Origin of the sequence: Neptunomonas phycophila (assembly GCF_001922575.1) — a bacterium.
Classification (GTDB): Bacteria; Pseudomonadota; Gammaproteobacteria; order Pseudomonadales; family Balneatricaceae; genus Neptunomonas; species Neptunomonas phycophila.
Genome location: NZ_MRCI01000001.1, coordinates 2,306,862 through 2,768,234, shown reverse-complemented (window position 1 = coordinate 2,768,234; position 461,373 = coordinate 2,306,862). Strand labels below are relative to the sequence as shown.

The following is a 461,373-nucleotide window of genomic DNA, read 5'->3' as shown; positions in this document are numbered from 1 at the left end:
ACCTGACGCTATTATGCCTTGCTGTGACGTTATTAACCGTGGTGTTGCTCTGTACGATGATCTGGTGATCTTTGGTACGTTGGACGCTAAGTTAGTCGCGCTAAATAAAGATACTGGTAAGGTAGTTTGGAAAAAGAAAGTAGAAGACTACCAAGCAGGCTACTCATTAACAGCGGCACCTATCGTTGTTAAAGGTAAAGTAATCACGGGTGTATCCGGTGGTGAATTTGGTGTTGTTGGTAAGGTTGAAGCGTACGACGCGAAAACAGGGCAACTTGCTTGGACTCGTCCTACCGTAGAAGGCCATATGGGTTATGTCTGGAAAGACGGTAAAAAAGTTGAAAACGGCATCTCAGGCGGTGAGGCTGGTAAAACATGGCCGGGTGATATGTGGAAAACAGGTGGTGCGGCTACATGGTTAGGCGGCACGTACGATCCTGATGTCGATTTGCTGTTCTTTGGTACTGGTAACCCAGCACCGTGGAACTCTCATTTGCGCCCTGGTGATAACTTATTCTCATCTTCTCGTTTAGGTATCGATCCTGACGATGGCAAAATTGTATGGCACTTCCAAAGTACGCCACATGATGGTTGGGATTATGATGGTGTAAACGAGTTAATCTCGTTTGACTATACCGCTGAAGGTAAAACCATCAAAGCGGCCGGTACCGCTGACCGTAACGGTTTCTTTTATGTACTTAACCGTGAAAACGGTGACTTCATCCGTGGCTTCCCGTTTGTTGATAAAATCACTTGGGCAAAAGGCCTAGATGATAAAGGTCGTCCAATTTACGCAGATGCTTTCCGTCCGGGCAACCCAGCAGAAGCTACCGACGGTAAGCAGGGCTCATCCGTTGTTGCTGCACCATCTTTCTTGGGTGGTAAAAACTGGATGCCAATGTCTTATTCTAAAGACACCGGCCTTTTCTATGTCCCTTCTAACGAATGGGAAATGGATATTTGGAACGAGCCTGTTTCGTACAAAAAAGGTGCTGCTTACTTAGGTGCTGGCTTTACGATCCGCTCTATCAATGAAGACTACATTGGTGTGTTGCGCGCTATCGATCCTAAAACAGGTAAAGTGGTTTGGGATTATAAAAACTACGCACCTTTATGGGGTGGCACCATGGTTACCGCGGGTAACTTAGTATTTATGGGTAACCCTGAAGGCTATCTAATGGCATTTGATGCCAAAACAGGTGAAGAGAAATATAAGTTCAACACCGGTTCTGGCATCGTAGGCACGCCAATTACTTGGGATATGGACGGTGAGCAGTACGTATCCGTTGTATCAGGTTGGGGTGGTGCTGTTCCATTATGGGGTGGTGAAGTGGCTAAGCGTGTTAAAGACTTCAACCAAGGCGGCATGGTGTGGACGTTTAAGCTTCCAAAATAATGGCTTGAGTGACTCCTGTGATTGTGGAAAACCCGGACTATGTCCGGGTTTTTTTATAAATAACAGCAGCTTAGGTTTTGAATGTTGCATCTGCGATTAAGCCGCATTATTTAATACCAGTACCAAAGTAGTAGTTTTTCAATTCCAACGGGCGATACCTCAGTGAGGGCCCCTCTCGCTACTATCAAACCGTGACTAATGACTTGCACCTGAGCCTTACAAAGGACAGGGCTGGATAACAATAAAGAGGTCGATAAAATGATTTATGCACAGCCAGGAGCCGCAGGCTCAGTTGTAACTTTTAAAGAACGTTACGGTAACTTCATCGGTGGCGAATGGGTAGCACCGGTAAAAGGTGAATACTTCAAAAATGTATCCCCTGTAAATGGCGAAGTATTCTGTGAAATCCCACGCTCAACAGAAGAAGATATTAATTTAGCACTAGACGCAGCTCACGCGGCTAAGGATGCCTGGGCAGCTACATCTGTGACTCAGCGCTCAAACATTCTTTTGAAAATTGCTGACCGTATCGAAGAGAATCTCGAGAAGTTGGCTGTAGCAGAAACATGGGACAACGGTAAAGCGGTACGTGAAACATTAAACGCTGACGTCCCTTTGTGCGTTGATCATTTCCGTTACTATGCCGGTTGTATCCGCGCACAAGAAGGTTCTATTGGTGAAATCGATGGCAATACCGTTGCTTATCATTTCCACGAGCCGCTAGGTGTTGTTGGTCAGATTATCCCATGGAACTTCCCGCTATTGATGGCTGCTTGGAAGTTGGCTCCTGCATTAGTGGCAGGTAACTGTGTGGTAATGAAACCTGCAGAGCAAACACCAGCTTCTATCCTTGTTTTGATGGAAGTAATTGGTGATTTGTTACCTGCTGGCGTATTGAACATTGTTAACGGTTTTGGTGCAGAAGCAGGCCAAGCGCTAGCAACAAGCAAACGCATTGCTAAAATTGCTTTCACAGGATCAACACCTGTTGGTTCGCACATCTTGAAATGTGCTGCTGAGAACATCATCCCATCTACCGTTGAGCTAGGCGGTAAGTCTCCTAACATCTACTTTGAAGATGTGATGGATCAAGAAGATGACTTTATCAGTAAGTGTGTTGAAGGTACGGTTTTGGCCTTCTTTAACCAAGGTGAAGTATGTACTTGTCCTTCTCGCTTATTGGTACAAGAGTCAATCTACGAGCAGTTCATTGAGAAAGTTATTGAGCGTATCGGCCAAATCAAGCGCGGTAACCCATTGGATACTGACGTGATGGTTGGTGCACAAGCCTCTCAAGAACAGTTTGATAAGATCTTAAGCTATTTGGATATCGGTCGTCAGGAAGGTGCTCAGATTCTGACAGGTGGTGCTGCTGAAAACCTAGAGGGTTATAAGAGCGGATATTACATCCAGCCTACACTGATGAAAGGCACGAATGATATGCGTGTCTTCCAAGAAGAGATCTTTGGCCCTGTAGTAGCCGTAACAACGTTTAAAGACGAAGCTGAAGCGCTAGCAATTGCTAACGACACTGAGTTCGGTTTAGGCGCTGGTGTATGGACGCGTGATATGAACCGCTCTTACCGCATGGGACGTGGCATCCAAGCGGGTCGTGTGTGGACAAACTGCTATCACTTGTATCCTGCTCACTCTGCATTCGGCGGTTATAAGAAGTCGGGTGTTGGTCGTGAGACGCACAAAATGATGCTTGAGCATTATCAGCAAACGAAAAACATGCTGGTTAGCTACGACATCAACCCACTAGGTTTCTTCTAAGCTTTAGAAACAGTAGTGATTAGGTGGCCGAAGGCCATCTCAAAAAAAGCCCCGAAAGGGGCTTTTTTGTGTGTTAAGTGGTGTGAGTCCAGCTATTCAGCGTAGCCGCTGCCGATGGCTTTTAGGGGGAGGGATGCGTTTAGTCCGTCAACTTCTTTAATAACCCAAGCGGGGAATGTATTGCTATTTGGGCCGGGGAAAACGCGATAGTTATTTTTCCAAGGGTAACGGTTAACAGCATCCTCTATTTTAGTGATAAGTTCGGCCGCTTTTTCTCCTTGTTGGTTGTAGATTAATTCGGGTTTGGCACCGTACCAGTATCTATCTGGGTGGACTTGTTCCGAAATAGTTAGCGCAGGTAACCCTCGTTTAACGCGAAACCCTACAACCTCATAAACTGTATAGTTTGGTGCATTTTGCGGCTTGACGGCTATCCATGTGTGAACAGCAAACCACCCTCGCCATCCCCATGCATCAGCGGCATAAATTTGTACAACTGCTTCAGAGGTTGTCGCTGGGTTAGGAGCTATGCCTGCCGGTTGCCTACTAGCTGATTGCCAACCTTCTGTGGAGCATCCAGCAAAGATAACTGCACTGAAAAGTATGGTAAAAAGCGGTGCAAGCCGTGGAAAGCCTCTTTGGTGTACTTGCATGATACTTAGCTCCTTAATTTACCCACTCGAGGAATTTATAGATTCATTATTTATATAGAAGTCTGGTTTGGGATTATGCACAGAAACAATCTGTTCTTATTATCGGCTTTTAGATGGTCGCATAGGTTAAATTTGATACAATGATCGTCTAATTTCAATGATCTGCAGCGAGCAACGGACAATAATTTGGCTTTCAGAATAAGTGTGTGGTGCAGCCGTATTACGGTTTTTTTCTGGTTGTGTTTTGTCTCGTCTTTTGGGCTAGCGGCCTCTAATATTGCTCAAGCTGAAAATAGTACAACTTCCTATAAAACGGACAATAATAATAGCGCTTCTGTAGAAGCGGTTAGTATCTATTTTAATTGGCAGCATCAGTTTGAATTTGCGGGGTATTACGCGGCTCAGCAGCAAGGGTATTTTGAGGAAGCGGGGCTGTCAGTTACTTTTATTCCCTATCAGACGGGCAGCAATGTTATTGATTTAGTGAATGCTGCCCCTGGTCGTTACGGTGTTATGGATAACCGTATCGTCTTATCGTATCTCGAAGGCGAGCCGGTTGTTTTGCTGGCTAATATTTTCAAGCACCCACAGCATATCATCATTACGCAACCTGATATTCAGACGCCTTCGCAATTAAAAGGTAAAAAAATAATGGCCATGCCCGGGGAGTTAGAAACGGCTGGCTTGATGACAATGTTGCGTCAGTTTTATGTTGCAAAAGATGATTTTGAAACCGTCCCTCATGAGTTTTCTGTGGATGCTTTTGCTTCTGGAGAGGTGGATGCAATAACGGCGTTTAGTAGTAACCAGCTATACGAGTTAGAGCGTTTGCATATTCCTTACAACATTTTAGATCCTAGCCGTTATTCTGGGGACTTATATGGCGGTAATTTGTTCACCTCTGACGCTGAGGTATACGCGCATCCACAAAGGGCTCAACGATTAACTCAAGCCGTTCTCAAAGGTTGGCAATATGCATTAGATCACCCCGAAGAGCTAATCCAGTTAATACATCGTGATTATGTGGGCACTAAAACTGTTGAAGGGTTAACGTTTGAAGCCGACAAAATCAGGGATGCTGTTCGTCCGAGCGTCTATCCTATTGGCAGTATTGATCTGGAGCGTTTACGTCAAATCGCATCAATTTATATTGAGCATGACTATCACGTTAAACGTCTGAATATCGAAGGGATGCTATTTGAACCCTCGGACGCGGCTTTGTCCTTATTAGGCTTAACAAGTACTGAGCTGGATTATATTAAACGCCACCCCGTGCTTAACGTGCACAATGAAGAAAATTGGCCTCCTATCAACTTTGCAGTTAACGGTAAGCCCAGCGGTTACTCAATAGAGTTTATGGATTTGTTGGCGAGTAAGCTGGGGGTCCGTATTAATTATATTACGGGTAACGACTGGGATGCTTTCATGGATATGCTAGACGACGGGCGTCTAGACATTATGCTGAATATTGTTGAAACCTCTGAACGTTTGAAGCGGTTTATTTACACACCTCCCTACTTGTCAGCGACCACTGGCATTTTTGTGCGCAGTAATAGTAGTAATGTTTCTGTTCGATCCTTGGATGACTTGGCTGGGAAAACAGTCGCAGTACCCAATGGCTTTTTCTTGAATGAGCAGTTGAAACGTTATTACCCAAACATAAAAATTAAAAACTATACCGATTCTATACAATCCATAGAGGCGGTGGCGTCAGGCGATGTGGATGCCGTGGTGGGTCGTAGCGGTGTTATTAATTATTTAGTCGAGAAACAATTCATCAATAATGTTGTGATGTCGACGGCGGTTGAAGATCCGCGTTTCACCAGCCAAATGCAATTGGCTGTCGACAAAGATGAGCCTGTCTTACGCGATATTTTAACTAAAGTAATGGCGAATGTTACGGAAAGCGAAACAACGGCGCTGCGCCGTAAATGGGGACAAAACAGCTTTGCTAAAGAAAACTCATTATCGCCCGCTGAGCAAGAGTATTTACTGTCTAGAGAGCCGATTCGTGTTTGTATAGATCCAAAGTGGATGCCCTTTGAGGGATTGGATGTTGAGGGACAATTTATAGGAATGGAATCGGACTATTTCATGCTTTTTGAGCGCTTTTTGCGCATACCTTTCGAAATAGTTAAAACCACTTCTTGGACGCAAACTTTGGAATATGCGAAGGAGCGCCGTTGTGATTTGGTTTCCTTGGTGATCGAAGATAAACAAACTTCTGGGTTCTTGAACTTTACTTCGGCGTACTTAAGTTATCCCTACGTTATCGCTACGCGCCAAGATCAATTGTTTGTGGAAGATGTTAACCAAGTACTTGAAGAGCGCGTTGGTATCGTCCGTAGTTATGCTTTATTTGACGAGTTCTCGCGTCGCTTTCCCGCTACTGAATGGGTTGCCGTTGATGATGTTGAAGACGGGTTGCTAAGGGTCCAATCGGGAGAATTATTTGGGTTAATCGATTCGGTCCCGAGTATCGGATACGCCATGGCTGAGCTTGGGTTAATGGATATTCGCATTACCGGTAAAATAGAAGGTCAGCGCCTATTACGCACGGGAGTGCGAAATGATGATCCTATATTACTGAGTGTCATGCAAAAAGCGGTAGCTAGTCTAGACCAAGACGATCATCAAGATATACGCCGCCGCTGGAGCCCGTCTAGCGTTCAAACGAAAGAGGACTACACCCTAGCACTGTGGATATTAGGGGTGAGTGTGTTGCTCTTAAGCTTTATGGTTTATCGGCAAATTACACTTCGACGCTACAACGTTCGTATACAGGAAGCATTTGAGGAAAAAGAAAAAGCGAACTTGGCACTACTTGAAAAGACGGCCTTGCTTGAAAAAATATCGATTACTGATCCGCTAACTCAAGTTTATAACCGTCTTAAAATCAATACGATACTACAGCATGAACTTCAGCGTGTACGGCGTTATGGCGGTAATTTTTCTATACTTTTATTAGACCTTGACCACTTTAAAGATGTGAATGACACCTACGGTCATCCAGTGGGCGATCAGGTATTAAAGACTGTTGTTAAAGTCATTCAAGACGGCTTAAGAAGCACTGATTCGCTAGGGCGCTGGGGCGGTGAAGAATTTATGGTGATTTGTCCTGAGACTAAGCTGCGTAATGCCGTGCTCGTTGCCGAAAACATTCGTCGTCAAATCGCATCGACCCTCTTTGATGTGGTTGGGCAACAGAACATTAGTGTTGGTGTAACGATGCACCAGCCTGGGGATACTCTAGAAGCCATGGTAATGAGGGCTGATGAAGCCCTTTATCAAGCAAAAGATGCTGGGCGAGATCAGGTTGCTTCTGTGCCCAGTTTGTAAGGCAGCAGTAAACGCACCGATGAGGGGGCGTTTACATCCTTGCTAGCACATAGCTAAGGCTTTTATTTTTGAGATGACTCGCTACTCTGCCGTGCAACATCGGCAATAATCGACTCGCTAATTTTGTTCAGTTCTTTCTGCGCATCTTTTGTCAACGGTAGCGGGCGACACAACTTGATTGCCTGAAATCCAGAGCGTGCAGTAAATAAGCTAGCGCCAACACCTTGCCCTGCGCGGGCTGATAACGTGGTCGTGATAGAGGCTCCCAGTAAATGTGAACCCGCATGGATGGTTATTTCACTCAGCCCGGCAAACGCAATGTTGTGGAGTACGCGTTTAAGTAACTGCCATTGTGTGGCTGCGCCGGGGGCAATTCCATAGATCTCGGCTAGTTCGCGTAGCATTTTAATGTTTCGCCACCCGACTAGGTACATATCAAACGTAGCGTATGGGCTTAGCGCGACCATAAGGCCTGATTGAACACTGTTGCGCTGCACGCACTTGCGTGCAGCGGCGTCTTGCTCGCGAAGGGCGTGGTCGGATATGTAGCGAATGATTTCACTGTCGTTATACGCAGAATCAACCTGACGAATCGCGTCCTTGAAAGGCTGGTTGAGGTAGGTGTTGTCATATAACTTGTCCAGTTTTTTTAAAAAAGGCGCAGCGTCGCCATGTGTTTTTTGACTTTGTAAGGTGATGGCTTCTTGCTGAAGACGCTCCGCTTCCTTTAATTGACGAAGTCCTTTGAAGCTACCGTATAGCCACACGGTACCGGAAATAATAGTGATTCCAGTAACGGCTGTGCATATGCCCCCTAAAATAGGGTTGAGTTCATAACCCCAAGTAATAAAACGGTAGACTTCGCTGACTACAGCCCCTGTTAGTACGGCGGTTATTGCTGCCCCAAAGATGCGTGACCAAAGGCGTCGCTTCTTTTTAGGTGGCGGGGTTTCAGTAAGTACTAGTTCGCTGTCGTCAGTGGCGGTAACTGAGTCCGGAGCAAAAACATGCGGTTCCATGGGAGGTTCTTGAAACTGCGATGTTTGGCTGGTCTGTTTAGGATCGATAAAAACAGGCTTTTGCCATGATGGCTGGTCACTCATTAGAATAGGTCTCCTGTAAGGTATTCCAAGGCCTGATCAAGGCGAATGTGGTGTTCGGGCCGAAGGTCACTGCTGGGAAGTTTTTTGGGCGCAAAGTCGACAAACTGGAAGCGGCTGCTATTCCAGTCGTTATCCGTAGGTAGCTCAACAGGAACCTCGCCAGGGAATAAGGCTACCACCTCGCCCGTTGACTTATCGTAACCCTTAAGACAAGAGATTTGCTGACCATCTAGCTTAGCTTGAGCGGATTCAGTAGAGCGAATGGACGCGACGGCCAAACAGGCGGTGTCGATTTCTTCAAAGCGCATATCTCGCTGTGCGTCTTGAATGATGAGTTCTAAAAACTTATCTAAGTTATGGTGCTGGTTCGCCGTTACATGGTCAGCTTTTGAGGAGGCAAATAAAACTTTGTCGATGCGCGGGCTGAATAGCCGACGTAAAAATCCAGACGAGCCATAGTTAAAGCTTTGCAGGATATCTGTTAGCGCGAGCTTCATATCATCAAAGCATGGCTTGCCGTTATTGAGTGCTTTCAAGCAATCAACAAGTACAACTTGGCGATCAAAACGTGAAAAATGCTCGCGGTAAAAGCGTTTGACCACTTGCTCTCGATAAAGGGTATAGCGTTGCTGCAAAAGCGCATAGGCGGAATCAGGCGGAACGTCACTTTTATCCACCGCAGGAATAATCGGAAAAAGTGTTAGGAGCGGATCACCAGCCATGTCTCCCGGCAAGATACAGCGGCCCGGTTGCAACAAGCTAAGCGCATAAGGCTGCTGCCGAAATAGGTGAAGTAAGGCGGTGTATTCGCGGCTTAGCTCGTCAATACGCGACGTATCTGCAGGCGCTAGCCAATCAAATGATTCTTGAGCCTTGAGCCAGCTTTGAGCGAGGCTCGCTCTTGGCTCCAAAGCAAATAGCTCACGTTGTTTGTCGCACCATTGCTCAAAGTTATGATTAAGTAGTGGGAGATCCAGTAACCACTCACCAGGGTAATCGATAATATCTAAATACAAGGTGGCCGAATCGGTGACTAAGCGTTTAAGGCGATTCCCCGGTTTGTACTTTATCGCTAAGCGAACCTCAGATAAGCCCGTAGTGGATGGCGGCCATTGTGGAGGCTCTTGTGATAAGGCGCTTACGGCATCCTTTAAAGGGAACGGGTGTGGAGATTGATCGCTAATATTTTTGACGCTAATGATGCGATGGTCACCGGCTGCGCTAAAAAAGGGAAGTGATTTATTTTGATGGGCGTGCAGTAGGTGATGGGTCAGGGAGGTGATAAAAACCGTTTTGCCACTTCGGCTAAGTCCGGTAACGGCAATTTTAATGTGCTTGTCCAGTCCTTGATCCATAACATCTTTAATTTGCTGCTGCACATCATCTACAAAGTCAGTGCCGACTAAGCGCTTTATTTTTGATCCCAATCCCATTCTTTTCTCCTGAATAGCGGAAGAACGATGCTGTCGTTGGCAAAGTGAAAATAAAAGCTTGCAGCATCTGCACTGATTATGACCGCTAATAGTCACTCAAGTGCCTTTCTTTGTTCATAGTAGATTGCGGCAAGAAGGTAAATTACAAGGTGTTTAAGGCGAGATAGGTCATTTTAAAATGCTTATTTTGCGCTTTATTAACCGTAAGATGTAAGCAATAACAGGAATTTTTTCGTAGAAGTGTGTTGCTGCATCCCAATAGTCCTGATGGTGCATGATGCGATAGCTTCCATCCAGTGTGAGCTCGCTAACCCCTGTAAAGCGCCAGGCTTTTCCTGAAGCTGTTAGCACGCCACTAAAGTCCCAACTGACAAAGCATTTGTTTCCAGAGAAGGCGATCGATTTCACATCAAAGTGAGGTGTTTGGACGTTATCTATAAAATGCGTCAGTACTGCCATTACGCTGTCATAGCCACTTGCTTTATTAAAGGGGTCTATGAAGCATATATTAGGTGCAGCAACGGCTGTTAAACGGTTGAGAGATAAGCGATCGAGCGAGTTAAAAAAGGCAATGTAGTTCTCTACTGCTTTTTGGGCACGGATCATATCATTCACGGTTTTGCTCTTTACTAACGTTAACTAACAACATGGCTCTGACCTGGGCTTAAGAGATTAAGTTGTTAAAAGTGAGTGTTAGTGGGTTGCTTATTGAAAAAAAGTAATACGGTACCTAACTCTATTCCCCATTTACTCACGGTTGCTTTGTTGATCATTACATCATCAGATTGTAAAAACATCCAATCGTTAAATTTAACCTTATAGGACTTCCCCCCAACGGGTAGCATCATGGTGTATTTCCAATTGAGTGCATTACCAGCCACTAGCCCTTGAGCCTTGCCGATTATGTCATCGGCTTGGCCTTCATATCGGTTCTTACCGGTTTGGGTAATGGTCCAGATGCGTTGATCAGTCTCTCCGTCGTTGTAAACAAAATCTTCAACCAGAATGAGTTTTCCATCTTGCTGGCTGCCATTAATGGTCACTTTAAAGCTGCGTTTGACGTTGCCGAAACGGTCTTCAAATAATCCCCAAGCGTGAGTCGTACCCAAAAAGTAGTCGTCTAATACAAAGTGGGGTTGTGTGTTGCTAAACTCCTCAATATTCATAGAGCTGCAACCATTAACCATGATGGCCATGAGTAGGCACACTGTGAGGCGTCGTATTCGCATTGGGCGCTCCTTGCTTTTGAGTTTGAGTGGAAGAAAGCAAACTACTGCAAAGGGGCTTTCTGATTTTGAACAGGCGTACATCGATCGAGCGATAGCGAAATCCACTCTCACAGTAAGCCAGATAATACTCCCACATGCGTTTAAAGCGCTCATCATAGCCTTGTGGTTTAATGCTTTCCCAGCGCTGCGTGAAGGTTTCACGCCACTGCCGTAGCGTTTCGGCATAATCTAAGCCAAACTCGAGTTGCTCTTCCATGTGCATGCCGTGTGCTTGGGTTAAATCCATGACCTTCTCGGCGGTGGGTAGCATACCTCCAGGAAATATGTAGCGCTGGATAAAGTCGGCATTATTACGGTAGTTTTCAAAGCGTTTGGGTTCGATGCATATGATTTGAAGTACAGCGGTCCCGCCGGGCTTTAGTGATGTGTAAAGCTTTTGGAAGTAGGTATCCCAATGGGCTTCCCCAACCGCTTCAAACATCTCTATTGATACGATGCGCTCAAATGTTTGATCGATGTCTCGGTAGTCTTGGAAGGCGAGCTTAATACGATCATTAGCCTCCAATAGAGCGACTCTGTGATTGGCATAGGCGAGCTGCTCTTTCGATAGGGTTACACCGTAGAGCGATAAATTATCTTGTTCGCTAACCGTCTCGGCAAAGCCACCCCAGCCACATCCTATTTCTAAGATCCGGTCGCCACTTTTGGCTTCGCTCATTGAAAGGATGCGTTGATATTTGGCGTTTTGGGCTTGGGCAAGCGTCAGGCTAGTGTCTTCAAATAACGCTGAAGAGTAGGTCATGGTTTCGTCTAACCACTCTTGATAGAAGCTGTTGCCTAAGTCGTAGTGGTAGGCAATGTTTTTGCGGCTGCCCCGCTTGCTGTTGTCGTTTAAGCGGTGCCAGATTCGGTTGATTAGCGCAGAAATGGAGCGGCCGGCAAACGCGGTACGTAAAGCGTCTTCGTTGTACATGGCCCAATCAGTTAGTGTGATGAGGGAGTCGCACTCCCAGTCGCCTGCCATGTAGCTTTCAGCCCAGCCTAACAGCCCATTCACGCTGCTTTTAAGGATAGCGCGGTTGCGTTTAAGCTTAATAACGGGGGCTGCCACATCGCTGTTAGGGTGCCCTATTGCGATACGGTCTCCGCTTTTAGTGACGATGTGAATAGCTGTTATGTTAGCGGCGTTAAGCGTGCTAATTAGTTTTCTAAGAAGCCAGCTATGGTGTGGATTTGTGCTCGATTTGATTAACTCATGTGGTTTAGTCGTAGGCTGAATTCGATTCATAACTGCTTTACCGTTTGCTCGAGTGGGTTGGCTGACCGTGAGAAATTAAATGGCTAGGAGCGGCGGGGCGTTTGACAAGCTTGACGCCTTTACCCCAAAGCTTGAGTGCTTCCCAGTGGATAGCGAAAATAACTTTTACCGTATTTAGAGGGTGCCTGAAGAGCTGTTTTGTAATGACAGACTGGCTGAGAGTTTCGCGCTGCCCTTTCCAAACAGCTGTCATGATTGGCTTGCCTTGGTGTGTTTGGTTAATAGTGAGTGCCAGCTTTTCTTGAGGTAACCTGAACGTAAACTGGTAAGTACATTCCATCGGCATAAATGGAGATACATAAAAGTGCTTATCGGCTTGGTGTTTGTAGGGCTGGGTATGTGTCGCTGTATCAGAATTATTGATAGGGACTAGATAATGATGACGTTGCTTGAAGGTGTTACGTACTTCGTATAAAACGGCATTTAGATTCTGATTGGCGTCATAGCAAAACCAGACAACAAGTGGATTAAAAACATAGCCAAGACAGCGAATTTGACACAATAGCTCTACACGCTCCGGTATGGGTAAGTGGTTCTCCTGCATAATGTCATTAATAAAAGCTCTAGGCGCTCGGCCGTCGGCAAAACCATAATCACTATCATGGAAGCTAAATAAAGCGCCTTTATTCCAGCTAAATCCGCGTAGATCGCGATGCAATGTACCTAACTCGTCGATATCGATAAGCCAGCTAGAAAGGGAGTATTCAAAGCGATGTGATTTTGGGGTAAATCGTTGATGCATCACATCGCCATGATAAAGCGCGGACCGAATCATGCTGTTGCTTCCTCGATAAGGCTATCCGTTACGGTTTGTTCTAGGAAATCTGATGGCGCTGGAATTCTGTCATACATGCCGTGAACATCCCAAGGTCGTCGTACGCCACTAATTTTCTCAGCAACTAATAAGCCCGCTTGAATCCCATCTTCATGGAACCCAAAGCCGCACCAAGCACCACAGAACCAGGTGTTATGGTTTCCTTGTATGTCCCAAAGGTCTATTTGTGCCTTGTCCGTATCTTTATTAAAAATAGGGTGGTCGTATAAAAAGCTGGCATGCACTGAGCCTTTAGCAGGCTCTTCGAATGGGTTGAGCGTCAAAATCATTGGTTGTTCTGTTTTTAGATGTTGTAACTTGTTCATCCAATAGCTTACGCACAGGGCGCCCCCGCTGTGTGCGTTGTCGCCAAGATAGTTCCAACTTGACCATGCGTGTTTACGACGGGGCATTAATTTTGTGTCGCTGTGTAAAACAGCTTTGTTGCGCTCGAACCGAAAATGGGAAAGCACATCTATTTCATCTTGGCGGGGGTCGGCAAGCAGTCGCAACGCTTGATCGGCATGGCATGCAAAGATTACATGGTCAAATTGCCACTGGTCGCCTTGCCAGTCAGTGATTAGGGCTTTGCCGCCAAACCTACGAACCCCTCGTATTGAGCGGTGCGTTAAAATGTCTCCACGTATTTCTGCACATAAACGTGTTACATACTCTCGGCTGCCATTATTGACGGTATGCCATTGTGGGCGATCTTTAACTTGAAGTAAGCCGTGGTTTTCACAAAATCTTAAGAACGGTTTTGCTGGGTAGTCGAGCATTTTCTCCATGGGGGTTGACCATATGGCAGCTCCCATCGGTAAAAGGTGATCATCTCTAAATGAATCGCTATAACCTTTATCTTTTAAAAGTTCCCGTAGTGTCATGTGGTCGTCTTTGACAAAATTAGGATCACTACTTTCTTTATAGAACTTTAGAATGTCGCTAACCATTTTAATAAATGAAGGTCTTAAAAGGTTGCTGCGTTGGGCAAATAAACCATTTAAACCACTCCCTGAATATTCCAAACGGCCTTTATCCATTGAAACACTAAATGACATATCGGTTGGGGATACAGGGACATCCAAATGTTTAAACAATGAGACTAAATTGGGGTAATTAGGCGGGTTAAAAACAATAAACCCGGTGTCGACAGGAATAATATTCCCTTCATTCGTTTTAACATCTACAGTATTGCTGTGGCCACCAAGCCGATCATTTTTTTCAAATACGGTAATATCAACATCGTTTTGTTGGGACAGATGCCAAGCTGCGCTAAGTCCTGCAATACCAGATCCTACTACGGCGATTTTCAAAGGTTTAGATGCATGCATGGGGTAGTCCGTTTTTAGTTTGCAGATATTCATTTGTTAGTTCTCATTACGGACTGAAAAGAAAACTAGATCAAATTAGTTATGGGTGATCTAAATCGCTGTTAGTATCGTAGAGATACACATGAAACAGGAAGCTAGAATGCAAGATGAATCCGGTCCTCGCGATCAGATCAAACATTGGAATACATGCCTTGAGCGCATTGCCTCAACGGGCGACAAGCACATGTATATGGATTTCTATGACCATTTCGCCCCGCGGCTTAAGTCTTGGCTGTTAGGTGTTGCGAAAGATGACGTTCTGGCTGAAGAACTCACACAAGAGACAATGATGACTGTATGGCGTAAAGCCAAACAGTACGACAGCAAAAAAGCAGCGGCGAGCACATGGATTTTTAGAATAGCGCGCAATCTACACGTAGATCATCTGCGTCGGCAGCGTGTTAGGGATAAGGCCGTTCTTGTTTATGACGAGTGTGAAACTGTTAATTACGATGCCCATGCAGATAGTTTTCGCATTCGGGATGAAATTAAAAAATTACCGGTACAGCAAGCCCAAGTGATTTATAAATCTTATTTTGAAGGCAAAAGCCATCAAGAAATATCCGACGAGATGAGTTTACCTCTAGGTAGTGTTAAATCTAGCCTACGTCTCGCCTTTCAGAAACTAAGTAAAGCAGTGAGGTCGGAAGCATGAGTGCACATCATCATCCTGACGACGCAACCCTCATGAGCTATGCAGCAGGAGCATTGCCTGAGTCGTTTGAAACATTAGTTGCCTGCCATCTGCAGTTTTGTACACGGTGCAAACAGCGTATTCGTGAAGCGGAAGATATTGGTGCGGCATTACTGGAAGCCGCTGAGCCTACAACTAACCGCGGTCGGGACCAGTTTTTTGCTCAATTGATGCAAGAGCCTGATATTGATCCGATGATGGACTCAGTAATCGCTGAGAGTGCTGCAATGACGAGGCAGCACGCTTTTCCAGCACCGCTGCAACAACTGCTAAAGAATGGCGATACTGGGTTAGCATGGCGACGTCTTGTTCCAGGCATACAGCAAATTCGTATGGAAACCCGTGATGGCGGTTTGCGCTTATTGCGTATCCAACCCGGCATGAGTATTCCTATTCACACTCATCATGGCAGTGAGATGACCTTAATATTAGACGGATCCTATAGCGATGAGTTAGGGCGCTTTAAACCAGGTGACGTAGCCGATTTGGACCCGACAGTCGAGCATCAGCCTATTACAGATGGTAACGTTCCTTGTATTTGTTTAGTGGCTACTGATGCCCCTATGAAGTTTCAAGGCCTTCTACCAAAGCTCTTACAGCCATTTGTTGGCTTATAAACTACTCTCCCGTCTATAGAATAAACCGGCGTACAGCCGGTTTTTTTATGCATATTAAATGCGAATAAAACTCAATAATAAGCGTATCCAATCTAAGACAAAAAAATAAAGCCGATTTCTTTACATAGGGATAACCCTAAACTACTTTTAAAGCAATGATATAAATAAAGTTCAGTAAATCAATGCTTTATTAATGCTAGATTAACAACAGCGTAAATTATTATTGAGGTTTCCCATATGTTTAATAGAAGGCTAAAAGAGCAATTCAATTCAACTGTTAACGAGCTGGATGCTCTTAAAAGCTTTTCAGATGCAATTATGGGAAATATTGCTGTTATCGAGTTTAATCCTGATGGGACTATCATTACGGCTAATGACATTTTTTTGAAAGCGGTAGGCTATGAACTCGATGAAATTGTTGGACAGCACCACCGTATTTTTTGTAGCGCTACATTTTCCTCCTCGCCTGAATATAAAGCGTTTTGGGAGCGCTTGGGTCAAGGAGGTAAAGAGGGCGGGATATTTTTGCGCCGTAATAAACAAAACGAAGATTTATGGCTAGAAGCAACATATTTTCCCGTAATGGCAGACGGTAAAGTTTTAAGAGTTATTAAATTTGCAAGCGATGTGACGGCCGATAAAACGTCATTAAACACTCAATTAGCTACGCAAGATGCAATAAATCGGTCCATGGCGGTAATTGAGTTTACCCCAAAAGGTGAGATCATAACGGCGAATGCTAACTTTGAAGCGGCCGTGGGCTATAGCTTGTCAGAAATTCAGGGTCGCCATCATGAAATGTTTTGTTTCGATGAATTTTATCGGGACAACCCTGATTTCTGGAAGGAGCTGGCCAACGGTGAATTTAAGTCAGGGCAGTTCAAGCGAAAACAAAAGTCAGGACAAACGATTTGGTTAGAGGCTACATACAACCCTATTTATGATGCCAAAGGTAGGGTTATTAAGGTGGTTAAGTTTGCCTCAGATATTACGGCAAGAGTGGAGCAGCAAGCGTCGATTAGGGAAGCGGCCCAAGTGGCTTACGAAACGTCAGAAACAACCACCACCGCGGCTGCTCATGGCGGTGAGACGCTGAGAAAATCCGTTGATATATCGGCTGGCATTGAGCGCGAAGTAGAGAAGTCATCTAATTTAATCGACAGTCTTAACCAGCAATCCCACGAAATATCCAAAATTGTGACCACTATCAGCAGTATAGCTGACCAGACAAACTTGCTTGCTCTAAATGCGGCTATCGAAGCGGCGCGGGCAGGAGATCATGGGCGAGGGTTTGCTGTTGTGGCGGATGAAGTTCGTCAATTGGCAGCTCGAACATCAACATCAACGGTTGAAGTAGAGAACATGGTGAAGCAGAACAGTGATTTAACCAGTAAAGCCAGAAATAGCATGACCAAAGTCAAAGAGCAGGTAAACAATAGTAATCAGTTAGTTAATGAGGCGCATGGCTTAATTACAGATATACAAGGTGGCGCTCGTCATGTAGCTAAAACCGTCGAAAAGCTGCTGGGGGTGCAAGGGTAGTTTTTGGTAGTGTAAAAACTAAAAAACCTCGTTTTCTATTAAGAAATACGAGGTTTTAAAGATGGTGCCCGGAGGCGGAATCGAACCACCGACACGGGGATTTTCAATCCCCTGCTCTACCGACTGAGCTATCCGGGCAACTCAAGAGGCGCGTATTTAATCGTGTCAGCGCTTTCTTGTCAACTGTTTTTGTTAACTTTTTATGTTATGCCTTTGATGGAGGCACATAGCCTTCGGCTTTGATGTAATCCTCACCGTCCATAAACTTTTCCATTTCTTCGGCTAGCACTTTACGCGTGTTGGGGTCCATCAAGCTCATATGCTTTTCGTTGATAATTAGAGTTTGGTGCTCGATCCACGCTTGCCATGCTTTTTTTGAAATAGTGTCATAGATTTCTTGGCCTTTAGGGCCTGGATAAGGAGGCTTGTCTAAGCCTTCTAACTCTTCTTTAAATTTTCTGCACATGACGGTACGAGTCATGGGTGTCTCCCGGTTAATCAATTTGAGCAGTATGCTGTTCTAACAGGCGCTTTACAGGCGCTGCTAGGCCGATATTGGGCGGTTGGAGTATGTTATACCAGAGTGTGGATTGTCCTTCCATGACACAGTTTATAGGGGTATTGCTGGCGGAGGACGCAAGCGCTATCCGAACAGGCGTTATGTCTAAGTGGTAATGACTAAAGGTGTGCCGAACAGGTTCAAGCGGTATGGCGCTGTCTAAGTCTAAGTCTAGACCCGATTCAGTGGTTGCGTCGCGTAAGTCGGTTACTTCGGGGAGGCTCCACAATCCACCCCAGATGCCGGTAGGAGGGCGTTGGCGTAATAGTGTTTCGCCACGGCTATTCTGAACCAGCAGCATGATGGTTTGTTTAACCGGTTGAACCTTTTTGGGCTTTGGGTGTGGGAAGGCGCTTGGCGTTCCTCGCTTTAAGGCTTCACAGGCACTTTCAATTGGGCAAAGTAAGCAGCTAGGTTTGCTTCGGGTGCACAGGGTTGCGCCTAAATCCATCATGGCTTGGGTGTAATCGCCAACGCGCTCATAGGGGGTGTTTTGTTCGGCATACTCCCACAAGCGTTTCTGGTTAGCAGTGGTACCTGTCCAGCCTTCTACAGCATAAAAGCGAGCGAGTACTCGCTTTACATTTCCATCTAATATAGCGGCTCGTTTTCCAGTGGATATCGACAGTATTGCGCCAGCCGTTGAGCGTCCTATGCCAGGTAGGTCAGCTAGCTCCTCCACTGTTTCAGGGAAGTGCCCGTTATAGTCGCGGCTAATGATTTGTGCCGTTTTATGCAGGTTACGTGCGCGGGCGTAATAACCTAGCCCTGTCCATAAGTGGAGAATATCATCTTGTGGAGCGTCAGCGAGCGCGTGCACATCGGGAAACTGCGCAATAAAGCGTTCGAAGTAGGGGATAACTGTGGTTACTTGGGTTTGCTGCAGCATGATTTCAGAAATCCACGTGAAATATGCTGTTTTCTTTGCTTGCCAAGGCAGAGTATGGCGGCCGTGCTGATCAAACCAATCCAGCACGGCGGTATTAAACTGTGAAGGTGTCATGTGGGATTAAAAAAGTCCTTTAATCAAGCCTTTGACACTGTCACCATCGCCTAACTTTTCCTTAAGCTTGTCTTCAACCTTGCTTTTAACTTCGTCTTTCACTTGGTTTTTTACCTTGTCAGTTAACGCTGCTTTAAGCATATCTTTGATGGCGTTAGTGTCTGGCTTGCAGAGTTTGGCAGGCGCTTCATCGAAGCCACCTTTACAGAGTACCGGCCATTCTACACCTTCTAGTTTGTTATTCACGGAGCAACTTTGCTTAAATAGATTCTCTTTAATCATTAAGCCAAGTCCGTAATTGAGTGTGCGTTGAGGAAGGTTCACATCGCCTTTGCCCGATAAGCTCATGGCATCTAAACTGGCACTTAAATCGTTATTGCTGACTACACCGTTTTTGATAGTGAAATTGCCGCCCATCTTGGCGAAAGGTGTCGAGCTATCAACACTTTCAGCGGTACTTAATTGCCCAAGTGCGCTTAGATTGTTCATCGTTTGGCAGAGTTGTTGGGCCATATCTATACCTTGGATAACGCCGTTTTGTAATCCAACGTTGGCCGTTCCATTTAGGCTGTTGACGATGTCGTAAACGGAGACTCCGTTCGCTGTAACAGCTGCTGTTGTCGACAACGCGCCAGTGATGGGCGCGCTGCCATTTAATGCCGTGAGCATTTCTCCCAACTGTAAGCCGTTAATCTTTTTATTGACGGTAAGTCGTGCGGGCGATTTGCGAACGTCAAGTGAGCCGCTTGTTGCAATAGAGCCACTGTACATAGTTAAGTTGGCTCGGTTGAGTTTGATCAAACCATTACGCGCATCAATGCTGACATCTACATTACCAATAGGCATTTTATTGTAAGTGATACTTTGCATTTTGAGCGAAGCGCCAAAGTTAAGCGGCTTGAGTGCATCGACAGGAATGACGGCTTCTTTGGAGTAACCATGGTTTTTAGCTTCGCTGCTGTCTGTAATACTTTTAGCCTCCCCAGCGCTTTTGTTTGAGGGAGGTAAGTAGCGGTCGATAATAATGCTATTGCCAGATAGCGCTAAGTCTGCGCGCCCTGTTTCTAGTGAATAACTGGCTGACCCATTAAGTTTTGTGTCGTCTACAGTAATAGCCAAGGAGTCCGTTTGGATCGTCTTTGCGTCTCCTGTAAATTGGCTTACAAAATTCATTTTGTTGAAAGCGCCATTATCCGTCACATCAATGATTGGCAGGCCGAGCTCTTCGAGTACCGAGTTTAAAGCAAAGGTGTCCGTTTTGATGGAGCCTGTCATTTTAAGTGTATTCAGGTCTTCAATAGTGACGTGGCCTGAGGCTTTCAGATTACTTAATTGAGCGATCCAGCTCTCTACCACTACACGGTTTTGGGCAAGGTTGGCGACAAGGTCTGTTTCAAGGTGAAGCTTGATCAGTTTTTCAGCTTCTAGCGTAACGTCGCTGTTAAAGTCTTGAACAGTATATTGTTGATTTTCCAAATCGAGGGTGATGTTAGCGGTTGCTGAAATTTTTGCCGCCAATGTCTGCTTATTATTTTGCTGCTGCGTTAGGTCGGCGGCGATATCAAGTGGAAATACGTCCCCATCACTGATCTGGCCACTGTTGATGGTTAAGTTGTTGAGCGTGACCTGTTGCTGAGTTTGTTGGTCTATGTAGGTCACGGTGCCATCTTTAATGCTGATACTCTGAATATCAAGCGATAGAGGCTGATTATTGCCACTGGTATCTTGTGGTTCGGTATTTGGCGATGTCGGTTCAGCGTCGGTGGTAGCGACCGAGTCAGCCGTCGGTTGCTGCCAATTAACTTTACCGTCTTTATCTTTGGTCAAGTTTAAAGATAAGCCTTCAATCAAGATACTGTCCATTTGGACTTTTCCTGAAAAAAGCGCTGGTATATTCACGGCTAACTGCGCTTTGGATAAGTTGGCTAATTCTGGTTGGTCTACAAATCGAACATCGACGTCGGCGATGCTTAAGCCGAGCCAAGGGTAAAACGACCAATCAATATCACCTCCTACAGAGAGGTCAATGTTTGCTTTTTCTTTCGCCAGAGCTTCAATTTCAGGTTTGTAGTCGTTCGGATCAAAGAGAGCTGTTAAAACCCCAACGGCAATCACACCTAATAAAATGACGGCGGCAAGAATGCCAATCACTATTTTAATTATTTTACCCATGGAAATCCCTTAGTTAGTCATCCAGCGAAAGTCATCGTAAATCATTACTTATGATCATAACCTGTATAGCCTGCATCTTGTACGTGAACAGGAGGTTAAGATACTGAAGTATAGGGTAAGAGTCGTATCTTTTTTCTCAGTTCCACTTAACATCAATGTGTTTTTGCAGGTTAGTCGAGTTTTATTGTTTTAAACCGATACCTTACGGTGCATCTGAAGGCGGCTGGATATATAATGAACGTTTTCTGTTTTGTCATCGGAGTGCAGCATGTCTGAGCGTAAGGCTACAGTGAATCGCGAAACCTTAGAAACGCAAATTACGGTCTCTATCAACTTGGATGGAACCGGCAAATTTAGTGCGGATACGGGGGTTCCTTTTCTTGAGCATATGATGGATCAAATTGCTCGCCATGGCATGATAGATATTGAGATTGAAGCCAATGGCGATATTTATATTGATGATCATCACACCGTTGAAGACATCGGTATTACGCTAGGTCAGGCCTTTAAAGAAGCCGTAGGTGATAAGAAGGGGATCTACCGTTATGGTCATGCCTACGTGCCGCTAGACGAAGCTTTGTCTCGGGTTGTGATCGACTTTTCTGGCCGTCCAGGCTTGAGTTTTAATTGCGAGTTTACACGTGCCAGCATAGGCCGCTTGGATACACAGCTGTTTTGGGAGTTTTTCCAAGGGTTTGTTAACCATGCGGGTGTGACTTTGCACATTGATAACATCAAAGGCTTTAATGCTCATCACCAAGCGGAGACTATTTTTAAAGCGTTTGGACGTGCACTACGCATGGCTCTTGAGCGTGATGAACGTGCGGCAGGCATGATGCCATCTACGAAGGGCGTTTTATAATGAGCACCATTGCCGTGATTGATTATGGCATGGGCAATTTACACTCGGTCGCCAAAGCGTTAGAACACGTGCAGCCGGGTGTTGAGGTCTGGGTGACTTCGGACGCCCAGAAAATTGCCGACGCTGATCGTGTTTTATTACCCGGAGTAGGCGCAATCCGTGATTGCATGTCTGAAATTTATGCACAAGGTGTGGATAAAGAAGTAGCACAAGCTATCCGTTCAGGCAGACCTTTCCTCGGGATTTGTGTTGGCTACCAAGCTTTAATGCAGCGCTCAGAAGAAAACGGTGGTGTGGACTGCCTAGGCGAATTTGAAGGGCAGGTGCAGTTTTTTGGGCATGATCATACGGATGCGCAAGGTGAGCGCCTAAAAGTACCGCACATGGGGTGGAATGAGGTTAAGCAAACCATTGATCATCCTTTGTGGAAGGATATTCCAGATAACAGCCGTTTCTACTTTGTGCACAGTTATTATGTGAATGCTGTTAGGCGTGAGCAGGTGGCTGGTATGTGTACTTACGGTAATACTTTTGATGTTGCACAAAGTCATAACAACGTGTTCGCCGTGCAATTTCATCCTGAAAAAAGCCACACGGTAGGCTTACAGTTACTAAAAAACTTTTTGAACTGGGATGGTAAGCCTTAAACAAGGCTTACCAAACAAGCAGCTATCGGAGAACGTAACGTGGCACTCGCAAAACGTATTATTCCTTGCCTTGATGTTGAAAACGGCCGTGTTGTTAAAGGCGTGCAGTTTCTGGATATTCGCGACGCAGGCGACCCGGTTGAAGTCGCCAAGCGTTATGATGAGCAAGGCGCAGACGAGATCACTTTTCTTGATATAACGGCTACGCATGAAGGCCGCGACACAATGGTACATACCGTTGAAAAAATGGCATCACAGGTTTTTATCCCGCTCACTGTAGGTGGAGGGATTCGTACGTGTGATGATATTCGTACCATGCTTAATGCTGGTGCGGATAAAGTATCAATTAATAGTGCTGCCGTGTTTAATCCAGAGTTTGTGCGTGAAGCCGCACAACGCTTTGGTTCTCAGTGTATTGTAGTCGCGATAGATGCTAAAAAAGTATCAAAAGCCGATGAGGAAGACCGCTGGGAAATTTTCACTCATGGTGGTCGCAAACCGACAGGTTTAGACGCGGTTGAGTGGGCCAAAAAAATGGTCGATTATGGCGCTGGCGAAATTTTGCTCACGTCTATGGATCAGGACGGCGTAAAAAACGGTTATGATCTAGGTGTTACCCGCGCAATATCTGAAGCGGTTCATGTTCCTGTAATTGCATCGGGTGGCGTTGGTAACTTAGATCATTTAGTAGACGGAGTGATTGAAGGAAAGGCCGATGCTGTGCTGGCAGCCTCCATCTTCCACTTTAATGAATACTCAATTCCAGAGGCTAAAGCGTATATGCAAGCGCGTGGGATAGAGGTGCGTCTATAAGTTGGCTCTCGCGTTATTTAGAACAACACAAAGCCCAGCTTGTCTGGGCTTTGTGTTGTTAGTACTGATACGATAATGTCGCTTATTCATCGCTAGCGTATCAATGAACATAATGGATGGTTCTACATGTTGAAGTGTATAAATAAGGACGTATTGTGCAGCGTTGCGGGAGGCTTGATTGCTTTTTGTGCCCCCTTGTATGCTGCTACGCCTGTGATCGTAAAACCCTTATCTTCTGTTGTTAGCTTCGAAGAACTAACGGCTCCTGCTACCGTTGTAAACGAGCAGCACATTGTTGTTAGCGCTGAAATTACCGCTAAATTGCTTGAGTTACCGGTCAAAGTGGGGGATTCCGTCGCTAAAGGTCAGGCACTTGCTGAGCTCGATTGCCAGGATTATCTCTTATACGAAGAGCAAGCTAAACAGCGTGCGAAGTCTCTTTCAAGCCAAGTTGGGTTAGCCAGTCGGCAATTAAAGCGAACCAAAAAGTTGCAAACTACGGGTAGTGTATCGGTTGATGTGCTTAATCAGCGACAATCTGAACTCAACTCGCTATGGGCGCAATTACAGGGCGGGAAAGCAGAAGAGGCTATCTCGGCCTTGAACGTTGGTCGTTGCTCTGTGTTAGCACCTTTTGATGGTGTGGTGACTGAGGTCTATACCGCGCCAGGAGCGTTGCTACCTTCAGGGGCCGCTGTGGTTAAGTTGCTAGATACACGTCGCGGCGAAGTGAGTGCAGCTTTACAACCCGAGCAAGTCACAAGCTTGGGCGCCAGTGAAAATATTTGGTTACGCACAGGAGAGAATCGCTATCCAGTGACTGTGCGATCCATCTTACCTTTTATTAAGTCAACAGCTCGCACCCAAGAAGTGCGGCTTGAATTCGCGCAAGCGCAAGCGCTGAGCGGCGCTACTGGAGAGCTTGTGTGGCAAAAGGCACAGCCTTCTATCCCCGCTATGTATACTGTCACACGGGGCAATCAAGTCGGTGTCATGTTAGCGGATGGCAATAAAGCTCGATTTGCCGCTATACCGGGCGCTAAGCCGGGGCAGTCTGTGACGACGCGCCTTAGCCCAACAGCGCAATTGATCGTGAGTGGTCAGTACGTCCTTAATGATGGAGATGAGATTACGATCGAGCAGGGAGAGGATGAGCGTGATAACCCGACTGCTCAATAACCATGTACTGGCGAACCTCACCTTTATCCTAGTCCTCGTCATTGGTATGACGGCGTATATGATGTTACCGCGCCAGCAAGACCCGACGATCAATTTCAACTGGATATCTGTAACAACGACTTTACCGGGGGCCTCAGCCCAAGATGTTGAGTTACGGGTAACTAATCCCTTAGAAGATGCTGTGCGCTCTATTTCTGATATGCGCTTTGTGTCATCTAACAGTCGGGAAGGTGTATCCAGTATGCTGATACGCTTTGAAGATATCGATGAGCGCACGTTTGATAAACACGTGAGCTCGATTCGTCGAGAACTCCAAAATGCTGAGGCCGAGTTACCTGATGAAGCCAGCGAGCCTTGGATCATTGAAATCACCTCGGGGAACGCCTTTCCAAGTGCCATGTTGGCTGTGACCGCCGCTGCGCAAGATGATAATTTACGCCAGCAGGCTGAAATTGTCCGCAAAGATCTAGAGCGAATCGCGGGCGTTGATCGGGTTGATGCCATTGCGTTAGATGATCCCGAGATACAAGTGCAGCTTAATTTAGAGCGCTTGCAAGCCTTAGGGATTAGCCCTGCCCAGGTGTCTGATTCTGTAGCGCTTTGGTTTAAAGATGTTTCGGCAGGGTCGGTTTCCTTGGGGGATCAAAGCTGGCTTGTTCGTTTAGAGGGCCGAAGCGATCAAACCGATGATGTTATGCAAATTCCTCTGGTTGGGGCGACAGGTGATCTGCGATTAAGCCGTTTGGCTGATGTCGTGCGTACAACAAAAAAGTCGGCACAATTAGCGCGTGTTGATGATCGTCCCGCTGTTGTATTTGCGATCATGAAAAAAGACAGCGCTAACACACTCGATCTCGTGAGTGCTGTTCGAGAATACATGGGAGAGCGTAACCAACTAGAGGTTAAAAGTGGCGTTCGTTTAGAGCTCTTAGACGATCAAACCGTCCCTACTCGCCAAGCCATTTCGCTCATGCAAAATAATGCACTAATAGGCTTGTTGCTAGTATTGCTGGTGGCTTGGCTATTTTTAGGGTTACGCATTGCAGTACTAACGGCGATTGGTATTCCTTTTATATTAGCCGGTACGTTTTGGGTGCTCTGGATGATGGGTGAAACCTTAAATGTGGTAGTACTCATCGGTGTTGTTATTGTTTTAGGTATGTTGGTTGATGATGCCGTCGTTGTGGTGGAGGCTATTTACCACCGGCTTCAGCATGGGGTGACACCGTTAGAAGCGGCTTTAGATTCATTAAGAGAAGTAGCTCAGCCCGTTACCAGCGCCGTACTGACAACCATGGCAGCTTTCATGCCTCTCATGTTGCTACCCGGTATATTGGGTGATTTTATGCGGGTCATACCGCTCGTTGTGACCATTGCTTTGGCTATTTCGCTGGTTGAGGCGTTCTGGATGTTGCCGGCGCATGTATTGGTTGCAAAAATAAGTTTTGATAAGCCCTCAAAAATGCAGCAACGGCGGCAGCGCATCACCGCAAAAATCCAACGGACTTATATTCGTGCCCTGCTTAAATCGTTACGGCGCCCATACCTCACATTAATCATTGTCTTTTCTGTCTTTGTTGGCGCTATGGGATTAATTGGTGCAGGTTTTATTAAGATGGATTTCTTTGCCTCAGATGCCAAGCGTGTCTTTTATATTAACGTAGAAATGCCACCGGATACGCGCTTAGAGCGCACCTTAGAGGTCGTACAGGTTGTTGAAGACCGAGCACGTCAGTTTTTACGTCCGGAAGATACATTGGCGTTAGCCAGTTATTCGGGTCAGATGTTTACCGATCGGGAGCCTTATTTTGGCGATCACTATGGTCAAATAGTGGTTGGATTGCAGCCCAAAACGCCTGATAACCGCAGCGTAGATGAGCTGATGGATGCCATGCGCGACGAAGTGACCAGTGTTATCGGTCCGGTGCGTATCTCCTTTTTGCGTTTGGCTGGTGGGCCACCCGTATCTAAGCCGATTAGTGTCAAAGTCCGTGGTGATAACTACGAAGAACTTCGCTCAGCCGCCAATGATTTACAAGCGGTAATGAGTGAGCAGCCTGATATCCGCGATATTACAGATGATGCAGGTGCGGGGCGGATGTCGTTGACCATGCAGCCCGATTATACCGCCATTACACAGGCCGGTATTAATCCGGCGGATGTGCTGCGTGCGGTGCAACTTTTGGTCGATGGCGAAGTGGTGGCTGATATGCAATCACAGGGGCAAAAATTAGAAGTGCGCATTAAAGCGGCTCCCGGTCGATATCAGCGCATCGATGATTTGCTGGCGTTCCGTATACCAGATAAAAATGGTGTTATGGTGCCATTAAATGCACTGGTGAACGCTCAATATCAAACCACCCTCGGGAATATACGACATTACAACTTCCGACGGGCTATAACGGTCGAAGCCGACTTGCGGGAAGGGGGCATGGATACCGTTGCTGCCAATACCTGGTTACAAGCTCAATGGGATGAGAAACTGCAAAGTCGTTATCCAACACTGGGGCTCGACTTCTCAGGCGAGCTAGACGATATCAAAGAAAGCATGGATTACATCGGTTTGCTGTTTTTATTTGGTGTTGGCGTTATGTATCTCATTTTAGGGACTCAGTTTACCAGTTACTCACAGCCTTTAATTATATTGGTAACGGTTCCTATGGCGTTTACTGGTGTTGTTTTGGGTTTATGGCTAACGAATAATCCGCTCAGCTTGTATACGCTATACGGCGTGGTTGCGCTGGCTGGTATCGCCGTGAATGCGGCTATCGTGCTGATTTCGGCAGCCAATCAGCGGTTAGACAAAGGCATGAGTGTTTTACATGCGACCTTGTATGCCTCGCGCAGACGGGTCATCCCCATTTTAATCACATCGCTAACCACCATTGCAGGGCTCTTCTCATTAGCCACGGGACTCGGTGGTAAATCATTAATTTGGGGGCCTGTTGCAACGGCTATTGTGGCGGGGTTAGTATTTTCTACCGTCCTGACGTTGTTTGTTATTCCGTTACTGTATCGCTTGTCCATGCGGAAGCGGCCCGCTGTGGTTTCGCCGGATTAACCCCTGTTTACTAAGGGCCGTTCTGAAAAATCATCACTCAGTGACTCGGGTCATTCCCCGAGTCCACTAGAGTGCGTTAAGCTATTTGCTGATACGATAGACCCTAATATTCTTATTTATGGACTCTTTTTTCGCCATTCGGTTGTTTTTCATCTGTTTGTCATACTTTTTGAGTCCAATTCAACTCTGTTAAGAAGGAAGCTCTTGTGGCCTTTAATGATAGTCAGCGTTTTTTTCCTGATACACGTATGCGCCGTATGCGGGCTGAGTCGTTTTCGCGTCGGTTGATGCAAGAAAATGTACTCACACCGAGTGATTTGATCTACCCCGTGTTTGTCATTGAAGGCAAAGGGGAGACAGAAACGGTCGCTTCCATGCCGGGTGTAGAGCGCATGAGTATCGATTTACTGGTGAAGGAAGCAAAAGCGTTGGCTGCTTTGGGTGTGCCGGCGATGGCTTTATTTCCGGTTACGCCTCCATCAGCCAAATCGGAATTTGCCGAAGAGGCTTACAACCCCGATGGCTTAGCGCAGCGGGCGGTGATGGCGATTAAGGATGCCTGCCCTGAAATGGGAGTTATCACGGATGTCGCCCTTGATCCGTTTACTACCCACGGGCAAGACGGAATCATTGACGAAAACGGTTATGTGCTCAATGACCGAACGGTTGAAACATTAATTCAGCAAGCACACTCGCATGCTGCTGCAGGGGCAGACGTCGTTGCCCCTAGTGACATGATGGATGGCCGAATCGGAGCTATTCGCGAGGTATTAGAAGAGCAGAACTTTGTAAACACACTCATTATGGCGTATTCCGCCAAGTATGCGAGTGCTTACTATGGTCCGTTCAGAGATGCTGTAGGTTCATCTGGCAACTTGGGTAAGAGCAATAAGTTTAGCTATCAGATGGATCCGGCTAACAGTGATGAGGCGCTGCACGAGGTCGGTTTGGATCTAGCTGAGGGTGCGGACATGGTTATGGTTAAACCTGGCATGCCGTATCTGGATATTGTGCGACGTGTTAAAGACGAATTTAAAGTACCAACCTTTGCGTATCAAGTCAGTGGAGAGTACGCCATGCATATGGCGGCATTCCAAAATGGGTGGCTGGACGAGAAAAGTGTCATGCTCGAGTCTCTGCTCGCGTTTAAACGAGCAGGAGCTGATGGCATTTTGACGTATTTCGCCAAGCGAACGGCGCAATTGCTCAACGATTAGCAGGCTTTTGCTGCTGTTTAACCGTTGCGTGTTGTCTCATGCTAAGTGAAAGGCTTACATGTGAGTTCAAGGTGAAACAGCAGCTTATTAATCTGGGGCGGTCGCAATTGAGTTGGTCTCTGCAAGCTATAGAACGGAGACTGGTATGACAAAGCAAGAAACCGCTATTGAGTTAGAGGTAGCAGAGATGACAGACGAGCAGGTGCCCAATCAGGCCGCACAAGCGTTAGTAGAAAGCCGTGAGATCCTTCCAACGGTTGATCACCCCGTAGAAGTTGAACCCGTTGATTTAAAAGCGCCTGAGCTCTACATCAATCGCGAGTTAAGCCATCTTCAATTTAATGTGCGCGTACTAGAGCAATCATTAGTTGAACGCCATCCTTTACTTGAACGGCTGATGTTCTTATTGATCTTTTCGAGCAATCTTGATGAGTTCTTTGAAATTCGCGTGGCCGACCAGCTCCGTCAATTGAAATATGGTCGTGAAGTGGTGGGCCCAGATGCGATGTACCCAAAAAAGGTACTCGAAAAAATCCGTGAAATTTGCCATATCAATGTCGAGCGCCAGTACCGCATTCTGAACGAAATTATGTTTCCAGAAATGGAGCGACAGGGTATTCACTTTTTGCGTCGCCGCGACTGGACAGCCGAGCAACTGGCTTGGGTCCGCGAGTACTTTGAAGAGAAGGTTGTACCCGTCATTAGCCCTATCGGTTTAGACCCCGCTCATCCATTTCCGCGCTTAGTGAATAAGTCACTTAACTTTATAGTTGAGTTAGACGGCAAAGATGCATTTGGCCGTGAGACGGGTATGGCTATCATACCAGCGCCGCGTTCATTGCCGCGTTTGATTCGTATGCCGGATGAGCTAAGTGATGGGGGAGATAATCTGATCTTCTTGTCATCGATTATTCACCAATTTGCCGATGAGTTGTTTCCCGGCATGAAAGTGAAAGGTTGTTTCCAATTCCGTATTACACGTAATGCCGATTTAACCTTTGATTTTGAAGAAATGGATGACTTAGCGCGTACCTTACGTGGTGAATTACACTCGCGTAAGTACGGTGATGCGGTGCGTTTAGAGGTTGATAATCGCACACCTGAGGCGTTGACCGACTTTTTGATGCAAGAGTTTCATCTATCCGATGATCAAGTCTATAAAGTAGATGGTCCTGTTAACTTGACGCGCCTGATGGCTGTGCGTGATTTAGTTAAGCGCCCTGAATTGCGTTGGCCGCCTTTTTCACCTGGTGTGCCAAACAAGCTTAAAAAAGAGAAAGAGGCCAACGTTTTTAACTCGCTTAAAGGCGGTGACCAGTTGTTGTTGCATCCTTTCCAATCATTTACGCCGGTAGTCGATTTGATCATGAAAGCGGCTAAAGACCCGGATGTGATTGCGATTAAGCAAACGCTTTACCGCACAGGTGATAAATCCGATATTGTTAACGCGCTGGTTGAAGCAGCGCGTGCGGGTAAAGAAGTTACAGTCGTTATCGAATTGCGCGCCCGTTTTGATGAAGAAAGTAACCTGCACTTAGCAAGCCGATTGCAAGAAGCTGGCTGTTTGGTGGTCTACGGTGTTGTCGGTTACAAAACGCATGCCAAGCTCATGCTGATTGTTCGCCGAGAAGGTAGCAACCTTGTGCGTTACTGCCATTTAGGTACGGGTAACTATCACTCTGGAACGGCACGTTTGTACACCGATTACAGTTACTTAACGTCAAATGACGAAATTGGTGAAGATGTCCATAAAGTGTTCCAGCAGTTAACCGGAATGGGCAAAATTCAGCGCTTGAAGAAGATCTTTAATGCGCCATTCACGCTGCATACCAAAATGATTGAACTGGTGCAGCGAGAAGCCAAGTTAGCAGCCAGTGGTAAGCCAGGCCATGTTATCGTGAAAGTGAATGGCCTTACTGAGCCTAAGATGATCCGTGCATTGTATGAAGCATCACAAGCCGGTGTGAAAATAGAGCTGATTATCCGCGGGATGTGCCGTTTGCGTCCAGGGTTGCCCGGTATCTCTGAAAATATCACAGTGCGCTCGGTGATTGGTCGCTTCTTGGAACATACGCGCGTTTGTTATTTCGGCAATAACGGAAACCCTGAAGTGTTTTGCGCCAGTGCTGATTGGATGGAGCGTAATATGCTGCATCGAGTTGAAACGGGATTCCCATTGTCGGGTAAACTTGCCGAGCGTGTTAAAAAAGAGTTGGACTACTATTTAGCCGACAATACGGAAAGTTGGGAGCTCAAAGCGGATGGTAGCTACAATCTATTAGCACCGGAAGAAGGCGAACCTGCCTTCAGTGCGCAGCAACAACTGCTGCAGGATTTTGCTAGCTAATCGCCTCAAACTAGTGCGTTTTCCAGTTATATTGGTGCAAGAAGGGAGCTTTTAAGCTCCCTTTTTTGTTATCGCGACATTCAATTGACTAAGTAAGACATAAGCCCTCCTCAGACAAAGCCAGTTGTGTTTTCATTACAAATAAGGAAAATAGACCGTTGAGTCAAAGTTTCCAATAAGAAAATTGCGGACGTATGGTGGCATTTGTTGCGCATACGACCCAGACTGATGTAGAGCCAACATGGAAATCACTTATGTCTGAAAGTCAGGTAGCCCTTGAACTGGTCGATATTTACAAAGCTTATGGCAAGCTCGAAGTCCTGAAAGGGGTATCGCTGACAGCCAAAGATGGGGATGTTATTTCCATTTTAGGGTCAAGCGGATCGGGTAAAAGTACATTATTGCGCTGTATCAACTTGCTAGAACAGCCAGCCAAAGGCGAGATCGTCATTGGTGGTGAAGAGTTAAAACTCAAACCGGGCAAAGAAGGTGAGCTGGAGGCAGTGAGCCGCCGGCAGCTAGAACACATGCGCTCACGCATCGGATTTGTGTTTCAAAATTTCAACCTTTGGCCGCATAAAACCATTCTTAATAACATTACCGAAGCGCCTATTAATGTTTTAAAGCAATCTAAAGAGCAGGCCACTGCTCGCGCGGAAGAGTTGCTAAAAAAAGTAGGGCTGTACGAAAAGCGCCATGCTTATCCGGGTAATTTGTCAGGTGGGCAGCAGCAGCGTATTGCTATCGCTCGTGCCTTAGCAATGGATCCTCAAGTGCTTTTGTTTGATGAGCCAACATCGGCATTAGACCCCGAGCTAGTCAATGAAGTACTTAGCGTTATGCGCGAGCTGGCTGACGAAGGTAGAACTATGCTGATCGTGACTCATGAAATGCGTTTTGCCCGTGAAGTATCCAGTCAGGTCGTATTTTTGCATCAAGGACAGATTGAGGAGATAGGGCCGCCCGAACAAGTGTTCGACAACCCTACTTCGCAGCGGGTGCGAGACTTTATGTCGAGTCATCTGGGATAAAACCTATCTATAACAACACATACAACAGAGAGAGATCTTGAATGAGTATTCGTAACGTAATTGCTGCTGTAACGCTGGTTGCCGGTGCTTTCGTTGGCACCCAGGCTGTCGCTGCCGACACTATTCGTATTGCAACAGAAGGCGCTTATGCACCTTTCAATATGAAAAATGAAAAAGGCGAGCTTATCGGCTTTGATGTTGAAATCGCTGAAGCACTGTGCGCAGAAATGAAAGCAGATTGCACCATCGTTGAACAAGATTGGGACGGTATGATCCCAGCCTTGCGTGGTAAAAAGTTTGATGCAATCGTTGCCTCAATGTCTATCACAGAAGAGCGTCTAAACGCGGTTGATTTTACTGATCCGTACTACACCAACGCATTGGCTTTTGTTGCAGCTAAAGGTACTGATCTGGTTACAGATAAAGCCTCTTTAGAAGGTAAAACGTTGGGCGCTCAGCGTGCCACTATTGCTGGTCAGTATTTAGAAGACGTGTTGGGTGATGTAGTAACGGTTAAGCTTTATGACACGCAAGATAATGCTTACTTGGACCTCGCATCAGGTCGTTTAGATGGGTTGGTCTCTGATAAATTCCCAGCCTACGATTGGTTGCGTACGGAAGCCGGCGCTAAATTCGAATTTAAAGGCGACACCATCAAAACCGAGACCGTTGATAAAATTGGTATCGCTATTCGTAAGGGTGACGATGAGCTAAAAGCTAAGTTTAATACAGCGCTTAAAGCGATTGTTGAAAACGGTACTTACGAGACCATCAACGCTAAGTATTTCCCGTTCTCTATTTTCTAATAGGTTAAGGGTTATTCTTGATCAACAGGGCACACTAAGTGCCCTGTTCACAGCACAGATACGTCTTAACGGGATACGAATGTGATTGATCTATATGGGTTTGGGCATCTTCTACTGGCCGGCACGTGGGTCACCATTAAATTGGCGGTTGTTAGTTTGATGGTTGGTCTGGTATTTGGTTTGCTAGGTGCCGCCGCTAAGTTATCCAGTTACCGGGTGTTGCGTTGGTTAGCGACGGCTTACACTACGCTAATACGTGGTATACCCGAACTGCTTATCGTCTTTGCTATTTACTTTGGCGGCTCGGCCATTGTTATGGCGGTGGCGAGTTGGTTTGGCTATGACGAATATATAGAGATTAATCCATTCATGGCCGGTGTTGTTGCGCTATCGATCGCCTTTGGGGCATACGCTACCGAGGTGTTTAGAATGGCGATCTTATCTATTCCCAAAGGCCAATGGGAATCGGCTCAAGCATTGGGCATGACGCCAGGTAAAACGTTTTTCCGCATTATCTTGCCGCAAGTATGGCGTGTCGCCTTACCGGGGCTGGGTAACCTATTTCAAGTATTACTAAAAGATACGGCGCTAGTGTCGGTAGTGGGCTTACAAGATGTTATTCGCCAAGCAACCACAGCTATTAGCTCCACGAAAGAGCCCTTCACCTTCTACCTAGCCGCAGCGGTTATCTATCTGATTTTAACGGCAATAGCGACGGGCTCTACGCTATGGATGGAACGTATGGTTAACCCACAAGCGAGGTACAAAGCATGAGTTGGGATTGGGATGTCATCATCAAATACCTACCGCGCTTGTTGGATGGAGCATTGCTCACATTAGAGTTGGTCGTTATTTCGGGCCTTGTTGGTGTGATACTGGCCGTTCCTATTGCGCTAATGCGTGCTTCACAAAACCCGGTTGTGCGTTTCTTACCGTTTTGTTTTATCTACTTTTTCCGCGGCACGCCGCTACTTATACAGATCTTCTTGATCTATTACGGATCGGCGCAGTTTGATGTGATTCGCGAATCGGCATTATGGCCTGTGCTAAAAGAGCCGTATTGGTGCGCCATTATCGCTTTTTCATTAAATACAGCAGCGTACAGTGCCGAGCTATTTCGCGGTGCAATCCAAGCCATACCGCGTGGTGAAATTGAAGCGGCCGATGCATTTGGTATGAATTGGTGGCTAAAAACCCGCCGTATCGTCTTGCCCCGCGCCTTTGGTATTGCCTTGCCCGCTTACGGTAACGAAGTTATTTTAATGCTAAAAAGCAGCGCGCTGGCCTCTACCATTACCTTGTTAGATCTCACCGGCATGGCAAGAACTATACAGGCACGAACTTATACACCGGTTGAGTTATTCACAGCCGCTGGTGTTATCTACTTGCTGATGGCAGGGGCTGTTATATTGCTATTTCGCTTTATGGAAAACCGCTTTAACCGGTATCAGTATTATAAGCCTGCAATAGATCCGCTAGGGGTTGAGAAGCAGTGATATAAAGCCTCGGTATTTACCGGGGCTTTTTTATCAACGATGGCTCTGAGGCTCTACGTAGCCATCTACAAAAGATGGGGTTTTCAATTGATAAGAAAGTCTCTTTAATTTTTCATTCCTACACCGCTTACTCCCGCCGCGCCTTATCTCTTTATACCCCTTAATTTCTATGCCGCGCTGTTGCGCTAACCACTTCATCACCTCATGGATAGGTGTTGGCGCATCGTCTGAGGCCAGATAAATGGGCTCGATGGTTTGGCCTTGTACTACTAATCCAATTAAATGCGCCAGTACACCGGCACAATCATCACGGTGAATGCGATTGCTGTAGTGCACGGGTTCGGGTGGGGCGATAATGCCTTCTTGTACGGTGCGGATGAGGTGGTCGCGGCCGGGGCCGTAGATGCCGCTAAAGCGCACGACGGTACTGTTGCGTTGAGTGAGCACTTGTTGCTCGGCCGCCACCATGATTTTACCCGTTTCGCTGTTGGGCTCGGTGGGTGAGGTTTCATCGACCCATTCGCCATTACTTTGGCCGTATACGCTAGTGCTGGAGGTAAAAAAAGTGTGCTTTGGGGCGTGGGTTAAGGACTGCATTAGATTGGAAAATCCATCGATGTAGGTGCCTTGGTAGGCAGCTGCACCTCGACCACCTCCGGCGGCGCTATAAACCAAGTAATCTAACATGGGTAGATCAGCAAGAGCCGATAGTGAGGATTTATCAATTAAATCACCTTTGATAGCATGGATGCTATCAGGGAGCTGGTTTATAGTACGGCGTAAACCGTAAACTTCGTATCCTTGATCGATGAGTAATAGGCCTAATGCCGTGCCGACGTCACCGCAGCCGGCGATGAGTACTTTAGGTTTACGCATGATAGCTCCTTGATTTTAATAATCGCCCACAGGCGTGTAAGCATGATAACAGAGGATTTTACCCATGACGCTGACTGAGCTGCGTTACATAGTGACTTTAGCGAAAGAGCAACATTTTGGCCGAGCAGCCGAAAAGTGTTTTGTTAGCCAACCAACGTTGTCGATTGCTGTGAAAAAGCTGGAAGATGAGTTAAGTGTGGCGTTGTTTGAGCGCAGCAAAAACGCCGTGCGTTTGACCGATGTGGGTAAGCAAATCGTCGAACAGGCAAAAAACGTTTTGCAGCAAGCTGATACCATCAAAGATTTAGCGCAGTTCGGTAAAGATCAACTTAAGTCGCCGCTGCGCGTCGGTGCTATTTATACGATTGGGCCTTATTTGTTTCCACACTTGGTGCCTGAAGTTCAAAAACTGGCGCCACATATGCCGTTGTACATTGAAGAAAATTTTACGGCGCGTTTACGCGAGAAACTGCGTAATGGCGAGCTGGATGCCATTATCATTGCACTGCCTTTTGAAGAACCCGATGTCGTAACACGTACCTTATATGATGAGCCTTTTGTGATGTTGTTGCCTAAAAAGCATCCGTGGTGTGAGCAAAAGCAGATTGATTCGAGCGGCCTTGCTAACACCGAACTGCTCATGTTGGGCGAAGGTCATTGCTTCCGTGATCAAGTGTTAGAAAGCTGTCCAACGTTAACGCAAGCGATTCAGCAGCATCAAACGGTAACGGAAGGTTCATCACTAGAGACCATTCGGATGATGGTGGCTAGCGGATTAGGAGCCAGTGTGCTGCCGGTTTCGGCTACCGAAGGGTATTACCATTCTGACTTGGTAGAAACACGGCCCTTTAAAGCGCCGCAACCTATGCGTACGGTTGCTGTGGCATGGCGTGCGAGCTTTCCGCGGCCTCAGGCTATTGACGCGTTAGTTGAAGCGGTTAGCCAGTGCGAAATTAAAATTGAGGACGGAGCGGCTTAACGCCTCATGACTAGTGTGTATGACTCACCATCGGTGACAACGCTGAAAGGGGTTGGCGCTGCATTGGCACTGAAGTTGGAACGGTTAGGGATTCTGAATTTGCAGGATCTGCTGTTTCATCTGCCGTTGCGTTATCAAGACCGCACTCGTATTTTGCCCATTGGTAGTTTACGTCCCGGCGATGAGTGTGTGATCGAAGGGACGATTCGCGCTAGCGATGTGTTGATGGGCAAGCGACGTAGCCTGTTATGCCGTGTGCAAGATGGTACGGGAACCATTACGTTACGCTTCTTTCATTTTTCGGCAGCACAAAAGAACGGATTAGCGGTGGGTAAAACTGTGCGCTGCTTTGGCGAAGCGCGTCCGGGGCCATCTGGTTTAGAAATGGTGCATCCAGAATACAGTGCTGCAGCAGATACGGGTATCAAACCTGTTGACGAGCACTTAACCCCGGTTTACCCCATGACCGAGGGTTTGCAGCAAAATCGTATGCGGGCGCTTATCGCGCAGGCATTAAGCTGGCTAGAAACCGGCAATTTAACGGAGTTGATCCCAGCTGACATGCGCCAGCAATGGCGCTTGCCTGAGTTAAAGACCTCGCTTAAGTATCTCCACGCTCCGCCGGTTGATGCTAATGTCGATCAGTTACAAAAGGGCATGCACCCGTCGCAGCGGCGCTTAGCATTTGAAGAGCTGCTGGCACATCATCTCACTTTGCTGCAACTTCGCCAAAAAGTGCAGCAAGACGGCGCACCAGCGTTTATGTCGACTGGGCTCTATACACAACCGTTCTTGGATGGTTTGCCGTTCGCGATGACAAATGCTCAATTACGCGTCTGTGGAGAGGTTGCGCGTGATCTCGAAAAACCTATTCCTATGCTGCGTCTAGTGCAGGGGGATGTAGGGTCAGGTAAAACGGTCGTTGCCGCTTACGCTGCGTTACAGGCTGTTGAGAATAACTTTCAGGCGGCAGTGATGGCCCCGACCGAGATATTAGCAGAGCAGCACTTCCAAAACTTTACTCAATGGGCTGAGCCGCTCGGGCTAAAAGTCGCTTGGCTGGCGGGTAAAGTTAAAGGGAAGCAGCGAGAGTCCCAGTTGGCCGCTATTGCTGATGGAAGCGCGCAAATAGTGGTCGGTACGCATGCGTTGTTCCAAGAGGATGTGCGCTTTTACAACTTAGGCTTGGCTGTGATCGATGAACAGCATCGTTTTGGTGTGCATCAGCGTTTGAGTCTGCGTGAAAAGGGCCGTGACGGTGTTAAAACGCCTCATCAACTTATCATGACAGCCACACCTATCCCTCGTACGTTAACCATGAGCGCCTACGCGGATTTGGACTGTTCCATTATTGATGAACTCCCACCAGGCCGAACCCCTGTCAATACGGTAGTGATTGCTGATAGCCGTCGAGATCAGGTGATTGAGCGTGTACGTGCAGCGTGTAGTGAGGGGCGTCAAGCCTACTGGGTATGTACTCTCATCGAAGAGTCGGAGGTGATGCAGTGCCAAGCAGCAGAAGTGGCCGAGGCACTATTGAAAGAGCAGTTGCCTGAGTTGCGTATAGGACTTGTGCATGGGCGTATGAAAGCCAAAGAAAAAGCCGATGTTATGGCGCAGTTTAAAGCAGCAGAGCTTGATTTGCTGGTGGCAACAACGGTGATTGAAGTCGGAGTGGATGTGCCTAATTCCAGTGTCATGATTATCGAAAATCCTGAGCGTTTGGGCTTGTCACAATTGCACCAATTGCGTGGCCGTGTTGGACGCGGGTCAGTCGAAAGTTTCTGTGTGCTTATGTATCATGCGCCGCTTTCTAAGCAGGGGAAGGCTCGATTAGCGGTGATGCGCGAAACGACCGATGGTTTCATTATCGCAGAGAAAGATTTGGAGCTACGTGGACCAGGAGAAGTGCTAGGCACGCGACAAACCGGCATGATGCAATTTAAAATTGCTGACCTGCAACGCGATAAAGATTTATTAGAGCGGGTACGTCAGGTGGCCGAACCCATATCACGCAACCCGTCCATTATGCAGGCGATTACCCGCCGATGGTTGGGGCAGGGTGAAGAGTATGGGCATGTTTAAGCTATATTTTTGAATCACCGTCCCTTTGACGTATTAGCCATATTGATTTAACCAGCCGAATTTAAAAGAGAGTGATATGTCTGTAGTTCCCAACGCCGCGCCTCCTGTAACTGATGATGAGCGCGCGCTCATCCGTACACAAATAGGACGAGAACCCGAGGGCTTAGTCGGCATTGCGGCTCGCTCACCCAGCGGCACCCCCTTAGTATTGCAGATGCGTTCGTTGGTTGGGAAAGTACCTTTTCCTACCCTGTATTGGCTATCGTCTAAAGAGCTAGGTAAAGCGATAGGACAGATTGAGGGCAAAGGCTTCGTGAAAGATGTAGAGCAGCGTTTGCAACACGACGAAGCACTGCGCGAAGCCTATTTGGCCAATCAACGGGATTATGTTCAGGCGCGTTGGGAGCTTATGCTGCCTGAAGATAAAGCCCAGATAGAAGCGTTGGGTTTTACTGAAATGTTTACGCGCTATGGTATCGGCGGTATCTCGCAATGGGATAAGGTACGTTGCTTGCACATGCAGTATGCACATCATTTAGTGGCCGGTAATGTGATTGGTGAGTTAATGGATCAAGAGTTTGCTTTAAACGAGCGAGACTACCTTCTATAAAAAAGTAAACGCTTGTTTAAGGAACTAAAGCTGTCATCGAGTGTTCAATATTCAGCGGTACACTGACTGTGTTTGTGGCACCGAGTTAGACTACAAGGCGCCCAATTAATGGATCAATAATAATGAACGCGTCGCAGCAGGATGCAGTCGTTAGCGATGAGGCAAGGGAATAGTTATGAAGCTCGCCACCTTTAATTTATATCAGTTTGCAGCACCACCCTACTATTGGTACGAACTCTCGTCATCTAACCGTTATTCTGATCAATCATGGAATGATAAGAAGCAGTGGATAAAAGACCAACTGCGCCTGTTAGATGCAGATGTTGTTGGCTTTCAGGAAGTGTTTAGCGTTAAAGAACTCCAGCAACTAACAGAGTCGGTTGGCTATCCTTATTTTTGCACGGTTGATACACCAGCACGGGATCCAGAATACCCTGATGTGTTTATTAAACCTGTTGTGGCGCTGGCGTCACGCTATCGTATTGACGCCCTAGATACAGTGGAAGTCAGCGAAACCCTATTAGACGAACTGCCGCTCACCATGGACTTTATGTTTAGCCGATTACCGATCCGGGCCAGAATTGATGCCGGTGAGGGGTTAGGTGAAGTATTGGTCTATGTGACGCATCTCAAATCCAAACGCCCCAAACTCGATGATTTAGAATACAGTGATGATGTAGATTGGGCTTTGCGTGGAAGTGACACCTTACAGCGGCTCTCAAGAGGACATGTTGCGTCGCTGTTGCAGCGAGGGGCAGAAGCTACCGCTTTATATCATGACGTAAGTCGTGAACTGGAGTTTTCAGTGTCGCAGCCTGTTGTTTTATTGGGGGACCTAAACGACAGGGCAAACTCGATCCCTATTGCCGCGCTAAAAATGCAGGACAATATTTACGAAATAGGTGGCATTAAACAGACGGAATGGCCGCCTGGAGTTAAAGCTGGCTTATATGACTACCGTCTGGCAGATACCTTTGATCTTGCCGAAGGTATGCGCCAGCAAGCGCGACCGTTTACACACATTTACCGCGGTGAAGGTGATGTGCTGGATTATATTTTAGTATCGAACGCGTTAAATCAGAAAAACCACGATAGCTTGGGAAAGGTCGCTGATTACAAAGTCTACAACGCCCATTTGCAAAGTGATGGTGTTGGGAATCATAAACAGTCGGATCATGCGCAGGTCGTTGTTGATATACAGCCGCGTAAGCCTGTTGCAAACCCTGACGTATCAGGCGCTTCCTCTGAACCTGTCTTGACGGATGATCCTTTGCCTTTCGTCGCTCCGGTGACAGAGTCAATTACGCGTCAGGCTTTTATTGAGTTGGCCGGTGGTGTGTATCAAAGCCATAAAGGTTATAAAGATTGGAACAGTCAAAATAAGTGGTCTAATTTTTGGCAGTTCTTTTTTGATACGGGACACGGTTGGGTTAAGTCGGTTTATGGTGCGGTTCCGATAGACGAGCTTTATCAAAAGCGCCGCCACAGTATTGAGCATATTATTCCTAAATCCTTCTTAAAAGATTACTTACGCAAAGCAGGGGTGGCAGAGAATGTGAGGCAAGGGGCGACGGTTAACCCGTTTAACTTTGCCGCGTGTGAGCGGGGTATGAACTCGTATCGGTCTAACTTCCCCTTTGATATGGATGGGGATAAAGTTAAGCGACCTTTCCGTTTAGATTTGAACCCTGATATTTATATGACCACAGGCTTGGATACGGAAAATGAGTGGGTCATCCCTAGCCGTACACGCGGGGATATTGCCCGTGCGCTGCTCTACATGACCCTGACTTATGGGATTGATGAACTATACAATCGGCATGTAGATACACTGGTTCACTGGGCTAAAGTCGATCCGCCTTCAGCATGGGAGCTTGCGTATAACGAATGGATCTTTAACCGTTTGGGTATTCGCAACCCTTTCATTGCGTCGCCAGAGGAGGCGTTGGTGTTGTTAAATGATCGTTTGTTGTTGGAATCTATTCTGATTTCGACAGATCGGACTTAGTTTTAGTAGCAAGCTCAGTTTATAGCCCATTGATTTGTGGTGCCTAAACGAAAAAAACAGGCCGTATGGCCTGTTTTTTTATGGCGTAGAAAAGGCAAGCGCCTTATCTGTTTACGCCGTTAGCTTATGGTATTTTTCCATCAGCTGATCTTCTGTTTCTTCGTGATCTGGATCTTTAGGGATACAGTCAACAGGGCATACTTCAACACATTGTGGCGTATCGTAATGGCCTACGCACTCTGTGCATTTGCTCGGGTTGATCTCGTAAATCTCTTCACCCGGAGATATTGCCTCGTTAGGGCATTCCGGTTCACATACATCGCAGTTGATGCATTCATCAGTAATAATTAATGCCATGGTGGCTACCTCACACGGTTAAATACGGTCTTATCTTTTGTCAGTCTTGGTAGATCTAATTATGTTTTTTAATTGCTTGCGTGCAGTTTTTCCTGCAATGCATTGTTGACAGCAGGATGTACAAATTTACTTACATCTCCGCCTAGCATCGCAATCTCTCGTATCAGCGTAGACGATATAAATGAGAGATGCTCAGCCGGTGTCAAAAACAAACTTTCAGCTTGGGGTGCAAGCTGGCGGTTCATGTTTGCGAGTTGAAACTCGTATTCAAAATCCGATACGGCACGAAGGCCCCTTAAGATCACGTTGGCATTATACTGCTTAACGAGATCAGCAAATAGGCAGTCAAAGCCCACAACCCGAACATTTTTTAGATCGGCGAGAACTTCTTCGGCTAATGCGGTGCGCTCATCGAGCGGTAGTAGCGGATTTTTCTTTGTGCTGGCGGCAACCGCTACAATCACGTGATCAAATAAACGCGACGCACGGTGCACAAGATCCGAATGACCGTTGGTTATTGGGTCAAACGTTCCGGGGTAAATTGCAATGTTCATAGCTGATTAATTCTCACCCTATTTTACTGTGCATACCGTCAGCATTGCTACAATGGCGGCATATTATCGAAATTACTAAAGCCATACAAATACATTAATGGAATGATGTTGTTTATTTAGGTTATAAAGAAATGAATTTTTATTTCTTTAATGTATATATGAGGCCACAACAGTGCTATGTCGCCCACAATAAGAATGGAACCGAAATCGCATGATTAAAACGCAGTTTATACGAACTTTTGGTTGGATGTCTTTTCTTCTTAGTACCACTTTTGTACTGGTTGGCTGTGAAGCCGTGCAGCAGATAGACCGGGGGTTGTATCAGGTAGCCGATTCCGTCAGTGAGAGAGACCGCATCACTGGAAAGCGCACATTAAGTACCGCGAGCCGAGGGCAGCAAATAGCCCAAGGTAATCAGGTCATAAAACAGCTCATTGCGGCGGAGAAAAAGGCAGGGCGCTCCATTAATAGTGCACTAAATAAGCGAGAATATGAGCGCTTAGTGCGTGTTTTTGATCGTATCCACCAAGTCAGTCATCTCAATAAGGAGCGCTGGGAGCCTGTGCTGATTGACAGAGATTCATTTAACGCTTTCACCACCGGAGGTACCTACATTGTTGTACATGATGGCTTGATGAAGCAGTTGAAAAGTGATGATGAGTTAGCCGCTGTGTTGGGGCATGAGATAGCGCATACCGTAGCTAATCATGTGTTTGAACGTCAAACGCATCAAATGACAACGCTGATAACCGGTTCATCAGCGGCAAAACGCAGCGGCTATCAGGCGGCTTTTACACATGAAAGTGAGATAGAAGCGGATGAAGTTGGTATTTTATATGCGGCCTTAGCGGGGTTTGATCCTTATGCAGCCAGTCGGATATGGGCGCGACAATATCAGCAACAAGGCAGTGCTCGTGGACTTTTTTTCCATGACCATCCGGTTAATAAAGAACGTGCTGCGCTAACGCGTCAGGTGGCAGATAAGGTAAAGACGTATTACCGTCGGGGCCAACAGAACCCTAACTATGAGGCTTTACGTGAAAATAATACCTTATGGCGTAAGCGTGATGATCAAAGGATTGCTGGCGAAGGAGGCGGTCTGGCGGCTGTTTTAGGAACCGCGTTGGGAGCTTATGTTCAACACCAAGAGACTAAAATTGAAGCTAACCGACAAGCTCAACAAATCCAAATGATGAGAGCGTTAAACAGTAATATACGAGTATTGGAGCGGCGTAAACTCGATAACCATCGTTGGCGAGTTGTTTGGCAAAATAGGAATAACGTGTCGCTTGCTAATGTGGTCATGGGCGTAATAATTAAAGATGCCAAAGGCAATATAAAACGGTATGTTACTCATATTAAAGGCAATGTTGCTCGCGGTGCTCGGTTTTCAGGAATCTTTTCTACACCGGACCTTTCAATCGCTGAACTTAAAAAGCGGCAGGTTGCCTATTACTTAGATGATGCGACGCCTTATCGGTAAACTCAATTTCGTTTTGTGTGCTCTTCTGCGTAATGAGTTTACTGTTAGGCAAATGCTGATGGAATGAGTAGGAGGAATGGACGATTGCGCCGTACAAGAGAGGAAGCTGAACAAACTCGGCAGGAGTTGCTAACAACAGCGTTACGCTGTTACGCCGAGCGCGGTATTAACCAAGTTAGTTTAAAAGCCATAGCGGCAGAAGCTGGTGTAACACATGGGGCTTTTTACTGGCATTTTAAAAATCGTGATGATTTGTTGATCGCTCTAGCACAAAGCATGGACCTGCCATTTGAACAGCATCTTATTGATCAACTTCAGGCGATTGATCAGGATGCGTTGGCGGCTTTGACACATTTTTTAATTGATGTAACTAACGATATTTTATTCGATCCTCATGCACAGCAAGTATATAACTTGCTTTATAGCCGACAGCAAATGCTCCCGCAAAATGATGAGCTGATGGCTTTGTTGAGTGAAAACCGTGAAGAGTGGATGGGTTACATAAACCGCTTTTTAAAACAGGCACGTAAGCAAAAGCAATTGCGTAAAAAAACGCGTAGTTTGCCCCTGGCCGAGATGTTGTTTGGAGAAATGCAGGGGGTTTTAGCTGTGTGTGACTCGTTGCACCCAGATGTCCCCGAGTCAGAAAAGCGGTTAATTACTCAACTAACATTTGAAAATACCATTCGCGGGCTGATGGCTTAACTGATAAGCTCGCGTTGATAAAGCCGGTAAATGACTTGACCGGCTTTTTTCTCTCTGTGCAGATGCCAGTTGGCAGGTACGGTCAACAGTGCCAGTTCTGCCTCTGTTTCAATATAGATCATCGCATGATCGGATAATAAGCTTAAAGAATCGAGCTGCTGGCAAATTGGCTCTACCATTCCTTTACGAAAGGGTGGGTCAAGAAAAACCAGGTCGTATTGTGCTTCTTCTGCCGCTTGTTGTTGCGTTAACCAAGTCGCGGCGGCTGTATTGATAATATCGGCACGTTGGCATTTAAGGGTTGTTAAATTATCCTTTAGCTGTCGGGCTGCGATGCTGGATTGATCAATAAATAATGCTGACTCTGCACCTCGGGATAACGCCTCCAACCCCAAAGCGCCGCTACCTGCAAACATATCTAAGCAGCGTGCCCCGCCTACGTGGTGTTGCAACCAGTTAAATAACGTTTCTCTAACGCGGTCAGGTGTTGGTCGTAGGCCTTCTACGGCAGGGAATGGTAGTTTTCTGCTACGCCACTCTCCGCCAATAATGCGTAACAGTGTGGTGGAAGCCTGAGCTTGGTTAGTGCGCGCATTCGGGCGGCGAGGCGAGTTTTTTCGTGGCATGGCTACAGTGGTTCAATCAGTAAGGTCAGCGAGCGGTTAGGATCAAGCCACTCGTTAATACGAGTAATGACTTGAGCTAACGTAATATCGTCTAGCGTATCACGAAATTGATCGGCTGAAACGGTAGGGCGATTGTAAAAGAGACCTTGGTTGATTAATGCAATGCGACTTTGCGAGTCGGCGAGTTGATCTCTGTATTGTTGAACGAGCAATGTGCGGGTGGTGTCGAGTTGTTCGTTTGTGAGAGTTTGCTCGATTGTCGCCTTTAGGCGGTCTTCTAAGCCTGCTTTAAAAGGCGAATCCTTTTGCAGTAATAGTGCGCGATACCCAATTGGCCGCAGCGGTTTTTGTACTAAGCGAAACTGTATATCGCTATTGCTGGTTAGAGTGGCAAGTTGTTGCCCTAGAAGGTGTGATGCTACTAGATCAGTATCATCCATCGTGTTAGCACGAGCGGCTTGCCCTAACATGTATAAATAGCCTGTTCCACGATGGGTTAAGTGAATAGACGATGGGGTGCTGAGTGATGAGGCATCTTGTGTATTGAGGCTTGCGTGCCTGCTTGTTAATGCGGCTATTTGCTGTGTTATGTCTTGGGTGAGTTTTTTGTCCTGGCTTGTTAGCTCTAGCAGTGCCAATGGTGGTTGCGAAAAAATCTGTTGAACGGACACGGTAGATCGATACCCCGCGATTTGTTGCGTCAGGTTAAGCAATGCTTGGGCTTGTTGCTCGTTTTGATCTAAGTAGTGCTCGGCAGCGGCGCGTTTTAGTGCATTGGGATATAAATCAAACACATCTGTTATGAATGCATCAATTAGTTTGGGTAAAGAACCAGAGCGAATTCTCGATACGGGAATATGTAATGTGACGCGATCATCGAACCAATTGGCGCTAATCGCGGGGTAGTTGCCTAAGGCTTGGTTAAAAGCATGTTGAATGGCATGTCGATATTCGGCCTGTTGGTAACTGAGTCCTGGAGCAACGGCATAAATAAGGTGCAGCGCTGGCACGGTTGTTTGTTTATGAACTACTAAATAAGTGTGGTCAGGCGTAAGTGTTTCGATTTTTGGCGCTTTGTCACTCTGATTGCTAAGAGAAAGCCATAAAATAACGGCACCCACCAATACTGGCATTAATTTGAGGTACGAGCGGTTAAATAATGGGGCGTCTTCTTTAGTCGTCATACGTGTTTACTATTGTCCTAATGTGGAGGCGTGTTTAATAACCGACGGGAGTCTGCGTGCTAATCTGATCATATGCAAATCGGTGTGCTAATATAACGGCCGTTTATGCATATTATTGAGAATCCCATATGTCGTATTCTCATTATAAAAAGCGCAGCATGCCTAGTTAAGGGGTGTGAGCTTTAAGAATGTAAGCAATTAAGTTCAAACGGATAATTAGCCACAACATGATTCAATTTGAGCACGTATCAAAGCGGTATGATCAAGGGCATGATGCCCTCAAAGATGTCAGTTTTACACTCAATGCGGGCGAAATGGCGTTTTTAACCGGTCATTCCGGGGCCGGTAAAAGTACTCTCCTGAAACTGATCATGTTAATGGAGCGACCATCGTCAGGGCAGGTCACTGTGGCTGAACAAGACTTGGGGCGTTTAAGCCGCTCGGGTATTCCTTATTTACGCCGTTCTATTGGTGTGGTTTTTCAAAACCACCAACTGCTCTCTGACCGAACTGTCTTTGATAACGTAGCGTTACCATTGCATATCAGCGGATACTCGCCAGAAGACGCCGCTCGTCGAGTGCGTGCAGCCTTGGATAAGGTGGGGCTATTGGCCAAAGAGAAAATGAACCCGCTAGCACTTTCCAGTGGTGAGCAGCAGCGTGTCGGTATCGCCCGCGCTATTGTGCATAAACCTAAGGTGTTATTGGCGGATGAGCCTACGGGTAACTTGGATCCGCAGTTATCCCAAGAAATTATGCGGTTGTTCGAACAGTTCAACCGTGTTGGAACAACCGTGCTGGTGGCCAGCCATGATGTATCCCTCATCTCTAAAATGCGCCATCGTATGTTGGTGCTTAAAGAAGGGAGGCTGATTGGCGATGAATAAACCGCGTGGAGCTGTTCGAATAGAACCTAGTATATCGGGAGCGCGTGACGAAAAAGCCAAAAGAGAGCCCGAGCAAAAACAGCCAGCTAAGCCTCGTGGAGCAAAGCAGCATAAAGTTGATTTAAAAGGGCACGGGGAAAGTTGGGCGCGTCATCACAGTAATGTTTGTAAAAGCTCACTCAAACGCTTGCTATCTACCCCCATGGTCACCTTGATGACGGTGGCAGTATTGGCGATTGCGCTGACACTTCCTGGCTTTATGTTTTCGGCGTTGGCGAGTCTTAAAACACTCACCCAAGGTTGGCAGGGTGAAACCCGTATCACGCTCTATCTGCAAGCGTCCTTGAGCGATGAAGAGGCCGATCGCTTTGGTCGTTCGTTGCTCTTACGCGAGGATATAGCGGCTATTGATATGATTAGCAGTGACCAAGGCATGCTCGAGTTTAAAAAGTATGCAGGGTTTGGTGATGTACTTGAATCACTAGACAATAACCCGCTACCGGCCGTTATTATGATTTTGCCTAAATCGACCAGTGCAGCTGATCTGGGGATTCAACGAGCAGCTTACGAAGCCATGCCAGAAGTAGAGGATGCCATTCTTGATATGGAATGGCTACAGCGCTTAGAAGCGATTTTAGCGGTGGCTCAGCGTTCGGTTTTTGTATTGGGCGTGCTTTTAGGGTTGGCTGTTTTACTCGTGGTTGGTAATACCATTCGTACGTCGATTGAGAGTCGGCGTGATGAAATAGTAGTGAGTAAACTCGTTGGCGCGACCGACGCGTGGGTGCGCCGTCCCTTTTTATATACGGGCTTTTGGTATGGTTTGATGGGCGCTGCGCTCGCTTGGTTGATGATTCAGTTGGCATGGCTGATGTTAGAAACACCGTCCTTAGAGCTTGCTGAACTGTACCGAAGCCGTTTCGAGTTGAGCGGCCTTGGCTGGATTGGCACCGGTATTTTATTGGTGTCGAGTGTTATGCTGGGCTGGTTAGGAGCTTGGCTATCGGTTCGTCGACATTTGCGCGATATAGAGCCTCGCTAAGCAATGTATAGTCATTGTAGAGCATATTGATAGCTTAAATGATGTGGTTTTTTTGTTGGTTAGTCGATTGAAATGGGAACGATGTGTTGATGGCTTGATCTTTTGTGGATCTGCCGCTATCTTTTCCAGTCCCTGATGGAAAATACAGGGAACTTTACACCGAATTTTGCGTCATATAATCGGTTAATGAATTAACGAGGTTAGGATTTAATGGGCAATAGTTTACAACTCTTAGAGCACGTATCTCCGGGGCAAAACTTGGATGCATACGTACAAACAATCAGCACGATTCCTGTGTTGAGTGTTGCTGAAGAGCGCGAGTTGGCTGACCGTCTGTTCTATCAGAATGATCTTGAAGCCGCCCGCCAGCTTGTCTTGTCTCATCTACGCTTTGTTGTACATATTGCGCGTAGTTATTCAGGTTATGGCTTACCATTGGGCGATCTTGTCCAAGAAGGTAACGTTGGCTTGATGAAAGCGGTTAAACGCTTTGATCCTAGCATGGGCGTGCGCTTGGTATCGTTTGCGGTTCATTGGATTAAAGCTGAGATGCATGAATATATCTTGCGTAATTGGCGTATCGTGAAAGTCGCAACGACTAAAGCACAGCGTAAATTATTCTTTAACCTGAGATCTCAGAAAAAAAGCTTAGGCTGGATGAATACAGCTGAAGTAAAGGCTATTGCTGAAGATTTGGGTGTTGATGAGGTTACTGTACGTCAAATGGAAGGCCGTATGGCGTCAGTTGATACGGCATTCGACGCACCTGTTAGCGATGACGATGATGCGCCTATCGTGTCTCCATCACAGTATTTAGAAGATCACTCAACTGATCCTGCCATGCAGTTAGAAGCATCTAACTGGGAAGAGGATTCGCAAACACGTCTAATGGGTGCAATGGAATCACTTGATGAGCGCAGCCGTGATATTTTGGCTCAGCGTTGGTTAAGTGATGAGAAATCGACACTCCATGAACTGGCTGCGCAGTATCAGGTTTCTGCTGAACGGATCCGTCAGCTGGAAAAAAATGCGATGAAAAAGCTCAAGGAAGCCATTGGCGCTGAGAATTTAGAGTTTGCCTTTTAAATAGCCTCCGTCATAAATGGGGTTGATTCCTAAATAAAGCCGCTTGTTAGCGGCTTTATTGTTTTCTAAGCCTAAGAGATTCCTTCCTTCGCATTAAAATTCGCCTATTAACGGTGATATACTTTCCACCCCCGTACATAAAGAGATTGATCATGACGGTCAGAATTTTCCTGCTATTCGCATCCATTAGCGGCTTTGTCGCGGTTGGCATGGGTGCATTTGGCGCGCATGCGTTGCGTGGGCTTTTAAGTGAGCGCCTTATGCAAGTGATGCAAACGGCGGTGCAGTACCAGTTTTACCATACGCTAGCTTTGCTCGCTGTTGCGTTGTTGCTACGTCACCATACATCGCGCTTGCTCTCAGGCAGCGGAGTTGCTTTCGCTACAGGTATTATCTTGTTTAGCGGTAGTTTGTATGTGTTAGCGCTGACCGGTGAGCATTGGTTGGGTGCTATAACTCCGTTCGGGGGCATTGCCTTTCTGACGGGCTGGTTTTTATTGGCATTGCATGCATTAAGTAATCAACGAGGAAACTAGATGCAGTTTTATGTAAATGGCGAATCGAAAACGCTCAATGATAACGCCTGTTTGATTGATCTAATTGAGTCGATGGGCTTAGTCGGTAAGCGCATTGCAATTGAAGTTAATCAAGAAATTATTCCACGTAGCCAGCATGCTGACTATCGTATTCAAGAGAACGATCAGGTTGAAGTTGTCCATGCTATTGGTGGCGGATAAAAGTCTGTTAGCGATTGGTGATATGGCGTGTTAGAACATAAGGAAAAGATAATGTCTCAAGTGAGTGATTCGTTGGTTATTGCAGGTACAGAATATCAATCACGTTTGCTGGTGGGCACTGGCAAATATAAAGATATGGATGAAACTCGTGCCGCTATAGAGGCCAGTGGCGCTGAAATAGTCACTGTAGCCGTGCGCCGTACTAACATCGGTCAAAATCCGGACGAGCCTAATTTGCTGGATATCATCACGCCAGATAAGTACACGATTCTACCAAACACGGCTGGCTGTTATACCGCGGAAGATGCCGTACGCACTTGCCGGTTAGCACGTGAGTTATTGGATGGTCATGATTTAGTTAAATTAGAAGTCTTGGGTGATCAGAAAACGCTATATCCCAATATTGTAGAAACGATTAAGGCCACAGAAACTTTGGTTAACGATGGCTTTAAGGTCATGGTCTACACTAATGATGATCCCATCGTTGCAAAACAATTAGAAGAAATGGGCTGTGTGGCCGTTATGCCGCTGGGGTCTTTAATTGGCTCTGGGCTAGGTATTTTGAATCCACATAACATTCGTATCATCATGGAAGCGGCCAATGTCCCTATTTTGGTTGATGCGGGTGTTGGCACGGCATCGGATGCGGCTATTGCAATGGAAATGGGGTGCGAAGGTGTGTTGATGAACACGGCTATTGCGGCAGCAGGTAACCCTGTGTTGATGGCTTCGGCTATGCGTAAAGCGATAGAAGCCGGCCGTGAAGCTTATCTGGCTGGCCGTATGCCGCGCAAAAAATATGCTAGTGCATCATCACCGCTAGATGGCGTAATTGGTTAATAGATTAAACTCGAACAAAAAGACGATATTTGATGACTGAAGAAAAGAAATACATGCGCACGGTGCGCAGCTTTGTCATGCGTGCCGGCCGGACTACGGAAGGTCAGCAAAAAGCGTTAGAAGAAGTATGGCCTGAGATGGGGCTGGAACTCAAAAATGGGGCGATTGATTTTGCTGAAGTTTTTGGTCGTCAGGCTCCAGTCGTACTAGAAATAGGTTTTGGCATGGGCGACTCGCTTATTGAGATGGCGACTCAGCAACCTGATAAAAACTACATTGGAATTGAAGTGCACAGACCCGGTGTTGGACGTTTGTTATCACGCGCTAACGAGGCTGGTTTAACGAATATTCGTGTGTATGCGGAAGATGCAGTAGAAGTTTTGGCTGAGTGTATTCCGGACAATAGTTTGCATGCGCTACAACTTTTCTTTCCGGACCCATGGCATAAAAAGAAGCATCACAAGCGTCGTATTGTTCAGCCTGAGTTTGCTCAAAAAATACGCCAAAAGTTGGAAGTGGGTGGTTACTTCCATATGGCGACCGATTGGGAAAACTATGCCGAGCATATGATGGAGGTAATGACAGCCGCCGAGGGCTTTACTAACCAAGCCGGTGAGGGGGAATATTCGCCCCAGCCAGAGTGGCGTCCGGTGACTAAATTCCAAAAGCGGGGTGAGCGTTTAGGTCACGGTGTTTGGGATCTGATGTTCGAACGGACTCGTTAATCTATTGCTTTCAAAATATAAAGCCATCGTATTTGCGATGGCTTTTTTAGTGCTGTAAAGGGTCAGGTGTAGGGCGGCCAAACAAAAAACCTTGGAAGTTCTGACAGCCTAGCTTTTGTAAATGGACAAACTGCGCATCCGTTTCAACGCCTTCTGCAATTACATCTAAACCAAACTTGTTGGCTAAATAGAGGATGCTATCCACCAGTTCATCTCCTTCCTCTTCTAGCGATGCAATAAAGTAACGATCTATTTTTAGGGTGTGTACGGGTAAATCTCGTAAACGAGATAGTGATGAGTAGCCTGTACCGAAATCGTCTATGTAGATGTGAATACCCTGTTCAACAATTTGATTGAGTCGATCAATGATGCCATCTACCTCCTCGTGCTCTAAAAAAGATTCTGTCATTTCAAGAGCAATTAAATGGCTCGGTAAATGATGCTTATCCAGAACTTCTTTTATTTCTATTGAAAAACGTGGGTTTTTCATCTGAATAGGCGATACATTGACTGACATGATAGGGCTATTTCCGGCGGATATTTGTGATGTTAAATATCGGCAAGCTTCATTAAGCACCCACTTTCCAAGCTCATGAATTTTCCCATTTTCTTCAGCAATCGCGATAAATTCGTCAGGTGTTACCGATCCTAAAGTAGGGGCGTTTATGCGGCATAATGCTTCTAAGGCGATGATATTTTGTTGGCTATCAACAATGGGTTGATACTCAACATAAAAGTGCTCGCCTAAGTCTTTATGTGAGAGCAATTCGGTGATTAACGTCCTGCGTTCAAGTGACACAGCAATGTTTTTATTAAAACGCAGTAACTCGCCGCGTCGGCCTTGTTTCTTGAGTTCGGTGGCGGCTAAATCAGCCGCTCCAATGGCATCATTAATGGTCTCGGCATCGTCAGGATAAACGGCGTACCCAATGGTGACACCCACTTGCATCATTTCGTTATCAATTTCGATGGGGGAGCTAATGCCTGAAAAAATGAGATGTAACACCTGATCTTTGCATTGTTCCCCAGGCAAGCAGAATACAAACTCATCGCCACCCCAGCGCGCTAAAAGCCCGTTGCTAGGAACATTTTCACTTAAGTTCTTAGTGATGTGTTTAAGTACTTTGTCACCTACTTCATGACCTTTGCTGTCGTTGATTTGTTTAAACTTATCTAAATCAAGAAAGTATACATGGAAAGATTGAGTATGGCTTAGCATGCTGGTGAGCTGGTTGATTAAGCCCGATCGGTTCAGCAAGCACGTGAGGTTGTCACGGCTCGCCATGTGTTCTAAAGCCGCCGTCCGTTCTTTGACTCGGCCTTCGAGCTCTGAATTTAACGCCAATATTTCAGCGTTTTGAGATTGTAAATGGTGCAGTAGATTTTCGTTCTGAAAGGTCAGTTTCAGAGAACCTACTATGAGGCGGTGGTTATTGGCGTGGCTAATCAGCATGACGATTAGAAAAATGCAGCCTAAAAATGTAAGGAAAGGCAGGGGAGTGGAAATCAGCAGGAGCGATACACTACAAGGTAAAAGTAAACTGGTGATATAAACACGACCGCCGATTTTATCCGGAGCCAGCACGGCTGTAGCCCCGCTGGCTTGTGCGCTAATGATCAGGATTGTTGAAAGCACCTGAGTATCGGTTGCATGGGGAAGGGCAGCAACCGCTATAACAGCCCAGAGAGCACCACTTGACCATAGTCCTACCCTAAACGCGAATCGCCATCGTAATAATGATCCTAGGCTGATCTCTGGTTTCAGTCGTCTATGGGTTCGGTATGCAAACTCGACTAGAAAGCGTAATAGCATTACGATCAAAAATACTAAGCCCCAGCTATTTATCCAAGTGACAGGGGACAAGCGTAATAGCCAGAATACAACAAGTGTTGCAAAGGAATTAACCGCTAACATGCCAAGGTGGTTTTTATAGGCAAGAGCAATTAAGTTCTCTTCGACATAACTATTGTTAGAATTTTGTGGAAATGTCATAAGGAATGCGTAATTCCTATTAATTAATAAAGCTGATTTTTTTAATTATAGTTCAGTATTAAAACGCTGCTCATCGAGTGGTTGATTTTACCTTGCTTGTTATTCGGCTTATTTGTATCAAATAGCTGAACCAATGCCCCGCCTTTTAGTCAACCTTTTGATTTTAAGAGAGTAACTTTTAAATTAACTGGGTTTATTAATAACCGCACGCGGTGGTCTAGCTGCCAATGTGTGTTGAACCTATGTTAGGCTAAAAATACATTGATCACATACGGAGACTAAAATGGGCTTTTCACTGTCAAATATACAGCTCACCAGTGCCAACTTTACACCTGATGGCGCTATTCCCGTAAAACATACAGGTGAAGGCGACGATGTCTCGCCAACGCTTTTTTGGGAAAATATACCGCAAGGGACGAAATCTATTGCCGTTTTTTGTCATGACCCAGATGCGCCTAAAATATCAACTCAAGGGAATTACGGCTTTGTGCATTGGTTGGTATATAACATTCCCCCATCAACGACTAAGCTTGATGAAGGAGTGAAAGGCTTTGCTCATGGTGTCAATGATATGGGCGAGCACGCGTATAATGGACCAATGCCGCCAGAAGGCCATGGCCTGCATCGCTATTACTTTTGGGTATTGGCGTTAGATCTTGAACCTGCATTGCCTGACGGCTTAGATCTTTGTGAGTTCTTAGAAAAAGTAGAAGCGCATACACTAGGGATGAACCGCTTAGTCGGGACTTATCAGCGTTAACAGATAGTACAGCGCTTTATCGTAAATACCGACCTTCATATAATCGTTAAGCCATCAAAACAGAGCATAGATTCTTTTTGTTGGCTTACCCATTCCCAATAACCCAAGTCGGTGGAGTGCGAAGCAACTGCCTTGAGCCATTGCGCACGAGGGTAAGTCGAATCGTTGTTTTCGCCAAACGTTTCTCTCAAGAATACGCTGTCGATATGAAGCAGAGCATCATTTGATGGTTCAATGCTGAGCATTCGACGATCATAGGGAGAGTAGATGTCGCAACCGCTGCCATCGCCAAATTCACTTGCTTCGATCGCGAACAAGCGGTTTGTATTTTCATCGCACAATATAACTAGCTGCTTACCAGTTATGCTATCGGTTACTCGTGAGACTTCTGAACACTTCATGAGTAGTTACCTTTACACGGGGTGGTCGTGGCTAAAATGATTTTAAATTGTAGCAAAAAAGTAACTAAAATATTCATAGTTCCATTAAATCAATTATTTACGTTTCTTTGGGCCGATCAGCCCTTTGCCCTGTACGCCTGACTCAGTATAGTCGGCATTTTTATTTAAGATCCCATTTTCGGGATATGATTCAATTGTCTGTGGTTAAAGCATAAGAGAGTACATCGTGCAGTTATTATCCATCATGTGTGCAGGACGCCCATTACGTTTACAAGCGACGATGTCCGGGTGGCAGGGACTTTATTGGGATAACCATCTTGTCGCACAGCGAGAAGCTAGCCAAGATCCTGAAAAAAATTCTGAACTACCCTTTACGCTGATGCGAGGGGAGGAACCCGTTGAGTGCTGCTTGAAGGTGTCTTTGCAGTGGCAGCCTTTTTCTCTTAGCTATCAGTTAATGATGGGTGATCAATTGTTGGAACAGGGCGAGCGTGTTGAAAAAGACATTGAAAGCCAGTCTGTCGCAGAACGCCCCAAAACCCCTAATCGCATCAGCCTTATAGGTCTGGGATCACTAGCGCTTAAGCTCTTTAAAAGCGCGAAAGTGATTAAAGTACTATTTGCTGCTGGCAGCTTGGCTGCTTATAGCTGGTTATTTTCATGGCAGTTCGCTTTAGCGCTTATTGCTTGTTTAGTCTTTCATGAGTACGGGCATATTCGTGCGATGAAGTATTTTGGGATGCGTACTAAAGGCATTTACTTAGTGCCTTTTATGGGAGGATTGGCGCTCAGCGACGATAAAATTAATACGCGTTGGCAAGATGTTGTTATCTCGATTATGGGGCCCTTTTTCGGCCTGCTTTTATCGATTGTTTTATTGCTGTTATACGCCATTACAGGCATTGAAATGTTGGCGGGCATTGCTGTCTTTAATGCTTTACTCAATTTATTTAATCTTCTGCCTGTTCTTCCTTTAGATGGGGGACACATTTTAAAAAGCATTACGTTCTCGATGAATTCATTAGTTGGCCTTATCGCGTGCGTTTTAGGAGCGATCATCGGCGTTTTGTTAAGCTATAGCTTTGGTATGGCACTCTTGGGCTTTTTGCTGATTATTGGCAGTATAGAAATACTGGTCGAGTGGCGTGGTCGTCATGCGAGCCAATTGTTGCCATTAAATCGATATGCACAAAGTGTATCGGCGGCTTGGTATGTGGTTACCGTAACAGGCTTGTGCGCCATTATTTGGATGGGCGGCCAATCGGGTAACGAAGCCCTGGCTCTGCCTTTGAAAATTTTAGGTAGTTAATGCGCCTTTCTCAGTATGTAAGTCTCGCTGGCGCTTGCTCTAAGCGGGCCGCTAGCCGTTTGATATCGGAGGGAAAGGTATGCGTAAATGGTGTGCTTGCTGATAACCATACCGTAATTAATGGTAGTGAAAACATCACGCTGGGCGGCCAATTGATTACGCTGCCAGATCGCTTTAGCTACGTTATTTATAATAAGCCTGTGGGGATAGATTGTAATTATCGTTCTCAAGATCCAGCGAGCCTAATTAACCATCTCGATTTGCCTAAGCGATTGTTTCCTGTAGGCCGTTTGGATAAAGATTCGCATGGTTTATTGCTACTGACCGATGATGGCGGTTTATGCCATCGGTTACTGTCTCCTGAATTCCACTACCGCAAAACTTACCACGTAAGTGTGAGGCCTCATTTTAACAAGCCTGATATAGATGTGCAGTTCTGTCGTTTGATGGAGCAGGGTGTTGATATTGGCCAAGCTGTGACCTTGCCCTGCCGTGTGCAATTGTTAGGGGCTAACCGCTTTGAGATTGTCCTGACGCAAGGCCTTAATCGTCAGATACGTAAGATGAGTAGGGCGCTGGGTTATCATGTCATTGACCTGCAACGGGTTGAGATTAGCGGTTGTAAATTGGGGAAATTACCTGAGGGGAAGTGGCGCTCGCTTAGTGATAAAGAGGTGGAATTGTTAGTCAATTAGCCTCTTGTCAGCGGTTTATAGGCAGGAATGTCAGCGCAGGGTAAATATTTGTTAAGTTTCGTAAAATAAAATTTAGTAACGAAAATTACACAAAATGCAGATAAAGTCTTCTAAATCCTCGATCTTTCTTTGAAAGTAGCCTGACAACTAAGCGTAGACAAAGTTTCTCAATCATACAAATCTATTGATCATAAAAACGCGAATCATTATCATTAGTAAGTCGTTATTGATGTAGATACATCTGTGTATCCGCAAATGTAAATAAATGGAGCTGCTAGTGAGCACTGATAATACGGTTGACGCCACCGCTATGGCGAATGAAACAACAGCAAATGGACCTGCTCCGACAGGTACAGTAGCCCCTGCAGAAACAGCACAAACAGACTCTAGTGTTGTTAATGCCGCTTTAGACTCGACAAATAACGCTGCTGTTAACACCGTTTCGTCCGACAATGCGGACTCAGTTCCTCAAACGACCCCAGCCGCCGGTGCAACCGCGTCGGAAAATGGACTTCCAAATGATGTAAATGTAGACGGCACTATCGCTGATGTAGCTGCGAATACGCCAGTCGATTTTATGACCCAACTGCAAGACTTTTTGACGGTTGGTGGCCCTGTTGTTTGGATTCTGATGGGCTTTTCGGTTATCGCTTTGTGTATTGTTTTGGTAAAAGTTTGGCAGTTTGCTTTACTGCGTCCAGAGTCGACAGGCGACGTACGAAAGAGTTTGTTGGCATGGCGTAAAGGCGAAAATCAAGAGGCGATAGCCGCGCTGAAAACTCGTCGCCCTGTCTCGGAAGTCACATCAATGGCTATGCATGGACTGTCGCGCCCTAGTGCCGATCACAGTTTGCTAAAAGAAGAGCTTGAGCGTGTAGCAACTAACCGAATGAATCAGCTGCGTGCGTTTTTACGCCCTTTGGAAGTCATTGCTACATTAAGCCCATTGCTTGGTTTGTTAGGTACTGTTTTGGGGATGATTGTAGCTTTCCAGCAAATGGAAGCGGCAGGCAGTCAGGTGGACCCGTCCGTGTTATCGGGTGGTATTTGGCAGGCATTGCTCACAACGGCTGTTGGTTTAGTTGTGGCTATCCCCGTTGTTGCGATTCATACTTGGCTAGAACGTAAAGTAGAGCGTGTATCGGCGTTGATGAATGACTCGGTCACTCAAGTTTTTACTAGTCATCAATCTGTATCATTGAGTCGAGCTAAAGCAGAGGAGATCAAGCGTGCAGCTTGATCAATCTGCTCAACGCCGTCGTCGGGCGATTAGTTTAACGCCGTTGATCGATGTCGTGTTCATTCTGCTTTTGTTTTTTATGCTGTCGTCCAACTTTATGCACTGGCGGCAAGTAAACTTGTCGACAGCTACGCATGCACAGCCTGAGCAACTTGACCCTAAAGAAATCCGTGTTGTACGCATTTTAGATGATCAAGGCGCTCTAAACTTTGACGGTGTAGAACTGCTGCTCAATAACGAAGCGGGGTTACGTGAACAGATAGCTTCTGACCCTGATGCGGTATATGCCATAGAAGTTGAAGAAGGAATTATGACGCAAACGATGATCACGTTGCTTGATACGCTGAAGCAATTGGGCGCTACACATGTGTCATTGGCTGGAGTTTTACCATGAAGCTCTGTAACGAAGCTGTGCATAAAAAAAATGATAGTGACGACAACTTGATTCCATTAATTAATGTCGTTTTTTTGATGCTTATTTTCTTCATGGTAGCAGGACAAATACAGAAGTCGGATGCTATAAAACTACAACCGCCTTCCTCGGTGAGTGAGATACCACACACTGAGGACAAAGCAACCATCTTGGTTGATTTATCAGGTGACCTTTATTTGGATAATCAGCCAGTGGACGAGGAAGGCTTAAAAGCGGGTCTAGAAGCCGCTTTTGCTCAATCGAAGACACCGGATGAGTTCGCGGTGCTGGTTAAAGTAGACAGCACTCTGCTGGTTAACCGTCTTCAAAATGTCTTAAAGCTGGTAAAAAGTGTGGGTTTGATGAAAGTGTCTTTAGCAACACGGCGTGGAGGTGAAACGTCGTGATACGCACGCATCATTGGATAATCATGTTCGTGGTGGCTATTGCCTTACACCTGTTGGTGTTTATCGGTTTAGCGCATTCCAAAACGGAAGGCGCTAAAGATAAGGGCGAGCTAGGTATAGAGATAGACCTAGGTATGTTAGGTGATCTGGGTGAGGCGCAAGAAACAGTAGAAGTAACCGCTGTTGAACCGCCGCCAGCACCTGAACCGGAACCAGAAGTTGAGCCAGAACCGGAGCCGGAACCCGAACCTGAACCGCCTAAACAGAAACCCGTGGTTAAGGTAAAACCTAAGCCAGAAAAGCCTAAAAAAGTAGTAAAGAAACAGCCTCCACGTGAAGTGAAGCCTGAACCTAAACCGTCGACTAACGATGCTGTAGTGACTGATTCCCCCCCTTCAGATCAGAAAACTAACAGTACGGTAGCCCAGCGAAAAGCTTCGACAGGGATAGGGCAGTCTCGCACCACAGGAGGCAACCCCGGCGCGTTGCAAAGTTATAACGCTTTGCTGCAAGCCAAACTCGCAAAATATAAACGTTACCCTATTGCCTCGCGTCGTCGCGGGGAAGAAGGTGAAGTGCGTTTGCATTTTGTTGTTGATCGATCAGGTAAAGTGCTTGAACACAGCATTAAAGGTAGCTCGGGGTCTAAACGACTGGATGATGCCGTATTGAAAATGCTGAAAAAAGCACAGCCGTTTCCTCCTTTTCCGGATGAGATTACGGCGTCACAGATGTCTTACAACATTCCTGTGGGCTTTTACCTGAAAGATCTTCGTTAATAACTCGAAGTAAAAAATCAAGAAATAAACTGTCGTCCCTGAACAGCTCTCAGGTTTTGGGTTGGGATTAAGCGTGCTGGATTTTTAGGGTGTAAATACGTATCTAAACGTTATTGCGTCTCAATTATCTACTTATGACAACCCTTTGCATTATGACTTATGGAAGGAAAGGTAAAACATGTCTCATCAAAAAATGGAAACAGCGTTTTCGTTACGCTCGGAGTTTGCTGAAAAATCTCCTGTTTCAAAGGCTGGAACGCTTGCTTTCGCTATTTCTGCTGCATTAGCCACTCAGGGTGTTTATGCAGAAGAAGTAACTCTCGACAAATTAATGGTTGAAGAACAAGGGATCGCAGCAGACGGAAACCCGTACGCTGAGCCTGATGCGCCTTATAAAGCAAAAAAGCTATCTGACTCGCGCCAGACTCGTGACATAGCTGATACGCCTCATACCATGACGGTAATGACTAAAGAGGCGATTGCAGAGTCAGGTAAGACAGAACTTAAAGACTTGCTAAGCGCACAGCCGGGTATCACGTTAGGTACAGGTGAAGGCGGTAACTCGTTTGGTGACCGCTACATTATCCGTGGTTATGAAGCTCGTAGCGATATCTTCACTGATGGTCTGCGCGAACCAGGTTTGATCACGCGTGAAACATTTGCGTTAGAGCAAATAGAAATTTCTAAAGGTCCAAATTCTACCTTTGCTGGTCGTGGTTCAACAGGTGGTTCTGTCAACACTGTGACTAAAAAAGCTAATATGGATGATACGTTCACAACGGTTGAAGCCGGTTTGGGAACCGATAAATATAAGCGAGTGACATTAGATACGAACCAAGTATTGAGCAGCGATACAGCGGTTCGTTTGAACATGTTATATACTGATTCCGATACACCAGATCGTGCGCCTGCCGGAGAGCAACGCCAAGGTATCTTGGCTTCTGTTGTACATCAAGCAACTGAAGATCTAAAAGTATCTGCAGATTATTATCACTTTAAGGCAGATGATAAAACAGATACGGGTTATGCCATTAACCGTACAACGGGTGGCGTCAATAAGTACGATCCAGCTGTACAAAACGGATCAGACTTCCAGCGTGGCGAAGCGGATGTATTTACTGTAACGGTAAATTACGATATTTCCGACGATATTCGTTTGGAAAACAAAACTCGTTGGGGTAATACCAAAAATGAATATGTAGTAACGACCTATTCAGGTGTCAGTGATAACCGTCCAACTGGTCTGCGTAACTTCACTGGTTGGCAGGATAATGATTACGTAGGCAACCAAACGAACTTCGTAATTGATAAAGATATCGCTGGCATGCGAAATACGATTGTTGCCGGTGTTGAGTATGGTAAAGAAAGCGTAAGGTCAGGTAATTACACAGTTGATACCACGGCAACAGGTGCTGTTGATGATCCATACAATATCGATAATGACTTCTGGACGGGTACTGTAACCAAAAACAGTGCCTCTTCTGATCTAGATTTAACAACTGTCTCTGTATACCTTATGGATACAGTGACCGTTAATGACTGGTTAGAAGTGTTTGGTGGAGTGCGTTATGACCGCTTTGACTACAAACTGCATTCTTACTCAGCAGATGAAAATTACAACTATGACGATGGTTTGCTTAACGGTCATTTAGGTCTTGTTTTCTCACCATGGGAAAACGGTAACGTTTATGCATCTTGGAGCACGTCGTCAAATATCAACGGTGGTGAAGCAGATGCCGGCACAAACTGTGGCTATGGCGGTTTGTGTAATGCCGACTCAGATGCCTATAAGAATGTTAAACCTGAGGAATCCGTTAATTTAGAAGTGGGCACCAAGTGGAACTTGATGGATGAGCGTCTGCTATTAACAGCTGCACTTTTCCAAACCACAAAAGATAACGTTCTTGAAGGGGCTGATTACGATACAGCCGGTTCGGGTAACACAGGTGAGAACCGTGTGCGTGGTGTTGAGTTAGGGTTGTCGGGTAACATCACGCCAAAACTGAGCGGTCAGTTTGGTATGGCGATCATGAGCTCTGAAATCCTAGATTCATATTATGATGGAACACAGGCTCTATCAGGCCGTGGTGGTGTTACGTATCCTAATTACATTGGTTACGATAAGCCAAACTTCGCTGATAAGAGTGCAAACCTTCAGCTTCGTTATCAAGCAACGCCACAGTTCGCCTTCGGTGGTACTGTGACATACTCAAGCGAAATGTCGGGTGGCCAGCCTGATGGCGCAGCCAGCGATTCGATCAAGTTACCAAGCTATACAGTTTACGACATGTTTGCTACGTACGATTTCTCTCGTAGCTTATCGGTAACGGCTAACGTGCAAAACTTAACTGATGAAGAGTACTACACAGCGGTTTACCGTGGCGGCAGTATCGTTTACATCGGTGACGGTCGTTCTGCTAAAGTATCTTTGAAATATAAGTTCTAATCGTAATAGAACGAATAAAGGGGGGCTTGTGCCCTCCTTTCTTGTTATTTTATCAGTCAATGTATTAACCGATTGGGTTTAAAAGAGCGCTATGATCATTCCTATTCATCAAGTCTTTACCCGTGAGCAGGTCAGTCAAATACGCGGTTATTTGGACGATGCAGAATGGGTTGATGGAGCCGAAACTGCAGGTGCACAGGCTTCCTCTGTTAAGCGTAATCAGCAGTTGTCTCAAGACTCAGCCTTATGTCAGCAATTAGGGGATGTGGTACTTGATGCGTTAGCGCGTCATAGCACCTTTATTTCTGCCGCTTTACCTCAGAAAATTTATCCGCCGTTATTCAATCGTTACAGTGTCGGTGAAACCTACGGTTTGCATGTGGATAATGCAATACGGGTAGTGCCGGGGACCGCTGTACGTGTTCGTACGGATCTATCAGCTACTCTGTTTTTAAGTGATCCAGACGAATATGAAGGGGGCGAACTGACCATTCAAGATAAATTTGGCTCACATCAAGTTAAATTATCGGCGGGTGACATGATCCTATATCCGTCAACTAGCTTACATCGTGTCGAACCGATCATCAAAGGGCAGCGAGTGAGCTCTTTTTTCTGGTTGCAAAGTATGGTTCGTAATCACGAGCAGCGTGATGTGTTATTTGATTTGGATACGAGTGTCCAATCACTAACCAGCCAACATGGTCATGACCATGCTGACGTAATACGCCTATCGGGTATTTATCAAAACCTTATACAGCAGTGGATAGATACCTAATATTCGCTTGGCCCCATTTGATTCCACAATTTAAGAGTCTCTCATGAAGCATATACCTCAGGCCGCTTTATCTGAAATCCCCTCTCATTTAGTCAGCGTGAGCGATTATGCGAAGCATGCTAAGTCGTTTATTGCCGCTGATATTTACGAATACATTGTCGGAGGAGGGGCGGATGAGGTGACCTTGCGTCGTAACCGGGACGCTCTGGATAACATTTTGATTATGCCCCAAGTGCTAACAGACTGTACTCAAGGCTCCACAAGTTTTACATTGATGGGAGAGACATTTCGTCATCCCATCATGCTAGCCCCTGTTGCATTTCACCAACTCGTGCATCCCGCCGGTGAAATAGCTACGGCGCAGGCATGCAGCGTATTAGAAACCGCGATGACTGTGAGCACATTGGCATCGCAGCCGCTAGAGGCTATTGCACAAGAATTGACAGGCCCCAAGTGGTTTCAACTTTACGTTCAGCAAAGCCGAGAGTTTACCTTACAGTTAGTTGAGCGTGCCCAAGCAGCGGGCTTTACCAAATTAGTGGTTACGGTTGATGCGCCACTACACGGGATTCGGAATCGAGCACAGCGTGCTGGCTTTGAGTTACCAGAAGGGGTTGAAGCTGTTAATTTGCGTGATCGGCCACCGTTACCAAGTCGAGTTTTAGAGCCGTCACAGAGTATCGTTTTTCAAGGCATGATGTCTGAAGTCCCAACTTGGGATGATATCGCGTGGTTATTAACTCAAACCAAAATGCCAATTATTCTTAAGGGGATCTTAAGTCCTGCCGATGCTTTGCGGGCTAAACAGATGGGAATAGCGGGTGTGATTGTTTCTAACCACGGTGGTCGTACCCTGGATTGTGTACCTTCAGCTATTGAGATGTTACCCCGTATTCGAGAGGTGGTGGGCTCAGAGTACCCGTTATTACTGGATGGCGCTATTGAACGTGGCACGGATGTATTTAAAGCGATGGCCTTGGGTGCTAACGCTGTTATGTTAGGCCGCCCTCAGCTGTATGCCCTATCGGTGGCGGGCGCATTGGGGGTAGCACATATGTTACGTATTATTCGTGAAGAGTTAGAGGTCACTATGGCCTTGGCCGGTGCCCCAACAATTAACAGCATATCTGCAGAGAACCTAACCCTAGGCTAGGTTTGCGTTGAGAGGCTGCAGCCACCTTAGAATAGTATTTTTAATACTAAAGCATTGAGCCTTCATGCCGATGATTGATGCTAACGAGCGCATTTAGCGCAGCACATTCATTTGAGGTAATTGCTTTATGAAGGTATCGCATCGAGTCGCGCTGCTGTCGACAGTTATTGTCATCGTGGCCTTTTCTATATTTTCTATTGTACAGTTTATTAGTGTTCGAAACACGCTCTACCAGCAAGCTGAAATAAGCACCCAAGAAGCTTCTAAAGCGTTGTCAGCACAAGTGACAAACTGGCTTAATGGAAAAATGGCATTGATAGACTCCCTACGGGACATTATTGATGTCGAGTACAGCGAAGAGCGAGTACAGTCATTGTTTTTGGTGCCAAAACTGTCGGAAGAGTTTCTGATGGTTTTTGCTGGTAAGGCATCAGATGGCACGTGGATTTCCAACGATAAAAGCTGGTCCTCGGATAAGGATGCGCGTCAGCGCCCTTGGTATGCCTTAGCTCAGTCACATTCACAAACTGTTTTAACTGACCCATACGTCGATATATCTACCAAAGAGATCATCATTTCGGCTGTCACTAAGTTGACCGATAATGGTCGCTCGCGTGGTTCATTCGGTGGTGATTTAAGTTTGAAAGTTGTATCGGATGCTGTAAATACACTTAACTTTCATGGGAAAGGTTATGCGTTCTTGATGAGTGCAGACGGGACTATTATTTCCCATCCCAATACTGAATTAAACGCAAAACCGGTTGATCAATTGTTTGAAGGGCAACGGCCTAACTTTACGTCGACGATGCAAGAATCAACGGTTGATGGTGTTGATGTCTACACCCTTTTTGAGCCGCTCACCGGCTTGTCCAGTAAGGAATGGTTTATTGGGGTGGTATTAAATAAGTCGCTGGTTATGGCCGAATCGCGCCATTTAGGATGGCTAGCCGTTATTTCAACCATTATTAGTGCGTTGGCTTGCTCACTTATTATTTACTGGGTAGTTACCCGTTTACTTAAGCCTTTGGGTTACTTAAATGGCTCTTTGGTGGAAATAAACCAAGGTGAGGGTGATCTTACCAAGCGCTTAGCCATAACCAGTAAAGACGAGTTTGCGTCCGTGTCTGGTGAGTTCAATCAATTCATTGCATATTTGCAAACGTTAATAGAGCAAATTAAGCGCACATCATCGGCTGTAAGGGAAAAGTCGGGACAAATAGCGGCGTCGGCTTCGGAGTCCGAAAAAGGTTTGTCTAATCAGTTGTTTGAGCTGGAACAACTGGCTACAGCAATGAATGAGATGTCTTCTACGGCCCAAGAAGTGGCTAACAGTGCCCAGCAGGCCGCCGATGCCGCTGAATGTGCTGACAGAGCGACCGAAAAAGGGGTTTCTATTGTTGGCAATACAACCCAAGCGATTGATGCCATGGCCGCTGATATGGATCAGATTGTTGGTACGATTAGCGACTTGAGCGGTTACAGTGACAATATTGAATCTATTCTGACAGTTATTACCGGTATTGCAGAGCAAACCAATCTGCTAGCACTGAATGCGGCGATAGAAGCCGCTCGGGCAGGAGATATGGGGCGTGGCTTTGCTGTAGTTGCCGATGAGGTGAGAGCATTAGCGTCTCGAACTCAAGAGTCAACTGAGCAAATCAGCAACATGATTCAGCAGTTGCAGTCGGGCGTACGCAATGCTCAAACGACAATTAAAGGCAGTCATCAGCGCGCGGCAGAAACCCGAAAAATTGCTAATGATGCCGGTGAGGCGCTACAAGCGATCCGCGATAGTATTGGACAGATTGGTAATATGACGGTGCAAATTGCAACGGCCGCTGAACAGCAAAGTTGCACATCGGAAGAAATTAATCGCAATACGCTTAATATCCGAGAAATATGCCAACAAGTGTCCGAAGGTGTTGCTGTCCAAGCCCGTCATAGTGAATCGATGAAATCAATGACTGAGCAACAAGACCAATCATTAGGCCGCTTTAAAGTCTGATAAACCTATCATGATCAAAGGCCGCTGTTGGCCTTTGATCATTTATAGGTTGCCCCTTTCACGAACCGTAAAACGCTGATCTTCAGGGGAGCCTCCTAGCAAACCTGACAGTTGTTGACGTAAAGCAGGATCCCGGCTGAGTAATTGAGCATTAAATTGGTAGCCTCCTTTGGGTGTCAACAAAGCGCTGCCTGTAAGCTGTATAGGGGACTCTTGGTTACGAAAGGAGGCGCTGTAATTCTCGCCTTCACAGGTGACTTGCACGTCAATTATGCCAAATGGAAGCCCCATCATCGACGTGTTTTCTAGCGTCATCGCCCCTTGGGTTTGTCGGCATTGGTCGGCGCTCACCTGTTCTAATTGAGCTGAAACGTCACTGCTGATGGTATTTAACAAAGGATTCCATTGCGCCAAGTGTTGCGTGTTAGTGCTAATAGCCAGAGAATTGAGTGTAGACAATGACCAAACTTTGGCTGCTGCAAATCCCGTCACCGACTCGTTAATCAATGTGAAATTCCAGCCTAAGCCTCCTGTTAATAAGGCCATAGGGCTAAAGCGCCATGTGACCTTACCTGTGTCCATATTGCCAACCGATAAATCGGCTTCACCCTGCCATATTGAGCCCTCAATGTTAGTGAGCTCAGCCCCTTGTAGTTGATCATCAACTAACGAGTATAAGAAATGTGCTGGTGTGCTGATGCCAAAACTAATAATAAAAATAAACATGAGTAAAACAATGATACGTTTCATACTGGCTAGCTACCTACCTGTGGTCAGCGTTAAACGCACATTAACGCGTCCTGCTGTTGTGGGGTTTAACTGGATCTGATCTAGGGTGATACCGCGAGTAGTGAGAGAGCCTAGAACGGTTAATAACTGATCAAAAGACACCTGATCCGCCCACATGCTCAGCTCGTTTTCCTGGTTAGATTGTATGCGGTTAATGCTAATTTTTTGTCGCGTAAACGCTTGTGTTGCTTCTTGTCGTAGGGAGCCTGCAGCCAATGCGTTGGGTGCATTGCTTTGTTGACTATTTAAGCTCATTGCTGCTTGTTGCATCCATGCCAAGTCGGCTTGTTTGCGTTCCAGCTGCTGTGTAAGTTGCTGCTGGCGTTCCAGTTGCGGGTTCACAATAGCTAACCAAATGATGAGCAGCGCAACAATCGGAGCGGCTATTAATAAGGTTTGTTGGTCCTTTCGATTCAGAGCGGCAAAGCGTTCTTTTAACATGTCGATAATCCTTATTGCGCTCTAATGGTTAGTAGACCGCTAACGCCATCTTGACTGCGGGTTAGTGTACCCAAATCGGCTGTTAACCCAGCTTGCGTTATGGCGCTGTTTATTTGCTCAATCGTGGCGTAATCCTTGGCTTGTAACTGCAAGCGTAAGAGATCAGGAGATTGGCTAAAGCGTAAGTTTTGCACGCTCACACCGTCTTGTTTGAGGTGTGGTGCAGCCATGGCTAACCATTCAATAAAGAGCGCTCCGTCACCGCCTTGGGAAAGCTGTTTCAAGGCGCCTCGCATTTGACTAACAGGGTTGGTAATTCGGCGAGCATCAGGGAAGCTCGTCTGATAAATCCCTTTCATGGCGGTGTCTAGCTGATCAATTTGTCGTTGCATCTGCAGGTTATCGACAATAAGGCCAATAAAGCTGACGAGCAGTAACGCGGCGGTGGCAATGAGAGGAAGCTTAAAGGTAGAAAGCCATTTTTTCGCTGCATGTTGCGATTGGTATTGGTTACACAGTAAGTTTATTGGCAACTGCTTTAACGAGAAGTGTGCCGCACCGTGTGTAAGAAAGGCCTGCGGGGAAAGAGGCTCCGCTAACGTGGTTGATGCTAATCGAGCAGCTAATGCTTGATAGGTTGCAGGGCTGACACTGGCATGAATATCGGCCGTATGAAGCAATACGTGATCGCCTACTGGGATAGCTGTTTCACCGTCTTGCGTGCTAGAGAGCAGTTCAAAATCGGCTGTGATAATTGAAGGAGTTATGGCGTGTTCCGTTAGCCAATCAATCCAAGACTGCAAAACGCAATGCTCGATTGCTAAGCCTGTTATAGCTCCGTCCTTGTACTCCCCTGGCGCAACATGTATCTGCTCTATTGGGGTGCTGATTTGTTCCTCGATCATAAATGGCAAGCTATTCACCAGCGCTCGCTGCTTACTAGGGAGCGCTTGCTTAAACCATCGAACCTGATGCCCCGGTACTAAAAGAATAGTCATGGCCTGAGAGGCGAGAGAGGAAAGAGCTGAGAAGGACGTATTTTCTTCTGTTTGAGTGACCTCAATGGAGCCTTGCTCGACGGAAGTTTTAGAGGCCGTGTTGTACAGCACCCAATCTACTTGTCGGGGAGGGAACTGCTGCGGGCGTATAAACAGAATGCTACTCAAGGGGTTACTCCATAACGTCGGCTGATAACATGGGTGGTGTCATCCTCATCAATGCGCAATAGTGAGATCAGCCGAAAAGGTGCGGTTCCTAAGACAACTTGTGTGTCTAGTTTAAAATAATGGCGCGCTAACGTGAAACTGGCCTCAACGCTATCGTCGACTTCACTCAATGCCGGGTCAGCCCAAAATGCGGCTAGCTCAGCATAGCCATCATCAGGGCGGCTCTCAATTACGCTGAGAGCTTGATTCTCGTCTAACAGGCCTTGTGTTAACACGCTCAGCAGGTAAGCATCGTCAGCGGTTAAATCGTTGGGGTTGATAGCCAGTGTATTATCGTCAGGGCGAATACATAAAAAGGGAAGAATGGCTTGTTGTTCGTCTTCATTTAACACATCTAATGCGCCGAGTTCTGCGCTAGCCAGCATTGTGCTGTTGGGTGGTTGTTGTGGAGGTGTTTGACCGCTATAAAAAAGTGATTCGGCACCGTAGGGCGTTTTTGGTTGAGTATCTGGGTCGATCCAGTCCGCCGCGCGTTGTAAAAGTTGGGTAATGGTTGCGCCGGATATTTGGGCTTTGTTTTCGAGAAAGTAAGTCCATACATTTTTATTTAAGAGGCTACGCGCATCTGGGTTTTCAAAAGTAATATCTAAACTGTTGATATTAAGGCAGGTATGCAAAGGTGTGAGTTGATAGCTCACCATACCTGTATGACCATCGCCGCTAACGGGGAAGGTCACTTGAGTGTCTGTCGCTTCTAAGAGGCTCTTTTCTTTAAGATCAGCCAAGGTGCTTAAGGCGTAAACTTCCCCTCCTCGAGCGAACCAGTAGGCTTGTCGCATATCCTTTAAGGTGACATGTTGATTTGCGCTAAATTGAACGGTGCCTGTAATAGTGGTCGCTAAAATGGTGATGATTGCCATGAGGCCGAGCACTAAAATCAGCGCCACTCCGCGTTGTGCCTTTGCGGACGCATGGGTGTAAAGGGCCTTCTTCATGAGTCGGCTCCGGTACGCAGCATGCTGACTAGCTCGAGATGTTGCCAGCGATCACTTTCAGCTTCGAATCGAATAGCCCCCAATGGTGTAGAACCTGTACTCTCGGTTGCGTCTGAAAGTTGCTCACCCCAGTCATCATAAAGAAAGTACAAACGAGCCTGTGATAAACGTGTAAAGAGTGTGTTTTGATACCAATGATCTTCATCAATAGGCATACCGACAGGGGATGAATATCGGACTAAATTATTAGATTCTAGGACATAACGCACGCGTTCGAGCTGGTCGCTGTTAAGGCTATTAGCTGGCCCAGTAGTATGTAAAGCCAAGGGCTGTTCATGCAGCCTAGTAAACTCTATCAACAAGCCGGGGACGCTGGAGTCTTCGGCGGTCAGGAAGCTGTTTTCTCCCCTGACAACCAGTTGGTCAAAGTCGCTTTGAATGATGCGTAAACCTCGATCTAAACGCTCTAACTCACTGGCGTGATCTGTAATCTGTTGGCTATTTTGTATCATGGCACCCAGTAACTGCGCGCTAATTAATCCAATAATTGCCGTTATAGCCACAGCTATGACAAGCTCGATGAGTGTCATACCGGTTTGTAACTGGCGGTCACGGTTACTACTAACCCGTTGCACTGGCGGCTTACTCGTCATGTCGAAAACCTGTCAATGTTGCGAGTATATAGTCGGGTTGAGCCGGTTGACTCACCTTTACTGTTACACGCTGGAAATTAGCAAGCTCTGTGGTTGCGCGTGTGGCTTTCCAATAAAAGCGCTGCCCGGCAAAGTTGATTTCACCATCCAGTGCTTCTTGCGTGCCTAGCAGTAGTAAGCTGAGTTGGTTGTGAGCTACCCAGCCAGCATGTTGGCGAACTTCAAGCTGTTGTGCTGTATCGGTAGCTTGGCCTGCCGTACGTGATAGAGCAGCAGCGGCCACGGCGAGTATAAAAAGAGCGACCATGACTTCGAGGAGCGTAAAGCCTTTATTCTTGATCATGGGCATCCGCTCTAGCGTAGGGATCAGTGAGTGTTGATGTAGTATCTTGGTCACTTATCTCCAGAGTAAAAGGGCTTAATAGTCCATCTGGCGCGGCTAAAATTTGTGGGCCTTGTGCCTCATCTGAAAGCCGTTGGTCTTCGCCTTTGACACTGAGGGATATCACCAATTCCGGTGGTAGTACATAAGGTGACTCAGTTGTGATGACATTCCATTCGGAGTCGCGGTAATGCCACCGTTGGTAGCTATTATTTTCGAAACTCAGCCCGTACCAATTTTGTTTGGCTATGGCTTGTCTGCTAATCGTTAACAATTGTTCTCGTACTTCATCAATTGCATCGTTAGCCGTATAAGCGCGCTCGGTGGGGCGCAGCGTGAGCATAACTGCCGCTGATAGCAAACCGACGAGCGTGACAATAACCAGCAGCTCGAGCAGCGTAAAACCGCGCGAGCGTTGCAGGTTACCAGTTGCCGATATCGGCAGCTTGACCTTCACCACCGTTATCTCCATCAGCGCCGAAGGAATACAGGTCAAATGCACCATGTTCGCCGGGCTGGACGTATTGGTAAGGATTACCCCACGGGTCGTTAGGTAGGCGTTTAATATAGCCGTTTGGGCGATAGTTCTTAGGCTCAGGGCTAATGGTAGGGCGTGAAGCCAGAGCTTCAATGCCTTGGTCGGTCGTTGGATAAACAAAATTATCCAGCTTGTACATGTCTAACGCTTGCTCTAGTGCTGAGATGTCGGCCCGGGCTTTTTCCGCCATGGCGCGGTCTTGGTTGTCCAATACATTGGGTGCCACAATAGCAACAAGCAGGCCTAAAATGACAACCACAACCATGATTTCAAGTAGCGTAAAGCCGCGTTCTTTTGTACGCGGGTGGACGGGCTGTTGTGGTTGCCCAAGTGTTGTGTTCATTGTTAACTCCTTTCTCATTAAACCTAAAAGCGAAGCCGCTTAGCAGATTTAGAACTGTGTTAAGTTATTGAGCTGTAAAATAGGCAATAAAATGGCGAGTACAATGGCGAGTACCAGTACGCCAAAAACAATAATCAGTAACGGCTCTAGCAGCTTTGTGGTGATATTGATCATGCCTGTTAGTAAGTTCTCTTGTTGACGAGCGGCATGCTCAAGCGCTGTGCCGAGTTCTCCACTGTGTTCGCCGTTAGCAATCATGTAGACGGATATAGGCGGGAACACCCCGCTATCATTTAACGTTTTGCTGAGCAATTGGCCTTCGCGGACTCGGTCCGTAGCCTCGCTTACGGCGTTACGTATGACGCGGTTGTTTAAGGTTTCTTGGCTTATCCGTAACGCGTCGAGCAGCGGGGAGCCACTGGTCACCATTATACTGAGCGTGTTGAGTAATCTAGCCGTCTCTAAGTTAGTAATAAGGTTGCCTAAAATAGGTAATTTGAGCATGCCTGCATGCACGCGCAATCGAAATGCAGGCTTTTTAAGACAATGTCGCCATACCCAAATGCCTGCAAATACGGCGACAAGAACCATCCAGCCTTGATGGATGATGAAGTCTGAGCTGGCAATCATGATACGTGTTAGCAACGGAAGCTCTTGTCCACGGCCATCAAATTGTTCGACGACTTTGGGGACAACATAGGCCATGAGCAGCGTGATCACACCTAAGGCCACAATGGTGAGCACGATGGGGTAAATGGCGGCCTGCGATACTGTGTTGCGCAACTGTTGTGTGCGCTCGGTATAGTCCGCTAGTCGCATCAGTACTTTAGCGAGATCACCAGAGTGCTCACCGGCTGAGATTAAGGCGCAATAAATCGGTGGGAATACGCGTGGGTGATCTCGCAAGCTGTCCGCCAGCGTATGCCCTTCTAAAATTTTGCTACGTACCGCTTGTAGTGTGCGTTTAAGTGCTTTGTTATTGGTTTGGTTTGCACTCACCTGAATAGCTTCCTCTAAGGGGGTTGCTGACTGGATAAGCGCGGCAAATTGTTGGGTGAAAAGTGATAAATCGCGAGTAGAAACTCGGCCGCCGCCACGTTTGCTTGTGGTGCCTCGTTTATGGTTTTCGTGCAGATTAATCGGCATTAACTGCTTGTCGCGCAATTGTTGGCGAGCATGTCGTTCAGAGTCGGCGTCTAGAAACCCTTTCAGCTTTTTACCTTGAGGGTTAACGGCTTGGTATTCAAAGGATGGCATGGTCGGCAGACTCCTTGACCATACGAAGTACTTCCGCCGGTGAAGTTACACCAGCAAGTACCAAATCCCGACCTTGATCCAGCATGGTTACCAAGGTTTTGTTAGCGTATTCCGCCATTTTATGTTCGCCTGCGCAGTCATGTATCAAGCGTGACAGTGGACGGTCAATGACGAGCATTTCATAAATGCCTTTACGGCCTGCGTATCCCGTGTGGTTGCATTGGTCGCAGCCAGCATTTTCAAAAACCAGACGTTGACTAATTTGACTGTCGCCTAATGCGCGAGCATCTTCATCCGTGAGGCGGTATTGCGTTCGGCAGTGTTGGCACAAAGTACGCACTAAGCGCTGTGCTAAAACTCCCTTAACCGCTGAGGCTATGAGATAAGGTTCTACACCGATGTCCATTAATCGGGTGATTGCACCCAGTGAGTCATTAGTGTGTAGGGTTGATAAGACGAGGTGCCCCGTCAAGCTGGCTTGTACGGCGATCTGAGCCGTTTCCGGGTCACGTATTTCGCCGATCATGACGACATCAGGGTCTTGGCGCAAAATAGCACGTAAGCCTTTGGCAAAGGTCATACCGCTTTTGGTGTTTACGGGCGTTTGGCCTATACCTTCCAGTGCATACTCAACCGGATCTTCTACAGTAAGAATGTTGCGGCTGCGATCATTGATCATCGACAAGCCAGCATACAGGGTTGTGGTCTTACCTGAGCCTGTGGGGCCAGTTACCAGTATGATCCCGTTGGGTTGTGCTAGAAGCTCTGTTAACGAGGCCAGTGTATCTGACGGCATACCTAAATGCGTTAGATCCATGCGCGAGGCTTGCTTGTCGAGTAAGCGCATAACAACACGTTCACCATGGATGGAGGGCATAGTGGATATACGTACATCCAATGCTTTGCCTGCCATTTTGAGCGAGACCCTACCATCTTGCGGCACCCGTCTTTCAGCAATGTCGAGCTTCGCCATAACTTTAATGCGAGAAATAAGCAAAGGCGCTAGCGCACGGTTGGGTTTGAGTACTTCTTGTAAAACACCGTCAACTCGTAGCCGAACAGACATGCTATTTTCGAAAGTTTCTAAGTGTATATCGGAAGCTTGCTGGCGCAGTGCTTCGGCAAATAAGGCATTAATCAAGCGTATGACGGGGGCATCGTCTTGAGCATCTAACAGGTCTTCAGACTCTGGAATGCTTGAGGCAAGGGCGTCTAAGTCGATAACTTCGTTAATATCGGAGATATTTTCGAGCGAGTTATCGGCGGCTTGATAGGCAAGGCTTATGGCATCTTTTAGCTCATCAACAGGCACGAGTTTTAGCTGCATCTGATTTGCATAAAGCCGATCTACCTCTAGCAATGCTTCGGTGCTTGTGTCCGTGGAGTAGCTAACATTGGCTACTCCCTCATCGTTAATGAGGGCTAAAATAATATGCTTGCGTGCAAAGCTGTAACTAAAGGCAGGTTGAACGGCCATGGGATTAGAAATCTCCATCCAGCCGTTGGAATATGTCGCCTCTATTGTTAGTCGTTTGCTTTGTTGTGCTTGCTGGCGCTTTGGGTGTTGGCTGAGCCGGCTCTTTTGGAGGGGCCGCTGCTACTGGTTTGCTGGTATTTTCTTGCGGCATTGGACTAGTCTGACTTTGCTCCCAAGCCGGCAGTGATGGGGTGTGTCCATCAGGGAATAAGTTATCTCGTTGGCTATTGAGCACTTGCCTTGCATGAATGTAATTATATTTTTCGCGGCTGATTTCGGTAGCCGCAAAACGATCGCGTATGATTGTTGGGCGTATAAAGACCATTAAGGTGCGTTTTTCTCGGGTGCTGGTATCTGAGCGAAATGCACGGCCAACGAATGGTATGTCGCCTAATAAAGGGACTTTATAGCTTGTGTCCTGTACGTCTTCATTAATCAGGCCACCTAATACGAGTGTCGCGCCATCATCGACTAACACGGTGGTTGATATAACGCGCTTGTTGGTAATGATATCGGAAGCAACAGCGCCTGAAAGTGATGACACTTCTTGCTCCAATGTTAATCGAATCGCATCCCCTTCATTGATTTGCGGCGTTACTTTTAGCATAACGCCAATGTCCTTTCGCTCAATTGTTTGGAAGGGGTTGGTATTGTCAGAGCTAGCGGTAGATCCGGTGATGATAGGTACTTCTTGGCCCACTTGAATATACGCTTCTTCGTTATCCATGGTGACTAGGCTAGGTGTTGATAATACGTTTGAGTCAGTATCTTCGTCTAACGCGTTCAAAAAAGCGGCAAAACTAAAGCCATTACTGTTGAACTGACCAATTCCCACGGATAAGCCGTTCCCAACGAGGGAGGTTGAAGCCGAGTCAGACGTTGCCGCGGCCACAATATCTACAATGCCTGAGGTGTTGTCTGTGGATAAGTTGACGGCGCCTAGCGGTGTGGTTGAGCCATCATCGGCATCAAAAAATAGCCATTGGACACCTAGCTCTCGAGAGGCATCTTCTGAAACCTCGGCAATAATCGCTTCTACTAGAACTTGAGCACGACGAATATCGAGTTTAGTAATAACATCTTCAATGGTTTTAATAATATGTGGGCTGCCAGACATAACGATCGTATTGGTCTGATCATGAGCATCGATGTGGAGACTGCTTTGAGAGGTAGAGGCGGCGCCGGCTTGCTGTCCTGTTTCTTCTTTAATAATTGTATCGCTAATTCCCTGAAGTACGGGGACAAGGTCGCTAGCTTTGGCATATTTTAAATAAACGACACGTGTATTTGAGTTGGTTTGTACCTCGCTGTCTAATTCTTTGGCTATGCGCCCAATACGGCTTCGGGTGGTTGCGTCAGCCTTTACAATGAGGGTGTTTGTTCGTTTATCAGAAGTAATCATCGGCGCTGGACCGGACTTATCTTTCTGAGTCTCGTTCATAAGACTGGTAAGAATGCGCTCCATTTCACTAGCCGATGCGTTACTGAGAGGGATAAGCTCTAAAGTCTGGGAATCGGCTTGGTCAACTTGCCCGATAATTTGCGCTATGCGTCGTACGTTAGACGCGCGGTCGGTAATTAAAATGACATTGGAGGTGTCATACGCTGCGATAATCCCTAGGCGGTTGTCTATCAATGGACGTAACGTGGCAGCGAGCTGATTCGCGTTGACGTTGCGGACTTCTACGACGCGAGTCACAATTTCTTCGCTACTGCGTTCTGGTATGAGCTGGGATACGTCCGACCCTTCTAATTTAGCGCCCTGAGAGGGAATCACTTTTAATATATTGCTACCCGCATCCACGACGGAATAACCATTAATACCCAGCTGAACGAGGAAAATTTCGTAAAGCTCTTGTTCTGTCAGTGTTGAGGGGCTTTGAATATCCACTTTGCCACGAACTTTGTCATCGGTAATGATTGTTTTGCCCGTCATTTTGGAGATGGTGCTAATAAACTCTCGAATATCAACGCCACGCATATCTAGCGTGTACTCTTCCGCTAAGGTGGTTAGGCTTGAGCTCAAAAGGGCGAGAGTAAGCAATAGCGGAGTGAGCGCGCGTGGGGTAAACATTTTCATTACAACTTGATATCCATATTGATTGCCTGGCCATCTCTGTCGAGTGTAAGGGATACAGAGCTAGCGCTTTGAAGCAGCTGGTAAAGGGAGGTGATGTCCAGTGATGACACGGGAGTATTATCGATATGCGTAACAATATCGCCGGCATTAATCCCCGATGTAGCCAGTAATCTTTTATCAGGGCCGGCTGAAATTCGATAACCTTTTAAGCTCCCCCCAGCATTGACGGGGCTTAGCATCATAAATTTGCTCAATGACAAGGGGTTAGTCATTAAGGTGGTTTTCGGGTCGTTGCCGACTAGGCGACGAAAACGCGTAGAGGTTAAGTCGATAGTTTTGTCGAGCGTAGTATCGCTTGCTACAGAAGACGTTCGGCTTTCTACGCCTTGGCTCACTGCTTTCTCTTTAGGTAGCAGGAGCTTTTCGGGCTCGCCATTATTGTAAATAATGACATGATCTGTATCGATTGCGGCTAAGGAAACTTCACGACCACCTTTTTTGCCAATGATTTCATCGACAAGGTAAGCGCCTTGTTTTCCTTCGTAATTAATGACAGCAACGCTGTTGGTTCCGTGAACTAAGCCTAGCAATTGTATGTTAAGTCGCGTTTGTTTGATGTTGTCTTGAGGAGGCAGGGCTTGGGGCGCTATTTGGGCAGCAATAGCTTGGCCAAACAGGTGCTGTTGCCTAATACTATTGATGGCCTCATTGAGGATTTTATGGGTACTTGTCGTGTCGGACGTTGTCCTGTTTACGGAAAGCGTTGACGACACAGAGTTTGGCAATGAAAGGCCTATAATTTTCCATGTCAGCTGCGAGAGTGCGATAGCGCATGCGCAAGCAATCAGCAAAAAAAGCAGCAAACTTATCCGTTTGAGTGACATCTTAGAGCGGCATCCCTTTTAAAATCCTCGAGCTATGATAATTCAGACCGGAGATTCTTGCTAATTCTTATGACAATAAGATGACTAAAAGGGAAAAGGCTTTAAATTGTCTGTTTGTGGCGTCTTTTGTGTAGCTTAAAGGTTTGTTTTTAACAAAAAAAAGGCCTGGTACCTTATAAAGGAACACAGGCCTTTGCACATGGAGACTGATTAGCTCATTGGTTGTTCTGGACGCGGCCCTTTACCGCGTTCGCCACGATCGCCTTTGTGCTTCATAGCATCTTCAAATTTGTCTAACTGCTCAGGGGTTAGAATCTTCGCAATGTCAGCTTTCATGCTGGCACGTTCATCAATTTTCTCGACGGCTAGGCTGGCTGCTAGCTCTTTAGCTGATTGAAGGTCTTGATTATAGGTATCGCTGGTTGAGTCTAAATCGCGCAAGGTTTCATGTAACGTGCGTGTTTTGTCCATCATTGCTTGACGCTGTTCTGCACGGTCTTTGAACAAATCCGCTAGTGAATCTTGCTGCTCTTTACTTAAGTCGAGACGTTTAGACATGCGTTCAATCATGCGCTCACCAGGCTCTCCACGGTCGCCTTTCTTATCGAATTTTCCGTGTTTATCACCGCGAGGGCCTTGGCAGTCATCGCCTTTATGTTTGCCGTCGGCAAGTGCCAGTGTGCCCATCATTAATGTTGGAATAGCGAGTAAAGTAATGAGTGTCTTTTTCATGGTGTATCTCCTTGTTCAAATGATGGAGCTATTGTGTACCAAGGCAATGCTAAGTTGGGTTTCATGCTTGTAAAGTTAGGTAAAGGGTTGAAGAGGGCGTAGTTGGAGTGATTTTTTACGCGCTACAATGTCTTATATTAAGTGAGTGGCACATCTAACGTTGCCACGAAGAAAGGAATAAGCATGAGTGACGCACATATAATACTGGTTGATGATGACATCGAATTAACAGAGCTGTTGGGTGATTACTTAACCGCTGAAGGCTTAACCATCTCTATTGCAAATAGTGGTGAAGAGGCATTGAGCTTATTTAAAGAGGGTGCTCAATTTGATTTGGCGGTGTTTGATATCATGATGCCAGGGATTTCAGGATTGGAGTTGCTACAGCAACTGAGACCATCCGTGCAGGTTCCCGTCATTATGCTAACAGGGCGTGGCGGCGATATTGATCGAATTCTCGGCTTGGAAATGGGGGCTGATGATTATTTGTCAAAACCCTGTAATCCTCGTGAATTATTGGCGCGGATTCGTTCGGTGCTAAGACGCAGTCGTCTAACGGAGCAACCAGCGACTGATGCCGTGCTCAGTTACGCTCAGATCACGCTCGACCCATCCCGCCGGCAAGTAATGTGTGGCGACGAGGTGATCGAATTAACCAGTGCCGAATTTAATGTGCTACACCAGTTTATGCAGCATCCTGGGGAAATCCTGAGTAAGTCGAAATTAACGGAAATTGTTTTGCATCGCCCCCTAACTCCTTATGACCGGGCTATTGATGTTCACGTAAGCCGTGTTCGTCAAAAAGTGGGCGCTTTTTTGGGGGATAAGGAGTTTATAAAAACAGTCCGAGGTGAAGGTTATTTATTAGTGAGGGACGATGTTTAATGCGTCTTAATCGGCTATTTTGGAAAATCTTTCTTGCGGTTTGGTTAACGAGCTTGAGCGTTATTATCGTGACCGTCATCGTGATCGGTGAAGTGGCTGAACGTAATAGTGCCCGACGCATGAACGAGTATAGAGCAACAGAGATGGCTCAAATCATTATAGAGCGCTTAGAAGCTGGTGCTGTTTATAACCCAGATGCTGTGGAAGATAAGCCTGCTGTTGATTTTGGTGTGCCACCACCGCCACCGAACTTTTTTGATGACCGCGATCGTCCGGAAAACGGCAAACGACATCGCGCCCCTTTACCTTTGTTAATCTATAACGATAAAGGCAATCTGGTTTATGGCCGCGAAAATAAACAGGTATTTGCCAACTCACTTAAATTCAGCATAACGGCAGATACCGGTAAATACCGAGTCATTGTGCCTAGCGGTAAAGTGAGTAATTCGGTTAATCGTTTGCTGGGGTTGCTGTTCTCATTTCAGAGCGTATTTATTCTTATCGGCTCTTTAGTTGCCAGTCTGTTGCTGTCTTTTGTGGTTGTGAGGCCGGTAAACCGTTTGCGCCGTCATGTTAAGCAATTTCATAATGGTGATCATTTAATGCAAATTGAGCCCGCTTTGCTGGGGCGCGGTGATGAAATAGGTGAGTTAGCCCGAGAGTTTGATGTGATGGCAGGCTATGTAGAACGCATGCTGCAGGGCCAGCAGCGCTTATTTGAAGATGTCTCACATGAGCTACGTGCTCCTTTAGCTCGTTTGCAAGCGGCATCGGGGCTGGCTGAGCAAAAATTAGGTACTGACGATAAAATTGTTAATCGCATGAATATGGAATGCGAACGCTTAAGTCGCTTAATTGATGAAATGCTATCGTTAGCTCGATTGGACCACATTGATGCGCGCCAAGGGACATTTGATGTCGTGGAGCAAATACGCTCCGAAATCGATGATGTTAGTTTTTCGCAACCTGATCGGCCAGTTAAGCTGTTGATCGCCAATAAAGGTGATTCAAAAAGCCATTGGGTGGGGCTGGGTAACGGGGAGCTTTTTTCGCGTGCGCTAGGCAATGTTGTCGGAAATATATTAAAGCATACTGAACCGGACTGTCGTGTTGATATAGAAGTGAGCATTCCTAAGGCGCATCGTATTCGTGTCGTTATTACAGACTATGGGACCGGAGTACCTGAGGATACCTTATCATCCCTGTTTGAGCCGTTCTATCGACAAAGCCAGCGTACCAAAGGTTACGGTTTAGGGTTGAGCATAGCTAAGCGAGCTGCTGAACGCCTAGGAGGATATATACTAGCCGAAAATGTTGAAGGGAAAGGTTTGTCCGTGACGATAGAAGTGCCTTCACGCTAGCGGTTAGTCTTTACGCAAGTGCTGTGATTAGCGGAACAAAAAGCACCAATCTATCCGCTCTAAAGAATAGTGGGTGTACAGCATTGGTGCTTTTTTATTATTTTAGCCAAATAGCTAACTAAAACCGCAAGCGGCTATAGTGCGTCTGGGCCTGTTTCGCCTGTACGAATTCGAATAACTTGCTCTAAAGGCATAACGAAGATTTTGCCATCGCCAATTTTTCCGGTATTAGCTGTTTTAGTGATGGCCTCAATAACCTGGTCGGTCATATCATCATCGATAGCGACTTCAATCTTTACCTTTGGTAGAAAATCGACCACATATTCAGCACCACGGTACAGTTCAGTGTGGCCTTTTTGGCGTCCGAAACCTTTAACTTCCGTAACGGTCACCCCTTGAATACCTATTTCAGACAATGCCTCACGTACATCGTCTAGCTTAAACGGCTTAATAACTGCGCTGACCAGTTTCATAATTGTCTCCTTAATAGCGTCGATAGAAAGGATCGACAGCTAACAACGTCAAAAATATAGTAGACCAGTATACCCATAATACCAGTGAAGTGAATCAATTCGCTATATACGCAAAAAGAGGCGCTAAGGCGCCTCTTTTAGTTACAGAGTCTAGGTATTACTTACCTTTAGTGAACTCTGGGTATGCTTCCATACCGCATTCTGCAATATCAGCACCTTCGTACTCTTCTTCTTCGGTGATACGAACACCCATGATGGCTTTCAGTACCAACCAAACAACCAGTGATGCAATAAATACCCAAGCAAAGATAGAGACAATACCGAGTAATTGAGCACCAATAGTAGCGTCAGCGTTGTTTAAGCAAACGGCTAACAGACCCCAGATACCAACGACACCGTGTACAGAGATCGCACCTACTGGGTCATCAACACGTAGCTTATCAAGCGCTAAGATTGAGAAGACTACAAGGACACCACCGATTGCACCAATCACAGTAGAACCCAGTGCGGTAGGTGATAAAGGATCAGCTGTGATAGCTACTAGACCCGCTAGCGCACCGTTTAAAGCCATTGTTAAGTCGGCTTTCTTGAATAACAAGCGAGCTGTGATCAAGGCTGCGATTACACCACCGGCAGCTGCCGCATTCGTGTTCACGAAGACTTGAGCAACGGCGTTAGCTTCACCGACGTCCGATAGCTTAAGTTCAGAACCACCGTTGAAACCGAACCAACCCATCCATAAGATGAATGTACCCAGTGTTGCTAGCGGAAGGTTCGCGCCAGGGATAGCGTTGATAGATCCGTCTTTACCGTACTTGCCTTTACGAGCGCCGAGTACTAATACACCAGCCAAAGCAGCAGCAGCACCCGCCATGTGTACGATACCTGAGCCTGCAAAGTCAGAGAAACCAGCTTCGCTTAAGAAACCGCCACCCCATGTCCAGTAGCCTTCAACAGGGTAGATAACACCTGTCATGACGACTGCGAATGCAAGGAAAGCCCATAATTTCATGCGCTCCGCAACAGCACCCGATACAATCGACATAGCCGTTGCAACAAACACTACCTGGAAGAAGAAGTCAGAGCGAGCTGAGTAATAAGTGTCGCCACCGCTACTTAAAACGGCTTCAGCCGTGTTTTCGTCACCGATCAGACCGCCAAAGTTTGGCATAATGCCACCCGCGTCTGAGCTGTACATAATGTAGTAACCGCACAGCAAGTACATAGTACAAGCAATAGCGTATAGGGCTACGTTTTTGGTCAGGATTTCAGTTGTGTTTTTAGCACGAACAAGGCCTGCTTCTAGCATAGCGAAGCCCGCCGCCATCCACATGACCAACGCGCCACAAATCAAGAAGTAGAAAGTATCTACTGCATACTTCAGCTGGGTTAAGTCCCCCGCCGTTGAGTTTAAAAGCTCTTCCATCTCGATTGCCCTCCGATAGGCTCGATCTAATATTTGTCGTTATTTACAGTGCGTCATCGCCAGTTTCGCCGGTACGAATTCGTACGACTTGTTCAAGCGGCATAACGAAAATTTTGCCATCGCCAATTTTTCCGGTTTGAGCAGCTTGGCTGATAGCGTCAACCACTTGATCAGCGATATCATCAGCTACGGCTGCGTCAACACGTACTTTTGGTAGAAAATCCACAACGTATTCTGCACCGCGGTACAGTTCTGTGTGACCTTTCTGGCGACCGAAGCCTTTAACTTCTGTCACTGTAATACCCTGCACACCGATTTCAGACAGTGCTTCGCGCACATCATCCAACTTGAATGGCTTGATAATTGCCGAAATGAGTTTCATGGGTCGTCTCCCTTTTATAAACTGTTTTCTCGTATCACCAGCCCGTTTCTGGTCTGGTGACTCGAAACGGTTGAGTCTTACAAAGCAAAAGCTATACCTATAATTTTTTGTTGTTAAAAATCAATAGCTTAAGTGGTTTTGTTCGGTTTCCTGAGAGTTGCTTAGGTGAAAAACGATGCAAAGCAGTGCTCGATTTTTGTGCGCGCACCAATATGATGCTTGTTTGCAGTGAGCTGAAAATGTTGGGTTCAGGCAGCCGTAATTGAGCTATCATGGATTTGCTCAAAGTATTTTATAAATACAAGATAAATTAGGAGTTCTTATGAATGAAAAGCTAATAGATAACCTCTCATCCCAGTTTAGCCAAATGCTAAACACGTTCAATAATGGTGCAGAATTGCCGGGGCAGCAGCAGATGCGTGCACTATTACAGTCAGCCTTATCAAAAATGGACTTAGTAACGCGTGAAGAGTTTGATGCGCAATCAGCGGTGCTTGCGCGTACACGCGAAAAAGTTGATGCTTTAGAAAAGGTGGTAGCTGAAATACAAGCCCAGCTAGAGAGCGGCAGCGACACAAGTACGGAGAAATAATCCCAGGCGCTGCTAGGTAACAGAAATACGGTAGACGAAAGAATAGCGCAGAGGCTGAAATGGCAAAATTACTTGCATGGCTGCAAAGCCCGGGGTTGTACGCACGAGTTAATGATGCTTTTGCCCACATGTTGTCGCGCACCCGTGATGAAATAGAAGGGAAAGCGGTAGCCGATATTCATCCAGATCAAGCGGCTGAGATCCTCTCTATGATGGAGCGGGGGGCAGAGGAAGGACTCGGTGAGTTAAGTGAGCCTATCATCCTACCAGTAACCCCTGCGGTTTCGTTAAGCTGTCGCTTGATATGTACGCCTCAGGGTGATCATTGGCTGATGGTTGCCGAACCGATATACCAAACTGGGCATTATTCGCTAGGTGATTTAAACGATACCGAGCAAGTGCCTCGTTTGAAGACATCGTTAGATTATGTGATCTCTCAGGCTCGGTTGGATAATGAGCATATCGCATTGGTCAAACTATCGGTGGAGCGCTTTAACTGGCTGCAAGAAACGTTAGGCGAACAGGCGGCCGAGCAAGTCATGAGTGATGTGGCCGAGCGTATCCAAGTTGGGCTGCGTCGTTATGACACATTATACCGAATTCGTAATGACCGATTATTGATTCAGTTGCGTCATGTCGGTTGTGCTGAGGAGGCCTTACGGGTGGCAAATCGCTTAAACGAGCTGCTGGCGTATGCGGTTCGTGTTGATCGTCGCGAAATACACCTGTCTACGGCTGTCGGTATTGCCCTCGCTCCATTGCAAGCAAATGATGCTGGAGAGCTGATGGGCGCCGTGAGTCAAGCGCTGAAAACCGCTCAGCGAAGTCAGGGTGCAGGTGTGCGCTTGTACGATCCGACTCGCCAGCGCAAAGCACTGACCGTCGATGATTTTGCTCGGTTGATAAAACCTGATTATGAGCAAATGGCGATAGGCTTTCGCCCCGTTTATGGCGTTAGTAGCCACCGTATAGAAGTAGCCCAGTTAACTCCTTTGTTTAAAGGTGTACCTTGCTTGGGTAGTAATGAATCGTTATTGGCCCCTTTCTTTGAAGGTGAAGGTGGGTGGCAAACGTACTTAACATGGCTGTTTGGACAGTTAGAGCTACCATTAGCCCGTTTGGCTCAACACACGAAGTTTCAGGGGGTGGTTATCACGCTGGGAGCTGAAATTGTTGAGTTGCCAGGCTTTATTGAGTTTATGGCGCAACGTATCCATCTCCCAAAATCGTTACGTACTCATGTGATAATCGAGTTTGATGCGATAGAAACCCGCGACCATGAAGGCGTTTTGTTCGATATTGAGGCACTGGGTTATCGCATAGCACTAAACCGCTTGAGTGATTACTTACCTCCCATTCAACAACTGAAAGAGCTGGAGCCATCCTTATTAAAGCTAGATGCAGAGCTTGTTGAAGACATGGTCTCCAATTTGGCTCGCCGGCGTCAGCTTGAAAAAATAGCGGATATAGCCGCGGATTTGGACATTCCGTTAGGGGCAGAGGGGGTTCAGTCAGCGGGGTTGCGCATGCAGCTCACTCACCAAGGGGTTAGCTATATGCAGGGTGATTATTTCGGGCGCCTATTAAGTAGCGAAATGCTCCAAGAACAACTTATCCTTGAGAATATGTGACAGCGTAGGCTGCATTTCTTGCCATTGGATAGGATGAGCATAAAGGCGAGTATTTGAACCCGGCGGTTGTTTTCTGCTATCGTCTTGATTCTATTGTTGTTACGTCCAAGGAAGGATGTATGTCCCTAGCTATTGTTCATACCCGTGCTCAGTTGGGCGTTGTTGCCCCAGCGGTCACCGTTGAAACTCATATGTCGCCTGGGTTGCCAGCGCTTAACTTGGTTGGTTTGCCAGAAGCGGCCGTTCGTGAGAGCCGAGAGCGTGTGCGTAGCGCTATTCTCAATGCTGGATATGAGTTCCCCCAACGACGAATTACTATAAATTTGGCGCCTGCCGATTTACCTAAAGATGGGGGGCGGTTCGACCTTGCTATTGCAGTTGGTATCTTGGCTGCTTCGGGACAGATACCGACAGACAATCTGCACAAGGTTGAATTACTCGGTGAGCTGGCGTTATCGGGTGATTTACGTGCTGTGACCGGCGTATTACCAGCGGCCGTTGCGTGTAAAAAAGCAGGACGTGCTTTACTGATCCCTAATGAAAATCGACAAGAAGCCCGCTTGGTTCGCGAGTTAAAAGTTCGTGTAGCCGATCATCTTTTGGATGTCTGTGCCGCTTTCTCTGGACAAAAAAAGCTAGAGGCCGTGGAACCTCAAGTTGAAATGCCTTTACATTCAATTCAACGACACGACCTGAGTGATGTGAAAGGGCAAGTGCAGGCAAAGCGAGCTTTAGAAATAGCGGCGGCGGGTGGACATAATCTATTAATGAGCGGTGTGCCGGGAAGTGGTAAAAGTATGCTGGCGGCGCGCTTACCAAGCTTGTTGCCTACATTAAATGAAGATGAGCGCTTAGAAGCTGCCGCCATTTATTCGGTTGCTGGGCTGCCTGTGGATAATATTTGCCAAGGGGTGCGTCCCTTTAGAGCGCCACACCATACGGCATCACCAGCGGCGCTCGTTGGGGGCGGTAGCCATCCACGCCCGGGGGAAATATCGCTTGCGCATCAAGGGGTTCTTTTCTTGGATGAAATGCCCGAGTTTTCACGCAAGGTGCTAGAAGTTATGCGTGAGCCTTTAGAAACAGGCCAAATTTTAATCTCTAGAGCCTCCCGTCAAACAGAGTTCCCCGCACGTTTTCAGTTAATTGGCGCAATGAATCCCTGCCCCTGCGGCTATGCCGGTGATCCATCCGGACGATGTCGATGCACACCGGATCAAGTCAGACGTTATCAAGACAAACTATCTGGACCGTTGCTAGACCGTATCGACTTGTTTGTGAATGTCGCTGCGTTGCCGGCTGACACCTTGTTGCGTTTGGATGGACAGCCATCAGAGTCCAGTGCACAGGTGGCTGAAAGGGTTTCGCAAGCGTTGGCTCGTCAGTACGAGCGCCAGGGGTGTCGTAATAATGTATTGGAAGCTAAGCAGCTGGATGCCATTTGCGATTTATCCGACAGCTCACGGGATACATTAGCTGGAGCTGCCGGTCGGTTCGGTTTGTCGGCGCGTGCATGCCATCGTGTATTGAAAGTGGCGCGAACTATTGCGGATTTAAAAGGCGATGTTGCAGTGGGACGGCCAGCCATTATGGAGGCGCTTGGCTTTAGAGAAGGGCTATCGAACGGCCGTTAATCATAGAGATTAGGTGAGGCAGTGTTACCGGTTGGCTGTAGTAGAAACCTTGAACCTGATCGCATTGATGAGCCTTTAAACAATCGAGCTGTTCTTTGGTTTCAACGCCTTCGGCAATAACCGTCATGCTTAAGTTGTGCGCTAAGGAAATTATCGCGCGGACTATTTCTACATCATCGTTATTATGCGGCAAGTTGGCAATAAAGGAGCGATCGATTTTAAGTGTACTAACCGGTAGTTTTTGCAGTAAAGCAAAAGAGGAATAGCCTGTTCCAAAGTCATCTAGCGAGAACTCAATCCCTGTTTTGCACAGCTCTTCGATGCTGTGACGAACATGTTCATCATTACTAAACAGAGATGATTCGGTTAGTTCAAATTCAAGAACTTGGGTATCAATATTATCGCGAGCAATAATGCGCTGGATGGTGCGTGCTAGGTAATCATTTTGAAATTGGCGAAACGATAAGTTGATCCCTAATTTATCTAGGTAGCACCCTGCTTTCTCCAGCGTTTTTAAGTCCCGCCCTGCTTGTTGGATTGCCCAAAACCCCATCGGTACTATTTGGCCTGTTTTTTCGGAGAGAGGGATGAAATCTGTAGGCATAATAAGCCCATGGCTGGGATGGTGCCAGCGCATGAGTGCTTCAGCGCCAACCACTGCACCGGTTTGAAGATCAACTCTTGGTTGATAATAAAGAGCAAACTGCTCGTATTTTAATGCGGCCCACAAGTCCGATTCGATAAGGCCGTCGAACACGGGCTTAGGATCTTTTTTAGGCTCGTATATTGAGTAGCTACAACCGTGTTTGTGTTTAGCTCGGGCTCTCGCTTGGTTGGCGTGGTTCAGTAAGGTGTCGGGGTTTTTCCCGTGTTTGGGCGCGACAGAAACGCCAATACTAACCCCTAAAATATGCTCTTCACCATGAAGTTGGAACGCTGGGCGAAGGGTATCGATTAGCGAGCTGATAAGCTTTTGAATTTCGGCGGTTGTTTGCGTTTTATCGTTAACATCCAAAATAATAGCGAACTCATCGCCGCCAATCCGATAAACGGGGTTATTGAGTGCGCAGATCAATAAGCGATGGCAGAGGCTACGAATGATGCTGTCACCAGCCGCGTTTCCCATACGCTGATTGAAGCCATGGAAATTATCGATATCAACAGTTACTAAGGCGGTCGCGCCTCCCTTTACCTGCTGATTGTTAATGAGTTTAGTTAGCGTATTGTAAAAGCTAGTGCGGTTTTGAACACGTGTCAGCCAATCGGTCTCTTTTAAGTAATGTATTTCTGCTTCTTTTATATGTGCTTGAGTGAGCAAGCGAAAGCTACGCATAAGTGCTTCTTGCGTAAGGCCGTTGAGGGATATGTAATCAGCAAAAGAGGCTTCTAATAACCGTTGACCATCGTGATGAGATATAGATGGTTGCACAAGAACCACAGGCTTTGCCGAATCGATAATCTCTTGATAAAAAAAAGCGCCGTCAGCTAGGGCATTGTCGGGTGTATCATAGATCAGTAACAAGTTGACTGAGTCTTGGATAAGTGAGCGCCTAACCGCCGTGAGAGACTGAACGATTTGGGTGTGAATAGTGGGCGACTGCAATAAACTGGTTAAGTGCGCTGTAGCCGAGGAATCAGGGCAATAAACCAGAACTTTGATAGGGAGAGTATGTGAATATCGCATTGCCGCTTTCTGGGTAGAGCCTCAGCCAATTATAATGACGGAACAGAACGCATTCGTCCTTTGTTTGTATATAATGCTGTACAGAGAATCAACTGTAACATGAAGCAGTAAGCCATCAAACAAGTGTTTTATATAGCTTTTTCTTAGTGGTTTTCCATTACCTGTCACCGACGCGAAACAGCACGAGCAAATCAAATGAGTAAGTTAAATCCCCGTCAGCGAGAAGCCGTTGATTATATTAGTGGTCCACTATTGGTGCTGGCAGGCGCGGGCTCAGGCAAGACCAGTGTTATAACACGCAAAATTGCCTACTTGGTTAATAAGTGCGGCATTGAGGCGCGATATATAGCGGCTGTAACTTTCACGAACAAGGCCTCTCGTGAAATGAAGGAGCGTGTTACGCAATTATTGCCCGGCAAGACCAAAGGGTTAACGGTGTCGACTTTCCATAATTTGGGTATGAATATTATTCGCCGTGAACACAAAAAATTGGGATTGAAGCCGGGTTTTTCTATTTTTGATGATCAAGATACCAAGGCGCTGATTAGAGACCTGCTAATGCATCATGATGAAGATGCGGAGCAAGTAGATATGATTCGTACAATGATCTCAAATTGGAAAAACGAGATGGTGACGCCTGCTAAAGCAGAGAGTTTTGCTAAGACCCCGGAAGAAGTATTAGCTGCACGTGCCTATGATGCTTACATGACGCATTTACAAGCGTACAACGCGGTCGATTTTGATGATTTGATTTGGACTCCGGTTCGTTTGTTTGAAGAGCACCCTGATGTGTTAGAGCGCTGGCAGCAGCGTATAAGGTACTTATTAGTGGATGAGTATCAAGACACTAACCTCAGCCAATACAAGCTAGTTCGCCAGTTAGTAGGCCACAGAGGCGCGTTAACCGTAGTAGGTGATGATGATCAATCCATATACGCGTGGCGAGGTGCTCGGCCTGAAAACCTAGCGCAGCTGCAGGTTGACTTCCCTAGCTTAAAAGTCGTCAAACTTGAGCAAAACTACCGCTCAACGAGCCGCATTCTTAAAGCCGCTAATACTTTAATTGCGAATAACCCTCACGCCTTTGAAAAGACTTTATGGAGTGACATGGGGTTTGGTGATCCGCTACGAGTGGTGCATACCCGAAATGAAGATGCAGAATGTGAACGTATTGCCACAGAAATACTCGACTTGCACTTACGTAATCACATCCCCTTTAACGACTTTGCTATTTTATATCGAGGCAACTTTCAATCACGTTTGCTTGAAGTTAAGTTACAGGCGTTTCAGGTGCCTTATAAGTTATCAGGCGGTACGTCGTTTTTTGCGCGTGCTGAAATCAAGGATCTGATGAGTTACTTAAAAGTGCTTGTTAACCGCGATGATGATAATGCCTTTTTACGCATCATTAACTTACCGCGCCGTGAAATAGGACCATCCACTTTACAAAAGTTAGGTGAATACGCGACTGAGCGTCGTGTCAGCTTGTTTGATGCCTGCTCTGAAATAGGACTTGAGCAGCGCTTACCAGCGGCCGCTGTTGAAAAACTGAGACGCTTTACACATTGGTTGCATGAAAAGTATCGCCTTTGCTATGAAGGTGATCCTATCCAGGCGATTAAAGAATTGATTCAGGATATCGATTATGAAGGATGGATTTATCAGAACAGTTCTAGTGATGCGATGGGCGAAAAACGCATGCAGAATGTTTGGTTCTTGGTTGATTCATTACGCAATACACTCGAACGTCTGCAAGAAGATGATCCTGATGCCGGTGTGGAAGAAGCCATCGCGCGCCTTATCCTGATTGACATGTTGGACCGCCAAGAAGAGGAAGATGACTCGAATCGCGTTCAGTTGATGACACTTCATGCGTCTAAAGGACTTGAGTTTCCTCATGTGTATTTGATGGGTATGGAGGAGGAGCTATTGCCCCATCGCAATAGCATCGAAAATGGCGATATTGAAGAGGAGCGCCGGTTAGCCTACGTGGGTATTACGCGCGCTAAAAAGACACTGACCATGACGCTAGCTCGCCAGCGCAAACAGTTTGGTGAGCTTATCGACTGTACTCCTAGTCGTTTTTTAGATGAATTACCTCAAGAAGATTTGGAAATCGAAGGTAATGGGGAAAAAAATCCAGAATTAAATAAGGCAAGAGGTAGAGCTACCTTAAATAGCTTGCGCAATATGTTTGATGATTTATAAGCCTGAATGGAATTTTCGTGTCTAATTAGATGCAAATATCGTGACCTTTTGCTACATTCCGGCCTTTCTTAAGGTAAACACAAATTGGAAGTGAATATGAAAAAAACATTATTGGCCGCTGTCACAGCATCTGTCTTACTCACAGGCTGTGTGGAAAACATTGATATGACAGCCGCGACGGATTTGTACAAAGCGGCCACCATTAGCGATCAAGAAGTGATTGCGCTAGCTGATCAATCGGCTAAGCAGCTGGATGCTAATAACAACGTGGCACCGGCTAGCAATAAATACGCTAAACGTTTAGCGCGAATTACTCAGGGTCTGAATAACGAAGACGGACTTGAATTGAACTTCAAAGTGTATCTAACAGATGAAATGAACGCGTTTGCTATGCCTAACGGTACGGTTCGAGTGTATTCGGGTTTGATGGATAAGTTGACGGATGATGAAGTACGATTTGTTATTGGTCACGAAGTAGGTCATGTAAAATTAGGTCACACGCGTAAAGAGTACCAGTTAGCTTATGCGGCTTCAGCGGCACGTAAAGGCGCTTCAGCAGCTGGCGGTACTGTCGGTATGTTGTCGGATTCGCAGTTGGGAGACTTTACCCATAAATTGGTGTCTGCTCAGTTTTCACAATCACAAGAAAGTGCATCTGATACCTATGCCGTTAAGTTTATGAAGCGCCACGGTTGGGATGCTAGTGCAGGTATCGGTGTTATGAAACAGTTCCAAGCGATGGAAGCCGCCAGTGGCGGTAGCCATAGTGTATTCTCAAGCCACCCGGCTTCGAAAGACCGTGAAGAGCATATCCGCGATTTACTGTAATATACTGTTACGTGTTTAGCTTATAAACGCCTAGCCTTGCTAGGCGTTTTTGCTTGTTCGTTAGTCACTTACGGTAGCTTTGCTCTTTTTGGGGAGCCGTAAGTGGATAAGCTTGAAGTGGTTGGTTTGCACTGGAGTGTCAACGATTGAAAAGTAATCTGCCGCTTTCTTTTCAATGCCGATGTGTAGGTTGGTAACAAAGATTGCTTGGCCGTCTGGGGTTAAATGTTGCGCAGCACTGGCTAGAAAGCGGTCTGTTAGCTGGCTTTCTACGCCAAACCCGCTATGAAACGGCGGATTGCAAACCACTAAATCAAATACACTATCTATATGGCGTGCACAGTCATCAGCTACCGCAGAGATGTTTACATTGGATTGCGTTGCGTTGGCAGTACAGCACTCAATAGCCGCGGCGTTGGTGTCTGTTGCGGTCACGGGGATGGATAGCATCTTCCCCGTATGTAAGGAAAGGTAGCCATAACCACATCCGATATCTAACGCACTTTGGGGCTGAGATTGACCGATGATATCGCAAAGGTGCTCGATGAGCAGCTGACTGCCTTGGTCTATTTTATTCCAGCCATATACTCCCGGTTTACTGATAAACGAGAAAGAGGTATCAGCGACGGCGGGGCGCAGGGCAGTGTAGTCTTTGTCATCTAACGTGATCGGTTGGGTAAAAGTGATAGCCGCTGCCCATGTTTCTTTATCAAGCTTCCAGCGTTCAGTTTGAGCGCCGGCTGTATCCGCGCGATCAAAAAATCCTTTGATTCCTTCTTGCTTTAAGCCGCTTAAAATGAGGCTTCCCGTGGGGGCTAATAGGCGAGAAGCTGTGTTGATTAAGTAGTGAGCAAGCGCCTTTTCTTTGGGGATGCGCAAATAGATTTGATCATAGCTACCTGGTGCTAAGCCTTGGCAGTCAAAGTCAGAAAACTCCGCATGCCAGCCCGCATTGAGCAATTGTCTGTGTATATGGTAACGGTTAGCGATTACTCGTGTGTTGCCCATCGCTGCTGGGGCATGTTCGGGTATTAGGTTTTCATCGACAAACCATAAGGTGTTTGGCAGTGCTGGATTAAAGCTCTGATAAAGTAGATCAAATGCTTTGTCGCGCATCATACGCCTAACAGCTCCTGTTCTTGTTGGGTCAGTTCTCGATATTCACCGGGAGCAAGAGTATCGTCCAGTAACACATCGGCTATGGCATCACGATGTAAGGCTTCAACTTTGTTACCAATGGCAGCAAACATGCGTTTTACTTGATGATATTTACCTTCAGTGAGGGTTAAAAAGGCTTCATGTTCGTTAATGATGACTAACGAGGCTGGTTTAGTTGGCTGTGGTTCGTTATGCAGCTGAACGCCTTGGGCAAAATCGTCAATGGCTGACTCTGGAATAGGGTCAACGGTTGTCACATGGTACCGCTTGGGCATTTTATGTTTGGGTGCTGTGACTCGGTGCGACCATTGGCCATCATCCGTTATTAGGATCAGCCCGGTGGTATCTATATCGAGGCGGCCCACTGTATGTAAGCTGTCAGGGCGTGGCTCATCGTATAGCAGGCTAATTACGGTAGGGTGAAGAGGGTCATCGTTAGCGCACACTACGCCTTCAGGCTTATTCATCATTAAATAGCGGGGTGTTGGTGCGGCCACTTCGCCGTCATTAAAAACAACATTGTCATCTAGGCTGATATGCAGTGAGGGGTCTCGTACGAGCTCACCATTCACAGTAACCGTGTTCTTGTGCATTAATCGTTTCACCTCTTTACGCGAGAGGCCTGTGGCTTGTGATAGGTACTTGTCGAGACGCATAGGGCTTTGTCCAAAAAGTTAAAGTATACCGCGTCCGTTCGTTATACATAAATGATTGATGTGTTGTTCGTTAATATACGACTTTTTTATAGCTGATCTTTGTATTTTTCATGCAAGTGACTTGCTCCATGCGATAGAATGGGCGGCTTAGAATTGAGGCGTATATTGTGAAGCTGTTTGTAAATAACCTGACAAATGTAGATTTTTCTTACTTGCACCCGACTCGTGGCTTGATGGGCGAATCGTGGTTGGTGCAATTAGAGCTGGACGGCTCGTTAAATGATCAGGGAATGGTGTGTGATTTCGGTGTGGTTAAAAAGCTCGTGCGTGAATGGATGGACACTACCATTGATCATGCGCTTGTTGTGCCTACTGAGATGGAGCGCCTTTGCGTTAGCGCGGATGCTGGTGAGACCGAAGTGAAATGGCAATATCCAGACGGTGGTGAGCTGGTTTGTCGTTCCCCCAGTCGAGCGATAGCGTTGGTTGAGATCGATGAGGTCACTCCTGAATCGCTAGCGGCGTGGTGTATTGAAAAGCTAATGGCCCTTTTCCCGCAAGAAGTTCGAGGGATGAGGTTGTCTTTTGTCCCTGAGAGTATTGACGGGGCGTTTTATCATTACAGCCATGGTTTGCAACAACATAACGGGAATTGCCAACGTATCGCTCATGGTCACCGTTCACGGGTTGAAATTTTTGTTAATGACGTACGAGACGATAAGCTAGAGGCTGATTTAGCCACGCGTTGGAAGGATATTTACATCGGCACAAAGGCACATCGCCAAGAAGGACCTGAGGGTGTGAATGTATATGCCTATGACGCGCCGCAAGGTGAGTTTTATTTGTCACTACCCAGTGATCGTTGTTATGACATCGATACGGAAACTACGGTTGAGCAAATAGCTCAACATTTAGCAGAGCGGACGAAGCAGATCCGGCCGCTGGATGAAGTGCGAGTAAGGGCTTACGAAGGCATTGGTAAGGGTGCTATTTCAGAAGCTTAATGGTTGACCAAAAAAAACCGCCGATGACACGGCGGTTTTTTTATGTCGATTTTTGGGTCAGTGATTAATCACGCTCGACAGCCAGTGCAGTACCCATACCGCCACCAATACATAAAGTGGCTAGGCCTTTCTTGGCATCGCGTTTATTCATCTCGTGAATTAATGAAACAAAGATACGGCAACCGGATGCGCCAATAGGGTGACCCAGTGCAATAGCGCCGCCGTTGACGTTAACAATGTCTGTGTTCCAGCCAACGTCTTTGTTGACTGACATAGCTTGTGCCGCAAAGGCTTCGTTAGCTTCAACAAGGTCTAAGGAGTCTACTGACCATTCTGCTTTCTCCAATGCTTTTTGAGTCGCACAGATAGGTCCAGTGCCCATAATTGCTGGATCAACACCAGAAGAAGCATAGGCTTTAATGCGCGCTAATACAGGCAAGCCAAGTTCGGCAGCTTTTTCTGCAGAGCATACAATAACAGCGGCAGCGCCATCATTGATTGTGGAGCTGTTGCCCGCAGTTACGGTTCCGTCCTTTTTGAAAGCAGGACGCAGCTTAGCAAGTGCTTCTGGTGTGCAACCAAAGCGAGGTTGCTCATCCGTATCAAAGACAATCGGATCACCTTTGCGCTGAGGAATGACCACAGGGATGATTTCGTCTTTAAAGCGGCCAGCTTTTACAGCCGCTTCTGCTTTGTTTTGTGATGCTGATGCAAAAGCGTCTTGCTCTTCGCGGGTAAAACCATACTTAGCCACGATATTCTCTGTGGTAATACCCATGTGGTAGTCATTGAATGCATCCCACAGACCATCGGTGATCATGGTATCAACCATTTTCCAATCACCCATGCGAGCTCCGTTACGAGAATTAGGCAGTACGTGTGGAGAGGCACTCATGTTTTCTTGGCCGCCAGCGATAATCATATCAGCGTCACCGCAGCGGATAGCTTGAGTGGCAAGTTGTATCGCTTTGAGGCCTGATCCACATACTTTGTTGAGTGTAAACGCGGGAACTTCTTGTGGTAGGCCTGCATTAATCAAAGCCTGGCGGGCGGGGTTTTGCCCACATCCGGCAGTCAGTACTTGGCCCATAATAACTTCATCGATCTGTGAGGGGTCTATCTTTGTTTGCTCAATAAGACCTTTAATAACAGTTGCACCTAAGTCAGATGCTTTGACGCCTGCTAGTGTTCCATTAAAAGTACCAACCGCTGTACGGCCAGCTGCAACGATGACTACATCACGCATGATAGTGCCTCTTTTCCTGATTAATCCCAATTGTGGACTGGGCTATTAATGGATGCATTAAACGTGGCAAAAAGCCTGTGTGTCGCATCTTTTTAGTCCCATCCTTATTGCCTAGTTTTATGGTTATCCTTGGCATATTTACCGCTATGTAACATAAAAAATGTTGCACTGCGGTAGAAATCCATAGTGTGCGAGCAATAACACGAATGCAAGCACAAAGATCAATAAAATGTTCTTTGTGCTTGTTTCAAACGTATCAGGGACAAAGGGCTTAGGGAAGGGGTTATAGACGAAAAGCAATGTTGTCTATTAGTCGAGTTTGGCCCACGAAGGCGGCTGCTAATATCACTAAATCGGTATCATCTGGTTGTGCTGGTTGTAAATCCGACTGACGAGCAAGTACCAAATAATCTCGTGTAAAACCGGCGGCTTCGAGCGCTTCTTGTGCTTTTTTAAGCAGCTGGTCTCGAGGCTCAATGTCGGCTATTAGCTGATCTTTAAGTGCTTTAAGAGTTTGGTTTAAAATAGTCGCCGTCTCAAGTTGTGATTTTGAGAGGTAACCGTTGCGTGAGCTGAGAGCGAGACCTTTAGCGTTACGCTTGATCGGTACGCCGACAATATCGATTGGCATGCATAGGTCGCGTGTCATCTTGCGAATGACAAAAAGTTGCTGAAAATCTTTTTCACCAAACAGGGCTACATCTGGTTGTACCATGCCAAAAAGTTTGCAAACGACAGTCGTGACACCATCAAAATGGCCCGGACGGCTAGCTCCGCAGTAAAGTTCGGTTACGCCCGGAACGGATACTTGTGTTTGTGTGGCTTGGCCGTCGGGGTAGACTTCTTCTACTGAGGGGGCTAGCAGATAGTGACACCCAGCCGCTGATAATTGTGTTTTGTCGGCATCTAAGGTGCGCGGGTAAGTGTCAAGGTCTTCGTTAGGCCCAAACTGAAGAGGGTTAACAAAAACCGTCGCCACAATAATGTCAGCGTGCTGTTTTGCGGCCTCAACTAAAGAGATGTGGCCTTCGTGCAAGTTTCCCATGGTTGGAACGAGCGCTATACGGTGGCCGTGTTGGCGCTCACTAGCGAGCGCCTCACGTAATTCTTGAACAGTGTGGAAAGTTTTCATTATCGCTTACTTAAATGTGTGCTCTTCGGCCGGGAAACTCCCGTCTTTTACGGCAATCGCGTAGGCACGCAAGGCTGATTGGACGTCACCGGTGTCTACCATAAAGTTTTTAACAAACTTGGGAGTACGTTTGGGTGTTAAGCCTAGCATGTCATGTACAACCAGTACTTGCCCGTCAGTAGCGGCCCCTGCTCCGATTCCGATAACAGGGATTTCCACCGCGCGAGTGATTTCTTCGGCTAACAATGCCGGAACGCACTCCAGTAACAAACAGCTAGCGCCTGTCTTTTCTAATAGGACGGCATCTTCAATCATCTGTTTAGCGCTTTCACTGTCGCGTCCTTGGACTTTATAACCGCCCATTTTATTGACAGTTTGAGGTGTTAGCCCCATGTGGGCACAGGTTGGAATACCGCGTTCGGATAGTAAGGCAATCGCGTCGGCTAACCAGCGGTCGCCTTCCAATTTAACCATATGAGCACCAGCTTGCATTAATCGGGCAGCGTTTGCCATGGCAAGCTCTGTGGTGGCATAACTCATAAAAGGCATATCAGACATAATTAAAGCGCCTTGATTGCCGCGGGCCACACTTCGAGTGTGGTAAACCATGTCGTCAACCGTGACAGGTAGCGTGCTATCTTGTCCTTGTAGGACCATGCCCAAGGAATCACCTACCAAGATCACTTCAATCCCAGCTTCGCTAACGGCGTGCGCAAAGCATGCATCATACGCCGTCAGTACAGCGAACTTTTCGCCTGCCTGTTTGCAAGCGGATAACGTATGTAATGTGACATTGTTCATAGGTAACCCATAGTGTCTTATTGGTTTAGGGGCGGATTATACCGATATCTTTTCGAGTGTGCCCAGCGGGTTCGAGACTAAAAGATGAGTCAGTGTGTTCCCATTAGGGAATTGAAGGTCCTCAGGCGCTATTTCGGCCAGTGGCCAAAGGACAAAACTGCGCTCATGTGCATAAGGGTGAGGTATCGTTAATCGATCGGTCGTAATGATTTGAGAGCCAAACAGAATAATATCTAAATCGAGCGTCCGAGGCCCCCAGTGTATTTTGCGAATACGCTGATGGTCTTGCTCAATGGCTTGTAATTCATCCAGCAGCCGTTCCGGTTCTAAGTGGGTACTGAGTGCTGCTACTGCGTTGATATAGTCAGGCTGGCCAGGTGGGCCTACGGGGTCTGACCGATAAAGTGACGAATGTTTGAGTAATGCCGTATTAGGGATCTTGTCCAGAGCATTTAGCGCCTCGATAACCTGTTGCTTGGGGTTATCGAGGTTGCTGCCTAGCCCTATGTAACAAAGATGACTAGGCTTGTTGGTTGCGAGGGTCATTTTTAGCACGGCTACGACGGCGAGGTTTAGGTTTATTCTCTCCCGAGGTGCTTTTGGCATTTTTGGGGGATGAATGGCGTGGTTGGCGCGTTGGTTTTATTTGGGCAACCATGTTGGACTTTTCATCTTCGGATGCTGATTGGTAACGTGTCCACCATTGGCCTAAGTTATCGGTTTGTTCGCCGCTTTGTTCTCGTAATAGTAATAGGTCATAAGCGGCACGGAAGCGCGGTTGTTCTAACGTTTGTTGAGCACGGTGACCGTGACGTTTAGGTAACTTTAATTGTAATTCCCAAATCTCACGCATAGGTACAGAAAAGCGTTTTGGAATGGCGATACGCTTTACTTGCTCAGAAATGATTTCGTTGGCAGCCGTTTGCATTGCTGTGTAAGCGGGCATGCGTGTCTCTTTGAGTAATGCTTGCATGCGATTCTGAAGCGGTTGCCATAAAAGTACAGCGAATAAGAAGGCCGGAGTAACGCTTTTGCGTTGGCTTAAGCGACGATCTGTATTCTTAAGTGCATTAATGATTAACGTTTCAGCTTGCTTGCCGGTTGTTGGGTCATTAATAGCTTGCTGTGTGAGTGGGAGTAGCTGCTCTAACAAATTGTACTCTTTTAGCAGAGCGAAAGAGGCTTCGCCATGGCCTGACTGCAGCAGTTTCAGCGTTTCATCAAACAGACGCGCTGGCGCAATGTCCTGCAAGAGATTGGCGAGCGGCTTGATAGGTGCCTCGGTTGCTGGCTCAATGGTGAAGTTGAGTTTTGCGCTAAAACGAATGGCTCGCAGCATGCGTACAGGGTCTTCTCGATAACGGCTATCGGGTTCGCCTATCATTCGAATAGTACGTTTTTCAATATCGTCATAACCGTTAGCAAAGTCGTAAATGCTCTTGTCGGCTACGCTGTAATAGAGTGCATTAATCGTGAAGTCACGACGAACCGCGTCATCTTCAATGGTTCCGTATACATTATCACGCAAGATAAGCCCAGAGTCAGATTGCTTACCTAAGGTTTCATTTTCGTTGTCGTTGCTATCGTGATTGGCGCGGAAAGTGGCGACCTCGATTAGGTCTCGGCCAAAGCGAACATGCAGCAGTTTAAAACGACGACCAATTAAGCGAGAGCGTTTAAAAAGTTGATGCGCCTCTTCGGGATGAGCGCTGGTGGCCACATCAAAATCTTTAGGGCGTTTTTTAAGTAACAAATCGCGAATGCAACCGCCGACTAAATAAGCCTCGTGGCCGCCGTCGAGCAGTCGATAAACGACTTTTGCAGCATTGTCATCCAAATACTTACGGGCAATTTGGTGTTGCTCTTCTTTGATGACACGCGGGAAGCTATCAGGTTCAGGCGATGATACAACAACCGGCGCAGGCGCTTCGTTTGTAGCGATAGTATTAGATGTAGATTTGTTCCGGAAAAGACCGGTCACTTTTTTAATAAGTCGGGTAGGCATGTGTATTTAATATGCAGCTCATAGGTTTTTCCTAATCATACCATCTATAGGCAACCACATTAAGCTGAAAGAAGAACTGAATGAAAGAGAGATATTTAAGCTGATCGCAAGCCGGTATTACCTAAGCTTGTTATTTTTATTTGGCGCTTGAGGGGTGTTATTACACAATTCTAGCGACCAGCCTTTTTTAAACCTCATTTTTATTTTTATTCGAGGTAGATAACTTTACAACATCTTCCAATTTTTATTTTTATTGCGGTTAATGTTTAAAGCTTATTGTTGTTGTTTGTACACCTAGTATATTGCAGGCGATGTGCCAGTTTTGTTAACTTGTTGTTTTTAAAGTATTGTTTTTATTTTTTGTGAATAATTGTTCAGGAATGTAACGCAGTGTAACTTTAAGGTGTTACCTCAGGTAACACATAGGTAACACTAAAGAGGATTAAGTGTTACCTATGGGTTTTTAAGCCTAAAGTGTTACCCTTGTGCTACTTTAGGCTTACGAGGTATGCCGAGTTTCTGTCTACGTTCCCATAAACATTTGCGGCTAACGCCTAGTTTTTTGGCTAAATCCGTTTCATTCATGCGTTCTTGGTTTTCTAGAACAAAGCGCTGGAAGTAGTCATCGAGGGATAAGCCTGCCCTAGATTGCTTTTGAACGGGTAAGTCAGTAGGTGGATTATTGGCGGTTCTTTCACCGTAGGTGTGCTCAATGGTTTCGAGTGAAGGTCGAACCTCAACGTCTAAGCCGAGCAGCTCGGGGGTGATAATATGATCATCAGCTAAGATAACGGCGCGTTCAATAGCGTTTTCGAGTTCTCGGACATTACCTGGCCAGTGATAACCTAGCATAATTTCTCGACAGCTTGGCGATAGCATGGCCGGCGGCGCTGACATTTTCTCACAAGCCTTGATGAGAAATTGATCTGCTAACTCTAAGATATCCTGCCCACGTTCCCGAAGAGGGGGCATACGTAATTCCATTACATATAAACGGTAATATAAGTCTTCGCGGAAAAGCCCTTGTTTGGCGAGTTCTTTTAAATTTCTGTGTGTGGCTGCAACTAAGCGCACATTCACCTTTTTCGACTGTACAGAGCCTACTCGCCGAATCTCGCTTTCTTGTAAAAAGCGCAGCAGCCTAGCTTGCGCCTCCAGCGGAAGTTCACCTATTTCATCTAAAAACAGTGTTCCACCGTCGGCCGCTTCAATTAAGCCGCTTCGGGCGGAGTTGGCTCCAGTAAATGAGCCTTTTTCGTGACCAAACAGCTCTGACTCGATGAGGGTCTCGGGGATTGAGGCGCAGTTGACCGAGATCATAGGAGCTGAGCGCCGATCACTCTGTTCATGAATGGCTTTGGCTGCTAGCTCTTTACCTGTGCCTGATTCCCCTAAAATGAGGGCGGTGGCATCGGTGCGTGCAACTTTAGAAATACGCGTGAAGAGTGAACGCATGGCGTCGCAACTGCCAACAAAATCACCTTGCTCAAGGTTCCCTGTATCTTTGGCGGAACTATCTGGTTCTGGTTCATCCAAAGAGGCTGGTGTCTTGGTCTCAGCGCTTTCTAAAATTGTACGGATCGTAGCCAACATTTCATCATGATTAAATGGCTTAGCAATGTAGTCTACAGCCCCCATTTTCATCGCATCGACAGCGGAGCGCATGCTTGCATAGCTAGTCATGATGAGTACCGGGGTATTCTTGGCGAGGGTTATTAAGTCCGTGCCCGGCGATCCTGGTAAGCGTAAGTCACTAATAATTAATTGGTAATCGTTGAGGTTAAATGTGGAGACGGCGTCATCAACAGATGCCGCATCATCGACGGCGTAGCTGTGTTTTTCCAGCAAGCGTTTCAACGCCGCACGGATGATCGACTCGTCTTCTACGATCAAAATACGACTCATAAATTTTCTACCTACGTTTCTCACACATGCGGCTCAGCGGAGTCGCTCTGTAGCCCTGGCAAGGTAATAATCACTTGCGTGCCGTTACGAAGCTGTTGGTTGGCGGGGCTTATTATCTCAATACTACCATAATGCTCGGTGATGATGTTGTACACCAAAGGTAGACCTAGCCCCGTTCCTTTGCCAGGGTCTTTTGTGGTGAAAAAAGGCTCAAATAGTTTGGCTTTAATGGAATCATCAATGCCAGTGCCTTCGTCCGTGATACTTAATATGATTTGTTGGTCTTGCTGTTCGGCATGAACCCAAATAGCTCCTTGTATTGGAGAGGCATCGCAAGCGTTATTTAAAAGATTGACCAATACTTGAGTGATGAGTTGAGGATCCGCTTCAAGGTCTAAATTGTTAGGAATATCCCTGAAAAAATTTTGTTGTTTGGCGTGACTGTCTAGTGACACCAAGTGAATGGCTTCTTCTACGCAGTCGGCTAGCCTTAAGCGTTCGAGTTGGATATCTCCGATGCTTTGGCCTGTTCGCGCAAAGCGTATTAACGACTGTACGATACGGTTGATGCGCCGTGTTTGCTCTACAATCTGGTCTCCCGTCTCTAGTACTTCGGGCTGGTCTGTTTCTAGCGGTAAGTTTTGTGCAAGACAGGCGATACCGGTAATAGGATTGCCTATTTCATGAGCTACGCCGGCGGCAAATCGCCCAATGGAAGCGAGCCGTTCACTATGTGTCAGCTTTTCGGCGAGTAAATGATGGCTGGTTTCGTCCTCGACTAGGAGAACAATTGAGCTGTCGGGATTATCAGATAAATGACTTTTATGTAGCGTGAGATAGTAATCCTGATCACGTAGTCGGATATGAACTTCTGTTAAGTGGTTTTCTTCTTGGGAGATAAATGCGGGTAACACTTCGCACCAAGGTTGTGGAAGCTCTGATAATACGAGATCGCTAACGTCCATTGGAGTCAGTTGGGTTAGCGTGGCAATTTCATTGTTCCAAAATAAAATTTGCTGAGACGGCGAGACTGTACAGGCGCCAATAGGCAACTTTTCTAAAGTTGTACGGTGGTAGCGACGCAACTCGTCCAACTCGGCTGCTAAACCGCTCAATTTGGCTTGGTAAGTTTCTAAGTGGCTTTCTAAAAAATGAATGTCGCGGGCAGGGAAATCACCTGTTCTTGAAGGTTGCTTGCTCAGTGGCTCTAATAATGTGGCGGCCTCAATAGGACCGATCAATGCCGATAAGTTTTGCTCTAATGTATTTCGTAAGCGCAGCATATCAAGTGGCGCGAGCTGGTCGGCGGTTAAGTTGAGGCGGCGAATGGCGTGGCGCAGCTCTCGGCGTGCAGCTGCTTCGCCTAATTTTGGCGAGAGTAAACGAATTATATCTTTAGTTTCGAAGGCTGGTCGTGCCAAGCCTTCTGGTGTTACGAAGGCATTTGCTAAACATGCTTCGGCTGCGCGTCGCTCTTCGGGTGATGTGCGTGTGATACGGGAGACGGCTACGAAAACGAAAATATTTAGTAATAATGAGACAATCGCTGAGGATTGCCAGTCGACAGCTTCAAGAGAGCTGTTAAGCTTTTGCCCTGCGCTAAGTAATGGGTAAAAGGTTGTAACAGCCCAGCTGAACATGCCAACAATTAACCCGCAAATTAATCCTATTCGGTTTGCTCCTAGCCAAAATAGCGTTGCTAAGAGTCCAGGTAAAAACTGTAAAAAAGCAATAGAGGAGCTTAAACCCAGCATGTGAAGTTGTTGGGAGTTGCCCGCTGCAATATAAAAAAAGTATCCACAAGACACGACAAGTATGATGAGAATGCGGCGCATCCACAGGATTAAGTCATAAAATTTTATGTTATCTGGTGTTTTGATGAGCGGCAAAATAACGTGGTTTTGTAGCATGGAGGCCATGGAGATAGCGGTCACTATAATAATGCCGCTAGCAGCGGTTAAGCCACCAATGAGCACAGCAATAATGATGATGTCTGATTCGAGCGCGCGGCCTAGGTGGAGCATTAAGAAGGAAGAGTGATCTGTCACGCCTATCTTGTAACCGCCCCACACAATAATGGGGATGCAGGCTGCCATACCGAATAGGTAAAGAGGCATTCCCCAAGAGGCTTTTCGAAGGGTTTCGGTAGTGCGATTTTCAGTAAATGCCATGTGGAACATATGAGGCATCACAATTGCTGCTGCGAAAAAGGTTAGCAGTAGGGTTCGCCAGCTTTCTCCATCACTGCTCTTGAGTAGTCTATCTATAATAATAGGTCGTTCTGTTATCCAAGTATGTAGATCAGTGGGACCATTAAAAACAGCAAATAAGACATAAAGAGCGACTCCTAAGAGAACCAGTAATTTAATAACTGAACTGGTTGCCATGGCCACGACTAAGCCTCGGTTGCGCGCACGCAGGGAGGGATGCCTAGTGCCAAAAAGAATAGCGAACAAGGCGATCAGGGTGCAAAAGGCCGCCGCGATCTGTGGGCTAGGTACATTGCGGTTGAGCACGTTTAATGAGCTTGAAACTGCTTGGATTTGTATCGAGAGTAGGGGCAAAATCGCACAAAATAATAACAAGGTAGTAATAGTGCCAACCAATGCGCTGCGAAATCTAAAAGCAAATAAATCAGCTAGCGAGCTGAGTTTATAACGGTTAGTAATGGTGAAAATAGGCGTAAAGAGTATAGGCGCTAGGAAAAAAGCGGCAGTCGCACCAAGATAAGATGCCAGAAAAAGCATGCCTGATTGTTCTATCATTCCAAAGGAGCCATAAAAGGTCCAAACGCTGGCATAAGTGCCTAAAGACACGGCATGTATTAGAGGGTGCTCTGAAATGCGGCGAGGGATGATGTTGCGCTCAGTAGCGTAGGCGATCGCAAAGAGGAAAAATAAATACGCCGTGAATATTACAAAAAGTTCAGTCACCGAAAAATTCATGATGGAGTTCGCTTAAGGTCACTATGTAGGCAGATCGCGATGCCAATTGCCCACGCTAAAAAGGTAAGTCCAAAGCTGTGTTCCAATTGCAGCCACCAGCTAAATACCGCTGGTAAAAATAGCCAGCACATAGCCAGTAGTAAAAGAATAACGCGATGCGAGTACATAGTGCTTATCCTTTCTCTCGCACTAAAGCGAGCTGTTGGGGGATGCGAGTCATGTCCCAGTTTTTGATTGCTTGCTGTAAAATTTCATGTGGCGAAGCTGCAGACCAATCAGGATCTACTATCTGGTTGAGAAAAACCAGCGCCTCAGTCAATAACTTGCTACTTTCATGAGGTTGTATAGCTCTAGCTAAGTTTTGCTTGCTCAATTTTTGGCCAGTTTTTGACGTTGCGATTGGGATATGCGCATAGCTTGGGGTGGGTGCATTAAGGGCTATTTGTAGTTGCATCTGTTTGGGGGTTTCATGTAGCAAATCAGATCCCCTGACCACATGGGTGATTTGTGATTCTATGTCATCGACGACAACAGCAAGTTGATAGGCCCATAACCCATCTTTACGCTTTAAAATAAAATCGTCACTGCATGGGCTGGTGACTAGTCCTTGAATACGATCGCTCCACTGCTCTTGTGCATGAGCGTTGTAAGAGTCTTGTGCTTTAAATCGCATAGCAGAGGGGGTTGAAACAACGTCTCGGTGACGACAGTGATTGTCATAGCGGTTTGAGTGATGGCGTTGCATGATTTGTTTGCGTGAGCAATCACATGGATAAGCGAGCCTTTCAAGAACCATTTTATCGAGCACGGCTTGGTATTTGTCATGCTGTAGATGTTGCCATACGACGTTGCCATCCCACTCAAAACCGTACGCTTCTAGTGTTTGTAAAATTTGATGTGTTGATTCAGGGACTTCGCGAGGTGGGTCTGTATTTTCTATACGCACTAACCATTGTCCACCTGATGAACGAGCGTCGGCGTAGCTAGCTAAAGCGGCAATTAATGATCCAAAATGAAGTGGGCCGGTGGGCGATGGAGCAAAGCGACCAATATACATTGGATATAGGTTTGGTTATGGAGAGTTCGACAGGCGAGTCTGACTCACCTGTCGATGAAGACCGATCAAGAACCGATCTGCTTCTCTTTGATTTCGGCCAGTGTTTTGCAGTCAATACACATAGTAGCCGTTGGGCGCGCTTCTAGACGGCGAACACCAATTTCAATACCGCAGGCATCGCAGTAGCCGTATTCGTCGTCGTCGATACGTTCCATGGCCTCATTGATTTTTTTGATCAATTTACGCTCACGGTCGCGAGTACGAAGCTCAAGGCTAAATTCTTCTTCTTGGCTGGCGCGATCACTCGGGTCAGCAAAGTTGGATGCTTCCTCTTGAAGATGGTGGATTGTGCTATCCACTTCTTCCATCAATTGTTTTTTCCAAGCCAGAAGAATATCGCGGAAGTGATCCTTCTGGGGTTCGTTCATATACTCCTCATCCTTGGCTGCCTCGTAAGGCACAAAGTGAGAGAACTGTGAATCGTTAGGGTTTGGCATAATGCGCCTCACTTCTCCGAAATGGCTGGGGGTCTAAGGACAAACCAGCAGTCCAATACTATGTAATTCCAGCTTCCTGAGCTTGGAAGGTTGAGGAAATTACCAGAACGCCTCACGTTAGGCTAGTCCTATGAATGAAAAAATCGTCGAATATCTCTCATAATTCAACAGCAATACCTGTAATGAGTCGATTTTTCAGTAAATACAAGCTTAGGCATGCTACTGCGGTGGTTTATAATCAACGGCTATCGCTACATTATAGAGGTTAATATGACACAGTGGTCGCAACGGGCGAGTGAAATCGAGTCTTTTAAAGTCATGGATCTGCTCAAAAGAGCGAAAGCTTTGGATGCGCAAGGTTGTGATGTTGTTCATATGGAAGCCGGTGAGCCCGATTTCGCGACGGCTGCGCCTATCCGTGAAGCGGCCCATAGGGCGATTGATAAAGGGCTTACACAATATACGCCAGCAGCAGGTATTCCTGAGTTGCGGGTGGCTATTGCTGATTTTTATCAGCAGCGATACGGACTGAACATTGCTCCAGAGCGGGTGATTGTTACGTCGGGAGCGTCGGGTGCTTTATTGATGGTATTTGGTTTGTTAGCGAATGGCGGATCCCGTTTTATGATGGCGGATCCTGGATACCCATGTAACCGTCAGTTTTTGCGTTTTGTCGATGCCCAAGCGCAGCTAGTTCCCGTTGATCATCAGCAAGCCTATCAGCTGACGGCTGATTTGATCCGAACGCATTGGGCGAGTGATACGGCAGGAGCTTTAGTCGCCTCTCCTGCTAACCCAACCGGGTCAGTATTGCATCGTGAGCAGCTAGCAGAGGTCTCAGCGGCAGTTAAAGAGCAAGGCGGGCAGTTAATTGTTGATGAGCTGTATCATGGGCTGACTTACGGTTTTGATGCGCCTTCTGTTCTTGAGGTGGACGACACGGCATTTGTCATCAATAGTTTTTCAAAATACTTTGGCATGACTGGGTGGCGTTTAGGTTGGGTAGTTGCCCCTGAAAGTGCTGTTGAAAGTATCGAAAAGATAGCTCAGAACTTATACATATCGCCGCCTACTATCTCCCAATATGCGGCTTTGGCTGCATTTGAACCAGAAACGCTTGCGATACTAGAGTCACGCCGTCGCGAGTTTGAAGCGCGCAGAGACTTGTTGGTCGATGGCCTACGGGAGCAGGGCTTTGGGATTCCATTAACCCCCGAGGGCGCCTTTTACGTATATGCTGATGCCTCTCACCTCACGGATGATACATTCAGTTATTGTTGGGAGTTATTGGAAAAGCAGCATATAGCCGTTACGCCAGGCTTAGATTTTGGGCGCTTTAATGCTAATCGCTATATTCGATTTTCATACACCACTGGGATAAATCGTATCGAGTTGGCGTTGGAGCGTTTGTCTAAAATGCGATAGTAATTTGCCAAATTAAGGCAGGTAGAGAGTTAAGGCAGATAGAGTGTGTTGTCGATAATCTGATGAGGCACTGGAGTTAGTGACCTTCCTGGGCAGGGGCCAGCTATGCACTGCCCTGTTTCAATAGTGAAAAGCGCTCCGTGCATGGCGCATTGAATGAATTGCTTATCGATGTCTAAAAACTGATCAGGTTGCCATTCGAGTGCAATTCTTTGATGAGGGCAGCTATTTTCATACACATAAAATTGATCATTTTTTTTGATAACCATAAAGGAGACACCGTTGTGTAAAATGCCTTTTGCGCCGGGGTCTGTTATGTCGTTAATGGAGCAAATAGGTGACATCAGGCGTCCTTTTTTAAAACAATGATATGATGGCGCCCTAGACAAGTAGCGCTAGTATTTTAGTAGATTATATATTTTAACTGATTTCTCGCCATTTGATGTCCTTAGCTTGACAGTTGGTGCGGTGTTTAGGGTGAAATTAGAGATAAAGAAGGGCGCATGCACAGAAGGATTTGGCCGATTGTGTTGTTTATCTCCGTTGTCATACACGCAGCGGCCTTTTATGTGTGGCAACAAAGGATAGGGTATGCCGCAATAGAGCCTTCTTTAAATCAGACCCACCTACAGGTAGGTTTGAAGTCTATCAGTCCGCCAAAAGAGGGTGTTGTTGATGAATCCATTACGCCTGCGGACACAACCAAGGTCATGCCTAATGAGATGGATGCTGCAGTGCTTAATAATGCGATGGATAAGCCAGTTAACAACATAAAACCGCAAGAGCCCAAGCCCACTACTAGAACAGAAGCTACCAGCCCGGTTGATCCCATCATTTCTTCCACGAAAGAACGTGCGCTAACTTTACCTGCTAACAATGCTCGACAGTTAACGTCGCAAGTAGCGGGCAATAAGCAAGTGAATGTTCAGGGCAGCACGGTAGCAAAAGCGGCTAAGTCTCCGTTAACGCCAGTTCAAACAGCGCCGCCTAGTGCGACATCTGTCGTGCAGCTACTATCAAAAGATGTGAGATACAAAAACACACCATTGGCCCCTAAATACCCGCGATCAGCCCGCAGGCGAGGAGTTGAAGGGGTTGTTATGTTGCGCGTTTCGTTAAGCCCGTTAGGCGAGATATCGTTAGTGCAGATAGAGAAAAGCTCAGGGGACATAGCCCTAGATCAGGCGGCTATTAAAGCAGCTAAACAATGGCAATTTTACCCTGCCGAGCATGATGGGATAGTGGTAGCGGCTGACGTTCTGATACCCGTTAATTTTACTTTAGAAAAGGGGCGTTAGATTGCGATTCACTAGGTCTGCAGTTTTTTGGTCTGTTAGCGCCGCTTTAGTAGTGATAATAGGGGGTGTTGCTTTACATGCAGGGTCGGTTTGGATTCCTATATCTGCCTGGTGGGACACGTCGGACATTATGCATCGTATTTTGGTTGAGCTACGCCTACCCCGAGCTATTTTAGTTTTATTATGCGGGGCTCTTTTATCGGTCTCCGGTGCTGTTATTCAGTCGCTTTTTCGCAATCCATTAGCCGATCCAGGGCTGATAGGCGTATCCGGTGGTGCGGCTTTTGCCGCTGTGTTGTGGCAGGTTCTGGGAGCACCGTTAATCGACCATCCTTTGGCGGATTTATTAGGTTTGCCTTTATCGGCCTTTTTGGGAGGGGTGCTCGTAACCGCTGTGGTTATGCGCCTTTCATCAGGAGGGCAAGGTTTGTCGGTCGTGGTTATGTTGCTAATGGGAATCGCAGTTAATGCCACAGCCACGGCGGGTATTGCCGTGCTTAAATATGCGTCGGATACCATGACGTTACGACAAGTGACTTTTTGGTTAATGGGGAATGTGCAACAAGCAAACTGGTCACAAATTGCGTTGTTGGTCGCGCTTACTATCGGTTTAGTTCCAATGATTATTCGCAGTGCACGTATGCTTAACGTGTTGCTGTTGGGTAGCGAGCAAGCGTTGCTTTTGGGCGTGAATGTGCCCGTGTTGCAATGGCGTTTAATTATTAGCGTAGCCTTATTGGTTGGCGCTGTTGTTTCTTGTGTGGGGCTGATTGGTTTTGTGGGGTTGGTTGTGCCGCATATTGTTCGTGTGCTGGTGGGTGTAGATAACCGACGTGTTTTGCCCATGTCCTTATTAGCTGGTGGTGTGTTTCTGTTAATTGCGGATGTGTTGTCGCGTACACTGATGGTACCCGGGGAGCTTCCAATTGGATTAATTACTTCATTAATAGGTGGTCCATTTTTCATGGCCTTGATTCTTTGGCGACATAAAGGGCGAGCGAGATGAGTCATGCTGCGATCTATTTAGAAGCCAAAAAACTCACGGTTGTTGAGCAAACGAATACACTCTTAAAAGACGTGTCTTTTGCAGCTAGGGCTGGGGAATTACATGTGATTCTAGGGCCTAATGGGGCGGGCAAATCGACCTTGATTAGAGCTATGACCGGTTTGCAAGCAGCAAGTTCTGGCACGGTACTGTGTGCTGGTTGCCCCATTGGCAAGCTATCTGTAAGCGAGCGAGCAGTGCAATTGGCTGTTTTGCTGCAACAACAATGGTTGGACTTTCCTTTTAGTGTACAAGAAGTCGTTACTATGGGGGGGTACCCAGTATCTCATTCCATTTTAGATACCGAAGCATCGGTGAATACCCTTGATCATGCACTAGAAACGTTTGATTTATTGGCGTTGCGTGATCAGGATTACACGCGCTTATCGGGAGGTGAGCAACAGCGTGTTCATTTAGCGCGATTACTTATGCAGGTTAGTTCTCAGACGAGAGCATTGGTGCTTGATGAGCCTCTAAAAGCAATTGATTTATCGCATCAGTATGTAGTGATGAAGCAGCTGAAACGTATGGCGTCTCAAGGGTTGGCTGTGGTGGTTATCTTGCATGATTTATCGCTAGCGGCACGTTTTGCTGACTGTGTAACATTGCTAAAGCAGGGGAGTGTTATACGCACAGGAACCACGCAAAGTGTTATGCAGAGCCCGTTGTTGTCAGATGTTTTTGATGCAGAAATTCGAAAGAGCAAAGACGCCGAAGCGCCTTTGTTTTATGTTGCCGGTTAGTATTAAGGGTCGATAAGCCCTTGGGCGATCAGTTGGCTCACCAATTGATTGATCGCATCATCGTCATCGGTGTTGGTGGTGACTGTGATGCGTTTTTCATCTTCGCTAAGTTTATGAAAATGTTTAAGTTGCTCATGCATAACCGCAACATCTGCATCAGAGGGGTCATCGCCTTGTTCTTTTCGTCGCTTTAGCCTTGCCTCTATGAGCTTTTGCTCGCACTCACACCGTAAAATGCGCACCGGGGTGTTCCTTTTCTCTGCTAGCTTAATAAAGCTTTGTCGAGTGCGCTTGCGGATAAATGTAGCGTCGACTATGACTGAATAGCCGCTATCGATCAGCGCATCAGTTAAGTTGAGTAAATGCTGGAATGTACGTGCGTTCATTTCTTGGCCGTACAGTTCTAAACGCTCACCGCGGCGGCTTAGCTCTCTATACAGGCGCTTACGCTCAACGTCAGAGCGCAAGCGTATACAGTCGGTCCGCTCCATAAGCTGACTGCTTAAATAACTTTTACCGCTCCCTGAAACACCGTGCATCAAATAAAGCGTCGGTTGTGATTGGTGGGTGTAGCTTTGCGTTAATTGCAAGTATCGACGACAGGCTAGCGGGTCTGGGTATTCACCTAGTAACGCAACTTTAGCCCTGACCATCGAGCGGAAAGCTTTATAAAAATTTAGAATGGTGATGCCTTCATAATCACCAGTAATCTCTAGGTAGTTATTCAAACAGCGACTTGCCCAGCGGTATTGGCCTTTCGCTTCTAGGTCCATTAGGAGGAACGCAAGGTCAGAAATGGTGTCTATCCACCGGAATTGCAAATTGAACTCAATGCAATCGAATAAGCGAAGTTGGCCATGGTAAAGGGTGATGTTGCCCAAGTGTAAATCGCCATGACATTCGCGGATATGGCCGTCTAGCTTGCGGCGCTCAAGACGGGGCATGAGCTTGCGAAACTGCTGTGCGGCTCGTTGGGAAAGTTGCTGCAACAACTGCACGTCAGCGGGTTCGAGTAATTCTTTATTGATATCGCGATAGTTATCAGACACCAAACCCCATAATGTTTCGGTGCTACCCCAAGGGCTGTCTTGAGCTACACGCGGAATGCGGTTATGAAAGTGTGCTACTTGGTCTGACAGCATATCAATCCAAGCGGGCTCAAATCGGTCACGGTTCAAGATGAGATCAAGCCGTAATTCTGGATTAAACTGATTCATTCGAATGGCATATTCGAAAGCTTGTCCATCAGTGAGTTGAGAGGCTTCTTGTAAAAAAGGTTTTTCAGGCGAACCGGTGAAGCCGATTAAGGTATCATAGATGTCCGGCGCCAAACGCTGGTTGAGCCTTAGCTCCTCTTCGCAGTAGTACTGGCGTTGCTTTAAAGTGGTAAAATCTAAAAAGCCAAAATTTACGGGCTTTTTCAGTTTGTATGCATATTCGCCGGTTAAGAATAACCACGATATTTGTGTTTCAATCACCCGAATGGGAGCGTCTACCGGGTGAGGGTAGTTTTCGGGGTCTTCTAAGGCTTTGAGTAAGACGTTCAGCATGACACCTTCAACTTTGATAGATAAGTACAGGAATTATACGGGTCAGATGAGTAAAAAGAGAACACCTGCCAAAAAGACCTCAACAAGGAAAGCAGGAAAAGCGAAGAAAAAAGTAGGGATATGGCGTGTAATTCGTGGAATCTTTTTAAAAATTCTCCTTTTGATGATTGTGGTTGGTGGCATTGGGATGATTTACCTCGATGCTCAAATTAGACAACAATTTGAAGGTAAGCGCTGGGCGCTGCCTGCCAAAGTGTTTGCTCGGCCGTTAGAAATGTACCCAGGGCTGCCGCTTTCACTCGATGATTTGAAGATAGAATTGTCGGGGCTAGGTTATCAGCCGGTTAAAAAGGTAAGCCATCCCGGACAAGCTGAGTTTGGCGGTAGCCGAGTTCGGTTGCACACGCGAGGCTTTCGTTTTCCTGATGGTGAGGAGCCTTCTCAGGAACTATTGATCGACTTTTCGGGCAATAGCGTTTCGCGTATTAGAGATGGCGCTGGTAACAACGTTAACTTGGCGCGTTTGGAGCCAATTTTAGTTGGCGGTGTTTATCCTCAAAACAATGAAGATAGGGATCTTATTCGTCTAGAAGATGCTCCACCATTTTTAGCTGAATCACTGATCGCTATTGAGGATAAAGGATATTACGATCATTTTGGTATCTCGCCTCGGGGTATCATGAGGGCGATGTGGGTTAACATAAAAGCAGGCCGCTTCGTTCAAGGCGGTAGTACGTTAACGCAGCAGTTGATTAAAAACTTTTACCTAACATCTGATCGCACATTGGCACGTAAGCTAATGGAAATCCCTATGGCCGTGTTATTGGATTTTCATTACAGCAAAGATGAAATACTTCAAGCTTATCTTAACGAAGTGTATCTTGGGCAAGCAGGTTCCAGAGCGATTCACGGCTTTGGTTTAGGGTCTGAATACTATTTTTCTCAGCCTATTAAAGAGCTTCAATTGCACCAAGTTGCGTTGTTAGCGGGTTTGGTGAAAGGGCCATCTTTTTACGATCCTCGTCGGCACCCGGAGCGTGCTTTAGGTCGCCGCAACTTAGTTCTTTCGGAGCTTCGTAACCAAGGGAAAATTACTGAAGATGAGTTCCAAGCGGCGGTAGCTATGCCGCTGGGTGTTGTTAAAGAAAAGAGTTTACTCAAGGGGGCTTATCCGGCTTATCTGGATTTTGTGAAACGCCAGCTTCGAGAAAACTATCACGAAGAAGATTTAAGCTCAGAAGGCCTACGTGTGTTTTCTAGCTTAAACCCTATTACACAAGCTAAATTAGAAATAGGTCTAACTGATACTTTAGCAATGCTGGAGAAAAAGTACGGTAAGCGCGTTGATAAGCTTGAAACGAGTGCCGTTGTAACAGATCCTCAAACCGGTGAGGTCTTGGCCATTGTCGGTGGGCGTAGCACACGTTTCCAAGGGTTTAATCGCGCGCTCGACTCGGTTAGACCTATTGGCTCATTAATAAAGCCTTCGGTCTATTTAACAGCACTAAGAAACGGTTACTCACTGGTAACGCCTGTAGAAGACGAAGCGATTAACTTGAAAATGCCAAATGGCTCTGTTTGGTCGCCTCAGAACTTTGATAAGAAAACACATGGCGTGATACCGATGCACAAGGCGTTAGCGAATTCTTATAACTTATCCACCGTTAAAATTGGTTTGGATGTGGGTGTGGATAAAGTTATCGATACCTTGCATAAGTTAGGTGTCACTCGCCATCTTGATGCTTTCCCGTCTTTGCTTTTAGGTGCCCAGGGCTTACCACCCATTGAAGTGGCTGAGTACTACCAAACGATAGCGACTAACGGCTTCCAGATGCCACTGCGTGGAATACGTATGGTCACCGATAAAGACGGGGTTGAGTTGTCGCGTTACCCTTATCAGGTTAAGCAAACAATTCCGGGTGATGAAATCCACTTGCTTCAATACGCTATGCAAGAAGTAGCGCGTGAAGGAACCGCGCGTTATGTGTATAGCCAGTTGCCCTCTAATACGAACGTGCTGGGGAAAACAGGTACCTCAAATGATCAGCGAGACAGTTGGTTTGCTGGCTTTACTGGTAACCGGTTGGCTGTTGTATGGGTTGGACGTGATGACAACGAACCGTTGCCTTTTACTGGCTCGGGCGGAGCATTGAGAGCTTGGACCGCTTACATGAAGGCAGAGCGGCCAGAGCCTTTTGTTGCTCCGGCACCGGAAGGGGTTGAATATTTGTGGGTTGATAAGGCCACTGGTTACTTATCTGATGAGCGGTGTGAGGGTGCTATTCAGGTGCCCTTCATAAAAGGGACTCGCCCTGAATACCGGGTTGATTGTGGCGTAGAACCCCTGCAGAATACCCCCAAGAATGAGCCGGTAGACTGGTTCAAGCGTTGGTTTAGGCAGGGATAACAATGAAGATACATACGAAAAAATGTTTGGCAGTAGGCCTTTTGTTAACCTTGGCGGGCTGTTCGTCTCCAGGGATTTATAAAACGCCCATCGAAGATAGATCTACAGTAGCAGTACCCGATGAGAACCCCAGTGTTGTAACCGCCGCAGATCCTTCAATCGGCGTTACGGTCACTCCTGTCTCACCTATTCAGGTGGTTCGCTCTCAAAGGGATGAGTCTATAGAGGTGGCACCTAGTGTGCCCGTTGCGCCATCGTCCGTGGAGGTGCAGCAAAACCCGGCTATTATTGCGCTGTTAGATTCAGCTAAACAGCAAACGAACGGAGGTAATTTGCGAGCGGCGCAAACCAGTTTGCAACGTGCACAACGCATAGCGCCTAGGGACCCAGAGGTCTATTACTCACTTGCTGATACGCATCGCCGCTTAGGTGAATTTTTGCAGGCTGAGCAGGTTGCCCTAAAAGGCGTGGCGATAGCGCAAGGTCAAAATACACAGCTGCGCCGCTTATGGACGTTGATTGCTTCAATTCGTAATGATTCAGGTGATGTCGAAGGGGCTGATAAAGCGGCTGGTATTGCCCAACGTTATTAAGCCGTTTGCTGACATGAAAACCGCCGTACGTTTTTGCGTTCGGCGGTTTTTTTATGCTCATTTAACTACTTTGTGTTTTTATAACTAGGTGAAGTAGGGGAGAGCTGTTGGTTGCTATTGATCCAACGCCCTGCGGCAAGTCCCAGTAAAGCAAGCCCTATGCCTAAGCTTATGTTATGCCAGTCACTAGACTGAGCGTAGGGGTCGATAGCGTGAGGTCCCAGTAAGCAAATTGATGAACCAATGAAAATGGCTCCCAAAATGCCCGGTAAGCGTATCGAGGCTTTATCGCGTTTTAGCAAAGTTTGTTTACCAAATACAAAACTGAGACATAAAGCTATGCTGGTCACTACTTCGAGCGCGATAGCATAAGTGTCTCCGGCGCCACTGCGTCGAAGTAGTTCGAATAAGGCAAATAAAACCAATACCCAGCGACCCCATGTTGCGCGCGAAAAAGCTTTGCCCAAGCTAAAGGCCAGTAAAATACTGGCGATAAGCGGAAGCCCAATGAAGTTTTTAAGGTTATTAAATAACCTGAGCATGGTTTCGCTATCTTGGTTACCAGGCGAAACAATGAGGGAAGTAACACCCGCAATGGCTATAAAGCCAGCACCCACCGTGACCAAAAGCGCCCGTGTTTTGTTGGCGTCAGATAGTTTTTCAGGTTGGCGAAACAGTAAGGCTGCGCAAATAGCGCAGCCTGCAATGAGTACCATATAAGAGATAGTCAGCATCATACGAGAGTGGCAAAGACCTTATCAGCCGCTTCTAGTGTGAAATCAATGTCGGCTTCGGATATAGCTGCTGACATAAAACCAGCTTCATACGCTGAAGGCGCTAAATACACGCCTTCTTTCAGCATCCCTTGGAAAAATGCAGCAAATTTAGCCGCATCGCAGGCCGTGGACTCGGCAAAGCTAGTTACCTTTTCTTGGTCGGTAAAGAATAGGCCAAACATACCGCCAACCATACTCGTGGTAAAAGGTACGCCATGTTTTAAAGCTTTGGCTTCAAGTCCTTGAGTTAGCAATTCCGTTTTGGCATCTAATTGTTCATGGATCGTTGTATCGCTTGATAACGCATTGAGCATGGCTAAACCTGCGCTCATTGAAAGCGGGTTGCCCGACAGAGTGCCCGCTTGGTAAACCGGGCCAAGAGGTGCAATATGCTCCATAATCTCGCGTTTCCCGCCAAAGGCGCCTACAGGTAAACCTCCTCCGATTACTTTACCTAGAGTAGTTAGGTCTGGTTTGATGTTGAAGTAGTCCTGAGCGCCGCCCAGTGCGACACGAAACCCTGTCATGACTTCATCAAAAATTAATACTGTCCCGTATTGGTCGCAGACTTCACGTAAGCCTTCTAAAAAACCTGGCTGCGGTGGAATGCAGTTCATGTTGCCTGCAACGGGCTCTACGATAATACAGGCGACTTCATCACCAATTTCTGCAAAAGCTTCTCTTACATTGCCTAAGTCGTTGAATTGAAGCGTGATCGTGTGTTCTGCAAGTGAGGCAGGAACTCCGGGAGAGTTCGGTTCTCCTAGTGTCAGAGCGCCAGAGCCTGCTTTAACAAGCAACGAGTCTGAATGGCCATGATAGCAGCCTTCAAACTTTACAATTTTATCGCGTCCGGTATAACCGCGAGCCAGCCGAATCGCGCTCATAGTGGCTTCTGTTCCTGAACTCACCATGCGTACTAATTCTATAGAGGGCATGAGTTCGCAAACTTTGTTGGCCATCTCTGTTTCAAGTGCGGTGGGTGCTCCAAAGCCTAAACCGTTATCTAGCACGGAACGAACGGCGTCTAGTACGACCGGGTTAGCATGGCCTAAAATCATAGGTCCCCATGAGCCAACGTAATCAATATAACGTTGGTCATCTTCGTCAAATAGGTAAGCTCCTTCACCCTTTTTAAAGAAGACAGGTGTGCCTCCTACGCCTTTAAATGCGCGTACGGGTGAGTTTACACCGCCTGGGATGTGTTGCTGAGCTGCTTGAAAAAGATCATCAGAGCGAGACATAAAATACCTTATTTGTTAAGAATTAGCGGCAAATAGCGCAGTAAATAGTTGAGCTTGCTGTTTAACATTTGGGGCTGTAAACAATGCATGTATCACGGCAATCATATTTGCCCCGTGCGCAATAGTTTGATGAGCATTATCCACCGTTATTCCTCCAATCGCCACTATAGGGCAATCGAATTGTTGTTTTGCATCACTCAATAAGGATAGTGGGGCTGGGGATGCATGGGGTTTTGTTTTTGACCTAAAGAAAGCGCCAAAGGCGATATAATCAGCGCCCTCGTGAAGTGCTTGTTCGGCTAGAGACAATTGATCATGGCAGGTAACGCCAATAATGGCACTTTCTCCGAGTAACTGACGAGCTTGAGGTACAGCGCCATCAGCTTGACCTAGGTGAACACCGTCAGCGCCGCTTGCCTGTGCAAGTGACATATCATCGTTAATCAGAAGTAGTGCCTCATGTTGATGACACAGTTCGGCTAACTTGGCCGCTTGGCGCAATCGTTTGGTTTGGTCGGTCGTTTTATCTCGGTATTGAATGATGCGAGCGCCTCCGAGAATAGCGAGTTCAGTCTGAGCGATGAGTTGCTCATCATCAGGCATGAGTATGCTGTCGGTGATCGCATATAAACCTTTGAGTCGATTTTTTTTTGTCGTCGATGCTTTCATAGGGCCTGTTTGTGTGTGTAGTAATATTCGATTTTTGAACGCGTTAACATACCCATAATGTCCCCCTGGTTGCTAACAACGCATACGACATTGATACGCAGCTCATCCATTTTTTTCAGTGCTTCGTAGAGTGTGGAGCGATAACTTACTTCTATGATATCGAACCGCTCAGCTGGGATTTCAAGCAGATTAATGGCCTCAGTCGGTGCTTCTCGGCTTAAATATTCAGATAGGTTTTTAGGTAGCATCACCGATAAGGCTTTCTCATTGGGGTTTTGTAGTAAAAGCCAACGCGGTTTGAGTGCTAGCACTTGCTGTGCGGTTTCCGGCAGCGTTTTAGGTTCTGTCGCAATAAACTCTCTATCCATTAAGCTTGCGACGGCAGCACGTGAGAGTACCTGAGCAAGGGGCTCTTGGCTGTAATCTAACCCTTGTGCTTGCAGGGATGAGATAAAAATAGATGGCATATGAAACAAGAAGCGAACGGTTAGGTTGCTAATAACGATGGTAATCATGCCGGGGAATATAATGTTTGGGTTGCCGGTTAATTCCAGTAACGCCACAAGTGCAGCAAGTGGAGCATTCAAAACGGCTCCCATCATGGCTCCCATACCCAGCATGGCATATAGGCCAATATGTGACATTGAGGCATCGGTAAACCAAGAGCCAACCTCACCAAAAATCGAGCCGATTAAAGCACCGATGAACAGTGTTGGGCCTATCAAACCTGCTGGAATCCCAAGCCCTAGAATAATAGGGGTTAGGATAAGCTTGGCAATTAACAGTCCGAATAATAGTGTGAACTCTATATTGCCTTGAAAACTTTCAGAAATAGTATCGTAGCCAACGCCCATTACTTGTGGATAAAAGGTCGCTACGATACCCGTAAGTACGCCAGCTAGTAAGAAACGGCTAGCGACTGGCCACTGTGTGAATGCAATGGTTTTAATCATTAGGCGATTAAAGAATGCGCTGCACAAGCCTACGGTTACCCCCAACGCGATAATCCAAGGGACTTCGGCTAAGGTCCCTATCTCAAATGAGGGCACTTGAAACGCATTCTCGTACCCTAATGTGCTGCGCATGACTAAATCGGCGGCGACCGCGGCAACGATAACGGGCGTAAACCCAATCAGTGTGTACTCTAAAAGTACTACCTCCATGGCGAATATGACACCGGCTAATGGTGTGTTGAAGGCGGCGGAAATAGCGGCTGCTGTTCCGCAGCCAATTAGTAAGCGAATGGAGTTGTTTGGCAAGCGCATGCGCTGACCGAGTAAACTGCTGCAGGCGGCACCTAAAAAAATAGCAGGGCCTTCACGCCCTACTGAGTGGCCACTTACTAGCGCGGTGGTCGCTGTAACAAACTGCATAATCAAGCTGCGACCGGGGATGGTGCCCTGATGGTAGGCAAGGCGTTCAAACATATTAACCATGCCTGTTTGTCGTGCTAATGCTGGCCAGCGGAAATAGATACCAATAAGAATCAAGCTGCCGGTTAAGGGCCACCAGAAGAGTTGGCTTTGGGGTAAGCTTTCGAAGCTGTCTGGGTGTCCTAGCCAGTATGTCAGGGGCAGCTCAATAGCTAAACGAAATAAGACCATGAGAAAGCCTGTTAAGATGCCCGAAAGCAATCCAAGAACGACTAACTGAGGTAGGGCGTCGTAATGTGCTAGTCGATCCCGAAAGTTCTGCAAAAGCTCGCGGATTTTTCGCATCCTGTTTTTAACTCATCCAATAGTGTTTAGGCGTGCATAGCGGTATTATAAAATAACAGTTTTTCGATGCCGATGAGAGGTTATTGTGATTAAGGTAGGTATTGTGGGCGGCACGGGTTATACCGGAGTCGAGCTTTTACGGTTACTCGCGAATCATCCTGAAGTTGAGGTTAGTGTCATAACATCCCGCTCGGAGGAAGGAATGCGAGTGGCAGATATGTTTCCCAACCTACGCGGACATTATGATTTGGCATTCTCTGTTCCTGATGTCGATACGTTGGCGGCTTGCGACGTTGTATTTTTTGCTACACCGCACGGCGTAGCAATGGGTATGGCTCCCGACTTAATTAAGCGCGGTGTACGTATTATCGATTTAGGTGCAGACTTCCGTATCAAAGATGTGGAGCTATGGTCTGCGTGGTACAAACTTGACCACACTTGTCCGGATCTTGTTGAAATGGCTGTCTATGGGCTGCCTGAAGTTAACCGCGACCAAATCAAGAATGCTCAGCTTATTGCTTGCCCTGGTTGTTATCCAACGGCTGCACAATTGGGCTTTATACCCTTGTTGGAAAATAAGCTGGTGGACCACCGTCGCTTGATCGCAGATTGTAAGTCCGGTGTCAGTGGTGCTGGCCGTGGTGCGAGTGTTGGCGCTTTGATGTGCGAAACAAATGAAAGCATGAAAGCTTACGGAGTGCCTGGACATCGTCATCTGCCGGAAATACGTCAGGGGTTGGCGCTGGCGGCAGATCGCCCTGTGGGTTTGACATTTGTTCCGCATCTCACGCCTATGATCCGCGGAATACACGCAACTCTTTATGCAACGCTTAAAGACCCTAAGGATGGTTTACAGGAGCTATATGAAGCGCGCTACAAGGACGAGCCATTTGTCGACGTGATGCCTGCGGGCAGTCATCCTGAAACACGCAGTGTTAAGGGGGCTAATACATGCCGGATAAGTATTTTCCGCCCGCAGAACGATGACACTGTTGTTGTGCTATCTGTTATTGATAACTTGGTCAAAGGTGCCGCCGGACAGGCAATTCAAAACATGAACATTATGTTTGGGTTGGATGAAAGCTCTGGTCTGAAAGCCTTAGGCATGATGCCTTGATACTTGACTAAATTGCTGGGTTAATTGACAATAGGCGTAGATTAACCCGCACTTTATCGTGCACCAACCGTTCCGAGAGTACTATGACAGAGTCAGTAAATTACGAAACAACAATGGTCTTTACTGATGCTGCGGCAAATAAAGTAAAAAGTCTCATCGAAGAGGAACAAAATGATAGCCTAAAGCTGCGCGTGTACATCACCGGTGGCGGCTGCGCAGGTTTCTCTTATGGATTTACTTTTGATGAAGCCGTGGCAGAAGACGATACACAAATTCAAAATCATGGTGTCACCATGGTTGTTGATCCCATGAGCTTTCAATATCTACAAGGCTCGGAGGTCGACTACAGCGAAGGGTTACATGGCTCGCAGTTTACGGTCAAAAACCCGAACGCTACGACAACCTGTGGTTGTGGTTCCTCTTTCTCCATCTAAATTTTCAAGGCCTTCAACGAAGGCCTTTTTTATGACGGCTAATTTTTTATCGTCCCATTAGGCAGGATAAATCGCGCCTAAGATCGTACTCTTTTTTGCTCCTGTTACTGCTGGGCTATTACCGCTTTGGTTGGTTAATGTGCGATATGCTAACCATGCAAAAGCAGAGGCTTCTACCCAATCAGGGTGCAGCCCTAAGGTATGGGTGGTCGCTAATTCGGAATCAGGGTTTAACGCTTGTAACCGTTGCATGAGCGTTTGATTGCGAGCACCACCGCCGCAAACATATAGCTCAGGTGTTGTCAGGGCTATGCGTTCTACTTCTTTTGTTATTGTGAGTGCGGTGAGTTCGAGCAATGTGGCTTGGACATCTGCGTCATTTACATGGTTATATCTTGTTAAGATGTGATCCAGCCACTCAATATTGAAATCTTCTCGGCCAGTGCTTTTGGGTGGAGCTATATGGAAGAACTCGCATCCCATCATGGCGTTGAGTAAGTTGGGCTGGCAGGTTCCTGATGCTGCCCATTGTCCGTCTTTGTCGTACTCAACCCCTTTGTTTTTTTGAATCCATGCATCCAGTAATACGTTGCCAGGCCCTGTATCAAAGCCAAGCAGTTTAGGCAGTTTGGATTCAGATAGAATAGTAATATTCGACATGCCACCGATGTTAATGATGACGCGATCTTTGCCTGTTTCTCGAAATATATCATCATGAAATGCAGGCACTAACGGAGCGCCTTGACCTTCGCATGCCATATCCCTTCGACGGAAATCAGCAACTGTAGTCACTGCTGTTTTTTCGGCAATAATATTTGCATCGCCTATCTGTAGAGTAAAGCCTGCTTCTGGGCGGTGCCGGATTGTTTGGCCGTGTGAGCCAATTCCGTGAATCAATGCGCGTGGAAGGTTATGTTCCGCTATAAAGTTGTTCACTGAGTCTGCAAATAAGTGACCTAAAGCGACATCTAAGCGTCCGAGCTTTTCGATCTCATTATTACCTGCCTGGGTGAGCGATAAGATATTGCTGCGTAATAGGCTGGGTAACTCGAATCCCTGCGCGGCAATAAAGCGAGTGCGATTGTTAGAGGGATTAATAGAAATGGCTGCTATATCTAGTCCATCTAAGCTCGTACCGGACATGATCCCTATATAAATAGGGTGAGTGTTGTCTGTTCTTTGCATTATTGAGCGCTCGCGTAGCGGACAGAGTATGTTTCCAATTGTGCCATCATCTGGTTGGCAATTTGCCGAAATGCTAACCGTTCTTTACTTGCCACGGGCTCTGCTTGAGGGAATTTAACGGTCATTGGGTTCTTGTGCGTGCCGTCTACTCTGAACTCATAATGTAAATGAGGCCCAGTAGCTAAGCCGGAGCTGCCTATGTACCCGATGGTTTGGCCTTGTTTAACACGGCTGCCTTTTTTAAGCTGAGTATTGTACTTTGACATGTGGGCATACAAGGTTTGGATTTTGCCACCATGTTCAATAATAATAGTCCGTCCATATCCCCCCTTAGTACCAAGCCAAATGACTTTCCCATCACCCGAAGCTTTGATAGGGGTTCCTGTTTTGGCTGCATAATCGACCCCTTTATGTGCTCTAATTTTGTTGAGTACAGGGTGTTTACGCGATAGGTTGAATCGAGAGCTAATGCGAGCAAAGTCTACAGGCATCCTCAAAAAGGCTTTGCGCATGCTATGACCTTCAGGGGTGTAATAACGAGTGCGTCCATCTGAGTCAGTATATCTAACGGCGGTATAGGTTTTTCCTTGGCTGATAAATTGGGCGGCCACTATGTTCCCATCCCTAATTTTTTTGCCATCTAAAAACTGCTCATTGTAGATAATACGAACACTGTCTCCATTGTGAATATCTTGGGAGAAGTCGATATCCCAGCTAAATATAGAGGCAAAGCGCATGATCATGTTGTCGGAAAGCCCTGCGGATGCTGCATCTGAAAATAAAGAGTTATGAATACTGACTTCTGTAAACCGTTCTCGCGTTTCAGGGGGGCGCTCGATTGTTCTTACCTGATACTGATGGGGTGCTCCGGGGTTTAGAGACTCTATGACGATAGTTTTTAACGCGTTTACTTGATACTTAATTTTGTTTAAACGGCCATTGCCCACTTGAAAGGCCAATTTTTCGCCTGGGTATAAGCGGCTGAGTTCTTTGCCTTTACTGGTGGCCTGGCTAACGTAATGAACATCTTGAGCGCTAAGCCCAGCGCGTCTAAATAAGGATGTTAAATTATCATCTTTTTGAACGCTGTATATGACCCAGTTATCTGGTGTTTGATCGGTACTCGATCCCTGCTCAGGAGCGTTTAAAGATGCCGGTGTGTTTTCTTGTGTATGGGCACTAGAAAACTGTAGAGCTAAAGAGTTGGAAGTTCGCTCCGGTGCGCTTTTGTGATCTCTTAATTCCCGTGTCGCTGAGACATTTTCTGAAGGAAGCAAAAGCAATGTAATACCTAAAATCAGTCCGCATATGCTAGCTGCAGCCAAATGGACAGGGGGGAAGTTGTTTTTTAGAGTTTGAAAGTGCTGCAACATATAACTTACCAATAACAAGCAATAGAGGGCTAACGCCCTTTTGAGCAGAAATATACATCAGTTTATAAAGGTGTAGCGGCTTTTAAGCCATTTTGTTGATGTGTTTCAGAGATATTTGTTCAAAACATCACCTGTAGGTAGAATGCTGCCTCGTTTAATTTGGTTTTTTAAAGGGTTTTTTGAAAATGAGTGAGTTGACACTGTTAGAGGATTTGAAAGCGCGTGGTCTTGTCGCGCAGATGACCAGCGAAGAAGAGCTGGTAGCGCACCTTAATGATGGCAGTGTCACACTTTATTGTGGCTTTGACCCTACAGCAGATAGCTTGCACATTGGTAGTCTTGTACCTTTGTTGGCGCTCAAGCGATTTCAATCTTACGGTCACAAACCTCTTGCGCTTGTTGGAGGGGCAACCGGTCTAATTGGTGATCCTAGCTTTAAAGCACAAGAGCGCAAATTGAATGATGATGAGACGGTCTCGACTTGGGTTGAAAAACTTAAAGCTCAGGTTAGCGCTTTCGTTGATTTCGATTGCGGTAGCAACAGCGCTGAAGTGGTGAACAATCTTGACTGGACGCGTAATTTGGATGTGCTGACTTTCTTGCGGGATGTCGGTAAGCACTTTTCGGTTAACCAAATGGTTGCAAAAGAGTCTGTAAAGCAGCGTATTGATAGGGAAGGAGATGGTATCTCTTTCACTGAGTTTACATACATGATTCTGCAATCTTATGATTATCAGCAGTTGAACAAATCGCACGGATGTACTTTACAGATAGGCGGATCTGATCAATGGGGTAATATCACAGGTGGTACTGAATTAACGCGCCGTATGAATGGTAATAAAGCGTTTGGTTTAACGTTACCGCTTATTACGAAGTCTGATGGGACTAAGTTTGGTAAAACTGAATCAGGTACTATTTGGCTATCTGCAAATAAAACATCGCCTTACGCATTTTACCAATTCTGGTTACAAACCGCTGATGCTGATGTATATCGTTTCCTTAAGTACTTCACTTTCTTATCGGTAGAAGAAATCGATCAATTAGAAGAAGCCGATAAAGTGCGTCAAGGTCGTCCTGAAGCTCAGGGCGTGTTGGCTCGTGAGGTTACAAAGTTAGTTCATGGTGAGGCTGGTTTAGAAGCGGCTCAGCGTATTACAGAAGCATTGTTCTCTGGTAATGCGGATCAGCTAAGTGAATCAGATTATGAGCAGCTTAGCCAAGATGGCCTGCCGACAACTTCGCTTGATTTAAACTATCTGGCCGATCTGCCTTTAACGCAATTACTCTCAGAAGCAGATATGGGAACAGGCAAGCAAGTAAAAGACGCGCTACAACGAAATGCCGTGATTGTTAATGGCGAAGCGCAAGGGTTAGATGCAATTGCCAAGTCTGCTGATGTGTTTGCTGCTGAGAAGGCGCGCTTTAATAAGTACTTCTTAGTGAAGCTTGGTAAGAAGAAGCATCAATTGTTTACTATTTGATCATTTTCGGGCTCGCTAGCTTCTTAATAAAGGCGCCTTTTATGAGCGCCTTTATTTTTTGGCCTTTTTTACCTCTTTTTCACGATAATTTAACAATTAGCGGTTGACTCTAAATGGGGTGTCTGTAGAATGCGCACTCCTTGCTTAGGACGGCAGCGAAAGCGGCTTTGAACAGAGCAAGGCGGTGTTATTTAAGTGGTTGAATAAATTGATCTTTTAGATGGTTTTGTTCATTAAATAACAACGAGTTGTTAGCGTGTTTTGCTCAGCTTTGTTTTTGAAAATACTCGAAAATAAAATGCAAAATAAACGTTGACAACGACACGGGGTTCGGTAAAATACGCGCCTCACTGAACGAGACGGCACAACGCGAAAGCGGGTAGCGAGTCGGATGCAAATCAAACGTTCAGCGCTCTTTAACAAATTGGTCAGATAATTCGTGTGGGCGCTTGCTGGGATGAAGCTACAAAAGCTTTATCAGGTAAGCAACCAAGTGAATTCATGTAAACATACGTTTTATGAAGTAATGAAGTTAGCGAACCTGAGTCAGATTTAGATTGTTGAAGCTTCGGCAAAGACGATCGAAAAATTAAACTGAAGAGTTTGATCATGGCTCAGATTGAACGCTGGCGGCAGGCCTAACACATGCAAGTCGAGCGGTAACAGATCTAGCTTGCTAGATGCTGACGAGCGGCGGACGGGTGAGTAACGCGTAGGAATCTACCGAGTAGTGGGGGATAGCCCAGAGAAATTTGGATTAATACCGCATACGCCCTACGGGGGAAAGGAGGGGATCTTCGGACCTTTCGCTATTTGATGAGCCTGCGTAAGATTAGCTAGTTGGTAGGGTAAAGGCCTACCAAGGCGACGATCTTTAGCTGTTCTGAGAGGATGATCAGCCACACTGGGACTGAGACACGGCCCAGACTCCTACGGGAGGCAGCAGTGGGGAATATTGGACAATGGGGGCAACCCTGATCCAGCCATGCCGCGTGTGTGAAGAAGGCCTTCGGGTTGTAAAGCACTTTCAGATGTGAGGAAAGGTTAGTAGCTAATAACTGCTATCTGTGACGTTAACATCAGAAGAAGGACCGGCTAACTCCGTGCCAGCAGCCGCGGTAATACGGAGGGTCCGAGCGTTAATCGGAATTACTGGGCGTAAAGCGCGCGTAGGCGGCTAAGTCAGTCAGATGTGAAAGCCCCGGGCTCAACCTGGGAATTGCACCTGATACTGCTTGGCTAGAGTACAGAAGAGGGTGGTGGAATTTCCTGTGTAGCGGTGAAATGCGTAGATATAGGAAGGAACATCAGTGGCGAAGGCGGCCACCTGGACTGATACTGACGCTGAGGTGCGAAAGCGTGGGGAGCAAACAGGATTAGATACCCTGGTAGTCCACGCCGTAAACGATGTCAACTAGCCGTTGGGGAACTTGATTCTTTAGTGGCGCAGCTAACGCGATAAGTTGACCGCCTGGGGAGTACGGTCGCAAGATTAAAACTCAAATGAATTGACGGGGGCCCGCACAAGCGGTGGAGCATGTGGTTTAATTCGAAGCAACGCGAAGAACCTTACCTACTCTTGACATCCAGAGAATTCGCTAGAGATAGCTTAGTGCCTTCGGGAGCTCTGAGACAGGTGCTGCATGGCTGTCGTCAGCTCGTGTTGTGAAATGTTGGGTTAAGTCCCGTAACGAGCGCAACCCTTGTCCTTATTTGCCAGCACATAATGGTGGGAACTCTAAGGAGACTGCCGGTGACAAACCGGAGGAAGGTGGGGACGACGTCAAGTCATCATGGCCCTTACGAGTAGGGCTACACACGTGCTACAATGGTCGGTACAGAGGGCTGCAAACCTGCGAGGGTGAGCCAATCTCACAAAACCGATCGTAGTCCGGATTGGAGTCTGCAACTCGACTCCATGAAGTCGGAATCGCTAGTAATCGTGGATCAGAATGCCACGGTGAATACGTTCCCGGGCCTTGTACACACCGCCCGTCACACCATGGGAGTGGATTGCACCAGAAGTAGATAGTCTAACCTTCGGGGGGACGTTTACCACGGTGTGGTTCATGACTGGGGTGAAGTCGTAACAAGGTAGCCGTAGGGGAACCTGCGGCTGGATCACCTCCTTAAACGATTAGCCGAATCCTGGCATAGCGTTCACACGAATTATCTGACCGAGACAGTTAAGCGCGGAATTTGAGAAAGCCTCAAGTTCTAAGTTATACGTATCGCAAGCACTGCTTGCTGTACCTATCACTTAAAGCTTCATGCTTTAAACGCTCTTTAACAATATGGATTTGATGAAATTAAAGTCTTGTTTTTAACAAGCGCCAAGTAAAAGTAATTTTATCGTTACGAGAAACATGTTTCTTGAACAGACGCCTTCGGGTTATATGGTCAAGTGACAAAGCGTGCACGGTGGATGCCTTGGCAGTCAGAGGCGATGAAGGACGTGGTAACCTGCGAAAAGCGTTGGGAAGGTGGTAAACAACCTGTGATCCAACGATGTCCGAATGGGGAAACCCACCCAACTTGTTGGGTATCTCATACTGAATACATAGGTATGTAGAGGCGAACGAGGGGAACTGAAACATCTAAGTACCCTTAGGAAAAGAAATCAACCGAGATTCCCTTAGTAGCGGCGAGCGAACGGGGACCAGCCCTTAAGTTGGTAAATGGTTAACAGAACGCTCTGGAAAGTGCGGCCATAGTGGGTGAAAGCCCCGTATGTGACAACCTATTACCAATGAAATCGAGTAGGACGGGACACGTGATATCCTGTCTGAATATGGGGGGACCATCCTCCAAGGCTAAATACTCCTGACTGACCGATAGTGAACCAGTACCGTGAGGGAAAGGCGAAAAGAACCCCTGTGAGGGGAGTGAAATAGATCCTGAAACCGTGTACGTACAAGCAGTGGGAGCGGTCCTTGAGACCGTGACTGCGTACCTTTTGTATAATGGGTCAGCGACTTAATTTCAGTAGCAAGGTTAACCGTATAGGGGAGCCGTAGGGAAACCGAGTCTTAATAGGGCGTATAGTTGCTGGGATTAGACCCGAAACCGAGCGATCTATCCATGGGCAGGTTGAAGGTTGAGTAACATCAACTGGAGGACCGAACCGACTGTCGTTGAAAAGCCAGCGGATGACCTGTGGATCGGAGTGAAAGGCTAATCAAGCTCGGAGATAGCTGGTTCTCCTCGAAAGCTATTTAGGTAGCGCCTCGTGTCTCACCATTGGGGGTAGAGCACTGTTTCGGCTAGGGGGTCATCCCGACTTACCAACCCGATGCAAACTCCGAATACCAATGAGTGCAATCACGGGAGACACACGGCGGGTGCTAACGTCCGTCGTGGAAAGGGAAACAACCCAGACCGCCAGCTAAGGTCCCAAAGTTCTAGTTAAGTGGGAAACGATGTGGGAAGGCTTAGACAGCTAGGAGGTTGGCTTAGAAGCAGCCACCCTTTAAAGAAAGCGTAATAGCTCACTAGTCGAGTCGGCCTGCGCGGAAGATATAACGGGGCTAAAACTAGACACCGAAGCTGCGGATGCACGTAAGTGCATGGTAGAGGAGCGTTCTGTAAGCCGTTGAAGCGGAAGCCGGGAGGCACCGTGGAGGTATCAGAAGTGCGAATGCTGACATGAGTAACGATAAGGGAGGTGAAAAACCTCCCCGCCGGAAGACCAAGGGTTCCTGTCCAACGCTATTCGAGGCAGGGTGAGTCGGCCCCTAAGGCGAGGCAGAGATGCGTAGTCGATGGGAAACGGGTTAATATTCCCGTACTGGTTATAACTGCGATGAAGGGACGGAGAAGGCTAGGCTAGCGCGGCGTTGGTTGTCCGCGTTTAAGGTAGTAGGTTGAGGACTTAGGCAAATCCGGGTCCTTAAGACTGAGAACTGATGACGAGCTCCCATGTGGAGTGAAGTAGTTGATGCCATGCTTCCAGGAAAAGCTTCTAAGCTTCAGGTTATAACGAACCGTACCCCAAACCGACACAGGTGGTCAGGTAGAGAATACTAAGGCGTATGAGAGAACTCGGGTGAAGGAACTAGGCAAAATGGTGCCGTAACTTCGGGAGAAGGCACGCTCCTGACGGTGATCCCCTTGCGGGGTAAGCTGTTGGGAGTCGAAGATACCAGGTGGCTGCGACTGTTTATTAAAAACATAGCACTCTGCAAACACGAAAGTGGACGTATAGGGTGTGACGCCTGCCCGGTGCCGGAAGGTTAATTGATGGGGTTAGCTTCGGCGAAGCTCTTGATCGAAGCCCCGGTAAACGGCGGCCGTAACTATAACGGTCCTAAGGTAGCGAAATTCCTTGTCGGGTAAGTTCCGACCTGCACGAATGGCGTAACGATGGCCACACTGTCTCCACCCGAGACTCAGTGAAATTGAAATCGCTGTGAAGATGCAGCGTACCCGCGGCTAGACGGAAAGACCCCGTGAACCTTTACTATAGCTTCACAGTGGACTTTGACATTACTTGTGTAGGATAGCTGGGAGGCTTTGAAGTGTGTACGCCAGTATGCATGGAGCCAATCTTGAAATACCAGCCTGGTACTGTTGAGGTTCTAACTCAGGTCCCTAATCGGGATCGAGGACATTGTGTGGTGGGTAGTTTGACTGGGGCGGTCTCCTCCCAAAGAGTAACGGAGGAGCACGAAGGTACCCTCAGGCTGGTCGGAAATCAGCCAATGAGTGCAAGCGCATAAGGGTGCTTAACTGCGAGACAGACACGTCGAGCAGGTACGAAAGTAGGTGCTAGTGATCCGGTGGTTCTGTATGGAAGGGCCATCGCTCAACGGATAAAAGGTACTCCGGGGATAACAGGCTGATTCCTCCCAAGAGTTCACATCGACGGGGGAGTTTGGCACCTCGATGTCGGCTCATCACATCCTGGGGCTGAAGCCGGTCCCAAGGGTATGGCTGTTCGCCATTTAAAGTGGTACGCGAGCTGGGTTTAGAACGTCGTGAGACAGTTCGGTCCCTATCTGCCGTGGGCGTTTGAGATTTGAGAAGAGTTGCTCCTAGTACGAGAGGACCGGGGTGAACGAACCTCTGGTGTTCCGGTTGTCACGCCAGTGGCATTGCCGGGTAGCTATGTTCGGACGGGATAACCGCTGAAAGCATCTAAGCGGGAAGCCCCCTTCAAGATGAGATCTCGCTGGGGCCTTGAGCCCCCTAAAGAGCCGTTCAAGACCAGGACGTTGATAGGCTGGGTGTGGAAGCGCTGTGAGGCGTTGAGCTAACCAGTACTAATTGCTCGTGAGGCTTGACCATATAACGCCAAAGGCGTGTGTGAGAGACATGTAAGTGAGTAGGCTGCGGCTGAAAGCGGATGTAGAGATAAGATTGCTAAGACTTGAGTGTAAAGACAAGACCTTCATCGAATTCATATTGTGACAGTTTATGCTTGGCGACCATAGCGAAGTGGAACCACCTGATCCCATCCCGAACTCAGTAGTGAAACGCTTTAGCGCCGATGGTAGTGTGGGGTCTCCCCATGTGAGAGTAGGTCATCGCCAAGCTTTTATACCGAACCCCTGATTGCGCTGCAGTCAGGGGTTTTTTTATGCGCAGTTAAAATTATTTACAAGTTTATAACAGGCCGTTATCTGGACTAGCTGTTTTGAGTATTGTCTAATGTGACGGTTGATTTGAACCTATTGGAAAATATAGTTGATGTATACAGAAGATGATATTCGCCGTTTAACTTGGCAAAGCCGTAGGGGTATGTTGGAGCTAGATCTGTTGTTTGTTCCTTTTATGGAGGAGGCTTTTCGAGGTCTGCCTCAAGAGGATCAAGATCGGTTTGTGAAGTTGTTAGAATGTGAAGATCAGGATCTATTTGTATGGTTGATGGAGCGGGAGGCTCCTGGCGATCCCGATATGAATAGAATAGTAAGGATTATTTTAGACCGTGTTCAGCCCAGTTAAAATAACTGTTGGTTCTTCTGCTTGGTTGAGAGCCTTGCAATGGGCGGTTGGCGCAATTGCTGTGCTATCTGTATTACTCGCTGAGATACACGTCGTAATATGTATAGGGTGCCTGCTGCTAATTGCTTATCTGTCGGTGGGTGAACTTCGTTTACCTGTCACAGGTATGGTGTGGGATCTAAATAAAAAGCACCTTAAAATTAAATGCTCAGAAGAGCTTCAATGGTCTGGTGTTTCAAAGATCAGTTCGATTGTCTATACGCCGTTGTTTGTATATTTAAAAGTTATCACTACAGCTGCACAGCCGCGTCATGTGTTAGTGATCAGAGACTCTGTGGAAAAGAGTCAGTACCGCAAACTAATGGTTGCGGCACGACTCGGTAAGCTTACGATTGCATGCGAGCCCATTCAAAATTTATTGGTGTCAAAATAGTGTCTCGCGCTTCCGGTAATTGATTTGGATAATCGCGTGTATAGTGCAATCCTCTACTCTCTTTGCGTAAAGCGGCAGATCGGATAATTAATTCAGATACCAGTGCTAGATTACGTAATTCTAATAAATCCTTGCTGACTTTATAGTTGGAATAATATTCAGTGATCTCTTGTTGTAAAAGATCAACCCTGTGCTGCGCGCGTTGTAATCGCTTGTTAGTCCTTACAATACCAACATAATCCCACATAAAGCGTCTAAGCTCGTCCCAGTTGTGGGAGATGATGACATCCTCGTCTGAGTCGGTAACCTGCGATTCATCCCACATTGGTATTTCTAGCTGTTCAATTGCGGTATTAAAATTCTCAAGTATGTGTTTGCCCGCTGAGTTGGCAAACACAATGCATTCTAGCAATGAATTTGATGCAAGCCTGTTGGCTCCGTGTAGGCCCGTGAACGAGGTCTCACCTATCGCATATAAGCCATCAAGGTCCGTGCAGCCTTGTTCGTTAGTCATGACTCCGCCGCATGTGTAGTGAGCTGCAGGTACTACAGGGATTGGGTCTTTAGTCATATCGATCCCCAACTTTAAACAGCGCTCGTAAATAGTGGGGAAGTGCTCTTTTATGAAATCGGCAGGTTTGTGAGAAATATCTAAAAAGAGGCTATCGCACCCGAGTCGTTTCATTTCATGGTCGATTGCTCTGGCGACGATATCTCGCGGCGCTAGTTCGGCACGCTGATCGAATCGTTCCATAAAGCGTGTTCCATCAGGAAGGAGTAATTTACCGCCTTCTCCTCTGACAGCTTCTGATATCAGAAATGATTTTGCTTGTGGGTGGTACAAGCAAGTGGGGTGGAATTGGTTGAATTCTAAATTAGCAATGCGGCAGCCTGCGCGCCATGCCATGGCAATGCCGTCGCCGCTTGCGCCATCTGAATTGCTGCTATAAAGGTAAGCCTTTGAGGCGCCCCCGGTTGCTAGTACTACAAAGCGGGCTCTAAATACTTCTACATGCCCTGTCTTTTCATTTAGAACGTAAGCACCTAAGCAGCGGTTATTGGCTAATTTGAGTTTTCTGCGTGTGATCAAATCAACCGCTGTACAGTGTTCAAACAAATGGATTGAAGGGTGCTCTTTTGCTCGATCTATTAGTGTTTCTTGTACGGCACGCCCAGTAGCATCTGCAGCATGAATGATGCGGCGATGAGAGTGACCACCTTCTTTAGTAAGATGGTAATGATCACCTTCTCGGGTAAAAGGAACACCTTGTTGAATGAGCCATTCGATAGATGACTTTCCGTGGTTAACAGTAAACTCCACCGCATCAGCATGACTTAAATTGGCGCCGGCTGTGAGCGTGTCGTCAATATGGTTTTGAACCATGTCCTCTTTATCGAGTACGGCTGCAATACCGCCTTGGGCAAGCCAAGTCGAACCGCTGGTTAAGTCGCCTTTACTGAGTACCGCTACTTGTGCGTGCTCTGATAACTGAAGTGCTAGTGACAATCCTGCCGCACCACTTCCGATAATTAGCACATCAAATTCTTGTTGAATCATCTATCATGCTTCACGTTTAATTAGCCCTCCGCTATTATGCCGCTAAGAAGGCAACTACGTCATATTTTTTACATAGTTGGCATGAACTTATTACAAACTTGCGAATCATAACGACAGTACAAGAAAAGTTACTGATTGCTCCCCGATAAACTAAAAGGCTGTTGCACTTATGATTGTTGGGTCGAGCATTGGCATTGAACGTCAGTAGATGTCGGGTTGATTTATTATTTTAAGGATCATAGGTGTCGATCGAAAACCAGACTGATATTGACCAAAAACTAGTAGAACGTGTCCAAGCCGGTGATAAGCGCGCTTTTGATCTATTAGTGGGTAAATACCAGCATAAAATTGTTGGCTTAGTGAGTCGCTATGTTTACGACCACCATGAAGCTATGGATATTGCACAAGAGGCATTTATTAAAGCTTATAAAGCTTTGCCGCGTTTTCGTGGGGACAGTGCTTTTTATACTTGGTTGTACAGAATAGCAATAAATACGGCTAAGAATCACTTGGTATCCAGAGGGCGTAGGCCGCCTGATGTCGATGTTGATGTGGTTGATGCAGAATATTTTGATGGAGGAGACGAGCTTAGGGAACTTGAAAACCCTGAAAACAGTCTATTCCGCGATGAGTTACAAGCCACGGTTAAACGTGCGCTTGATCAGTTACCTGAAGATTTGCGTGCAGCGCTTACGCTGCGTGAGTTTGAAGGCATGAGTTATGAAGATATAGCCGCCGTTATGGATTGTCCTGTAGGCACTGTTAGGTCCCGTATATTCCGGGCCCGGGAAGCTATAGACAAAGAGATTGCTCCGCTTTTGTCGTGAGCAATGCTAAATAATGTTACGAGGGTAAGATGATGGGCTATGAGTCTCATGAGTCGCTTTCTGCGGCGATGGATGGTGAAGTATCATCCTTTGAATTACGCCGTGTAGTAGAGCGTCTTTCTTCAGAGAAAGCGCTTGAAGACAAGTGGCAACGATATCACCTATCACAGCACGCGATGCATAACGGGGCAATGAATCACTCAGTGAAAGAAGTAGATTTAGTTTCTCGAGTGCAAGCTGCTTTAGAAAATGAGGCGGCACTCGTCGCTGAAAATGAATCTTCGAGTGAGTCAGTTGCTACTGAAAAACAATGGTGGAAGCCGTTTGCCAGTATGGCGGTCGCCGCTTCAGCAACGGCCGTTGTCATTTTAGGCGGACAAAGCTTTACGCAAGATGATACCGTTGCTCCTGCTGCTACCTCTCAGATAGCATTAGCCGGTCCTACATCATCTCCTGATATACAAAGAACACAATATAGCAATTTGGCGCCTCAAAGCTCTGTGATGACAGCATCTTATGAGCAGCCAGAAGTTATTCGTTTATCTCAGGGGCTCAAGCGCTACATTGATCAGCATAATCAGTTGCTAAGTGAATCGCAGCCAGCTTGGGAAGCAGACTGGTTACCAGAAGGTTACAGTCGCGTTCGCCATGAAGTGATGCCGCATGCTGAAATCATGGTTTACAGTAATGGTCGTCATGACGTCTCAGTAAGCATTGAGCCAAAAGGTCGTCAAACAGTACCTGCGGGCGTAACACAGTCCGATAATGTTGTTGCTGTAGGCGTGGAGAAAGGGCAGAACTTTGTCACGGTTGTTGGGGATGTTCCCTTAATGATCGCTGATAGAATAGCCGCTTCGGTTAATAAAACTCACTAGTCATGATAGAAGAGCACGCTAAAGTTGTCGGCCTCAATGGTGAAAATGTCATCATTGAGGCAGCTAGGACCTCAGCTTGTGGTCAATGTCAGGCCGCAGACAGCTGCGGACAGAAGTCGCTTTCAGAATGGGCGGCTTCTAAAATGGCTAATATTGAGATAGTTAATCCAAACCGGCTCAGTGTGAATGTTGGCGATTCTGTTATCGTTGGCATAAATGAAGGTGGATTTATAAAAGCCTCGGCACTTATCTATCTATTACCTTTGATACTTATGGTTATAACGGGTGGTGTTGCTCAGGCGCTTTCTCAACCTGAGTCTCTTATTATCACTAGTTCCTTTGTAGGGCTGGCTGTCGGCTTCTGCGTTGTTCGTTTTTTCGGAAAAAAACTAGAAACGCGTCATGCCTACCGTCCTATTTTATTGAGAGTCTCCTAATAAAAACGAGGATAGCTGACTAATGAAGCGTTTGATCATTGCGTTTGCATGTTTGTTGACTGTTTTTTCTTTGACGGCTAAGGCCGATTTTCCTGATTTTACTTCTCTGGTTAAGCAAGCTGCTCCTGCTGTTGTTAATATCAGTACTGTGCAAAAAGCTCCTTCTGCCGATGCTCAAAACGGCTTTAGTTTTCAGGGACCTAACGGAGAAGAAATACCGGAAATTTTTAGGCATTTTTTCCGCTTCCCTGATCAAGGCGATTTACCTGGGCCACAGCAAAATGCCCCGCAGTCACTTGGATCAGGCTTCATCATCAGCAAAGATGGTTATATTTTAACGAATCACCATGTCGTTAAAGGGGCTGATCAGGTTCTTGTTCGTCTAAACGATCGTCGAGAGCTTGAGGCCGTTGTTGTGGGGTCTGATGAGCGTTCTGATGTTGCATTGCTTAAAATCGATGCCAATGATTTGCCGGTGGTCAAAATAGGTGATTCATCGGAGCTTGAACAAGGAGAGTGGGTGATTGCGATTGGTTCTCCATTTGGCTTTGACCATACTGTGACTTCTGGGATCGTGAGTGCTACGGGCAGGGCACTTGAGAATGAGACCTATGTGCCTTTCATTCAAACCGATGTGGCGATCAACCCGGGTAACTCGGGCGGTCCTTTATTTAACCTCGATGGCGAGGTAGTGGGTATTAACTCACAAATCTACACACGTTCAGGCGGGTTTATGGGGTTATCTTTTGCTATCCCGATTGATGTCGCTATGAATGTGTCTGAACAACTTGAGTCATCAGGCTTTGTTACACGAGGTTGGTTGGGCGTTGTGATTCAAGAGGTCAATAAAGACCTAGCGGAATCGTTTGGTTTAGATAAACCATCAGGGGCTTTGGTCGCTAAAGTATTGCCGGGTAGCCCTGCAGAAGCAGCTGGTTTCCGAGATGGCGACATCATTACGGAGTTTAACGGTCAGTCCATTAATTTATCTTCCGATTTGCCTCATCAAGTTGGTAGGGTTAAACCCGGTACTAAAGCCCGTGTTGATATTGTGCGTAACGGTGATGATAAAGTGCTGACCGTTAATATAGGTACTTTGCCTGATGAAGCGCGTGCAATTAAAGCTTCGTCACAGCCCGCGCAAGCTCCTCAAAATAATCGTCTCAATATTATGATCTCCGATCTTAGCCAAGATCAGAAGAACAATTTGGCTGTGTCATATGGAATTCTGGTACAGAAAGTTATGGCTGGCTCGGCGGCTAACGCAGGCTTAGTGGCGGGGGATATTATAACCATGCTTAATGGTAAACGCGTTGATAATGTTCAAGTATTTGAACAAATCGTGTCTCAATTACCTGCGAAACGTTCTGTTCCTATGAGAATTGTTCGTCGAGGCAGCCCTGTATTTATTCCTCTCAAACTTAATGAAGAATAGAAATCTTTTCTTCCTCAGCGTCGAAATCGGCGCTGAGGCTTCAACAGTTATTTACTGGCGATAGCCGTACCTCACGAAATACTATAAAATTGCGCCTTTTGAACGCCCGCACGCCTTTTTAAAACCTTGAATAGCATCTGAGATCTAAATTATCGTGAGTAAGCTCGATCATATACGCAACTTCTCCATCATCGCCCATATCGACCATGGTAAATCCACTTTAGCAGACCGCTTCATCCAAATGTGTGGCGGTCTATCAGAGCGCGAAATGGCCGCTCAGGTGCTTGACTCTATGGATATAGAGCGCGAGCGCGGTATCACGATCAAAGCGCAAAGCGTGACGCTAGATTTTACGTCTAAAGACGGAAAAACCTACCAGTTAAACTTTATCGATACACCTGGGCATGTTGATTTTTCGTATGAAGTATCTCGCTCGCTTGCCGCTTGTGAAGGTGCGTTATTGGTTGTCGATGCAGCGCAGGGCGTAGAAGCTCAGTCTGTGGCAAATTGCTATACGGCTATCGAACAAGGCTTAGAAGTTTTACCCGTTCTTAATAAAATGGATTTACCTCAAGCAGAGCCTGACCGTGTCCGTGTCGAAATTGAAGAAGTTATTGGTATCGATGCAACGGATGCCATTGCTTGTTCAGCTAAAAGTGGGATGGGCGTTACTGAAGTCTTAGAAGCTTTGGTTGCTACTATTCCGCCTCCGGAGGGTGATGTTGATGCACCATTGCAGGCGTTAATCATCGACTCTTGGTTTGATAACTACTTGGGAGTCGTCTCTTTAGTACGTGTTAAACAGGGCACATTACGTAAAAAAGAGAAGATTATCGTTAAGTCTACGGGGCAATCTCATCTGATTGATGCGGTAGGCATATTTACTCCTAAGCGCAAAGAAACCGATATTCTAAGAGCGGGTGAAGTAGGTTTTGTTGTCGCCGGAATTAAAGACATTCATGGCGCACCTGTAGGTGACACGTTAACACATGCTAAAACGCCTGATGTAAAAAGCTTGCCTGGTTTTAAACGTGTGCAACCACAGGTATACGCAGGTTTATTCCCTACAAGCTCTGACGACTATGAAGACTTCCGCGATGCGCTGGATAAGCTAACATTAAATGATGCCTCCCTGTTCTTTGAACCTGAAACTTCTGATGCGCTAGGCTTTGGATTTCGTTGCGGCTTCCTAGGGATGTTGCATATGGAAATTATTCAGGAACGTCTTGAGCGCGAATATGACTTAGATTTAATCACCACCGCACCCACCGTAATTTATGAATTAGAGCTCAATACCGGTGAAGTGGTCCACATTGATAGTCCGTCGAAATTACCTGATCCTGCTCGCGTGAAAGAAATGCGTGAGCCAATTGTACAGGCTAATATCCTGGTCCCTAATGATTACCTGGGGCAGGTTATCTCTTTGTGTATTGAAAAACGTGGTGTTCAAAAGAATATGCAATTTGTTGGTCAGCAAGTGCAATTGACATACGAGCTGCCTATGGCTGAAGTCGTATTGGATTTCTTTGACCGTCTAAAATCAGCTAGCCGCGGATATGCATCGCTAGAGTATAACTTTGTTAGATTTGAAGTCGCTTCATTGGTTCGCATGGATATTTTGATCAATAGTGAAAAGGTAGATGCGCTAGCGGTCATCTTACACAGGGATAATGCTCAATACCGTGGCCGTATTCTTTGTGAAAAAATGAAAGAGCTTATTCCCCGCCAAATGTTTGATGTGGCTATACAAGCGGCAATCGGCGGTAAAGTTATTGCGAGAACCACAGTTAAAGCGCTACGTAAAAACGTTATTGCTAAGTGTTATGGCGGCGATGTTAGTCGTAAGAAAAAGCTGCTACAAAAGCAAAAAGAAGGTAAGAAACGTATGAAGCAAGTGGGTAATGTTGAAATCCCTCAAGCGGCGTTCCTTGCTGTATTAAAAGTCGACGGTTAAGGAATAACGATGAATTTTGATTTCGCACTGATTCTTGTGCTGGCAACGTTAGTAACAGGTCTGGGCTGGCTAGTAGATAAGCTGTTTTTTGAGCCGTCGCGCCGTAAAAAAATTGCTACGGCAGAGGCAGCGTCTAGCGATGGTTCTATCCCAGAAGATGCGAAAGAAAAATGTGCTCCTTTGCCGTGGTGGTCAGACTTTTCGCGGTCCATGTTTCCTGTTTTGGCGGTGGTGTTGATTGTTCGCTCATTTATTATCGAGCCATTTCAGATCCCTTCAGGTTCAATGTTGCCAACGCTTAAAATTGGCGACTTTATAGTCGTTAATAAATTTAGTTATGGTTTGCGTTTGCCTGTTTTGGGGACAAAAATTGTTCCTGTCGGAGAGCCGCAACGCGGTGATGTTGTTGTTTTTAAGTATCCTAAAAACCCATCTGTTAACTACATTAAACGCCTTGTAGGTTTACCGGGTGATGTGATTACGTACAAAGATAAAACCATTTTTGTTAATGGTGTCGCGCAAGAACAAACGCTGGTAGCCAAGCTTCCGCCAATAAACACCGAGACGCTCCTGGTCAACGAAACCCTTGGTGATGTGAAGCATGAAATGTATACCGATGTGAGGGCGTCGGCTCGATCCGGTAGTGGCGAATGGGTTGTTCCTGAAGGGCATTACTTTATGATGGGAGATAATCGTGATAATAGTAATGACAGCCGCTATTGGGGATATGTGCCTGATGAGCTGTTAGTTGGTAAAGCATTTGCGGTATGGATGCATTGGCCAACATTCTTTAGTCTGCCTGATTTTTCCGTTGTTCGCGGTATTGAATAAGTAAAGGAACGAATATGATTTTGGGTACAAGTCTTCGTCAACAGCGCGGTGCTTCATTCTTTGGCACCTTGATTGTAGTGCTGATGATAGGAACATTTATAGCCATTGGCTTTAAACTCTACTCACCTTACTTACAGCACGGTACATTGACTTCGGTTGTTGAAAACGTTGCCAATGACCGGGAAGAATTAAGTAAGCCTATAAATGTGATTCGCAATAATATTAATAAACGTCTGACGATAAATCAGGTGAAGCTTCCATCCCCAGAAGCACTAACCATTGTAAATGAGCAAGGCGTTATTAAATTTACTATCAATTACGAACAGCGTGTCCCTATGTTTTATAACATTGATGCGGTGGTTAAATTTAACGACTATTACGAAGCTAACCAGCCTTGATAAAGCCCATTACTGAACTTACCCGCCGTTTAGGTTACACCTTCACTGACGTTGCGCATTGTGAACTCGCGTTAACGCATCGTAGTTGTGGGAAAAAAAATAATGAGCGCCTAGAGTTTTTAGGTGACTCAATCGTTAACTTTGTGATCGCTGACGATTTATTCCAGCGTTTTCCTCAGGCAAGAGAAGGGCAGCTGAGCCGCTTGCGGGCTCGAATGGTAAAAGGCGAAACGCTGGCCGAGATTGGTCGAGAGTTAAACCTAGGTGATTATCTGCGCCTTGGCCCTGGCGAACTCAAAAGCGGCGGTTACCGGCGTGACTCTATCTTAGCAGATGCTGTTGAAGCACTGATTGGAGCCATCTACTTAGATAGCGATTTGGAAGTGGTCCGAGGCTACATACTGGGTTGGTTTGAGCAACGTTTAGCTGAGTTAGACATAGATGAAGCGCTAAAGGACTCTAAAACACGCTTGCAGGAATTTTTGCAGTCCCGTCGTTTACCATTACCTACTTATGAATTAGTTAAAGTCGAAGGCGAGGCGCACGCGCAAACATTTACCATTGTGTGTCACATAGAGCCTTTGAAGAAACCGACGCAAGGTATCGGCAGTAGCCGTCGTCAAGCTGAGCAGGAATCCGCGAAACAAGCCTTAGCTGTATTGGCTGAGCAGGTGAAGGTATGAACGAAGAGTTTGCAAGTTGGTTAACACCTGAAGGCTCTGATGACCAGCGCTGTGGCTTTGTCGCTATCGTAGGGCGCCCTAACATGGGTAAGTCTACGTTGATGAACTACATGTTAGGTCAAAAAATCAGCATAACATCCAAAAAGCCTCAAACCACACGTCATCAAATCCTAGGTATTAAAACGGAAGGTGATCTTCAAATAGTATTTGTTGACACACCCGGCTTACATAAAGAACAAGATAAAGCGCTTAATCGCTATATGAATAAAGCGGCTTCTGAAGCATTGCGTGGTGTTGATCTCGTACTTTTTATGGTGGACCGTACAGCATGGACCGAGGAAGATGACATTGTTCTTGGGAAGGTGCAGCATGCGCCGTGCCCTGTTATCTTAGTAGTCAACAAAGTAGACCAGTTGGAAGATAAAAATAGCTTACTTCCTCAAATTGCACATGTTTCAGAAAAGATGAAGTTTGCAGACATTATTCCTATCTCGGCTAAAAATGGGACTAATGTTGTTCAACTAGAAAACTTGATTAACCAGTACATGCCGCAGTCAGCCCATCATTACCCAGAAGACCAAATTACCGACAAAAGCTCTCGTTTTATGGTGGCTGAGATCGTTCGTGAAAAATTAATGCGTAACGTCGGTGATGAAGTGCCTTATGGTGCAACGGTTGAAATTGAAGAGTTTATTAACGATGGGCGCCTGCTGACTATCAGCGCGTTAGTGTTGGTTGAACGAGAAGGCCAAAAGAAGATCATTATCGGTGAGAAAGGCGAGCGTATGAAAACAATCGGCCGTGATGCTCGCAAAGATATTGAAGCCCTATTTGAAACAAAAGTTATGCTAAACCTATGGGTAAAAGTTCGCCGTGGTTGGTCAGACGATGAGCGCGCCCTTAAAAGTTTAGGCTACCAGCACGGTGAGTAATGTCCCCAAGGGATAGCATGCAGGCGGCTTATGTATTGCATTCGCGACCTTACCTAGAAACCAGCGGGATTGTTGATTTATTTACCTTAGAGCAAGGTAAAGTCAGTGTAGTGGCAAAAGGATTACGCCGACCAACTTCCAAGCTGCGCGGTGTTATGCAGCCTTTTGTGCCTTTACATGTCCATTGGCGAGGGAAGCAACCACTAAAGTCCTTGCTGGTAGCAGAAGCTACCGGCCTCAATGGGATTATTCAAGGTAGTGCCTTGATGTGTGGTTTGTATATTAATGAACTATTGCAACGATTATTAGTGCCCCACGAGCCGGTTCCTCGCTTATATGTGTACTATCAATATGTACTGAACGCGCTAGTAGCAGGCGATGATGTGGAAGGTGCATTACGTACGTTTGAGCATAAATTACTTTCTGAGATTGGGTACGCATTGCCTATCGATACCGTGTTAGTAAACCAGTTATATTATTTCGATCCGCCTTCATGGTCTTTTGAGGCGGTTACCAGCATCGATGAAGATCTGCGTCACTCTGTGTTTAGTGGGCAACAGTTATTAGACATCGCTGATGATTGTTATGAAACACCAGCGCAGCGCAGCGCAGCCAAACGCCTTATGCGCTTAGCAATCGATCATTTAACCGCTGATAGGCCATTACAGAGCCGACGCTTATTTAAAAAACAATGAGGAATCTATAATGATCGAGCCTAATCGTTTGTTGTTAGGGGTCAATATTGATCATGTAGCAACGCTACGACAAGCCCGAGGGACTCGCTACCCAGATACAGTACTAGCGGCTGCTTTAGCGGAAGAGGCGGGTGCTGACGGTATTACGGTGCACTTACGTGAAGACAGAAGACACATTCAAGATCGTGATATCTATCTACTCAAAGAGACGTTGCAAACTCGTATGAACTTTGAGATGGCGGTGACTGATGAAATGATCGCTATTGCCTGTGATGTTAAGCCATCTCATGCGTGTTTAGTGCCAGAAAAGCGAGAAGAGCTGACCACAGAAGGTGGCTTAGATGTGCTTGGGCAACTTGATAAGATTAAAGCGGCTTGTGATAAATTAGCGGCACAAGATATTGATGTGTCACTGTTTATTGATCCTGAACCGGCTCAAATAGACGCATCAATTGTATGTGGGGCACCTACCATTGAGCTTCATACCGGAGCTTATGCGCAAGCGACAACACTTGAGGTACAGGCGCAGGAACTCGCGCGTATTAAAGAAGCGGCAGCTTACGCTTATGAGCGAGGCTTAGTTGTAAATGCCGGACATGGGCTTCATTACCACAATGTAGAGCAAATCGCTGAAATCCCGCATTTAAATGAGTTGAATATTGGTCATGGCCTGATTGCACGAGCAGTATTTGTCGGGCTTAAGGAAGCCGTGCGTGAAATGCGTCAGTTAATGATGGAGTCACAAGCACGAGTTCAAATGCAGCGGGACGCGATTAAGCGATGATTCGTGGAATCGGTACTGATATTTTATCCATTGAACGAGCGACGGCGGCTTTGGCTCGCACGCCTAAAATAGCCCGCCGCGTGTTGACTCCTGATGAGATATCCGGCTTTGATACAGCAACGGATAAGGCGAGATATTTTGCTAAGCGTTTTGCGGCTAAGGAAGCGGTCGTAAAAGCGCTAGGTACTGGCATAGGAAGAGGTGTCAGCTGGCAGCATGTGAATATCTGCAAAGATGCGCTGGGCAAGCCATTGGTACGATTATCCGAAGGGGCTTTGGCGCGTGCAGAGATGATAGGAGCTGAAACCGTTCATTTATCCTACAGTGATGAGGCGGGCTATGTGGTCGCATTCGCTGTAGCGGAAGATTGTTGATCCTATCCTTTGGGTTACTCTGCTGTGCCGGGTCTTAAATCTGTTTCTTTATTGATATTTTGTTCTTTGATCGGCGCTTGAATATCGAGCAAAGGCGACGCGTCTATTTTTTCTGCGTTCATCATACCGGCCACTTGTTTCAAAGCGTCCAAGATAGATTCTTTTTCACTGCGCTCTAGGCTTTCAAATCGATTAATAAACTCGTCGTGCAGCAAAGGTGGTACTTCATTCAGCATGTGAGTACCAGACGTCGTTAAGCGTGCGTTGACAATACGACGGTCTTTGGCACTTCTAACGCGTTCAATAAATTGTTTGTCTTCTAGGCGGTTCAAGATTGTCGTAACGGTCGCTTGGCTTAACGATACTTGGTCCGATATGCGCTTAACGGTGACATCACCAAGGCTCTCTATTGCTCGTAATACCATGACTTGTGGAATCGTTAAGCCGCACGCTTTCATGATGCGCTTAGATTGTAAATCTGTCGCACGTATGATTTGTCGTAACGAAATAAGCACATCTTGCCAGTAAGGAGTATTCATTAATTCGGTTCTTTATCTAAGTAGCAGGCGATTATACGACCTTAAAAATCGACTACAATATATTTATAAGATTTGAGATCTAATGATTAGATATGTAATGTATAAGTAACAGTATGTCAAAGAACCGGAGTAAATAATGAAGAAAATCCTTGCAGCGCTTCCGTTAATTGCATTGGGAACAAGCGCCTACGCAGCCGATAAGTGTGGTTCGGTGAGTATTGCTGATATGAATTGGAACTCAGCGACGTTAATAGCACATGTGGATAAGTTCATATTAGAAAATGGCTATGGCTGTGATGCAGAACTTGTACCTGGGGATACCATGCCTACAGGCGCGTCTATGATTGAGAAAGGCGAGCCGGATATTGCTCCTGAAATGTGGAGTAATTCAATGCGTGAAGCACTCGATAAAGGGGTAGAAGAAGGGCGTCTTCGTTTTGCTGGTCAATCATTATCAGATGGTGGCGAAGAAGGTTTTTGGGTGCCTAAATACATGGTCGATAAAGACCCAACGTTAGCCACTATTGCTGGTGTCATTGCTCATGCTAAAGAGTTTGAACACCCAGAAGATCCAGAATTATCTGCCTTTTACACCTGTCCAGCCGGATGGAATTGCCAAATTTCGTCAGGTAATTTATTTGAAGCGCTCAAGTTATCTGATGCTGGCTTTGATTTAGTGGATCCAGGTTCAGGCGCTGGTTTATCAGGTGCTATCGCTAAGGCTTACGAACGCCAAGAACCCTGGTTTGGTTACTACTGGGCTCCAACAGCTGTCTTAGGTAAATACGAGATGGTTAAAGTCGATTTTGGTTCTGGTATTGACGAAGCTGAATTTAAAAACTGCACAACCGCAGAAGACTGTGAAAATCCAAAAGTAACCATGTACCCACCTTCAATGGTGCAAACGGTTACCACGGAAGGATTTGCTAAACGTGCTCCTGAGGCATACGAATACCTAGCTAATCGTGCATTCACTAACGCACAGATGAATGGTTTATTGGCGTGGATGGAAGACAACCAAGCTGATGGTGATGTTGCAATGGAGCATTTCCTAACAGAAAACGCTGATACTTGGACTGCGTGGGTTTCAGAAGAGGCAGCGGCTAAAATAAAAACAGCGCTAGACAATCTTTAATCAGTACGCTTATACAGCGTAAGCCCAGCACGACGTGCTGGGCACATTGTTACTTACCTGAGGATAAAAGATGGCCGAATCTTCCTGGATAAATGAATTTCCGGCGATGGATCGAGGAACGCTGCGCGATATAAGAAAGGCTTTGGATGAGTCTTATCGTTCTTTCTCCAGAGAATATGGAGATACAATCGAATCTTTTTTTGACCCTTTATTATCGTTTTTAGTGTGGTTTGAAAAATTACTGTTAGCCACACCCTGGTGGCTTGTCGTTATTATTGTCACGGTGCTTGCTTTTTTAGCAGGGCGCTCTTGGAAGTTGTGTTTGGGTGTAGTGGTTTCCTTTCTGGCCATTGGCTATTTTGGAATGTGGGAAGATACCATGAGAACGCTGAGCATTATTACCGTTTGTACTTTGCTTGCTATTGGGATTGGTATCCCTATTGGTATTTTAATGGCGCGCTCCAATCGGGCACAAAATATCATTACGCCACTGTTAGATGTGATGCAAACCATGCCCGCTTTTGTTTATTTGATCCCCGTCGTTATGCTCTTAGGTATTGGTAAAATACCGGGTTTAATCGCCGTTATTATCTATGCTATTCCCCCAGTTATTCGTTTGACCAACTTGGGTATTCGATTGGTAGATAAAGAAGTACTGGAAGCTGCAACCGCCTATGGTGCTAATAAAACTCAGCGTTTGATTGGTGTTCAATTGCCACTGGCCATGCCCACTATTATGGCAGGTGTTAACCAAACGATTATGATGGCACTGTCTATGGTTGTTATTGCCTCCATGATTGGTGTGAAAGGGTTAGGGCAACCTGTGCTCAAGTCTATAACGAACCAGTATTTTGCACTGGGTTTGCTTAATGGATTGGCGATTGTCGCATTAGCTATTATTTTTGACCGCATCTCGCAGGCTTATGCTAAGCGTACGCAAGAGCATTTAGGAGGGCATTCCTAATGGCTGAACCACTGATTCATATTGAAGGTTTATACAAGCTATTTGGACCCAAACCCGAGCGGGTCATGCCGTTGGTTCATCAGGGTATGAGTAAAGATCAAATTCTGGCTGAAACAGGGCATACGTTGGGCCTTAAAGATATTAATCTTACCATTAACAAAGGGGAGATTTTTGTCATCATGGGGCTTTCTGGCTCAGGTAAGTCAACTTTGATCCGCCATTTCAACCGATTGATAGACCCTACAGAAGGGGTGATTCGAGTCGAAGATACGGATGTAATGAAGCTAGCCCCTAAGGATTTGGAAAATTTTCGTCGCCATAAAATGTCGATGGTCTTCCAGCGCTTTGGTTTAATGCCGCACCGTAATGTATTAGATAATGTTAGTTATGGCTTGGCGGTACAGGGTGTCGATAAGGCAACTCGCCATGCGAAAGCGACAGAATGGTTATCCACAGTAGGGCTTGGCGGTTACGAAAAGCAGTACCCTAATCAGCTTTCTGGCGGACAGCAGCAGCGTGTGGGGTTGGCTCGGGCTTTGTGCACAGACGCCGAAATATTGTTGATGGATGAAGCCTTTTCGGCACTTGATCCCCTGATTCGTAGTGAAATGCAGGATCAACTGATTGAGTTACAAGAAAAGTTACATAAGACGATTATCTTCATTACGCATGACTTAGATGAAGCGTTACGTATTGGTGATCGCATAGCCATTCTTAAAGACGGAGAACTGGTGCAACAAGGGCGGCCTGATGAGATTTTGTTGAACCCGGCAAATGATTATGTAGAAGCGTTTGTTAAGGATGTGAATCGCGCCAGAGCGTTAACGGTAGAGACGGTTATGCAGCCTGCTCCTCACCGAGTATCGGCTGACACCATTGAGATGGCATTAAAGCAAATGCGCACTTTCTCTGGTGATTATGCGTTTTATGTTAATGATAAAGGCTATCAAGGCGTAGTTACCGAATCGGGTTTGCAGGCCGCATCGGACCAAGGGCAGACGACTATGGAAAGTTGTACGTTGGTGATGAGCGTTGAACCGGTTACCCAAGATGCTATTTTGGAAAGTGTTATCCCCGAAACCTTAGAATCACAGTATTCGGTTCCAGTCGTTGATGAGTCTGGTCAGTTAACGGGTGAGCTAACACGTCAAAACTTGGCAGATGTATTGGGTCAGAGTGAGAAAACGGATCAAGCTAAGTAACCCCTTGGTTTGGCCATTAACCTTCGCAAGGACGCGTCGTTTTTTAGGAGCATAACCCATGGATGATTCTACCTTCACCTCTCATTTAGTGCACTCTTCATGCAAAGCTTGCCGTTCTGATGCTAAACCGTTGACGGTTGAGGCACTTAAGGAAGCTCTAACGCACTTGCCGAACTGGCAGCGAATGACGGTTAATGGTTCAGAACAAATAAAGCGGGTTTTTACGTTTAAAAATTTTGCTCAAGCGATGACGTTTACTCAACAAGTCGCTGAATTAGCGGAGCAAGAAAACCATCACCCCGCAATTTTAACCGAGTGGGGTAAAGTAACCGTCTCTTGGTGGACGCATGAGATTGGCGGTTTGCATCAAAATGATCTTATTTGTGCTGCTAAAACCGATCAAATAGCGGACTGATAAGTTCGCTTTCATTATTTCTGATCAGATATACTGCCTACCTTTTATTCTGTTGGGGCTTTACCCAGCAAGCAAACATGTTAATACAATATCATGAGGCGGTATGTCCCTGTCCGGTAAAGAAATTCATCGTAGCCATGATGAGTATGGCGTAGTGAGGGTATTAGATGATGGGAACAAACGTTACTTATCATTTGGTGAAACCGATGAACAAAGCTGCTGGCTCAAAAGTGAACCTTTAATTCCACAGCATGAATATACCCGCGCTATGATGTTAGTGCTGTTATTTTGTGAGCCTAAACGCAGCCTAAGTTTGGGTTTAGGGTCGGGGGCATTAAATCACTGCTTACATCATCATTTTCCTGAGTTGAAACAAGATATCGTTGAGCTTCGTAACGAAGTGGTTAAAGTCGCTTATCGCTACTTTCAATTTCCGCGTAGCAAGCGATTATCGCTGCATGTGATGGACGCTAAAGAGTACTTACTGTCCGTTGATAGTAAAAAAGTAGATATCATCATTAGTGATATCTACACAGAAGAAGGGTTAGATGAGCAACAATTACATCCCGATTATTTAGACGCATGTCACGACCGCTTAAAGACTAATGGTTGGCTTGTGCTCAATTGTTGGCGAGACCACCAAGGTGAAAATGTATTGCGACAATTGAAAGATCAATTTGCTGATGTGCGAAGTTGCACAACACAAAGCGGTAATTGGGTGATTTATGCCAGTAAGCAGCGAGAAGAGTTATCAGCCAATGGTTTGAAACAGCGCGCTAAAGCTCTAAACCAGCGTCTGGGTTTTTCTTTTAGCCCATTTCTTGGAAAGCTAGTGGATCATAAAACGAATTGATTCTCTTGAATTGACTCCCCGTTGGCCTCCGCTTATGATTGCAAAATATTTATATTGGAATAAGATTAAGTTTTTTTATTTCCATTTGTTATAACCTAATGACAGGTCTTGCTATGAGTATAGAGTTTCCCACAATCGCCGATTATGTCGGTAAAACTCCGCTAGTGCGTTTGCAGCGATTAGGGGAAAACAACCGCGGCAATGTCATTCTTTGCAAGTTAGAAGGTAATAACCCAGCAGGCTCCGTTAAAGACAGGCCTGCTTTGAGCATGATAGAGCGCTCAGAAGCACGTGGTGATATTGCGCCTGGCGATACATTAATAGAAGCGACATCAGGCAATACGGGTATAGCACTGGCCATGGCGGCGGCGATTAAAGGTTATAAAATGGTCTTAATCATGCCAGATAATATGAGCATGGAGCGTAAGGCGTCTATGACAGCCTATGGCGCTACCTTAATTACCGTAACCAAAGAGCAAGGGATGGAATATGCTCGGGATTTAGCTGTTGAAATGCAAGCGCGAGGTGAAGGTGTTGTACTTGATCAGTTTGCAAATCAAGATAATCCGGTTGCGCATTATCAGGGCACAGGGCCAGAAATCTGGGAGCAAACGCACGGAAAAGTGACCCATTTTGTCAGTTCAATGGGAACAACGGGCACTATAATGGGGACGTCGCGTTTCTTAAAAGAAAAAAATCCTGCTATTCAAATTGTTGGATTACAACCGCAAGATGGCTCTCAGATTCCGGGTATACGCCGCTGGCCAAAAGCCTATCTACCAAAAATATTTGATGAAACGCGCGTTGACCAAGTATTCGATGTAGCCCAAATTGATGCCGAAGTCACCATGCGTGAGTTGGCTAAGCAAGAGGGGATTTTTTGTGGAGTTTCTTCTGGTGGCGCCGTAGCAGGGGCTTTGCGTTTAAGCGAAACGGTTGAAAACGCTGTGATCGTCTGCATTATTTGTGATCGTGGGGATCGTTACTTGTCCACGGGCGTTTTTAATACAGATCAATAATGTTAGCAGCAATAGCTGCTACACTGCTGTTCGTTAATTGTATTTGTAAAAGCCGCTATGCGGCTTTTTTTATACTACATACGACCTTAGTTCGTTTTTGAGCATGGAACTTGCTCACGCACTCGGGTCTTAGTGTAAAATGAAAGACTCTGCTGGCATATGTGTTGCTTTCACGTATCCCCATAAAAACAATAAATCGTTCCGGCAGTTGCAGGGTCGAAGGTTAAGGAGTGGCGATTAGCCATGGTTAAGGTTCGAGAAGATCACCCGATTCAGGAAGATGGCTCGGTCGATCTAGATTTATGGATAGATCGACTTTCTGAGTTGGTTAAAATTGATGACCGCCCACAGGTTCGAAAGGCCTGTGAAATTGCTAAACAAGTATATGATCTTAGTATTCAAGAAGAAGATGACTGGTCAGGCTCGGGTGTAGGAAGTTTTGTTACCGGCTTGGAAATGGCTCAGATTCTAGCTGAGCTACAACAGGATCAAGAATCGATAGTCGCCGCTATTCTGTACCGTAGTGTGCGTGAAGATAAACTCAAATTGGACACAGTCATTAATCAGTTTGGCCCCGTTATAGGCCAGTTGATTATGGGTGTTATTCAAATGGCTGCAATTGGCAGCCGTGCTAATCCTCGAACAGAACAAGAAGTGCTCGGCACTGGCGCTCGACAGTTAGAAACAGTGCGTAAAATGCTGGTAGCAATGATTGATGATGTGCGTGTTGCACTGATTAAAATTGCTGAGCGCACGTGTGCGATCAGGGGCGTTAAAAATGCGTCGCGGCGTAAACGCTACCTAGTGGCGCGTGAAGTATTTGATATCTACGCTCCATTGGCTCATCGACTCGGTATTGGTCACATTAAATGGGAATTGGAGGATTTATCCTTCCGGTATCTCAAGCCTACGGACTATAAATCTATTGCAAAACTACTGGACGAGAAACGCCTCGACCGCCAGGAGTTCATTGAGTCGGTAGTGAGTACGCTTAAAACCGAGTTGACTGCACAAAATATTGATGCAGACGTAGAAGGGCGTGCTAAACACATTTATAGCATTTGGCGTAAAATGCAGCGCAAAAACATCGATTTTAACCAAGTTTACGATGTGCGTGCGGTACGTATTCTCGTGCCTGAAATACGCGATTGCTACACCGCACTAGGCATTATTCACGGGTTATGGCGCAATATTCCCCATGAATTTGATGATTATATTGCCTCTCCCAAGCCTAACGGTTATCGCTCATTACATACGGCCGTGTTTGGGCCTGAAGGCAAAGTCCTCGAAGTGCAGGTTCGTACCTTTGATATGCACGAAGAAGCCGAGCTGGGTGTGTGCGCACATCACCTCTATAAAGGCACGGATACTAACTCTCGCAGTGATGCCTATGAAGATAAAATCGCGTGGCTAAGACAAGTCCTCGAGTGGCATGAAGATTTGGGTGAGTCTGCTGCGATCGGTGACATGTTGCGTGGCGATGTTGTGCAAGATCGTTTATATGTATTTACTCCTGATGGGCATGTTATCGATATGCCATTGGGATCAACGGCGGTCGATTTTGCTTATCGAGTGCACACCGAAATAGGCCATCGCTGTCGTGGCGCTAAAGTTAATGGTCGGATTATTCCTTTGAATAAACCGCTAAAGACCGGCGACCAAGTCGAAATCTTAACTTCAAAAGAAGAGCATCCGCGCCGTGATTGGCTTAATGCTAACTTAGGCTATGTAACCACCTCACGCGGGCGGGCCAAGGTTGCGCATTGGTTTAAGATGCAAGACCGCGACAAAAATGTAGAGGCTGGCCGACAGATGACTGAACGCGAATTTAAGCGTTTAGCTATCGATATGTCCGAGTTAGATTTCAAAAAACTGGCTCATGAGGTTAATTACTCTAGCGCAGACGATGTTTTTGCTGCATTAGGCGCGGGTGATATTCGTTTGTCGCAAATATTAAATGCGGCTCAACGACAAGTGGATGCACCAGCAAAAACCGACGAACAGCTAGACCTTGCTCTACCGGTTTCGGCTGAGCGCGGTCAGGCAGTGGGTGATAAAGGTATTCGTATTTTAGGGGTGGGTAATTTGCTCACCACTATCGCATCGTGCTGTAAACCCGTACCCGGAGACCCTATAGTAGGTTTTATTACACAAGGTCGTGGTGTTTCTATTCACCGTGAAGATTGCTCCAACTTATTGTCGTTGAAAGAGCATGAAGCCGAAAGAATTGTTACCGTTGACTGGGGGGAGGAAGGCGAAACAACCTACCCAGTTGATTTGTATATTGAAGCGTATGATCGTTCTGGCTTATTGCGGGATGTGATGATGGTCATGGCACACGAAAACCTGAACGTGCTGGCTGCAAATACGTTAACGGATAAAACCAGTAACATTGCACGTTTATCGATGACATTAGAAATATCCAGATTGGAGCTTCTTGGTAAGATTATGGATAAAATCAACCAAGTACCTAATGTGATAGATGTGCACCGACAGCGCAGTGGGTTTCGCTAATGTCTGATTCCGACATTAATTATACGCTGGATGATCTTTGCTATTTAATGGCTAGGCTTCGTGATCCTGAATATGGATGTCCGTGGGACTTGAAACAGGACTTTGCCTCAATTATACCTCATACGTTGGAGGAAGCTTATGAAGTGGCGGATACCATTGAGCGCGAAGATTGGGATCATTTAGCTGACGAGCTGGGTGATCTTTTATTCCAAGTCATTTTTTATAGCCAGTTGGGGCAAGAAGAGTCTCGCTTCACTATGAATACCGTTATTAACGGAATTGTGACTAAGCTATTACGCCGTCACCCGCACGTGTTCCCAGATGGGGAGTTGCGGACTCCACCGCGCAAAATAATACTCTCAGAAGCACAGATTAGTGCGAATTGGGAAGCGATTAAGCAGCAGGAGCGAGCAGGGGCAGCCAAAGACAAGGTTCTCGATGATGTGCCAAGAGGATTACCCGCATTAAGCCGCGCAGAGAAGCTTCAAAAACGGGCGTCAGAAGTTGGGTTTGATTGGAATGATCCGCTGTTAGTACTCGACAAAATTGAAGAAGAAATAGCCGAATTACGTGAGGCTATTGCTTCAGGTGACCAAGCGTCGGTTAAAGATGAAATGGGTGATGTTTTATTTGCTCAAGTAAATTTGGCTCGTCACTTGGGGGTAAAGCCAGAGGCTGCCTTACGGGGGACTAATCAGAAGTTTGAGCGCCGTTTTGCTTTTGTCGAAGCATGCGTCATTCAGTCGGGTCGTAGCTGGGCAGAGCACTCGTTGGATCAATTAGATGGTTTCTGGGACGAAGCTAAGAAAAATGGACTCTAAGGGTTAGATCGTAAAGGAATATGAAAATGTATGCATTGGTCGGCACAGTGCTGGTGGTTATGGTGTCTTTGGCTTACTGGAATAGTCAAAAGTTGAACCGACAGTTGCAACGTTTAGAAAGCAGTGGCTTTGTCATAACTGAAGATCTTCAAGGCGAACCAAAGCTGCTGTATGACGAATCACATCAACGGTTAGCTCTGCTTAGCCCGCAAGGGTATGAAGTTTTGCAGTTATCTGAGCTGATCTCCTCCGAAATTCTTTATGATTTAGATAAACGCGGTGATAAAAACTATCGGCTAGAGCTGATCTTCAATGCCACACGTTTACCGAAGCAGGAAGTTCGATACCGGGACGAGTTTCTGGCTGAACGCATCCATAAACGGCTTCGTCAGGCCCGGTTAGGCCTCGAATCTTCTGCCCACTGATGTGTCGGCTTTGGACGTTTTAGTACTCACGCGTCTCGAATTATTTGAATTGCCCTACAATCTGATCGTTAAGGAATTGTGCATAGCACAAAAAATACCTATTCTTGGTTGATAAGCATCTATTTATCGTGACGATGAATAGGCAGCAGTGTTGGCTGAATACACATAAGTACACTATGTCATGTGTTGAGCAACTTTATTCAAAGGAGAAGGTATGAGCGATCTGCACGAAGCATTACGCGATGATGTCCGTATGCTGGGGGATAGTTTAGGGCAAACTATTGCTAAGCACCTTGGTTCGGAATTTTTAGATAAAGTTGAGAATGTTCGAAAATTGGCTAAAGCGGGTCGAGAAGGAACCGCAGCCGATAGACAAGCATTAGTGCAAGAGCTTAAAGGGCTGAGTGAAGATGAGATGTTGCCCGTCGCGCGAGCATTTACCCAGTTTTTGAACCTGGCCAATATTGCAGAAGAGCATCACCGTGTTCGCCGTCACCAAGAGATTATTGATCTAGAAGCAGCCGACACTTTTACTTTACTGCTGCAAAAATTGCGTTCTGAGGGTTTATCAGCTGATAAAATTCTAGAAACGTTAAATGGCATGCAAGTTGATTTAGTGTTGACGGCGCACCCAACTGAGGTGAACCGCCGCACACTGATACAAAAATATGATGATATTACTGATTGCCTGCGTGCGTTAGATCGTGGCGAGTCCTCACATCATCGCTTGAATGAATTAATTAGCCAGATCTGGCATACCAATGAAATTCGGCACGTCCGCCCCACACCTGTTGATGAGGCCAAATGGGGCTTCGCGGTTATTGAAAATTCATTGTGGGAAGCGGTTCCGCGGTTCCTCAAAAAGCTTGATATGCAAACCCGTGCGGTTTTAGGGAAAGGGTTGCCCTTAACGGTAGCCCCTATTCGTTTTGCTTCTTGGATGGGCGGAGACCGAGATGGAAACCCAAATGTCATAGCGCCTGTTACACAGCGGGTAATGATGTTGTCTCGTTGGGTCGCTTTAGATTTGTATCTGCGTGACATTGATACGCTGCGCGCTGAATTATCTATGTACGCGTGTAATAGCGAATTGCGAGCGCATGTGGGTGAAGAGACGGCTGAGCCGTATCGCCATATTCTCGGCGAAGTTCGGGAGCAGCTCAAAGTCACCAAAAATTGGGTTCAGTCTCATTTGCAAGGTGATCCTGGGGATGCTCCGGCGGATTTGATGCTTAATAGCAATCAGTTATTGGATCCGTTAATGATGTGCCATCGATCGTTAGTTGAATGTGGTATGGGGATTATTGCTGAGGGGCCATTAGAGGATATTATTCGTCGTATCGCCTGTTTTGGGATGACTTTGGTTAAATTAGATATTCGCCAGAGCTCAGACCGTCACGCTCAAGTCTTTGAAGAACTATCACAGTTTTACGGCTTAGGTTCTTACACCAGTTGGACTGAAGAAGGTCGACAAGCTTTTTTATTGCGTGAATTACAGAGCCGTCGACCTTTGATTCCTCATAACTGGAAGCCTTCAGCCGAGGTGCAAGAGGTATTAGATACGTGTGCTGTGGTGGCGGCCGCTGATCCGTCTTCTTTGGGCTCATATGTTATATCAATGGCAGGTCAGCCATCCGATGTGTTGTCGGTGATCCTGTTACTGCGGGAGATGGGAATCTCGCATAATATGCGCGTGGTTCCCTTATTTGAAACGCTGGACGATCTGAATAATGCGCGTGATTGCATCGATGCGCTTTTGAGTGTTCCTTGGTATAAGCAGTATACGGGGGGGCATCAAGAAGTCATGATTGGCTACTCAGACTCCTCTAAAGATGCGGGGCAACTCGCGGCTGCGTGGGGGCAATATCAAGCTCAAGAGGCGTTAACTGCGCTGTGTAAAGAACATGATATTCACTTAACGTTGTTTCATGGCCGTGGTGGTACGGTTGGGCGTGGCGGTGGCCCCAGCCACACAGCCATCTTAGCACAACCCCCAGGTTCGGTAGATCGTACGCTTCGCGTAACTGAGCAAGGTGAAATGATCCGTTTTAAGTTTGGCATACCTGAGCTGGCGATTCGCAACCTAGAACTCTATGCTGGGGCCGTTTTAGCGGCGACTTTATCCCCATCTCCCTCGCCAGAACCTGCGTGGCGTGAGCAGATGGAAGGCTTAGCAGAAACAGGGCTCAACTCTTATCGTTCAGTAGTGCGAGAAGATCCACAGTTTGTACCTTATTTCAGGGCGGGTACGCCCGAGCAAGAGCTCAGCAAACTGCCCTTGGGTTCTCGCCCCGCTAAACGCAAAGCGGATGGTGGCGTTGAAAGCCTACGAGCTATTCCATGGATTTTTGCATGGACGCAAATTCGTTTAATGCTACCGGCTTGGTTAGGGTCTGAAGCGGCATTGGAAAAAGCGATCTCTAATGGCGAGTTATCGCGCTTGCATGAAATGTATGCGAAATGGCCGTTTTTCCGCACGTGGGTCGAAATGCTAGAGATGGTTTTGGCTAAAAGTGATGTGGATTTAGCCGAATATTATGAATCGCGTCTTGTATCTGATGAGCTGAAAGTACTCGGTTCTAATCTGCGAAGCCGTTTAGCGGTTGCAAAAGAAATGGTTTTAAAAATCCGGCAACAGACAGAATTGTTGGCTGAAAACCCAGTGATTCGTCAGTCAATTGATGTACGTAACCCATACATCGATCCGCTGCATTACTTGCAGGCCGAGTTGCTTTATCGAGACCGAAATCAACCAGATCAGCGATTAGAACAGGCACTCATGGTAACCATGACGGGTATTTCAGCGGGTATGCGTAATACGGGCTAATTACCTGAAATCAGGTGTTTTTTTGTACAATCGTTACTTTAATGTTCCCGTGGGGTTGAGCCAGCGTCGTGTTTGGCTTAACCTCACCGGTATTAAATGGTCAGGCTACTTAATTATCAGCATCTTTCTGAAAAGTGGAAATGAGCCCTCGGATAGAGACTTTCGTTGATCTTTTCAACAAGGTGCTAGTGCTAACGTCGAATTGTTCGATGTGCATCGCACCAGTAAGGTTTCAGCATTAGTGTAATCCATCGAGTCAAACGCTCATTTGGGCTAGGTTTGTATGATGCTCGCTTGATGACCACACAATAGTTTTGTTTTAAAAAATTTATAAAAGTTAACTCTGGAGCAACCCTTCATGCGTATTATCCTTCTAGGCGCGCCTGGCGCTGGTAAAGGCACACAGGCTCAGTACCTAACCGAAAAGTTCGGTATTCCACAGATCTCTACAGGTGATATGTTGCGTGCAGCTGTAAAAGCAGGAACGCCTTTGGGTGTTAAAGCGAAAGCCGTGATGGATGCTGGTGAGCTAGTTTCTGATGACATTATTATTGGTTTAGTAAAAGAGCGTATAGAAGAGCCAGATTGTGCAAAAGGCTTCTTGTTTGATGGCTTCCCTCGCACGATTCCTCAAGCCGATGCTCTCAAAGACGCTGGTGTACCGATTGATGCAGTTGTGGAAATTGACGTTGCTGATGAAGAAATCATTAAGCGTATGAGTGGCCGTCGTGTACACGCTGGTTCGGGCCGTACTTATCATGTCGTTTTTAACCCGCCGAAAGAGGAAGGTAAAGATGATGTGACTGGCGAAGATCTTATTCAACGTGAAGACGACAAAGAAGAAATCGTGCAAGGTCGCTTAAAAGTTTACCATGATCAAACAGAGCCGTTGATTGCTTACTACCGTAACTGGGCTGAAAAAGCAGGTGAAGCAAGTGCGCCTAAGTACGTTTACGTTCCGGGTGTTGGCAGCGTAGATGATATTCGCGAGAAAGTATTTGAAGGTTTAGCGTAATCGCTTAGCTTTTCTAATCCGTAAAAAGCCGCATGTGCGGCTTTTTTTGTGCCTGGCATTTTACGTTAGTTATTCTGCTGCATGAGTTGAGCGGTGATGTAATCCAGAATAACAGTGGGTTTTTTAGTAAGAGTTGGGGATAATACCCGGCTTAAGAATGGGGCCAATATTCAGATGTCAGAAATGAACAAAACAGCGATTATTCTTGCTAACTTAGGGACGCCAGACGAGCCAACGCCATCAGCGGTAAGGCGTTACTTGCGTGAGTTTTTGTCCGATCAGCGAGTCGTCGAAGGTAAAGGTCCACGTCGGCTACTGTGGTTAGCTGTATTAAACAGTATTGTTTTAACCTTTCGCCCTAAAAAAGTGGCCAAGCTGTATGCATCGATATGGGAGCAAGATTCTCCCATGCGGCGCATTTTAGATGAGCAGGTGGCGGCACTTCAGCGATCGTTATCACTTAAGCATGTTAATCCACCGGATGTGTTTTCGGGGATGACTTATGGACAGCCGGGCTTAACGCCTCGTTTGCAAGAGCTTGCTGGAAAAGGGTATCAGCATATTCTCATCATACCCATGTATCCTCAATATTCAGCAACGACCACCGCCCCTATTTATGATCAAGTTGCGAAATTTCAGTTAGGACGTCGTGAAGTCGTCGATATTCGTATTGTTAAATCGTATTTCAATCATCCTTTGTATATCCAAGCGCTCGCTGGGAGTGTTCGTCAGCATCGTCAAGTTTCGCCAAGCGCCGAAAAGTTAATTTTATCGTACCATGGCATTCCTAAAGAGTACGCCGATAAAGGGGACCCTTATCCACAGCAATGTCATGAAACGTCTCGTATGCTAGCCCGTGTGCTTGATCTAAAAGACGGGGAGTGGATGACTACTTTTCAGTCTCGGTTTGGGCCAGCTGAATGGTTGCAGCCTTATACGGATAAGACGCTAGAGAAAATTGCTGGTGAAGGGGTTAAAAACATTGATGTTGTGTGCCCTGCATTTACAGCGGATTGTTTGGAAACCCTAGAAGAGATAGCCGAGGAAAATAAAGAGGTGTTCGAGTCGGCCGGAGGAGAGCACTATCATTATATACCTGCACTAAACAGTGCGGGCTGCTTTATTAACGTGCTTAGTGCGCTAGTTAATGAACAAGCGGGTGATTGGTTATCTAAGTCAGATCTACATAATGAGGCATCACATGGCGCTTGAGCGTGTATTCGGCATCCATGCCGTAAAAACAATATTGAAGCATGACCCCACACGTATTCGCCGTGTAATGGTTTTAAAGGATCGAGATGATCAGCGAATCTCTGAAATACTCGCCGAATTGAATGGTATTAGTGTGGAGCGTTATAGCCGTCAAAAACTTGATGACTTAGCTCAAGGAGGCGTTCATCAGGGGATCATGGCGGAGTGTAATCCGGCTAAGCCAAAAGATGAGCGCTTTTTAGATGGCCTGTTGAACGCCCTCGACTCGCCAGCGTTTTTATTAGTGCTTGATGGCGTAACAGACCCGCATAACCTTGGGGCGTGTTTGCGTACAGCTGATGCAGCCGGTGTACATGCTGTTATCGCCCCCAAGGATAAGTCTGCCCCTTTATCGGCTGTCGCGTCTAAGGTCGCCTGTGGAGCAGCCGAAGTTGTGCCTTATATACAAGTTACTAACTTGTCTCGTACCTTGCAGGAACTCCAAGGCCGAGGGATTTGGATTACGGGCACGGCTGGGGAGGCTGAACAAATAGTCTATGAGGCTAATTTGGCCGGCCCAATGGCGTTGGTAATGGGAGCTGAAGGTAAAGGCATGCGCCGCTTAACGCGTGAAAGTTGTGATTTTCTGGTGAAAATCCCTATGGCAGGAGAAGTCAGTAGTTTGAATGTTTCCGTAGCTACGGGGGTCTGTTTGTTTGAAGCGGTACGCCAACGTGGGGCAGTCAAAGGCTAGTCGTTGGCGGTCTCATTAATTTTAATGGCAGGCCCTGTCGAGTCCCTTAATATAATTTCGCAAGCGAAGCAGCGCGATAGGTCGGTGTTGGAGGGGGTCTTGAGGGACAAGAATAATAAATCAGCAGCGGCCTTTGCCATCGCTTGAACTGGCTGTCGTACACTGGTTAGGGCTGGCCAGCTTTGACGCGCTAAATCTGAATCGTCAAACCCTGCAACTGATAAATCCTTAGGGATACGAATACCCAGAGAGTGCGCTATGCTCATCACACCAGCAGCCATTTCGTCGTTACCGGCAAAAATAGCCGTAGGTCTTGGTGTGTTGTTAAGCAGTGCAACCCCGCAGTCTTTTCCTGAGTCAAAGGTGCTTGCTCCTATTTTTATCCATTCTTCTCTTATTGGTAGTGCAGCTGATTGCATGGCATCAACAAAGCCTAGGTGGCGTTCTGAAACGGCATAGTGATCAGGCCTACCCGCAACAAAAGCGATGTCTCTATGGCCTAATTCGATGAGTTTCATTGTCATATCAAAGGCTGCACTTCGGTCATTGGTTTGTACATAAAGTGAGTCATTTAAGTTGAAAACCGGTGATAAACGAACAAAGGGGATGTTCTGGGCGGCGAGTTGATTACAAAGGTGCGTGTGATCTGATAAGGGTGGGGGTAACACGAGGCAATCAACTTGTGAGCGATGGGTAAAATCTATAACTTCATTAATCAGCGTTGCGTTATCTACGTTAAGTGGATGGATGAGCAGTTCGTAACCGGATTGGCTGCAACTGGCCATAACGCCGCATTGAACGTTGACTACATAGGCTGATGTGGCGTGAAAGTTATCATATACCAGGCCGACTAAAAATGAGCGCTTAGCCGCTAAACGACGCGCTGAAAGGTTCGGTGTATAACCGAGTAAATCGATTGCGTGCTGTACTTTTTCCCGCGTTTCTTTTCGAACGTTAGGCTCCCGGTTAACCACTCTGGATACCGTTTTGATAGAGACTTTAGCTTGCTTTGCGACATCATCAATAGTGGGGGATGACACGTTTAATACTCCATAAACTTTTTGCTTATTATCGTTATTTTTTAAGCCACTACAGACTGTATTCTCTCATATTAATGTATGGATGGCGGTACTTTTTAATAAAGACTGATAGCCTTGGTTGAGATCGTTTGAGTTTTTATTGACAGCGTTGTCATAATTGGACAGACTGCCCCGCAATTTACTGGGTTCTCTCGTAAAACTGTACTTTTAAATAGGTAGTCTACGGTGAGTTTCATGGAAAATCGCACATTTAGGAGTGCTTTGTATGGCAACGCCAGCGAGCTCTGTAGCTCAAGCTAATTTGGGGGGCAGCCAAGGTAATTTTCGGTTTGCGCTAATTTCTCTCACGTCTTTGTTTTTCATGTGGGGCTTCATTACAAGCCTTAATGATATTCTGATACCTCATCTTAAAAATATTTTTGATTTGAGCTACACCCAAGCAATGCTGATTCAGTTTTGCTTTTTTGGAGCGTACTTTGTCATGTCGCTTCCTTCTGGGGCGTTGGTGCACCGCTTAGGTTACAAAATGGGTGTGGTTATCGGTTTGCTAACCGCGGCTGCAGGTGCGTTGTTGTTTATTCCCGCTGCTAGTTTTGAGTTGTACCCTTTATTCTTAGGCGCTTTGTTTGTAATGGCTTCGGGAATCACTTTATTACAAGTTTCGGCGAATCCTTATGTCACTATTTTAGGGTCCGCAAAAACGGCTTCGAGCCGCTTAAACCTTACTCAGGCTTTCAACTCGTTAGGCACTACGGTTGCACCGGCGTTTGGTGCATTATTGATTTTAGCGGCCAGCGAGCCTGTTTTAGAGGCGGCATCGAGCACGGCAAGTGAAATAGAAACGGTTAAAGTGCCTTATCTTATTATTGCTGGTGCGTTAATTCTTTTAGCAATCATTTTCGCCGTGCTGAAACTGCCGCGTCTTTCGGACAATACGCAGACAGATACATCGGAAGATGTAAGCCAAGGTCAATTTACCTCTGCTTGGCAGTACTCGCACTTGGTGCTTGGCGCTGTGGCTATATTTATGTACGTAGGTGGGGAAGTTGCAATCGGTAGTTTTTTGATTAACTTTTTAGGTGAACCTGATATTGCCGGCCTAGCCGAAACCGATGCAGCGCACTATGTTGCCTATTATTGGGGAGGCGCTATGGTGGGGCGCTTTATTGGATCTGCACTAATGACAAAGTTAAACCCTGCAAAGTTACTCGCGTTTAATGCCGTAGGGTCTGTTCTACTGATTCTTATCGCTACGTTTGGCACAGGTCAGGTCGCAATGGTCTCTATTTTGTTAGTGGGCCTATGTAACTCTATTATGTTCCCAACAATCTTTAGCCTAGCAGTGCGGGGCTTGGGTGTGCATACGAGCCAAGGGTCAGGCATTTTATGTTTGGCGATAGTCGGTGGTGCTATTGTACCGTTGATTCAAGGGGTGGCTGCTGATGCCGTTGGGTTGCAATTAGCGTTTATTGTCCCTGCTGTTTGTTATCTTTATATCGTGTTTTATGGATTGAAGGGATCAGAGATTAAAGCGCTTAATTAGAAACATAATAGAAAGGGCCGATACGGCCCTTTGTGCTGCTGAATGAATCTAAGGTCAGTCGAACCGTTCAATAGGGACTTGTCGGTTATACGCGGGATAACTCCTTCCCTTCAGAGTTCTTAATTCCCGCATAAACAAAGAACGACACAACAAAAGTGATGGGAGCAGAAAATGAAGCGATTGACGCACCAGAGTTCATCATCACGATTCCAACGATGGTGCTGATCAGCCAGGCTGATAAGCCAACTTTGTTAAAGCGGTTATCACTTTCAATCAAGCTATTAGCTTCTTCGCTGTTATTTACTAGTATATGTGCCAGCGCGATGCCAACCCACGCGACCACAAAAACACCCTGATATGCCAGTGCTTGTAGTAAGTATGAAAATACATCGACTAGCATTAATAGATAGACGATACCGCCGACTATGCAAGACCAAAAAAACTTGACGGCTTTAATATTGAGCAGCTCACTAAAAAAAGATTGCATGTTTACGCTGGCTAAATAAAAGTTGGCTGTGTTAATGCGGGTTTGGGTGATCCATACAAATAAGAGCCCCCAGATACCTAAAAGCTTGAGGATAGACAGTACAACGGATACTTCACTCAAGGCTGCATCTTGTGGGATGCTGGCAACAAGGTAAATGCCGACAATACCGTTGATTAAAAAGGTGAGTAAGTAAAAAGGCATACCGAAGTTAACACGCGCATGATAGTTACTGTCCTCTTGTTTACCAAAGCGAGCATAATCAAAGGTAAACAGCATGAGTATCCACACGCCCATGTAGTAGGTAAAACAATTCCACCAGCCTTGCGGTGTTGCATTTTCTGCCCCTAAATTAATCCAGTCGGCTTGATACCCATAGACATTGATTGAGGCAACCACTGTGGCTATTAAGCCTAGGATATAAAAGGGTAAGAGAACGCCATTAAATTTATCAAGCCAAGTCTGAACGCTACCAAATACGAGAAGTACACTGTAGATAACCACAAAGAGAGCGGCCCAGTGATAGTCTAACCATGGGAAGGTCGCATTGATTGCAACGGCAATCACTGATCCTTCAAAAACGGCATAGTAAATCGCTGTCGAAAAGAATATAAGCGTCGCTAAGGATGCGCCTATTCTGCCAAACAGCCTCCTAGAGAATAATGCGACAGAGAGCCCTTCTTTAATGGCGTAGCGGCTAATAATATTGTTAATAATTCCGTAAGTAACGACCGATAAGGCCATCCCAATGATTGCGTTTTTAGCCCCATAGCTCATGGCCAGTGAGGCGCCTACCACGATATAAAAGATAGCACTGCAGACAGCCCACCATGCCATCGTTAAAGAAAAAGGCCCCATTCTTGCGCCGACGGGTACAGGTAGGTTTGTTTCATCTTGGGTTGATTCCGCTTGAACTAAGTTAGCCATGATATTGCCCCTAAAAGTAGTCTTAAGTACTCAGGATAAAGCGGCATCAATGGATAGGTGGCCTATCTTTGCCCTGAGCTAATGATGAGTCGCAATGGAAAGTCTCTTATTATGTTTGTAGGTAGCTCTTTAATTTGATGAGTCGTTCTTGTACAACCTTACGGGCGTCCAAAGCCTCTTCCATGGTTATCGGGATAAAGCGAGCTTTGTAGTTGGGTTGCATTTGTCCAATCAAATCAAGATCAGCGCTGATGACTGTTCCAATTGTGGCGTATCCTCCACCTGATACTGCATCACGATGTAATACGATAGGTTCTTTGCCCGCTGGAATTTGAATGGATCCTATGGGATAGCAGGCATCCACAATATTGGATGGATCAGAACCCGCGCCAAAGGGCTGTTCGCGCTCAACAAATTGCATTGGGTGGCCGTCTTTAAATCGATAGCCAATGCGGTCAGCTTCGCTACCCACCGTCCATGTGTCTTCATAAAACTGCTCAACGGCTGCATCCACTAAGCGATGGATGTACATGCCAGGAATCATGCGTAAGGACACTTCTTTTGCTAGAGAAGGAAGTAATGTTTGAGGGACGTATTTGCCTTCAATGGCAGGTTTAACCGGGGTCCCGATTGCAATGGTGTCTCCTGCTTCCAGCCGTCGCCCTTTGAAGCCCCCCAAGCTACCAAGTGTGTAAGTTGACCGGCTACCCAGCGTCACGGGAACATCAACACCACCGGAGATGGCTAAATATGCACGAGCCCCTGCTGTTGGGTAGTTAAAGCTAAGCGTTTGTCCTTGTTTTACACTGAACGCAGTATCTAAAGGCATAGGCTCGCCATCCAGCTTTGGTTGCATTCGGGCTCCGCAGACAGCAACGATACTATTGCATTCAAATATGAGTTCGGGACCTAACAGGGCACACTCAAACACGGCATCGCCTTCGTTATTATTAACTAACAGGTTGGCCATTTTCATTGAATATTGGTCGAGTGCGCCTGATGGCGGGATACCTAGGTGATAGAAACCCTCTCGGCCAGTATCTTGAATAGATGTAGCAAGTCCGGGTTTGACTACTTTAATCGACATAGAGTACCTCCATCATGTCTTTTTTGTATTGGTCTGGATTTGCTAAATAGGTCGCTAAGTCAAATACAAAAGGTTGGGTTTTTAGCGTGAACAGTCCTTTTTCTACCTCGATAAGCATTTGGTCATATTCATCTCGGTTGATAGGCTTGAACTTAACAATGTCACCAGCCCTAAAAAACACCATGGATTCTTTTAGGTAGGACAGTGTTTGTTCTGGATCATAAATGGGTGCAGGTGTCACACCGAACATCTGATAACCACCGGCACCACGGACGGAGTAAATACACCCAAAACAACCGCCGTGACCTAATGTCTGTTTCGGTGTGTCTGTTCGAGGGCTTAAATATTTAGGTACTTCGATTTGATGTTCTTGGTCGACCATTTGAAACATGAAAGGTAAACCCGAGACAAACCCCACCATTGACACAAACCAAGGAGAGCCGCTGTGGGCTTTTATAAATGCCTCGGTGTCAGCATGACCATTGATTCGTGCGGCGTATTCCATATCGGTTGAGTCAGGGTCTTGGTGCCTATCTCTAAAGCGCATCAAGGTTTCATAAGTCCACGGATCGTTATATAAAACGGGTATTTCGACGATACGGGTATCTAACTGCCCCTCTTGTAAGCTTGAGCTTTCAAGTGATTTCACTATTGCCAGTAAATCATTTGGTAAAATTTCATCAGGGTTAAAGCGGACTTGGAACGAGGCATTGGCCAAGCAAATATCTAAAATACCTGAGATGTTTTCTTTTTCTATGGCTTTAACCATGCCTAAGCTTCTAAAAAAAGCGGGCAGTGACATAGACTCAGATACTTCAGCAAATAGGTGCTCGTCACCACCAAAGGTGTATCTAATCGGCTGTTGATGCATGAGCTTTCTCCTTATCTGCAAGTCGATGTGAATGTTCCTTTAACCAGACCTCGAGGGTCTCAGTATCAAAATCACCGGATTGAACAGCGGGGTCTTGAAGTAGTAAGCGATGTAATGGAAGTGTCGTTTTTATACCCTCAATACGTGTTTGTTTAAGGGACTTTAAAGCCCGTTCAAAGGCTAATTCTCGAGAGACGTCATGTACGATAAGTTTTGCTATGAGGGAGTCATAGTAAGGAGGAATAGTGTAGCCATCGAAAACATGGGTATCGATTCGCACGCCTTCGTTTACTGGCCAATGTAGAGCACTAATGCGGCCAGGTGAAGGGAAGAAACCTTTAGATGGATCTTCAGCATTAATACGCATTTCGATTGCGCAACCATGGATGTTAATTTCGTCTTGGCACAGTGTTAGTGGCTCACCTAATGCTATTTTGATCATCCACTCTACTATGTTAACGCCTGTAATCATCTCAGACACAGGGTGTTCAACTTGGATCCGTGTGTTCATTTCTATAAAGAAAAACTCTTCGGTTTCCGCGTCGAACAAAAACTCAAGGGTTCCAGCTCCCTTATAATTAAGAGTGTTAGCTAATTTAGCAGCTGTTGCGCACAGCTGTTCCCTAATTGCATCGGATAAAGCGGGAGAGGGGGCTTCTTCAAATACCTTTTGTCGGCGGCGCTGCAGAGAACACTCTCTTTCATATAAGTGAATGGCCTGTTTACCGTCGCCAAGGATTTGAACTTCGATATGGCGTGCACTTTTGATAAATCGCTCTAGATAGACGGCACCGGAGCCAAAAGCAGCCTTAGCTTCACTTTGAGCAATGGTAATTTCTTTAACGAGCTCCTCTTTATTATGTGCTATACGAATGCCTCTGCCGCCGCCACCTGCCGATGCCTTTATTAACAGAGGGTAGCCAATAGTTTGCGCTGCGGTTAAGGCCTCTTCGATAGAATCAATTTCGCCATCGGACCCCGGGACGACAGGCACTCCGGCGGCTTGGGCGGTAGTCCGGGCACAGGCTTTATCACCCATTTGGCGGATGGTTGCTGCATCCGGGCCGACAAATATCATTCCTGCCTGCTCAACGGCTTCTGCAAAGTTGGCGTTTTCAGAAAGGAACCCATAACCTGGATGTATTGCAGTAGCCCCTAAACGCTTTGCCGTTTCAATTACTAAGTCTGCGTTCAGATAGCTTTGGTCTGCACGCGATGCTCCTATAACCTCCACCTCATCAGCTAACAAGCTGGGCAGGGATAAACGGTCTGCTTCACTGCAAATAGCGATGGTGGGTATGCCAAGCTGTTGTGCCGCATTGATAATGCGCACAGCAATTTCACCCCGGTTAGCAATTAATAGTTTGTGTTGGGAAAATTGCATCGGTTCACTCCTCTGTTTCAACAAGAGCAATGATTTGCCCAGGTTCAACAGCTGATGAGTCACTTACACAAAACTCAATAAGTGTGCCTTGGTGGTCAGCTGTTAGTTCGGAGAACTGTTTCATTACTTCAATGAGGCCCACAACAGTCTGGGAGCTCACTTGGTCGCCCTCTTGAACAAAGGCGTCCGACTCAGGAGATGGGCTTCTATAGAAAATTCCGGGTAATGGAGAAATAATTTCGATTTTAGCCATGTTATTTTCCTTCTGATAAGAGCGTAATTTGTAAGGAGTTATAGAATTATTGGGGCGCCAGTATGGAAATCCCGTTAGACTCAAGAAGCGATTTGGTGGATTGAATTAAGCCAAGTGCACCCGGTGTATCGCTGTGTATGCAGATAGAGTCAAACTGGATATCAATCTCTTTTCCTTCTACTGTTTTTACCTTTCCTTCTTGACAGGCTTTCAACACTTTCTCGGCTACATGGTCGGGATCTAAAGGCCCTACCTTCCTCGTTAAAATAATGGAACCACTGAGATCGTAATCTCTGTCTGCATAAAATTCGCATACAACCGGTTGCCCCACTTCGAGAGCTTGTTGATGTACTTTTGAGCCATGCATGGTGTAAATAAGCAATTCAGGTGCCATTGCATGAAGTTGAGTTACAAGAAGTTTTGCAATTTCTTCATCACGAGCTGCATGCATATATAAAGCGCCATGAGGCTTTACATGCTGTAAGGTGAGGCCATGCATTTTTGCGATTTCTCGCAACGCACCAATTTGGTAAATGATGTCGTTGATTAGTTCGTCGGCTGTTGCGTTGATATGACGACGACCAAATCCTTTAAGGTCATGAAACCCAGGGTGTGCACCAATTGACACACCTTGCTCACGAGCCATTTTTACAGTGCTGGACATGATTGAAGGGTCGCCGGCATGAAAGCCTGTAGCAATATTTGCTGAACTAATCAGTGGCATAATTTCGGCATCTACGCCGTCGCCAATCGTCCATGGACCGAAGCCTTCACCCATATCCGAATTGAGGTCAACTGATCTCATTAAGCTATTCCTATGTTTTTTAGTGTTACTTGAATATATAAATGAAAGTGGGTGCTTAAAAAGATCTATTTTTTGATATGGTAGTATCTGAAAAACAGATAATGCTTGAGGAGGCTCGATGTCTTTAACGATTCGACAACTTCGTTATTTTGTTGCGGCAGCTGAAATGGGGCAGGTATCCCAAGCGGCAATCCATCTAAATATCTCGCAATCGGCTGTCACAACAGCAATTCGGGATCTAGAAACCCTCTTAGGTGTAGAGCTATTTGTGCGCAGTAGCCAAGGGGTCAACTTAACCGATCGGGGCAGGCACTTTTTAAATCATGCCTACCAAGTGTTACGAAGTGTTGACGAAGCGTTAAACCTTCCTCATACCGATGGTGTCGCAAATGGGCGTATTCGCATAGCAGCAAGCTATACTGTCCAAGGATACTTTTTACCTTATCACCTTCAACGCTTGTCACATTGGTATCCTGATATATCGATTGAATTGTTTGAATACGAACGTTCGATTATTGAGAATCAGCTAGCCGATGGTTCTATCGATATGGCCATTGTATTAACTGATAATTTGACTCATGCTGATATCGTTTCTGAAAAGTTGGTCGCCTCTGAACGTCGGCTGTGGTTGCCGAGCAATCATCCGTTGGGTTTTAAGAAAAGGTTGTCATTAGGAGATATTGAAAAAGAGCCGTTTATCATGCTCACTGTCGATGAAGCGGATAAAAGTGCGATGCGCTACTGGGGGCACAAGGGGTTAGAACCAAATGTCATACTGCGAACATCTTCAGTGGAATCTGTACGAAGCATGGTTGCAAATGGTTTAGGAATATCGATACTCTCCGATTTGGTTTATCGGCCTTGGTCACTGGAAGGCAAGCGCATAGATACACGCTCCTTGGATGATGAAGTGCACCCGATGAGCTTAGGGTTGGCGTGGCGTAAAGAAACCACTTTTACACCGGCTATGTTCGCCATTCGTGATTATTTTAAGCAGGCCTTTTTAATACCCCAGCAAAACATTTCTAAACGGTTGTAATGTCCACTAATCGCCAATGATTTCCGTAACATGATGTGCAATCATCGCTTCTTCATTGGTGGCAATTACTCGGACGGGTATAGCGCTATGTTTATTGCTTATTACGCTGGCGTTAAGTACGTTTGCATCTTCATCAAGGTGGATGCCTAACCAGCGGCTTCTTTCAATAATGTTCTGGCGTAGGTCCGCATCGTTTTCGCCAACTCCTCCAGTGAAAACGAGCTGCTCAAGTCCTCCAAGAGCCGCTGCTAGACGACCTAATTCTAATGCAATACGATAAGCGTACATATTGATTGCTTCCTGTGCACTCGTCGATTGAGAGCGTTTAAGCGATAACATATCACTTGATTCACCAGATACACCTAGCCAGCCGCTTTCGCTATAAATGAGGTGCTCTAGCGCATCACAATCGAGATTGTAGTGACGTTGCAAATAGAGGATAACCCCAGGGTCAATATTGCCACAGCGGGTGCCCATGGGGAGTCCATCTACAGCGGTAAAACCCATGGACGACGCGATGCTTTTTCCTTGGCTGATCGCGCACATGCTAGAGCCTGCCCCTAGGTGGCACATGACGGTTTTTATGTGGCACGCTTTAGGGGTTATTTGACCGAGTTGATGTGTGATGTACTCGTACGACAGGCCATGAAATCCGTATCGTTGAATGCCAGCTTCGGTGTATTTACGAGGTAATGCGTAGTGGCGTTCAAGCTCCATTTGAGTATGGTGGAACATGGTATCAAAACAGGCGATTTGAGGAAGATTGGGGGCTAGTTTCTTGCAACAGTCGATCAGTAATAAGTTATACGGCTGGTGGAGTGGAGCAAGGGGGATTAATTCTTTTAAGTGGGCTATATCGCTTTTTGATAGGATTTGCGGGGCATTAAATTGTCGTCCGCCATGAACAATTCTATGCCCAAAAGCGGTTAGTTTGTATTGTGAGGCATGCGTGTTTAGCCAGCTTAACACTAAATCTAACGCGGCATGGTGGCGTTCGGTTTTAGGCACACTTGCAAAGTCCGGCTGTTTTGTAACGCGATCCAGACCATTCTCATCGACGATTGATAAGTGGGGTTTCAGTAATAAATTACTAAACTTGAAACGATAAATAGACTTTTCTTGCAGCTGCCCCGTCCGGAAAAGCGTGCACTTTAAGCTAGATGATCCTGCATTAATAACCAAAATAGTTTGCATTAAATTCAGCCTTTCTTCGCGCCTTGGAGGCCTGCTTAGGACGATAATGTATGACGAGCCATGTAAGAAGCCAGAGCACAGGAGGCCAGTCTTCCAAGGGGAGTTTCAGCTCGGCTCGTCAGTATGATAGGCACTCGCGCACCAAGTGCCAGACCCGCTGACTTTGCGTTTGCTAAATAAATTAATTGTTTGGCAATCATATTGGCGGCTTCTAAATCAGGCGCCAGTAAGATATCAGCATCACCAGAGACATCTGAACAAATATGTTTATCCAAAGCGGCTTGTTGAGATATGGCATTATCGAAGGCAAGTGGGCCGTCTAAGATGCCTCCTGTAATTTGGCCTCTATCAGCCATTTTGCATAAGCACGCAGCATCAATTGTGCTAGGCATGTTGGGTTTTACTTTTTCAACGGCGGCTAAAATGGCAACCTTAGGAGACGAAACGCCCAGCGAATGGGAAAAATCGATAGCGTTTTGGATAATATCTCGTTTATCGTTCAGTGATGGCGTAACGTTAATTGCACCATCTGTAATGATGAGAGGCTTATGGTAGTTTGGTACATCGAAGACAAACACGTGACTCAAGCGACGTTCAGTGCGTAACCCTGTTTGCTTATTAATAATAGCGCTGATCAGTTCTGAACTGCCTAAATCCCCTTTCATGAGGGTTTGCACACAGGCCTGTCGGGCTAGTTCGCAAGCTTTCTCCGCGGCTGCGTGGCTATGCTCAACATCAATGATCTCGTAAGTCGATATATCAAGCTCTTCTTCGTCGGCTGCCGCTTGTATTTTAGCGCTTGGGCCGATCAAAATAGGCGTTATCAACCCTTTATTTGCAGCTTCTATTGCGCCTACCAAACCGTTATGTGAAACCGGGTGTACCACCGCCGTAACAATGGCTGGCGCGCATGCTGCTTGCTCGATAAAGTACTCAAGTTGATTGTGTATCGGTGGTTGAATGTTAACGGTCATGAAGCACCCTCGCTATTGGCGGTTAGGCTCTGCCACTTCTGTTAAAATAGCAGCGGCCAGCACCCTCAGAATAGGATGCCGGAGGCTTATGAGGCTATGACGTAGATCATCTTCGTGCGTTCTTACCGAGTAAGTTTTGGGGTTGCAAGGATAGGGTAGTCGCTAAAAGGCGCCAGATCTTTTTTGCCTTGTTCTGCAAGTGCGTGGGTAAGCTCTTCGGCTAAGGGGGCTTTTAAATTCCACACGTGCCAATATAAAGGTACAGCCAGATAATCACCCGGTGATACATCCACTAGCTGGCCACTCGATAAGAGTTCAGTTGTCATTTGGTCAGGAATCATCCCCATGCCAAAACCTCTGACAATCAGATCTATAAAGGTTTCTGCTGAGGGAATTCGGTGGCACGCATAATCCCCGGGCCTTAAATCGAAAAATTGTTCTAAGTAACGAATCTGAAGCGCATCTTTGTGATTAAATTCAACGACAGGGGCACGGCGCAGAGCAGCCTGGTTGGGGCCTTCTGGTAAATACTTTTTCATAAATTGCGGTGAAGCTAATAATCGGTATACCGATACACCGAGCGGTATACAATGGCAGCCTTGCAGTGGTTTATCACTCGAACTGATACACCCCATAACTTCTCCACTGCGAAGAAGCTGCTGGGTTTGATCTTGATCATCTACTTTAATATCGAGCAGAACCGAGTGTGCGTTGAGTAGAGGTTCAATAGCCGGTAAAAACCATGTGGCTAGCGTATCGGCGTTTAAACCAATAGATAATCGGATCTGTCCCGTTTCTAAAACGGGATTGAGTTCCAACATCACCGCGCTTTGCAGCATGGCGATTTGACGATAGTGTTTGAGCAAGACTTGTCCAGCGTCGGTTGCTTGTAAGGGGTGTGTTCGAATTAACAATGTTTGACCAACCAGTTCTTCTAACTGCTTTATACGCTGTGAAATAGCCGATTGGGTGACATGCAAGCGTTGTGCGGCACGTTCAAAATTTTGCTCCTCGACAACGGTAGCTAAGGCCTGTAGTTGGCGATAATCGAACATTAGCAGTCCTTATTAAAGATTAATTTTATTAGTTATTCTTTATATCAAAAGATTGGCATGATGCACATCTAATTCATTGCGGCGGCATAAGGTCAATAATATGGGCTTTTTAGTGTTACAGGGTTATGGCTCGGCTATGGCATTAATTATGGCGATTGGAGCGCAGAATGCGTTTGTTTTAGGTAAAGGGGTTCAGCGTCATTACCATTGGCCTGTGGCCGCTATATGTATTCTTTGTGATCTCGCTTTAATCAGTGCAGGCATGCTGGGAGCAGGGTTTGTATTTGAACAATGGCCATGGCTACTGGATGCGTTCCGTGTGGGAGGTGTCATTTTTCTTTCCGTTTACGGCTTTAAAGCGTTTCAGAGCTTTTTAAGCCCGATAGGGCTTGAAGCTAATACCAAGCGTGCTGGTTTGCGAGTGACCTTATTAACCGCGTTAGCGGTCAGTTTACTGAACCCTCATGTTTATCTAGATACAGTTATCCTGTTGGGAAGTTTAGGAAGTCAGCATTTTGGGCAAGCTAAGGTTTTGTTTTGGATAGGGGCTATGTTGGCTTCGCTTAGTTGGTTTATTTTTCTCACGCTAGCGGCTCGAAAACTTTCACCTTGGCTAGAAAAACCACATGTTTGGCGTTGGGTCGATTTTTTGGTGGCGTTGATGATGTGGAGTATTGCGCTGTGGCTTGTGCTAGAAAAAATATAAGGGATGGTATGCCGAGAATAAACGTCTCATAAACAAAAAAGAGCCTTCAAAATGAAGGCTCTTTTTTTACGCTAAAGCTAATAAAACTATTAGCTTTAGATAGCTACACCCAATGATTTTAAGGTGTTGATAGTCAACTGACCCGAAGGCATTTTTTGCGATTTTTGATACGCAATAACAGCGTTCATGGTGTTTTTACCTAGCACACCATCGATGCTACCTGGGTTGTAACCTTTGGCTTTAAGTGCTTTTTGCAATTCACGTACAAGACCAGGCTGCGTGTTTGTTTCACACAAAATTGGACGCCACTCTAAGTATGCATCGCTGATTTTTACGCGCTTTTGAACGGTGTTGTACTCTGCAGGAATGCTAACCACGTTTTGTTCTGCAGGCTTAACAAGCTTGCGGACTTTAACCATTTTGTACTCAGCAGGAATAACCACTTTACGTGTAGTTTCTGGTGTTTTTACAACACGACGCTGAACAGTTTGTGTTTTACCCGGTATAGCCACTTTTTTTACTGTCTCAGGCTCTACAACAATGGTTTTAGTAACTGTTTTGTATTCAGCCGGTACTTCAACTAAACACATGATCTCGCCTGTGGCTGCATCAACGCGCTGAATTGGCCCTGTCCCTTTTTTCCACTCAGTGTGAGCTGGACGAACTAAAATACGCTCGGTAACGGTTTTGTATTTAGCCGGTACACGAACTAGCTGCTCTGTAGCATCGGATACTTGAATGGTTTCAGTAACAGTAGTGTAAGTAGCAGGCACGATTTCCAAACGTTCACTTGCTTCTTTTACCATAACGCGTTCTTCAACCCAACGGAATTCCGGTTGTGAAGTTTCAATGCGCTGGCTTTCAGCACGTGTTTGAACTGTCTCTGTCTCTGCTTTGTATTTAGCAGGGATAACAACGCGCGCATAGCACTCACCCGGTTTAGGGTTTGGAGGCAGCAGGCTAGAAGTAGAATTGCTGCTATTTAGACGAGCTAATTCTGCTTCTAGTTCAGATGCACGAGCAGAGTCAGAACCAGAAGAGTTTTTAAGGCTTGCTAGTTCTTGCTCTAACGCACGGTATTGTGCTGAGTTAGTTACATCGTCATTTTGATAAGAGCCCGTTGAAGAGCAACCGGATAAAACGGCGATCGCTAACGTTGATAGAGCGAAAGTAGTTAGTTGTTTTTTCATGATAGAACTTCCATGCTTTTTTTATAGGGGTTGCTGCAGTCTAAAAGCTACGGATGAAGCTTAGATGAACAGCTGTTTGATTCCATTCATTATGTATCTATCTTTTAGACAGGTGTTTTTAGGGTGTCTTGGTAGGGTGGCCATCCTAACGGTTTTCCACCTAACACATGTAAATGAATATGGTAAACAGTTTGGCCGCCATGACTGTTGCAGTTGAAAACGGTCCGATACCCTTCTTGTGCAAAGCCTTTGTCGGCGGCTATTTTGCCAGCTGTGGCGACCATATGACCGACAAGCTCACGGTCTTGCTCCGTTATATCATTTAATGTACTGATATGTTTCTTGGGGATAACTAGGCAGTGAAAAGGCGCTTGGGGATTGATGTCGCTGAAGGCAATAACTAGGTCATCTTCGTATAAGATATCAGCTGGAATTTCTTGATTAACTATTTTACAAAATAAACAATCCATCGATGACAGCCTCGGAATTTAAGAATAGGTCGTTGAGTATAAGAGATCGGCTTAGCCGATCTCAAGTAACTCGAGCTCCGGGCAGTTGTACGTGCGGGCTACTTTATTGTCAGGCGTGACTGATTCTAAGTGCACATCGAACCCCCATAGGCGATGAATATGCTTAAGGACTTCGCTGGTATCGTCTCCTAACGGGCGGTTATTATGCATGAAATGGCGTAATGTTAGGGATCGATTACCGCGTACATCCACGTTGTAAACTTGGATGTTAGGCTCGCGATTACCTAAATTATATTGAGCTGATATGTCTTCACGAATACGGCGGTAACCAGATTCGTTGTGGATGGAAGCAACTTTGAGTGTGGGCGAATCGGTATCATCTAGTATTGAGAAAAGCTTAAGTTCGCGAATAAGTTTGGGGGATAAAAACTGCAGTATAAAGCTTTCATCTTTAAAGTTGCGCATGGCGTAGTCGAGCGTTTCAGTCCATGATGAACCTGCGATATCAGGAAACCACTCTCGATCTTCATCGGTTGGATTTTCACAAATCCTACGAATGTCCTGCATCATATTAAAGCCAAGTGTATATGGGTTGATTCCTGAGAAATAGGGGCTATCAAACGGGGGTTGATACACTACACTTGAATGGGAGTGCAAGAACTCCATCATAAATCCGTCTGTGACTAGGCCTTCCTCATACATGGTATTGAGAAGGGTGTAATGCCAGAAAGTGGCCCAGCCTTCGTTCATTACTTGGGTTTGTTTTTGTGGGTAGAAGTATTGGGAAATCTTTCTGACAATTCGGACAATTTCTCGTTGCCATGGCTCCAATAAAGGGGCGTTTTTCTCAATAAAATAAAGAATATTTTCTTCAGGTTCTGGCGGGAAATGTAGTGACTCAGCCACATCTTCACTATCAGATTTTTTGGGAATCGTATTCCAAATCTGATTAAGGTGGCGTTGGTTGTACTCTTCTCTGGCCTCGACGCGTGCTTGCTCTTCTTCCGCGGTTAGCGGTTTAGGGCGTTTGTATCGGTTAACACCGTAGTTCATGAGCGCATGACATGAATCCAATGTGGCTTCCACTTCGGCTAGACCATGTCGCTCTTCGCATTTCGCGATATATTGTTTGGCGAATACCAAATAGTCAATAATCGCTGATGCATCTGTCCATGTTCGGAAAAGGTAATTGCCTTTAAAAAACGAGTTGTGGCCATAACACGCATGGGCGATAACCAATGCTTGCATTGTCATGGTGTTCTCTTCCATAAGATAAGCGATACATGGATCAGAGTTTATGACGATCTCATAGGCTAAGCCCATTTGGCCTCGTTTGTATTGTTGTTCCGTTTGAACGAATTGTTTGCCGTATGACCAATGATTGTAGTTCAACGGCATGCCGATCGAGGCGTAGGCATCCATCATCTGCTCAGAGGTGATAATTTCAATTTGGTTAGGATAGGTATCAAGACCATAACCTGCTGCGATACGGCCAATTTCTTTGTCATAAGCTTCGATGAGCTCAAAGGTCCATTCCGCGCCTGTTGATAAGGGTTCTTTTTTCATGCTGCCCCCTCGGTTTTTCGTTCGAAAAGGCGTCTAAATACGGGATAAATATCCGACATCTCTTCAATATGTTGAATGGCAAATTGATCGGGGTGGCGACTGTGTACTTCTTGATATTCTTCCCATAGGTTTTGATGCGGACCATTGGTTATTTCGACGTAGGCAAAATATTGAACATCCTTCAGTATCTTTTGATACAGGAGATCGGAACAACGTTGGGAGTCGCCTTCCCAGTTGTCGCCATCCGACGCCTGAGCTACATAGACATTCCAGTCGTTTCGTGGATAACGTTTCTCAAGTATGTCGGCGGTCAACTCTAGTGCGCTTGAAACGATAGTGCCGCCAGTTTCACGTGAGTAAAAAAACTCATCTTCAGTGACTTCTTTAGCGTGAGTGTGATGTCTTATAAAAACCACTTCGATGTGTTTGTAATTCCGACGAAGGAAGAGGTACAACAAAATAAAGAAACGTTTAGCCATTTCTTTTATTGATTGTGTCATCGACCCTGACACATCCATCAGGCAAAACATAACGGCTTTGCTGGAGGGCACAGGGTTTTTGACCATATTGTTGTAGCGCAGATCAAACTCATCGATAAAAGGCAGCTTTTTGGTGGTCTTTTCTAATGCTGAAATTTGGGCACGAATCTCATCCATTTCTTGATTGCGCTGATCATCATTGGGAGCTTCCTCTAAAGCCCATAAGCGTTTTTTGAGTGTGCGTATCTCTTGACGGTTGGGCCCTGATAGCGCGATACGCCTAGCGTGTGCGGCACGCAGGGAGCGAACGATATTTAATTTATCGGGCGACCCTGCGGTAGTAAAACCAGCGCGTTTAATTTCGAATGCAGAGCTGTCTTTTAGCTGTTTTTTTACCAAGTAGGGGAGCTCTAGGTCCTCAAACATAAAGTCGAGGAATTCCTCTTGGTTGATGTTGAAGCTAAAGTCATCCTCACCTTCGCCTTGATTGCTGGCCTGTCCCGAGCCTGAACCTCCCCCTTGGCCTCCTTGAGGGCGTTGAAATTCATCTCCCGCGGTAAATTCTTTATTACCCGGGTACACTCGTGTCTGTTTGCCGCCTTGCCCATGATGAAACATAGGCTCGTTGGTATCTTTGCGCGGAATAGTTATTTTCCCGCCTCGGTCTAGATCTTGAATCGAGCGTTGTTTAATCGCTTCTTCAACGGCCCCTTTGATTTGTTTTTTGTAGCGTTTTAAAAAGCGCTGGCGGTTCACCATGCTTTTCTTTTTTCCGTTGAGACGGCGATCAATGATGTAACTCATATTCCGCTCTCCTTCTCGATCCGCGCGACTTTTACTGCGACTTCCGAACGCGTATATACCATTCGGATAGCAGACGAACTTGCTTCTCGGTGTAGCCTCGCTCAATCATGCGTTTAACAAACTCACCGTGTTTGTTTTGTTCATCAGACGATGCTTTGGCATTAAAAGAGATAACGGGAAGTAGATCTTCAGTGTTAGAGAACATTTTTTTCTCGATCACGGTGCGCATTTTCTCGTAGCTCATCCATGAAGGGTTTTTGCCTTCATTACTTGCGCGAGCCCGCAATACAAAATTAACGATCTCATGTCTGAAGTCTTTCGGGTTGCTAATGCCTGCTGGCTTCTCGATTTTTTCTAACTCTTCATTGATGGATTGACGATCTAAAATATCGCCTGTTTCTGGATCACGATATTCTTGGTCTTGGATCCAAAAGTCGGCGTAGGTTACGTACCTATCAAAGATGTTTTGTCCGTATTCAGAGTAGGATTCTAGGTATGCCGTTTGGATTTCTTTGCCCAGTAGTTCAATGTATTTAGGCGCTATATATTCTTTGATAAAGCTGACATAAGCTTCTTGCAGCTCAGGCGCAAATTGCTGCTGTTCAATCTCTCGTTCTAAAACATACATCAAGTGAACAGGGTTAGCCGCTACTTCAGATGGGTCAAAGTTAAATACTTTGGAAAGAATTTTGAAAGCGAAGCGCGTGGATAAACCGTTCATACCTTCATCGACCCCGGCCATGTCTTTGTATTCCTGCATAGACTTAGCTTTGGGGTCCGTATCTTTTAAATTTTCACCGTTGTAAACACGCATTTTTGAATAGATATTCGAGTTTTCGGGATCTTTCAGGCGCGATAAAATGATGAACTGCGATAGCATGTTCAGCGTGTCGGGTGCGCAAGGTGCTGTGTTTAAAGAGCTGCTTTCGAGAAGCTTCTGATAAATTTTGATTTCTTCGGTAATACGAGTGCAGTAAGGCACTTTGACGGTGTATACCCTGTCTATAAAGGCTTCATTTGTCTTATTGTTTTTGAATGTTTGCCATTCAGATTCATTCGAGTGGGCTAAAACAATACCATCATAGGGGATAGCTCCCATCCCTTCTGTGCTGTTGTAGTTGCCTTCTTGAGTCGCTGTTAGAAGAGGGTGAAGCACTTTAATAGGGGCTTTAAACATCTCCACAAATTCCATTACGCCTTGGTTGGCGTTACACAAAGCACCGGAAAAGCTGTATGCATCTGGGTCATGTTGTGGAAATTCTTCGAGTTTACGTATGTCGACTTTACCAACCAAGCTAGAAATATCTTGGTTGTTTTCATCACCGGGTTCAGTTTTAGCAATGGCGATCTGGTTTAAGATGGAGGGGTAAAGTTTAACGACTTTAAACTTGGAAATATCCCCACCGTACTCATGTAATCGTTTAACTGCCCATGGAGACATGATGCCTTTAAGGTAACGGCGAGGGATATTGAATTCCTCTTCTAAAATATCCGCGTCTTCGGCTGGATTAAATAAGCCTAAAGGCGATTCGTAAACAGGGGATCCTTTAATGGCATAGAATGGAATTTTTTCCATGAGGTGTTTTAAACGCTCAGCCAATGAGGACTTACCACCGCCAACAGGGCCTAACAAATAGAGAATTTGTTTGCGTTCTTCTAACCCTTGAGCGGCATGTCGAAAGTACGAGACGATATTCTCAATGGCCTCTTCATTGCCATAAAACTCGGAAAATGCAGGATAGCGTTTAATAACTTTGTTAGAAAAAATGCGGCTAAGTCGGGGGTCGCGAGCAGTATCGATGAGTTCCGGCTCACCTATGGCGCTTAACATCCGTTCAGATGCACTGGCATAGGCCAATGGATCTTGCTTACAGAGTTGGAGATAGTCGGTCAGACTCATCTCTTCCTGGGTGGTTGACTCATAACGCGTCTTGTAATGTTCGAAGATACCCATAACGTACACCCCTTCTGTTGGCGAGCCTAAGATGACTTTTAAGTCGTCTTAACTGCAATGTAGCCCACGCTAATCAGTTTTCATTGAATAATTAACACTCATTTTTAACTTGGTTTAATCCGGTTTTATGTTGCCATTCGAGCAGCGGTTTCGTTTTAACTCGTCCTTACACAACTTTAAAATAGTGATTGTATATAGACGTGTTACACCTGCAATCGTTCATGGTCAACTGCACTTTATGATAAACAGAGCACTGCAATCTCTAAGCCAGCTTGACCAAATGATCAAGTTTTTTAGGTGAAGGGCACCTTGTTTTCTGGGGGCAGCTCAACATTAAGCGTGTTGATATTTTCTAATTTTACCGTTGATGAATTTAGCTAGATGGCCTGCCCTTATTAAGAGTATAGACAGTAATGAAGGAATTACAGATGCTTGCTCTACATTCGTTTTATCAGGTTAGGGCGCAGTGCTAAAGCGGCTAATCTGGTAATGTTGGCGAATTCCAATAGTGAATTTATTCATTGTTTTACTCGCCTAGCCGATGTTAAGAGAAGTCGAATAAAAGAGGTTATTTATTTAAATAACGCCACATAAGAGGCGTAATGGTCAGTTGTGGTGCGCTGGTTTGTTTATTTATGGTGCAGTGCAGCATTATTGAGGGTGTGAGTAAGGTGCAGGCTGTTTATTTATATCTCGAAATGTAGGCTTTACGGGGATCATTTTAGGCTTTTTGAGGTCTGAGAATTGCTTTTTAGGTGATGCATCTATGCTATTATCTAAAAAAGCAAAATAGCTGTTACTTGGCTAGGCTCGTTGTAAAACCCATTATTAGATAATTAATTACTTTTCAGGTTACCGATGTTTACAGTGAAATCTCTTTTAGTAGGTTCTTTGCTTACACTCACTTTGCCCTTACATGCCGCAACTGATTATGGTGTTTCGGAAGGTAATGAAGAGTTATTGATCCAGGGTTTGGAGTCGTTGGCTTCGCAGCAATTTGATAATGCCTTGGGGCAGTTTAGAGAATTAACGCAAAAGCGTCCTGACTTCAGACTAGCGCAACTGGTGTATGCTGATTTGTTGGCTTCACAAGCTGACCCTTTAGGTCAGGTCGGTAATGCTCAAGTGCAACGAAAAAAAGAAGTGCAGGGGCTCATTGATGAAGCGCGTGCTCGCCTGATGATGACGCGTGAAAAGCCCGGTGCAGGCTTAATCCCTAAAAGCTTAGTGAAGATGAGTGACAATCAAAAGTACCTGATTGTCGTCGATACTAATATTTCACGCCTTTTCCTGTTTGAAAACCGCCAAGGTACGCCAACACTGGTTAAAGATTATTATGCCTCGTATGGGCGTGGCGGAACTGAAAAAGTAAAACAAGGCGATTTGAAAACCCCTTTGGGTGTGTACTTTGTAACTGGTCGCTTTAAAGACCAAAATTTACCTGAGCGCTATGGTTCAGGGGCTCTGCCTATCAATTACCCCAATATGTGGGATTATAGACAAGGCCATACAGGTAATGGCATTTGGGTTCACGGGTCTCCAGTAGATACGTATAGTCGTCCTCCTAAAGCCAGTGAAGGTTGCATTTCACTGACGAATCCTGATTTCATCGAACTGGATGGCTTAGTTGATATCAACAACACCCCCGTGCTGATTGGCAATGGGATGGAGTGGGTTGAACGTAGTACATGGGTTGCCCAGCAACAAGAAATTGAGAAGGCTGTGGACCAGTGGCGAGCAGACTGGGAGAGTCAAAATCACGAACGCTACATTTCTCATTACTCTAAGACTTACAAAGATAGCAGCCGAGACTACGCATCATTCTCTGATTACAAAAAACGCGTAAACAGCGGAAAAGAATATATCAAAGTAGGTTTGTCTGACCTTAGCTTGTTTACCTACCCGAATAATCCAGACTTACTGGTGGTAACATTTAACCAAGACTACCAATCAAATAACTACAAGGGTGAGTCTATAAAACGTCAATATTGGGTTAAGGAAGAGGGAAGGTGGAAGATAGCTTACGAAGGCGATCCATCAAAGGGTATCCCTTAACAATGGTTTGTAAACCTGTGCGCTCATCTTGTACTTTAGTCAGATAACGTGGTTAGCATAAACCCTCGTTTATTGGGAACTGAAAAAAATAAACGCCGTTCTAATTTAGAAGTATGGTCATGCTGGTTACAACAGGCATTACCTGAGTTTGGCATTGTTCAGATTAATGTGCCGAATCCTGAAGCGCTCATAGCCAGGTTTGAACGAGACTTAACCATTCCTTTACCCCGCTGGTCTGAGACGAATCAGTATGTATCGTTCAACGACTGCTTAGACCAGTTGCTTTCCCAGCCTAAATCTAATTCCAATTATCGGCAGCACTTTTTAAGGCGTTGGGCGGAAGAGGGTAATGTTTTATGGCTATATATTAACGGCGATAAACTGAACGACGCCGTTCTTGAAGACATTGCTGACTCGTTGCCAATGAATACTCAAGGTCAGTATGCCGTACGTATTCTATTGACACTGGATTCAAAACGGTTGCGTAGCCCTGGCTTGGTGAAGTTGCGTGGACGCCTCGTTGAGTCTGTTGAGAGCCCATTACTGCACTCTTTACCTGACTCCAATTCTTTACGGCGCATTGCGATAAGCGTCGTTGCGGTGGTTTCACTTACAATAGGTGCAATGCTCGTTCGAGACGCCTCATTAGTTACCTCTTTGAGTCAGATGATAAGTCAGTTTCTGACTAGTGAAGGCGAGCCCCTCCCTGAAGTTTCACCCACTCAGCAGTTGGAAAAACAGGCCACCGAGGCATCGCAAACGCTGCTAGATAGCATTAGTACCGAGGCTTCTCTCAATCCTCCTAAAGATATAGATCAGTTACCAACATATCCTGATGCATTGGATATTGATGCTGTTTTAGGTTCTATGATGGGTGATGAGATACGTATCACGCTTACGTCAGCGGTTCATGATTGGGCTAGCGCGTGGGAGTCGCAAACACCGGTGGCTTATTTTAGCTTCTATGATGATGACTATTCTACCCAAGACCAGCCAGACGCTGAGCAATGGCGTTCTTGGCGAGAGCAGCGTATTACCGCGCCAGAATGGATAAGAGTAGAGATAGGTCCTGTGAATATAACGCGTGATGGGGTTACGTATGAAACCCGCTTTTGGCAATTATATCGTGCCTCGGGTTATCAGGATAACGTACAAAAAGTGCTAACTTGGATTAAACGAGATAATCGTTGGTTAATTGTAGATGAGCGGTTAGTTGATAAGGCACCAGCTAACTAAGCGATTAGCCGCGTAGTTAGCTGGTTGATTACTACAGAGACTGTTCTTTAACAATTAACCACTGACCGTTGATTCGTGTCAGAGTCAGTTGTTTGTTCGTTTGATCCTTGTAGGTATTAGATTGATAAGACTGATTAAAAGTCACCTTCGCTGTTTTGCTATCTAGGATGGTAGTTTTCACGTTAGCCAGTTCAACTTTAATGAAAGTTGGTTTTGCTAAGCGGTCTTTACGCTGCGCAACCCAGCCGTTATGAGATAGTTTCGTCGAAGGGCGGTAGTTATTGGTGTAGCTGTTTAAGTAGCCGTCAATGTCTTGAGCTGCCCAAGCCTTAGCCCAAGCATTTACATGGGCTACCGCTTCACGAACTAACTGAGGTGTTGAAGGCTCATCAGCTTTAGTTGATGCTTCGACAATAACAGGTTCTGGGGCTTTCACAACTGCCGCTTTAGGTGGCTCTACTTTTGGCGGTTCAGGCTTTATCGTCTCGGGCTTCAGTTCCGGTTTTACTGCAGCGATAACGACAGGCTTTTCTATCGGCTTCGCTTCAACTGTTGCAGCCGGTTTGATAACAGGCTTTTCAACTGCAGCCGGTTTTGGCTGGTTAGATGCTACCGCTTTATCATTTTCAGATAACGAAGCTTGCGTGCTGATAGACGCCGCTTGATAGCCAAGATCGGGCGAATTGACATCCGATGTACGACGCAACATTACGAGCTGAGGAGAGTTCGTTTGTTGGTTAAGGTCCAATGCTCGGCTGTATGCCTGAGAAGCGACAGTGGCGTAAAGCTCACGCAAGTTCTGATGAACTTGTGCGTATGTCGGGTGAGTACTAAAGGCTTGTAGTAAAGTTTCAATAGCTTGCCCGTAGTCCCCCTGCTCGGCATAGAGAACCGCTAGGTTATTGTAGACTTCTGGAGAAGTTGGGTAGCGGTTAATCGCCGATTTTAAAAGCGACTCGGCTTCGTCTAAGCGCCCCATGTTATTGAGCACTAAGCTTTTAGTTAGTTGGCCTTCTAAGTTTTCTGGGTTGTTGGCTAGAAAGCTATTAACGGCAGACATAGCAGCACGATGGTCGCCTTTGCGTGACATGGCCTCAATGCGCATTAGCTCGGGGTCTGTGGCAGAAGGGTCTCGCACTGAAATTCGTGCATTGGCTGGCTTTTGTGTAGAGCTAACGTCACCGTTAGAGTCCGTTTTTTCTTGCTGCAACCATGTTTTGATTTCAGCGAGTTTGCTTTGCATCCACGCTTCGTCAGTAGAAGGTAAGCTCTTAGAACCAATGAGCTCACGATCTGGAATTTGTTTTTCTTGGTCGCAAGTATAGTCAGTCGTTGACCCGCCATTACGGCAGTAAGATTGGCGTGAATCATCTCGATTACTTGCGCTACAGCCTGTGGCCATTGTTGCAGCCAAAATGATGGCAAGGGGTGTGCGTTTAATATCCATAAATCGCGTAAATCCACTAGTGCGAAATCGTTAAATAAAAATGAAACAGAAGAGTACCGACTAACCTTACAAGCCGCAACGGGCTGATATAAGTTTATAGTTTACAATTTCGCGTTTCGAGTCCAGAGATTGTACTTTATCACGCTTAACCCTCTGTTAATCTTTGTTTTTGACAAAAAAAAGCCACTATTTTTAGTGGCTTTTAGTAATCTTGATTATGCTTCTCGGGCAATGGCTCGATAAGCGATGTCAGTTCGGTAGAAAGCGCCATCCCAACTAACAGTTTTTAACACATCATAGGCACGCGATTGTGCTTCGGTAACTGTATCACCTAATGCGGTAACGCACAGCACACGCCCGCCGGCCGTCACTACTTGGTCGTCCTTAAGCACAGTACCGGCTTGGAAAATTTTAGTCCCTTCGGGAGTGCTATCAGGCAGGGATATTACATCACCTTTGGCATAATCACCTGGGTAACCACCGGCGGCCATTACAACACCCACGGAGCAGCGGCTATCCCATTGTGCCGTTGTAGTATCGAGCTTACGCGCGATAGCTGCTTCGCAAAGTTCTACAATGCTTGATTGTAATCGTAACATGATAGGTTGCGTTTCAGGGTCACCAAAGCGGCAGTTATACTCAATGACCTTAGGAGTACCATCTGCCATGATCATCAAGCCCGCGTACAAAAAGCCTGTGTATTCGTTGCCTTCAGCCTTCATACCTTTAACGGTTGGCATAATGACTTCTGACATGATGCGGTCATGGATTTCAGGAGTAACAACAGGTGCTGGTGAATAAGCCCCCATTCCGCCTGTATTAGGCCCTGTATCGCCATTCCCTACGCGTTTGTGGTCTTGGCTGGTAGCCATGGGTAGTACATTATCGCCATCAACCATTACGATAAATGAGGCTTCTTCGCCGTCTAAAAACTCTTCAATAACGACACGGCTACCGGCATCACCAAAGGCGTTGTCCGCTAACATGTCTTTAATGGCGTCTTCAGCTTCTTGTAAAGTCATGGCCACAATGACGCCTTTACCAGCGGCTAAGCCATCTGCTTTAACAACGATAGGAGCGCCCTTTTCGCGAACGTAGGCGATAGCGGGCTCCACTTCGGTAAAGTTTTTGTAATCCCCTGTTGGGATTTTTTGGCGTTCTAAAAAGTCTTTTGTAAACGCTTTGGAGCCTTCTAATTGAGCAGCGTCGGCTGTTGGGCCAAAGATTGCTAGATCAGCTGCACGGAAAGCATCCACAACACCGTCTACCAAAGGGGCTTCTGGGCCAACAATGGTTAAAGCGATATGGTTGTCTTTAGCAAAAGTAACAAGGGCGGGGATGTCTTGCACGCCAATGTTGACATTGGACATTTTCGGCTCGTTAGCGGTACCTGCGTTACCTGGGGCTACAAAAATATCAGTGACGCGTTCGTCTTTTGCAGCAGACCAAGCGAGGGCATGCTCACGGCCGCCTGATCCAATAATTAAAATTTTCATAGGAGGTTCTCCTTCATAAAAAAGCAACGCTAATGAGCGTTGCTTTTTGTAAAATGCTTAGTGGCGGAAGTGGCGCATACCGGTGAAGACCATCGCCATGCCGTGCTCATCAGCCGCATCAATAACTTCTTGGTCACGCATCGAACCGCCGGGTTGGATGACGGCAGCAATGCCATTAGCCGCCGCGGCATCAATACCATCTCGGAATGGGAAAAAGGCATCAGAAGACATAACCGAGCCCGCAACCTGTAGGCCTGCATGTTCCGCTTTAATGGCAGCAATACGCGCCGAGTTAATACGGCTCATTTGACCCGCTCCAACGCCCACTGTTTGACGGTTTTTAGCGTAAACAATCGCGTTGGACTTAACAAACTTGGCGACCTTCCAAGCAAAGATAAGATCGTTTAATTCATCTTCAGTTGGTTGACGTTTAGTGACAATCTTTAAATCATCAACTGAGATCATGCCGTTATCACGGTCTTGAACTAATAAGCCACCGTTGACACGTTTGTAGTCTAAGCCGCCGATGCGTTCGCTAGGCCATTCGCCACAGGCGAGTAAGCGAACATTCTTTTTCGCTTCAACCACAGCCGCCGCTTCTGGGCTGACTTTAGGAGCGATGATCACTTCTACAAACTGGCGATCAACAATGGCTTGTGCTGTTGCTGCATCCAGTTCGCGGTTAAACGCGATGATGCCGCCAAAAGCAGACTCGGTATCAGTAGCATAAGCCAGTTCATAGGCCGCTAAAATACCTTCCGGTGCTACACCAACGCCACAAGGGTTGGCATGTTTTACAATGACGCAAGCAGGCTTAGTGAAAGATTTAACACACTCAAGCGCTGCATCGGTATCGGCAACATTGTTGAAAGACAGTTCTTTACCTTGGAGCTGAGTGGCAGTCGCAATAGAGGCTTCTTGCGGTGCCGCTTCAACATAAAAAGCGGCTTTTTGGTGAGGGTTTTCGCCGTAGCGCATGTCCTGATCTTTAACGAACTGTGTGTTGAATGTCCGTGGGAAGGCGTCGCGGCCTTCAGTGCTTAGGTTTTCAGAGGTTTGATCGATAGTACCTAAGTAGTTTGCGATCATACCGTCGTAACGTGCCGTGTGTTCGAAAGCCTGCAGAGCTAGATCAAAACGTGTTTTGTAGCCTAGGCCATTGTTGGCTTTTAATTCAGCTAATACAGCTGCGTAGCTAGATGCATTGACAACGATGGCTACGTCTTTATGGTTCTTCGCCGCCGAGCGCACCATCGTTGGTCCACCGATATCGATATTTTCGATCGCTAACGGCAAATCGCAATCTTCACGAGCGATGGTCTGCTCGAACGGATATAGATTGACAACAACCATGTCGATTGGGTTGATGCCATGCTCATTCATGATCGCATCATCCTGCCCGCGACGCCCTAAGATACCGCCATGCACCTTGGGATGCAGTGTTTTTACGCGGCCATCCATCATTTCAGGGAAGCCGGTGTAGTCGGATACTTCAATTGCTGGGATTGCGTTATCGCATAAAAGCTTAAACGTTCCGCCGGTTGAAAGGATCTCAACGCCAGACGCTTGTAATTCGCGTGCGAATTCAACGATACCAGTTTTGTCCGAAACACTAATAAGTGCGCGACGAATAGGGGTGTAGTTTTGTTCTGCCATGGTTATATTTGCCACTATGCTGAAAATTAAAAGTTACAGTAAACCGTATTGCTTAAGCTTTTTGCGAAGCGTGCCACGGTTAAGCCCTAGTAGTTCTGAAGCTTTAGTTTGGTTATCTTTGGTATAGGCCATGACTGTTTCGAACAGAGGCGCTTCAACTTCAGAAAGCACCATTTGATAAACATCGGTAACTGGCTGGCCGTCAAGCTGCTTAAAATAGTTACTCAATGAGGCCTGAACGTTATCGCGTAGTGTTGGTTGCTGAACGCTGTTCTGAAGGCCTTCCGCTTTTGAGAAAGCGGCTGTTGTGTTTTCTTTAATATCCACAGTACTTATATACCCGTTGAAGTGAATCAGGCCGCAGCAAAGTCGGTAGTTGCATCGTCAAAATAATGCCCGAGTGCTGTGACTTGTTCGGATGCAGTTTCTAGTTGATTAAAATGAGCGCGGAACGATACGCTATTTGGCTGATCTTTCAAGTACCAGCCAACATGTTTGCGAGCAATTCGCGGGCCCATCACATCGCCATAAAAAACATGAAGTGCGTCTAAGTGATCAAGCAGCACTGCTTTGATCTCGGCTTTAGTAGGCCGGTCCAGATGCTCATGATGGCGTAAGTAATGATCTATCTCTCTGAAAATCCATGGGTTACCCTGCGCACCTCGACCTACCATGACGGCATCAGCGCCTGTATGTTGCAGTACTTGATAGGCCTTTTCAGGGGTAGTGATATCGCCATTAGCAAATAATGGTATGGATATAACATCCCGTATAGCCGCTATGGTGTCGTACTCAGCATCCCCTTTGTAGCCGCATGCACGCGTACGCCCATGGACCGCTAACGCTTGGATGCCGGCATCCTCAGCCATTCGCGCAATCGTTAAGGCGTTGCGGTTGTCTGTGGACCAGCCCGTACGAATTTTTAGAGTGACCGGTATGTCAACCGCGGATACGACAGCCGTCAATATAGACTGAACGAGTGCCTCATCTTTCAATAAAGCAGAACCTGCGGCTTTGTTGCAAACCTTTTTAGCCGGGCAGCCCATATTGATATCGATAATTTGAGCACCGCGCTCTGCGTTTAAGCGAGCCGCGTGCGCCAGCATATCGGCATCACCACCCGCTATTTGAACCGATCTCGGTTCAGGCTCGCCGGTATGATTCATTCGCAGTGTTGATTTGCGACTGTTCCATAAACGGCTGTCTGCAGTCACCATCTCTGAAACGACCAAGCCAGCACCAAGGCGACGGCACAGGTTTCTGAAAGGCTGATCGGTTACTCCTGCCATGGGGGCTAGGATAACCTGACTATCTATGCTGTAGGGGCCGATCCGGAACATAGCAACCTTCAAACGTCAGAAATGAATTACCCACTCCTCGTTAATAAAAAGGAGGACGTGGCATGGAATCAGGGAGGGCGTAATCATACCCGCAAGCGCGAATGGCTCCAAGCCGTTTTGATGATTTTTTAACCATTTTTGCTATCTGGAATTAGCTTTACCTGATAACTGACAGCTCGTCGGCCTGGGTTGAGAATGTCAAGCTGAATCTGAATAGGTTGATGTGTTGGAATGAGCTGCTCTGGAAATAATTGTGCGTTGATATACTCCGTGGCCGTAAAAAGGCGTTGTGCAATAAGTCGGCCTTTTACATCCATAAATTCTAGTTGCATGCTAGGAAACGGTTGCGCAAATGATGCATTGTTCTCTAAAAGCAGTGAGATACGCAGAGCTTCTTGGTGCTGTTCATGAGGCTGTAAAGTGAGCTGATAAGCGCGTATCAGGTTTGGAGCCGCCCTAGGGGGCATAGGAACTTCTACTAACTCATAAAAAGGCGCGTACAAAGGGCGAAGTGTGGGGTTATTGAGCCAGTCAGTGCGTTTGAACCAAGCAACCTGAAATAGCAATAACACAATCAGCACTAATGAAAACCCAGCAGCTATGGAGTTGGGTAAGGATATTTTGTTGCTAGGAACAGGGCTGGTTGAAACACTTATTTTTTCAACAGGAATATATAGCTTTGGCTTGGAGGCTGTGTTCAGCGAAGGAGAGTGGCGGTTAAAGGCGTCATCCCTACTAGCGGTAAGCGGCTGGCTTTGAGAGGGGCTACGAGCTGGTTTCGCTGACGATGCCGGCGCCATAGGCTTGGCTGTCGAGCTTTTGCGCTCTGGCGATATGGCAGGCTTAGCTTCAAAAACTTGTAAGCAAACACCGCAGCGTACTTTTCCAGCGGCAATCTTGAGCTGCCCTGCATTAACACTAAAGCGCGTTTTGCATTCAGGGCAGCTTGTGATGAAAGAAGCTTCGCTCATCGTTTAACGCCAGTTACCCTGATCCATTCTTCTCGTTCTGCAACAGGGTCAAGATCAAACCAAGGGCTGTAGGCTTGGATTATTTCGTCCGCTTGATGGATAAGTAATCCAGATAACGCTAATAGGCCACCCGGTTTGACTCGTTCGGCTAGGGTAGGGGCCAACTCTACCAATGGACCCGCAAGAATATTAGCAACCAGGACATCGGTTGTTGCTTGTGGGGCAGATTCGGGTAAGTAGGCGTCTAAGCGGTCATCACTGAGTTTATTGCGGCCGAGATTGTCGCGTGTAGCTTGGATAGCCTGAATATCAATATCAACAGCGATGACATGGTCTGCCCCTAATAAAAGGGCGGCAATACCCAAAATACCAGAGCCACAGCCGTAATCTGTTACTTTTTTGCCTTCAAGCGTTTGAGCATCTAGCCACTCTAAGCATAACGCGGTTGTGGGGTGAGTCCCGGTACCAAAGGCAAGACCCGGATCTAGCATAAGGTTAACGGCGTTTGGGTCTGGAGCTTCTCGCCAGCTTGGGCAGATCCACAGTCGTTGACCAAATTGCATTGGATGGTAATTTTTCATCCACTCGCGTTCCCAATCCTTGTCCTCTAAGATCTCTGCGCTAAAGGTTGGGAAATCGCTGTTCTTGAAAATCGTTGAGTGGGCTTCTCGAATAAACGCTTCGGTGGCAGCCATATCATAATCAGTATCAAATAATCCTGAGATGGTGGTGCGTTGCCATAAAGGCGTCGTTCCTAAGTCGGGTTCGAAAATAGGCTGGTCTTCACTGTCTTGGTAGGTGACCGCTGCACAACCGGCTTCCAGCAATATATCTTCATAACGTTCTGCTGAATCAGGGTTGATTTCGAGCTTAATTTGTAACCAAGGCATGATGTTGGATCCTAGAAACTAAAGGGCAGATTATTACGTAAACTAGTAGGGGCGTAAAATAAAAAAGCCCGCAAGGCGGGCTTTTTATGGCTTATTAGTCTTAGAGTCCTAACTTTTTCTCTAGGTAGTGGATGTTAACCCCACCTTCCATAAAGTGCGCGTCGCGGACGATCTCTTGGTGTAGCTGAGTGTTCGTGCGGATACCTTCTACCAGCAGTTCTTCTAATGCATTACGCATGCGAATTAAAGCGGTTTCTCGGTCTTCTCCGTACGTGATCAGCTTAGCAATCAGGGAGTCGTAGTGAGGCGGCACTGTGTAGCCATCATAGATATGTGAGTCAACACGTACACCGTTACCACCCGGTGCATGGAAGTGAATGACTTTACCCGGGCTAGGCAAGAATGTTTTTGAGTCTTCGGCATTGATACGGCACTCAAACGCGTGGCCGCGAACGACAATGTCTTCTTGCTTATAGGAAAGCGGTAAGCCCGCGGCAATACGCAATTGCTCTTTTACAATATCAACCCCAGTAACCATCTCTGTTACAGGGTGCTCTACTTGAACTCGAGTGTTCATTTCGATGAAGTAGAAGCCGCCATTCTCGTATAAAAATTCGAAAGTACCAGCGCCGCGATAGCCAATTTTAATACAGGCATCGACACAAGACTGAAGAACTTTGGCACGAGCGTCTTCATCAATTAACGGAGCCGGCGCTTCTTCCACTACTTTTTGGTGACGACGTTGCATAGAGCAATCGCGATCATACAGGTGGATTGCGTTGCCCTGACCGTCCGCTAATACCTGAACCTCCACATGGCGTGGGTTTTCTAGGTACTTCTCCATGTAAACAGTTTCATCGCCGAAGGCCGCAGCGGCTTCTGACTTAGTAACGTGTACAGAGTTAATTAGCGAGGCTTCAGAGTGAACGACGCGCATACCGCGACCACCACCGCCAGAAGCCGCTTTGATGATGATAGGGTAGCCAATACGTTTGGCAATGGCGCGTATTTCGTCTGGGTTATCTGACAATGGGCCGTCAGAGCCTGGTACGGTTGGTACACCTGCCGCTTTCATGGCTTCAATGGCAGAAACTTTGTCGCCCATGAGACGGATAACATCTGCGGTTGGGCCAATGAAAGTGAAGCCTGAACGCTCTACTTGTTCTGCGAAGCCTGCATTCTCGGCTAAAAAGCCGTAGCCAGGGTGGATAGCGGAGGCATCAGTCACTTCCGCTGCACTAATGATCGCAGGTATGTTGAGGTAACTTTTGGCTGAGGACGCAGGGCCAATACACACCGCTTGATCCGCGAGACGCACATGCATCAATTCGCGGTCAGCTTGGGAGTGAATCGCTACTGTCTTAATGCCCAGCTCTTTACACGCGCGGAGGATTCGCAGGGCGATCTCACCACGGTTAGCAATAACTACTTTATCCAGCATCTGGTTAATTTCCTTTCGCTGTATTGGGCAATATTAAACGATCGTTACAAGTGGTTGGTCATATTCAATTGGCTGACCATCTTCTACTAAGATCGACTCAATGACGCCTGATTTGTCGGCTTCGATCTGGTTCATCATTTTCATCGCTTCAACGATACAAATAACATCACCGGCTTTAACTGTTTTTCCTACTTCGATAAATGCAGGAGAGCTCGGAGATGGTGAACGGTAGAATGTGCCAACCATTGGTGACTTAACAACATGGCCATTAAATTGAGCTTCTGCTGGAGCTTCAACAGCTGCAGGGGCCGCCGGTGCTGCTGGCGCCGCCGCAGGAGCCGGAGCTGCCATTGCAGGCATTTGCATCATTTGAGGAACAACACTAGAGGCGCGACTGATACGTACAGATTCTTCGCCCTCTTTAATTTCGATTTCGTTGATGTTCGATTCTTCAAGCAGTTCGATCAGTTTTTTAACTTTGCGAATGTCCATTCTTATCTCTTTCTCTTAATACTGGGCGTTAGCGGCTTGTATTCTAGTCGGTAATTGAGCTTGTAAATCCATTTGGCTGTAATTAGCAGTCAATTGCTAATGTTTAGTTCTAAAACGTCAAATTATTAACCTGTGATAGAGGGTATTCAGGTTCTGTAAATCCCCTGAAAAGTACTCGATATCACCTGCAAGTTGCTGCAAAAAGCACAACGACGTAATCACTTTTGTGCGACAGCCATTTTTTGCGATAGTTTGCATTAAAGGCATTTACGTGTCCACCGAATGCTAAAAATTTTGCAGGATACATGCAGTTTTGCCGACGTTCGTTGCACTTTTTCTCTGGCCTTAGACTAAAGGATAGTCAATAAATGAAACTTTTCGCATTTTCTGGATATTTTCAACGACAGTAAAGTACAGTTTTTTACATACTTAGAACGATCCTCGCTCGTGATCCAAGGCGGTGATTGATTATCCGCTGTAAATGGGTGATCATCGAAGGCATAAAAGATTCAGTGTGCAGTGCAAAAATACAGGTGGCCATTGCGCGTTTAAGGAGTTGTTTTGGATACAGTTAAAAAAATGTGGTTTCGGTTTTGGGATGGTACAACTGGCTTATTTGCCGGAAGCAAAATTGCTAAGGCTATTTCCTCGTTGGTCATTGTGTATTTGTTGGTTTGCGTTGGCTTGGGGGTTTATTGGAGTATTGAACCTTCAGAGTTCAGTGTACGCGATGCGTCGGTTACGGATGCGTCAGCTCAGCCAGTTGTTGGTGCGGGTACGATGGGGGCGTTGGTTAAAATTACTGAAACTTTGTTAGAAAAGCCCGGTGGTTATTTAACCAACGACAAAACGCCGCCAGGTCTGTGGTTGGATAATATCGAGCACTGGGAGTTTGGTGTGCTTGTTCAGGCCCGTGACATGGCACGAGCCATGCGAAAAGATTTTAGTCGATCACAGTCGCAATCGACGGAAGATGTCGATCTTGCTAAAGCAGAGCCTTTATTAAACTTTAACAATAACAGCTGGCTGTTTCCGTCTACAGAATCTGAGTACCGAAAATCGCTTTCTTTGCAAAAATCTTACTTCAATCGATTGCTTGACCCTCAGCAAACCGATGCTCAGTTTTATGCTCGTGCTGATAACTTGAATGACTGGCTGGGCGATGTGAGCACACGTTTAGGTAGCTTGTCGCAGCGTCTGAGCGCTAGCGTGGGGCAAAAACGTTTAGATACGGATGCTGGGTTTGAGTCTTCAACGGGAGACTCCACGCAAAAAGCGGACGATACCGAGATTAAAACCTCATGGTTAGAAATTGATGATGTTTTCTATGAAGCTAGAGGGACATCATGGGCGCTGATCCATCTATTGAAAGGAATTGAACAAGACTTTGGACCTACGCTTGATAAGAAAAATGCACGTGTAAGCTTGTTGCAAATTATTCGTGAACTAGAGGCCACGCAAGCCACAATTTGGAGTCCTATGATTTTGAACGGCACGGAGTTTGGTTTCTTAGCTAACCACTCATTGGTAATGGCTTCGTATATATCGCGGGCTAATGCGGCAATTATTGATCTTCGAGAACTACTTTCTCAAGGATGATACATAAGGGGATTTAGATGAAGCGTGTGGTTTTTAATCAAAAAGGCGGTGTAGGTAAGTCCAGTATTGCTTCAAATCTCGCAGCGATTAGCGCTCAGCGAGGCTTAAAAACCTTACTGATCGATTTAGATCCCCAGTGTAACTCAACTCAATATATCTATGGGGAAGGGAGTGACCAGCTAGATAAAGACATCAAAGCGTTTTTTGAGCAGACACTGACTTTTCAGTTGAAACCGCAAGGGCCTGAGGCTTTTATTCATGAAACGCCTTACAACAATTTGTTTTTGTTACCGGCAAACCCTGATGTCGCAGACTTACAAACCCGGCTAGAGACCAAGCATAAAATTTACAAGTTAAAAGAGGCTTTGGATCAGCTGACCGATTATGACGCTATTTATATTGATACGCCGCCAGCGTTTAACTTTTTTACCCTATCAGCGCTTGTGGCTGCGCAGCGCTGCTTGATTCCGTTTGATTGTGACGAGTTTGCTCGTCATGCACTTTACTCGTTGATGGACAATATTAACGAAACCAAAATGGATCATAATGAAGGTCTGAGTATTGAGGGAATCGTGGTGAATCAATACCAGCCTCGTGCTTCTTTACCTAAGAAAATAGTAGCAGAACTAGAAGCTGATTCATTACCGGTATTGAGCGCTAAAATATCGTCTTCAGTGAAAATGAAAGAATCGCATAACGTATCAAAGCCGCTTATTCATTTGGCTCCCAACCATAAGCTAACGTTAGAATTTATTGATTTATTTGACGAGCTTCATCGTGACTAAGCGCTTGCTCAATTGTGCGTGACTCACTATAAAAAAACGGAGCCTATCGCTCCGTTTTTTTATGCACGTATGATTTTTTACATCCCTTTAACGGCATAGATACCGTCTGCATTTCTCCAGTAGCCATGGTAGTCCATACCAAAGCCAAAGATGTAGCGATCGATAACTTCTAGGCCTACAAAATCAGCCTGCAAATCAGGGCGAGCTTTTCTATCGTGCAGTTTGTTGACTAAGACAGCCGTTTTAACGCTAGCGGCTCCCTTTGCTTTGCAATGCTCTACTATTTCAACCAGTGTGTGGCCTTCGTCAAGAATGTCATCAATGATGAGCACTGGCCTATCTTTAAAGTCGATCATCGGAGCCACTTTCCACTCTAAACCATGGCCTGATGTGCTGTTACGGTAGCGAGTAGCGTGTAAATAACTGGCCTCTAACGGGAAGTCTAATTTGGTCAGTAACTGACCAGCGATCACAAGCCCCCCATTCATTACTGAAAAAACTACAGGGTTGGCATCACGCATGTCTTGAGTAATGGCTTGGGCCATAGTAGTAATTGCGGCTTCGATTTCGGCGGGTGTAAAAAGCAAATCGGCTTCTGCATACACTTGTTTGATATGCTCAATATCTGTCTGCGACATAGTTCTCTCGTACAGCTTGTACAGTCGTTTAGCTGTTTTTAATGGTTTTTAAAACCGAAACGATACGTCTGCCTCTGATAAAGGGCAAGTGCTTGTCGTGAAATCATGACATTTGAGTCAGGTTTCGTTACTCTTTCGTCTGAGATGAATGGCAAAACGGGCAGGTCGGAAGCCCTATCTATTAGGACATTATTTATGAGCGTAAAAGAGATCAAGCACCCGTTAGTTCGACATAAACTGAGCATTATGCGAGAAGCGTCAAAAAGTACCCGAAGCTTTCGACAGTTAGCGGCTGAAGTAGGGGCTTTGTTGACGTACGAGGCAACCAAAGATTTAGAGCTTGAGAGTTATGAAATTGAAGGTTGGTGCGGCACAATTGAAGGTGAGCGTATTAAGGGTAAAAAATTTACGGTAGTCCCTATCTTGCGTGCAGGTATTGGTATGTTAGATGGAGTGCTAGATTTGGTACCTAGTGCAAAAATTAGTGTTGTAGGCCTCTATCGAGATGAAGAAACGCTTGAGCCTGTCCCTTATTTTGAAAAATTAGCGCACGACATCGAAGAGCGTATGGCGTTAATTGTTGACCCCATGTTGGCTACGGGCGGTTCAATGATTGCTACCATCGAGATGCTTAAGGCCGCTGGTTGTACTGATATTCGTGCTTTAGTGTTGGTTGCTGCACCTGAAGGGCTTGATAAAGTAACGAGTGCTCATCCCGATGTGGATATCTATACGGCATCTGTCGATAGCCACTTAAATGAGCAGGGCTATATTATGCCTGGTTTAGGCGATGCGGGTGATAAGATTTTTGGTACGCGCTAATCAACTACGGGTTAGCTGCGGTCTTCCATTGGCTCTATTTTAAAGTAAGGTTTTTTCATGTTATCAACCGACTCGTTCTTGAAGTCGATGCTCTCTGGTGCCCAAATGCTTTTTGTAGCATTCGGAGCACTCGTTTTGGTCCCACTCTTAACCGGCCTAAACCCTAGTGTGGCTCTATTTACCGCGGGTGTGGGCACGCTACTGTTTCAGTGGGTCACACATCGTTCTGTTCCTATCTTTTTGGCCTCTTCTTTTGCCTTTATAGCTCCTATTTTATACAGCACACAAACTTGGGGTGTTTCAGACACCTTAGGTGGCTTAATGGCTGCTGGTGTTGTGTATATGTTGTTAGGCGTGTTTGTTAAGTTTAATGGAGTAGGTTTTCTCCATAGGTTAATGCCGCCCCTTGTGACAGGGCCTGTCATTATGGTGATTGGTCTTGGTTTAGCCCCTGTTGCGGTTAATATGGCATTAGGTAAAACAGGTGATGGTTCGGCCGAGCTATTTCCGTATGTTGATGCGTTAATAGTATCGATGTCGGCTTTGCTGGCAACACTTTTAGCGGCTGTCTTTGCTCGTGGAGTGTTTCGGCTGATACCAATATTGTTCGGTGTCGCCGTGGGAATGATAGTGGCAGCTAGCATGGGGATGGTGTCTACAGCGCCTATTGGTGAGGCGTCATGGTTTGCTGTGCCTGATTTTGTATTCCCTACGTTTAATTGGCAAGCGATCTTGTTCATGATCCCTGTGGCTATCGCTCCGGCCATTGAGCATGTGGGTGATATTTTAGCGATCAGCAATATTACGAACAAAGACTTCATTAAAAAACCAGGCTTACATCGCACACTCTTTGGTGATGGGTTGGCAACGTTTGCAGCGGGTGCCTTTGGTGGGCCACCCAATACCACGTATTCGGAAGTGACAGGCGCTGTGATGTTAACGAAAGCGTTTAATCCAATTGTGATGACGTGGGCTGCCATTTTTGCAATTTTGTTGGCTTGGGTTTCTAAGTTTGGAGCTGTTTTACAAACGATTCCAACCCCTGTTATGGGGGGCATTATGATCTTGTTGTTTGGCTCTATTGCCACGGTTGGTCTTAATACCTTAATAAAAGCACGTGTGGATTTAGCCCAATCGCGAAATCTAGTGATTGTTGCTACTACATTGGTCTTTGGTATTGGCGGTATGACGGTCGGTAACGGCGAGTTTAGCCTTCAGGGGATCAGCTTGTGCGGAATAGTGGCCATCTTCTTAAATGCGGTATTACCGGAAGAAAAAAGTAATACGCCTAGCGATTTGCACGAAGAAAAAGCCGTGGTTGATGATTTAATTGATCATGCTCGTTAGACGTTGCACGGTCTGATTGATTCTTTACTCACTCAGCAGATACGGCCGGTTAAAGTCGTATTTGCTGAGCATGTTCTTGCCCTATCAGTTTAGTAGAGGGGTTAGGGCTTGTTACTAGTCTCTTTTTTAGAAGATTCGCCCGTTTCATCTTTTTTGTGCGTATGGCCTTGGATGAACTGGGTTAGTGGATTAATGAGGTCTTCTTCCTCTTCTTTATGAGATTGCACGCCACCTGTTATGGCAATACGCATGGCCTGCTCTACGCTGATATCCAGATAGGTTAAACGCTCTTTTTCAATGTATACCGTGAAGCCTCCAATTTGGTAGCTCATTGGTAGGTATACTCCCACGCGGCCTTCATCTTTGAATAAATCTTTACCGGCTTCCTCGCCCGTTATAAAACCTATTAACTGCATTCCATTAACATCGACACTAACTACACTTTTCATGTCTTTTTTACCGCTCAGGTTGAAGACTGAAATAATGTCCTGTATTGCCCCATAGACTGATTTGACCAGTGGAATGCTTTCCATGATCTGGCTACCTAGGCGCATTAAGTACTGCATGCCGTAGGTATTAACCATTAAGCCGACAAAGAACAGCAGAAATAAGCCAGCAATAATACCCATACCCGGTGGAATATCGGCACCATCAGGAAGGATAAATAATAATAGCTGTTGGGTACTATCTTCGAGGAAGGTGATGAACCAAATAATGCAGTAGGCAGTCAAAACAAGCGGTAAGACAGCTACTAATCCTTGTAGGACGAGTTTTAGTGTGCGTTTCATTAAATTTCCTCAATGTGAAGCTGACAGCATACCTTATCCCTTCATAGTTGAGGAAGTTCTTGGAATGAGTCGTATACAAAGTAGGGCGATTGAAAAAATTGCATCCTCCCTATGAAGTTTTAACACGAAAGTGGATTGGGTAATTGAAGTTATATTATCGAACTTCTTTTATATCAATGCTTTACGGGCTTGGCATGCGGTTTGCAATATTGCTACTAAGTTTACTGGTTGTATCTATTGGCTCACTTTGAGCCTTAAAAAACGTTTTATTTTGTGTCACTAGGAGAAACATCATGTCTACTGCAAAAAATGTTGAAGAAGTACAAGCTCATAACACAATTGATAAAGTTGCCACTAAAGCGCATGGGGCCGTTGATCGTGCCGCTTCAGCCGCGGGTGCCGGTGAAGAAAAATTACATGTAGTAGCAGAAGAACTGTCAGCGCAAGCACATCAAATTGCAGAAACAGCTAAAGCACGTTCTTCTCAAGTGTCTAGCGCTGTGGGTGATTATGCACGTGAAAATCCATTAAAAACGGTTGGTATTGCTTTCCTAGCCGGAGCGGTGGTTGCTTCCTTGTTAGGTAAAAAGTAATCCACAGCACAGTGCAGTCCACTGTTCCTGTTTATTGAAGTTTCCGTCTGAGGATGCAGCATGTCACCACACGCAGAACCCTACATAGCTAAAACTCAAAGTCAGGACCAAAGTTTACCCCCGCAGGGCGACCCCTCTCAGTCTGGTAGTGATCGCACAAGCGAAGAAGAGCTACAGTCTACTTTTGAAGGGAGTTCGCTTTCCGATGTGGTTACAGCCTATACATCTTGGGGAACAGAAGTTCTTAATCTTGCGCAGTTAGAAGCGAAGTTAGTGGTTCGTTCCGCGATGAGAATGCTAGCGTTAGCTTGTAGTATCTCCATTTTATTAGTGTCGGCGTGGATACTCGGCATAGCTTCCCTCTCAGTATGGATATGGCAGGCAGGGGTCTCCCTGCCTGCTGTTCTTTTGATTACCGCTGTCGTCTTGTTGTGCAGTGCTTTTGTTCTATGGAGATGGTTCCTTAAAACTTCGACGCACTTGTCATTTAACAATACGTTGAGCCAGTTGTCGTCTAAGCATACCCAAAGCTCAGCAATGGATAAGGATGCATAAGCTCAGGTTGAAGATACAGCTTAATACTAGAGAGGAATACAATGGACGAATCACTGTCTAGCCTTGAAAAAAGCGTAAAACATCATGCCAGTCATGCCATGATGAAGCGGCAAATCGCGTCTGGAATGAAAACCAACTGGGTTAGTAGCGTAGAGCGAAAAATGGTTAAGCCCCAAAACTTATTTATTACATTTGGTATTGGTTTTTTAACGAAAGTTCCGGCATTTGAGTCTTCTCAAAATGCTGAGCAGTCTAAGCAATCGAGCGCTTTAATGGGTATTGTAAAAACACTGTTAATTACGAGTGTACGTAGCCAATTGCTCAAGTGGCTTAATCGCGAATAATCAGCCAAATGCTGGCTTGTTATTGCCACTATGTGCCACTATGCGGGCGCTATTTCCTTATTGCTTCTCTTTAATTCGGCATGCTAATGCTTTTCCTTTCTTAATGTGAAACTGCTGAGAAATTAATTTCTTATAGCTTTACACTATCACTGTTCTTGTGAATTGTTATTTTATTAAATCGTCATATTCCCCTATGATGTCTAATAAGTAAGCTGTTGCGCTAGTCCATAGGTCCTTACTGGCCTCTGATGCGAGCGAACAGAAGAGCTTGGACAATTAACGTCTACAATATAGTACTAGCACCGAACATGTATTTTGCTCGGTGAATATTGAAATTACTTGAGCTGCTAGTTTCAGTATTTTCATTTTTGAAAGAAGGGGTTGTTGCGATGCAATCAAGAATATCTAAGTTGCCAAGTTGGGTACAAAAAATGAATTGGAAAAAAGCCGCTAGTGCGAGCTTTGTGTTCTTTTTAGCTAAAGGCATGCTTTGGGTTGCCGCCGCCGCTTGGGTTGCTTTAACTGTCTAATTTCAGGTGGCTATTGCAAACACTATAGGCGAGTAAACTCTTAACAAGCGAGTTACTAACCGCTAAATAATCCAAAGGTTAATAGTTATTATGGGCACTTCATCTGATAAAGAGATCAGAATGGTTGCTGTGATCTTTCGAGCCAAAATACAATTTTTAGACGAAGATTATCAAATAATGGCCGCAAAAATGCGACAACTGGCGTTTGATCACTATGGCTGTTTAGATTTTTATGCCGTGACCGAAGGTGATCAAGAAGTGGCTGTTTCGTATTGGCCATCACATGAACACGTTAAAGCTTGGCATGCCGATAGTGAACATAAACAGGCACAACGGTTAGGGCGTAACCGTTGGTATAAAGAATATTCCGTAGAGGTAACAGAGGTTGTTAGGCAATACCGAGCCGAACCTAAGTTTTAGAGCTTACTGTTCTTATCCGGGAGAGTTTTTAACAACTGACCGATAGAAAAAGCGCTGCCGATTTTCCTCGCTCAACAAGTCTAAAAGCCGTGTCATAATAAAAATGACAGAAACTGCGAAAATGAGCCTTCCCCAAAAAATCGTATAAAAATCAGCACCGATCATCAGAATGAGTAGGGTATCCTCAATAAGACTATGCAGTAAGTTCAGTAGCATTATTGACGTGAATACATCTCTGGCCGCTATTTTCCCGTTTTGTGCTTCATTAATAAGTAGTCCTCCTCCAAATGATAAGCCTAATGTAATGCCTATTAGCGTAAGACTGGTCGCTTGTTGGCTTATTCCGAGCACTTTTAAGAAGGGGCGTAACGCAATAGCGATGAGTTTTTCGATACGCAGAATACGTAGAATTTTTAGAGTGAATAGAAGCACGGAAATGACTGCCAGAATGATAAATAAGCCGACGATCTGGTCTTTTGCCCATCCCACTAGGCTGGTATTGGTGGATACTTCAAAATGTAGCAGGCTATGGGCTGGTGTGGCGAAGTAATCCCCACTGCTGTAAAGCACATTTAACAAAATACCTAGCAATAACCCACCACCGACTCGCACCAAGAGTGTTATCCACAAGCTGATACCTGCTTTGCGTGCAATGGCCGCTTCAACCGGCAATGCGTGGGCTAGCAGCATCATGGTGCCTAGTATCGAAGCTTGTGCAATTGTTAACGGGGTGTCTAACGGCGTATTGGCTAATATGATTAAGCCCGCATAGATGTTGGTAAAAATGGTAGTGGCCCACACTAACCCCATGCTCTCAGGCAAACCAACCCATTGCATGAGAGGGGAGATGGCTAGACCAATATAATATACTAGCCCTAGCTCTTCTAAGATTTTTACACAAATAATGGCGGGTATGAGCACTTTAAAGAGTGTTGTGGATACCTTATAAATCTCGTGTGTGAGTTGGTAAAAGAAATGCTGTAAGGATGTCATGTGGATACTCATATCTTGATGTCGTATGGCCACTATTATGATGGGTTTTTTGGGTATAGAATTTCGTTGTTTGTTAGTATTTATTAATAATATTTCTATTTATTAATTTTTAAGAAATAAATCCCTATATATTTTGTTTCTGGAGAAATTTTGGATATTGATGGGCTTGACCGAAAAATTTTAGTTCACCTACAACGTAATAATCGTATGGCTAATGTAGAGCTAGCAGATCGAGTGGGGTTGTCACCGCCGGCATGCCTAAAGAGAGTGAAACGCTTACGTGAATTCGGTGTTATCACGGCTGATGTTTCTCTGCTGAACCCAAAGCTTGCGGGTAGCCAAATGTGCATGATTGTCTCTATCGAAATGGAGCGGGATCGTGGGGATATCTATCAACAGTTTCGCCGTTCGATTAATGATGCTAAAGAAGTGACTCAGTGTTATCAAGTGACAGGTGAGTATGACTTTGTATTGATTGTTACCGTGGCAGGTATTGAGGCATTTGAGGCATTCGTTGAACGTGTATTACATGCAGATTTGAATATTCGTAAATTCAGAACAGCGATCTCGATTCGTCAGGTGAAATTTACGACTGAGATCGCGTTATAGATAACGGCTTATGTAGCTGGGTCGGTATTATTGGGTAATTCCGTACCTGCTTCGTCTTCTTTGACAATCAACGTTTCTTGAAGTGCAGCGTCGTACCATGTCTGCATTGTCTCTGAATTAAGTACATGATCAGCGTACGCTTGGCTTTCTGCTGACAGGGGAATGCCGTAAGTTTTAAAGCGTGATACAACGGGTGCATACATAGCATCCGCGATGCTTAATGCACCAAACAACCAAGGTCCATCCGCTTTATGTTCCTGGCGTAGAGCTGCCCACAGATCATCTATGCGGGCAATATCCTGCTGGGCTTGCTCAGAGAGTTCAACATAGCGAGTCGCACGGCAGTTCATTGGGATTTCATTGCGCAACGCTGTAAACCCTGCATGCATTTCGCAGCAGATAGCACGTGCAATAGCCCGTGATTTAGAATTGTGCGGCCAGGCATTTCCATTTAAATAGTGGTCGTTAACGTATTCACAGATGGCTAGTGAATCCCAAACCTGTAGATCGCCGTCCTGCAAGGCGGGTACTTTTCCGGTAGGTGACAGGGCTGTAATTTTGTTCCTGAATTCGTCTGTGAATAAAGGCAGGACAGTCTCTTCAAAGTCGACGTTGAAGCTGGCGAGCATAAACCAAGCGCGCAATGACCATGATGAATAGTTTTTATTACCAATGATGAGTTCCATGTTACATATCCTTGTGTCGTCTAAAGCTCTTGCAATGTGCTTGCGTGATAAAAAATATAAAGCCATTGTGTATGCTTGTAAGTTAAACGACTAACGAATAGTTTTAATAGCATCTATTTGATTTTTGAATGGGTTGTGGTGGAGGCTAACAATTGGATATTGAGGCGCTAAGGGCGTATATCGCATTTGTTGATACGGGAAGCTTTACGAGAGCAGCGAAACAGACGTTTCGAACGCAGAGCGCCATTAGTATGCAAATGAAAAAACTAGAAGACGAATCAGGACAAAGTCTGTTTCGTAAGAATGGTCGTTACTTAGAGCTAACGGATTCTGGTCGCGTTTTAGTAAGTTACGCTCGTCGTATTATTGCCACGCATGATGAAGCATTAGGGATGCTAGTGGATAGCGGTCAGCAACCGGCTTTACGTATAGGTTGTCCTGATGATTATGCCGAGTCTGTTTTGCCTGAAATAGTGGCTTTGCTGACCGAATTGGTGCCTACATTATCAATCCGAATAGTGTGTGATTGTAGTACTCAATTACGTTTGATGTTAGATAATGGCGATCTTGACCTGGCTATTCTAACGCGGTCTCCCGAAAAAGAAGAAGGCTACTTGTTGAAGCATGATACCGGTGTTTGGGTGCATGGTGGCTTTGAAGCGTTGTTGAAGCGCCCAGTATTACCGCTCATTTTGTATGAAGCTGATTGTAAGTACCATAGCGCAAGTATTGATGGTTTAGAAAAACGGGGACGGGCTTTTCAGCTATTTTGTGCCACGCCTAGTGCAACAGTTATTAAAAACCTACTGCGTAAAGGATTGGGGGTTAGTGCCATGGCTCGTTCAAGTTTATCTGTTGGCTTAGTAGAGCTGACGTCAGATCAAAGCGATGCTAATAACTTACCGCCATTGCCCGCTGTTGACATCGTTTTATCGGTAGCGCCTAAGTCTCATCCGCTGATGGGCGTCAGCCAAGCCGCTGAACTTTGTGAGCGTTTCCGCCAACGTGATAAAACAAAGCATCAGAATAGTTAGAGTCGTTGCCAATTTTTAGTAAAAGCAGGGCTTTGCGCCCTGCATAGCAGTGTTTCGGGTGATCAACAGCTCAGAGGAAAATTACTATCTTTTAGAGCTTATGCATAATTGCCCGCTTAAGTTGGCACCTGCAAATTCGTTGCCCGTAGCGGCGATACTGCCGGTGATATTTTGGAAGTAATTTGTGCCTGCTGTTGCGATGAGCTGTTCGTTTGCAAGAAAGTTGGTCAAATCTACTATCCCTGTGTCTTTAAATATAATTTTTCCTAAACGATGACCATGAATCGTTTTAGCATCCAATACTGTGATAGCGGTAAAGAGTTGTTTTTGGTCAAGAGTTGGGAAATTATTGACGGTTTGTCCTGAGTAAGTTTTGCCCTTCATGGGTAGCCCGCCTAATGTGCCTGTCACTGAGCCAGTAAAGCACGTATCAGGTACACCTACTTCTGATAAAAACTGGACATCGGGATACCAGTAACGGCGACCAGATAGTTTCGTGACGTCACAGTGATTATCGACGGCAATCGTGAAGGTGCCTTCGAAGGTGTGACACATCGGTTTTTTTCCCGCATTAGCTAAAGCTGGCAGCGATGATAAGGTTAAACCTATCAATAGGGGTGAAATAAAGCGTTTCCGTAACATGTGTTCTCCTTATGGAGCAGACCGCAGTCCAAACAATAGACACGTTTAGTCCCTTCCTATTAGGCAGAGTTGTAATGCGAAACCCGCATTGTTATTTGCCTATATAAGATTGTCTAAGGTGCTAACCGAATGGCTACAACAGCGGGGTATTGCCCGAATTTAAGTTTAAAAAAGCCTGTAGAGGGATACGGCGAGGGAGGGGATAGAGCACACTGTATTACCTTCCATAGTGAGACGCTTAGGGCTCCATCCGTGTATTGCCCAGTCAACAGGTTACTCTACTGTAAGAGAGATTTTTAGTGGATAAAAGGATTTCGTTAGAAATCCTTAATATTTAACTTTTTTGTATGATTGGAGCGTCAAAATTATTGGGTTCGTCGCTGTAAATAGTGACATTCCACTTAATTATGGGTCCATGTTCTGCATCACAGTTCTCTGCAAAGAAGGCTTTTATCTCTTCGCGCTGACAATGAGCTTCAAAGCTTTCCATATCAGCCCAGATTTCATGAAATACGATGGGAAAGCTATCGCCATCAGCGAATGGACTACTGATGTGGCGCGTCACTGTATACAAAATACAGGCATCTTCACGGTGAGCGTTTGGCTCTAGGGCTTGTAGTTTGGCGAACACTTCATCTTCTAAGCCCGCTTTAGGTTGGAATTGAGCTGTGCAATATACTTTTTTAGACATATTCGATCCTTAAGTTGTCAGCGTCATTTAATGGGGTTATTAAGTGTTAATTATTGGGTACAAAAAAACCTCCCGAAGGAGGCTTTTTTAACAAGCGCCAGTAATTTACTTAGCGGCTTCGTAAGCTTTTACACCTTCTATAATAGCGGCACGAGCTGCATCAGCACCTTCCCAGCCATTTAGCTTAACCCACTTGCCTTCTTCTAGACCTTTGTAGTTTTCGAAGAAATGCTTGATGCGTGCTAATGTCATTTCAGGCAAGTCACTGATGTCATTTACGTCTTTATACATCTTAGTTAGCTTGTCGTGCGGTACCGCTAGCAATTTGGCATCTTCACCGGCTTCGTCTGTCATGTTAAGCACACCAATTGGGCGGCAACGAATCACAGAACCCGGTACAACAGGGTAAGGCGTTAGTACTAAAACGTCTACCGCATCGCCGTCGTCAGCTAATGTGTTGTTGATATAACCATAGTTCGCTGGGTAGAACATAGGTGCAGCCATGAAGCGGTCAACAAAAAGAGCGTCTTCGTCTTTTTCTATCTCGTATTTAACCGGCGAGCTTTCCGCTGGAATTTCGATGATTACGTAGATGTCGTTCGGGACGTCTTTACCCGCAGATACTTTTGCAAAGCTCATGCGTATTTTCCTATTTAAAATAAAAGGTCAGTTAAGAGGGAATTGATCCGATTATAAAAGCCGTATCCGATAGTTTGAATACGACTTACCGGTGATTAGTCGTCTTTGCTCACACCTTTTTTGTGGTACTCAAGAAGTATCTCTACTTCTTTAGAAGAGCCCAGTGCAACAGAGACACGTTCGTGGATGTCGTCTGGTTGGACATCCATTACGTTTTTGTAGCAGTTTGTGGCTAGACCGCCTGCTTGCTCTACCAGCATGCTCATTGGGTTACCTTCGTACATGATACGAAGTTTGCCAGGCTTCTTAGGCGTGCGTGCGTCCCATGGATACGCAAAGATACCACCGCGTGTCAGAACACGGTGAACTTCGGCGACCATTGATGCGATCCAACGCATATTAAAGTTCTTTTCTCGTGGGCCATCAGCACCCAATAACACATCGCCAATGTAGTCACGCATAGGTTGTTCCCAGTGACGGTGGTTTGACATGTTAATAGCAAACTCACGTGTTTCTTCTGGAATTTGGACATTTTCATGCGTTAGCAAGAAATCGCCTGTATGTGACAGGGTGAACATATTCACACCTTGGCCCGTGGTGAGTACTAACAAAGCTGATGGGCCGTATAAAACATATCCAGCCGCCAATTGTTTGCGGCCTGATTGAAGGTAAGGCTGCTCGGTACTGAAGTCTTCGCCTTCAGGGGCTTCTAGGATAGAGAAGATGGTACCAACAGACACGTTCACATCAATATTGGACGAGCCGTCAAGCGGGTCAAAGAGAACTAAGAAACGGCCATCTTTGTTACCCGGAACTGGCCAGCTTTCTTCCTCTGAAGCAACACCTGCTACCAAGGTGTGGTTGAGTAGAACGGTTTTCAAAATCTCATTAGAAATAATATCTAACTTTTTCTGGCTCTCCCCCTGCACGTTGGTATTGTCCGTTGTGCCTAATACGCCGGCCAACGCCCCTTGTCTCAACTTTAATGCGATTTCCTTGCATGCCACCGTTAAAGTGGTGATTAGATCCATTAATTCTTCATCAGTGTCTTGACGACGTAGAAACTGGCTAAGCAGTTGCATGAGGGTTTTTACCTTTGTTTGGGATTAGATATGAAAGGATTTTACGTGATTCATGGGCGAAAATCATGGGTTTAGGGTAAAAATGCGGGATAAAACCACGCGGTTTTGTGTCAATGACGGTATTATTGGAGGCATTCGTTTTAAGGAGATTGTTGGGTGCATATTCATATATTGGGAATCTGCGGTACCTTCATGGGGTCATTAGCATTATTAGCGCGTGAATTGGGTTATAAAGTGACCGGTTCCGATGCTAACGTATATCCACCGATGAGTACGCAGTTAGAAGCTCAAGGCATTGAGCTAATGGAAGGCTATCAGGCTGAGCACCTGCAACCGGCTCCTGATTTAGTCGTGGTGGGGAATGCCATGTCTCGTGGTAATCCGGCCGTTGAGTATGTGCTAGATCAAGGCTTGCATTATGTGTCTGGCCCACAGTGGTTATGCGAGTATGTTTTACAAGATAAGTGGGTACTAGCAATCGCGGGGACGCACGGTAAAACCACGACAACCTCTATGCTCACTTGGATACTAGAGTATGCAGGTATGGAGCCAGGTTATCTGATTGGCGGCGTACCCAAAAATTTTGAAGTGTCAGCGCGTCTAGGCGGATCTCCGTTTTTTGTCATCGAGGCAGATGAATACGATACGGCTTTCTTTGATAAGCGATCAAAGTTTGTTCACTATCGTCCGCGGACAGTGGTTTTGAATAACCTTGAGTATGATCACGCTGATATTTTTCCTGATTTGGCGGCCATACAGCGCCAATTTCATCATCTGATACGTACTATTCCTGCCAATGGGCAGATCATTTTATCGGACGCCGAACCTGCGTTGGATGACGTATTGTCCATGGGGTGTTGGTCGCCAGTTGTTAAAGCATCCTTAGACCCATCTTCTAAGCAAACCGATACGCCTTGGCATGTGGAGCTGGTGGCTGAGGACGGCAGTGCATTCAATATTTACCTTGAAGGAGAGCTTCAAGGTTGTGTACGTTGGGGGCAAACAGGCCAACACAGCGTGTCAAACGGGTTAATGGCTATTATTGCCGCACGCCATGTTGGTGTTTTGCCAAAGCATGCTATTGATGCTCTTTGTCAATTTGGTGGCGTGAAACGTCGTATGGAAAAAATTGGTGAAGTGGCGGGCGTGACGGTTTATGACGATTTTGCCCATCACCCAACAGCCATTGAAACTACGCTTGCAGGCTTACGCGCGAGTGTGGGTAAACAGCCGATTGTTGCTGTGATTGAGCCTCGCTCTAATACAATGCGTTTGGGGGCTCATCGCGCACTTTTGGCTGAGTCGGCCGCCATCGCTGATCAGGTAATTTGGTATCAACCTGCAGGTATGGGGTGGTCATTAGATGATGTGATAGAAGGGCATCCCCACCAACAAGTCTGTGAATCCATAGATTCAATTGTTCAGCAGTGCACCGGCCTACCTTCGGGTACTCAAGTAGTGGTTATGAGTAATGGTGGCTTTGCCGGTATTCATCAGAAGATACTGAATGCGCTGGCTAATTAGTGTGGTCTTTAAATAATTAATAGGTACGATGTGAGCGATTTTAAACAGCGAGTAACGCTAGCAATTACGGGGGCGTCGGGTGTTCAGTATGCGATACGCCTATTGCAATGTTTAGTGGCTGCCGAGGTGCAGGTGTTTGTGATGATTTCGCAAGCCGCTAAAGTGGTTACTGCGACCGAAACTACCTTGCAGCTCCCTGGAGGTAGTGCAGAGCAAGAGCGCTTTTTTACGCAGTTGCTGAGTGCTAAACCAAACCAAATTAAGGTGTTCTCACGAGAACAGTGGATGGCGCCTGTCGCTTCAGGTTCAGGCGCGCCTTCAACTATGGTGGTTTGTCCATGCAGCACGGGTAGCTTATCGGCTATCGCGACAGGGGCAAGTAACAACCTTATTGAACGTGCGGCTGATGTCGCGTTAAAGGAGCGCCGGCAGTTAATCTTGGTCCCCCGCGAGGCCCCTTATTCTGAGATTCATCTAGAGAATATGCTGAAACTTACCCGCATGGGGGCTGTAATATTGCCTGCTAGCCCCGGCTTTTATCATCAACCTAAGTGCATTGAAGATCTGGTCGATTTTGTGGTTGCACGGATCCTGTCGCAAATAGGGATTGAGCAAACCCTGATGCCGCGTTGGGGCGAATCTCTAATCTCATCATCTGATTAATATGTACATACCTTGTCGTACGCAAAGTGTCATGCAGGGTGAGTAATATACTGGCTGTACTAACGGAGCAATTTTAATGGCTAAAATTCTGGCACTTGATACGTCAACAGACGCTTGTTCTGTTGCCTTGAGTCTGGATGGCGAAATCCATGAGGATTTTCGTGTAATACCGCGTCAACATACTAAAGAGCTGTTACCCATGATAGATGCATTGTTGAAGGCGTCTTCTATAACAGTGAATGATCTTGATGCAATTGCCTTTGGGCGTGGTCCTGGTTCGTTTGCGGGTATTCGTATTGCGACAGGGGTGGCGCAAGGCCTTGCTTTTGGTGCAGGGATTGCATTGCTTCCGGTATCCACTTTGGCGGCGTTGGCCTTAGCTCAGCACCGCAAAGGCTACCCACAGGTTGTTTCTGTATTGGATGCGCGCATGAATGAAGTTTACTGGGGCGCTTATCAGGAGGTCGATGGATTGCCTCAATTGATTGGGGATGAACGAGTGGATGCTCCTGCCAATGTGCGTTTACCCCATGATAAAAGTCTCGCTGACGCTTCATCATGGTTAGGGGCAGGGTCGGGCTGGTGTTACAAAGAAGATATGTCATCTGAGTTGACAGATGCTGTCACCCAGATTGAGAAAGACGTGTACCCCAGTGCAGCGGATATGGTGCGTATAGCGGTCGTTGATTGGAAGCAGGGAAAAGCGGTAGCGCCTGAAGAGGCGTTGCCAGTGTACTTACGCGATGATGTCGCATGGAAAAAGAAGGATCAACAATAGATGGATTGGTTTCAGACGGTCGTATTGGCATTAATTCAAGGCTTAACGGAGTTTTTGCCGATATCAAGCTCAGCTCACCTTATTCTGCCGTCTCAACTGCTGGGTTGGGAAGATCAAGGGTTGGCATTTGATGTAGGTGTTCATGTGGGCACATTAGCCGCGGTTGTCTTTTATTTCCGTCAGGATATTTGGTCGATGATTAAGGCTTTTTTTGCTTCATTTAAGGGCGAAAATTCGGCTGATGGGCGTATTGCTTGGTTTGTTATTTTTGCCACGGTACCGGCGCTAATTTTTGGCTTTTTAATTAATGACTGGATTGATGCGTATGGGCGCTCCATTTTAGTGATCGCCGGTACAACGCTGATTTTTGGTGCGCTTTTGTGGTATGCCGACAGCACACGTACCGAAGTGGAACCACTTGAAAATATCACGTTTAAGCAAGCTATGTGGATTGGTATTGCGCAAGCAGTTGCGATTATCCCAGGGACGTCTCGCTCGGGTATAACGATGACCGCCGCATTAATGTTGGGCTTTACTCGTCAGGCCGCTGCTCGTTTTTCTTTCCTGCTATCAATCCCTATCATTATGGCAGCGGGTAGCTACAAAGGTCTGGAATTGTGGCAAACGGGAACAACAGCGCAATGGGAATATGTGTTGGGGGGCGTTGTTTTATCAGCGATTAGCGCACTCACCTGTATTTACTTGTTTTTAAAATGGCTGAACCAAATTGGTATGTTACCGTTTGTTATTTACCGCTTCGCTCTAGGTGTGTTGCTCTTAGGCGTTTACTTTTTTGCTTGAATTGAATCGCTCCCCCACGCTGCTTTTATCAGAGCTGTGGGGGAGGGCGCAGCTAATTCTTATTATTAACTAATAAGAAGAGTTAGGCGTGCTTTCGGGGTTGATATCACCATCAACTTCGTCGGGATCAACATCGTTTATCAGTAGGGTTTCTCGGACGGCTTCAATATGGTCTAGGACTTTTTGATAACGATCCCCGTATTCGTACTTGGTAACCTCGATTGCTTTGGGCATATAACTAAACGCAATTTTTAGTGCCATTAACGCGGTTTCGTTCATTTTTTCGCTCATAGTTACCTCATCATTGGCCCATTGGGCGTCTTCGTTGTATGGCGTGATATTTTCTGGCCACTATCATACCTATTTTTGTTAAATCTGGGGGTAAATGGCTAAGGCAAAAGCCTTAAATCGCTTTTTTTGCTATCGTATATTCAATTTTTTCTGATGTATAAGGCCTAGTATATGGGTGATGAGTTCAGCGGCCAGCCAGTGGTGGCTGCGGTCGATTCCGTGTTACAGAAAACAGCCCAAGAATTAGCTAGCGCATTGCAGTTAACGTATGTTGGTGTGGTCAGTGATGTTAAACAAGCCGTTGACCCATTATTATTATGGGTTACGTTTGAGGGCTTTAAATTACAACAAACGGGCAAGAAAGCTCCGGGCCCTGTGTGGGCGGATTTTGTAACAGGCGCTGTGGCGCATCGGCGCAAATTTGGTGGCGGCAGCGGACAGATGATTGCAAAGGCTGTGGGTATCAAAGGTGGGGTGCGCCCAACCGTCTTAGATGCGACAGCAGGCTTAGGCAAGGATAGCTTTGTGCTAGCTACGCTAGGGTGTGAAGTGACGATGACAGAGCGCTCGCCAGTCGTTCACGCATTGTTAGCGGATGGTTTGGCGCGCGCCCTGCAAGATGAAGAAGTTGCTGATATTGCTCAGCGTATGTCGCTGCAGCAGGCCAATGCGATCGAGTACATAACACAGATGAATCAGGCCCAAAGGCCTCAGGTTATCTATCTGGATCCTATGTTTCCTCATACGGACAAAACAGCTTTAGTAAAGAAGGAGATGCGGATCTTTCGCGATGTGGTGGGCGATGATCACGATGCTTCGGGCTTACTAGAAGCGGCCATTGAAAAGGCTATTGCCCGTGTGGTTGTGAAGCGGCCACGTAAATCCCCCACTATTAATGAACGAAAGCCGAGTTATCAGTTAGAAGGTAAATCGAGTCGTTACGATATTTACGCACTGAGCAAACTGGCTTAAGTATTTGTTAAAGCCCATAGCGCCAATAGCGTGTGGTGTTTATAGAAACGAGCTACGTAATTTGATAGTAGCTCGTAATTTGATCGTGTTGAATGCCTCATTCTCCTTTATTAACGGTAAGCGTTAATAGCGGTGTAGTTCCCGTTCTACTAACGTCACTAAGCTGCTTGATAGGAACTGGCGCGCGCGGCGAATAAATGCCTTACTGTCATTATGCAGCATGACTATATCATCGGCTTTTGTGAGTACTTCTTGCTCGAAAAGCTGGTCAATGAAAAGCTGCAACATTTTAGCATCACTATACTCGGGTGAATGAAAACCAAAGTGGTGATGTATGCTAAGCGCAATACGTTGGCTTTCGCTAATCAAGTCTTCAGTTGATAGCCCTGTGTCCGTCAATAGCCTAAATACAATAAAATAACGAATCAGAATAGGTTCTGCAGTACGGATCAATACCCGGTTAATATGCGAATCGACCACTTTAAGGTGCGTGTCTTCGCGAGTCAGCAATTGGTTTTCTTCGAGCCCAATACGTAGCTCCCTAAACGCAGGTGTGGTCTGAGTTTGTTTCCACGGTAAGAACAATTCTGCCCGTAGGTAGGGGTAAAGAGTTTGTAACAGCCGCGGCATGTTTTGTGGCGTAGGCTTTTCGTAACGTTTAACGAGCATTACGTAACAACCAGCAAGGACGGTTAACGAATGTAATTGGTTGCGGTAAAAACTCATTTCTCGCGCTTGGGCTTCATTGAGGCTAATGATGTGTTGGTCAGCTGTTAATTGATGGCGCTCAACGGCTAAATCAATCCATTCATTAATATCGCCTTGCGCTAGTTGGCGTGGCGCATTGGGTAGCTTACGAAGCACACAGATAAGCTGCTCAATACTTGCTATAAGCCGTGAGCGCGGTAGTGATAGTTTTGATTCTGTTAAAAGCACGGTAGCAATCAGTGCGGTTTGGTTAGCGTACAAAGCACTGTTGATATGCTGCAAAACTTGAAAACCAAGCGTATCGATTTGGGGGCGAATGGCGTTGGTTGTATCAATTGCTTGCTCTAGCAGGATGGGGTCCCCAAAACTCAGCGCCGCTTCGCCAAATTTGTGACTAAACTTGCGTAAGGTTTTAATGGCACCAAGGAAAGACTCACCACTTTTTTCAGCACCGTCGAGTTCACGTTGGTAAGTATCGCTTTCTACTAATTTGTCGTAACTAATCCATACGGGTACTAACGCTACGGGCTTGTCGGGTGACTTTGCAAAATTTTCAATTGTCATCGATAACAGGCCTGTTTTAGCTGGCAGTAATCTGCCGGTTCGGCTTCGGCCTCCCTCAATGAAGTATTCTAGCGAGTGCCCTCTGCTGGCCATGTAGGCAAGGTATTCTTTGAACAAATGCGGGTATAAATCACTCCCTTTAAAACGGCGTCGCATAAAAATGGCGCCACCGCGTTTTAAAATACTGCCTAACACAGGGACGTTTAAATTTTCGCCAGCGGCCACATGAGGGATCATAAGGCCGTGTTTATATAAAGCCCAAGACAACATGAGGTAGTCCATATGGCTTTTATGGCAGGGGAGGTACACAAGCTGGTGGTTAGCTGCGCAGGCTTGCAGTTGTTCCGTGCCTTGAATATGCACCCGGTTGTAAACTTTTCGCCATAAAAAGCTTAACAGAGGCTCTAGAACTTTGGCGGTAGAAGGGCTTAGGTTAGCCGCTATGCCATCGAGCTTGCGTCGTGCTTGGTTTTCTACTTCGTCAACGAGCTGTCCAGTGTTGGTGGCTATTAGAGCGATTTGTTGACGTATTTGTGGCGCATTAATCACGGTGTTGAGCATGGTTTCGCGGCCTGAGAGTTCTGGGCCTCTAATGGCTATACGTCTTTTCGTAAAGTGAGCGTCTAATGCTTGCTGTATTTGGTGGGCAATCACGCCTGCAGGCTGATGCGGGTGACGGTGTATTTCATCTTTAAGCGATAAAGGTTGGTCGAGTTGTAACAAGGTTTGCCGACCATTGAGCAAAATCTGAAAGCAATGGCCTATAAGGCTGTTTTCACGTTGCAGCCAGCGATTTAAGCGTTGTAGCGGTGTTAGGTTAATCCGCTCGGGAAGACGACCATGGTAAATCGATACCGGTATTAACTGGATATCAGGCGCCATAGGATCAAAACTGAGCTTCTCAACTTGTGATTCTAGGCGTTTGAGTAAGCTCGGTAAGTCATGTAAGGATAAAATACGCGCGTTAGGCACCTTATTTGAGTTGAGCTTCAAATGCTTGCGCAGCAGTAAACGATGCGAAGGCCTGCCCGATTGCAAAATATAAAGGCGTTGTTTATCCGGCTGCAATAATGCGGCCCCTTGGACGTTAGTTTTTATCCACAGGTGAATGGCTAACTTTCTGATATTCTTAACCAAATGCATAATGGTTAACCTGCTTAATAGTGCGGTGGTGGCGGCTCATCTGATGGAAGGTCTTGCCGAGTATCCACTTTTTTGAGTTGGTCATTCAAGAGAGTGATAGCCCGGCGCAGATCAGTAATTATACGATCTTGCTCGGCAATCACATCGCTAAGTTTGTCGAGTGTATCTTCTTGAAAAGCTACGCGCATTTCTAAATCTGAAATACGTTGTTCTTGATCATTTTCTGGCATTTTAATGGCCGTATCGCTGTTTATATCAGCCTTTAGTTTACAGTAAAAAGCTCATTTATGGGTAAGCTATTGAATAGTTGAGTATTATTCTGTATATCTGAGCGGTTGTTGCCTAAGCTTTGAAGGTAGCGTCTTTTATAATAGTAATTATCATGACAAGAGATATATATAAATATGAGCGGTAACTTAATTATTCGTATAGTAGCTAGTGCTGTTGCAGCATTGTTGATTCCAGTTTTGCTTAAGGCGGTTGCTGGAGTAGAAATCGGGCTAACGCCATTGGTGTTGGGTGTGTGTTTTGTAATTGTTTTAATCAGTCAACTGGTTGGTTGTCTTGGTGGAAAAAGTGCAGGTGCAGTGTCTGCTGCTGAGCATTTTGACGACGAAGAAGATGACATTGACTATGAAAATGATGACCGTGAACTGGGCACAGTAAAATGGTTTAACGTGTCAAAAGGGTTTGGTTTTATTACCCGCGAAAACGGCGATGATGTATTTGTTCACTTCCGTAACATCCGTGGTCGTGGGCATCGTTCGTTAAGTGAAGGTCAGCGTGTTCGTTTTAATGCACGTGAAAGTGATAAAGGCTTACAGGCCGAAGACGTATCAATTGTTCGTAGCTAATCGTTAGCTAACGCATTGTTACAAGAGCGGAAGTCATTTATGGCTTCCGCTTTTTTTATGCCTGTAGAATGCAGTAGCGCTATTGAATTAGGTTTTCGAGGCGTTTGATAATTGTTTCTGGGGCGACATACCCATCACTGACCCTGTAATACTGGCCTTTATCCTCATAGCGAAGGGCGGGAAATCCTTGAGCGCCCAAAGCGTGAGCAAATTCGATATTTTCTTCTAGAGTGCGTTGGGCTTCTTGGCTGGTTAACGCTGCACTAAAATCCTCTTTATTAAGACCTATGGATACGGCCAAGGCGATCAGAGTGCTGTTATCGGAAGGGTTCTTCGCATCTTGATAATAGGCCTGCTGTATTGCCTGCGTCATTAAAGCGGCTCCATTATCGAGCAGTTGTGCGGCTATGTTGACGGCACGACAGGCGGGGTATGTGCTTCTGCGTGGCGCACATGTATCCCAGAACTCTGTATTAAATGAAACACCAGTACGGGCTTCAATTTGCTGCCAGACTGAACGCAGGTGGTTTTGCATTTCTATTGGCATAGGTTCATCTGAGTCCGGTGCTAAACCACCCGTAATGTATTGAATATCCAGTTGAGGCCACTTTTCTCTAATAGCATTGATGCTCGGGTGGAAGCCGTAACACCAACTGCACATAGGGTCCATAATGTAAAAGAGTGTCATTAAAATAGCTCCGTCTGCGATGTATTGTTTAACCACGTATGTGATGGGAGTTGAAGGCTCGGCACTTGCGGGCATAAAGCTTTCAGTTGTTCATTAAAATACTGCGCCAGTTGAGGCGCGGCTTGGTTGTCGGGAGTGTGAAAAAATAAATAAGGTTTTTTCCCTTCGTGAATCCACCCAGCCACTTTTTTTATCCAAGGTGCTAAATAGTCATAGCCTAATTCGATATCTAAAGGCGTAATGAAACGAATAATAGGGCTGTTACCTGTGGCGATAACGTGCACTGGCATACGAGGTTTTGCTCGAAAAGCTTCCTGAGTAACAGGGTCATTTTTAGGGTGGGCAAAAAGTGCGCGAGTATCGAAGCTGACACGATTAACGCCATGCTGCATCAATATTTGATTAAAGCGCTTTTCATTATCGGCTTTATCAAAAAAACCGAGATTCCTGACTTCTATACCATATTCAAAGTCTGGCGCTAAGTTGCCAAGGAAGCGTGAAAGCCGTTCGAGATGTTCAGGGCTGAATTGACTATTCATCTGCAACCAAAGCACTCCCGTTTTATCACCTAGGGGCGCAATTCGGTTAAGAAATTCAGTGACTTGCCGATCACATTGGTAGAGTGCTGAATGATGAGTAATTCTTTGCGGAAATTTAAAGCAAAAAGCAAAGGGGGAGTGAGCTCTCTTTGCCCAGTCATCAATACTTTTTGTGGATGGTAGTCCGTAAAAGCTACTGTTTCCTTCTACACTGGTAAAAGCCTTAGAATAAAGAGCAAGCGCTAAGGATGAAGAGTCTGCTGTTGTATACCATGCGGGATGGTGCCACTGGGCAAGTCCTAAGTAATAAGGTGTGTGCTGATTAATCGTCATGGTCACTATGGTGCCGATTGATACGTCGAGACACAAGTCATTGAGCTGCGTTAAAGCGGAGTAAAGTTTTAAATGGATATCGCTTCTTTAGTTGGCATTATTTCAGGATTGGTCCTAATTGTATCCGCTATATTTATTGGCGGCAGTGCAGATATTTTTGTCAATGTGCCTGGCTTAATGATCGTCATTGGCGGCACGATGGCAGCAACCTTGTTGACGGTTCAATTTAAAGATGTAACCAATGCCTTTAAAGGAGCCTACATCGTCTTTACACGGGACAACACCAACCCCATTGAGATGATAGATACTATGATTAAGTTGAGTAAAATCAGCCATCGTCATGGGCTACTAAAATTAGGTGATGTAAAGACAGATTCTGCAGTGCTCAAGCGCGCCTGTAATTTGTTATCTGAGGCGGCTTCTGAGCAAGTGATTCGTAACACATTGCAAAATGAAATTGATTCCCTGCTGGCTAGGCATTTTGCGGTGCAAGACGTCTTTAGGAAAATGGGTACCTATGCTCCTGCGTTTGGGATGTTAGGAACGCTGATAGGGTTGATCCAAATGTTAAGTGAGTTAGACAACCCCGATAAGCTTGGCCCAGCCATGGCTGTTGCGTTGTTAACCACGTTTTACGGATCTGTAATGGCGACTATGATGTTTTTACCTATAGCCGGTAAGCTCAAGGCCCGCACGGTACTTGAGGTGACTAATTTAGAAATTATTCGCGAGGGCAGTATCAGCATATTGACCAATGATCATTATGCACATGTATATGAGCAGTTATCTTCGTATTTGCCAGAGCGCGAACGTAAACCTATCAATAGTGATAAAGCAGCTCCGGCAAAAGGTAAAACAAAATGACGATGAACCGGCTAGTGACAGAAGAGTCTGATCAAGGCTTTTTGACGACCTATGCTGATTTGATGACGCTGTTGTTGGTTTTCTTTGTACTCTTATTCTCGATGTCGTCACTTGAAAAAGTTGAATTTTCTAACATGGCACGTGCATTCCAAAAAGCCCTGGGTGACGATGGCGGTAGTATTGTCCCATTACCGGAGGAGCTGAAAGCCCCCACTATCACTCCTCCTGATACCTTAGAAACTGAAAATCCCAGTGAAATGGTGCCGTCAGATTTGATTGTTTCAGAACCTGAAAAGCCAATAGCTCCTGAGTTGCCCGAAAACACTGATCTGCAAGATCAAATGTACATCAGTAATAGCTTAAAAGACGTTTTTGCATCCATGGGGGTGCAAGATGACTTAACGGTTACTGACCCTAAAGATGGAAAAATACGAATTAAAGTGAATGGCTCAGTTGCGTTTGAATCAGGAGATACGGCGTTTAAGCGTGGAATGATGCCAATCATGGATAGCGTAATTGAGATTTTAGAAAAGTACCCCGAATACCACGTAGACATTCAAGGTCATACTGATAACGTGCCCATTAACACTCCTCAGTTTCCTACGAATTGGGAACTATCTGCTGTACGTGCAACAACCGTATTACGCTATTTTATGCGCGGAGGAATTCAGCCAGCTCGGGTTACTGCCACCGGATATGGTGATTCAATGCCGTTGGCTTCCAACAGCACACTGGATGGCCAAGCAGAAAATAGGCGTATAGAGTTTGTACTAGAAAAGGTGGAGGAGCCATGAAGCCTAAAATCGAAATCGATATTGATGAAGATGCAAAGCGCCGCAATTTCAGGGTAACGCCTCATGCTGATGATGCTGTTGAGCTAAAAATTGCCGGTATTAGTATGGAAATTATCAATATTTCAGCTCACGGTATTGCGTTTTTGTTCCCCGGTGATGCCAAGAAAGAAATCTACCCAATACAGCTCGCATTTACGACAGACAGGGATTATTTAATAGAATGTGATCTGCGCTTAATTCGTAAACAAAAACCAGAATATGCCGGTGAGTTCGAGAATGCCAGTGAGCGAGACATTAGCCGGATAACGTCGCTTATAGTGGAATGCCAGAAAAAGGAAATCCGCCGTGCTAATAGACCGGATGATGATGGCGAGCCTCAAACCACGGGTGATGTTGATAAATAGTGCTTGCGTATCGTAAAAAGTCTCTGTAGTATTCGCACCAAGTTGATGCGGGATGGAGCAGTCTGGTAGCTCGTCGGGCTCATAACCCGAAGGTCATAGGTTCAAATCCTGTTCCCGCTACCACTTCAAAATAGCCTAACTAAGCGTCTGAGGAATCAGTCATTTAGTTAGGCTTTTTTGTGCCTAGAGGTAGGGTGTTAGTTAGAGTCAACAGGCGGTTATAGCTTAGGCATGAACGCTTTAGGAATAACAGCTCCCTTATGTTTTATTACGGTTGATGCAAGCTTATGACCCGATGCGGCGGCATCGGCGGCGGTTCCTTGTAATAAGCGTGTCTTTAAAAATCCAGCGTTAAATGAGTCCCCAGCGGCATTTGTATCGACTATGTTGTCTACTTTTAACGCAGGTACTTCTGATACGTTGCCTTCCACTACCACGAAGCAATTGTCGGCGCCACGCTTGATGATCACTTCTCGTACATTGGCGTTAAGCGATCTTTCAATGCAAGCATCGATTGCATGCTCGCCGTATATTTCTATCTCATCATCAAATGTAAGCAGGGCGGTATCTGTCACTTGTAGCGCGCGATTATACCAATAAATCGCTTCCTCCTGTGATGGCCACAATTGTTTGCGAAAGTTGTTATCAAAGAAGACTTTGCCGCCATGTGTCTTATAGCTGCTCAAAAAGGTGAGGAGTGTTTCCCTATCTTGCTCTGACAAGATAGCTAATGAAATCCCGCTTAAATACAGTGCATCAAAGTGCATGAGTTGTTGCAACAAAGAAGGGGTTTCTTTCTGACAAAATAAATAACGGGCCGCTGAGTCATTACGCCAATAGTAAAAGCTTCTTTCACCGGTATGATCGATTTCGATGTAATAAATGCCAGGGCATTTGTCGGTTAAGCACATGACCAAATCGGTATTAATGCCTTCTTGGCGCCAGCTTTCAATCATTGAATGGCTAAAAGGGTCCATACCCAATGCAGTGACATAGTGGACTTGAATATCGTGCTGGGCTGTAAGTCGTGATAGATAAACAGCGGTGTTTAACGTATCTCCACCATAAGACTGTTTTATATCACCTTCTTTGGTTTGTAGTTCAACCATGCACTCGCCGATGCAGGCAATAGTTAATGTTGTCATAAGTTACCTATAGCCAATTTAGTCAAGAAGAAAGTCTTCACGTAATGGAGAGAAAACGTCCAGTAATATGCTGTTGTCTTCGAGCGCGACAGCCCCGTGAATAAAGTGTTTATGGGCAATGTAAGCATCACCCGCTTTGATGATTTGTTTTTGTCCGTTAACTTCTGCTTCGAAACTGCCTGCGACGACATAACCGATTTGATCGTGTATTTCATGGGCATGAGGTGTGCCGATAGCTCCTTTTTCGAAGCACACATGGACGGCCATTAAACTGTCGGTATAACCGACAATCTTACGTTTAATACCGCCGCCCAAATCATCCCAAGTATGTTGTTGTGAATTAAAAAAAGGGCTCACATCTAGCCTCCGTCGTTTTCTTTCGCTTAAGTATTATGCAGCTAGTGAAATTGATTTCTGCATTAGTGCAATTAGTCAGTAGCTGTGGATAGTTTGTTAACATTGGTTAGCTCTTCTTCTTGTCCAAAAAAGAGCCAGTGAGAGGCTCACTGGCTAAAGGAGGTGGAGAGGAGTCACCGTTTAGATTAGTTGGCCAGCCAATTTGGCAGTGTCATGGAAATAGCAGGTATAAAGGTCACTAATAGCAACGCAGCTAGCATGGCTAAATAGAAAGGCCATATGGTCCTAACTGCTTTTTGAATAGTCACGCCACCCACAACACAGCCTACGAATAAACAAGAGCCTACAGGCGGTGTGCATAACCCAAGCCCTAAATTCATCATCATCATAATGCCAAAATGGACGGGGTCCATGCCGAAGCCCACAACGATAGGCAAGAAGATCGGTGTACAAATGAGGATAAGGGCAGCCATATCCATGATCATGCCTAAAAGCAGTAGCAATAGGTTTAATAATATCAAGATGACAATCGGGTTATCCGATATGGAAGTGATAAGGTTAGACAGCACGGCAGGTACTTGATAGAAAGCGAGCATGTAACCAAACGCTGAAGCGCAGCCAATCAAAATCATTACCATGCCGGTAGTTTTTATTGACCCTGACACGGCAGCCCAAAAAGCTTTCACCGTCATCGAACGATAAACAAAGAACGCGACAATCATGGCGTAAACCGCACCAATAGCTCCTGACTCTGTTACGGTGAAGACGCCAGATAATGTACCGCCAACCACAATAATCGCGGTTATTAGGCCGGGCACTGAAGCTAAAAATGATAGCGCTAAAATCTTGAATCCAACGAAAGGCTCAGTAGGGAATTTCTTTTTGATGGCTATCCAGCGCGCGACAAAAGCGAGTAATAAACACATCAAAATACCCGGGACAATACCGGCCATAAATAGGCTAGATATTGAGATGCCTCCACCTGCAGCAACTACAAATAAAATCATATTATGGCTAGGCGGTATAACGATCCCAGCAATTGAGGACGTTACTGTAACGTTGACAGCAAAATCATCATCGTAGCCTTTCTCCTTCATGACCGGTATGAGGAGGGAGCCTAGCGCTGATATATCAGCGACGGCAGAGCCTGAAATTCCCCCAAATAACATGCTAGAGAATACGTTGACCTGCGCAAGTCCTCCACGCATCCAGCCGACCGAGGAAGAAGCAAAGCGAATAAGTCGAGCTGCTATGCCTCCATGAAGCATGAGTTCGCCCGCAAAAATAAAGAAAGGTACGGCCAGTAACGCAAAAGTCGACATACCTGCGACTATCCGTTGATAACCGACCATTAGCGGTAAGCCTTCGTACATGAATGCTGAAATAGCAGCGATGCCTAAAGCGAATGCGACAGGCACCCCCATTAACATCACGCCAGCAAAAACACCTAATAAAATAGCTAAGCCCATTTTAATTATTCTCCTGGCTAATAGGTTTGGTGCGAGTTAGGTGGTGAATAGTTCTGACCACTCGATCTAAGGAGAAAACAAATATTAATGAGCCAGAAATAATAACGGGGAAGTAGCGGGTGGCATCGCTTATGCCGAGTAACGGGATTTTCTTTGACCAAGCGAACTCCGCTAAATCGACGGCGTTGATTGCCATAAGCAATCCAAAAATGGCCATAATGATATCAGCGGCGATACCCACCAGAGCTTGACCAGATACAGGCAGCATCTGCGTTAAAATATCTACACTTAAATGCGTTCTCTCGTGTATACCCACCGCTGCGGTGAGAAAACTAATGGTAATGACGAGAAGCAAAGAGAGTTGTTCTACCCATGTTGGTGTGTCATTTAGAACATATCGACCATAAACTAACCATGCAAATGAAAACACTAAGGTAATCATTGCTAGGCCAGAGACAATGTTGGCAACCCTTTTTATGTATACAAGTAGTTTGTCGTATACATACAGAATATTCTTATTATTCATGATGTGTCTCAAAATAAAAAAAGCGAGAATGTCGTTTCTTACATTCTCGCTAGTTGACGCCTAATCGATGCTCTGAATCTCTTTAATAAAAGGTTCCAGTTCAGGGATCGCTTCAATGGCTTGAGCATAAACGGGTTTCATTGCCTCAGAAAACGCGGCCTTATCAGCTACTTCATTAAATTGAACGCCCGAGTCGATTACCAACTGGCGGCTTTCTGCTTCGCGTTTTTTCCAAAGCTCACGTTGCATAGCGACGCTTTTAGTGGCCTCTTGTTTAAGAGCAGCTTGGTCTGCTTCGGAGAGTGCTCCCCATGCCTTAGTGCTCACACATAAGCATTCAGGGATGATCAAATGCTGAGAGTTAGAATAAAACTTGGCGACTTCGTAGTGGTTAGTGGATTCGTATGACGGCCAGTTGTTCTCTGCGCCATCAACTACTCCTGTTTTTAGGCTTTGATATACTTCGTTAAAAGCCATTGGAGTCGCGTTGCCTTTTAAGGATTCGATCATGCTAACGTACAGCTCGTTATTCATGACTCGAAACTTCATTCCTTCCACATCACTCGGGTTAACAATCGGTTTTACATGGTTATAAAACGATCGAGCCCCGGCGTCATACCAGCCCAATGAAATAATGCCGTGTTTAGACATAGCTTCGCTCAAGTGCTCACCAAAAGCACCGTCCATGACACGGTGCATATGGTCTACGTCTTTGAAAATGAACGGCAATGAAAGCACATTAACTTCGGGAATCGCTGTACCCATAGGGCCAAGGTTAAAGCCTGCAAAATCAACTGAGCCAATTTGCATCATTTGAATTGCATCGCCTTGGCTTCCCAGTACTGCACCGTTGTACAAGGTGCCGGATACTCGGCCATCGGTTACTTTTTCTGCATTCTTAATGAAAGATTCAAGGGCATCCGTAATCGGGTAGTCCTTGTTGTGAATGTTCCATCCCGTCCAAGCAGACAAGGCTGAACCGGAAAAAATCAGACTGGCAATAGCGGTTGATGCAATAAGAGTTTTTCTCATTATTTTTGTCCTCTTTTTTTATTAGTTGCTTACAAAAAGCAGTTTTATAGTGAGTGGTATAAAGTTTTACCGTATCTATCGAACATTCACAATAGTGTTATTGTATTATTTTATAATATTTATTGATGTGAGAACGAGCCTCATTGCACGAAGTAAACCGTGTTGGGCGCGAAGGGTTTACACCAAGTTGCACTTAAGCTGAAAGGGCGTGGGGAGGGGAAGAATAAAAAAGCCTTTTAAAACAGTTTGGTAGGGATGATTAAAAGGCTTGATAGGGTAAATAGGCGTGTTAAGCGATGCTCTTTTCTGGAAGCCGGTGCTTGTTGGATTGGAGATGATCTAGGGAGGCTTCTTTAGCAAGCTTTGCATTGCCCGCCATAATAGCTTCGTAGATTAACCGGTGCTCATCAAGACAAACGTCCCCGTCTCTGGAAGAGTGAATAATAAACGTTTCAAACATGGTAGTAAGAATGTTACCGAAGGGGAGGTAAAAGTCATTATTGGTCGAGTTAAAGATTAGTCGATGGAACTTCAAATCGACCGCTGTCCAAGCCTTCTGGTTAAAATTTTCTGCGATTTTGACCATTTTTTGAAAGGTTTCCGACAGCTCTATTCGTTGTTCAGCCGTTGCGTTAACTGCAGCTAATGCGCAGGCTTCAGGTTCTACAGCGCGTCTTAGCCCCAAAAACTGCAAACAAAACTCTTCAGAGTCACTAAGGCCTTCCATCCACTCAATGAGTTGAGGGTCTAAAAAATTCCAATAAGCCCGGTTAACAACTTTAGTGCCAATTTTAGGGCGTGATTCTAATAAACCCTTTGAAGTTAGTAATTTTATTGCTTCACGCAGTGCTGTTCGGCTTACACCAAACTGCTCACACAATGCCATTTCGCTAGGAACTATAGACCCCTGAGCTAATTCGCCCGATAAAATTCGACGCGCAATTGTACGTGCAACTTGCACATGCAAACTTCTTGACGAGGTGGAAATGGTACTGAAATTATTAGTCATAATGTCCTTTACTGGGAGGTAGCAGTCAATTTTTTGTCAATAAATAACACAAATTGCCAAGATAGCTAACAAATTTTAGCACAGGAGTGCGTACCTTCCCTTAATTTCCCGCACTTTTTGTATGTTTAAATCTGAATTCTAGCCATAAGAATCAGGTATTTTGTGGGAGCGCTAGTACCCAGCAGACCATTAACTTCTGCTTTTTTGCCAAAATAATAAAAAAAATCGATTTGTCCTGGTAATGGCTTGTAGTCTGAAAATTTTAAATTTATATTAGCCATATTGTAGTACAAATAAAAATAAATTAAGGAGTATGTAATGTTTGGTGATTTAGTAGGTAAGCGAGTTCTTATTACAGGCTCTACAGCTGGTATTGGTTTAGCCGTTGCGAAATTGTTTGCTCATAAAGGGGCAAAAGTGGCCATTAATGGTCGAGCCTTGAGCCCAGCGGCCGAGTCGGCTTTGAAAGAAGTACGTGAGCTAGGTAATGAAGGCGATGTGATTTTTATTCCCGCGGATCTAACCCAATCGAGTGAATGTGAGAAGCTGGTAAATAGTTTTGTAGCGGAGTTTGGTGGCATTGATGTGCTAATCAATAATGCGGGAGGCCTCGGAGGCCGTTCGAGTTTAGAAGATATTGATGATGCGTTTTATGACAAGGTTATGGATCTCAATGCTCGGTCGGCATTAATGGTTACACGGTATTCTATCCCTTACCTTCGTTCTTCAGCGGCAGAGTCAGGCACCACGGCTTCGGTTATTAGTACTGGCTCAATAGCGGGTCGCGAAGGTGGCGGTTTAGGGGCCAGCTTATATGCCGCTTCTAAAGCTTGGTTACACAATGTTCATCGTAATTGGGTCAAAGAGTACACTAAGGATAATATCCGTTTTAACATTATCGCCCCCGGTACAATCGACACTGATTTCCATGCTGATAAGAGTGACGAATTAAAAGAGAAAATTGCATCAACGATTGCTTTTGGTCGCTTTGGTTTATCAGAAGAAATGGCCCCGTCATTTGCATTTTTTGCGTCTCATAACTGCAGTGGGTATATCACAGGACAAATCCTCGATGTTAACGGTGGACAGATGTGTCCATAAGCTGAGTTAGCATGTTTATTACTTATTCAGCGGCCGATCGCTGGATAAGTAATCTTTTTGTAAACAAAGCTTGCGTACTGGTTAACTGGTCTGTAGTATTCGCCCCAAGTTGATGCGGGATGGAGCAGTCTGGTAGCTCGTCGGGCTCATAACCCGAAGGTCATAGGTTCAAATCCTGTTCCCGCTACCACTTCAAAATAGCCTAACTAAGGGTCTGAGAAATCAGTTTTTTAGTTAGGCTTTTTTGTGCTTTTTTATCAGCGCTCCAGCTCTTTTACAACGCTTAATCCTCCATGTATTGCCCTTCCCATACTGCCATTAAAGATCGTGGTCCATGATGGTTCGATTTCATCAATACTTGAGTTCAGTTTTAAGGACTTGTTCTGGTTTTCTTTTCTGTTAGCGTTAATGCGAATAAAAATAAATAATCATCAGTACTGGGTAATTCTATGATTGATAACAATCGCAGCAATGGCGTTAGCCCGTTGTCTTTTTTTAAGCCGCGTTTCAATGTTCCAAAGCTTTGCGCGGGAGTAGTCGCGGCATCATTAATAAGCTTATCTGCTACATCGCAAGCTGAATCAAACAGTGAGGATACACGCCCTAATATTTTGGTCATTATGGCTGACGATTTGGGGTATTCTGATTTAAGTGCATTTGGTAGTGAAATCCAGACGCCCAACATCGATTCATTAGCCTCGACAGGTCGAATGCTAACAAACTTCCACACAGCTGCTGTTTGCTCACCAACACGTGCAAGTTTGATGACGGGAGTTGATCATCACTTGGCGGGCTTAGGGAATATGGCTGAGGTTGTTGGTCTTAATATTGTCAGGGATAAACCGCTAAGTGCTCCGTGGGGCCAGTCGAATACATACACATTTGACAACATACCAGACGGCTATCGCGGTTACATAAGCGAGAAGACGGTTACTATGCCGGAGCTATTGTCTGATGCTGGCTATCATACTTACATGGTCGGCAAGTGGCACTTGGCCTTTGATGTGTTGGCCCCAACCCAAAAGCAAAAGCGTTGGTATAGATTGAAAGAAAGCGCTTTGCCTTATGCGCGCGGTTTTGAAAAATCTTTTTCTTTGGTTGACGGAGCGGGAGCTCACTATGCGCCGCCACAAATCCCTACGCCGCTTGATTTAACTCTTTATGCTGAGGATGACCGAGTTTTTCCTGCTAAAGAGTTACCTAAAGATTTTTACTCAACTGAATTTTTTACGGATAAATTGTTAAGTTACATCGATGCGAGTCAGGAAGATGGCAAACCGTTTTTTGCGTATGCGGCATACACTGCCCCGCATTGGCCTTTACAAGCACCACAAGACTTTATCGATGAGCAAAAAGGGCGCTATGATGAAGGATATGAGGTTGTTAAAGAAAAACGACTAGCTCGGATGCAAGAGCTGGGCTTGCTAAAAAATGTATCAGAGCCTAGCCCTGGGGCTATAGGTCCGAAAAGCTGGAACGATCTAACCCCAGAGGAGCAGCAAAAAGAAGCAAAGGCTATGGAAATTTATGCGGCGATGGTGACCAACTTAGATCATCATGTTGGCCGGTTGATTTCTCATCTCAAAGACATAGGTGAATATGATAATACATTCATTATTTTTATGTCTGATAATGGAGCCGAGGCGGCACCAGCGTTTATGTTGCCGATACCGGGGACACAAGTTGATGAGTCGCTAGAGAACATGGGAAAACCAGGCTCAGTTGTCGCTTACGGTCCGCGTTGGGCTGAAGTGAGCTCGGCGCCATTCCGCTTTTTTAAAGGGTTTACCGGTGCGGAAGGTGGAACTGCGTCTCCGTTGATTGTTAAGTTGAATCATCAAGCTGAGCAGCGGCCGACTTCTGATGCTCGTTTGCAAGTAACGGATATTTTCCCGACGGTGTTAGACGTTGCAGGAGTTGAGGTGCCGGGTTCAGTGTATAAAGGCAAAGAAATTTTTGAGCCTAAAGGAGTTTCTTTCCTCTCAAGCTTACAAAAGCCTGAAGCGTTTTCTGCAGTCCACCCTGAAGGAACGGTATTTGCTGACGAATTGATAGGTGCTAGTTATGTTGTGAAGGATAACTGGAAATTAGCCCAGCAGGCTCCATTATCGAAAACGCCAGTCTTCAGGAAAGATGTACCATTTTCACTGTACGACTTATCCACGGATAGGGCGGAAACTCGGGACTTGTCGGCTACTCATCCTGAGGTTGTCGAGCAGATGAAACAAGCCTATCAAGTTTATCTTCGTGATAATAATGTGTTAGAACATGCCGCTTCGGCAAATGGGCGATAGGTTAATATCTTGATACAGACGGGATTGATCTGATGGTGCGAATTAATAACTTTGGCGTGATGGCTAAGCCGAGCAGCTCGGTGTGTAATATTGATTGCTCTTATTGCTTCTATTTGGAAAAAGAGAAGTTATATCCAAATAGGAAAAAACAATGGCGCATGAATCACGACACATTAGAGAATTATATTCGTGATCAGATTCAATCCCAAAAAAGCGAGGTTGTTGAGTTTGTGTGGCAAGGTGGTGAGCCGACCTTGCTTGGTCTTGATTTCTTTCGTCAAGCAGTTGATTTTCAAGAAAAATACAAAGGCTTTAAACGCATTGTAAATTCGTTGCAAACAAATGGGACGTTAATTGATGCGCAATGGGCCTCTTTTTTTAAAGAACACCAATTTTTGATTGGTATATCAATTGATGGTGATCGGATTAGTAATGATACCTATCGTCTATCGCGTAAAGGGAAAAGCACTTTTGACGAAACGCTTAAAGGTATTGAGTTGCTCAAACAATATCAGGTGGATTTTAATACCCTCACAGTTGTAAATGCCGAAAATGTGAAACGTCCCTTAAATGTCTATGCTTTTCTTAAGCGTATTGGCAGCCAATACATGCAGTTCATTCCTTTAGTAGAGCGCAAAGCGGTTTTGCCCGACAGTAACGGACTTACACTGATCCAGCCTACCTTCAACGGCGAGTCAAACTTGGCCGAATGGTCTGTGCCTGCTAAGGCTTATGGTTCATTTCTCAATGCGATTTTTGATCACTGGATTAAAAATGATCTAGGGAAAATATTTGTGATGAACTTTGAGCAAACGATGAGCCAAATGGCGGGGCGTCCAGGCGCTTGCGTCTTTAGCGAAACGTGCGGCAATGGACTTGCAATGGAATCCAATGGTGATGTGTACTCGTGCGATCATTACGTATATCCAGAACATAAGCTGGGTAATGTAAATCAAACGTCGTTAATTGATTTAGTCAATTTGCCGCAAAATCTCCAGTTTGGACAAGATAAATTGACTAATATTAGTACGGACTGCTTAGCGTGTGAGGTCCGCCATGTGTGTCATGGCGGTTGCCCTAAGCATCGGTTTGAAGTGTCTAGCGATGGACGTCAAAATCGCAATTACTTATGTGAAGGTTTTAAAGTCCATTTTTCCCACGCTGTTCCACGCATGGCCGACACGTTAGAGATGTTGCACCATCAATTACCTATTAAAAAAGTAAAGCAAGAAATTAAGAAACGATTTTATTCTTAACTGCTTTCGTCCACTCAAGGTTGCCGGTTGCGTAGCGTCTATCCCTAGGGCGCTTTAGACCTTTTGCTCTAAGTCCATATTGGTTGTTGCTTCCCTTAGCGTTTGAATCAACCACATTAATCCTTCGTCATTATTTCTATACTGATGCCACTGAACAGACTGCTTCATCGGTGGTATATCAAAGGGTAATGCCAGTATTTTCAGAGGCCAAACTTTTGACATTTTTTGGGCCAGCCTCGCGTGTATCGTTGCAATATTTTCAGAACCAATCACTAAGGCAGGGAGAGACGCAAAGCTTGAAGTGGTAGCCACTAATCGGCGATTTATATTGTATTTTGGCGCAAAAACGGTTTCAAAGAAGTCCTTTTTAACAGCAGCGGGTCGCATCAAAACATGACCGGCTTCTGCATATTTTTCGGGTGTGAGTTCTCCCTTTGCTATTTGGCTGTGCTTCCATACAACGCAAACAAACTCCTCTTCGTGTAGTACCTCACTGGTATGTTGCTTGGAAACAAAGTTTGAAGGGATGATTAATAAGTCAGCTGTGCCTTGCTCGAGTTGTTCGTCAGGCTTTTCGACTTGGGCTAAGAACTCAAAACGAGCCGTACTTTTCTGTTTGCCCACAAGTTCTAACACATGCGGGGCCAAAACTGTTTGTGTGTAATCTGAGCAGTAAATGCTAAAGATGCGGTCGGTGGTTTGGGGGTTGAAACTAGGTTGAATAAGAATAGTACTTTCTATGTTGTACAGCGCATTACGTACTTGCACCTTTAAGTTTTCGCCCAGTGGGGTAATCACCATTTTCCTACCAATTTGCGTTAGTAAATCGTCTTCAAAGTATTCCCTTAGCCGAGATAAGGAGTTGCTTAACGCGGATGGGCTCATGTTTAACTTTTGCGCACCTTTCGTGATGCTTTGCTCAGAAAGAAGTGTATCCAATGCTACTAGCAAATTGAGATCAAGTTTTTTAAAACGCATGAAAAAACTCCGAATTTATTATTTTTATCGTTCGATGGTATCGAATGGTTGATTCAGTTTAAAGGGTTTTTCTGAAAGGTTGAAGTCAATTAAATTGTAAGCTTCCTAAATGATAAAAATAAAATACAGAGGAATGCAGGTGAATATAATGACTAAAACGCCGTTTAGGCTAAAGTTAGTTGCTTTAGCTATTGCCTCAAGTGCGAGCAGTGCATACGCCTTTAATTTTGAGACAGGTAACCCTGACCTTAGAATTAGTTTGGATAACACCATCAAATACAGTACATCATTTCGTGTTAAAGATGCCTCAGCGGCCTTAACTGATGGTGACTCTAATAAAAACCAAAATGATGGTAACAATAACTTTGATAAAGGCATGGTGTCTAACCGTCTCGATTTATTAACTCAGTTTGATGCTTCGTATAAAGATAGGTTTGGTGTGCGCGTTACTGGTGCTGCTTGGTACGATGATGTCTACCATGGTTCGACTGATAACGACAATGTAGATGGCACATCTAATCATACACCCGCGAAGGAATTCTCCGACAAGGCAGAAGAGGTGATGGGGGGTGATGCCGAAATTCTAGATGCTTTCGTGTATGCACGCTTCCCTTTTGTAGATGGAATGGATGGGACGATCCGAATTGGTCGGCACACCTTGCTGTGGGGTGAAAGTTTATTCTATGGCGGTAATGGCATTGCTGGTGGTCAAGGGCCTGTAGATGTCGTTAAGTTATCATCTGTCCCAAATTCTCAATTCAAAGAAACACTCCGTCCTACCGGTAAAGTGTCTTTAGATGTTCCTTTATCAGAATCTATGTCGTTAGGTGCTTATGTTGGATATGAGTGGGAAAAATCTCGTTTGTTACCGGCAGGCGCATTTTTGTCGGCAGGTGATGCATTAGAAGGCGAGCGAATTAATACCTTTGGTCCTTTTGCGTTTATTAATGAACACGATATGGATGCATCTGATTCAGGGCAATACGGTATCCAGTTGCGCTATTCAGATTTTGATACTGAGACTGACTATGGTCTCTATGCTACTCGTTATCATGCAACCGCTCCGAGTAATAACTACTTTATGCCGACAGGCCCAGGTTCGGGTACTTACCGCTGGGTATTTGCTGAAAACATTGAAGCTTATGGTTTCAGTGTTGCAAAAACCGTGGGCCGTTGGAGTTTGGCCGGGGAGGTTTCGTATCGTCGTAACACTCCATTAGCCAGTAAAGGTCAGACATTCGACGTACCTAACCAGTACGACAACAATAAAAACCCAGGCTACGCCGTGGGTGAAACCGCTCATGCGCAGTTTAGCTGGATCGCGAACGTACCTTCTTTTATTGCTCAGGAAGCTTCTTTTCTTGGTGAAATTGCTTGGAATACCCGCCTTAAAACAACTGAAAATGCAGACATGTTAAACACTAATGCTGATAAATCAGCTATTGGTATGAGACTCGTTTATCGACCTACCTATAGGCAGGTATTTGATGGGCTGGATTTAACACCGTCTATTGGTATTAGCCGTACTTGGGGTAAATCTTCTGCTATAGGGCCTGCTTTTGGTGTTGATGGCGGCGGCGATATCAACATTGGCGTGAATGCATTGTACTTGAATAAATGGAATGCCTCGCTGAATTTCGTTTCTTATTATGGCCCGAAAGGCGCCTTCTTGGATGACGAGGGCTCACCACCAAAAGCTCAATATAAACAGGCTCTTAAAGACCGAAACTTTATCTCCGCTTCTATAAGCACCACTTTCTAATTTTGGAGAATGCAATGAATAACAATAAAAAACATCCTCTTAGTGTTCTTGTAGCATCTACGGTACTAGGTTGTTTTTCAATGATGGCTCACGCCGCTGTTAGCCCGGAAGAAGCGGCGCGATTAGGGGCTGATCTAACCCCTTTTGGGGCTGAAAAAGCAGGCAATGCTGACGGATCTATCCCTGCATGGACAGGGGGCTTTAACCAAAAAATACCTGGAGAAGTAGCAGGAGGTAAGCGGGCAGATCCTTTTAAAGATGAAAAACCCCTTTATTCGGTTACGTTCAGCAATATGGATCAGTATGCAGATAAGTTGAGCGATGGCATTAAAGCAATGCTGAAAAAGTATCCCGACTCTTATCGGCTTGATGTTTATCCTACGCATCGAACGGCGGTGGCTCCAGATTGGGTTTACGACTTCACGGCTCAGAATGCGCAAAAAGCGACCCTAGACGGCCATAATATTTCTGGGGCCTATGGGGGGGTTCCATTCCCAATTCCACAAAGTGGTTTGGAAGTAATTAACAACCACCGTCTGTCGTGGAAAGGAAGTAGCTGGGAAACTGAAATCAATCAGTATCAAATTACTTCCAATGGCAAGGTTGTATTAACGACTGATGGTTTTCTAAAAAACCAAATGCCTTATTACTTTAAAGACGGCAGTAGTGACAGCTTTGATGGCTACTTTTGGGAAGTTAATTTAGAAAACTATGGCCCGCCAATCCGTGCTGGTGAGCGAATAGTCGGTCGTACAAATATAGATGCTGACAAAAGCCAATCTTATGTTTATTTGTCCGGTCAGCGACGTGTTCGTAAGCTGCCCAATGCCTGTTGCGATACGCCAACCCCTGCGACAGCTGGTCTGATGTCGTTTGATGAGTTAAGCGTTTTCTCGGGTAAAACAGAGCTCTTTAATTGGAAGTTATTAGGCAAAAAAGAGCTGCTGATCCCTTACAACATGAATCGCTTTTTGCAATATAGCGATGAGGATCTCATCACCGGCAATCACTTGAATCCAGAAGCCGTTCGCTGGGAGCTGCACCGTGTTTGGGTGGTTGAGGCAACCTTGGCTGAAGGCAAGCGCCATCAGGCCGTGCGCAGTGTTTATTATGTTGACGAAGACACTTGGCAAGCGTCCTTGGGAGATCGCTGGGACTCGAACGGTGATCTGTGGAAAACGTTGTATCAGTTCAACTATGTAATGCCTGATTTCCCAGGAACAATTGCGCGGACGATGGGGTTCTATAACCTCCTTTCTGGAGAAGCTTACCTAGCCAACGTTATGAATGAGAAGAAGTTTCAAAGCAGACCCGTTGAGCGCCTTCCAACCTCAACGTTTACAGGGCAGGGTTTGGCTAGGCAAGGTACCCGATAAAGCTGAGCTAGTTTAGTAGTGAAATACATCTAGGTTGTAACGTTTTCATCTCCCCCTTCGTGATTACGTTGCTTCCTAGGTTTTCCTTGGCTTTCAAACACAAATTTTATCCTGAAGCTTTTACGCCTTTTAGTCTCACTTTTTTGGAGTTTTTATGTTTCGTTATTTCCCTACCAACTACCCTTGGGATTTATCCATTAACCTTGCCTTAGAAATGGGCGCTCGTATTGGTGAAATCCAAGAAATGTGTGCGCCATTGCAAGAGGCAGCAAAGGCTAAAGATGCCGCGGGTTCAAAAGCGTTTCGTGAAAGCTGGGAGCGCATGGCTGATAAATTGTGTGAGCTCGCAGCAGAAGATGAAGAACGGGGTCGTTTAATTTCAGCGGGTGACAAATATGGCCGCGCCGCTACCTACTATTTAACGGCTGAGCGCCTGCAAGGTCATGGTTCTCCTGGTCGTGAAGCGCTTTATCAGCGTTTCTTGAGCATTTTCGCGCGGGGACTTGAGCTCTCAAAAGAAAACTGTGAACGCGTTGAGATTCCTTATGAAGGTAAGCATCTTTCTGCATTGTATGTACGTGCCGAAGGTGTTGAGGGTAAAGCTCCTATCTTGGTGCAAGTGAATGGTCTGGACTCAACCAAAGAAATGAAATACCGCGTTGGCATGCCTCGTTGGCTAGCTCAGCGCGGTGTCTCCTCCCTTATTGTGGACCAACCCGGCACGGGTGAAGCCATTCGCTTACATGGGCTAACCGCCCGCTACGACAGCGAGCATTGGGCTAGCCGTGTTGTTGATTGGTTGGAAGCGCGAGATGAAATTGATGCTAAACGCATTGGCATGGAAGGTGTTTCATTAGGCGGTTACTACTGTCCGCGTGCGGTTGCATTTGAACCTCGCTTTGCTTGTGGTGTTGTTTGGGGCGCTAACCATGATTGGCGTGATGTCCAAAAACGTCGTCTTGAAAAAGAAGGCAGCTTCCCTGTTCCTCATTATTGGGAACATGTGCGTTGGGTGTGGGGTGCAAAAGATATGGATGAGTTCATGGAAATTGCTGAAAACGTACACCTAGATGGTGTGTTAGATCGCATAAAAGTCCCGTTTCTTGTTACTCACGGTGAAAAAGATTCTCAGATCCCTTTGAAATGGGCTCATCGTACTTACGAACAACTCATTAATAGCCCAAAGCGTGAGCTAAAAATTTTTACGGACCGTGAAGGCGGGGTACAGCACTCTAGCTTTGATAACTCCGCAAATGCAGGAGCATATATCGCGGATTGGGTGGCAGAGACGTTACAAGGTCATACGGCCTAAGGATAATAAAAATGAAGATTGTAGGGTTAGAAACCATTATTTTTGGTGTCGACGATGTGGCAGCATGCTCAACGTTTTTAACAGATTACGGCTTAATCCCGGTAGGTGTTACAGAAGCGGGTGGCCGCTTTGAAGCCTTAGACGGAACTGCGGTTGTATTGGCCCATACTGATGATGATAGCTTGCCTGCCAGCATAGGCAATGGCTGTATGATGCGTAAAACGGTTATGGGTGTCGCTGACGAAAGCACTATAGAGGCTATTCGTGTTGAGTTGAGTAGAGACCGAGACGTACGTCAGCTGGCTGACGGTTCTATTGAATCAACTGATGATTCTGGGTTTGTGATTGGCTTCCAAGTAACACAGCGTAAAGCAGTTAATTTATCAGGCGAGATAGCCAATGTACCTGGCTCACCTTTCCAAAGGCCAGTTAATCATCGCGCTATAAATACTGAAGCGGGCCCAATTAGGCCACGCACGTTATCACACATCGTTTACTTTGTTCCTGACCCAGTTAAGGCTGAAGCGTTTTATGTAGAGCGCTTAGGTTTTCGATGCACCGACCGCTTTGAGGGAGCTGGGCCGTTTTTGCAGCCAGCCGGAACGCTCGATCATCACACGCACTTCTTAATTGGCGCTCCTCCTTTCATGAAAGGTGTAGAGCATTTCACATTCCATTTTGGCGGTCCAACAGAAGTAATGCAGAACGGATCTCAATTTGTTGAGAAAGGTTACCAAGCATTTTGGGGGCCTGGTCGTCATATATTTGGTTCTAATTGGTTCTGGTATTTCAATAGCCCGTTTGGGTGTCATATTGAAATGGATGCAGATATGGACCTACATGATCATAACTGGGAGCCGCGTACTTCGCCTATGGGTGCGGACGCATCGCAAGCATTTTTACTGCGCTACCGTGAAAAATGGTCGCCGGGCAAAGATACACCACACAATGGAGATTATGATTAGTAAGAACCAAATAGCTATAAAAAAAGGTTTGAAATAGGCTGTTTAAGGTAGCTTGGGATGCACTGGCTACCTTAAAAAAAGAAGCCTCCAACAGTAAATGACTGTTGCCACAAGATAACAATAAACAAAGTGGATGATAAGAATATGTTGATGATGTCTGTGAAGTGTAGGGCTGATTCTTTTAAGGATCACACCAGTATTACCTCTATTCTAGGAGGTTTGCTATGAGCTTCCGTTTTGGGTTTAAAGGTAATGCCACATTAATGATTTCTCATTGTGCTGGCATGATTGACTTGGTCGCCATGCCGCTGTGGGTTGGGGTGCTGGTGGCTTTTTATCAATTTGACAGCCAGGAAGCGGGAGGCTTAGTAACATTCTTCCTAGCGGGAGCTGTGTTAGCGAGCCTGACAGTCGCCCCTAAATTTAAACGTTTAAATCACCGTTTGGTGGCTGCATCTGGGTTTTTTGTTAGCGCTGTTTGTTTCTTTTTAGCCTCTAAAACCACTGTCTATTTAGAATTAGCGGCCTTACATGCAATGGGCGGCTTAAGCGCAAGCTGCGCACTGAGCATGGCGCATGGCACCATAGCCCGTTACGTAAACCCTCACAGATTATTTGCCATGGCCGGATTCGCTCTGGGGATTATGGGCTTTTTATTCATGGGAATCGCGCCCAAGGTTATTCAGTCTGTGGGCGGGCAATCACTGTTTACTATTTTTGGTGTAACCATGGTAATAGCAGGTGTCATGTGTGCATTATTTTTCCCAAGAATGGATTTAAATTCCAAAAATACCCAAGAGAAAGAGGGTGTAACGAGCCCGACTAGCGCTAAGATTCCTAGTTGTGTGTGGTATGGCGTTGTAGGCTTTAGCTTGATGGGTCTAACACAAGTGATGACCTTTGCGTTTATGGAGCGAGTGGGTCAAGAGCGCGATTTTGGCACCGATCGTATAACCATGGTGCTTATTGCTTTGGCGCTAATCAATATTATAGCCGCGGTTTGTGCGGGTATCTTTCAGCAAAAAATTTCGCCACGGATCGTCCTTTTTGTAATGCCTATTCTGCAGGTGATCTTGTCTAACATCATGATGAATGCCACCGGCTTTGTGTTTTATGCTGCATCGGCTGCTTTCTTTGTGGCTGCCTTGATTTTTGTGCACCCCTTTTTCTTTGGCCTAGTGGCTAAGTTGGATACATCGGGTAGAGCACTAGCAGCCACGCCCGCCATGATAATGTCTGGCGCTGCTATAGGGCCGGTTTTGGGCGGTACTATCGTTAAGTTAGTGGGTTATCACGGGATAGGAATAGCGGTAGCGGTACTCGGAACCATTACGCTAATCTGTTTTACGCGGTTCTTTGCGGGCCAAGCCAGTTCTACCAAGTCAGAGTTGGCGTTGGGAGGCAATTAAATATGAACATTGTTAACAAGTTAGTGCATAAGTATCTCGTACCTAACCGGCATCGTTTGTTGATAATTGCTTTGGGTATCTCTCTGCTGGGTCAGAATGAAGCGTCGATCGCTGCTGTTAAGGATGCAATCGAACGTCCTTCTGAAATATCCACACTAGGGCAACGTTCTGTACTGCTGGCTAGCGCGCATGTCGGTAAATCCTTGGTCGCTGTTGGGGAGCGGGGGTTTATTTTATTATCCGATGATCAAGCAAAGTCATGGCGCCAAGTACCTTCGCCGATCAGTGTGACATTAACCGGTGTGGCGTTTGCTGATGAACATACCGGTTACGCCATAGGTCATGGTGGGAGCGTTTTAGGAACCACCGATGGTGGTGAAAGCTGGAAGGTTCTGCTAAACGGTAACACGTTAGTTGAGTCTCTATTGACCGATGCCTTATTAAAGGATGATCAAGAAGCCGCTGAAACGGCTCGTTTTTTGATGGATGATGGCCCAGATAAGCCTTTCCTTGATGTGTTACTGATTAGCCCCGAGCACCTAGTGGTAGTGGGTGCGTATGGGTTCGCCTTTGAAAGTCTTGATGGTGGCCAAACATGGAATTCATGGATGTCCCGGATCGATAACCCGTTTGGTTTGCACTTATACAGTGTTCGTAAGCAAGGGAATCGGATATTGATCGCCGGTGAACAAGGTTTTGTGGCTCTATCCAATAATAATGGCGATTCTTTCGAAACCATTGAAACGCCTTATGAAGGTAGTTTTTTCACCGCTCAGCTACCAGATGCGAACCAAATAGTGCTTGCTGGTTTGCGAGGTAACACGCTTGTCTCAGAGGACAACGGTGCAAATTGGAAGCAGTTAATTAACCCTATACCGGCCACTATTACCGCCTCCTTAATTGACTCAGATGGACAGTTGGTATTTGCAAACCAGGCAGGGTTATTGCTTCGGTTAAAAAATTCGACCCTTGTCCCAGTGAATCAGAAACCTTTACCGCCTCTGACCTTTATCTTGGAAAAATCAGACGGCGATGTGCTTGCGCTAAGTATTAATGGCGCTATCTCTCTTGATTCAGGAAGTGCAAAATGAAGTATCAACCATCCCCCTCAACAGCAAGCACTGCTGAGTTTGATCCGCAAACCGGATCATTACTTGAAAGAGTTCTATTCAATAACCGGATAGTCGTTATTCTTATTTGTAGTTTGTTGACTGTTTTCTTCGCATGGCAGGCTACCAAGCTAACGATTAATGCCAGCTTTGAAAAAACGCTCCCGGAAAACCAAGAATACATACAAAACTATTTGACGTATGAGCAGGAATTAACTGGGTTAGGTAATGCGTTAAGGATAGCCGTGGTGAACCCTAAGGGTTCGATCTATCAGGCAGAGTACCTTGATATATTACGCCAAATGAGTGATGAAGTTTTTTTGTTGCCGGGCGTCGATCGTGTACAGATGAAGTCTTTATGGACTCCTTCGACACGTTGGATAGGTATAACAGAGCAAGGTCTTGATGGCGGGCCTGTTATTCCAGACGATTATGACGGATCGCCTGCCAGCCTTGATCAGCTAAAAAACAATGTAGCGCGCTCAGGTCAAATAGGGCAGCTAATCGCCGTTGATGGTCAATCAACGATCATCTATATGCCGCTTTTAGGTGAAGCCTCTACTGGCGAGCCGTTGGATTACGCTAAATACTCTGATCTTTTAGAAAACCTGAGAACTAAATACCAAGACAAAGGTGTAGAGGTTCATATTACCGGTTTCACTAAGGTAATGGGGGATTTGATCGAAGGGGTTGAGGCTGTACTCTCTTTCTTTGCTCTTGCCGTGCTTATCGCTACGGGTATGGTTTATTGGTACACACGCTGTGTTCGATCTACGTTGTTAGTTGTAGCGGCATCTATTTTAGCGGTGGTCTGGCAACTGGGTATCCTACCAACATTGGGTTATGTTTTAGACCCGTATTCTATCCTTGTCCCATTTTTAGTTTTTGCCATCGGAATGAGCCATGGCGCTCAAAAAATGAACGGCATAATGCAAGACATCGGACGCGGTTATAGCAAGCTTGTCGCCGCTCGTTTTACGTTTCGCCGTTTATTTTTGGCAGGTTTAACTGCGTTATTAGCCGATGCGGTTGGTTTTGCTGTATTACTGGTTATTGACATTAAAGTCATCCAAGAATTGGCTGTAGCTGCTTCAATTGGTGTGGCCGTTTTGGTGTTTACTAACCTTATTTTATTACCAATTTTGCTGTCATATGTGGGTGTGAGTCCTCGTGCTGCTAAACGCAGTGTTATTAATGAAAGTGCGGGCTACGATATAAAACAAGCACCAAAACTATGGGCTTTTTTAGATAAATTTACGCAACGTAAGTGGGCTATAGGGGCGCTTGTTGGAGGAGCCTTTCTCACCATTGGTGCCTTTGCACTTAGCACGCAACTGAAGATAGGCGATCTTGATCAGGGCGCGCCAGAGCTGAGAAAAGACAGCCGCTACAACAACGATGTCGCATTTATGAACGACCACTATGGTGCTTCAAGTGATGTGCTGGCCATCATGATTAAGACGCCTGATGGCGAGTGTTCTCAATACGAAACACTCAATAAAATTGACACATTAGAATGGCAGCTCAAACAATTGCCTGGCGTCGAATCTACTAACTCCTTAGCACTTTTATCACGACGGGTTTTGTCAGGGCTTAATGAAGGCAACCCTAAATGGTATGAGTTTTTACCTAACCAGAGCATGCTGAATTACATGACAGCTGGCGCGCCACGCGGTTTATATAATGACAGCTGCAATTTATTAACCTTGTATGTCTACTTACAAGATCACAAAGCAGATACATTAACCAATGTTGTTAATCATGTAGAGAATTTTGCTGCTCAAAATGATACCGATCAGGTTCAGTTCCTCTTAGCTGCCGGTAGTGCTGGTATTCAAGCAGCCACTAATATTTCAGTTAAAGCGGCCTGGTATCAAATGCTGTTCTTGGTATATGGCGCCGTTGGTTTACTGTCGTTTGTGACCTTTAGATCGATCAAGGCGGTTATTGTTGCAATCCTACCGCTGATGCTGACATCAATTATGGTTGAAGCGTTGATGGTGCAACTAGGGATGGGTGTAAAAGTTGCCACATTGCCCGTTATTGCTCTTGGTGTAGGTATCGGGATTGACTACGCCTTGTATATTTTGTCCATAACATTAGTCGGCCTAAGGGAAGGGCACAGTCTGTCCCAATCCTATTTGAAAGCACTGAACTTTACCGGAAAAGTGGTGATGTTAACCGGGGTGACGCTTTCGGTCGGTGTTATTACTTGGGTGTTCAGCCCGATTAAATTCCAAGCCGATATGGGGTTGCTACTGTCATTTATGTTCTTGTGGAACATGCTAGGTGCTTTGATCTTGCTGCCTGCCCTAGCGCATTTTCTTTTAAAACCTAATGTCATCAGCCAACCGGTTGAAGCTAAAAATGCAGTCACTGTATGAACGAGGTATCTGACCGTTACCCTCTTGGTAATCTTGAGGACTTAGAGGAAGGAGGTGCAAGAGGCTTTCTTACCAATGATGACGGCAACGATGTTTTTTTTGTTGTTAAGTCAGATGGACAGCTTTTTGGGTGGCGTAATGCATGTCCGCATATTAACGGGGCACCCATGGCATGGCGAAAAGATGCCTACATGAATAGTGCTAAAAGCTATGTATGTTGCCATGCACATGGAGCGTTGTTTGAACCTAAAACAGGGCTTTGTATTCAAGGCCCTTGTCTTGGACAACGGCTAAAAAAAATTGTTATTTGCGTTGATGCTGAGGGTAATGCTTCGGTTTCACGCACTGATTTAGAAAAGAATAAAAATTAATGGGAGTAAGCCTATGTCAGCTGTAAACAGCGTGTTGGTTATTGGTGGTGGTTTTTCCGGGATGTCGGCATCGATTAGTATGCGGCGCAATGGCTTTAAAGTGGATCTAGTGGAGATCGACCCTGAATGGTGTGAGCTAGGTGCTGGGATCACTATCAATGGTGCTACATTGCGTGCACTTGAAACGCTTGGCCTTTATGAAGAAGTTGTAAAAAAAGGTTGTGTCACTGATGGTGTAAGTATGCACTTAGCCCACGGGCCTTTATTAATGGAGCTACCTACCCCTAGCCCCGTAGGGTCTAGCGTTGGTGGAAGTGGGGGGATTTTTAGGCCAACACTGGCTCGAATCATGTCCGAGACGACCATCGCTTCTGGTGTAAATGTACGACTAGGGTGTACCTATAAAGAGATTACATTGACTAATGAGAGTGCCAAAGTCGAGTTTACGGATGGCACCTCTCAAGAATACGATTTAGTTGTTGGAGCGGATGGAGTTAACTCCGGCTTACGTAAAAAGTTTTTCCCGCAAGAACCCGAGCCAGAATACATTGGTCAAGGTGTTTGGCGAGCCATTATGCCGCGGCCACCAGAGATTAAGCGAGTCAATATGTGGATTGGTAACCACTTGAAGCTGGGTGTTAATCCCGTCTCAGATACCCACATGTATATGTTTATTACCGAAGACCGTCCTATCAAAGAGCGGATGGACCGCGCCACTTGGCCTGAAAGGTTTGCCAAGTTAATGGAAGAGTTTCCTAATCCCACGGTTCAATCACTTATACCTCATGCTTATGAAGAAACAGCGAATATTGATTACCGCCCGTTAGCTAATGTGCTGGTAAAAGATTCCTGGAACCGTGGGCGTCTAGTCATGATTGGAGATACGGTTGCTGCTACTACACCACATTTGGCTTCGGGTGCTGGTATTGGTATCGAAAGTGGAATCGTGCTCGCAGAAGAATTGATAAAAACAAATGAGCTTGATACGGCTCTAGACAACTTTTTTAAGCGTCGTTGGGAGCGCTGCCGATTAGTGGTTGAAAACTCAGCTCAACTTTCTCGCATAGAGATACATGGAGGTGATAAGGAAGAGCACTCTAATATCATGAAAGAGTCTCTTATCGCGCTGAGCCAACCTATCTAGCATCCTTTGGGCAGCGTGATTCCTGATCCGAGATCGCTGCTTTTTTTTATTTTTAAGAGGCTGGTTTATGAGCTTTCCTGACATTTACCGAGTGGTCACTGGGCATGATGAGAATGGCCACGCGGTTATTATTGATAATAGCCCTTTAAAAACGGTTGTAGACCTTGAGGCGGTTCCCGGCACTCGTTTTCATGAAGTGTGGAATACCAGTAAGACTCCAGCGCCGATTAGTGCCACTGAAGTCGATCCCACGCTAGGGGATGTTGTATTGCCGCCCCCACAAGAAGGTACGCGTATTCGATTTGTTGATATTCCACCGGACACGCAAGAGTACTTACAGCACGGCCACGAAAAAATGAAAGATATGTTTTCGAGTGTGGGTGATGAAAACCTTTCAACTGTCAAAAACGATTCCCCGCATCCTCTGATGCATCGCACGGAATCAGTTGATTACGGCATCGTGATAGAAGGCGAGTTAACACTCATTGTTGATAAAGATGAAGCCGTCTTAAAGCCGGGTAGTGTTGTTGTTCAAAGAGGAACCAATCATGCCTGGGCTAATCGCTCTGGAAAGATGTGCCGTATTTTGTTCATTCTAGTAGGTGGGCAATATGACGACCAACTAGCTAAAGCTATCGCATAAATCAGGTTTATCGGAACAAGGAGATTACATGAAATTTGCAACATTACCTGATGGTACATTAGATGGTCGTTTACATTTAGTTTCTAACGATTTACGTAAGGCTGTCGATGCTTCAGCCATCGCCCCTAACTTATTAACGGCTGTTCAAAACTGGCAAGCCGTAGAGGCAGACTTACAAGCTTTATATCAACAGTTGAATGATGGCCTGCTAACCAATGCATTTGATTTTGAGCCCTCAGTTTGTAGCGCGCCTTTACCGAGAAGCCCTCAGTGGCTGGACGCTTCAGCGTTTTTAAATCACGGTAAATTAATGGAAGAAGCGTTTAATACAGACCCTATTGCCGACTTCGATACAATTCCGGTTATGTATCAAGGAGCCAGCGATGATTTTCAGGGGCCAACCGTTGATATCCCAATGCCGAGCGAGGCTGACGGAATTGATTTTGAAGGGGAGTTTGGTGTCGTGATGGCCGAAGTTCCCATGTCTGCTTCTGTTGAGCAGGCGGCCCAAGCCATACGATTAATTGTTCAAATTAACGATTGGAGCCTGCGAGCATTAGGCCCCCGAGAAATGAACTCGGGCTTTGGTTTTTTACAGGCTAAGCCTTCGTCAAGTTTTGCACCAATAGCCGTAACACCGGATGAGTTAGGTGCCGCTTGGGAAAATGGCCGTGTCAATATGCACCTGAACGTGACTTGGAACGATGAGCGTTTTGGCGAGCCTCATGCCAGCGAAATGAACTTTTCGTTTCCTGAGTTAATAGCGCATGCGGCAAGAAGTCGGAAACTGACCGCTGGCTGCATACTAGGCTCTGGTACCGTATCTAATAAATCAAGAGCGGCGGGTTCTGCATGTATTGCTGAGCGACGAGTCATTGAAAAAATTGACTTAGGCGACATCAAAACACAATTTATGCGCTTTGGTGACAAGGTGAGAATGCAAGCGGTGTTCGATGACGGCCGTGAAGGCCCTTTTGGTGTGATAGAGCAAAAAGTTGTGCCCAACACCTCCGTTTAAAAAGAGTAAAAAGGGCACATCATGCATGTTGTAATCACTGGTGCTAATGGGTTTGTTGGTCAAGCGTTGACCAACTACCTGCTTTCTATGCCCCCTTCGCTTAAACGCGAAGGGGAGGTAAAAGCCGTTTCTGAACTGACGTTGATCGATCGCCACTTTGATAGCGCATTCCCCTCAAAGCCGGTAAAGAAAAACGTAACCATAGCAATGCACAGCGGCGACTTGGCTGATCAGACATGGTTGTCTGAGCTTCTTAAACAGTCATCCATAGATGTTATTTTTCATCTGGCCAGTATTCCCGGTGGTATGGCAGAACAGAATGAAGCGCTGGCGCGTCAAGTAAATATTGATGCCACTATCACACTGCTAGAGGCCTGCAAAAGGCAGACGCTGGCAGGTCAGGGTAAACCTAGGTTGGTGTTTGCCAGTAGTATTGCTGTGTTTGGTCAACTGCCTGACCGAGTTACTGATGCCACTCCACTCAACCCGCAATTGAGTTACGGCGCTCATAAGGTGGTAGGTGAAGTGATGATTAGTGACTTTAGTCGCCGAGGCTGGGTGGATGGTCGCTCTCTGCGTTTGCCTGGTGTTTTGGCTCGTCCACCTGCAGAAACGGGGCAGCTGTCAGCTTTTCTGAGTGACATCATTAGGCAAGTCTCACAAGGGCACGCATTTGTCTGTCCGATGTCTCCCGAGGCAAAAACGTGGGCATCGTCATTACCGAATGTGGTCGAAAATTTGATGCATGCGGCCGTCGTAGAAGAGAGCAAAATGGAGGCAGGGAGGACATTTACCCTACCAACGCTTTGTTTTAGTATGGCTGAGTTAGTATCAGCAATAGGCTCGGTTTACCAGCAAAAGGCGCATGAACTGGTGCGTTACGATGTTGATCCTATGATCGAGCAATTATTCGGTTGCTTCCCACCCCTAGAAACCCCATTGGCAGACTCTGCAGGGTTTCAGCATGATGGAAGTCTTAATAAGCTGGTCGAACGTGCTTTACCGTAAGTTATTGTTGCGCCATGGTCGCAGTTAAGCGGTTGCTAACAGAGCAATTAGCGACATATAGAGGCGACCAAAAAGCTCTGTTCATAAATTATGTGGCAATACTTTTGTTTAGGTTATAGGTCTATGGTCAATGAATCACTCAATGCACGTGAGCAGCAGGGCGTGAATTGATTATTTTTCGACTTCTCATCAGCTGTTAAGAACTCGTCTCTATGGTCTGGCTGACCTTCGATGACGGTGGTCAAGCAAGCACCACATATCCCCATTTCGCAGGACATGTCGATATCAACGCCGGCATCCTCTATGGCTTCAAGTGCGCTTTGATGGACATCTACATCGATTTCGATGCCCGAGCGACTTAGAATTAGTTTGAAGGGCTTGTCACCTGATTCAGTTGGTTTTGGCTGCGCTTGAAAGACTTCTTTATGCAGGTTTTCAGTTTTCCAATGTAAATTCTGGGCGGTGCTAAAAATATAATCCATATATCCGCCAGGGCCGCACGTATATAAATGGGTATTATCTGTGAAGGAGGCTAAGGCGCTTTCAACGCTATGGCCTTTGGCTTCTGGTACGCCGTCGAAGTAAAAAAATACCTTAGAAGAGAATGGCGAACTTGATAATTGTTGATAAAAAGCGGTGTCTTGCTTTGAGCGGGTATGGTAATGAAGTTCAAAATCTACCCCTAAACTATCTAGCTCTATTGCCATAGACATAATAGGGGTAATACCGATACCGCCAGCGAATAACATGACTTTGTCACTGTTCACATTTAGTGGGAAAAGGTTGCGAGGGGCTGAAATAGTCAGCCGGTCACCTACATTGAAATTTTTATGTAGCGCGACAGAGCCGCCTCGGGAGTTAGCATCATTTAAGACGGCAATCTTATAAAACTCATTGGAGCGCGAATGGTTAATTAAAGAGTATTGGCGGGTAAAGGCGTCGGATATGTGCACATCTATATGGCTACCTGTTTCAAACAAAGGCATGGCTTGGCCATCGGCTCGCACAAGCTCAAAACTCGCAATATTCGGTGTTTCTTGTATTTTATTTTGAATAATAACTTCAAACATAATAATGGATTCCTTTCTTTCTCTTGTTGTCTTAAACCGCGTTAAGGCAACGTAAAAAAGAGTACACAGGTAAAAAAGGATACATAAAGTGCAGCAACGGTTAACCAGCCTCTAAGGGCTAGCTAACCGATGTGTTATTCGTTACAGAAAGTGTACTGGTACTTTATTGTGTCGGGTTCTCTGCAGAGAGCATTGCTTCAACTCTTCTGCGGACCTGCACAGCGGGTTTGTCCGCTGCCACTAATAACTCTCTTTGTTGCTGCACAGCAAACTCAAGTCTTTCTTCAACTGCGTTGATGGCGACTACATCTTGGCCTCGGATTTTTTTATCGGCCGCCAGTTGGAAGTTATCAAGTGCCTCATCAGAAAGTCTGAAATTACGGGTAGAAAATCCAAAGTAATGTGTCGTTGTTTCTGTTTCTGGTGTTATTCCATGGAGAATCATTAACGTGCCTAGCTCTTTAGGTACGTCATCTCGTCCTGGAATGGCGGTTATAATCGGAAGGCTGGTAGAAATAAATTCGGGACCGTAAAAATCGCTTCTAATTTGAAAATCGCACAGCCCTTCAAATTCTGCTTTTGGCCCAAATACCATCTTGAAGTAGTCGTTCCAGGGGGCTTTACCATTGCGTAAAACGCGGTAACTTTTTTCATGTTCTTCAGTGACCAAAGGAATTTTAGCCATCGCGTCTTTACCATCAATGTGATGATGCACGTAAGGTAAATGGGTGAGATCCATTAAGTTATCGACTAAAAGCTGTGATCTACCTTCTAAGTGAAAATAGTTGGGCGAATGGAAGTCCCAGCCGGGTTGGTCTAAGCCAAAATCTTCATAAGGCGGGATTAAATCTAAGTCACATTTATCGTCATCTCCCATCCAAATCCAGCAGATAGGCCCGCGCTCTACTAATTTGTAAACAGGCTGACAAATTTTACCGGTCACCTTGTCTTGAGATGGAATGTCGATGCAGTCGCCGTTGTCGGCAAATTTGAAACCGTGATAGCCACATACGATTGAATCACCCTCTACACGGCCCTGTACTAGAGGTAAGTAACGGTGAGGGCATAAGCCATACATTGCTACGGGATCCCCATTTTCTTTCCGATACATGACCACAGGTTTATTTAACAGGGTTCGTTCCATTGGTTCACGTGTGATCTCGTCAGAGAAGGCGGCCATATACCAACGATTACGCACGATGGAGCTTTTAAAATTAAATGGATACATGATTATACTTTTCCTTTTATTTTTTTTGTCGTTGTTGCTGTACTTCTGGTGCACAAGCTTCACAAGTACAGTTTTCTTGTCTTTTTTGGCTAAAGGTTGAGAGATAAGCGTTGAGGAGTGTAATGATTACATCGCCACACGCTGATCTATCAGCAATTAGCTAAATCACATGCCATCACTGCAATATAACAATGCAATTTGCTAGGCACCAATCCTTAGCAGCGTTGGTAGGTATCGTTAAAATAGATGCTATAAAGATGGCTGGACTTTCCATTTTTAATGGGCCGCGGGGCTACAGTGTAAAATTAAGATCTATTAATTGATGATTTGAATCTCTAAAATAGATTACTTAATACGATAAATAACTATAAAAATAATGGCGGGTTGGTTATGCGATTTAAAGGCCTGGACTTAAACTTGTTGGTTGCATTAGATGCGTTGATAAGTGAGCGAAATATCACGCGAGCGGGTGAGCGTATTCATTTAAGCCAGTCGGGTATGAGCTCGGCGGTCTCACGCTTACGTCAATATTTTAATGATGAGCTCTTTGTGCTTGTGGGGCGTGATCTTGTTCCTACACCTTTAGCAGAGTCTTTATCTAAGTCTGTACGACGTATTCTTATTGATATGGAAAATACCATTATTAATAAGCCTCAATTTGACCCTAAAACTGATGATCGTTGCTACAGAGTGATCGCATCTGAGCTAACCACAATGGTGCTCATGCCAAGTGTTGTTAGTCGATTGGCTCAGGAGTCCCCGCACCTTCGATTAGAAATCCTTACCACGGGTAACGAAGATTTATTGGATAAAGGGGATATTGATCTGATGTTTATTCCTAGGCAGTTCGTGACGAAAGGCCACCCATACGACGAAATTTATCAAGAAGGTTATAAATGTATTTGTTGGGAAGGTAATACAACAATCACAGATAAACTGACCTTTGAAGACTACCAATCTGCTGGCCACGTAGCGGTAAATTACGGTAAAAATCATGCTCCAGCATTTGATGGTTGGTTTATGGGAAACTACGGGGTCAGTAGGCGAGTTGAAATCACTACATCAAACCTGTTGGCGCCGCCTATGTTGATTATTGGCACCCAGCGTATTGCCACAGTTCATAGCCGGTTAGCCGATATTGTTAGCCAGTCGATGCCAATTAGGGTGCTTGAGCCGCCGATGGAAATCCCTCTATTAACTCAAACAATGCAATACCATAGGGACCGAGAAAATGATGAAGGCCTACGTTGGCTGCGAGCATTAATTGCCGATGTCGCTTTGACTATTTAACGCTCGGATAACCCATTTTTGTAAATTGACATCCAGTACAATACCGGTTGGTTTCGGTAAGTGTTGCGGCAATACTAGTGCGGTGGTAGTTCTTTTGCAGCCAGCTGTAATTGTTCGGTTAACCATTGAAGTCCAGGGTCTGAGTCTCTAACGGTATGCCATTGCACGCCTTCCACTAAGTCTGGGAATGGCTCCCACGTTTCGTGTAACTGAATAGGGTATAGCTTGGCAAAGTGGTGCGCATAACGTCTATGCATGGTAGCGAGTCTTTGGGTTCCTACAATGACTTGGCAGAGACCTCCAAACTCTAAGAGCTGAACTTCTACTCGACGTTTCCAACCGCTTTTATCGATATAATAATCAGCAACAGAGGGTCTGCGCTCTGGGCCAAAGGTGGCAATGGCATGTCCACATGATAAAAAAGTTTCTTTGTCTATCTTGGTAAACCCCGCCCCTTTCCAGCTGATAATGACTTCGTCATCGCGCCATAACTCCACAAAGGTATGGTCGGGTAAAGCAAGCTTATCAACGGTTAAAAGCAGGTCTATTTCAGCGCGATCAAAGCGCTCATTGGCTTGCTCGCTAGGTGGGATAATTTCGAAAGTAACAGCAGGAGCGAGTGTTGCCGCTTTCACAATTACATCAGCCAAGAGTGTTGTGTAGGCATAGTCAGACGCGGCGATTACAAAATGGCGAGCAGTCGTAGCTGGATCAAAGCTTCCTGCACGCGTGATCTCGCCACGAATATGTAGTAAAGCTTTGCGCACAGGCTCTGCGAGCGCCTCGGCTTTAGGGGTAAGGAACATTCGACGACCGCGTTGCACCAAAAGTTCGTCTTCGAAATATTCGCGGAGTCTTTTTAGCGCACCAGTAACGGCTGGTTGGCTGAGATGAATGCGCCTCGCCGCTGCTGAAACATGCCGCTCTTCAATTAAAGCCTCTAAGGCAACTAATAAGTTTAAATCTAAGCCGTCGAATCTCATATAGCATAAGTAACTTGTTGAATTATTTTAGCCAAGCTATCAGCCACACTTATTGATTACAAGGTTAATTCTGATTGGACGTCTGCAAACCTAAGTGGGAAATTAGTTGAATGACTAATAATTATTATAAATAGGTTTAACGCATGGGTATTAATTGTTGTACCAATAAGAATCTTATACAAGTAAACCAGAAGGGAAAGCATTTGGTGGTTGATATTCATTGCCACCTCAATGTTCCTGCGGCAGATAAAATTGTTCAAGAAAAATACCCCGGCCCACCACCGGGTATTCATGAATTTTCGAATGATAAATCCAATGAAGTTAACCGTGCGCAATTTTGTGAAATTGGTGCCACATTAAATAATATTAATTTACGCCTTAAGGATATGGATAAGCTTGGTATTGATGTTCAAGTTATATCGCCTAATCCTGGGCAATATTTCTATTACACCGATCCTGAAACGGGTTTAGCTGCTTCTCAAACTATCAACAACGGTATCGCAGATGCGGTTGCCTCTAACCCGGAGCGGTTTGTTGGTATGGGCACGGTTCCTATGCAAGACATCGACTTGGCTATTACTGAAATGCGCCGGTGTGCAAGTGAGCTTAACTTACGTGGGATCGAAATAAGCACGAATGTAAATGGTAAAGACTTGCATGATGAAGTGCTTCAGCCTTTTTTTGCTGAAGCAGAAGCGCTGGGTATTTTGCTGTTTATACACCCGCTAGGCTTTACGCACGCGCACCGCATGAAAGAGTATTACTTCAATAATCTTATCGGTAACCCGCTTGAATCCACACTCGCCGTTAGTCATTTAATATTTGGAGGCGTTCTTGATCGATATCCCGGCCTAAAAATTTGTGTTGCCCATGGCGGCGGTTATATCCCCGGCTATTGGGGGCGTATGGATCATGGGTGGCGTGCGCGGGCTGACTGTAGTGAACACTGCCAGCACCTTCCTTCCAGTTATTTACGCAAACTTTGGTTTGATACGTTAGTGTTTGATAAAGAGCAGCTAGCCTCATTGGTGCGCACACACGGATCTGATCGTCTGTGCTTAGGAAGTGATTACCCATTTGATATGGCAGAGCCTGACCCCGTGGCCTTTCATGACCAGCTCGATGAAGCGGATAAAGCTAAGGTCATGGGCTTGAATGCCGCAGAACTCTTGGGGATTGAGGTGAAGTTGTAGTGCAAAGACGGCACAAGAGCACGGGTGTTATCTCTTACCTATAAGTATCACTTATACATAAATGGATTTTATTTCATTAGACGCTGATAGATTAAAGGCCTATCGTATTTTGAAATTCAATCAATGAACGCCCTAATAGGCGCGTCTATGCAATTTTTAATAAAGCGAACATAATAATAAACGTTAAGGAGAAAGCTCCGTATGCGACTTAAAAGCCCTCACCATGTTACGTTTCAAGTACCAGACTTAGACCAAACCGAGTCATTTGCACAAGACTTTGGTTTGCTGACGGTAGAGAAAACAGAAGACCGATTAATTATGCGAACTGGCGGAGGCGATGCATATGCCTACATTGCCGAAAAAGCACATGAGCCAAAGTTTTTAGGGTTAGCGTTTGAAGTTGAGTCCAAAGAGGATCTCGACATTGCCGTCACTAAACATGGCGCCACACCTGTTCGCGAATTAACTACGCCCGGCGGCGGGTTGGCTGTCACGTTAACTGATCCCAATGGCTTTAAGATTGATTTGGTTTTTGGTGTAGAGCGCGTCAATAAAGAAGAAGCTTACAAGCATTTAGAAATGAATGCTCCCGGTCAATATACCCGAGAAGGCCGCTTTGAGCCGAAACGTCCAATGGGACCGGCCAAGCTATTTCGTCTTGGACACGTAGGCTTATTTATTCCAAGTTTTGTTGAAACACTGCCTTTTTACAAAGATGTGTTAGGCCTTATCCCAAGTGATGTTTACCACATCCCAGGTCAGCCGCAAGCTCAAATTGTTGGTTTTTGCCGCCTCGACCGTGGAGAGGAACTCGTTGATCATCATGTGATTGCGCTTATGCAAAGTCAAACAGGCGAGACGGCTTGCCACCACATTAGTTTTGAAGCGCAAGACTTTGAAGCGCAGTTCATGACTCATCGTTATTTGGAATCAAAAGATTATGAGTTGGTGTGGGGAGTTGGGCGTCATCCGCACGGTAGTCATATTTTTGATGTGTGGCGTGACCCTAACCGTAATCGCTTCGAAACCTTTTCCGATACCGATTTGTTAAAAGCTAGTGATGGCTCGCGTGTACACAATATTGCTGAAGTTGAGATGGATGTGTGGAGTTCTGATCCTCCGGATCGTTATTTCGCATAAACACTCCATCCAACTTGGCATAGATAATTGATAGGAATATAGCTTATGAGCTCACATGATTTTATGGCGCATTTAGTTGAGCCAGCAGTAGAGCCGGAAAATATCAATCCGGCGACCGGTTTAGTAGAAGGCACTTTTGGAATAGGTACCTATCAAGAAGCAGGTAAGGAGCCTTTCCCTGGTTTGGTATTGCCTAACGGTGATGTACTAGACTTGTCAGACCGTTACGTAGATACCCACGCTATTTTTAACGATTGGGATCGAGCATTAGAGTGGATGAAAGCCGTTGCCGCCAAACCTGATCGTCCTGCAAAATCTTTTGAACAGTTAATGATCTTACCTGTGCTTGCACATCCCAATATGATTTGCGCGGCGTCTAATTATCGTCAGCACGTTGCTGAAATGATGACGTTTAACAAATTCAACCAAGATAAACGCCTACCGGGTGAAGACGACGAAGCTTTCTTTAAGCGTAACTATGAAGAAGTGGATCGTCGTGGCCGTGAAGGTATGCCATTCTTTTTTATTGGCATGCACTCTGCCCTGTGTGGGCCAAATGATGACGTGGCTTTACCACTGATTGGCGAGCAGCCAGATTGGGAGCTGGAATTAGGCATCATCATTGGTAAAACTGAGCGTTATGTAAGACCTGAAGATGCTGATGATCTTATTGCAGCGTACGTGATGGTGAATGATATTGGCACCGTAGATGAATTTAAACGAGCTGATATTAAGTTTAACTTTGATTGGGTAAGTAAATTCCAGCCCAATTTTAAACCTTTTGGTCCTTTTGCTGTGCCTAAAGAGTTTGTTGATCGTCATAAAATGCAAATACGCTTAAACGTAAATGGTGAGAAACGTCAGGATTGGCCAGTAGAAGATATGATTTTTTCGCCTGAACAAGTGTTATCTCACGCTTCGGAGCGCCTTAAGTTATTGCCAGGGGATTTATTAATTATGGGCTCGCCTCCGGGCAATGCAGCCACCTTGGGTGGGCTTTGGCTCAAAGAAGGCGATGTGATGGAAAGCTCAATTACTTACTTAGGTCGCCAACGCAATAACATAGTTAAAGAAGAAACGAATGGGCGTACGCCTACTTATGGTGCTTTTAAAACTGAGTGGTAAGGCTTTTTATAGGGGCAGGGCGATAGAAAATCGTCCTGATTATAAGGCTGTACACATAAGAGCGCAGACGTAGATTCAAGAAAGTGACTAAAAAGAATGCTCAATAACGAGCATTCTTTTTTTTGTTTAATCAAATATAGCTACGGCACGGATAAAACCCGCAGATCCATTTTTAATCTTGTAGGGGAAGCACGAGACCATAAAGCCGTTAGCCGGTAAACTTTCTAGGTTAGAGAGCTTTTCCATTTGGCCATAACCTATATCTCTACCAGCTTTGTGGCCTTCCCAGATGATGGACGCGTCACCCGATTCAGCAAACTTCTCACGTGTGTATTTGAAGGGGGCATCCCAACTCCAAGCGTCTGTTCCCACAACTCGCACACCACGTTCTAATAGATACAACGTCGCTTCTCGGCCCATGCCAACCCCTGCTTCTAAATAACCAGGCTCGCCGTAAATGGCGCCAGCACGCGTATTCACCAATACGATATCTAATGGCTGTAAATCGTGATTAATGCGCTTTAGCTCCGCCTCGACTTGCTCCGCCGTAATAATATGTCCATCGGGGAAGTGGCGAAAGTCGAGTTTGACGCCCGGCTGTAAGCACCAGTCTAGAGGTAACTGATCAATGCCGTAGGCAGGTTTACCGCCATCGGTTGTAGAAGCGTAATGCCACGGCGCGTCCATGTGCGTGCCGTTATGAGCACTCATGACCATCTTTTCAACGGCCCATGCTTCATCACCTGGCATGTCTTCTTTTTTAAGGCCCGGGAACATGTTGGCCATCTCTGGCCAGCCTTCTTGGTGGTCTACATAATCGATCTTTGGAAGTAACGGAGGGGGGTCGGTATAAGGGTTATTATCTAAGGTAACAGACAGATCAACGATGCGTCTGGTGTGTGATGGTTTCATGTTTATCCATACCTCTTTTTATTATGGGGCCTTAGTACTTTGGCAAACCATCCAATGGTAAAGAAAAAAGGTAATGCAATTAAGTTGATAGTACGCATGCTACCTGTTGATAAAATCAACTTGACTTTGTTTTTTTTGTTGTTCTTTTAAACATGCAGTGTGAACGATTAAGAAATAGGAGGTAGGAAGGAGGAGGTAGCAAAGAAGAAAGAGGACGTACTGTGATGTGAGAGTGCTACTGATGAGTAAAACACTCTCTTAGTATAACGCGCGTTGATTACTCGCCGGGAGTGATACAAGCTCGAATACGGTATGCACCTGAGCCTGGTGTGTAATCGGTTGTTTCTTCGTAGCCAAAATTAGCCGTAGCGCCTGCATTCCAACCATACGAATATTGGCAGGCTTCACTGGCAACCGTGATTGAAAGCGTGGCGTCGATTGAGCCGTCGGACCCTAGGTCCCAATCTTCTCCGTTGCGGATATTGTTGCTCGAATATCGGTAAGTGACGGTCGAGTCTTGAGTATCGTTGGTAAAGTCGGTACGCACACGGCTTAGAACTTCGCCGCCGCTTCCATAGGTGTAGGCTAAGGTAATGTCCGCGTTTCCATCGTCATTAGTATCAACAGCCACTTCTTCTATATAGCCTTCATCTGTCCATGATGTTGTGTAGGTTAGGGTTGACCAAGTAGAGCTAGCCGCTTGCCAAGTTTCCTGTGTTTGAGTTTCTATGCGGCCATCGCCATCATAGGAAAATTGACCACGCGAAATAGGGCTAGAATCCACTGTATTGACGGTGTTATAGCCGGTTAAGCGACCACCGCTGTAAGTAAAGGTGGTTCGCTTTTCGGAGACACTAGTGCCGTTAGTAATGGTTTCTGTCACAGTACTCAGTTGGTTAGACGAATTATAAGTGTACTGACTAAAGGACTGTCGTGAACCGCTTTCAATGTGTAGATTGCTGAGCTGGCCTGTCGCTAGGTGTTCGTAGCTGTAGGCTTCTGAACTGTCGCCGGCGCTGTTATAAAAGCGGAATAAATCGGGAGTGCCATCATCGGTGTAGGTGTAGTTTTCGGACTCAATGGATCCGTTGCTGTCATAGGTAATGGCAACGGTTGCGTCGGGCGTACCATTATTGTCGTAATCTAATTGGACTTGGCTGACGCGATACCCAGATTCCGGTACATCGGGTGTATCTGTGCTGCTGCTACTTGATGAGCTACCCCCACCACCGCCTCCACCGCAGGCTGTTAATAATAGGCTGCTTGCTAAAGCAACAGAGGTCAATGTAGCGTTTCGTTTAAAGGGCAATAACATACAACGAACTCCTTGTCGGTTGCACAACGGCAAGCATGGACGCTTGCTTGTATAATTTATAATCAATTATAAACTTGTTATATCACATTTGCGGCTAGTGTAATCCCTCAAAGCTGAATATTAGCGTTTTCGTCTTATTTAATAAGGCTTTTTAAAGAATGCGACCTTGTTTTGGTAGAAGTCGACACAGGCTATTGTCTTTAGTCTTAGTGGCTTGCATGCGTTGGTGACTCGCGCGACACTGCAACAAATAATTATGATCGTGAAGGGAGTAAATGTGTGAATAAAGTGACGGAGTTTTACCAATCTCTATGGCATGACTATCTGTTGATTGCACCGCAAGCCGAAAAGGTACATCAGCTCTTTGCCACCACGGATGGTGTCGTGGTAAATGACCACGTGGCCTTTAGAACCTTTGCACACACACCTGTTTCGCTGGATAAATTGGAAACGGTCATTCTCTCGTTAGGTTATGAGCGTCAAGATAGCTACCAATTTAAAGAGAAAAAGCTGAGGGCGCACAGTTATATCCATCCTGACAATCAAGTGCCTAAAGTGTTTTGCTCAGAATTATTAACCGAGCAGTTAAGTGAGGCTAGCCAAGCAATTATTGCCCGCTACACCGATCAGATTAGCGAGGCCACGGCGTTAACCCCTGAGTTATTTTGGTCTGGCCGACATTGGAATGCTCCCACTTGGGATGAGTACCAACAGGTCTTAGCCGAAAGTGAGTACGGAGCATGGTTGCTGGCTTTAGGATTGCGTGCTAATCACTTTACGGTGAGTGTTAACCACTTAAAATCATCACACTCGATAGAAGAAGTGCTGCACCGCGTTAAGCAAGCCGGTTTTAGTGTGAATACATCGGGTGGTGAGGTTAAAGGCTCGCCTGCCGCGTTGTTGGAGCAAGGCTCAACGATGGCTGACAAAATGACGATATTGTTTGCCGGTGATGACCCTCACGAGATCCCGACCTGCTTTTACGAATTTGCCCGCCGTTATCCAGACCCGGACAATGCCAACAAACTTTATCAGGGTTTTAGAGAAGCCAATGCCGATAAAATTTTCGAATCGACCCATGCCAGCTAACTGCTGATCATCATGCGTGTCATTGGTACACACTAAGCCGCCTTTATGGCGGTTTTTTGTTGGTGGTTTTGCTGACGATTAAGGGAAACGCAGCGAACAACAGCGCCTTGATGCGAAGTAACGAGTAAAGCATCCGCTGTGGCTTGCGTGATGACCAACTGACCATTAGGTAAGGCTGCGGCTGGCGCTAGTGTCACACGGAAGTTAAGCACATCCGTATTACTGATGAGTGTCGGCTGGTGGTTGAGCGGTAGATCATCATCACTAGGAACAATATCAACAGACGATACCGTGCTGTGTTTGACGGTTTGAATATGGCCAAGTGAGCTTTCAACATGAGGGCCACCATCAAATAGATCGATTAAACCTCGCCACTGAAAGCCTTCGCGTTTGAGCATAGCGAGAGCGGGTGCGGATGAATCATGTGGCCGTCCGATAACGGCTTGCGCCTCTTCGGCTAACAAATCAATACAAATAGGGTAATCGGGGAGCAATTCCTCGGCAAATGCTAAACCTGCCTCGGCGGTATAAGCCACGGCCTGATCAAAGGTAATCCCCATAAAACGTTGACCTAATGATTCCCACAAAGGTGATTGGCCTTGTGCGTTCTGCCAGCCTCGTAGCTCGGCAAAAATACGATCACCAAAACGCTCGGGGGCATCCGCCATTAGTAAAAAGCGTGCGCGCGAAAGCAGTTGGCCCAAACCGGGTAAACGGTGATCAGGCGCAAGAAACAACGAGCCTATTTCGGTTGCGCCAGTATATTCGCTTACCCGTTCAAGCACCTGAGAAGAGCGACAAATGTTGAGTGCATCATGAGTACGCTGTTGCTCACTTACACGGAATGCATAAAAAGGGTGCGTGAGCGCAAGGCCGGTGTAAATCGCCGTTGTACCAACAATCTCCCCTGTGGCGTGATCTTCCAAAACCATAAAGTAGCTACCGCTGCGCGCCGGTGTGGCCGAGAACGACTGTTGGGACACATCAATTTTTTGTTTCCAGTGTTCAAGGTCGCATGGCATGGATGTCATACCCGCGCCTGTTAATTCAGAAAGAGCAAGCAATGCCGCAAGATCGTTGGTCTGGCAAGGGCGCAACAGGTACATGGCATTCTCCACACTGGGTCAGTTAGCGTTAGTTATAGTTAGTGTGTTTATTTTAGGTAAGCCATTGGCAAATGTGCTGTTCATTTATTAGGCCAAAATTGCAGAAACTCTCGTTTACCTGAACCTGCACCGCAGAATATTTTGTCGCTTTACTCAAAGAAGGGGGCTACCTAAGCCGCTATACTGTGATTGTGTAGCCTGTTAAGCCGCTTGTGCGCTGGGCTTTGGGGTATATTAAGTCAATGTTTCATTAAATAAGTGCGTGCATGGAGTGTTGTAACGTGGATATAGACCGGTTGGACAGAAAGATTATTTCGTTGCTGCAACACGATGCTCGCATCACTAATCAGCATCTTGCTGATTCGGTGGGTTTGTCGCCCAGCGCTTGTTTAAACCGAGTACGTAAGTTAGAAGCTGCGGGTGTGCTTACTGGTTATCTAGCTGCAATCGATCTTCATAGTTTGTGCCGCTCTGTTACTGTGATAGCCACGGTGAGTGTGCAAGACCAGAGTACCGAGCGCTTTAGGGAATTTAGAGATGCGGTAGAAGCCATTCCCGAAGTGGTCGAAAGCTATACCGTGAGCGGAGCGATCGATCTTTTTTTGCGAATTATTGCGGCCGATATGCCGCGTTACAATGCGGTGAATGATCAAATTTTAGATCTGTTACCCGGTAAGGTTCACATTAGTAGCCATGTTGTATTAGAAAACGGAAAGCCTTTTTCAGGCTATCCGTTATCGGCTTTGTTGGATGATCCTGCTTAGACGACCCTGCCTAAGGGGTGCGTTGAAACGGATAAACCGAGCCCAGTTTCAGTATGTGGGTGAGCTCATCAAGCGCTTGGCGTGATTCGTCTAGCAACGCGGGGTCTGCTAAATCATGCTCAGCCAGTCGGTCACGATAGTGTTGCTCTACCCATGCACACAGACGGTTATACAGCGCATCATTCATAAGCGTGTTTTCATTAGTGGCTGCAAGTTCGCTACTATTTAAAACCACACGCAAACGCAAGCAAGCAGGGCCGCCGCCGTTGCTCATGCTTTGTTTTAGATCAAAAACCTTAAGTGCATCGACGGGCATTTTGCTGGCCACCAAGCCTTCTAAGTATCCCCATACCGCTGGGTTATGGCGGCATTCTTCTGGAACAACCAAGGTGGTTTTGCTGTTAATGGTGAGCAACTGGCTATTAAACAAGTAACTGCTCACCGCATCCTGTACGGATACCAAGCTAGAAGGAACCTCAATAATATTGAATTTATCCTGCATCGCTTGGTTGAGCTGTTCGTACACATCATGCGGGTTTAAAAACGCTTCTTGATGGCAAAATAATGTGTTGCGGTTACCCATAGCGATCACGTCGTTATGGAACACACCTTGATCGATCACGTCGGGGTTTTGCTGCGCGAATACAACGGCGTTTGCTGATAAGCCGTGTAAACGGGCTACCGCTTGCGAGGCTTCAAACGTATGGCGGGCTGGGAATAGTTTAGGCGCTGGCTGGCTGTGATCGAAGGCATAGCGGCCAAACACAAAAAACTCCACGCCCGGGTCGCCATACTCATGGCAAAAACGCGTGTGGTTAGCGGCACCTTCATCACCAAAATGCTCAACATTGGGTAAAGCAGGGTGGTGGGCGAAGTGCTCATCATTATTGAAGGTCGCTTGTAGAATACGACCGGTTACAGGGTGCTCGATCGATCGATGAAACTTGTTAGTGAGGTTAGCCGGTGTAAAGTGCACGCGGCCGTCGGCGGTGTCAGCGCTGGGTGATACCGTTGCCGCATTAGCCGTCCACATGCTAGAGGCCGAGCAACAAGCCGCTAAAATGCGGGGGGCTTGCTGCTGCGCTTTTTGTAGCACTTGGCTGTCGCTTCCGCTAAAACCCAGATGCCGAAGTGTATGGATGTCGGGGCGCTCTTGCGGTGCTAATACCCCTTGCACTAACCCCAAATCATGCAAGGCTTTCATTTTAGCTAAGCCCTGTAAGGCAGCCTCTTTGGGGTTAGATGCCTGCGATGAATGCTTTTGCGATGCCAAGTTACCAGACGATAAGCCCGCATAGTTGTGCGTAGGGCCCACCAGACCATCAAAGTTGGCTTCGATAGCACCGTGATGGGGTGCTGATAATCCGTCAGTTGAACTCATGAGTGGTGCTACCTCTTTTAATCCAGCGTAATACCCGGTGAATAGGTGGCCGGCAATGCGAGCTTATCGGCTTCTAAACCCGCCACCGGATATGAGCAATAGTCGGCTGCATAATAGGCGCTGGCTCGGTGGTTTCCGCTGGCACCTACGCCTCCAAAAGGAGCCGTGCTGCTAGCACCGGTAAGCTGCTTGTTAAAATTCACAATACCGGCGCGTATGTGCTGGTAAAAAGTGTCGTAATTCGCTTCGCTATCGCTGAATAATCCAGCCGATAAGCCAAAGCTGGTTTTATTAGCCCCAGCTATCGCGTCGTCGAAATCGTTGTAGCGAATCACTTGCAGCAAGGGGCCAAAGTATTCCTCGTCAGGCAAATCTGTGATGGCGGTTACATCAATTAACCCCGGCGACACAAAACCAGTGCCCGGTTTGATTTTTACCAAGTTAACTAATGATGTAGCGCCGAGTTCAATGAGCGCGGATTGCGCCGCCACCATACCATCGGCTGCACGTTCTGAAATCAAGCTACCCATAAACGGTGCCGGCTCAGCAAATTGCTCGCCCACGCGAATAGCCTTAATCGCTTGCGTAAGCTGCTCGATAAACTGATCACCAAATGCGCCTTTCGGGACAAACAAGCGACGTGCACAAGTACAACGCTGGCCTGAGGTAATAAACGCTGACTGCAGCGTCTCGTAAACGGCGGCTTTAGTATCTGCCACTTCATCGATGATTAGCGGGTTATTACCGCCCATCTCTAAGGCGAGGATTTTACCCGGATGGCCCGCAAACTGTTTATGCAATAAGTGCCCTGTGTTTGAGCTGCCAGTAAAAAACAGGCCATCCAAACCAGCGTGATTGGCTAAAGCAATCCCGGTGTCTTTTTCACCTTGCACCAAGTTAAGGACACCGGCGGGTAAACCGGCCTGTGCCCAAAGCCCCACCATTTGCTCAGCGACATGAGGGGTTAGCTCGCTAGGCTTAAAGACCACCGTGTTACCCGCGATTAGTGCCGGAACAATATGTCCGTTCGGCAAATGCCCCGGAAAGTTGTAAGGGCCAAATACAGCAACAACGCCATGCGGTTTATGACGCAGCACGGCTTTTGCACCCGGCACATCAGAGACTTTTTGCCCAGTTCGCTCAATGGCTGCGTTAATAGAGATCTCTATTTTATTCACCATGGCGGTTACTTCGGTGAGCGATTCCCAGTAGGGCTTACCCGTTTCTTCGGCAATGGTGCGGCCTAGCGTTTCTTTGTGCTCGTCTAACAGCTTGGCATAGGCCCGCGCAATCGCGCAGCGTGCATCAAACCCAACAAATGCCCACTGGTTAGCCGCTAATCTCGCCGCTGACACGGCCGCATCCACTTGTTCTGCATTGGCGGCTTCACCTTCCCATACTGGCTCTCCAGTGGCAGGGTTAAGTGAATAAAAAAGCTCACCTTGGCCTGTTAACCATTCGCCATTGATATATAAACCGGGCATTTATACTCTCCTTTTAGTCGATAGCGGCACGATACGAACCGTACTGCCATCTTCAATCTCCAGAGCCTTTGCGACGGCCGGAGGAACCGAAATAAGATTACGACTAATTTTATTAATCGCAGATACACAACAGCGATAGTTGGCGAAGCGCGTGTTACTGATCAGGTATTGATCGTTATCCTCATGCGCTTGCTCATCATCCATTTCTAGCTGGATTTTTACGTACTGACTCTTACGAATCGCACGGATATCATTAACTTGGGCTTCTAAGGTTGGTCCGGCATCAAAGATGTCCACATAGCCTGAATAGCGCATACCTTCGTTTTCGAGCATACGCCGCGCCGGTGTCGTGAAGTTATGCGTCTTGCCAATAGCCTCCTGTGCCTCTTTGGGTAGCAGGTTGGTATAGATCGCGTTGAGCGGCATTAGCTCAGCAATAAAGACTTTATTCATGGCGGAGAACTGATCAGCCTTATCAAAGTCCATCGAGAAGAAATGACGACCTAAACCTTCCCAAAAAGGCGATACGCCGTTTTCATCAGAATAACCGCGCATTTCAGCAATCAAGCGCTGGCTAAAGTGCTTGGGGTATTCCGCCATAAACAGAAAACGCGATTTGGAGAGCAATGAGCCATTTTTACCTTCGCGCGCATCGGGTTTTAAAAAGAGGGTGCATAACTCGGCACAACCGGTGTGGTCGTTCGTAATTGTTAGCGTATTAAACTGGTTGTATACATTGAGCTCCCGCGACGCGTGCACCATGGTGCCAACTCGGTAGTTATACCAAGGTTCGGATAACCCCACAGCCGATTCAACCCCGCACACGCCAACAATTTCGTGTGTGTCGGTATCTTCCATGACAAATAAATAGAGGGCTTCTTTAGCGGGCTTATCCGAAGAAAAGGCCGCTACGCCACGGTCTAATTTGGCTTTTACTTGGGTGTCATTATCTTGCAGCGAGGTGAAACCAGGCCCGGTTAAACGGCCTAGTTCTCGTAAACCTGCATAATCCTCGTCCTTTACAGGGCGGATTACCATCATAAAGCGATTTCTCCTACACGACGCATCGTGTTTGTGGCTCTGTTCGTATTTGTGTGGTGTCGGTCTGGTTAGGAGCGTGTGTTATATCGGTCTCCTGAGGGGTGTCCGCCTCTAATTGTAAAGCCGCACTTAACGCGGCAATCGTGTCTGCATCTTGCGTGGCTTGCGCCTGTATACAGCGGAAATCGGTGAGTAACGTGTTACTGACCAATAGTGGTGTATCCCCTTCATGGGTTGCTAGGCATTGTAGACCCGTGCTCAGTTGGCTTTGAATCACCGATTTAGCATAGGCTGTGCGTGTTTCCAGTGTAGGCCCCGCGTCAAAAATATCCACATAACGGCTGGTGCCAAAACCTTCGGTTTTAAGTAACTCAACCACTGGGTTCATATCGGCGCGCGCTACACCAATCACCTCTCGTGCGGCCTCCGGTAATAGCGGAACATACAGCGGATAATGTGGCATTAACTCGGCAATAAAGCCTTTGGAGTTAATACCGGTTAAATAGTTGGCCCGGGTAAAATCCATAAAGAAGAAATGATTACCCACGCACTCCCAAAATGGCGAGCGGTTTTGGTCATCGGCTACGCCTTGGATCTCGGCAATCAGCCGATCCGAAAAGCGCTCTGGGTGTTGGGCAATAAATAGAAAACGGGCACGCGACAGCAAACTGAGGTTCTCGGCGGTGCGGTAGTCTGCATCGATAAACAGCGTGCATAACCGAGCAGCGCCTGTGTAATCCTGACATAGATGTAACGAGGGGATACGGTTATGAATTTGTAGATCCTGAGATGCATGCACAATCTCATCTAAGCGATAGCTATAAAAAGGCGTATTCAGCCCAACGCACGCATCAATACCGCTTATGCCCACAATCGATCCGGTATCGGTATCTTCTAGCACAAAGTGATAACTCTCATCACCGTAGCGCGTTACCTCTTTGCGTAACGATTGTTGCGTGCGGTTAATTAAATCGCTTAAGTGATCGCGGTTAGCCGGTAAGGTTGTCATGCTGCCGCCGGATATAACCGCCAAACGCTCTAGCCCAGGTAAATCTGCAAAAGTAACAGGCCTCACTAACAACATGGTTTGTCTCCGGTAGTTGAGGTCTTGGTTGTTGAGATCTTAGTTGTTGTTAACCAGCGGGTATCCTCGGTGGCTAATTTCATTAATAGCAATGCGCTGAGCTTAGCACGCTCGCTTAAGCTGTTAACGAACATGTACTCTTGATCCGAATGGATGCTGCCGCCTTGCACGCCCAAGGTATCAATATTAGGAATACCAGCAGCCGCTAAGTTATTACCATCACAGCAACCGCCCGTGGGGTGCCAACTTAACGACATACCCAAGTCGTTGCCGCAGGCCTTTAGCCATTCAAACAATTGGGTGTCAGCCGGTGTTAGTTGTTTGGGCTTGCGGCCAAAGCCACCGTGCAGCTCGGCATGGATACCATCGCGGCTATTGAGCTGGTGGATAAGCGCATCGATATGTTGAGTGCACCAGCTTTCGTCTTCGGTACGCTCTAAGCGGATGTTAAACCGCATGGTGCATAAATCCGGCACAATATTTACCGCACCGCCGCCTTGTATAAAGCCGGGGTTGATGGTAACACCGTCACGCTGGCCGTTTAAATCATCCAACGCTGATACAAAATCGCTAACCGCACGGATCGCATTACGGCCAAGGTGGTGCTCGCGCCCCGCATGGGCAGCTTTACCATTAACGACCAACGTAAAATTACCACTGCCTTTGCGCGCACCCGCTAAATTGCCATCGGGCATGCAGGGCTCGTAAATCATCCCTACATCTACTTTTTCTGCTGCCTCTGCAATTAACGCAGCCGAAGAGGGCGAGCCTATCTCTTCGTCGGGGTTGAACAAAATTTGCCAACCAATCTGATCCGCCCACGGCGATCGCTCAAACGCCTCAATCGCCTTTAGCATCACCAATAGCCCACCTTTAAGGTCGGCTACGCCGGGGCCATTGATGGTGTTATCGTCAAGCCAAGTAACGGTCTGGAACGCGCTGTCTTTAGGGAATACGGTATCCATGTGCCCGCAAAAAAACACTTGTAAAGGAGCATCGGGCCGTTTAGTAATCCGCACCGCATCGCCCAGTACAGACTCCTGCTTAACGCCTTGTGTGTTCACCGAAACATAAGGAGCTACCGGCAAACGCTCAACCACACCGCCCAAACCGCTGGCCAGCTCAATTAACGCATCCGCGACACGGTTAACCCCTTCGGCATGTAACGTACCCGAGTTAATCGACGCCAGTGCTATCGTTTGCTCCAGCATCATCGTTTGCTGGGTGTCCAACCACTCTAACCACGGTGCAAATGTTTCAGAACTCACTATCAGACCCCTAGGTAATCAAAGAAACCGCGTATACCTCTACCATTATTGGACATCTAGCGTGTGATATCTGCTGCTTAAGCGACCTTAATTTCAAAAATGCGCCTTTTAATGAGTATTTTAGGGCGGTGGATAACTCGGGCTAAAACGCAACCGTTTATGCCGTGAATTTTTTGTTTAAGTAAAAACATGCGCGTTTACACCCTAAAGCAGGCACGCTTTGCGACTGGACAAACCGAGAAAAGCATCCATAATCTAGAAACTACCGTTATCAACAGGGAAGATAACGCGCACGGCCAAGAATGATAATGCGCATACGCGTTTACAGGGATACGTATTCTTTGAATAACTCCGCTAATTCCATACTAATCAATGTATTGAGTGTTATCTCTGATGTGAAAGTCGGGGAACGCGTGTGCGTGTGGATGAAAATGTTAAATGCCCAAGGACGCTCGTGGATATTCTAAATAATCGAGAAATTGCAATTGCGTTATGGCTTCTGGTAATTTCGGTTTACATTTTTTCTTCCTCGAAAATGGCGGAGGTCAGAAATGCCTTCAAAGGAGTCCTGGCAGCTTTATTTGTTAGACAAATAATGTCCGTCCTTTGTTTGATGGTTGCCTACATGGCAATTGTCATTTACTGGCTTTCTGAGTTGGAACTATGGAATTTTGAACAGCTAAAAAATAGTGTTTTTTGGTGCGCTTCTGTTGGTTTCATGTCGCTATTTAAGCTTGAAAAAATCAAACAAGATAAGCATTTTTTCAAGCAGTCAGTTTTAGATAACTTGAAACTACTAGCGATTCTTCAATTTGTCGTTGGTGTATATACTTTCTCTCTTTGGGTCGAGGTTCTGTTAGTTCCTGTTTTGGCATTATTGGGAGCTATGCTGGCTATTGCTGAAACCGACAGAAAACATCATCAGGTAAAGGTTTTTCTAGAATATTGCCTATCTTCTTTCGGGGTGGTCTTAATCGTTTACACTTTGTACATGTTAATGACCAATTTTGGTGAGTTTGGGAAAGAAAAAACTGCATACGACTTCTTTGTTCCACCATTGCTGACTCTCTGTTACTTACCATTCGTTTTCTTTATGTTGGTTTATTCAACATATGAGCAGGTCTTTGTTCGTCTTAGGTTTTCAATAAAGAGCCGGTTCCATAGATATGCGGCTAAACTCTATGCATTTGTATTGTTTAATGTTCGGCTCAGTCTGCTTGAGCGATGGTCATTTGAAGTCACCAAAGCAAACATAGAGTCACACTCGGATCTAATTGATACCTTTAAATATATATTTAAAGTGAGATATTCTGAGAAAAATCCAAAGGAAGTACCAAAAGAGCAAGGTTGGAGCCCTTACAAAGCCAAAGAATTTCTCGTAAACGAAGGGTTGAGCACTGGATTCTATAATAGATCTTTCGAAGAAGAATGGTTTGCATCATCCCCAATGGAAGAATTTAGCGATGGTATTATCCCAGATAATATCGCTTATTATGTTGAAGGTTCTGAAGACGTTGCAAAAGTACTGAAGCTTAAAGTGAACGTGAATGATGCTTCCAGAACCCATCAGGCATGTGAAAAGTTAGGAGCTATGGCAGAAGCTTTGAGTATTTCTAGCTTAAGCCTACCTTTATCCAATGAGATGAAAAGTGCTATTTCAGGTTGTAATTCATATTCTGAGAAAGTTGATGATAAAACAATCGCTTTGGTTGTAGAGCATTGGCCAAATCATAAGTTTAATGGGTTTGATCTCAAACTCCTGATATCAAGCATTTAACAAAGCGCTGCTGCCGGACAAATTTTCCGCTGCGCTCCAAATTTGCCGCAGAGCGCGGCGTTAGGTTTCAAAGAGTATGAAATCAAAGCTCAAAGTAATCGAACTAAGTATTCTTGATAGATTTCGCAAAGATCTATTTCGCGATAACTCTCCTGAAACTGTTGAGAAACAACTTAATTGGTACCTCAAGTCTTTTGAAGGACTGAATTTCAAATTTGCTTATGATCGGCCAATTATAAGAGCAAGGCTTTGTTCTAGCCCTGATGGGTTCAACCATATTAGTGAGCTACAATCTCCACCACCTGAGGTTACAGACATTGGTCGCATGAATGAAAAAGGCAATCCAATGTTTTATGCGTCGTATCATATAGGTAGCGCATTTGCTGAAATTAATGCTAAGGAAGGAGATATAGTCCAAGTTACGCAGTTTAAATTACCCAATAAATCTAATTCTGGAATTAGATGCTTGGCAATTGGTGAGGTTTATAATGCTTATCATGGTAACAGCACAATCTCGCAATCAATGTTTGATGAAATACGTAAGTTTATCGAAAGGCTTGGTAAAAGTGATATACGGGGGCTTCTTTCATATTTATATATGGATGCTCTTTCTGCTGAGTTGTTGAATGATACTTCAGCTTCCGAAAATGACTATATCTACTCTAGAACATTAAGCAGGCTATTACTTGAAAAACACCCAAGGGTTGATGGTTTGGTATTTCCAAGTGCAAAAATGAAAGGCACAGCAAATATAACTCTTCGCCCAGAATCTGTTTTAAACAAAGTCAAAGTAGTTTCGAGTCAAGTTTTAAAAATTACTAAGTTATACCCCTATGGGCTTTGTGATTTTGAGCTTCTAAAGCAATCAAAAGGAGAGAGCCTTGATGGTCATATTCACTGGCAAAAAAACTAACAATCACATTAAAATTCGCTCCACTACGTTCCTCTGGACACACCTAAAGGCGCGCCTTTTATGTGGGCGTTAAGGCTGTCGGATTACTCCCGCATCCCTCGACCTGCGGCCAAAATCTCAGTTAAACTGTTCCAAACTAACATTACCTCGTTAGGTGCAACGGATGGCACGATTTAAACACTACGATTACGAGCAAACCAAGATGATCCCGCTGCGTTTTGCGGATCAGATACAACCGGGTACGTTTGAATACACCCTCAACCATGTTGTTGATAATGAACTCGACCTCACTGTGTTTGAATCCCGTTATCGAAATGACTATAACGGCGCTCCCGCTTATGATCCTGCGCTCTTGCTCAAAATTGTCTTTTCGCGTATTCACGTGGCATTACCTCCAGCCGAAAAATAGCGTAAGCCTGTCGCGAGAACATCATCTTCATGGTGCTGCCAACCGCATCGCACAAGCCAAGACAGACAGCCCGATGGGTCGGCATATCTACAGCAAACGGCTAGGTACGGTAGAGCCGGTGTTCGGTAATTTAGAGAGTAATAAAGGGCTGAAGCGATTTACCTTAAGAGGAAAAGAGAAGGTCAATGCGCAATGGTTGCTGTACTGCATGGTGCACAACATTGAGAAAATAGCGACGCAGGGTCAGGTGATGCATTAATAATCAACAAGGAGCGCTGTGGGCTGAGGTTTTATTGTGTTAAATGTCTAATCCGACAGTCTTGTTAGTTTGCTAAAGGCTAGAGGTTAACTAGCCTAAGCTTGCTCTCACATCTGCAATGGTGATGAAAAGTTTGTTTTCGGCGTCTTGAAATGCTTGAAAACCATAGCGTTCATAGAAATGTTTTGCTCCGTCTTTGGCATCAACGATAACAACTGGAAATGCAACGCTATCACTAGCGGCTAATAGCTTTCTGAGTGCGTCGATAAGCAGCCACTCACCAAAGCCTTTCCCTTTGTATCGGTCATCGACAGCAAGACGGGCAATCAGACCACCAGAGGTGGATGATTGGTGCTTTTTTTGTAACTTATCAGGCAATGCCTGTAAGTCAATTGGTGTCATTGTTAGCGTGTAAAAGCCGATGACATGTGAGTTGTCGCTATCATCTTCCAAAACAAACGTTCTGGTGTTGTCCTTCTTTGCTTGCTGACTCGCCATTACTTTTAAGTAATTATTGAGAGCTTCGATGCCACAGTTGAATCGGTTTCTATCGTGTTTAGCTTTATCTAGAAGTACCGTATTCATCATTGAGTTTTGCTCTCGTATCGATCAGCAGCAGCTTTTAGTTTTGAGTTCTGTGTTGCAGGACGGTCTAAAGCTTCCATGAGCAATATCGCATCTGCTTGGCTCAGTTTTAAAGCCTGTTCACGTTCGATGACTTGTTTAGCTTTTTCGATTGCAGCGCTTAGAACAAACGAGTTGATGCTAGACATGCCAGCGATCGCGGCAGCCTTAGTAAGTAAGTCTTGTGTATCGACATCAACTCTAGCGGTGATGCGAGGCAAAGTAGTAGCCATAATGTTATCTCCTATTGTGTCAAAATGTCACATATGTATTATGGTCTTAAAGTGTGCAATAAGCAATCAATGTGTCACTTTGGCACGCAAAATAACAAGCAATTTAATAGCCTAAATGGCGTCGATTACTCCAAACCTGACAGCGAAGAAGTGCGTCAGCTTAAGCGTGAGCTGTCTGAAATTAAAAAAGAAAATGAGTTCTTAAAGAAGGTGTCGGCGTATTGATGCCCTTGGGTGCTTCGCGAAGCAGCAAGAGTGAAGTACGCGCTGATGGCTGAATTTAGATCAGAATATATGTTATGCCTTATGTGTCGAGTTATGAGTGTATCGCGATCAGGTTATTATAAATGGATAGCCAGAGATAAAATCCCAGTGAGCCAACGTAGGGAAGCTGTGAAACAAGCGGTGACTCATTATTCATTCTGATCGAGGTGCGCAGTACCGGTCGATTAAATACCAAGATTTCATGCGCCGATATGTCTGCCAAATCAGCATGAGTAGGCGAGCGAATTGCTGGGACAATGCCGCGATGGAGTCTTTCTTTAGTCGCTTAAAAGTAGAGTAGGATAATGCGAAAGATTATCACTCGATAGAGGACGCGAAGTCGGGTATCTTCGAGTACATTGAAGTATTTTATAACCGTGTAAGAAGGCATTCAGCTTTGGGTTATATCAGCCCAGCTGAGTATGAGCGTATAAACGCATAACGAATGTCTACTTTTTATGGGTAAGACCAAAGCCAAAGGGAATGAATGTGAATGAAATTGGATTTCGAAAATCACATCAGAGTAGAACACGGTTATTTTTTATTTCCTCTACCTGATGAAAAGTACAAAGCTCTACCTGAGGTTTACGATAAAACTTGTGCCGTAATTTATATGGCGTCAAAAATAGTATCAGAACCTGATAAACATAAGGTGCCTTGTAAACCAATAGTTGAAGCATACATCAGGGCTGCATTAAGTGAATTGATTGCATTAGAAGAATTCATTCTTGATGAGTACCATGACATTGATCAACCGTTGTTCAAAATTTATAAAACTACAGACCCTATTTTGCATATGATCAAGCTATTGAGAAACTACAATATATATGTTTCATCCAGTATGGTGTCTCAAAAGTCGATGCGAGTAAGAACCCTTAGTGAAAAAATTCCAGAATTTGACATTGAAGTAGCGTATATTTCTAATTTAAATTTTGAGGCTATACGTAATTTACGAAGTAGTAAAGATTACACTGACGATCAGCTTCGAAGAATGCTAGACATATTTGAAGAACAACAAAATGTTTTTGGTATATCAACGTTGTTAATTAAAGTGGCACTTTCCTATATTGGGAAATTTGAACGATATATTAAGTCAATACCAGAAAATGGCTTATAACAAAGCGCACCATCAGCCCAAGTTTAGTTGGGCGCTTGTGGTTTAAAGTGATTTGCTGGTACAGGGTCGTGGTTTTGCTGTGCTAGTCGTTAGGAGTATCGATGGAAGATATCACAAAATTAGTAGGTGTATTTGTAAGTTTATTCGCGATATATAAAGTAGTTATAGATCTCGTGTTAGCGCATTCTTCTAAGAGAAGAGATGAATATGCGTTCACGAAACAATATATATCAGATCTACATACAAATGAAGAGCATCGGTATACTCTTGAAAAGGGTTTCTTCGCTATTACTGGAAAGCTATATTCTATTGAAGAAATTAAGTTGCTACTTTCGCAATCAACCCCTTCATATTCAATTTCACAACGCGGCACAATTGGTAATTTTGTTACATTCAGTGAGGAGTCGCAAAAATATAGTTGGAAAAAAAAATACGATAAGGACATCGTACGAAAGTATGCAAGTACTTGGTTTCTTATATGTTATATAGTAACTGCCTCTTTAGCATTAATACCCATTTATATCCAAGGAATTTCTATCCTGAGTGATTTATCCGTTGTGACGTTTGTAATATCTTTGTTTGTGGTAGCTGTTTCTTCTCTAGTACAGCATTCAAATTTTGATACAGCAAAGAAATTTATGGAAAATATTAAGTATGATAATACCTAAGAAGGGCGTTGAGGCAGCCAGATTACTCCCACCCCCCACCCCCCTCGACCTGCCGCCAAAAGCTCAGTTAAACTGTTCCAAACTAACATTACCTCGTTAGGTGCAACGGATGGCACGATTTAAACACTACGATTACGAGCAAACCAAGATGATTCCGCTGTGTTTTGCGGGATTAGTAGCTATAGATATCGATTGATTCTAATTCGATTTGGATCTCGGTCTCTTGGGTTGAATCTAAAAAAACATAATCACTTTTGGCCTTAATGAAGTTTTTAGCCATTAAATACTGTGTAAATTTTTCTTTTAAGGTGTTATCGATTGTCGTCTTGAAATATAGCGTTTCTTTAATAGGGCCGTTGTCGCCGAATGTGTATTTGTAGCGAGTTATAGAAGACGGGGCAATTTCCTATGTATCCATAAGTATTCCAAATCTGTAAAGCGGGTGTTTTATCGACAAGCTCACAAAGGTCAATGTAGTTGATATTAGGGTTGATAGTCGGGGTTGGCACGTCATATGGAAAAGTCTGCTGAGTTCTACAGTCAATATAGCTGGATCTAAAAGCGGCTGGCTATTGCTCGTTTCTCACAAAATATAGCCAATTATTTTAGTTCCGCTTAATGTGGCCGTTAATACTCTTCTAAAAGTCTCATCTTAATTTAGCGCTAGTAAGGAGTTACCCCGCACATATGAACATCCTTAAACGCAATAATGTCCAAGTCACAGGCAGTGGAGACGTCACGCTATTGCTGGCTCATGGCTTTGGTTGTGATCAAAATATGTGGCGTTTTTTGCAGCCCATGTTAGAAAATCGTTACAAAATTGTTCTGTTTGATTATGTAGGGTGTGGTCAATCGGACGCTTCCGCTTTCGACAAACAAAGATATCAGTCATTGGATGGCTACGCCCAAGATGTGGTCGAGATTTGTGAAGAGCTGAACCTTGAAAACGTGGTGTTTGTGGGGCACTCCGTCAGCTGTATCATCGGGTCGATAGCGGCGACAAGATCACCCAATATTTTCGAAAAGATTGTAATGGTGTGCCCATCACCTTGCTTTCTTAATTTTCCACCAGACTACTATGGTGGATTTGAAAAAGATGACTTGGAAGAACTAATTAACCTGATGGACAAAAACTACATTGGTTGGGCGAGTTATTTGGCTCCTTTGGTAATGGGGCAAACGAATAAAACGGAACTCATTGAAGAACTTCAAAATAGTTTTTGCTCGACAGACCCGCGTTATGCAAAGCCTTTCGCAAAAGCGACCTTTTTTGCTGACGACAGAGAGACCATCACCAAACTCAAGCTACCCACATTAATTCTGCAAAGTAAAAATGATAATTTGGCTTCGGTTGAAGTGGGGTTATACATGCATAAAGCAATCCCTAATTCCACGTTGGACGTGATTGATGCATTTGGGCATTGCTTACACATGACCGAGCCTGGAGTCGTGTGTGAGAAAATAGAGCAGTTCCTAGGTTGATGACCCAACCGAGCTTAGATTCCTTTCCGTGCTTGTTAATGGTGACGGATTTTGAAACTAATAAACTCGAATATATCAACCGTTCTGCAAGCGCCTGCTTGGGTATCAATACGGATGACATTCAACAGCACAGCTTATTCGATATTATCTCGAAGGCGAGCTCAATATTCTTCGAAAGCTATGTGAGGCCTACTATCGTCAGTACGGGGGAGTGCCAAGAAGTGCAGTTATCCTTGGTAGCCAGTAGTGGCGAAAAACTTCCCGCAGTGGCTAATATCGAACTAGCACAAGCAAAAATATATTGGTCAGTCTATACCGCTGTAGCGCGCGACAGGTTATATCAGGAGCTTATAGAGGTTAGGGAGCAGCTAGAAGAGGAGACCGAAAAGTTAGTCAGGTTAACTAGAATCGATCCACTTACTCAATTGCTCAATCGCCGTGCGGCTTTGGATGATCTTAATAGCCTACAGAAAAGGCTTCAGCGTCAGTTTATACCGGTTTCTTTTGTGATTATTGATATCGATTTGTTTAAAAAATTGAATGACACTTACGGTCACTCCCATGGCGATGAGGTGTTAGTTAAAGTCGCCGCTATTTTACAGAATGTTTCTAGGGCAAGTGATATTGTTGCACGTTGGGGTGGAGAGGAGTTTTTGGTGGTTTTGTATGGCTCGTGTGTCGAAGATACCCATTGTTTCTGTGAACGGCTGCACGCAGCGATAAGCAGCCTAAACGACTCGATTGATGGGGAGGTGTCGGTTAGCGTGGGTGTTTCTGCTTTGAGTGCGGAGTATTCTGTTTGTTCTGAAATGATCGATAATTGTATGAAGGAGGCTGATGCTGCTTTATATCAAGCGAAAAGCAAAGGACGTAGTCGAACGGAATATTTCGAGTCTGTATAGCGCTAATTTGGCCCCTTTGTGGGGCGTTGAGGCAGCCAGATTACTCCCACATTTATCGACCTACGACCAAAAGCTCAGTTAAACTGATCAAAACAAACGCTACCCAGCTAGGTGCAATGGATGGCACGTTTTAAACACTACAATGTTACAGAATTAGCCCAATAAATTTTTCGCGCTGAGCGAGCACTATGTTGTTTTGAGGTTTGTATGAAATATTGGATACTGTCTGTTGCTATCTCTTTCTTTGCATCCAGTGCACTGGGTAATGAATGCTTGCACCAAAAATACAAAAAATACGTAGATTTACAAACCCAGTGGCAGCATGACTACTCTAATTTAATGGTAGCTAACCACCCGGAGCTTAAGGAGGTTACGTATCGCTACAGAGATACCCAGTTAGCGCTTATTGAACAACGTTTTATCGCCTTTACTATTTATGTTGCTGATGCTCCTGAAAAAATACAAACAGAGAAGCCATTAAATCAATGGCTAGTTTTAAATCCATCGATAAAAAATGAATTAAGCCTCCAATACCCTAAATTCAAGATAATTGACGACAAAGTCGAATTGTACAATTCACTGGGCGATCACAAGGATGGGGACAACGCTCGTGAGGTATTTAGGAGCGAAATAGCACCCTCGCAGGAATTTTCACGTCTGTTGAGTCGCTTTAATTCAAACGTATCTGTTTTAAATGACACCAGTTGTCCAACTACATAATAACAAGGCGTTCGAAAGGGGGAATACATGGTGCGGCTTCGCCATTACAGCGTCATCAATGCTCCTCTTAGCGTAAGTTAAACAGTTAAACCACAGGGATGTATCGTGCAAGAATCACGGAAGTTAAAAGACTATTTGATTGAAAGGCCTAAGCCGCAAGGGATAGATGTTTTATGTAGCTTAAAACATTTTGCAATCATTACCTATGCCGTTCCGGCGGATAGGTTTAAGGGGATTTTTCCTGAGCGGTTTCAGTTAGATACGGTCGAGATAGGCGGCCGAGATAGGCGGCCGAGAAATGGGGCTGATTTCGGTTGTGCCCTTTATTGATGTTGATTTTACTTCAGCCGTTTTTCCATTTCCTAAATTTACGATGGGGCAGACAAACTACCGAATCTACATAATAGACACCGAGACGGGAGAGCGGTGTGTATGGTTTCTCGGTACGACATTAGACTCGTGGACACTCGCGGTGCCAAGATATGTTTGGAACCTTCCGTGGCATGCGGGAAAAGTGAAGTTTGATTGCACGGTCAATGAAGCTTCTGGTCTTTATGATAAGTATCACATGCAAACCACTTCCAACTGGGCAGAGGCGACGGTTAGCTTGATTCAGTCAGAATCTGATCAGTTTGATTTCCCCGGGTTTCCTGACGTTGAATCAGCTTTGGTGTACTTAACACACCCATTAGCAGGTTTCTATTATCGCCGGGATGGTAAACTCGGGACATATCGAGTCTGGCATAAAGAGCTAGCAGTTAAGCCAGCGCAGCTAGCATCAGCTAATTTCAAGCTATTATCTACGCTAGGAATTGTTATGGAATCGGAGCAAAGCTCGCCCTACAGCGTATTAATCGAGCCTATCAATGAATTCACTATTTATTTACCACCCACTGTCATTGAGTAGAATATGAACGGTTCAAGTAAGCAAAGATCCCCGACGCTGAAGCTAACCAAGCTTTTGGGTTGAGCCATTGCATAATCGCGCCGGTTAAAAACCCCGGTGCTTTGTGGGGCTCTCCTTCATGTAGGCGCCCATCATCACGTAATAGCTGAACACTAAGATAAAGTAAAAATATTATGCCGGCCCAGCGTAAGAATTCATTGAGACCCGGAACAGCCGTCAGTATTGAATAAAGACCCAAACCAATGGCAACGAAAAGAACGATAAAACCTAGAGTTGCGCCGGTGACGAACATCAGCCCTTTGGAGAGGGGGTAGCGAGTACCGCTGCTTAGGCATACCAAATTGACAGGCCCGGGTGAAATGGAGGCTGCTAGGGCAAATGCCGTCATTGGTAAAATCAGTGTGATTGTCATGGTAGTCTCTTTTTCGATTAGCTTTTGTTAGAGTTTGCGTAATCCTCAAGGCGAAGTATTGAACAAAATTGCGGTGGTTCTTTTTGGCTAATTTCCGCTGAATGCTATACCTGCCGCAATCAGAACGTCATAAATCAGTAAGTGCGAGATGCAAATGATTACCGGTAGCTGCCTATGTGGCAAAGTTAGTTATGAAATATCAGGGGAAGTGGGGGACATCGTTCACTGTCATTGTGTAACCTGCCGAAAAGCGCATGGCGCTGCGTTTTCAAGTGTAGCAGCGGTTAAGGACTGTGATTTCACTTTGTCAGGTCAAGAGTGGTTAAGCTCATATGAGTCATCCCCAGGCAAGGTGCGTTATTTTTGTTCTAGTTGCGGCACTCAAATTTATGCCAAGCGAGAAAGAACCGAGCATCTTATACTACGCTTAGGCTCTTTAGATACGGATCTTGCTAGCAAAGAAAAGAACCATATCTGGGTATCACAAAAAGCGAACTGGTATTCAATCACCAACAATTTGCCAGAGTGCCAAGAGTTTGAGTAAAACTCGTTTCAATGTGGGGTATGTGAAGCGAGTACATGAACAAGAATGTTAGCTTTTATGGAGAAAATGGATGTATTCCACGAAGTATGGAAAGACAATTAAATTATTTCTGATGGATGCTGATCCAGATGGAAGGATGGTATGCGAGTTGTCTAACTGGAATGGCAAAGCTTATCGAATACCGCGTGGGAAGGTCAAAGATTGCTCAGATAGACAAGACCTAAAAGGAACTTCTGTTTACCTTTTATTTGGTCGTGCCGAATCTTCAACCTCCAAAGCTAAAGTCTATATCGGCGAAGCTGAAAATGCTTATTCTCGTCTTGTTCAGCATGTATCTGAAAAGGAATTTTGGAACGAGTCTGTGGTTTTTATAAGCAAAGATGAAAATCTCAATAAAGCTCATATCAAGTACTTAGAATCCCGTCTATATGAAATTGCAACTTCAGCGGGAAGGTACGATATTGAAAATGGAAATACTCCTACACGAAGCTCTATCTCTGAGTCAGACCAAGCGGAAATGGAAGAGTTTATTGAGTATATAAAAATTCTTATCAATACAATGGGTTTTAAAGTATTTGAGCCGCTGATTAAAGTTGAGTCGAATACCAAAAACCCTGATGAGGTTTTCTTTGTAAAAGGGGCTAGAGGTGCAGATAGTCGAGGGAAAAGAACATCGGATGGGTTTGTTGTATTTTCTGGTTCCAAAGTAGCGGTTGATACAGTGCCATCTTTCCCAAAAGGTTTTAATGCCCTTAGAGATGAGCTAATAGAAAATGAAATCATTGTTAAAGAAGGTGAGGATCTGGTTCTAGTATCAGATTACCTTTTTAGTAGTCCATCTGCTGCTGCGGCTGTAATCATGGGGCGGAGCGCAAACGGGCTAATAGAATGGAAAAATTCTAAGGGTAAGGAATTAAAAGCTGTCGAAGAGACAGAAATATCAAAAGCCAACACGTCAATGCAGTCGATCGCTAACGTGTCGGTAGATTAAGGAGTTAGCAAGGGATAAAAATATGGATAAGATAATTGATGCTATTATTAACTGGGATTTCTGGATGCTTCTTGCTACAGCAACCATACCTCTTGCATTACATAATTATTCAAGAACGAGTACTACGATGAATGCCATTAATGAGTTAAGGCAGAAATGGACGATCAAATGGCAAGCTATCACCGATATACCAAAAGAATTTGACAATATTACACCGGTACAGCGTCATTTAATAATGGACTACCTCAATGAGTACGATCATTTTTGTACCTTGTATAACGAGGGGTTAATAAAGAAGTCGATAGTTAAAAAGACAAGAAAAACTACAATAAAAAATGCTTTTAATATTCATAAGTCATTTATTACGAGGTGGCGTGAAGAATACGATGCTGAAGCATGGATAAACTTGGAGTTATGCGCCAGTAAAATTTAGTGATTTTTTAAAGGGCTAGTTGCACGGGTGTATCGAATGACGTGCGATGACTGGGCGTTACCTACATGGAGTGTATATGAATCATAGAGTTGCGGGTTTTGATATTGCTAGAGCGTTAGCAATTTTTGGAATGGTTATTGTTAATTTCAAAATAGCTATGAATGCAGAGACAGGCAGCCCATTGTTAATGAGCTTTGCGCATTTGTTTGAAGGGCGAGCTTCTGCTGTGTTTGTTATTCTAGCCGGCATTGGGATAACCTTTATGACCGATAAGGCTAGAGTATCCTCGGATAGTCAATATATTTATAAAAGTCGTGTGTCGCTCATTAAGCGTGGCTTATTATTGATATTTATAGGGTTGTTATATACGCCAATTTGGCAAGCAGATATTCTACATTTTTACGGGTTCTATTTTTTAATTGCCTCTGTTGTCTTTATGTTTAATAACAGAACGCTACTATTATTATCAGCCGTTATCGTTCTAGTGTTTCCTGTTTTGATGTTGTTTTTTAACTACGGGCAAAACTGGAATTGGGGAACATTCGTCTATGAGAACTTTTGGTCGATTGATGGGATGGTTAGGCATATATTGTTTAACGGGTTTCACCCAATATTCCCGTGGGCCGCTTTTTTACTATTCGGTATTTGGCTGGGTAGACAAGATTTAACTCAACAGGCTGTCAGAAAAAAATTACTTTTAGGTTCTATGGTATCCTTGGTCCTCATCGAGGTGGCGTTTTATTTCATAAAATTAAGTATTGGAGACGGCTCTTTACTAGAAATGACCGAAGATGAAGTTAACTTCTTATTTTCGATTTCTATTATTCCCCCTTTACCTCAATACATGATCTCGGCAGCAAGCTCCGCAGTAATTACGATAGTGGGTTGTTTATATTTTTCTGATAAGTTTTCAGAAAGTAAAATACATAAGTGGTTATGTCAGACAGGTAAGTTGTCTTTAACCCTTTATGTTGCCCATGTTATTTTAGGCATGGGAATGCTTGAATACTTGGGATTACTAGTAAACCAAACAATTGATTTTTCATTATTTAGTGCATTAATATTCTGTGTTTGCGGAATTATCTTTAGCGTTATTTGGCTCAAATATTTTAAAGCTGGCCCTCTGGAGTGGCTTTTTCGTAAATGCGCAAGCTAACAAGAGACTACCGCTATTTTTCGTTTAATAAAGCGCTATACCTAAAAAGGATTCCTAATGCTTCTAAAAGGTCATTTTGAGCTGTTATCTATTTACAATCAGTGGATGAACTCAAAGCTTTATGAGGCGGCGAGCCAGCTATCAGATACAGAGTTAGCTAAAGATCGTGGTGCTTTTTTTGGTTCTATTTTGGGCACACTTAATCACATCATGGTGGGTGATATTATTTGGTTAAAGCGGCTGGCTAACCATCCAGCTTGCGCAAGTTTGTTACGTGAGACGGCTGGCATTGAACAGCCAACGCGCCTGGATCAAATGCTTTTTAAAGACTTGGGTCGCTTGTCTCAACAACGAACGCGGTTGGATAGCATAATTATTAATTGGATAGCCGAGCTATCCGAAGATGATCTGAATGTTGTGCTCACTTACCACAACACGCAAGGGGTTGCGGCTAATAAGCGGTATTCGAGTCTGGTTTATCATTTTTTTAACCATCAGACTCATCATCGCGGGCAAGTGTCTACGTTGCTCTTGCAAGCTGGTGTTGATATCGGGGTCACGGATTTGCTAGCGTTGATTCCGGATGAGTCTGGTGTATAACCAAGCCATTGGGCGGGCATCGCCTTTATTAACAGTCGTATAGGGATACCTTGGATGCTAAGGATAAATTTTGGACAATAATTGGAAGCCGAAAATTTGGGTAGCAATAGCTTTAGGTGTAATCCTTCAAGCATTTACATTTTTATACTTGAATAGGCCTAAAATATTCTGGGTTTATTTTTTGCTATCTTGCGTTGTTTCTATCATTGATTGGAAGTTTCAAACGTTTTTTTCAGTAGTCTTTTCATTGATCTGCCCCATTCATGCATTGTTTGTGGTTAAGCACTTTAAACATGCTACTAAGCGGGGGTGGTACTCCACGCGGTGGGGCTTACCAGTTATCTGTGCTACCTATTTTGTGAGTGTTTTTCTATTTCGATCTTTTCTGTATGAGCCTTTTATTTTTCCTTCCGCTTCAATGCGGCCCACTATTAATCAAGGTAACCATTTAGTTGTTAAGAAGCTTGGCTTCGGAACTTATGGAACATACGGTATGGATTTAATTAGCAGTGCAGTATCTTCTTCTAATCTTATGCAGAGGGGGAAACTGTATGCATTTTATCCTCCTCATACAGATACTCCTTTTGTGAAGCGGTTAGTGGCCATTCCCGGTGATAAAGTGGCTATTAGGGATAACGCTATTCGTATTAATGGTGCTTTATTAACCAAAGAAAGGTTGTATAAAACAGACGACGTAACTGTGTATCAGCAACAGCTGGACGGTATTAGTTACTCAATTCAACATATCAATGCACAGCGCTCTAAAGACATGGAAGCCGTTGTTGTTCCCGAAAATAGCTATTTTTTTCTGGGTGACAATAGAGATAATTCAGCAGATAGCAGGGTTTGGGGTTACGTAACCAGTGATAGAATTATTGGTGAAGTACTTTATATCATCGAATAAAGGCTCTCTACACTAGAGCTCTTTGTGGTTTATCTTATCCACAAAAGTGCGACAACTTATGGTGCCCGATATCTAATTTGGCGTTCCTTGTGAAAGGCAACTCAATAGATAAATCGGCAAGTAGAAACAGAGCAGCCAGCTATAACCGCAGCCAGCTGCTTTGGCCGTTATAACCCGTCGACTAACTTGAATGTGCAATTCATGGCTTGGTCTCTTAAGGGGATTAATGCTTGGTAGCTTTCGCTGAGATACCAGGCTTGAGCGGCTTCTTTATTCTCAAAGCGAATAATTGCGCCATTCGCTGTCTGTGATTCCCCTGTTAATAGTGTGGTCTTACCTTTGGCAATAAATTCTCCGTGGCTGGCGGTAACTGTTTTCGCTGCCTGTTGGCTGTATTGCGCAAGCTTTTCTGCATCGATAACGTTTGATTCAACAATGATATAGGCGCTCATAATGTTCTCCTGTGTTATGTGTTGACAAAGGGTAAATAGGTCTGGATATTTAAACAATAATCAATAAATTAACGTATTGTTTAAAATTATGAACACTGTGAAAATAGCTCCATTGCTTCTCGCTTTTGTTGAAGTGGCTCAGTTGGGCTCATTTACGCAGGCGGGGAAAAAGCTAAATCTAAGTAAGTCGGCGATTAGTCAGCAGATTAAGCGCTTAGAAGATGAGCTTAATACTCAGCTCATCTCTCGAAATAGTCGGGGTTTAACACTAACGCCAGCGGGCGAGATGCTGCTGAGTAAAGGCGCTTTTTTGTCTGAGCATTTATTTAATACGCTGCAAGATGTTAACACTGAGAAGGAACAGCCAAGTGGCGTTTTTCGGGTGTCCATACCGCCTTTTTTTGAAAGGAATATTTTGGTGCCTGCGCTTAAACAGTTTTGTTTGGAATACCCTTTGATAAAACCCGAGGTGCTCGTTAGCGGTCGCTGGCAGGATTTAATTCATAATCATTTAGATGCGGCTATTTTTGGCGGTAAGCTTAAAGATAGTGAGTATAAAGCGCAGTCCATTGGTCGGGTGAGGGATGTGTTTTGTTGCACTCCAAACTACATGAATCAAGCGGGGGCGTTGCATCAGTTGGCCGATATTGAGCAGCAGTCCTTCATTGCGACACCTTGGCAAAAGGATGCCATAAAACTCTACCGTGTTAATCATGAGGCAGAGATAACCATCAAGACGAATCATCAATACTTTACCAACAGTTTGAGTACGTTGGTCGATATGACGATGGCTGGTATGGGGTTGGCACTTATTCCTGAGTTTATTGCGCACCACGAGCTTCGCCAAGGGCGTTTGATTCGCGTGTTACCTGATTATCATGGACAGGATTGGCACTTTTATTATTTGCATCGCTATAGCCATTCGAAACCTATCCATGTTGAGCGTTTTTATTCGCTAATTAAGCACTTTTTTAGCATTGCCAACGAGAATCTGTAATGCTGAACACACAGTTTGAAGCCAATAGCCGGACTCAGTTTCTTAAAGAGTTCCATAAAATTGATTAAGCCTTCGGTAATTAGGAGTCTTCATGAATCATCATTCAGGATCATGCCTTTGTGGTGCGGTTAGCTATGAGCTTTTAGGGGATTTTCAGTCGTTCTTTTTATGCCATTGCACCCGTTGTCAAAAGGGCACCGGCTCGGCTCACGCGGCTAACTTGTTTGCTGCGGGTAGCCGGTTAACATGGTTGCGGGGCGAATCGGATATTAAAACCTATCAATACCCCGACTCACTACATATCAAAAGCTTTTGTCAGCATTGTGGGGCGGCTCTGCCGGTGTTGATTGAGAGTATTAATAGTGTGGTTGTGCCCGCGGGCAGTTTGGATACCCCAGTTCCGATACCGCCAACGGCGAAAATCTACGTGGCTGATGGCGCACCGTGGTTTAAAAATATTGATGACGTGCCCAGTTTTGATGAACTACCCAAACGCGGTGATTGAGTACATGTCTTATCACTCGCCCGCGAGTGTGGGGTCAAGGACCATGGATATGTGCTCAATACCGTCCTCCATGTAGGGTGGGGATACCGTCTTAAAGCCCTGTGCTTGGTAAAAACGCGCTAATCGAGATTGAGCCCCAATCTTTATGGGCTGCTGTGGCCAGGTTTCTAAAGTCGTTTTAATGGCCTGCTGGATTAGCGTGTGCCCTAGTTTTTCTTGTCTATACTCTTGTATAACCAATACCCGGCCTATACTGCTATGCGAGGGGTAGCTCACATCGGGCGCTAAGACTCTAGCGTATGCAATAGGCTGGTTTTGGTGCGTGGCGTACAGGTGCAAAGTACTTGGGTGCGTGTCTAGATCGTCTAGTTCTGGGTATGCACAGGCTTGTTCTACCACAAAGACATCGCAGCGTATTTTGAGTAATGAATACAAGGTGTGAACGGTAAGTTCGTTAAACGGGGAACAATGCCATGCGATCATGGGTCTTCCTTGGGTAAGCGTTTCTAATAATGCAGCCGCGTTTATATCCTAGTCTGATTCTTGAGTACAGCGCCGAGTGCTGTTTGGATGGCAGCAGGATTAAGGGGTGTTAGCCCTCTGTAAATGTAGACGTGTGAAGGAGTGCGATTGTGATAAAACCTGAAATTCCGCAAGACGAAGCAAAACGGCTTGAGGCGTTAAGGTCGCTGGATATTTTGGATACGCCGCCAGAGGAGCGTTTTGATCGGCTAACCCGCCTTGCTAAGCGTTTGTTTGATGTGCCGGTTGCTTCGGTGAGCCTAATAGACTCAAACCGTGAATGGTTTAAATCCTGTATTGGTCTAGATGTGAAGGAATTACCGCGGGATATTTCTTTTTGTGGTCATGCTATTTTGGGTGACCAGATGTTGGTGATTCCTAATGCGCTTGAAGATGAGCGATTTGCTGACAACCCTTTGGTCAATGATGAGACACATGTGCGTTTTTATGCCGGATACCCGTTGAGAGCGCCGGATGGCAGTAAATTAGGCACCTTGTGCATTGTTGATTATAAGCCACGATATTTTGAGCCCGATGACTTACAAGCGCTAGCTGATTTGGCATGCATAGCCGAGCGTGAGTTTTCGATGATGCAACTAGCTACTAAAGACGACCTAACGGGCATTTTAAACCGGCGTGGGTTTATGATGTTGTCGCGCCATAGCTTGAGCCTATCCGCACGTGACAATGTGATTCATTCGCTAGTGTTTATGGATTTAGATTATTTTAAATCGGTTAATGATCAGTTTGGACATCCAGAAGGGGATAGAGCCTTAGCTACGTTTGCTCGTGTAATGGAACATGAATTACGGGACTCTGATATTGTGGCTCGCTTGGGTGGCGATGAGTTTGCGGCGTTATTGAGCCATAGCACCAAAGCGGATGGCGAGGCTCTAATGGCGCGTTTGCAATCATCAATAGCGGCCATTAACCAGCAAGAGGGCCGTGGTTATGTGATTGCTTTCTCGTATGGGGTTGTTGAATACGATCGTAAAAAGCATGATTCGATTGAATCATTGATCGCGGAGTGTGATGCGCTAATGTACGAGGTTAAAAAAGCTAAACGCTAACGATTTTTTCTCTTCTTTTTAGGGCGTGCACTGCGCCGCTACCGTCAGCTACGACTTATCTAAACGCGATAGCCAATCGATAAAGAGCGCGGCTTCAGGCGAGACTTCTTGACCACTGTAGCGGACCAAATAAAAAGATTCGCTTGCTGGCACTCGGTGGCTAAACGGGGCGACAAGTTGGCCACTAGCGAGTAAGTCTTCCACCATGGAGGAGCGAGCTAAGGCGACACCGACACCCAGCTCGGCCAGCCGCAATGAGGCAAGTAATGTGTCCAATTGCATGCCACGGGACGGGTCGACTGTTTCTTCGTTCATCATAGAAAGCCAATATCCCCAGCCTTCTTCATAGCCCATTACATGGAGTAGGGTGTGGTTGGCTAAATCAGCGGTGGTGTGGATAGGTTGTTGTGCGAGCAACTCAGCAGAGCAGACTGGGAACAGGGTATCCCAGCTTAGGCGTTGCGAGGTATGCCCTGGCCATTTGCCGTTTCCCCAACGGATTTCCATATCATCATCGGCGTCGCTGTCTTTGACCCACAAGGTGCTGATATAACGGATGTCGATGTGTGGATAGAGCGCTTGAAATGCCGGGAGCCTTGGCGCTAGCCAGTGCACAAAGAAGGATAAACTCCCTCGAATTTTAACAGGCGTGCGCTGGTCTTGGCTAAATAGCTCGCTGGTTCCTGCGGCTAGCCGAGAGATGGAGTCTTGCACGACGGGTAAGTACGACAAGCCTTCGTCGGTTAGTTGTAAACCACGGGGTAAACGTTTAAATAAAGCGACACCGAGGTGCCGCTCCAGTAGGCGGATCTGTTGGCTAACCGCGCCTTGTGTTAGATGTAGCTCTTGAGCGGCTTTCGTAAAATTTAAGCAGCGCGCTGAGATTTCGAAGGTGCGTAGCCAGTTAAGTGGAGGTAACGCTTTTTGATTTATGGACATGTGTTAAAGGCGCTGCTAAGTACGTTAGGGGGTTTTCTGCCCCTTAGAGTACCTGACCCAAAAAGCGTTGCAAGCGAGGATGTCGCGAACTGAAAAAACGTTCGGGAGTTTCTTCTAATATAAGTTCGCCCTCTTCCATAAAGACCACTCGGTCGGCGACTTCCTTTGCAAAGTTCATTTCGTGAGTTACCACAACCATGGTCATTCCGTCGTTGGCCAAGCCTTTCATGACGTCTAGTACTTCACCCACCATTTCAGGGTCTAATGCGCTGGTAGGCTCATCAAAGAGCATGATTTTAGGGCGCATCGCCAAAGCGCGTGCAATGGCGACGCGCTGTTGTTGTCCGCCAGATAAGCGTGACGGATAGTTGTCCATTCGGTCGGTCAGACCCACACGGGTAAGCAGTTCGCGGGCATGCTGCTCGGCTTCGTCTTGACGCTCTTTAAGGACTTTGATTGGCGACATCATGACGTTGCCTAGCGCCGTTTTATGCGGAAATAAATTAAACTGCTGAAAGACCATGCCAACATCTTTACGTACGTGGTTAATGTTGGTCTTTTTATCCGTTAAGTTGACACCATCCATCACAATCGAGCCAGAAGAAATAGTCTCTAACTGATTAAGTGTCCGTAAAAAGGTGGATTTTCCCGATCCGCTAGGGCCTATGATGACCACCACTTCACCGGGTATGACATCCAGTGATACCTGCTTTAGGGCATGGCAGCCGTTCGGGTAGGTTTTATCAACATGGCGTGCTTTGATGATGGGTTTTGGATTAGTCACTGGCGGCTAACCTCTTCTCTAAACGCTGAATAGCCCAGGATAAGCCACCGGTCACTACCAAATATAAGGCAGCAATGGTGAACCAAACTTCGAATGGCGCAAAGCTGCCACTTACTACCTCTCGTCCAGCCTTGGTGAGGTCGGTAATTGAGATAACTGAGACTAGCGAGGAGTCTTTAATGAGGTTAATAAACTGCCCGGCCAATGGGGGTAAGGTGCGCTTAATGGCTTGCGGCATTATTACGTTAACCATGGCTTGCAGGTAGTTCATCCCCAAGGAACGCGCGGCTTCCATCTGTCCTACGGGCACAGCCTGTATGCCAGCACGTACGATTTCCGCTACATAAGCCCCCGTAAAAATAGATAGCGCAGCCACACCTGCCGTAAAGCGATCTAAATCAAATACGGTACCGATAAAGAAGTACACAATAAATATCTGAACCAGTAAGGGTGTACCCCGAATCACTTCTACGTATGTAACGGCTAGATTGCGCAGTACTTGTAAATGCGAGACACGCATTAAGCCAAAGATCACGCCTAATAGAATTGAAAAAATTAAGGAGATAAAAGATATTTTAATCGTAACCCAAAGCCCCTCAGCAATAGGGCCAAATCGCCAGCCTTCTATTCGGGCTAGGGTGTCGCCTTGGAAGATGAGGTCCCCATCCATTACTACTAAGCGATCGAAGCGCGTTACGATTTGAGGATCTGTGCCTACGTCAGGTTGAATGATGAGCTTGGATTGCCCTTCAATGACGGCCGTTCCATCGGTTGCGGCTATGATGTCTTGTGGCTCGGTATTAATGATATAAGGCCACAAACGATCCCAGTGCCAGTTGTAGTTGATACGCTGGCCCGAAAAATACACACCAAAAATAAGTACAGCCATGATGAGTGCATAGAGGCCATGGCCAAGCCAGCGGTTTGTTGGAGATTGCATACTGTCTCTTAAATAACAAAAAGAGCCTAGGGTCAGTAGGCTCTTATTTAGGTGGTGAAAGTGTAGCGTTTACTGGATGCTATCTACCCAGCTATCAGACTCAAACCACTTTTTATACATACGATTGTAAGTGCCATCTTTCTTGATCTGAACTAGGTAGTTGTTCAAAAAGTTAAGGAAGTTAGGGTCATCTTGACGAATTGCCATACCAATTGGCTCGTACGTGAAGGATTCAGCTAAATGCGCAACACGATCTTTGTTTTGTGAAGCGTACAATGCATTGTAAGGTAAGTCATAAACAAAGGCATCTGCTTTGCCGTTGGCTACTTGTAATACGGCATCGGCAGAGGTTTCGAACAAGTCTAATGTCGCTTTTGGTAGGTGTTTTTTAGCGGCTTCAGCACCTGTTGTGCCAATCTGCGATGAGATGCGGTATTTAGCATCGTTTAAATCACGATAGCTGGTAATTTCACCTTTTAGCGCGGGATTGATGATAACGGTTTGTCCGATTTCGATATACGGATCAGTAAACATTACTTTTAAGTTGCGCTGTGCCGTGACCGTCATGCCACCAATAATAATGTCGCACTTGCCTGTTTGCAGGGCAGGGATGATGCCATCCCATGCTGTATTTACAGGCACAAACTTGACGTCCATTGAGCGCGCCATGTGTTTAGCGATATCAATATCAAAACCTATGAAACGGCCGTCTTTTGTTTTCATTTCGAATGGGATGTAACCCGCTTCAAAACAAACCTTAAGTTCATTGCTTGAAAGGATGTTGTCTATGGCTGAGTTTGCAGCGTTGGCAGCAGAAGTGGCAATAAGAGTGCTTGCAAGCGCTAAACCGGTAAATACTTTTTTAAAACTAGGTTTCATGTGTTTCCTCATCCAATCGCTAGGCATATCGATGTTTAGATCAGTGTAGGTCGCAGAGCTGGCTATCTGGCTAAACAGAATAGGGCACACAATATAAACAAGAGCGCCGGTTAGGAGTAACTATGATATCTGCCTCTAAGACCCTATTTTTTTAATGGCTAGGCGTCAATATGCTGATGAATTCACTATTATATGCGTATTTGTCGGGTAATTTTCTATTATCTCCTTTAATTTTTTATGGCTTCGTCGTTAAAATGGGCAAAATTTTTAAGCTGATGGATAAACAATATGCATACGTTAACAATCCTTGATGGTGGTATGGGTCGCGAACTCGCACGTTTGGGGGCGCCTTTTAAGCAACCCGAATGGTCTGCGTTGGCGATGATGGAAGCACCAGAGATTGTAAAAGAGGTACATAAATCGTTTATCGCGGCGGGCTCACGTGTCATTACGACTAACAGTTATTCGTTGGTGCCGTTCCATATCGGCGAAGAGGTGTTTAAGGCGCGTGCGGCTCAGTTAGCTCGGGATTCTGCCCGAGTGGCAAATGAAGCGGTTGCTGAAAGTGGCCAAGCGGTACGTGTGGCTGGCTCTTTGGCTCCTTTATTTGGCTCTTACCGGGCCGATCTTTATCAACCAGAGCAGGTAGATAATATTGCGCGTCCGTTGATTAATGCACTAAATGATCATGTCGATCTGTGGCTTAATGAGACACAGAGCTTGATATCTGAGTCATTAGCAATGATGGCGCTAGTTGATGAGATTGATACCCAGAAAAAGCCGTATTGGGTGTCGTTTACGCTAGAAGATGCTTTCGAAACAGCGGAGCCTTGCTTGCGCTCTGGTGAAACGGTGGCCGATGCGGTGTTGGCAATGGCAAACGCGGGTGTTGATGCCATTTTGTTTAACTGCAGCCAGCCTGAGATTATCGCCGATGCCATTGATGTAGCCAACCTTGTGTTAACAGGTTTGCCGCGGAAGATTCAGATAGGCGCTTATGCGAATGCGTTCCCTCCTCAGCCAAAAGACGCGACGGCCAACGAAGGGTTGGATGAATTACGTGCGGATTTAACTCCCGATAGCTACCTCGTGTGGGCAAAAAAATGGCAGCAGCAGGGCGCTACATTAATAGGGGGGTGTTGTGGTATTGGCCCTGATCATATCAAAGCCCTAGCGCAAAACCTGTAACGCTGTTCGGTGGCTTGTATGCCCCATAAATAGTTTGTTGTGGGGCTGTATTACAGGCGCTTCGTTGACCGTGCGCCGCATAAGATCTCGACGCTTTAGCGCCTTATATTTTATAATGCCTATTCTATTTTTTACCCCATGATGGATTGCAGGGTGTTCCTATGCTGGAAAGTTTTGGCGTTATCAATATCTGGACGTACATTGCAGGCTTGGTTGTGATTATTCTTGCCCCGGGCCCCAACTCTTTATATGTGCTTAAAACGGGTTCTACGTTAGGGTTTAATGCGGGGTATCGTGCGGCTTCCGGTGTGCTGATCGGTGATGCGATACTGATATTATTATCATACCTTGGCGTAGCGTCGCTTATACAAACATCGCCTATCCTTTTTACCATCATCCGTTATTTGGGGGCGATTTATCTGCTGTATCTGGGCGGATCGTTAATTTACAGTAACTGGATCGCAAAAAAAGGGCATTCTGCGAGCCCTAAAGTGAAGCAAGAAAGAGTGTTTCGTAAGTCTTTGATGTTGAGCTTGACCAACCCAAAAGCGATTTTATTTTACGTATCGTTCTTTATTCAGTTTATCGATTTCAACTACGAACACACGTGGATCTCCTACAGTATTTTGGCGGTTATTCTGGAAGTGGTGAGCTTTACGTACTTAACGATGCTAATCCTTATCGGTAGCTCGCTTTCCCGTTACTTTCGTAAAAATCAAACGATGGCAAAAGCTGGAAATAGCTTGTTAGGGCTTATCTTTATGGGGTTTGCTGCTCGATTGGCTGCTATCAACTAGGGGCTATTCGCTGTTTAAAGCACTGTGAACGTGCGCTTTTTTAACATGGATGAATAACGATAATAATGACTGATCAATACGAATATAAACCGCGCCAAATCGAGAAAAACCCCGCAAAAGAGTTCCGCTTTGGCGAAGGTCGCATTAGTTGTTATCTGTCGGTCACGCTGGGCATTTTAAGCCTGCTCGCGGTGTTGGCTTATTTATATCCGTCGTATTTAACGACCACTGAGCTGCGGAAAGTCTATGATGCCAAGCAGCTACAAGATGTTCTTAAGTACGGTATGTATTTTTCGCTGATGTTTGGTGCGTTAACCTTGGTGCTTAACCGAGCCAAATATAAGTACTACGCGTTAACGGGTATCGGGTTTACCTTACTTGCTTTTGCGTTGGGAGGTTACAGTATCCCTGTTGGTCCGGTTGAACCGCGAGAGCTGTCATTAGGCGTTGATTGGTTGATTTTGGCGTTTTTGGCGTCTACGGCTGTTTTTATGGTATTGGAAAAGGTGTTCCCTAAATACCGTGACCAGTTGATTACCCGGCCCGAGTGGGGCACGGATATGTTCTATTTCTGCTTTAACCATTTGGCAATTTCTGCCATTTTGATTTTTGCTAACTACCATGCGAGTCACTTTAGCTGGGCATTAAGCCCAAGCGTGCAGGAGTCTGTTCAATCGTTACCGATTTTAGTGCAGTTTGTTCTCATCGTATTATGTGCAGACTTTGTTTTGTACTGGGAACACCGTGCTTACCATGAGATAAAAGCGCTGTGGCCGATTCATGCGGTTCACCACTCTATCGAAAATTTAGATTGGCTAGCAGGCTCGCGAGGGCATTTTATTCAGGTGTTTTCGGAGCGAGCAATGGTTATGATACCGCTGTACTTGCTCGGGGCTGATGAGGTTGCGTTAAATGCTTACGTTACCTTTGCCGCGCTTCAAGCTATTTTGATCCACTGTAATTTGGATCTTCCTTTTGGGCCGCTTAAGTATATTTTAGTGACGCCGCAATTCCACCACTGGCACCATAGCTCCGAAAAGCCCGCTATTGATACCAACTATTCGGCACATACGGTTTTATTTGATCGCATGTTTGGCACTTATCACTTGCCGGGCAATCACTGGCCAGCTGAATATGGAACGACAGTTCGTTTACCCCGTTCTATTTACGGGCAAACGTTTTATCCCATTGAAGCCAATCGAAAACGGCTGCGAAGTAACAGTTCCAAACAGTAAAGATAGAGATATTGTTAAGACAGAGTGGATCTAAAAAAGAGCCGCCCTGTCTTAATGCTAGCTATTGTGTCGCACTGTATCGTTCGGCCATAGAATTGGCTGCTATCATAGCGTTATAAACATCATTGGGCGTGACTTGCATGGTCATATTGCCCATGGTGTCTTCTTTACTACAGGCAATTTCTGCTACTTTACGCCATTCCGCCTCTACGAATGTTTTAAGGCCTAAGTCTTTTAACGTGAGGGGAAGGTTTACGGTTTTAATGATACGTATAACTTCATCAATTTCTGCTTGTGGCGCATTTTCTAATACGAGTTGAGTGAGTAACCCAAAGGTGACTTTCTCACCATGCTGCGCGCCGTGTAAATCGGGCACGGCTGTCATACCGTTATGGATGGCGTGAGCCGCTGCTAAACCTCCCGCTTCTGCGCCTACACCACTGAGGTAAATAGTAGCTTCTATTGTTTGTTCTAGGGCAGGAGTTGAAACCTTGTTATTCACTGCATCCATCGCGGCTGCAACGTTTTCGCAGAGCAGTTCATAACATAACTTAGCTAAACCAAGTCCTGTACGGGAGGGCTTTTTCAATACCAAATTGATGCCATCTGATTGGTAACATGCTCGCGCCTCAAAATAGGTTGCAAGAGCATCGCCCACACCTGCAGCAAAAAATCGAGCGGGGGCGGCCGCTAAAATATCGGTATCTGCTATAACGGCATCAGGGTTTTGAGGTAGGAAAAGGTAGCGGTCAAACTCTCCATCATCTTTATAAATTACTGCTAATGCGGTGCAAGGCGCATCGGTAGAGGCAATAGTAGGATAAAGAATGACCGGAAGTTTATGGTAAAAAGCGACCGCTTTTGCGCTGTCTAATGTTTTACCTCCACCGATGCCAACGATAACATTAGCGCCATTCTCTGTGGCTAACGAACCTAATCGGTTGATTTCTGTCTCGGTACATTCATAGTTAAACCGTTCGATGGTGATACTCATGCCTGCATCTTGAAATGCTTTGGTCGACTGGTTATGCACACGGTCTAAGATAAACTCATCGCTGATTACAAAGGCGTTATTACCAAAGTCGTTTACATAATCATGCATCTGGCTGAGTAGCCCCGGCCCTATAATAAATTTTTTTGGGGACGTGACAGTACGAGGGGTAGGTAGCATAAAAACTCCATCTTTGATGCTATACGGCCAAGAATATAGCGGTACGTTAGGTTTGTTATTTTAATCCTTCGATACAGCGTGAAGCTTGGTCTAAAAGTAAACTATGCCTGAGGAGTGCTAAGTACCATTATTCGAAAGGAGGTTTTTAGTAGTACTAAATGGGTGGTTTTTGTGTCTATGGTATTGTTTTTTGTGTTAGACACTGCAATTCGAGCTGCTTACTTCGCACGGTTAGCGGTTTGCTTGATTAGCATTTCGCGCATAGTCCGTATAAATAATTCTTTGCTGCGACCACGACGACAAATCATCGAAAAAGGTGCTTGATAGCCAAATTCGCTTGGCAGGAGTGGGCGCAGGCGCTTCTCTTTTACCGCAATTTGCACATAGTGTTCGGGCAGGTAACCAACATATTTTCCGGACAGTATAAGAGCTAGTTGTGCCTCCATGCTTTCTACGGTTGCCGTGCTGTGACCAAATCCGCGTTTTCTAAGATCGGCGGCATTCCAATAGCTTCGGGTCACTAATCCATAGCGCGTAACTTGTTCTACGGTGACACCGCGATCAGGAAACAGTGGATGAGTATTGCTGCAGTAAAGCCAATGCTGCTCGCGATAGAGTTTTTCTTCTATGACATTGTTTACGCTAGATGGGAAGTTGCCAATGGCGAGATCTAGTTGGTTATTGAGGATGCCTTGTACTTGCTCGTGCGGGCTGCGTATTTGTAAGTTGAGGTGCACGGCGGGGAAGCGGTCGTTAAATTGCTGAATAATTTCTGGCAGTGATAGAACTTCATCCATAACGGTAGCGTCTAAAACCGCAATACGAAATGTGCCGCCCATATCGCCTTTTAAGGCTTCTGCATGCCTTTCTAGTTCGTCCATCTCAGCCAGTAGCTTTACGGCTTGATGAAGGAATTCTTGGCCTTTTTCGGTCAGCATAAAGCCTGACCGACCTCGTTGACACACGACAAAGCCTAAATAACTTTCAAGCTCGCTCATGTAATTACTAATAGCCGAGGTCGTGAGATTGAGCTCTTGTTGGGCACCTGAATACCCTTGGTGTTTTACAACCGTTATAAACACTTCTAAAAGCCGGATATTGATGCGCTTTTCAGATCTCATTTAGGGTGTTTCCACGTAATTTTGGAAGGTTTTTTACTTCAGTAATTTCTGAACTGATTATTTCAGGTTTGCTATTTAACCGTCAAGGTCGCTTACCTAGGATGAATATATGCCATAGGCGCACTTTGTTATTGCGCATCATCAGTTGAGGAATATTTAGAATGGAAAAGCCACTACATCAGCCCCAAAGCGGAAACGATATGCCACGTTTTGGTGGACGAGCAACCATGATGCGGTTGCCTTTTGTTGAAGACTTAGCCGGTTTAGATGCAGCTTTTATTGGTATTCCGTTGGACATAGGTACATCTCAGCGGGCCGGAACGCGATATGGGCCGCGTCAAATTCGCGCCGAGTCGGTTATGATTCGCCCTTATAACATGGCAACTGGCGCGGCACCCTTTGATTCATTATCGGTAGCAGATATTGGCGATGTCCCCATTAATACTTATAACTTGCTTAAGTCTGTCGACATCATTGAAGATTACTACACACAGTTAAACCCTTATCCTTTAATACCGCTTACCTTAGGCGGAGATCACACGCTTACCTTACCGATTTTACGGGCGCTGACTAAAAAGCAAGGCCCTGTTGCCTTAATTCATATTGATGCCCACACCGACACGAACGACACCATGTTTGGCGAGAAGATTGCTCACGGTACCACTTTTCGCCGTGCTGTTGAGGAAGGGTTGTTGGATTGTGAGCATGTTTTCCAGATAGGCCAGCGTGCTCAGGGGTATTCGGCTGAGGATTTCAAATGGGGTGAAAGCCAAGGGTTTACGCTCAAGACAGCTGAGCAATGTTGGCATAAATCACTCGAACCGCTCATGGCCGATATCCGTCAAGCTATTGGTGATCGTCCTGTTTATTTGTCGTTTGACATCGATGGTATTGATCCTGCTTGGGCTCCGGGTACAGGAACACCGGAGGTTGGCGGCTTAACCTCTATTCAAGCGCTAGAGATTGTACGAGGTTGTAAAGGGTTGAACCTAGTCGGCTGTGATTTGGTAGAAGTGGCACCGCCTTACGACGTGAGCGGCAACACATCACAATTGGCGGCTAACCTGCTGTACGAAATGTTATGCGTTTTGCCGGGTGTGACTTATCGATAATCCTATGTTGAGCAAGCGGGTGTGTTATGAAGTTAGAAATTTTTCGGACCTTATGGGGTGTTCAAACCCCAATTGAGTGCTTGGCTGGGGGACTAAAAGCAAAGGGATTTTGCGGTGTTGAATCACGCTTTTCCGAAGAGAAGCATGAACGCCTGCACTTTAGACGCGTGCTAGAAGATGAAGGTTTGAGCTTTATAGGTATTATTTTTACCGGCTCAGACGTGATTCCTGATCAGTCTGAAACCAGCGCTCAGCACTTAGAACGTTTAGCCCGCAAACTAAGAGACGCCCATGATTTAGCGCCACGTTTTATCAATGTTCTTCCTGGGAATGATCGTTGGTCGCTGACAGAGCAAGTGGACTTTTTTGGTAAAGCGCAAGCGTTAGCAAAAGACCACAATATGCTTTGCAGCTTTGAAACACACCGCGCATCGTCTCTATATAGCCCGTGGGTAACCATGGATTTAATTCGACAATTACCCGACCTGCAATTTACGACAGATATTAGCCATTGGGTGTTGGTCTGCGAGCGATTACTGAACAGTGAGCAAGATGATTTATCACCATTTCTAGAACGCGTTCATCATATTCAAGCTCGGGTCGGTTATGACCAAGGCCCTCAAGTGCCTCATCCTGCTGCTCCAGAATATGCGGAATCGTTGGCTTTTCATCAAGGGATTTGGGAAAGCGTTTGGCGACAGCACCTAAAAAAAGGTTACGAACAAACCACCTTGACCACAGAGTTTGGGGCCGATGGTTATTTGCACCATCTGCCTTTTACTAATGTGCCAGTGGCTGATTTAGCGTCGTTGAATGATTGGATGGCTTTAACTGAGCGGCAGCACTTTCAAGAATTTTTAGCACACATGTACGCCACACAATAGAGTCGATTTTACATGATTTATAAACAGGGGATTTTCATGTCAGATACACAACCTATCGCTTTTACTTCGATTCCGGTCGTCAACATTGCTGATCTGTGGAGTGATTCGTTAACCGATCGTAAAAAAGTTGCCTTCAAAATGGGTCAGGCGGCTAGCGCAGTTGGTTTTTTGTATGTGACGGGTCATGGTATTCCGGCTGACAAAATTAAGGCTTTACGTGAGGCTAGTCGGCAGTTTTTTGCTCAACCCTTAGAGCAGAAGATGCAGTACTACATTGGTGCATCTAAAAGTCATAAAGGGTTTGTACCAGAGGGCGAAGAAATTTATGGCAGCGGTAAACCTGATAAAAAAGAAGCCTTTGATGTAGGTTTTCAGGCTCCTGATGATCATCCGCTTGTCTTAAAAGGGACGCCTCTTATTGGTGCTAATGAGTGGCCTGATCTGCCTCAATTTAGGGCGTCTATATTAGATTATTACGAATCCGTTTTCGCATTAGGCCGCAAACTGTTCTCTGGATTTGCACTGGCGCTTAATTTACCTGAAGACCATTTTGAATCCATGGTGACTTGCCCGCCGTCAAAACTTCGCCTTATTCATTATCCGTTTAATGCAGACGCAGAAGACCGCCCTGGTATTGGGGCGCATACGGATTATGAGTGTTTCACCATGCTTTTATCAGACCAACCTGGTTTGGAAGTGATGAATGAAAAAGGCGATTGGGTTGATGCGCCACCTTTAGTTGAAAATGGTGAAGAAGCGCTGGTTATAAATATTGGTGACATGCTGGAAGTGTTAACAGCTGGCCAGTTTATTGCTACATCGCATCGTGTCCGTAAGGTTAGCCAAGAGCGTTATTCATTTCCGTTATTTTTTGCTTGCGATTACCACACATTGATTAAGCCGCTTCCGCAATTTGATTCACAGGAGCAATCCTACAAAGAGTTAAGCATTGGCGAGCATATGTATAGCCAAGCATTGCAGACTTATCGTTATTTACGAGAAAAAGTAGCCAATGGCGAAGCCGCATTACCTGAACGCGCAACGGGAGTAGCGACGTTTGGACATTTAAAAAAGCATAAAAATTAATCGTAACGACAAAACCGAGATCAATAGATCTAAAAGGAGCTTTACTATGAAAATGACAACATCATTACTACTTGCTGGTATCTCCACGTTAGCGACTCTTGGTGCAAGCCAAATGACGCATGCTGAAGGGCTAATGTCAGCGGATACGTTAAGCGTTGGTATGGAAGTGAGTTACCCACCGTTTGAATCGTATAAAGACGGTAAAATTGTAGGCTTTGATCCAGAGATTTCGGCTCTTTTAGCGGCCAAAATGGGAGCTAAGCCACAGTTTAATGATACCAAGTTCACCAGCTTAATTTTGGGGCTAGGATCGAATAAATTCGACGCGGTGATTTCTGGAATGTACGTGACGCCTGAACGAGTAAAAATTGCAGACGCGATTCCATACGCGAAAACCGGCGCCTCGATTATGGTGCTTAAAGGCGCTGAGGTTCAGCCTAAAACCGAACAAGATTTATGCGGTATGAAAGTAGGTTTACAGCAGGGAACAACTTGGGTAAAAGCGTTGAATGATTTATCGGCAGACTATTGCCTGCCAAATGGTAAAGAAAGTATTACGGTTCAAGAGTTCCCTTCAGCGCCAGAAGTATCTCAGGCTCTTTTATCACGTAACGTTCAAGCGCAAATGGAAATTGCTGGTGCGGCAAAAATGTTTGCTGAACGCACAAAAGGGCGTATCGAAATTAGTTCGCCAGATCTCGTTTATCCACAGACTCTGGGCATGTATGTGAAAAAAGACAACGCGGCTCTTAAAGCAAGCCTTGAAAGTGCGCTGTCAGCAATCAAGGCTGATGGTTCTTACATGGCATTAATTGAGAAGTACGAACTTACACCGGTTAACGACTAACCCCATTCATTTAAGACATAACTAATACGATTTAGGTAGGAGCAGCTATGAGCTTAGATTGGGAATATTTCTTCTCGTTATTCACGATGAGTGCATTTTGGAAGGCATGCGTCACCGTGGTGTTAATTAGTACATTATCGTGGGGGATTGGTCTCGTTTTAGGCTTCTTTATCGCTTCTGCCAAAATGTCTTCACATAAATGGTTGAACCTACCAGCAAAGACCTTCGTTTGGTTCTTTCGCAGCGTGCCTTTGCTGGTTGTTTTAGTGTTTGTTTACAATTTGCCTCAGCTTTTTCCGTCCACTGGCGCCTTCCTGGGGGTGCCTTTCATCGCAGGTTTGGTGAGCTTGGTGGTCACAGAAGCCGCTTACATGGCAGAGATTCACCGTAGCGGCTTACTTTCTGTTGCTAAAGGGCAAAAGGAAGCGGGCCATGCGTTAAATATCAGTTATTTGGGTATTCAACGCTTGATTGTTATTCCACAAGCGATTCGTATTTCTATGCCGACGCTGATTAATGAATACGTCACTATTATTAAGTTGAGCTCGTTGGTGTCGGCTATCTCTTTACCCGAGCTTTTACAAACGGGTCAGCGTTTATATGCACAAAACTTCTTGGTACTAGAAACCTTGTTGGCTGTTGCAGTGTATTACGTATTGATTGTGACGGTTTTTGGTTCGGTTTTGCAGTGGATTGAGCGGCGGATGGACGTTCCGTCACGTGCGCCACAGACCTTAAATGATGATCGTTGTAATGAGTTGCGTGATACCGCGTTGCCTATGCCTATCCGGGAGCCATCCCAGACAGCAGGTGCTCCGCCGGCATTACAGTTACGTGATATACGCAAGTCTTATGGCGAACATACGGTGTTGCAGGGGGTTAATCTAAAAATTAAAGAAGGGGAAGTCGTTAGCATTATAGGCCCTTCAGGTTCTGGTAAAACGACCTTGATCCGTACAATTAATAAGCTCGAAACGATTGATAGTGGTGAGATAGTGTTGTTTGGTGAAGATTTTATAAAAGACCAAAACAACACGAATCCAACGGTGCTACGAAAAGGTATGCTAAGGATTGGGATGGTGTTCCAGAGCTTTAACCTTTTCCCTCATATGACAGTATTAGACAACATTATGATGGCGCCGCGCTATCACGGTAAACCCAGTGATTCCGAACTCAACCGTAAACAAGCTTATTATTTGTTAGACCGAGTTGGTTTGTTGGCCCATGCCGATAAATATCCTCACCAGTTATCCGGTGGTCAACAGCAGCGTGTTGCAATCGCCCGTACATTGGCCTTATCACCCGATATTATTTTATTTGATGAACCTACCTCCGCGCTGGATCCAGAGATGGTCTCTGAAGTGTTAAAAGTGATCCAAGATTTAGCGAAAGAGGGTATGACAATGATTATTGTAACCCATGAAATGGACTTTGCACTGAGCGTTTCTGATCGTGTGGTCATGATGGAGCATGGTGTGATCCAATTAAATGCGGAACCGACGGCTATTATTGATGAGCAAAATCAGCAAATCGAGTATGTCCGCATGCGTGAGTTTATGGGGAGAAGCGCGTGATGAATCATTTACCTGAGAGCGAAACCGTTCTACGTGAGCAGTTAGCGGCCGCTTATCGCTTAGCTGCCATGATGGGGTGGGAAGACACCATTTATACACATTTTTCGGTGAGGCTTCCTGGCGCGGGTGAGCCTCGTTTCTTGATCAACCCGTTCGGTTTAATGTTTGATGAAATATGTGCCAGTGACCTTATTGTGGTTGATGTGAATGGTCGTGTGTTGGACGGAAAATCCGATTACAATCTCGCCGGGTTTACGATACACAGTGCTGTGCATATGGCGCGTGATGATGCGCATTGTGTTATGCACACGCACACATTAGCAGGTATGGCTGTTGTCGCTTGTGAGCGGGGCTTGTTAAATCTTAATCAGATTAGCACTGAGTTCCATGGCCGCTTGGGGTATCACGAGTACGAAGGTGTTGCTTTTAACTTAGAAGAGCGGGCGCGTATCCAAACGTCTTTGGGTAACAATATCGCGCTCATGCTGAAGCATCATGGCTTGTTGAGTGTGGGGCAAAGTGTGGCAGATGCGTTTCAGATTATGTTTTACCTGAATCGGGCTTGCGAAATTCAGTTAGCTACGGCTCAATTAGCGTCGTTATCACCTATTAATGAGATTCCGGATTCATTAGCTGAACATGTGTGCGGGCAGTTTAAAGGTGTGGAACATGAACGCCATGTGGTTTGGGACGCATGGGTTAGAAAGCTCGACCGTCTAGACCCAAGTTATAAGGATTAAATGATGTCTCCTACTGTTCTAATTTCTATTGATGATGCTGAGCTTTCGAGCAGTTTGTTAATGGAGCTGGGTAAATTTGATGATATTACCGTGTGTCTGCCGCAGGACTCGAATGCTGGTGATGCTCAAATGGCGGTGTGCTGGCATCCTGATCAAGCATTATTGGATAAGTTTCCGCAGATACAATGTCTTCATTCTGCCGCGGCAGGTGTCGATCATTTAGGTCAAAGCTTGTTGGCGTCGGGTTTACCCGTTGCGCGTATCGTCGACCCCGATCAAAAGCAAGGCATGTTGGAGTATGTCCTTTGGTGTGTTTTAAATCACCATCGTGATTTTGATCGCGCTGTTAAGAATCAAGCTCAGCAACGATGGCATCTTTACCCACAGCTCCCTGCAAATGAGGTCCGAGTAGGGGTGATGGGCTTGGGTGAAATAGGAGCGCATGTAGCGACGGGCTTAGCACAGTTTGGTTACTCCGTATCGGGCTGGTCTCGCCGCCCTAAACAGCTTGAGCTCGTCTCAACTTTTTCTGGGCCGTCAGAATTTACGGGCTTTTTGGAGCAAGTCGATGTGCTGGTAAATTTGCTGCCGCTTAACCAAGCAACGCAAGGCATTCTTAACCGTTCATTGTTTCAGGCTCTGCCAAAAGGTGCGTGCTTGGTGAATACCGGGCGAGGTGGGCATTTGGTCGAAGCAGACTTGATAAGTGCTCTGGAAACAGGGTGGCTAAGAAGCGCGGTGTTAGATGTCTTTACCGCTGAACCTCTACCAGCTGATCATCCGCTTTGGACGACCGAGGGGGTGATTGTAACGCCTCATATGGCTTCTTCATCTTCAGCGGCCATGATCGCGCATCAAGTACATCATAACGTTTTGCGCTTTATTAAAGACCAACCACTACTGAATACCATTGACCGCACCTTAGGCTACTAAGCGTTTTTCTTTTTGTACTCGTCTAAGATCGAAGTTCTACGCTTCGGTCTTAGTCTTTAGTATAACGTCTCTGTAAAACTTGCAATGCACTTTTGCGATATTGAAATAAAAAAAACACAATTCCTTGGCTTGTTACTCGCTGTCTTTTATCAGTAGACTTGTCCCATCTGTTAAAACCAATAGTTAAAATAACGATAAACTTAATAAATATAATGATGTTTCCTAAATCAGGTTGACGTTTTTGTTGATTTTTTTAAGGTTTCACAGGGTAAACTTTTGGCTATTTCTATTACTCCTTCGTATTCTAAATTTTTTTTCCATGCAACGGCTGTTGTTGTTTTGGTACAGGCTATCTATTTCTACAACTCACTAGTGGGGTGGGTTCATCTGCCGTTGCTTGTCCTGTTCATGATGGTTGTGGATGTCTACAAGTTTGAGCGCAGGGATATTAAGTTAGAGATGTTAACCTTGTTAAGCTTCTCTTTACTCGCTGTTATTACTATTTTTATGGAAAAAATCGGCTCTGTTGGTTTGTATATAGCCAATATGTTGCTGTTAGTTATTTGTTTGCAATGTATTTTATTGGTTTATAAAACCTTTAATTTGTTTAGGTCTGATGAGGAATTTAGTTTTATTAATGATGCTAATAAAAAGATTGCTAATAATAAAAAAATGTTTATGCCAATCTTTTTAATAATAGTACAAGTGTGTCTTGTGTGTGTTGCAGTGCTTGTTGTTCTTAGAATTATAAAAAGTTAAGGAGAAAATGAATGGACATTATAGCGGTTGTTCTATCGCTGGTGTTGTTAATGTACTTTGCTTACCGCGGGGTGACGGTGCTTGTGTTGGCTCCGTTATTAGCAATGGGCACAGTGTTTGTAACCGGTGATTTCCCTATGCTGGTGGCATGGACAGGCAAATTTATGCCTGCTGCCGCAAACTATATTCAAACCTACTTCCCGGTATTTTTAACCGGTGCTATTTTCGGGAAATTGATGGGGGCCAGTGGGTGTGCTCGCTCAATAGCGCGTTTTATCTCTGAAAAATTTGGCAAAGAAAGAGCGATAGCGGCTGTTATTATTGCCACGGGCTTGCTGGTTTATGGGGGTGTTTCTTTATTTGTTGTGGTATTCGCTATTTATCCTATTGGTGCTTCGTTATTCCGCGAGGCGACCATCCCTAAGCGTTTTTTACCGGCGGCGATTGCAGCGGGGGCGTTCACCTTTGCAATGACTGCAATCCCGGGGACACCGCAATATATCAATACAATTCCGATTCCTGTCTTTGGAACTGATATCTACGCCGCTCCTATGATCGGTTTGATAGGTGCTGCACTGATGTGCATAGGTTCTATTGCTTGGTTAAATTTACGCTCTTCTAAAGCGATGGCTAAAGGCGAAGGGTACGGTGATCACCCGGACGAAAATATCCGCATAGATGGCGATGTGCCAGCGGTTTGGTTGGCATTTTTGCCGATTGTTCTGGTTTTTATTATTAATTTTGTGCTGACCAATGGTTACTTCAAAAGTGAAGCGGCGGTTGAGCGCTATGCCTCTTTTGGTGGGATTAATGGTATCTGGTCGGTCGTTGTTGCTTTGTCTGTTGCTATTGTTCTGTTGCTGGTGGTGTTTAGAAAACGCATTGCTGAGCCTAATCAGGAAGTGTTCGATGGGGCTGTTGGTGGGCTTTTACCTATCTTTAATACCGCTTCAGAAGTGGGCTACGGCGGTGTAATCAAATCACTAGCCGTTTTTGCGGGGATTAAAGCCGCTATTATGGCGATTCCTGGACCACCGTTAGTGGTTGTAGCGGTATCTACTACGCTCTTGGCCGGTATTATTGGTTCGTCGTCAGGCGGTACGGCCCTTGCGGTGGAAGCGTTAGGCCCCGACTTTTTAGCGTTGGCAACGGCTAATGGTATCGACCCCGGTGTTATCCATCGAATAATGATTATGGCGGCAGGCGGTTTAGACACGCTACCTCATTGCGGTGCGGTTATTACATTGCTGGCCGTGACCAAGCTCAACCACAAGCAGTCTTACTTTGATATTGCTATCTGTACGATGGCTATCCCGTTAATTGCGACTACTATCGTGATCGTGCTTGCAACGTTGGGCGTGGTGTAGGGGAAACATAAAGCAGCCTTCAACCTATATGAGGGCTGCTATTATTCATGCTTGCTGTTTTTCCAGCTCTTCTATTTTTGCCCAAATCTCCTCCGCTTCTTTTGTTAACATCGCGTATCCTTGAATGTCGCCATTGCGCTGTGCATTCATAGCATCTTCTAGTTTTTCATCATGCTGCTTGCGGAGTTTTTTGCTGGGGTTGGATTTGAAAAAAGAGAACATATCATCGCCTATTGAATGATTGATAATTCATATCTATACGTGTCAGTCTTGTTTTAGATATATTTTTTAATCGAGCGATTAGCATCTCACAGGGAATCAATGAGGAGAAATGATGGTCTCGAAATTACCGCGCTGGGTTGAATACGGGGCTTTTATTCTTGCGTTAATTGCCGGTTGTGTAAATGCAATCGGTTTGCTGGGTTTTGAGCATCAGTCGGTATCTCATTTGTCGGGTACCGCAACTTTGTTGGGGACCAGCTTAGTCAACACATCCTTTACGGCTGCGTTGCATTTACTAATGATCTTAGTGTGCTTCTTTTTGGGCGCTTCACTGTCTGGCTTTTTACTGCATGGTAGCGCACTCAAGTTAGGGCGGCATTATGATACGGCGCTGTTAATCGAAGCCGTATTGCTGTTGGGCGCTATCTTTTTGCTATCGCATGAACTCTCGTATGGTCATTTTTTAGCATCGGCTGCTTGCGGTTTACAAAATGCGCTGGCTACCACTTATAGCGGGGCTGTTGTTCGAACGACTCATGTGACGGGGATTTTTACGGACTTGGGGATAATGGTTGGTGAAAAGCTGCGAGGCGAGCGTTTTGATAAGCGCAAAGCTATTTTATTTTTGCTGATTATTACCGGGTTTATTGTGGGGGGTGTCGTGGGCGCTTTACTGTTTGTTATGTGGCGCTTTTACGCGTTACTGGTCCCTGCGGTTATCTGTTTGATGTTGTCTGTGTGGTATCGAATTTACAGTTATCAGGCGCTCAGGTCGGAGCGCGCAGACGGCCATTGAGTGGGCGCAACTGCGTTGGTTAACGACTAGGCCAGCTTGTTTTCTTCTGACATTAGACTCCAAAAAGCATTGACCATCGGGTTTTTTAAGCTCTTTTTTAGAGTGAATAACCCGATGTCATAAGGTTCTAATTCCGGTTGTACGTCCAGCACTTTGATTCGATCAACCAGTGGGCTGTTATCCAATACGATTTTAGGGACGACACCAATACCGAAGCCTAAACTAACCATACTGACAATGGCCTCATTGCCGGTTACCTGCGCATAGATTGTCGGTGTAATGTCTAGTTTACGAAACCAGGTGTCTACCCGGTTACGGGACACGCCACCTTCTGACAAAATCATGGGTACATTGGCCCATTGTTTGGCCGTAGTGGGCGGATGGGTAGGTACGTTGGGTACGTGTTGTTCGGCGGGTGCTATAAATAACAAAGGCGAGACAGTGATATGTTTAAACACTAGGCCGTGGGCTACGTTAGCAGGCTTGGCTGCAATAGTAATATCTTCTTTACCATCCAGTATGCGTGATACCGCGTGTTCGGGGTCGCCTGTATGGAGTTTTATCTCAATGCCGGGATGCGCTATGCGAAAGCGGTTAAGTAAATCAAACAAAAAACTATAGCTGGCGGTTACCGAGCAATAAAGGCTAATTTCACCGTGAAGCTGATCGCTATTGTCGGTTAGCTCATGCCGAATCAGGTTCCATTGGCTGCTGGCTTCACGCGCATAGGCCAGAAATTTTTCGCCTTCTAGCGTCAGCGCTACCATACGATTGTCGCGGTTAAATAAAGCCACGCCAACTTCTTCTTCGAGTTGTCGAATATTTCGCGATAGGGCTGAAATGCTGATATTGCACTCTTCGCTAGCGCGCCCAAAATGTAACGTATCCGCCAACGCTAAGAAGTGTTTGATTGTTCGTGTATTCATGGTGCCATTGTAACGGATAAGAAAGCACCAAATATAGGAATCATTGCATAAAGTGGGACGTAATATTGCGTTTATATCAATTTACGAAAGGTTGTCTTTTCTATAGAGTAGCCACCACTTAATAATTTATGCATTTTTGTACCGCAACCTCATCGATGCTGGCTTGGCTGATATGAGAATGGTGGTTAACAAGGGTGTAATACTTTTTCAATCTCGGTGTGCTTTGCTACCACGATTGATCACAACAAGTTAATGGATGTGTTTAACATGGCTAATTATTTCAATACGCTGCCACTGCGTGAGCAACTTGCTCAACTGGCTAAATGTCGTTTCATGGATATGTCAGAGTTTTCTGACGGTGTTGAAGCGCTTAAAGGCAAAAAAATTGTTGTTATCGGTTGTGGCGCTCAGGGCCTTAACCAAGGTTTAAACTTGCGCGATAGCGGTTTAGACGTGTCCTACACACTGCGTGCTGCAGCAATTGCTGAGAAGCGTCAGTCATGGAAAAACGCTACTGAAAATGGTTTTACTGTTGGTACATACGAAGAGCTAATCCCAACAGCCGATGTTGTTCTTAACTTAACGCCGGATAAGCAGCACACACCCGTTGTTACTGAAATTATGCCATTGATGAAGAAAGGCGCTTGCTTGTCTTACTCACATGGTTTCAACATCGTAGAAGAAGGCATGAAAATCCGTGAAGACTTGACGGTTATCATGGTTGCACCTAAGTGCCCTGGTTCTGAAGTACGTGCTGAATACGTTCGTGGTTTTGGTGTTCCTACCCTGATTGCTGTTCACGAAGACAATGACCCTAAAGGTGAAGGTTTAGCGTTGGCTAAAGCTTACGCTGTAGGTACTGGCGGCCACAAAGCCGGCGTATTGATGTCTTCTTTCATCGCTGAAGTAAAATCTGACTTGATGGGTGAGCAAACTATCCTATGTGGTATGTTGCAAACGGGTTCTATTCTTTGCTTTGACAAAATGGTTGAAGAAGGTATCGACCCAGGTTACGCATCGAAGTTGATTCAGTACGGTTGGGAAACAATCACTGAAGCACTTAAGTATGGTGGCGTGACTAACATGCTAGATCGTCTTTCTAACCCAGCTAAGATCAAAGCATTCGATCTTTCTGAAGAGTTGAAAGAAATCATGCGCCCACTGTATAACAAGCACCAAGATGACATTATCGACGGTACTTTCTCACGCGTAATGATGGAAGACTGGGCTAACGATGACGCTAACTTGCTGAAGTGGCGTGCAGAAACAGCCGAAACTAATTTCGAAAAAACACCAGCTGGCGATGTTGAAATCTCTGAGCAAGAGTTCTTCGACAACGGTATTTTGATGGTTGCTATGGTTAAAGCAGGCGTTGAATTAGCATTCGAAACAATGACAGCGGCGGGTATCATTGCTGAATCTGCTTACTACGAGTCTTTACACGAGACTCCTCTGATTGCTAACACAATCGCACGTAAGAAGTTGTACGAAATGAACGCAACAATTTCTGATACAGCAGAATACGGTTGCTACTTGTACAACCATGCTTGCTTGCCGTTGCTAGGCGACTTCATGAAAGGCATCAAAACAGACGTTATCGGTAAAGGCTTAGACCTTGACGATACCGGTGTTGATAACGCTCGTTTGATCGAAGTTAACACAGCGTTGCGCAGCCACCCGGTTGAAGCGATTGGTGCTGTTCTTCGTGGCCACATGGCTGACATGAAGAAAATCGTTTAATCGACTCGTTACTCCTGACCGATATGTTCGGTAGGTGTTGAGATTAAAAAAGGCTGAGACTGATATCTCGGCCTTTTTTGTGGACTGCTATTGATTAGGATATCTGCGTTATGGATACTTCAATTTGCCTGGAAAATGTAACAGTAAACTTTGATGACCGCTTTTTATTAAGCGAAGTTAATTGGACCATTGAGCCAAACCAGCATTGGGTCATAACGGGCACGAATGGCGCAGGTAAGTCAGCGTTAGCCGCAGTTTTGGCTGGGGTTGGCGATATCGAGTCGGGTGGGGTATCGGGTCTTCCGTCACGGGTCGGTGTTGTTTCCTTTGAAGAGCAAGCCGACCTTATTGCGGCTGAGCTAAAAAAAGATGATGCTGACATCATGGATGTTATCTCAGAGGGAACACCGGTTAAGGAGATGATATTCGAGGGATGCCAAGACCCAGAGCTAGCCAATGAGTTAGTGAGTAAGTTTGGCTTAAGCGGATTATTAGAACGTGCTTTTCGTAAACTCTCTACCGGTGAAAGCCGAAAAGTTATGTTAATCCGCGCGCTCACAAGTAAGCCTGACCTGCTGATCTTAGACGAGCCTTTTGATGGTTTAGATGCCGCGACCTTATCTATGTTGCAGGCGCATTTGGCAACGCTTATCTCCACTGTATCTATGGTTTTTGTGCTGAATAGATTTGACGAAATGCCAGACTTTATTACGCATGTCGCTTACGTAGAAAAAGGGCGTTTACCTCATACCGTTTGCCGTGATGATGAGTCGGCGTTTAGCGAGTTGTATCAACTTTTGCATTTGAAAACCACTGACCTCAGTGTCCCCGAAGCCGATCCAGAAACGGCGTTGCCCGCGCTAGACCCCACTCAGCCTTTAGTGCGTTTGACAGACATCACCATCAAGTATGGTGATACGGTAATTGTGGATAAGTTGAATTGGACAATCGAGCCTAATCAACATTGGCAACTCAGTGGCCCTAACGGTAGTGGCAAGACCGGCATTTTGTCGTTAATTACGGGCGATCACCCTCAGTGTTATGTAAATGATATCTTTGTATTTGGCTTTAAACGCGGCAGTGGCGAAAGTATTTGGCAAATAAAGCAGTTTATAGGATACGTTTCTACGGCATTACAGTGGGAATACCGCGTCAGTACTAGCTTGCGAAATGTCATCATCTCTGGTTTTTACGACAGCATTGGGTTGTACAGTAAATGCACTGACCGCCAAAAGAAAATTGCTGACCAGTGGCTCGCTTTATTGGGGATGCAGGATCGCGCCGATCAGCCCTTTAATAAATTGTCTTACGGTGACCAGCGGTTATTATTAATTGCCAGAGCCATGGTTAAACATCCGCCTTTACTGATACTGGATGAGCCGTGTTTAGGGCTAGACGATATGAACCGCCAGTTGGTGCTGGCCTTGATTGAGAAAATTTGCGCCGGTTCTGAAACGGCTGTGTTGTATGTTAACCATCACCCAGAAGATCAGATAGCGGGTATTGATAATTATTTGGCGTTGACTAAGAACGAATGAGCACCGTCAGCAATGAGCCACTTTTACAGAGGCTCATTGCTGGTTAGTTGTTATTAGGCCGTAACCAGTGTTTGCTTGTTGTCTAGCCAACCGCTTAGCCGAGTTAGCAATAGTGCAATGATGACAATAATGCCACCTACCCATGCTGTGTCTATAAGGCTGTATTGGTCGACAATGTGACCACCGATTATAGCGCCTAACGCAATGCCTACATTAAAAGCGGCAATGTTTAACCCTGAAGCGACTTCTACGGCATGTGGCGCTTCGCGCTCAGCTATTTGCACCACATATACTTGCAGGCCAGGTACGTTGCCAAACGCAAATGCACCCCATATTAGTACCGTTCCTAAAGCGAGTAAGGGGTAGGGAGCTGTGAAGTAGAATATAAACAGCACACCTGAAAGCGCTGTGAAAATAGTGGTTAGTGCCGAAACAGGCCCGACTTTATCAGCCAGTTTACCACCCCAAATATTTCCCGCTGCTACTGAAACTCCGTAAACCAGCATGATTAAAGCAATGCTTGATTGGGGAAAGCCACTAACAGACTCTAAAATAGAAGCAAGAAAAGTAAAGGCAACAAAGGTGCCGCCATAACCTATCGCCGTCATCGCATAAACCAGTAGCAGTCTAGGCTTGAGAAGAACAGAAACCTGCTTCACGATACTAGCGCTGGGTGAGCTTTTTAGGTTGTTAGGTACGAGTATAAAGCTTCCAATTAGCGCAATTATCCCCAACGTTGAAACAACAAGAAACGTCGCACGCCAGCCAAAATGTTGACCTATCCATGTCCCTAAAGGAACACCGGTTACCAATGCTACGGTCAGGCCGGTGAACATGAGGGCGATTGCGCTCGCTTCTTTGTCCTTTGATACTAGGCGGGTAGCGATGGTAGAGCCAATAGAAAAGAATACGCCATGAGCTAGCCCTGTGAGGACCCTAGCCATAATGAGCGCTTCATAATTAGGTGAGCTCCACGCTAATAAGTTGCCTATAATGAACAAGCTCATTAAGGCGAGTAACAGCCATTTTCTATTTAGCTTCCCTGTTAACGCTGTGAGCACTGGGGCGCCCACAGCAACCCCTAATGCATAAAGACTTACGAGAAGACCTGCGCTGGGTAGGGTTACGGAAAGGTCATTGGCAATCGTGGGAATTAACCCCACAATGACAAATTCTGTTGTACCGATGGCGAAGGCGCTTAGGGTAAGCGCCCAAAGGGCAAGCGGCATAATCTGTACTCCTAATAAAGTTGTAATAGGAGGCAGTATGAAGTGTTTTAATATTTGCAAAAATAGCATTAGTTCCAAAATACTTTATCATTTGGTGCAATAATATGAGCGGAATCCGATCTAAAACAGAAGATCTAGAGATCTTGTTAGCCGTGGCTGATCATGGCGGTTTTTCTGCCGCCGCTGCCGTCCTTGATCTTCAGGTAGCTAAAGTGTCCCGTGCTGTTGCTCGTTTAGAGTTAGAACATGGCTGTAGCTTTTTTACACGAACGACTCGCAAAGTGAACCTAACGCCGGAAGGCGAGCAATTTATAATGGCAATTCGCCAAGCTATGGACAGTATTGCCGCTGCCGAGTTTGCGTTAGCTGAGCAAAAGGTACGTCCTAGCGGACGCCTGCGGGTTGATGCTGCGAGTCCGTTTGTGCTCCATCAATTAGTTCCCTTGATTAAGCCATTTAGGGAAGCACACCCTGAAATTGATTTAGAGCTTGTGTCTAATGATCGAATTATTGATCTCATTGAGAAGCGGACAGATCTTGCTGTGCGAATAGGTGAGTTATCAGATTCGGGGCTGAATGCGACGTTCTTAGGAAGAAGCCGCTTACATCTTGTCGCTTCTCCTGCTTATCTAGCTCAAAATGGTGAGCCTGCAACGCTGGCAGACCTTGATCAGCATGAAGTGATCGGCTTCTCTGATAATCCCAACTTAAATAAGCTATACACCTCTCCGCCTACGGTATTACCCGTAAGCCTTAGTGCAAGTAGCGGGGAAACGGTTCGCCAATTATGTTTGGCGGGTAATGGTATTGCTTTGCTGTCTAATTTTATGGTGAAAAAAGACTTGGATGAAGGGCGTTTGATTAAGGTGTTAGGTGATATCAAAGACAGCCCGAACCCCAGGGAGCTGGTTCAGGCTGTGTACTACAAACATACTATGCTTGCCTCACGCATTGAGGCGTTTTTGTCTTTCATTAAAACGAATATTAGTTTGTGATAAAGCCAGTTTTATTAATTTAAAACCGCATCTATATCTGCCGCATCATGGCGCTCGGCTAATTGTTCGTCTCCCCAAGTGCGGTTAACGATGCGTCCACGTTGCACGGCAGGGCGCTGTTCAATTTGCTTGGCCCAACGTAATACATGGGTATAGCTTTTAACGTCTAGAAACTCCGCCGCGTTGTATAAATTACCCAATACTAAGTTGCCATACCAAGGCCAGATTGCAATATCGGCTATCGAATATTCCTCGCCTGCAATATAGCTGTTGTTAGCTAGTTGCTTATCTAATACATCTAATTGGCGCTTAGTTTCCATCGTGAAGCGGTCAATGGGGTACTGCATTTTATAAGGTGCGTAGGCATAGAAATGTCCAAAGCCACCACCTAAATAGGGGGCTGAGCCCATTTGCCAAAACAGCCAATTACGGCATTCGGTTTTACCTGCGTGGTCATTAGGCACCAGCGCGCCAAATTTATCGGCGAGGTACTGCAAGATAGAGCCAGACTCAAAAAGGCGAGTGGGCGGTGTTGTGTTGTGATCCATCAAAGCAGGGATCTTGGAGTTCGGGTTTACTTCTACAAAGCCAGATGAGAATTGATCGCCGTCACCGATCTTGATTAGGTGGGCATCGTATTCCGCTTCGGCAAAGCCCAATGCTAATAGTTCTTCGAACATAATGGTGACTTTTTGGCCGTTGGGTGTGGCCAGTGAATAAAGCTGGAACGGGTGTTTACCTACCGGAAGTGTTTTTTCGTGCGTTGCGCCTGAAACCGGCCGATTAGTTTTTGCCCATTCTCCACCGTTTTCTGGATCCCATTCCCATACTGTTGGTGGTGTATATTCGTTGCTGCTCATGTGCTGCTCCTAATTATTAGCTTACGCGAACAATGCTGGATGGCTTGTTGAGTGCGTCAGTTTTGATGTGAGTTTATCTTATTCAGGCTAGAGGGCATTGTTAAGTAGGGGGATTGCATAAGTCTGTTGAGAGAAAAATTTAATAATAAGTTATAAATAAATTGAAATAACAAATGATAATCACTAGCATTACTATTTGTTGTTTAAATGAACTTTTCCCTTTTTTAGGAGTCTATATGTCCCTCTGCCGCAGTGCATATCCTGCTAGCCAGCCCAGTTTTTTAGCTCAACGTATCAGGGAAGCCGCCCTAATCGTGCCGTGTTTATTGCTTAGCGGTAATGTGCTGGCTGAGGATAATAGTCAAAATGACCTGCAGGAGCTGCAAGCCTTACAAGTTACAGACTCTGAAATTACATCTAGTTATATTGCGCCTTCAGAACAAACAGGCTCCTATCAAGTTAAACGCTCTGCTGCAGCTACAGGTTTAGCGATCGATATTAAGGAAACACCGCAAACAGTGTCCACCATCTCCAGCCAGGCAATGAAGGACTTCTCTGTTGCCAGTGTGAGTGATGCGTTAGCGCTAATTCCCGGGGTTGTGGTAAACAAGGTCGAGACGGATCGCGTGTATTTCACGTCACGTGGTTTTGACATTATGAATTTTGAAACTGACGGAGTAGGAGCGGCTTTAGGGGATACGCCCACCAGCAATTTTGATGCGTTTATGTATGACCGTATTGAGGTGCTCAAGGGAGCTAATGGTTTAACGGCTGGAGTGGGGAACCCATCCGCAACGGTTAACATGATTCGCAAACGTCCTACTTACGAAACACAGGCGTCCATTGCTGCTACGGTGGGTTCTTGGAATACCAGACGCCTTGAAGCTGATGTATCCGGTAGCTTAAATGAGGAAGGCACAGTCCGTGGGCGAGCGGTCATTGCTAAGCAGAGTAAAGAGTCGTATTTAGATCGCTATGAGAAAGACACCACCTTAGGCTATGGCGTCATTGAAGTCGATGTGACAGAAAAGGACTTATTAACGTTCGGCTACGATCAACAGCGCAATAATGCAAACAGCCCTATGTGGGGGGCGTTACCATTAACGTATGATGATGGTAGCTACACCGATTATGATGTGTCTACTTCCACAGCGGCTGATTGGTCATACTGGGATACAAAGAAAGAAACCTATTTTGCCCAGTGGCAGCACTCATTTGATAACGGGTGGGAAGCGACGGCAAGCGTAGATCACACGTCCACCAAGCAAGACTCAAAGTTGTTTTATGTCTATGGCTCACCCGTTGCTGGTAGCGATCCGGAAGTAGGGCTTCTCGCATACCCATCCGCTTATGAGCAAGACTTATCGGTCACCCAGTTCAATGTCAATGCGACAGGCCCCTACACCTTAGCCGGGCGCGAGCATTTGTTAGCTATAGGTGCAACGGCGGCGCGAATGAAAAATAGCCAGTTATCTGGATATGGGTCACGTTTGGGGTACCCCGTTCCAGATTTGAATACATGGGATGGCTCTTTTGAAGAGCCAGATATCTATGGTAACGGGACTAGCGGCGGCACGTTTAATGACCGCTTGCGCAGCACGTACGTAGCGACTCGTATTGATGCTACTGATGCGTTAAATCTCTTTTTAGGGGGAAGCTACACAACGGTTAATACAAAAGGTGACTCGTATGGTAGTGAGCGAGATCGCGATGCATCGGAGGTGGTTCCGTATTTAGGCGCGATGTATAACTTAACCGATGATGTGGGTGTGTATGCGAGCTATACCGGTATATTTAATCCCCAAAATAAGCTGGGTACGGATAATGAATTACTCGATCCAGTCGAAGGTAAGGCGTATGAAGTAGGTGTTAAGGCCAGCTTGTTTGATGATCAGTTACTAGCGACCGCCGCCGTTTTTTACGCTGATCAGGATAACGTAGCCGGCAGTTCGACGGTCGGAGGAAACGGTCAAACTGTTTATACTACCGACGACACCAACTCACGGGGTATTGAGCTGGAAGTTTCTGGCCAACCGACCCCACGGATTAATCTCCTCGCCGGTTTTACACATGTTGATATAGTGGAATCAGGTACGAATGACAAAGTTCGCCTGTTCGAACCACGAAATGTGTTGCGTGTCAGCGGTACTTATCAAGTTCCCGGTGTTGATCAGCTTAAAGTAGGGGGTAGTGTGCGTTGGCAGAGTAAAACAACGACTGACTCCGAACTTTATACACAAGATGCTTATACACTGGTCGACCTAATGGCGAGTTATGAATTCAATGATAATTGGACGTTGTCTGGCAAAATTAATAACCTTACCGACGAGCGATATATTAACTCATTGTATTGGGAGCAAGGGTTCTATGGTGAGCCTCGTAACGCCACTGTTACTCTGACATGGAACTATTAAGTAGTGTTTAGCTATTAGCCATTCAGCAATTTATTAGCCCGCTCTATGCGGGCTTTTTTGTGTGTAAAAATAAATACGATGCTGAGTAAATAAGCGTTGTTTGTGAAATCACAGCTCGCATAGAATAGCTTCTTTTTTTGGTTGGAAGCAGGATCATGCCTAAAGCATCAGAGCTTAAAAAAGGCCACGTCGTTGAGATCAACGGCACCTTGTATGTCGTTCAAAAAATAGATGTGCACAGCCCGTCATCTCGTGGTGCACAAACACTCTATAAAGTGCGTTTCAATCAAGTACCTCATGGTGGGAAGTACGAGGAGACCTTCATCGGAACAGATATGATTAAACAGGCGTCACTGGAACGTCGTTTAGTCTCCTACCTCTATCGTGAAGATGATCTACTGACGTTTATGGATCAGGAAGATTACAGCCAATACAGCTTGAATGAAGCGACCATTACTGACGAAATCGATTTTATTAGCGATGGCATGACAGGCATATTAGTTTTGCTGGTAGATGGTAACCCCATTGGAATCGAGCTGCCCAATACGGTGGTTATGGACGTTGTTGAGTGCATGCCGGGCATGCAATCAGCCAGTGCTACGGGGCGTACTAAACCGGCTAAATGTAGCAATGGCTATGAACTGCAGGTGCCGGAATACACAAAAGAGGGCGATAAAATTAAAGTGAATACCGAAACGGGTAAGTTTATTAGCCGTGCTTAAACTAGCTTATATAAGCTCTTCTTTTTGATGGCTGGGTAAAGGGTGCAACACCTTTGTTTGAGTTATGTGTTGCCTCTTTATTTTAGGTAGTTCCATCTTTCTTTACGCTAAACTGACGAAAACTATGTTTTAGCTTTTTCTTTTAAAAAGCAATAAGTTACTATGCATTAAATGCCTGTATGCCGTCATAAAACTATCTTGATTTTTTGTTAGCATCGCGTGTTTTAATTTAAATCTGAAGGAAATAAGGAAGTTACATGTCTGATGCTCACACACTATTGAAATCTAGTAGCGGCTTAATAGCTAAAGCGGTAGTTGGTGTTATTGTTATTCTCGCGCTGGTTTACGTTATGTCTAAGTCTTTCTTTTATGCAGAGCCGGGTTATATCTACCATGTGCGGACGGTGACAGGGAGTGAGGCTGTAGTCACAGAGGTAGGTTATAAATTTTACCCTTTTGGTCGCTATAACTCTTGGAAGCGAGCGATGACAGTTCAAGCGTCATCTGGGTCGAGTGTTAACGCTATTCGAGCCGAGAAAGACTCCGATAACGAATCCGCGAGCCTTCCTCCACTGAGTATTATGTTTTTAGATCAGGTGGATGCACATGCGGAAGCCACGGTGCGTTTTTCGATTCCTTCAGATGAAGTTTCATTTTTAAAACTAGCGCATGAATACCGTTCGCCAGAAAACTTATTGCGTACGGCTTTACTGCCCGCTTTTAAAGAGACACTGCAAGCAAATGCGTCTTTGATGGCGGCAGAAGAGTACTACGCTGGTGGCCGGACGGAGTTTAACTCTGAGTTCGAAAACCAAATGAGCAACGGTATTTTTCTTGTAAAACGTGAGGAGGTTTCAGTGCGTTCAACCCGCTCTGCTTCGGGTTCTGCTAACGCGGCGCTAGGCACCGAGCAAGAACAATACGGTGAAGATTCAAAAACGGTCTTTCTTGTGAATAAGGTGATAGGTCCAGATGGCCAGCCTCGTCGTAAATCACAACGCTTTACTGATTTTGGAATAACGGTTGTTTCGGCTTTAGTGACGGACATGAAACCAAACCAGAAATTTATTGAGCGGATGCAGCTTAAACAAAAAGCTTCGGCTGACCGTGCAATAGCCCGTGAACAACGTGTTCAAGAGGAAGAACAGAGGCTGTTGGCAATCGCGCGTGGTGAACGTGAAGTGGCTGAGCGTCAAGCCAAGGCGAAAGTTGAGCAAATCCAAAAAACGACAGAAGCAGAAACGGATAAGCAGTTAGCAATCACCGGAGCTGAGAAGCTAAAAGCAGAAGCTGCCATATCTAAAGAAACGGCCGAAATTAACTTAGAAAAAGCCCGTGTAGAAGCTGAAACACGCCGCACGCTAGCCGATGCAGAAGCTTATCAAAAAGAAGTGATTCTTCAGGCCGATAACGCGTTGGCCCAAAAGTTAGAAGCCGAGGTGCAAATTCAGCGCTTATGGGCAGAAGCGTTTGCTAAACGTAATGTGCCAACAAATGTATTTGGCGGCGGAAATGGCGGTGCACCTGTGGGTAACGATGCTGAAACTAAAGCGTTCATGCAAATGTTGACCTTGGATGCAGCTAAACGCTTAAACTACGACCGTGAAGTAACCAAATAAGTCAGTAGTGAGCCTTATCGGATACGCTTAGGTGTCCGATAAGGTTTGTTTAACCTAGACTACTTACTTGTTATGACATCAAAAAAGTCCCGCCTAGATCGGTTTCTTAGCCGTCATTTATCCGTTAAACGCTCAGACATTCGCTTAGTGTTAGCGCAAAAGCGCGTGAGTGTTGATGGAGTTATTGCCACCGATATGCAGCAACCTATTGATCAGTTCTCGCGTATAGAGCTGGACGGTAACTTACTGCAAGCACAACAGCCTTGTTATGTAATGATGCATAAGCCGGTAGGTGTCGTCAGTGCCACAAAGGATGATATCCACAAAACTGTACTTGACCTACTCCGTTTAGAGCACCCTGAGCAGAGTTGGGATGATGTCCATATTGTCGGGCGATTGGATCTTAATTCGTCAGGCTTGTTGCTGTTGACCAACCATGGTGATTGGTCGCGTAAAATGATGTCTCCGGATCATAAGGTTACCAAGGTTTATGACGTGACATTGGGTAACCCAGTAGATATAGAACGCTATCGTGAAGCCTTTAAGCAAGGGATGCATTTTGCTTACGAGGACATAGTTACGTTACCTGCCGAGCTGGAACAAATATCTGAATATGTTGTTCGTGTTTGCTTAGTCGAGGGGAGATATCATCAAATTAAACGAATGTTTGGACGCTTTCGTAACCCTGTTATAAAACTGCATCGTATCTCTATTGGTTCGATTCATCTCGACAGAACGCTCTTGCCGGGGCAAAGTCGCCTGTTAACCGATGACGAAGTTAACGCTATTACGCTTAAGTAGTTGTTTTGCTGCCCTAATTGTCGCCTATCCCACATACAGCACGTATTTAAGTCTATAATGCCATTTTTTACGCCGGTTTCCGGTTTTAGGGTTTGGTAATGTTTACATTCTTTTGTCGTTTATGTTTTAAGTTACAGGGGTGGAAAATTGTAGGGGCGCCGCCTGCGGATATATCGCGCTCAGTAATGATTGGCGCACCACATACCAGCAATTGGGACTTTATTTTTACCATGGCTGCCGCTGATATTTTAAATGTGCCACCTCCGCGGTTTACGATAAAACAGGAGTGGATGCGTTTTCCATTCAATTTATTGCTTGGCCCGATGGGTGCGATTCCTATTAATCGTTCTGCACGCAACGACGGTGAGAAAAGGCCTAATATGGTTGGCCAAATGGTAGAGTATATCGAGAAGTCTGATGAGATTACGGTGCTTGTTACACCTGAGGCGACGCGGGCTGCGGTGACTCGCTGGCGTACGGGTTTTTATCAGGTTGCTCTGCAAGCTAACGTACCTATCTTGCTAGGTTATTTGGATTATAAAAAGCGCGAGGCAGGGGTAGGCGGGGTAATTTATCCCAGTGGTAATATCGAGGAAGATTTGCGTAAAATTTGGGATTTTTACAACACAGTGACTCCCAAATTTCCCGAATGCTACACCAAGATGTGAGTGCGTTCGCTTACTTTTTGAACAATAACTGATCAAAACAAAGAGGGAGCAATAGGCTCCCTCTTTGTTTGTTATTGGAACGTTTAGTGAGCTTGCAGTGCGTTTAGAACACCAGCAAACCGATGGAAATAATTACTCCTGATCCGATTAAAGCCATAACGCAATAGCCCATGACATCTTTTGCTCCCAGGCCTGCAATCGCTAAGGCTGGTAAAGCCCAAAATGGCTGAATCATATTAGTCCACGCATCGCCCCAGGCAATAGCCATCGCTGTTTTGGCTGCATCCACACCCAGTGCTTCACCTGCAGGCATCATAACTGGCGCTTGAACGGCCCATTGTCCACCACCAGAAGGAACGAAGAAGTTAACAATCCCTGCACTTAAAAACGTGAATAGTGGGAATGTTGTTTCGTTAGAAATAGAGACAAACATCTCGGAGATAGCTCCCGCTAGCGATATGCCTGAGTCTCCTGTGGCTGTCATCATCCCCATAATACCGGCGTAAAACGGAAACTGAAGCAAGATGCCCGCGCAGTTGCGAGCGCCTTCGGATACCGAGTTTAATAAGCTTTTAGGCGTGCCATGCAGCAATATAGCGGTAAATAAAAATGTGAAGTTTACAATATTGAGGTTGAGCGCAAACCCGTTTTCTACAAAATAGTAAATAATGTAAGCGTAGCCCAAAATACCCAGCAGCAAAGACAACAAGCGGCTGTTTTCTAAGCGTTCGGCTGGCGTCATATGCTCCTTTTTAGGCGCTTCCTGGTTTTGCTCTTGTAAGAGTGATGGGTCAATAGTGATGGTATCTTGAGGTGCTGGATGCATTAAGCGGTTTAACAATGGAATTGCGACAAACATAGCCGCTAAAATGGCTAAGTTCATGGTAGAAAATAGTGTTTCTGAAGTAGGAATTGCCGCTGTTACGGCGCCGTTAGTTACGGTTTCTATGTTGGTGCCACTAGCAATGGCTAGCGGGATAGAACCGGATAAACCTGCATGCCAGAATAGAAAACCACTGTAGGCGGCCGCAATTAATAATCGATAGTCCACTCCTCTCACTTTAGCGGCTAATTCACGTGCAAAAATAGCACCGATAACTAAGCCAAATCCCCAGTTAATCCAGCAGGCAATTGCACTAATTGCGGTTACCAGCAAGATTGCCTGTCCAGGTGTTTTGGCGACACCAGCCAGCATTGATAACTTGCTTTTGAAAACAGGAGCGCTGGCCATTGCGTGGCCGGTTACGACAACCATCGCCATTTGCATAGAAAAGGTGAGTAAGCTCCAAAAACCGCCAGCCCATGCATTAACCACCTGCATAGGACCTTGGCCTGTACTGGGCATGACGAGGATGAAAACAACCAAGGTAAGTATGGCTGCGAATATAAATGGGTCGGGTAGGTAGCGTTGAATGATGGTAACGAAAAACTGGCTCATGCGTTGCAGAGCTGATCGTTGTTCAGCAACTGTATCCATTGTTTTTTCCTGAGGTATTATGATTATTGTAGGATTACTGACTTGGCAGTCAGAAGTTTAGGGTTTTGAGTATATCAACCCGCCCCATGTTAGGGTGGGAAGTTATTGTTTCCTATTGGAAACAATGTTTTTCCAGTGGTGAGGTCAGTGTTAATAGACTTATACCTCATAAAAAAGGGAAGCGTTATGCTTCCCTTAGTTCATTGCTGAGGCATTTAAGCGGCTAATACTTTACTAATAGCGCGCTCTAGGGCTGCCATGCCCGCTTTAACGTCATCATCTGGGATGATGAGCGACGGAGCCATCCTAAGAACATTAGGGCCTGCAACCAAAATCATCAGGCCTTCTTCACGAGCAGCGGCTAAAAATTGTTGTCCTTTACCGTGCCATTCTTCAATCAACTCAGCACCCAATAGCAAACCTTTACCGCGCACTTCTTTAAAAATGTGATGTTTCGCATTAATGGCTTCTAGCTCGGATTTAAAGAGAGCGCTTTTGGCTTCTACTTGACCGAGCACATCAGGCGAGTTGATTAGATCGACCACTGTTTCAGCGACGGCGCAGCCCAAAGGGTTACCGCCATAGGTACTGCCGTGCGTACCAAATACAAAACTGGCAGCTACTTTATCCGTCGTTAACATCGCGCCGATGGGGAACCCGTTACCCAGCGCTTTGGCAGTCGTTAGGATATCGGGCGTCACGCCCAGGTTCATGTACTCATAAAAAGCGCCGGTGCGGCCAACTCCGGTTTGGATTTCATCAAAAATGAGCAGTGCATTATATTGATCGCATAGCTCTCTAACCGCTTGTGCAAAACCTGGTGCCGCCGGGATAACGCCACCTTCACCTAAAATAGGCTCCATTACTACCGCACAAGTTTTATCAGAGATAGCGGCTTTGAGTGAATCAATATTGTTGTACTCAACATGGCTTACGCCTGCTGGAACGGGCTCAAAACCTTCGCAGTATTTTGGTTGCCCGCCAACGGTTACGGTAAATAAGGTGCGGCCGTGAAATGATTGTTTAAACGAGATGATTTCGTACTTATCATCTCCAAAATGATCGTGACCGTACTTGCGCGCTAATTTGAAAGCGGCTTCATTGGCTTCTGCACCGGAGTTGCTAAAGAAAACTTTGTCGGCAAATGTAATATCCGTCAGCTTTTTGGCCAAGCGAAGTGCTGGCTCGTTAGTAAAGATATTACTTAAATGCCACAGCTCATCAGCTTGAGTTTTTAGCGCATCTACAACGGCCGGGTGGTTGTGACCCAATGCGGTGACAGCAATCCCCCCCGTGAAATCGACATACTCATTGCCGGCTTGATCCCATACTCGTGAACCGCGTCCGCGAACTGGCACCATCTGTTGAGGGTTATAGTTGGGGACCATCACCTGATCGAATAAGGCGCGTGTGACGGGTTCTTTATGCATGGGGTGTTCCTCATTTCAGCGGATAAAAAAGGGTATCCGTGACCCAGTGATATAAAAAAGGTGCAAGCTTGTTTTGGCTACTTGAACCTCGTTCTTGTTTTCTATTATCAGTATCGACAAAAAATCAGCGGATAAACAGAGTGTTAATTTCTTTAGGGCGACCTGAAGTTACGCTAAGCTGACATTTAGAAACTAGTTGGGAGTATCGCTTGCTGTTGCAAAGTATGCTGGCGAAAACATCGACCAAGAATAGTGTAGAGATGTATGGTTAAGCAATGGTGAAATCTTTAGAAAAACAAAAAAAATGGATACCAAAACGCTTTGGCTTTTTGCTATTACCTAACTTTTCGTTGATTGCCTTTTCCTCAGCGATTGAGCCGTTACGAATGGCCAATTGGGTGAGTGGTGAAGAGTTATATGAAACTGTACTGATTAGCCACGATGGTGAAGCGGTAGCGAGTAGTTTTGGTGTACAAACGCTAGTTAACTGTAGCCTAGCTAATTTGCCTATGTTGGATGCCGTATTTGTCTGTGGAGCAAGTCCTATCGCGCGTACTGGTAATGAAGCCGTTATTGGTTGGTTGCGACGCCAAGGCATTGGGCCAATGGGGATGGGAGGCATTGGTACGGGCTCTTATATTTTGGCATGTGCCGGATTATTGAAGAATACGCGCGCCACTATTCATTGGTGGGATTTGGCGAGCCTGCGAGAAGAGTTCCCTAGCACGCATGTGACGAATAACCTCTACGAGATAGATAAAAACCGATACACCTGTAGTGGTGGTACAGCGGCAATGGATATGATGTTGTTCTTAATCGGTAAAGAGCACGGCATGGATTTAGCGGCGAGTGTCTCTGAGCAATTTGTCTGTGAGCGAATCCGTACATCTGAAGATCCGCAACGCATACCTTTAAAGGCGCGTATTGGCGCTAGCCAGCCCAAATTGATAGAGGCGGTTACGCTCATGGAAATGAACATAGAAGAGCCTCTGAGTACTGATGATTTAGCCCATCATGTAGGATTATCGCGCCGTCATTTAGAGCGCCTGTTTAAGAAGCACTTACAAACAGTACCTTCCAAACACTATCTAGAATTGCGTTTGGAGCATGCCCGACAGCTGCTGCGGCAAAGTGATAAAACCATTTTGCAAATTGGTCTAGCATGTGGCTTTACCAGCGCGTCGTATTTTAGTACTGCGTACCGTAATCATTACGGGTTAACCCCGCGGGAAGAACGTAAACGCGAAATCGATGATCCGGCGGCCCACAGCCCATTGTACCAAGGTGACTCTGTGTTAATGCGCTAAGGTTTAGCGTTTAAGATGACCGACCATGCCTTGAGCTTAGCCTCAAAATTTAATGAGGCATGGGCAGGGCTGGTTGAAGGGAGTGTGTAGAATTGAAATGGCTCATTCTCGAGTAGTGCACTGTGGTGTCGTTTAAATAGCTTGGCGGCCGCTTGTCCGTTAAACGCTATAGCGTTAATACTGGGGTATTGGGCCAGTAAAGCCTGAATAGGGTTTGCAATTACACTGTTTTGTTTGATGTTGCTATCCAAGCTGCCCGGGCGAACACATTCTTGCGCAACATCCCATAGGGCTACACCTGCTGCATTGAGCTGGCTGAGCTTTTCTTGGTAGGGGGCATGGCTGTCTAATTGATAGAGGTGCGTCATGATAGGCCAAAAAGCATTTCGTGGATGCGCGTAGTAGGCGTGCTCTTGCAGTGACTTTACCCCAGGAATGGAGCCTAGTATTAGTAAATGCGGATCATCGCCTATGGCAGCGTCAAAGCTTTGTATAGCGGTTTCATTCATCGCGGGTTTTTACCAAGACGGCTTTAGTTTGCGGGCTTTAGCTTATCGGAAGCTTGGGTTAGTTTCGCTATCATTTTAGTGAACAGTGGACGGGATTCTCGTAAAACGCGCTGGGCTTTATGAATCTCGGAACGTTCTGGAAGCAACGCAATGTAAAGTGACGTGTCGTTAACTCGGTAGCACATGAGGCGATAATGACCAATTTGAATATGTGCTTCATCGTAATCAGGGTTGGTTTTAGTCGCTTGTTTAAAAATAAGCGTAAAAGCTTGATGCCCAAGTTTTAGGTAGAGCAGTTTGTCTTTAGGAAAGCTAGAAGCAATGGGCTTGGTGCCAGAGAATAGAACGCTGCACTCGCTACCAGAGAGCTTATCCAGCTTGGTCAGAATCTGAGACATTGTCACTCCACTGAAGTAAATCTACGGCTTGTTGGCGTATTTGTTGATGTGTCATATTCGCATTGGCGAGCAGCCCAAGGGATTGATCATGTTCTATAAACAACGCCAGTGTGTCTTGTTTGTAACCGAACAAGGAAATATTACCAATGGCCGGTAATTGTGGCGCTTTTTTGCTAACAGTATCCGCTAAGGCCTTAAGCGTTTTGAAAAGCTCGTGTTGCTCCATATTGCTGAGAGAGTGGTCAATCGTTTGGCTTTTGGCATCAAAATGCAATGCACCTAATATGCCGCGTGATTTGGTGGCTGCTTCAACAATAGACATCTTAGGGACAGGGCGACTTTTACGTAACCACTCAAATTGAGGTGAATTTGGGTCTGGATTGCGCTTTTTAAATTCATTCATCGCAACACGGTGTGAAACATCACTCCAATTAACGCTGTCAGCATCATGCATCATGGCAGAGTTGATAATATCCAGCACATGCATTGATTTACGTGCATCAATAAAAATTGTAGGCGCCAGCATGCCGCGCGCTTTTAAATGGTTTTGGTAATCTTCAAGACGAGTTGTCTCATCAAGGTCTGAGCGTGTCACTGCGACCACAAAGTTACGGCCGATGATGTAATCCCAAAACTCATCTAAGTAGAAATCCAAGTCTTTAAGCGGGTAATTACGGGTGTTGTCGACAAGCAAAATAACTGCAGATGCATCTTTTGCAAGATCACTGACCATTAAGTCCCACATGAACTTAAAACGCTCTTGCCCGGGAGTACCGTATAGATGAAGGCTGGTATCGTCGTTTAACGTTAATTTGCCGTAGTCCATACCGACAGTGGTCGTACGTTTACGTTTAATTGTAGAGTCCGATACCTTGGTATCAGTGTCAACGACATCAATTTCGCTGATACTGCGTATGGCGGTTGTTTTGCCTGACCCGGGGGAACCTATAAATAGTGCTTTATAAGATTTCATTAACATCCTTATTAAAGAGGGTCTAGAAATTCACTAAATGGTAATCCAGAATGATGGCATTATCGAGAGGCGCCATTAATCATCACTGAATTATATATCTATACAGTCTCTCTATTAATACATTTTCTGCGAAATACTTCGAAAATTGTAAAATGGATAGGTAATAGTACATATTTTTAAATGTATGCTGTCTTTTTACTGCTCAGAAATCCCAAGTCACTTGGGTGTAGAACATAACCAATAAAAAGGAAAAAATGATGTTCAGTCACATAATGGTAGGTGTCAATGATATGCAGGCATCAAGAGATTTCTATGATGCGGTGCTTGCAACTATGGGCCACGCACCCGGAGTAATGGATGATAAAGGACGGTGTCTCTACATTACAGATACCGGTATTTTTGCGCTTACAAAGCCTATCAATGGTGAGCCTGCTTTCCATGGTAACGGCTGTACCATTGGTTTTGCGGCAGCTAGCCCGGAGATAGCGGACAAATGGCATGAGGTCGGTCTTGCTAATGGTGGTACCACATGTGAAAACCCACCGGGTAAACGCGAAAGCGGTTTAGGTGATCTTTACTTAGCGTATTTGCGTGACCCCGCTGGAAATAAATTGTGCGCGTTGCATTTGTTGGGGTAGGTTAACTCCATAGTGGGGTGAGAGCTCCACTATGCTTGCCAACTCACTTCGCACGTCAGGATATAGCCTGCTCCATAGATAGTTTTGATGAGCGTAGGATGTTTAGGGTCTGTTTCAACCTTCTTTCGTAAGCGTGACATTCTTACGTCGATACTGCGGTCAAATGGGTCGGCAAAGCCGTGGAGTAATTGGTCACGGGACAGAACTTGCCGAGGGGCTTGCAGCAATCGATTGAGTAGGGTGGCTTCGGCCGAGGAAAGCTCATAAGAAAGAGTTTGTGTTTGGTGGTATAAAGTCAGTGTGTTTGGGTCGTATACCCAATCGGCAAACCGTGCTTTTCGGTCTTTATTGCCGGAATGGCTAACATGGTTAATGTGTTCTAGACGGCGAAACAGGCTGTTAACCCGAGCTACCAACTCTCTTGGTTCAAAAGGCTTTGCTAAATAATCGTCAGCACCAAACTCTAATCCCAAGATACGATCGGTGGTTGACCCGCGGCCTGAGATTATAATGACACCCATCCCTGACGTATCACAGTACTCTTTGACCAGTGATATTCCATCCATATCCGGTAGGCCTAAATCAATGATACATAAATCCGGCTTGCGTCTGTGGATAGCGGCAGACGCTTGTTGCCCCGTTTGAAACGTACGCGTTTCATAGCCATGCTGATTTAACTGTTGGGCTATGATTTGGCAGATATCTGGCTCGTCATCTACGATATAAATTATTTTTCTTGTCATTATCGTTTTTCCGGTACGAATTTACCTGTGCTTTACCGCTTGTTGAATAGCGACAAGTAGGTCGTTTTGTGTAAACGGCTTTTGTAAAACGCAATATTCCAATGCTTCGTTTCCGTGGCGTTGCGGAAATCCGCTCATTAACACCACGCGACAGTTAGGTATTTGCTGAGCGACGTGCTCGGAAAGTTGGTAACCATCATGTTGGCCGGGCATTACAACATCTGACACCACTAAACCAATATTGGGTATTGATCCCAACAGGTTGATGGCTTCGTCAGCTGTGCTGGATTCAACCACTGAATATCCCAGCCGAATTAACTGTTCGCGCACTAGCGAGCGCACATCATCTTCATCATCGACCAGTAACGCTAGTCCACCTTGGTCGCAGGCAGAGGTTTGGCTAGGCATGTTTTTATTAGGTAGAGCGCTTGCGACGGGGAGTAGGAGGCTTACAAAAGCCCCATCGATATGATTTGCTAGCGCAATGTACCCGTTCGACTGTTTAACGAATCCATATACCATGCTTAAGCCAAGACCAGACGAGTTGGTTGTTTGTTGAGTTGTAAAGAAGGGGTCGAACGCGCGGGATATGGCTAAATCAGAGAAGCCGGTGCCTTCATCTTTAATGGTGATCTCAACATACTGACCAGGACGGACTTCTTCATCAAAATATAACCCGTCGGTTACCGTTCTATTTTTGGCGACAACCGTTATTGTCCCTTTGTCTTTCATGGCATCTCTAGCATTGAGTACGAGATTGACCATCGCATCTTCAAGTTGCCCGCTGTCACACCACGGGGTTGCTAACGAAGCGTCTAAGCTGAGTACTAGATTAATGTCGTTGGGTAGCGAGCCCTTCATGAGGGAAACAAAATCGTCCATAAGTAAGGGAAGGTTGACGGCTGTTGCTCTGAGGGGCTGCCTTCTCGCAAAACTGAGTAACCGACTGGTGATATTGGCCCCTCGTTTGATTGCTCGTATAGCGGGTTGTATGTTGCTCATCAAGGAAGGAGGTGTATTAGGGTTATGCTCGATAGACTGTAAGTTGCCTTGCAAGATGGTAAGCAAGTTGTTGAAATCGTGTGCTAAACCCCCTGCGAGTTGACCAACCGTGTTCATACGTTGCGCTATTTGCAACCGTTCTTCTGCTTCGCGTTCAGCCGTAATGTCGATGGATAGGTTGATCATACCGTGCACGGTAGCTGAGCCAAATTGCGGAGCAGGGCAAAAAGGAATGAGTGTGCGCTTGGTGATACGTGTGTAGCCCTGTAACTGCATCGTATATTCAAAGCTATTAGTGGCTCCATTGAGCGCTGATAGAACATGTGGCCGAATCTCTTGATACATGTCTTGGCCAATAACGTCCCAAAGAAAACGATCGATAATCTCGTCTTTGCTTAGGTTAAATGCGTCGGCATAACCTTGGTTAACAAATACATAACGCTGATGTTCATCAATATAAGCGATTTGGGCAGGTAGGGTATCTAGAATCAGACGTTGGCGCTCTTCCATTAGTTGAAGGTTATGAGTGGTGTCCTGCACCTGTTGCATGGCAATGCTGAGCTGCCGGTTACGTTTAGATAATTGCGATGTGCGTTTGTTAACTTGGTTATCCAGCTCTTTAATATTTTGGCTTAGTTGGTCAACCATGCGATCAAAAGCACGTGCTAACACTCCTATCTCGTCTTTGCGGTGGATATCTGTAGTTACATTGAGTTCTCCATTGCTAATACGGTGGGCTGTTTCTGATAAATGCCGCAGTGGGCGGGTGATGTGATAGACAAAAACAATGGCCAGCAAAGAAGCGACGATCAGCGCGATAAGGGCGATGGTTAAAATTCGATCGGCCAGTAATTTAGAACTGGCTTGCAATTCATCAAGGTATACGGATGAACAGATATACCAATTAAACCCGGGCAGAAAACGAACCAGTGATACCTTCTCATAACGGTAGTTTCCTGGATCGGAGGGGCGGTCCCATTTGTAGTAGAGCTCTTTTCCGGTGTCAGCAACATTGATGAGGTCGCGCATGATGTCTCGGTTGGTTACCGGATTTTTTAATGCTCTAAAGTCCACGCCATCGATATTATTGTTGGGATGAACCAGCATTTTCCCCTTTTCATTAAAAATAAACAGGTAGCCCGTCTCGGCAATTTTAATCTCATCGAATGCTTGGCGCAGCTCTTCCAGAGCGGCTTCGCGGCGATTTTTGACCTCGGCCTCTATATCATCGATGTACACGCCAGATCCAAAAACGAGTGACCATTCTGGGAAATACTTAACATACGAGAATTTCTCAATGAGCTCGTCGTCATTGAGTCGACTCCAGCGATATTTATAAAAACCTTCGCTTTCTTTAATCGCCGCTTCTATTACCGAGGGCATAATGGCGTTGCCCTGCTCGTCCAGCATGTCCCGTGTATTTTTACCTTGGAAAGCGGGGTCGGGGTGCGAGATCAATTGGTAATCAGTGTTGGCTACCCATAGGTAATCATCTTCTCCGTATTTGAGTTTCTTGATTTGCTGCAGCACTTGTTCTTTAGCCAATGCAGGCTCGACACCCGATTCGATTAAGAGTGAAAGTTGCTCTTGAAAAAAGAAGGTGGCTGTATCAATGATGGCACGAAGCCTTTCTCGGTTTGACGCGAGCACTTGGGCCTGGTATTCCGCCGTTCCTGCCTGCATTTTGTTAGCCAGCTCAAAGACATTGTTTAAAGCAATATGACTGGCATTGCGTTCGATACCAAAGACAGTGCTTTTTATGAACGGGACAGAATAGATATAAAACGCGATAACTATTGCGGCAACAATAGCCACGATGCCTAAAAGAAAACGATGAGTTAAGCGAGAATACAGCACGTAATTACCTGTGTGGCAGATAGTTTTTTATTATGAATAGGGTTGTGCCTATGGGTGCCTTTTATAATAAAGGAAAAGTCAGCCAATTAGAGTGGGTTGATACATTTCGTAGGATTTGCGCAAAAATGCCGTAAAACTCTTCCTCTATGTTGTTTGTCTAGCCATTGTAGAAGTCACAACGTTTCCTGTTTGTACAGGTGACAATCAAGCGGCTTCTGGGGATATAACAATAAGAGGTCCACTATGTCCAGCACGCAACGCAATCATAAAGAGAGCATTTACGATCTACACTTAGGCCAAAATCAGGCTAATTACTCGGCGTTGACCCCCTTAAGCTTTTTAGAGCGAACGGCGGCTATTTACCCAGAAAGAACGGCAATTGTGTATGGCGATATTCGTCGTACATGGAAGCAAACGTATGAACGTTGTCGTGCGATGGCTTCATCACTTACTGCGCAGGCGATAGAGCCTGGTGATACGGTTTCTATACTTGCAGCGAATATACCAGAGCATTTTGAAGCACATTTTTCTGTGCCAATGTGTGGCGCTGTATTAAACAGTATTAATACACGCCTAGATGCAGAAACGATCGCGTTTATTTTACAACATGCAGAAACGAAGCTCTTTATTGTTGATCCCGAATTTGTCGAAGTGGCTAGCCGTGCGTTACAGATGATCGATAAGCCACCCAGGGTTGTGAATATTGAGGACCCGCTCTTTAGCAATGCACCATTAATTGGTGATATGACTTATAACCAGCTCATAGCCAACGGTGACAGCAACTTTGAAGCTTTTGCCGTAGAGAATGAATGGGGCGCGATCTCACTAAACTATACATCAGGTACTACAGGCAACCCTAAAGGGGTGGTGTATCACCACCGGGGGGCTTACTTGAATGCAGTAAGTAATGTGGTGTCATGGTCGATGAGTGGGCAACCGGTGTATTTGTGGACCCTACCCATGTTCCACTGTAACGGTTGGTGTTTTCCGTGGACGATGGCCTTAACGGGTGGCATTAATGTTTGCTTACGTCAGGTAAGAGTGGACGCTATTTTTGATGCGATAAGAAATGAAAAGGTCGACCATTTTTGTGGTGCCCCTATCGTATTGAATATGATGAACTCGGCGGATGAGGCGATAAAGTCTGGCGTAGACCACGAGGTAAAAGTGATGACTGCTGGAGCACCACCACCGGCATCAGTGATACAAGGAATGGAAGCGATGGGATTTGATGTGACTCATGTGTATGGGCTCACAGAAACCTACGGCCCTTGTGTGGTATGCGAGTGGCAAGATGAGTGGAGCGATAGCAATGCCGATGCGCAAGCGAAGCTTAAAGCACGACAAGGTGTAAAAGCTCCTATGTTAGAAGACCTCAAAGTGGTTGACCCCGTATCACTTGAGGAAGTCCCGTCAGATGGAGTGACGATAGGTGAGATTTTTATACGCGGTAATTTGGTCATGAAGGGCTACCTTAAAAACCCATCTACTACCGATGATGCCTTTGAAGGAGGGTGGTTCCACTCTGGGGATTTGGCTGTGCGTCATCCCGATGGCTATGTTGAAATTAAAGACCGCTCAAAAGATGTCATTATTTCAGGCGGGGAAAACATCTCCAGCATCGAGATTGAAGATGTCCTATACCGACATCCCCTAGTAAGTGAAGCGGCGGTGGTGGCCAAGTCCGACCCTAAATGGGGGGAAACTCCTTGCGCCTTTATTAATGCACGGGATGTGATATCCGCCGAGGAAATCATTGAGTTTTGTCGAGCTAACATGGCGCATTTTAAAGTCCCTAAAACGATTGTGTTTGGCGAACTGCCTAAGACATCAACAGGCAAGGTACAAAAGTATCTGTTGCGCGAGAAAACACGACACCTTTAAGTCGTTGTAGTGAGCGTTTTGGTTTCCTCGGCCATTTAATGCTCAGTTTTACACCCTGCTAGCGGTATCTTTCGGCGCTTTTTTAAGCGCCTTTTTTATGCTGAGTGTTTGCTCCCGCATTTTATGAGGGCGTTACATTTGGTTAGATTTGCGCAAAATTTCAGACGTTTTTTTCCTGTTTACTAGGTCGTGTACCTCTGCGTACTGATGTGATTGAGCATACGACAATAAGGAAAAAAACAATGTCTATCATTAATCGAAAGCATGGTGAAGAACAGCCATGTTGGCCCCTTGGGCCATTCAGGATTCGGCTACCGTTTATTCACTACCGCTGGGAATACCCAGAAATGATTCAAGGCTTGATCATGTTTGTGGTCGGCCTCGCTATGATTCCTCTATTAGAAAAGTACCTGGGTATGCCTTACGAGGCCGCTTTGGCGTTTACCTTTGTTGCGGGCGTTGGTTATATTTTACCGGCGTTATTGGGGGTGCCTCTGGTGCCTGGCTGGATTACACCAGCGATCCCCGTGGTGCTATTGTATTTGAAAGGTTTTGAACCCGGCCCCGAAGCGATCAAAGCTTTGTTTGCATTGCAGATTGAAGTGTCACTTATCTTTTTAATTTTAGGCATGACGCGCTTAGGCAGCAAACTGGTAGAAGTGATCCCCAATTCTCTTAAATCAGGCATTATTATTGGTGCAGGCATTGCTGCCCTAATGGGTGAGTTAAAAACAGGTGGGCGGGTTGATATCACGCCTATTTCGTTACTGATCGGCTCGATAATTTCAGCGTATATTTTGTTTTCTTTATCCTTTAAAAATGTGGTGAATGAAAGCTCATTGGCGAAGCGTATTGCTAACTTCGGTATGGTACCGGGGATGATAATCGCCATGATTATCGGCTGGGTCAGTGGCGAGTATCCGTTACCAGATATTGAGTGGGGCATTACTCAGCCAGATTTTGGATTAATGTTTCAATATCTAACATTTACAGTTGGCTTCCCTGGTTGGGATGTTTTCTTGTTAGCCATACCAACGGCCATTATTGCTTACGTTATTGCTTTTGGAGACATTATTGTCGGCTTTACTTTAGTGAAGCGCGTTGACCATTTACGTGAAGATGAAAAAATAGAAGCTAACGTGGATAGAGTGCATACCGTTACGGCGTTAAGGAACTTTATTCACGCATTTTTAGCACCGTGGCCGGGTCTCGCTGGCCCATTGTGGACCGCTGCGCACGCCACGGTAACCGAGCGTTACGCCATGGGGCGCAAAGCGATGGATTCTATTTATAGCGGTGGTGCTACATTCTGGATGACAGGGTTAGTCGCGCTATTTATTTTGCCTTTGGTAACGTTATTTAAACCTGTACTGCCAATAGCGCTGTCGTTGACGCTCATTTTAACCGCTTACATATGCATTATGGTTGGAATGGAGCAGCTGCGAAATCCAACAGAGCGAGGGGTTGCCGGTATTGTCGCCGTTACGTTAGCCATGCCTGACCCTAAATCTACTGTGTATGCTGTTGTTATCGGGTTAGTTTTATACTTCTTAATTGAGCGTCCCAAGTTGCTGGGTAAACACCGGCCCGAAGACGAATTGGTCTTTGCTGATCCCCCTGAGAAAAGCGCAGAATAGCTCATCTATTGCATAAAACGGCCAAACCACTGCTTCAAAGAGGCAGTGGTTTTATTGTTTAGCTGCCAAACGATATGACGTGGGTGATTCGCCTGTCCATTGTTTGAATGCACGTGTAAAAGCGGTCGGTTCCGAGAACCCCAGTAGCGACGAAACTTGAGCAATCGGTATTGATGGCTGGCTTAGGTAGTGGATGGCTTTATCGCGGCGAACAATGTCTTTTATTTTTTGAAAATTGCTGCCCTCAGAAATCAATTTTCGTCTTAGCGTTCGTTCGCTTAAGTGCAGCGCTTGAGCAATAGCTTCCATAGAGGTTGCTAGGTCATCGGTTTGTTCTAGGTAATCCAGAACTCGGCGGGTGTACACAGGGAAAAAGGCTTGCCGTGTAAACCAATCTAATGGGGCTCTGCGTAAATGGTGTTTTAAGGTGTGTCGTGTTTGTACCACGGGTAAGTTTAACCATTCTTTACTGAATACAAATGTGTTGGTGCTTTGCTCAAAACGGGTAGGGCATGGAAACATGAGCTGATACTCAGCGATATGAGCAGGCGGCTTATGTGTAAATCGTACTTCCTTAAGCGGGATGCGTTGCCCTACTAACCAGCTTGGGAATCGATGCCAAAGTAGCATCAAAAATTCGCGTAGCAGTAAATCAGGATCAAGCTTAGGATCAGATAAACTCATTGACAGTGCTACATCGTCGCCTTCGATATTGAGAGTCAGCCGGATTGATTCATTCACCAGATTATAAAAGCGGCACAGGTGATGGTAGACCGATTCTAGGTCCTTGCAACGAACGGCTTCTTTTGCCATGAGGCTAAAAATTCCGTGGCGGCAGCGCTGTGTTCCCATGCCCAGAAAATCATCATCACTCTCGCGCCAAGCAATTTGCATTAACGTGCTGTATTGCTCCGGTGTAATTCTGAAATGTGGATTATTTAATAATCCTTCATTGATTCCTGCCTCGTGAAGTAACTGGTGTTTATCCAAGCCTGCCTTGTTTGTTGCGTTGATGAGCGCTTGAGCAAAATGGATTGAAATTGAGTAATGTTGAATGAAAGACATAGCTAATTCTTATGGATTGTTTTGTCCGAAATTAGCATAAAAATCCTGTTTACTGCCAGAAGTGTCGTTTTATTCATCCGTCCGTGTCCGAAATTGTCAGCTATTGGTCTGGTTTAGTTATTGTTGGAATTGTGCCGATTGGTAGGATGTTGTTGGTCTGTACAGGGGGCCTAAACGTGCCTTTTCAGTAAAAACTGATGTAGGCAATTTAAGTATTTTGCACCTGTGAACCACTATTTTAGTCGATGTTTGGAATGCCCTTTGAGCCATGGATGGCTCGTTTTTAATACAAGGGCGGCTGCATGTTTACTGTAAAGGAAAAGCGATGTATTCAGGAAAGGCTGTCAGGCTTAACGCATTAGAAAACGGTATTACTGAGTTGGTGCTAGATCTTAATGGGTCATCTGTTAATAAACTTAATCAGCAGACGTTGATGGAGCTAGAAGCGGTGGTAGAGCGTCTACACCAGCCATCTAATGCAGTAACAGGATTATTAATCCGCAGTGCTAAACCAGCCTTTGTGGTTGGTGCAGACGTAACCGAATTTACTGGTAAGTTTCAGCAATCAGACAGTGAGCTGCTAGCTTGGGTGCAAAGTGTTCATTCTTTATTTTGCTCGATTGAAAATTTGCCGTTTCCAACCGTTTCAATGATCAATGGCCTAGCATTAGGTGGCGGCTTTGAGCTGGCTTTGTGTACAGACTATCGAGTGATGGCCGACAGTGCGAAAGTGGGGTTTCCTGAGGTAAACCTTGGCATTTGCCCAGGCTGGGGGGGAACTGTCCGCCTGAGCCGACTTGTCTCTATTGATACTGCCTTGACTTGGCTAGTTACGGGTAAGCCACAAGCAGCGAATACCGCGCTGCAACTGGGCGTGGTAGACCGCATAGCGCCACTAGAAACATGTCGTGATTCTGCTATTAGTCTTCTGAATGATACAGGCGCTAACTATCAAGAAAAGCGGTTACATAAACGCGCACCCGTGGTTAAAAACACATCATGGGATAAGGATTTTTCTGCGTTTGTAGATAGCTACTCATCAAAGCTAGATCCGAATTACCCCGCTGCCACTGAAATAATAAATACCGTTAAATCCCACGTGTCATTGCCGTTTGAGCAAGCGCTAGATACTGAGGCGCAAGCGTTTGTACGTTTGGCGAAAGGAGATGCTGCACAAGCGCTGGTCGGTTTGTTTATCAACGAACAGCAAATGAAGAAAGCGGCTAAACACTGGATGAAGCAGGCGAAACCCGTCGCAAAAGGGGCTGTTTTGGGTGCAGGAATCATGGGAGGGGGTGTGGCTTACCAGTCAGCGGTGAGTGGGGTTCCCATTGTCATGAAAGATATTCGCGAAGACGCGCTAACGTTAGGTTGCGACACGGCAGCTCATCTCTTAGACAAGCTAGTTAAGAAAGGCCGTTTAGCGGTACAAGATAAGCAGCACATACTCGACTCCATTACGCCAACCTTACATTACGAAGGGTTCCGCGATGTTGATGTGGTTGTGGAGGCGGTTGTTGAAAATGAACAGGTAAAGACATCTGTTTTGGCCGATGTTGAAGCCTATATGGCTCCCGATGCGGTCCTAGCATCAAATACCTCTACCATTTCTATTGATTGGTTAGCTCAAGGTTTAAAGAGACCAGAGCAGTTTTGTGGAATGCACTTTTTTAATCCGGTTCACCTAATGCCGCTTGTTGAGGTGATACGTGGGCGCCATACCAATGACCAGACAATTGCTCGTACAGTCGCTTATGCAGCGGCTATGGGTAAATTGCCTATTGTCGTTAATGACTGCCCCGGTTTTTTAGTTAACCGAGTCCTGTTTCCTTACTTTAATGGCTTTAACCGGTTGCTTGCACAAGGTGTCGACTTTGAGCGAATCGATCGGGTGATGGAGGCTTTTGGTTGGCCTATGGGTCCGGCTTATCTCGCTGATGTTATTGGTCTCGATACCATGGTTCATGCAGATCAAGTTCTTCAAAAAGGTTTTCCGGATCGCATGATACATAATGGAGAGCCTGTAATAGAAGCCATACTCGCTTCAGGCGCATTAGGACAAAAAAATGGGCGAGGTTTTTATGAATACGAGTCCGGTGCAGGTGGCGGGCGAAATAAAACCGCATCTTCAGCGGCACGAGACATCATCAATGAGCGCCTACAAGCCAGTGATGAAGTTTCGGACGAAGAAATCGTTGATCGTTTAATGATCCCGCTATGTACAGAGTCCATTCGCTGCCTAGAAGACGGCATTGTCACGAGTGCAGCTGAGGTTGATATGGGGTTAATTGCAGGGCTGGGCTTTCCTCGTTTTCGCGGAGGAGCCTTACGCTATGTTGACTCGATAGGGTTACAGGCCTTTGCAAAAAAAATCGAAAAATATCATCAACACGGTGCCTTGTATCACGTAACGGATGGGCTCCGTAAACGCATCGAATCAGGCAGCACATATTACTAACCCTGACTCAGCCGTGCCATAAAGCGGCGCTAAGTGGATAAACAAAGGACGGGCTTAAGGCCTACCTTTACAGGAGATAACCATGAGTGATTATAAACACCCTTATCGAGATGCTGAGTTTATATTGAATGAGCTGGTGGGTTTCGACCAGTTGTGTGCCGATGCTGGACTTGAAGACATTAACAGTGAGCTGGCAGATGTGATTCTAACTGAGGCCGGTAAATTAGGAGCCGATGTATTAGCGCCACTCAATTATATCGGTGATACGCAAGGCGCCACGTTAAGCCCGCAAGGGGTTGTGGAGACGCCGGGGTTTAGCGCCGCCTATGCTCAGTATGTTGAAAACGGTTGGCCGTCTTTAACAGCAAAAGAAGAGTTTGGTGGCCAGAACCTTCCCAACGTTTTAGGCACAGCGGTGAATGAAATTTGGCACACGGCTAATATGTCGTTTGCATTATGTCCCATGCTGACCCAAGGGGCTATTGAGTCGTTAGTGCATCATGGTAGTGATGCATTGAAGGAAAACTACTTACCTAAGTTGGTAAGCGGTGAGTGGACCGGCACAATGAATTTAACTGAGCCAGATGCTGGTTCGGACCTGGCGGCCATTAAAGCGCGTGCTACCCCAGAAGGTGATCACTACCGAATTACCGGCCAAAAGATCTTTATCACCTGGGGTGATCATCAAATGACTGAAAATATAGTGCATTTGGTGTTAGCGCGTTTGCCGGACGCACCTGCTGGTGTAAAAGGCATTTCTTTGTTTATCGTGCCTAAGTTTTTGCTGGATGAGCAAGGCAACCCCGCTCAGCTAAATGATGTTAGTTGCGTGTCTTTGGAGCATAAGCTTGGCATTCATGGCAGCCCAACTTGCGTTATGAGTTTTGGAGATAATGGCGGGGCGGTTGGCTATATTGTTGGCGAACCGCATCAAGGTTTATCTTATATGTTCACGATGATGAACCACGCACGCCAAAGTGTGGGTTTACAGGGCGTGGCAATTTCTGAACGCTCTTACCAACTGGCGGTTCAATACGCTAAAGATCGACTTCAAGGCACTCGAAAAGACGGCAGCCGTTTCCCTATTATTGAGTTTCCTGATGTGCGCCGCATGTTAATGCAGATGAAAGCGTCAATTGAAGCCATGCGCGGTCTCGCGTATGTCGCCGCCGCAGAAACAGATCGAGTACACAGCGCTACTGATACCTCCCAGGCGAAACATCATCAAGATCGAGTCGATTTGCTGACACCTATTGTGAAAGGTTGGATTACCGAGGTAGCTCAAGAGTTAACTTACTTGGGCGTTCAAGTACATGGCGGTATGGGCTTTATCGAAGAAACCGGTGCTGCTCAGCATTATCGCGATGCACGTATCCTCACGATTTATGAAGGAACAACAGGCATTCAAGCGTTGGACTTAGTAGGCCGTAAAACGCTTATGAATAAGGGAACGGTATTGTCTGCTTTGCTGGATGAAATAGCTCAGGTGCAACAGGAGTTAGCCGCCTCTAGCGCATTACAAAATGAAGCGCGCGCACTGGATACAGCATTAACTGCAGCTCATGAGGCGCTGCAATGGTTACTCGATAATGCTGAAAAAGACGCCTCTGTTGCAGGCAGCATTAGCGTTAATTTCATGATGATGATGGGGTATGTGTGTGGTGGTTGGGTGATGGGGCAGTCTGCTCTTAAAGCGCAGGCTTTGCTGAACGCGGGGCAAGGTGATAGCGCCTTCTTACACAGTAAATTGATTACCTCGGCTTTTTACTGTGATCACTTGTTGCCTCGCGCAACTGGCTTGCTCGCGGTGATTAAAGCGGGGAGTCAAAGTGTTATGTCGTTACCCAATGATCAGTTCTAAACCTTGCTAGGCCATTCATGTGCAGGGAATTAATTAACCAAGAGTAGAGACGTAAGCGATGAAAGTATTAGTAACAGTGAAGCGCGTTATTGATTACAACGTGAAGGTTCGTGTTAAACCGGATAATTCAGATGTCGATTTGGCCAATGTGAAAATGGCATTAAATCCATTTTGCGAAATCGCTGTGGAAGAGGCGGTGCGTCTTAAAGAAAGCGGAAAAGTGTCGGAGGTCGTTGTGGCTTCGATAGGGCCTAAGGCCTGCCAAGAGCAAATTCGCACGGCTTTGGCGCTGGGGGCTGATCGGGGCATCCACATTGACACTCCTGATATGCCCGAATCGTTAGTGGTTGCTAAATTGCTGGCTAAAGTGGTGGAAGCTGAGGCCCCCGATTTGGTGGTTATGGGCAAGCAATCTATCGATGGCGATAACAACCAGACAGGACAAATGTTGGCTGCTTTACTGGGCCGTCCCCAGGCGACTTTTGCCTCGGTTGTTAACCTAGAAGAGGGGAAAGCCGTTGTCACGCGTGAGGTTGATGGGGGCCTGCAAACATTGTCTTTGATGCTTCCTGCTATCGTAACAACGGACTTGCGTTTGAACGAGCCGCGCTATGCCTCGCTGCCCAATATTATGAAAGCTAAGAAAAAACCATTGGATGTTACGACCCCAGAAAGCTTGGGTGTTGAAATGACCGTGCATACCCGTGTGCTGTCAGTAGAGCCGCCGGCTGAGCGCTCAGGCGGTATTCAAGTGAAGAGCGTAGATGAGCTAATCGACAAACTAAAGAATGAGGCAAAGGTGATCTAATGGCTATTTTGATTCTTACCGAGCACGATAATCAGTCCCTCAAAAGTGCAACGCTTAATGCGGTAACGGCCGCAGAGCAGATAGGAGGCGAAATCCATTTGCTTGTTGCAGGTTTTAATTGCGGCGCTGTTGCAGAACAGGCGGCACAGGTTAATGGCGTGAGTCGCGTGATACTTGCGGATAACCAAGCCTACCAGAATGGGCTAGCAGAAAACGTATCGGAATTAATGGTTGAGTTGGCAGGTGATTATTCTCACCTTTTGGCAGCATCAACAAGCCATGGCAAAAATTGCATGCCACGGGTAGCGGCCTTACTGAATGTCGCTCAAATATCTGATATCTGTGGCGTTGAATCTGCGGATACATTTCGTCGCCCTATTTATGCTGGTAATGCGATCGCCACTGTTCAAGCTTTGGATGAGGTAAAAGTTATTACGGTACGAGGTACTGCTTTTGACCCGGCATTAGGTTCGGGCGCATCTGCCACTATTGATTCAATAACATCGGTTCATTTATCAGAAGCGGTGCAATTCGTTAATGAAGAACTTGCAGAATCGGAGCGTCCTGAGCTTACGGCGGCTAACACCGTTGTATCAGGCGGTCGCGGCTTGGGTAACGGGGAAAACTTTGGCTTGTTGGAGTCTCTTGCTGACAAGTTAGGTGCCGCAGTTGGGGCATCACGTGCGGCCGTGGATGCGGGCTTTGTGCCTAATGATATGCAGGTAGGCCAAACGGGTAAAATTGTGGCGCCTAATCTTTATATCGCGGTAGGTATTTCTGGTGCCATTCAACATTTAGCGGGTATGAAAGACTCTAAAGTCATTGTGGCCATCAACAAAGATGAAGACGCTCCCATTTTCCAGATAGCGGATTATGGCCTAGTGGCGGATTTATTTGAGGCTGTCCCAGAGTTAACGCAAAAGCTATAAGTTATTCACACAAAGAAAGGTAATGTCTCATATGCGCGAATCTATGGAATTTGATGTTGTCATCGTTGGAGCGGGACCATCTGGGTTATCTGCCGCGTGTCGGCTCATGCAGTTAGCATCAGAAAACGCTTATGAGCTAACAGTCTGTGTGGTCGAAAAGGGCTCAGAGGTGGGAGCGCATGTTTTGTCGGGTGCGGTTGTTGAACCCAGAGCATTGGAAGAGCTGTTTCCTGACTGGCAGGACCGCGGCGCACCACTGACCGTGCCTGTTAAAGAAGACCAGTTGTTTATGCTACGTAACGCGACTAAAGCCATTAAGTTGCCAAACATGCTTGTCCCCAAAACTATGCATAATCAAGGTAACTATGTAGCCAGTGTTGGTAATCTAAGCCGCTGGTTGGCTGAGCAGGCAGAGCAGTTAGGTGTGGAAATATTCCCCGGCTTCGCCGCTGCTGAAGTACTTTACCGTGAAGATGGCAGTGTTAAAGGCGTCGCTACCGGCGATATGGGGGTGGCGGCAGACGGCTCTCAAAAAGACAGCTATATGCCAGGTATGGAGCTGCATGCAAAATACACCTTGTTTGCCGAAGGTTGTCGCGGTCATTTGGGAAAGCAGTTGTACCAGCGTTTTGACTTAAGTAAAAATGCTGATGCTCAGCATTATGCTATTGGTATTAAAGAGCTATGGGACATCGATCCCACTTTACACGATCCGGGGCGAGTTATTCACGGGTCTGGCTGGCCTTTAGACAACGATGCTAGCGGAGGCTTTTTTCTTTATCACACCGATAACAACCAGGTAGTGGTTGGGCTGATAGTTGACCTAAATTACGCCAATCCTTACTTGAGCCCCTTTGATGAATTCCAGCGTTTAAAACATCACCCTGTTTTAAAGCAGTACTTAACGGGTGGGAAACGTGTTGCTTATGGCGCTAAAGCTATTGCTAAAGGTGGACTAAACGCCTTGCCAGAGATGGCTTTTCCGGGGGGGGTACTCATTGGTTGTGAAGCGGGCACCTTGAACTTTGCCAAAATTAAGGGCACGCATACGGCTATGAAATCCGGCATGATTGCCGCCGAAACAGTCTTTGCATCGTTAAAAGAAGGGGATCAAGGCGGGCAGGTATTAGCGGATTTTAACGTGGCTTTTAAAGGATCATGGTTGTATGGCGAGCTTTATCAATCGCGCAACTTTGGGCCTGCATTGCACAAGTTTGGTGCTTATTTAGGGGGCGCATTTAACGTATTAGATCAAAATATGTTGGGCGGTAAGCTACCTGTTACGTTACGCGATCTCAAAGAAGATTATGCTCAAATGCGACCAGCTGCTGAGTTTTCACCTATCTCTTATCCCAAACCGGATGGGGTAATTAGTTTTGATAAGTTGAGCTCGGTATTCCTGTCGAATACGAACCATGAAGAGGATCAGCTGTGTCATTTGACGCTAAAAGATCCAGATATCCCGCTAACCGTTAATCTGCCTGTTTACGCAGAGCCGGCTCAACGTTATTGCCCCGCAGGTGTTTACGAAGTGATTGAAGACGCTGATGGGCCGCGTTTCCAGATCAATGGGCAAAACTGTGTTCATTGTAAGACATGCGACATTAAGGACCCTTCTCAAAATATTGTATGGGTATCACCTGAAGGAGGCGGGGGGCCGAATTACCCTAATATGTAATTTGCTTATGTAGAAGAGAACTAAGAGGACATTGGCGCTGCGCAGAGTAAAGCTAGAAAGTGTAAGGAAAGGTTCCCATGCGCATGCGCCGATACTGACTAGGTGATATCCCCATGATTTTTTTGAAGATACGAGAAAAGTAATAAGCATCCTCGTAACCCACAGCAAAGCTAATCTCATTGATCGATTTGGTGGTTACATCGAGCAGGTGGCAAGCGCGCTCCACTTTAAGATGGATAAAGTGGTTGATTGGAGTGGTACCTGTGAGCTCCTTATATTTTTTAATAAAATGAAATTTAGACAGGCTAACCGTTTCTGCTAACGCCTCAAGTTCAAGTTGCTCATGTACGCGTGCTTGCATCAAGCTATGTACCCGCTCTAGATCGAAATTGTGGGCCGCTTGCTGTTTGGCTAACGGTTGCAGTTGCGCGATGTGAGTCAGAATTTGACGAAGCAGGCTGGCGGTGTGAACAAACGCATTTATGTTGTAGCTATATTGTCGGCATTCGAGTAATGATTCAAAGTCACTGGTTAATCTAGAATGGATGCCTAAAGGGAATACGTAGTTATTGCTGTTAATCGCAAGATAGTCAATAAAGTCTTCACTTTTATCCCCTGAGAAATGTACCCAGTAAATAGTCCACGGTGTGGTTTCCGAGGCTTTGTATGCATGCGCTACGCCCTTGGGTAAGCAAATAATATCACCGGCTTTGACAGTATGTATTTGGTTGTTAATCGTTAGTTTTCCCTCCCCATCAAGACAGTAAATCATGAGGTAGTCATCATGCTTATTCCTCGACATTGTGTGGTTTAAAGCTTGTTTGTAGTAGCCTAAACCTAGCGGGTAAAGGTCTTTAGCTAATGGATGCTGGCTAAGCAACGACACCATTTTGCGAGGCACAACAAAGCGGCTGCTATCGGGTGGAAGTGGCCAGTCAGACGGTTGGCTCATCGTGTTAGACCTTTGGATTAAAGGAGTGGTTAAAAATAACAATATAGTCCATTAATTCAGCAAGATTATCAATCCCTAGGCTGTAAGTGCTGTGCTTAAATGGTCTTCAATGTAACGCTAGAGCACGATGTTAAGAATAGCTTTAAGCGGTTATCCACCCTAAAAAAATAAGAAATAAGGTACTTATAATGACTCAACAAGTTGCGCTTTTAATTAATGGTGAGCTGGTCACTAGTCAGTCAGACAACTGGATTCCTGTGACGAATCCAGCAACCCAAGAGGTGATAACGCAGGTGCCATGTGCAACAGAGGCAGAGGTAGAGCTTGCTGTCGATGCGGCAAAAGCGGCATTTACTGTTTGGAAGGAAACTCCGGTAGGTGAGCGTGCTCGTTTAATGCTTCGCTATCAAGCGTTGTTAAAAGATCATCATGACGAGATAGCTAAAGTACTGGCTTTGGAAACGGGGAAAACTTTTGAGGATGCAAAAGGCGACGTTTGGCGTGGCATAGAAGTGGTTGAGCATGCTTGTAATATTGCTTCCCTTAGTATGGGAGAAACCGTAGAAAATGTAGCGCGTAAGATCGATTGTTACAGTATTACTCAACCATTGGGTGTGTGTGTTGGTATTACGCCGTTTAATTTCCCCGCGATGATTCCTTTGTGGATGTTCCCAATGGCGATAGCGTGCGGTAATACCTTTGTCCTTAAGCCATCTGAGCAAGACCCCTTAACCCCAATGCTATTAGCTAAGTTGTTTCAAGAGGCGGGTGCACCCGCGGGCTTGTTGCAAGTAGTCCACGGGACTAAAGACGTTGTTAATCAACTCCTAACACACAAAGACACCCCGGCTATTTCGTTTGTTGGTTCGGTGGCCGTGGGTGAACACATCTACCGTACAGGCACGGATCACATGAAGCGTGTACAGGCTTTTGCTGGCGCCAAAAATCATATGGTTATTATGCCGGATGCCGCTAAAAACCAGGTGATTAATAGCATAGCAGGTGCTTCAGTGGGGGCTGGCGGCCAACGTTGTATGGCTATTTCGGTGGCGGTATTTGTTGGTAATGCACGGGAATGGATTCCTGAGGTCCGAGATGCGTTAGCAAAAGTACGCCCAGGTGCATGGGATGACTCTGGAGCTGGGTATGGTCCACTGATTAACCCGCAGGCCAAAGAACGAGTATTGCGGTTTATCCAAGAAGGTAAAGACGCCGGTGCTGAGTGTATTTTAGATGGTTCAGACTGTGTAGTAGATGGCTACCCCGACGGTAATTGGGTAGGCCCTACTATGTTTCGTCATGTGACAACAGATATGTCTATTTATCAAGAAGAGATCTTTGGGCCGGTACTGATTGCGTTAGAAGTCGAGACATTAGATGAGGCTATCAAACTTATTAACGATAACCCCTACGGTAATGGAACCTCGATGTTTACTTCTTCTGGTGCGGCTGCTCGTAAATACCAGCATGAGATTAAAGTGGGCCAAGTTGGTATCAATGTTCCCGTACCCGTGCCTTTGCCTATGTTTTCATTTACCGGTTGGAGAAAGTCTTTTTACGGAGACCAGCATGCCTATGGAAAACAGGCTGTGCGTTTTTATACCGAAACGAAAACGGTTACCGCGCGTTGGTTTGAAGATGATATCGATACTGGAGTGAACACCAGTATTAACCTCAAATAAGAGGCAGGTGCCCCATGGGTAAAGGTGGGCACTCATTCACAATCAATTACGATCCCTTGTATTAATAAGAATAAAAGTAAGCAAAGCCCAATATGCTTTGCTAACAAAGGAGAGGCTGATGGATTTTGAGCTAAATGAAGATCAAATTGCATTTTCCGACATGGCGCGTGCGTTCTCACTCAATGAGATGGAACCCTATGCTGCAGAGTGGGATCAGCAGCAGATTTTCCCCGTTGAGGTTTTACAAAAAGCGGGTGAGCTAGGCTTTTGTGGTTTGTATACACCTGAGGATGTGGGTGGCTTGGGCTTGGGGCGATTAGACGCCAGCATCATTTTTGAACAGCTTGCCATGGGGTGTACATCTACGACGGCTTTTATCACGATTCACAACATGGTCACGTGGATGATCGCGGAGTTTGGTGATTCAGAAACGCGACAGAGGTGGTGCCCAGAATTAACCGCGGGTACGAAACTGGCATCCTATTGTTTAACCGAACCCAATGCGGGCTCGGACGCCGCCTCGCTGAAGACCTCAGCACGTAAAGAACACGATAGTTACGTACTCAATGGAAGCAAAATCTTTATATCAGGAGCCGGTGCAACAGACGTATTGGTTGTGATGGCGCGTACGGGAGCAGAGGGGGCTAAGGGTATTTCGGCGTTTGCGGTCGATGCGAAAACGCCGGGCATTACTTACGGTCGCAAAGAAGAAAAAATGGGCTGGAATAGCCAGCCTACACGATTGATTACATTTGAAGATGTCAAAGTGCCCGCCCAGTGTTTGCTGGGACGCGAAGGTGACGGTTTTAAAATTGCAATGAAAGGGCTTGATGGCGGGCGCATTAATATTGCGACTTGCTCTGTAGGCACAGCTCAAGCCGCACTTAATCGTGCTGTCCAATATATGGGAGAACGCTCACAGTTTGGTCAATCATTGGAAAATTTCCAAGCGCTACAATTTAAGATATCCACTATGAACACGGAGCTTGTTGCAGCCCGACAAATGGTGCGTCTTGCAGCAAATAAGCTTGATAACAAACACCCCGACCGCGCCACCTACTGCGCTATGGCCAAGCGTTTTGCAACCGATGTTGGTTTTAACGTCTGTGATGAAGCGCTTCAAATTTTTGGTGGCTATGGCTACATCAAAGAGTACCCCATGGAGCGTTACGTTCGCGACAGCCGGGTGCATCGCATTTTAGAAGGCACTAATGAAGTTATGAACGTCATTATCGCCCGCCGATTATTACTCAAAGATGCAGCCCAGATTTTATAAGTGAGTCAGTTTTAGGGGGCTCAAGAGAGAGTTAACAAGGAGTCATTGTAATGATGAGTGACACGCTGATAGTAGATAAAAAAGGGCACATAGCGGTTATCACTATGAATAATCCCCCAGCCAATACTTGGACAGTATCTAGTTTAAACCAATTAGTGTCCATGATTGAGGCGCTCAATCAAGACGAACAAATTTATAGCTTAGTGTTAAAAAGCAGCAACGAAAAATTCTTTTGTGCCGGTGCTGATTTAAACCTTTTTGCAGATAGCGATCGAACGATAGCCAGAGACATGGCCCGAAGTTTTGGTGAAGCGTTTGAGGCGCTGTCCCAGTTCAGGGGTGTTTCGATTGCTGCGATTAATGGGTGGGCTATGGGCGGGGGGCTTGAAGTTGCTTTAGCGTGTGATTTACGTGTCGCTGAAGAGCAGGTTCAAATGGCATTACCCGAAGCTAAAGTCGGTTTGTTACCTTGTGCAGGAGGGACGCAAAACCTAACTATGCTGGTGGGTGAGGGCTGGGCAAAACGCATGATCTTATGTGGCGAGCGAGTCACAGCGCCCAGAGCGCTAGATATTGGCCTGATTGAAGAGATGGTGCCCGCAGGAAAATCGCTGGAACGTGCCATGGAAATGGCTGAGCAAGTGGGTGAGCAAAGCCCCAAAGCTGTTGCCGCATGTAAACAGCTTATCCAATCCAATAGAACGCGTCACTGGAATCAAGGGTACATGCTTGAGCGTGAGTTGTTCGTCGACCTTTTTCATACACAAGATCAAAAAGAGGGTGTTAATGCTTTTTTGAGTAAACGTAAAGCTGAATGGAAAAACCGTTAAGCAGGAAAGGAGGGTAACGCATGACTCACGTTTTATTGGCTGAGCACCCAACACACCAAGGTAAGCGCATTATGGAGATCTGCCTGAATGCAGAAAAGTCATTAAATGCACTGACCCTAGATATGGTACGCACCATTCAAACCGCCTTGGACCAATATGTAACCGATGATTCGGTTGTCGCCATTATATTGGATGGCAGTGGGGAGAAGGCGCTTTGTGCTGGCGGTGATGTGGTCAGCTTATACCGTTCAATATCCGGAGAAGGCGATGCGAGCTTCCCCGAGCAATTCTTTACTGATGAATACCGACTGGACTATACGATTCACACTTACCCAAAACCAATAATTTGTTGGGGAAGCGGAATAGTTATGGGAGGCGGAATGGGGTTGATGAATGGTTGTAGCCATCGCGTGGTGACTGAATCCACGCTTATGGCAATGCCGGAAGTCACAATTGGTTTGTATCCCGATGTGGGCGGTTCTTGGTTTTTACACAGAACACCGGGGCGTACGGGTCTCTTTATGGGGTTAACAGGTAGTCGAATGAATGCCGCAGATGCTTTGTTTTTGAATTTAGCGGATCGTTTCGTGCTGACAAGTCAGCGAAGTGATTTATTAAGCGGCTTGGAGCGAGCAACGTGGGAAGGCGATTTACATGCAGTCGTTAGCCGAGTTCTGCGAGACCTTGAAGAAGACTCCGCCGCTATGCGACAGAGCATTACCTCGCCAGTAAGCACGCATTTTGATGTGATCCAGAAAGTAACCGATCAAGATTCAGTTGAGCAAATAGTAACCGCACTGCTTTCTTTAGATACCGACGATACATGGTTGCAACGTGCACAGAAATCGATAGCTCATGGAAGCCCGCTTGCTCTTCATATGATTTTTAAACAGCTACAACGAACATTGCACATGTCATTAAAAGAGGTGTTTGAGTCTGAGCTCGCGCTCTCGGTGCAATGCTGTCGTTATCGGGAGTTTCCAGAAGGGGTGCGCGCATTACTAGTGGATAAAGATGGTAAACCGAATTGGACGTTTAGTTCAGTGCAAGAGGTGGATAAAACGGTAGTCGAGTCGCTGCTTGTCTCCCCATGGGCAACCAGTCCATTAGCGAATTTATAGGCTTAATCGGCCAAGAACAAGCGTTATTGACAACGTTTGATGACACATAATGATAAAAATAAGGACAAAAAAATGGCAACGATAGGGTTTATTGGTTTAGGCAATATGGGTGGCCCAATGGCCATTAATCTCGTTAACGCAGGCCATACCGTTCAGGTATTTGATTTATCAACGGATGCCGTGTCAAAGGTTGTAAATGAAGGGGCAATAGCCAAAGCCACGGCTGTTGAAGCGGTGGCCGAAGCCGATGTGGTTATTTCGATGCTTCCTGCTGGCAAACACGTTTTGGCGCTGTATGTAGAGGGAGATTCGCCGCTATTTGACCATGTGAAAGACGACGTGTTGATAATTGACTCTTCAACGATTGATGCGAGTACAGCAACACAAGTCGCTGCCCAGGCGCAAAGCCGCGGTATTGGTTTTATTGATGCCCCAGTGTCTGGTGGGGTAGGCGGCGCAAAGGCTGGTACGTTGGCGTTTATGGTCGGTGCGAGTGAAGAACAGTTTGCAAAAGCTAAGCCTTTTTTAGCCTGCATGGGTAAGAATATTTTCCATGCTGGTTCGCATGGTGCAGGGCAAATAGCAAAAGCGTGTAACAACATGCTGCTGTCTGTACTGATGGCGGGTACTTGCGAAGCATTAAATATGGGCGTGAAAAATGGCTTAGATCCCGCCGTCCTATCAGAAATTATGAAACAAAGCTCAGGTAATAACTGGGCCTTACAAGTCTACAATCCTTACCCCGGAGTAATGGAAGGTGTTCCTTCCTCAAATGGCTATCAAGGCGGGTTTCAGGTGGATCTTATGTTTAAAGACTTAGGTTTGGCAATGGAGCTGAGCCAATCTAGCGCATCGCCCACTCCGATGGGATCTCAAGCGCGTGCGTTATTCAATATGCACAAGGTTAATGGTCATGGTGGTTTGGATTTTTCGAGTGTTTTAAAGCTCTATCAAGGTTGATCATCCGAATGAGTTAATTGCCAGTGTGATTGTCTTACCTTGAATAGGGCATCACCTTTTTTAGTCTTTATAAATACACCTTCAATAATAAAAAAAATGAGGTCCTTCGATGTCTTATCAAGAGCATTACCGTCGCGCGTTTGAAAATCCCGCGTCATATTGGGCTGAGCAAGCGAAAGCTGTTAGCTGGTTTAGTCCACCCAAAACCACTGTGTTAGAAACTGAAAGTGGCAGTTATTGCTGGTTTCCTGATGGGGAACTTAATAGCTGCTATTTAGCGGTGGATCTGCAAATAGAACAAGGGCGAGGTGAACAAGTAGCGCTGTATTATGATTCGCCTGCTACCGGTGTTAAAGAATCGATTACCTACAATGACTTGCAACAGCGTGTCGCTCGTTTTGCCGGTGCTATGAAAAATAACGGCATAGAAAAGGGAGATCGTGTTGTTATTTATATGCCAATGATTCCAGAAGCTGCCGTGGCTATGTTGGCCTGCGCTCGATTAGGGGCTGTACACTCGGTAGTGTTTGGCGGATTTGCCGCTAATGAGCTTGCTATACGTATTGATGATGCAACACCAAAATTAATTCTTACGGCTTCGTGCGGTATCGAGTTTGATAAACAAATTCCTTATAAACCGCTAGTGGATAAAGCGGTTGAGCTGGCTGTTCACAAACCTGCGCATACCGTTGTTTATCAACGATCGATGTTAAAGGCGCAAATGCATCCTAGCCGTGATATTGATTGGGACGAGTTTCAGGCACAAGCACAACCGGCAGAGTGTGTCGTTGTGAACGGGAAAGATCCGCTTTATGTACTGTATACCTCGGGTACCACAGGCCAGCCTAAAGGCATTGTAAGAGACAACGGTGGACACGCGGTCGCACTTCAGTACGCATTTAGCCACGTGTATGGCATGAAGGCAGGGGACGTTTGGTGGGGAGCATCTGACATTGGTTGGGTGGTAGGGCATTCATTTATTGTTTACGGCCCCCTAATGGGAGGTGGAACAGCCGTTTTCTATGAGGGCAAACCTATCCGCTCGCCTGATGCTGGAGCGTTTTGGCGCGTTATCGAAGAGTATAAGGTTAATTCAATGTTCTGCGCGCCTACGGCTTACCGCGCTATTCGCAAAGAAGATCCCGCAGGAGAACTCGCTAAAGCGTATGACTTAAGTAGCCTGCGTTGGGTTTTTGTTGCTGGTGAAAAACTGGATTGCTCAACCTATGAGTGGCTCAGTGGTTTGCTCAATGTTCCAGTCATTGATCATTGGTGGCAAACAGAAACAGGTTGGCCTATGACTTCCCCCATGATGGGCTGGGAATCGCCTTCCGAGACGCGCTTGGGCTCAACTAATAAAGCTATTCCTGGCTATGATATCCGGGTGTTAGATGGCACCGGCAATGAGTTAGCTGCCAATGAAACTGGCAATATCTGCGTTAAACTTCCTATGCCTCCAGGAGTCGCTTGGAGCATTTGGAATCAGCCGCAGCGCTATAAAGAAGCCTATCTATCGGCTTTCCCGGGTTACTACCACACGGGTGATGGTGGCTTTAAAGATGATGATGGCTATATTTACATAACAGGCCGTACTGATGATGTCATTAATGTATCTGGGCATCGCTTATCAACTGGAGAAATGGAAGAAATTGTTTCTGCTCACCCTTGTGTTGCTGAGTGTGCGGTCATTGGGGCAAGTGATTCGCTTAAAGGTCAGGTTCCGGTTGGGCTTGTAGTGCTTAAATCAGGTTCGGATATTGATGAGGCGCAGTTAGAAGAAGAGCTCGTTGCGCGTGTACGTGAAGAGGTAGGCGCTTTAGCGTGCTTCCGTAAGGCGGTTGTTGTAGAGCGTTTGCCGAAAACCCGCTCAGGGAAAATTTTACGGGCCGTACTGCGAAAGATTGCTGCCAATGAGCGTTATAAAATGCCATCAACGATCGATGATGAAACTATCCTGCCCGAAATTGAAGGAATCCTAGCAAGGCGCGGGGTTGTGCGCGTTTGATTATTGAGTCGCTAGTGTGAACGTTTACTGATAAAGAGCTCCTAACGGGGCTCTTTTGCTAAGTTTATCTAGCTCGCTGTTCAGTTGTTTGCCCCCAGTCAGCATAGTGCAACAGACTATCCTGTTTTGCATAGAGAATAGCTAGCCGGAACAGGTAGCCCTTTTTAAAATCAATGCTTTAACTGCTTTTTCTTTGTGGTATTAACTGTCGAGTAACAGATCGTTGCATAAATCCATATTTATATATCGAAATATATAGATATGCTTTTGTCATGTTCTTTGGGTAAATGGATATGACCGATAACGAAGTTGATTTAATTATAAAGGCGTTAGCAAACCCGGTTCGACGGGAGATATTAGTGTGGCTTAAACATCCTGAGTTGGAGTTCCCTAGTTCTCAATGCCCGTTTGAACATGGCGTTTGTGTTGGTCTCATTAATGAGCGCTCTAAACTGTCCCAGTCAACGATTTCAACGCACTTAGCAACATTGCAACGGGCAGGTTTGCTTGAATCAAGACGCCACGGGCAGTGGATATATTATCGCCGCAACGAAACGGTCATCTCTGCATTTACTCAACACATGCAATCGGCATTGTGATTAATTCACGGTGGCTTCCCTACTGATTGCTAAATCCGTTAATAGGCTTGATTGCTGACACAGCAAAGGCTCAAGGAGTTTGAAATGACAACACTATTTGACCCAGTTCGCATTGGCGATTTCTCATTACCCAACCGTATTATTATGTCGCCGTTAACCCGCTGTCGCGCCAGCGAAGGGCGTGTGCCTAATGAGCTAATGGCTGAGTATTATGTCCAACGTGCTGAGGCCGGGTTGATTATTAGCGAAGCAACATCGGTCACCCCAATGGGTGTCGGCTACCCCAATACGCCTGGAATATGGTCTGACGAGCAGGTAGAGGGTTGGAAAACAGTCACGGATGCAGTTCATAAAGCAGGCGGTCGTATTGTATTGCAGTTGTGGCATGTAGGACGGGTTTCCCATTCCATGTACTTAGAAGGGGCGCAACCGGTTGCGCCCAGTGCCATTGCCCCTGATGGTCATGTGAGTTTGGTTCGTCCTATCACGGCCTACGAAACACCACGCGCACTGGAAACGGACGAAATACCCGCCATTATCGAGGCATATCGAAAAGGTGCTGAGAACGCGAAGAAAGCAGGCTTTGATGGTGTGGAGATTCATGGAGCTAATGGCTATTTACTGGATCAATTCCTACAAGATTCAACCAATAAGCGCACTGACGCCTATGGTGGACCTATCGAAAACCGCGCCCGTTTGATGTTGGAAGTGACAGATGCGGCCATTCAAGTATGGGGTGCGGGTAAAGTAGGTGTCCATTTATCACCACGTGCTGATGCTCATACCATGGGCGATACTGACTTGGCTGCTACCTTTGGGTATGTAGCTCGTGAATTAGGTAAACGCAAAATTGCATTTATCTTCACGCGTGAGAATTTCAATTCACCAGCACTCACTCCTGAATTGAAAGCGGCATTTGGCGGCCCTGTAATTGCTAACGAAGCGATGACATTAGAGCAAGGAACTCGTTTGGTGAGTGAGGGGGTTGCAGACGCTATTGCTTTTGGAGTGAAGTATATTGCTAATCCAGATTTAGTGACGCGTTTACAACAAGGAGCAGCACTCAATGAAGCTGATCCAGCTACTATGTATGCCCCAGGCGAAAACGGTGATCCGGCGCAAGGCTACACTGATTATCCAACATTGTAGTAACCCGCTTTAAAGAATCAACGATCGACAAATACATGCGGTTGCAATCTACTGGCTCTGTTTTAGCTGGCAGATTAACGGGGTGGTACACTAGTGCAGGTGTATCATCCGTTTTTTGTATTTAGGGTTATGTATGGGTATTGCGGCGCGTCCTTCGTATAAAGTTATTCCCCAAGATGTGTCCTGTACTATGAGTGTGCTGGATTTTTTATGTTCGGCTTTTCCGGCTATTTCAAAAGATGTCTGGGTACAGCGTATCTTCGATGGTCACGTTTTTTGGGAAGACCGATCACTTATCTCCTGTGATAGTGTATGTCGTGCGCAGCAAAAAGTTTTTTATTATCGTGAAGTAGCCACAGAAATACATATCCCTTTTGATGAGGAAATCATATACGAAGACGAGCACAAGCTGATCGTTTGTAAACCCCACTATTTACCCGTTGTTCCATCAGGTCCGTATGTTGATTCATGCTTACTCAACAGGCTTATTAGTCGAACAGGAAACACAGAATTAACACCGGCGCATCGAATAGATCGCGATACCGCAGGCTTAGTGCTTTTCTCTAAAAAACCTTCAGAGCGTGGTTTGTACCATGGACTATTTGCATCCGGAGAGATTCAAAAAACATACCGTGCGGTTGGTGTGCTTAACAGAGTGATATCCGCTCAAGAAATGAAAATAGGTTGGCGTATCGAGAATCGCATTATTAGAAGCACGCCGAGGTTTAGACAGCAGGCTGTTGACGCGACTGGCCAAAACATTAACGCTAGATCACTCATAACTTGCCTTGAACAGAATGATGGTTTGGGGTTGTTTGAATTAAGCCCATTAACCGGAAAAACACACCAGCTACGTGTTCATATGGCGGGGTTGGGTTTTCCTTTGTTGAATGATCCCTACTATCCCGTACTTTTACCTGAACAATCCAAAGATGATTTCAGTAAACCTTTGCAGTTATTAGCCCAAGCGATGAGTTTTACTGATCCGGTCACGCAGCAAGTACATCGTTTTACGTCTAGCCGACCACTTTTGTGGCCTCCAGATTCTGGTCAATAATAAAGTTAAGCCGTTCTTTTTATCCCGCCACCTACCCATAAACCAGCCAGCATGGCTGGCACAATAATAAGTGCTGGCCAATAGCTGAGTCCTAATCCGACCAGTGCTGGTCCTGGGCAAATGCCTGTTAACCCCCAACCCATTCCAAAAATGATACTCCCTAGTATTAGACTCAATGTGATGTTCTGTTGGCTTGGTAGTTGGCACTCAAAACTAGGATCACTTCGGGTCCGCCGCAGCGCTATCCGAACACCGATAAAGCTACAGGACACGGCCGTAATCAGAACGACCACTAATGAGGGGTCCCACTGACCTGTGATGTCTAAAAATCCATAAATTTTAGTAGGGTTAGCCATGCCTGAAATAATTAGACCTAAGCCAAAAAGAATACCTGCCAAGAGAGCAACAAAGGGATGATTTTTCATGATGGTTTCTTAAATCCAGTGCAGTAAGTAATGAGCAACATAAAAGGTAGCTATTGCCGAGCTGACGAAACAGCCAACCGCGACAAATGATCGCTTTGATAAGCGCGCCAGCCCGCAGACACCGTGTCCGCTGGTACAACCATTAGCTAACCTTGCTCCTAATCCAGTTAAAAAACTACCGCCAGCCAGTAAGCCAAAATATACAAGGTTCACGTTCTCTGACGCAGGATTAGTAGGTAGTGAGGAGGTTGGAGGGCTACCCATTAGCTGAAAGGTTAATGAGTACAAAAGCGGAGCACTTAGTAAGCCTAATAAAAAAAGTATGCGCCAATTTGAAAACAGCGACACGGGAGCTTCTGCTACGTTGCTGGATGATTTGTGCGGAATAACTTTTTCGAGCAAGCGAGAAGTAATTCCGCTAATGCCGGCTATCTGGCCGTTTATAACAAGTAAAAGTCCAGCAGAAGAGCCAATTAATAATCCGCCTATCAATGCTTGAATAGGCATGAAGTTAATCCAATCTACCGTCATAATAACCTCTTATATACGTGAATAGTAAACAGTGGAGGCCAAAGACCCGCACGAAATAATTCGATATAAAAAGAGTATAAGCTATTTTTATTAGTAAAATCTAATATAAGTTTGTGCGATAGTTTTGAGGTGAGTAAACATGAGCTGGCGGATATTAAAAGCGGCTTTTATTTACTTTTTTGTATTGGTACATCACTTTGTCGGCACGGCGCAGTAAAGACTCTACATCTTGCCCATGTGCGGGGAATTTTGAGTCACCAATGGAGGCCGTGACATACACGTTTTCTCCTGGTGGTATATCGTGCAAGGTATTTAGCGGAGCTAGTAAAACATCATTGAAACGTTGTTTTATTTTATCAATATGGGTGCGGTGATTTTGCTCTCTAAGGACTGCAACAAACTCATCACCGCCGTAACGTGCTAATAAATCGTCAGGCCCAAGCAGGGTTTTAAAGCGTTGTGCCACTTCAATCAGTGCGAGGTCGCCATTGTCGTGGCCAAATAGATCGTTTAAGGGCTTAAAGTTATCTAAATCTATAAAGAGTAACGTAAACGGAACTTTGGTTTCCCCTTGCTTAGCGGGCGCCGTCAGATTGGTTAAGTGTCTTTCAAGGGCGGCACGATTGGCTACGTTTGTTAATTGATCGGTAAATAAGCCTTTGCGCATATCCATGAAAGAACGAGCTAAAACACCTATCTCGTCTTTTCGGCTTAGTGTGGCAGGTAGGGTATCCTCGGAGTGGTCTGCATCCATTACCGCTCGTGAAAGGGAAGATACATCACTTGCCACTCGGTTTAAGATTCTAAAGCCAAGGCCTATAGCAATTAATACAGCAATGACACCCAGCAGCCCGACCATAAAGACTTGCTTGGTTACCCCCGCTAAAATATCACTGCGGGGGACGATAATAATGGCCGTCCAGTCTAATCCTGCTGTGTCAATAATGTGCTTATAGGCTAGATCCAGCGTTTCATTTTCCGTGGATAAGGTGAGGCTTCCGGTGTTCTTACTGCTCTCTTTTTTTAAGAGTGGAACGATATGATCGTATGCCAGTTTAATCATGGGTTCACCCGCATCCGATACGGTAACGCGTTGCATCATGCCGCTGGGTAACTGTCGCACATTGATAGTGTTAGAGGAGGCAAGTAGCTCGCCACTGCTTTCTACTAAAAACGCGAGACCATTTTCACTGACTTTTAAGTCGGCAATAAACTGATTTAATTTTATTAATGAAACATCCGTAGCTACAACACCGCTTAATTGGCCAGAATCCGAGAGTACTTTACGCGCACGCGTCACGACAAGGTCACTGGTTGCGAAGTCTACATACACGGCAGTCCAGGTGTGGTTTTGTTGTTCGCGTTGCTGGCCGGAGGTAAACCAAGGCCGGATACGAGGATCAAATACGGCATCTTCAGTTTTTACGTAGCTTTGTTGGCCGTTAATACCACTAAAAGAGAAGTACTCCCGTGGTTTACGTGGGTCTAGTTTGATACGGACTTCGGCTTTGTTATTTTCGAGCCGCTTTAGGCCGTACGATTGGCCCAAAGTATTACCGTAATATACATAATCATTTGGGTCTGTGTGTAGGGTGGTAGCCGTCCAAAAGCGCGTACGCATTTGGTCAATAATAGGCGTAATGTCTTTTGGTGCCGTCATGCCTTTGGGGAAGGCGGCTTCTAATACGGCACTGGAGCCAAACATATGGCGGTCAACCGCCTGGCCTATACGCTCTACCATCTCTAACGATAAGCGTTCAGAGAGCGTCGCTACCATTCGAGATCCAGCCCAGTACGAAATTAAGCCAATGACTAGGGTCAGCATTAGGATTAATGTTACATAAGGAGTGATAAGGGTGCTTTTAAGAGAAACAAATGAGTGTTGCTGGCGCCGCATATTTAGTCCTTGGTAAACGAAAAGATCACTCTGTATAAGGAACCTTAGTCGATAAGTCTCAGAATTGTAACAGTTAATAGCTGAACAGTTTTTAACTGAGGCAAATTGACGCGCCAATACATTGTTTATTATTTTTTTTAAATAGATCTATGGGGGGGCAATCCCCCATAGATCTGAGCTTTACTAGCAAAGAGAGTCTAACTTTTGTTTTAGAACACCCTGTACCTGACCGGGGTTAGCCTTGCCCCCAGATATCTTCATGACTTGACCCATAAAGAAGCCTAGCATTTTGCCCCGCTTGTCGGGTTCTGCGGCAATATATTGATCCACTTGCGGTTGGTTAGCCGCAATAACTTGATCCACTAGGCCTTCAATTGCACCTGAGTCAGTGACTTGCTTAAGGCCTTTAGCTTCGATGATCTCATCGGCTGTACCGCCTTCAGTCCACATTGCTTCAAACACCTTCTTGGCTATATTACCTGAGATGGTGTTGTCTTTAATGCGTTGTAATAACCCGCCTAATTGTTCAGCAGTGACCGGCGCTTGAGTGACCGATAGATCGTTTTGGTTGAGTAGTTTAGAGAACTCGCCCATCACCCAATTTGCGGCCAGCTTAGCGTCACTAGCCAGCGTAGCTGTTTGTTCGAAAAAGTCGGCAAGGGCTTTATCGGAGCTGATGACTCCTGCATCATATTCAGACAGCTGATATGTCTCCATAAAACGCGTGCGACGTGCCGCTGGGAGCTCCGGTAGCGAGTCTTTTACGGCTTGGATGTATTCGTCATCGATAACAATAGGCAGCAAATCTGGGCAAGGGAAGTAGCGGTAGTCGTTGGCTTCTTCTTTGCTACGCATAGAGCGGGTTTGATCTTTATCGGCATCATACAAGCGCGTTTCCTGTGTGATATGGCCGCCATCTTCTAGGATGTCAATTTGACGAATAATCTCTCCTTTGATCGCTTTCTCAATAAAACGGAAGGAGTTGATATTTTTGGTCTCAGTACGGTTGCCAAATTCCTCTTCACCTTTGTAACGTACCGAAACGTTACAATCGCAGCGAAAGGAACCTTCAGCCATGTTGCCGTCGCAGATACCTAAGCTGGTGACTAAAGAGTGTATCTTTTTAACATACGCCACGGCTTCTTCGGCAGAGCGCATGTCGGGCTCGGACACGATCTCAAGCAGCGGAGTGCCAGCACGGTTGAGGTCGATGCCTGTCATACCAACAAAGTCTTCGTGCAGTGATTTACCTGCGTCTTCTTCAAGATGAGCGCGCGTTACCCCAATGCGTTTGGTGCTGCCATCTGATAACTCTATGTCGACATAGCCTTTACCTACGATAGGGTGGAAAAGTTGGCTTGTCTGATAGCCCTTGGGTAAATCAGGGTAAAAGTAGTTTTTGCGATCAAAAACAGACGTTTTACCAATATCAGCCTCAATGGCAGTACCAAACATTACTGCCATCCGCAAAGCTTCCTTGTTAAAGACTGGCAAGGTCCCTGGTAGCGCTAAATCAACGGCATTTGCTTGTGTGTTAGGCTCAGCGCCAAACGCAGTGCTGGAGCCTGAAAAAATCTTCGTTTTCGTTGCGAGCTGAGCGTGAATCTCTAGCCCGATTACTGCTTCCCATTCCATATGTATTCCTCTTAGCGTGCTTCGGGCTTGCGGGTGTGCCAGTCGGTGGCTTGTTGATATTTATGCGCCACGTTCAGGAGTTTTTCTTCAGCAAAATAATTACCGATGATTTGTAAACCAACGGGTAAGCCATTACTGAAGCCGCACGGAATGGACATGCCAGGCAGTCCAGCTAAGTTGAGTGACAGTGTAAAGATATCTTCCATGTACATCTCTACTGGATCTGTCGTTTTTTCGCCAATGTTAAAGGCGGTAGTGGGTGTGGTTGGACCCATGATGACATCCACATCTGATAAAACGCGAACGAAGTCCTGTTGAATTAAGCGTCGAATTTGCTGAGCCTTCTTGTAGTAGGCGTCGTAAAAACCTTCGGAGAGCGCATAAGTGCCGACAAGAATACGGCGCTTTACCTCTGAGCCAAAGCCCTCGCCGCGTGTGCGTTTGTACATGTCCTCGAGATCTTTAGGGTCGCTGCAGCGGTGTCCGTAACGAACACCGTCGAACCGCGATAGGTTAGATGAAGCCTCAGAAGGAGCAATAATATAGTACGCAGGCACTGATAAAGCAGTGTTCGGTAAGCTGACTTCTTTAACAGTCGCGCCAAGTGCTTCATATTCTTTGATTGCCGATTGTACAAGTGTTGCAATCTCTGGGTTGAGCTGTTCAGAAAAGAACTCTTTCGGTAAGCCTATCTTTAGGCCACTGAGGGGCTGGTCTAAGGTGGCGGTGTAATCGGCTACTGGATAGTCAGCGCTGGTAGAGTCGTTTCCATCAATACCGGCCATTACGTTCAACATTAATGCACAATCATGCGCTGTGCGGGCCATTGGGCCGCCTTGGTCTAACGAAGAAGCGTATGCAATCATGCCAAAGCGTGATACCCGGCCATAAGTCGGTTTGAGGCCCGTTAGGTTGCAAAAAGCAGCTGGCTGTCTAATGGAACCACCTGTGTCGGTTCCGGTTGCCGCTGGCGCTAAACCTGCGGCAACAGCCGCCGCTGAACCACCTGACGATCCACCAGGTACTCGATTGGTATCCCAAGGGTTACGGCACGCGCCGTAATAGCTGTTTTCATTGGATGAGCCCATCGCAAACTCATCCATATTGGTTTTACCCAATGTGACGGCGCCGGCATTGTTGAAGTTTGATACAACGGTGGCATCGTAAGGCGAAATAAAGTTGTCCAGCATTTTAGAGCCAGCCGACGTTTTTACGCCAAGGGTGCAAAAAATATCTTTATGGGCAATGGGTACGCCCGTCAGCGCGGTTGCTTTGCCTTGCTGTCGACGCTCATCAGCGGCTTGGGCTTGCTGCAGGGCAAGTTCGTCGGTCACTGTGATATAGCTGTTGTACGTTGAATCCTTAGCCTTGATTAAATCAAGGTAGGCTTGAGTCAGTTCTACGCTGCTGAAATCGCCCTGTTCAAGACTTGTGGACAATTCGGCCAGTGTTTTATCTAGCATGTTCGTTGTAATCCTGCTGTAAAAAGGGCGTATTTATTCGATAACCTTAGGAACCAGAAACAAACCCTTCTCTACGGATGGGGCAACGCTTTGTAGATGATCACGTTGGTTTGTTTCTGTTATTTCATCCGCACGTAAGCGCTGTATGGCGTCTAGAGGATGATTTAAGGGCTCTATATCGACTGTGTTGATGGATTGCATTTGATCCACTAAGTCGAGGATATTCGTCAAATTTTGCGCATATTCTGGGATATCCGCTTCGTTGATGTTGACGCGCGCCAAATGGGCGATTTTTTCTACGTCAGATTTGTCTAAAGCCATTGGATTCTCGCTGACACATTAAAGTAGGCCTAAAAAAGGGTAACTTAACATATTTGTTTCTTGCTCTAAATGCCTGCCGTTGCTAGAGTTACGTGTTTTTAAAATACGTCAGCTACATCGTAACTCTTTAGGGTCTCCTCTCATCATGTTTAAGAAAATTCGAGGTCTGTTTTCTAGCGACCTTTCTATCGATCTGGGCACCGCCAATACGCTGATTTTTGTTCGCGATAAAGATATTGTTCTTAATGAGCCATCAGTGGTTGCGATCCGTCAGACGGGCAACCAAAAAACTGTCGCCGCTGTAGGTACCGATGCAAAACGTATGCTCGGTCGTACTCCTGGCAATATTACAGCGATCCGTCCAATGAAAGATGGCGTTATCGCTGATTTTCATGTGACCGAAAAAATGCTCCAGTACTTTATCAGTAAAGTACATGACAACAGCTTCCTATCACCTAGCCCTCGTGTGTTGGTGTGTGTACCTTGTAAATCAACGCAAGTTGAGCGTCGAGCCATCAAAGAGTCGGCTTTGGGAGCGGGAGCTCGTGAAGTTTATTTAATTGAAGAGCCTATGGCTGCTGCAATCGGTGCTGGTTTGCCGGTAGAAGAAGCAAGCGGTTCTATGGTTGTTGATATCGGCGGTGGTACTACTGAAATCGCTGTGATCTCTCTAAACGGTATTGTTTATGCCGAGTCGGTACGGATCGGCGGCGACCGCTTTGACGAGTCTATTGTTACCTACGTGCGTCGTAACTACGGTAGCTTAATCGGTGAAGCCACTGCTGAGCGCATCAAACAAGAGATAGGTACAGCCTACCCAAGTAACGATGTGTTAGAGATAGATGTTCGCGGTCGTAACTTAGCTGAGGGTATTCCGCGCAGCTTTACCCTTAACAGTAATGAAATTTTAGAAGCGCTACAAGAGCCGCTTTCTTCCATTGTACAGGCAGTGAAAAGTGCGCTTGAACAGTGCCCACCTGAGTTGGCGTCAGATATCGCAGAGCGCGGTATTGTGTTAACGGGCGGGGGTTCTATGCTACGTAATATCGATCGTTTAATTAGCGAAGAAACAGGCTTGCCTGTTATTTTGGCTGAAGACCCGCTGACGTGTGTTGCACGTGGGGGCGGTCGTGCATTGGAACTTCTGGATAAGCACGCGTTCGAACTGCTAACCTTCGAATAAGCAGAGCAGTCGTTTGCTGGCTGAGAGAACCTCCCGTGTCATGACGGAAGTACATTAATGAAACCTATATTTAAAGGCGGTATTCCCCGCCTTTTTTTCCTTATTTTGGTAGTTGTCTCTATTGTTTTTATGATCACGGATAATAGTGATTCAAAAGCACGTGAGGCTAAATCTTACCTTTCCTTGTTACTGACGCCCATTCAGTGGTTGGTCGATCTCCCTTCTCGTATGGCTGATGATGTATCGGATGTGCTTGTTAGTCGCCGTTCATTAGCTAAAGAAAATGAGCAGCTTCGCTCGGATGTGATCAGTTTAGACCAACAAGTTCAACAAATGGCGTCTTTGACGGCTGAGAATATTCGCTTGCGAGAGCTGTTAAATGGCCGTGAGCGGATTCCTAATGAAGTTAAACTGGCCGAACTCATTGGTGTAAATCCGGACCCTTTTCAGCATCAAATTATTTTGGGTAAGGGCTCGGAAGACGATGTATTCATAGGTCAGCCTGTGCTTGATGCCGGTGGTGTACTTGGGCAAGTGGTTGAAGTATCACATTATACTTGCCGAGTTATGCTTATCACCGATGCGCGTCATGCGCTGCCGGTGGAGATTATCCGTAACGGTTTTCGTTCGATAGCATTGGGTAAAGGGACAATGGGAGAGCTGGAACTAGAACACGTACCCGATACTGCCGATGTGCGTGAGGGAGACCTGCTAGTGACTTCAGGTTTAGGCAAACGCTTTCCTTATGGTTATCCCGTTGCTCAAATTGTGAGTGTGGTTCGCGATCCAGGACAGCCCTTTGCTATCGTGAAAGCGGTGCCATCGGCTCGATTAGATAAAAGCCGGCACTTATTATTAGTCGAGCCTGCTCCTATTGTGCCTGAAGAGCCTACCGAATCAGAAATGCTCGAAACCCCAGAAGATGTGCAGTCTCAGGAGACGCCAGCAAATGGCTGATCGTCACTCAGGTGGTGTACTCATCGTCGTAGGGACATTAATTATTGGCTTTATCCTAAGCCAAATGCCGTTACCTGCTATGCTCGTTTGGTGGCGTCCAGAGTGGGTAGCTATGTTGGTTATCTACTGGGTGATGGCCCTGCCTCACCGTTTCGGGATAGGTTCGGCGTGGATGGCCGGTATAGTGTTAGATGTGCTCAAAGGTAGCTTATTAGGGATGAATGCGCTGTCCTTGACGATAGTTGCACTTATTACGTTAATTTTGCATAAACGATTGCGTATGTATCGTCTGTGGCAGCAAGCGATGATGGTGTTAGTGCTTGTTGGTATTAACCAATTGATTTTTCACTGGATTCAATCCATGGCGGGTACAACAGGCGACAGCCTTATCTTCTTATTGCCAGCCTTAGTAAGTGCGCTACTGTGGCCTTGGGTATTTGTTGTGCTGCGCGGTATTCGTCGTACATTTCATATTCGCTAGTCAGGGGTAATGATGACAACACTCATTTTGGCTTCGGCCTCTCCTCGTCGCAAAGAGTTGTTAGAACAGATTGGCGTGCATTTTAGTTCGTTAGCGGTTGATATTGATGAATCGGTGCGTTCGGGAGAGTTGCCTGCCGTTTATGTCGAGCGTTTGGCGTGTGAAAAGGCCCAGGCAGGTTTTGATAGATCCGATAACTCTGATGCCTTGGTGTTAGGCTCTGATACCAGCGTTGTCATTGATGACCGTATCCTAGGGAAGCCTTCTTCTGAAGATGAAGCGGTGGCTATGTTGATGTCACTTTCTGGAAAAGAACATCAGGTAATGACGGCTATTGCTGTGGTCGGTTCTGGTATAAAGGCCAGTCAAGTGGTCACAACGCAAGTTAAGTTTAACGTGCTAGATGAAAAAACATGTCGACAATATTGGGCGACTGGGGAGCCAGCCGATAAAGCTGGGGCTTATGGTATTCAGGGGCTGGGTGCTGTTTTTGTAAAGTCCTTATCGGGAAGTTATACAGGAGTTGTCGGCTTGCCGCTTACTGAAACCGCCGCTCTTTTACAAAAACATGGTATAACTATTTGGCACCGCTAATTTATTTATGAATAAGGAAAGCTCTGTGGCTACAAGTATTGGTGAAGAAATTTTAATTAACTTCACGCCCATGGAAACACGGGTCGCCATTATAGAAAATGGTATGCCACAAGAGATTTATGTAGAGCGTAGTGCGCGCCGTGGTATTGTCGGGAATATTTATAAAGGTAAGGTTGTTCGTGTATTACCTGGTATGCAGGCTGCCTTTGTAGAGATTGGCTTAGAACGCGCTGCTTTTATTCATGTAGAAGATGTTTTACCGCAAAATATTTCCCCTGAAGAAAAGTCTTCAACTACTATTGCTCAAGCACTACGCGAGGGGCAATCCTTAATTGTTCAAGTCACTAAAGACCCTATTGGCACAAAAGGCGCTCGCTTAACCACACACTTGTCTATTCCATCGCGTTATTTAGTGTATATGTCAGAGAACACTCATATTGGTGTTTCGCAGCGTATTGAGGATGTTGAAGAGCGAGATCGATTGCGGGCACTTTTACAATCATGCCTCGATGACGATGAAGGTCCCCAAGCCGGTTACATTTTGCGAACGGTTGCAGAAGGCGCCTCTGATGCTGAGTTGATCGCTGATGTAAAATTTTTGCGGCGTTTATGGAAGGCAATAGAACGAAAAATTCAAACGGCAACTGTTCCTTCTATCGTATATGAAGATCTCCCGCTTAATATGCGTGCGCTTCGTGACATGGCGCACTCGGGTATTGAGCGTATCCGAATAGACTCACGTGAGACTTTTCAAAAAGCACAAGAGTTTACCGAAGCGCTAGTGCCTGAAATTTTTGATCGCTTAGAGTATTACCCCGGTGAACGTCCCATTTTCGATTTATACAATGTTGAAGATGAGATGCAAAAAGCCTTGGGCCGTAAAGTAGAGCTAAAGTCAGGCGGCTATCTTATTTTTGATCAGACGGAGGCGATGACCACAGTTGATGTCAATACTGGAGCCTTTGTGGGGCATCGCAATCTTGAAGAGACAATTTTCAAAACTAATTTGGAAGCCGCTACTGCAATTGGTCGACAGCTTCGTCTGCGAAATTTAGGCGGCATTATCATCATCGACTTTATTGATATGGAGCTTGAAGAGCACCGACGTCAAGTACATCGCACTTTAGAGAGAATGTTAGAGCGGGACCATGCTAAGTGTAAGGTTACGGGTGTTTCGGAGCTTGGCTTAGTTGAGATGACGCGTAAACGAACACGTGAAAGCCTTGAGCATATTTTGTGTGAAGTATGTAATCAATGCCAAGCGAGAGGGTCTATCAAAACACCTGAAACGATTTGTTACGAAATTTTCCGTGAAATTCTTCGTCAACATCGTGCCTACGATACTGAAACTTATATGGTTTTAGCATCTGAGCGGGTGGTCGAGTACTTAACCGATGATGCGTCTGATCACGTGGCTGAACTCGAAGCTTTTATTAATAAAACAATCCGCTTTCAGGTAGAGCCAATGTATAACCCTGAACAGTATGACGTTGTTTTGCGTTAACCACTTTGTAGTAGATTAGGTCGATGAATCAGCGTCTAAAAAAAGGTTTTACTGGGCTGTGCTTAATAGCTTTTTTTATCGCTTTAGTTGGCTTGATGGTGTTACGGCTCGGTTTTCCCCATCTTCCCCGTATTGCTGATGACATCACACAGTTCATTTCAGAAAGAACCAACTTACACATTGAAATAGGTGCTTTGCAGACGCATTGGCAAGGTGCTTACCCTGTTTTTGATATCAGCGATTTACGCATAACTGATAATAAAGCGCCTTCCCAATTATCTATTGTATCAAGCCGTGTGAACGCAAGCGTGGATCTCTTTCGTTCATTGCGATATTGGCAGCCGATATTTAAATATGCCGACGTTGATGGTTTGAAGGTCAGGCTTGTAGAGCCTGAAAGTGGATGGACGCAGAGCCCTGCTAAAGAGCCGGATGCTCAAACTAGCCGCTTTAACGATGTGTTGAATAAAACAGCAACACTCTTATTTACACAGTCTCATATCGATATTAGTAATGCAGAATTTGAGCTCATGCTGGCTGGTGAGGAGGTAAGACGTTTTTCTCCCGTTACTCTGGCGATAGATAATACGCGTAAGCAACACCAAGTTGTTGGGCAGGCACGTTTAGAAACTGAGCAAGGGAAAAACAGCGAAGCCGCTTTCGTTATCGAAGCTGATCAGTTGTCGCCATCACGCCCCTTGGATGGTGAGTTCTCAATTTATGCGAAAGTGAGTGACGTAGGCACTCCTATTCTTGATCTCGCAGGTGAGCTACTGCCCATTGAAATATCACAATTGGATGCCAGCGCTGAATTATGGGCAACGTTATCTAAGCGTGAACTATCTCGCTTACAAGGTCGTGCATCGGTTGATAAGTTGAGTTTTGCTGATGAAAAGTTTGATAACGTCATTGATAGCAGTTTTACTTTTGCGGCTGAGCCAAAAGGCAATAATCGGTATCAGATTCAAGTATCTAGTTTGACGTTGGTAAGCGATCATACGCCGGCCGACACATTAAGCCTACCTTACGTAACAGCGATGATACAGTTGCCAACTCCAAATTCAGAAACAGAGAAGGGAGCTTTGGCACTAAAGCAATTAGCGATTCAATCGTTGCCTTTGGATTCAATTGCGGCTTGGCTAAAAGATAAAGCGTATTTGACAGACTCTTTGAATCAAGCCGTCGACTTACTAAACCCGAAAGGGCGTTTGGAAAACGTGCTAATGACTTGGCCTGACGGCGCCGCATTAAGTGACTTTGAAGCAGTGGCCGACTTAGTTGGTGTTGGTCTTGATGAGTATTTTGGTTCTCCTTCGGTTGCTAACGTAAATGGACAGTTAGTATTTAATAAAAATACTGGGCATGTAGATTTAGATACAGATCAGTTTGATTTGTCATTTCCGTCTTTGTTTGAATCAGGTTGGCACTACAGCCATGCAAAAGGTCGGGTTAAGTGGAATATTGAACGTCCACCCGGGTATGACTTACCTGTAGTTGTTGTTAATAGCGGTTTGTTAACGCTTTCCAAAGCTGCTGAGCAGGGAGAGGAGGCTACAAAGGACTTAGAAGCTTCAGGGCGTTTCCGTTTAATGCTGCCTATTGAGCGTAAGCATCAGAGTGAATTCTCATTGATGATCGGCCTGCAAAATGGTGAAGCTAGTCAGGCTGCTAGTTACGTGCCGGCCAAAGAAGTTGGTGAATCCCTGCATGCTTGGATTAAACAAGCGGTTAAGTCAGGGACGGTCAAGCAAGGGCTGTTGTTGTTACGAACAGATACCCGTAATTTAGAAGGCCGTACTCCTCCAACAGTTCAGCTCTACTTAGATATCGAGCAGGGAAAAGTCGCTTTTTTAGAAGGGTGGCCTGCTGTCTCTGACACCGATATGACATTATGGCTAGATCAGGAAGGCCTTCGGATCCGATCTGAAGATGCGAATATTATGCGCAGTGCTGGCAATGTGGAAATCACTTCTTCGCCGGATGTTAGTCGTTTATCCATAAAAACCCACCTTTCGGGTGCAGCAAGTGATATACAGCAAATATTAAATACCCCAGATATTCGTCAAGTCGTTGGTGATGGGCTAGAGAGCTGGCGTATTAGCGGTTCGCAAACCACCGATGTGAGCGTTGATATTGCTCTTGAAGGCCAGCAGCCTCCAAAAGTTCAAGTAGTCTCGTACCTAAAGGGTGGTTCTTTTAAGGATAAGGCGCAAACACTCGCGTTTACGAAGATTAATGGAACACTTCGCTTTTCCTCGGCGGCAGGCTTGTCGGCAAAGGGGCTTAAAAGCGAATTTCTAGGTAGTCCTGTTGTCGGGAATATAGAGACAGTTGCGGCCACGTCAGAATCTCCAGCAATTACCAGAGTCTCACTCAATGGAACGTTATCAGCAGCGGCTTTACATAAATGGACAGGCTTGAGCTTCCTCAATAGTGTTAAAGGCGCTGCGGCTGTTGCAGGGCGGATGGATATTTGTGATGGCTCTCCGCTGTGTAATAAATTAGTGGTTAATACTGACCTAAAAGGTGTTGAGTTGCTTCTGCCAGCGCCTTACGGAAAGTCATCTTCTGACACTAAATCTTTGCAGCTAGTCGGTCAGTTAGGTATCAATGATCCGGTTTGGCGGTTCAATTTGAATAACCAGTTGCGTGGGGTCACCAAAATGATGGGAGACCTTGCGGGGACGCGTATTTTTTTAGGCGATACAAGGCCGCAAGAACCGAGCACGCCGGGTGTTTGGGTAGAAGGGCGGCAAGGCACTATTGATCTTGATGAGTTGTCGGCTTTGCTCAAGCGTAATGAATGGGTATCCGGGGCTTCGGCAGAGCCAGCACAGACGCAAAGCCAAACAAGTAATGTCCCGGTTACTGTTTCATTAATGGTCGATCAAGTTCTCTATGAAAATATGCGCTTACCTCGTGTAAACGTAGTCTACCACTCACCCGTCAATGGCCGTGCGACTATTGGTGTGATTAGCCCGGTTGTTACTGGCGATATTAAAATTCCGGAGGATGATCAACAGCCTTATCAAATATCTTTGAAGCATCTACGGCTCAATACACAAGGTAAAGGCGCTATCTTCTTGAACCAGCCGGAATCATCAAGTTCTGAAGCGCCGTTAATTGATGTTTCTCAGTGGCCAAAGATGGATGTGGTGATTGATGAATTGCGTTTGAATAGTCATGAGTTGGGGCGCTGGCAAGCCGCACTTGTGCCAGGTTTGCAGGGGCAATTCACTGTATCGAGCATTACTGCAGATATAGGTTCTTATCACCTAACGGGAGAAGCGGGTTGGAGCGTACAAAACAAAGCGCCTCAAAGCTACCTTGATTTGAGCTTTGCCGGTGGTGATTTAGGAAAGGTCATCGCGCAATGGGGTTACTCGGGAGTCATTGAGTCGACTAAAGGCAATCTTAGTGCAAAGTTAAGTTGGCCGGGATATCTATGGGGGTTCACACCGGATGATCTGAGTGGTAATTTCGTCATGTCATTAACTAATGGACGTATTGTCGAAAGTGGAAATTCCGCTAATATTTTACGCCTCTTTGGTATCCTTAACTTTAATACGATAGTGCGTCGCTTAAAGTTGAATTTCACCGATTTGGTAGAAAAAGGGGTAGCTTACGATACCCTAGATGCGAGCTTTTTAATCAATGATGGCATAGCCTATACGGACAAGCCTTTAAGCCTAGAAGGTCCTTCGGCCGATTTGAAGTTAAATGGCGAGTTGAATTTAGCGCAGCAAACTATTAATGCGAAGATGGATGTTGTTTTACCGTTAACGAGCAATGTGCCAATCGCGGCAGTGTTATTAGGCGCGCCTCAAATAGCGGGTGCTGTTTTTATTATTGATAAGTTGATAGGTGATAAGCTTGAGAAGGTTAGTACGTTGACCTATCAGCTTAATGGGCCGTGGGCTGAACCTGAAGTAGATACCGTGGTGTCTGAAAAGGAAAAACAGCGTAACGATCCATTTAGAATGGACCGTAATGATAAATAAAGTTGTTACGCTTGTTTGCTCTCTTCTAGTTGGCGCAAGTATTTAAAGAGTTTGCGTGAAGCGGCTGGCGCTTTATTGTCTGCCTTTTCTTTTTGAGCATTTCTGACTAGCTGACGCAAATGTTGTACATCAATAGCGCTGTATTCATTAATGATGACATCTAGCATGCCGCTCTCATTTGCGATCAAACGATCACGCCATTTTTCGAGCTTATGAAACATTTGGTTATGCGCTTCAGATGTCGAATCAAATCGATCTAGCTGTGCTTGTATAGCGTCCCCATCTTCATGGCGCATGAGTTTGCCAATATACTGCATTTGGCGCTTTAGCGCGTTGCGTGAGCTTAGCCGTTTAGCTTCCACAATAGCGTCGTAAAGTGTTTCATCAATAGGCATGCGCTTAAGTTGATCTGGGCGCAAATCAATCATTTTCGTGCCTATGTCCTGAAGTGCTTCAACTTCTCGTTTACGTTGCGAACGACTGACAAAGTCATCATCTTCATAGTCGGTGTCATGTGTATCGATATTGCTCATTAAGTTATCCGTAGAAATAAGTGGCTAGGCCAAGGAAGGCAAAAAAACCTACCACGTCGGTAATTGTAGTCAGTAAGACACTGCCTGCCAATGCTGGATCGATCCCCCACGCTTTTAATACGAGGGGAAGTAGGGTGCCGGCCAGTGCTCCGACAATTAAATTGATGACAATAGCTAACCCAATAACGATACCGATAGTTTGGCTGCTGAACCAGACCATAGACACCGCTGCCACGACCCCGGCCCATATGATCCCGTTTAATAAGCTGACTAACAGCTCGCGGTTAAGAAGCCAGCGAGCGTTTGAACGCTCGACATGTCCTAATGCTTGACCACGTATCATCAGAGTTAAGGTTTGGCTGCCTGCTATACCGCCCATGGATGCCACAATGGGCATTAGTACGGCCAGAGCGACTACTTTATCAATGGTGTCTTGGAAGAGTCCGATCACAGATGAAGCAAGTAACGCTGTTAGTAAGTTAATGCCCAGCCAAACAGCGCGACGGCGCGTAGTTTTTAAGAGTGGAGCAAAAGTATCTTCATCTTCATCCAGACCCGCCATGCTCATTAAGGAGTGGTCGGCATCTTCCCGTATAACGTCGACTACATCGTCGATAGTGATACGTCCCAATAATTTACCGCTCTTGTTAATAACAGGGGCAGAGACTAGGTCGTGCTTTTCAAAAAGAGAAGCAACCTTATCATCAGGCATGTCAGCAGGTATGGGCTTAATATCGGTATTCATTATTTCCCGAATTGTAATTTCGGGGTCACTCACCAACAGCTTGGTAAGGGGAAGTGTGCCTATGTATGAATTCTTTTTTCGGCTTACTACAAAAAGGCTATCCGTCATCTCTGGGATTTCATTATGGCGACGAATATAGCGCAAGCACGTTTCTACCGTTATATCGGGGCGGATAGTAACCGTGTCGGTATTCATCAAGCCGCCAGCGGTGTCCTCTGGGTAAGCCAAGATCTCTTCGATGCGCTCGCGATTTTGCTGATCCATAATTTGGAGCAGCTCGCGAGTAATACGCTCTGGGAGTTGTTGTAAAACGTCGGCTACATCGTCGGTATCTAATGTTTCCGTAATCGCTAATAAACGATCAGCATCCATTTTGCTTAAAATGTCGGCCTGGATATCATCAGCAAGGTATTGCAGTACCTTACCTTCATTCTCTGGATGGATTAGGTTCCAAAGAATTTGGCGCTCTTTTGGGGGCGACTTTTCGAGTAAATGTGCGACTTCTACAGGACGTAATGTGCTGTTAAGGGTGAAACGGACTTGTTGAAATGCGCCGCTATTGAGAGCGCTATTTAGCTTGTCTAATGCTGTGGTATCTTCTTGAGCCGTCATAAAGTCCTTAGGTGCTCACTGTCAGCGTCAGGATAGAGTAGGGGCGCCTTGGTGGCGTAGGCGCTAGTATAACGGATAGTTCTTAAGCCTACAGTAGATCTGTTGGCTGATATTACTCTTCTTCGTCAAAGCGGTTATTAATTAACGCTTCTATTGCGCTCAGGGCTTCATCTTGGTCTTCGCCTTGAGTTTTTACAGTAAGTTCGGTGCCTCGACTTGCGGCAAGCATCATAACAGACATGATACTTTTCCCATCCACTTCTCGGTCATCTTTTTCTAGGCGGACGTCGCACGAAAAGCGCGAGGTTGTGTTGATGAGCTTGGCGGCTGCGCGGGCGTGTAAGCCGAGCTTATTTATTATTGTGATTTTCTTTTCTAGCATGCGCTTATTCCTGATCTTAAACTGGCACTTAGTGCAGTTCTCGGTGGCGTATGTTCACCGTATCCATGAGTGATTTAAAATAGCCCGTTAGCTTCTCCGCAAGAAAAACGGACCGGTGCTGGCCGCCGGTGCAGCCAATACCTACCGTGACATAACTGCGGTTATTGTTGGAAAACTCAGGCAACCACTTTTCAATGTAACCGCGAATATCCTGGTACATTTCATCGACCAGAGCCTCGTTGCTTAAAAAGTCGATGACAGGCTTGTCCTTGCCCGTAAATTTACGTAATTCAGGAAGCCAATAAGGGTTTGGCAGTACACGGACATCAAATACCATATCGACATCCATTGGAACGCCATGTTTAAAGCCAAACGACTCAAATTGCAGTGATAACGTTTGCTGTTTGCGCTCTGCTACACGTAATTTAATCGTGTCACGGAGGTCGTATAGTGACATATGTGTAGTATCGATTCGTATATCAGCAATTTCGGCGATCGGCTCAAGGAGCTTTTTTTCGTACTCAATTGAGTCAGTTAATCCACTAAACAATTCTGACATCGGATGTCGGCGTCTAGTTGAGCTGTAACGGTTGAGTAAGCTTTCAAGTGACGCGTTAATAAACACGAGCTCGGCGTTAATGTCGCTGTGTTCGTTAAAATCACGCCAGATCTCGGGGAGCCGCTCTAAATTACTCGATAAGTTACGAGCATCGATACAAACGGCTATTTTTTTGAATTGAGCATCGGCTTCTAGATGCTTAATTAAATCCGGCAATAGCATAGCCGGTAAGTTATCAATGCAATAAAAACCAACATCTTCCAATGCCTGCAGGGCTGAGCTTTTTCCTGAGCCGGACATCCCGCTAATGATTACCAATTTCATGAGAGCTCTCTTATTGCATTAGGCTGATGTCACTTTATTGGAATAAGCGCGTCGCTGTAGCCAATAGGTTTTCATTGCTGTCGGCTTTTCGAAGGGCGACACGGCATTCATCTTGGCTAAAGACTTCTGCTAATTTTGCTAAAGTGCCGAGGTGCTCATCACATGCCGCTTCAGGGACTAGCAAAAAGAACAGTAAATCTACAGGACGGCTGTCGATAGCATCAAAATCGATAGGCTCTGCTAAGTGAATCAGCGCTCCTATCGGTGCTTCGATACCCGCTAATCGGCAATGGGGTATAGCAACCCCTTCACCGATGCCGGTACTGCCCAGCCTTTCTCTGCCAATTAGGCCGGTGAAGATAAGTTCGTGTGTGACTTCTTCACCGACTGATTCAGCAATGAGTTTGCTTGCCATTTCTAGCACGCGCTTTTTGCTGCCGCCCTCTACTGCTTGTAGAGTGCGGCTAGGTGTTAACAGAGAAATTATGGGCATATGACTTCAATTAGTTATTAGAAGGTTATTTATGGCTCTTGAGCTTTTCTTTATGTTTGATGATTTGACGGTCTAGCTTATCCGTCAGGGCATCAATGGCCGCATACATATCCGGCTGCTCACTGGTTGCAAATATTTCGCCTCCAGCAATATGCATGTCAGCTTCGGCAATTTGCCGCTGTTTATCAACACTCAAGGTCACTTGTACGTTAGTGATGTTATCGAAATGGCGTTCTAGCTTGTCAAACTTAGTGTGTACATACTCGGACAGTGCTTCAGTCAGTTCTACATGGTGACCTGTGATATTGATCTGCATAGATTGTCTCCTTAGCACGACTCTTCAGTCGTATGCGTATCGTTATTAAACCAGACGCTTGCGTTCATTAGAAGGAGCGATTCCCATCGCTTCGCGATATTTGGCGATCGTCCTTCGAGCGACCTGGATTCCTTCTTCATCGAGAAGTTGAGCAATTTTACTATCACTTAAAGGTTTAGCAGGGTTTTCGGCAGCTATCAGTTTTTTTATGACCGCTCGTATGGCTGTTGATGAGGCTGCGCCACCATCGCTGGTGTTGACATGGCTTGAAAAGAAGTACTTTAGCTCAAATATTCCGCGAGGTGTGTGCATGAATTTTTGTGTCGTCACACGTGAGATAGTGGATTCGTGCATCTCAACTGCTTCGGCAATGTCATGTAACACCATGGGCTTCATAGCTTCTTCACCATGCTCAAGAAAATCTACTTGCCTTTCGATAATTTGACTTGAAACTTTTAGCAGAGTTTCATTTCGGCTGAGTAGACTCTTAATAAACCAGCGTGCTTCCTGTAAATGGTTTTTTAAATAGGTGTTATCCGCGCTGGAGTCCGCTCGGCGAATCAAATCAGCATACTGAGTGTTGATCCGTAAATTAGGTGAAGCTTCAGAATTCAAGCGCACGGTCCAAACACCTTTGAGCTTTTCCACAAAAACATCTGGAATCACATATTCAGCTTTTGAAGGTGAAATCATTGCTCCCGGCTGCGGGTTTAGCGTTTGAATGAGTTCAATAATAGCCTGTAATTGTGGTTCTTTGATGCGTAGCTTGCGCATCAATTGTTTGTAATCATGGTTACCCAGTAAGTGGATATAATGTTGGCACAAGTTCAATGTTTGCGCTAACAAAGGAGGCGGCTCAGGTAATTGTTTTAATTGTATGCACAGGCATTCACCTAAGTCGCGGGCCGCTACACCGGGCGGATCAAACTGCTGTACGCGATGCAATACGGCTTCGAACTCTTCCAGTTCTGCTTCTTGGAAGCGTTCTGGTTCTTGGCGTTTAAAGTCTTCAAGCAGCTCTTCAATGTTAAGGCGTAAATAGCCTTCGTTGTCGATCGCATCGATAATGGCTTCAGCAACTAAACGGTCGTCTGCGGACATCCTTGTTAGGTTAAGTTGCCATAGCAAATGGTCTTGGAGACTCTCCTCGGCACTATCATTCGATTCAAAAAAGCTGTCATCGTCACGATTACTTGTGCTCGATGTGTTGCTGCTAGTTTGGTAAGTGTCGTCCCAAGATGAATCGGTTGATAACTCACTGGGGATGTCATCGTTCCACTTGTCGTCAAAAGAGTCGGGTTCTTGGTCGTCAGATTGTGTCGATTCTTGTGTTGTTTGCGCCGTGTATTCCGATGGGGTTTGATCTGAATTGCTAGGCTGCTCGCTCTGTGTAGAGTTGTCCTGCGGAGCCGCATTGTCTTCACTGTCTTCATTAGTTTCCAGCATGGGATTGCTGTCTAATGCAGATTGAATCTCCTGCTGTAGATCAAGTGTCGATAATTGCAGTAAGCGAATTGCTTGCTGTAATTGTGGGGTCATCGTGAGATGTTGCCCCATTTTTAACTGTAATGACTGCTTCATAAATTACAAGTAGACTCCAGAAAACACGAGGTGTTGCTTATAGTCGAAACGATTCGCCGAGGTAAGCAGCACGAACTTTTTCATTTGCCAGTATATCGCTTGGCTCGCCTTCAGCTAGGATAACACCTTCACTGACTATGTAGGCTTTCTCACAAATGTCTAGTGTTTCTCTGACATTGTGGTCCGTTATTAAGACTCCAATACCTTTTGATTGTAGGTGTTTTATCGTCTTTTTAATATCATTTACAGAGATTGGGTCAACCCCTGCAAAGGGTTCGTCTAACAAAATAAAAGCGGGCTCGGAGGCTAGGGCACGCGCTATTTCGACTCGGCGTCGTTCTCCACCAGACAAGCTCATACCTAGACTATTTCGTATGTGCGTAATGTGAAACTCTTCTAACAACTCTTCCATTTTGGCTTTTTGTTGATCAACTGATAGCTCTTTTCGCATTTCTAAAATGCCAAGTAAGTTATCTTCAACACTGAGCTTTCGAAAAATAGATGCTTCTTGAGGTAAGTAACCAATTCCTTTGCGTGCGCGTTGGTGCATAGCCAAAGGGGTAATCGTTTCTTCGTTGATAGCTATTGAGCCGTTATCAGCTTTGACCAAGCCCACAATCATGTAAAAGCAGGTAGTTTTACCGGCACCATTGGGACCCAGAAGTCCTACGATTTCACCGCTATTGACCGAGAGGGATACATCGCGAACGACATTACGTTTTTTGTATGATTTTGCTAAGTTGCGAGCGTGTAAAGTGCTATCCGGCGTCATCATATTATTTCGCTTTTGGTTGGATAATCATTTGTACGCGCTGTCCTGAGTTGCCTTCACCGCTATAGGCATTAACGAGAGACTTTTCCATCTGATAAACAATGCGTTCGCCGCTGAATTGGTTCTTGTCTTGTTCTACGCGAGCGTTGCCGGTGATCGTGATGGTTTGTTTATCAACTTGATACTCTAAACGTTGACCAAACGCGTCGGTAATAGCTTGGTTTGCTGATGCTTGTTGGCTAAAGCTTGCTGGGCTACCCGTGGCGACAATGCGGTTTACGTCATTATTTTTCTGATAAAGGTTAACCTTAGCGGCTTTTATTTTCATAGTACCCTGGGTAATAAGCACGTTGCCCGTATAGGTAGTAATTCCGCTATTTTCATCAATCTGAGCGCTATTAGCGGCGATATGGATAGGCTTCTTGCGGTCGTCAGGTAACGCAAAGGCAAGCTGGGTAGCGAATAGGCATGTGCAAGCCAACAGGGATAGTTGTTTAAGGTTCGACATAAAAAGTGCCTTTTACGTCCGATAGTAAATCGGAGGTCCGCGAATTAATGTTGATCGTCATGCCAGTTGCTGTCGTTTCAAACTGTTGGTTTGTTATTTTGACGGGTAGGTCTGTGCTCGCGATACCACTGCGGCGGTCAAAATTTAACGACGACGTGGTTAGTAAACTGGCATCGGGCATGTTGGGATTATGCGTGACGCGTACGTCTTCATCAAGCGTCATGCGGTCTTCATTATCAAATAACGTGCCAGTTTTGCTGGTGAGCGTGACAGGTGTTCCTTTTTCATCCTGCATTTCGACGGATGGAGAAAGTAGTCTGGATAATGCTTGATCGGGAAAGTGAGTTAACTCAGCGGCTGACAGTGTCGCTTTAAGCTTCCCTTGTTCATCGAACTCTTTTACTTTGCTGCCTTTTAGGTAGTAATCCGCACCCTGTGATAATGCGCTTTGTGTCGGTGTCTCTTGCACGTCATCAGGGTTAATAATCCAGTAAGCGAGAAGCGGTAACAAGAGAATACTTGCAACGGCTACTCGCGCTTTGCTTTGGTTCAGTAGCATTAACGGAACCTCTGGTACGCCTGTTCTAACAAGCCTTTGGCTTGTAGGATAGTCTCGCAAAACTCACGAGCGGCTCCATAACCCCCTGTTCGTTCAGTTACCCAACTGGCCTCTTCTTTTACAAGAGGGTGCCCATTGGGAACTGTTGCACCAAAAGCAACGGCTGTAATAGCGGATAAATCAGGTAGGTCGTCGCCAATATAGGCGGTTGTCTCTTCGCTATGAGCTGTTTTGTCTAGTATTTCACGCAGGGCGGTAAGTTTGTCATCCCGTCCTTGGTGCAGGTATGTAATTCCCAGTGCTTTGACACGCATTTCGACTTGCGGTGACTTTCGGCCAGTAATGATCGCGGTTTCAATCCCCGCGTCATGCAGCATTTTGAAGCCTAGGCCGTCTAGGGTGTTAAACATTTTGACTTCTGAACCATCTGCAAGGAAATGTAAACTGCCGTCAGTTAAAATACCATCCACGTCAAACACTGCTAGCGTGATGTTTGCGGCGCGTTTTGCAAGTTCAATATTGTCGATAGTGCGCATTAAATCACTCCTGCTTTTAACATGTCGTGCATATTCAGTGCGCCAGTAGGGCGACCTTGGTTATCGCAAGCAATCAGCGCGTTGATTTTTTTAGTTTGCATGATGTGAAGGGCTTCGGCGGCGAGCATTTCTTCGTTTACGGTTGTTGATTGGCGTGTCATAACTTGTTCTATTGGTGTTGATTTGAGGTCAAGGTTCAAATCAAGCGTTCGTCGCAAGTCTCCATCGGTAAATATACCGACCAGTACACCGTCTTTGTCGACAACTGTTGTCATGCCTAAGCGCTTTTCTGTAACTTCTATAAGTGCCGCATTAACTGATGTGCCGAGTTCGACGGTAGGTATGTCGTCGCCTGCGTGCATAATGCTTTTAACTTTGAGCAAGAGCTTGCGGCCGAGGCTACCACCAGGGTGAGAAAAGGCAAAGTCTTCGGCGGTAAAACCTTTGGCTTCAAGTAAGGCGATTGCAAGTGCGTCTCCCATCACCAACTGCGCCGTCGTACTGGATGTAGGTGCTAAGTTGAGAGGACATGCTTCTTCGGAAACAGAGATGTCTAAATTGACATTAGCTTCTTGAGATAATGTGGATGCAGGGTTACCTGTAATACTGATTAGCGGAGCTGCCATCCGTTTAATGAGCGGCAATATAGTCACAATCTCAGCGGTTTCACCTGAGTTGGATAGCGCAATGACCACGTCTTCTGGTGTGAACATCCCCATATCGCCATGGCTGGCTTCACCTGGGTGAACAAAGAAGGCCGGAGTGCCTGTGCTGGCTAGTGTTGCTGCAATTTTACAGCCAATGTGACCTGACTTACCCATACCTGTGACAATGACACGTCCTTTGCATTCGATCAGCAGTTCGCAGGCTGCTTCGAATCCGGCATCTAAATGCGGAATAAGTTCTAGTACTGCTTCGGCTTCTAATTTAATAGTACGAATAGCAGATTCTAAGAAAGGTTTGCTTTGTTCCATAATAAAACTTACTTATTTCCGTTTGGGTTAATCAGGATGCAACAGTGTACAGCAGGTAGAGATATCCCGCATAGGCGGCGGTTAGTAGGCCGCCCTCGATACGTGAGATTCGGGCGGGGCGCTGCCACAAGCAAAAGGCGACAAGCAGCATTGTGACGGCAAGCATGGCCATGTAGTCACGGGAGAACGCGTCTGCCTCAATGCTAATGGGAGACACTAAGCCCGGAATTGCCATCACGGCACCTAAATTGAAGATGTTAGAACCGACTATGTTACCTAATGCGATATCGTGTTGTTTTTTTAGTGCACTGGCTACGGTAGCCGCTAATTCCGGTAGGCTGGTGCCGATGGCTACAATCGTCAAACCAATGATGAGTTCGGAGACGCCCATAATTGTGGCGATTTCAACAGCGCCCCAGACGAGTAATCTTGAGCTTGCTATTAAAAGAGCAAGCCCTATTAGCAGCCAAAAAATAGCTTTAGGTGTTGTCAGTTCGGGGATTTCTTCATCATCCGAACCTTCTTCCTCTTGTTGGTATTTTGCAAATAAATAGAGACAAACAATCAACCCAACAAACAAGATAATACCGTCGGATAGTGAAAGCGTCAGATCCCATAAGCAGTAGCCAGCCAGTAACGTTATACCCACTAATAGAGGAATCTCTTTTTTGATAACCCCTGATTTTACCGGCATAGGAGCAATCATTGCGGTTATACCAAGTACTAAAGCAATGTTGGCAATATTAGAACCAACCGCGTTACCGACCGCCAAGCTTCCCGAATCATTGATGGAGGCCATAAAAGAGACCAGCATTTCGGGGGCGGACGTGCCAAAAGACACGATCGTTAAGCCTATCAATAACGGTGACATTCCGAAGTTTTTGGCGGTAGCGGCGGCACCGTTTACGAAGCGATCTGCACTCCATACGAGCACGATTAATCCACCAAGTATCGCTAAAATGGGATAAAGCATAGAATAGTAAATCCGAAGGTAAAAAGCGGTATTAAATCAGAACTGTTATGTTACGCAAGTGAATTGGGATTATTCATGTTTTCTTGCACTAGTGGTATATTGTGCGCCTTAATTTTCCGTTAATATAGGTTAGCGGAATATTTTACGGCAGAGGATACGCCCTACGCATGTCAAAACAGTCTAATGAAGATAGCGTCATTATTGTTGATGATCTTCATTTCAGTCGTGGTAATCGCACTATCTTTAACGGTGTCAATTTGCGCATCCCTCGCGGTAAAGTTACGGCGATAATGGGGCCATCAGGCACGGGTAAAACCACTTTGCTTAAATTGATTGGCGGACAGCTGCGTCCTGACGCTGGCCGGGTTTTAGTGGATGCTAGCGATGTCCATCGTTTACCTCGCCATGATCTTTTTTTGTTGCGTGAGCGAATGGGAATGCTGTTTCAAAGCGGTGCTTTATTTACTGACATGTCAGTTTTTGACAATGTCGCGTTTCCACTTAGGGTACACACGAAACTGCCAGAAGACATGATCCGCGATATAGTCTTGTTAAAGCTAAATGCGGTTGGCCTAAGAGGTGCGCATCCTTTAATGCCGAGTGAGCTTTCTGGTGGTATGACTCGTCGTGTTGCCTTAGCCAGAGCAATTGTTTTAGATCCCGATATTGTGATGTATGACGAGCCGTTTGCCGGTCAAGACCCCATTGCTATGGGTGTCCTTGTGAAATTGATTAGTGCTATGAACAAAGCATTAGGGCATACCAGTATTATCGTATCGCACGATATAAAAGAGACTATGAGTATTGCAGATCATATTTTCCTCATTTCAGGAGGAGAAGTGATTGCGCAAGGGACTCCTGAGGAATTATCGAAAAATCACCTGCCGCAGGTTGAGCAGTTTATGCAGGGGCAGCCTGATGGTCCTGTTCCGTTTCATTACTCAGCCCAGCCGCTTTTGGATGATCTTGGCTTGGCAGAGGGTGTGTCATGAAAGGATTGATACTCGCGTTGTTGGACTTTGTTGCCTCGATTGGTCGCACCGGTTTAGACAGGGTTGCAGCATTTGGCCGTTCGGGGTTGATTGTTTTTCAATCATTGGTTGCGCGCCCGCAGCCAATGACCATGACGCCGCTTGTTATTCGTCAGTTATACTCAGTAGGTGTCTTATCTTTAATCATCATTCTCGTATCAGGCTTGTTTATCGGTATGGTCATCGGTCTGCAAGGTTATACGATCTTAGTTGACTACGGCTCTGAGCAAGCCGTGGGTCAAATGGTAGCGCTAACCTTGGTGCGTGAGTTGGCGCCGGTTGTGACCGCGTTATTGTTTGCCGGGCGGGCGGGTTCTGCATTGACCGCAGAAATAGGCCTTATGAAAGCAACTGAGCAGTTGACGAGTCTAGAGATGATTGGGGTTGATCCTTTGCGTAGGATTATAGCTCCTCGTTTATGGGCCGGTTTTATTTCTATGCCTTTATTATCCATGATCTTTGCCATTGTGGGTGTGTGGGGTGGTTCGCTAGTGAGTGTTGATTGGTTGGGGATTTATGAAGGCTCTTTCTGGTCCAACATGCAAAGCGCTGTCAGTTTTTCAGAAGACGTTGTTAATGGTTTGATTAAAGCGGTTGTGTTTGGTGTGGTTGTAACTTGGATAGCTGTTTTTCAGGGTTATGATTGTGTACCGACTTCCGAGGGGATTAGTCAAGCAACAACGCGCACGGTAGTTTACGCCTCGCTTGCTGTTTTGGGCTTGGATTTTGTTTTAACCGCATTGATGTTTGGAGACTTTTAACAATGCGTACACGCTGGATTGAAGTGAGCGTTGGTCTATTTATGCTGCTTGGCTTGCTAGCCATTTTAGGCCTCGCAATAAACGTAAGCGGTTTGAGTTTGAATTCTGCTGCACAAGATACTTACCGTTTGGAGGCCCGCTTTGAAAATATAGGGGGGTTAAAGGCTCGGTCTAAAGTGACTTTATCTGGCGTGCAAGTTGGAGAAGTCAGCCGGATTACCATTGATACTAAGCGCTTAGTCGCTTTGGTCGAAATGAATATAAACTCTAGCGTAGATTATTTGTCCAAAGACACATCGGCACAAATTTTGACATCTGGCCTGCTGGGTGAGCAGTACATAGGGTTATCTGTTGGTTTTGAGCCAGATACACTCAAGAACGGCGATACTATTGCTGATACGCAGTCAGCTATGGTGCTAGAAAACCTTATCGGCAAATTCTTATTTAATAAGGTTAGTGAGTAGGAGAATACCTCACAATGAAACAAGTTATATCTAAAGTGGCAATCACATGTGCTGCTTTCTTGCTAAGCTTTAGTGTGATGGCTTCATATGATGAAGCGAAGACACAGGTTGATGCGTCAATCAAAGACATGATTGCTGTGGTAGATAAGTACCATGACCAACAAAACCCTAATGAAGACGAGCTGGCAAAGGATATTGCTGCCATCGTGGACCGTGATGTAGATTTCACTTACATTTCTAGCTGGGTAATGGGTAAATACTATCGTCAAGCGACTGAGGAGCAGCGCGCTAAGTTTGCGGTTGTTTTTAAGCAAACGCTGATTAAGACATACGCTAAATCATTAGTCGGATTTGATATTAAAGAGTACTCGATTTCCCCACCAACGTCGCCGAGCCCTGAAGATGATAAACAAATTGTAACAGTGGATGTCACGTCTGGTGATGGTACTGTTTACACGTTGGTGAACTATATGGTGAAAACTGACGAGCATTGGAAGTTGGTGAATGTCATTATGAATGGTATTAATTTCCGTATTACGTTCAAAAACCAATTCTCAGACTTGATGCAGCGTAATAGCTATGATGTTGGCAAAGTAGTTGATGCATGGCAATCGCAGATTAATCCACCTGCTACACAGGGCTAGCCGATGAGTGCATCACTGCAGCTAATTGATATTGCTGAAGGCGGGCAGCGGATTTTTATTGAGTCTGACTTGCTTTTCTCTAGCGTGATTGCTGTCCGCGAAGCCGCCGAAAAAGCGATCAGTGATGCTCAGGCAGATTGTGTCATTGATTTCTCACGCGTTAACCAAGCTGACAGCTCAGCCTTGTCGTTTTGTTTATGTTGTATGCGTTTAGCTAAGCAATTGAATAAAACTTTGGCATTTGAATGTCTGCCAGCGGATATGGCGTCTATTTCGGACTTGGTTGGGCTGGATCACTTCTCTTCTAATCAGGCGGAATCCGGCTATTAATTTCGCCTTTTTGTGCTCAATTCGGTATCATTCCGCTCCTTAATCGAATTAATGATGTAATCGGAGCACTTCATGCAAGCTGAAGAAGTTAAACAGATTATTGAATCGCATCTCTCGGATGCCGAAGTGATGACCGCTGGTGAGGGGTGTGATTTTCAGGTAACTGTAATCAGCCCTCAATTTGCGGGTCTTATGCCCGTTAAAAAGCAACAACTCGTCTATCAGTGCCTGAATGAATATATTGCCAATGGCACCATTCATGCGCTGACAATTAAAACTTATACTCCTGAACAGTGGCAGTCCCTTCAGGGCTGAATCGTGTCAGAACGTGATCAAAACGGTCGGAATTCCTGAATGGATAAATTATTAATTGAAGGTGGTGCTTGCCTAAATGGCGAAGTACGCATCTCTGGCGCAAAAAACGCCGCTTTGCCTATATTAGCCGCAACATTGCTAGCGGATAAACCTGTAACTATCTGCAATTTGCCGCATTTGCACGACATTACTACGATGCTTGAGTTGTTACGTCGTATGGGTGTAGAAGTTACTGTTGATGAAAAGCTTAGTGTCGAAATTGACGCAACAACAATTAAGAGCTGCCATGCTCCTTATGATCTTGTTAAAACCATGCGGGCCTCTATTTTGGTACTAGGTCCGTTGCTGGCACACTTTGGCGAGGCGCAGGTTTCGCTGCCGGGTGGTTGTGCTATTGGTAGTCGTCCAGTTGATTTGCACATTCGTGGTTTGGAAGCCATGGGGGCAGAGATTTCTGTTGAAGGCGGATACATCCGTGCTAAGACGAACGGTCGCTTACAAGGCGCAAAAATTCTGTTTGATGTTGTAACGGTTACTGGTACTGAAAATATCCTGATGGCTGCTGCATTGGCGCAAGGGCAGACTGTCATTGAGAATGCTGCGCGTGAACCTGAAGTTGTTGACCTAGCTGACTGCTTGATTGCAATGGGCGCAGATATTACAGGTGCAGGCACAGATACGATCGTAGTCAATGGCGTTGAATCGCTGCACGAAGCGCGTTATTCAGTTATGCCAGACCGTATTGAAACGGGCACTTTTTTAGTGGCGGCTGCGGCGACGCGTGGATATGTGAAGGCTAAAAATACTCGACCGGACATTCTTGATGCAGTTTTACTCAAGCTCAAAGAAGCCGGAGCTAAAGTCGAGGTTGGAGAAGACTGGATTTCACTTGATATGGAAGGCCGACGCCCTAAATCAGTGAATATTACCACGGCTCCTTATCCTGCTTTCCCTACTGACATGCAGGCACAGTTTGCAGCGTTAAACGCGGTTGCCGAAGGCGTTGGTCATATTAAAGAGACGATTTTTGAAAATCGTTTTATGCACATGCAAGAAATGATTCGTCTAGGTGCAAATGTATTGATTGATGGTAACTCGGCGACCATTGAAGGGGTAGAGCGTTTGCGTGGTGCTCCGGTCATGGCAACAGATTTGCGAGCTTCTGCAAGTTTGGTGATAGCTGCCTTAGTTTGTGATGGTGAGACTCTGATTGATCGAATTTATCACATAGACCGTGGTTACGAGTGTATTGAAGAAAAATTACAGGCGATGGGTGCTCGCATCTGTCGTGTTGCTGGTTAAATACGTAATAAGTGATATCCATGAATAGTATGATGAAAAAGCAGCAGCTCACCATTGCGCTGTCGAAAGGGCGAATTTTAGAAGAAACGCTTCCTTTGCTTGAAGCGGCTAACATCACGCCTGCGGAAAATATTTTTAAAAGCCGCAAGCTCATTTTCGATACTAACCATGACAACATAAAGTTAGTTGTTATTCGTGCTACTGATGTACCTACTTATGTAGAGTATGGCGGGGCTGACATGGGTATTGCCGGTAAAGATGTCTTAATGGAACATGGAGGCGAAGGCCTGTATGAGCCCTTAGACCTCGAAATCAGTAAATGTAAACTGATGGTGGCTGGCTTAAATAATGCCGGCCCTGTAGAAGGGCGCATGCGTGTAGCCACCAAGTTTGTTAACGTCGCTCGTCGGTTTTTTGCTCAACAAGGCCGCCAAGTCGATATTGTTAAGCTGTATGGGGCGATGGAATTAGCGCCTATTATGGGCTTAGCTGACCGTATTGTTGATATTGTTGATACAGGAAACACTTTGCGGGCTAATGGCTTAGAGCCTATGGATTTTATTGCGGATATCAGTTCTCGTTTGGTGGTTGGGCAAGCGGCCATGAAAATGAAGCACCGTCAAATTCAACCTATTCTCGATATGATGTCCGACGCTGTAATAAAACGTAGAGAGGGTTCCGAATGAGTGAGTTGTCTATTACACGTTTAACGACGAGCGATGCAGACTTTGATCAGAAGCTAAACGCGCTTCTAGCTTGGGAATCGGTCTCGGATAAGTCGGTTAATAAGATCGTTGATGATATCTTACTCGACGTAAAAAACCGTGGTGATGAGGCTGTTGTTGAGTACACAAACCGATTCGACAATACTTCTGTTGAGAGTGTGGCCCAGCTAATGCTTACGCAGACGCGTTTACAGCAAGCGCTTGATGGCTTGCCTACAGAGCAACGTAACGCATTAGAAAAAGCCGCTGAACGTATTCGCCGCTACCACGATAAACAGCGGGGCGAAAGTTGGAGCTACACTGAAGACGATGGCACTATGCTTGGCCAACAGGTAACGCCATTGGATCGTGTGGGTTTATACGTGCCAGGTGGTAAGGCTGCCTATCCGTCATCAGTACTGATGAATGCTATTCCGGCTAAGGTAGCCGGTGTTGGCGAGTTGATAATGGTCGTCCCGACGCCTAATGGTGAATTAAACGAGCTGGTGTTGGCTGCCGCTTGCTTGGCGGGTGTGGATAAAGTGTTTACCATCGGCGGAGCACAAGCGGTTGCTGCGCTTGCATATGGCACACAGTCTGTCCCTAAAGTGGATAAAATTGTGGGTCCTGGCAATATCTTTGTGGCAACAGCTAAACGCGCCGTATTTGGGGCCGTGGGTATTGATATGATAGCGGGCCCATCTGAGATATTGGTCGTATGTGATGGAAAAACAGATCCCGATTGGATTGCAATGGATTTGTTCTCACAAGCTGAGCATGATGAAGATGCGCAATCGATTCTAGTTTGCCCTAATGCTGAGTATTTAGATGCAGTAGAAGCAAGTATCAGCAAATTGTTACCAACTATGGAACGCCAAGCTATTATCGAAGTGTCTATGCGTGAGCGCGCAGCCCTCATTCATGTCGTTGATATGGATGAAGCGGCAGAGGTGAGTAACCGTATAGCGCCTGAACACTTAGAATTGTCGGTTGAAGACCCTAAAGCAATGTTGCCAAAAATACGCCACGCTGGGGCTATTTTCATGGGCCGCTACACGGCAGAAGCGTTAGGTGATTATTGCGCTGGACCTAATCACGTTTTGCCTACATCAGGAACGGCTCGTTTTTCGTCACCTTTGGGTGTATATGATTTCCAAAAACGTTCTTCTCTGATTATGTTTTCGGAAGATGGTGCCTCAGAAACAGGAAAAATTGCTTCTGTTTTAGCGCGAGGCGAGAGCTTAACAGCGCATGCGCGATCGGCTGAATACCGCATAAAGGACTGAGCGCCAACACATGTGCGTGGACGCTATAGACCGTTATAAAAAAAGACCCATTAAGGGTCTTTTTTTATGTGACTCTATTTACTCTTTCCATCGTAAAAAGGTACGACGATTGTGCTAATTCAGTTTAGTAGGCGGGCGTTCACCAACGGTAACCGTAGCATTTAGCTTTTTACCATTGCGCATATATTCAACCACCAATGTATCCCCTGGGTTGAGATCCGCTACGCTTAGCATAGACTGATAGGCATCCACAGGCTCACCGTTTAGTGTGACCATGATGTCCCCTGGCTGTAATCCTGCTTTATGAGCCGGGCTATCACGATAGACCCCGGCGATAATAAGCCCGCTAGTCATCTCGATATCAAAGGACTCTGCTAGGCTTGGAGTTAACTCCTGGCCTTCGATACCCAGCCAGCCACGAATAACACGCCCGTGTTCGATCAGATCCGCCATTACTTTTTTGGCTAGACTAGATGGAATAGCAAAACCGATGCCTTGTGATCCACCCGTTTTTGAGAAAATAGCGGTATTAATGCCTATGAGGTTTCCGTTGGCGTCTATGAGCGCACCACCAGAGTTGCCTGGGTTAATCGCGGCGTCTGTCTGTAAAAAGTCCTCATAAGTATTTAGGCCTAGCCGGTTGCGGCCTGTAGCACTGACTATACCCATAGTGACAGTCTGACCTACACCAAATGGGTTGCCGATTGCTAATACGACATCACCTACCCGCAAGTTTTCTGAAGGGGAGAGGGTGATGGTGGGTAAGTTATTCATTTTAATTTTTAAGATAGCTAAATCGGTTTCAGGGTCCATCCCAATCACGCTAGCTTCAGCTTCGCGGCCATCATGTAAAGCAATGATGATTGAATCAGCTTCGGCAATAACATGGTTATTCGTAATGATATAGCCTTGGCTGTTAATGATGACGCCTGAGCCAAGACTTGAACGAACGCGTTGGCGTTGTGGTTGATCACCGTTTTCATAGAAGCGTCGAAACAGCGGGTCATTTGCGCGGGCTTCGTTATCTTTTTCTTCAACTTTTTTGCTGGAGTATATATTAACGACGGCAGGCGCTGCTTTTTGGACAGCGTCAGAATAAGAAACAGGGCCGTTGCCTAACCCTTGGCCAATTAGGTTAGTCGGTAGCTGTGTTTCTTTAATTTCGACTGTTGTAACGGGCGGCGCCAAAAGGTTAGGAAAAAACTGCAATAAAATAACAGCTATCAGCACACCTGTAACAATTGGCCAGCCAAGAAAGCTGAAATTACGCATCTAAATATCCGCAAAGCTGGTGTAAAAAAAAGGATTACGTAGAATTATACGTTTACTGCATCACCGTGGCTAATAGGGAGTTCATTTTATGTCAGTTTCGTTAACAAGTCTGGTTAATTATTGTGAAGAATTGTTAAACGTAAAAGAGTTTAAAGATTACAGCCCTAATGGTCTGCAGGTACAAGGCAAGGAAACAGTCCAGCGTATTGTAACGGGCGTGACAGCTTCGCAGGCGTTGCTTGATGCGGCTGTGCAATACAGTGCTGATTTGGTCTTAGTTCATCATGGATACTTTTGGCGTGGTGAAAGTGAATGTATTACAGGAATGAAAAAACGTCGTTTAGCAACACTATTAGGAAATGATATAAGTTTGCTAGGTTTTCATTTGCCTTTAGACGCACACCCTGAATTTGGCAATAACGCTATGTTGGCAAAAAAAATGGGCTGGCAAATTACCGGAGGGCTCGATGCTCCCTTGGGCCGTGCTATTGGTATGGTAGGTGAGTTGCCCGAGCCGATTTCAGGAGGGAAGCTAGCCGAGCAATTAGCGGCTGTGTTAGAACGAACACCATTGCACATACAAGGTATTGGGCACCCGATTAAGAAAATAGCTTGGTGTACAGGGGGAGCGCAGGGTTATATAGATAAAGCGCTGGCAGCAGGGGTCGATGCCTATATATCCGGTGAGGTATCCGAGCCGACATACCATTTTGCTAAAGAGATGGAGATTGATTATTTTGCCGCTGGTCACCATGCGACAGAGCGATATGGAGTACAGGCATTAGGGGAGCATTTGGCGAGTAAGTTTGGGATTGAGCATCGCTATATAGAGATACCTAACCCAGTATAAACCTGTGATAGTTTAGTGATTAGAGCCGGTTATCCATTGTAGTTTTCAATGGATAACCGGGTGAGCTTATATTGGATTATTGATGTAACCTGGTATAAAGCTCGGTAGAGAATGACTGCTATTCACTTTTTTCTGGTTTTTTCTCTGCTGTTTCGACTTCGGGTGTTTCACCAGCTTCGGCTGTTGTTTCTTTAGCATTTTTCAAACCGTAACTTTCGGACAGGGTCCCTTGTTCGTCAGGCTTTTTGGGGGCGTAATCACGAGGCGGTTCTACATCGCTCTCTGTGGCCGTTAACGCCTCTTCAGAAACCTCTTCTTCTTGTTCTACTTCCTTCGCCTCAGTGAGTTGTGGGACTAAGGTTGATGTAATTGCGGCAGCTGTGGTTGCATCACACAAAGTGGTTGCGCTTGTAGCAAGGTGCTTATAAACATCGCGATAGGATTCGGTCATTTTATTAACGAGGTCAGCAGTCTCCTCAAAGTGGCCTGAAACTTGTTTTTTGTAGCTATCTAGCTCTTGCTGTACTTTATCTAGCTCTTGTTGCTTAACACTGCGTCCACCAGAGCGACCGACCAAAAAGCCAATTATTGCACCAATGACAAGCGCTACAATGCTAAAAATCCAAAGTGTATTATCTTCCACCGTTATTCCTCATAGCCGTACTAATTTTAAAATTATGAAAGTAGCATAAATCAAAAATACAATAATGCCCACAATCTAAAGGTCACTGATTTATGATTGATTCGCCTGATTATGTGCCTTTCGAGCATCTGACAATTGCTGAGCCATATAGTTTACTTGCTCATCCATGACTGATGCTGCTTCTTCTTCATGCTGATCAATAATGGCATCCAAAAGGCGACGATGTTGATCATAAATAACCGCATGTGAACGATGCCTAAACGCGGCTAGATTTGTGGCGGGTTGTAACGCCTCAATCACGCTCGACATAAGGTAGCTCATCATTTTGTTGCCTGTCGCGTTAGCTATTTGACGGTGGAATTGGACATCTGAAACGCAGAGTTCCTCTGCACTCAAAGCTTCATTCGCTTGTGTTTTCAATGTTGCCTCAAGTTGCTCAATGTCCTTTTCTGTTCGTTGCGCGGCAGCTAATCGAGCACAGGTCTTTTCCATTTCTAAACGCGTTTGTGTGACCTCATCCCATGTGAAGCTTTCAAAGCCAACTAGTAATGTTGTGGTGCTGGCCAGTGATTCGCTTAAGGCTAATAAATCCGGCGTTTGAATAAAGGTCCCACCGGTGGGACCGCGCTTAGAGCGAACTAGATTTTGCGCAGCTAGTCGTTTAAGTGCTTCGCGTATCGTCGGTCGTGATACGTTAAAGCGCTGTGCGAGCTCGCCTTCAGTAGGCAAGCGATCATCTGCTCGTAAGGAGCCCTCTAAAATGGCGTTGCGGATCTGGTCGGCAATTTGCCGAGAGAGGCTGTGTGCGCTAACGGGGTTAAACGGTATTTCTTTCACAATGTCGCTCGTAAATTGCATAGTGGCCAAATGAGTATTTCATATTTTTGCCTATTTGTTAATTTGCTTTACAAATACATAAATCAATAATATCTTAAATGTTAAATTGTAAGACAAATTGTTTTATCAATACGCCGCTTAGCCATAGGCATTAATGAATGGCTCAATAAATCTAAAAAGGAGCAGGGTATGTTTAAAGCACTGGTATTAGATCAAATTGATGGAAAAACAAAGGCTGAAGTTCGTGATCTTGAGGTAAGTGATCTGCCAAATGAGCCGTTACTTGTCGATGTTGATTACTCATCAATTAATTATAAAGATGGTCTGGCGATCACAGGAACCGGGCGTATTGTGTCGCAATTTCCCATGGTTCCGGGGATCGATCTAGCAGGTACTGTCACTGAAAGTCATTCGGATGAGTTCAGCGTAGGCGATACTATTATTATGACCGGCTGGAGTGTTGGCGAGCGTTTCTGGGGTGGTCTATCAGAAAAAGCACGGCTAAAACCTGAATGGTGTGTTCCGCTTCCGTCTGGAATGACCAGCCATGATGCAATGGTTATAGGCACGGCGGGGTTAACCGCCATGTTATGCGTCATGGCACTGGAGGAAGCCGGTGTGACACCTGAGTCGGGTGAAGTTGTCGTTTCAGGAGCCGCCGGTGGTGTAGGCTCGGTTGCACTGCGTTTACTGGCTGCATTAGGCTACGAGGCTGTAGCGGTAACAGGGCGGGCTGAGATGGAGTCGTATCTGATTGCTATGGGCGCTAGTCGAGTTATTAGCCGAGACTCCATGCAAGAACCTGCAAAACCATTAGAAAAACAGCGTTGGGCGGGTGGTATTGATACCGTTGGAGATACCATTTTAGCTCGAATGCTTGCCGAAACACATTATGGGGGGGCTATTGCGGCTTGCGGCCTAGCTGGGGGGTATAAACTGCCTACAACAGTTATGCCGTTTATTCTACGTAATGTTAGGTTGCAAGGGGTTGATTCTGTCATGTGTCCTAAAGAAACGCGTACCGTAGCTTGGCATCGCTTACAACAGTTGTTATCAAGCGAAGACTTGGCTGAGATGAGCCAAACGATTTCTCTGGAAGAGGTGCCTGAATACGCCGAGAAAATCGTAAACGGTCAAGTAAGAGGCAGAACCTTGGTTAAGCTGACAGCCCAATAGCTTTTTAGCGTGAAGTACGGGTTACCTAAGAAACTCTGCTCTAGTCGTTAGCTGGTTTATACTAAGTTATCGACTAGAGGCTTTTGTTATGTATTTTTTTACCAATTACTTTTCCCACACTCGTTTGCCTTCAATAGTGAAGGTTCTTTTGGGGATTGGTTTAGGTTTAATTCCTTCCTTGTTATCCATTTCGTTTGCTCATGCTAGTTCGTCACAGCGGATTGTTACGTTAGCGCCGCATGCTACTGAACTGCTTTATTCGCTGGGTATTGGAGACCGGATTGTTGCGACAGTAGAGTACAGCGATTACCCTGAGCAGGCTTTATCTATCCCACGCTTAGGTCGTAGTGATGAAGTCAGTATCGAGGCTATTGTTGCTTTGCAGCCTGATTTGGTTATTGCATGGGAGGGAGGTAACTCACCCGAGTTATTAGATACCTTAGAACAGTTGGGTATAGAAGTTTATCGCTCTGATACTCAAGGGCTGGAGAGTGTCTCTCGGGCATTAAGAAATTTGGGGAGGCTTACCGGTACTCAAAAAAAAGCAGATCAGTTAGCACGGGAGTTTTTGCAACGGCTGTCTGAGTTAACCGTTGAGCCTATACAGGATCCGCCGCGCGTATTTTTTCAGCTATGGGAGTCTCCTTTAATGACGGCTAACCACTCTCAGCCTATTAATGACATTATCGAACGTTGCGGCGGCGTCAATCTCTTTAGTCGATCGCTAGAAGTCGTCCCCCAAACCAGTGTCGAGAACGTTGTTCTTCTCAATCCTGATGTGATTCTTGCTCCGACACAGGGGTTGTCGGGGCATTGGCGTCAGCGCTGGGAGGCCTGGCAAGAGATTCGAGCTGTACAGGCCGGCCACTTATATACCGTTGATGCCGATTTGATCTCTCGTCCTACATTGCGGATTTTAGAGGGTATGGAGGTAGTCTGTCGCTTGTTAGATCGACCTGCTCATACTGATACTAACAGCTGAGTGTTTGATTTTTTTACACTGATAGAGCTTTTTAAATGGAAACTTTAAGTTAAGCGTCTTCATTATGAGACTTTTGTCTTTGTTGTTCATTTTTGGTTAATTTAAAACGTCTGTTTTAAAAGACAGTGTAGAATTGCTAGTGGTGACTTGTCGATAATGTTTACAGGTCAGAACGCTGAATTTATAAATCCTATTTAAATTAATTTGGCATTCATGTTTCTCAGGTTTTTGTTTTGTTTTAGAGACCTTTTTTGTTTTATCGTACTGTATTTGTTATGTATTTCTAGATTGGCCTACTCTTTGCTTCGTTTGGTTTTGACTTTCCGTGACAGGAAGTCTCTACGAAACCACAAGGAGTTTTTACATGTCCCTGATTAAAAAAACGCTAGCGGCGGCTGTTTTATCAGCAACTGCTATGTCTGCTTCTGCAGCGCTAATGGAAGTGCAATCTCAAACCCAGACATACAATGATTTAACGGTTTGGACGCAAAACTTTACTTTCGACCTATACAACCCGGCTTTAGAAGGCGGTAAAGCTCTAGAGAAAGTAGTATTGTCTTTGTATGGTGATGTGGTTACGACTATCTCTTTTTCTTCAGTAACTGATACTTATGTTAGCGGATCAGCTGGTGCATTAGTGTTGGCTACTAACAGCGCTACTGGCTCAACTGTTTCATTGGACGTTTCTCCAGCGGATTCATTTGGTAATACATTACCAGGTGAGTTGGTAGCAGCGGGTACGACTGTTGAAATTGGTCCATTGTCTGGTGACGATATGGCTGATTGGGAATCAACAGATGCAGCAGACTTACTCGCTTTTACGGGTCCAGGTACGTTTGATGTTGATTTGTCAGCGTTTGGTACACTGGATTTAACTCAAGTTGGCGGTAATGTTTCAAGCCAGCAAGAGACAGTGGCTACGGGTACTTATACTGTTACATATTTTGTAGATGATGCCGCTGTTGTAACGCCTCCGTCTGCAGTACCGGTTCCTGGTACTCTGGCGTTGATGGGTCTTGGCTTGTTAGCTCTAGGCGCTCGCAAACGTAGTAAATCTGCTTAATCAAAAAAGTAGTTAATGTCCAAAAGCCTGCTTTCTGATTAGCAGGCTTTTTTGTTTCAAATGCCTTTTATTGGCATTGGGCTGGCTTCCAGTAAATTTCTTGCCCTCCATTTTCTCTTGCTAGGCTTCTGGCCGCTACAAAGAGTAGATCAGATAAGCGATTTAAATATTTGTTGCCAGTATTGGCGTCAGTTTTTTCGTCTTGATTCATTAATATCATGCTACGTTCGGCTCTTCGGCATAGCGTGCGAGCTACGTGACACTGCGCGGCAGGGCGGTTTCCACCGGGAAGTATGAACTCTTTGAGCGGAGGTAGCGTTGCGTTCAGGTTATCTAATGCCTGTTCTAATTGTGTAATAGCGCTGTCTGTAATCGCCACATAATTAGGATCGGCCATGGCAAGCTCTCCACCCAAATCAAATAAATCATGCTGAATGCGCTCGAGCAGAGGCCTAAGGTTATGTTCTGTTGGGATCTCACAAAGTAATAAGCCTAAGGCAGAATTTAGCTCATCAATATTGCCGAGCGTCTCTATTCGAGGCGCACTTTTCGAAATACGTGTACCGTTTGCAAGCCCTGTTGTGCCCGAATCGCCCGTGCGAGTATAAATTTTAGTGAGTCGATCAGCCATGATGGCTCCTTAGTTATGAGTGTAGTTTGGCTTGAATGCTAGTTATCAACTGCTTGTTAAACGGGGTATCTAGCCCTTTCAAAGCCGATTGAGCTTGGATAAAACCATTGATGTAATCAATTTCAGTTTTACGTTTGTGAGTTACGTCTTGATGCATCGATGAAAAATTATTTGCTGTGAGTTCGGCAACGCTAAAAACGTGCTTTTCCAATGAGTCTTCAAAAAGAGGTTGGTGCAAGCTTTCAGCGATGGCTTCTATTTCTTTACAGATAATCGATACTTTTTGTCGGTAAGCGGGGACTGAACTCAAAGCGCCGTTTCTACAATCTAATAGAGCGGTAAGAGGGTTGATTGCCGCGTTGATAGCTAACTTTCTCCAAAGGTAGAGCGAAATATTTTGTGTTAAGTGAACGGTTAAATCATCCATTTTTTCTGGGAGTAATAACGGAAAGTCGCTGAGTTTATTATATCGCGATAGTAAGCCAATTATTGTTTCTCCTTTGCCTGCTCTCGTTACGTGAAAAGGTGAAGTGAGATAGGCGCCATCAGTGCTGCTAGCCCCCCAAACATGGCAGTGTGGGAGCTGATTACACACTTGTTCGTGTTGCCCCATACCGTTTTGTAATAGAACAATGTGTGCGTTGTCTACAAGGCGGTGGCGAATTGAGTCGATAGCGTCTTGCGTGGAAAAGGCCTTAGTTGTGATGAACAAGCGCGTGATAGGGGCGGCATCGTTAGGTAGCTCTGCTTGTGGAAATGAATGGCTTTTGCGTGCATCCATATCGGTGTAATGCAACCCAGAAGTGGCTTTATAGGTATGTAAGTGCGCTTCGTTACGTAAGATTATTCGAACATCTTGTTTCGCTTTGATTAAGCAGTGAGCCCATAAACAGCCGATAGCTCCTGCCCCTAGAATATGCCATTGCATGGATGGTCGCGTCTTTTAAGTTAGGGAAGTGCTAATATGATAGCGGTAGTCAGAGATGGATGAAAACCCTAAACAGGTCCGTTAAAATAGCGCCAAATAGTTGAGGAGTAGAGTATGCCATCGTTTGATATTGTATCTGAACTTGATAAGCACGAAGTAACTAACGCAGTTGATCAAGCGAAGCGAGAGTTAGAAACCCGTTACGATTTCAAAGGGGTTGCTGCTAGCATCGAGCAAAAGGGCGAGAGCATTATGCTTGAGGCCGAGGTCGACTTTCAGCTGCGTCAGCTGATCGATATTATTTACGCCAAGTTAGTCGCACGTAAAATTGATATTAAATGCATCGAAGAAAAAGACCCTGATCTTGCTGGTGTTAAAGCGCGCCAAGAGCTTGTACTTAAACAGGGGTTGGATCAACCAATATGTAAAAAGATCACCAAGCTTATTAAAGAAAGTAAATTGAAAGTTCAAGCGCAGATTCAAGGCGAAAAGGTGCGTGTAACAGGGAAAAAACGGGATGATTTACAGCAAACAATGGCTTTGTTAAAAGACTCAGACATTGACATGCCATTGCAATATAATAACTTCCGTGACTAAGGCTTCACGGCTGTGGGTTATATAAAAAGAAACGCTCAAAGGTGGGCGTTTCTTTTATTGCTAATATTACTTAGCTTTTTTTAGTAACTTTTTCAATTTTTTCAGCTTGCTTTCGTGCTTAGCGATTTTAGCTTGACGCTTTTTGATATCTTTTTTAACTGCTTTTGCTTTTACTGTAGCCATGGGGCATCTCCGTTGTATGTCAGTTAATTAGCCGGGGCTGGGCACAATAAAACATTGCTGCTTTATCCCTGATTGGGCGTTTCATGCTCAGCTATAAAATCCCGAATAAAACGACGTACCTCTCGTGCCGCACTCGTATCCAGTTCATCACACAAAGAAACAAAGCGTTCACGCTCCGTATCATTAATACGTATAACAAGCTGGCTATTCTTTGCCTTTTTTTTATCGCCCATACCTTACGGCTCCGAACAAAAATAATATGTAAAGAATATCCAAAATTAATTAGGGGTGCAGCTGTAATTCACAAATGATTATTTATCATAGGTGGTTACATTTATAAGTACATCGTTTGTATAGTCACTGTATATCCTATAGATTTGTCTGTCGAGTTTTTCATAAAAACTTAATATTAATGTAATAGATTATTAATGAATATTATCTAAGCACGACAGTATAAACAGTTCCTTTATAAGCTCTTGTTCGTTGGTATGTGTGTCGATGAAATCAAATGGACATAATGTTCCCTGAGCGATCATCTCTTTTACTTGGCCGCTCGACCATTCAAGCACTGGGATTTTCCGCTCCTTATGGATAACTCGAATGTAGGGGTCGGGGCGTTCTAGCCATGCATCGATCATATAAATCATAGTTATATTCTCCTTGATGAATAGAGTTAGCCTATCGGATTAATAAATAAATGTAAATGATAATAATTATCATTACGATAGCTTTGTTTTTCTGTGCAATCCGCTCAAGGCTGGTAGACTAGCCTCACATTAAATATCTGTCTGTGGGTTGAGGGTGTAATGGAAGAAGGCCAACGTTCGGCTAAGTGGTACGAGTCTATTTTAAACCGCCGTACTATGATTTGTGTGTTCACAGGCTTTGCTTCCGGCATGCCTTTGTATGTTTTGTTTCAGTTGTTACCTGCCTTCCTAAGAGACCAAGGAGTTGGCTTAAAAGAAATCGGCTTATTTGCGTTGGTAACATTCCCCTATACGTGGAAATTTGTATGGGCCCCTTTCCTCGATAGTTATGCGCCTCCTTTTTTAGGTCGACGCCGTTCTTGGATGTTGATAACCCAAGTCCTTCTTCTGGTATCTATCGCTTGCTTAGGTAGTTTAAACCCTGAATTTAGTATTGGGATGATTGCGTATCTTGCGTTGGCAGTGGCTTTCTTTAGTGCGAGCCAAGACGTGGTGATAGATGCTTATCGCCGTGAAATCCTCCCCGATGAAGAGCTCGGTTGGGGGAATTCAGTGCATGTTCAAGCATACCGAATTTCAGGTTTGGTGCCAGGGGCGCTAGGGTTAATTCTGGCTGATATCATGCCTTGGAGCAGTGTCTTTGTTGTTGTCGCATTGTTTATGCTGGTGGGCATTGGCATGACCTTGGTAATAAAAGAGCCTGATACAGCAGCCCGCTTACCCACTAGCCTAAAAGAAACCGTTACCCAGCCATTCATTGATTTTATTAAACGCTTTGGATGGAAGCCAGCAATAACAGCGCTATGTTTTATGTTTCTTTATAAGCTTGGCGATAACATGGCGACAGCTTTGTCGACACCGTTTTACATCGATCTAGGGTTTGAGTTGACCGAAATAGGCGTAGTAGCCAAAAGCTCAGCTCTTTGGGCCTCAATTGTTGGTGGTATCTTAGGGGGGCTGTGGATGATAAAGCTGGGTATTAATCGGGCTTTATGGATTTTTGGCGTTGTGCAAGTGGTCACTATTTTAGGGTTCGCTGCCTTATCTGAAATAGGGGCGAATTCGTGGGTGCTCGCTATTGTGATCAGTCTGGAATACTTAGGAGTAGGGTTGGGAACGGCAGCCTTTACCGCTTATATAGCGCGCTCAACAAGTGTCGCTTTTGCTGCTACTCAGTTTGCCTTATTTACAGCATTAGCCGCTTTACCCCGAACGTTTGCCAATGCGACGACAGGCTATATTGTAGAAGCAGTCGGATGGACTGACTTTTTCTTAATTTGCGCGGTGTTATCGTTACCTGGAATGGTGTTGCTATGGTGGTTGGCTCCATGGAGAGGAGATAAAAAAATAGAGGCCGTGTGACGCAGGTGAAACAAGATGTATAGAGCGGAAGCGTTCGTGTAACCGTTCACTTGCCGCTCTGCTTTTCCTTGGCTTGGCTTTAGACGCGTAAACCGCCGTCTACTTCAAAGCAACGACCGCTGATATAGTCATTTTCTAGGATGAAAGTGACCGTTTTAGCGATTTCTTCCGGCTTTCCTAATCGTTTAGCAGGTATCCCCGCCTCTACTTTTTCTAGGGCTTCGGGTTTCATGCCCAATACCATTTCGGTGCCTATATAGCCCGGTGCTATTGAAGCGGCTCTGATATTATACCGTGCCAATTCTTTAGCCCATGTAACAGCCATGGCCTCGACGCCTGCTTTGGTTGCAGAGTAATTGGTTTGTCCCATGTTACCGGCCCGAGATATGGATGAAATGTTAATTAGGCATCCAACACTTTGGGTTTCAATCATTTTAATGGCGGCTTCACGAGCACACAAAAAACTGCCAGTTAGGTTGACGTCCATGACTTGGTTCCACTGATCAATGGACATTTTCTTGATGACCTTTCCGTCTTTTACTTTGACAAAAAGCCCATCACGTGTGATACCCGCATTATTAACTAAGCCATTCAAAGCGCCAAAGTCACGAATAATATCGTTGAATAATGATTCTACTGCTTGCTCATCGGCTACGTTTGCAACGTAACTTTTTGCCTCTACACCTTTTTCGCTGCATAGACCGACTGTCCTCTCTAAGTCATCTTCGCTCAGGTCGACTAAGGCTAATTTAGCGCCTTGATCGGCTAGTTCTAATGCCATGGAGCGGCCTAATCCGCGACCTCCACCTGTAATAACGATTACTTTGTCTTTTAAATTCATTTTACCGTTCCAGTCTGAGTTGTTCTTTTTAGGGGTAATTATTTATTGCGGTGCAACAAAATTAGGCGCTTTACAGAAAATCGTCCATGCTTCATTAGTGGTATTTGTAAAGGTACAAGGAAGTAAAGTTTGTGCGAAAGAAAACGGCATGGTTAGGTGTGAACGGTTCTATTATTATCTGAGTGTTCTAATAAGCAGGGCACGAGTTTGCTTGCGATTTTTAGAGGCATCTGGTCTCATTTAAACTAAAACCCAGTTGAAGAGATGTTATGCCTATTCTTTTTGTTCTTTTTATTCTCATTCCCATAGTTGAAATTACCGTCCTTATAAAAGTAGGTGAGGCCATTGGCGCGTGGTACACCATAGGCCTAGTTCTATTGTCGGCTTTCATCGGGGTTAATATGTTACGCATTCAAGGTCTATCTACTCTGGCTAGAGCCCAGCAGCGGATGAGTCAAGGAGACATGCCCGGTCAAGAAATGATTGAGGGCATTGTATTGGCTGTTGGTGGCGCTATGTTAATTACACCTGGGTTCGTGACTGACTTTTTTGGGTTTTGCTGCCTTATCCCGTTTACGCGTAAGTGGATAATTACACATGCGTTGTCCCGTTTTACCGTTGTAACTACGCACCAGACTGGGGACAGCTTTCATGAAGCACCGAGTGATCCTTTTCCTCCTGAGTCATCGCCCTTCAAATCGTCTAAAAAAGATATCCCACGCCAAGGGGACATAATTGATGGTGAGTATCGTCGAGAGGACTAAAAAAAATGATTTTTTTTAGTTCTTAGCTATTGAAATTCAGATAGTCGGCCCCATCAAGCTTTCAACCGGTAACCAGATGGTTACGGCCATTGACATATCATTAGCTTATGCCTTTTGATCAACCATCAGGAGATAGATCAGATGAAAATTCGTCCACTTCACGATCGTGTAGTCGTTCGCCGCAGTGAACAAGAAAAAACAACTGCAGGGGGCATCTTGCTGCCAGGTTCGGCTGCTGAAAAACCTAATGAAGGTGAAATTGTTGCTGTTGGCCAAGGTCGTGTTCTTAACAACGGTGAAGTCCACCCGTTGGCTGTAAAAGTTGGAGATAAAGTTCTGTTCGGTCAGTACGCAGGTTCAAACGTCGTTAAAGTTGACGGCGAAGAGCTACTGATCATGAACGAAAGTGAGATTTTCGCGGTACTAGAAGGCTAATTGACATCTTTTTAATGTCTTCTTGCGATTAACCAGAATTAACTAGTTACAGGATTAATAAAAATGGCTGCTAAAGACGTATTATTTGGTGATGACGCGCGTCAGCGCATGCAAGCGGGTGTAAACATCCTAGCGAATGCAGTGAAAACAACATTAGGCCCTAAAGGTCGTAACGTCGTACTGGATAAATCATTCGGCGCACCTACCGTAACTAAAGACGGTGTATCTGTTGCTAAAGAGATCGAACTTGAAGATAAGTTCGAGAACATGGGCGCACAGATGGTTAAAGAAGTTGCATCACAAGCTAACGATGCGGCTGGTGACGGTACAACCACGGCGACTGTTTTAGCTCAGGCAATTGTCAACGAAGGCCTTAAGTCAGTAGCTGCAGGTATGAACCCAATGGACCTGAAGCGCGGTATCGACAAAGCAGCCGCTGCTGTTGTTGAACAAATTCGCGCGATGGCCGTTCCTTGTGCTGACTCTAAGTCTGTTGCGCAAGTAGGTACTATCTCTGCAAACTCTGACTCAGTCGTGGGTGAGCTGATTGCTGAAGCAATGGAACGTGTGGGTAAAGAGGGTGTAATTACCGTTGAAGAAGGCTCCGGTCTTGAAAACGAACTAACCGTGGTTGAAGGTATGCAGTTCGACCGTGGTTACTTGTCTCCTTACTTCATCAATAACCAAGACAACATGTCTGTAGAGCTGGACCAGCCTTACATCTTATTGGTTGATAAGAAAATCTCTAGCATCCGTGAGTTGCTTCCTACGTTAGAGCAAGTAGCTAAATCTTCGCGTCCATTATTGATCATTGCTGAAGATGTTGAAGGCGAAGCGCTGGCAACATTGGTAGTTAACAACATGCGCGGCATCGTTAAAGTTGCTGCTGTTAAAGCTCCAGGCTTTGGCGATCGTCGTAAGGCTATGTTGGAAGATATCGCTATCTTGTCTGGCGGTACGGTGATTTCTGAAGAAGTTGGTCTAAACCTAGAAACAACGACACTGGAACATCTTGGCCAAGCAAAACGCGTTACGATCACTAAAGATGTTTCGATCATTGTTGATGGTGCTGGTGATGCCGCGACTATCGAAGGTCGTGTTAACCAAATCCGTGCTCAAATCGAAGAGACTTCTTCTGACTATGACCGCGAAAAACTTCAAGAGCGTGTTGCTAAACTGGCAGGCGGTGTTGCTGTCATCAAAGTGGGTGCCGCTTCAGAAGTAGAAATGAAAGAGAAAAAAGCACGTGTTGAAGATGCGTTGCATGCAACTCGCGCAGCGGTTGAAGAAGGCGTAGTTCCTGGTGGTGGTGTTGCTTTGATCCGTGCGCTTCAACGCGTAGAAGGTTTGGAAGGTGATAACCATGATCAAACGATCGGTATCCAATTAGCACTACGCGCTATGGAAGCACCTATCCGTCAAATCGTATCTAACGCTGGTGGTGAAGGTTCGGTTGTTGTATCTAAGATTCGCGAAGGCGAAGGCTCTTTTGGCTACAACGCTGGTAACGACACATATGGTGATATGTTAGAAATGGGTATCCTTGACCCAGCTAAAGTAACTCGTTCTGCATTACAAGCAGCAGCGTCTGTTGCTGGCTTAATGATCACAACCGAAGCTATGGTTGCTGATAAGCCACAAGAAGGCGGCCCTGCAATGCCAGATATGGGCGGCATGGGTGGAATGGGTGGTATGGGCGGCATGATGTAAGCGCCTTTTCCCGCGATGGTAAAAGCCTTTTAGGTTTTTATCAGAATCTAGCCCGCAAGCTCTGTGCTTTGCGGGCTTTTTATTGTCTAAAAGAAAAAACAATCATGTATCAGTTACTGTCTTCAGGAACATAAGCATTAACTACCTCAACTCGCGCATTGAGCTTTTGAAGCAGATGGATCAAAGAGGACTTTTCGTCGGGTGTTAAGTCACCCAATAACAGGTCTTCACGTTTGAGAGCTACCGTAAGTACCTGGTCATGACGCTCTTCGCCATGTGCTGTTAAGCTGATGATTGTTGATCTTCCGTCTTGTTCATCTTTGGCAAACAAAACCAGCTCTCTCTTATGTAAACTTTTCAGAGCACGGCTTACGGCGGCTTTATCAAGCCCTATCACTTGGCAAATTCTATTTGCGGTTATGCTTCTTTCAACTCTTAGCAGTGCCAATATTCTCCATTCGACAACACCAATATTAAAATGCTTTCGGTAACAGTTTGAAGCTCCGCTAGATAGTTTATTGGCAAGAAATGTTACTAATGCGGGTACATAGACCTTCAGATCTAATTGGGTGGTCTTATCATCATCAGGGTGATTTGGCATCTAAAGTCTTTCTCAGTTCTGTTTTCATATAAGGCACAAAGCCGTCAATTACTGAGCATAATACAGTAATTAAAGGTTAAGTGATTATAGGGTGTATGCATGAAAGGCTGGTAGATTAAGTTGACATGTCAACTTAATTTTTTGTATTGTTGATATGTCAACTGTATTGAGTCGTAAACTAGGGCGTGCAAATTAGAAAATAAAAATAAGAGGTTAATAATGACAGTACGATATTTTAAGAATGATGGAATTCGAGACAGCCGTGAAAATAGCGTTTCTGCGTACCCTTTAGATATGTGGTATGTGGTTGCTTTAAGTAAAGAGTTGTCCTCAGTCCCTATTGCTCGAATGGTGCTTGATAAGCCTATTGTGATTTATAGGACTCCAGATGGGCAGGTTAATGTGCTTGAAGATCGTTGTTGCCATCGGGATTTACCCTTGTCCTCTGGAACCATTGAAGAACAAGGAATACGCTGTGGGTATCACGGTTTGTTGTACGACGGTTCCGGAAAATGTATTGAAGTTCCCGGGCAAAAAAAAGTGCCTTCTAAAGCGAGGGTCTCGTCTTATCATGTTAAAGAACAAGATGCTCTGGTGTGGGTTTGGTTTGGGGCTGAAGAAAACTCAGAGCCTTTAAGCCAGCCGCCAAGGTATGAGGTTCATAACGACGAAACGTATGTGTATGACGGAGATGTCTATCACTATGATGCGCCTTACCAATTGATTCACGATAACCTCTTAGATTTGAGTCACCTAGGGTATGTGCATCTTCATACCATAGGTGGGGATGCCAAAATACACATGAATGCTGAAATGAATGTAACCAGTGAAGGGAACACTGTCAGTGTTAAACGGTATATGCGTAATTCGAATCCACCGCCAACATATTTAGCGGCTTACCCATTTAAAGATAAGGTTGATCGTTGGCAAGAAATTGAATTTTGCCCTTCTCATCTAAAAATTTGGACTGGGGCTGTAGATGTTAATACCGATGCGGTTGATGATCCTAACCGTGGCGGTTTTCATATGCGAGGGCTTCACTGCATCACCCCAGAATCATCCACTAGTTCTCATTACTTTTGGACGATGGCGACTAATCCTATTGATAATGTTGAAGACATAAAGGCAAAAGTTATTGAGCAAACCGCTTTAACTTTTGATGAGGATAAAGTTGTTATAGAAGCGCAATATGCAAACATGAAGCGTTTCGAAGGGAAGCCAATGATTGATATTCATGTTGATGTAGCTGCTAACAAAGCTAGAAGGATTATAGAGAGTATGAAATCCTCGTAAGTGCATCGTTGCTCTAGCTGATAATCACCATCTTTAAATATCAATAACAAGGATGAAGTCATGAAATTTATGAAAGTTTTTTTTGTCATGCTGCTAAGCATGGCAATGGCAGCGAATACCTATGCTGATGTTTATAAATTACGTCTTGGCCACTTTTGGCCTGCAGGTTCAAGTGTCGATCAAGTTATTAATGACTGGGCTGAAACTATTAAGACAGCGTCTAGTGGTGAATTAGTCATTGATATATACCCCGCTCAAACACTAGCCAAAGCGGCGCGCAGTTATTCGGCAGCAGCAAGCGGAATTGTAGATATAACCATCACGGCGCAAGGCTATATGGCTGGGCGCTTTCCTGTAACTCAAATCATTGAGCTGCCAGGGATCGTGGAAACGGCCGAAAATGCCAGCTGTGTTTTGCAAAAGCTTTATGATGAAAAGCTAATTAGTAGTGAATATCAGGATACGCACCCACTTTTCTTTTTTGCACATGGACCTGGGCATATACATACAAACGGGAAAAATATTTTATCACCTGAAGATCTTAATGGTTTGCGCATCAGGCGTGCGACAACAGTGGTAGCGCAAGCCCTCGCTAAACTAGGCGCGCAGCCGGTTGGCATGCCAGCTCCTGAAACTTATACAGCCGCTCAACGCAAAGTCATAGATGGTGTAGCATTTCCGTGGCAGGCTATGAAGGATTTTCGCTTGAATGAACAGCTGGATACGCATACTGAGCTTGCGCTTTATACACTTTCATTTATTACCACAATGAATACCGAGTCTTATGCTCGATTGCCGAATCATCTTCAAACAGTCATTGATGAAAATAGTGGTATGGAGTGGGCCCGAATTATGGGACAAAAGCTGGATAACCTTGATGCCGCTGGCCGCGCTGAAGCCTTAGAAAAAGGACACACCATTAATACAATCAGTGGACTGGCTGAAAATCCAGAATGGAAGCCTGTATTAGACCAAGTAGTCAGGGGGTATTTAGAGACGGTGAATACCCAACATCTAGAAGCTGGTAGGGTGTATGAGAAAGCGCTTGAGTTTAAAGAGAGCTGTGCTGCGTAGAATTTAGTGGTGATAGGTATAACAAGAAAAATTGTAACTACTCAAGTTAAGCACCGCAAACAAGCTACTGCCTAACGGTAGCGACATTCATAAAAAAAACTGTACAGTAATCTTAGAAAAGTATCGTATTACTTAATCTGTTTTCTAATCACATATAAAAGAGAGCTAATAATATGAGCATACAGCCTTTTCATCTAGCGATTCCTGTATTTGATGTGCCCTTAGCGCGTGCTTTTTATCGAGAGGTTTTTGGCTTAGAAGAAGGTCGATCATGTGAAACGTGGGTTGATTTTAACTTCTATGGTCATCAACTCGTTATCCATCACCACCCAAAAACCCTTTCGCAAGAAGAGGCGGTAACTAACCCAGTTGATGGTCATGATGTACCCGTGCCTCATTTTGGTGTGGTATTAAAGTGGGATCAGTGGGAGGCACTCGCCGAACGGTTAAAATCGCTGGATACACCGTTTGTAATTGAACCTTATATTCGATTCAAAGGACAAGTCGGCGAGCAAGCGACGATGTTTTTATTGGATCCATGTGGCAATGCACTTGAGTTTAAAGCGTTTAAAGATATGAGCCAATTATTTGCAAAGTAAAACTAGCCGTTTAAATGTAGGCCTTTGGTAGGTGCGCTTAATGCACAATAATGGTCATGCGTTTAGCGTATAGCTACCAAAGGAATTTAAATTGTCCCTGTTTGGTGGTCTGAGTAGTCTTAATAGCGAAACAGATGAACCTGTTAATTGCTAAGGGACTGAATAATGAAAAGAACACTATCGTTTTTAAGCAGTGCTGTTTTAGCGCTGAGTGTAATGGGCGCGCAAGCGGCTTCATTAAAAATGGCGTACGATGCTGATCCAGTTTCTTTGGATCCTTATGAGCAGTTGTCAGGTGGTACTATCCAGCTGTCACATATGACGTACGACCCTCTGGTGCGATGGACACAAGATCTGGAATTTGAACCCCGCTTGGCTGAGAAGTGGGAGCGGATTGATGAAAACACCATGCGCTTCCACCTTCGAAAAGGTGTGAAATTCCATTCAGGTAATGACTTCACTGCTAAAGATGTCGTGTTTACCTTTAAACGTTTACAAGAATCACCTGACTTTAAAGGGATTTTTTCGCCGTTCAAAGAAGCGGTGATGATTGATGATTACACGGTGGATATGGTTACCAAGGCACCGTTTCCACTCATGCTCAATAATATGACATACATTTTCCCAATGGATAGTGAGTTCTTTTCCGGCACGGATGAAAATGGTAACCCTAAAGATGCCATGGTAAAGCACGGAGATAGCTTTGCTTCTCGTCATATTTCTGGAACCGGCCCGTTTACTGTTGATTATCGAGAGCAGGGTGTGCGCGTCGAGTTTAAGCGTAATCCTAACTACTGGGATACTACTTCGCCGGGCAATGTGGATAACATTACATTAACACCCATCAAAGAAGGGCCTACACGCGTAGCCGCGTTGCTATCGGGTGACGTTGATTTTATTGCACCTGTTCCGCCGAGTGATCATGAGCGCATTAAAAAGAACGAAAATGTCGAGCTGGTTACGATGAGTGGCACGCGGATCATTACCTTGCAATTGAACGGTGAACGCGTCGAAGCTTTCAAAAACCCTAAAGTACGCATGGCCATTAACTATGCCATTAACCAACAAGGCATTGTTGATAAAATAATGAAAGGGTTTGCGACCCCAGCCGCTCAGTTTTCACCTGCCGGTTACCTGGGACACAACGAGTCCTTAACGCCGCGTTACGATCTTGAAAAAGCTAAACAGCTAATGAAAGAAGCTGGTTATGAGGATGGTTTTAGCATCACCATGATGGCACCTAACAACCGTTATGTGAACGATGAAAAAATTGCGCAAGCGGCGGCATCCATGCTGGCTCGGATCAATATTAAAGTGGATCTGAAAACTATTCCTAAAGCTCAATACTGGCCAGAATTTGATAAGCGTTCGGCGGATATCATGATGATTGGTTGGCACTCAGACACAGAAGATACCAATAACTTTTTTGAGTTCTTGTCGGCATGTCCTAATACAGAAACCGGTATGGGGCAATACAACAGTGGCAACTACTGCAACCCTGCTGTTGATAAAATGATGGTAGAAGCTAATAGCGAGACTGATACCGAAAAACGTGCCGCACTTATGCAATCGATGGAAAAAGCAGTATACGATGACGCTGGATTTGTCCCTTTGCACTGGCAAAATTTAAGCTGGGGAGCACGTAAGGGCGTAGAGGCCGAAGCGGTTGTCAACGTGCTTAACTTCCCGTACTTGGGTGACCTAGTCGTCGAGGAGTAATCCTCCTATTGAGTCAAGCCGCTTGATACAAGAAGGGGGAGTATCAAGTGGCTTGTTCGTTGTTTGTTCTGATGATTGGACTTTGCCCATGATTGCATTTTTTATAAAGCGTTTTTTTCAGGCTATAGTTGTGATGTTTGTTATTAGCCTGATTAGCTTTTCTATACAAGAGAACCTCGGCGACCCTTTACGTGAATTGGTTGGGCAGCGTGTAACAGAAGAGCAGCGCCAAGCATTGCGTGAGGAGATGGGGCTGAATGACCCATTTTTAATTCAATATGCACGCTTTGCAAAAAAAGCTATTCAGGGAGATTTAGGTAACTCCTATTTCTTTAAAGAGCCAGCACTAGAAGTCATCCTTAAAAAGTTACCCGCCACGTTAGAATTAGTGTTTGGTGCTACCTTAATCATTGTTTTATTTTCAGTTCCTGCTGGTGTTTATGCCGCCATCCGTCCTAAAAGCTGGTTGTCTCGGGCCATTATGGGGCTGAGTACAATAGGGATCTCCGTTCCTGTATTCCTGACAGCTATCGGTCTTATTTACGTCTTTTCAATTGAGCTGGGGTGGATGCCCTCCTATGGTCGGGGTGAAACGACCTCTGTTGTGGGTAGCTGGGAGACGGGGTTGTTGACAGCTGACGGTCTGATGCACCTGATCTTACCGAGTTTCACACTGGCATCTATCATGCTGCCATTATTTATCCGGCTAATTCGGTCGGAAATGATGGAAGTGTTGCAATCAGAGTATGTGAAATTTGCATGGGCAAAAGGGATTTCCCCTTGGCGTATCTATTTTGTACACGCTCTTAAAAACACTATGCTTCCCGTGATTACGGTGGGAGGCGTGCAAATAGGAACGATGGTTGCCTACACGATATTAACCGAGACGGTTTTCCAGTGGCCGGGAATGGGGTTCTTATTTTTGGAAGCGGTAAACCGGGTAGATACACCGTTGATCGTGGCTTATCTCATCGTAGTTGGCGGCATTTTTGTAGTCACTAATACCGTAGTCGATCTAATTTACGGGCTTGTTAACCCCACTGTTAAATTAGCAGGTAATGCACATGGCTGATTCTCTTTTTGATGGCACAGTTGAGCAACCAAGCCGTTGGCAGCGTTTTCGTGAATCTCATCTTTTCCATAGTTTTAAAACTGATCGTATCGCACAGGTCAGTTTAATACTGTTTACACTGTATGTGCTGGTGGCTTTATTAGCGCCACTTATTTCACCCTTTAACCCTTATGATCCGTCAACTATCGACATTATGGACTCAGAGCTACCTCCTGTTTGGCAGGACGGAGCGGATGGTCGCTTTCTTTTAGGGACAGATGCTCAAGGTAGGGATATGTTGTCGACCATTCTTTACGGTACACGAGTGTCCTTATTGATTGGTTTGTGCGCTGTTTTATTGCAAGCCACCTTAGGTATTGTTATCGGCTTGTTAGCTGGCTATGTAGGGGGGCGAATTGACAGCTTTTTAATGCGTATGGCGGATATCCAACTGTCGTTTTCTACCATGATGGTTGCCATTATCGTACTGGCTGTTTTTCAAGCGTCGTTTGGAACAGAGCTTTATCAGCGTTTAGCCATGCTCATGTTAATTTTGGTGATAGGTATTGCTGAATGGCCGCAATACGCACGGACTATTAGAGCTTCTGTATTAGCTGAAAAACGTAAGGAGTACGTCGATGCGGCTCGCGTAATGGGTTTTGGACAGATACGCATTATGTTTAGGCATATATTGCCCAATACCTTATCTCCTATTCTTGTGATTTCGACTGTTCAAGTCGCCAATGCCATTATTTCGGAGGCCTCTTTGTCTTTCTTGGGGCTGGGTATGCCGGTGACTCAACCGTCATTGGGCTCATTAATAGCCAGCGGTTTTGAGTATATTTTTTCAGGTGTTTGGTGGATCACTGTGATTCCTGGATTGGTGCTAATTGCATTAGTGCTAGTGATGAACCTGCTGGGGGATTGGCTGCGTGATGTGCTTAACCCTAAATTGTACAAGGGGTAGTGACATGGCGTTATTAGAAGTCAAAAATCTTGAGGTGTGTTTTGGGCTACGAAGTGGCACCGTAACCGCGTTAAACGATATTAATTTTACTCTCGATCGTGGTCAGCGTTTAGGCATTGTGGGGGAATCTGGAGCGGGTAAATCGGTTTTAGGGTTCTCTATTTTAAACTTGATCGCGCAGCCCGGTTATATTGCGGGTGGTCAGGTTATGTTTGAGGGAAATAATCTCCCAAGCATGTCGGCCGCCGCCTTGCGAAAAATCAGGGGTAATCGAATATCAATGATTTTCCAAGACCCGATGATGACTCTCAACCCTGTCTTAACAATAGGCGACCAGATGGTTGAATGCTTAAAAGCTCATCGTCGAATATCATCACGCGATGCGCGTCGTATTGCATTACAAAAGCTACAGCAAGTCCAAATCCCTTCGCCTGATAAAAGGCTGGATCAATATCCGCATGAATTGTCAGGCGGGATGCGTCAACGGATTGTTATAGCAATCGCTTTATTACTTGATCCGGATATCATCATTGCCGATGAGCCTACAACGGCATTGGATGTAACCATTCAGGCCGAAATTATGGAACTCATGTTAGATTTGTGTGAGCAGCATAGTGTGGCATTAATCTTAATTACACATGATTTGGGTGTGGTTTCTCAGGTTACTCAACACATGTTGGTAATGTATGCCGGACGCGTGATTGAGCAAGGGCCAACCAAAGAAATTATCAATGATGCACAGCATCCCTATACTCAAGGTTTGATGAATGCATTACCGCAAATGGCCATCCCCGGCCAGCATTTAAATCAGATTCGTGGCGCCATGCCCGCTCTTCAAAATATCCCGACAGGCTGTGCATTTAATCCGCGTTGCGATTATGCCAACCCTATATGTAGTGAAGCGTTACCGGGTTTTACTCGATCGGGTAATTGTCAGGTTGCCTGTCATATGGTGGCTCAAATGAAAAACGATTTGATGTTAGCGGAGAGGGCTGAGCTATGAGTCAAATAATAAACTCTGTGCCGCCATCTACCGATGTTGGCGTCTACAATGCCGCTCCGACAAAAGAAACGTTGGTTCAAGTGCGTGATTTGTATAAACGCTTTTCACTGTCCGGAGACTTTTTAGATCAGCTACGTTTCAAGAAAGGCCGAATTGTTCGTGAGCAGGCGCACGTGCATGCGATCAATGGTGTAAACCTAGAGGTGTTCGCCGGTGAGGCTCTGTGCGTAGTAGGGGAGTCGGGTTGCGGAAAATCAACCGTTGCGAGAACGGTAATGGGCTTATTGAAGCCGACTAGCGGCGAAGTGGCCTATCGTGGAGAGCGTATTGATCATCTGAGTGATAAGCAGGTTCTACCCTATCGAAAAAAAATGCAGATGATTTTTCAAAACCCCTATGCGTCATTGAACCCTCGAATGACAATTTTAGAAACCCTTAAAGAGCCGCTTCGGTTTCACAATCCAGCGATGAGCCCTTTTGAGGTGCGTGATAAAGTGGCTGAGGTTATGCAATCGGTGGGTGTGGATCCAAGCTGGGGCGAGCGCTATCCGCATGAGTTTTCTGGGGGGCAGCGTCAACGAATAAGCATCGCCCGCGCATTAGCAGTAGATCCAGAGTTTATTGTGGCAGATGAACCGATATCAGCGTTGGATGTGTCGATTCAAGCTCAGGTCCTTAATTTGATGATGGAGGCACAGCAAGACCGTAACCTAACGTATCTTTTTATAACGCATGATCTCGCTGTGGTTGAGCATTTCGGTACACGAGTAGCCGTCATGTATTTGGGCACTGTGTGTGAGTTAGCCCCAACCAAAACATTGTTTGATACCCCGCGCCACCCCTATACACAAGCACTAATGTCGGCGATTCCACGGTTAGAAGATGACCGCCCAGAGTTCATTCGTTTATCCGGCGAAGTGCCTACGCCTGTTAACTTACCCGCGGGCTGTGTATTTCATGGGCGTTGTCCACATGCAAATGAGCGCTGTAAATCAGAAGTACCTGTGTTAAAAGGTCAGATAGACGGTAGCCAAGTGGCTTGCCATGCTGTTGAAGAAAACCGAATTTAAAAGTAATGAATCGCTTATTTGTTTCCTCTGTTTGTACAGGAGCTAGAACGTGAAGATTAGTAGCCGGTTTGATGCCGGAAATATCGAAGTCATTTCGGCGGACACCGCTAGTGATATTCAGCTGTCCATTAAACCAGACAACGGATCAGATTTTTTCCAATGGTTTTATTTTCGCGTGCAGGGCGCTAGCCGACAAGCATTAACCATGCGCATTACTAATGCAGCAGATGCCGCTTATGCTGAAGGTTGGGATGGTTATCAAGCAGTAGCTTCGTATGATCGACAGTGTTGGTTCAGAGTGCCTACTCAATATGAAAAGGGGGAACTCATCATTCAACACGAACCGTCACAGGCGAGTATTTATTATGCTTATTTCGCACCCTATAGTCATGAGCAGCACTTAGATCTTGTGGCTCGTGCGCAGCAGTCGCATCGTTGCCAGTTAATCGATTTAGGTAACACTATTGACGGGCGTGATATAGAGTTACTTAAACTATCCAGCACGGCTCATTGCTCAACTGATCAAGCGATAAATATTTGGGTTACAGCACGTCAGCATCCAGGTGAAACGATGGCTGAGTGGCTTGTAGAAGGGTTGCTAGAGCGTCTGGTGGATCAGCATGATGCGCTGTCGCGTCAATTATTAGAGCGATGTGTATTTTGGGTCGTGCCGAACATGAACCCAGATGGTTCAGTACGAGGGCATTTACGCACCAATGCGGTCGGTACTAACCTGAACCGTGAATGGCATGACCCAACACCCGAGAAAAGTCCAGAAGTGTTGGTTGTTCGGGAAAAAATGAAAGAGACAGGCGTAGATTTGTATCTAGATATCCATGGTGATGAAACATTACCGTGTAACTTTATTGCTGGGCAAGCAGGTTCACCACTTGTCAGCGATGATATTCTGACAGCCGAACGGATTTTTAAAGAAAACCTTGCCCGCATTAACCCCGACTTCCAAGTGGAAAGAGGCTATGAGCCAGGAAAATTTGGCCAAGAGACACTCACCATCGCTTCATTTTGGGTAGGAGAAACCTTCGGTTGTCCTGCCATGACGTTAGAAATGCCTTTTAAGGATTATGATAAACGGCCTGATCTGGCCTACGGCTGGTCTCCTGAGCGATCAAAGCAATTGGGTAAAAGCTTGTTGCATCCTATAGCTGAATGGTTAGAACAACATGCTTGAGCGCGTTAATGAGCAACAGATAGGCCGAGTGCGTTAAATGGAAACTCGCTGGTTGGATGATTTTATTGCGCTAGCCCACACGCGCCATTTTTCTCGTGCAGCAGATGAGCGCAATATTACTCAGCCGACATTGAGCCGTCGGATAAAAATGCTGGAAGAAGAAATGGGGGTTACCTTAATTGATCGTAACACCCTGCCATTAGGGCTAACGCCAGCCGGTGAAATATTTTTGGCCAGTGCACAGCAAATTGCACGTTTAGCCAAAGATACGCGTGCTCAATGCAAAGAAATCAAAAAACAGGAAGAAAACCGCCTGCGCTTTGCTACAACACAAACATTGTATTTGATGTTTTATCGCAATTGGTTGCAGCCATCTGCTCAAAAGCACAATGTCGAAGTAGAGTTAGACCTGTCTTCAACAACATGGGCGGCGAGTGACTTTGTTAATGCGCTTACCCAAGGGCAATGTGATTTGCTCCTGTGTTATTGGCATCCCCAGATTACTTTTATAGAAGCATTGGATGATACCCGCTTTGAATACCAAGTTGTGTGTGAGGAAGCGTTGGTGCCTGTTTCGGCAATGAATGAACAGCAGGCTCCTTTGTTTCAGCTACCTGGTAAAAAACGGGAGCCATTACCTTATATCAGCTATCATCCTAGCTCTTTTCTTAGGCCTTTAATTGATCATGCCCTATCCAGTGGGCTAGAGCCGCCGCATTTAACGACCGTCAATGAAAATATGTTGTCGGTTAGTGTTAAAGCCATGGTTAAAGAGGGTTTTGGAATTGGCTGGTTACCTCAACGGCTTATTAACGACAGCGTGAATTATGGTCAGTTAGCTATAGCAGGCGATGAGCGCTGGCAAATTCCTTTGCAAATTCGCCTTTACCGCTTACGCGATAACCATCGCAGCCAACTCGATGTTTTTTGGTCAGGTTTAGCAAACGATGGGATGCAAGTGGGTGTGTAATTGGATTCATTTTATTTTTTAGTTAGGTTGTTGGCGTAATGATAGATTTCTCTCTTTTTGAAACTCACATATCAAGTTTGCAGCAGCAGGTGGAGCAAGCGCTAAGTCAACATGATTTTGATGCTTTACTCATTGGCTCGGGCCACACAAAAAAACATTTTTTAGATGACACGCATTATGCCTTTAGAGCAAACCCTCATTTTGTTCGTTGGGTGCCTTTTTTACATGAGTCTGCCGATTGTTGGTTATTGATACAAAAAGGTAAAAAACCGGCTCTTTACATCTATGCTCCCAATGATTTTTGGTATCAAAGCACGCCATTACCTGTTGATGAGTGGGCTGGATTGTTTGATATAACCCTAGTTACGGACCCAGCACCTGCGTTGATGACACAGGAAAACCAGCGCTATGCCGTAGTTGCAGAGGAGCCGCTGCATAACTTTTCAAACAAGTTTGAATGTAATCCTGACGCTTTACTTAATACGCTGCATTTTGATCGGGCCATTAAAACATCATGGGAAATAGAGTGTATCTTTCGGGCGAATTGCTGTGCTGTAAAAGGTCACGCAGCGGCCAAAGCGCTTTTTCAGAAAAGTATCGTTCCAAGCAGTGAAAGCAGCCTTACCGAACGTGCATTACATAATCGATATTTGCAAGCCACAGGACATTTAGATCACGAGCTACCCTACAACGTTATTATGGCATTAAATGAAAATGCGGCGACCTTGCACTATCAGCATAAAAGCCGCTCTCCATTGCCTGTTGCTCGCACGTTACTGCTGGATGGGGGAGCGAGCTATCTTGGATATGCTGCGGATATCACACGCACCTGGTCAGCTTCCGCTGTTGATATGCCTCAAGCAGAGCAAGCCATCGCTACTGTATTTGCCGCTATCGTTAAAGCCGTAGAGCGATTACAACTGAGTGTTATCGAACAGATTAAGCCAGGGTTGGATTATATTGAATTGCATCGGCTAGCCCATCAGTATTTAGTGGATGTGTTGTTATCAACAAAATTACTGGCGCAGTGCCCGCCCACTGATGAAGTACAAGAAGTGATTACTCGAACGTTTTTTCCGCATGGTTTAGGGCACTTTTTAGGCATTCAAACGCATGATGTGGCTGGTTTTCAACAAGACAGCCAAGGCACAGTTAAAGCGCCGCCTGCCTCCCATCCTTTTTTGCGTTTAACGCGTGTGCTGGAAGAAGGTATGGTTCTGACTGTTGAGCCGGGTTTGTATTTTATTCCGTCGCTACTAGAGAAACTGCGCGCAGATGCCGCTGGCTCGTTTGTTAATTGGGACCTTGTGGATCAGCTTAAGCCTTGGGGAGGGGTTCGTATTGAGGATAATATTCTTGTTACAGCAACCGGAGCGCGGAACCTCACGCGGGAGGCATTTGCTTTGTTGGATGCAAATTAATCTTATGAATACAATCAACATCTAAGCGGTGCTTAATAGTCTATTTGAGCCGCTTTAGTCTTACTCATAAAACTGGTAACGTGAGACGAGTTTTAGTGTTCAGGTAGGGTTAAAGCTGAATGAGTCGTGATAACGAAGAAATAAATGTCCCTCTAATGGGGCCTGCAGATCCAGATGAGCTAAAAGAGTCCAATAAACCTTCGGCGGCTTCCGCGGGGAGTAAAAAAAGCACGGCTAGCTCGTCTGTAAAAGCAACCAACCGCCAAGGCGATAGCTGGGTTACTACGCTTATTCTAGTGTTGCTAACGGCAGGTTGTGGGGTATTGGGGTATCTTGCCTTTGGAATGCAATCTACCTTAATGGAGCAGCGTGCGTTATTAAGCGAAGCTCAACAGCAGGTGTCTGCTTTAGAGGAGCGCTTGCAGCAAACCAGTGAGTCGGCGTCGCAGTCTGGGGAAACGTTGCAGCAGCAGGTTGAAGGTTTGCAGCAGGCCTTAGATCAACTAACGGCGCAACAGTTGGCCACAGTCGATCAAAATACACAGTTAGAAGCATCTATTATCCAATTAGAACAAACCACTCAGGCGTTGGCGGAGCAAGCAACCGATCGTTCAGAGCAAATAAATCGTATGTTGGATCAGCAAACAACTGATCAGGAACGTATAGGGGTATTGCTCGCGTCCAGTGAAACGGTAATAGAATCTGTTAACCAAATAGCTCAGATGAAAGAGCAACTATCTGAGGTAGCAAAAGAGCAAGCCTTAATCCTGAAAGCGAATTCTGATCAGCAGCAATCGTTAACTGAGCTTGAAAGCTCCCAGCAGTCCTCGACCGATAATGCTAATCAGGCCATTCAAGCATTAGCACAGCGTCTGGATAGCTTAGATCAGCTTTCATTACAGCTACAAACGCAATTAGCTATATTTGATGAAACCAGTGTGGATCGAGCTAACCAACAGCAGACCAAATTGGCTGCTTTGGATAAGCGTGTAGCTAGCCTTGATAGCTACACAAAACAGTTAGCTAAAGTTGCTGGTAGTGTAAAAACGGACACTCGGTTAACTCGTCGCGTTGCAACTAACGAGCAGGCGATAGCGGCTATTGATGGAACGCGTCGTCAAGTAAATAGCGAGTTGCTAAATATTCGTCAGCAACTAAATGCTCTGTCTCTCAAGGTAGGGCGTTGATAGACTGATCTTTGTCACCATAAAAGCATTGCGCTTGGTCCAGCTGATGTGCAAAATGACTTGTTTGAACTGAATAGGTACACAAAACGAACCCATGAGGATTCGAACATTTTTTGCTTTGCGATTAGCAGAGCCCGTTGTGCGACAGTTAGCTGACCAAGCTGATGATTTATGCGCAAATGATAGAAACCTAGAAGTTGATTGGGTTGATTCCGATCACTATCATTTGACCCTTTGCTTTATTGGTGACACAGCGCTGGACACCGTAGATCAGTTAGAGGCGCTGGCTAAAGAACACTTATGCAGTGAAACGTCCTTTCAAATTTGTTTGGATCGCATAGAGTACTACCCAATCAACCCCGAACTGTCCTTAATTGCAGCGTTGCCGCCAGAAAACGAGCATCTTGAGAATTTCCAAAAGAAAGTGGCCTCTGTGGTTGAAGCGGCTGGCGTGAAAAGTGATCCGGCAGACTTTAGGCCGCATATTACTTTAGGGAAATTGCCTCGAAAGAATAAATTCCAACCCCCTGAATCTTGGCCGTCACTCGATTTGTACAGCTTGGCGGATTCAGTTGTATTGTTCCAGAGCAAGCAAGGAGAGCACGGTTCCGTATATACTCCTCTGTTTGAAGTAGATCTGCAGGACCTGTCCTGAATATCTCGATCTATTACACCTAACGAACCCTAACTTGTATTGAGTCCACCCATGATTAGCCCAGAGTTACTTTCGCCCGCCGGCACGTTAAAAAATATGAAGTATGCATTTGCTTATGGTGCCGATGCTGTCTATGCCGGCCAGCCACGTTATAGTCTGCGTGTGCGTAATAATGACTTTAATATGGATAACTTGGGTGAAGGGATCCAGATAGCACACCAGCTAGGAAAAAAGTTTTTTTTAGCCAGTAATATCTTGCCTCACAACAGCAAGTTAACGACTTATATCGATGATTTGCGGCCTATTATTGCGATGGGGCCTGATGCGATCATTATGTCCGATCCTGGTTTGATCATGTTGGTTAAAGAAAACTTCCCTGATATGACGATTCATTTATCGGTTCAAGCAAACACGATGAACTGGGCGGCTGTTAAGTTTTGGCACCAAGCTGGGGTTGAACGCGTTATTCTTTCTCGGGAGTTGTCATTGGATGAAGTGGCTGAAATTCGTCAGCGCTGCCCCGAAATGGAAATTGAAGTATTTGTACATGGCGCCTTATGTATAGCCTACTCTGGTCGTTGTTTATTGTCTGGCTATATTAATAAGCGAGACCCAAACCAAGGCACTTGTACCAATACATGCCGCTGGAAATACGATGCACATGAAGCCAAAGTCGATGATTCAGGGGATGTTGTTCCTGTGCAAACTTTCGATCCAGTCGACGCGATGGCTCAAGACCAGCCCGATTTAGGGCAAGGCAAACCGACTGACAAAATCTTTTTGTTACAAGAAGAAACGCGCCCCGGCGAATACATGCCTGCTTTTGAAGATGAGCACGGCACCTACATAATGAACTCTAAAGACCTGCGCGCTATTCAACATGTACATCGCTTAGCAGAAATGGGTGTCGATTCGTTAAAAATTGAAGGCCGAACTAAATCACATTATTACGTTGCGCGAACAGCGCAAAGCTATCGCAAAGCGATTGATGATGCGGTGGCTGGTAATCCGTTTGATATGTCATTGATGGATGAGCTTGAAAACTTAGCTAGCCGTGGTTATACGGAAGGTTTTTATCGCCGCCATGTGCATGATGAGTATCAAAATTATCAAAATGGTAATTCGGTCGGTGTCCAACAGCAGTTTGTTGGTGAAATTTTAGGGCGAAATACTCAAACTGGCATGATGGAAGTGGATGTGAAAAACCAATTCCAGCTAGGCGATACGTTAGAATTAATGACTCCGCACGGTAACCATAAGTTTACGCTTGCAGAAATGCTGAACAAAAAAGGAAAATCAACTGACCGCGCGCCCGGCTCTGGGCATGTTGTTCAAATTCCAATGAGTCTAGACGTTGATATGGATTATGCGTTATTGATGCGGGACTTACCGAGCCGCACCTGATAAGAGCGGCCAGCTTAGCTGGCCATATCAACGAGGGTAGTGGATAGCTTAGTCGGGCAGTAGTGTGGTTGCGCCAATGAGCTCGCGGGATCGACTAGGCTTTCTTTTTTTAGAGATAAGCCTAGTTTCTTTAATTGCTCTTCTTCTAATGCCGTTAGTGGTGTGTATTGAGGATCGAATAAGACGGTACTCAGTACGTCGGTAACAGGTGAGTTTTCGCGAGCTAAATATCGGATTAGTAGCAATACTCGATCGTACAATGACATGTGAGGAACTTCGGGATCTATTCCAAGAGAAGGAACAAAGACCTTAGGGCATTGGGCATGGCTAATTTGCTCAATCATTCCTTGAGGAAGTAAGTTAGCCACTAGGCTGCTGTAAAAACTTCCTGGTGCATAACAAATTAGATCACTGGTGCTGACTTTGCGCAGCACATCTGTTTTGGCTCGGCAATTGACTCTTTCGACTATTCCATTCTTCATATCTTCATCAACGTGACAAAGAAATAGGCTGTTAATAGAGTGCTTAAGTGCTGGAAGTTCTTTACCGGTTATTCGATGCTGGCCGACGACGTAATCACCGTTAGTAAGGTGGGCAGCAAGGTGTAACGGGGTATCGCAGCCCGTGTTGACGTAGCCTTGCACATTTACTAATCGGCAAAACCGCTTTATCACGGGATCTAACTGGCATTGGTTTTCTAGATAGCCGCCTGCAATCATTAAATTGCCTAAGCTGGCTCCTCGTAGATCAAAATCAACAGGCATGTCAGCTTTAAAGCGGGCTATATCTCGGCATATAACTTCTTGCCACGCCTTCGGAACACCCCTGTTTAAAGAATGAGTACCCGTAATAACACTTTCTAATTCGCGCGCTAAAGCTGATCTGGCTTGCGTTTTAGGTAGGCGGTAATTTAATAGCTTGTAAGTGGCGTAGTTGCCAGGCTGGCTTTCGTCCGCTAAGGCTAATAATCGACTGCGAAGGTCGCCAATAGCTGGCATGTTAAAGGCATCACGTAGCGTGGCAGAGCTTCCACCTGAATCAAACGGGGTCACAATATGCACTGATCGACGAGTGTATTTTTTAAGTGTACGGCTTGTATCTTTAAGAGCTGAACCACCCGAAAAAAATGTAATTTGAGGCTCATTAGCCATAGTGAGTCATATTCCGGTGACTAGCCATAGGCTGATAAATATTAATGGCTCTTATGTTACGCACGATAAGTACTTCCTGTACTGATAAAAAAGCGGGAGGTTCCCGGGTTTGGTTCGATATTTCGTGAACAAGTTTATGTTTTATTGGCTTTATTACATCTTAATGACCCCGGATGTCTTGATAACATAATAGCGGACTTTTATGTATCTTTTTACCCGCTTTGACTTAGCTCTGTAATGGGTAGGACAGTTAGTAGTCAGTACTTTAACTAATACGTAAAAGATAAATTTGTGTGAGTAAAGTTAAACCAGTTGTTGCCCCGCAAGGCATCAAAATTGATGTAGCGTAGACGTATATCTGTTTAAGTAATCTATTAAGCGATTTTCGACTAACGACACATGCCGCGGGTGCGGAATTTTGGTGTATAATCGCTGCAATTGGACCACCCTAGAGTCCTAATCTTTGATGTAGAACCTTAATCAACCTGTGACTTAATACAGTTAAGTGGAGAGCCTCAATGAGCGTTATTCGCCAAGATGATTTCATTAGCAGCATTGCTGATGCACTGCAATTTATCTCCTATTACCATCCGGTAGACTTCGTAAAAGGTGTTCATGAAGCCTACCAAAAGGAGCAAAATCCAGCGGCGAAAGATGCCATGGCTCAAATCCTTATCAACTCGCGTATGTCAGCCGAAGGACATCGACCTATTTGCCAAGACACTGGCATTGTAACCGTATTCTTAAAGGTCGGGATGGATGTTCAGTGGGACGCTAAAATGAACGTCACGGACATGGTCAATGAGGGTGTGCGCCGAGCCTATAATCACCCAGATAATGTGTTGCGTGCGTCGATCTTGGCGGATCCTGCAGGCAAGCGTCAGAATACCAAAGATAACACACCAGCCGTCATCCATTATGAGATTGTTGAAGGTGGCGAAGTTGAAGTTCACGTGGCGGCCAAAGGCGGCGGTTCCGAGAACAAGTCAAAAATGGTCATGTTAAACCCGTCTGACAGTATCGTTGATTGGGTGGTTAAAACCGTTCCAACCATGGGAGCGGGGTGGTGCCCTCCTGGTATGCTTGGTTTAGGTATTGGCGGTACGGCAGAAAAAGCGGCCGTGCTGGCAAAAGAGTCTTTAATGGAGCCTATTGATATTCATGAACTGCGCGAGCGAGGCCCGCAAAATCGTGTTGAAGAGCTGCGTTTAGAAATTATGGATGCGGTTAATGCTCTGGGTATAGGTGCTCAAGGCTTAGGTGGTTTAACCACAGTGCTTGATGTGAAAATCATGGATTATCCAACCCATGCGGCTTCGTTGCCTGTGTGTATGATTCCAAATTGCGCTGCAACACGTCATGCGCATTTCACATTGAAAGGTGATGGCCCTGCAATCCTGACTCCTCCAAGTTTAGATGATTGGCCAGAAATTACCTTTGAGGTAGGGGCGAATACACGCCGTGTTAATCTCGACACCATTACGCCTGAAGAAGTGCAAGATTGGAAAGTAGGTGAGACAGTATTATTGAGCGGTAAGATGCTAACAGGTCGTGATGCTGCGCATAAGCGTATGATCGAGATGCTCAATAACGGTGAAGAATTGCCGGTCGATTTAAAAGGCCGTTTCATTTATTACGTAGGGCCGGTTGATCCTGTAGGGGATGAAATTGTTGGTCCTGCAGGCCCGACTACGTCCACACGTATGGATAAGTTCACCCGTCAGATTTTGGATACAACAGGTCTGTTAGGTATGATTGGTAAGTCTGAGCGTGGACAGGTTGCTATTGATGCTATTAAGGACTACAAAGCAGTCTACTTAATGGCAGTAGGTGGTGCAGCGTATCTTGTTTCCAAGGCTATTGTTGGTTCAAAAGTAGTTGCTTTCCCTGAAATGGGCATGGAAGCAATTTATGAATTTGAAGTGAAAGATATGCCAGTGACCGTTGCGGTTGATGTGAACGGAGAGTCTGTTCACACTACTGGGCCAGCCAAATGGAAAGATATTATTGCAAAACAAGTGGGTTAACTTGTTGAGTAACCATTGAAAAAGCGGCTTAGGCCGCTTTTTTTATGCTCCAATAATGGAGTAGCACGCTATCTCTTAACGGTATCTATTATGCACTGGCGTTAGCTGAGCTTGAAGAGGGTGCACAATTTGCCGAGTAGTTTCCATTATTTGCCATGGCAGTATTTAACTGCTGATACCCCTGCTTTATCCAATCTTGTAACTCAAGAGATTCAGAAGTTGAAGTAGTAATTATGCTTGTGGATATCGTGATCACTTGATGTGCTTTAACGTGCTCTATTTGCAATGACTCCACGTCGCTACGCATTTTTTCAGCTAATGAGTAAGCAATCGTATTGGGAGTTATTGGTAAAACAACGGCAAATTGAGCAGAACCTGTACGTGCGACCAGATCGCGGCTGCGCCTTTGGTGGTTTTGAAGTATGTGCCCAACCCGTGCTTGCACCCAGTTGGCACGCTCAGGCCCAAAGGTCTCAGAGAACCGCTTAAACTGATCTATTTCAATAAGGATAACCGATAGGGGCGTTTTTTTGCGTATCGCTTGTTCCCATTCAAGAGACAGCGTTTCGTCAAACATTCGCTTACTAGACAATGAGGTTATTTGATCTGTTCTTGTTTTGTTATTGTGAGCATACATGGCTTTTAAAATAATAAACCCAACCACGACAATGGCGCCCACTAATGATGCTCCAATAGGCAGCCAGTAGCCCAAATAAACGGCCAGCGGAGGGAGGGCCAAAAATATCACAGACAAAACGGCCGATAGCGAACGTATAACAATGCTTTTTTCAAGCAAGATAAATGTGGCGTACAAAAGCGCGGTTAATATGATGGCATAGCACAAGCCCCAAATAGGCAATATGGGGGTGAGTACCGCATGTTGAACAAGTGCTTGATATAAATTGGCATGCAGAACAGTACCGGAAACCATGTTTAGGTTAGGGTCGCCTGCAAGAAGAAAGCGGGCTTCAAGGCCAGCAGCTTGAATGCCAACAAATACAGGCCGCCCATTAAAGATATTGCTCGGTATGCCTTTTTCTAATACATCAATAAAACTAAAGCGCTGGAAGCTTACCGCTTGCGGGGGTCTTGGAATCAGTACTTCTCTATCACGACTCCATTTGCGGTTAACCCCCATTCGATGATGAGGTGCTCGTGTACCGGGGAAAAACGTATTTAGCACAGTTGTGTTATCTAACATAGCAAGCCCAAATGCCGGCCAGTTGGGTTCATCAATTCCAGCTTTAAGAAATGTACGGCGCACCCGCCCGTCGCTATCGACATCAACCTCTACATGCCCTAGTTGGCTACCATTGGGTATTTGTGGGTTACGAAACGGGTAGACTGTTGTACCGCTTTCGCCAAATACTGGGAGCACGATGTTTGCGCTTTTGCTGATGGCTTCTCGTAAACGCAGGTCGTTGAGCGGCTCTTCTATATCAGGGTCAACAAATGCGATGTTGTAACCGATTACCTGAGCCCCCGCTTGGTTTAGAAGGTCGATCATTTCGGCATGTAAGTGCCTCGGCCACGGCCAACGGCCTAATGCTTCTAGGCTCTTGTCATCAATATCAATAAGAATGGGGTCAGGAGAGTCGTAGCTATCACGGCTGATAGTAACTCGGTCAAACAATGTATTATCGATTACGGCTTGTAAAGGCGTTAGTGCTGTGCCTAACACGAGTATTAGGCATAGCAGAAATCCCGCATCCTTGTGTTTAAGCAAATCCATAAGCTTACAAAAATAAAATCACAGTAAAGGCCGTCCAAATAATAGCGGGTAGGTAAGAGTCGAGTGGTACTTCTATTTGTTGCGTGGCAGACCAGCCGCCGGCAAAATTATCACTGTCAAAACCCCGCACTCTGAAATAGTAAGTGCCCATTTCTGGTTTCTGTAACACAGCACTTGATTCAGGCACTGTAACATCTTGCAGAACTTCTTCAAAGGAAGGATCGTTAGACAGCTGTACTTGGTAACTCACGGTTATATCATCCGGTTGCCAGCCAAAGCCTAGTGTATCTTCGCTTGTTACTGGCGCTTCTAATTCGGGTGTTGCCGGTACAGGTTTTACCGTAAGTGGGTACGTATGTCCTTTAGGGCCAACCTTACCTTGGTTGTCTTCACTGGTCACTCGCCAAAAATATTGACCTGGTTGCTCTAGGGTAAGGGTTTGCGTGTGTTCTGTTGTTGGTTCAAAAATAGCAACGGGCGAAGTAAATTGCTTATCTGTTGCGATTTCAAAATGATACTTAACGACATTTTCAGGTTGTGTCCAATTAAAGCTAACTTCACCGGCATAGACTTGATCTGTCGATAAAGGCGCTTGAATAACTGGAGGGAAGGGGCGGGCATCGATCGTGAAAGGTTTAACGGTACTTAAACCCTGTAGGTCATTATTATCGATACCTCGAACACGGAGCCAGTATTGTCCGTCGGGCAGTTCTACAGGGATATTTAATTTAGCGACTGGGCTTTGAGTATCCAGCACGATACGCGAAAAATCGGCTTGATCTGATATCTGAGCTCTGTAATTAACGGCTTTATTCAGTGTCTGCCAAGATACGCGTGCAGGCAGGTAGCGGATATCATCTGGCGCTTTTAGGTCTGGCTCGGATAATAATTTAACCGGCTTGCGAGGAGCTTCATTTTTGTAGGCTAATGTTCCAAAGCGTTTTGGGACACGGGTGTTACCTAAGGCGTTTGTAACATCAATTTTACCTTGGGTTACTTCGGCAGCCGTACTGTCGTCATTGGCTCTTACACGGTATACCGTACCGCGAGTTGTTGCGAATGCGGTGGGTGTCTGGATAATAAAACGAGAGCCGGATTGTTTGTTCGGGTTGGCGTGGATCTCTGCCTCACCTTTGTTGAGCTTAACGTTAATGTCTGTAAAGTTGTTATCGCTGCCAATAACTTGGGCTTCATCAATCACTAGTTCACTATTGGGGGTGATGAGAATTTCGGTTTGATCCTCAAATTTAATGAGGACGCTACCGTTTTCGCCAGTGGTAATGACGTCTCCGGCTAGCACAATGGCATCGTCTATTTCTTTAGTGGCTCCTGCTTGGCTGATGAGTGAAACAGGGCCTGAAACTTCTACGAGTTGGACTGTGGCAGGGCGTTCTTGAATGAAGTCTCTTGGAATCTGAAGCAGAGTACCCGCTGCCATGATACGATCGTTGCTGACGTTGTTAAGCTCAGTAATCTCTTGCCATTTTCTCCAATCAGTTAGCAGCTCATGGGCAATGGTCCATACATTGTCGCCTTGTTGCATTTCATAGGTCCAATACTCATCATCCTGAGCATAAGCTGACGGTGAAGCTGCCGAAATGCCTAATGCGAGTGCGATAGAAATGCCTAATATTTTAGCGTGCTTAATGTGCGACATTGTATTCCAAACTAATTGCTGATTGTCTATTAAGAAAGTCTACAAAACACAAGTATAACAAGCTTTTGATATCTAGGTGTAAGTCTTATTTATCGTGACTCTTACCTGCCAGCGATCTTAAAAGTTGCTCTTCAATGTAAGCCCAGTCTAGTTTTGTTTGCGAAAGTATTTCCATGCGAGAGTCTCGCCGCCAAGCAATGGGAGTTATGGAAAGCTCGCCAGAAACGTTATTAAAGAAGACTCTATCCTTAGATGTCCTGAAGACACCCTTCAATCTGAGTACTGGGCTAATTGAATTAATTAACGTTAGTAACGCCTCGTAATCAAATATGTCATCGCGGTGAAACACCCAACCGCAGCTATAGATATCATTTGAGAAACCCGTCTTCATAATCGGTTCACCTGGCTCCGTCAGCATCAAGGGCTGCAAAGGAGGCGTAACCAGTAAGCTACGAGTTTGTTCTGCTTCGTGACTTAATGGGAAACTAGCGCTGAATTCGTCGATATGCTGTGTATTTAATACTTCGATAGGTACCTTACCGTATGCCATTTTCAAAATGGCTTGCTTTGGGGGGTACATGTTCTCCGCCAGCTTGAGTGCTTGGTCTAACTGGGTGTCACTGGCTACATCGGTTTTGTTGAGCACAATATAATCAGCTAGGTTGAGCTGGTCTATAAAGGTCTCATGGCTAGTGGTTCTTGGATCATCCATTGCTCGTGGGTCGAGTAAACAAATGACACTATGCAGAGATAGAACCGAGCAAAAGGACTCTCCCTGAATGATATCAATGAGACCCGAGGGGTGTCCCAACCCTGTTGGCTCTATAATAATACGGTCAGGTTGTATTCTTCGGATGAGCATGGCTAGGTTAATTGTTAAGGCTGGCCCTAATGCACAGCACACACAACCGCCGGCAATTTCTTTTATGTGGATATCATCTTGTGTTGGGATAGCTGTTTGGTCCACACCTATTTGTCCAAATTCATTAATGATGACAGCCCACTTTTCGTGGGCAGGCTTTTGGCTTATCAGGTGGTTGATGGCTGTAGTTTTGCCCGTGCCCAGAAAGCCGGTAATGATGTGGGTCGGAATAAGCGGGGTGTTTTGCTGTAATTCACTCGATTGCATGATGGCTCTTTAAAATAGATAACTCAGATGCTGGCTTAAACAAGCACGTGTGTCCTAATTATTATAGCTTTCGGAACAGTGATAACGCTGGCCGATAGCCAGGAAAAGTAAGAGGAAGTGTATTACAGTAATGAAATGTTATAAAGTAACATTTTTGGTGTGCGTTGGTTTGGTGTTAGGTCAGGCCGAGGTAATCGCTAAAAAACCTCGGTAGCCTTTGATTGTTTATCCCGCTTTATTGAGTATATTTTTTTGTGCGGCTAAATACTTTGGCATAGGGCCAACATCTTCGTAAATTTCTTCACCGTCTTCTACTCGAATAACTTTGTCACCTTCGATGTAGGGCATAGTTGCTTCTAATTCGTTCAGTGCTTCATGAAGGAGGGAGGCGATGACTTCGTGCTCGGGGAGTTTATAAATTTGCGAGAGAGCGGTAATGCGGATGAGATCGGATTTAAACAGCGAGATTGATGTCTCTGTTAGGTCATTGGCTTTTGATGCGTTGGTCTCCCACGTATTCAAAAGCTTGGAAAGGCTTTCTTTACCCATCTGAAAACTCCTTTTAAACATGTCTAGTGTTAGTGTAGACCTTGAGCGTTGATTCGTCAGCAAAAAATAGGATTTTCAGGGCGTTAATTGATTCAATCGTTTATATCTAAAAGTTTTCGCTATAGTATGCGTTTCACATTGAGAGTTTGGTATAAGGTTCGTTATGGCATCAGTTTTATTTTTAGTAGGTTCAACATACGGTAATGCACAGCAAGCAGCAGAAGATGCCGCCGATCTATTAGTTAAAAGTGGCCACAGCGCAACGGTTAATGATAGTCCTGAAGCTGATGATCTAATTCTGAGTGATGCAGATATTGTAGTGGTATGCACTGCCACAATTGGCGAAGGAGATATTCCTGATAATTTGCTACCTTTGTATGAAGATGTCTTTGATCAAAAGCCAAGGTTAGATCATATAAAGTACGGGTTAATTGCCTTAGGTGATAGCTCGTATGAGGAGTTTGCAGGGGCAGGGTACTTATTTAAGAATTTGTTACATTCTTTAGGCGCTAAGCCTGTCTTGCCTATGTTAGTTATTGATGCAATAGAAACGCCCGACCCAGAAGAGGCTGTCGCTGATTGGGTAGCCTCCTTAGAAGCCAGCCTTGCTAGTTGATTTAAGGTGACGATCCAACATTGTTGTTAAGCAAGTGAGCTTGTTGAAGCATCCAGGAATTAAGAGCTTCAGCAGGCACAGGGCGGCTGATAAGGTAGCCTTGCAGTTGGTCGCAACCTTCACGTCTTAGAAAAATCTGATGCTCTTTTGATTCCACGCCTTCTGCGCATACACATAAATTAAGGCTGTGTCCTAATGCAATTACGGCACGCGCTATAGCTTCATCGTTTGAATCCGTAGGGATATCTCTGACTAAAGACTGGTCTATCTTAACCTTTTGAATGGGTAGCATCTTCAAATAACTGAGCGATGAATAGCCTGTACCAAAGTCATCAAGGGCTAAGCTAATCCCCATATCTTTAAGTGCATTTAGAACCGGCGTTACTTCATCAGCGTGTTTGACCACAATGTTTTCTACAATCTCTAGCTCTAATTGAGCGGGGCTAATGTCGTATTTTGTCAGCATTTGGCTCACCCAATCTACCAAGCCTTTGGTGAGTATTTGTTGTCCGGCAATATTAACGGCCACTTTAAAATACGGAAAGCCGGCTTTTCGCCATTTGGCGGCTTGTGCGCAGGCTTGTTCGATCACCCAACTACCGACCTTTACCATTAGACCAAGTTCTTCGATGATGGGTAAGAACTCGCCTGGGGACATAAGCCCTTGGGTTGGATGCTCCCACCTTAATAAGGCTTCAACACCCGAGAGCTGGCCTGTCATTGCATCAATTTGAGGTTGATAAAACACACGGAACTGATCTTGAGATAATGCTTGGCGTAGATCGGGTTCTAAACGCATCCACTGTTCGAAAAATTGCGAGTGCTCTTTGCGGTAGCACGCGTATTTGTTACGCCCGCTTTCTTTGGCTTTGTGAACAGCGGTATCAGCATTTTTTATTAGTGTAGTGCTATCAAAGCCATGATCGGGATACAGCGCCATACCTATACTGGCGTTGGCATAGATCTGATGGTCTTTGAGCCGGAAGGGTTGTTCGAGCGTAGAGATAACCGTTGAAGCGATTCTTTCTGCTTCGCCTTGATGGCTACAGGGGCTGATCATAATGGTGAATTCATCTCCACCCACCCGTGCTAGTAACCCTTTATCGCCTAGCGCTTTGCGTACGCGTCGGGATACCTGAATTAAAAGCTGGTCACCTTCTTGATGTCCAAAGGTATCGTTGATGTATTTAAAGCGATCTAAATCGATCATCAAGACTGCAATACGCTGAGAATTACCGGCTTCATTAATCGCGTGATCAAGTAGCTTTTTGAACAGGTCTCTGTTGGGCAAGTCCGTCAATGTATCGTGCTGAGACATATAACGCAGGCGGGCTTCAGACTCTTTTACATTTGAAAGGTCGGCAGCCACGCTCACAAAGTGGGTAATGACGCCGTGTTCATTGTAAACCACTGTGATGTTCAGCCATTGAGGGTAATGCTCGCCTGTGCGGCGCCGCCCCCAAACTTCGCCCTGCCAATAGCCGTCACTGAGTAAGGTCTCAAAAATGGTATTAAATTTCCGCCGGTCGCACGCGCCAGTACTAAAAACAGAGGGCGAACGGCCCAATAGCTCGTGCGCTTTAAAGCCGGTCATCTCACAATAAGCACGGTTTATATTTACAATGCGATTTTTGTTATCCGTTACCATTATGCCTTCACTGGTAGAAGCGAAAGCAATACCGGCTAGTTCTAACTGGGCTTGTGTTTCTTTCTCCTGAGTGACATCTAGCAGGATGCTGTTGATTTTAATCAGTGAACGATTTTCGCCCCACTCCGGTGTGGAGGCTATGTAGATCCATTTTTGATTACCCTGTACATCGGTGAGGCGGCATTCAGCTGTCCATAACTTGTTTTTTGCGTGCGTCGCTCGCCGATAAGCTCTCAGTGTGGACTGTGCATCATGGTGAAGATGATCCCAAACGAGATCGAATTGATTCATCGCATCCTGTGCGCTAATTCCAAACAACGGCTTAATACCATCACTGACGTATGAGAAATAAGGCCTACGTTCCTCATCAAACTCCGTTTGCATGACGACACCCGGTATGGATGAAACAATGTTGGAAAAACGCCTTTCTGAGGCTTGTAAAAATTGAGTGTGCTGATGTTTAGATAAGGCAATGCTAGCTATATGCGCAGCGCTTTCATGGATTCGTGCTTCTAGTGGGGAGGGAAAGCCTAGCGGAGTCCGCAAAATAGTGAAGCTTCCTGATACTTGGTCCGCCGATTCGTATAAAGGATAAGACCAGCAACTTTGTGCTTTTAAACGTTCAAAAAGGGAGTAGCCAGCCTTTTTGGGGCGGTTCGAGGAAGTATGTGATTCAAATTCAGGCGCTTTTACAAAAACCGCACGTCCCCAAGGAGGTGCATTAGGGTCCACACGTTGGTTACGTAGATGGATATGGTATTGAGGTTTAATTGTTGGCGCGCAGAGGAGAGTCATGGACTGGTCTGCATGACTTTTCATAACAAAAACATGTGACTCGGGTATCAGCTTTTCTACTTCGCTGCATAAGCTATGTAGAATGGTTTCAAGTGGTTCGAGCAGCGCTATACGGCTCAAAAGGTCGCGCTGCAATTGCAGTAAGCGATTGAGGTCTTGGGTGCCCGGTTGCTCGTTGCTTACGGGCGGTTGGCCCGTAACCGAGACTAGACTGTTTTTTTCACTTGATAGATCCGATACCGCTTCCATGAGTGCGTACATTTCTCGCAAATGACTAATAAAATGAATAACTCATGTATTAGTTATGATTGTTAAATCAACGCTTTATAAAACCACGCTCTTGTAAGAACGGTAACATGTGAGGGCGAGCCTCTTTTACAAGCATACCCGATATTTGGTCCGTCCAGCCCGTTTCTTTCAAGTTGCTACCGCGGCTTTGGTAATACGTTTTTACATGACTATCGTAATCGGCCAAACGTTCGCGATCTTTAGTATCGTCATAACTATCCTGCTTGAGTACCACAGACAATGGTAAACGAGGTTTAACATCAGGATTCTGATCAGGAGCACCGATGCACATGCCGAACACAGGGTAAACCAAGTCAGGTAAATCAAGGAGCTTGCTAACATCTGCAATCTTATTTCGTAGCCCGCCAATGTAAACGATGCCCAAATCGAGGGACTCTGCTGCTATGGCCACGTTTTGGGCAAAGAGCCCGCAATCAACGGTTGCAGTAATGAATTGCTCTGTGAAGCCACTTTGCATTTGTGCGTCATTCATCTCGCAAGCCAGTTGATGGCGTTTCATATCAGCACAAAAAACGAGGAAGGTCGGTGCTGTTTCAACGTAGCTTTGTCCGCCTGCCATTGTGGCTAATTGCTGGCGTTTTTCTGGGTCATTTACCTGAATGACTGTGCACGCTTGAATAAAGCTTGAAGTGGCTGCCGCTTGTCCTGCTTCTACGAGCTCATTAATAGTCTCTTGAGCGATAGGCTGGTCTTTAAATACACGAATAGAGCGATGAGATTTGAGCAAATCAATAGTGGAGTTCATGTTCTTCCTCGGTTTTACTGCTAATTGATAACACTACGAAATGTTAAATTGATTCGAGGTGTAAATATACGTCGGCTAGCGGGAACAGCGTGTTGCCAAAAGTGCTGTGTGGTTCCTTGCATGATCAATAAAGAGCCATGAGGCAATACGAGTTCTACCTTTGCTATGTCAGTATCGTATTTATGTTTTAGCACAAACTTACGTGCAGTTCCTAATGTAACAGAAGCAATGACCGGGTTGGGCCCTAGCTCGGGTTCATCGTCACTATGCCAACCCATTTTGTCATTACCATGACGGTATTGGTTGAGCAAAACAGAGTTAAATCGATAATTGGTTAGCTCATAAATAAGTGCTTTTATAGCATTAACCTGTGGGTGCCAAGGTTGGGAGTTGAGAATAAGATCTGAATACTGATACCGGATACCAGCGTCACCCTGAAAGTGTTGGAGGCGGGGGATTTTGTGCGTTTTGCCAAAAACACGGATTTCATCTTGCTGCCAAGGGGTATCGTGTAACAGTTGGTTTAAATAGTGATCAGCCTGTGCTGGGGCAAGGAAGTGCGGGTAGAGTAAAAGGTCAGCCTGTTTGTGTTGTATGTGCTGAGGCTCTGCTATTGTATTTTGCTGATCAAACAGCGACGGTGTTGTTGGTTTCATGCTGTGGCCTGTGAGCAATGTTGCGCAATTTTGTATCATAAACACCTTCCTGCCTTTATCAATGGATGCCCAACCTAAGGCGAACTGATATGATGGCTCACATTGTTCGTATGTTTGTTTAACCCTTATTTGATCTTAGGAAATTAGTACATCATGGAGCGTCGTTACCGACTTGTTTTAGCCTGCCCCGATCGCGTTGGCATTGTGGCAATGGTAAGTAACTTTATTTCTAGCCATGGTGGCTCTATATCCGATGCCAATCAGCACTCAGATCCTACAACTGGCTGGTTTTTCATGCGCGTGGAGATTGGAGCAGTAACTCTGCCTTTTTCGTTGGATGAGTTAAGAGAGGCTTTTACGCCTATCGCTCAATCGTTCAATATGACATGGAACATGGCTGATTCGTCTAAGCCTAAACGCGTTATCTTGATGGCGAGTAAAGAGTCTCATTGTTTGGCTGATTTGTTGTATCGCTATTCATCAAAAGAGTTATTTTGTGAGATTCCTTGTGTTATCTCTAATCATGATGATCTGCGCAGCATGGTGGAATGGCATGATATTCCGTACCACCACGTGCCTGTGGATAAAGACAATAAGCAACCGCATTTTGATAAGGTGCAGTCTCTGATCGAGGAGTATGAGGCGGATGCCATTGTGCTCGCACGATATATGCAAATTTTACCGCCTGCGCTATGTGATATTTATCCTTTCCGAATTATTAATATTCATCATAGCTTTTTGCCTTCGTTTGCAGGGGCTAAGCCATACCATCAAGCGCATGAACGCGGTGTCAAATTGATTGGTGCCACTTGTCATTATGTTACGCAAGATTTAGACGCAGGCCCTATTATTGATCAAGACGTAACGCGTATTAGCCATCGAGACTTGCCAGAAGAAATGGTACGTTTAGGGCGTGATGTGGAGAAAACGGTTCTTTCACGTGGTTTGCGTTGGCACTTAGAAGATCGCGTGCTAGTGCATGGCAACAAAACGGTTGTCTTTAACTAGAGTGCGCGCAAAAGAGGATTTAGGCTCGCGCTAAGTGAACAATTTAGCGCGACAGTCGACAAAGCTGAACTAAACTAATAAGGAAAGGAGACAAACTTTCACGTTGCCTCCATGACAAGCAGGAGCGGTATCATGTTAAAATCAGTCAGTGTCCAAGATTACATGGCCACCGGTTTAGTGACCTTTAAACCTGAAACGGAGTTGTTCGAAGCCATTAGTGCTTTATTGCGATATAAAATATCCGGTGCTCCTGTGGTCAATAAAAAAGGTGAGCTAGTCGGCCTTTTGTCAGAAGTAGATTGCTTGCGGGCCATCCTCACCCATACCTACCATGAAGAAGAATGCGGCGGCTCTGTTGCTGATTGTATGACTAAAACTGTTGAAACCATCAATTATGATGCGGATATCGTTGATGTCGCTCGTTTATTTATTGATAAAGGCCGTCGGCGTTTACCTGTGGTTAAAGACGGTAAATTGGTGGGGCAAATCAGTCGTAGTGATGTGTTAAGAGCCTTTGAAGCCTTTGCTGAAAATGAATAGTGTTAAATTAAATGCTCCCTTTCGTTTTTGAAACGCTGGGGGAGTATTATCGTTATGTGGTACATAAATGTCGGTAACAATGCCTGAAAAACCCTTACTTGTTTATCCCTCACTCGCGCGAAAGTTAGGTGTTGAAGCTGCGCTTTTGTTTGGTTTGTGTGAAGACATGCTGGCATGCCCTGCAGCGGCAATCGTTGCTGGCAAGCAGGGACAGGGAATAAGGGAAGTAACTTTGTCGCACACGCAGTGGCTGAAAATGACAGAGTTCTGGGATGTCGATCGAGTTAATGAGTTAGTGGCCGTTATTGTTCGTAATACGGCTATCAGTATCGCCATTGCCAGCGATGGACGAGTGCGAATAGCCGATGCGATAAACAACGTGGTGGAGACACCTGTAGGTACGACTCATGACGAGTCTGGCGTATCAGCCCGTTTTGAAAGTGCTGAGTCTAAGGCTGCCCGAATGGAAGCGGTTGCTAGTGTTCGTCAATTAGATTCTGTGGAGCGCCTAAAAGATACAAAAATTACGGCTGCAGTGCCGAGTGTGGCGGAGCTTCCTGTGTATGATCAACCACCACCGATGCCTCGCCGTCCTTTACCGTCGCGTACTAATGCTAATATCCGTGAACGTGGGCCCGCTCCGGTATTTGGCGGCAGTATTGGCTGGAAACGTCAAAAAGATGATTCACAGCAAGACCGTTTACAACAGTTATTTGAGCAGCATGAAGAGCGAAACCAAAAACTTCACCCTATGTACTTAGGGTGGACTCCTTCTGAGTTGTTTTATTCTATGCTCCCGCGACATCAAATACCGCGCGAGGTAGTTGATACCTGTATAGATGAGTTTATCCTTTACTATATCGACAAAGAGCGTAAAGAAAGTAATTGGGATCAAAAATTCCTCGCGTGGGTCAAACGTGAGTGGGTTCAAAAGCAAACCCGCGAGTCACGCGAACAACGTAAAGAGCAATCTTTCTCAGGTCAATCGAATGAAAACACCCGCAGAGATTCTAAAGAAAACCGAAAACGGGTTACCGCAGCCATCATGGACATCAAAGACACCGATTGGTAGCGAGTCACAAGCATCGGCAACTCCAGAGGTTATTAGCTTAGAAACCAAAGCAATGGTTAATATGATCTTTGCTCGGTTCATGGCTATTTATGGTCACAAATTTAAGAGCTGCTTTGAAACTCAAGATGAAATTCGTATAGCCAAACGAGAGTGGGCATTGAGTTTGACTTCTTATGATGAAAGCCAGCTTGTTCGCGCCGTTGACCGCTGTAAAGAAACTTTAGCTTGGATGCCGACTGTTTCAGAGTTTTTAAAAATCTTAGAAGAAGTCGGTGCTGGAGATGGTATACCTTCCGTACGTGCTGCCTATATAGAAGCTTGTCGCTTTTCACATGACCCGGTAGGTAAGCCGTGGAGCCACCCAGTGGTATATCATGCGGGTAGAGAAACGGGGTGGTTTGCTCTTAAAAGCGAAGAAGAGCGCACCACATTTGGTTTGTTTCGATATCATTATGAATTGGTGTGTCGTCGCTTTAGAGCTGGGGAATCGTTTGATATACCGCAACCTAAAGGCGTAACCGATAACCGCGACGCGACCTTGTATGCTTTTATTAAGCAATGGAGTGAATCCCAGTCGATTACTCAAGAGCAGGCCTCATCGTTGTTATATTATTTAACTAAACCTGAGGGTACGCGAGTTAGGGCCAGTTTAAAGAAACAGGCGATGGAGCAGGCTGCCCGGCTGGGTATTGATGAGCTACCTGATCAAGTGGGGAGCGTCAATTAACTGTATCTCATAGTAAAAAAGGCGAAGCTGTCACAAGCTTCGCCTTTTTTATGGGTGGTATTTATCGTTGATGTTAATGCGTTGTAAACTGGTTGCCAAACATATGACCAATCGCTGCGCTTAGTGCTTCACTTCGTTGCGGCTGTCTAAACTCTCTCAGTATTAATGCCCGCAATGCTGGCATAAACATCAGGTCGGCCAATATGCGAGAAAAACCCGCCTGACCGGCTTCAGACTCCGCTAACTTTTCGAGATACACTTTTAAAATATCAGGGTACTGAAGCGTCAAGAAACAGCGGGTGGCAATGGCTGTTAATACTTCGGCACTATGGGCATATTGAGAATTCAGGGTCGTTAGAATGGCTTGTTGCTTAAGTGCTTCGTCATAAGCTTGCGATAGCGCTCGCAGCAGAGCGGCGATTACGACGGGCTCTTGGTTGTCTTTATCTAAACTGTCACTTAAACGTTGTTGTAGCGCACTGGCTAAGGTGTGGTCGGGTAAGATATGTTCTAGGCAGCCACCTAATGCGCTGAGTACTTCGTTTGGCAGATGCTCGATGGAAAGGGCAAGTGCATGGCTGCTTTGTGTGTCGATCCGCGCCACAACGTCGGCGATACCTTGATATCCTAATCCCTGCCAATTATTCCAGCCTAACTCTCCACAAAAATAAGCGCCCGCTTCACGATAAAAGCCACTCGGGTCGCGCCCAATTGTTGTAGAGGCGATGGCATGGAACATGGCCATTTTTTCTTGATCAGGAGTGAAAGAAAAAGGGTTGTCTTTTAGAGCATCTTTTTCTTCATCTATTGTTTCTTCATTTAACATTTGGGTGATGTTTTGCATCAGCCGTCCTAAAAAATCATCACGAACTGCTTGGACAAGATAACCTTGCTCGTCCAAAGGAAATTTTAGGAACCACACCACGTTTTGCTCTTTGTTTTTAGGGTTCCACAATAACAAAGCCAGCCAAGCATGGTGCAAATATGGCGTCGGGTAGGGGATGCTTCCCTGCTCTAGTTTATTAAATTGGTCGGTAGAGAGTTTGCTGATGCGGCGTCCCATATCAAAGATTCTGAATTGAGCTCCGCTTTCGTTCAGTAGCTCATAAATACTAGAAAAAGACATGTAGGCCTCACCTAATTGCTGTTACGGGGTACCGCTGTTATCGAGCAGCATAATGAATGGGCGGCATTTTACCAGTGATGATGGCTAGGGTCAGCTCTCTCTTAGGCTTACTTCTTGGCTTTATCATTTTTATATACGAAGCCCACTTTTATTGATACAGGTCCGGTTGTGGTGAGTGATTCAGCGTAAGCTGAGGGTATGTTTACTAATGAGATAGTGTGAATGGCTTTACTTAAATCTCTTGTTGGCAGTTTACGCGATTTGGCTCCCATTATTGTAGTTATCGCTTTTTTTCAGCTAATGGTTTTACAGCAAAGTGTACCGGACTTAATGCAATTACTGGTGGGCTTTGTATTAGTTACATTGGGGCTAACCTGCTTTATATACGGCTTAGAGATGGGGTTGTTTCCTATTGGCGGGAGCATGGCATATGCCTTTGCTCAAAAAGGAAGCGTGTTTTGGTTGTTAGTGTTCTCGTTCGCGCTTGGGTTTGGGACAACCGTTGCAGAGCCCGCATTAATCGCCGTATCGGCTGAGGCGGCAGATGTGGCCGCCAACGGAGGGATGATTTCAAATACTGAATCTGAACGTCAGTCTTATGCGAATGGCTTACGCCTGACGGTCGCTTTTTCAGTTGGGTTAGCCATCGTTTTAGGGGTGCTACGTATTTTAAAAGGCTGGTCTATCCAGTACATGATTATGGCGGGCTACTGTCTTGTGGTGGCGATGACTATGGTAGCGCCTCGCGAAATTATTGGTATTGCTTATGATTCGGGCGGTGTGACCACCTCCACAATAACGGTCCCACTGGTGACTGCGCTCGGGGTGGGCTTGGCATCCTGTATTGAGGGGCGTAATCCAATGATTGATGGTTTTGGATTGATTGCGTTTGCCTCATTAACACCCATGATTTTTGTGATGGCATACGGCATGGTGGTGTAAATGGCATTAATGACAGAGTTAGTGAGCACCTTTGCCACCACCGTGCGTGATGTACTGCCTATTGCCTGTATTCTTTTTGGCTTTCAGTTTTTTGTTCTTCGCCGTCCGATACCACAGCTCAAACGGGTGCTCATCGGTTTTTTATTTGTGCTGGTGGGGCTGAGCTTATTTTTGTTAGGGCTTGAGAAAGCTCTATTTCCCATTGGTCGGTTGATGGCAGAGCAGCTCACTGCAGCGGATTTTATTCAGCACTGGCGGCTATCACCTAGTCATCGTGCGTTGCATTGGGCTGATTATTACTGGGTCTATGCGTTCGCATTTGCTATTGGGGCAAGTACAACTATAGCTGAGCCTTCGTTAATAGCTGTGGCGATTAAAGCCAATCAAGTTTCAGCTGGTGCTATTGGTGTGTGGGGGTTGCGTTTGGCGGTAGCGTTAGGCGTTGCATTGGGTATTGCGTTAGGAGCTTGGCGTATTGTGACAGGATACCCGATTCATTGGTTCATTATAGCGGGCTATGTGTGCGTGGTTATACAGACCTGCTTTGCACCTAAATCGATAGTGCCTTTAGCCTATGATTCTGGTGGGGTAACCACGTCAACGGTAACCGTCCCTTTAGTAGCGGCTTTAGGGTTGGGATTAGCTGAAACAGTACCTGGTCGCAGTCCACTTATTGATGGTTTTGGTCTTATTGCGTTTGCTAGTCTTTTTCCCATGATCACTGTCATGGGGTATGCGCAATTAAGTACGTGGCGACAACATAAAGAAAATGACTAAGCTGGATTAATGGAGAGAAAGTATGCACTTTAAATTGCTTTTGGTCTTTGTTGAAGACGGTAAAACAGACGAGGTCATGAAGGCGGCACGTGTTGCTGGGGCAACGGGGGCAACTATTATTAATAATGCACGTGGCGAGGGTATTACCCAAACGAAGACGTTTTTTGGGCTTAATTTAGAAACACAGCGTGATGTATTGTTACTTATAGTTGAAGAGCATTTGAGCCGAGCAATTTTAGAAACCATAGCAGAGGTTGCAGGTTTTGATGAAATGCCGGGTAAGGGGATAGCAATTCAACTAGATATAGAAGACGCCGTGGGAGTTGCGCATCAAGTACAGCAGTTAAGTTCTGCTGTGGAGGAACAGATATGAACGACCAGCTAAGCAAACGTCATATAGTTCGGGTGAGCCAAGTAATGGCTCAAAGCTATGCGATGATAGACGGGTTAGCGACCATCCAAGAGGCAATCGACTTATTTAAGCAAGACTTGGCGAGTGTTCTATTGGTTAATAAGCGCCATGACGATGACGAATACGGATTATTACTGCTGTCTGATATTGCTAAACAGGTTGTCGCTAAAGATCGTGCCCCAGAGCGTGTCAACGTGTATGAAGTGATGTCTAAACCTGTAATTGCGGTAGATCCTGATATGGACGTTCGTTACTGTGCGCGCTTATTTGAGCGCTTTGGCCTGTCGATAGCTCCTGTCATTAAACTGCAGCAGGTTGTCGGCGTTGTGAGTTATAACGAGATTGTGTTTGGCGACTTGTTGGGGGAGGACAGCAGATAAAATGAAGCCAGTTGTTATTTTATCTGCTGTGTGGCGTTAATGCGGTACGCGTAAGCAGTTATCGATATCGCCTATCAGTGCGGTTAAGCGCTGGGTATTCTGCGGCACGAGTTTAAGAGCCTCCTCGGCCATAGGCAAAATATCACTGTTGGTTGGCAAAGGATGACCAAGGCGAACCATCTTGCGAAACAGCGGAATCATTATCCACTGAACCCATTCTGCAAAGCTTAGTGAATCAACTGCAAAAGGTTCTGTGCTTGCAAGGGCTTCGGCACTAGGCTCAACCGTTTGCCACAAAGAAAGCGTTTGCATTTCTGATTCAATGGCGTCAAGAATAAATAGTAGTGTTTGTTCTTTGCTCATGTCGCATTTCTTACTTTTGAGAAGTGGCTGACTTTAAAGTATCGCTAATTAAAAAAGCGAGCTCTAATGCTTGTTCACCGTTTAAACGTGGATCGCAATACGTATCATACTGAGCGGCAAGCCCTTCTTCGGTAATTTGGTAGGCACCGCCCACACACTCTGTCACATTGTGACCAGTCATTTCTAAATGAACGCCGCCAGCATGTGTACCTTCTGCTTTATGCACTTCAAAGAAACCTTTCATTTCTTTAAGAATGGCATCTACACTGCGCGTTTTATAACCGTTATGCGCTGTTGTTGTGTTGCCATGCATAGGATCCGAGCTCCAAACAACATTACGCCCTTCAGCTTTTACCATGCGAACGAGTTCGGGTAACTTTTCGGTAATCTTTTCGGCACCCATACGAGCAATCAACGTAATACGCCCGTTATCATTGTTTGGGTTGAGTATGTCTAAAAGTTCGATCAGCCCATCACGCGTGGTTGTTGGGCCTACTTTTACCCCAATTGGGTTACGCACACCGCGTAAAAACTCAACGTGAGCGTGGTCTGGTTGTCGAGTCCGGTCGCCTATCCATAGCATATGAGCGGAGCAGTCATACCAGTCACCTGTCAGGCTATCTTGGCGAGTTAGGGCTTGCTCGTAGCCCAACAATAACGCCTCATGGGAGGTATAAAGGCTGGTTTCTTTGATTTGAGGTGTGTTTTCAGCATGGATGCCACAGGCTTCCATGAAAGCGAGAGTCTGGTCAATTTGATCAGCTAAGTGTTGGTATTTCTCGCCTAAGGGACTCGCTTGGACAAAGCCTTGGTTCCATCGGTGTACTTGGTGTAAATCGGCAAAGCCACCTTGTGCAAAAGCGCGTAGTAAATTTAATGTGGCGGCTGATTGGTGGTACGCCTTGAGTAGGCGCTCAGGATCGGGCTGGCGAGCTGTTTCTGTGAAAGCGATGTCATTGATGATATCACCGCGGTAACTTGGTAACGATACACCGTCGAGCGTTTCATGAGACGATGAGCGCGGTTTGGCAAATTGCCCGGCCATTCGGCTGACTTTTACCACAGGAACGCTGCCAGCAAAGGTCATAACAACCGCCATCTGAAGCATAACTTTAAAAGTATCTCGAATTTTATTGGCACTAAATTCGTTAAACGTTTCAGCGCAATCTCCGCCTTGTAATAAAAAAGCGTTTCCGGCGGCCACATCTGCCAAGTTTTTGCGTAAAGAGCGTATCTCACCTGCAAATACAAGCGGCGGAAGGGCGGCTAGTTGTGATTCGACTTGAGCAACATGATCAGCATTGCTGTATTCAGGTTGCTGTAAAATAGGTTTGCTTCTCCAGCTGGTCGGTGTCCAAATACTCATGGCTTAGTACGTTTTTCCAATAGTCAATTAAGCAATCCAGTGTAAGGTATCGCTGTGATTATACAAGCGGTCGATGCACATAAGACGTAGTTCATTGTTAGCCTGTCGTGTGTAATGGGTTATAACAAAATGCTTAGTTTTATATAAAGGCAACCTAGCGTTGCAATCAACACAAAATGCGAGGGGGTTACGATGTCTAAAGATGATTGGCAAAAAGGGTTGCAAGTAAGAACAGAGGTGATGGGTGAAGAATTTGTTCAAAAAGCCATCGATAATACGACACCGTTTACTGAGCCACTACAAGAGTGGATAAATGAACATGCATGGGGATCGACTTGGCAAAGGTCTGGGCTTCCTCGAAAAACACGTAGTTTAGTGACTATCGCTATGCTGGCTGCACTCAAGGCTCCAACAGAGCTCAAAGGGCATGTTCGGGGGGCACTGCGAAATGGGTGCTCACCTGAAGAAATTCAGGAAGTCTTGCTTCAGTCGCTTGTGTATTGTGGTGCTCCAGCGGCTCAAGAGGCATTTAGAGCAGCTAAGGAAGTGATTGAAGCCTGGAACCCTGACGAGTGATGCTCGTCAGGTAGGGCGCATGCTTAAGCTGAGCGAATACCGGTCAGAGTGCTAAAAGAGACTTGCTTGGCCGTGTCTAAAAAGTCGACCATGAACTCTGAGTTTTTCTGGTCTTCTCTAATTGCTGCGTAAAGAGTGCACCATACGCCACGCTCACCGAGTGATTTGGCAGCCACATAATCGCGCTGCAGGTATTCGTGTAAAGCCCAGTTAGGTAAGGCAGCAACACCGCGCCCGCTAGCGACTAGTTGTAAAATCATCAGGGTGAGTTCTGCGGTGCGGGTATCATGTGGCTCTACGCCTGCAGGTTCCAAAAAGCGCGTAAATAAATCTAAGCGGTTTTGGTCAACCGGGTAGGTGATTACCGTTTCGCTTTCTAGATCGGTTGCGTGCACGTACTTTTTGTTTGCTAAGCGATGGCGTTTACCAACAGCCAATAATGACTCATAACTAAATAATGGTATGTAAGTTATGGTTGCACGAGGTTCTGGATCAGACGTAATAACAAGATCTAGATCGCCACGAGCGAGTGCCGGTAATGGTTGAAATGTAAAGCCGCTGGATAAGTCCATTTCTACTTCTGGCCAATGTTGTCTGAAATGGTCAATGGTGGGCATAAGCCAGTCAAAGCAACTATGGCAGTCAATACTGATGTTGAGCCTTCCAGCCTCTCCGCCAGCCAAGCGTGCGATATCCCGTTCGGTATTGCGGATCATGGGAAGTACTTCGTCAGCGAGGGTAAGCAAACGTTGGCCTGCAGAAGTAAAGCATATAGGTTTGGTTTTTCGAATAAAGAGGGAGCAGTTCAGGCGATCTTCAAGATCTTTAATCTGATGCGATAGTGCTGATTGCGTCAGATGAACTCGGTCAGCAGCCTCGACTAGGCTACCTGCATCTCTGAGTGCGGACAGTGTTTTTAAATGTCGTAATTCGATCATGCCTCAATCCTGAATGGCCTAACAACAGTAGGTATAGTTTAGACGGAAAGAAGGCAAGCCGGCCAATATTTATTATAAAGGCCGGCATCGCGCTAATTAACGAGCAAAAACTCTAACAGTGCTTTTTGTGCATGTAAGCGGTTTTCAGCTTCGTCAAAAACAACTGAGCGCGGGTCTTCCATCATTTCTTCGCTGACTTCCTCGCCACGATGTGCAGGAAGGCAGTGCATGAATAAAGCGTCTTTATCCGCTAAATCCATTAATTCAGGTGTTACTTGAAAGCCTTCAAACCGCTTTAAACGAGTTTCTTGTTCGTCTTCTTGTCCCATTGAAGCCCACACATCCGTTGTTACAAGGTGTGCACCCTTAACGGCCTCTTTTGGTGAGTGAGTCAATGTGATGCGATCTTTGTATTCTTCAAGCAATTCGGCTTTAGGCTCAAACCCTTTAGGGCAAGCAATGTTTAAGTGGAAATCTAAGATAGCCGCCGCATTCATGTAAGATTGGCACATGTTGTTGCCGTCGCCTATCCATGCCGCCGTTTTACCTTTGATATCGCCACGGTGTTCCACAAATGTTTGCATGTCTGCTAATAGCTGGCATGGGTGGTAATCATCGGTTAGTGCATTGATGACTGGAACGCGTGAATGTTGCGCAAAGGTTTCAACAATCTCATGGCTATACGTCCGGATCATAACAACATCAACCATGCTTGAAATGACGCGTGCCGAGTCTTCTACTGGTTCACCGCGACCCAATTGGGTGTCGCGTGAAGATAAAAACATGGCATGCCCACCTAGCTGGGCCATACCTGCTTCAAATGAAACACGCGTCCGAGTCGATGATTTCTCAAAAATCATTGCCATTACTTTGTTGGCAAGCGGCTCGTATACTTCACCTCGGTTACGCATCTCTTTTAATTCGGTAGCCCGGCTAAGTAGCTGTTTTAACTCGTCAGAAGTTAAATCCTTCAATGTTAGGAAGTGTTTTGTATTCATACATTCTTGCCGTCTCCGACGGCTTTCCTTATGGACCTTTTCGGTCTTTATTTTCTCGGTTTTGAACGCTCGTCGGCTGCATAAATTTTAATCAGCTTACATAGCGTGTTGACCAGTAGGTCTGCTTCGGCATCAGTCATAATGAGAGGGGGCAATAATCGAATAACTTTCCCGCCACCAGTGATGTTAAGTAAGATGCCTTTTACTTTAGCGAGCACGGCTAATTCGGTGCCTGCTTCGGTAAGCTCGATAGCAATCATTAAGCCTTTGCCGCGAACTTCACGGATATAGGGCATGCCTTCAAGGTTTTCTTTGAAGCCTTGAAGCATACGGTCACCTAATTCGGCCGCACGATCACACAGGTTTTCTTGCATAATAGTTTCTGTAACGGCTAAACCAACAGCACAAGCCAATGGCGTTCCGCCAAAGGTGGAACCATGGGATCCAGGCATGAACACTTCGGCGGCGCGACCTTTTGCTAAGCAGGCCCCTATAGGAAAACCATTGCCAAGCCCTTTAGCCGTAGTCACAACGTCTGGCACAATATAGGTATGTTGGTAGGCGAAATAGCGACCAGTTCGTCCATTGCCAGTTTGTACTTCGTCAAGCATGAGTAGCCAATCGTTTTCGTCGCAAATGTCGCGCAGCTCAGCTAAATACTCGCTATCGGGGATACGTATACCCGCTTCACCTTGGATGGGCTCAACTAAAATAGCAACGACATTCTTATTGCTGGCTGCAATTGAGCGAACCGCGTTAGCATCGTTAAAAGGCGCGCGAATAAAACCACTCACAAGAGGTTCAAATCCGGCTTGCGTTGCTCGGTTGCCAGTAGCGCTCAGTGTTGCCAATGTCCGACCGTGGAATGATCCATCCATGACGATAATAGCAGGGGCTTCGATCTCTTTAGCATGGCCAAATTTGCGAGCAATTTTAATAGCTGCTTCGTTTGCCTCAGCGCCGGAGTTAGCAAAAAACACACTATCCATGCCAGCAATTTCAGTGAGGCGATCCCCTAGCTGTTCCTGTAGAGGGATTCGGTACAAATTAGAGGTATGGATAAGTTTGCTTGCTTGCTCAGTAATGGCTTTGGTTATGGCAGGGTGAGAATGGCCTAAGCCACACACCGCAATACCTGATAAAGCATCAAGGTAGCGATTACCATCAGTATCAAACAGCCAAGCGCCCTCACCGGACTCAAAGCTAACCGAGAGCCGATTATAAGTGTTCATCAAGGACTGCTGCGCCATGTTCAATCTCCCGTACAACGCAAAAAGGCAGCCTTAGCTGCCAAATAAAGAAAGGCATTCTATTGTCACTATCTATTTTTAGCAACTTCCCGTCGGAAAGCTTGAAAAAGATAGTAAAGGCACAATATAGCAGGTAAACGGATGACTGTAGCAATTTGGACTCGATAAACCCGCTTAATTTTTTGTATTGACCAAGTAATTAGCTAGGGTATGTGGTAGGATTTTTACAGATAAATTCACACGGTTAATGAGTCGCAAGACGTGAGAAGGTAAGCTAATGAGCGTTATAGATACTATTAAAGACCAGATCGAAAAAAACTCTATTTTGTTATATATGAAGGGAACACCACGTTTCCCTCAGTGCGGGTTTTCTTCTCGTACGGTTGAAGCACTTATGTCATGTGGTGAGCGTTTTGCGTTTGTTAACATTTTAGAAAATCCTGAGATTCGTTCTGAATTACCCAAGTACGCTAACTGGCCTACGTTTCCGCAGTTGTGGATTAACGGCGAATTAGTGGGCGGATGCGATATAGTGACAGAACTGCATGCATCAGGTGAACTTGAAACAATGGTCAAAGCAGCGGCTGAGTCTGACGAGACACCTGCTGAATAAGCCATTATGTCAATTGTTCGTCATTAAAGTTTTATGAACAAACCTTACAATGCGGGTTTGTTAAGTTTTACCTAACGATAGATAAAAACGGAGAAAATCATGGGTGTATTAGTAGGAAAGCAAGCGCCGGACTTTACAGCGGCAGCAGTACTTGGCACTGGTGAAATTGTAGATGCATACAACTTGAAAGAAGCAATCAAAGGGAAGTACGGTTTAGTTTTCTTTTACCCGTTAGACTTCACATTCGTTTGCCCATCTGAGTTGATCGCATTAGATAAGCGTATGAGCGCATTTGAAGAGCGTGGCGTAGAAGTTATCGGTGTTTCTATCGATTCTCAATTTACTCACAACGCGTGGCGTAACACACCTGTTAACTCGGGTGGTATTGGTCCAGTTAAATACACATTAGTTGCCGACACAAAGCACGAAATCTGCAAAGCGTACGATGTTGAAGCTGAAGGTGGTGTTGCTTTCCGTGGTGCTTTCATTATCGACAAAGAAGGTAATGTACGTTCGCAAATCGTTAATGATTTACCACTAGGTCGTAACATGGAAGAGTTGATCCGTTTATTTGACGCGCTTCAATTCCATGAAGAGCATGGCGAAGTTTGCCCAGCTGGTTGGAATAAAGGTGATAAAGGTATGCAAGCGTCTACTGACGGCGTAGCTAAATACCTTTCAGAGTCGTCTGACAAGCTGTAATTAGTTCTTTTTGAATATAAAACCCGTATTTAATGATACGGGTTTTTTTTTGTTCATTTTTTCTGGTGTAATATAGCCTGCAGTTAATCACATGGATCAATTCCGAACCGGAATTTATGAGGAAGTAAAGAATGAGTAAAGCCAGTCAATTTAAGATGTTATCTGTATTGGGTGTGGCAGCATTGGTTGTGGGTTGTGCAGAAGTGCCTTCAGCTAAGTGGGAGCAGAGTACACCTTTTTGTGTTGCCGCAGGTGCATTGGCTGGTGGCGCTGTTGCTCAAGCTGCTGATAATCAGGGTGCCGCAGGTGCTTTGGTCGGTGCTGGAGTGGCATATTTGATCTGTCACAAAGAGCCTGTCTGTGAGGCAAATGAAATTAAAACGGGCAAAGGTTGTGAGCTGGATAGCGACCAAGATGGTATTGTGAACCGAGCTGATCAGTGCCCCGGTACACCTGCGCGCGCTCCGGTTGATGGGCGTGGTTGCCAACTCGATTCAGATGCCGACGGTGTTGTGAATGTTTTGGATCAGTGTCCAGAAACACCAGCAGGGGTTGAAGTAGACCCAGCGGGTTGCCCAGCAGATGAAGATCTTGATGGCGTGGCTAATGCAAACGATATCTGCCCGGCAACACCGGTTGGTGTATCGGTTGATCTTTCTGGCTGTCCTGCTGTCGATAAGTTGTCGTTAGAGGGTGTTAACTTCGAATATAAATCAAGCCGTTTAACGTCTGCAGCTAAAGCTATCTTGGATAACGTCGCTGAGGTGTTGAGCGCAAGCAGCAGTAAATTTACAGTTGAAGGGCATACGGACTCCGTAGGATCGGCTTCCTATAACAAGAACCTGTCTCAAGCACGTGCAGATTCTGTCATGGCTTATTTGGCGTCTAAGGGAATATCAACTGAGCGTATGAACGCTATCGGTTATGGTGAAAGTAGTCCTGTCGCAACAAATGATACTGAAGCAGGGCGGGCGGTTAATCGCCGAGTTGCACTGGTTCCTGTCATTTAATGCTATGAGCGAGTGAATAAAAAAGGCAGCGAGAGCTGCCTTTTTTATGAGGAATTACGGTTTCGTTTAATCGTGCTCTTGTAAGTCTAAGACCATGTCCCAACCACCTAAATCTTTCCAGCGGTTGATAATGCCACAAAATAGCTCAGCTGTTTTTTCCGTATCATACAGCGCGGAATGGGCTTGTTTTCCATCAAACGGTATACCGGCAACATCACACGCTTTGGCTAACACCGTCTGTCCGTAAGCTAGGCCAGCTAATGTGGCTGTGTCAAATGATGAAAAAGGGTGGAAGGGGTTGCGCTTTATATCACTGCGCGCAGCAGCTTCGTTGACAAAGCCTTGGTCGAATGATGCATTGTGACCAACCAAAATAGCGCGCTTACAGCCATGTGCTTTTACTGCTTTGCGGATTGGTTTAAAGATGAGCTCAAGGGCTTCTAATTCAGAAATCGCTTCTCTTTCCGGTGAAAAAGGGTCGATTCCCGTAAAATCGAGAGCGGCCTGCTCTAGGTTGGCACCTTCGAAGGGGGCAACTTCAGCAACAAAGCTTTGGTCGACAATTAAATAGCCTTGTTCGTCCATGGTTAATGTGACAGCGGCAATCTCAAGTAGCGCATCGGTTTTTGCGTTAAAACCAGCTGTTTCAACGTCAATGACAACAGGTAGGTAGCCACGGAAGCGTTCTGCCATTAATTGAGCGGATGAGCGATGATTCAAGAGAATTCCTTACTAGGCTGCTTGTAATATAGAGGGTTAGCCGACATTCTATCAGCCGTGATAGGTAAGGCCAAACACAGAAAAAGGGTTGGCTTTGCCTGTGTCTATCAATTTCACTGGTTAAGCTGTGTTTCTTTAGGCCGATAGCGTAAACATACCGTAAATTTTTGTGAGTCGTAAATTGTTAATATGATACAAATAATCCGTTTAGCCTTAGTAAGCTGGGCCGTGTTAAGTGCTCCTTTTGTAATGGCGGTAACTTTTATGGCCAGTATTGATCAGTCGGTATGGGATGTAGAAACATCAAAATTTTACTGCCGCCTATCACAAGAGGTGCCAACCTTTGGTCGTGGAAGTTTTTTTCATGAAGCCGGTGAAAAGGCGGTGTTTGAGTTGTCGCCCACGCAAAAAGGCAGCTTTTCTGGTGACGTGCGTTTAGTGGCCGAAGCATCACCGTGGCAGCCCGGGTTGGCGCCAAAGTATATTGCTCAATTATCGGTACCGGCAGCTTCTTCACCAGATCAAATCAAGCCATTAATGGTTAGCGAGCAATATGCCGGTGAAATGCTAGTATCGTTATTTCAAGGCATGTCGCCTACCTTCACAATGTCGAATTGGTTAGGGAGCGGTGAGCGAGCAAGAGTCGCGCTGTCGGCCGCTAATTTTCAAAAGTCTTACAGTGATTACATAGCATGCGTTGATGAGCTGTTGCCTGTGAATTATCGGCAAGTTGCTCGCACCGCCGTATTGTACCCGCCTGCTCAATGGCGCTTGTCAGACGCCAGTAAGGATCGCTTAGATCTTATTATTGAGTACGTTAAAACAGATCCTAAGGTGAAAGAGTTATATGTTGATGGGCATTCTGATAATGCGGGAAGGCGTTTATTAAATCGGGATCTATCTAAACAGCGTGCGGAAGACATAACGCGTTATCTCGTTGCTAATGGGATTAGTGAGGAGATGATTACCACTCGTTACCACGGAGAGCGGTATCCAGCGGTTCCCAATAACTCCAAAGCTAACCGTGCTCGCAACCGTCGCGCGACCATCAGGCTTGAGCGGGAGTGATGCAGTAATTCGTTTCTTTCGGTGTTATAATCTCGCGTTTGGTATGACTTTAAAAGTAGGCTGCATAGCGGCCATATTTCAGTGGAGCAAATGAATGTCCGATATTAAAAAGGTAGTACTGGCCTATTCAGGTGGATTGGATACATCTGTTATCGTCCGCTGGCTGCAGGAAACCTATAACTGTGAAGTAGTGACTTTCACAGCTGACCTGGGGCAGGGCGAAGAAGTGGAACCCGCGCGAGCAAAAGCTGCAGCCCTAGGTGTTAAAGAGATTTACATCGAAGATCTGCGTGAAGAGTTTGTACGTGACTTTGTTTTCCCAATGTTCCGTGCCAACACTATTTATGAAGGAGAGTACCTCCTCGGTACATCCATCGCACGCCCTCTAATTGCCAAGCGTCTAGTTGAGATTGCAAACGAAACGGGTGCGGATGCTATATCTCACGGTGCAACGGGCAAAGGTAATGACCAAGTTCGTTTCGAAATGGGTGCGTATGCACTAAAGCCAGGCGTTCATGTTATCGCCCCTTGGCGTGAATGGGATCTAACGTCTCGCGAAACCTTGATGGCTTATTGCGCTGAGCATGATATTCCGGTTGATTTCTCGGGCAAAAAGAAAAAGTCTCCATACTCAATGGATGCTAACTTATTGCATATCTCTTATGAAGGCGGTTTGTTAGAAGATCCATGGTCTGAAGCAGAAGAAGATATGTGGCGTTGGTCGGTTTCTCCTGAAGCTGCACCGAATGAGCCAACATACCTAGAGCTGACATATAAGAACGGTGATATTGTTGCAATTGATGGTGAAGAGCTATCTCCAGCAACGGTTCTTGAAACACTGAACAAAGTCGGTGGAGCGAATGGTATTGGTCGCCTAGATATAGTTGAAAACCGTTTTGTCGGCATGAAAGCCCGTGGCTGCTACGAAACACCGGGCGGTACTATTATGATGCGTGCTCATCGAGCTATTGAATCTATTACGCTAGACCGTGAAGCGGCGCATTTGAAAGATAGCATGATGCCGAAGTACGCTGAGCTGATTTATAACGGATTCTGGTGGTCAGAAGAACGTAAAATGATGCAGCAAATGATCGACTATAGCCAGCGCCATGTAAATGGTGACGTACGCGTTAAGTTGTACAAAGGTAATGTCTCTGTGGTGGGACGTCGTTCAAATGACAGCTTGTTTGATGAATCGATTGCAACATTTGAAGATGATGCAGGCTCTTACGATCAAAAAGATGCTGAAGGTTTTATCAAACTGAATGCATTACGCATGCGTATCGCTGCAAGCAAAGGTCGTGATTTGTTAAAAGACTAACAGCGACTGTCTCTTTTAAAGCCCGCTAATATGCGGGCTTTTTTGTATAAATGGATTTTTTCTAATAGTCTGAAGACAGTTTCGGTAGTAAGAAGTCCATAATGCCTAAAAACGTGTCGAGTAGTTCAGCGTTAATCGTTGATTCACAGTTGGGTGAAATCAGTCATCACCGAGAGATAGTGGGGGCGCTATCATTCGATAAAATTGATGTCGCTTCGTCTGTTAACATGGCGCTGTCTTATTTGCGCAGTGTTCGCTATGACTTATTGCTGGTTTCATATGATCTGGGTAAGGGGCAAAAAAATGGGCTTCAGGTCATCCAGGAAGCCTTGGCCGAGCACTTGCCTTTACATCGTACTGTTACCGTGTTGCTCACTAACCCCGATGTTTCATTACTGGTGGGGTCCTTGAGTGCCGCTCCTGATATTTATTTGGCTAAGCCGCTATCCCGAGATCGATTGGCTCCGCGTTTAGAAAAAGTTCAACGTGTAAAGCGGGCTGTGTACCGGGTTGAAGAAGCAATGGATCAGCAGGAGTGGAATAAAGCCCTGATTTATTGTGAGAAGCTCGCGAGTTTTTATCCTGCTTTGGCTAGTTACTTAAATCGTATGTCAGGGATTTGCTTTTTAGCCTTGCAGGACTATAGCCAAGCAGAGAAGGTCTTTAAAAAGGTGGTCTCAACGCGTCGGCAAAACTGGGCTAAATTGGGGTTAGGTATTACATTTTTTTCCCAAGGCAAATACCAAGATTCACAGCAATGCTTGCAAGATATTATTGATCATCAAATAGTATCCATTGATGCCTACAAGTGCCTTGCGCAAAGCTTTCAGGTGGCGGGCCAATCAGGGGTGGCTATTACGACCATGAGAAAAGCAGTGATGATGCAGCCTACCGTTCCGCAATCCCATGCGGCTTTGGGCAATATTGCCGCTTTTTTTGCCGAGTGGGCTTTGGCCGTGGAAGCCTTTCAAAGCACAATGGACTTCTCGCGATACACAGGCTTACAAAGCCCAGAATACTATTTTGCTTATGTTCGTGCTTTGTTAGCTCGCTTTGCCGATGGCCAGATATCAGCAGAGGAAATGGAAGTTAAAGCGCTACGTGCATTGGAATCCGTATCGAATGATTTTGATGCGGTTTCCATTGAATGTCGTGTGCATGTTTTAGGTTTCTGGCTTAATTGGAACCAAGAGAAACAATCGTTAGCCTTAGCGCACTTATCGCAAGCACATGAGATTTTTTTGGCAATGCCTTTGGATGACCAGTGGCTTTGGTTGGACTGGCTAGAAGAAGCGCTGGAATGCGCTGCTAATGCTACGCAGCTGACCTCGCCGCGAGAGATGATGGTTAAAACGCGCATTAAGGATAGCTGGGTCGATTTGTTATTGGTGGGGATACACAAGCTTAATTCAAAAGATTACTCACAAGCTCAAGTTATGTTAACGGAGTCATTTCGCTTGCAGCCTGCGTCTGTGGCCACTGCGTTGGCCACAGCTCAGTTATTGATTACAATTAAAGTTAAAAATGTGCAAGATTGCACCCTTAGTAATCAACAAATCGCCCATGTGTTAAATGGATTAGTGGCTCAGGAATTTGGCCTGTTAACGCAACGACAAGCGCAACAAAAAGCAAAATTGATACCGCGTTTGTATGAGCTGTTAGAGTAGTTCGTCTTCATCTGAGAGGATGGATGTCTCGCTGATGTCATCAAAAGCCTCTTCTGGTACATCGCCTCTTATCAGGCCGCGAGCTAGTTTCCGTGTTAATAACTTGCCTTGAGCACCATCCGGTAAATCTGTGAATATGATCACATTTTTATCAATAAGTAGCTCAATTAAGTCTTCTATGATTCGAGAGATTGCCTTGTCAGACTGATCTAAATAAGCATCAGGAGAAAAGTTCTCGTCATTTACAGAAAGGAAGTCGCGAACATCGGGGTTGGACATGTCGACCTTTTCTGCGCCATCTTGGTAAGTCTCTGATAAACCAGTGATCCTACCCTCAGAGTTCCGTAGTGCGTATAGCATGAATCAATCATCTTTCAGTTAATAATATACATGTTAGTATGTAGCCCTAATTAGAGTTTGGTCAAGAAAATGGATACTGTGCAAGACTCATTATTAAATTGTTTAGTCCACCTCACCCAGCAAAATCATAGACCTTTATCCGCTGAAGTGCTGCGTGATGGCTTACCGTTAGAAAATAATAAACTGACGCCCAAATTGTTTGTACGAGCAGCAAAGCGAGCCGGGTTTAAATCGCGAGTGGATAAGCGTGACCTGCAAAGTATCGCGCCGCTGACTTTGCCGGTCGTGCTGTTGTTAAAAAACGATGAAGCCTGCATTCTTCAGGAGCTGGATAAAGAGGGCGGTAAAGCTGTCATTATTCAGCCTGAAAGTGGCGGGGCTCACCAAGTCGCCCTTGACGAGCTTGCTGAGCAATATTCCGGCTATGCTATTTTTGTGAGGATGGAATACCGTTTTGCCGATCAGGTTTCTCGAGTACTGGATCAACGGGAAGGTCATTGGTTTTGGGGAACTATTTGGCGGTCTGCAAAAATATACCGTGACGTGTTGATTGCTTCCTTCCTGATCAACCTATTCGTGCTTGCTAATCCGTTGTTCGTCATGAACGTTTATGACCGGGTAGTACCTAATTCGGCGTTAGAAACGTTGTGGGTGCTAGCTATAGGCGTGATGATTGTCTATCTGTTTGATTTTGGGCTTAAAATGCTGCGCGCTTACTTTATTGAAATAGCGGGCAAAAAAGCTGATATTTTACTATCGTCCTTACTTTTCGAAAAAATTATGGCGTTGCATTACTCCGCAATGCCTACCTCGGTCGGTGGCTTTAGTAGCAACTTACGAGAGTTTGAAAGTATCCGGACTTTCTTAAGCTCCACAACCAATACGATCATTATTGATATTCCTTTCGCCATTATCTTCCTAATTGTCATCGGGCTTATTGGTGGGCCGTTAGTGGTTGTTCCATTGGTTGGGATTCCTATTATTGTCATTTACTCCTTAGTGGTGGCGCGGAAGCTTAAATCCGTTGTAGAAAAAACATTCGCAGCTAGTGCGAAAAAGAACGCTACACTTATTGAGTGTTTAACCGCTATGGAGACGGTTAAAACTCAGCGCGCAGCCTCGTCGCTGCAGCTGCAGTGGGAACAAGCGGTAGGTTATATTTCGCATTGGGGATTGAAGGCCAAGATGTTGTCTTCCTCCGTGATGAATTTTGCAGGCTTTGTTACACAGGTATGCTCAGTAGCGTTGGTTATGACCGGCGTATATTTGATCGCAGAGCGTGAAATTACTATGGGGGCTTTGATAGCCTGCGTGATTTTATCTGGGCGTGTTTTGCAGCCGATGGCTCAAGTTGCTGGCTTAGTGACGAATTTCCATCAGTCTAAAGCCGCGTTAGAAGCGTTAGATCAAATTATGCAGTTACCTGATGAGCGTGAAGCTGGTCGTCAATATGTTCATCGCCCGGAACTATCAGGCAAGCTGGAATTTAAAGACGTTCAGTTCAAATACCCTAGTAGTGAACAAGCGTCTATCGAAAAGGTGTCTTTTAAGGTTAACGCCGGTGAGAAAATTGCGTTGATTGGTCGCATCGGCTCTGGCAAGTCGACTATCGAAAAACTCCTGATGGGGTTGTATCGTCCGGATCAAGGATCTGTGCGGATTGATGATATCGATATCAACCAGATTGATCCGGTCGATTTACGTCGAAATATTGGCTACGTGCCTCAGGATATCATGCTTTTTAGTGGCTCTGTGCGAGACAATATCGTGATGGGCTCGCCAGAAGTAGATGATGAACGACTTATCCAAGCAGCGCGTATAGCCGGAGTGGATAACTTTGTTAACCGTCACCCTCATGGCTTTGATATGCAAGTGGGTGAGCGTGGTAGTTTACTGTCCGGTGGTCAGCGTCAAGCGGTTGCCATAGCGCGTGGGTTGATTCATGAGCCTAATATTTTGATATTAGATGAGCCCACAAATTCTATGGATAACTCCACCGAAGATTTTATTCGCAAGCAACTAACACAATACAGCAAAGATAAGACGCTGGTGCTTGTTACACACAAAATGTCTCTCTTATCGCTAGTGGAGCGAATAGTCGTTATTGATGGTGGTTTTGTGGTAGCGGATGGCCCTAAAGCGGTTGTCTTGGATGCCCTTAAACAAGGTCGTTTGCATATTCAGCGTTAAGGTTGAAAGTGATTATGAGTGAAGATCAAAAGGTTGCTAAGGACGACTTGACTTATATGTCGAGTGTCAGTGAAGCCATTTTAGAGCAAACCCCAAAAGGGGCTCAGGTGCTTTTGTGGGCATTTTTTGCATTTATTATCATTGCCATTATTTGGGCTAATTGGGCAACTTTAGATGAAGTTAGTCGCGGTGAGGGTGAAATTATCCCGTCGCAACAGCTTCAAGTTGTTCAGAACTTAGAGGGCGGTATTGTTTCCCAAATCCTTGTTAAAGAAGGGGATTTGGTTGAGAAAGGCCAAGTCCTATTACGAATTGATGACACACGTTTTGCGAGTACTTTCAAAGAAAGTCGTGTTCGCCAGTTAGAGCTGCTCGCAAAAGCGGCACGCTTACGAGCTGAAGCTAACAGCGAGGCTTTTGTTCCGCCTGATGATTTTCCGCAAGAGTATCAATCGTTGTTAGATCAAGAACAAACCTTGTACATGGCTCGTCGACAAGAGCTGGGCAATACATTGGATATCCTTGGTCAACAAACCACCCAGAAAAAGCAAGAACTACGCGAAGCGCAGTCTAAACAAACACAATTGCAACGTAGCTATAACCTGCTCAATAAAGAACTCCGAATTACCCAGCCACTCGTTGCTGAAGGTGTGATTTCCGAAGTAGAGTTTCTTCGTTTACAGCGTCAGGTCAATGACTTGGCAGGAGAAAGAGAAGGTGTTCGTTTGAGTATCCCTCGCATCGAGTCGGCACTTAAAGAAACAGAGCAAAAGTTATCGGAAGCTCAATTCCAATTTGTTAGTTTGGCGCGAGCTGAGCTCAACGAGACGTTATCTGAAGCGGCGCGAATTAAAGAAACGTTGGAAGGCATGCAAGACCGAATAACCCGAACAGAGGTGAGATCTCCTGTGAAAGGTACGGTTAAACAGCTATTGGTCAATACAATCGACGGAGTTGTGCAGCCTGGGGATGAAATTATAAATATTGTCCCGTGGGAAGACACCTTGTTAGTTGAAGCCAAAATTAGACCTTCTGATATCGCTCAGGTAAGACCCGGTCAAAAAGCGATAGTAAAAGTATCCGCTTATGATTTTAGTATTTATGGTGGTGCAGAAGCCCAAGTAACCTTCGTCTCGCCAAGTACCGTGCTCGATGAAGAACAAGAGCCGCACTACATAGTGAGGTTAAAAACGGATTCTCCTTTTATCGAATCAGACGGTACTCAACTGCCACTAATGAGTGGTATGACGGTGTCTGTCGATATCCTTACGGGTGAGAAAACGGTAATGGATTACATATTAAAGCCAATTCTTAAGGCAAAACAAAAAGCATTAACTGAGCGTTAAGTCCATAAGGTTATCCTGTGCGCGGCCGACGTATTACTGAGTAATGAACTATATTGTTATCTAGTCTATGTTTAAAGTTGGTCTACATGGTCTTTTTGTGTGCGAATGGATACAAAAAGCGTTATATTAATGGGGCGTTAAGATGAAGCTGTTCATTGTAAGCGACAATGCTAAAGTCATTGCGCGTTGGACATTGATAGCCGGTAATACACAGCACACGTGTGAAAAATTGAGCTTAGATTTGTCGCATGTAAATGCAGATAAGTTAGAAGGGATTGGTTTACTCCATTTAGCTTCGTTAACTGCGGGTGAAGTTGGCCACTATCTTAATGTATATTCGCGCATTAAATGGATCGCTTTTTCTGATGTTCCTAGCGATTCAGAAGGGTTGAAATGCCTTGAAGCAGGTTGTCGCGGATATATAAACACGTATACGACCGAGAGTTTGTGTGAAGAATTGTTTGATGTCGTCGCCCGAAATGATATTTGGGCGGGTCCATCAATTACTAAACTTTTACTGAATCAATATTTGAGTGACAGACCTGGCTTAAAAAATGAAGGCGCTGCGCTCAATGATGTGTACAATCGCCTAACTCGCCGAGAAGAAATGGTTATGCGTGCAGTTTTGACAGGTGCGGCTAACAAAGAAATAGCGAGAGATTTAAGCATCACAGAGCGGACGGTCAAGGCTCATGTGGCTTCAATCTTGCGTAAAACACAAAGTAAAGATCGAGTTTCATTAATTGTTAAATTCTCCAATAGGGTTGCCTGATTGGATTTGCTGGGGGAGCAGAAGTGGTCGTTAAAAGGACGTTATTAGCACTAGCTGTTGGCATGAGTTTTGTCTTGCCCGTTCAAGCTGTAGAGCTTGATCAAGTGGTGACTCAAGCAGTGCTATCTAATCCTGATGTGAAATCTGTCATGAATGCGCGTAATGCAATTTATGAAGAGATTAACCAGGCAAAAGGTGGTTTTTACCCGCGTATTGATATAGCCGCTGGCATTGGTTACGAGTGGACAGATACAGTATCCATTGATGATGTAGAGCTTAAGCGAAGGGAAGCCAGTTTTAGTATTGACCAAATGCTATTTGATGGCTTTTTGACTGATAGTGAAGTCGATCGCCACTCCGCAAGATTAGAATCAAGCAACCACCGTTTACGTGAGGTTGCTGAAGAGACGGCTTTAGAGTCATCTCGTGCTTATTTAGAAGTACTAAAGCGCAAAGAGTTGCTGAGCCAAGCAAAAGAAACGCTTTACAACCATGTGCGGGTTTACGATCAAATCAAACGACGCACGGAGTCAGGTTTAGGAACGTTGGCATCTAACCAGCAAGCCGAAGGTCGTTTGGCTTTGGCTGAGGTTAATGTGTTAACCGCTGAAAATAATCTGCTTGATGCAGAGGCTACGTTTCAGCGTGTTACCGGAGAAGTGGCTCCGGAAGTGATGGATTTTCCGCTAGTTGATCAAGCAATTATGCCGGCTACCTCGGACGAAGCTGTTAAGCGTGCCCTAGAAAAGCACCCAACAATTCTGCTTGCCGATTCGGACGTGGAAGCGGCTCGTGCACAGTATGAATCCGCGCGCAGTCTATTGTATCCAACGTTGAACTTTGAAGTGGATCGGAACTGGAACAACAACATTGATGGTGTTCGTGGTGACAATGAAGATCTAACAGCGATGTTCCGATTACGCTACAACTTATACAACGGCGGTTCAGACAAAGCGCGTGTGCGTCAAACGCACCATCAAATTAATGAAGCGCGTGAGATCCAAGCCAGTGCTAAGCGTCAAACGCTAGAGAGTATCGAGTTGTCGTGGGGAGCCTATGAGATCCTTAAACGTCAATTAGAGTACTTAGAGAAGCACGTAGTAGCGAGTACGCAAACACGTGATTCATACTTCAAGCAGTTCAATATAGGTCAGCGTTCTCTGCTTGACTTACTGGATACTGAAAATGAAGTGTTCTCCTCTAAAAATGCTTACATATCTGCAAAATACGATTTTGTAATTGCACAATATCGCTTGCTTAGTGGTATGGGTGAGATTTTAGATATGTTGCAAGTTGATGTGGCTCCATTAGCGTCAACGGAGTTTAGCGATTACCGCACTGATTTGAAATAATCACAGCACGGCTTTTGTCGCCGTTTGCATTAATCAGGCACGCCCGATAAAATCTCGCGGCCTGTATTCAAAGAAAGGGTTGCTGGCTAGCAACCCTTTTTCGTTTCCAAAGGATCGTATGAAAGCACATAAAATTTTACAAGCCCCCGTGCCTATGCGTTGGGTGGGGCCAATTAAGATCTCGGGTCACATCCTTAACGAAAAAATCAGTGTGCCTTTGGCAACATATGAGACTCCTTTGTGGCACTCGGTAGGGCGCGGAGCGCGTGTTTCGTCTTTAACCGATGGGATTAAAACAACTATTGTGGATGAGCGTATGTCGCGCTCTATCCTGCTGGAAGCTAATGATGCATTTGAAGCATTTCAGGCGGTAGAGTCTATTAAAGCTCGCCAGCCTGAAATTCAGGCGGTGGTATCTGGTTCTAGCCGCTTTGCTGTTTTATTAGATATACACAGCCAGATTGTTGGTAACCTAATTTATCTAAGGTTTGAGTTCAAAACCGGTGATGCTTCTGGCCACAACATGGTAACCAATGCGGCTGATCGGATAATTCCTTGGGTGTTAGAGGCATATCCTGAGTTACGTTATTCATCCATTTCTGGCAACTATTGTTCTGATAAGAAGGCAACGGCCGTTAATGGTATTTTGGGGCGTGGCAAAAATGTGATCTCGGAGATTGTTATTCCGCGTGAACTGTGTGAAAGACGCCTGCTAACAACGCCAGAAAAAATAGTTGATCTGAATATCAAGAAAAACTTGATCGGCACTATGATTGCTGGTGGATTGCGCAGTGCGAATGCTCACTATGCCAATATGCTGTTAGCTTTCTATTTAGCGACCGGTCAAGATGCTGCTAATATCATCGAAGGTTCACAAGGTGTTGTGCACGCAGAAGTACGCGATGACGATCTGTATTTTTCTTGCACCTTGCCTAATCTTATTGTTGGTACAGTAGGTAATGGTAAAGGGCTAACTTTCGTTGAAGAAAATTTGACAAAGCTAGGCTGCAAAGAAGCGCGCGAGCCAGGTGAAAACTCACGCCGGTTAGCCGCGATTTGTGCTGCTACTGTGTTATGTGGCGAGCTTTCTCTTTTAGCTGCTCAAACTAATCCTGGCGAGCTGATGGAAGCCCATATTAAATTGGAGCGTCAATGATCGATCAGACGAATGATCGTAAAATAGAGCATATCAGGGCGTTTGATGTAGACCCCGATATCGAGCGTAATGGTAGGTATTTTGATCGCATTAGGCTCATTCATCGTGGGTTTCCCGAAATAGACTTGTCCGCTGTGGACACGAGTATTGAATTTTTAGGTAAACGCCTTAGTTTCCCGTTGTTAATATCGTCTATGACGGGAGGAAATCATGAGCTCGTGCGTACGATTAATCGAAATTTGGCCGTGGCAGCTGAACATTGCCAAGTAGCGTTAGCGGTGGGTTCGCAGCGGGTTATGTTTTCGGATCCTGAAGCGGCTGAGAGTTTTGATTTACGTAAATATGCCCCTACGACTCCCTTAATTGCTAACGTTGGGGCAGTGCAATTAAATTATGGGTTTAGCGCGCAACAGTGCCAAGCGGCTGTTGATGTGTTGCAAGCCGATGCATTGTATTTGCACCTAAACCCTCTTCAAGAAGCCGTTCAGCCTGAAGGGGATACTAACTTTGCAAATATTGCCCGTTTAGTGGCCGACGTTGTTGCAAATTTAGATGTTCCAGTACTGTTAAAAGAAGTTGGTTCGGGGTTAATGCCGGCAGATATTGAGCTTGGTCTACAATCGGGGGTACGCCATTTTGATGTGGCTGGCACCGGTGGGACATCTTGGAGTCGTATTGAACAGCATCGCCGGCAAAGTACAGGTGATGGATTAGGGTATACGTTTCAGGACTGGGGGGTTCCAACCCCTGTTGCCCTGCGGATGGCAAAACCCTATTTAGATAGAGCGACTTTGATATCAAGTGGTGGTCTCAGAGATGGGATTGATATGGTGAAGTCTGTTATACTCGGCGCCTCTTTATGTGGCGCTGCGGCACCGTTTTTAAAGCCGGCAATGGAATCAGCAGAGGCGGTTATCACTGTGATTGAGCGTCTAAGAAAAGAGTTTGTCACAGCTATGTTTTTGCTGGGAATGCCGGATGTAGTTTCGCTGTTTGGGAATGAACAATTGATCCTTGAAGAGCGTTAAGGAACAGAGATAGATATGTCATCAGTTGTTGGTATAGATCAAATTAGTTTCCATACCTCAAATCATTTTTTTGATTTGAGAAGCTTGGCTGAGCACCAAGAAACCGATCCGAATAAGTACTATGAAGGGATCGGCCAAGAAAAAATGGGTATGGCCGCCCACGATGAAGATATCGTAACGATGGCTGCTGAGGCCGCTTACCCTCTTGTACAAGGGGATGATTCGGCTGCTATTTCTAGTTTGTTATTCGCCACGGAAACGGGGATTGATCAATCGAAGGCCGCTGGTATTTATGTACATCGGTTATTGGGTTTATCAAATAACTGTCGTGTAGTTGAGCTTAAGCAAGCATGCTTCAGCGCAACGGCTGCATTGCAAATGGCATGTGCACTTGTCGCTCGGCAACCAGAAAAGAAAGTGTTGGTCATAGCGTCGGATATTGCTCGTTATGAGCTAAACACGCCGGGCGAGGCTACACAAGGTTGTGGCGCTGTGGCTATGTTGGTGACGGCTAACCCTCGGTTAGTCGAGATTGATCCAGAAGTGGGCAATCATGTCGAAGACGTAATGGATTTTTGGCGGCCTAACTACCGAAAAACAGCGTTAGTAGACGGTAAGTACTCGACCAAAATTTATCTACGATCATTAAAGCGCGCATGGGAAAACTTCCAAGCGGTTAGTTCGTTAAATTTTAATGACTTTAGCCACTTTTGTTATCATTTGCCGTTTAGTCGAATGGCGCAAAAAGCGCATCAGCATCTCGCGAAAGTGAATAAAACGACGCTAACGCCAGAGCAGCTAGAAGCACAAATTGCTGACACCCTTGTATATAACCGGATCATCGGTAACAGCTACACGGCGTCCATGTATATTGGTTTGGCCTCATTGCTAGAAAATTCTGCTGAAAATTTAGCCGGTCAGCGTATAGGTTTCTTTAGTTATGGCTCAGGCAGTGTGGCCGAGTATTTTTCCGGTAAAGTAGTGTCTGGCTATGAAGCGCATTTGTTCACGGCTGACCATGCGGCATTATTGCAAGCACGACAGCCGCTAAGCTATGAAGAGTATATTCATTTATATCACGCACCAGATCCAACGGACGGTGGTGAACATGTCATTCCGGTGTCAACCAAGGGACGTTTTCGTTTGGCATCGATCTCACATCATAAACGTGAATATGTAGCGCTCTAATGCAAGCTCGTGCGCCAGGCAAGGTGATTCTCAGTGGGGAGCACTCGGTCGTTTATGGCGCTCCTGCATTGGCAGTAGCGATCAAAAAGCATACCTATGTTAGCTTTAAGCCCGTAACAGAGAGTAAAACGATTAACACTCTGTTTGCGGGTATCTCATCAGGTATGCACTATCCTTTGCATGCACTCAGCCATCTAAAGCATAAGTTAGACAATCGCTTTGAGCAGTTTTTAAAAGGCGATTTGCCGGTGCGTGGCATAATGAGCCAACCAGATGATTTGTTGGTGTACGCTATGACTACGCTTATGCATCATTTACCTGTACCCGGTCGTGTCTCGTCAACGAGTTATCTGCCTATGCCGGGTCGCTTGTTGAGTGAAAGTGATCTTCCTTTAGGGGCTGGTATGGGGTCATCGGCTTCTGCTATTGCCGCTACTTTGGTGTTGTTCGAGCATCTATTGGACAAGCCTCTGACCTTAGATCAGCGTTTTGAAATGATTCGCTTTTGTGAGCGCCTCCAACATGGCCGTGGTAGTGCAATTGATGCCGCAACGGTTACTTATGGAGGCCTGAATCATATCCAAGCGGGTAAAGTGGCTAGTATCGATCAGCATTTAGGGGCGCATTGGTATTGGATATTTACGGGCTCCCCAACCGTAAGTACCGGAGAGTGCGTGCAGTCGGTTAGAGAACATTTTGAAGACGATACGGCGCTTTGGAACGCTTTTGCTGCGATTACCCGAGGCTTTGTGGACTGCGTGGGCGATTGTAATGCCAGTAAAACGCGCAACCCTCATATTGATTTGATAAAAGAGAATCATCGTTTGTTGCAACGTATAGGTGTAGTGCCTCATTCCGCTTCATTGCTTATTGAGTCAATAGAAGCAGACGGCGGTGCTGCGAAAATCAGCGGAGCTGGGGCAACCAGAGGGGATGCAGGTGGTTTGGTGATAGCGTATCAGCCAGATGAGCAAGCCATGTCACAAGTCATGTCGCAATTCCCAGGTTATACGTGGGGAGCGGTGGAGCAAGATAGCCAAGGAGCCTGTTATGTCGGTGATTAAGGCATCAGCGCCGGGTAGTATTATGGTGATGGGCGAGCATGCGGTTTTATTCGGGCACAGGGCTATTGCTTGCGCGGTTGATAAAAGAATTTACGTTAGCCTCGCTCCGCGCAAAGATAAGCAAGTCAGTATCTCGTCAGCGCTGGCTTCGTATGAATCTTCTCTGGATCAGCTAACGCCTGAGCCACAACTTAGCTTTGTTCTATACGCTATACAACAGGTAGCAGCAACACTGCCTTCGGGGTTCGACTTAACGATTGAATCAGAGTTTTCACATACGGTTGGGTTGGGTTCCTCAGCAGCGGTAACAGCATCTGTTGTGGCTGTGTTAGCAAAATATGCGGGTGACGAGCTGGATTCATTTGCGTTGTTTGAGCGCGCTCTTTCGGTGGTTCATGGCGTGCAAGGGCGAGGATCAGGTACAGACCTAGCAGCCAGTGTCTATGGAGGCTTAATTGCTTATACCGTTGAGCCCCGAGAAGTGATGCCGCTGTCGGGACTGCCTCCCATATCATTATTTTATTGTGGCTATAAAACACGTACGCCTGATGTGCTAAAAATAGTAGAGCGTAAGGCCAATGAGTTTCCTGATCTTTACCGGCAGATCTATCGTTTAATGAATGATACCAGTGAGCAAGCCGAACAGGCGATTCAAGTACAGGCATGGGACCAGCTTGGTGCGCTTATGAACATATACCAAGGCTTACTGGATGCTCTTGGTGTGAGTGACCACTCCCTGTGTGACATTATTTATACCCTGCGCGGGTGTGATAATGTTTGGGGTGCAAAGATATCAGGATCAGGCTTGGGGGACTGTGTCATTACGTTGGGTAGAACCTCAGATTTACCGCAGGCCTTGGCTGATAAATACGAAGAGATTCCTGTTGCCATTAGTAAAAAAGGAACACAGTGTGATGTTGTCTAAAGCAGAAGTGGTTGCTCGTTATTTACCAGAGACCTTGCAGGTTAAACCTTCGGCCGAAGCTTTTGCTCCCAGCAATATTGCTTTATGTAAGTATTGGGGAAAGCGCGATAACGCCCTCAATTTGCCTGTTAACTCAAGTCTTTCAATCTCGCTAGGGCATTTAGGGACACATACGCGTTTAGCCTTATCGGATTCCGGTGAGGATAAAGTGCTGCTTAACGGTAAGGAGCAAGCGTTAGACTCTCCCTTTGCCGCCAAAGCCATTGCATTTTGGGATCTTTTTAGACGGGATCAAATTCTACCCATCGAAATAAATACCACCAATAACATACCAACCGCCGCAGGCTTAGCCTCTTCGGCATCGGGTTTCGCCGCGCTCACTAAAGCGATAAATGAATTTGCTAATCTCAATTTGCCAATAGATGTGTTGTCTGCTTTTGCCCGCATGGGAAGCGGTAGCGCGTGTCGCTCATTATTCGATGGTTTTGTTGAATGGGAAATGGGGCAGCTAGAAGATGGTATGGACAGCCATGGCATTGCTTTAGAGGCTAGTTGGCCCGATTTGCGGGTAGGCTTAGTGAAAGTTGAAACGGGTGAGAAAGCGGTAGATTCACGTTCGGGGATGAAGCGTACTGTTGAAACGGCTCATCTTTACCAAAGCTGGCCCATGCAAGCAGCTATGGATATTCAAAAACTACGCCAAGCAATTGCGGATAAGGATATAGATGCCTTAGGCATGACGGCTGAGCATAATGCTATGTCGATGCACGCCACCATGATCGCCTCATGGCCACCGTTGCTTTATTGGCAGCCGGCTTCGGTTGCGGTTATGCAGAACGTTTGGGGGCTTAGGGAGCAAGGTGTATCTGTCTATTTAACGATGGATGCAGGCCCCAATATAAAGCTGCTTTTCGAGGCTGATCAAGAGGCTGCAATTAAAGCTGTTTTCAACGATATGGAAGTTGTAGCACCATTTGCGAGCTGATGGTTATTGCGCTCAGTGCAAAACATATTTCCCAACTAGTTAATTAGAACTCCATTCCTATACAATCCCGAGCCCTCTGCTGTATGGGCAAGGGCAATAATAACTACAGTACTCAAGCGCAGAGCGCTGAATAAAAAGGCCCGCCAGCCTTTAATGAGTACAACCTAATGGAGTTCTATTATGGTTATCCAGCTATTCCCTTTATGGGCTGTTTTATTATCGGTTGTTGCATTCTTTCTACCAGCCTTATTCGTTGACTTAAAAGCTTATATCGTTCCTTTGCTAACCCTTATTATGTTGGCAATGGGCTTAACCTTGAGCCTTTCTGACTTTAAGCGTGTTTTGCAAAAGAAGAGTGCTGTTGTAGTGGGTGTGGCGCTTCAATTTTTAGTCATGCCTGTCGCGGCTTATGCTGTTGCTACTGTGTGGGGCTTTGATAGTGATTTGACGGTAGGTATGTTGCTGGTAGGGAGCGTAGCCGGTGGAACCTCGTCTAATGTAATGTGCTATCTAGCGAAAGGAGACACGGCGTTATCCATATCAATGACAGCTATATCAACCTTGTTAGGTGTTGTGCTAACACCGGTACTAGTCTCTTTGATGATCGGCCAAAGCGTTGATGTGCCTGTAGCGGGTATGTTGTTGAGCTTAGTAAAAATTGTGTTAATTCCGGTCGGTTTAGGAGTGTTGATTAATACATTTCTTCCTGGTGTGGTTAAAAAATCAGAACCTGCTTTCCCCTATGTGTCTATGTTTGCCATTGTACTTATCATTGCAATAGTGGTCGCGCTAAGTGCGCCTAAGTTGGCTGATATTGGCTTAGTCGTTGCTGCGGCTGTTGTTTTGCATAACACCATTGGTTTGGTGCTAGGCTATTGGGTAACCTTTCTTTTAGGCTTCGATGCCCGTGTATGCCGTACAATTGCATTTGAAGTAGGCCTACAAAACTCTGGGCTTGCCGCTGCTTTGGCTATTAAGTTCTTTACGCCAATGGCCGCGCTTCCTGGCACGGTGTTTAGTGTTTGGCACAATATTTCCGGCTCTTTATTGGCGAGTTATTGGAGCCGACGCCCTCTAGTTGAGACGCCAGAAACCAACGCTTCAAAAAGTGATGTAACAAGCTAACTAAGCGTTGTTTGGACAAAATCCATATAAAAAACGGGTCTGATGGCCCGTTTTTTTGTAGGCTATACCACTCTCCATATAATGATTACGGCTGGGTGTCATATGGAGTATTGGATAATTAACGAGAGATCGACTCCACAGTGACCGCTGTTACCGCTATACGTGGCTTTATTATTGCCCGCCATCAGCAAGATCAAAACCATACGCTCCAACTTCGTTACTGGGTTCGTCATGACGCCGGAGTATCGTTGATATCTATTGATCACCAGGAAACGGTTTTTTTTGTCTGCGATGAGAATGTGGACGATATTCGCTTGATCTGTAGAGGCTTGAAGGGGTGGCGGCTTAAAAAGCTCTCGTTAACGGATTTGAATTATAAAGGCGTGCACGGGTTATATACGCGCTCTCTTCGAATACAGCGCGAGATCATAGAGCGGCTTACACGACACGCTATCGCCATGATGGAAGAAGATATCCGCCCAGTAGATCGTTACTTAATGGAGCGTTTTATCTTTGGCGGTGTAGAGGTGTTTCTACAACCCGGATTACCCCCTAAGCTGCGCCCGACGGATTACAAACCCTCTTTAACCGTTTTGTCTGTCGACATCGAAACCACCATGCGAGCAGATCTGATTCATTCAATTGGCTGCTATCAAGCGATCTATTCTCCAAACTCAGACGCTATCTCATTAGATAGTGATGGAGGCGTGACTCAATCTTGCCTCCTCGAGCGAGTGGTATTAATGAGAGGGGTTGGTAACAACACAGAACTCATCCGCTATTTCCCTGATGAGCGCACATTACTTAAAGCTTGGGTGGAGTTAGTAAAAAACATTGATCCTGATTTGTTGATTGGTTGGAACGTAGTTGGTTTCGATTTTAAAGTTTTGGCCCAGCGGGCTCAGGCATTGAAAGTGCCGTTAACCATCGGGCGAGATCAACAACCTTTGCAGGTCGTGCAGTCAGGGCAAGGGAAATGGTATGCCAGAATAGAAGGGCGCAATGTCCTAGATGGAATTGATACGTTAAAAAACGCGACGTTTCATTTTGAAAGTTATAGCCTCGAATCTGTCGCTCAGAGCCTATTTAAACGGGGTAAGCTGATAACGCATCCTAATGACAGAGGCGAGGAGATTCAGCGCTTATACCGTGAAGATCAACCCGCATTAGCGCGCTATAACTTAGAAGATTGTAAGTTGGTTTGGGATATTTTTGTTGAAACGCGTCTTATTGAATACCTAATAGAGCGGACTCGGTTGACTGGCCTGTCGTTGGATAAAGTGGGAGGCTCAGCGGCTGCTTTCGATTTTCAGTACTTACCACGGTTGCATCGACATGGGTATGTAGGCCCCGAATATGCTAGTGGTGCGAGTGGGCTGGATGCGCCGGGCGGCTTTGTTATGGAGTCTTTGCCTGGCTTGTATCGAAATGTGTTGGTGCTCGACTTTAAGAGTCTGTACCCCAGTATCATCCGTACATTTAAAGTAGACCCATGTGGCTTAGCTGAAGGTCTTAAAGCTTCGTCTGATGACACAGGGCTTGTGCCAGGTTTTAATCAAGCGGTTTTTAGTCGAAACCCATCTATATTACCCACCATTATTGAAGAGTTGTGGGCGGCGCGCGATCAAGCTAAAAAGCGTGAGAACAAACCACTGTCCCAAGCCATAAAAATTATCATGAACGCGTTTTATGGTGTGCTGGGTTCTAATGTGTGTCGCTTTTTTGATCAACGCCTAGCCGGTTCAATTACATTGCGTGGCCATCAAATTCTGCAGCAAACCCGCGATGAAATAGAGCAGGCGTTTGGCTATCAAGTTATCTATGGAGATACGGACTCTGTCTTTGTTCTGTTAGATGATGCTTGCAAAGAAGAAGAGGCTGCCGACAAAGGCAACGAGCTGGCGGTGTACTTGAATGCTTGGTGGTCAGAACAGGTTCAGTCACGTTTCCGTATAGAAAGTCATTTAGAGCTAGAGTATGAAACGCATTACAGCCGTTTTCTCATGCCGCGCATGCGTCACTCTGAAAAAGGTAGTAAAAAACGCTATGCCGGTTTGTTGCGCTCCACAAATGGCGATACTCACATGGTTTTTAAAGGGCTGGAAAATGTTCGCTCCGACTGGACTCCTTTAGCACGCGAGTTACAACGCACATTGTACGAAGCAGTATTTCGTGATCAGCCTTATAAAGAATACATTCAAATGCTGATCAAACAACTACGAGCGTCTGAGTTAGATGACCAATTGGTTTATCGACGCCGCCTACGCCAGCCGCTTAGTGATTATATCCGTATGAAACCTCCGCATGTACAAGCGGCACTGAAAGCTGAAGCCGAGCAAAGTAAGTATGAAAGGCCCGTTTTGTATCAGCCTGGCATGCATGTGAGCTATATTATGACGGTCAATGGCCCAGAACCCGTTGAATATCGACGCTCGGCTATTGATTACGAGCATTATATAGAAAAGCAAATTATGCCCGTTGTTGATGGGATTCTGTGCTTTTTGGATGACAGCTTTGAAGCACTTACTTCCCAGCAAGTCGATTTGTTTTCTTAAATAATGATGTCGCCGCGCAGGTGGCATGAAGGGAAGTTGGGTAATGGGTTTTAATCGTTATCTACTAAAATATACATCCCTATCAGTATGTTTTTACGGCGTATTTTTTAGAATCAGGTTCGAACTGCAATGTATAAAAAATGATCAGATATCCCTTTACAGATGGTTTATAACCTCTATCATCTACCCTTTATTATCACGTAATTTGGTGTAGTGTAAGTCGTGCAATGACGCGAAAGAGACTCTTTCTTATTGTTTAAGAGCGCTCTTAGCCGTTACTCCTCATGCAGCTAATGTATTTTTATCTATACTTAATCCAAAGTAAGAGCAAAGAGCAAACGGTACATGTGCTAAATGCTCAGTAAATTTGAACCTCACTGTCACGGCTTGTATGTGGTTAGCCTAGTCACTGAGTATATCGGTAAAGCTATTCATTGGTGGCTACCCCAACACAAGTGCGAGAATGTAATTAGTTTATGAAGTCACAGTTTTTTATCATTGCTACCTTAATCAGCCAACAAGCAGTGGCCGCTGAGCAATACCCGACTGATTATAAAAGCCAACCTTCTCGCTTTTTTTCTCAGCAAAGTTACAGTGAAAGTACCTTATCCAACCAAAGCCTTTCGGGTTTAGCCGAGAAGTACGAGAATGACTTTTCCGTTCGCCAAGATGGGAAGCGTGGCATATGGGTAGGCGCAAAAGTTACCGAGCAACTGTCGGGCAGTATGTATGTGTTAAGCCGTAGTTCTCGTGAGTATAAAACCGAGTTGCCTTTAGCATTTACCAGTTATCAAATTAACAATGCATTACGCCTACGGGCAGGTCGCCTACCTTATCCGCTTAAAATTTATAATGATTTTAGAGATTTAGGCTATATTTACCCTTCAAATAAAACCCCAAGGGCAACAACGTTTGCTCCCATGCAAACTATTCAGGGCTTAGATTTCCAGTACAGCTTTTCCACCGGTAGTGTATTGCATGAGTTGAAAGGCTACTTAGGGAGTGCATGCGATGACTATACGTTTTCTGACGGAACCTTTGGTTTATTAGCGTCAGACGCATGGGGCTTTTCGTACGAGCCAAAATGGAGTCATAACCGGCTCAGTATGGCCTATCATCAAGGTGAAACTGATTTTACCATGTCTGATGTGATCTCCATGTACGAAGGAATCTCTACCTACTCAAATATAGCGCCGTTATCTTATCTGCCTGGCTTGGCTCAATATATTGAGCCTGAAGATGAACTAAGTCTATTGAGCCTTGGTGGGCGCATGGATTTTGATTCGTTGTATTTGCTGGGCGAATATAATCAGTTGCGTTGGGATAACGAGTATCAACCCCAGC

The 461,373-nt window shown here is 45.6% G+C and carries 437 protein-coding genes, 3 tRNA genes, 3 rRNA genes and 1 pseudogene (2 of these 444 running past the window's edge); 264 read left to right on the top strand and 180 right to left on the bottom strand.

The window, feature by feature from the left end; translation table 11 throughout:
• Together BS617_RS12630 and exaC are read left to right on the top strand one after the other, a co-directional pair.
• Positions 1 to 1,396 carry the 3' portion of a PQQ-dependent methanol/ethanol family dehydrogenase gene (locus BS617_RS12630; RefSeq protein ID WP_075173141.1) on the top strand. It extends 371 nt beyond the left edge of the window, so only the last 1,396 of its 1,767 coding nucleotides appear in the window; the start codon falls outside the window, past its left edge; its stop codon occupies positions 1,394 to 1,396.
• A 258-nt stretch (positions 1,397 to 1,654) separates the two neighbouring features.
• A complete protein-coding gene (gene exaC, locus BS617_RS12625; RefSeq protein ID WP_075173140.1) occupies positions 1,655 to 3,172 on the top strand; it encodes an acetaldehyde dehydrogenase ExaC in 1,518 nt (505 codons plus the stop codon).
• Positions 3,173 to 3,264: 92 nt separating this feature from the next.
• On the opposite strand, the gene BS617_RS12620 is transcribed toward exaC, so the two are convergent.
• On the bottom strand, positions 3,265 to 3,825 hold the full coding sequence (locus BS617_RS12620; RefSeq protein WP_075173139.1) for a DUF3750 domain-containing protein: 561 nt from the start codon (positions 3,823 to 3,825) through the stop codon (positions 3,265 to 3,267).
• 186 nt (positions 3,826 to 4,011) lie between these two features.
• On the opposite strand from BS617_RS12620, the gene BS617_RS12615 reads away from it, so the two are divergent.
• Positions 4,012 to 7,164: a diguanylate cyclase gene (locus BS617_RS12615; protein WP_083610026.1), complete on the top strand. Its 3,153-nt coding sequence runs from the start codon at positions 4,012 to 4,014 to the stop codon at positions 7,162 to 7,164.
• 62 nt (positions 7,165 to 7,226) lie between these two features.
• Here BS617_RS12615 and BS617_RS12610 read toward each other — a convergent pair whose 3' ends face one another.
• From BS617_RS12610 to BS617_RS12580, 7 genes are all read right to left on the bottom strand, one after another.
• A complete protein-coding gene (locus tag BS617_RS12610; protein ID WP_075173137.1) occupies positions 7,227 to 8,267 on the bottom strand; it encodes a TIGR01620 family protein in 1,041 nt (346 codons plus the stop codon).
• Positions 8,267 to 9,700: a YcjX family GTP-binding protein gene (locus BS617_RS12605; RefSeq protein ID WP_083610025.1), complete on the bottom strand. Its 1,434-nt coding sequence runs from the start codon at positions 9,698 to 9,700 to the stop codon at positions 8,267 to 8,269. The genes BS617_RS12610 and BS617_RS12605 overlap by 1 nt, the downstream gene beginning before the upstream one ends.
• 168 nt (positions 9,701 to 9,868) lie before the next feature.
• Positions 9,869 to 10,306 carry a nuclear transport factor 2 family protein gene (locus tag BS617_RS12600; protein ID WP_249263621.1) on the bottom strand — a complete coding sequence of 146 codons (438 nt, stop codon included), beginning with the start codon at positions 10,304 to 10,306 and terminating at the stop codon, positions 9,869 to 9,871.
• Positions 10,307 to 10,380: 74 nt separating this feature from the next.
• The gene (locus BS617_RS12595; protein ID WP_083610024.1) at positions 10,381 to 10,929 is read right to left on the bottom strand and encodes a DUF3833 domain-containing protein; all 549 of its coding nucleotides are present in this window, start codon (positions 10,927 to 10,929) and stop codon (positions 10,381 to 10,383) included.
• Entirely contained in the window at positions 10,880 to 12,217 is a 1,338-nt protein-coding gene (locus BS617_RS12590) for an SAM-dependent methyltransferase (protein WP_075173134.1), read from the bottom strand. The genes BS617_RS12595 and BS617_RS12590 overlap by 50 nt, the downstream gene beginning before the upstream one ends.
• A gap of 7 nt (positions 12,218 to 12,224) precedes the next feature.
• Entirely contained in the window at positions 12,225 to 13,022 is a 798-nt protein-coding gene (locus BS617_RS12585; protein WP_075173133.1) for a DUF1365 domain-containing protein, read from the bottom strand.
• Positions 13,019 to 14,392, bottom strand: coding sequence for an NAD(P)/FAD-dependent oxidoreductase (locus BS617_RS12580; protein ID WP_075173132.1), 1,374 nt, complete (start codon positions 14,390 to 14,392; stop codon positions 13,019 to 13,021). Before BS617_RS12580 ends, BS617_RS12585 begins: the two co-directional genes overlap by 4 nt.
• A gap of 139 nt (positions 14,393 to 14,531) precedes the next feature.
• Between BS617_RS12580 and BS617_RS12575 the strand changes: the two genes are divergently transcribed.
• From BS617_RS12575 to BS617_RS18485, 3 genes are all read left to right on the top strand, one after another.
• A complete protein-coding gene (locus BS617_RS12575) occupies positions 14,532 to 15,086 on the top strand; it encodes a sigma-70 family RNA polymerase sigma factor (protein ID WP_075173131.1) in 555 nt (184 codons plus the stop codon).
• A complete protein-coding gene (locus BS617_RS12570) occupies positions 15,083 to 15,742 on the top strand; it encodes a ChrR family anti-sigma-E factor (protein WP_075173130.1) in 660 nt (219 codons plus the stop codon). Before BS617_RS12575 ends, BS617_RS12570 begins: the two co-directional genes overlap by 4 nt.
• Positions 15,743 to 15,979: 237 nt before the next feature.
• Positions 15,980 to 17,284 (top strand): methyl-accepting chemotaxis protein, encoded by a 1,305-nt coding sequence (locus BS617_RS18485; protein ID WP_075173129.1) that lies wholly within the window; start codon positions 15,980 to 15,982, stop codon positions 17,282 to 17,284.
• Between the two features lie 62 nt (positions 17,285 to 17,346).
• Here BS617_RS18485 and BS617_RS12560 read toward each other — a convergent pair.
• The 4 genes from BS617_RS12560 to BS617_RS12545 form a co-directional block, all read right to left on the bottom strand.
• Positions 17,347 to 17,422: transfer RNA gene (locus BS617_RS12560), tRNA-Phe, on the bottom strand.
• A gap of 67 nt (positions 17,423 to 17,489) precedes the next feature.
• Entirely contained in the window at positions 17,490 to 17,765 is a 276-nt protein-coding gene (locus tag BS617_RS12555; RefSeq protein ID WP_075173128.1) for an oxidative damage protection protein, read from the bottom strand.
• Positions 17,766 to 17,778: 13 nt separating this feature from the next.
• Positions 17,779 to 18,846 (bottom strand): A/G-specific adenine glycosylase, encoded by a 1,068-nt coding sequence (gene mutY, locus BS617_RS12550; protein WP_075173127.1) that lies wholly within the window; start codon positions 18,844 to 18,846, stop codon positions 17,779 to 17,781.
• 6 nt (positions 18,847 to 18,852) lie between these two features.
• Positions 18,853 to 21,018, bottom strand: coding sequence for an AsmA family protein (locus BS617_RS12545; protein WP_075173126.1), 2,166 nt, complete (start codon positions 21,016 to 21,018; stop codon positions 18,853 to 18,855).
• Between the two features lie 268 nt (positions 21,019 to 21,286).
• Here BS617_RS12545 and hisB point away from each other — a divergent pair, with 268 nt between their 5' ends.
• The 11 genes from hisB to BS617_RS12490 all read left to right on the top strand — a co-directional run bounded on the left by hisB (position 21,287) and on the right by BS617_RS12490 (position 34,477).
• Complete coding sequence (gene hisB / locus BS617_RS12540) at positions 21,287 to 21,880, top strand: imidazoleglycerol-phosphate dehydratase HisB (RefSeq protein WP_075173125.1); 594 nt, start codon at positions 21,287 to 21,289, stop codon at positions 21,878 to 21,880.
• The gene (hisH, locus tag BS617_RS12535) at positions 21,880 to 22,527 is read left to right on the top strand and encodes an imidazole glycerol phosphate synthase subunit HisH (RefSeq protein ID WP_075173124.1); all 648 of its coding nucleotides are present in this window, start codon (positions 21,880 to 21,882) and stop codon (positions 22,525 to 22,527) included. The genes hisB and hisH overlap by 1 nt, the downstream gene beginning before the upstream one ends.
• Positions 22,528 to 22,566: 39 nt before the next feature.
• Positions 22,567 to 23,340, top strand: coding sequence for an imidazole glycerol phosphate synthase subunit HisF (gene hisF, locus BS617_RS12530; protein WP_075173123.1), 774 nt, complete (start codon positions 22,567 to 22,569; stop codon positions 23,338 to 23,340).
• A gap of 126 nt (positions 23,341 to 23,466) precedes the next feature.
• On the top strand, positions 23,467 to 24,519 hold the full coding sequence (locus tag BS617_RS12525; protein ID WP_075173122.1) for an efflux RND transporter periplasmic adaptor subunit: 1,053 nt from the start codon (positions 23,467 to 23,469) through the stop codon (positions 24,517 to 24,519).
• Complete coding sequence (locus tag BS617_RS12520; RefSeq protein ID WP_170870349.1) at positions 24,491 to 27,580, top strand: efflux RND transporter permease subunit; 3,090 nt, start codon at positions 24,491 to 24,493, stop codon at positions 27,578 to 27,580. Before BS617_RS12525 ends, BS617_RS12520 begins: the two co-directional genes overlap by 29 nt.
• A gap of 206 nt (positions 27,581 to 27,786) precedes the next feature.
• On the top strand, positions 27,787 to 28,797 hold the full coding sequence (gene hemB / locus BS617_RS12515; RefSeq protein ID WP_075173121.1) for a porphobilinogen synthase: 1,011 nt from the start codon (positions 27,787 to 27,789) through the stop codon (positions 28,795 to 28,797).
• 145 nt (positions 28,798 to 28,942) lie between these two features.
• Complete coding sequence (gene ppk1 / locus BS617_RS12510) at positions 28,943 to 31,144, top strand: polyphosphate kinase 1 (RefSeq protein WP_139303166.1); 2,202 nt, start codon at positions 28,943 to 28,945, stop codon at positions 31,142 to 31,144.
• Between the two features lie 254 nt (positions 31,145 to 31,398).
• Positions 31,399 to 32,175 carry an ABC transporter ATP-binding protein gene (locus BS617_RS12505; RefSeq protein ID WP_075173569.1) on the top strand — a complete coding sequence of 259 codons (777 nt, stop codon included), beginning with the start codon at positions 31,399 to 31,401 and terminating at the stop codon, positions 32,173 to 32,175.
• Between the two features lie 41 nt (positions 32,176 to 32,216).
• Positions 32,217 to 32,981, top strand: a complete 765-nt coding sequence (locus BS617_RS12500) for an ABC transporter substrate-binding protein (RefSeq protein ID WP_075173120.1) — start codon at positions 32,217 to 32,219, stop codon at positions 32,979 to 32,981.
• An 81-nt stretch (positions 32,982 to 33,062) separates the two neighbouring features.
• The gene (locus tag BS617_RS12495) at positions 33,063 to 33,755 is read left to right on the top strand and encodes an ABC transporter permease (protein WP_075173119.1); all 693 of its coding nucleotides are present in this window, start codon (positions 33,063 to 33,065) and stop codon (positions 33,753 to 33,755) included.
• The gene (locus BS617_RS12490) at positions 33,752 to 34,477 is read left to right on the top strand and encodes an ABC transporter permease (protein WP_075173118.1); all 726 of its coding nucleotides are present in this window, start codon (positions 33,752 to 33,754) and stop codon (positions 34,475 to 34,477) included. The genes BS617_RS12495 and BS617_RS12490 overlap by 4 nt, the downstream gene beginning before the upstream one ends.
• 33 nt (positions 34,478 to 34,510) lie before the next feature.
• Here BS617_RS12490 and BS617_RS12485 read toward each other — a convergent pair whose 3' ends face one another.
• Positions 34,511 to 35,353 carry an SDR family oxidoreductase gene (locus BS617_RS12485; RefSeq protein ID WP_075173117.1) on the bottom strand — a complete coding sequence of 281 codons (843 nt, stop codon included), beginning with the start codon at positions 35,351 to 35,353 and terminating at the stop codon, positions 34,511 to 34,513.
• A gap of 64 nt (positions 35,354 to 35,417) precedes the next feature.
• On the opposite strand from BS617_RS12485, the gene BS617_RS12480 reads away from it, so the two are divergent.
• The 4 genes from BS617_RS12480 (at position 35,418) to BS617_RS12465 (ending at position 41,035) form a co-directional block, all read left to right on the top strand.
• Complete coding sequence (locus tag BS617_RS12480) at positions 35,418 to 36,332, top strand: hydrogen peroxide-inducible genes activator (protein ID WP_075173116.1); 915 nt, start codon at positions 35,418 to 35,420, stop codon at positions 36,330 to 36,332.
• A 6-nt stretch (positions 36,333 to 36,338) separates the two neighbouring features.
• Positions 36,339 to 38,417: an ATP-dependent DNA helicase RecG gene (recG, locus tag BS617_RS12475; protein ID WP_075173115.1), complete on the top strand. Its 2,079-nt coding sequence runs from the start codon at positions 36,339 to 36,341 to the stop codon at positions 38,415 to 38,417.
• Between the two features lie 76 nt (positions 38,418 to 38,493).
• On the top strand, positions 38,494 to 39,027 hold the full coding sequence (locus tag BS617_RS12470; protein ID WP_075173114.1) for a DUF501 domain-containing protein: 534 nt from the start codon (positions 38,494 to 38,496) through the stop codon (positions 39,025 to 39,027).
• Positions 39,028 to 39,202: 175 nt separating this feature from the next.
• A complete protein-coding gene (locus BS617_RS12465) occupies positions 39,203 to 41,035 on the top strand; it encodes an endonuclease/exonuclease/phosphatase family protein (protein ID WP_075173113.1) in 1,833 nt (610 codons plus the stop codon).
• Between the two features lie 111 nt (positions 41,036 to 41,146).
• On the opposite strand, the gene BS617_RS12460 is transcribed toward BS617_RS12465, so the two are convergent.
• Both BS617_RS12460 and coaD read right to left on the bottom strand, forming a co-directional pair.
• Positions 41,147 to 41,392: a YfhL family 4Fe-4S dicluster ferredoxin gene (locus BS617_RS12460; protein WP_075173112.1), complete on the bottom strand. Its 246-nt coding sequence runs from the start codon at positions 41,390 to 41,392 to the stop codon at positions 41,147 to 41,149.
• Between the two features lie 68 nt (positions 41,393 to 41,460).
• Positions 41,461 to 41,946, bottom strand: coding sequence for a pantetheine-phosphate adenylyltransferase (coaD, locus tag BS617_RS12455; RefSeq protein WP_075173111.1), 486 nt, complete (start codon positions 41,944 to 41,946; stop codon positions 41,461 to 41,463).
• 211 nt (positions 41,947 to 42,157) lie between these two features.
• On the opposite strand from coaD, the gene BS617_RS12450 reads away from it, so the two are divergent.
• Together BS617_RS12450 and BS617_RS12445 are read left to right on the top strand one after the other, a co-directional pair.
• Entirely contained in the window at positions 42,158 to 43,429 is a 1,272-nt protein-coding gene (locus tag BS617_RS12450; protein ID WP_249263602.1) for a M48 family metallopeptidase, read from the top strand.
• Positions 43,430 to 43,513: 84 nt separating this feature from the next.
• Positions 43,514 to 44,134, top strand: coding sequence for a TetR/AcrR family transcriptional regulator (locus BS617_RS12445; protein ID WP_075173110.1), 621 nt, complete (start codon positions 43,514 to 43,516; stop codon positions 44,132 to 44,134).
• Here BS617_RS12445 and rsmD read toward each other — a convergent pair.
• Both rsmD and BS617_RS12435 read right to left on the bottom strand, forming a co-directional pair.
• The gene (gene rsmD, locus BS617_RS12440) at positions 44,131 to 44,760 is read right to left on the bottom strand and encodes a 16S rRNA (guanine(966)-N(2))-methyltransferase RsmD (protein WP_075173109.1); all 630 of its coding nucleotides are present in this window, start codon (positions 44,758 to 44,760) and stop codon (positions 44,131 to 44,133) included. The two genes, BS617_RS12445 and rsmD, sit on opposite strands and share 4 nt — an antisense overlap.
• Positions 44,761 to 44,762: 2 nt before the next feature.
• Positions 44,763 to 45,944, bottom strand: a complete 1,182-nt coding sequence (locus tag BS617_RS12435) for a peptidase M16 family protein (RefSeq protein WP_075173108.1) — start codon at positions 45,942 to 45,944, stop codon at positions 44,763 to 44,765.
• Between the two features lie 227 nt (positions 45,945 to 46,171).
• On the opposite strand from BS617_RS12435, the gene ftsE reads away from it, so the two are divergent.
• The 7 genes from ftsE (at position 46,172) to trmB (ending at position 51,261) form a co-directional block, all read left to right on the top strand.
• On the top strand, positions 46,172 to 46,831 hold the full coding sequence (gene ftsE, locus BS617_RS12430; RefSeq protein ID WP_075173107.1) for a cell division ATP-binding protein FtsE: 660 nt from the start codon (positions 46,172 to 46,174) through the stop codon (positions 46,829 to 46,831).
• Positions 46,824 to 47,873 (top strand): permease-like cell division protein FtsX, encoded by a 1,050-nt coding sequence (gene ftsX / locus BS617_RS12425; protein ID WP_083610020.1) that lies wholly within the window; start codon positions 46,824 to 46,826, stop codon positions 47,871 to 47,873. The genes ftsE and ftsX overlap by 8 nt, the downstream gene beginning before the upstream one ends.
• A 210-nt stretch (positions 47,874 to 48,083) precedes the next feature.
• Positions 48,084 to 48,959, top strand: coding sequence for an RNA polymerase sigma factor RpoH (gene rpoH, locus BS617_RS12420; protein WP_075173106.1), 876 nt, complete (start codon positions 48,084 to 48,086; stop codon positions 48,957 to 48,959).
• 152 nt (positions 48,960 to 49,111) lie between these two features.
• On the top strand, positions 49,112 to 49,495 hold the full coding sequence (locus BS617_RS12415; protein ID WP_075173105.1) for a DUF423 domain-containing protein: 384 nt from the start codon (positions 49,112 to 49,114) through the stop codon (positions 49,493 to 49,495).
• Positions 49,496 to 49,696, top strand: coding sequence for a sulfur carrier protein ThiS (thiS, locus tag BS617_RS12410; RefSeq protein ID WP_075173104.1), 201 nt, complete (start codon positions 49,496 to 49,498; stop codon positions 49,694 to 49,696).
• 51 nt (positions 49,697 to 49,747) lie between these two features.
• The gene (locus tag BS617_RS12405) at positions 49,748 to 50,536 is read left to right on the top strand and encodes a thiazole synthase (protein ID WP_170870348.1); all 789 of its coding nucleotides are present in this window, start codon (positions 49,748 to 49,750) and stop codon (positions 50,534 to 50,536) included.
• Positions 50,537 to 50,568: 32 nt separating this feature from the next.
• On the top strand, positions 50,569 to 51,261 hold the full coding sequence (gene trmB / locus BS617_RS12400; protein WP_075173103.1) for a tRNA (guanosine(46)-N7)-methyltransferase TrmB: 693 nt from the start codon (positions 50,569 to 50,571) through the stop codon (positions 51,259 to 51,261).
• A gap of 46 nt (positions 51,262 to 51,307) precedes the next feature.
• On the opposite strand, the gene BS617_RS12395 is transcribed toward trmB, so the two are convergent.
• Positions 51,308 to 53,254, bottom strand: coding sequence for a putative bifunctional diguanylate cyclase/phosphodiesterase (locus BS617_RS12395; protein ID WP_075173102.1), 1,947 nt, complete (start codon positions 53,252 to 53,254; stop codon positions 51,308 to 51,310).
• A 283-nt stretch (positions 53,255 to 53,537) separates the two neighbouring features.
• Here BS617_RS12395 and BS617_RS12390 point away from each other — a divergent pair, with 283 nt between their 5' ends.
• Positions 53,538 to 54,014, top strand: coding sequence for a YbhB/YbcL family Raf kinase inhibitor-like protein (locus BS617_RS12390; RefSeq protein WP_075173101.1), 477 nt, complete (start codon positions 53,538 to 53,540; stop codon positions 54,012 to 54,014).
• Positions 54,015 to 54,049: 35 nt separating this feature from the next.
• On the opposite strand, the gene BS617_RS12385 is transcribed toward BS617_RS12390, so the two are convergent.
• Positions 54,050 to 54,415, bottom strand: a complete 366-nt coding sequence (locus BS617_RS12385; protein ID WP_075173100.1) for a hypothetical protein — start codon at positions 54,413 to 54,415, stop codon at positions 54,050 to 54,052.
• A 226-nt stretch (positions 54,416 to 54,641) separates the two neighbouring features.
• Here BS617_RS12385 and BS617_RS12380 point away from each other — a divergent pair, with 226 nt between their 5' ends.
• From BS617_RS12380 to BS617_RS12335, 10 genes are all read left to right on the top strand, one after another.
• Positions 54,642 to 55,724 carry a site-2 protease family protein gene (locus tag BS617_RS12380; protein ID WP_075173099.1) on the top strand — a complete coding sequence of 361 codons (1,083 nt, stop codon included), beginning with the start codon at positions 54,642 to 54,644 and terminating at the stop codon, positions 55,722 to 55,724.
• Positions 55,724 to 56,419 (top strand): RNA pseudouridine synthase, encoded by a 696-nt coding sequence (locus tag BS617_RS12375; RefSeq protein ID WP_075173098.1) that lies wholly within the window; start codon positions 55,724 to 55,726, stop codon positions 56,417 to 56,419. Before BS617_RS12380 ends, BS617_RS12375 begins: the two co-directional genes overlap by 1 nt.
• A gap of 277 nt (positions 56,420 to 56,696) precedes the next feature.
• The gene (locus tag BS617_RS12370) at positions 56,697 to 57,659 is read left to right on the top strand and encodes a MotA/TolQ/ExbB proton channel family protein (RefSeq protein WP_249263601.1); all 963 of its coding nucleotides are present in this window, start codon (positions 56,697 to 56,699) and stop codon (positions 57,657 to 57,659) included.
• Positions 57,649 to 58,053: an ExbD/TolR family protein gene (locus BS617_RS12365; RefSeq protein WP_075173097.1), complete on the top strand. Its 405-nt coding sequence runs from the start codon at positions 57,649 to 57,651 to the stop codon at positions 58,051 to 58,053. The genes BS617_RS12370 and BS617_RS12365 overlap by 11 nt, the downstream gene beginning before the upstream one ends.
• The gene (locus BS617_RS12360) at positions 58,050 to 58,478 is read left to right on the top strand and encodes an ExbD/TolR family protein (protein WP_075173096.1); all 429 of its coding nucleotides are present in this window, start codon (positions 58,050 to 58,052) and stop codon (positions 58,476 to 58,478) included. The genes BS617_RS12365 and BS617_RS12360 overlap by 4 nt, the downstream gene beginning before the upstream one ends.
• Positions 58,475 to 59,257: an energy transducer TonB gene (locus tag BS617_RS12355; RefSeq protein WP_075173095.1), complete on the top strand. Its 783-nt coding sequence runs from the start codon at positions 58,475 to 58,477 to the stop codon at positions 59,255 to 59,257. Before BS617_RS12360 ends, BS617_RS12355 begins: the two co-directional genes overlap by 4 nt.
• 178 nt (positions 59,258 to 59,435) lie before the next feature.
• On the top strand, positions 59,436 to 61,703 hold the full coding sequence (locus BS617_RS12350; RefSeq protein WP_083610019.1) for a TonB-dependent receptor: 2,268 nt from the start codon (positions 59,436 to 59,438) through the stop codon (positions 61,701 to 61,703).
• Between the two features lie 91 nt (positions 61,704 to 61,794).
• The gene (locus tag BS617_RS12345; RefSeq protein WP_075173094.1) at positions 61,795 to 62,478 is read left to right on the top strand and encodes a Fe2+-dependent dioxygenase; all 684 of its coding nucleotides are present in this window, start codon (positions 61,795 to 61,797) and stop codon (positions 62,476 to 62,478) included.
• 43 nt (positions 62,479 to 62,521) lie between these two features.
• Positions 62,522 to 63,631 carry an alpha-hydroxy acid oxidase gene (locus BS617_RS12340; protein ID WP_075173093.1) on the top strand — a complete coding sequence of 370 codons (1,110 nt, stop codon included), beginning with the start codon at positions 62,522 to 62,524 and terminating at the stop codon, positions 63,629 to 63,631.
• Positions 63,632 to 63,758: 127 nt separating this feature from the next.
• A complete protein-coding gene (locus tag BS617_RS12335) occupies positions 63,759 to 65,636 on the top strand; it encodes a methyl-accepting chemotaxis protein (protein ID WP_075173092.1) in 1,878 nt (625 codons plus the stop codon).
• A gap of 42 nt (positions 65,637 to 65,678) precedes the next feature.
• Here BS617_RS12335 and BS617_RS12330 read toward each other — a convergent pair whose 3' ends face one another.
• The 13 genes from BS617_RS12330 to BS617_RS12270 form a co-directional block, all read right to left on the bottom strand.
• The gene (locus BS617_RS12330; protein WP_075173091.1) at positions 65,679 to 66,386 is read right to left on the bottom strand and encodes a type II secretion system protein N; all 708 of its coding nucleotides are present in this window, start codon (positions 66,384 to 66,386) and stop codon (positions 65,679 to 65,681) included.
• Between the two features lie 9 nt (positions 66,387 to 66,395).
• Positions 66,396 to 66,866: a type II secretion system protein M gene (locus BS617_RS12325; protein ID WP_075173090.1), complete on the bottom strand. Its 471-nt coding sequence runs from the start codon at positions 66,864 to 66,866 to the stop codon at positions 66,396 to 66,398.
• Between the two features lie 11 nt (positions 66,867 to 66,877).
• On the bottom strand, positions 66,878 to 68,032 hold the full coding sequence (gspL, locus tag BS617_RS12320) for a type II secretion system protein GspL (protein ID WP_075173089.1): 1,155 nt from the start codon (positions 68,030 to 68,032) through the stop codon (positions 66,878 to 66,880).
• Positions 68,029 to 69,027, bottom strand: a complete 999-nt coding sequence (gene gspK, locus BS617_RS12315; RefSeq protein ID WP_075173088.1) for a type II secretion system minor pseudopilin GspK — start codon at positions 69,025 to 69,027, stop codon at positions 68,029 to 68,031. The genes gspL and gspK overlap by 4 nt, the downstream gene beginning before the upstream one ends.
• Positions 69,024 to 69,680 carry a PulJ/GspJ family protein gene (locus tag BS617_RS12310; protein ID WP_075173087.1) on the bottom strand — a complete coding sequence of 219 codons (657 nt, stop codon included), beginning with the start codon at positions 69,678 to 69,680 and terminating at the stop codon, positions 69,024 to 69,026. The genes gspK and BS617_RS12310 overlap by 4 nt, the downstream gene beginning before the upstream one ends.
• A complete protein-coding gene (gene gspI, locus BS617_RS12305) occupies positions 69,670 to 70,023 on the bottom strand; it encodes a type II secretion system minor pseudopilin GspI (protein WP_075173086.1) in 354 nt (117 codons plus the stop codon). The genes BS617_RS12310 and gspI overlap by 11 nt, the downstream gene beginning before the upstream one ends.
• Complete coding sequence (locus BS617_RS12300) at positions 70,010 to 70,519, bottom strand: prepilin-type N-terminal cleavage/methylation domain-containing protein (RefSeq protein WP_075173085.1); 510 nt, start codon at positions 70,517 to 70,519, stop codon at positions 70,010 to 70,012. Before BS617_RS12300 ends, gspI begins: the two co-directional genes overlap by 14 nt.
• Positions 70,485 to 70,943, bottom strand: coding sequence for a type II secretion system major pseudopilin GspG (gene gspG / locus BS617_RS12295; RefSeq protein WP_075173084.1), 459 nt, complete (start codon positions 70,941 to 70,943; stop codon positions 70,485 to 70,487). Before gspG ends, BS617_RS12300 begins: the two co-directional genes overlap by 35 nt.
• Positions 70,944 to 70,991: 48 nt before the next feature.
• Positions 70,992 to 72,200: a type II secretion system inner membrane protein GspF gene (gene gspF, locus BS617_RS12290; RefSeq protein WP_075173083.1), complete on the bottom strand. Its 1,209-nt coding sequence runs from the start codon at positions 72,198 to 72,200 to the stop codon at positions 70,992 to 70,994.
• Positions 72,187 to 73,677, bottom strand: a complete 1,491-nt coding sequence (gene gspE, locus BS617_RS12285; RefSeq protein WP_075173082.1) for a type II secretion system ATPase GspE — start codon at positions 73,675 to 73,677, stop codon at positions 72,187 to 72,189. The genes gspF and gspE overlap by 14 nt, the downstream gene beginning before the upstream one ends.
• 4 nt (positions 73,678 to 73,681) lie before the next feature.
• Positions 73,682 to 75,757 (bottom strand): type II secretion system secretin GspD, encoded by a 2,076-nt coding sequence (gene gspD, locus BS617_RS12280; protein ID WP_075173081.1) that lies wholly within the window; start codon positions 75,755 to 75,757, stop codon positions 73,682 to 73,684.
• Positions 75,757 to 76,641: a type II secretion system protein N gene (locus BS617_RS12275; protein WP_075173080.1), complete on the bottom strand. Its 885-nt coding sequence runs from the start codon at positions 76,639 to 76,641 to the stop codon at positions 75,757 to 75,759. Before BS617_RS12275 ends, gspD begins: the two co-directional genes overlap by 1 nt.
• A 210-nt stretch (positions 76,642 to 76,851) precedes the next feature.
• A complete protein-coding gene (locus BS617_RS12270) occupies positions 76,852 to 77,373 on the bottom strand; it encodes a Spy/CpxP family protein refolding chaperone (protein WP_075173079.1) in 522 nt (173 codons plus the stop codon).
• Between the two features lie 183 nt (positions 77,374 to 77,556).
• Between BS617_RS12270 and BS617_RS12265 the strand changes: the two genes are divergently transcribed.
• Positions 77,557 to 78,258, top strand: coding sequence for a response regulator transcription factor (locus tag BS617_RS12265; protein WP_075173078.1), 702 nt, complete (start codon positions 77,557 to 77,559; stop codon positions 78,256 to 78,258).
• On the top strand, positions 78,258 to 79,619 hold the full coding sequence (locus BS617_RS12260) for a sensor histidine kinase (protein ID WP_075173077.1): 1,362 nt from the start codon (positions 78,258 to 78,260) through the stop codon (positions 79,617 to 79,619). The genes BS617_RS12265 and BS617_RS12260 overlap by 1 nt, the downstream gene beginning before the upstream one ends.
• A gap of 134 nt (positions 79,620 to 79,753) precedes the next feature.
• Here BS617_RS12260 and glnK (BS617_RS12255) read toward each other — a convergent pair whose 3' ends face one another.
• The 3 genes from glnK (BS617_RS12255) to glnK (BS617_RS12245) form a co-directional block, all read right to left on the bottom strand.
• Positions 79,754 to 80,092, bottom strand: a complete 339-nt coding sequence (gene glnK, locus BS617_RS12255; protein ID WP_075173076.1) for a P-II family nitrogen regulator — start codon at positions 80,090 to 80,092, stop codon at positions 79,754 to 79,756.
• 157 nt (positions 80,093 to 80,249) lie between these two features.
• Positions 80,250 to 81,518 (bottom strand): ammonium transporter, encoded by a 1,269-nt coding sequence (locus BS617_RS12250; RefSeq protein WP_075173075.1) that lies wholly within the window; start codon positions 81,516 to 81,518, stop codon positions 80,250 to 80,252.
• 43 nt (positions 81,519 to 81,561) lie between these two features.
• Positions 81,562 to 81,900 carry a P-II family nitrogen regulator gene (gene glnK / locus BS617_RS12245; RefSeq protein ID WP_075173074.1) on the bottom strand — a complete coding sequence of 113 codons (339 nt, stop codon included), beginning with the start codon at positions 81,898 to 81,900 and terminating at the stop codon, positions 81,562 to 81,564.
• 322 nt (positions 81,901 to 82,222) lie between these two features.
• Between glnK (BS617_RS12245) and BS617_RS12240 the strand changes: the two genes are divergently transcribed.
• The 3 genes from BS617_RS12240 to BS617_RS12230 all read left to right on the top strand — a co-directional run bounded on the left by BS617_RS12240 (position 82,223) and on the right by BS617_RS12230 (position 85,757).
• The gene (locus tag BS617_RS12240) at positions 82,223 to 82,492 is read left to right on the top strand and encodes an accessory factor UbiK family protein (RefSeq protein ID WP_075173073.1); all 270 of its coding nucleotides are present in this window, start codon (positions 82,223 to 82,225) and stop codon (positions 82,490 to 82,492) included.
• A 59-nt stretch (positions 82,493 to 82,551) separates the two neighbouring features.
• On the top strand, positions 82,552 to 84,123 hold the full coding sequence (locus tag BS617_RS12235) for a diguanylate cyclase domain-containing protein (RefSeq protein ID WP_075173072.1): 1,572 nt from the start codon (positions 82,552 to 82,554) through the stop codon (positions 84,121 to 84,123).
• Between the two features lie 119 nt (positions 84,124 to 84,242).
• On the top strand, positions 84,243 to 85,757 hold the full coding sequence (locus BS617_RS12230) for a YifB family Mg chelatase-like AAA ATPase (RefSeq protein WP_075173071.1): 1,515 nt from the start codon (positions 84,243 to 84,245) through the stop codon (positions 85,755 to 85,757).
• On the opposite strand, the gene BS617_RS12225 is transcribed toward BS617_RS12230, so the two are convergent.
• Positions 85,729 to 87,441 (bottom strand): putative bifunctional diguanylate cyclase/phosphodiesterase, encoded by a 1,713-nt coding sequence (locus BS617_RS12225; protein ID WP_075173070.1) that lies wholly within the window; start codon positions 87,439 to 87,441, stop codon positions 85,729 to 85,731. The genes BS617_RS12230 and BS617_RS12225 overlap by 29 nt on opposite strands.
• A 195-nt stretch (positions 87,442 to 87,636) precedes the next feature.
• Here BS617_RS12225 and rep point away from each other — a divergent pair, with 195 nt between their 5' ends.
• Positions 87,637 to 89,649 carry a DNA helicase Rep gene (gene rep, locus BS617_RS12220; RefSeq protein WP_075173069.1) on the top strand — a complete coding sequence of 671 codons (2,013 nt, stop codon included), beginning with the start codon at positions 87,637 to 87,639 and terminating at the stop codon, positions 89,647 to 89,649.
• 96 nt (positions 89,650 to 89,745) lie between these two features.
• Positions 89,746 to 90,477, top strand: coding sequence for a M48 family metallopeptidase (locus BS617_RS12215; RefSeq protein ID WP_075173068.1), 732 nt, complete (start codon positions 89,746 to 89,748; stop codon positions 90,475 to 90,477).
• A 60-nt stretch (positions 90,478 to 90,537) separates the two neighbouring features.
• Here BS617_RS12215 and BS617_RS12210 read toward each other — a convergent pair whose 3' ends face one another.
• Both BS617_RS12210 and rsuA read right to left on the bottom strand, forming a co-directional pair.
• Positions 90,538 to 91,596: a class I SAM-dependent methyltransferase gene (locus BS617_RS12210; protein WP_083610016.1), complete on the bottom strand. Its 1,059-nt coding sequence runs from the start codon at positions 91,594 to 91,596 to the stop codon at positions 90,538 to 90,540.
• Positions 91,593 to 92,291, bottom strand: coding sequence for a 16S rRNA pseudouridine(516) synthase RsuA (gene rsuA / locus BS617_RS12205; RefSeq protein ID WP_075173067.1), 699 nt, complete (start codon positions 92,289 to 92,291; stop codon positions 91,593 to 91,595). The genes BS617_RS12210 and rsuA overlap by 4 nt, the downstream gene beginning before the upstream one ends.
• 167 nt (positions 92,292 to 92,458) lie before the next feature.
• Between rsuA and BS617_RS12200 the strand changes: the two genes are divergently transcribed.
• A complete protein-coding gene (locus BS617_RS12200; protein WP_075173066.1) occupies positions 92,459 to 93,295 on the top strand; it encodes a 6-carboxytetrahydropterin synthase in 837 nt (278 codons plus the stop codon).
• 64 nt (positions 93,296 to 93,359) lie between these two features.
• On the opposite strand, the gene BS617_RS12195 is transcribed toward BS617_RS12200, so the two are convergent.
• The 9 genes from BS617_RS12195 to dksA all read right to left on the bottom strand — a co-directional run bounded on the left by BS617_RS12195 (position 93,360) and on the right by dksA (position 104,883).
• Positions 93,360 to 94,541 carry an acetyl-CoA C-acetyltransferase gene (locus BS617_RS12195; RefSeq protein ID WP_075173065.1) on the bottom strand — a complete coding sequence of 394 codons (1,182 nt, stop codon included), beginning with the start codon at positions 94,539 to 94,541 and terminating at the stop codon, positions 93,360 to 93,362.
• Between the two features lie 283 nt (positions 94,542 to 94,824).
• A complete protein-coding gene (panC, locus tag BS617_RS12190) occupies positions 94,825 to 95,673 on the bottom strand; it encodes a pantoate--beta-alanine ligase (RefSeq protein WP_075173064.1) in 849 nt (282 codons plus the stop codon).
• A gap of 6 nt (positions 95,674 to 95,679) precedes the next feature.
• Positions 95,680 to 96,474: a 3-methyl-2-oxobutanoate hydroxymethyltransferase gene (panB, locus tag BS617_RS12185; protein ID WP_075173063.1), complete on the bottom strand. Its 795-nt coding sequence runs from the start codon at positions 96,472 to 96,474 to the stop codon at positions 95,680 to 95,682.
• A gap of 36 nt (positions 96,475 to 96,510) precedes the next feature.
• Positions 96,511 to 97,020 (bottom strand): 2-amino-4-hydroxy-6-hydroxymethyldihydropteridine diphosphokinase, encoded by a 510-nt coding sequence (gene folK / locus BS617_RS12180; protein WP_075173062.1) that lies wholly within the window; start codon positions 97,018 to 97,020, stop codon positions 96,511 to 96,513.
• Complete coding sequence (pcnB, locus tag BS617_RS12175) at positions 96,995 to 98,479, bottom strand: polynucleotide adenylyltransferase PcnB (RefSeq protein ID WP_083610015.1); 1,485 nt, start codon at positions 98,477 to 98,479, stop codon at positions 96,995 to 96,997. The genes folK and pcnB overlap by 26 nt, the downstream gene beginning before the upstream one ends.
• 477 nt (positions 98,480 to 98,956) lie before the next feature.
• Positions 98,957 to 100,384: a sigma-54-dependent transcriptional regulator gene (locus tag BS617_RS12170; RefSeq protein ID WP_075173061.1), complete on the bottom strand. Its 1,428-nt coding sequence runs from the start codon at positions 100,382 to 100,384 to the stop codon at positions 98,957 to 98,959.
• Positions 100,385 to 100,404: 20 nt separating this feature from the next.
• A complete protein-coding gene (locus BS617_RS12165) occupies positions 100,405 to 103,329 on the bottom strand; it encodes a sensor histidine kinase (RefSeq protein ID WP_075173060.1) in 2,925 nt (974 codons plus the stop codon).
• Positions 103,330 to 103,501: 172 nt separating this feature from the next.
• Positions 103,502 to 104,386: a tRNA glutamyl-Q(34) synthetase GluQRS gene (gene gluQRS, locus BS617_RS12160; RefSeq protein ID WP_075173059.1), complete on the bottom strand. Its 885-nt coding sequence runs from the start codon at positions 104,384 to 104,386 to the stop codon at positions 103,502 to 103,504.
• A 65-nt stretch (positions 104,387 to 104,451) separates the two neighbouring features.
• Positions 104,452 to 104,883 (bottom strand): RNA polymerase-binding protein DksA, encoded by a 432-nt coding sequence (gene dksA, locus BS617_RS12155; protein ID WP_075173058.1) that lies wholly within the window; start codon positions 104,881 to 104,883, stop codon positions 104,452 to 104,454.
• 270 nt (positions 104,884 to 105,153) lie between these two features.
• Here dksA and BS617_RS12150 point away from each other — a divergent pair, with 270 nt between their 5' ends.
• Positions 105,154 to 106,308 carry a pyridoxal phosphate-dependent aminotransferase gene (locus BS617_RS12150; RefSeq protein ID WP_075173057.1) on the top strand — a complete coding sequence of 385 codons (1,155 nt, stop codon included), beginning with the start codon at positions 105,154 to 105,156 and terminating at the stop codon, positions 106,306 to 106,308.
• Between the two features lie 29 nt (positions 106,309 to 106,337).
• Here BS617_RS12150 and BS617_RS12145 read toward each other — a convergent pair whose 3' ends face one another.
• The gene (locus BS617_RS12145; protein ID WP_075173056.1) at positions 106,338 to 106,652 is read right to left on the bottom strand and encodes a Rieske (2Fe-2S) protein; all 315 of its coding nucleotides are present in this window, start codon (positions 106,650 to 106,652) and stop codon (positions 106,338 to 106,340) included.
• Positions 106,653 to 106,811: 159 nt separating this feature from the next.
• On the opposite strand from BS617_RS12145, the gene BS617_RS12140 reads away from it, so the two are divergent.
• Genes BS617_RS12140 through BS617_RS12130 form a run of 3 tightly spaced genes read left to right on the top strand, consistent with a single transcriptional unit; the run spans position 106,812 to position 109,394 of the window.
• A complete protein-coding gene (locus tag BS617_RS12140; RefSeq protein WP_083610014.1) occupies positions 106,812 to 107,606 on the top strand; it encodes an energy transducer TonB in 795 nt (264 codons plus the stop codon).
• A gap of 1 nt (position 107,607) precedes the next feature.
• Positions 107,608 to 108,612 carry a FecCD family ABC transporter permease gene (locus BS617_RS12135; protein WP_075173054.1) on the top strand — a complete coding sequence of 335 codons (1,005 nt, stop codon included), beginning with the start codon at positions 107,608 to 107,610 and terminating at the stop codon, positions 108,610 to 108,612.
• Positions 108,609 to 109,394, top strand: a complete 786-nt coding sequence (locus BS617_RS12130; RefSeq protein ID WP_083610013.1) for a heme ABC transporter ATP-binding protein — start codon at positions 108,609 to 108,611, stop codon at positions 109,392 to 109,394. Before BS617_RS12135 ends, BS617_RS12130 begins: the two co-directional genes overlap by 4 nt.
• A 2-nt stretch (positions 109,395 to 109,396) precedes the next feature.
• Here the strand turns inward: BS617_RS12130 and BS617_RS12125 are convergent, their stop codons facing one another.
• Positions 109,397 to 110,944 carry a bifunctional aminoglycoside phosphotransferase/ATP-binding protein gene (locus BS617_RS12125; protein WP_075173053.1) on the bottom strand — a complete coding sequence of 516 codons (1,548 nt, stop codon included), beginning with the start codon at positions 110,942 to 110,944 and terminating at the stop codon, positions 109,397 to 109,399.
• A gap of 46 nt (positions 110,945 to 110,990) precedes the next feature.
• On the opposite strand from BS617_RS12125, the gene mrcB reads away from it, so the two are divergent.
• Positions 110,991 to 113,351: a penicillin-binding protein 1B gene (mrcB, locus tag BS617_RS12120; protein WP_075173052.1), complete on the top strand. Its 2,361-nt coding sequence runs from the start codon at positions 110,991 to 110,993 to the stop codon at positions 113,349 to 113,351.
• 2 nt (positions 113,352 to 113,353) lie between these two features.
• On the top strand, positions 113,354 to 113,944 hold the full coding sequence (locus tag BS617_RS12115) for a tetratricopeptide repeat protein (protein WP_075173051.1): 591 nt from the start codon (positions 113,354 to 113,356) through the stop codon (positions 113,942 to 113,944).
• Positions 113,945 to 114,009: 65 nt separating this feature from the next.
• On the opposite strand, the gene BS617_RS12110 is transcribed toward BS617_RS12115, so the two are convergent.
• From BS617_RS12110 to BS617_RS12095, 4 genes are read right to left on the bottom strand one after another with little or no spacing between them, the layout of a single operon-like run.
• Positions 114,010 to 114,681, bottom strand: coding sequence for a hypothetical protein (locus BS617_RS12110; RefSeq protein WP_075173050.1), 672 nt, complete (start codon positions 114,679 to 114,681; stop codon positions 114,010 to 114,012).
• Positions 114,678 to 115,964, bottom strand: a complete 1,287-nt coding sequence (hemL, locus tag BS617_RS12105) for a glutamate-1-semialdehyde 2,1-aminomutase (protein ID WP_075173049.1) — start codon at positions 115,962 to 115,964, stop codon at positions 114,678 to 114,680. Before hemL ends, BS617_RS12110 begins: the two co-directional genes overlap by 4 nt.
• A gap of 15 nt (positions 115,965 to 115,979) precedes the next feature.
• A complete protein-coding gene (gene thiE, locus BS617_RS12100; protein WP_075173048.1) occupies positions 115,980 to 116,633 on the bottom strand; it encodes a thiamine phosphate synthase in 654 nt (217 codons plus the stop codon).
• The gene (locus BS617_RS12095) at positions 116,630 to 118,351 is read right to left on the bottom strand and encodes a chloride channel protein (protein ID WP_075173047.1); all 1,722 of its coding nucleotides are present in this window, start codon (positions 118,349 to 118,351) and stop codon (positions 116,630 to 116,632) included. The genes thiE and BS617_RS12095 overlap by 4 nt, the downstream gene beginning before the upstream one ends.
• A gap of 85 nt (positions 118,352 to 118,436) precedes the next feature.
• On the opposite strand from BS617_RS12095, the gene argC reads away from it, so the two are divergent.
• The gene (gene argC / locus BS617_RS12090) at positions 118,437 to 119,468 is read left to right on the top strand and encodes an N-acetyl-gamma-glutamyl-phosphate reductase (protein WP_075173046.1); all 1,032 of its coding nucleotides are present in this window, start codon (positions 118,437 to 118,439) and stop codon (positions 119,466 to 119,468) included.
• 83 nt (positions 119,469 to 119,551) lie between these two features.
• Positions 119,552 to 119,902, top strand: coding sequence for an iron-sulfur cluster insertion protein ErpA (erpA, locus tag BS617_RS12085; RefSeq protein WP_075173045.1), 351 nt, complete (start codon positions 119,552 to 119,554; stop codon positions 119,900 to 119,902).
• A 57-nt stretch (positions 119,903 to 119,959) separates the two neighbouring features.
• Here the strand turns inward: erpA and BS617_RS12080 are convergent, their stop codons facing one another.
• Positions 119,960 to 121,087 carry an anhydro-N-acetylmuramic acid kinase gene (locus BS617_RS12080; RefSeq protein WP_075173044.1) on the bottom strand — a complete coding sequence of 376 codons (1,128 nt, stop codon included), beginning with the start codon at positions 121,085 to 121,087 and terminating at the stop codon, positions 119,960 to 119,962.
• Complete coding sequence (locus BS617_RS12075; protein ID WP_075173043.1) at positions 121,087 to 122,460, bottom strand: peptidoglycan DD-metalloendopeptidase family protein; 1,374 nt, start codon at positions 122,458 to 122,460, stop codon at positions 121,087 to 121,089. Before BS617_RS12075 ends, BS617_RS12080 begins: the two co-directional genes overlap by 1 nt.
• Before the next feature lie 185 nt (positions 122,461 to 122,645).
• Here BS617_RS12075 and tyrS point away from each other — a divergent pair, with 185 nt between their 5' ends.
• The 6 genes from tyrS to BS617_RS18180 all read left to right on the top strand — a co-directional run bounded on the left by tyrS (position 122,646) and on the right by BS617_RS18180 (position 130,317).
• The gene (tyrS, locus tag BS617_RS12070) at positions 122,646 to 123,941 is read left to right on the top strand and encodes a tyrosine--tRNA ligase (RefSeq protein WP_075173042.1); all 1,296 of its coding nucleotides are present in this window, start codon (positions 122,646 to 122,648) and stop codon (positions 123,939 to 123,941) included.
• Positions 123,942 to 124,532: 591 nt separating this feature from the next.
• A 16S ribosomal RNA gene (locus BS617_RS12065) occupies positions 124,533 to 126,073 on the top strand.
• A gap of 266 nt (positions 126,074 to 126,339) precedes the next feature.
• Positions 126,340 to 129,227, top strand: a 23S ribosomal RNA gene (locus tag BS617_RS12060).
• Positions 129,228 to 129,359: 132 nt separating this feature from the next.
• A 5S ribosomal RNA gene (gene rrf, locus BS617_RS12055) occupies positions 129,360 to 129,475 on the top strand.
• Together the 16S, 23S and 5S rRNA genes form the textbook arrangement of a ribosomal RNA operon.
• A gap of 154 nt (positions 129,476 to 129,629) precedes the next feature.
• Positions 129,630 to 129,884, top strand: coding sequence for an FAD assembly factor SdhE (locus BS617_RS12050; protein ID WP_075173041.1), 255 nt, complete (start codon positions 129,630 to 129,632; stop codon positions 129,882 to 129,884).
• Positions 129,868 to 130,317, top strand: coding sequence for a protein YgfX (locus tag BS617_RS18180; RefSeq protein WP_139303165.1), 450 nt, complete (start codon positions 129,868 to 129,870; stop codon positions 130,315 to 130,317). Before BS617_RS12050 ends, BS617_RS18180 begins: the two co-directional genes overlap by 17 nt.
• Here BS617_RS18180 and nadB read toward each other — a convergent pair.
• The gene (gene nadB / locus BS617_RS12045; protein WP_075173040.1) at positions 130,271 to 131,875 is read right to left on the bottom strand and encodes an L-aspartate oxidase; all 1,605 of its coding nucleotides are present in this window, start codon (positions 131,873 to 131,875) and stop codon (positions 130,271 to 130,273) included. The two genes, BS617_RS18180 and nadB, sit on opposite strands and share 47 nt — an antisense overlap.
• A gap of 242 nt (positions 131,876 to 132,117) precedes the next feature.
• Here nadB and rpoE point away from each other — a divergent pair, with 242 nt between their 5' ends.
• The 12 genes from rpoE (at position 132,118) to acpS (ending at position 142,100) form a co-directional block, all read left to right on the top strand.
• Positions 132,118 to 132,702, top strand: a complete 585-nt coding sequence (gene rpoE / locus BS617_RS12040) for an RNA polymerase sigma factor RpoE (protein WP_170870347.1) — start codon at positions 132,118 to 132,120, stop codon at positions 132,700 to 132,702.
• 29 nt (positions 132,703 to 132,731) lie between these two features.
• The gene (locus BS617_RS12035) at positions 132,732 to 133,577 is read left to right on the top strand and encodes a MucB/RseB C-terminal domain-containing protein (protein ID WP_083610012.1); all 846 of its coding nucleotides are present in this window, start codon (positions 132,732 to 132,734) and stop codon (positions 133,575 to 133,577) included.
• Between the two features lie 2 nt (positions 133,578 to 133,579).
• Positions 133,580 to 134,014: a SoxR reducing system RseC family protein gene (locus BS617_RS12030; RefSeq protein ID WP_075173039.1), complete on the top strand. Its 435-nt coding sequence runs from the start codon at positions 133,580 to 133,582 to the stop codon at positions 134,012 to 134,014.
• A 22-nt stretch (positions 134,015 to 134,036) separates the two neighbouring features.
• Positions 134,037 to 135,449 carry a DegQ family serine endoprotease gene (locus tag BS617_RS12025; protein WP_075173038.1) on the top strand — a complete coding sequence of 471 codons (1,413 nt, stop codon included), beginning with the start codon at positions 134,037 to 134,039 and terminating at the stop codon, positions 135,447 to 135,449.
• Positions 135,450 to 135,603: 154 nt separating this feature from the next.
• The gene (gene lepA / locus BS617_RS12020; RefSeq protein WP_075173037.1) at positions 135,604 to 137,403 is read left to right on the top strand and encodes a translation elongation factor 4; all 1,800 of its coding nucleotides are present in this window, start codon (positions 135,604 to 135,606) and stop codon (positions 137,401 to 137,403) included.
• Positions 137,404 to 137,412: 9 nt separating this feature from the next.
• The gene (lepB, locus tag BS617_RS12015; RefSeq protein WP_075173036.1) at positions 137,413 to 138,234 is read left to right on the top strand and encodes a signal peptidase I; all 822 of its coding nucleotides are present in this window, start codon (positions 137,413 to 137,415) and stop codon (positions 138,232 to 138,234) included.
• Between the two features lie 14 nt (positions 138,235 to 138,248).
• A complete protein-coding gene (locus tag BS617_RS12010) occupies positions 138,249 to 138,632 on the top strand; it encodes a DUF4845 domain-containing protein (protein WP_075173035.1) in 384 nt (127 codons plus the stop codon).
• Positions 138,629 to 139,315 carry a ribonuclease III gene (gene rnc / locus BS617_RS12005; protein WP_075173034.1) on the top strand — a complete coding sequence of 229 codons (687 nt, stop codon included), beginning with the start codon at positions 138,629 to 138,631 and terminating at the stop codon, positions 139,313 to 139,315. The genes BS617_RS12010 and rnc overlap by 4 nt, the downstream gene beginning before the upstream one ends.
• A complete protein-coding gene (era, locus tag BS617_RS12000) occupies positions 139,312 to 140,247 on the top strand; it encodes a GTPase Era (protein ID WP_075173033.1) in 936 nt (311 codons plus the stop codon). The genes rnc and era overlap by 4 nt, the downstream gene beginning before the upstream one ends.
• The gene (recO, locus tag BS617_RS11995; protein WP_075173032.1) at positions 140,247 to 140,942 is read left to right on the top strand and encodes a DNA repair protein RecO; all 696 of its coding nucleotides are present in this window, start codon (positions 140,247 to 140,249) and stop codon (positions 140,940 to 140,942) included. Before era ends, recO begins: the two co-directional genes overlap by 1 nt.
• Before the next feature lie 10 nt (positions 140,943 to 140,952).
• On the top strand, positions 140,953 to 141,726 hold the full coding sequence (pdxJ, locus tag BS617_RS11990; RefSeq protein WP_075173031.1) for a pyridoxine 5'-phosphate synthase: 774 nt from the start codon (positions 140,953 to 140,955) through the stop codon (positions 141,724 to 141,726).
• Complete coding sequence (gene acpS / locus BS617_RS11985) at positions 141,723 to 142,100, top strand: holo-ACP synthase (RefSeq protein ID WP_075173030.1); 378 nt, start codon at positions 141,723 to 141,725, stop codon at positions 142,098 to 142,100. The genes pdxJ and acpS overlap by 4 nt, the downstream gene beginning before the upstream one ends.
• Positions 142,101 to 142,114: 14 nt before the next feature.
• On the opposite strand, the gene BS617_RS11980 is transcribed toward acpS, so the two are convergent.
• Positions 142,115 to 142,639 carry a MarR family winged helix-turn-helix transcriptional regulator gene (locus BS617_RS11980; protein ID WP_075173029.1) on the bottom strand — a complete coding sequence of 175 codons (525 nt, stop codon included), beginning with the start codon at positions 142,637 to 142,639 and terminating at the stop codon, positions 142,115 to 142,117.
• A 136-nt stretch (positions 142,640 to 142,775) separates the two neighbouring features.
• Between BS617_RS11980 and BS617_RS11975 the strand changes: the two genes are divergently transcribed.
• The 13 genes from BS617_RS11975 (at position 142,776) to rlmB (ending at position 157,774) form a co-directional block, all read left to right on the top strand.
• On the top strand, positions 142,776 to 143,774 hold the full coding sequence (locus BS617_RS11975; RefSeq protein WP_075173028.1) for an ABC transporter substrate-binding protein: 999 nt from the start codon (positions 142,776 to 142,778) through the stop codon (positions 143,772 to 143,774).
• A gap of 70 nt (positions 143,775 to 143,844) precedes the next feature.
• Entirely contained in the window at positions 143,845 to 144,738 is an 894-nt protein-coding gene (locus tag BS617_RS11970) for an ABC transporter permease (RefSeq protein WP_075173027.1), read from the top strand.
• On the top strand, positions 144,738 to 145,940 hold the full coding sequence (locus BS617_RS11965) for a quaternary amine ABC transporter ATP-binding protein (protein ID WP_075173026.1): 1,203 nt from the start codon (positions 144,738 to 144,740) through the stop codon (positions 145,938 to 145,940). The genes BS617_RS11970 and BS617_RS11965 overlap by 1 nt, the downstream gene beginning before the upstream one ends.
• A gap of 58 nt (positions 145,941 to 145,998) precedes the next feature.
• Complete coding sequence (locus BS617_RS11960; RefSeq protein ID WP_075173025.1) at positions 145,999 to 146,355, top strand: 4a-hydroxytetrahydrobiopterin dehydratase; 357 nt, start codon at positions 145,999 to 146,001, stop codon at positions 146,353 to 146,355.
• A 103-nt stretch (positions 146,356 to 146,458) separates the two neighbouring features.
• Positions 146,459 to 147,208 carry a spermidine synthase gene (locus BS617_RS11955; RefSeq protein WP_075173024.1) on the top strand — a complete coding sequence of 250 codons (750 nt, stop codon included), beginning with the start codon at positions 146,459 to 146,461 and terminating at the stop codon, positions 147,206 to 147,208.
• Between the two features lie 113 nt (positions 147,209 to 147,321).
• Positions 147,322 to 148,227 carry a cysteine synthase CysM gene (gene cysM / locus BS617_RS11950; protein ID WP_075173558.1) on the top strand — a complete coding sequence of 302 codons (906 nt, stop codon included), beginning with the start codon at positions 147,322 to 147,324 and terminating at the stop codon, positions 148,225 to 148,227.
• A 243-nt stretch (positions 148,228 to 148,470) separates the two neighbouring features.
• A complete protein-coding gene (gene relA, locus BS617_RS11945; protein ID WP_075173023.1) occupies positions 148,471 to 150,741 on the top strand; it encodes a GTP diphosphokinase in 2,271 nt (756 codons plus the stop codon).
• On the top strand, positions 150,741 to 151,562 hold the full coding sequence (gene mazG / locus BS617_RS11940; RefSeq protein ID WP_212667430.1) for a nucleoside triphosphate pyrophosphohydrolase: 822 nt from the start codon (positions 150,741 to 150,743) through the stop codon (positions 151,560 to 151,562). Before relA ends, mazG begins: the two co-directional genes overlap by 1 nt.
• 26 nt (positions 151,563 to 151,588) lie before the next feature.
• Entirely contained in the window at positions 151,589 to 151,987 is a 399-nt protein-coding gene (locus tag BS617_RS11935; protein ID WP_075173022.1) for a hypothetical protein, read from the top strand.
• 214 nt (positions 151,988 to 152,201) lie between these two features.
• A complete protein-coding gene (gene ppc / locus BS617_RS11930) occupies positions 152,202 to 154,814 on the top strand; it encodes a phosphoenolpyruvate carboxylase (protein WP_075173021.1) in 2,613 nt (870 codons plus the stop codon).
• Between the two features lie 358 nt (positions 154,815 to 155,172).
• Positions 155,173 to 155,829, top strand: a complete 657-nt coding sequence (adk, locus tag BS617_RS11925) for an adenylate kinase (RefSeq protein ID WP_075173020.1) — start codon at positions 155,173 to 155,175, stop codon at positions 155,827 to 155,829.
• Between the two features lie 174 nt (positions 155,830 to 156,003).
• On the top strand, positions 156,004 to 157,041 hold the full coding sequence (gene hemH, locus BS617_RS11920) for a ferrochelatase (protein WP_075173019.1): 1,038 nt from the start codon (positions 156,004 to 156,006) through the stop codon (positions 157,039 to 157,041).
• Positions 157,031 to 157,774, top strand: a complete 744-nt coding sequence (gene rlmB / locus BS617_RS11915; protein WP_075173018.1) for a 23S rRNA (guanosine(2251)-2'-O)-methyltransferase RlmB — start codon at positions 157,031 to 157,033, stop codon at positions 157,772 to 157,774. Before hemH ends, rlmB begins: the two co-directional genes overlap by 11 nt.
• On the opposite strand, the gene BS617_RS11910 is transcribed toward rlmB, so the two are convergent.
• Positions 157,771 to 158,814, bottom strand: coding sequence for a LacI family DNA-binding transcriptional regulator (locus tag BS617_RS11910; RefSeq protein ID WP_075173017.1), 1,044 nt, complete (start codon positions 158,812 to 158,814; stop codon positions 157,771 to 157,773). The genes rlmB and BS617_RS11910 overlap by 4 nt on opposite strands.
• Positions 158,815 to 159,079: 265 nt before the next feature.
• On the opposite strand from BS617_RS11910, the gene BS617_RS11905 reads away from it, so the two are divergent.
• Positions 159,080 to 160,357, top strand: coding sequence for a sugar MFS transporter (locus BS617_RS11905; RefSeq protein ID WP_075173016.1), 1,278 nt, complete (start codon positions 159,080 to 159,082; stop codon positions 160,355 to 160,357).
• Positions 160,358 to 160,442: 85 nt separating this feature from the next.
• Here BS617_RS11905 and BS617_RS11900 read toward each other — a convergent pair whose 3' ends face one another.
• From BS617_RS11900 to BS617_RS11875, 6 genes are all read right to left on the bottom strand, one after another.
• Complete coding sequence (locus BS617_RS11900) at positions 160,443 to 161,768, bottom strand: purine-cytosine permease family protein (RefSeq protein WP_075173015.1); 1,326 nt, start codon at positions 161,766 to 161,768, stop codon at positions 160,443 to 160,445.
• A 109-nt stretch (positions 161,769 to 161,877) separates the two neighbouring features.
• On the bottom strand, positions 161,878 to 162,855 hold the full coding sequence (locus BS617_RS11895; protein WP_075173014.1) for a 5-oxoprolinase subunit C family protein: 978 nt from the start codon (positions 162,853 to 162,855) through the stop codon (positions 161,878 to 161,880).
• The gene (locus BS617_RS11890) at positions 162,845 to 163,726 is read right to left on the bottom strand and encodes a 5-oxoprolinase subunit B family protein (RefSeq protein ID WP_075173013.1); all 882 of its coding nucleotides are present in this window, start codon (positions 163,724 to 163,726) and stop codon (positions 162,845 to 162,847) included. The genes BS617_RS11895 and BS617_RS11890 overlap by 11 nt, the downstream gene beginning before the upstream one ends.
• Positions 163,707 to 165,110, bottom strand: coding sequence for an acetyl-CoA carboxylase biotin carboxylase subunit (locus BS617_RS11885; protein ID WP_075173012.1), 1,404 nt, complete (start codon positions 165,108 to 165,110; stop codon positions 163,707 to 163,709). The genes BS617_RS11890 and BS617_RS11885 overlap by 20 nt, the downstream gene beginning before the upstream one ends.
• A gap of 4 nt (positions 165,111 to 165,114) precedes the next feature.
• Positions 165,115 to 165,363, bottom strand: a complete 249-nt coding sequence (locus tag BS617_RS11880) for an acetyl-CoA carboxylase (protein ID WP_075173011.1) — start codon at positions 165,361 to 165,363, stop codon at positions 165,115 to 165,117.
• Between the two features lie 46 nt (positions 165,364 to 165,409).
• A complete protein-coding gene (locus tag BS617_RS11875; RefSeq protein ID WP_075173010.1) occupies positions 165,410 to 166,168 on the bottom strand; it encodes a 5-oxoprolinase subunit PxpA in 759 nt (252 codons plus the stop codon).
• Positions 166,169 to 166,286: 118 nt separating this feature from the next.
• On the opposite strand from BS617_RS11875, the gene BS617_RS11870 reads away from it, so the two are divergent.
• Positions 166,287 to 167,207 (top strand): LysR family transcriptional regulator, encoded by a 921-nt coding sequence (locus BS617_RS11870; RefSeq protein WP_075173009.1) that lies wholly within the window; start codon positions 166,287 to 166,289, stop codon positions 167,205 to 167,207.
• A 6-nt stretch (positions 167,208 to 167,213) separates the two neighbouring features.
• Here BS617_RS11870 and BS617_RS11865 read toward each other — a convergent pair whose 3' ends face one another.
• The 3 genes from BS617_RS11865 to BS617_RS11855 form a co-directional block, all read right to left on the bottom strand.
• On the bottom strand, positions 167,214 to 168,401 hold the full coding sequence (locus tag BS617_RS11865) for an acetate/propionate family kinase (RefSeq protein ID WP_075173008.1): 1,188 nt from the start codon (positions 168,399 to 168,401) through the stop codon (positions 167,214 to 167,216).
• Between the two features lie 35 nt (positions 168,402 to 168,436).
• Complete coding sequence (locus BS617_RS11860) at positions 168,437 to 169,375, bottom strand: bifunctional enoyl-CoA hydratase/phosphate acetyltransferase (RefSeq protein ID WP_075173007.1); 939 nt, start codon at positions 169,373 to 169,375, stop codon at positions 168,437 to 168,439.
• A 122-nt stretch (positions 169,376 to 169,497) separates the two neighbouring features.
• Entirely contained in the window at positions 169,498 to 170,430 is a 933-nt protein-coding gene (locus BS617_RS11855) for a LysR family transcriptional regulator ArgP (protein WP_075173006.1), read from the bottom strand.
• Positions 170,431 to 170,530: 100 nt separating this feature from the next.
• On the opposite strand from BS617_RS11855, the gene BS617_RS11850 reads away from it, so the two are divergent.
• The gene (locus tag BS617_RS11850; protein ID WP_075173005.1) at positions 170,531 to 171,136 is read left to right on the top strand and encodes a LysE/ArgO family amino acid transporter; all 606 of its coding nucleotides are present in this window, start codon (positions 170,531 to 170,533) and stop codon (positions 171,134 to 171,136) included.
• A 95-nt stretch (positions 171,137 to 171,231) separates the two neighbouring features.
• Here BS617_RS11850 and BS617_RS11845 read toward each other — a convergent pair whose 3' ends face one another.
• From BS617_RS11845 to BS617_RS11825, 5 genes are all read right to left on the bottom strand, one after another.
• Complete coding sequence (locus tag BS617_RS11845; protein WP_075173004.1) at positions 171,232 to 172,326, bottom strand: peptidoglycan-binding domain-containing protein; 1,095 nt, start codon at positions 172,324 to 172,326, stop codon at positions 171,232 to 171,234.
• A gap of 104 nt (positions 172,327 to 172,430) precedes the next feature.
• A complete protein-coding gene (locus BS617_RS11840) occupies positions 172,431 to 172,796 on the bottom strand; it encodes a histidine triad nucleotide-binding protein (RefSeq protein ID WP_075173003.1) in 366 nt (121 codons plus the stop codon).
• 51 nt (positions 172,797 to 172,847) lie between these two features.
• Positions 172,848 to 174,362, bottom strand: coding sequence for a SpoVR family protein (locus BS617_RS11835; RefSeq protein ID WP_075173002.1), 1,515 nt, complete (start codon positions 174,360 to 174,362; stop codon positions 172,848 to 172,850).
• Positions 174,359 to 175,645: a YeaH/YhbH family protein gene (locus tag BS617_RS11830; protein WP_075173001.1), complete on the bottom strand. Its 1,287-nt coding sequence runs from the start codon at positions 175,643 to 175,645 to the stop codon at positions 174,359 to 174,361. Before BS617_RS11830 ends, BS617_RS11835 begins: the two co-directional genes overlap by 4 nt.
• 31 nt (positions 175,646 to 175,676) lie before the next feature.
• Positions 175,677 to 177,599 (bottom strand): PrkA family serine protein kinase, encoded by a 1,923-nt coding sequence (locus BS617_RS11825; RefSeq protein WP_075173000.1) that lies wholly within the window; start codon positions 177,597 to 177,599, stop codon positions 175,677 to 175,679.
• A gap of 858 nt (positions 177,600 to 178,457) precedes the next feature.
• Between BS617_RS11825 and BS617_RS11820 the strand changes: the two genes are divergently transcribed.
• Both BS617_RS11820 and BS617_RS11815 read left to right on the top strand, forming a co-directional pair.
• Positions 178,458 to 179,654 (top strand): L,D-transpeptidase family protein, encoded by a 1,197-nt coding sequence (locus BS617_RS11820; RefSeq protein WP_075172999.1) that lies wholly within the window; start codon positions 178,458 to 178,460, stop codon positions 179,652 to 179,654.
• 48 nt (positions 179,655 to 179,702) lie between these two features.
• Positions 179,703 to 180,890, top strand: coding sequence for a L,D-transpeptidase Cds6 family protein (locus BS617_RS11815; RefSeq protein ID WP_075172998.1), 1,188 nt, complete (start codon positions 179,703 to 179,705; stop codon positions 180,888 to 180,890).
• A gap of 31 nt (positions 180,891 to 180,921) precedes the next feature.
• Here the strand turns inward: BS617_RS11815 and BS617_RS11810 are convergent, their stop codons facing one another.
• From BS617_RS11810 to accB, 9 genes are all read right to left on the bottom strand, one after another.
• Complete coding sequence (locus tag BS617_RS11810) at positions 180,922 to 182,337, bottom strand: tetratricopeptide repeat protein (RefSeq protein WP_075172997.1); 1,416 nt, start codon at positions 182,335 to 182,337, stop codon at positions 180,922 to 180,924.
• Between the two features lie 215 nt (positions 182,338 to 182,552).
• Complete coding sequence (gene purD, locus BS617_RS11805; protein WP_075172996.1) at positions 182,553 to 183,833, bottom strand: phosphoribosylamine--glycine ligase; 1,281 nt, start codon at positions 183,831 to 183,833, stop codon at positions 182,553 to 182,555.
• 57 nt (positions 183,834 to 183,890) lie between these two features.
• Complete coding sequence (purH, locus tag BS617_RS11800; RefSeq protein WP_075172995.1) at positions 183,891 to 185,489, bottom strand: bifunctional phosphoribosylaminoimidazolecarboxamide formyltransferase/IMP cyclohydrolase; 1,599 nt, start codon at positions 185,487 to 185,489, stop codon at positions 183,891 to 183,893.
• A 33-nt stretch (positions 185,490 to 185,522) separates the two neighbouring features.
• The gene (fis, locus tag BS617_RS11795; protein ID WP_075173556.1) at positions 185,523 to 185,810 is read right to left on the bottom strand and encodes a DNA-binding transcriptional regulator Fis; all 288 of its coding nucleotides are present in this window, start codon (positions 185,808 to 185,810) and stop codon (positions 185,523 to 185,525) included.
• A 32-nt stretch (positions 185,811 to 185,842) separates the two neighbouring features.
• Positions 185,843 to 186,829: a tRNA dihydrouridine synthase DusB gene (gene dusB / locus BS617_RS11790; RefSeq protein ID WP_075172994.1), complete on the bottom strand. Its 987-nt coding sequence runs from the start codon at positions 186,827 to 186,829 to the stop codon at positions 185,843 to 185,845.
• Between the two features lie 128 nt (positions 186,830 to 186,957).
• Positions 186,958 to 187,800 (bottom strand): DUF3426 domain-containing protein, encoded by an 843-nt coding sequence (locus tag BS617_RS11785; RefSeq protein ID WP_075172993.1) that lies wholly within the window; start codon positions 187,798 to 187,800, stop codon positions 186,958 to 186,960.
• Positions 187,797 to 188,690 carry a 50S ribosomal protein L11 methyltransferase gene (prmA, locus tag BS617_RS11780; RefSeq protein ID WP_075172992.1) on the bottom strand — a complete coding sequence of 298 codons (894 nt, stop codon included), beginning with the start codon at positions 188,688 to 188,690 and terminating at the stop codon, positions 187,797 to 187,799. Before prmA ends, BS617_RS11785 begins: the two co-directional genes overlap by 4 nt.
• Positions 188,691 to 188,790: 100 nt before the next feature.
• Entirely contained in the window at positions 188,791 to 190,131 is a 1,341-nt protein-coding gene (accC, locus tag BS617_RS11775) for an acetyl-CoA carboxylase biotin carboxylase subunit (RefSeq protein WP_075172991.1), read from the bottom strand.
• Positions 190,132 to 190,164: 33 nt separating this feature from the next.
• Positions 190,165 to 190,623, bottom strand: a complete 459-nt coding sequence (accB, locus tag BS617_RS11770; protein WP_075172990.1) for an acetyl-CoA carboxylase biotin carboxyl carrier protein — start codon at positions 190,621 to 190,623, stop codon at positions 190,165 to 190,167.
• Between the two features lie 561 nt (positions 190,624 to 191,184).
• Between accB and BS617_RS11765 the strand changes: the two genes are divergently transcribed.
• Both BS617_RS11765 and BS617_RS11760 read left to right on the top strand, forming a co-directional pair.
• A complete protein-coding gene (locus tag BS617_RS11765) occupies positions 191,185 to 192,222 on the top strand; it encodes a DUF2333 family protein (protein WP_075172989.1) in 1,038 nt (345 codons plus the stop codon).
• Between the two features lie 17 nt (positions 192,223 to 192,239).
• Positions 192,240 to 193,007 (top strand): ParA family protein, encoded by a 768-nt coding sequence (locus BS617_RS11760; RefSeq protein ID WP_075172988.1) that lies wholly within the window; start codon positions 192,240 to 192,242, stop codon positions 193,005 to 193,007.
• A gap of 77 nt (positions 193,008 to 193,084) precedes the next feature.
• On the opposite strand, the gene BS617_RS11755 is transcribed toward BS617_RS11760, so the two are convergent.
• Positions 193,085 to 193,645, bottom strand: a complete 561-nt coding sequence (locus BS617_RS11755; RefSeq protein WP_075172987.1) for a hypoxanthine-guanine phosphoribosyltransferase — start codon at positions 193,643 to 193,645, stop codon at positions 193,085 to 193,087.
• A 195-nt stretch (positions 193,646 to 193,840) separates the two neighbouring features.
• On the opposite strand from BS617_RS11755, the gene upp reads away from it, so the two are divergent.
• Positions 193,841 to 194,467 carry a uracil phosphoribosyltransferase gene (gene upp / locus BS617_RS11750; RefSeq protein WP_075172986.1) on the top strand — a complete coding sequence of 209 codons (627 nt, stop codon included), beginning with the start codon at positions 193,841 to 193,843 and terminating at the stop codon, positions 194,465 to 194,467.
• 57 nt (positions 194,468 to 194,524) lie between these two features.
• Positions 194,525 to 195,814, top strand: coding sequence for a uracil-xanthine permease family protein (locus tag BS617_RS11745; RefSeq protein WP_075172985.1), 1,290 nt, complete (start codon positions 194,525 to 194,527; stop codon positions 195,812 to 195,814).
• A 101-nt stretch (positions 195,815 to 195,915) separates the two neighbouring features.
• Here the strand turns inward: BS617_RS11745 and BS617_RS11740 are convergent, their stop codons facing one another.
• Positions 195,916 to 196,602 (bottom strand): DUF502 domain-containing protein, encoded by a 687-nt coding sequence (locus BS617_RS11740; protein ID WP_075172984.1) that lies wholly within the window; start codon positions 196,600 to 196,602, stop codon positions 195,916 to 195,918.
• Between the two features lie 293 nt (positions 196,603 to 196,895).
• Between BS617_RS11740 and BS617_RS11735 the strand changes: the two genes are divergently transcribed.
• The 5 genes from BS617_RS11735 (at position 196,896) to BS617_RS11720 (ending at position 199,044) form a co-directional block, all read left to right on the top strand.
• Positions 196,896 to 197,195 (top strand): hypothetical protein, encoded by a 300-nt coding sequence (locus BS617_RS11735; protein WP_075172983.1) that lies wholly within the window; start codon positions 196,896 to 196,898, stop codon positions 197,193 to 197,195.
• A 60-nt stretch (positions 197,196 to 197,255) separates the two neighbouring features.
• On the top strand, positions 197,256 to 197,750 hold the full coding sequence (locus tag BS617_RS11730; protein WP_075172982.1) for a hypothetical protein: 495 nt from the start codon (positions 197,256 to 197,258) through the stop codon (positions 197,748 to 197,750).
• Positions 197,751 to 197,791: 41 nt separating this feature from the next.
• Positions 197,792 to 198,094, top strand: a complete 303-nt coding sequence (locus tag BS617_RS11725) for a hypothetical protein (RefSeq protein WP_075172981.1) — start codon at positions 197,792 to 197,794, stop codon at positions 198,092 to 198,094.
• A 389-nt stretch (positions 198,095 to 198,483) separates the two neighbouring features.
• Entirely contained in the window at positions 198,484 to 198,624 is a 141-nt protein-coding gene (locus tag BS617_RS18285; RefSeq protein WP_170870346.1) for a hypothetical protein, read from the top strand.
• 90 nt (positions 198,625 to 198,714) lie between these two features.
• Complete coding sequence (locus BS617_RS11720; protein WP_246283253.1) at positions 198,715 to 199,044, top strand: antibiotic biosynthesis monooxygenase family protein; 330 nt, start codon at positions 198,715 to 198,717, stop codon at positions 199,042 to 199,044.
• A 12-nt stretch (positions 199,045 to 199,056) separates the two neighbouring features.
• Here BS617_RS11720 and BS617_RS11715 read toward each other — a convergent pair whose 3' ends face one another.
• Positions 199,057 to 200,037, bottom strand: coding sequence for a nucleoside recognition domain-containing protein (locus tag BS617_RS11715; RefSeq protein WP_075172979.1), 981 nt, complete (start codon positions 200,035 to 200,037; stop codon positions 199,057 to 199,059).
• A gap of 150 nt (positions 200,038 to 200,187) precedes the next feature.
• On the opposite strand from BS617_RS11715, the gene BS617_RS11710 reads away from it, so the two are divergent.
• A complete protein-coding gene (locus BS617_RS11710) occupies positions 200,188 to 200,646 on the top strand; it encodes an Lrp/AsnC family transcriptional regulator (RefSeq protein ID WP_075172978.1) in 459 nt (152 codons plus the stop codon).
• 8 nt (positions 200,647 to 200,654) lie between these two features.
• On the opposite strand, the gene BS617_RS11705 is transcribed toward BS617_RS11710, so the two are convergent.
• Positions 200,655 to 201,332: a glutathione S-transferase family protein gene (locus BS617_RS11705; protein WP_075172977.1), complete on the bottom strand. Its 678-nt coding sequence runs from the start codon at positions 201,330 to 201,332 to the stop codon at positions 200,655 to 200,657.
• A 152-nt stretch (positions 201,333 to 201,484) separates the two neighbouring features.
• On the opposite strand from BS617_RS11705, the gene BS617_RS11700 reads away from it, so the two are divergent.
• The gene (locus BS617_RS11700) at positions 201,485 to 202,366 is read left to right on the top strand and encodes a LysR substrate-binding domain-containing protein (RefSeq protein WP_075172976.1); all 882 of its coding nucleotides are present in this window, start codon (positions 201,485 to 201,487) and stop codon (positions 202,364 to 202,366) included.
• Between the two features lie 84 nt (positions 202,367 to 202,450).
• On the opposite strand, the gene BS617_RS11695 is transcribed toward BS617_RS11700, so the two are convergent.
• The 4 genes from BS617_RS11695 to BS617_RS11680 all read right to left on the bottom strand — a co-directional run bounded on the left by BS617_RS11695 (position 202,451) and on the right by BS617_RS11680 (position 205,420).
• Positions 202,451 to 203,008: a hypothetical protein gene (locus BS617_RS11695; RefSeq protein WP_075172975.1), complete on the bottom strand. Its 558-nt coding sequence runs from the start codon at positions 203,006 to 203,008 to the stop codon at positions 202,451 to 202,453.
• A 334-nt stretch (positions 203,009 to 203,342) separates the two neighbouring features.
• Complete coding sequence (locus BS617_RS11690) at positions 203,343 to 203,699, bottom strand: putative quinol monooxygenase (protein ID WP_075172974.1); 357 nt, start codon at positions 203,697 to 203,699, stop codon at positions 203,343 to 203,345.
• A gap of 105 nt (positions 203,700 to 203,804) precedes the next feature.
• On the bottom strand, positions 203,805 to 204,338 hold the full coding sequence (gene ppa, locus BS617_RS11685; RefSeq protein ID WP_075172973.1) for an inorganic diphosphatase: 534 nt from the start codon (positions 204,336 to 204,338) through the stop codon (positions 203,805 to 203,807).
• Positions 204,339 to 204,433: 95 nt separating this feature from the next.
• The gene (locus BS617_RS11680; protein ID WP_075172972.1) at positions 204,434 to 205,420 is read right to left on the bottom strand and encodes a class 1 fructose-bisphosphatase; all 987 of its coding nucleotides are present in this window, start codon (positions 205,418 to 205,420) and stop codon (positions 204,434 to 204,436) included.
• 156 nt (positions 205,421 to 205,576) lie between these two features.
• Between BS617_RS11680 and mpl the strand changes: the two genes are divergently transcribed.
• The 4 genes from mpl to BS617_RS11660 all read left to right on the top strand — a co-directional run bounded on the left by mpl (position 205,577) and on the right by BS617_RS11660 (position 209,186).
• Positions 205,577 to 206,944, top strand: coding sequence for a UDP-N-acetylmuramate:L-alanyl-gamma-D-glutamyl-meso-diaminopimelate ligase (gene mpl, locus BS617_RS11675; protein WP_075172971.1), 1,368 nt, complete (start codon positions 205,577 to 205,579; stop codon positions 206,942 to 206,944).
• Positions 206,945 to 206,974: 30 nt separating this feature from the next.
• The gene (locus BS617_RS11670) at positions 206,975 to 207,607 is read left to right on the top strand and encodes a flavin prenyltransferase UbiX (protein ID WP_075172970.1); all 633 of its coding nucleotides are present in this window, start codon (positions 206,975 to 206,977) and stop codon (positions 207,605 to 207,607) included.
• Positions 207,608 to 207,683: 76 nt separating this feature from the next.
• Complete coding sequence (gene tsaB, locus BS617_RS11665; protein ID WP_075172969.1) at positions 207,684 to 208,385, top strand: tRNA (adenosine(37)-N6)-threonylcarbamoyltransferase complex dimerization subunit type 1 TsaB; 702 nt, start codon at positions 207,684 to 207,686, stop codon at positions 208,383 to 208,385.
• On the top strand, positions 208,386 to 209,186 hold the full coding sequence (locus tag BS617_RS11660) for an undecaprenyl-diphosphate phosphatase (RefSeq protein WP_075172968.1): 801 nt from the start codon (positions 208,386 to 208,388) through the stop codon (positions 209,184 to 209,186).
• A gap of 69 nt (positions 209,187 to 209,255) precedes the next feature.
• On the opposite strand, the gene BS617_RS11655 is transcribed toward BS617_RS11660, so the two are convergent.
• Complete coding sequence (locus BS617_RS11655) at positions 209,256 to 209,477, bottom strand: penicillin-binding protein (protein WP_075172967.1); 222 nt, start codon at positions 209,475 to 209,477, stop codon at positions 209,256 to 209,258.
• Between the two features lie 171 nt (positions 209,478 to 209,648).
• Here BS617_RS11655 and BS617_RS11650 point away from each other — a divergent pair, with 171 nt between their 5' ends.
• A complete protein-coding gene (locus BS617_RS11650) occupies positions 209,649 to 210,449 on the top strand; it encodes a class I SAM-dependent methyltransferase (protein ID WP_075172966.1) in 801 nt (266 codons plus the stop codon).
• 123 nt (positions 210,450 to 210,572) lie between these two features.
• Here BS617_RS11650 and BS617_RS11645 read toward each other — a convergent pair whose 3' ends face one another.
• Together BS617_RS11645 and BS617_RS11640 are read right to left on the bottom strand one after the other, a co-directional pair.
• Positions 210,573 to 212,864 (bottom strand): 1-acyl-sn-glycerol-3-phosphate acyltransferase, encoded by a 2,292-nt coding sequence (locus BS617_RS11645; protein WP_075172965.1) that lies wholly within the window; start codon positions 212,862 to 212,864, stop codon positions 210,573 to 210,575.
• A gap of 14 nt (positions 212,865 to 212,878) precedes the next feature.
• Positions 212,879 to 213,094: a SlyX family protein gene (locus BS617_RS11640; RefSeq protein WP_075172964.1), complete on the bottom strand. Its 216-nt coding sequence runs from the start codon at positions 213,092 to 213,094 to the stop codon at positions 212,879 to 212,881.
• Positions 213,095 to 213,268: 174 nt separating this feature from the next.
• Between BS617_RS11640 and BS617_RS18480 the strand changes: the two genes are divergently transcribed.
• Positions 213,269 to 213,718: a cold-shock protein gene (locus BS617_RS18480; protein ID WP_075172963.1), complete on the top strand. Its 450-nt coding sequence runs from the start codon at positions 213,269 to 213,271 to the stop codon at positions 213,716 to 213,718.
• 79 nt (positions 213,719 to 213,797) lie between these two features.
• On the opposite strand, the gene BS617_RS11630 is transcribed toward BS617_RS18480, so the two are convergent.
• Together BS617_RS11630 and BS617_RS11625 are read right to left on the bottom strand one after the other, a co-directional pair.
• Positions 213,798 to 214,406 carry a DsbA family protein gene (locus BS617_RS11630; RefSeq protein WP_075172962.1) on the bottom strand — a complete coding sequence of 203 codons (609 nt, stop codon included), beginning with the start codon at positions 214,404 to 214,406 and terminating at the stop codon, positions 213,798 to 213,800.
• The gene (locus tag BS617_RS11625) at positions 214,406 to 215,278 is read right to left on the bottom strand and encodes a DUF72 domain-containing protein (RefSeq protein WP_075172961.1); all 873 of its coding nucleotides are present in this window, start codon (positions 215,276 to 215,278) and stop codon (positions 214,406 to 214,408) included. The genes BS617_RS11630 and BS617_RS11625 overlap by 1 nt, the downstream gene beginning before the upstream one ends.
• A gap of 72 nt (positions 215,279 to 215,350) precedes the next feature.
• On the opposite strand from BS617_RS11625, the gene BS617_RS11620 reads away from it, so the two are divergent.
• From BS617_RS11620 to BS617_RS11605, 4 genes are all read left to right on the top strand, one after another.
• On the top strand, positions 215,351 to 216,142 hold the full coding sequence (locus BS617_RS11620; RefSeq protein WP_075172960.1) for a motility protein A: 792 nt from the start codon (positions 215,351 to 215,353) through the stop codon (positions 216,140 to 216,142).
• Positions 216,139 to 216,936, top strand: a complete 798-nt coding sequence (locus BS617_RS11615; protein ID WP_075172959.1) for an OmpA family protein — start codon at positions 216,139 to 216,141, stop codon at positions 216,934 to 216,936. The genes BS617_RS11620 and BS617_RS11615 overlap by 4 nt, the downstream gene beginning before the upstream one ends.
• A complete protein-coding gene (locus BS617_RS11610) occupies positions 216,933 to 217,340 on the top strand; it encodes a PilZ domain-containing protein (protein ID WP_075172958.1) in 408 nt (135 codons plus the stop codon). The genes BS617_RS11615 and BS617_RS11610 overlap by 4 nt, the downstream gene beginning before the upstream one ends.
• A 46-nt stretch (positions 217,341 to 217,386) precedes the next feature.
• Positions 217,387 to 217,463: transfer RNA gene (locus BS617_RS11605), tRNA-Met, on the top strand.
• Positions 217,464 to 217,558: 95 nt separating this feature from the next.
• On the opposite strand, the gene kdgK is transcribed toward BS617_RS11605, so the two are convergent.
• The 6 genes from kdgK to BS617_RS11575 all read right to left on the bottom strand — a co-directional run bounded on the left by kdgK (position 217,559) and on the right by BS617_RS11575 (position 222,878).
• Positions 217,559 to 218,485: a 2-dehydro-3-deoxygluconokinase gene (kdgK, locus tag BS617_RS11600; RefSeq protein ID WP_075172957.1), complete on the bottom strand. Its 927-nt coding sequence runs from the start codon at positions 218,483 to 218,485 to the stop codon at positions 217,559 to 217,561.
• Between the two features lie 18 nt (positions 218,486 to 218,503).
• The gene (locus tag BS617_RS11595; RefSeq protein WP_075172956.1) at positions 218,504 to 218,842 is read right to left on the bottom strand and encodes a cupin domain-containing protein; all 339 of its coding nucleotides are present in this window, start codon (positions 218,840 to 218,842) and stop codon (positions 218,504 to 218,506) included.
• A 185-nt stretch (positions 218,843 to 219,027) separates the two neighbouring features.
• On the bottom strand, positions 219,028 to 220,311 hold the full coding sequence (locus BS617_RS11590) for a TRAP transporter large permease (RefSeq protein WP_075172955.1): 1,284 nt from the start codon (positions 220,309 to 220,311) through the stop codon (positions 219,028 to 219,030).
• 1 nt (position 220,312) lies between these two features.
• Positions 220,313 to 220,837 carry a TRAP transporter small permease gene (locus tag BS617_RS11585; RefSeq protein WP_075172954.1) on the bottom strand — a complete coding sequence of 175 codons (525 nt, stop codon included), beginning with the start codon at positions 220,835 to 220,837 and terminating at the stop codon, positions 220,313 to 220,315.
• A gap of 60 nt (positions 220,838 to 220,897) precedes the next feature.
• Positions 220,898 to 221,869 carry a TRAP transporter substrate-binding protein gene (locus tag BS617_RS11580; protein ID WP_075172953.1) on the bottom strand — a complete coding sequence of 324 codons (972 nt, stop codon included), beginning with the start codon at positions 221,867 to 221,869 and terminating at the stop codon, positions 220,898 to 220,900.
• A 289-nt stretch (positions 221,870 to 222,158) separates the two neighbouring features.
• On the bottom strand, positions 222,159 to 222,878 hold the full coding sequence (locus BS617_RS11575; protein ID WP_075172952.1) for a FadR/GntR family transcriptional regulator: 720 nt from the start codon (positions 222,876 to 222,878) through the stop codon (positions 222,159 to 222,161).
• Between the two features lie 318 nt (positions 222,879 to 223,196).
• Between BS617_RS11575 and BS617_RS11570 the strand changes: the two genes are divergently transcribed.
• From BS617_RS11570 to BS617_RS11555, 4 genes are all read left to right on the top strand, one after another.
• Positions 223,197 to 223,979, top strand: a complete 783-nt coding sequence (locus BS617_RS11570) for an SDR family NAD(P)-dependent oxidoreductase (protein WP_075172951.1) — start codon at positions 223,197 to 223,199, stop codon at positions 223,977 to 223,979.
• Positions 223,980 to 224,092: 113 nt separating this feature from the next.
• Positions 224,093 to 224,169, top strand: a tRNA-Met gene (locus BS617_RS11565).
• Between the two features lie 259 nt (positions 224,170 to 224,428).
• Positions 224,429 to 226,273 (top strand): arylsulfatase, encoded by a 1,845-nt coding sequence (locus BS617_RS11560; protein WP_083610011.1) that lies wholly within the window; start codon positions 224,429 to 224,431, stop codon positions 226,271 to 226,273.
• Positions 226,274 to 226,305: 32 nt separating this feature from the next.
• The gene (locus BS617_RS11555) at positions 226,306 to 227,529 is read left to right on the top strand and encodes an anaerobic sulfatase maturase (protein WP_075172950.1); all 1,224 of its coding nucleotides are present in this window, start codon (positions 226,306 to 226,308) and stop codon (positions 227,527 to 227,529) included.
• A gap of 54 nt (positions 227,530 to 227,583) precedes the next feature.
• On the opposite strand, the gene BS617_RS11550 is transcribed toward BS617_RS11555, so the two are convergent.
• Positions 227,584 to 228,507 carry a LysR family transcriptional regulator gene (locus BS617_RS11550; RefSeq protein ID WP_075172949.1) on the bottom strand — a complete coding sequence of 308 codons (924 nt, stop codon included), beginning with the start codon at positions 228,505 to 228,507 and terminating at the stop codon, positions 227,584 to 227,586.
• Positions 228,508 to 228,655: 148 nt separating this feature from the next.
• On the opposite strand from BS617_RS11550, the gene BS617_RS11545 reads away from it, so the two are divergent.
• The 12 genes from BS617_RS11545 (at position 228,656) to BS617_RS11490 (ending at position 243,008) form a co-directional block, all read left to right on the top strand.
• Positions 228,656 to 230,269 carry a DUF1302 domain-containing protein gene (locus tag BS617_RS11545; protein WP_249263600.1) on the top strand — a complete coding sequence of 538 codons (1,614 nt, stop codon included), beginning with the start codon at positions 228,656 to 228,658 and terminating at the stop codon, positions 230,267 to 230,269.
• A gap of 14 nt (positions 230,270 to 230,283) precedes the next feature.
• Positions 230,284 to 231,645 (top strand): DUF1329 domain-containing protein, encoded by a 1,362-nt coding sequence (locus BS617_RS11540; protein ID WP_075172947.1) that lies wholly within the window; start codon positions 230,284 to 230,286, stop codon positions 231,643 to 231,645.
• Positions 231,646 to 231,799: 154 nt separating this feature from the next.
• The gene (locus tag BS617_RS11535; protein ID WP_075172946.1) at positions 231,800 to 232,957 is read left to right on the top strand and encodes an alpha/beta hydrolase family protein; all 1,158 of its coding nucleotides are present in this window, start codon (positions 231,800 to 231,802) and stop codon (positions 232,955 to 232,957) included.
• Between the two features lie 11 nt (positions 232,958 to 232,968).
• Entirely contained in the window at positions 232,969 to 233,922 is a 954-nt protein-coding gene (locus BS617_RS11530; RefSeq protein ID WP_075172945.1) for a VOC family protein, read from the top strand.
• Between the two features lie 224 nt (positions 233,923 to 234,146).
• Positions 234,147 to 235,331, top strand: coding sequence for an MFS transporter (locus BS617_RS11525; protein WP_075172944.1), 1,185 nt, complete (start codon positions 234,147 to 234,149; stop codon positions 235,329 to 235,331).
• A 2-nt stretch (positions 235,332 to 235,333) separates the two neighbouring features.
• Positions 235,334 to 236,422 carry a WD40/YVTN/BNR-like repeat-containing protein gene (locus BS617_RS11520; protein ID WP_075172943.1) on the top strand — a complete coding sequence of 363 codons (1,089 nt, stop codon included), beginning with the start codon at positions 235,334 to 235,336 and terminating at the stop codon, positions 236,420 to 236,422.
• Complete coding sequence (locus tag BS617_RS11515) at positions 236,419 to 238,824, top strand: efflux RND transporter permease subunit (RefSeq protein WP_075172942.1); 2,406 nt, start codon at positions 236,419 to 236,421, stop codon at positions 238,822 to 238,824. The genes BS617_RS11520 and BS617_RS11515 overlap by 4 nt, the downstream gene beginning before the upstream one ends.
• The gene (locus tag BS617_RS11510) at positions 238,821 to 239,195 is read left to right on the top strand and encodes a Rieske (2Fe-2S) protein (protein WP_075172941.1); all 375 of its coding nucleotides are present in this window, start codon (positions 238,821 to 238,823) and stop codon (positions 239,193 to 239,195) included. Before BS617_RS11515 ends, BS617_RS11510 begins: the two co-directional genes overlap by 4 nt.
• A gap of 13 nt (positions 239,196 to 239,208) precedes the next feature.
• Positions 239,209 to 240,339: an FAD-dependent oxidoreductase gene (locus BS617_RS11505; RefSeq protein WP_075172940.1), complete on the top strand. Its 1,131-nt coding sequence runs from the start codon at positions 239,209 to 239,211 to the stop codon at positions 240,337 to 240,339.
• A 67-nt stretch (positions 240,340 to 240,406) separates the two neighbouring features.
• Positions 240,407 to 240,982: a cupin domain-containing protein gene (locus tag BS617_RS11500; protein WP_075172939.1), complete on the top strand. Its 576-nt coding sequence runs from the start codon at positions 240,407 to 240,409 to the stop codon at positions 240,980 to 240,982.
• A 28-nt stretch (positions 240,983 to 241,010) separates the two neighbouring features.
• Entirely contained in the window at positions 241,011 to 242,000 is a 990-nt protein-coding gene (locus tag BS617_RS11495) for a fumarylacetoacetate hydrolase family protein (protein ID WP_075172938.1), read from the top strand.
• A 21-nt stretch (positions 242,001 to 242,021) separates the two neighbouring features.
• Positions 242,022 to 243,008, top strand: a complete 987-nt coding sequence (locus BS617_RS11490; protein ID WP_075172937.1) for an NAD-dependent epimerase/dehydratase family protein — start codon at positions 242,022 to 242,024, stop codon at positions 243,006 to 243,008.
• Between the two features lie 113 nt (positions 243,009 to 243,121).
• Here the strand turns inward: BS617_RS11490 and BS617_RS11485 are convergent, their stop codons facing one another.
• Both BS617_RS11485 and BS617_RS11480 read right to left on the bottom strand, forming a co-directional pair.
• A complete protein-coding gene (locus BS617_RS11485) occupies positions 243,122 to 244,078 on the bottom strand; it encodes a PDR/VanB family oxidoreductase (protein WP_075172936.1) in 957 nt (318 codons plus the stop codon).
• A gap of 163 nt (positions 244,079 to 244,241) precedes the next feature.
• Complete coding sequence (locus BS617_RS11480) at positions 244,242 to 245,306, bottom strand: aromatic ring-hydroxylating oxygenase subunit alpha (RefSeq protein ID WP_075172935.1); 1,065 nt, start codon at positions 245,304 to 245,306, stop codon at positions 244,242 to 244,244.
• A gap of 390 nt (positions 245,307 to 245,696) precedes the next feature.
• On the opposite strand from BS617_RS11480, the gene BS617_RS11475 reads away from it, so the two are divergent.
• Positions 245,697 to 246,596 carry a LysR substrate-binding domain-containing protein gene (locus tag BS617_RS11475; RefSeq protein ID WP_075172934.1) on the top strand — a complete coding sequence of 300 codons (900 nt, stop codon included), beginning with the start codon at positions 245,697 to 245,699 and terminating at the stop codon, positions 246,594 to 246,596.
• 74 nt (positions 246,597 to 246,670) lie between these two features.
• On the opposite strand, the gene BS617_RS11470 is transcribed toward BS617_RS11475, so the two are convergent.
• A complete protein-coding gene (locus BS617_RS11470) occupies positions 246,671 to 247,579 on the bottom strand; it encodes a LysR family transcriptional regulator (RefSeq protein ID WP_075172933.1) in 909 nt (302 codons plus the stop codon).
• Between the two features lie 143 nt (positions 247,580 to 247,722).
• On the opposite strand from BS617_RS11470, the gene BS617_RS11465 reads away from it, so the two are divergent.
• From BS617_RS11465 to BS617_RS11455, 3 genes are all read left to right on the top strand, one after another.
• Complete coding sequence (locus BS617_RS11465) at positions 247,723 to 248,772, top strand: amidohydrolase family protein (RefSeq protein WP_075172932.1); 1,050 nt, start codon at positions 247,723 to 247,725, stop codon at positions 248,770 to 248,772.
• 201 nt (positions 248,773 to 248,973) lie between these two features.
• Positions 248,974 to 249,912 (top strand): VOC family protein, encoded by a 939-nt coding sequence (locus BS617_RS11460; protein WP_075172931.1) that lies wholly within the window; start codon positions 248,974 to 248,976, stop codon positions 249,910 to 249,912.
• A gap of 45 nt (positions 249,913 to 249,957) precedes the next feature.
• Entirely contained in the window at positions 249,958 to 251,037 is a 1,080-nt protein-coding gene (locus BS617_RS11455) for a fumarylacetoacetate hydrolase family protein (protein ID WP_075172930.1), read from the top strand.
• Positions 251,038 to 251,163: 126 nt separating this feature from the next.
• Here the strand turns inward: BS617_RS11455 and BS617_RS11450 are convergent, their stop codons facing one another.
• Positions 251,164 to 251,949 carry a cyclase family protein gene (locus BS617_RS11450; protein WP_075172929.1) on the bottom strand — a complete coding sequence of 262 codons (786 nt, stop codon included), beginning with the start codon at positions 251,947 to 251,949 and terminating at the stop codon, positions 251,164 to 251,166.
• Between the two features lie 277 nt (positions 251,950 to 252,226).
• Positions 252,227 to 253,264, bottom strand: coding sequence for a hypothetical protein (locus tag BS617_RS11445; protein ID WP_075172928.1), 1,038 nt, complete (start codon positions 253,262 to 253,264; stop codon positions 252,227 to 252,229).
• A 279-nt stretch (positions 253,265 to 253,543) separates the two neighbouring features.
• Here BS617_RS11445 and BS617_RS11440 point away from each other — a divergent pair, with 279 nt between their 5' ends.
• The gene (locus tag BS617_RS11440) at positions 253,544 to 254,353 is read left to right on the top strand and encodes a DUF1338 domain-containing protein (RefSeq protein WP_075172927.1); all 810 of its coding nucleotides are present in this window, start codon (positions 253,544 to 253,546) and stop codon (positions 254,351 to 254,353) included.
• Between the two features lie 32 nt (positions 254,354 to 254,385).
• On the opposite strand, the gene BS617_RS11435 is transcribed toward BS617_RS11440, so the two are convergent.
• Positions 254,386 to 255,459, bottom strand: coding sequence for an arginine N-succinyltransferase (locus tag BS617_RS11435; protein ID WP_075172926.1), 1,074 nt, complete (start codon positions 255,457 to 255,459; stop codon positions 254,386 to 254,388).
• A 281-nt stretch (positions 255,460 to 255,740) separates the two neighbouring features.
• On the opposite strand from BS617_RS11435, the gene BS617_RS11430 reads away from it, so the two are divergent.
• Positions 255,741 to 256,223: an Lrp/AsnC family transcriptional regulator gene (locus BS617_RS11430; RefSeq protein WP_083610010.1), complete on the top strand. Its 483-nt coding sequence runs from the start codon at positions 255,741 to 255,743 to the stop codon at positions 256,221 to 256,223.
• A 10-nt stretch (positions 256,224 to 256,233) separates the two neighbouring features.
• On the opposite strand, the gene astB is transcribed toward BS617_RS11430, so the two are convergent.
• The 5 genes from astB to BS617_RS11405 are packed head-to-tail and all read right to left on the bottom strand — an operon-like array spanning position 256,234 to position 262,481.
• The gene (gene astB / locus BS617_RS11425; protein WP_075172924.1) at positions 256,234 to 257,604 is read right to left on the bottom strand and encodes an N-succinylarginine dihydrolase; all 1,371 of its coding nucleotides are present in this window, start codon (positions 257,602 to 257,604) and stop codon (positions 256,234 to 256,236) included.
• Positions 257,605 to 257,621: 17 nt separating this feature from the next.
• Entirely contained in the window at positions 257,622 to 259,088 is a 1,467-nt protein-coding gene (gene astD / locus BS617_RS11420; RefSeq protein WP_075172923.1) for a succinylglutamate-semialdehyde dehydrogenase, read from the bottom strand.
• On the bottom strand, positions 259,089 to 260,129 hold the full coding sequence (gene astA / locus BS617_RS11415) for an arginine N-succinyltransferase (RefSeq protein ID WP_075172922.1): 1,041 nt from the start codon (positions 260,127 to 260,129) through the stop codon (positions 259,089 to 259,091). It abuts the gene before it with no gap.
• Between the two features lie 13 nt (positions 260,130 to 260,142).
• The gene (locus BS617_RS11410) at positions 260,143 to 261,213 is read right to left on the bottom strand and encodes an arginine N-succinyltransferase (protein ID WP_075172921.1); all 1,071 of its coding nucleotides are present in this window, start codon (positions 261,211 to 261,213) and stop codon (positions 260,143 to 260,145) included.
• The gene (locus tag BS617_RS11405) at positions 261,204 to 262,481 is read right to left on the bottom strand and encodes a hydrolase (protein WP_075172920.1); all 1,278 of its coding nucleotides are present in this window, start codon (positions 262,479 to 262,481) and stop codon (positions 261,204 to 261,206) included. The genes BS617_RS11410 and BS617_RS11405 overlap by 10 nt, the downstream gene beginning before the upstream one ends.
• 454 nt (positions 262,482 to 262,935) lie before the next feature.
• Between BS617_RS11405 and BS617_RS11400 the strand changes: the two genes are divergently transcribed.
• From BS617_RS11400 to BS617_RS11390, 4 genes are all read left to right on the top strand, one after another.
• Positions 262,936 to 264,258, top strand: a complete 1,323-nt coding sequence (locus BS617_RS11400; protein ID WP_075172919.1) for a hypothetical protein — start codon at positions 262,936 to 262,938, stop codon at positions 264,256 to 264,258.
• A gap of 76 nt (positions 264,259 to 264,334) precedes the next feature.
• Positions 264,335 to 265,171 (top strand): RES domain-containing protein, encoded by an 837-nt coding sequence (locus BS617_RS11395; RefSeq protein WP_075172918.1) that lies wholly within the window; start codon positions 264,335 to 264,337, stop codon positions 265,169 to 265,171.
• 163 nt (positions 265,172 to 265,334) lie between these two features.
• Positions 265,335 to 265,580 (top strand): transposase, encoded by a 246-nt coding sequence (locus BS617_RS18280; RefSeq protein ID WP_170870345.1) that lies wholly within the window; start codon positions 265,335 to 265,337, stop codon positions 265,578 to 265,580.
• A complete protein-coding gene (locus tag BS617_RS11390; protein WP_346424311.1) occupies positions 265,486 to 265,839 on the top strand; it encodes a transposase in 354 nt (117 codons plus the stop codon). Before BS617_RS18280 ends, BS617_RS11390 begins: the two co-directional genes overlap by 95 nt.
• A 90-nt stretch (positions 265,840 to 265,929) precedes the next feature.
• Here the strand turns inward: BS617_RS11390 and BS617_RS11385 are convergent, their stop codons facing one another.
• Positions 265,930 to 266,427: a GNAT family N-acetyltransferase gene (locus BS617_RS11385; RefSeq protein ID WP_075172916.1), complete on the bottom strand. Its 498-nt coding sequence runs from the start codon at positions 266,425 to 266,427 to the stop codon at positions 265,930 to 265,932.
• Positions 266,424 to 266,696 carry a type II toxin-antitoxin system TacA family antitoxin gene (locus BS617_RS11380; RefSeq protein ID WP_075172915.1) on the bottom strand — a complete coding sequence of 91 codons (273 nt, stop codon included), beginning with the start codon at positions 266,694 to 266,696 and terminating at the stop codon, positions 266,424 to 266,426. The genes BS617_RS11385 and BS617_RS11380 overlap by 4 nt, the downstream gene beginning before the upstream one ends.
• 24 nt (positions 266,697 to 266,720) lie before the next feature.
• On the opposite strand from BS617_RS11380, the gene BS617_RS18175 reads away from it, so the two are divergent.
• The 8 genes from BS617_RS18175 to BS617_RS11340 all read left to right on the top strand — a co-directional run bounded on the left by BS617_RS18175 (position 266,721) and on the right by BS617_RS11340 (position 272,756).
• Complete coding sequence (locus tag BS617_RS18175; protein WP_139303160.1) at positions 266,721 to 266,921, top strand: hypothetical protein; 201 nt, start codon at positions 266,721 to 266,723, stop codon at positions 266,919 to 266,921.
• A 364-nt stretch (positions 266,922 to 267,285) separates the two neighbouring features.
• Complete coding sequence (locus BS617_RS18580; protein ID WP_139303203.1) at positions 267,286 to 267,402, top strand: IS3 family transposase; 117 nt, start codon at positions 267,286 to 267,288, stop codon at positions 267,400 to 267,402.
• Between the two features lie 51 nt (positions 267,403 to 267,453).
• Positions 267,454 to 268,077, top strand: a complete 624-nt coding sequence (locus BS617_RS11365) for a hypothetical protein (protein ID WP_075172914.1) — start codon at positions 267,454 to 267,456, stop codon at positions 268,075 to 268,077.
• 101 nt (positions 268,078 to 268,178) lie between these two features.
• Positions 268,179 to 268,745, top strand: a complete 567-nt coding sequence (locus BS617_RS11360; RefSeq protein ID WP_075172913.1) for a hypothetical protein — start codon at positions 268,179 to 268,181, stop codon at positions 268,743 to 268,745.
• Between the two features lie 687 nt (positions 268,746 to 269,432).
• Positions 269,433 to 270,227, top strand: a complete 795-nt coding sequence (locus tag BS617_RS11355) for an alpha/beta fold hydrolase (protein WP_075172912.1) — start codon at positions 269,433 to 269,435, stop codon at positions 270,225 to 270,227.
• Entirely contained in the window at positions 270,227 to 271,129 is a 903-nt protein-coding gene (locus BS617_RS11350; RefSeq protein WP_075172911.1) for a sensor domain-containing diguanylate cyclase, read from the top strand. Before BS617_RS11355 ends, BS617_RS11350 begins: the two co-directional genes overlap by 1 nt.
• Positions 271,130 to 271,336: 207 nt before the next feature.
• Entirely contained in the window at positions 271,337 to 271,849 is a 513-nt protein-coding gene (locus BS617_RS11345) for a hypothetical protein (RefSeq protein WP_075172910.1), read from the top strand.
• A 298-nt stretch (positions 271,850 to 272,147) separates the two neighbouring features.
• A complete protein-coding gene (locus tag BS617_RS11340) occupies positions 272,148 to 272,756 on the top strand; it encodes a DUF2071 domain-containing protein (RefSeq protein WP_249263599.1) in 609 nt (202 codons plus the stop codon).
• 16 nt (positions 272,757 to 272,772) lie between these two features.
• Here the strand turns inward: BS617_RS11340 and BS617_RS11335 are convergent.
• A pseudogene (locus BS617_RS11335) lies at positions 272,773 to 273,168 on the bottom strand (LysE family translocator); the annotation flags it as partial.
• A gap of 148 nt (positions 273,169 to 273,316) precedes the next feature.
• On the opposite strand from BS617_RS11335, the gene BS617_RS11330 reads away from it, so the two are divergent.
• The 6 genes from BS617_RS11330 (at position 273,317) to lepB (BS617_RS11305) (ending at position 277,796) form a co-directional block, all read left to right on the top strand.
• Positions 273,317 to 273,712, top strand: coding sequence for a GFA family protein (locus BS617_RS11330; RefSeq protein ID WP_249263598.1), 396 nt, complete (start codon positions 273,317 to 273,319; stop codon positions 273,710 to 273,712).
• Positions 273,713 to 273,782: 70 nt separating this feature from the next.
• Positions 273,783 to 274,703 (top strand): GIY-YIG nuclease family protein, encoded by a 921-nt coding sequence (locus tag BS617_RS11325; RefSeq protein WP_075172909.1) that lies wholly within the window; start codon positions 273,783 to 273,785, stop codon positions 274,701 to 274,703.
• A 22-nt stretch (positions 274,704 to 274,725) separates the two neighbouring features.
• Complete coding sequence (locus BS617_RS11320; RefSeq protein WP_075172908.1) at positions 274,726 to 275,136, top strand: DUF4760 domain-containing protein; 411 nt, start codon at positions 274,726 to 274,728, stop codon at positions 275,134 to 275,136.
• A gap of 76 nt (positions 275,137 to 275,212) precedes the next feature.
• Positions 275,213 to 276,292, top strand: a complete 1,080-nt coding sequence (locus BS617_RS11315) for a DUF418 domain-containing protein (protein WP_075172907.1) — start codon at positions 275,213 to 275,215, stop codon at positions 276,290 to 276,292.
• Positions 276,293 to 276,349: 57 nt separating this feature from the next.
• Positions 276,350 to 276,892 carry a DinB family protein gene (locus BS617_RS11310; protein ID WP_075172906.1) on the top strand — a complete coding sequence of 181 codons (543 nt, stop codon included), beginning with the start codon at positions 276,350 to 276,352 and terminating at the stop codon, positions 276,890 to 276,892.
• A gap of 70 nt (positions 276,893 to 276,962) precedes the next feature.
• Entirely contained in the window at positions 276,963 to 277,796 is an 834-nt protein-coding gene (lepB, locus tag BS617_RS11305) for a signal peptidase I (protein WP_075172905.1), read from the top strand.
• Positions 277,797 to 277,963: 167 nt separating this feature from the next.
• Here lepB (BS617_RS11305) and BS617_RS11300 read toward each other — a convergent pair whose 3' ends face one another.
• Positions 277,964 to 278,248, bottom strand: a complete 285-nt coding sequence (locus BS617_RS11300) for a DUF1330 domain-containing protein (protein ID WP_075172904.1) — start codon at positions 278,246 to 278,248, stop codon at positions 277,964 to 277,966.
• 88 nt (positions 278,249 to 278,336) lie between these two features.
• Here BS617_RS11300 and BS617_RS11295 point away from each other — a divergent pair, with 88 nt between their 5' ends.
• Both BS617_RS11295 and BS617_RS11290 read left to right on the top strand, forming a co-directional pair.
• Complete coding sequence (locus BS617_RS11295) at positions 278,337 to 279,245, top strand: LysR family transcriptional regulator (RefSeq protein WP_075172903.1); 909 nt, start codon at positions 278,337 to 278,339, stop codon at positions 279,243 to 279,245.
• Positions 279,246 to 279,336: 91 nt separating this feature from the next.
• Positions 279,337 to 279,750: a GFA family protein gene (locus BS617_RS11290; RefSeq protein WP_075172902.1), complete on the top strand. Its 414-nt coding sequence runs from the start codon at positions 279,337 to 279,339 to the stop codon at positions 279,748 to 279,750.
• Between the two features lie 12 nt (positions 279,751 to 279,762).
• Here the strand turns inward: BS617_RS11290 and BS617_RS11285 are convergent, their stop codons facing one another.
• The gene (locus BS617_RS11285) at positions 279,763 to 280,233 is read right to left on the bottom strand and encodes a GNAT family N-acetyltransferase (RefSeq protein WP_075172901.1); all 471 of its coding nucleotides are present in this window, start codon (positions 280,231 to 280,233) and stop codon (positions 279,763 to 279,765) included.
• 149 nt (positions 280,234 to 280,382) lie between these two features.
• Here BS617_RS11285 and BS617_RS11280 point away from each other — a divergent pair, with 149 nt between their 5' ends.
• Positions 280,383 to 281,342: a sensor domain-containing diguanylate cyclase gene (locus tag BS617_RS11280; protein ID WP_075172900.1), complete on the top strand. Its 960-nt coding sequence runs from the start codon at positions 280,383 to 280,385 to the stop codon at positions 281,340 to 281,342.
• 48 nt (positions 281,343 to 281,390) lie between these two features.
• On the opposite strand, the gene BS617_RS11275 is transcribed toward BS617_RS11280, so the two are convergent.
• The 4 genes from BS617_RS11275 to BS617_RS11260 all read right to left on the bottom strand — a co-directional run bounded on the left by BS617_RS11275 (position 281,391) and on the right by BS617_RS11260 (position 284,884).
• On the bottom strand, positions 281,391 to 282,281 hold the full coding sequence (locus BS617_RS11275) for a LysR substrate-binding domain-containing protein (RefSeq protein ID WP_346424310.1): 891 nt from the start codon (positions 282,279 to 282,281) through the stop codon (positions 281,391 to 281,393).
• Positions 282,282 to 282,324: 43 nt separating this feature from the next.
• Complete coding sequence (locus BS617_RS11270) at positions 282,325 to 283,065, bottom strand: amino acid ABC transporter ATP-binding protein (protein ID WP_075172899.1); 741 nt, start codon at positions 283,063 to 283,065, stop codon at positions 282,325 to 282,327.
• On the bottom strand, positions 283,058 to 284,005 hold the full coding sequence (locus tag BS617_RS11265) for an amino acid ABC transporter permease (protein ID WP_075172898.1): 948 nt from the start codon (positions 284,003 to 284,005) through the stop codon (positions 283,058 to 283,060). Before BS617_RS11265 ends, BS617_RS11270 begins: the two co-directional genes overlap by 8 nt.
• Positions 284,006 to 284,074: 69 nt before the next feature.
• Positions 284,075 to 284,884 (bottom strand): transporter substrate-binding domain-containing protein, encoded by an 810-nt coding sequence (locus BS617_RS11260; protein ID WP_075172897.1) that lies wholly within the window; start codon positions 284,882 to 284,884, stop codon positions 284,075 to 284,077.
• Positions 284,885 to 285,172: 288 nt separating this feature from the next.
• Between BS617_RS11260 and BS617_RS11255 the strand changes: the two genes are divergently transcribed.
• The 3 genes from BS617_RS11255 to BS617_RS11245 all read left to right on the top strand — a co-directional run bounded on the left by BS617_RS11255 (position 285,173) and on the right by BS617_RS11245 (position 288,104).
• Entirely contained in the window at positions 285,173 to 286,072 is a 900-nt protein-coding gene (locus tag BS617_RS11255; RefSeq protein WP_212667428.1) for a homocysteine S-methyltransferase family protein, read from the top strand.
• Between the two features lie 161 nt (positions 286,073 to 286,233).
• Entirely contained in the window at positions 286,234 to 286,869 is a 636-nt protein-coding gene (gene leuE, locus BS617_RS11250) for a leucine efflux protein LeuE (RefSeq protein ID WP_075172896.1), read from the top strand.
• Positions 286,870 to 286,934: 65 nt separating this feature from the next.
• A complete protein-coding gene (locus tag BS617_RS11245; RefSeq protein WP_075172895.1) occupies positions 286,935 to 288,104 on the top strand; it encodes a sterol desaturase family protein in 1,170 nt (389 codons plus the stop codon).
• A 61-nt stretch (positions 288,105 to 288,165) separates the two neighbouring features.
• Here BS617_RS11245 and BS617_RS11240 read toward each other — a convergent pair whose 3' ends face one another.
• Both BS617_RS11240 and BS617_RS11235 read right to left on the bottom strand, forming a co-directional pair.
• Entirely contained in the window at positions 288,166 to 289,275 is a 1,110-nt protein-coding gene (locus BS617_RS11240) for a glycerol dehydrogenase (protein ID WP_075172894.1), read from the bottom strand.
• A 218-nt stretch (positions 289,276 to 289,493) separates the two neighbouring features.
• Positions 289,494 to 290,396 (bottom strand): LysR family transcriptional regulator, encoded by a 903-nt coding sequence (locus tag BS617_RS11235; RefSeq protein ID WP_075172893.1) that lies wholly within the window; start codon positions 290,394 to 290,396, stop codon positions 289,494 to 289,496.
• Between the two features lie 161 nt (positions 290,397 to 290,557).
• Between BS617_RS11235 and speB the strand changes: the two genes are divergently transcribed.
• The 9 genes from speB (at position 290,558) to BS617_RS11190 (ending at position 299,698) form a co-directional block, all read left to right on the top strand.
• Positions 290,558 to 291,508 carry an agmatinase gene (speB, locus tag BS617_RS11230; RefSeq protein ID WP_075172892.1) on the top strand — a complete coding sequence of 317 codons (951 nt, stop codon included), beginning with the start codon at positions 290,558 to 290,560 and terminating at the stop codon, positions 291,506 to 291,508.
• A gap of 26 nt (positions 291,509 to 291,534) precedes the next feature.
• Positions 291,535 to 292,392, top strand: a complete 858-nt coding sequence (locus BS617_RS11225) for a sugar phosphate isomerase/epimerase family protein (protein WP_075172891.1) — start codon at positions 291,535 to 291,537, stop codon at positions 292,390 to 292,392.
• 36 nt (positions 292,393 to 292,428) lie between these two features.
• Positions 292,429 to 293,478: an isopenicillin N synthase family dioxygenase gene (locus BS617_RS11220; RefSeq protein ID WP_075172890.1), complete on the top strand. Its 1,050-nt coding sequence runs from the start codon at positions 292,429 to 292,431 to the stop codon at positions 293,476 to 293,478.
• 46 nt (positions 293,479 to 293,524) lie between these two features.
• Positions 293,525 to 294,325 carry an ABC transporter substrate-binding protein gene (locus BS617_RS11215; protein WP_139303159.1) on the top strand — a complete coding sequence of 267 codons (801 nt, stop codon included), beginning with the start codon at positions 293,525 to 293,527 and terminating at the stop codon, positions 294,323 to 294,325.
• Positions 294,326 to 294,372: 47 nt separating this feature from the next.
• A complete protein-coding gene (locus tag BS617_RS11210) occupies positions 294,373 to 295,899 on the top strand; it encodes an ABC transporter permease subunit (RefSeq protein WP_075172889.1) in 1,527 nt (508 codons plus the stop codon).
• Complete coding sequence (locus tag BS617_RS11205) at positions 295,899 to 296,639, top strand: class II aldolase/adducin family protein (RefSeq protein ID WP_075172888.1); 741 nt, start codon at positions 295,899 to 295,901, stop codon at positions 296,637 to 296,639. The genes BS617_RS11210 and BS617_RS11205 overlap by 1 nt, the downstream gene beginning before the upstream one ends.
• Positions 296,640 to 297,572 (top strand): 2-hydroxyacid dehydrogenase, encoded by a 933-nt coding sequence (locus BS617_RS11200; RefSeq protein ID WP_075172887.1) that lies wholly within the window; start codon positions 296,640 to 296,642, stop codon positions 297,570 to 297,572.
• Between the two features lie 276 nt (positions 297,573 to 297,848).
• The gene (locus BS617_RS11195) at positions 297,849 to 298,331 is read left to right on the top strand and encodes a hypothetical protein (RefSeq protein WP_075172886.1); all 483 of its coding nucleotides are present in this window, start codon (positions 297,849 to 297,851) and stop codon (positions 298,329 to 298,331) included.
• Between the two features lie 11 nt (positions 298,332 to 298,342).
• Positions 298,343 to 299,698 carry a GntP family permease gene (locus BS617_RS11190; protein WP_075172885.1) on the top strand — a complete coding sequence of 452 codons (1,356 nt, stop codon included), beginning with the start codon at positions 298,343 to 298,345 and terminating at the stop codon, positions 299,696 to 299,698.
• 45 nt (positions 299,699 to 299,743) lie between these two features.
• Here BS617_RS11190 and BS617_RS18160 read toward each other — a convergent pair whose 3' ends face one another.
• Positions 299,744 to 299,920 carry a DUF6435 family protein gene (locus tag BS617_RS18160; RefSeq protein ID WP_139303158.1) on the bottom strand — a complete coding sequence of 59 codons (177 nt, stop codon included), beginning with the start codon at positions 299,918 to 299,920 and terminating at the stop codon, positions 299,744 to 299,746.
• A gap of 109 nt (positions 299,921 to 300,029) precedes the next feature.
• On the opposite strand from BS617_RS18160, the gene BS617_RS11185 reads away from it, so the two are divergent.
• Entirely contained in the window at positions 300,030 to 300,716 is a 687-nt protein-coding gene (locus BS617_RS11185) for a YoaK family protein (protein WP_246283250.1), read from the top strand.
• 26 nt (positions 300,717 to 300,742) lie between these two features.
• Here BS617_RS11185 and ilvY read toward each other — a convergent pair whose 3' ends face one another.
• A complete protein-coding gene (gene ilvY / locus BS617_RS11180; RefSeq protein WP_075172883.1) occupies positions 300,743 to 301,642 on the bottom strand; it encodes an HTH-type transcriptional activator IlvY in 900 nt (299 codons plus the stop codon).
• Between the two features lie 267 nt (positions 301,643 to 301,909).
• Here ilvY and ilvC point away from each other — a divergent pair, with 267 nt between their 5' ends.
• Together ilvC and modF are read left to right on the top strand one after the other, a co-directional pair.
• Complete coding sequence (gene ilvC, locus BS617_RS11175; RefSeq protein ID WP_075172882.1) at positions 301,910 to 303,382, top strand: ketol-acid reductoisomerase; 1,473 nt, start codon at positions 301,910 to 301,912, stop codon at positions 303,380 to 303,382.
• A gap of 110 nt (positions 303,383 to 303,492) precedes the next feature.
• Complete coding sequence (modF, locus tag BS617_RS11170; protein WP_075172881.1) at positions 303,493 to 304,920, top strand: molybdate ABC transporter ATP-binding protein ModF; 1,428 nt, start codon at positions 303,493 to 303,495, stop codon at positions 304,918 to 304,920.
• A gap of 53 nt (positions 304,921 to 304,973) precedes the next feature.
• Here the strand turns inward: modF and BS617_RS11165 are convergent, their stop codons facing one another.
• Positions 304,974 to 306,149, bottom strand: a complete 1,176-nt coding sequence (locus BS617_RS11165) for an MFS transporter (RefSeq protein WP_075172880.1) — start codon at positions 306,147 to 306,149, stop codon at positions 304,974 to 304,976.
• A gap of 104 nt (positions 306,150 to 306,253) precedes the next feature.
• Here BS617_RS11165 and BS617_RS11160 point away from each other — a divergent pair, with 104 nt between their 5' ends.
• Positions 306,254 to 307,144 carry a LysR substrate-binding domain-containing protein gene (locus BS617_RS11160; RefSeq protein ID WP_075172879.1) on the top strand — a complete coding sequence of 297 codons (891 nt, stop codon included), beginning with the start codon at positions 306,254 to 306,256 and terminating at the stop codon, positions 307,142 to 307,144.
• Positions 307,145 to 307,158: 14 nt separating this feature from the next.
• Here the strand turns inward: BS617_RS11160 and yghU are convergent, their stop codons facing one another.
• Positions 307,159 to 308,004, bottom strand: a complete 846-nt coding sequence (gene yghU / locus BS617_RS11155) for a glutathione-dependent disulfide-bond oxidoreductase (protein WP_075172878.1) — start codon at positions 308,002 to 308,004, stop codon at positions 307,159 to 307,161.
• Positions 308,005 to 308,240: 236 nt separating this feature from the next.
• Here yghU and BS617_RS11150 point away from each other — a divergent pair, with 236 nt between their 5' ends.
• From BS617_RS11150 to BS617_RS11130, 5 genes are all read left to right on the top strand, one after another.
• Positions 308,241 to 310,418, top strand: coding sequence for a TonB-dependent siderophore receptor (locus BS617_RS11150; RefSeq protein WP_170870343.1), 2,178 nt, complete (start codon positions 308,241 to 308,243; stop codon positions 310,416 to 310,418).
• Positions 310,419 to 310,573: 155 nt separating this feature from the next.
• Complete coding sequence (efpL, locus tag BS617_RS11145; protein ID WP_075172877.1) at positions 310,574 to 311,140, top strand: elongation factor P-like protein EfpL; 567 nt, start codon at positions 310,574 to 310,576, stop codon at positions 311,138 to 311,140.
• 257 nt (positions 311,141 to 311,397) lie between these two features.
• Complete coding sequence (locus BS617_RS11140; RefSeq protein WP_075172876.1) at positions 311,398 to 312,759, top strand: SPFH domain-containing protein; 1,362 nt, start codon at positions 311,398 to 311,400, stop codon at positions 312,757 to 312,759.
• A 45-nt stretch (positions 312,760 to 312,804) separates the two neighbouring features.
• Positions 312,805 to 313,560: a pseudouridine synthase gene (locus BS617_RS11135; RefSeq protein WP_346424309.1), complete on the top strand. Its 756-nt coding sequence runs from the start codon at positions 312,805 to 312,807 to the stop codon at positions 313,558 to 313,560.
• A gap of 98 nt (positions 313,561 to 313,658) precedes the next feature.
• Positions 313,659 to 314,228, top strand: coding sequence for a 1-acyl-sn-glycerol-3-phosphate acyltransferase (locus BS617_RS11130; RefSeq protein WP_075172874.1), 570 nt, complete (start codon positions 313,659 to 313,661; stop codon positions 314,226 to 314,228).
• A gap of 103 nt (positions 314,229 to 314,331) precedes the next feature.
• Here the strand turns inward: BS617_RS11130 and BS617_RS11125 are convergent, their stop codons facing one another.
• Together BS617_RS11125 and BS617_RS11120 are read right to left on the bottom strand one after the other, a co-directional pair.
• Positions 314,332 to 315,705 carry a TIGR00366 family protein gene (locus BS617_RS11125; RefSeq protein WP_075172873.1) on the bottom strand — a complete coding sequence of 458 codons (1,374 nt, stop codon included), beginning with the start codon at positions 315,703 to 315,705 and terminating at the stop codon, positions 314,332 to 314,334.
• 215 nt (positions 315,706 to 315,920) lie between these two features.
• Positions 315,921 to 317,135 carry an aspartate aminotransferase family protein gene (locus tag BS617_RS11120; RefSeq protein WP_075172872.1) on the bottom strand — a complete coding sequence of 405 codons (1,215 nt, stop codon included), beginning with the start codon at positions 317,133 to 317,135 and terminating at the stop codon, positions 315,921 to 315,923.
• Between the two features lie 275 nt (positions 317,136 to 317,410).
• On the opposite strand from BS617_RS11120, the gene BS617_RS11115 reads away from it, so the two are divergent.
• On the top strand, positions 317,411 to 318,442 hold the full coding sequence (locus BS617_RS11115; RefSeq protein WP_075172871.1) for a GlxA family transcriptional regulator: 1,032 nt from the start codon (positions 317,411 to 317,413) through the stop codon (positions 318,440 to 318,442).
• Here the strand turns inward: BS617_RS11115 and BS617_RS11110 are convergent.
• The 3 genes from BS617_RS11110 to BS617_RS11100 are packed head-to-tail and all read right to left on the bottom strand — an operon-like array spanning position 318,439 to position 320,322.
• Positions 318,439 to 318,951, bottom strand: a complete 513-nt coding sequence (locus BS617_RS11110; RefSeq protein ID WP_075172870.1) for a DNA-deoxyinosine glycosylase — start codon at positions 318,949 to 318,951, stop codon at positions 318,439 to 318,441. The two genes, BS617_RS11115 and BS617_RS11110, sit on opposite strands and share 4 nt — an antisense overlap.
• 23 nt (positions 318,952 to 318,974) lie before the next feature.
• The gene (locus tag BS617_RS11105) at positions 318,975 to 319,349 is read right to left on the bottom strand and encodes a hypothetical protein (protein WP_075172869.1); all 375 of its coding nucleotides are present in this window, start codon (positions 319,347 to 319,349) and stop codon (positions 318,975 to 318,977) included.
• Positions 319,321 to 320,322 carry a GTP-binding protein gene (locus BS617_RS11100; RefSeq protein WP_075172868.1) on the bottom strand — a complete coding sequence of 334 codons (1,002 nt, stop codon included), beginning with the start codon at positions 320,320 to 320,322 and terminating at the stop codon, positions 319,321 to 319,323. Before BS617_RS11100 ends, BS617_RS11105 begins: the two co-directional genes overlap by 29 nt.
• 254 nt (positions 320,323 to 320,576) lie before the next feature.
• On the opposite strand from BS617_RS11100, the gene BS617_RS11095 reads away from it, so the two are divergent.
• A complete protein-coding gene (locus BS617_RS11095; protein ID WP_346424308.1) occupies positions 320,577 to 320,960 on the top strand; it encodes a VOC family protein in 384 nt (127 codons plus the stop codon).
• Between the two features lie 29 nt (positions 320,961 to 320,989).
• On the opposite strand, the gene BS617_RS11090 is transcribed toward BS617_RS11095, so the two are convergent.
• Positions 320,990 to 321,703 carry a response regulator transcription factor gene (locus BS617_RS11090; protein WP_075172866.1) on the bottom strand — a complete coding sequence of 238 codons (714 nt, stop codon included), beginning with the start codon at positions 321,701 to 321,703 and terminating at the stop codon, positions 320,990 to 320,992.
• Positions 321,704 to 321,724: 21 nt separating this feature from the next.
• Entirely contained in the window at positions 321,725 to 324,562 is a 2,838-nt protein-coding gene (locus BS617_RS11085; RefSeq protein ID WP_075172865.1) for a cache domain-containing protein, read from the bottom strand.
• A gap of 243 nt (positions 324,563 to 324,805) precedes the next feature.
• On the opposite strand from BS617_RS11085, the gene BS617_RS11080 reads away from it, so the two are divergent.
• Positions 324,806 to 326,446, top strand: coding sequence for an acyl-CoA synthetase (locus BS617_RS11080; protein ID WP_075172864.1), 1,641 nt, complete (start codon positions 324,806 to 324,808; stop codon positions 326,444 to 326,446).
• A gap of 242 nt (positions 326,447 to 326,688) precedes the next feature.
• Positions 326,689 to 328,083 carry a DUF3360 family protein gene (locus BS617_RS11075; protein ID WP_075172863.1) on the top strand — a complete coding sequence of 465 codons (1,395 nt, stop codon included), beginning with the start codon at positions 326,689 to 326,691 and terminating at the stop codon, positions 328,081 to 328,083.
• Positions 328,084 to 328,134: 51 nt separating this feature from the next.
• On the opposite strand, the gene BS617_RS11070 is transcribed toward BS617_RS11075, so the two are convergent.
• Positions 328,135 to 329,148 carry an AraC family transcriptional regulator gene (locus tag BS617_RS11070; RefSeq protein ID WP_075172862.1) on the bottom strand — a complete coding sequence of 338 codons (1,014 nt, stop codon included), beginning with the start codon at positions 329,146 to 329,148 and terminating at the stop codon, positions 328,135 to 328,137.
• Between the two features lie 325 nt (positions 329,149 to 329,473).
• Between BS617_RS11070 and fadB the strand changes: the two genes are divergently transcribed.
• The 5 genes from fadB (at position 329,474) to BS617_RS11045 (ending at position 336,882) form a co-directional block, all read left to right on the top strand.
• Positions 329,474 to 331,606 carry a fatty acid oxidation complex subunit alpha FadB gene (gene fadB / locus BS617_RS11065; RefSeq protein ID WP_075172861.1) on the top strand — a complete coding sequence of 711 codons (2,133 nt, stop codon included), beginning with the start codon at positions 329,474 to 329,476 and terminating at the stop codon, positions 331,604 to 331,606.
• An 82-nt stretch (positions 331,607 to 331,688) separates the two neighbouring features.
• Complete coding sequence (locus BS617_RS11060) at positions 331,689 to 333,467, top strand: acyl-CoA dehydrogenase C-terminal domain-containing protein (protein ID WP_075172860.1); 1,779 nt, start codon at positions 331,689 to 331,691, stop codon at positions 333,465 to 333,467.
• Positions 333,468 to 333,525: 58 nt separating this feature from the next.
• Positions 333,526 to 334,275 (top strand): electron transfer flavoprotein subunit beta/FixA family protein, encoded by a 750-nt coding sequence (locus tag BS617_RS11055; protein WP_075172859.1) that lies wholly within the window; start codon positions 333,526 to 333,528, stop codon positions 334,273 to 334,275.
• A complete protein-coding gene (locus BS617_RS11050; protein ID WP_075172858.1) occupies positions 334,275 to 335,204 on the top strand; it encodes an electron transfer flavoprotein subunit alpha/FixB family protein in 930 nt (309 codons plus the stop codon). The genes BS617_RS11055 and BS617_RS11050 overlap by 1 nt, the downstream gene beginning before the upstream one ends.
• 22 nt (positions 335,205 to 335,226) lie before the next feature.
• Positions 335,227 to 336,882, top strand: a complete 1,656-nt coding sequence (locus tag BS617_RS11045) for an electron transfer flavoprotein-ubiquinone oxidoreductase (protein WP_075172857.1) — start codon at positions 335,227 to 335,229, stop codon at positions 336,880 to 336,882.
• Positions 336,883 to 336,934: 52 nt separating this feature from the next.
• Here BS617_RS11045 and BS617_RS11040 read toward each other — a convergent pair whose 3' ends face one another.
• Positions 336,935 to 337,834: an AraC family transcriptional regulator gene (locus tag BS617_RS11040; RefSeq protein WP_075172856.1), complete on the bottom strand. Its 900-nt coding sequence runs from the start codon at positions 337,832 to 337,834 to the stop codon at positions 336,935 to 336,937.
• Positions 337,835 to 338,022: 188 nt separating this feature from the next.
• Here BS617_RS11040 and BS617_RS11035 point away from each other — a divergent pair, with 188 nt between their 5' ends.
• The 9 genes from BS617_RS11035 to BS617_RS10995 all read left to right on the top strand — a co-directional run bounded on the left by BS617_RS11035 (position 338,023) and on the right by BS617_RS10995 (position 348,513).
• Positions 338,023 to 339,516, top strand: a complete 1,494-nt coding sequence (locus BS617_RS11035; RefSeq protein ID WP_075172855.1) for a CoA-acylating methylmalonate-semialdehyde dehydrogenase — start codon at positions 338,023 to 338,025, stop codon at positions 339,514 to 339,516.
• Positions 339,517 to 339,634: 118 nt separating this feature from the next.
• A complete protein-coding gene (locus BS617_RS11030; protein WP_075172854.1) occupies positions 339,635 to 340,792 on the top strand; it encodes an acyl-CoA dehydrogenase family protein in 1,158 nt (385 codons plus the stop codon).
• A 53-nt stretch (positions 340,793 to 340,845) separates the two neighbouring features.
• On the top strand, positions 340,846 to 341,622 hold the full coding sequence (locus tag BS617_RS11025; protein WP_075173549.1) for an enoyl-CoA hydratase: 777 nt from the start codon (positions 340,846 to 340,848) through the stop codon (positions 341,620 to 341,622).
• 20 nt (positions 341,623 to 341,642) lie between these two features.
• Positions 341,643 to 342,743 (top strand): enoyl-CoA hydratase/isomerase family protein, encoded by a 1,101-nt coding sequence (locus BS617_RS11020; RefSeq protein WP_075172853.1) that lies wholly within the window; start codon positions 341,643 to 341,645, stop codon positions 342,741 to 342,743.
• A gap of 72 nt (positions 342,744 to 342,815) precedes the next feature.
• Entirely contained in the window at positions 342,816 to 343,703 is an 888-nt protein-coding gene (gene mmsB, locus BS617_RS11015; RefSeq protein ID WP_075172852.1) for a 3-hydroxyisobutyrate dehydrogenase, read from the top strand.
• A gap of 109 nt (positions 343,704 to 343,812) precedes the next feature.
• On the top strand, positions 343,813 to 345,708 hold the full coding sequence (locus tag BS617_RS11010; protein ID WP_075172851.1) for an AMP-binding protein: 1,896 nt from the start codon (positions 343,813 to 343,815) through the stop codon (positions 345,706 to 345,708).
• A gap of 293 nt (positions 345,709 to 346,001) precedes the next feature.
• A complete protein-coding gene (locus tag BS617_RS11005) occupies positions 346,002 to 346,307 on the top strand; it encodes an ArsR/SmtB family transcription factor (RefSeq protein ID WP_139303157.1) in 306 nt (101 codons plus the stop codon).
• Between the two features lie 84 nt (positions 346,308 to 346,391).
• Entirely contained in the window at positions 346,392 to 347,456 is a 1,065-nt protein-coding gene (locus BS617_RS11000; RefSeq protein ID WP_075172849.1) for an alkene reductase, read from the top strand.
• Between the two features lie 133 nt (positions 347,457 to 347,589).
• Entirely contained in the window at positions 347,590 to 348,513 is a 924-nt protein-coding gene (locus tag BS617_RS10995) for a pseudouridine synthase (protein ID WP_075172848.1), read from the top strand.
• 5 nt (positions 348,514 to 348,518) lie between these two features.
• On the opposite strand, the gene BS617_RS10990 is transcribed toward BS617_RS10995, so the two are convergent.
• From BS617_RS10990 to gatC, 6 genes are all read right to left on the bottom strand, one after another.
• Positions 348,519 to 348,938, bottom strand: coding sequence for a DUF6691 family protein (locus tag BS617_RS10990; RefSeq protein WP_075172847.1), 420 nt, complete (start codon positions 348,936 to 348,938; stop codon positions 348,519 to 348,521).
• Between the two features lie 9 nt (positions 348,939 to 348,947).
• Positions 348,948 to 349,469 carry a YeeE/YedE family protein gene (locus BS617_RS10985; RefSeq protein WP_075172846.1) on the bottom strand — a complete coding sequence of 174 codons (522 nt, stop codon included), beginning with the start codon at positions 349,467 to 349,469 and terminating at the stop codon, positions 348,948 to 348,950.
• Positions 349,470 to 349,623: 154 nt separating this feature from the next.
• A complete protein-coding gene (locus BS617_RS10980) occupies positions 349,624 to 351,366 on the bottom strand; it encodes a sensor domain-containing diguanylate cyclase (protein WP_075172845.1) in 1,743 nt (580 codons plus the stop codon).
• 183 nt (positions 351,367 to 351,549) lie between these two features.
• Positions 351,550 to 353,001, bottom strand: a complete 1,452-nt coding sequence (gene gatB / locus BS617_RS10975) for an Asp-tRNA(Asn)/Glu-tRNA(Gln) amidotransferase subunit GatB (RefSeq protein ID WP_075172844.1) — start codon at positions 352,999 to 353,001, stop codon at positions 351,550 to 351,552.
• An 11-nt stretch (positions 353,002 to 353,012) separates the two neighbouring features.
• Positions 353,013 to 354,464, bottom strand: a complete 1,452-nt coding sequence (gene gatA, locus BS617_RS10970) for an Asp-tRNA(Asn)/Glu-tRNA(Gln) amidotransferase subunit GatA (RefSeq protein ID WP_075172843.1) — start codon at positions 354,462 to 354,464, stop codon at positions 353,013 to 353,015.
• Positions 354,465 to 354,497: 33 nt separating this feature from the next.
• Positions 354,498 to 354,785, bottom strand: coding sequence for an Asp-tRNA(Asn)/Glu-tRNA(Gln) amidotransferase subunit GatC (gatC, locus tag BS617_RS10965; RefSeq protein WP_075172842.1), 288 nt, complete (start codon positions 354,783 to 354,785; stop codon positions 354,498 to 354,500).
• 145 nt (positions 354,786 to 354,930) lie between these two features.
• Here gatC and BS617_RS10960 point away from each other — a divergent pair, with 145 nt between their 5' ends.
• From BS617_RS10960 to BS617_RS10935, 6 genes are read left to right on the top strand one after another with little or no spacing between them, the layout of a single operon-like run.
• Positions 354,931 to 355,968 carry a rod shape-determining protein gene (locus BS617_RS10960; RefSeq protein WP_075172841.1) on the top strand — a complete coding sequence of 346 codons (1,038 nt, stop codon included), beginning with the start codon at positions 354,931 to 354,933 and terminating at the stop codon, positions 355,966 to 355,968.
• Between the two features lie 57 nt (positions 355,969 to 356,025).
• Complete coding sequence (gene mreC / locus BS617_RS10955) at positions 356,026 to 356,925, top strand: rod shape-determining protein MreC (RefSeq protein WP_075172840.1); 900 nt, start codon at positions 356,026 to 356,028, stop codon at positions 356,923 to 356,925.
• Entirely contained in the window at positions 356,918 to 357,406 is a 489-nt protein-coding gene (gene mreD / locus BS617_RS10950; protein ID WP_075172839.1) for a rod shape-determining protein MreD, read from the top strand. The genes mreC and mreD overlap by 8 nt, the downstream gene beginning before the upstream one ends.
• 9 nt (positions 357,407 to 357,415) lie before the next feature.
• Complete coding sequence (locus tag BS617_RS10945) at positions 357,416 to 358,000, top strand: Maf family protein (protein WP_346424307.1); 585 nt, start codon at positions 357,416 to 357,418, stop codon at positions 357,998 to 358,000.
• Between the two features lie 37 nt (positions 358,001 to 358,037).
• Positions 358,038 to 359,504 carry a ribonuclease G gene (gene rng / locus BS617_RS10940; RefSeq protein ID WP_139303202.1) on the top strand — a complete coding sequence of 489 codons (1,467 nt, stop codon included), beginning with the start codon at positions 358,038 to 358,040 and terminating at the stop codon, positions 359,502 to 359,504.
• A gap of 23 nt (positions 359,505 to 359,527) precedes the next feature.
• Complete coding sequence (locus BS617_RS10935; protein ID WP_075172836.1) at positions 359,528 to 363,505, top strand: YhdP family protein; 3,978 nt, start codon at positions 359,528 to 359,530, stop codon at positions 363,503 to 363,505.
• Between the two features lie 5 nt (positions 363,506 to 363,510).
• On the opposite strand, the gene yjgA is transcribed toward BS617_RS10935, so the two are convergent.
• The 13 genes from yjgA to BS617_RS10870 all read right to left on the bottom strand — a co-directional run bounded on the left by yjgA (position 363,511) and on the right by BS617_RS10870 (position 373,372).
• Positions 363,511 to 364,038, bottom strand: coding sequence for a ribosome biogenesis factor YjgA (yjgA, locus tag BS617_RS10930; RefSeq protein WP_075172835.1), 528 nt, complete (start codon positions 364,036 to 364,038; stop codon positions 363,511 to 363,513).
• A gap of 4 nt (positions 364,039 to 364,042) precedes the next feature.
• Complete coding sequence (gene mgtE, locus BS617_RS10925; protein ID WP_075172834.1) at positions 364,043 to 365,395, bottom strand: magnesium transporter; 1,353 nt, start codon at positions 365,393 to 365,395, stop codon at positions 364,043 to 364,045.
• 112 nt (positions 365,396 to 365,507) lie between these two features.
• Positions 365,508 to 365,777, bottom strand: coding sequence for an HPr family phosphocarrier protein (locus tag BS617_RS10920; RefSeq protein ID WP_075172833.1), 270 nt, complete (start codon positions 365,775 to 365,777; stop codon positions 365,508 to 365,510).
• A gap of 28 nt (positions 365,778 to 365,805) precedes the next feature.
• The gene (gene rapZ, locus BS617_RS10915; protein ID WP_075172832.1) at positions 365,806 to 366,660 is read right to left on the bottom strand and encodes an RNase adapter RapZ; all 855 of its coding nucleotides are present in this window, start codon (positions 366,658 to 366,660) and stop codon (positions 365,806 to 365,808) included.
• Positions 366,661 to 366,694: 34 nt separating this feature from the next.
• On the bottom strand, positions 366,695 to 367,153 hold the full coding sequence (gene ptsN, locus BS617_RS10910) for a PTS IIA-like nitrogen regulatory protein PtsN (RefSeq protein WP_075172831.1): 459 nt from the start codon (positions 367,151 to 367,153) through the stop codon (positions 366,695 to 366,697).
• Between the two features lie 25 nt (positions 367,154 to 367,178).
• Positions 367,179 to 367,469: a ribosome hibernation promoting factor gene (gene hpf / locus BS617_RS10905; protein ID WP_075172830.1), complete on the bottom strand. Its 291-nt coding sequence runs from the start codon at positions 367,467 to 367,469 to the stop codon at positions 367,179 to 367,181.
• Positions 367,470 to 367,514: 45 nt separating this feature from the next.
• A complete protein-coding gene (locus BS617_RS10900; protein ID WP_075172829.1) occupies positions 367,515 to 369,050 on the bottom strand; it encodes an RNA polymerase factor sigma-54 in 1,536 nt (511 codons plus the stop codon).
• A gap of 37 nt (positions 369,051 to 369,087) precedes the next feature.
• The gene (lptB, locus tag BS617_RS10895) at positions 369,088 to 369,825 is read right to left on the bottom strand and encodes an LPS export ABC transporter ATP-binding protein (protein ID WP_370051555.1); all 738 of its coding nucleotides are present in this window, start codon (positions 369,823 to 369,825) and stop codon (positions 369,088 to 369,090) included.
• Position 369,826: 1 nt separating this feature from the next.
• Positions 369,827 to 370,330 carry a lipopolysaccharide transport periplasmic protein LptA gene (lptA, locus tag BS617_RS10890; RefSeq protein ID WP_075172828.1) on the bottom strand — a complete coding sequence of 168 codons (504 nt, stop codon included), beginning with the start codon at positions 370,328 to 370,330 and terminating at the stop codon, positions 369,827 to 369,829.
• On the bottom strand, positions 370,317 to 370,889 hold the full coding sequence (gene lptC / locus BS617_RS10885; protein WP_075172827.1) for an LPS export ABC transporter periplasmic protein LptC: 573 nt from the start codon (positions 370,887 to 370,889) through the stop codon (positions 370,317 to 370,319). The genes lptA and lptC overlap by 14 nt, the downstream gene beginning before the upstream one ends.
• The gene (locus BS617_RS10880) at positions 370,889 to 371,425 is read right to left on the bottom strand and encodes a KdsC family phosphatase (protein WP_075172826.1); all 537 of its coding nucleotides are present in this window, start codon (positions 371,423 to 371,425) and stop codon (positions 370,889 to 370,891) included. Before BS617_RS10880 ends, lptC begins: the two co-directional genes overlap by 1 nt.
• On the bottom strand, positions 371,425 to 372,399 hold the full coding sequence (locus BS617_RS10875; protein ID WP_075172825.1) for a KpsF/GutQ family sugar-phosphate isomerase: 975 nt from the start codon (positions 372,397 to 372,399) through the stop codon (positions 371,425 to 371,427). Before BS617_RS10875 ends, BS617_RS10880 begins: the two co-directional genes overlap by 1 nt.
• Before the next feature lie 31 nt (positions 372,400 to 372,430).
• Entirely contained in the window at positions 372,431 to 373,372 is a 942-nt protein-coding gene (locus BS617_RS10870) for a calcium/sodium antiporter (RefSeq protein WP_075172824.1), read from the bottom strand.
• Between the two features lie 167 nt (positions 373,373 to 373,539).
• Here BS617_RS10870 and BS617_RS10865 point away from each other — a divergent pair, with 167 nt between their 5' ends.
• From BS617_RS10865 to hisD, 9 genes are all read left to right on the top strand, one after another.
• On the top strand, positions 373,540 to 374,364 hold the full coding sequence (locus BS617_RS10865; protein WP_075172823.1) for an ABC transporter ATP-binding protein: 825 nt from the start codon (positions 373,540 to 373,542) through the stop codon (positions 374,362 to 374,364).
• Positions 374,361 to 375,164 (top strand): lipid asymmetry maintenance ABC transporter permease subunit MlaE, encoded by an 804-nt coding sequence (mlaE, locus tag BS617_RS10860; RefSeq protein ID WP_246813464.1) that lies wholly within the window; start codon positions 374,361 to 374,363, stop codon positions 375,162 to 375,164. Before BS617_RS10865 ends, mlaE begins: the two co-directional genes overlap by 4 nt.
• A 2-nt stretch (positions 375,165 to 375,166) precedes the next feature.
• Complete coding sequence (gene mlaD / locus BS617_RS10855) at positions 375,167 to 375,628, top strand: outer membrane lipid asymmetry maintenance protein MlaD (protein WP_075172822.1); 462 nt, start codon at positions 375,167 to 375,169, stop codon at positions 375,626 to 375,628.
• Positions 375,629 to 375,642: 14 nt separating this feature from the next.
• Complete coding sequence (locus BS617_RS10850; protein ID WP_075172821.1) at positions 375,643 to 376,272, top strand: MlaC/ttg2D family ABC transporter substrate-binding protein; 630 nt, start codon at positions 375,643 to 375,645, stop codon at positions 376,270 to 376,272.
• 3 nt (positions 376,273 to 376,275) lie between these two features.
• Entirely contained in the window at positions 376,276 to 376,602 is a 327-nt protein-coding gene (locus BS617_RS10845) for an STAS domain-containing protein (protein WP_075172820.1), read from the top strand.
• A gap of 72 nt (positions 376,603 to 376,674) precedes the next feature.
• Entirely contained in the window at positions 376,675 to 376,917 is a 243-nt protein-coding gene (locus tag BS617_RS10840) for a BolA family protein (RefSeq protein ID WP_075172819.1), read from the top strand.
• 39 nt (positions 376,918 to 376,956) lie between these two features.
• Positions 376,957 to 378,219 carry a UDP-N-acetylglucosamine 1-carboxyvinyltransferase gene (gene murA / locus BS617_RS10835; RefSeq protein ID WP_075172818.1) on the top strand — a complete coding sequence of 421 codons (1,263 nt, stop codon included), beginning with the start codon at positions 376,957 to 376,959 and terminating at the stop codon, positions 378,217 to 378,219.
• Positions 378,220 to 378,251: 32 nt separating this feature from the next.
• On the top strand, positions 378,252 to 378,905 hold the full coding sequence (gene hisG, locus BS617_RS10830; protein WP_075173546.1) for an ATP phosphoribosyltransferase: 654 nt from the start codon (positions 378,252 to 378,254) through the stop codon (positions 378,903 to 378,905).
• A complete protein-coding gene (gene hisD / locus BS617_RS10825; protein WP_075172817.1) occupies positions 378,902 to 380,209 on the top strand; it encodes a histidinol dehydrogenase in 1,308 nt (435 codons plus the stop codon). The genes hisG and hisD overlap by 4 nt, the downstream gene beginning before the upstream one ends.
• A gap of 114 nt (positions 380,210 to 380,323) precedes the next feature.
• Here the strand turns inward: hisD and BS617_RS10820 are convergent, their stop codons facing one another.
• A complete protein-coding gene (locus BS617_RS10820) occupies positions 380,324 to 381,481 on the bottom strand; it encodes a Do family serine endopeptidase (protein WP_075172816.1) in 1,158 nt (385 codons plus the stop codon).
• Between the two features lie 88 nt (positions 381,482 to 381,569).
• Here BS617_RS10820 and BS617_RS10815 point away from each other — a divergent pair, with 88 nt between their 5' ends.
• The gene (locus BS617_RS10815; protein WP_075172815.1) at positions 381,570 to 382,331 is read left to right on the top strand and encodes a Nif3-like dinuclear metal center hexameric protein; all 762 of its coding nucleotides are present in this window, start codon (positions 381,570 to 381,572) and stop codon (positions 382,329 to 382,331) included.
• A 118-nt stretch (positions 382,332 to 382,449) separates the two neighbouring features.
• Here the strand turns inward: BS617_RS10815 and BS617_RS10810 are convergent, their stop codons facing one another.
• The gene (locus BS617_RS10810; protein ID WP_075172814.1) at positions 382,450 to 382,974 is read right to left on the bottom strand and encodes a Z-ring associated ZapG family protein; all 525 of its coding nucleotides are present in this window, start codon (positions 382,972 to 382,974) and stop codon (positions 382,450 to 382,452) included.
• Between the two features lie 90 nt (positions 382,975 to 383,064).
• On the bottom strand, positions 383,065 to 383,811 hold the full coding sequence (locus tag BS617_RS10805; RefSeq protein ID WP_246283247.1) for a FadR/GntR family transcriptional regulator: 747 nt from the start codon (positions 383,809 to 383,811) through the stop codon (positions 383,065 to 383,067).
• A 189-nt stretch (positions 383,812 to 384,000) separates the two neighbouring features.
• On the opposite strand from BS617_RS10805, the gene acuI reads away from it, so the two are divergent.
• The 3 genes from acuI to BS617_RS10790 all read left to right on the top strand — a co-directional run bounded on the left by acuI (position 384,001) and on the right by BS617_RS10790 (position 387,032).
• Positions 384,001 to 384,987, top strand: a complete 987-nt coding sequence (gene acuI / locus BS617_RS10800; protein WP_075172812.1) for an acrylyl-CoA reductase (NADPH) — start codon at positions 384,001 to 384,003, stop codon at positions 384,985 to 384,987.
• A gap of 88 nt (positions 384,988 to 385,075) precedes the next feature.
• Entirely contained in the window at positions 385,076 to 385,969 is an 894-nt protein-coding gene (locus tag BS617_RS10795; protein WP_083610003.1) for a cobalamin-binding protein, read from the top strand.
• 364 nt (positions 385,970 to 386,333) lie between these two features.
• On the top strand, positions 386,334 to 387,032 hold the full coding sequence (locus BS617_RS10790) for a choice-of-anchor E domain-containing protein (protein WP_075172811.1): 699 nt from the start codon (positions 386,334 to 386,336) through the stop codon (positions 387,030 to 387,032).
• Between the two features lie 67 nt (positions 387,033 to 387,099).
• Here the strand turns inward: BS617_RS10790 and BS617_RS10785 are convergent, their stop codons facing one another.
• Together BS617_RS10785 and BS617_RS10780 are read right to left on the bottom strand one after the other, a co-directional pair.
• Positions 387,100 to 387,663, bottom strand: a complete 564-nt coding sequence (locus BS617_RS10785; RefSeq protein ID WP_075172810.1) for a cob(I)yrinic acid a,c-diamide adenosyltransferase — start codon at positions 387,661 to 387,663, stop codon at positions 387,100 to 387,102.
• 13 nt (positions 387,664 to 387,676) lie between these two features.
• Positions 387,677 to 388,591 carry a 2-dehydropantoate 2-reductase gene (locus tag BS617_RS10780; protein ID WP_075172809.1) on the bottom strand — a complete coding sequence of 305 codons (915 nt, stop codon included), beginning with the start codon at positions 388,589 to 388,591 and terminating at the stop codon, positions 387,677 to 387,679.
• Positions 388,592 to 388,705: 114 nt separating this feature from the next.
• On the opposite strand from BS617_RS10780, the gene BS617_RS10775 reads away from it, so the two are divergent.
• Positions 388,706 to 389,188: a YajQ family cyclic di-GMP-binding protein gene (locus BS617_RS10775; RefSeq protein WP_075172808.1), complete on the top strand. Its 483-nt coding sequence runs from the start codon at positions 388,706 to 388,708 to the stop codon at positions 389,186 to 389,188.
• Positions 389,189 to 389,433: 245 nt separating this feature from the next.
• Here BS617_RS10775 and BS617_RS18275 read toward each other — a convergent pair whose 3' ends face one another.
• Both BS617_RS18275 and BS617_RS10770 read right to left on the bottom strand, forming a co-directional pair.
• Positions 389,434 to 389,604, bottom strand: coding sequence for a hypothetical protein (locus BS617_RS18275; RefSeq protein WP_170870342.1), 171 nt, complete (start codon positions 389,602 to 389,604; stop codon positions 389,434 to 389,436).
• A 192-nt stretch (positions 389,605 to 389,796) separates the two neighbouring features.
• Positions 389,797 to 390,018, bottom strand: coding sequence for a hypothetical protein (locus BS617_RS10770; RefSeq protein WP_075172807.1), 222 nt, complete (start codon positions 390,016 to 390,018; stop codon positions 389,797 to 389,799).
• 159 nt (positions 390,019 to 390,177) lie between these two features.
• Between BS617_RS10770 and BS617_RS10765 the strand changes: the two genes are divergently transcribed.
• Positions 390,178 to 391,440, top strand: coding sequence for an AmpG family muropeptide MFS transporter (locus tag BS617_RS10765; protein WP_075172806.1), 1,263 nt, complete (start codon positions 390,178 to 390,180; stop codon positions 391,438 to 391,440).
• Positions 391,441 to 391,519: 79 nt separating this feature from the next.
• On the opposite strand, the gene BS617_RS10760 is transcribed toward BS617_RS10765, so the two are convergent.
• Positions 391,520 to 392,281 (bottom strand): SDR family oxidoreductase, encoded by a 762-nt coding sequence (locus BS617_RS10760; RefSeq protein ID WP_075172805.1) that lies wholly within the window; start codon positions 392,279 to 392,281, stop codon positions 391,520 to 391,522.
• Positions 392,282 to 392,550: 269 nt separating this feature from the next.
• Here BS617_RS10760 and BS617_RS10755 point away from each other — a divergent pair, with 269 nt between their 5' ends.
• The 3 genes from BS617_RS10755 to groL all read left to right on the top strand — a co-directional run bounded on the left by BS617_RS10755 (position 392,551) and on the right by groL (position 395,190).
• Positions 392,551 to 393,045: an FxsA family protein gene (locus BS617_RS10755; protein ID WP_075172804.1), complete on the top strand. Its 495-nt coding sequence runs from the start codon at positions 392,551 to 392,553 to the stop codon at positions 393,043 to 393,045.
• A gap of 141 nt (positions 393,046 to 393,186) precedes the next feature.
• Positions 393,187 to 393,480: a co-chaperone GroES gene (locus BS617_RS10750; protein WP_075172803.1), complete on the top strand. Its 294-nt coding sequence runs from the start codon at positions 393,187 to 393,189 to the stop codon at positions 393,478 to 393,480.
• A gap of 63 nt (positions 393,481 to 393,543) precedes the next feature.
• Entirely contained in the window at positions 393,544 to 395,190 is a 1,647-nt protein-coding gene (gene groL / locus BS617_RS10745; RefSeq protein ID WP_075172802.1) for a chaperonin GroEL, read from the top strand.
• A gap of 109 nt (positions 395,191 to 395,299) precedes the next feature.
• Here the strand turns inward: groL and BS617_RS10740 are convergent, their stop codons facing one another.
• On the bottom strand, positions 395,300 to 395,791 hold the full coding sequence (locus BS617_RS10740) for a MarR family winged helix-turn-helix transcriptional regulator (RefSeq protein ID WP_075172801.1): 492 nt from the start codon (positions 395,789 to 395,791) through the stop codon (positions 395,300 to 395,302).
• 219 nt (positions 395,792 to 396,010) lie between these two features.
• Here BS617_RS10740 and BS617_RS10735 point away from each other — a divergent pair, with 219 nt between their 5' ends.
• The 14 genes from BS617_RS10735 (at position 396,011) to trhP (ending at position 411,393) form a co-directional block, all read left to right on the top strand.
• Entirely contained in the window at positions 396,011 to 397,084 is a 1,074-nt protein-coding gene (locus BS617_RS10735; RefSeq protein ID WP_075172800.1) for an aromatic ring-hydroxylating oxygenase subunit alpha, read from the top strand.
• Between the two features lie 60 nt (positions 397,085 to 397,144).
• Entirely contained in the window at positions 397,145 to 398,158 is a 1,014-nt protein-coding gene (locus tag BS617_RS10730) for a TRAP transporter substrate-binding protein (RefSeq protein ID WP_075172799.1), read from the top strand.
• 173 nt (positions 398,159 to 398,331) lie between these two features.
• Positions 398,332 to 398,757 carry a VOC family protein gene (locus BS617_RS10725; RefSeq protein WP_075172798.1) on the top strand — a complete coding sequence of 142 codons (426 nt, stop codon included), beginning with the start codon at positions 398,332 to 398,334 and terminating at the stop codon, positions 398,755 to 398,757.
• Between the two features lie 165 nt (positions 398,758 to 398,922).
• Positions 398,923 to 400,476 carry an ABC transporter substrate-binding protein gene (locus BS617_RS10720; protein ID WP_075172797.1) on the top strand — a complete coding sequence of 518 codons (1,554 nt, stop codon included), beginning with the start codon at positions 398,923 to 398,925 and terminating at the stop codon, positions 400,474 to 400,476.
• An 88-nt stretch (positions 400,477 to 400,564) separates the two neighbouring features.
• The gene (locus tag BS617_RS10715) at positions 400,565 to 401,548 is read left to right on the top strand and encodes an ABC transporter permease (protein WP_075172796.1); all 984 of its coding nucleotides are present in this window, start codon (positions 400,565 to 400,567) and stop codon (positions 401,546 to 401,548) included.
• Entirely contained in the window at positions 401,541 to 402,494 is a 954-nt protein-coding gene (locus BS617_RS10710) for an ABC transporter permease (RefSeq protein WP_075172795.1), read from the top strand. Before BS617_RS10715 ends, BS617_RS10710 begins: the two co-directional genes overlap by 8 nt.
• A gap of 4 nt (positions 402,495 to 402,498) precedes the next feature.
• On the top strand, positions 402,499 to 403,497 hold the full coding sequence (locus BS617_RS10705; RefSeq protein ID WP_075172794.1) for an ABC transporter ATP-binding protein: 999 nt from the start codon (positions 402,499 to 402,501) through the stop codon (positions 403,495 to 403,497).
• Positions 403,494 to 404,567: an ABC transporter ATP-binding protein gene (locus tag BS617_RS10700; RefSeq protein ID WP_083610002.1), complete on the top strand. Its 1,074-nt coding sequence runs from the start codon at positions 403,494 to 403,496 to the stop codon at positions 404,565 to 404,567. Before BS617_RS10705 ends, BS617_RS10700 begins: the two co-directional genes overlap by 4 nt.
• A 49-nt stretch (positions 404,568 to 404,616) precedes the next feature.
• Positions 404,617 to 405,756: a M14 family metallopeptidase gene (locus tag BS617_RS10695; protein ID WP_075172793.1), complete on the top strand. Its 1,140-nt coding sequence runs from the start codon at positions 404,617 to 404,619 to the stop codon at positions 405,754 to 405,756.
• Positions 405,757 to 405,793: 37 nt separating this feature from the next.
• Positions 405,794 to 406,726 carry a LysR family transcriptional regulator gene (locus BS617_RS10690; protein ID WP_075172792.1) on the top strand — a complete coding sequence of 311 codons (933 nt, stop codon included), beginning with the start codon at positions 405,794 to 405,796 and terminating at the stop codon, positions 406,724 to 406,726.
• 38 nt (positions 406,727 to 406,764) lie between these two features.
• On the top strand, positions 406,765 to 408,147 hold the full coding sequence (gene pepQ / locus BS617_RS10685; protein ID WP_075172791.1) for a Xaa-Pro dipeptidase: 1,383 nt from the start codon (positions 406,765 to 406,767) through the stop codon (positions 408,145 to 408,147).
• 119 nt (positions 408,148 to 408,266) lie between these two features.
• Entirely contained in the window at positions 408,267 to 409,334 is a 1,068-nt protein-coding gene (locus tag BS617_RS10680; RefSeq protein ID WP_075172790.1) for a coiled-coil domain-containing protein, read from the top strand.
• A gap of 94 nt (positions 409,335 to 409,428) precedes the next feature.
• Positions 409,429 to 409,989 carry an RNA 2',3'-cyclic phosphodiesterase gene (gene thpR / locus BS617_RS10675; protein ID WP_075172789.1) on the top strand — a complete coding sequence of 187 codons (561 nt, stop codon included), beginning with the start codon at positions 409,429 to 409,431 and terminating at the stop codon, positions 409,987 to 409,989.
• Between the two features lie 51 nt (positions 409,990 to 410,040).
• The gene (gene trhP / locus BS617_RS10670; protein WP_075172788.1) at positions 410,041 to 411,393 is read left to right on the top strand and encodes a prephenate-dependent tRNA uridine(34) hydroxylase TrhP; all 1,353 of its coding nucleotides are present in this window, start codon (positions 410,041 to 410,043) and stop codon (positions 411,391 to 411,393) included.
• A 14-nt stretch (positions 411,394 to 411,407) separates the two neighbouring features.
• Here trhP and BS617_RS10665 read toward each other — a convergent pair whose 3' ends face one another.
• A complete protein-coding gene (locus tag BS617_RS10665) occupies positions 411,408 to 412,544 on the bottom strand; it encodes a GAK system CofD-like protein (protein WP_075172787.1) in 1,137 nt (378 codons plus the stop codon).
• 518 nt (positions 412,545 to 413,062) lie between these two features.
• Between BS617_RS10665 and BS617_RS10660 the strand changes: the two genes are divergently transcribed.
• The gene (locus BS617_RS10660; RefSeq protein ID WP_075172786.1) at positions 413,063 to 414,571 is read left to right on the top strand and encodes a fumarate hydratase; all 1,509 of its coding nucleotides are present in this window, start codon (positions 413,063 to 413,065) and stop codon (positions 414,569 to 414,571) included.
• A gap of 88 nt (positions 414,572 to 414,659) precedes the next feature.
• Here BS617_RS10660 and BS617_RS10655 read toward each other — a convergent pair whose 3' ends face one another.
• The 4 genes from BS617_RS10655 to BS617_RS10640 all read right to left on the bottom strand — a co-directional run bounded on the left by BS617_RS10655 (position 414,660) and on the right by BS617_RS10640 (position 419,638).
• Positions 414,660 to 416,303 (bottom strand): CHASE2 domain-containing protein, encoded by a 1,644-nt coding sequence (locus BS617_RS10655; protein WP_075172785.1) that lies wholly within the window; start codon positions 416,301 to 416,303, stop codon positions 414,660 to 414,662.
• Positions 416,304 to 416,307: 4 nt separating this feature from the next.
• Positions 416,308 to 417,960: a FecR family protein gene (locus tag BS617_RS10650; RefSeq protein ID WP_075172784.1), complete on the bottom strand. Its 1,653-nt coding sequence runs from the start codon at positions 417,958 to 417,960 to the stop codon at positions 416,308 to 416,310.
• 85 nt (positions 417,961 to 418,045) lie between these two features.
• A complete protein-coding gene (locus BS617_RS10645) occupies positions 418,046 to 419,089 on the bottom strand; it encodes a CobW family GTP-binding protein (RefSeq protein ID WP_075172783.1) in 1,044 nt (347 codons plus the stop codon).
• A gap of 225 nt (positions 419,090 to 419,314) precedes the next feature.
• A complete protein-coding gene (locus BS617_RS10640) occupies positions 419,315 to 419,638 on the bottom strand; it encodes a hypothetical protein (RefSeq protein ID WP_075172782.1) in 324 nt (107 codons plus the stop codon).
• Positions 419,639 to 419,801: 163 nt separating this feature from the next.
• Between BS617_RS10640 and BS617_RS10635 the strand changes: the two genes are divergently transcribed.
• A complete protein-coding gene (locus tag BS617_RS10635; protein ID WP_075172781.1) occupies positions 419,802 to 420,254 on the top strand; it encodes a flavodoxin domain-containing protein in 453 nt (150 codons plus the stop codon).
• Between the two features lies 1 nt (position 420,255).
• Here the strand turns inward: BS617_RS10635 and BS617_RS10630 are convergent, their stop codons facing one another.
• From BS617_RS10630 to BS617_RS10620, 3 genes are all read right to left on the bottom strand, one after another.
• A complete protein-coding gene (locus BS617_RS10630) occupies positions 420,256 to 422,946 on the bottom strand; it encodes a putative bifunctional diguanylate cyclase/phosphodiesterase (protein ID WP_075172780.1) in 2,691 nt (896 codons plus the stop codon).
• A gap of 67 nt (positions 422,947 to 423,013) precedes the next feature.
• Positions 423,014 to 423,751 (bottom strand): oxygen-insensitive NADPH nitroreductase, encoded by a 738-nt coding sequence (gene nfsA / locus BS617_RS10625; RefSeq protein WP_075172779.1) that lies wholly within the window; start codon positions 423,749 to 423,751, stop codon positions 423,014 to 423,016.
• A 20-nt stretch (positions 423,752 to 423,771) separates the two neighbouring features.
• On the bottom strand, positions 423,772 to 424,446 hold the full coding sequence (locus BS617_RS10620; RefSeq protein WP_249263596.1) for an alpha-ketoglutarate-dependent dioxygenase AlkB family protein: 675 nt from the start codon (positions 424,444 to 424,446) through the stop codon (positions 423,772 to 423,774).
• A 114-nt stretch (positions 424,447 to 424,560) separates the two neighbouring features.
• Between BS617_RS10620 and purU the strand changes: the two genes are divergently transcribed.
• From purU to BS617_RS10600, 4 genes are all read left to right on the top strand, one after another.
• Positions 424,561 to 425,415 (top strand): formyltetrahydrofolate deformylase, encoded by an 855-nt coding sequence (gene purU, locus BS617_RS10615; RefSeq protein ID WP_075172778.1) that lies wholly within the window; start codon positions 424,561 to 424,563, stop codon positions 425,413 to 425,415.
• 132 nt (positions 425,416 to 425,547) lie between these two features.
• Positions 425,548 to 425,955 carry a CBS domain-containing protein gene (locus BS617_RS10610; RefSeq protein WP_075172777.1) on the top strand — a complete coding sequence of 136 codons (408 nt, stop codon included), beginning with the start codon at positions 425,548 to 425,550 and terminating at the stop codon, positions 425,953 to 425,955.
• A 67-nt stretch (positions 425,956 to 426,022) separates the two neighbouring features.
• On the top strand, positions 426,023 to 427,027 hold the full coding sequence (locus BS617_RS10605; RefSeq protein ID WP_075172776.1) for a DnaT-like ssDNA-binding domain-containing protein: 1,005 nt from the start codon (positions 426,023 to 426,025) through the stop codon (positions 427,025 to 427,027).
• The gene (locus BS617_RS10600; RefSeq protein WP_249263595.1) at positions 426,945 to 427,754 is read left to right on the top strand and encodes a replication protein P; all 810 of its coding nucleotides are present in this window, start codon (positions 426,945 to 426,947) and stop codon (positions 427,752 to 427,754) included. The genes BS617_RS10605 and BS617_RS10600 overlap by 83 nt, the downstream gene beginning before the upstream one ends.
• A gap of 73 nt (positions 427,755 to 427,827) precedes the next feature.
• Here the strand turns inward: BS617_RS10600 and BS617_RS10595 are convergent, their stop codons facing one another.
• Positions 427,828 to 428,880, bottom strand: coding sequence for a DUF3549 family protein (locus tag BS617_RS10595; RefSeq protein ID WP_075172775.1), 1,053 nt, complete (start codon positions 428,878 to 428,880; stop codon positions 427,828 to 427,830).
• A gap of 222 nt (positions 428,881 to 429,102) precedes the next feature.
• Between BS617_RS10595 and BS617_RS10590 the strand changes: the two genes are divergently transcribed.
• The 4 genes from BS617_RS10590 to BS617_RS10575 are packed head-to-tail and all read left to right on the top strand — an operon-like array spanning position 429,103 to position 431,391.
• Positions 429,103 to 429,822 carry a DUF1538 domain-containing protein gene (locus tag BS617_RS10590; protein ID WP_075172774.1) on the top strand — a complete coding sequence of 240 codons (720 nt, stop codon included), beginning with the start codon at positions 429,103 to 429,105 and terminating at the stop codon, positions 429,820 to 429,822.
• 9 nt (positions 429,823 to 429,831) lie between these two features.
• The gene (locus BS617_RS10585) at positions 429,832 to 430,599 is read left to right on the top strand and encodes a DUF1538 domain-containing protein (RefSeq protein ID WP_371264552.1); all 768 of its coding nucleotides are present in this window, start codon (positions 429,832 to 429,834) and stop codon (positions 430,597 to 430,599) included.
• Between the two features lie 22 nt (positions 430,600 to 430,621).
• Positions 430,622 to 430,972: a P-II family nitrogen regulator gene (locus BS617_RS10580; protein ID WP_075172772.1), complete on the top strand. Its 351-nt coding sequence runs from the start codon at positions 430,622 to 430,624 to the stop codon at positions 430,970 to 430,972.
• Positions 430,969 to 431,391: a CBS domain-containing protein gene (locus BS617_RS10575; RefSeq protein ID WP_075172771.1), complete on the top strand. Its 423-nt coding sequence runs from the start codon at positions 430,969 to 430,971 to the stop codon at positions 431,389 to 431,391. The genes BS617_RS10580 and BS617_RS10575 overlap by 4 nt, the downstream gene beginning before the upstream one ends.
• 36 nt (positions 431,392 to 431,427) lie before the next feature.
• Here BS617_RS10575 and BS617_RS10570 read toward each other — a convergent pair whose 3' ends face one another.
• Together BS617_RS10570 and BS617_RS10565 are read right to left on the bottom strand one after the other, a co-directional pair.
• Positions 431,428 to 431,754 (bottom strand): YqcC family protein, encoded by a 327-nt coding sequence (locus BS617_RS10570; protein WP_075172770.1) that lies wholly within the window; start codon positions 431,752 to 431,754, stop codon positions 431,428 to 431,430.
• 10 nt (positions 431,755 to 431,764) lie between these two features.
• Positions 431,765 to 433,120 (bottom strand): class II 3-deoxy-7-phosphoheptulonate synthase, encoded by a 1,356-nt coding sequence (locus tag BS617_RS10565; RefSeq protein WP_075172769.1) that lies wholly within the window; start codon positions 433,118 to 433,120, stop codon positions 431,765 to 431,767.
• Positions 433,121 to 433,312: 192 nt separating this feature from the next.
• Between BS617_RS10565 and BS617_RS10560 the strand changes: the two genes are divergently transcribed.
• On the top strand, positions 433,313 to 433,696 hold the full coding sequence (locus tag BS617_RS10560) for a carboxymuconolactone decarboxylase family protein (protein WP_075172768.1): 384 nt from the start codon (positions 433,313 to 433,315) through the stop codon (positions 433,694 to 433,696).
• A 23-nt stretch (positions 433,697 to 433,719) separates the two neighbouring features.
• Here the strand turns inward: BS617_RS10560 and BS617_RS10555 are convergent, their stop codons facing one another.
• The 3 genes from BS617_RS10555 to BS617_RS10545 all read right to left on the bottom strand — a co-directional run bounded on the left by BS617_RS10555 (position 433,720) and on the right by BS617_RS10545 (position 436,882).
• The gene (locus BS617_RS10555; RefSeq protein ID WP_075172767.1) at positions 433,720 to 434,634 is read right to left on the bottom strand and encodes a LysR family transcriptional regulator; all 915 of its coding nucleotides are present in this window, start codon (positions 434,632 to 434,634) and stop codon (positions 433,720 to 433,722) included.
• A gap of 92 nt (positions 434,635 to 434,726) precedes the next feature.
• A complete protein-coding gene (argF, locus tag BS617_RS10550) occupies positions 434,727 to 435,632 on the bottom strand; it encodes an ornithine carbamoyltransferase (RefSeq protein ID WP_075172766.1) in 906 nt (301 codons plus the stop codon).
• A gap of 47 nt (positions 435,633 to 435,679) precedes the next feature.
• Entirely contained in the window at positions 435,680 to 436,882 is a 1,203-nt protein-coding gene (locus tag BS617_RS10545; protein WP_075172765.1) for an aspartate aminotransferase family protein, read from the bottom strand.
• 277 nt (positions 436,883 to 437,159) lie between these two features.
• Between BS617_RS10545 and grxD the strand changes: the two genes are divergently transcribed.
• The 3 genes from grxD to BS617_RS10530 all read left to right on the top strand — a co-directional run bounded on the left by grxD (position 437,160) and on the right by BS617_RS10530 (position 439,207).
• Positions 437,160 to 437,495, top strand: a complete 336-nt coding sequence (gene grxD / locus BS617_RS10540) for a Grx4 family monothiol glutaredoxin (protein WP_075172764.1) — start codon at positions 437,160 to 437,162, stop codon at positions 437,493 to 437,495.
• A 99-nt stretch (positions 437,496 to 437,594) separates the two neighbouring features.
• Positions 437,595 to 438,197, top strand: coding sequence for a peroxiredoxin (locus BS617_RS10535; protein WP_075172763.1), 603 nt, complete (start codon positions 437,595 to 437,597; stop codon positions 438,195 to 438,197).
• Positions 438,198 to 438,328: 131 nt separating this feature from the next.
• Complete coding sequence (locus BS617_RS10530) at positions 438,329 to 439,207, top strand: OmpA family protein (protein WP_075172762.1); 879 nt, start codon at positions 438,329 to 438,331, stop codon at positions 439,205 to 439,207.
• A 66-nt stretch (positions 439,208 to 439,273) separates the two neighbouring features.
• On the opposite strand, the gene rnt is transcribed toward BS617_RS10530, so the two are convergent.
• Positions 439,274 to 439,900, bottom strand: a complete 627-nt coding sequence (rnt, locus tag BS617_RS10525) for a ribonuclease T (protein ID WP_212667456.1) — start codon at positions 439,898 to 439,900, stop codon at positions 439,274 to 439,276.
• 216 nt (positions 439,901 to 440,116) lie between these two features.
• Here rnt and BS617_RS10520 point away from each other — a divergent pair, with 216 nt between their 5' ends.
• The 3 genes from BS617_RS10520 (at position 440,117) to BS617_RS10510 (ending at position 443,983) form a co-directional block, all read left to right on the top strand.
• Positions 440,117 to 440,995: a flagellar protein MotY gene (locus BS617_RS10520; protein WP_075172760.1), complete on the top strand. Its 879-nt coding sequence runs from the start codon at positions 440,117 to 440,119 to the stop codon at positions 440,993 to 440,995.
• Positions 440,996 to 441,089: 94 nt separating this feature from the next.
• Complete coding sequence (locus BS617_RS10515) at positions 441,090 to 442,316, top strand: argininosuccinate synthase (RefSeq protein ID WP_075172759.1); 1,227 nt, start codon at positions 441,090 to 441,092, stop codon at positions 442,314 to 442,316.
• A 101-nt stretch (positions 442,317 to 442,417) separates the two neighbouring features.
• On the top strand, positions 442,418 to 443,983 hold the full coding sequence (locus tag BS617_RS10510; protein ID WP_075172758.1) for a response regulator: 1,566 nt from the start codon (positions 442,418 to 442,420) through the stop codon (positions 443,981 to 443,983).
• Here the strand turns inward: BS617_RS10510 and BS617_RS10505 are convergent.
• The gene (locus tag BS617_RS10505) at positions 443,975 to 444,343 is read right to left on the bottom strand and encodes a hypothetical protein (protein WP_075172757.1); all 369 of its coding nucleotides are present in this window, start codon (positions 444,341 to 444,343) and stop codon (positions 443,975 to 443,977) included. The two genes, BS617_RS10510 and BS617_RS10505, sit on opposite strands and share 9 nt — an antisense overlap.
• A 69-nt stretch (positions 444,344 to 444,412) precedes the next feature.
• Between BS617_RS10505 and BS617_RS10500 the strand changes: the two genes are divergently transcribed.
• The 13 genes from BS617_RS10500 to BS617_RS10440 all read left to right on the top strand — a co-directional run.
• The gene (locus BS617_RS10500; protein ID WP_170870341.1) at positions 444,413 to 446,533 is read left to right on the top strand and encodes a type I secretion system permease/ATPase; all 2,121 of its coding nucleotides are present in this window, start codon (positions 444,413 to 444,415) and stop codon (positions 446,531 to 446,533) included.
• Positions 446,534 to 446,547: 14 nt separating this feature from the next.
• Positions 446,548 to 447,879 carry an HlyD family type I secretion periplasmic adaptor subunit gene (locus BS617_RS10495; protein WP_075172755.1) on the top strand — a complete coding sequence of 444 codons (1,332 nt, stop codon included), beginning with the start codon at positions 446,548 to 446,550 and terminating at the stop codon, positions 447,877 to 447,879.
• A gap of 142 nt (positions 447,880 to 448,021) precedes the next feature.
• On the top strand, positions 448,022 to 448,651 hold the full coding sequence (locus tag BS617_RS10490) for a response regulator transcription factor (protein WP_075172754.1): 630 nt from the start codon (positions 448,022 to 448,024) through the stop codon (positions 448,649 to 448,651).
• Between the two features lie 23 nt (positions 448,652 to 448,674).
• The gene (locus BS617_RS10485; RefSeq protein WP_083610000.1) at positions 448,675 to 450,003 is read left to right on the top strand and encodes a TolC family outer membrane protein; all 1,329 of its coding nucleotides are present in this window, start codon (positions 448,675 to 448,677) and stop codon (positions 450,001 to 450,003) included.
• Positions 450,004 to 450,121: 118 nt separating this feature from the next.
• Positions 450,122 to 451,159 (top strand): hydroxymethylglutaryl-CoA reductase, encoded by a 1,038-nt coding sequence (locus BS617_RS10480; protein WP_075172753.1) that lies wholly within the window; start codon positions 450,122 to 450,124, stop codon positions 451,157 to 451,159.
• Positions 451,156 to 452,187 (top strand): type 2 isopentenyl-diphosphate Delta-isomerase, encoded by a 1,032-nt coding sequence (fni, locus tag BS617_RS10475; RefSeq protein WP_075172752.1) that lies wholly within the window; start codon positions 451,156 to 451,158, stop codon positions 452,185 to 452,187. The genes BS617_RS10480 and fni overlap by 4 nt, the downstream gene beginning before the upstream one ends.
• A gap of 15 nt (positions 452,188 to 452,202) precedes the next feature.
• The gene (locus tag BS617_RS10470; protein WP_075172751.1) at positions 452,203 to 453,375 is read left to right on the top strand and encodes a hydroxymethylglutaryl-CoA synthase; all 1,173 of its coding nucleotides are present in this window, start codon (positions 452,203 to 452,205) and stop codon (positions 453,373 to 453,375) included.
• Positions 453,375 to 454,439: a mevalonate kinase family protein gene (locus BS617_RS10465; RefSeq protein ID WP_075172750.1), complete on the top strand. Its 1,065-nt coding sequence runs from the start codon at positions 453,375 to 453,377 to the stop codon at positions 454,437 to 454,439. Before BS617_RS10470 ends, BS617_RS10465 begins: the two co-directional genes overlap by 1 nt.
• Positions 454,426 to 455,364, top strand: coding sequence for a mevalonate kinase (gene mvk, locus BS617_RS10460; RefSeq protein WP_075172749.1), 939 nt, complete (start codon positions 454,426 to 454,428; stop codon positions 455,362 to 455,364). Before BS617_RS10465 ends, mvk begins: the two co-directional genes overlap by 14 nt.
• Positions 455,354 to 456,349, top strand: coding sequence for a diphosphomevalonate decarboxylase (gene mvaD, locus BS617_RS10455; protein WP_075172748.1), 996 nt, complete (start codon positions 455,354 to 455,356; stop codon positions 456,347 to 456,349). Before mvk ends, mvaD begins: the two co-directional genes overlap by 11 nt.
• Before the next feature lie 180 nt (positions 456,350 to 456,529).
• Positions 456,530 to 457,474, top strand: coding sequence for a bile acid:sodium symporter family protein (locus BS617_RS10450; RefSeq protein WP_075172747.1), 945 nt, complete (start codon positions 456,530 to 456,532; stop codon positions 457,472 to 457,474).
• Positions 457,475 to 457,614: 140 nt separating this feature from the next.
• A complete protein-coding gene (locus BS617_RS10445) occupies positions 457,615 to 460,029 on the top strand; it encodes a DNA polymerase II (protein ID WP_075172746.1) in 2,415 nt (804 codons plus the stop codon).
• Between the two features lie 476 nt (positions 460,030 to 460,505).
• Positions 460,506 to 461,373 carry the 5' portion of a hypothetical protein gene (locus tag BS617_RS10440; protein ID WP_075172745.1) on the top strand. 323 nt of this gene lie beyond the right edge of the window, so only the first 868 of its 1,191 coding nucleotides appear in the window; its start codon is at positions 460,506 to 460,508; its stop codon lies beyond the right edge, outside the window.

Coding starts and splice junctions, on each gene's coding strand:
- exaC (WP_075173140.1), top strand. CDS start 1,655: ATGATTTATGCACAGCCAGGAGCCGCAGGCTCAGTTGTAACTTTTAAA.
- BS617_RS12620 (WP_075173139.1), bottom strand. CDS start 3,825: ATGCAAGTACACCAAAGAGGCTTTCCACGGCTTGCACCGCTTTTTACC.
- BS617_RS12610 (WP_075173137.1), bottom strand. CDS start 8,267: ATGAGTGACCAGCCATCATGGCAAAAGCCTGTTTTTATCGATCCTAAA.
- BS617_RS12605 (WP_083610025.1), bottom strand. CDS start 9,700: ATGGGATTGGGATCAAAAATAAAGCGCTTAGTCGGCACTGACTTTGTA.
- BS617_RS12600 (WP_249263621.1), bottom strand. CDS start 10,306: ATGATCCGTGCCCAAAAAGCAGTAGAGAACTACATTGCCTTTTTTAAC.
- BS617_RS12595 (WP_083610024.1), bottom strand. CDS start 10,929: ATGCGAATACGACGCCTCACAGTGTGCCTACTCATGGCCATCATGGTT.
- BS617_RS12590 (WP_075173134.1), bottom strand. CDS start 12,217: ATGAATCGAATTCAGCCTACGACTAAACCACATGAGTTAATCAAATCG.
- BS617_RS12585 (WP_075173133.1), bottom strand. CDS start 13,022: ATGATTCGGTCCGCGCTTTATCATGGCGATGTGATGCATCAACGATTT.
- BS617_RS12580 (WP_075173132.1), bottom strand. CDS start 14,392: ATGCATGCATCTAAACCTTTGAAAATCGCCGTAGTAGGATCTGGTATT.
- BS617_RS12575 (WP_075173131.1), top strand. CDS start 14,532: ATGCAAGATGAATCCGGTCCTCGCGATCAGATCAAACATTGGAATACA.
- BS617_RS12570 (WP_075173130.1), top strand. CDS start 15,083: ATGAGTGCACATCATCATCCTGACGACGCAACCCTCATGAGCTATGCA.
- BS617_RS18485 (WP_075173129.1), top strand. CDS start 15,980: ATGTTTAATAGAAGGCTAAAAGAGCAATTCAATTCAACTGTTAACGAG.
- BS617_RS12555 (WP_075173128.1), bottom strand. CDS start 17,765: ATGACTCGTACCGTCATGTGCAGAAAATTTAAAGAAGAGTTAGAAGGC.
- mutY (WP_075173127.1), bottom strand. CDS start 18,846: ATGACACCTTCACAGTTTAATACCGCCGTGCTGGATTGGTTTGATCAG.
- BS617_RS12545 (WP_075173126.1), bottom strand. CDS start 21,018: ATGGGTAAAATAATTAAAATAGTGATTGGCATTCTTGCCGCCGTCATT.
- hisB (WP_075173125.1), top strand. CDS start 21,287: ATGTCTGAGCGTAAGGCTACAGTGAATCGCGAAACCTTAGAAACGCAA.
- hisH (WP_075173124.1), top strand. CDS start 21,880: ATGAGCACCATTGCCGTGATTGATTATGGCATGGGCAATTTACACTCG.
- BS617_RS12525 (WP_075173122.1), top strand. CDS start 23,467: ATGTTGAAGTGTATAAATAAGGACGTATTGTGCAGCGTTGCGGGAGGC.
- BS617_RS12520 (WP_170870349.1), top strand. CDS start 24,491: ATGAGCGTGATAACCCGACTGCTCAATAACCATGTACTGGCGAACCTC.
- ppk1 (WP_139303166.1), top strand. CDS start 28,943: ATGACAAAGCAAGAAACCGCTATTGAGTTAGAGGTAGCAGAGATGACA.
- BS617_RS12505 (WP_075173569.1), top strand. CDS start 31,399: ATGTCTGAAAGTCAGGTAGCCCTTGAACTGGTCGATATTTACAAAGCT.
- BS617_RS12500 (WP_075173120.1), top strand. CDS start 32,217: ATGAGTATTCGTAACGTAATTGCTGCTGTAACGCTGGTTGCCGGTGCT.
- BS617_RS12490 (WP_075173118.1), top strand. CDS start 33,752: ATGAGTTGGGATTGGGATGTCATCATCAAATACCTACCGCGCTTGTTG.
- BS617_RS12485 (WP_075173117.1), bottom strand. CDS start 35,353: ATGCGTAAACCTAAAGTACTCATCGCCGGCTGCGGTGACGTCGGCACG.
- BS617_RS12480 (WP_075173116.1), top strand. CDS start 35,418: ATGACGCTGACTGAGCTGCGTTACATAGTGACTTTAGCGAAAGAGCAA.
- recG (WP_075173115.1), top strand. CDS start 36,339: ATGACTAGTGTGTATGACTCACCATCGGTGACAACGCTGAAAGGGGTT.
- BS617_RS12470 (WP_075173114.1), top strand. CDS start 38,494: ATGTCTGTAGTTCCCAACGCCGCGCCTCCTGTAACTGATGATGAGCGC.
- BS617_RS12465 (WP_075173113.1), top strand. CDS start 39,203: ATGAAGCTCGCCACCTTTAATTTATATCAGTTTGCAGCACCACCCTAC.
- BS617_RS12460 (WP_075173112.1), bottom strand. CDS start 41,392: ATGGCATTAATTATTACTGATGAATGCATCAACTGCGATGTATGTGAA.
- coaD (WP_075173111.1), bottom strand. CDS start 41,946: ATGAACATTGCAATTTACCCCGGAACGTTTGACCCAATAACCAACGGT.
- BS617_RS12450 (WP_249263602.1), top strand. CDS start 42,158: ATGATTAAAACGCAGTTTATACGAACTTTTGGTTGGATGTCTTTTCTT.
- rsmD (WP_075173109.1), bottom strand. CDS start 44,760: ATGCCACGAAAAAACTCGCCTCGCCGCCCGAATGCGCGCACTAACCAA.
- BS617_RS12435 (WP_075173108.1), bottom strand. CDS start 45,944: ATGACGACTAAAGAAGACGCCCCATTATTTAACCGCTCGTACCTCAAA.
- ftsE (WP_075173107.1), top strand. CDS start 46,172: ATGATTCAATTTGAGCACGTATCAAAGCGGTATGATCAAGGGCATGAT.
- ftsX (WP_083610020.1), top strand. CDS start 46,824: ATGAATAAACCGCGTGGAGCTGTTCGAATAGAACCTAGTATATCGGGA.
- rpoH (WP_075173106.1), top strand. CDS start 48,084: ATGGGCAATAGTTTACAACTCTTAGAGCACGTATCTCCGGGGCAAAAC.
- BS617_RS12415 (WP_075173105.1), top strand. CDS start 49,112: ATGACGGTCAGAATTTTCCTGCTATTCGCATCCATTAGCGGCTTTGTC.
- thiS (WP_075173104.1), top strand. CDS start 49,496: ATGCAGTTTTATGTAAATGGCGAATCGAAAACGCTCAATGATAACGCC.
- BS617_RS12405 (WP_170870348.1), top strand. CDS start 49,748: ATGTCTCAAGTGAGTGATTCGTTGGTTATTGCAGGTACAGAATATCAA.
- trmB (WP_075173103.1), top strand. CDS start 50,569: ATGACTGAAGAAAAGAAATACATGCGCACGGTGCGCAGCTTTGTCATG.
- BS617_RS12395 (WP_075173102.1), bottom strand. CDS start 53,254: ATGACATTTCCACAAAATTCTAACAATAGTTATGTCGAAGAGAACTTA.
- BS617_RS12390 (WP_075173101.1), top strand. CDS start 53,538: ATGGGCTTTTCACTGTCAAATATACAGCTCACCAGTGCCAACTTTACA.
- BS617_RS12385 (WP_075173100.1), bottom strand. CDS start 54,415: ATGAAGTGTTCAGAAGTCTCACGAGTAACCGATAGCATAACTGGTAAG.
- BS617_RS12375 (WP_075173098.1), top strand. CDS start 55,724: ATGCGCCTTTCTCAGTATGTAAGTCTCGCTGGCGCTTGCTCTAAGCGG.
- BS617_RS12360 (WP_075173096.1), top strand. CDS start 58,050: ATGAAGCTCTGTAACGAAGCTGTGCATAAAAAAAATGATAGTGACGAC.
- BS617_RS12350 (WP_083610019.1), top strand. CDS start 59,436: ATGTCTCATCAAAAAATGGAAACAGCGTTTTCGTTACGCTCGGAGTTT.
- BS617_RS12345 (WP_075173094.1), top strand. CDS start 61,795: ATGATCATTCCTATTCATCAAGTCTTTACCCGTGAGCAGGTCAGTCAA.
- BS617_RS12340 (WP_075173093.1), top strand. CDS start 62,522: ATGAAGCATATACCTCAGGCCGCTTTATCTGAAATCCCCTCTCATTTA.
- BS617_RS12335 (WP_075173092.1), top strand. CDS start 63,759: ATGAAGGTATCGCATCGAGTCGCGCTGCTGTCGACAGTTATTGTCATC.
- BS617_RS12330 (WP_075173091.1), bottom strand. CDS start 66,386: ATGAAACGTATCATTGTTTTACTCATGTTTATTTTTATTATTAGTTTT.
- BS617_RS12325 (WP_075173090.1), bottom strand. CDS start 66,866: ATGTTAAAAGAACGCTTTGCCGCTCTGAATCGAAAGGACCAACAAACC.
- gspK (WP_075173088.1), bottom strand. CDS start 69,027: ATGAAGAAGGCCCTTTACACCCATGCGTCCGCAAAGGCACAACGCGGA.
- BS617_RS12310 (WP_075173087.1), bottom strand. CDS start 69,680: ATGACGAGTAAGCCGCCAGTGCAACGGGTTAGTAGTAACCGTGACCGC.
- gspI (WP_075173086.1), bottom strand. CDS start 70,023: ATGATCAAGAATAAAGGCTTTACGCTCCTCGAAGTCATGGTCGCTCTT.
- gspG (WP_075173084.1), bottom strand. CDS start 70,943: ATGAACACAACACTTGGGCAACCACAACAGCCCGTCCACCCGCGTACA.
- gspF (WP_075173083.1), bottom strand. CDS start 72,200: ATGCCATCCTTTGAATACCAAGCCGTTAACCCTCAAGGTAAAAAGCTG.
- gspE (WP_075173082.1), bottom strand. CDS start 73,677: ATGGCCGTTCAACCTGCCTTTAGTTACAGCTTTGCACGCAAGCATATT.
- gspD (WP_075173081.1), bottom strand. CDS start 75,757: ATGAAAATGTTTACCCCACGCGCGCTCACTCCGCTATTGCTTACTCTC.
- BS617_RS12275 (WP_075173080.1), bottom strand. CDS start 76,641: ATGTCACTCAAACGGATAAGTTTGCTGCTTTTTTTGCTGATTGCTTGC.
- BS617_RS12270 (WP_075173079.1), bottom strand. CDS start 77,373: ATGAAAAAGACACTCATTACTTTACTCGCTATTCCAACATTAATGATG.
- BS617_RS12265 (WP_075173078.1), top strand. CDS start 77,557: ATGAGTGACGCACATATAATACTGGTTGATGATGACATCGAATTAACA.
- BS617_RS12260 (WP_075173077.1), top strand. CDS start 78,258: ATGCGTCTTAATCGGCTATTTTGGAAAATCTTTCTTGCGGTTTGGTTA.
- glnK (WP_075173076.1), bottom strand. CDS start 80,092: ATGAAACTGGTCAGCGCAGTTATTAAGCCGTTTAAGCTAGACGATGTA.
- BS617_RS12250 (WP_075173075.1), bottom strand. CDS start 81,518: ATGGAAGAGCTTTTAAACTCAACGGCGGGGGACTTAACCCAGCTGAAG.
- glnK (WP_075173074.1), bottom strand. CDS start 81,900: ATGAAACTCATTTCGGCAATTATCAAGCCATTCAAGTTGGATGATGTG.
- BS617_RS12240 (WP_075173073.1), top strand. CDS start 82,223: ATGAATGAAAAGCTAATAGATAACCTCTCATCCCAGTTTAGCCAAATG.
- BS617_RS12235 (WP_075173072.1), top strand. CDS start 82,552: ATGGCAAAATTACTTGCATGGCTGCAAAGCCCGGGGTTGTACGCACGA.
- BS617_RS12230 (WP_075173071.1), top strand. CDS start 84,243: ATGTCCCTAGCTATTGTTCATACCCGTGCTCAGTTGGGCGTTGTTGCC.
- BS617_RS12225 (WP_075173070.1), bottom strand. CDS start 87,441: ATGCGATATTCACATACTCTCCCTATCAAAGTTCTGGTTTATTGCCCT.
- rep (WP_075173069.1), top strand. CDS start 87,637: ATGAGTAAGTTAAATCCCCGTCAGCGAGAAGCCGTTGATTATATTAGT.
- BS617_RS12215 (WP_075173068.1), top strand. CDS start 89,746: ATGAAAAAAACATTATTGGCCGCTGTCACAGCATCTGTCTTACTCACA.
- BS617_RS12210 (WP_083610016.1), bottom strand. CDS start 91,596: ATGATGCGCGACAAAGCATTTGATCTACTTTATCAGAGCTTTAATCCA.
- rsuA (WP_075173067.1), bottom strand. CDS start 92,291: ATGCGTCTCGACAAGTACCTATCACAAGCCACAGGCCTCTCGCGTAAA.
- BS617_RS12195 (WP_075173065.1), bottom strand. CDS start 94,541: ATGCGTGATGTAGTCATCGTTGCAGCTGGCCGTACAGCGGTTGGTACT.
- panC (WP_075173064.1), bottom strand. CDS start 95,673: ATGAAAACTTTCCACACTGTTCAAGAATTACGTGAGGCGCTCGCTAGT.
- panB (WP_075173063.1), bottom strand. CDS start 96,474: ATGAACAATGTCACATTACATACGTTATCCGCTTGCAAACAGGCAGGC.
- folK (WP_075173062.1), bottom strand. CDS start 97,020: ATGACCCTCGCAACCAACAAGCCTAGTCATCTTTGTTACATAGGGCTA.
- pcnB (WP_083610015.1), bottom strand. CDS start 98,479: ATGCCTACCCGACTTATTAAAAAAGTGACCGGTCTTTTCCGGAACAAA.
- BS617_RS12170 (WP_075173061.1), bottom strand. CDS start 100,384: ATGAGTCGTATTTTGATCGTAGAAGACGAGTCGATCATCCGTGCGGCG.
- BS617_RS12165 (WP_075173060.1), bottom strand. CDS start 103,329: ATGAATTTTTCGGTGACTGAACTTTTTGTAATATTCACGGCGTATTTA.
- gluQRS (WP_075173059.1), bottom strand. CDS start 104,386: ATGTATATTGGTCGCTTTGCTCCATCGCCCACCGGCCCACTTCATTTT.
- dksA (WP_075173058.1), bottom strand. CDS start 104,883: ATGCCAAACCCTAACGATTCACAGTTCTCTCACTTTGTGCCTTACGAG.
- BS617_RS12150 (WP_075173057.1), top strand. CDS start 105,154: ATGACACAGTGGTCGCAACGGGCGAGTGAAATCGAGTCTTTTAAAGTC.
- BS617_RS12145 (WP_075173056.1), bottom strand. CDS start 106,652: ATGTCACCTATTTGCTCCATTAACGACATAACAGACCCCGGCGCAAAA.
- BS617_RS12140 (WP_083610014.1), top strand. CDS start 106,812: ATGCACAGAAGGATTTGGCCGATTGTGTTGTTTATCTCCGTTGTCATA.
- BS617_RS12130 (WP_083610013.1), top strand. CDS start 108,609: ATGAGTCATGCTGCGATCTATTTAGAAGCCAAAAAACTCACGGTTGTT.
- BS617_RS12125 (WP_075173053.1), bottom strand. CDS start 110,944: ATGCTGAACGTCTTACTCAAAGCCTTAGAAGACCCCGAAAACTACCCT.
- mrcB (WP_075173052.1), top strand. CDS start 110,991: ATGAGTAAAAAGAGAACACCTGCCAAAAAGACCTCAACAAGGAAAGCA.
- BS617_RS12115 (WP_075173051.1), top strand. CDS start 113,354: ATGAAGATACATACGAAAAAATGTTTGGCAGTAGGCCTTTTGTTAACC.
- BS617_RS12110 (WP_075173050.1), bottom strand. CDS start 114,681: ATGATGCTGACTATCTCTTATATGGTACTCATTGCAGGCTGCGCTATT.
- hemL (WP_075173049.1), bottom strand. CDS start 115,964: ATGTCTCGCTCTGATGATCTTTTTCAAGCAGCTCAGCAACACATCCCA.
- thiE (WP_075173048.1), bottom strand. CDS start 116,633: ATGAAAGCATCGACGACAAAAAAAAATCGACTCAAAGGTTTATATGCG.
- BS617_RS12095 (WP_075173047.1), bottom strand. CDS start 118,351: ATGCGAAAAATCCGCGAGCTTTTGCAGAACTTTCGGGATCGACTAGCA.
- erpA (WP_075173045.1), top strand. CDS start 119,552: ATGACAGAGTCAGTAAATTACGAAACAACAATGGTCTTTACTGATGCT.
- BS617_RS12080 (WP_075173044.1), bottom strand. CDS start 121,087: ATGCAAAGAACAGACAACACTCACCCTATTTATATAGGGATCATGTCC.
- BS617_RS12075 (WP_075173043.1), bottom strand. CDS start 122,460: ATGTTGCAGCACTTTCAAACTCTAAAAAACAACTTCCCCCCTGTCCAT.
- tyrS (WP_075173042.1), top strand. CDS start 122,646: ATGAGTGAGTTGACACTGTTAGAGGATTTGAAAGCGCGTGGTCTTGTC.
- BS617_RS12050 (WP_075173041.1), top strand. CDS start 129,630: ATGTATACAGAAGATGATATTCGCCGTTTAACTTGGCAAAGCCGTAGG.
- nadB (WP_075173040.1), bottom strand. CDS start 131,875: ATGATTCAACAAGAATTTGATGTGCTAATTATCGGAAGTGGTGCGGCA.
- BS617_RS12035 (WP_083610012.1), top strand. CDS start 132,732: ATGATGGGCTATGAGTCTCATGAGTCGCTTTCTGCGGCGATGGATGGT.
- BS617_RS12030 (WP_075173039.1), top strand. CDS start 133,580: ATGATAGAAGAGCACGCTAAAGTTGTCGGCCTCAATGGTGAAAATGTC.
- BS617_RS12025 (WP_075173038.1), top strand. CDS start 134,037: ATGAAGCGTTTGATCATTGCGTTTGCATGTTTGTTGACTGTTTTTTCT.
- lepB (WP_075173036.1), top strand. CDS start 137,413: ATGAATTTTGATTTCGCACTGATTCTTGTGCTGGCAACGTTAGTAACA.
- BS617_RS12010 (WP_075173035.1), top strand. CDS start 138,249: ATGATTTTGGGTACAAGTCTTCGTCAACAGCGCGGTGCTTCATTCTTT.
- era (WP_075173033.1), top strand. CDS start 139,312: ATGAACGAAGAGTTTGCAAGTTGGTTAACACCTGAAGGCTCTGATGAC.
- recO (WP_075173032.1), top strand. CDS start 140,247: ATGTCCCCAAGGGATAGCATGCAGGCGGCTTATGTATTGCATTCGCGA.
- pdxJ (WP_075173031.1), top strand. CDS start 140,953: ATGATCGAGCCTAATCGTTTGTTGTTAGGGGTCAATATTGATCATGTA.
- acpS (WP_075173030.1), top strand. CDS start 141,723: ATGATTCGTGGAATCGGTACTGATATTTTATCCATTGAACGAGCGACG.
- BS617_RS11980 (WP_075173029.1), bottom strand. CDS start 142,639: ATGAATACTCCTTACTGGCAAGATGTGCTTATTTCGTTACGACAAATC.
- BS617_RS11975 (WP_075173028.1), top strand. CDS start 142,776: ATGAAGAAAATCCTTGCAGCGCTTCCGTTAATTGCATTGGGAACAAGC.
- BS617_RS11970 (WP_075173027.1), top strand. CDS start 143,845: ATGGCCGAATCTTCCTGGATAAATGAATTTCCGGCGATGGATCGAGGA.
- BS617_RS11965 (WP_075173026.1), top strand. CDS start 144,738: ATGGCTGAACCACTGATTCATATTGAAGGTTTATACAAGCTATTTGGA.
- BS617_RS11960 (WP_075173025.1), top strand. CDS start 145,999: ATGGATGATTCTACCTTCACCTCTCATTTAGTGCACTCTTCATGCAAA.
- BS617_RS11955 (WP_075173024.1), top strand. CDS start 146,459: ATGTCCCTGTCCGGTAAAGAAATTCATCGTAGCCATGATGAGTATGGC.
- cysM (WP_075173558.1), top strand. CDS start 147,322: ATGAGTATAGAGTTTCCCACAATCGCCGATTATGTCGGTAAAACTCCG.
- relA (WP_075173023.1), top strand. CDS start 148,471: ATGGTTAAGGTTCGAGAAGATCACCCGATTCAGGAAGATGGCTCGGTC.
- mazG (WP_212667430.1), top strand. CDS start 150,741: ATGTCTGATTCCGACATTAATTATACGCTGGATGATCTTTGCTATTTA.
- BS617_RS11935 (WP_075173022.1), top strand. CDS start 151,589: ATGTATGCATTGGTCGGCACAGTGCTGGTGGTTATGGTGTCTTTGGCT.
- ppc (WP_075173021.1), top strand. CDS start 152,202: ATGAGCGATCTGCACGAAGCATTACGCGATGATGTCCGTATGCTGGGG.
- adk (WP_075173020.1), top strand. CDS start 155,173: ATGCGTATTATCCTTCTAGGCGCGCCTGGCGCTGGTAAAGGCACACAG.
- hemH (WP_075173019.1), top strand. CDS start 156,004: ATGTCAGAAATGAACAAAACAGCGATTATTCTTGCTAACTTAGGGACG.
- rlmB (WP_075173018.1), top strand. CDS start 157,031: ATGGCGCTTGAGCGTGTATTCGGCATCCATGCCGTAAAAACAATATTG.
- BS617_RS11905 (WP_075173016.1), top strand. CDS start 159,080: ATGGCAACGCCAGCGAGCTCTGTAGCTCAAGCTAATTTGGGGGGCAGC.
- BS617_RS11900 (WP_075173015.1), bottom strand. CDS start 161,768: ATGGCTAACTTAGTTCAAGCGGAATCAACCCAAGATGAAACAAACCTA.
- BS617_RS11895 (WP_075173014.1), bottom strand. CDS start 162,855: ATGTCGATTAAAGTAGTCAAACCCGGACTTGCTACATCTATTCAAGAT.
- BS617_RS11890 (WP_075173013.1), bottom strand. CDS start 163,726: ATGCATCAACAGCCGATTAGATACACCTTTGGTGGTGACGAGCACCTA.
- BS617_RS11885 (WP_075173012.1), bottom strand. CDS start 165,110: ATGCAATTTTCCCAACACAAACTATTAATTGCTAACCGGGGTGAAATT.
- BS617_RS11880 (WP_075173011.1), bottom strand. CDS start 165,363: ATGGCTAAAATCGAAATTATTTCTCCATTACCCGGAATTTTCTATAGA.
- BS617_RS11875 (WP_075173010.1), bottom strand. CDS start 166,168: ATGAGATCAGTTGACCTCAATTCGGATATGGGTGAAGGCTTCGGTCCA.
- BS617_RS11870 (WP_075173009.1), top strand. CDS start 166,287: ATGTCTTTAACGATTCGACAACTTCGTTATTTTGTTGCGGCAGCTGAA.
- BS617_RS11865 (WP_075173008.1), bottom strand. CDS start 168,401: ATGCAAACTATTTTGGTTATTAATGCAGGATCATCTAGCTTAAAGTGC.
- BS617_RS11860 (WP_075173007.1), bottom strand. CDS start 169,375: ATGACCGTTAACATTCAACCACCGATACACAATCAACTTGAGTACTTT.
- BS617_RS11855 (WP_075173006.1), bottom strand. CDS start 170,430: ATGTTCGATTATCGCCAACTACAGGCCTTAGCTACCGTTGTCGAGGAG.
- BS617_RS11850 (WP_075173005.1), top strand. CDS start 170,531: ATGGGCTTTTTAGTGTTACAGGGTTATGGCTCGGCTATGGCATTAATT.
- BS617_RS11845 (WP_075173004.1), bottom strand. CDS start 172,326: ATGAAAAAACAACTAACTACTTTCGCTCTATCAACGTTAGCGATCGCC.
- BS617_RS11840 (WP_075173003.1), bottom strand. CDS start 172,796: ATGGATTGTTTATTTTGTAAAATAGTTAATCAAGAAATTCCAGCTGAT.
- BS617_RS11835 (WP_075173002.1), bottom strand. CDS start 174,362: ATGAAAAAAGAACCCTTATCAACAGGCGCGGAATGGACCTTTGAGCTC.
- BS617_RS11830 (WP_075173001.1), bottom strand. CDS start 175,645: ATGAGTTACATCATTGATCGCCGTCTCAACGGAAAAAAGAAAAGCATG.
- BS617_RS11825 (WP_075173000.1), bottom strand. CDS start 177,599: ATGGGTATCTTCGAACATTACAAGACGCGTTATGAGTCAACCACCCAG.
- BS617_RS11820 (WP_075172999.1), top strand. CDS start 178,458: ATGTTTACAGTGAAATCTCTTTTAGTAGGTTCTTTGCTTACACTCACT.
- BS617_RS11810 (WP_075172997.1), bottom strand. CDS start 182,337: ATGGATATTAAACGCACACCCCTTGCCATCATTTTGGCTGCAACAATG.
- purD (WP_075172996.1), bottom strand. CDS start 183,833: ATGAAAATTTTAATTATTGGATCAGGCGGCCGTGAGCATGCCCTCGCT.
- purH (WP_075172995.1), bottom strand. CDS start 185,489: ATGGCAGAACAAAACTACACCCCTATTCGTCGCGCACTTATTAGTGTT.
- dusB (WP_075172994.1), bottom strand. CDS start 186,829: ATGTTCCGGATCGGCCCCTACAGCATAGATAGTCAGGTTATCCTAGCC.
- BS617_RS11785 (WP_075172993.1), bottom strand. CDS start 187,800: ATGAGCGAAGCTTCTTTCATCACAAGCTGCCCTGAATGCAAAACGCGC.
- prmA (WP_075172992.1), bottom strand. CDS start 188,690: ATGCCTTGGTTACAAATTAAGCTCGAAATCAACCCTGATTCAGCAGAA.
- accC (WP_075172991.1), bottom strand. CDS start 190,131: ATGCTGGATAAAGTAGTTATTGCTAACCGTGGTGAGATCGCCCTGCGA.
- accB (WP_075172990.1), bottom strand. CDS start 190,623: ATGGACATTCGCAAAGTTAAAAAACTGATCGAACTGCTTGAAGAATCG.
- BS617_RS11760 (WP_075172988.1), top strand. CDS start 192,240: ATGAAGCGTGTGGTTTTTAATCAAAAAGGCGGTGTAGGTAAGTCCAGT.
- BS617_RS11755 (WP_075172987.1), bottom strand. CDS start 193,645: ATGTCGCAGACAGATATTGAGCATATCAAACAAGTGTATGCAGAAGCC.
- upp (WP_075172986.1), top strand. CDS start 193,841: ATGAGCGTAAAAGAGATCAAGCACCCGTTAGTTCGACATAAACTGAGC.
- BS617_RS11745 (WP_075172985.1), top strand. CDS start 194,525: ATGTTATCAACCGACTCGTTCTTGAAGTCGATGCTCTCTGGTGCCCAA.
- BS617_RS11740 (WP_075172984.1), bottom strand. CDS start 196,602: ATGAAACGCACACTAAAACTCGTCCTACAAGGATTAGTAGCTGTCTTA.
- BS617_RS11735 (WP_075172983.1), top strand. CDS start 196,896: ATGTCTACTGCAAAAAATGTTGAAGAAGTACAAGCTCATAACACAATT.
- BS617_RS11730 (WP_075172982.1), top strand. CDS start 197,256: ATGTCACCACACGCAGAACCCTACATAGCTAAAACTCAAAGTCAGGAC.
- BS617_RS11725 (WP_075172981.1), top strand. CDS start 197,792: ATGGACGAATCACTGTCTAGCCTTGAAAAAAGCGTAAAACATCATGCC.
- BS617_RS18285 (WP_170870346.1), top strand. CDS start 198,484: ATGCAATCAAGAATATCTAAGTTGCCAAGTTGGGTACAAAAAATGAAT.
- BS617_RS11720 (WP_246283253.1), top strand. CDS start 198,715: ATGGGCACTTCATCTGATAAAGAGATCAGAATGGTTGCTGTGATCTTT.
- BS617_RS11715 (WP_075172979.1), bottom strand. CDS start 200,037: ATGACATCCTTACAGCATTTCTTTTACCAACTCACACACGAGATTTAT.
- BS617_RS11705 (WP_075172977.1), bottom strand. CDS start 201,332: ATGGAACTCATCATTGGTAATAAAAACTATTCATCATGGTCATTGCGC.
- BS617_RS11695 (WP_075172975.1), bottom strand. CDS start 203,008: ATGTTACGGAAACGCTTTATTTCACCCCTATTGATAGGTTTAACCTTA.
- BS617_RS11690 (WP_075172974.1), bottom strand. CDS start 203,699: ATGTCTAAAAAAGTATATTGCACAGCTCAATTCCAACCTAAAGCGGGC.
- ppa (WP_075172973.1), bottom strand. CDS start 204,338: ATGAGCTTTGCAAAAGTATCTGCGGGTAAAGACGTCCCGAACGACATC.
- BS617_RS11680 (WP_075172972.1), bottom strand. CDS start 205,420: ATGCAACTGCTTAGCCAGTTTCTACGTCGTCAAGACACTGATGAAGAA.
- tsaB (WP_075172969.1), top strand. CDS start 207,684: ATGGCTAAAATTCTGGCACTTGATACGTCAACAGACGCTTGTTCTGTT.
- BS617_RS11660 (WP_075172968.1), top strand. CDS start 208,386: ATGGATTGGTTTCAGACGGTCGTATTGGCATTAATTCAAGGCTTAACG.
- BS617_RS11655 (WP_075172967.1), bottom strand. CDS start 209,477: ATGAGCGAAAAAATGAACGAAACCGCGTTAATGGCACTAAAAATTGCG.
- BS617_RS11650 (WP_075172966.1), top strand. CDS start 209,649: ATGGGTGATGAGTTCAGCGGCCAGCCAGTGGTGGCTGCGGTCGATTCC.
- BS617_RS11645 (WP_075172965.1), bottom strand. CDS start 212,864: ATGCATTTGGTTAAGAATATCAGAAAGTTAGCCATTCACCTGTGGATA.
- BS617_RS11640 (WP_075172964.1), bottom strand. CDS start 213,094: ATGCCAGAAAATGATCAAGAACAACGTATTTCAGATTTAGAAATGCGC.
- BS617_RS18480 (WP_075172963.1), top strand. CDS start 213,269: ATGAGCGGTAACTTAATTATTCGTATAGTAGCTAGTGCTGTTGCAGCA.
- BS617_RS11630 (WP_075172962.1), bottom strand. CDS start 214,406: ATGACACTCTTTTACATTATGGACCCTATGTGCAGTTGGTGTTACGGC.
- BS617_RS11625 (WP_075172961.1), bottom strand. CDS start 215,278: ATGACGATTAATCAGCACACACCTTATTACTTAGGACTTGCCCAGTGG.
- BS617_RS11620 (WP_075172960.1), top strand. CDS start 215,351: ATGGATATCGCTTCTTTAGTTGGCATTATTTCAGGATTGGTCCTAATT.
- BS617_RS11615 (WP_075172959.1), top strand. CDS start 216,139: ATGACGATGAACCGGCTAGTGACAGAAGAGTCTGATCAAGGCTTTTTG.
- BS617_RS11610 (WP_075172958.1), top strand. CDS start 216,933: ATGAAGCCTAAAATCGAAATCGATATTGATGAAGATGCAAAGCGCCGC.
- kdgK (WP_075172957.1), bottom strand. CDS start 218,485: ATGACAACATTAACTATTGCCTGCATCGGCGAGTGCATGGTTGAACTA.
- BS617_RS11590 (WP_075172955.1), bottom strand. CDS start 220,311: ATGGGCTTAGCTATTTTATTAGGTGTTTTTGCTGGCGTGATGTTAATG.
- BS617_RS11585 (WP_075172954.1), bottom strand. CDS start 220,837: ATGAATAATAAGAATATTCTGTATGTATACGACAAACTACTTGTATAC.
- BS617_RS11580 (WP_075172953.1), bottom strand. CDS start 221,869: ATGAGAAAAACTCTTATTGCATCAACCGCTATTGCCAGTCTGATTTTT.
- BS617_RS11575 (WP_075172952.1), bottom strand. CDS start 222,878: ATGACTAATAATTTCAGTACCATTTCCACCTCGTCAAGAAGTTTGCAT.
- BS617_RS11570 (WP_075172951.1), top strand. CDS start 223,197: ATGTTTGGTGATTTAGTAGGTAAGCGAGTTCTTATTACAGGCTCTACA.
- BS617_RS11560 (WP_083610011.1), top strand. CDS start 224,429: ATGATTGATAACAATCGCAGCAATGGCGTTAGCCCGTTGTCTTTTTTT.
- BS617_RS11555 (WP_075172950.1), top strand. CDS start 226,306: ATGGTGCGAATTAATAACTTTGGCGTGATGGCTAAGCCGAGCAGCTCG.
- BS617_RS11550 (WP_075172949.1), bottom strand. CDS start 228,507: ATGCGTTTTAAAAAACTTGATCTCAATTTGCTAGTAGCATTGGATACA.
- BS617_RS11545 (WP_249263600.1), top strand. CDS start 228,656: ATGACTAAAACGCCGTTTAGGCTAAAGTTAGTTGCTTTAGCTATTGCC.
- BS617_RS11540 (WP_075172947.1), top strand. CDS start 230,284: ATGAATAACAATAAAAAACATCCTCTTAGTGTTCTTGTAGCATCTACG.
- BS617_RS11535 (WP_075172946.1), top strand. CDS start 231,800: ATGTTTCGTTATTTCCCTACCAACTACCCTTGGGATTTATCCATTAAC.
- BS617_RS11530 (WP_075172945.1), top strand. CDS start 232,969: ATGAAGATTGTAGGGTTAGAAACCATTATTTTTGGTGTCGACGATGTG.
- BS617_RS11525 (WP_075172944.1), top strand. CDS start 234,147: ATGAGCTTCCGTTTTGGGTTTAAAGGTAATGCCACATTAATGATTTCT.
- BS617_RS11520 (WP_075172943.1), top strand. CDS start 235,334: ATGAACATTGTTAACAAGTTAGTGCATAAGTATCTCGTACCTAACCGG.
- BS617_RS11515 (WP_075172942.1), top strand. CDS start 236,419: ATGAAGTATCAACCATCCCCCTCAACAGCAAGCACTGCTGAGTTTGAT.
- BS617_RS11510 (WP_075172941.1), top strand. CDS start 238,821: ATGAACGAGGTATCTGACCGTTACCCTCTTGGTAATCTTGAGGACTTA.
- BS617_RS11505 (WP_075172940.1), top strand. CDS start 239,209: ATGTCAGCTGTAAACAGCGTGTTGGTTATTGGTGGTGGTTTTTCCGGG.
- BS617_RS11500 (WP_075172939.1), top strand. CDS start 240,407: ATGAGCTTTCCTGACATTTACCGAGTGGTCACTGGGCATGATGAGAAT.
- BS617_RS11495 (WP_075172938.1), top strand. CDS start 241,011: ATGAAATTTGCAACATTACCTGATGGTACATTAGATGGTCGTTTACAT.
- BS617_RS11490 (WP_075172937.1), top strand. CDS start 242,022: ATGCATGTTGTAATCACTGGTGCTAATGGGTTTGTTGGTCAAGCGTTG.
- BS617_RS11485 (WP_075172936.1), bottom strand. CDS start 244,078: ATGTTTGAAGTTATTATTCAAAATAAAATACAAGAAACACCGAATATT.
- BS617_RS11480 (WP_075172935.1), bottom strand. CDS start 245,306: ATGTATCCATTTAATTTTAAAAGCTCCATCGTGCGTAATCGTTGGTAT.
- BS617_RS11475 (WP_075172934.1), top strand. CDS start 245,697: ATGCGATTTAAAGGCCTGGACTTAAACTTGTTGGTTGCATTAGATGCG.
- BS617_RS11470 (WP_075172933.1), bottom strand. CDS start 247,579: ATGAGATTCGACGGCTTAGATTTAAACTTATTAGTTGCCTTAGAGGCT.
- BS617_RS11465 (WP_075172932.1), top strand. CDS start 247,723: ATGGGTATTAATTGTTGTACCAATAAGAATCTTATACAAGTAAACCAG.
- BS617_RS11460 (WP_075172931.1), top strand. CDS start 248,974: ATGCGACTTAAAAGCCCTCACCATGTTACGTTTCAAGTACCAGACTTA.
- BS617_RS11455 (WP_075172930.1), top strand. CDS start 249,958: ATGAGCTCACATGATTTTATGGCGCATTTAGTTGAGCCAGCAGTAGAG.
- BS617_RS11450 (WP_075172929.1), bottom strand. CDS start 251,949: ATGAAACCATCACACACCAGACGCATCGTTGATCTGTCTGTTACCTTA.
- BS617_RS11445 (WP_075172928.1), bottom strand. CDS start 253,264: ATGTTATTGCCCTTTAAACGAAACGCTACATTGACCTCTGTTGCTTTA.
- BS617_RS11435 (WP_075172926.1), bottom strand. CDS start 255,459: ATGTACCTGTTGCGCCCTTGCCAGACCAACGATCTTGCGGCATTGCTT.
- astB (WP_075172924.1), bottom strand. CDS start 257,604: ATGAGTTCAACTGACGGATTATCAGCACCCCATCACGGTGCTATCGAA.
- astD (WP_075172923.1), bottom strand. CDS start 259,088: ATGCCCGGTTTATATATCAATGGCGAATGGTTAACAGGCCAAGGTGAG.
- astA (WP_075172922.1), bottom strand. CDS start 260,129: ATGATGGTAATCCGCCCTGTAAAGGACGAGGATTATGCAGGTTTACGA.
- BS617_RS11410 (WP_075172921.1), bottom strand. CDS start 261,213: ATGTTGTTAGTGAGGCCTGTTACTTTTGCAGATTTACCTGGGCTAGAG.
- BS617_RS11395 (WP_075172918.1), top strand. CDS start 264,335: ATGAAATCAAAGCTCAAAGTAATCGAACTAAGTATTCTTGATAGATTT.
- BS617_RS18280 (WP_170870345.1), top strand. CDS start 265,335: ATGGCACGATTTAAACACTACGATTACGAGCAAACCAAGATGATCCCG.
- BS617_RS11390 (WP_346424311.1), top strand. CDS start 265,486: ATGACTATAACGGCGCTCCCGCTTATGATCCTGCGCTCTTGCTCAAAA.
- BS617_RS11385 (WP_075172916.1), bottom strand. CDS start 266,427: ATGATGAATACGGTACTTCTAGATAAAGCTAAACACGATAGAAACCGA.
- BS617_RS11380 (WP_075172915.1), bottom strand. CDS start 266,696: ATGGCTACTACTTTGCCTCGCATCACCGCTAGAGTTGATGTCGATACA.
- BS617_RS18175 (WP_139303160.1), top strand. CDS start 266,721: ATGTCACATATGTATTATGGTCTTAAAGTGTGCAATAAGCAATCAATG.
- BS617_RS11365 (WP_075172914.1), top strand. CDS start 267,454: ATGAAATTGGATTTCGAAAATCACATCAGAGTAGAACACGGTTATTTT.
- BS617_RS11360 (WP_075172913.1), top strand. CDS start 268,179: ATGGAAGATATCACAAAATTAGTAGGTGTATTTGTAAGTTTATTCGCG.
- BS617_RS11355 (WP_075172912.1), top strand. CDS start 269,433: ATGAACATCCTTAAACGCAATAATGTCCAAGTCACAGGCAGTGGAGAC.
- BS617_RS11350 (WP_075172911.1), top strand. CDS start 270,227: ATGACCCAACCGAGCTTAGATTCCTTTCCGTGCTTGTTAATGGTGACG.
- BS617_RS11345 (WP_075172910.1), top strand. CDS start 271,337: ATGAAATATTGGATACTGTCTGTTGCTATCTCTTTCTTTGCATCCAGT.
- BS617_RS11340 (WP_249263599.1), top strand. CDS start 272,148: ATGGGGCTGATTTCGGTTGTGCCCTTTATTGATGTTGATTTTACTTCA.
- BS617_RS11330 (WP_249263598.1), top strand. CDS start 273,317: ATGCAAATGATTACCGGTAGCTGCCTATGTGGCAAAGTTAGTTATGAA.
- BS617_RS11325 (WP_075172909.1), top strand. CDS start 273,783: ATGTATTCCACGAAGTATGGAAAGACAATTAAATTATTTCTGATGGAT.
- BS617_RS11320 (WP_075172908.1), top strand. CDS start 274,726: ATGGATAAGATAATTGATGCTATTATTAACTGGGATTTCTGGATGCTT.
- BS617_RS11315 (WP_075172907.1), top strand. CDS start 275,213: ATGAATCATAGAGTTGCGGGTTTTGATATTGCTAGAGCGTTAGCAATT.
- BS617_RS11310 (WP_075172906.1), top strand. CDS start 276,350: ATGCTTCTAAAAGGTCATTTTGAGCTGTTATCTATTTACAATCAGTGG.
- BS617_RS11300 (WP_075172904.1), bottom strand. CDS start 278,248: ATGAGCGCCTATATCATTGTTGAATCAAACGTTATCGATGCAGAAAAG.
- BS617_RS11295 (WP_075172903.1), top strand. CDS start 278,337: ATGAACACTGTGAAAATAGCTCCATTGCTTCTCGCTTTTGTTGAAGTG.
- BS617_RS11290 (WP_075172902.1), top strand. CDS start 279,337: ATGAATCATCATTCAGGATCATGCCTTTGTGGTGCGGTTAGCTATGAG.
- BS617_RS11285 (WP_075172901.1), bottom strand. CDS start 280,233: ATGATCGCATGGCATTGTTCCCCGTTTAACGAACTTACCGTTCACACC.
- BS617_RS11275 (WP_346424310.1), bottom strand. CDS start 282,281: ATGTCCATAAATCAAAAAGCGTTACCTCCACTTAACTGGCTACGCACC.
- BS617_RS11265 (WP_075172898.1), bottom strand. CDS start 284,005: ATGCAATCTCCAACAAACCGCTGGCTTGGCCATGGCCTCTATGCACTC.
- BS617_RS11260 (WP_075172897.1), bottom strand. CDS start 284,884: ATGAAACCTAGTTTTAAAAAAGTATTTACCGGTTTAGCGCTTGCAAGC.
- BS617_RS11255 (WP_212667428.1), top strand. CDS start 285,173: ATGCATACGTTAACAATCCTTGATGGTGGTATGGGTCGCGAACTCGCA.
- leuE (WP_075172896.1), top strand. CDS start 286,234: ATGCTGGAAAGTTTTGGCGTTATCAATATCTGGACGTACATTGCAGGC.
- BS617_RS11245 (WP_075172895.1), top strand. CDS start 286,935: ATGACTGATCAATACGAATATAAACCGCGCCAAATCGAGAAAAACCCC.
- BS617_RS11240 (WP_075172894.1), bottom strand. CDS start 289,275: ATGCTACCTACCCCTCGTACTGTCACGTCCCCAAAAAAATTTATTATA.
- BS617_RS11235 (WP_075172893.1), bottom strand. CDS start 290,396: ATGAGATCTGAAAAGCGCATCAATATCCGGCTTTTAGAAGTGTTTATA.
- speB (WP_075172892.1), top strand. CDS start 290,558: ATGGAAAAGCCACTACATCAGCCCCAAAGCGGAAACGATATGCCACGT.
- BS617_RS11225 (WP_075172891.1), top strand. CDS start 291,535: ATGAAGTTAGAAATTTTTCGGACCTTATGGGGTGTTCAAACCCCAATT.
- BS617_RS11220 (WP_075172890.1), top strand. CDS start 292,429: ATGTCAGATACACAACCTATCGCTTTTACTTCGATTCCGGTCGTCAAC.
- BS617_RS11215 (WP_139303159.1), top strand. CDS start 293,525: ATGAAAATGACAACATCATTACTACTTGCTGGTATCTCCACGTTAGCG.
- BS617_RS11210 (WP_075172889.1), top strand. CDS start 294,373: ATGAGCTTAGATTGGGAATATTTCTTCTCGTTATTCACGATGAGTGCA.
- BS617_RS11205 (WP_075172888.1), top strand. CDS start 295,899: ATGAATCATTTACCTGAGAGCGAAACCGTTCTACGTGAGCAGTTAGCG.
- BS617_RS11200 (WP_075172887.1), top strand. CDS start 296,640: ATGATGTCTCCTACTGTTCTAATTTCTATTGATGATGCTGAGCTTTCG.
- BS617_RS11190 (WP_075172885.1), top strand. CDS start 298,343: ATGGACATTATAGCGGTTGTTCTATCGCTGGTGTTGTTAATGTACTTT.
- BS617_RS18160 (WP_139303158.1), bottom strand. CDS start 299,920: ATGTTCTCTTTTTTCAAATCCAACCCCAGCAAAAAACTCCGCAAGCAG.
- BS617_RS11185 (WP_246283250.1), top strand. CDS start 300,030: ATGATGGTCTCGAAATTACCGCGCTGGGTTGAATACGGGGCTTTTATT.
- ilvY (WP_075172883.1), bottom strand. CDS start 301,642: ATGAATACACGAACAATCAAACACTTCTTAGCGTTGGCGGATACGTTA.
- ilvC (WP_075172882.1), top strand. CDS start 301,910: ATGGCTAATTATTTCAATACGCTGCCACTGCGTGAGCAACTTGCTCAA.
- modF (WP_075172881.1), top strand. CDS start 303,493: ATGGATACTTCAATTTGCCTGGAAAATGTAACAGTAAACTTTGATGAC.
- BS617_RS11165 (WP_075172880.1), bottom strand. CDS start 306,149: ATGCCGCTTGCCCTTTGGGCGCTTACCCTAAGCGCCTTCGCCATCGGT.
- BS617_RS11160 (WP_075172879.1), top strand. CDS start 306,254: ATGAGCGGAATCCGATCTAAAACAGAAGATCTAGAGATCTTGTTAGCC.
- yghU (WP_075172878.1), bottom strand. CDS start 308,004: ATGAGCAGCAACGAATATACACCACCAACAGTATGGGAATGGGATCCA.
- BS617_RS11150 (WP_170870343.1), top strand. CDS start 308,241: ATGTCCCTCTGCCGCAGTGCATATCCTGCTAGCCAGCCCAGTTTTTTA.
- efpL (WP_075172877.1), top strand. CDS start 310,574: ATGCCTAAAGCATCAGAGCTTAAAAAAGGCCACGTCGTTGAGATCAAC.
- BS617_RS11140 (WP_075172876.1), top strand. CDS start 311,398: ATGTCTGATGCTCACACACTATTGAAATCTAGTAGCGGCTTAATAGCT.
- BS617_RS11130 (WP_075172874.1), top strand. CDS start 313,659: ATGTTTACATTCTTTTGTCGTTTATGTTTTAAGTTACAGGGGTGGAAA.
- BS617_RS11125 (WP_075172873.1), bottom strand. CDS start 315,705: ATGGATACAGTTGCTGAACAACGATCAGCTCTGCAACGCATGAGCCAG.
- BS617_RS11120 (WP_075172872.1), bottom strand. CDS start 317,135: ATGCATAAAGAACCCGTCACACGCGCCTTATTCGATCAGGTGATGGTC.
- BS617_RS11115 (WP_075172871.1), top strand. CDS start 317,411: ATGGTGAAATCTTTAGAAAAACAAAAAAAATGGATACCAAAACGCTTT.
- BS617_RS11110 (WP_075172870.1), bottom strand. CDS start 318,951: ATGAATGAAACCGCTATACAAAGCTTTGACGCTGCCATAGGCGATGAT.
- BS617_RS11105 (WP_075172869.1), bottom strand. CDS start 319,349: ATGTCTCAGATTCTGACCAAGCTGGATAAGCTCTCTGGTAGCGAGTGC.
- BS617_RS11100 (WP_075172868.1), bottom strand. CDS start 320,322: ATGAAATCTTATAAAGCACTATTTATAGGTTCCCCCGGGTCAGGCAAA.
- BS617_RS11095 (WP_346424308.1), top strand. CDS start 320,577: ATGATGTTCAGTCACATAATGGTAGGTGTCAATGATATGCAGGCATCA.
- BS617_RS11090 (WP_075172866.1), bottom strand. CDS start 321,703: ATGACAAGAAAAATAATTTATATCGTAGATGACGAGCCAGATATCTGC.
- BS617_RS11080 (WP_075172864.1), top strand. CDS start 324,806: ATGTCCAGCACGCAACGCAATCATAAAGAGAGCATTTACGATCTACAC.
- BS617_RS11075 (WP_075172863.1), top strand. CDS start 326,689: ATGTCTATCATTAATCGAAAGCATGGTGAAGAACAGCCATGTTGGCCC.
- BS617_RS11070 (WP_075172862.1), bottom strand. CDS start 329,148: ATGTCTTTCATTCAACATTACTCAATTTCAATCCATTTTGCTCAAGCG.
- fadB (WP_075172861.1), top strand. CDS start 329,474: ATGTATTCAGGAAAGGCTGTCAGGCTTAACGCATTAGAAAACGGTATT.
- BS617_RS11060 (WP_075172860.1), top strand. CDS start 331,689: ATGAGTGATTATAAACACCCTTATCGAGATGCTGAGTTTATATTGAAT.
- BS617_RS11055 (WP_075172859.1), top strand. CDS start 333,526: ATGAAAGTATTAGTAACAGTGAAGCGCGTTATTGATTACAACGTGAAG.
- BS617_RS11050 (WP_075172858.1), top strand. CDS start 334,275: ATGGCTATTTTGATTCTTACCGAGCACGATAATCAGTCCCTCAAAAGT.
- BS617_RS11045 (WP_075172857.1), top strand. CDS start 335,227: ATGTCTCATATGCGCGAATCTATGGAATTTGATGTTGTCATCGTTGGA.
- BS617_RS11040 (WP_075172856.1), bottom strand. CDS start 337,834: ATGAGCCAACCGTCTGACTGGCCACTTCCACCCGATAGCAGCCGCTTT.
- BS617_RS11035 (WP_075172855.1), top strand. CDS start 338,023: ATGACTCAACAAGTTGCGCTTTTAATTAATGGTGAGCTGGTCACTAGT.
- BS617_RS11030 (WP_075172854.1), top strand. CDS start 339,635: ATGGATTTTGAGCTAAATGAAGATCAAATTGCATTTTCCGACATGGCG.
- BS617_RS11025 (WP_075173549.1), top strand. CDS start 340,846: ATGAGTGACACGCTGATAGTAGATAAAAAAGGGCACATAGCGGTTATC.
- BS617_RS11020 (WP_075172853.1), top strand. CDS start 341,643: ATGACTCACGTTTTATTGGCTGAGCACCCAACACACCAAGGTAAGCGC.
- mmsB (WP_075172852.1), top strand. CDS start 342,816: ATGGCAACGATAGGGTTTATTGGTTTAGGCAATATGGGTGGCCCAATG.
- BS617_RS11010 (WP_075172851.1), top strand. CDS start 343,813: ATGTCTTATCAAGAGCATTACCGTCGCGCGTTTGAAAATCCCGCGTCA.
- BS617_RS11005 (WP_139303157.1), top strand. CDS start 346,002: ATGACCGATAACGAAGTTGATTTAATTATAAAGGCGTTAGCAAACCCG.
- BS617_RS11000 (WP_075172849.1), top strand. CDS start 346,392: ATGACAACACTATTTGACCCAGTTCGCATTGGCGATTTCTCATTACCC.
- BS617_RS10995 (WP_075172848.1), top strand. CDS start 347,590: ATGGGTATTGCGGCGCGTCCTTCGTATAAAGTTATTCCCCAAGATGTG.
- BS617_RS10990 (WP_075172847.1), bottom strand. CDS start 348,938: ATGAAAAATCATCCCTTTGTTGCTCTCTTGGCAGGTATTCTTTTTGGC.
- BS617_RS10985 (WP_075172846.1), bottom strand. CDS start 349,469: ATGACGGTAGATTGGATTAACTTCATGCCTATTCAAGCATTGATAGGC.
- BS617_RS10980 (WP_075172845.1), bottom strand. CDS start 351,366: ATGCGGCGCCAGCAACACTCATTTGTTTCTCTTAAAAGCACCCTTATC.
- gatB (WP_075172844.1), bottom strand. CDS start 353,001: ATGGAATGGGAAGCAGTAATCGGGCTAGAGATTCACGCTCAGCTCGCA.
- gatA (WP_075172843.1), bottom strand. CDS start 354,464: ATGCTAGATAAAACACTGGCCGAATTGTCCACAAGTCTTGAACAGGGC.
- gatC (WP_075172842.1), bottom strand. CDS start 354,785: ATGGCTTTAGACAAATCTGACGTAGAAAAAATCGCCCATTTGGCGCGC.
- BS617_RS10960 (WP_075172841.1), top strand. CDS start 354,931: ATGTTTAAGAAAATTCGAGGTCTGTTTTCTAGCGACCTTTCTATCGAT.
- mreC (WP_075172840.1), top strand. CDS start 356,026: ATGAAACCTATATTTAAAGGCGGTATTCCCCGCCTTTTTTTCCTTATT.
- mreD (WP_075172839.1), top strand. CDS start 356,918: ATGGCTGATCGTCACTCAGGTGGTGTACTCATCGTCGTAGGGACATTA.
- BS617_RS10945 (WP_346424307.1), top strand. CDS start 357,416: ATGATGACAACACTCATTTTGGCTTCGGCCTCTCCTCGTCGCAAAGAG.
- BS617_RS10935 (WP_075172836.1), top strand. CDS start 359,528: ATGAATCAGCGTCTAAAAAAAGGTTTTACTGGGCTGTGCTTAATAGCT.
- yjgA (WP_075172835.1), bottom strand. CDS start 364,038: ATGAGCAATATCGATACACATGACACCGACTATGAAGATGATGACTTT.
- mgtE (WP_075172834.1), bottom strand. CDS start 365,395: ATGACGGCTCAAGAAGATACCACAGCATTAGACAAGCTAAATAGCGCT.
- BS617_RS10920 (WP_075172833.1), bottom strand. CDS start 365,777: ATGCTAGAAAAGAAAATCACAATAATAAATAAGCTCGGCTTACACGCC.
- rapZ (WP_075172832.1), bottom strand. CDS start 366,660: ATGAAATTGGTAATCATTAGCGGGATGTCCGGCTCAGGAAAAAGCTCA.
- ptsN (WP_075172831.1), bottom strand. CDS start 367,153: ATGCCCATAATTTCTCTGTTAACACCTAGCCGCACTCTACAAGCAGTA.
- hpf (WP_075172830.1), bottom strand. CDS start 367,469: ATGCAGATCAATATCACAGGTCACCATGTAGAACTGACTGAAGCACTG.
- BS617_RS10900 (WP_075172829.1), bottom strand. CDS start 369,050: ATGAAGCAGTCATTACAGTTAAAAATGGGGCAACATCTCACGATGACC.
- lptB (WP_370051555.1), bottom strand. CDS start 369,825: ATGATGACGCCGGATAGCACTTTACACGCTCGCAACTTAGCAAAATCA.
- lptA (WP_075172828.1), bottom strand. CDS start 370,330: ATGTCGAACCTTAAACAACTATCCCTGTTGGCTTGCACATGCCTATTC.
- lptC (WP_075172827.1), bottom strand. CDS start 370,889: ATGCTACTGAACCAAAGCAAAGCGCGAGTAGCCGTTGCAAGTATTCTC.
- BS617_RS10880 (WP_075172826.1), bottom strand. CDS start 371,425: ATGCGCACTATCGACAATATTGAACTTGCAAAACGCGCCGCAAACATC.
- BS617_RS10875 (WP_075172825.1), bottom strand. CDS start 372,399: ATGGAACAAAGCAAACCTTTCTTAGAATCTGCTATTCGTACTATTAAA.
- BS617_RS10870 (WP_075172824.1), bottom strand. CDS start 373,372: ATGCTTTATCCCATTTTAGCGATACTTGGTGGATTAATCGTGCTCGTA.
- BS617_RS10865 (WP_075172823.1), top strand. CDS start 373,540: ATGTCAAAACAGTCTAATGAAGATAGCGTCATTATTGTTGATGATCTT.
- mlaE (WP_246813464.1), top strand. CDS start 374,361: ATGAAAGGATTGATACTCGCGTTGTTGGACTTTGTTGCCTCGATTGGT.
- mlaD (WP_075172822.1), top strand. CDS start 375,167: ATGCGTACACGCTGGATTGAAGTGAGCGTTGGTCTATTTATGCTGCTT.
- BS617_RS10850 (WP_075172821.1), top strand. CDS start 375,643: ATGAAACAAGTTATATCTAAAGTGGCAATCACATGTGCTGCTTTCTTG.
- BS617_RS10845 (WP_075172820.1), top strand. CDS start 376,276: ATGAGTGCATCACTGCAGCTAATTGATATTGCTGAAGGCGGGCAGCGG.
- BS617_RS10840 (WP_075172819.1), top strand. CDS start 376,675: ATGCAAGCTGAAGAAGTTAAACAGATTATTGAATCGCATCTCTCGGAT.
- murA (WP_075172818.1), top strand. CDS start 376,957: ATGGATAAATTATTAATTGAAGGTGGTGCTTGCCTAAATGGCGAAGTA.
- hisG (WP_075173546.1), top strand. CDS start 378,252: ATGAAAAAGCAGCAGCTCACCATTGCGCTGTCGAAAGGGCGAATTTTA.
- hisD (WP_075172817.1), top strand. CDS start 378,902: ATGAGTGAGTTGTCTATTACACGTTTAACGACGAGCGATGCAGACTTT.
- BS617_RS10820 (WP_075172816.1), bottom strand. CDS start 381,481: ATGCGTAATTTCAGCTTTCTTGGCTGGCCAATTGTTACAGGTGTGCTG.
- BS617_RS10815 (WP_075172815.1), top strand. CDS start 381,570: ATGTCAGTTTCGTTAACAAGTCTGGTTAATTATTGTGAAGAATTGTTA.
- acuI (WP_075172812.1), top strand. CDS start 384,001: ATGTTTAAAGCACTGGTATTAGATCAAATTGATGGAAAAACAAAGGCT.
- BS617_RS10795 (WP_083610003.1), top strand. CDS start 385,076: ATGTATTTTTTTACCAATTACTTTTCCCACACTCGTTTGCCTTCAATA.
- BS617_RS10790 (WP_075172811.1), top strand. CDS start 386,334: ATGTCCCTGATTAAAAAAACGCTAGCGGCGGCTGTTTTATCAGCAACT.
- BS617_RS10785 (WP_075172810.1), bottom strand. CDS start 387,663: ATGGCTGATCGACTCACTAAAATTTATACTCGCACGGGCGATTCGGGC.
- BS617_RS10780 (WP_075172809.1), bottom strand. CDS start 388,591: ATGCAATGGCATATTCTAGGGGCAGGAGCTATCGGCTGTTTATGGGCT.
- BS617_RS10775 (WP_075172808.1), top strand. CDS start 388,706: ATGCCATCGTTTGATATTGTATCTGAACTTGATAAGCACGAAGTAACT.
- BS617_RS18275 (WP_170870342.1), bottom strand. CDS start 389,604: ATGGGCGATAAAAAAAAGGCAAAGAATAGCCAGCTTGTTATACGTATT.
- BS617_RS10770 (WP_075172807.1), bottom strand. CDS start 390,018: ATGATTTATATGATCGATGCATGGCTAGAACGCCCCGACCCCTACATT.
- BS617_RS10765 (WP_075172806.1), top strand. CDS start 390,178: ATGGAAGAAGGCCAACGTTCGGCTAAGTGGTACGAGTCTATTTTAAAC.
- BS617_RS10760 (WP_075172805.1), bottom strand. CDS start 392,281: ATGAATTTAAAAGACAAAGTAATCGTTATTACAGGTGGAGGTCGCGGA.
- BS617_RS10755 (WP_075172804.1), top strand. CDS start 392,551: ATGCCTATTCTTTTTGTTCTTTTTATTCTCATTCCCATAGTTGAAATT.
- BS617_RS10750 (WP_075172803.1), top strand. CDS start 393,187: ATGAAAATTCGTCCACTTCACGATCGTGTAGTCGTTCGCCGCAGTGAA.
- groL (WP_075172802.1), top strand. CDS start 393,544: ATGGCTGCTAAAGACGTATTATTTGGTGATGACGCGCGTCAGCGCATG.
- BS617_RS10740 (WP_075172801.1), bottom strand. CDS start 395,791: ATGCCAAATCACCCTGATGATGATAAGACCACCCAATTAGATCTGAAG.
- BS617_RS10735 (WP_075172800.1), top strand. CDS start 396,011: ATGACAGTACGATATTTTAAGAATGATGGAATTCGAGACAGCCGTGAA.
- BS617_RS10730 (WP_075172799.1), top strand. CDS start 397,145: ATGAAATTTATGAAAGTTTTTTTTGTCATGCTGCTAAGCATGGCAATG.
- BS617_RS10725 (WP_075172798.1), top strand. CDS start 398,332: ATGAGCATACAGCCTTTTCATCTAGCGATTCCTGTATTTGATGTGCCC.
- BS617_RS10720 (WP_075172797.1), top strand. CDS start 398,923: ATGAAAAGAACACTATCGTTTTTAAGCAGTGCTGTTTTAGCGCTGAGT.
- BS617_RS10715 (WP_075172796.1), top strand. CDS start 400,565: ATGATTGCATTTTTTATAAAGCGTTTTTTTCAGGCTATAGTTGTGATG.
- BS617_RS10710 (WP_075172795.1), top strand. CDS start 401,541: ATGGCTGATTCTCTTTTTGATGGCACAGTTGAGCAACCAAGCCGTTGG.
- BS617_RS10705 (WP_075172794.1), top strand. CDS start 402,499: ATGGCGTTATTAGAAGTCAAAAATCTTGAGGTGTGTTTTGGGCTACGA.
- BS617_RS10700 (WP_083610002.1), top strand. CDS start 403,494: ATGAGTCAAATAATAAACTCTGTGCCGCCATCTACCGATGTTGGCGTC.
- BS617_RS10690 (WP_075172792.1), top strand. CDS start 405,794: ATGGAAACTCGCTGGTTGGATGATTTTATTGCGCTAGCCCACACGCGC.
- pepQ (WP_075172791.1), top strand. CDS start 406,765: ATGATAGATTTCTCTCTTTTTGAAACTCACATATCAAGTTTGCAGCAG.
- BS617_RS10680 (WP_075172790.1), top strand. CDS start 408,267: ATGAGTCGTGATAACGAAGAAATAAATGTCCCTCTAATGGGGCCTGCA.
- thpR (WP_075172789.1), top strand. CDS start 409,429: ATGAGGATTCGAACATTTTTTGCTTTGCGATTAGCAGAGCCCGTTGTG.
- trhP (WP_075172788.1), top strand. CDS start 410,041: ATGATTAGCCCAGAGTTACTTTCGCCCGCCGGCACGTTAAAAAATATG.
- BS617_RS10665 (WP_075172787.1), bottom strand. CDS start 412,544: ATGGCTAATGAGCCTCAAATTACATTTTTTTCGGGTGGTTCAGCTCTT.
- BS617_RS10660 (WP_075172786.1), top strand. CDS start 413,063: ATGAGCGTTATTCGCCAAGATGATTTCATTAGCAGCATTGCTGATGCA.
- BS617_RS10655 (WP_075172785.1), bottom strand. CDS start 416,303: ATGGATTTGCTTAAACACAAGGATGCGGGATTTCTGCTATGCCTAATA.
- BS617_RS10650 (WP_075172784.1), bottom strand. CDS start 417,960: ATGTCGCACATTAAGCACGCTAAAATATTAGGCATTTCTATCGCACTC.
- BS617_RS10645 (WP_075172783.1), bottom strand. CDS start 419,089: ATGCAATCGAGTGAATTACAGCAAAACACCCCGCTTATTCCGACCCAC.
- BS617_RS10640 (WP_075172782.1), bottom strand. CDS start 419,638: ATGGGTAAAGAAAGCCTTTCCAAGCTTTTGAATACGTGGGAGACCAAC.
- BS617_RS10635 (WP_075172781.1), top strand. CDS start 419,802: ATGGCATCAGTTTTATTTTTAGTAGGTTCAACATACGGTAATGCACAG.
- BS617_RS10630 (WP_075172780.1), bottom strand. CDS start 422,946: ATGGAAGCGGTATCGGATCTATCAAGTGAAAAAAACAGTCTAGTCTCG.
- nfsA (WP_075172779.1), bottom strand. CDS start 423,751: ATGAACTCCACTATTGATTTGCTCAAATCTCATCGCTCTATTCGTGTA.
- BS617_RS10620 (WP_249263596.1), bottom strand. CDS start 424,446: ATGATACAAAATTGCGCAACATTGCTCACAGGCCACAGCATGAAACCA.
- purU (WP_075172778.1), top strand. CDS start 424,561: ATGGAGCGTCGTTACCGACTTGTTTTAGCCTGCCCCGATCGCGTTGGC.
- BS617_RS10610 (WP_075172777.1), top strand. CDS start 425,548: ATGTTAAAATCAGTCAGTGTCCAAGATTACATGGCCACCGGTTTAGTG.
- BS617_RS10605 (WP_075172776.1), top strand. CDS start 426,023: ATGTCGGTAACAATGCCTGAAAAACCCTTACTTGTTTATCCCTCACTC.
- BS617_RS10600 (WP_249263595.1), top strand. CDS start 426,945: ATGAAAACACCCGCAGAGATTCTAAAGAAAACCGAAAACGGGTTACCG.
- BS617_RS10595 (WP_075172775.1), bottom strand. CDS start 428,880: ATGTCTTTTTCTAGTATTTATGAGCTACTGAACGAAAGCGGAGCTCAA.
- BS617_RS10590 (WP_075172774.1), top strand. CDS start 429,103: ATGGCTTTACTTAAATCTCTTGTTGGCAGTTTACGCGATTTGGCTCCC.
- BS617_RS10585 (WP_371264552.1), top strand. CDS start 429,832: ATGACAGAGTTAGTGAGCACCTTTGCCACCACCGTGCGTGATGTACTG.
- BS617_RS10580 (WP_075172772.1), top strand. CDS start 430,622: ATGCACTTTAAATTGCTTTTGGTCTTTGTTGAAGACGGTAAAACAGAC.
- BS617_RS10575 (WP_075172771.1), top strand. CDS start 430,969: ATGAACGACCAGCTAAGCAAACGTCATATAGTTCGGGTGAGCCAAGTA.
- BS617_RS10570 (WP_075172770.1), bottom strand. CDS start 431,754: ATGAGCAAAGAACAAACACTACTATTTATTCTTGACGCCATTGAATCA.
- BS617_RS10565 (WP_075172769.1), bottom strand. CDS start 433,120: ATGAGTATTTGGACACCGACCAGCTGGAGAAGCAAACCTATTTTACAG.
- BS617_RS10560 (WP_075172768.1), top strand. CDS start 433,313: ATGTCTAAAGATGATTGGCAAAAAGGGTTGCAAGTAAGAACAGAGGTG.
- BS617_RS10555 (WP_075172767.1), bottom strand. CDS start 434,634: ATGATCGAATTACGACATTTAAAAACACTGTCCGCACTCAGAGATGCA.
- argF (WP_075172766.1), bottom strand. CDS start 435,632: ATGAATACAAAACACTTCCTAACATTGAAGGATTTAACTTCTGACGAG.
- BS617_RS10545 (WP_075172765.1), bottom strand. CDS start 436,882: ATGGCGCAGCAGTCCTTGATGAACACTTATAATCGGCTCTCGGTTAGC.
- grxD (WP_075172764.1), top strand. CDS start 437,160: ATGAGCGTTATAGATACTATTAAAGACCAGATCGAAAAAAACTCTATT.
- BS617_RS10535 (WP_075172763.1), top strand. CDS start 437,595: ATGGGTGTATTAGTAGGAAAGCAAGCGCCGGACTTTACAGCGGCAGCA.
- BS617_RS10530 (WP_075172762.1), top strand. CDS start 438,329: ATGAGTAAAGCCAGTCAATTTAAGATGTTATCTGTATTGGGTGTGGCA.
- rnt (WP_212667456.1), bottom strand. CDS start 439,900: ATGGCAGAACGCTTCCGTGGCTACCTACCTGTTGTCATTGACGTTGAA.
- BS617_RS10520 (WP_075172760.1), top strand. CDS start 440,117: ATGATACAAATAATCCGTTTAGCCTTAGTAAGCTGGGCCGTGTTAAGT.
- BS617_RS10515 (WP_075172759.1), top strand. CDS start 441,090: ATGTCCGATATTAAAAAGGTAGTACTGGCCTATTCAGGTGGATTGGAT.
- BS617_RS10510 (WP_075172758.1), top strand. CDS start 442,418: ATGCCTAAAAACGTGTCGAGTAGTTCAGCGTTAATCGTTGATTCACAG.
- BS617_RS10505 (WP_075172757.1), bottom strand. CDS start 444,343: ATGCTATACGCACTACGGAACTCTGAGGGTAGGATCACTGGTTTATCA.
- BS617_RS10500 (WP_170870341.1), top strand. CDS start 444,413: ATGGATACTGTGCAAGACTCATTATTAAATTGTTTAGTCCACCTCACC.
- BS617_RS10495 (WP_075172755.1), top strand. CDS start 446,548: ATGAGTGAAGATCAAAAGGTTGCTAAGGACGACTTGACTTATATGTCG.
- BS617_RS10490 (WP_075172754.1), top strand. CDS start 448,022: ATGAAGCTGTTCATTGTAAGCGACAATGCTAAAGTCATTGCGCGTTGG.
- BS617_RS10480 (WP_075172753.1), top strand. CDS start 450,122: ATGAAAGCACATAAAATTTTACAAGCCCCCGTGCCTATGCGTTGGGTG.
- fni (WP_075172752.1), top strand. CDS start 451,156: ATGATCGATCAGACGAATGATCGTAAAATAGAGCATATCAGGGCGTTT.
- BS617_RS10470 (WP_075172751.1), top strand. CDS start 452,203: ATGTCATCAGTTGTTGGTATAGATCAAATTAGTTTCCATACCTCAAAT.
- BS617_RS10465 (WP_075172750.1), top strand. CDS start 453,375: ATGCAAGCTCGTGCGCCAGGCAAGGTGATTCTCAGTGGGGAGCACTCG.
- mvk (WP_075172749.1), top strand. CDS start 454,426: ATGTCGGTGATTAAGGCATCAGCGCCGGGTAGTATTATGGTGATGGGC.
- mvaD (WP_075172748.1), top strand. CDS start 455,354: ATGTTGTCTAAAGCAGAAGTGGTTGCTCGTTATTTACCAGAGACCTTG.
- BS617_RS10450 (WP_075172747.1), top strand. CDS start 456,530: ATGGTTATCCAGCTATTCCCTTTATGGGCTGTTTTATTATCGGTTGTT.